This is a genomic window from Desulfurococcaceae archaeon MEX13E-LK6-19, from assembly GCA_029637525.1.
Taxonomy (GTDB): Archaea; Thermoproteota; Thermoprotei_A; order Sulfolobales; family Desulfurococcaceae; genus MEX13ELK6-19.
Genome location: CP072660.1, coordinates 173,014 through 634,386, shown reverse-complemented (window position 1 = coordinate 634,386; position 461,373 = coordinate 173,014). Strand labels below are relative to the sequence as shown.

The window sequence follows — 461,373 nt, the reverse complement described above, 5'->3', positions numbered from 1 at the left end:
ATATCAGCTATTGTTGTATTGGCATAGTAGACTAGTTGTCTACCATTAATACTAACGTTATCAACATGGATTCTACCATAATCATACAGGTCTTCTGAATAGAACCCAAAACCGTAAGTCACGTTATCCATGACTATATCGTTGAGAAACGTGTTCTCAACATTATACAAGTACAAACCAGTACTACTATTGTATATCACCAACTCATTTACAGCAAGATCCCTTGCATATGCTATAAATATCCCTCCGGATAACCCGTTACAATACACTCCATCAAAGAACACGTTTTCTACACGACGTACATCAACAAAACCGTTTCCAACACTTGTATTCACAACTACTACTCTATCTCCATTCCTCCAATACAGCTCATTGAGAGAAGAATTCTGTATAAACAACACATCGGACGATCCTTCGATACGATCTAGCTTGGAGTCATTAATGTAGACCAACTCATTGTTAGAGAATACCGTGTCTAACCCCACTTGGGAATCCTTGATGACAAAGAGTTTCTCCGCATAGAAGTACTCTACATCCTCGACACTAAATGATGGAGGATTATACATTATCCACTTAGGCTCAATATACGTGTTGTATATAGTGACATTACTTGCTTCTTGGACGGTAATATAAACACCGTCCATGTAGGTATCTTTAACAATTATGTTTTGCACAGAATAGAACTCTACAAGACTATTCTCTACATTAACTCCACTAATGTATAGAAGACCATCACAATATTCTGCACTAACAGATGTATTGGCAAGTATCATATTCTTATAGCTTATATTGCTTGAATAAATGCTGAAAACCCATAAACTAGTAACTGAATCTGAAGTTATGTTGGTATTCTCTACTGTTACGTTTGACGAGTAAATTATATTGATGGGCTTAATGTAACCAAATTCAGCGAGAATACTGATGTTATAGTACTGGATATTACCTTCTTTCACGACTATGTTCTTGGAACCATATATGTTTACTATGGGCGAGTTCTTCGATGAATTAACGTTAGTTATCGTGACATCACTGGAATTCCGTATAATAACCATAGCATACTGGCTAGCATCATATACTCCGCCAGTAGCATTCTCGATCACGAGAATTCTTCTTCCATCCAGAGTATTCGTTGAATCAATAATGCTAGTCCCATAGTAATCCAAGAGGTTTAGTATACTGTTATTGAATATATTATTCCTCATAATGACAGCGTCTCCTAAACTAAACACTCCTGTAATGAAGCCACTCACAGTATTGTTTTCAACAATAGAATCCTCTACAATCATACCAATACCGTTTCCAATACCTTTTAATGTATTATTATAGACCACTGAATGTGTAGCAAAAATCCCTATATACCTTATATCTGCGTCAATGATATTTGATGAAATATAAAGATTTTGCGAAGAACCACTGACATAAATCACATGATGATATACTCCATGAAATACGTTTTGCTCAACGCTAATGTTGTATCCATATCTTATCTCGAGTGCTGGATACCATGAAAATATTCTATAAAGCGTGTTATTGAATACGTTTCTTCTAAATATAGTGTCTGATGTATAGTATGCATATATGTGCCCATTATATATTATATTATCTGAGAAGACTATGTTTCTGCTTCTATAAACGTATAATACATAGGTTTCCCCGTATTCCGTTCCAGTAATATTGTTTCTAGTAATACTAATATTACCATTGATACGGACGAAATAGAAACCAGTACCTATTATACTATTGTTACTTATATTGATCGTTGCATTCCATCGCCCTCTATGACTACCCATTAAGATAATGAAATACCAATATCCATAATCTATTGTATTATTTATAAGCAGTATTTCTCCGCCCTCATAGGATATAGCATGTAGCAGTGGACCATACAATAAGTTTATATCACTATTCTCTATAACAATTCTTGCCTTGGATACATAAAATATTGGCGCATACGCTTTATTAATGATATGCGTACTGTTAATGAGTACACTTGATAAGTCATACACATAGATCAAGCCATCGTAGCTACTGGGTATCGTATCAAATATTAGACTAGAATTATCGGCTACAAGCATGCTACCAGCTGATAACTGCATATATTTAAGACCGTTAACCGTGACTGTTGAATTGTCTATATTGATTACAGTATTGGCTAGTATAAGATCTGTTGTAGGATTATTTATAGTCATGTCAATATCATTAATACTTATCGTCGAGTTAACAAGTATTGCCTCAGTAGAATTACCGAAGTCAGGCACTGAAGTATTCAATCCCACAGCATAGTATATCGGGTACTCATTTATGTATACAGACGATATTGTGTGTATAAAGTATCTATAGTCTCTACCATAGATCCATAGCCTACCTCGTCCTGTTATCGATATATTAGTGAGAATGCAGTCTAGTGAATTCTTCAATACTATTCCTTTCAAGCTATTCTCTAGAACAACATCAATTACACTTACATTACTACTATTTTCAATGCTTATGTATGAGTATTTAGAACTACTTATTATATCAGTTATGACCACATGCGAGGAATTAACCACAAAGATAGAGGAACTGCGCCAATTATAGTATAATTGATCTTCTTTAATAATAACTCCACTGGAAGACCCAATGTATATGTCGCAAGCAAGTACCGATCTATGTAATGAAACATTTCTTGAGTCAATTATGTAGGCGTATCCAAACCATTCCTTGAAGAGAGTATTTTCGATAACTACGTTTTCCGAGGAATACATACTAAATTCTTCTACAGTAGTATCATTAACCACGATATTGGCTACCTTATAGAACAATAGTTGTCCTTTAATAATTGATGATACGGTACTGTTTTCTACTCCGACAAGTATTACTGCAACATATGTCTCGTTAAGAATAACTCCTGTTTTATTTACATAGTATATTATCGAGAGGTTGTTAACAGTATTTGATTCATCAATATAATTCGTATAATAATCTTCATCACTATAGCCTCTGAAATAAAATGCCTCCTCGATATCGTCTCCAGTCAAACTATTATTCCTCATATAGGCGTGAGATACTCCAATAAGAGATATGCCATACCTTACATTAGTAAATGTATTATTGACCACATGTAACCCGCTTATGTTCTTTGCATATAGTACTTCGTAGATATTTGAGGCATAAGTATTTGTAATACTAACGTTTACAGAATCATAGAGTTCATATAGTCTGTCTGTATATCCAACATCATCTATAATGATATTATCTACAACAATATTGGAAGAATCCCATAGCTCCAGGAAGTAGTTCCAATTCATCTCCTCAATATATAGCTTCTTCATGACAATATTACTGGACATAATAACGTATATGTAGTCGCTATAATAGCTTGTCAGGCCTAATGTGCTGTTATAGAATACTACATCGTCACAATAGTCAAAACCAACGACATCCCCATAACGGCTTGCTATATAGCTACTCATTATACTAACAGTAGTCGTATTGTAAACATACAATGCCTCAAATTGAGTGTATACATCTAAGCGTTCTAGACTAACATTATTGCTATCATACACATTAATTCCTTCTTCCCCACGAATACTAATATTCTCCAACATTACATTCCTAGAACCATATATTTCGACACCATATCCTCTCCCAGAGATAATAGTATCTTTTATCCATGCATGAGACACGTTATCGAAAATTATACCGCTCCCATACTCTCCGGTAGTAATGCTACAGTTTCTTATGATAAAATACTTAGTAGTATTAATAATAATTATACCCGCATCATCTCCACCATATATTCTCCATCCCTCTATAACATAAGGATCATCAATAGTACCCGAGCCACTCACAACACCATTTTCTTCAGTAAAGTTCCCATCTCCAATAATAACGATAGGTTCATGATCAGCAATACCATAAGTTTCTATGAGATCATTACTAGCGGCCAATTCATTAAAACCTTCATCAACTATAGTGTTCTCATTTCCACCTATGGCATACACGCTTGTTAATGGCGCTGCTATAGAGAGTATGACTAGTGATAACATGGCTAGAGAAGAGAATATCTTGTTACGTATGTACAATAGTTTTCCACCTATCCCATACCGCTCGTTAGTTTTAAACACTACATAATAGTTATAAAAACCTTATCATTATTTGTAAAAACAATATATGCATTTATAAAAAATTATGAACTATTTCTATACAGTTTATTTAACCTTAAACTAGTTTCTTTAACAATAAAAAGTGAAGACCAAATGATCACTGTAATGTACTATTGTAAAAAAGATCTAGAGTACAATACTCATATACTTTAGGGCCCTCATTATTTTTGCTTTAGCCTTCATCTCTATTTCCTCGATAATACTAAGTGGGGCTTTCTGTAGTTCAACATACTTTTCTTTAGATGCTTCATTGAGTATCTTGTCAGCTTCACTTGTACGCGTTATGAGGACAGTATATCCGGGATAGGTTTCGCTTGTACCTGCTGATATGTCGGAGAAAACCCCTGTATAATCATTGCATACTAGGCATCCAAGCTGCATGTATGGTAGTACGTCACGTATATGCATTTCCTTTTCAACACCACCGTGTACAACAATTATTTTGTCACCGATGATACGTATTGTCTCAATCGTATCAGGGTCTATTCCATGTATGGTCTTTAAGTAGCTTAGGAATGCTTCTGTAGCAAATGTGCCGAGACAGAACAAGCTTACAACTAGTTTTATCTTGTTACTAAAATCTGTCTCCAGCATAGGGAACATCTTCATCTGCCACAGGAACTGGGCTTGGCATGGAAGACCGACGATAGCAACCTTCTTGATATCTTCCTCGAGGAGTTTCTCCTTAAGCTTCATTGTAAATGGGAGCACACCCCATCTATCGCCAGCAGCTTCCAGTAGTTCTTCACGTGTTTTCGCAATAACTATTTCACCTGTAAACCCCTTGATTTTCTTTGCAACAACAACTCCATCGACAACACCATGTTCGAGCATGTATAGTAGTAAAGCTGTTACTGCGCCCCCGCTACCAACTCTTTTAACCCTAATATTTGGGTCAGCTGCCCTAGCAAGGTATATGGCTATATACTCTCCAAGGGGTTTATCTGGTTGTATCATAGAAGTAGCCATAGGTTTCACCTGCTAAGGAGTTTTGGTTTAGGAGCATATTTGCGGACGAGTATTTGTGTGAAACGTGGACAACGGGCACAACATGTGCCACATCTAATACACTTCTCGACAATAAGGTCGGGTTTGCCGTCGACAAAATGTAGTGCATGTGTGGGACACGAAAGTACGCAAGCACCACAACCTATGCAGAGACCTGATAAAACAATCTCGTCCATTAAATCGAATCCACTCAGCTTCCTTGCACGAGGTATGCTGGCGAATAACTGTAGGAAATAACCACGCCCCATTTTGAGAGAGTTTATGAGAGATACGAGCAGGTTTGGTGCAGGAGGACAACCAGGTATGGCATAGTCTACATCAACAACAGCCGAGATAGCTTGAAACGTCCTGTGCTCGGGCTTGGGTTCTTGTCCTCCACGACAAAACAGTGTTATACCACCGACACTAGCACAAGACCCATAGGCTATGAGGATACATGCTTTATCACGTAGTTTCTTAAGCAACTCCACTTTAACAGGATCGTTTATACAAATCGAGCCAGTTACAACAATAATGTCATATATTTTATCTAGGTCTATATTGCCTAGATGACTACTATAAACATCAACAACATTGGTGAGCTGCGGTAGAGCCCTAGTTATAGATAACGGGCAGCCTTCACAACCACCTATATCGTATACAAGTAGCTTAGGTTTCTCCAAAACCAAATCACCTCTTTACCTCGACTACATGAGTTGAACAAGGTATACATGGGTCGTATAGCCGCGGCACAATATCAGCCAGCTCTACAGGCAAGCCCTTTGATGACTCCTCTATTAATGGTATGTTGAACATTGTTGGAACAATTATTTTATAGCTGGCAACACGTCCCTCGCTATCTAGTTCAACATAGTGAATAAGAGTTCCACGTGGAGCCTCGTACACGCCTACTCCTTTTCCACGTCTATACACTATACCAATGGTTCTCACTGGTTCTCCTGGATCAATCTGTTCTAGCAGCTCTATTATTCTCTCTAGGCAAATCTCTATTTCAACAAGTCTAGCCTGCTGTAAGCCCCACAAGCTATTATCGTTGAATCCACGGTAGGTCATGAGTCTTGCCCGGGGACCGGTCTCGACAACGCCACCCTTATAGAGAGCAATAAGGCTTGTCGTGTTACGTGCTTCTTCGGGAACACCGCCACTCTTGTACTCATGGTAATGCATTGTCGTGACTTCATCTGCTCTAACGTTGTACTTGTCGCCGTAGAACAAATGTGATGCAAGAGGTTTAACCGTGATCTTCTTATCCTTGAGGATACCTACTTTATCATTAATATTCCTATAGAGCTCATCAACAAAAACACGGTATTCCTCCAAAAGCTTAATAGTCTTATTCCTTGCTTCACCTAGAACACTCTGCGAAGGAGCTTTCTCGACACCACCCACAACAATATACGGTGGATGCGTAGGTGCACCACCAATTTTAGTGAGCACGTCATTGACCGTGTTAACCATCCTAATAGCTTTGATGACCATATCAACAATTTTCTCTTTAACAACAATATCCGGCACCAACAATACTAAATGAGATAAATGACTCTGAACCCTATTTAGAAGACCTATAGTTTCCCTCAATAACCTCCCGTTGGCTGGCGGTGTAACCCCGACCGCATCCTCTATGGCTTCAGAAGCAGCTATCCCATGAGCAGCATGACATATACCGCAAATCCTCATAACAGCTTCGACAACAAACAACGGGTTTTTTCCTCTAACAAGTCTCTCGAAACCCCTGACGGGGGCTGTTGTAACGAAGAATGCTTCTTGCACAACACCATCGCTATGATAAACTATGTACTCTGCCTCACCACCTATTCTCTGTAATTCTATTTTCTTAGACAACAACCCTGCTGCCAATACCTATACCCTCATGGTACTGAATTGTTTTGCAATAAATTAAACCTATACACAAGATAGGTCGTCCTAACAAATATTTGTTCATAGACCATACTCTGTCAACATGTCCTCAGAGAATTATTATAATATAGTGTGTCACAATAAGAATTACTTAGAAACTATGAGAACCTAAATGACGGATGTATTGGTGGCTACTGTGGCTAAAAGAAAAGCGCCATTCCTAAAACTACTGATACTAGCAGTACTCGTAGTAAAGGGGAGTATGCATGGCTACGCTATATATAAGGACATAGTTTTCCACACGAAAGAAAAATGGAAACCCTCCATAGGCACGATCTACAGGATTCTCAATGAAATGAATAGAGAAGGTCTACTAGAAAAGAAGATACTGAAGTCCAGTGGCAGAAAGATATCCCAGTACACTATAACAGAGAAAGGCATGAAAGTCTTTATCGAGACAAGCAGACCCACATTAATCAAGATGTCTACTATACTTACAACATTCATCGAAGCATACAAGAAGCTTCTTGAAGAACGGGGAGAGAAGCTCAATAAAGAAGCAGTAGACAGACTCACTAAACTAAATAACGCTATAGAAAACTATTTATCACTATATAGTAATACTTAAACGCATAACCTCTATCTGTAACCACACGTATTATCTTGAAATAGTATTTCTCATAGAGGGAAAACACATGGAAATCCTGCCCAGTAGCTACAACTACATCCTATTCCTGAGCTTTGATTTCGATGCAGAGACAGCCGAGGTACTACGTGGTGCCGACCCTGTAGAGCTTAGCAAAGGAAGGTATGGTGCACGCAAGGCAATATATAAGATACTTGATTTACTCGATGAATACGGGTTGAAGGTAACATTCTTTGTTCCGGGATGGGTTGCCGAGAAATACCCTGAGGCAATAGCTGAGATTATGAAGAGAGGACATGAAGTAGCTGGACACGGTTACCTACATGAGCGCCTCGACGAGCTCAAGCCTAAGGAGAATGAGGAAGCTGTGTTCGATAAAATGGAGAAAGCAATAGCCAGCGTAACTGGTGCAAAACCATCAGGGTTCCGTGCACCATACTGGAGATGGAGCGACTCAACACTAGATATACTCGCCTCAAGAGGGTATATCTATGACAGCAGCCTCATGGACGACGATGAACCCTATGTGATTGAAAGAAACGGGACATACATAGTGGAGCTTCCAGTTGACTGGAGACTAGATGATTGGCCTTACCTAGAGCAACGTAGGAGTCTCACGCCAAGCCAACTACTTGAAATGTGGCTTGAAGAAATAGAGTACGCGTATGAGAACAAAGGCTATCTAGCGTTAACCATGCATCCACAATGCATAGGGCGTGGCGCCAGAATAAATGTGCTAAGAAAAATCATAGAGAAAGCACTTGACACAGGGGCTTGGATACCTCGCGGGATAGACTTGGCAAACCATGTACTTAGAGCCCTTGGCTTAACAACACCATAGTTTATTTCTAATTTAGGTGTAATGGATCTTGGAGAAAATGCTTGAGGAACATGGTATCCATTTAATATGGTTTGATAGTCTTGGTGCAAAGAGCTCATCTATAGCTGTCGAGACAAGCAGAGGAGTAGTTGTTATAGACCCTGGAGCAGCAGCTATGCAGCCAGGCTACCCGCTGCCAGATGAAGAAAAAATTATGCTCAGGAGGAAGGCCAAACAAGCTATCTACGAGTGGCTTAAGAAGGCTGTGATAGTGATTGTAACACACTACCATTATGACCATCACTTTGTACCAGGAGACCCCGAGTTCCCCGAGGAAAACCCTCTGGCAGGCAAAACAATCTATGCAAAGAACCCGAACAAGTATATCAACGAGAGCCAGTGGGGTAGAGCAAGAATATTTCTTGAAGCACTCTTGGGCTTCTATAATATTAGTCTAGAAAACTACTTGATAGAACCATTGGAGACAAGTTTCCCCGACCCTGTTGACGAACTGGAGATCTCTTTGAGGAGGGACTTTGGAGACTATACGAAGAGGAGACGTGAACTACTCGAGAAGGGGCGTCGATGGTTCGAAAAACTATCCAAGGAACTATGGGCTAAGAAGAAGTGGGTTACCGAGATACAGTTAAGCGATGGGACAAGGATCCTATGGGGAGAAAACAGGGTTATTGAATGCGGTGATACACGGATAAAAATCCTGGGCCCATGGTTCCATGGACTAGAATACGATAGAACAGGTTGGATAACACCAGTCATCATAGAGAAGAATAACTGGAAACTATTCTATACAAGCGATGTAATGGGCCCAATCATCGAGGACTACGCATACTACATAATCAACGAGAAACCAGACGCAATAATACTCGACGGACCACCAACATACCTATTCCCATACATGTTCAACAAAATAAACCTCAACAGAGCAATAGAAAACACCATAGAAATCATAAAATCACACCCCCAACTCATAATATACGACCACCACCTCTTAAGAGAAAAGAGATGGCGCGAAAGAGTAAAACAAGTATTCCAAGCCGCAGAAAAAGAAGGAGTGAAACTACTAACAGCAGCAGAATACCTTGGTAAAAAACCATTAATAGATACCGTTGCTTCAAAATAACTGAAGAACAATTCTTCGTTAATACAAGCTAAAGGCATCTAAGGGAAAAACTTCCGCCATGGATTGTTTCTCAAGGAGTAAAACTAACAATATTACAGTGGCGCCGGGGGCGGGACTTGAACCCGCGCGGGCTGTGCGCCCACCGGCTCTCCAGGCCGGCCCCTTGGGCCTGGCTCGGGCACCCCGGCGCGTCTCTATTGTATTTTGTTTATTCGGGTTTTAAAGGAAAACTGTTTATTTTGTTAGTTTGTATTCTAGTGTTTTCCTGGAGTACTTTTTTACTCTTTCTTCTAGGACTTCTACTCCTATTCCTGGTTTTTCCGGTACTGCTATTGTCCCGTCTTTGTTTAGTGTCCATGGTGGTTCTACTAGTTCTTCCTCGTAGTACCTCGCTGATTCCGAGATGTCGTTGGGGTACTTGACGTTTGGTAGTGTTGCTGCTGCTACTTGGAATCCTCGTCCTATTCCTGTTTCTAGCATCCCGCCTATCCATATTGGTATACCGTGCTGCATTGTATAGTCGTGGATTAGTATTGTCTCCAGCAAACCGCCTACTCGTGCAGGCTTGACGTTGACTATCCGGAAGCTCTCTAGTTTAGCGCCAGCCATTACGTCATGTAGACTTCTTATACTCTCATCTAGACACAACGGGGTCTTAATCAGTGACTGTAGTATAGAGTGTTCATAGAGGTCCTCGTAGAACAGAGGCTGCTCAACCATTAATAGATCATACTTATCAAGCTCCATGAACACGTGTTTATCAGCCAGTGTATACCCTGCGTTGGCATCCACTTGTAGAGGTATATCACCAAATTCCTTCCTAATCATTTTAACAGGCTCAACATCCCATCCAGGCTTAATCTTTATTTTAACTCTCCTATAGCCACGCTCAAGGTATTTATCGACAGCTTTGATTAAGGCATTCATGTCCCCTATGATACCAATGCTTATACCTGACTCAACACGGTTCCTGACACCACCAATAATCTTGTATAGAGGCATATTGTTCTCTTTAGCATACAGGTCCCAGAGAGCAAACTCTATCCCGGCTTTAGCCATACGATAGCCACGTATCTTCTTAACAAGCTCTGGGAAATCCACTGGTTTCTCGAGAACAGGGTTCTTCATAAGCAACGGGACTATGAATTCCTTATACACATACAGTGTTGTATCAACAGTTTCATAACTATACCATGGCCCATCGTCTACCGGTGCTTCGCCCCACCCAACAATACCTTCGTTATCCTCGACAGCTATGATAACACAATGCCTATCAATAGTCTTGCCGAAACTAGTTTCAAAAGATTCACGTAGTCTTGTTACAACATGATAAAACGTGATCTTCTTCAGCTCCATGGTAGCTCTCCTTCGAGTATTTTTTCTAGACTCCTACGCCATAAAACATAGTAGCTTCTCCTAACATTATTCTCTACAAAACTAATAAACCACGTAACAATATATCCCATTTCATTCAAGTAGTAGTTAAAGATTCTTCTAAGCTTCATCCTCCAGTCGAGAACAAGCTCGCGGCTCTTCTTTCTTATTTCATCGAGACTGCCGGGTATCTCAACAAGTACTAGGTCGCTCGAACTAGACAGGCTGTACTCTTCTATCCTTGGTATATTGTCTTCGAATACAACGTTATTGACTAGATATGCACCATGCTCTAGTAAATCGTTGAGACTAGGGTGCTTTACCTCTCCAGCAAGTACTTTCTCGACGCGTCTAGAACTAATCCACCATTCTGCTTCAAACCTATCTGATGGCATACCACGGTTTATCTCGTCTTGCAGCTCACCGTAATAATCTTCATAGAATTTCCTAACAACAACACCGAATTTACATATGTTAAAGTAGGCGTTAGCACTCTGCATAGGGTCATAAGTCCATTTTATGAGCCTATAGCCTTTCTCAAGAGCTATTTTTCTCTGAATAAGCTTCATCTCATAGCCGAGGCCTTTAAACCTATACTCTGGGACAACACCGGCTAAGTGGCTGTACACATAGATCATGCCATCCTTGTATGCTGGTACACCGTATATCACACCTACTGCTTTACCCGTGTCTTTCTCGAAAGCACCCAGGACAACACCACCATTTCTATGAGCAGCAATAATCATGTGGTATGTTACTGCTTCGCTATAGTCAGGCATACCCCATATACGGAGCTGGACGTCCATGAGTTCGCGATAGTCTCTAGTAGAATAGGGTTCGCGGATCACTATTGTTTTCCCATTATAGTTAAGCTCCTTGTATAATGTAGGGCGAGGGGGCATGGGTTCCCACTAGTGAAACAAAGAAGAGTACTTCAGCTAAAAACTATTTCTTTTAGATAACAGAAACAACTACTATAATCTAAAAGACAAATAATATTGATAGGATTTAAAACAAGACTCGTTATCTCATGAGTTCTGCTTCCATCCAGATCTCTGGGGGCACTCTTATACGGATCAACTGCTTCATTGCACGCTCGTCAGCAGCTATGTATATTATCCTCTTATGTATCCTCATTTCCCATTTCTCCCACTTCTTCCTACCCTCGCCATGGGGTAGCTTCAGTGTTGGAACGACGAGTCTCTTCGTAGGCAATGGTATTGGTCCTTTTATCTTTACACCAGTTCTCTTGGCTATATCGACTATCTTTGACACGAACTCATTGAGTTTTTCTACATCGGTACTCCATATCTTTATTCTTACCATTGACATTCTTGTTCCCCTTCCTCCTTACCAGCATCCACCATAGTCTCTTGTGTATTGGGGTTGAAAAACCATTTTGTAAAATGAAGCATGTTTAAAAACATGATTGTTTTTACTTCTTAGCTCTTATCTCGATCTTCATTGGCTTGACGTCTACTACTACACCAATACCAACAGTCTTACCCATGTCTCTCATAGCGAATCTGCCTAGTGGTGGGAACTCGCTGTACTTCTCTACAACTAGTGGCTTAATTGGCTTGAACCTTACTATAGCGGCGTCACCCTGCTTGATGAAAGCTGGGTTCTTCTCAACTACCTTACCTGTTCTTGGGTCTAGTTTGGCCTGTATTTCTAGTATTCTACAAGCAACGCTTGCTGTGTGGATGTGTACTACTGGTGTGTAGCCAGGAGCTATGGCTGTTGGATGCCATATCACGAATACACGTGCTGTGAACTCTTCTGCTACTGTTGGTGGTGTGTCTACGTGGCCTGCTACGTCTCCTCTCCTAATGTCGTTCTTGCTTACACCACGTACGTTGAATCCGATGTTGTCACCGGGCTCGGCTTTCTCGATTCTCACGTGGTGGGTCTCGATGCTACGTACTTCGCCTACAACACCTGGTGGCATGAATACTACTCTGTCACCAACCTTTAGTACACCGGTCTCTACACGACCAACAGGTACCGTACCTACACCGCTGATGGCGTAGACGTCCTGTATTGGTATTCTAAGTGGTTTGTCGATTGGCTTCGGTGGAGGCTCTAGCATGTCTAGTGCTTCTACTAGTGTTGGGCCATTGTACCATGGCATGTTGGGGCTTCTCTCGATTAAGTTGTCACCTGTCCATGCTGATACTGGTATGAATGGTATCTTGCTGACATCATAACCTAGGCTCTTGAGGAACTTGCTCATAATCTCCTTGATCTGCTCGTATCTCTTCTGGCTCCATGGTGGGTCAGTGGCGTCCATCTTGTTTACGGCAACAATTAGCTGATTGATACCCATTGTCTTGGCTAGGATGGCGTGCTCACGGGTCTGGCCCTCAGCGCTCATACCGGCCTCGAACTCACCTTTACGAGCACTGACTACTAGTAGTGCTGCGTCAGCCTGGCTGGCGCCAGTAATCATGTTCTTTACGAAGTCTCTGTGACCAGGAGCGTCGATAATTGTGAAGAAGTACTTCCTGGTCTCGAACTTTAGGTAGCTTAGAGCAATTGTTACACCACGTTCTCTCTCTTCCTTAAGCTTGTCTAGTAGCCATGCGAACTTGAAGCTCTCTTTACCCTTCTTCTTGGCCTCCTCTTCTAGTGTCTTGATTGTCTTCTCGTCGATTAGACCTAGACGATACATGATGTGTCCTACAAGAGTACTCTTACCATGGTCTACGTGCCCTATTACTACCAAGTTTAGGTGTGGTTTTTGGCTGCTCATACCCATGCACCCAGCTTAATCACTCTCACACTTTAAAGTTCGCATATAGTTAAAGGTGGAAAGTGCTTATAAAAGTTATCTACGATATACCCTTGATCAATACATGGGTTTCATGTAGTGTATACAGGATATACAGAAATGATCTTGTTTGAAGAAACCAAATATGGTATTGTAGGTGTATGCTACCTGCTGCTTAGGGCTATCCTCTCGATCTCTTCCTTCCTCTGGATAGCATAGCTCTTCGGGTCGTTGTTCGCTGCAGCAATAATCTCTTCTGCAAGAGCTTCCTCAATAGGCTTCGGGTTATTGAAGGCAGCTGCTCTAGCGCCTTCTGTCAAGTGCTTGAGCGCTAGATCAACTCTTCTCTGTGGAGAAACATCTACTGCAACGTGATACACTATACCGCCGTACATGATCCTAGTTGTCTCTTCTCTAGGAGCAGCATTCTCAATCGCACGTATGAGTACTTGTATCGGGTTCTCACCAGTCTTCAAGTAAATAAGATCGAATGCTTTCTTCACAATATTGTACGCTAAATGCTTCTTACCCATGTTACGGCCTGGTCTCATAAGCTTGTTAATAAGCCTCTCGACAATAGGTACTTCTGCTTTACCAAACCTTCTATGCTCATGTCTGCCGCCAGTGTGTGGTAGGAATACTGGTTTCAACGATATGTATCTCTTCAAACTAGGGTCACGCACAATAAGACCATCGTAACTCCATTTATTGAACAATTTTATCTCCTTAACCCTAATCACAACACTCTCCTGAGCCACTATAGACACCTTTCCTACCACTCGTGTACTAGCAATACCAACAAATTAACACTCCTAAAAACCTTACTTCCGTAATTATTGGCCATTAGCTATAATCTATATAAGATGGTTTAGAAACATGGTATAGCATAGAATTTAAGGCTAGGGGACGAAGATTATTGACTACTAAAAACCAAGGCGAAGAAAAGGATCTCGTGAAAGTCGTTGAAATAGATGCATTTATATCAATTGTTGGCGAGAACCCGATACACTACATACCAGTTATCGTGTGTAGACTAGAAGACGGGCGTGACTTCAATCTATTCTCCGTACCTCAGGACATTGTTGTCGCTATAAGGAAAATAAAAGGCTACAAAGTCGAAGATGATCGTGAGACTATATACGATATACTCTTGTCTAGCCCCGAATCCATTGAAGCAGTTAGGAAACACTTAAAGAGAGTAGTAATAGACTCGATAAACCCATTAACATACACTTACTCGGCTATAGCAGAATTTGGTGCAGACGGCGCGTTGATCAAGAGGAAAATGGTTCCAAGCCATGCGATACTACTAGCACTATTATCGGATAAACCCATTTATGTGAAAAGAGAGCTTGTCGACGAACAAGAAAGATATAGTAATGAGCTATTTCCAGACCTACCGGATAATATCGAAGACGAAGAAGATTCTGAATGAATAAACTTTTTATGGAGAGGAAACCTGCTTATTTAAAACAGTCTTTATCTAACGGGTTTCTGTTTCTTACCAAGCCATAAAGCTCTCAATGACACGCCGTTAACCATTATCACCTTGTATCTTACACCAGGAATATCGCCCATCGACCTTCCTCTTGGTCCTCCGATACCCTCAATGATGACCTCGTCGTGCTCGTCAATGTAGTTTATACCACCGTCCCATGGCACGAATGCTGTTACTACCTTACCGTTCTTTGCTAGCTGTACACGTACACACTTACGTACAGCTGAGTTTGGCTGACGGGCTTCTACAGCGACTTTCTCTAGTACAATCCCTCTTGCCATAGGTGCTCCTTCAAGTGGGTCTACTTTCCTCTTCAATCCAAGCATTCTGACCTTGAATTCTCTCTGGCTCCACCTGAACTTGAGTCTCTTTTTCCTCAGTTTCCTAGCTGCAAACAACCCGCTTGGAGCTTTCTTACCTGCCATAGCTACTCCATCCCCCTAAGCCTACCTGTATATAGCGTGTACTAGGGGTTCTTAACCTTATTGATTATTTTGTTCTAGGCTATAACCACGTTGTCTACGCCAAAATACCTTGATAAGAGTATTTTTGCTCTCGCAACATTCTTTCCGTTCTTCCCAATGGCTATACCCTTGTCAGTCGGCTCTACGCTAACATATACAGTTTTCTTCCCGGCTCTCTCGACAACACGTACATCACGTACACGCGCCGGAACAAGTGCTAGACGAGCCATGTCTTCTAGTTTATCGCTGTAACCAACAATCTCTATGTTCTTACCAAGGATTTTCCTTAGTCTCTGCACATTGATACCACGTGGACCAATAGCTTGACCTATTTCATCAGGGTTTACAACAAAAATTATTCTATTAAACTCATCGTCAATAATACAGTCCCTTACATGAACACCCGTTAGCTCATGGAGTAAAGCCATGTATCTTAGTTCTTCAGGAGTTAGTTTCACTTGTTTATTCGACAAAACATTACTTCACCTCTTTACCCTTCTCTTTAACTAGCTCAACTATACTCGATTGACCAGGATCAACTATAGCTAGAGCAGCTACACTAAATGGTTTACCACAGATAGCGCCCAACTCCATGTTTGTCCCAGGGAATTCTGCTATAGGGATATTTGATAGACGAGCATAATATGCTAGATCCTTCTTTATCTCTGGCGGTGCATTCATAGCAACTATTATTAGCTTTGCCTTACCCAGTTTAGCCAACTTTATTGTCCTTTTACTACCTAAAACAACAGTACCTGTTTTGAGAGCCATTTGGAGTTCTCTTGCATAATCAGATACACTTAAACTCATACACTACACCTCCTACTCTTCCTCCTCTTCCTCTTGTTCCTCACCAGACTTGCTTGGCTTCATGTACAGTTCAACCATACCAGTACCAACGGGTACTGGTTGCCCTATTATTACGTTTTCTGTCACACCCACCAACGGATCCACATCACCCGACATAGCCGCCTCGACGAGCTTCTGCACAGTCATTTCGAATGCTGCGCGCGCAAGCACACTGGGTTTCTCTCCAGCTACACCGTGTCTACCTACTTGTCTTACTCTACCACTCCACGTCATTATGTCGGCTATAAGCATTACGTGTCTTACATCTACATCGAGACCCTGATCCTCTAGTACATCCTTGATCTCTTTTATAATAGCTGTTCTAGCTGCCTCAATACCCAGTACTTCCTCGACCTCCTTGATGTTATTGGTGTAGACTCTCCTGTGGTCTACACCAGGTGTCCTCAGTACTTCTGCTAGAGCACTACCCTCAGCGATCAAGACATACTCCTCGACTTCCTTGCCATCGGGGGCAATAGTTCTCCTCTTCTGTATAATCACTTTATTAATACCCTTGATGCCCTTGATCCTGGCCTGCAGAATCTTTGTTCTAATACGCTCCAGCTTAGTATAGTCTGGCGGAGTCTTCCACTCAATAGTAATGACGTTGTTTTCTTCATCAACACTTATGTCACCAAGCTTTAGTTTCTCAAGAGTCTTCTTTACATCCTCTAGAGTTACACCCTTGTCTTCCATCATGCTCCTGTCGAGAACTATTGACACGCCAGCAATGGGGTCTACGTCAACCTCCTTGGCAACATTCTCTATGGTTGTGGTCTCAATTCTCCTCTGTACTTCACGCGCCTTTTCTTCACTATACCTATGTTCTTCATCAAGATAGATCTCCATTATTGCTGTGGATGGTTTCTTCCTTGCGTCAACTATCTCTATCAGACGTGGTAAACCTAGAGTGACGTTGAATTCTCTTACACCAGCATAGTGGAATGTACGTAGGGTCATCTGAGTTGAGGGTTCTCCTATACTTTGTGCAGCAACAGTACCAACAGGCTCGCCTGGATCAACAAGTGATGCCTTGTACCTACTAATGATCTCCTTGACTATTCTCTCAAGCTCATCCCATGTGAGCCCGTATTTTCTCCACGTTTCAGTAATGACTTTGACTGCTTCTTCGTACACTGATACGCTTACTTGATCACGTAAATGTTCTTCAAGATACTTCTTTAGATCTTCTTCTTTCTCTATGTACTTCCGCTCACTCATATCCTCCACCCGATAACCCTTTCGATTACTCTCTCAACTTTAACTGCTTTACCATGGTCACTCCACATTGGATCAACACCGTCGTCGCCATACTTAAACTGTACTATTTCTCCAGACGGTAGCCTAACAGTACCGTCATATTCTACTCTAAGGTCCTGTAATGCGTTCATAAGCCTTCTCTGCATGTAACCACTCTGGCTTGTACGTACAGCAGTGTCTACTAGACCCTCTCTACCGGCAGCAGCGTGGAAGAATATCTCTACGGGGCTAAGTCCTTCAGCGAAACCGTGTTTCACGAAACCACGTGCTTCTGGGCCAAGGTCACCTGGCTTGAAGTGTGGTAGCGTTCTATTCATGTAGCCTCTAACGATTCTCTTACCTCTAACTGTCTGCTGTCCGAGTAGTGCAGCCATCTGTGTTAAGTTGACTGGGTTTCCACGTGCACCAGTTCTAGCCATCACGATAACCGGGTTCTTTAGGTCAAAGTACGGGGTAATAGCTTCTGCTACATCGTCTAGAAGCTTCTTGGACAACAAGTCAATTATCTCTTCTTCAAGTGTCTCCTCAAGAGTCCTACCTGGCCTAGGCTCTAGTTCTCCACGTCTATACTTCTCGATAAGCTCGAACACCTTCTTCCTCTTCTCCTCGATAATCTCCTTGACTTTCTTCATAGCCTCTGGATGCAGTACAACGTGGTCATAGGCAAGCGTCAATCCATGTTTCTCAACATATCTTATAAACATCTTGTAGACATTGTCCATGAATTCTCTAGCAACATCTTCTCCATACTCTTTGACAAGCCAGTGCAGGAGGCTCTCTGGTTCTTCACGCCCTATACTAGCCTTGTCGAGTACTCCCTCCAGCATGATACCTTTCTTTATGATCACTATGCTATCATGTGGACAGTCTTCATCAATACACTTGAGGGCCGCGGCTTTGCCTATAGTAGCATTCCTCTTATAGTTAAGGTCTTTGGGCAGGAACAAGCTTATGAGCTGTTTACCTGTCCAGTAGGGGCCTGGCTTGAGGATTGCTGGCTCGGGGAACTCACCCTTGTAGCCAGCTACTCCGAGGAGGTCTATCACGTCTTCTTTCGTTAACAAAGTGCTCTTGGCTGTGAGGAGGAATGCTCCACTGATATAGTCTTGGAGACCGCCTATGATTGGTCCACCATATCTTGGGCTGAGGATGTGTTTCTCAACGAGCATTAGTATTCTCGCTTCTGCACGTGCCTCCTCACTCTGTGGTACATGGAGGTTCATCTCGTCTCCATCGAAGTCAGCATTGTATGGTGGGCAGACTAGTAGGTTAAGCCTGAAGGTCTTGTATGGTAGTACACGAACTATATGAGCCATAACTGATATACGGTGTAGCGATGGCTGTCTGTTGAAGAGAACCACATCACCGTCCTTGAGGTGTCTCTCGACAATAAATCCTGGCGCAAGTGATTCAGCTATAGCTTTCCTGTCAACGAATCTGAGGTCTATTCTCCTGCCATCAGGTCTTATGATATAGTTTGCTCCAGGCCACTTCTCAGGTCCATTGAGGACAAGTCTTCTAAGCTCATCAATATTCCATGGAGTGACTCTCTCGGGTACAGTAAGTACTTTAGCTACATCAATAGGTACACCGACTTCATCAATACTCAAGTTGGGGTCGGGTGATATTACTGTACGTGCTGAAAAGTCTACTCTCTTACCACTCAAGTGCCCTCTGAATCTACCCTCTTTACCCTTGAGTCTTTGTGCAATACCCTTAAGGATCTTACCGCTTCTATGGCGGGCAGGGCTTATACCTGGTACCTCGTTGTCGAAGTATGTTGCTACATGGTATTGTAGTAGGTCCCATTCCTCCTCGATTATGGCGTTCGGGGCACCGCTTTCAAGGTGTTCTCTGAGCCTATTGTTTATACGAACTATATCGACGAGCTTGTGCGTGAGATCGTCTTCGCTCCTAATACCTGTCTCCAAGAGAATTGATGGCCTAACTGCCTTCGGTGGTACTGGTAGTACTGTTAACACCATCCATTCTGGTCTGGCTTCCAGCGGGTCTCCTCCGAGAAGCCTCACGTCATCATTAGGTATTTTCTCAAGCCTGCTCCTTATGTCAATAGGTGTGAGCCTGACAACACCTTCTTCACGTTCTTCATAGAATATGTATGGTTTCTCAAGCCTGATCTTGTATTGTTTTACTCCACAATGAGGACATGTTGTTTGTTTAGCTGCTCTCCTACGGATGAACTCGATGAGCCTCTTCTTCAAATGACTTGCTCCAAGCTTGTCGAGACGTGCCATGAGGTCAAGGTATAACTGGACTTCTTTTTCATCGAGGAGAATTCGTCCACAACGGCGGCATGTGGCTTTAAGGTACATGTGTATATGTTTTACAAAAGAGACATGGATTACGGGTCTAGCGAGCTCGATATGGCCGAAATGCCCTGGACAATTATCTCTTGTATTACCACATACCGGACATACTTCACGTGGCTCGATAGCACCTAGTCTACGATCCATTATGCCTCCATCGATAGGGGCACCGTCGTTATCGTAGACTTCGGAAGTAATTATTTGTGTAACACTAATCTTCCTAATCTCCTCTGGGCTGAGAATACCGAATTTAATCGAGCTAATCCTCTTGACTGCCATAAGCACACACCTCTACTTCTTTCTAACGATATCTTCTAGTTTGAGACGAGGCATGATACAGAGACTCATGAGTTCTTGAAGCAGGAGCTTGAATGCATAACTCACCTCAACGGGGTAGAGCTTTCCTTTCTCTCCATGGAGTGGACATACTAGTCTTCCTTTGTTCCTATCATAGTATCCTATGTGGCCACATAGCTCACATACATAGATCACTGTTTTGTCGCTCTTATCGAGGAGCTGTTCTTTCAGCAGCAAGCTTGCTCCATGGCCTACTAGACAGTCACGCTCCATCTCACCCCATCTAAGACCGCCCATTCTCGCACGTCCTTCAACAGGCTGTCTCGTGAGTATCTGTACTGGACCTCTGGCACGGGCGTGGATTTTGTCTGCTACCATGTGGTGTAGTTTCTGGTAGTATACTATACCGATGAATATTGGTCTCTGTATGATTTCTCCGGTTCTACCATCATACATTACTTCTTCTCCGGTTGCAGGATAGCCTAGCTTCTTTAATCCTATCCTGATGCCTTCTATTGGTTCTTTGTAGAATGGTGTCGCGTCAATGAATCTTCCCTCGAGGGCAGCGAGTTTACCGGCCATACTCTCGATCAATTGTCCTACTGTCATACGGCTTGGGAATGCGTGTGGGTTAATTATCAAGTCGGGTACAATACCTTCCTCAGTGAACGGCATGTCTTCTTGTGGTACAAGTAAGCCTATAACACCCTTCTGTCCATGGCGAGAAGCAAACTTGTCTCCAAGCTCTGGTATACGCAAGTCACGTACACGTACCTTGACAAGCTTGTTTCCTTCGGAATCAGTTGTTATCAAAACTGTGTCTACAACACCTTTCTCACCATACCTTGTGACAACGCTTGTGTCCTGCCTAACTAGGCTAGTACCAACGCCATATTCCTGGACGCTGAGGAATCTCGGTGGACTGGTCTTGCCGATGAGTACATCGCCGCCTTTGACTTGTGTTTCTGGGACAACAATACCGTCTTCTTCTAGCTTCTCGTAAGCCTTGGGTCCACGGTACCCTCTAACATGGCTTTGTGGTATCTCTATAACGTCTTCTTGACCACCAGGATACTTGTACTCCACTGTACTGTATAGTCTGAAGAACGTGCTTCTACCGAGTCCACGGTCTACAGAACTCTTGTTCATAATCAATGCGTCCTCTATGTTGTATCCAGTGAAGCTCATTACTGCTACAACCATGTTCTGGCCGGCGGGTCTGGCATTGAATCCTGTTATATCCATTACTCTTGTCTGTACCAGTGGTTTCTGTGGATAGTGTAGGAAGTGGCCACGTGTATCCATTCTCCTCTGATAGTTAGCCGCATAGAGGCCTAGAGCCTGCTTAGCCATTGCTGCCTCATAGGTGTTACGTGGACTCTGGTTGTGCTCTGGATAGGGTATTATCGATGCTGTTATGCCAAGTATAGCTGGTGTCCAGATCTCCATGTGGGTGTGCTCGGGTGTTATTTCATGCGGGTCTATCGCTATGAAAGCGTTCTCCTCTTCATCAGCGTCAAGATATTCAACTATACCATTCTCAACGAGATCCGAGAAACTCCATTTACCGCTCTCGAGCTTCTTTATGTGCTCTGGTTTTAGCTTGAGCTCACCGTTTTCGATAACAAACAGTGGCCTCCTGATCCTGCCTGCGTCAGTGTTTACAAATACCTCGTTCGTGTGTTTTGTAACGATATGGGCTACGTTTACTTCGCTACTTATTTCTCCTTTTCTACGCCTCTTCCTGATCTCCTCGGCTAGAGCCCTGCCATCTGGATGGTATCCTATTAATCTACCATTTATGTATACTTTACTCCATGTCATGAACTTCTCTGGTCCTTCCTGTTTAGCCATTTCAATAACCTTGTCTATAGGCACCACGCCTAGTTCCTCGTAGAGCAAGTCCTCGATCTCGGTTTCAGGGACTCCGACACTAACATTCGCCATAAGGGCTAGGTTTTTGACTAGACCAATATTCTGTCCTTCAGGCGACTCGAATGGACAAATCCTACCCCATTGTGTTGGGTGAAGCTCTCTTGCCTCAAAGTGAGGCTGGCTCCTGGATAATGGTGAGATCACTCTTCTCAAGTGACTCAAGGAGCTCATGAGGTTTGTTCTGTCAAGAAGCTGGCTAACACCAGTTTTTCCGCCAGGCCAGTTACCGGTAGCCATTGCATGGAGTATTCTGTCTGTAAGCATGCCTGGCTTGAGTATATGCTTTATGTCTGCTCTACGGTGTCTGCTAAGGTTCTTCTCGATAGCATTCTTTAGCTCACGAACAAAGTAGTTGGTCAAGTGATACCTGAGAAGCTGTGCTAGTAGCTCACCAGCTAGTTTGAGCCTCTTGTTTCTATAATGGTCTTTGTCGTCTGGTTTCCTCCATCCCTTGACGAGTTCTATGAGTTTACAAGCCATCTGCCCTATGAAGTACGCTTTCTTCTTCCTGATCTGCTCCTTGGATTCACCAGGTCTACCGGTTATATGCGGTAACAAGTGATCGTCTAATAGCTGTTTTGCTCTCTCAATTCTTGCTTGACGCGGTTGTCCAATAGCTATTCTAGCACCAATATAGTCTAGAGCATCCTCAGTAGTCTTGATATCAACTACTTTCATGAGGCTTGGAAGCATCTCTTTCTGTATCTCAGGGTCGAGGCTAACCGCGTATACTATGTCCTCGTCTTTCTCTAGGCCAAGAGCTCTCATGAGTATTACTACTGGTATCCTGATGCCTTGGAGGTTTACATAGAGTACTCCATCCTTCCTTCTCTCTATGACAAGCTGGCTTCTCCTACCCTTTGCTACACTAATTACTTTAGCTATGTGTGTAGCGGCAGAGCCTTCGCTAGCTTTGTCAACTAGCACGTTATTGCTTGCAAGATCCTCTTGTGCAACGAGTACTCTCTCACTACCATTGATTATGAAGTATCCGCCGGGGTCCTTGGGGTCTTCACCAGCCTCAATAAGCCTCTTGATATAGTCTTCTTCAGATTCACGTGGTTTACGAGAAAGTGGGTCAAGAGATGAGCGTAACATTATAGGGAGATCCATTAAGAGGATCTCATAAGGACCATATGTTTCTCCTTCAACTTCTACTTTGAACCTCAAGTAAACAGGTGCGGCGTAAGTCAAGTTCCTCAAACGGCAATCCATAGGGGTTACTCTAGGGAATTCCTTCACGGAGCCGTCGACTTCTCTAATCATTGGTTTGCCGAAGCGAATACCCTCGATGATAATCTTTGCGCCAATACTTGGTATAGGGATCTCCTTGTACTCCTCGATAATATCGTATATTACTCTCTCAACGAAATCATTATAGCTGTCTAAGTGCTGGCGTACTAGTCCCTTCTCCTTAAAGTATGCTTCCATAACAACCCATCGATCATCTGGTGTAGGAAAAACTTCCTGTCTAGACGTGGACAATACAAAACACCCCCTAGCCAACAACTACATACCTATAAGCAATTACTTCTCCAGCTGTGAAGCTCTTTCTACGAATACGTACGATATCACCTGGCTTAGCCCCTATTGCCTTAGCGACGGGATCGCTTGTCAAGAGCCATGGTAGCTGTATGGGTTTCACACCAAGTTTCTTAAGAACCTCAGCAGCTTCCTCGGGGCTAAGAATCTCGTGTTCAGGAACCCATTCATGTTCGAGTATATTAACTGTCTTTTTCTTAGACTTAGGCATAGTAGGTCAACCCTAGCCTATCTCTTATCAGATAGATATACTTTACTATCAATCACCGAACCCAAAGACGGTGGGCTGGAACACAGGTCAAGAAGGCTATTTACAAACCGGTTCTTAAGCATTACCATAATTAATACTATAACAGTTACGAAAACAGCTAGAGACAGCACCACTATTCCACACTATTCCTACATCTACACCACTGTTTAGAGTAAAATTATAAAGGAGAAACACTCTTACACTAGGATAGCCTGTGGGCCCGTAGCTCAGCCTGGTAGAGCGGCGGGCTTTTAACAACCCAGTGTAGCGGGTGGAGGAAACCCGTAGGTCCCGGGTTCAAATCCCGGCGGGCCCGCTACACATTCTCATAACATACCTATCCTAAGCATTTCTCTTGACAGAATAGACGCTAGTTGGTCAGCTATTCTAAGCGGCTCTGGCTCGGGAGAGTAGAACTGTAGTTTCTCGAGAACAGTCTTCGCTTCATAAGGACTTATGCCTACTGGTGTGTACTCAAGGGCTCTCCACGGTGTTTCCATGACGTATCTTCTTGTCAAGGCATACTCTATAACTTCAAGCCTGATCTTATAATCACTGAAGTTCTTCGTCAAAGCTTTTCTTATTCTCTCTATGCTTAGAGGATATCTGAACACGACTATGCAGGGAGTTTTTGTTTCACTATATATTCTCCTAGGGTCGATTATGTTGAAACCCCCATAGGTTACTCCATCAAGTAGTACTATGTTTTCATTTCTTTTAAGCAACCTAACTATCTCAATAGCCTTATCCGTAGCGTCAAGTCCATCAACTTCTATGTAATTCCATGAAAAAGCTTCTATGGCGTTAGTAGGGATGCTGTATAGGACTCCGAAGAGAATAGTGTATCCACGTCTAGCTTTGTATTCTAGAGGAAAATACCCGTCATCAATAGCGATTACTTCCATATTTACTCTCCAAGAACTTTATCCAGCGTCTTCTCTATAATGTCCAGCGAGTCCCTTATTCTAATCATTTTTGTTTTGCCGTAGCGCCCCCTGTTGACCACTATAGCGTTGACAAGTCCAAGCATATCGAGTTCATTTATTATCTCACTGACTCTCCTCTGAGTCAATGGGTCAAGCCCCATGCTTTTCGCTAGAATCCTGTACTTGTCATAGGTTTCCCCTGTTGTTGCATGTTCTTTCTCTCTAACAATCAACGCTATAGCTTTCAACACCAGCTTGGCGTGTAGAGGCAGTGTTGTTATTACTTGTTGTATTCTACCATACTCTATTTCGAGCGAAGCTTGTTTAACATGTTTTATCAATACTTTCTCAGAGCCTTCACGCTCAGCAATCTCGCCTGCAACACGAAGGAGATCAAGCGCTCTCCTAGCATCACCATGTTCTCTAGCAGCTAGTGCTGCACAATACTTTATCACATCAAGTGATATTGCGCCTGGACTAAATGCTTCTCTAGCTCTCTCCCACAGAATATCCTCTAGTTGTTCAGCATTGTATGGTGGGAAGACTATTTCTTCTTCTCCAAGACTACTCCTGACCCTTGGGTCAAGATTCTCAATGAAGTTGATGTCGTTTGTTATTCCTATAATCGATACCTTGGCTGTGCGTAGTTCCTCGTTTATTCTAGCCAATTTATAGAGCAAGTCGTCTCCATGATTCTTAACATAATAGTCTATCTCATCAAGTACGACAACATGTATACCTCCCCAGTTTTCAAGAGCCTCAATATATCTCCTATAGACTTCTGCTTTAGCAAGACCTGTATGAGGTATTCTCAAACCAAGACTTCTAGCTATCTCAGCAAGGATCCTGTATGGCGTATCTGTTTTCCGTGTATTAACATAAGCATACTTGAACTTAGAGCCAAGCTCGATAGTCTTCTCCTCAAGCCTCTTCAGTACAAAGAGAGTTACAGCAGTCTTACCAGTGCCAGTCAGCCCATATATCAATATGTTGTTGGGTCTTACTCCCTCAAGAGCAGGTATTAGTATACTGCCTACGCGCCTAATCTGCTCTTCACGATGAGGTAGTTTGTCTGGTATATAGTCTGGGTGAAGCTTCTCCTTGTCAACGAATATTCTATGCCGTCTCTTCAGCCTCGCCTCGATAAGCTCATCGAGAATATCCTTGGCACCCAACCATAAAACACCCGGAAAAACCTCTGTTTCGACTGGAGATAAGGTAGAAGTCCAAAGGATATATAAAATCTATACCAAATGATCCTAAACCAAAAATCCTTAAACCCCCCTATAATAAAGAGTGATAAATGGCACAGGTGGGCCGGTAGCTCAGCCTGGAAGAGCGCTCGGTTGGCATCCGAGAGGTCCCGGGTTCAAATCCCGGCCGGTCCACCATTCTACACATCTTCTACACATACTACTCATACCATTTCACTTTATCCAATATAGTTCATGAAAGTTTGGGTTAGATATTGTTTATAATTTAATTAAACATCAGTAATTTCTTTAGTTAAATATTCTGTTGCACTATAGATATTGTTATATACTACTCTAAGGCTTAGACACTAATTGTGATATCCATGGAGAAGGCTTTATTCTACTTCAAGTATGGTCCGTTGCCACAGTATGGTGATGGCGAGGTAGAACTTGGCGATAAAGAGCTGGTCGTCAGACTTCCAATGCTACTGGCTGAGAAGCTGAAGAAAGGTATTTCAGTAGGGCTTATAGCTAAGACTGCTGTTCTCGTTGGATTATTCGGGCTAGGTAGATGGATCCAAGGTAAGAGCGATAAAATAACTATACCATATTCCACGATACTTGATGCTAAGATAGTTAATCTAAGGTATGGTATCTTTGGGCGAAAAGACTTCATTGAAGTAACTATTGGCGATAAAAAGGGAACAATGAAACTATACTTCGCCCCATTCAAAGGCCTTATAAAAAGAGATTTCAGTAGGACAAAAGAATTCTACGATGAACTCCTGAAACTAATTGGGAAGAAATCCTAAAGACACTATAACAGCTAATAGCTGTAAAACAGCAACTTGATAAACTCGCTAGCGAGACATGTTATAGTCATAATGCTGAACAGTGTTCGACAGAGCAAGTATTTAAGTTAAGCCATGGGATAGTGAGATGAAGAATGTAGAGAGATGGCTAAAGGCTTTCGCCATAGCTTTTCTCCTTGAAGGACTTGGCACATCAATATACTTCACGTACAGTAGACCTTACATCATAGAGAATCTTGGAGAAGCGTATGGGTTAGCTGCCCTTCTCGCTTCGGCTGAATTAATTCCATCAATATTCTCTGTAGTAGCTGGAATGATCGGGGACAGAATTGGTAGACGCAACCTCATACTTGTTGGCATACTTAGATTCCCGGCATTAACACTATTGGCGTATATAAATCCTGTTTATGCACCAGTAGCAGTAGCTTTAATGTATCTTGGAACAGCATTATCGGCGCCAAGTAGCTTGGGAACAGTACTAGAGGCAGGCGGTAGATCAGGAAAAATATACGCATGGATAACGTTTTTTGCAGGTATTGGATGGGCTTTAGGAGGCTTAGTCCCCGGGATTTTCAAGCAATACATTGGCGGAATAGGGCTTTTCCTGCTGGCAGGTATCTTCCTAGCCATATCTCCTATAATTCAGTTTGCATACTATCCTAAAGGACTAAAAGGTAGATCTATTAGCCTACAAGAGGTTTTCGAAGGAATAAAGAGGTCTACAGCTGTGGTTCTAGCTATTCTTTTCTCCACAGCTGGACTGACTATGTTTTACTCACTTCTACTCGTCAAGATCTATAGGGAGGTAGGAAACCTCTTCATCTACGGACTTGTGACAATGAGTTTAGCTGCCTTAACAGGCTCGCTCATGAGACCTCTTTCAGGCAAGCTTGTAGACAAATATGACCCAGATATTGTGCTTGCTTTATCGCTTATAGCTTATATGATCCTCAATGTATTCCTTTACATATCAAGTGGGTTAATACTACTGGTACTATGGCTTGTCCCGATTTTCCCATTCAAAGATACGGCACAAACAATGTCTATTAGCCGTAGATTACCGCCAGAATTACAGGCAACAGCAGCTGGGATAATAGCTACAGTGAATAGCATCGCTGGGCTACTAATAGCTGCCGTGTCACCCGAGATAGCAGCTCATGGTTTACTTGGAGGCTTCATAATCCAATTATTCCTGTTGATATTATCCATAGCAATTCTCTACAAGGCCTATAAGAGCGCATGGAAGAATAGAAAGGTCAGATATAATATACGTGGTGTGCTAAGTATTTTCAATATTCGTTGAATATTTTTTCTATGAGAAATATCGTGGGTTAGGGGAACATGATTAATGTTATAGAGTATTATTCTCAGAAAAACGTCGCCGAAGAAATTACCTTGTTTCTAAAGGATAGATGGGTTGGCATAGAGGGTCCTGGAAAGAAGTGGATCAGATGGATCCATAATAAACCCCTCATCATCACGTCGCCAGACGAAATAGTTGATTTACTGAAGAAGAATCGCTGGCTCAACCCAAGAAGTATCTATGGGACAATAGAGCTGTTTAAGAGGCTTACTTCAAGAAGAGATGTTGAAGAAGACTATGAGAACAACGTATATGCTGCAACAATGTTTATCGACATAGATATTGTTGACGAAAGTATTGTTGAGAAGACTTGGCGTTACGCCATCGAGGCAGCCAAAACAATAAGGTCTTTTCTTGAGCAAGAGGGTGTTAGGGAAAGCATTTATTTCCTATGGAGTGGCGCCGGAATCCATGTTAGAATCCATGAGAAAGCCATTAGTGACAACATCTACAATATGGCTCATCCAATTGACGTGGTCTTTGCTCTAGCAGAGTATATCATGGAGTCTCTCAAGAGGGAGCTACTCGAGATCGTGAGGGATAGTGGAGGCTTAATAAAAATAGAAAATCTCGTTGCACCCAAGAGAGTGTTTACAGCACCACTTAGCCTACATCGTAGACTAGATGCTGTAGCCATACCTTTACGTCCAGAAGACTTAGATGAATTCAATCCTTCTTGGAGCAATCCAAAGGAGCCGAAATATAGTAGCAAAGCCTGGGCACGATTTAAACAAGGAGAAGCAGATGACTTGGCTGTAAAGGCTTTGAAGAAGATAGGGAAAGTAAAGACCCGGAGTCTCATAGAAGCACGTGCAACAAAGATAACACTGCCAAGTATACATGAAACCCTATCTAATCTTGCTACACTATCTTCTACAGGGAGATCTATTGGAAGGTTCCCTGTAATGGCTTTACTGCAAGCCGCAAGATACTATCTCTTGAAGAAAGATATAGATAAAGCCAAGAGCTTTGGTCTCAATAGAGCAATATTCTATGCCTGGGCAAAATATTATGGTCCTTCACGAAGACCTGTAATGAAGACTACTAGAACGTACATTACAAGCGGGGCTGGAGAGAAGAAGATTGTTGAAGAACTCGGCGAGAGAGTACAGATAGGTCCTTCAGGCTACTACATGATGGGTGGTATTGAACAAAAACCAGAAGACTACGATAGAAATGTCGCCAGGAGATTCGAAGAAGCCGGTATACCTTATGAAAAAGCTTGGAAAGCGGCTCTCGAGTACGTGTCGAAATTCCCACGTACAATACTAACAGACCCACAGAAGTTCTACAAGTACGTCTATGAGCCCGTGAGAGATAATTTTGTAGAAAAAGTCCTTAGCGAAAAGAAGGGCAAACCCAGTAAAGCTAGGAGCCTTGATGACTGGCTTAAGAAAAACTAAACACCATACCACATCATCGCTAGCTACCTAAAGAGTTAACTTACAGCTAAAAGAGATACTTTGATACAAACAATCATGCGGTTAAACTAATTGTTTAATATCACTACTGGTTTACCGGCTAGATCCTTATCGTCTTGAGACCAGATATCCTATTACACTCAGTGCTACAAGAGTTGATCCGTCATCACCTATACCAACAATAGCCCATAAAGGCAGTAATCCCATTAGACCCATTGTTATAACGCCTAGCTTAATTGCTAAGGCTAGTGCTATCGATGTATAAATTGACAACATATACTTTCTTGCATAACGAAATAATAGAGGCAATCCATTTATACCCTTAGGCAATACTACATCAGCAATACTCGATACAACATTCAAACTACCAACAGCTATGCCTACATCAGCTTCTGCTAGCGCCTCTAAATCGTTAATCCCGTCACCAACCATGGCTACATATCCATACTTACGACGTAGATCTTTGACAAGCTTTTTCTTATCACTAGGGCTTAACTCAGCATAATACTTGTCTATTCCCAGAAACCTGGCGACTTTTTCAACTCTATCACTTGTATCGCCGCTTGCAATGACTATTTCAAGCCCCATTTTCTTGAGAATAGAGACTATTTCTCTCGCATCCCCGGAAAGTTCTTCGCCAAGACATAAAACCCCAGCCAAGCATCCATCGATAGAGACAAATACTTCTCTTTCACCAACACCGCAACCAACATCATTAACCGTGATACCCAGTTCTTTAAAGAACTCCTTAGAACCAATGTATACTGTCTTACCGTCAACAACTGCCTTAACACCTTTACCAGGATACTCTTCAGCACTAAAAGGAATCATATCGCTATGCTCAGCAATAGCTTGCGCAACCGGGTGATTACTCGCCTTAGCAGCACCACCAGCAAGCTGCAGTATCTCTTTTTCACTAAAACCATTGATGGCTACGGCTCTCGTAACTCTCAGTTTACCCAGTGTAACGGTACCTGTTTTATCGAACACAACAATCCTGGCCCTATACGTATTTTCTAGTGATAAACCTCCTCTAGCAACAATTGTTCTTCTAGCGAGAACAGCGATAGTTAGTGCAGTAGACGTGCCAGAGGATATAATGAACGCGCTAGGACAGCCAGCTAATAATATTGCTAAAGCCCTATATGGTGTCAATAATAATGTGGCTAGACCGAACAATACTAGGACAAGAATGGTGTATGGTTGAGAAAACCTCTCGATAAAGCGCTGTAGTGATGCCTTCCTGGCTAGAGACCTTTCTGCTTCCATAACAAGTAGTTGTAGTATAGATTCATCAGGTCTTCTAAGGATGCGTACCCTAACAAGTCCGCCTTTATTTACATACCCGCTCTCGACATGATCTCCTTTTCTGAGGTATCTTGGCTCGGATTCGCCAGTTATATACGATGTATCAAATACTGCTTCACCATCCACGATAACCCCATCAGCTGGAACAGTGTCACCGGGTTTAACCAGTACTATATCACCAACATCTACGTCATCAAGATCCTTCTCAATAATACCATTACCAACTTGTACGCTAACTTTACTAGGCAAGAGCTCTCTTAAACCTGTTAACTTTCTACTGGCATATCTTTCAGCATAATGCTCTATTAACTCCGATATAGAGTATAGCGCGAAGACAAGAAATCCTTCTAGAATAGCATCTATATACCACGTAACAACTCCAGCTACACCCATCAATAGATCCACTGATATCTTCTTCTTAACAACAAGATTCTTTACAAACCTAGCAAGTATCGCCATTGATATAACTAAAAGCGCCAAGTCTATAGCATAGTAATGTATTCCAATAATAGACAAAACCAAGCCCAGCACACTTACAACGCCTATTAACACCCAAAACCTCGGTATACTGTTCTCCACTACACGTCAACCCAGTTAACGATACAAAAATAGCTAATATAATAAGTCTTATTATTAAATACCAATAGCAGATATTATAGAGAAAATATTAAGAACTGCCATAACAAGTTAATATATCAGAAATCTTAAGGGGATAATGCCCATGCCACCTATCATAAGCATTTCAATACCAGATAATCTCCTCGACAAAATAGATGAATGCATTAAAAGATACGGGTACACCGGCAGATCAGAGTTTGTTAGAGAAGCATTAAGGGAATATATTTCACAAAAATACCCTGAAGAACTATATAAAGAGAGAATCTATGGCATACTCATTGCATTAACAAACCATGAACTAAAACCCTCAGTAGACCAGAAGGTAATTGATACAATACACTCATTCCAACCAATAATAAGATCCTTCTATCACCAACTACTTGAGAAAGGATGGTGCCTCAACATAGTTATAGTCGAAACCAATTGGAGAGAAATACAAACTATGATAAAAATACTTAGAAAAATAAGAGGCGTCGACAAGATATGGTTTATACCCATTACAACAGAGCCCAAAACAAAGGAATAGAAAACACTACCCTTAAACAGAATTATCAAGAAGAATCACTCAAGTCTACTCCTATGGTAACTATATGGTAACTATAAGGTTGCTAAGAAGTTGGTGCGGGGGGTGGGATTTGAACCCACGCAGGCCTACGCCATCGGGTCCTCAGCCCGACCCCTTTGACCAGGCTCGGGCACCCCCGCACCTAGTGTAATTTAGCTATTAAGGAAGGTTTTTATTATTGACTCTCATTCTCGTTGATGTTTTTCTTAAACACGTTCTTCAATACTTCTTCAATGGCTTTCTTAGCCCCATTATATAGTTCCTCTGAGATAACACCTTCGTTATAGTATTTTTCGAGTTCATCCATATCTATAATCTCAGGATCACTACCATGTTTCGCAACAACGTCAACTAGTAAGTCATGGTATTTTATTTGTGCTGGAAGTATTTCTGGAGGCGTGTTTATATTAACATACATACCTATTGGTGTGCCATCGCTTCTCCTATAGTTGTGTATTACATACCATTTACCCGTCTCTACGATCATTTCATCGTAGTCGCCAGGCTTTTTCTCTACACCAAGCCCATCATATACTCCTGTTCCACGAAACACTCTCTTTAACCTCAGTTTGTATCCATTGGCGGTCTTGATTATTGCTTCGATTCTACCAGGGGTTAAATCATAAACCTTGCCATCGGGCTTGATATGGATTATACTTATTTTCGGAGAACTAGTGTTCTTTGACATAACGTATTCATTTATACTCTCTTCGACAACACTTCTTTCAACACCATTCTTTAACAAGACCTCAGCGAAATCAACTATTTCAGATAATGTATCACCAAAGGTTTTATAGCTATGATGACCCTTTATTGTTGCTACAACTTTATCTCTATACTCGTCGAGGATCTTTTTTGCTTCACTAGTCAGCCCCACAAGAGCAACAAGCTCTCCTTCATAGACTATACAAGGCTCACTGCATTCTCTCGCTTTTTCGAGGACTTCTTTGAGTTTCTGCTCGAGAACCTTGATCTCATTAACTATATCATCTGGCGAAGCATAAGCAGAACTACTACGTAAATGCACTCCCAAACCCTTACCCATTACTCCCGCTGTCGCCGCTGCAAGTAGTTCTTTCCTCTTAACTTCATCTCTGACATGCTCGCTTATTGTCAGTCTCGTTGAGCCATGTATTAACGCAATATATTCTCCTATGACACGAATACTTGTTGATACACGTGGAAACTCTCCTGGCTTAACCGGTGCCTTGACTACAGATACCGTTACGAGACCTCCTGGTTCCCCTCTACAATTATCAAGATACGCTCTATATCCATAAGGCAGTTCCAGCGTGCAAGTATTTCCTTCACGATTAATTATCTTCGCTACAACAACTGAGTGTAAGTTAAGTTTAGGCTTCCAAACAAGAACATACCTAAGAGTGCTGGTAAGCGTATCAAGTACTTCACTAGCCTTATCTGGAAAACCTATTACTAGCAACTCATCTCTATCAGCATCCTTAACCGTGACATCGGCTGGCGATGTATTTAACGGGATACCCATTCTTTCTTGTATAACTCTACTTGCCTGTACAATCACGTGTCCTGCGTCTGCAAGTATTTTTGTTAATGCTGTAGCAGCTATACCACGTACTCTCACTCTAGCCAAGGGAGGTCTTCCCATACTAGATCATTAGTCCTTGACTGTTTCAAGCAATGTTATAACATTCCATATTCGGACACGGGTATGAATAGGCATGTTGGGATCCTGGCTTATGGAGTCAAGAATACTGATAGCATTAGCTGCTCTTACTCCTGGAGAGAGTTTCTCATCCCTAAGCTGGTTTAATGCTTCTGTAGCAGCTCTCCTTATGTTACGTGGTACACTGGTGTCATTAATGATCCTCATGAGCATGAGCATTGCCTGCTTGATCTTAGCCTCATTATCATATAGTGTGGGGGCTGCCACATCAATCACCTCTAGGGCTAGTTATTAGGGCGTTACAGTCCTACAATATAATGCATAAACCACGATACTTAACCTTATATATTTAATCTATAAGGAACTTATGAATGAATAGGAATAAGCCATGGTGGACTCTATGCCAACCAGTATGAGCAATAAAGAAGCATTGAAGAAAATGAGCGAACTTCTCAGAAGCGGTGCTGTCATGTTGCCGGAGAAATGCCCTGTGAAAAACTGTAGCATGCCACTTTTCAGGCTAAGGACAGGAGAAGTAGTATGCCCTGTCCATGGCAGGGTCTACCTTGTTAGAAGCGATGAGGAAGCTAGAGAAGTACTAGCAAGAGTATCCGCGTCAAAAGTTCTTGAAGCTCTTGAGAATAAGGTGCTCGAAATACTCAGTAAAGCAGTTGAATCACCAGAAGAACGGGGATATAGAGAGATCATTGGATGGCTTGAGGTCTTGGAGAGGATAAGGAGGATAAAGAAGGAGTTAGGCACGAAGACCTAGTCTCAGCTTTTGGTTTATTACACTCAAGACTTCTCCCTTTACTTGTTCAATAGGATGATTACCGTCAACGTATTCTAGCCATCCACGATTAACCATGTCTATATAGATTTCTCTGACTTTCCTCAGTAAATCGATTTTCTCATACTCCGGGAATCTAGAACTACTCTTCCCCTTCTTAATACGGGTCAATCCTGTCTCGGGCTCTACATCAATGTATATTGATAGATCTGGTTTTATCGCATACCTATTTACTTCAATAACCCATTCTATGGGGACACCTGAAGCGCCTTGATAGGCTATGCTTGAGAAATAGTATCTATCCATTATGACATCTGTTCCACTAAGAAGCGCTGGTATAACAACTTTCCTTAAATGCACGAGTCTATCGGCAGCGTAAGCTAGTGCATCTAATTCAGGTGTTCTATATTCTTTATAGCTCTTTAATGCATCAACGAATTTGGTATCATTGGGTTCGTAAGTGTAGATCGCACTCCTACCATTTTTCTCAAATACTTCTACAAGCCATTTAGAAATAGTTGTCTTACCAGCTCCGTCAAGCCCCTCTATTACTATGAAGTATGCCCTCCTCATAGACTCTAATTACCTCCTTTCCATCATCTACTTCAATATATGGTTTTTTATGTTTACCTAAGTAATCAATAAACTCTCTGTAGTCCTCTACAACAAACAGAGGTATATTAGCAATAATACAGCCTATAATGAGAATAGGCTCAGCTTCACCAGCAATGATACATGATGGCGCTCTACCATACTCTTTTAACGCGTAAATTACATATGAACCAACAGTAGAACCCCGTGTCCCGGCAATAACTAATGGTTTATCGGTAATACAAACACCATCACTTGTGACAACACCTTTTTCAGGATCTACTTCTCCGAAAAACGATATCTTTCTGTTGATAACAACAGGCTCGCCCTTACATGATCCTCTAACAATAACTTTTACCTTGAATTCCTTCACTTAACCATTACCTCCTTTACCATGTCTTCTATACTTGCCAGTGAGACTTCTAATCCATGTAGTTTCTTCAAGTAAAACAATGCTTTTCCGCTATTAGTTATCACGAGATCAGGTTTTTCTCTCAATCTAGACACTATGGGGCATGTACCATAAGCTACTTCGATTCCTTTTTTACGTAGTATTGTAACAATGTCGTCAACAACACCCTTATACATGTATGGTATTGTTACAAGGAATTTCACGTTACTCTTAATTTTAGTGTATTGATTTACTAGGTTAGCTAGCTTATTCAACTCGTTTAGCGTGAGATGAGGGCATCCAACGTAAGCAAGAATATAACCCTTATCATCATATTGGGTTGAAATCTTGTCCATGTAGTTTCTAAGTTCTTTTTCGTCAACAATAATTTTCTCATTAATGTCGACACTATAGCTTTCTCTGGGAGTAATGCCGTCCAGAACAATTAATCCATGGCTTCCTGTGGCAGCTGCTGAGGCAAGTAATTCTTTTATGCCGAGGAAACTAGCTTCACTAAAGCCTTTTACAAACGGTATATCAGATATGTTGTCCCCTATGTAGAGACCTAGAAGACTACCCCAATAATCATCGAGTTTACTGAATGCCGTATATTCTACAAGCGTTCTTGCAACACGGTTTTCCATCAAGTGTAACCCTGCATAACTGGTCCTCCCAACTATTGCCGCCAATAGTGTTAACGGTCCTCCTTCACGGTTAGTCCTGGCACCATAAACAGAGTTCGCCATGGCAACAGCATTACTTTCCCCCCAAGCCAGGTGTTCGCTTACACTTGGCTTACTGATAAGGTATGGAATACATGTATATGATGGGCTTATACCCATTTTTTCAAGAGCACTGTTTATCTTTTTCTGCCCCATAACAAGTTTTTCATCGAAAATCCTTGTCGAGCCATACAAGTCTATACATGTTGGATTACTTGTAGTGTATACGCTTACTCTGCCACCGAGTTTAGCTAGTTTCTCAATGAAGCGTGCCCCTGGCTCGCCTATATTGCTATAAGATACGCCTGATACGTGGACGTGTCTTACCTTAACCAGTTTCTCTGCGCCAAGGCTTTCTCCAACTTTAACAATAACCTTCATTGCGAGAGCTACTGCTTCCCCGTATTCTCCTGAAAGCATTTTTTCTTCGAGTTTTGTTAGAAACAAGAGTAGATCACTCCCGCTCAGGGTATCTCTATTTTCTTGAATTCCTCTTTGGGTTTTTCTAGCGGAATAGTTGCATCAAATCCTAGTTTATCGACAACACCATCATCACCGCTAGGGTCTAGTGTACTGCCTCTAGCACTCTTAATTATAATGAGATCTCTTGAAGCCTGGAAACGAGTCGCCAAAGCCCATTCGACTTCAAGCGGGTTATCAACATCGATATCGTCATCAACTACGATAACACTCTTTAAGCTTGGATGACCAGTGAAAGCCGCCAGTACAACATTCTTTGCTTCACCACGATTCTTCTTCCTTATAGCGATAACCGCATGGAGCCATCCTCCACTACCAGGAGTTAGCCTAACAGCTTTTACATCTGTAACACGCCTAACGCTATCCCATATCAATGCTTCACGAGGATAACCCATGAGTAGTATATGTTCTTCGAAACCAGGCACTATGGCATGCACCAATGGTTCAAATTCTTTGTTAACATAGATACTACTCAACTTGAACACGGGTTGTTTCCGCCTTTTATCGGCAAGCCTCAGTATATCAACGAAAGGTCCTTCCCATTCCTCTTCGTCCCGAGAGATTACTCCCTCGACAACAATACTTGCTGTCGCTGGAACGGGGATTTTGAACTGTGGAGTTTCCACGAATGCAAGCTTGTTGTCTAGAAGTCTATTGGCGACGTATAGCTCGTAGACACCATAGGGAGGACTTGTTGATGAGGCGAGTTCTATTACTGGATGTACACCAAGTATTATTGCCACAGGCGTGTCTTTCCTCATTTCACTGTAGGTATTATAAATCCTGTATAGATGCCTAGGTACTATTCTAAGAACAGCCTTATTTTCATCAATAAGCATTGTACGATGATAAGAAGCATTACAAACACTATCAATACATGTACAATAGATCGAGCTAGTTAGATAGTATCCTCCATCTTCTCTATAAAATTTTATGAATGGTAGATCCTTGAGAGTATAGCTTGTTTCTTCAAAATATTTCCTGAAGTTATCTACAACGCCTTTAGTAGGGTTATTGAGTGCCTCAAGAATCTTCTTGTAGGACTCAACATCATTTCTTACATTAAGCATTAAATGAATATGCTTTCTACTACTAACAACATTGGCATAAATTCTTGAGAAAGAGTTCTTAATCGACGCTATAAAGGGATCTTTTTGTTTTGCGACAATACGCGTTACATCAAATAAACTGCTGATAACACCTTTGTCATCAATACTGAAACCGTTTTCTCTTAACTTATCGAAAAAACCCCATACACTAGTCTCACTCATACTCTAACCACCTTTGTCACACTATGGTAAACAAGATTGTTTACTTTTACTCTATTAACTGCTCTGTATAATCTTTTGTTATCCTCATACGGGAGAATTTTATGATAAGCGGCTTGTCATCGAACATAGTCTTGACCGATATAGTCTTAGAAGTATAGTCTATGTTGTCGATTAGGCCAGGGTATTCAGCTATATCTCTTTTAGATAAGGATACGTATATCCCCTTCTCAAACCCCAGTGTATAAAATCTTATTCGCTGAACTCCCATCATCTCCTTGATCTTGTCTACAGGGACGACTCTGCTCCCAGGTTGTATGACTAGGTTAAGTGAGTCCGGTAATAGAGATGCATAGTATATTTTTGTACCCGCTATGGATTCAATACTACTTGCATCAACTTCTTCTCCTTCAAATAATGGGTTACCTATAATGATCAGATCGCTTAGCATGTACTTCTTTATAGGCGCTTCTTCAAGGAATTTCCTATATTGTTCACTACGAAGCCATCTTCTCTCGTCACGATTTCTAGACTTGATTACTGGTGGTGATTTGAATACGTGAACTTTTATTCCAAGACCTTCTAGTTTCCTGAATACTTTCCCGTATTGTTCACCCATAACAACTACTTCATCAGGCCATACAGCTTCTATAAGCCTGATCTTGTAGTCAATAGCATTACTATCCTGGATCCATCCATCAGTATCAATAACAACCATGTCGGCTCCATTACTTACAGCATTGCCTATTAGTTTAACTACTTCCCATATTATCTTCTCGACATGGTACTGCGGTCTTATATCGCCTATAAACCTCATAATTGTCGGTGATAATTCTCTCATCCAAATAGCTGGGCTTGACACCATCGACAACGTGATGAATCCTGGAGGACCGATATCTGCTTGGCCTACATCAGAATCTATGATTGCCACTTTCTTAAGCCCGTTATTCAAAGCAATATTTGCTAACAACATCGCTATAGATGATTTACCCGAGTCTATTGGCCCCATAATGATTATTTTCTTGTTTCTACCAACAATTTTCTTGGCAAGCTCCATCCATTCGGCAATAGGTTCCTCATTAGGACTGGGCTCTTGTATTGTTGCACCAGGCCCTAAATTGGCTTCGATAACAAGGTCTTCTAGTGCTAGGACAGCATAGCTTCTCATCTTGTGTATTACGACTTTGTCTCCTGGACCAATTACTCTACCTAAAATACAAGCCTTGCCCTCAACAACACTTACTAGCGCTGGCCCGAATACGCGAAGTACACCGTTTTTAGGAAGGCTTATCCTCATCACTATCCTCCACCAAAACACCTTGTTTCAACGCTATTGCTGTTGCAGCATACAGGTCTTTCCTATAGGGAATACTATCGGGTATAACACTAATGATCCTTTCTATAAAGGGATTACGCCATCTAGTCTTTGGAGTACTATTACCCTCGTCGACAACCATGATCTTTGTTCTAGTTTCTTTGACTACTAGTCCAAGACTTTTACATAGCTTGTCGAGAAACGCTATGCCGCCGACTCCACCACCGATCTTGATAATCTTCTTTTTTGCCGGAAAAACCTTTAGAACCCAGCGTATGTAGTCAAGGGCTTCCTCTATAGAATAACTTATATTGAAATCAACAATACTGCCATCAGCTAGTACAACAACTACAAATCTATCCCCAGGGTCAACACCTACAGTTAATTCATTGTATTCGTTTTTGAATTTCAGAGAAAGTATTGCTTTCTCCAAAACACTATCACTACCCTTATCATCAAGGAAAACAAGCACACCTTTCTCCATGAGCTCCATGGCAATCCTGGGGTCATCAGTATAAACAACATCACCTGGTTTAATGTCTTTAATATCGTCTGGTATGGAGAATGGTATTCTTCTCTTCTTCAACCTATCAAGTACTTGCCGGAATCTCTTAGGTTCGTATACCAGCACTACTAGTCTACGTTTCTCCATACCATTAGTCCCATAAAACATTTCTCTAATACACTCTAAAATCTCTATAAGGACACTATACCTCCCTACATAACGTTGCTAAAGGAAGTGCTGACTCTATGCTCACAGGATCAAGTATTCTAGACGAGATACTAGAGAAGCATAGAATGATACTTGTCTATGGAGAAGCTGGTACAGGAAAAACAACATTGTTGCTCACGATTGCTAGAAATCTCTCAATCAATGGATGGAAGATCCTCTTTATAAGCACCGAAGGCAGCATGTATATGGCTAGAGTGGCTCCACGAGAGAAGGATTATAGCAACGTGTTTTTCGCTGAAGTATATAGTCTCGATGAGTTATTGAAACTTATTCTGACAATACCATTAATGAAACGCGTTGACGGCATAATAATTGACAGTATAAACGCTCCCTTCAGGCTTGAAGCATATAAAGAGAAGTCAATAGAGAAACTAGGAATTATACTAGGTTTACTCAAGTATATCACTCTAAAGAATAGCACTGTCGTATATTCTTCAGCCCAAGTAAGGGCAGTAGAGTCTATTGATGGCGAAGAAGTTACTGCTTCAGGTATGCCTATTCTAGAGTTTTGGTTTGACTTAATAATACAATTACTCAGAAGTGACGGCGAGAGAGTTCTTAAGATAGTAAAGCCTTTAGATAAGAAGGATATCCAATTGAAATTCATTATAGAGGAAAGCGGTGTGGAGTGGATTGACTATAGCTGAAGAACTCCTAGTATTCTTATTGAAGTACTATGGTCCACCAATGATCGCAAATGCCATGCCAGTACTTTTGAAGAAAGGTAGACCCATAGACTCTGGGAAACTATTCATTGATGGAAAAAGAATTCTCGGAGACGGCAAGACTTGGGAAGGTCTATTAATTGGTAGTATAGGAGGTTTCTTAGCCTCCCTGGCGGTATCACTGTTTTTCAGAGAAGAACCATTACTACCAATATTCTTCGCGGCATCAATAGCTGGCTTACTTGGCGACATCTGTGAATCATTCTTCAAGAGAAGACTAGGAATACAGCGAGGTGAACCCTTACCAGTATTCGATCAACTAGACTTCGCTATAGGAGCAACCATACTTTACATGATAACAGGGCTGATTACCATAGCTCATTTATTCTTTGTAGTATTCTCATTTACCATAATACTACTACTCCACATAACAACAAATGTTATTGCATACAATCTAGGGTTAAAAGACAAACCTTGGTAAAACAGTTAAGTATTTCTCTATCACCCTACTTTCAATACTGCCTCAGTATAGTATCCTAAGAATATTATTGCTGAGACAAGCGACAATATCACTAAAACTACTGCTACGGTAATATGTTTCTCACGTCCTTTACTTAGAATTCTCTTAAAACCACGTGGCTGAAATACTTCTTCAAACCGCGGAATAAGGAATGCAACTATTAAAGTCAATAGAGACAACGATGTTGTAAGTAGCGATAATCCCAGGATATAGAACCCGTAGTATGAAGGCATTTCCCTATAGATCTTTATGGCATTATACCAGTTGCTGAGAAAGAATATTGATGCTGCAAACACTATTCCTATAACATATCTTGCAGTACTCTCTATAAAGTACTCATACTCAAAGAAATGAGCAAGCAGCGTTCTCTTAATTCTAGTCAATTCTATTCACCTGTCTTTAAAGGGTTGGAGGAAATAATTTTTATTCTTATCCCCCTTTTCTTCTAAAGTTAGAGCTAATGAAGCAAGGGAGTACTTATGCTAAGGTCTATTAAAGACAAAACAGGTCTTGTAACAATTATTGGCCTAATAATAATTCTTGCTTCAATAGTATCTTATATCTACACAACATATGTCTCGGTAGACAAGAGTTTCTACGATGACAAGATATCTTGGTATCATATCCATATATTGAAGTATATTGCAAATGGAGGAAGTATTGTTGATGACCCGTATCTATGGTTTCCTGTAGGTAAAGATCTTACACGTTCACCTATTCTGTTAGACATCATCAATGCCTATGCAGGCAATCTTAATCCAGGTATATTAACGCTTGTGATGGGCATACTTTTGGGTATTGAAGCACTTGTACTAGCGTACATAATGTTTCGAGATAAACTAACTTCATCGCTTGCCTTGGCACTAACACTGCTTGTCCCAGCTACTGCTTATTGGTTTAAATACACAAACTATGGATCCTACATAGCAATGCCTATTGGTGTACTAACAATAGTACTACTGGCGTTACTACCCAAGTACACTACCGATGTCAAAAACTTCTGGAAAATCTTTACAGCAAGCATCATAATATACACTGTCTCATGGTTCATATGGTCGGCTGCATGGATTATACCATTAGTTCTATCACTTTACATGATCACGTTAATGTACTCAGGTGCTATAGATAAGAGAACACTCTTAGCAGCATCAATAGTATTCCTTACAACACTGATATTAGCTGCCGTAAATAAGTACTTCACTGTATACCATCTATTCGCATTAATACTCTTGGGCACAACAACAATATTCTCATACCTAGAGTACACTTTCGTTTCAGCAATAACAATAGCGTTTAAACGAAACATATGGAGATTTATCTCAACGATATTCTCGTTAGCAGCCGCTATAATACTAACTTATATCATTATCACATTCTTCAATCCTCCAGGCCTACCAGAACCCTATTCAAAAGAATACAATCCTGTAGTAGACATATTCCCAGTAGTTATCTTGGCGCCATTCGCTCTAGTAATGTACTTGAGGTCACGTCTATTAGCTGATTTGAAGAGGAATTCCGTTGAAGTAGTAAGTATCATATTGTTCTTGACGTGTATAATAGCGGCATACATCGAGCCTCCATTATCTGTACTTGCCACACTAGCTATTTCACCATTCATAATGTTTGCCTTGAGCAAAGTTGCAGACTTTATTTACAAAGAATATAAAGGCAAACTAAGAGTCTTTGCCCTAGCAATACTAACATGGATCATAATTGGTATTCTTGCCGGTGGTGTCGCAGGCTCCTATAATGTTGCATCAACACCTCCACAAATATACTATAGTGGAATAACACCAGCAGGGCATGGCTACAAGGTTATCAATGAAAGCGGTCTAGCTACTCTCCTAAACCTTGTTAAAGAAAACTCTGTAGTAATAGTGCATTGGGATAAAGCAGCCTGGGTAACTGGGTTAAAACCTGTTCACACACTTGCCGACGATCATGGGCCTGATGCGAATAAGAGAATCATATCACTCATAATGATTAGCGATGAAGAAACTGCACGTGCACTCATAGAGAAATATATTGACACGAGTAAATACAAGGTCTACATACTAGTAACAGAACTTGTCTCAGTAGACAAAACACCACTGGGTCTTGTAAGAAAAGCTGTACACATAGGTAGGGCTTATGTAGCGGGAGAAGGAGCCTATGGAATGCCTGAAATAATATATATACCGTTCGGCGATATTGCCAGACTCTTTGAGTACGTTACATTGTCAGGAAAGAAGTCCGCTGAATACATAAGCTTACAGGCACCAATAAGATCATCTCTACAACTATCATTAGCCTGGAGCCCCAAAGCAGAAAAGACGCTACTCGTGAGACTAGTAACCGATGCTATATTCCAGCTTGGATATAATCCCGTAAACAATCTCGTATCAAGTAATCCATTAACAAGAACTGACTTCCCTGAACTAAAGTACTTTAAACTAGTAAAGGCAACAATGACCTATCTAGATACAGTACACACCGACATGGGTGATTACGAGATAAGAGTATTAGTGGCGTTATATGAGTTTGTACCACCAGAAGAAACAAGCTAAGGATCAAAGAGTGGTTGTTCATCTATTTTTAGTAAACCAGCCTCTGCTTTCATTTTCAATCTGTACTCTATGTATTTATCCTCAGGAGAGAACCTTGGCGGATGTGGAACAACAACTTTTGCTCCACACGCGGGACACTTGTCTTTATTCAACGTATATCTTCCGCAAACAGGGCATTTCCTCATAAGCCAGTTCATCGTTTCTCACGCTCAAACTTAGCTTCAACACCAAGGTCTTTAGCCATAGTGGTTGCCTGCTCAACTATTGCCGAGAGAGCTTTCTCAGCGATCTTATAGTCAGGGGCCTCTACTTCAACAACGTACCTTGGCGCACCTAGGGTGTATACTTTAACAGATACTTTTTCAAACTTCTTAGCAACCTCAGGTATCGTGAGCAATATTTTCTTTATATCCTCTACTCCATAAGGTTTAAGGCTTCTCAGTATAAACGTGCCACGTATCCTAACCTTCTTTATCTTTATATGCCTGTTTATCTCCTGCATCAACGGCTCAATCCAGTCTTCAGGTACACCAGCCTCTCTAAGAGCCTCTGGTCCTCGGAGAACAGCTTCTTCAAGCCCATATAATGGATCGCCATAGTAGTCTTCAAGTTTCCATATAACTTTCTCATAGGCCTCATCAATAGGTTTCCCTATTTTCTGAGCAACTATTTCAACAATTTTAGCTGCTTTTACATACCGTTTCCACCACATCATTTTCTTCCTACGATCACTATCACTAACCTTCTTTAGCGAGACATCAACTGTTTTCCTGTGTCTATTAACTCTAATAACTTTAACAACAATCTTCTGGCCTTCCCTGATCACATCTCTGATATTCCTAACCCATCTCGTTGATACTTCACTCCAAGGTAAATATGCTTGAAGACCACCATATTCGTCTAGTGTAACGTATGCACCATAGTCGAATATCTCCTTGACAGTAGCTACGACATACTCGCCAACATGAGGCAACTCTTTCCTAGGCTTAAGCACACTCATACTATACACCCAAGTATTCTTGCTCTAGTCGAGAATAAGAGTAAGAGCAGGAATAATATAAATTGAGTTCGCCTGATTAATCAATGAAATAAAATAAGTTTATCCAAGCTCGGCCACGACTTCAGCATTCTTTCTTATAATCTCTGCTTTACCTCCTGTTGGCCTGACCAGCTGTGTACCACAAACCTTGCATCTAACCGGGAATGTTGCATGACTGAAAACAATGTTTTCAGCTCCACAAACTTTGCACACTACTTTAAGGAAACGGCTACGTGGTTGAGGTATAAGGATCTTCCGTTTCTTAACCATTACTTAGCCACCTCAACCAACTCGACTTTCTTTAGCCTAATTCCTCTCCTGTGTAGTATGTAGCCACATTTCCTGCACTTAAGCTTCAATACAACCTTTTTTGTTACTTTAGCAAATCTTTTCTGTTCAGGCTTCCTCTTAGAACCATAACCTTCTTGTTTTCTTCTATATCTTCTTTCTCCCTCAGCAAGAGCTCTTCTTTTGCCATGCTTGTATATTGTTACACTATGTTCAGTATGTGTTTTACAACGAGGACAATAAGTTACTATTACTTTAGGAAACTTCATTGAGCCTCCCCATACCGCTGTTATACTCTCTTCCTCGCTACCTTCCATGTCTAGTGTATTAGAGATATTAAAGCTTACCATAATCACGAGGTAATTCCAGCGAAAACAGACTCTACAGGTACAGCTATACCCGAGAGCACATACAGAACCGCTTTATTTAGATCAAGAGCGACTATGTCACCAGGTCTATACCTTGCTTTCCTAAACGACACCTCTTCTTTTACACGCATCAACACTTTACCATCGGGAGTAGTGAGTAAAAGCCCCACAATGTATTTCGCTAGAAACGCGATAACATTATTAATATTTTCAAGGACAATTTCGTCAAAAGAACCCTTCTCTATATCGAGACCTGCGACTGCCTTCAAGAGCCTTACTCTGATCAAGAGCTCAGCGTCAACAAGTATTTTCTTTAAGTATTTTGAAAAATATTCCCGTGAAAGCCCACCAGCTCTCCTGACATCAATTATTGTCTGGTATAATTCTTTATGGAAATCCTCAATGTCTTCTCTTGTAATTTTAAGTATCTTGCTCGACAGTAGTTCATCACGTGCCAGGCTAAGATACTTCATTTGCATGGCTTCACCACTTCTACACCACTATAGTCAACAACATCAACCAGGTCCCTGACAGCTAGATAGAAAACCAGCGTAGCATCCAGTTTAGTTTTCTCGCCTTTAGTCAATTTTACCTTTCTGCCAAGAATTCTCACTTCAGGGAGATCGACTCGAGGGACAACAATAGCTTCTCCTCTGAACACAGTATATTTATCAAAGACCGGCTCGAGCCCCTTGTCAGGATCGAGTTCACAGACGGCTAATCCAGCTTTTCCGTTTATTGAACCTATGAATCTAGATAACCTAGAGATATCCATAGTGACTACAGGATCTACTTCCACTTTCCATAACATAGCTATTTTCTCGACCTCATTATAGTCTGCTTCAATAACATCGCCAAGATCCCTATACTCCAGAGCACTCAAAACAGAGTCTCTTAGTCTTGCTCTAAACCCGTACTCGTTTCTCTTGTAAAACAATACCTTGTCTTTTCGTCTTCCTCTTCCAGTAGGTTGTAGTATTTTCTCAAGAGATATATTCTTCAATGTCAAGTAATCAACTATAACTCTTCTCTCGTCCCTCCCAAGGTCTTTAAAGAAGTCGTCTTCAAACTTTACATGAAAACCTCTATGACCAGAAAATGCTACTTCATACTGTTTTGCACCAAAATCTCTCTCCATTACATCAATTATTTTTATCACATCATTCCAAGCCATCTCCAAACACTTTTCGTCAAATAGAGGAATTTTTACCAGTTCTTCAGAACCACAATTAGGGCATTTATTACCTTCTTCTCCAACAAGAGAACCACATTTAGGACAAATTCTGATTACATCACTACAACCCGGGTAATGATCCGAGTCTATATCAAAAATGAGATCTGAGCCAAGCCAACCTTTTGACTCCATGTCTTCGGAAGAGGGATTATCGTATATTGCTGATGAGTAGTACAAGTGTAGTGGGGGTTTCGATAAAATGTATTTATACAACATAGACATTGACGGAAAAGACAAATGCCTTACATAAGATTTACTACCAATAGGCTGTACGGCAATTTCCCTTTTAGGAAGTAGTCTAGGCTCCTTGAGTGGTTCTAGAGAATAGTATTTGTAAAGAAGATCTTGAAGAAATTTTCTATTACTCAGTCCTAGGCGCGACATAGAATATCAACCGGCCTTCCTGAGGAAGTATGAACTCTATTTTGCATGGTATCGCTGTACCAAACTCAAATATGACTTCATCAGCTGCTTGTGCTGCTGAAACTATATCTGACAAGTAGTCCGTTGAATATATCGCTTTAGCTTCCTCTTCAGCAGAATACTCTATGAGACTACCCATTTCCTCAGATAACTCGATCTCTGCATCACCTAGGTCTCCTGAACTTCTCGCCTTAAGTACTGGTGTATCGGGTCTTGCCAGGAACTCTATAGCATCACCAATAGGCTCAAGGTCCTTAACTGTATCTCTTAGAATAGTGCTCATCATCTTTGTTCTAACAGTGAACTTAATCTTTAGTTCAGGTAGTTTCTCAGCCGTTGTCTCAATTGATGGTATGATAAAGGTTCTTGTACCCTTACCAATAAATGATACAGCAAGTCTTCCTGCCTCAAGTGTTTTCAGCTCTAGTTTGTCAGCTTTAGTCGCTCTCCTAAGGATCTTTGATAAATCCTCTAGATTTACTCCTATAACTTCTTCTTTCTCTACTTCGAATTCATCAAAACTAGAGCTTGGCATAATAAAGTCGACCAGTACGACACGAGAAGCATCAATTGCCTTTAATCTAAACCCTTCATTATTGATGACGAAAGCTGCCTCCTCTATTATCTTGCTTACAGCGTTTATAGCGTATCTCCATACTCTTGCATCAAAGAATAGTATCCTCATACCGACACCTCACGCTAGAAAATAATTTCCCAACCCCACGATATTAAGAGTTATGCAGTGTTGATATATAAACTCCACTTAGGAAACATTTATGTGTACTTTTTTATTTTCACCAGCACTTGGTTTCCTTCCACTACTTTCCAGACAATTAATTATTGAGCGCGTTATGAGTAAAGCTCTTTCAATCAATGTTTTAGATGAAATATAGTTTGGCGTTGAATGATACGCCTCGGTCAAAATGTTATTAAGTTTATAGAAAACCTTCTTTAAAAACTCATCATTAAATACGGTATCCTGCATTATATCATACACCCAGATCCGATCTCTTAAAATAAATAATGGATTAAGTTAGTCGTATTCTCTCCACACATACCCGCACTTAGTACATCTAAAGAATCTCGTAGGAGGCTCGTCTGCCGCTCTAGTCTGCAAAAACCAATAGTATGCTTCTCTATTACCACATTTGGGACAGACAACATCCCTTGTTACAGGTAGCCCTTTAACTTCTTCTTCCTTGCTGATAACGATAGTTTTCTCTTTCTCTGTGTGCTCGATAACATCTCTCTTCTTATACATTGTTAACTCAGTTTTGCTCGTTGGCTCTAATTTATATCCGCACCGAGGACACACGAATACTACCTTTCCTTCCTCTCTCTTAGGCACCATTATTGACCTGCATTTTGGGCAAAACTTCATTGTGATCACCTTTTACTTAGGGTCTAGGTCTTTAGGAATTGTTATAGAGATTAATAGGATTTACTAATGCATACATGAGTGACTGAAATAGGTTTTGATTTACCAAACACATCTATGATGTAACATAGAGAACTCAATACACGCTTGATATTGAAAAGAATATCGGGGTCTAGCACACTGTATCTTATACACTTGATCCCAAGGGAGCCTATAACGCCTTGTTCACACGAATCAATACAATAGAAATACCTGATTTCCTCTAGTGTTTTTAGTTTCTTCAGCCCTTCACGTAGATCATATCCTCTATGAATTGAGATCTCCTCAATAGACTTGCCGCGACAAACAATAAATGCATAGCCTCTACTGCATTCTTTTAAGAATAGTATTCTTGCTTCCTTCTTCAAAGTGTTTCCTCAAGTTTTTTCTTGAATTCCTCCAACGTGGTTTTTATTGCATCAATAATTTCCTTCAATGCCTTGTCTACAGAATAGTTTTCATCAACAGCTATTGAGATCTCCATTCTGTCCTGTAGGGGATGAGGTATTCTGTATGAGGCAAATACTACATGTGGATGCATCATAGCTTGCTTAGCTAAGAGGTTGCCAAGAGTGTGTCCTTCTCCTCTAACAATCACCACTATTTCTCTTTCAGAGACTTTCTTAACCTCTATCTCCATAAAACTACACCACATTAGTCATTATGACAGACTCCTTTTCTACTCCACAGATACGCACTATTATAAGTTTAGGGGTTCTCCTCGAGATCTCCTGGGATTTCACTGCTAATACTCTCCATGAATTCTTTTAGGGCTTGTCTCCACTCCTTGGTAAGTCTGGGTTTTTCTTCTTCATCACTTCGTAGCAAACCTTTTTTCAATCCTTCCTCAATAACGTAGTTTGGATCGAGATCAAGTATTATTGATGCTGCTGCAACAAAATACTTTGTCGTTGTGCCTCGAACACTATACTTAATCTCCTCATAGACTTCAGCAATTTTCTCAATAACGTTTTTCAGAAATTCTATATCAGCATTCGTCTCGATGACACCATTGGAATACTTCGCCTTGTATCCTTTCCTGGACAGTATCTCGACTAAGAGAATCGGTGGGAATGTCTTTCGAGTTAAGGAGACCAGGTAGTCCACAGGTATTCGTTTATGTTCTTTACCACTTAGGCTGGACAATTCTTTGTGTAGTGATACAATTTGCTTGACTTTTACCCAAGCTCTCTTTATATCTGTTTTATACCCGTATAGAGTCACTTCTATACCGTGTTCTTTCACTTCAATGGCTGCTTCTAATGTCGTGATATTGTCTTTTATTAATTCAGCTAGTTTAAGACATTCATCGCCTCTGCAAGGTATAAAGAATACTCTCTTGATTATAGGCATGAGGATTCTCCACCAAAAACACTAGGTAGTGTAGAAGCTACTTAACCATGTATTTTATTGAGACTTTTCTTTTCTCAACATTACCGCATCTAGGGCAATAGAGTATTTCCTCGCTTTTCTTCTTCAACATTCCACCACACTTACTACACATAGCAGCTATGACGCCAAACTGTGGTCCCTTAAGTGATAGTTGGTAGGGTATTCTATCATTCAATACCTTTGCTCTAATTATATCCCCTAATCTGATCACATCATACATTGTTTCAACATATTTATCGCTGGCTTGGGAGATATGTAGAACACCCGTAAAAGATGTTGATGGAGAGGTTTTTCCTTCAATTTGTATTATGTTAATAAACGCGAGGTCGTCAGACATACTCGCTATAACTCCTATGACTATATCACCTGGTTTGGGTGTGTAAGGACGGTTTTTGACTTGTCTAACTACAATCATTCTCTGGTTTCTATCAATAACAATTCTGCCAACAAGAGCTGACCTAACCCACCCGTCAATATAATCGTATGTCCCAGAGCCAGGGAGATACTCTTCAATAACACATATCTTGTCTCCAGGTGTAACGAGGTTTCCTTGTCTACTCTTCTGCGTCTCCATGGTATCCACCTTTCCTGATAGCTACTAGTAATACATCGATCCGGTACACTCTACGTCTATGATGAGGCAACATCATCTTTATAGGATATCTTGCTCTACTAATATAAGATATCCTGCTATTAAATGCTTCAGCAATATTTTTTAAAAGACTTCTGAAGCCAGGGCTGTCCTTATGGATACTATATACGCTTCTAGAGATACTTAATGCCTTTCTAAGAAACAACGTATCAGCACCTCTTCTACAAGGTTTTACTCCAAACGGAGGGTTCATTATTGTTGTATCAACGTTCTTCAACTCTATGTAGCCAGCATCTCCAGTAATCAAGAGGGTTCTATGGTACAAATTGTTTTCTCTAAGCCAGTTTCTTGCTTCTAGAAGAACCTTGTAATCTATATCTACTCCAATTACCCTTTTAGCACCAAGTAGGAGCGCACCTATGCCTAGCCTCAGACTCCCACATCCTAGATCAAGAACGGTTTTTCCAACTATATCATTACGCATTAACGCTTCCCATAATAGAGATGCTGCTATACTTGGTGGTGTCGTGTATTGTTCCAGCTCCTCTCTAGGCTCTCTAATCTCGGGTGTATTCTCTAGAGATAATTCGAGTTCTTTTTTGTCAACCAACATTCTCTACCATGGGAACACGTAGTCTAGTGACTCCTTTAGAACCATTAATGCTTCTCCAGGAGTCAAAACTGGTTTATAAAAATCACTTAGATCATCTATTGCTAACCTTGGACAATTCGTTACAACAAAGAAGTCTACATTGAAAGCATTATCGATAGCTGCCAACACTTCACGTGTAATGTAGTGCGATACTATTCTTACGACACGTGCTCCTTTCTCTTTGAAAAGCTTAGATAAGTACTCCATGAGAGACAGCCTGCATTGCCCGGGTCTAGTACCAGTAGTTAATCCAACAATACTATAGCCATCCGTAATAATTTTCGATACAATATACAACCTTTTCGCAATAATTTTCCTACACTCATCCCCCAGGTCTTTTATTTCACGCTTCAATGGATCGGCGAGAATGACCTTTTTATCACGTTTATACAAACACGCTCCTAGTGCATGGAATAACCCAGAGGAGATAATGATTATCAAGTCGTAATGTTCATGGGAGTCTAATGCAGTATAATCGCATCCTATGACCTGATAATCCTCCATCACTTTATGTCTTGGAGTCCCCTTGATTACATTGAATCCTTTTCCCTCAAGGAATTCGTGGATTTGCCTAGCCTGCTTAACATACTGTATACTGGCAGCTAGTAGTACTCTCTTAGCCCGATTCTTTTCTAGAAACGATGCTATGTACTCCATAAATTCTTTGTCAACGGGTCTGCTGTAGTATGCTGGAACATAGTACACGGGTAGCTTCGGCTCTACTTGCATGTGGGGATACTTATTATGCCCAATATGTATAATGGCTTGTGCACCAATAGCTTCTGCTTCATCCACAGCGATATCACATGAACCATAAGAAGGTGTTCCCGAGACATATATTTCGATACTATAGTTTCTCAGTTTATCTTCAAGCTCTTGGATGATATGTGGTAGAATCGTCTTTAGACCATTTGGTGCTTGTAAGAGAATACGTGTACAATTGTTTTTCTTTATGAAAGAAACTATTTCCTCGTAATTAATCTCGTATGGCGGGGGTTCTTTGTCAGGCAATAGGCTTGAGCCCTGGCTTTAATGGTTTGAATACTATTCTTGCTGGTAGAGGTAGTTTTGAAGCTGCTCTTCTGAGAGCCTCCTTGGCGTGTTGTACGTGCTCCTTCTTTATACGAACTTCCATGACTATTGTTCCAGGATATACTCTTGCTGCAACACCAACTGGTTTACCGAAAGCCTGTCTCATACCATCTTGTAGACGGTCTGCACCAGCGAAAGCCATCATCTTGTTCTCTCTTAGCACGTGGTGTGGGTATACACGTATCTTTAGGAAGTAGTTGTTATCACCAACCTCAGTGCTAAGATACTTGTTAGCCATTACACGTGCTGCTTCCAGTGCGTTATGTCTTATCTGTCCCGCCTCTTTCATAACGAGGTATGCAACGTAATCATAGTCTCCGTGTATGTTACCCATCTCGAACTTGACGATCTTTGGCTGTGGAACACCGGGTATATACTCCTTCCTAGTGTAGGGTGGGCCTGAAAAGTGTGTATAGCATCTCGCTGGTCTCAAAGGCATTCTTATCCGCCCTCTCCATAACCCTACTCTTGTGGATAACCTAGTGTTCTTTATAAAGGTATTTCCTCTTATCTACTCTTCTCCAGAACCATTATGTGAGGATAGAGATTTCCGTGGAACACTGTTCTCTCATGCACTATCTTGTACCCGATTTCCTCCGCAATTCTATGTACATAACTGAATTCTGTAGTTATCATCGTTAGTCTCCCCCCGTCATTAAGTGCTTTCCATGCTGACTCAAGGAATTTCCTGTATAGACGCCTTATACTCCATGGATCCCCGTAACGTATTCCATAAGGCGGATTGAGGATCATATGATCAATATTTGAGAGCAATTCATGTATACGGCGAGCATCCCATACCTTAAACGTTGTTTTCCCCGCGACACCGGCTGCTACAGCATTATATCTAGCGCCCTTAATGTGAACGGGATTTATGTCAGTACCAATAATTACAGCGTCTTCATGTAGAAGAGCTGCTTCTATAGGTATTGTTCCGCCACCACACATAGGGTCTACTATAACTTGTTTGTCGCGTGTCCCCGAAATGTATAGCATTGCTGCAGCCAGTGTTGGCTTCAATGCTGCCGGGTGGTCATATACTCTATACCCGCGTCTATGCATACTCCAGGGGCCCGTGAGCACTATTCCTGCTAGTAATCGTTCCTCTCTGAGGAAAACATGGACTATTATATTGGGGTTCCTCAGGTTAACTGGTGGTCTTCGTCCATAGAATTTTGTTGTAATAGAAATCACTACATCGCCTACAATACGTGCTATATCCATTGACGTGTACTCGTGCCTACCCATTCTCTCTACTTGTACTGCAAAGCTTGTCTCTGGCGTCACGTATTCAACAATGTTACCTAGATTCTTTTCGAGAATGGCTTTTAATTCTGGTAAATAGGAGTAGTCGGGTCTAATATTGTCTATGACTGTTAGGAGGATCATTGCCCTATTTATTGTTCTAAGCCTGTAGATTCCTTCAATACCTTGTTTAGGTTCTTCAAGGAATACATAGCCAGACAACATGTTGTATACAGGTTTTCCACCCAGTTCCGCACGGGCTTCTTCTGCAACGATATCTTCAATCCCTGGATTCACCGTAAAGGCTATCTTCAATACTCTCTAAACCCCGCAGCGTCTTCCTTAACAGGTACACAAGAAGTCTTGCTTCATACTCACTAAGCCTACTCCTATAGAGTATACTCCTTATTATATGGTGTATACGCTCAGCCTTGGTCTCATGTAGTCTAAGTTTCTTCACAAGCTCGTCGAATAAAGTTATGATCTCATTTATCTTGTTTGGCGGAGCTGGTGGAGGAACATTGCATTGAATATTGGATAGCTTCACCCATAACTCGTAGAGTATTATCGCTACTGCATGACTCAAGTTTAGTACTGGATACACTGGGTTAGCAGGTATGGTTACTAGTACCTGTGCTTTCTTGATTTCTTCTCGCGTAAGACCAGTACTCTCGCGGCCGAAGAGAAGGACTATTTTCTCTTTACCAGTAACCATTTTTTCAACAAATTCTCTTACGGGCACCGCCTGCCTCACGTAATCTCCTTCACTATAGCCTTTAGCTGACGTCGCTACAATGATGTCCCCTCCCTCTAATGCTTCATCAAGTGTATTAACAATCACTGATTTCTCGAGAAGACCAACAGCTTTGGCGGAATATCTCCTAGCTTCTTCAAGACTAGCTTTTGGATTAACTATATAGAGTTCCTCGACACCGAAGTTCATACATGTTCTTGCAACAAAACCTATATTCATAGCCCCTTCTGGTTCGACAAGCACTACCCTAACTTGTTTCACTAAGAATCGCCTCCACAGCTATTATGTCTTCAAAGAAATAATGTTCATAAACTTCTCTATTTACTTTGAAACCATGTTTTCTTAGAAGCGAGAATACTTCCTCTTTTCCAGTTAGTGAGGAGAATACTATGTAGAGAACACCATTATCTTTAAGTTTCTCTGATGACTGCTCAATAATTCTTGATAGGATTTCTATGCCTCTATGACCTGCATCTACGTCTCTGAACATAGTCCTGTTTTCCCTAGGCAGGTATGGTGGATTAGCTGTTATTACTTCTACGCTTTTGTTACCGATACATGACAATAAATCGCATTTCAACACAATTGCTTTGCTGGAAATATTCTTCTCCACAACGTTGTGATACGCGTTATGGACAGCATTGTCATCTATATCGATCAGTATTGCCTTAGAAACAATGTTTTTTAACACCAGGTAGATCCCTATTACACCACTCCCCGTACATACATCAACTAAGGTCTTTCCCTTAATCAGATCTGCGTTAATTATTTTCAGGAGAAGCCATGTGTCTTCAGCTGGTTCGTATACTCCGTTGAACACGGTAATCCATGTTGTGTCATCTATGAATACTTTCTTTCCATTACCAGTCTTGCTATCTCTAGCAAAACCCTTGGCTCCAGCTCATAGACTCTGGCTTCATCACTAATACCAAGCCTCCGTGCTTCATCTCTTTTAACACCAAGTTTTCTCTCAAGGACACGTATAGCTTTTTTCCTTCGCTCGCTAAAAAGGAGTCTTGTAATCTCCTCTAGTATCTCAGTATGTTTATCGTAATTCTTCTTTCTCTCAAGTACTACTAACCGTGAATACACTTTTGGTTGGGGATAGAAACAAGATGGTGGATATGTCCGGACTGTTTCCACATTAAACAATATTTTTGTGATGATCGTTAGTCTCCCATAGCTGTTGGTACCTGGCTTAGCAGTTAGTCTTTCAGCTACTTCTTTCTGTAAAACAAGAACCGCCTTCTTCACAGCATTGGTTCTTGCAATCTTTATTATTAAGTCAGATGATATATGGTAGGGAGTATTTGATACAATACATTCAGTACACCAGTCGATTTCAAGAGCATCGCCATTTACTACTATGCAGCTATTTTTGTTTTCGACAGTATTTCTTGTAGCAACGGCAAGTAATGGATCTATTTCTATTGCCAGAACTCTACTGTATGAAGACAAGTAATACGTTATAGTTCCAAGACCACTCCCTACTTCTATAACATTTCTACACGCTAATTCACGAACCTTACCCACAATATCAAGTACAAGAAAAGGACTTACTACAAAAGACTGGCTGTATTTTTCCTTGGGTTTTATACCATATTCTTTCAGCTTGTTCCTTGTCCATATTAGAAGCATTCTAGTTGATGACAAAGGAGGTTTGGACAAAGGATGGTACCTTCACATTTATTTCAATCGACAATTTTACGGTAACCTATTAGAAGTGCCGTACTTTCTCTAGGTAACCAATATATATCGTCCCAGGACCTATTTTATGTCTCGGCGGTTTTATGAATAAATAGTACTTGTCTTCGCCACGAAGCTCCACTAGTATACGGTCGACTATTGTTTTCACGGGATCACTTAGTTTAACTCTCTCTTGTATGTCCTGAAATGATTCAAAAGGCTTTTTCCTTCGTTCATCAAGTATTAATTTCATGGTCTTTTTACCTATTCCAGGCAGGAGCTCAAGTGTGTGCAGTTTAAGTGTTATGGGCCCTGCTTTATTAAAGAAGTCCACGAATACTTTCTCGTTCTCTTCAACAATCTTTCTGACAATACCCTCCAGATTATCCTTAGCCGTAGATGTAAGATCGTCATACGATATCCTACCAATAATCCTCTTGATCTTTGACTCCCTGTCAAGCTCTACTTTCTCGCCGGGTCTCAGGTCAACACCAGGATAGGGTTCTACTTCAAGTAGTGTAAAGAACCTTGTTCCTATGGCTTGTGCAACAGGTTTATTCCTATACTCAACATATTTATCCAATGGATTGCCAAACGGCATGAAGTCGAGAATATAAACACTAGTCTCCTTAAGTTCTTCTCTCCCTCTTCTCCTAGAAGGCCCGGGCGGGCCAAAGGGTTGTCTTGGCCTACGCGGCTGGTACACGGTAATTGATCACCTTTTACATGTTAGAGAGTGTTTTATGCATTGGTCTTGTCAATATAATAATGTAGACCCAGATTATTTAAGTTAGTTAGTTTAGATTTCCAAGAAGTATTTATATCTCATAAAGAGATTCTTATGAGCAATACTTCTTTACAACTTCCAGGATCTTGTTTAGTTCTTCAGTATCGATAGTTCTTTCCTCCAGTACAAGTAGGGTTCTGGCTTCATCAAGTGTTTCAGGACATATGTTGACGAACATTACTATGGTTTCTGGTTTCAACTCAAAAGCACTTAGCTCCCTCTCGAGAGCTTCAGCCTTGTCTGCATCCATTTTCGAGTACTGGCGTAGATACTCCATGGTCTTGTGTAGTAAGAGAGGTATAGTGCCTTCCTTTTCTTCTATACGCTTGATTATTTTCTCTAGAAGTTTTTTAGCAACAGGATTTGATACATGTTTTTCCTCAATCACTTCAATATCTAATTCACTGGACAAGGGTTAACACCATGATTGAAGTATTGTTTCCTGTTAATAAATTGTTTTACTGGCTTGTTTTAACGGGCCTAAGGTGCTCAGGCCGTACGATCAGTGTTTTCTTCTTGTCACCTAAGTATACCTCAACGATATAGCATTTCCCTCTCTTGCCTACTATGACTCCTGTTTTTCCATGGAATCTCCTGTGAGGCATACCTTTGTGCACCGAGGGGTTTATCACTATGTGTACTTTATCGCCAACCTTGTATTCGTACAAGAGGAGGCTTAGTGGAGGTATTGCGCCGCGCTCTCTGACTTTTTTCGTCATTAATTTCCTTGTTCTATGCCTATAGCCTCTGGGTGCCTTGACCATTTATTGCCACCATCTCCTCCGTATATACTCTGGCTTGTTTTAGAACAGCGAACCCTTAATTTAAAGGTTTTTGTATACGTGGAAGATATACTTCTACACCGATCACGTCAAGCTCTATACAGTATGCTTGTACTCCTAGTACCGACGTAAAACTTGGATCTGTTCTACCTTGATCCCCTGATATTAACTCCTTTATGTAGAGACCCCCATCACTTTTTATCAGTGCCTCAAAAACTCTATCCGAGATCTTATTGACAACGACTTCGTATACCTTCCTAATTCTTTCTCTCTCTTTTTTCCTTCTAAGTATTCTTAATGGTGTTAGCTGCCTGATTGTCCTGTTTCTGAAGAACTCCTCGAGTTCACGTAGTTTATCATCACTCACTGGCTGATCCGTCACAACCAGTGCTTTGTATATTTTTTCCTTCTTCGACAAGTCTGTTTTCAGCAGTCTTATCGTCTCTCTTGTTGCTTCCCCGTATACTTCTGCATCAATAACTACTGATTTGAGTAACTCGTTTAACAAATTCGTATCAACGAGCCTGAACCTAGGGTTCACGATTTCTACTACCATTGGTCTTCCTGTTCCTAGCATTCTTGCATCAACGTCTTCACGACCTGATGCATGCAGTATTGCTTTATCCGAATCGTAGAGGGGGTTTAGTGTATGGTCTAGGAACTCTTCTATGGAGTACGGGTACTTCTTTGCTCCTTCAACACTCCATATAGTGTGTGATATGTTTCTTGCTTTCTTCCAGTATCTGCCGGTGAGAAGAATGGGGTTGACGATGGGGTGTATGGTGTTTTTCTCATAGTCTATTATCGCTACTATATCTGGTCTCGTGAAGTCTGGTTCTATACCTGTTTTCTCCTTGACTATTTTTCCTACTTCTCTTTTTATCTCGTTTTTTATTGATTCACTATAATCAATCCCTATTTCTCTAACGAGCTCTAGTTCCTTTAGCATCATTTCCCTATCTATTGTTACTCCGATGAGGAAGCTTGTAGCATTGTATTCCTTGAGTATCTCTATCACATTATCCGCTAGTTCCTCGAAGTATTTACGGGATATTTTTCCATTACATAAACTACATTTCTTAGGCTCTACGTCTTCACCATAAACTACGTTGTATAGTCTTGTCAGCGGGTCTCCAGCATTTTCAGCAAGTTTTTTGACAAAATCCCTTAGTTTATCGTCTCCTTCCTCCGTCGGAATAAGCATTGATACCAGCGTTTTCAACGCGTATCCACGTTCATCGTTTCCTAATCCCTTGCCTAGTCTAGCAAATAATCTTCCTAGACAATGATTACAAAGTGGGTGTTTCAACAGGATCCTTATCGTTTTCTCTATTATGTTAGCTGCATTGTTCTTCGCTTTCTCCACATAATCCTCTTGCATATATTATCTCACCTTTCCTCCTGATCAATGCGCCGCAAGCAGTGTCTATAATGTAGTGGGTTATAGCGATTGCCTTTACGGTATTCTCGTTTACACCCTTAAGTATTATTGTTTGACGTGATTCCTCAGGTAATAATTGTTTCCCGCATGTATCAATGACTATACAATTAGCTGTTTTGAACACTGGGTATAGTTCGCATGGATGAACTGGTTGCCCCTCACCCCATGGCCTCAGTATTATTGTTCTCATACATTCGCTTGTGATTAACTTCTTTAATGTCTCCATGTTTTTCTCCACGTACTTGACTCCGGGTAATCGTTTTTCTTTACAGTACACCGCCTTCACAAATCCTCTAAGACTGTTTTCTTGTGGATACAAGTGTCTTAATTGTTTTCCTTCGAGGAGAACTATTTTGTCATGCGTTAATGTTACAAGTATTGTGTCTACTCTTATCCCATGTGATACCACTAGTGAGTATAAGAGAATAGAAGATGTTTTCTCGATATCATGACATGGATTGTTTATTTCAACTAGTATTATCCGTTTTTTGTACTTCATTCTCTAGAACTCCTAGATCCCTATCCTGAGTTTCTCCAAGAGATCCTTTCTTCTCCTCAACTGCTTGGCTAATTTCTTGACTAGCTGGTACTGCTTCATGAGCTCCTTGACGTCGTTTATGTCCACGCCTGCTCCAAGTGCTATTCTCCTCATCCTCCTTCTATCTATGATCTCGGGGTTGTCTAGCTCCTCGTATGTCATCGAGTTTATGATTGCGAGCCATTTATTGATTTTCTCCTCGGCTTCACGTGCACTCAAGTCTATGTCGAATGGTGCTTTGAGACTTAGTCCGGGTATCATTGATAATATTTTCTTCAATGGACCCATTCTTCTCAGACTTATTATTTGCTTGTATACTAGCCTCATGTTTATTTTACCGCTGAGAAGTTCCTTGACTTCTTTCTCAGTGAACTCGATCTTTGTCTTCTTGACGCGCTCTAGAAGTCCTTCTAGGTCTCCTATGCCTAGTATTCTTGCAACGAATCTCGTTGGGTTAAAGACTTCTAGTTCATCTATTTTCTCGCCTGTACCAATGAATTTTATCGTGGCTCCAGTGACTGCTACTGCTGATAATGCTCCTCCTCCTTTTGCTGTTCCATCGAGTTTCGTTACTATTATCGAGCCTATTGGTGTTGATTCATGGAATTTCTTTGCTATATTGTATGCCTGCTGGCCTATGGCGGCGTCGATGACTAATACTACTTCATCAGGTTTTATCTCCTTGGCTATATCCTTCATTTCTTTGAGCAGGTCTTCCTCCCTATGGTGTCTACCAGCTGTGTCAACGATTATTATATCGAAGTCTTTTTCCTTGTATAGTTCTACTCCTCGCTTAGCTATTTCAACAGCATTCTTGTTCTCAGGCTCTCCGTAGACTGGTACCCCTATTTTCTCGCCCAGTTGTCTTAATTGGTCGTAGGCTGCCGGTCTATACGTATCCGCACATACGAGTGCTACACGGTATCCATCGAGCTTATAGTAGTATGCTAGTTTTGCCGCTGTTGTCGTTTTACCGCTTCCCTGGAGGCCCACTAGTAGGATAACCCATGGTTTCTTCGGCGGCTTTATCTCCGGCTTCTTGTCCCCACCGAATAGTTTTGAGAGCTCCTCGTAGACTATTGTCACAAGCCAGTCTTTCCTACTGATACCCGGTGGAGGCTCCTCTTTGAGCGCTCTTTCTTTTATCTCCTTAGTTAACTGGAAGACTAGCTTGACGTTTACATCCGCTTTAATTAGTTCTTTCTGTAGCTCTTTTATGAACTCGTTTACACTCTCCTTGTACTCCTTGTTGCTTCTAAGGAATTTTGATAGCGCTTTCCTAACTCCTTCGAGCACCATTGCTCTTCGACACCTAGCGTGTAGTAGACGTGTTTAGAAGTATTTGCTTACTCCTTTTTCTCTATATTGATTATTTTGTTATATGTCTTGATAATAGATAGCCCTGATGACAAGGGGGAACATAAAGAATGAGTAAAATAAAGATGTTGTTATTTTATTTCTAAACCGTTCTCCTTGAGTATTTTGAAGAACTCTTTGTTGTCTTTCTTCATTATCGCGTTTAAGAGGTCGTCCACTAGCGCGGGGTTTCCTAGTTTTATCGCTAATGGTTTCAAGAACATTGATGATAATATGAATATCACTGTTGATTTATCTCCATAGTATTCTTCGAGTACTTCGTATAGGGCCGCCGGGTCCTCTAGTAGTAGTTCTATTGCTGTTTTTCCTGTTTTTCTTCTCGCTATTATGTCGAGTAAGTGTAGGTATCCTGGCGTCTTTTCTGATATGTATTGTTTTATATGTGATAGTATTTCCCATTTATTCACCTTCATTACTTCTTCACTCTCCTTTCAATGCTTTAATACATTCGCTCAAGCATTCACTCAGCTGTTTTGGCGTGAGTATTGTTGGTTCTTTTCCTGCCCGCCATACGTAGAGGTATGGTTCTAGTTTTTCTTCCTTGGTCTTCTTGTAGTATAGTCTCATTATGATCTCTGATAGCTCGGCGTTTTTGTAGTATTTCTTTTTATCAACTAGTGTCATGTATCTTATTGTTAGTATTCCCTTGGATTTATGGTATAGCAGCTGGTTTCTAAGGAACATGTAGTACTTTGAGTTGTTGCCATGCATTGAATTAACTACTTCCACGCCATGAAATATCATTGCGTCCGGCTTGTATTCGTCTACTAGTTCTAGTTCCTTACCCAGTATTTCCTCGAGGCTTAGTGATGCCGGGTTTATTGCTTTTACTATAATATTATTCATTATGTCATCTGAATTGATTCCATATTTATTTAGTAATTGTTTAGCGAATTTCTCTATCTCCTTGACTGAGTACCTGTAGGTTACTATTAGTGTTTTGAGCTTATTTATTGTAAGCATTGTTATTATTGGCATGTACGTGTATATTATGCTTCGTGCATCGGGAGGGTATACTACTAACATACTGTTTCCTGGATACACGGGCTCTATTGCTTCTGCCAATTGTTTGCATGGGTGTTTTAGTTCTACATCTAGTTTAGCTGATGGTGGTTCTTCTTGTATTGGCGGGTAGAAGAGTCGTATTCCTTTTCCCTCCACGAGTATGAATGGTATTTCTGCTACCGAGATTCTTGCGTCTCTTAGTTTCCGTAGTTCTATTACTCTGTTTAGTAGTTTGTTTTCTATGTTGTGCTTGAGTATTAGTACGACGTCTGCAACGAATTCTACGTCGCCTACTTTTATCGTGGTTTCTCCTAATGGTATTTCGGCGATTATTACTACTAGTCCCTGGATTAGTGATGCTATGTTGTATACGTAGTTTTGGATTAGTCCTCGTGCGTTTATTGTTTTCTCGACTGCGTGTCCTATTGGTGTGAAGCTGTCTAGTACTACTATTTTTGCTTGGAACTCTATTATTTCCGTTGATATGGCGTTTATTAGGTCGTCTATTATGTCTCTTGATGATAGTAGTGGTAGTCTCAAGTATTTGAAGAGCTTGTTTTTCTCTAGTTTCTCGAAGTCCATTCCGAAGGTTTTCATTCTTTTTATGAACTTGTTTTTGTCTTCATTGAATGACACGTAGATACAAGGACATCCTCTTATTGCATTGTGGTAGCATATTGTTGCAGCCAGTGTTGTTTTTCCGGCGCCTGGGTTTCCGGCTATAAGTATTGTTGTTCCTGGTGTGAGTGCTTTAGAATATATGTTGTCTAGTTCTTTTATACCGAATACAAAACATTGATTAGGGTTACGTTGCACATAAGACACCTGTTTTGCGAGGATAATGTATAGTTTTTATCGTGTATTCAAACTTCCCTTATACACTGTGCAGAGGTTGGTTATATTTATTCCTGTGACTTATATCTGGTATATTCCTATTAACTATTTAATTGTACTGTGGACTTATCTTATGGTAAGTTTTCTATTACATGTTTTTGTAGTGGTTTTTATAGTATTATGTTGCTATTTGTTTTGCCCTTGGTTTTCCATGAATATTTCTCTTAAGCATTCATAGAGTATTCTTCCTTTACTGGATAAGTATATTTGTACTTTTGGCGGTAATCCTTGTACTTTCTTTTTCGTTATGAGCCCTAGTGACTCCAGTGTCTTGACTATAGTGTACACTTGTGGCCTGTTTTTACCTATCATTCTTGATAAATCACTTATGCTAACTCCCTCGTTCTCCGCAATAGCTTTGAGTACACTACCGAGAAGCCTGATATGCTCCTCTAGTGTAACAGGCATAACCACAAGCCCTCAATAGCGTAGAGGGGTTCCAGGTAACTAGATTATGTTCCACTAGATAAAATATATATGTGTATGAATGAAAAAACAATAATACAATAATTCATGGTTTCACGAGAACCACAGCATTCCTCCCAGGATCATAGTACACCAACAGCTTCTCACCAGCCTTAAGCCCCATCTTATCAACAATCTTCTTCGGAACAGTAACACGATACAACGAACCAGACTTCAACACAGTAACACTACCAACAAACTCCAAACCCTCACCCACAACAAACCACCCCCACAACAAAAAACAATACAAAAAAGCACCATAAAAACCTACTCAAACACAAAAAGCATTAAACAATAATAAGAAGTAATAAAAAGGTTTAAATAATACTAAAAAATAATATATAATACGTGGTATTTATGATAAATATAACAACGTCTTCCGGAGAATTAAGCAGCACTTATAAAACGATAGACATCACAAATACTGCTAGAAGACTTTTCGAAATACCACTAAGAGAGTTACTGAAAAGAGTTATCAAATGGAATCCCCTTGAAGTTCATGCATGGGCTTTTGGATTTAGTTTAGGAGATGCCTCAATAGATAGAGCTTATCTCCAAACAAAAAGAATAGATGTTGAAACCAGTCGATTGGGTACACTGATTTGTTTCCTCACCATATTCTTATTGCTAGCTACACCACCGATAAAGATAAGATTCTATGTAAGAAAAGATAGTCGAGCAAAATATAAAATGAGGGCTTACGCCAAGGTATCCAGAGAACTACTTGAGCTACTAGCTTCACGTGAATTCGACAAATTTAATGTATTTGAAGAAGATTATATGTTTAGATCCTTTTTAGCAGGTATTATAGATAGCGATGGATCAATACAGCCTTACGTAAAGAAGCGTGGAAAGAAAAACCAGAGACTATACTTTGAGCCCGAGGTTTGTATAATCAATAGCAATACGAAATTACTTAAAGAAATTCAAAAACAATTATTTTCGAGATACTCCATAAGAGGAAACGTAGTCTATGCATATACCCCAGGTGTTTACAGACTAAGAATAAATTCACTTGAAAGTGTATACAATTTCTTGAAACTTACTGATAATCACCTATTAAACATTGAAAGACTGCCAAAAGCAAAGGTAATTCAACTATACTATAAGAACAAAATAACGATGGAGGAACTAATAAAGATCAATAAAAGACTTAAAGATCAAAATTACAAGATACATAAGATACTACAATCATTCATTCTTACAATGAACAAGAATAAGTTAGTGCTCGTAGTAGACGAGAATGGTAAAATAGACATAAATCAGGCAACTGTATAAATGCAAGAGAAAAGGTATAAAGGAATGATACGCCCCGGCCGGGATTTGAACCCGGGTCACGGGCTCGACAGGCCCGCATACTAGGCCGGGCTATACTACCGGGGCGTTTCCTCCGGGGTTTTGTGTGTTTTTTGTTTTGGGGTTATATGTTTTGTGGTTGTTAGCCTATTTTGCCTAGTTTCTGTACTTTCTTGGGTCTTAGGTTTTTGCTTCTGCATCTTCGGCATTTGGTTGCTCCTGGTGGGTTTAGTGCTCCGCATTTGCGGCATACTAGTTTGTTGAGTGCACGGTTGTATACTATTTTTAGTTTCACGGGGTCTGTTATGGGCATGTCTTGTTTCTGCCCTCCTTTCCCCTGTTTTCTGTCGTACTGCTGATTCTCCATCAACCATACAGTGTAGACGAGTAATAAATCTTACTAGCTCGTCGTGTTGTAGTAGGGAAACCAATATAAATAGAAGTGGTGAATTAGAAGCCCCGGGACAAGGGCCCGGTCTACCCGGGAGCCCCCTTACTGGGGTGATGAAGACCCTAGGCCACGTGAAAGCAGCGGGATGACTAGCTGTCTAGGTGGCCCGGGTAGCTCAGCCTGGATAGAGCGCCGGGCTGTGGACCCGGAGGTCCCGGGTTCAAATCCCGGCCCGGGCCCTTTACTCTCCTTCTCGTCTACGCGGCTATAGACTATGTTCTAGTATGTCTTTGATTATCTGCTCGTCTACCTTGAATGGCGTTCCCTCGAGGAGGTACTTGAGCCCTCCTAGAACCATGCCGGTCACTGTTTTGATGTCGTCTCTACCGAACCCGTAGTCGCTAAGCTTCCTAGTGAACCCTATTTTCTCCTGGAACTCCTCGATAATCTTCATTGCTTTCCCGGCGTCACCGGGGTCGGGCTTTATACTCGAGTCAAGTAACTTGAGTATCTCTGCCGACTCAGAAGGCCTTGCTTTATGTGTATAGTAGACCGCCCTAGGACCAAGTATCCCGAGGCCACAGCCATGGGGGAGCTTCGGGTTCAACCCACTTAATGCATGCTCTATAGCGTGTATGATATGCGTACCACTCATATCAATAGCTATCCCCGCTAACAACGAGCCATATAGAAGCCTAGACCTACCATCAAGATCCCTTGGATCCCTTAGTACACGCTCGATGAAACCAGCAATATTCTCGGTAGCTGAAACACTATGAAGCAAAGTATAGGGCGTCGAAGACCTTGAAGTAGCCGCCTCATAGGCATGATAAAAAGCGTCAAGCGTGGTATAAACAGTCTGGTCCCTAGGCAACGTAACAGTATAACCCGGGTCATCAACACTAGCCTTCGGGTAGAGGATTGCTATACCCCGTTTCTCCCGGTTCTCATCAACAGTTAAAACAGCATACCGGTCAACCTCACTCCCAGTACCATGAGTCAGATTCACTGCAAACAACGGAAGCGAGCCACGGGGTCTACGCCTCCAATACAAGTAGTCAACAGCACGCCCACCACTAGCGGCAATAACACATGCAACCTTAGCAGTATCAATAACACTACCACCACCAATAGCAACAACTGCATCAAAACCATTCCTCCAAAGAAACTCGCCAAGATCATCAGCCTGGCTGGCCCAAGGATTAGGAGTCACGCGATCATAAACATCATAACCAACATTATTCTCCTCAAGAACCCTAACCACATCACCGAGAGCACCACTAACCCTAGCAGAAGACCTACCAGTAACAATAGCAACCCTACTAAACCCCTTCAAGAACCTCCCGAGACCACCAACAACACCACGTCCGAAAAAGACACGAACACCCTTATAATCAACAACGAAACCATCAACAAACATACAACCACCCCAACACGAGACAACAATAACAATCTACGAAATCAAAGATAATAAACATTAGACACAACACTACAGAAGGACAATGAGGAAAACATGCAGAACACACTCAGAGTAATAGAAACCAGCAACACGAGCATAGTACAAGAGATCATAGAGTCCACGATGGGGCCGCTGCACGCATACTATGCAGTAGAATGCATAAAGACAAGGATATGCCGTAGCATCATAGTGCTCCACGACAATAAACCAGTAGCGACAGGAGTATACTACACAGTACCCATAGACACAAAAACACTGACGATAATCTACTATATCGCTGTGGAAAAAGAGCATCAGAAACAAAACATAGGCAAAATAACAGTACTATCAATAGAAGAACTAACAGCCCAAAATACAATAGCATACATGGCATCAACAACGATAGAAAACAAAGCATCAATAAAAATGTTCAAAGACCTAGGGTACACTGTACTAATACTAGACGATCTATATAGAAGATACAACGACATGACAATAAACTTGCTGACAAAAATAACCTGCAGCCATGAAGACGACGTCTACTTGATAAAAACAATAAAGCCGTACACCATAAGACAAATACTAGACAGCATAAAACCAGGTACCGCCCATAGGATCTGGCGCCAGATATGCTACAAACCATGGGTAAAACTATGGAGAACAAAACGATAAAACAAAATAGTAAATACAAAAAACAATTAGAGCACAGACTATAAAATAAAGTAGCAATAAATGATACACTAGATCAAAATTATTGATAAAGTATTTATTATTCGTCCAAAATAATAGATAATACTGGTAGAATGAGGTGATCAATGCTGAGGCTCAAATCCTACCTAACGATACTCACCATAATACTAGCAGTACTGGCAACACCACTAAACGCGGATTCCGGGACACAAAACGGGTATGCAACATGGTTCCTGACAATAGGTGGGACAGGGGCCGAGACACCGGGCAACGGGATCACGCTAGACTATAGAAACAACGTATACATAACAGGGACAACTCTAAGCTGGAGCAATACAACAAAAAAGGCATTCGTAGCAAAAGTAGATCCCCTTGGTAGACTCATATTCTCAATAATATTTGGCGGAAACAGCGACGACGAAGCCTACGATATAGCCGTGAAAGGAACAGACTACATGTATGTCGCCGGGTCAACATATAGTTTTGGTGCAGGAGGAAGAGACGCATACATAACAAAGATCGATAGGTTTGGAAACATAATATGGTATGTTACTCTAGGAGGAAGCCAAGCAGATTCATTAAAGTCGCTTAAACAGGGAAGCGACAACTACCTTTACGCTACAGGATATACGAGAAGTTTTGGCGCAGGATCATCAGATGTACTTGTCGTGAAATTAAGTGAAAATGGATCGCTCATATGGGCATTAACTATAGGCGGACCATACTCTGATGAAGCCAATGGTTTGTATTTAGACAATGAAAATAACATTTATATCGTTGGGAAAACTGCAAGCTACGGGTATGGTATATATGATGCATTTGTAGCTAAGATTTCGAGCAAAGGCTCTCTTTTGTGGTTTAAAGTAATAGGCACAAGTGAAAGCGATGAAGCTACCGCGATAACTTTGGATGAAAACGAGACAATATATGTAGCAGGATGGACTCTCAACACAACAACTGACACAATAGATGCATTTGTCGCCAAAATACTGCCTGACGAAAACAGGACAATAGAATGGATCAAGATGTTTGGTGGAGACGGAGACGACATACCCTATGGAATAAAGTATTATAATGGTAAGATCTATGTGACAGGCTTTACAACAAGCTACTCCGCAACAGACACCGATCAAGGAGACATATTCGTGGCAAGAATAGATGCCAAAACAGGTAACATTGACTGGTTCATAGTAATAGGGGGAAGCGAATACGATTCCTCATCAGCAGTAACGGTAGTCAACGACAACATATACATTACAGGCTCAACAACAAGCTTTAGCAGTGGAAGCGAAGACTTATTCCTCGCTAAACTAGAAGACGCTTATCTAAGCACACTCTCCTCCACAGAAAATATGATATGGGTTGACAACGGGTATCCTAACAACGTTACTCTATCAAAGAAGACCGTACCAGAATATGATCTATCGCCAACAGGCCACAGTAAAGACGAGATACCAATAATAATAACAATAACAACAAGTCTAGTTGTACAACAGCAAACTAACGTAGTACTAAATGCCGTGATACCAATAGCATACATAGCCACACCTACAGGAGAATACCCCACAGAAGTGATAACAGTAACAAAAACAAAGACTGTAACATTATACTCTATACAAACAGTAACATCAACCACTACAACAACAAAAGAAATAACAACAACAGTAACCACAACAGTAACGTCAACCACTACAGAAAAGATAGTAGCCGAAGTAACAACAATAAATCTAGTAAACGTAACAACAATAACCATGATGAATACTATAGCAACAGAAACAGTAACAGTACCCTACACAGCAACAAAAACCTTTACAACAACAAGTCTAGTAACCACAACAGCAACCATTACCGAGACGCAACCTACACTAGATCTCATAACACTATCGGGAGTCGCGACAGTAATATTGATCGTTGGATTAATAGTAGGTTTCATAATGGGTAGAGGAGGAGTACTCAGCGGAAAACCTCTTTTCACGTTCTGAAACACTCAAAACAAGTTTTTATAATTAAAATTAATAGGCTAGACACCATATAAAAGGAAGGTCGTAACTATTATATTGAGAGACCCGCTTGTCTAAGCCTACTTATAATAAGTTTCTCCTCGTCTTCGGGGAAGTACATGATAGTTCTCAATATGATCCTCTTATCAATATCGTTCTTCAACTCACTAATATACTTCGATAACTTATCTAGGTCTACTCCCTGTCTAGCCTTTAATACTATGTATTCCTCAGGCTTGATCATCTTGATCTCTATACCGCTAATTTTCTTCTTCCCAGCACCAGATATGATCTCCTCAGGTACATAGATATCGAATATGTTTTCATAGAATTCTAGAGGTATCTCCTTATCATCAACTCTGGCTATAATCTTAGGTGTACCAGCATCTGTAGTCGCGTAGAGCCAGCCTTCAGACTCCGCTATACTACCATACTTTTCCTCCTCAACAATAACGCTAGGACTTATAACAAACAAGTCAACATCGCCCTCAAGAATTTTCTTCTTTAACGCAAACTGTACAACAGTATCACCTATAATTACGAAGTCAATACCATACTCCATAAGCTTTCCAAGAACATATGCAAGCTCATCAATACTATACCCCATAATACATCACCTATAACTCACAAAACACTTACATGTCTATTCAACAAAATAACCTTAAATACTTTAATCACGAAAACAAGTCCCAACAACACGAAGACACTGAAACATTTAAACCCAGTAAAACACAAGAAAAAGAAAGAAGAGGAGCCGGGGTGGCCGAGCGGTCAAAGGCGGCGGGCTGCAGTGGCCCCATAAACAACCGCCCGTCACAGAAACCCGCTTAATCGCGGGTTCGAATCCCGCCCCCGGCTCCACTCTTCTAGTTCACTAAGCAAACTCAACAATACAATAGAACCAATAGTCTTTAGTCTTTTTGAAGAAGGCTAACCAATAAGTCAGATAAAGGAATTTTCTTCATAGCCAAGAGCTCCCGCTGGGGAGTACTCATCATCTAATTATTTTGAAGAACAAAACTCCTACATATCTGTTCTCAATTCAATCAAGTTAAAAAGATCCTAAAGATATTATAGGAACAAAATACAAATAGGGAATAAGGTTAATAGTCTAAATAATGTCTTAAGCTTTAAGAGAAGGATGCTGAAGCAGAAATGAGGTGTTGTCTTAAGTGAAGTACCCGCTAGACAAGGTCTGTGTTAAAAGCGGCATACTTTGTCCACGCTGCCAAAGACTTGTCGATACAGGAGAAGTACAACAATACGAGATACCAATAATGAAGACACTGATAGAGCTAGAGGAAGGCAAGTATAAAGAGTTAAGACAAGGCAGTTATATAAAAGCATACAAGAGCGATAACATAATTATAGTACTTGTCCAAGGTATCGGCGATCCCAAAGCATTAGAGAAAGCATCCAAAGACCTTTCACAGAAACTAGGTTTTAGAGTAAAGATTATTGAAAAAACAGGTGATATAAGAAGACTTATAGAACAAGTCATTCATCCTGCAATACTGCTAGGCGTCAACACCTTATGGCTTCCCGATGGAAGCGAACAAGTTGTTATTAGGATCCCGAGAAGGGATCATAGACTGATATCTAATTACATAAAAGACTATGAGAAAATTCTCGGCGAAATTATAGGTAAGCCCGTTAGAATAAGATACGAGTAATTTTCACTTTAATTCAAGATTTTCTTTAAACAATTCTCTTAAGACAATAGATGCAAAAAACCCTTTTTCTAGACGGAAAACCAAATAGAAATCAGTACCGTGTCTTTCAAATCTGACATCACGTGGTCTAAACAAGATGCTCCGCCGCCAACCCCTTATTCTTCTTGCAGAAAATACATTATAGTCAATTCCTTCATCAAGTAATACTTCGGTAACAATATCAAAGGGGTCAAGACAATCCATTCCAGGGACACATACTTCATTCACTTTATTCGCAACGTTTCTCTTTAGAAGAAATATTTTTGATAACATTCTGTTAAAGAGATATGATTGATATGATTCAATAAACAAGTTGAATAATCTTGAGTCAAGACTCATCCAGGAATGATAAACACTTGACATAGATCTTTTGAATACTTGGAACTCATACCTCATTGAGTAGGGAAAAACCTTGTATTTACGTGATTTTAGTGATTCTATTGATTCACTAAGATAGGCTCCCTCCACAAATTCATGGAGTGCATCAACATATTCTCCTAATAGAAGCATTTTACCTACATAATGCGTGTTTGGTCTCGTGACACCAAATCTTTGATAACCATAATATGAGGGAAGACCGTGAATACATATTTTATCAATAATACTCCTAGCTTTATGGTGATTTTTATTGTAATCACTTATGAGAACTCTAAACATGTTTCCTAAAAGATGTTCTTTCCTAGGTTTCCTTCTAACAAATCCATGCACAATTGCAACAAGATTATCTTGTTCAATTAATACACTGCCTATCTTTAAGTCTCTTCTAACCAAGTATTTTTTCAGGAAGAAATATTGTACTGAATACGATCGCTTGTCTTTAAGTCCGAGGTATATAATATTGCTCCTAGGCACACCCAGTGTTTTCGAAACAACATCAGCCACAGTAAAGGTATCGATGTTCTTTTTCTCAATCTTAAGAACAATATAGTCTCCATTATCAATATTGAATCCTAGACTCCTCCAATCAATAATTTCGATCACATGAAATGTTTCGGGAGAAAAACTGTATTTCGCATCAATTTTTTCCCGGGTTAAGCAAAACGATATTCCTGCCACGATATCGAGATCATTACAGTAACAAGGCTTCATAGTAGTTTAAGCCTCCCTGTAACCTTATCGATAATATTCGATGGCGCCGGCCCTATTCCTACGGCCGTGAGAGTTCCAGGCGGGAGCTCCGTAAGCCCGGCATCACGGATAATAGCAACAGGTAGATCAAGCCTACGTGCCTCTTCAGCTATATCTAGTAGTTCTTTCTCAGAACTTACTTTCACCACGACTTTCTTCTGCCCTTCCGCAAACCATTCATCAAACCATTTCCTCCATTTTCTATATGCTTCGAAAGCAGCTGAAACAGCTGCGTGAGCTACTTGTACCGCTAGTTTTCCTTTACTCATACTTATGTCAGTTCGAACAACAATAACCTGCTTATAGTTAAATACATCAACCATTCTACTACCTCCCATTAAGCTCAACTTATATACATGCTTATTCTATCCGATAGTTTTATAGGCTTGTATAGAGTTTTAACCAATGCAGTAGTCCTAACGGTGTTTGAGCCATGGCCAGCAAGTACGAGGAGTCCGGAGGAGCACAGATCCTGGAAGCCGCATCACCACCAATATGCTCTAGTTGCCATAGGCCGCTCCAGCCGCATGAGCATGGTGTATCGTTTTCTTGCCCTAACTGCGGAACTGTACTAATATGGCGTTGTAAGAAATGTAGAAAATTCTCTGTACAATATAAATGTCCTAATTGTGGTTTCGTTGGTCCATAACCTCTAGTTAGGTGGTATATATGGCTAGAGTACTTGTTGTAATGAAGATTCTTCCTGAAGACATAAACATCGATCTAGAGCAGCTCAAAGAGAAGATAAAAGAGAAACTACCAGAAGGCTATGAACTAGCTAGACATGAGATCGAGCCTATAGCATTTGGTCTAAAAGCACTTAGAGTATACATCATAATGCCCGAGATAACCGAGGGAGGCACTGAGCCTCTAGAAAAACTCGTATCAAGTGTTGATGGAGTTAGCCAGGTAGAGGTTGAAATAGTCCATAGGCTATCAGAGTAAACTAGTTGTTTTTTGTAATGGAAAAATAGTCTTTTCAAAAAACTATTCTAAACTACATAAGTGTCTAAGGTATTTTAGGGGGGTAAACACCACTTAATTAGAGGAAGTATGATAATAGGTGTAAAACGTGACACCATCAATAACTGCTAGCAGTTCTTCGAAGAAACTCGTATTGAGGGTACTAGAAGCATATCATAGAGATACAGGCAAAGGCATAGCTCGACTAGACCCAGATGCAATGAAGAAACTAGAGATAGAAAACGGCGACATAATAGAAGTTGAAGGAAAAAGAAAAACCGTTGTGAAAGCTATCCAGGGAATGCCTGAAGACAGAGGACTCGGTATAATCAGGCTTGACAACGTAACTAGACAGAATGCTGGCGTGAAAATAGGCGATAAAGTAACTGTATCAAAAATCTACGCTAGACCCGCGCAAGTAGTAAAAATAGCTCCAACGAAATTCTATGCAACAGTCGACCAAGGATTCGCCAAGTACGTTAAATCAAAACTACTCGAGAGACCCGTCATTGAGGGCGATATGATTCTTATCCACATGTTGGGTCAATCGCTCCCCTTCACAGTAGTCTACACAAAACCTAAAGGACCAGTGATAATAAAGTCAACAACAAACCTTATTCTACTCGAGAAGCCTGATGAACAATACAAAGTACCACGTGTAACATACGAAGACATAGGCGGTATGAAGCACATTATACAGAGAGTAAGAGAACTAGTAGAACTACCTCTAAGACACCCTGAGCTCTTCAAGAGGCTAGGAATAGAGCCCCCCAAGGGAATACTACTCTATGGTCCACCTGGTGTTGGCAAAACCCTGCTTGCAAAGGCTGTAGCAAACGAGGCTGAAGCATACTTTATAGCAATCAATGGCCCAGAGATCATGAGTAAATTCTATGGAGAAAGCGAGCAAAGACTAAGAGAGATCTTTGAGCAAGCAAAAAAGAATGCACCCGCAATAATATTCATCGACGAAATAGACGCGATAGCCCCGAAGAGAGATGAGGTTGTAGGCGAAGTAGAAAGGAGAGTTGTAGCACAGCTTCTAGCGCTCATGGACGGTCTTGAGAGTAGAGGAGACGTTATAGTAATAGCTGCAACTAATAGACCAAATGCCCTCGATCCAGCATTAAGGAGACCCGGTAGATTCGATAGAGAAATAGAGATACCGTTACCCGATAAACAAGGCAGACTAGAGATCCTACAAATACATACAAGAGGAATGCCCCTAGCACCTGATGTTGATTTAGAGAAATTAGCTGAAATAACCCACGGCTACACCGGCGCAGACCTAGCCGCTTTGGCTAAAGAAGCTGCACTCCACGCACTCAGGAGGTACCTCCCAGAAATCGATCTAGAAAGCGAGACAATACCAGCTGAAGTACTTGAGAAAATGGAAGTTAGAATGGAGGACTTCTTAGCAGCATACAAAGAAGTCGTACCAAGCGGTTTGAGAGAGATTTATGTTGAGGTTCCTGAGGTTAGGTGGAGTGATGTTGGTGGTCTTGAGGATGTTAAGCAGCAGTTACGTGAAGCAGTAGAATGGCCCATGAAGTACCCTGAAGCATTCAAGAGACTGGGAATCAAGCCTCCTAAGGGTATCTTGTTGTTCGGGCCACCAGGTACAGGCAAGACCTTGCTAGCAAAAGCTGTGGCAACCGAAAGCGGAGCAAACTTCATCGCAGTCAGAGGACCAGAAATCCTCAGCAAATGGGTAGGAGAAAGCGAAAAAGCAATAAGAGAGATCTTTAGGAAAGCACGCCAATACGCCCCCGTAGTCATTTTCTTCGATGAAATAGACGCTATAGCACCCGCCCGTGGCTATGCTAGCGACACCAGGGTGACCGAGAGGATCGTTAGCCAACTATTAACGGAAATGGACGGTATCTATAGACTAGAGAACGTTGTTGTTATTGCTGCAACCAATAGACCAGACATTCTAGACCCAGCACTACTAAGACCAGGAAGATTCGACAAACTCATCTACGTACCACCACCAGACTATAGAGCACGGCTCGAAATCCTTAGAATACATACAAGAAACATGCCATTAGCACCCGATGTCGATCTAGAGGAGATTGCCAGCAGAACAGAAGGATACAGTGGAGCAGACCTAGAAGCACTTGTTAGAGAAGCAGCATTACAAGCACTAAGAGAAGACGTAAACACAACAATGGTTCATATGAGGCACTTTGAGACAGCAATGATGTACATAAGACCATCAATAACACCACAAATGGAGAGAATGTATAGAGAATGGGCTGAAACCGCAAGACAGAAATTACCGAAAGCACATATTAAACCACAGTTATACACGTAAGTCTTGCTATATGGTTTTTACACGTAATCTCTAGTACACAATGTCTCCTCTCCTTTAATGCATTAACGTGATAAAAATGGGGGAACGGGCATTGAGTAAACTAGGTACACAATGGAGACCACGACCATTACACAAGGTTGTCATAGACGAAATAGCAAAACATGGCGGTAGAATTATTGATAGAGAATTGTATCGTATACTTAAAGAGGAATACGGCTATGATATATCGTTAAGTGAGCTCTATAAAATTATAATGACTCTTGAGCTAAGAGGATTTATTATCGTAAATAAAGTTGGGAGAGACTTAAACATAACGTTTTCTGAAGACTTTATAAAAGGCAAGATCTAAACCGCTAACAATAAACTCTTCTCCACCCCATACAATTCATAGGTGACCCTGGTTGGGTGTTAACTTAAAAGACCTTATTCCCGACGAAGTAAAAGTAGTTGTTGAAGATCTGAGAATGCTTAGAGGAAATGCCATAGCTATTGATGGATATAATGCACTATACCAGTTTTTAGCTGCAATAAGACAGCCAGATGGTACTCCTTTAATGGATAGCCGTGGTAGGATAACCAGCCATTTAAGTGGCTTGTTCTATAGGACAATAAACCTCATGGAAAACGGTATTAAACCCGTATACGTGTTCGATGGAAAACCACCAGAGATCAAACAAATGGAGATCGAGAGAAGAAAACGAGTAAAAGAAGAAGCCGTTAAAAAGTATGAAGAGGCCCTCAAGAAGGGAGACCTCGAGGCTGCTAAGAGATATGCTCAGATGTCATCTAAACTAACAGAAGACATGGTTAACGATGCAAAAAGACTGCTTGACTACATGGGTATTCCATGGGTTCAAGCACCAGCTGAAGGAGAAGCACAAGCAGCCTACATGACTAGTAAAGGCGATACATGGGCTGTTGGAAGCCAGGACTACGACTCCTTATTATTCGGAAGCCCCCGGCTTGTAAGAAACCTAACCATAACTGGGAGAAGGAAGTTACCACGTAAAGACGTTTATATAGAGATAAAACCAGAGATAATTGAGCTCGATAAATTATTGAAGAAACTTGGAATAACACGAGAACAGCTAGTAGACATCGCTATTCTCATAGGTACAGACTACAATCCCGAAGGAGTAAAAGGTATAGGTCCAAAGAAAGCATACACTCTCATCAAGAGCTATGGCAGTCTCGAAAAAGCACTCAAAGTTATACCCGGAGCATACTTCCCCGTAGACCCACTAAAGATCCGGGAATACTTCCTTAACCCACCCAAAACAGATGACTATAAACTAGAATGGCGCGAACCAGATGAGAAGAATATTATAGAGTTTCTTGTACATGAACACGATTTCTCCATAGATAGAGTAAAGAATGCTATAGAGAGGCTGAAGAAGGCTTACAGAGAGCACATTAAGAGTAAACAAATGGGGCTAGAAGCGTGGTTCGGCTAGAAATACCGTTCATTCCATCCATACTTTCCTACCAAGGGGACGAATAGACAATAAATATCTTCTTTTACGCTTATTTCCCCGGAAGGTTTTTTATCAACAATATAGAGCCTCTGGATACTCGTATCACCAACAGGTATAACCATTCTACCGCCAGGCTTAAGCTGTTGAAGCAAGGGCTCAGGTATATCCGGGGCCGCTGCCGTCACTATAATTCTATCATAAGGCGCCTCCTTGGGGTAACCTAGGGTTCCATCCCCAACGATTATAGTTACATACTTAATGTAGCTTGTCCGAGCAAGATTTCTTCTAGCAAACTCAGCCAATTCCTTTATCCTCTCCACAGAATATACATGACCCCTTCTACTAGGATCGCTTTTAGCGACAATTTCCGCTAAAACAGCTGCTTGATAACCAGAACCTGTACCTATTTCAAGTACTTTATCACCTGGCTGTGGATCAAGAAGTTCAGTCATTAAAGCTACCATATGTGGTGCACTAATAGTTTGGCCATGCCCTATAGGTAAAGGTTGATCTACATAAGCCCATTGTCTCATACTAGGAGGTACAAATTCCTCACGCGGAACAGCAAGCATCGCCTTCTTTACTTTTTCACTCCTAATAACACCTTCTTCAACAAGTTTTTCAACAAGCTTTTTCCGCTCCTTTTCAAAAGATAACATTTTACAGCTCCTCCAAATACTACATAAATGGTAAACCAAGTAATTACTATAGCGATTCATTGGTGGAAAACAATGTTATCCAAGGAATTCTTGGAAAAAACTAGCCATGAGATCGAAGTAGTCAATGCAGAAGGGCATGAGAACATCACAGCTCGCCACAAGACAACATTTGAGATTACAAGAGATCCCTATTTAACTCCTCGTGGTGATTGCATAATAGGTGTTAAAGCAGACAAGGCGCTCTCTGATTTCAATCCTGATTTCAAAAAACTTGTAAGAAATAGATTCTCGGTAGTAATAATCTTTCTTAAAGTTAATGAGAACCTGGAGATCATTGTAGGACATGGGAATGAGAGTCTTATGTACGCTGATGACAGGAGGATTATCGTTAGAAAGAGCATGTATATAGATCCGGCTACTGCTGTGGTTAAAGCAAGTAAGGCAGCCATTGATCTTGATAGACGTTTAATAAATGATCTACGTAAAGGAGCTAAATTGACCGCCTTATTTCTTGTCATTTCTTTTAACAGCATCGATTCGATAAATGAATTTATGAGGAGCATAATCAATAACAGGAGTGATAGACTCTACGCTCCATCCTCTTGATTCAAGAAGCGTCATGACGCCTTCCATGTCTTCTTCCTTCCCAAGAACATATATGTGAAGAACTGTTCCCTCACGAGACAGATAATTATAGACGTCAATAAACTTCAGGCTTTCATGTGGTAAATTAGCTATTATCCTATCGGCAGAACCCGGTTTAATGTAGTTGATTAGTTTCCTTGCATCAGCAAGAGATACAATAATCTCTCCTTTAAGCATTTTCCTATTAAGCATAATGTTCTTGAGCATACAATACACAGCTACGGGATTAATGTCATTGGCGTAAATCTTCACTTTATGGAGACTAGCTATATGTATAGAGAAACCACCTATCCCCGCAAACAAATCAAAAACAACTTCTCCATCCGATACAGATTCGGCGAGTCTTCTATGCTCTGTCGAGAGCCTAGGGTTGTAATAGACGTCTTTTATTTTCACAAAGAATTTTAGCCCATATTCTTTTGCAAAAACTTCTTCGACATCAGTACCCCATAGAAGCTTGAGTCTACTAACTCTAAAAACCGATTCAGTATATTCCTTAACATATATCGCCTTCACTTTAGGATGAAGAGAAGTTAACAATTTAACTAACTCATTAATATCACCATATTCATTGACAGCCTTCTCACGAATTATTATAATATCGTCTACAAGGTCATAAGAAGGTATTCTTGAGAACTGAAGATACTCTTTTTGAGGAGGATTACACTCAACAACACTTGCCTCAACACCATTTCTACTTAATATCGAGACAGTTTCCTCTTCATCACTAATAGGAATAAAGACGTAATCTCCTTCACGGTATATACTATAGTTCTTGTTAATGAGGTTATGAGACTTCAGTATTCTTCTAGCCTTCTCAGCCAGCTTCTTCTCTATTTTAACACACATCACGCCCACTATATCACCTTGAACAAAGATGAACACTCTTTTTCTTAACGCTAACTATTTTTCCCTATCAAGGGTATTAATTGTATAAGGTGGAAAGGAAATTGTTCTTCAAGAATATTGCAGTAGTGTACAAGCCTGTTGGACACTGTGTATCACTAGCACAGAAGTACTATAAAACACTCAAGAAATTCTTTAAATCAACTGTGGAATCAATATGGGTTGACGATGTGAAGCCAGGATCACTAGACAAGTATGATTTAATAATATCAATTGGCGGCGACGGCACGTTATTAAGAATATCATGGTGTTTAGGTGATAGACCTGCATTTGTTCTACCAGTACCATGTGGTAGAAGAACAATATTCTACGAAGATCTCGATAAAATTCCTCCCGAAGAAATAGTGAAGAAACTTATCACAGGAAACTTCTTTGTAGATAAAGTTGAGAAAATAAATGTTACATTTAGTAACAAAAATTACTATGCGTTAAATGAGGTGACCATTCTAACCAACGATTTCGGTAGAGTATTGACAACAGAAGTAAAGATATTGACCCCATACAACGAGACATCATTTTATATCGAGGGCGATGGTATAATATTGTCTACCTCAACAGGATCATCCGCGTATGCCCTGTCCGCAGGCGGCTCTATTATTGAGCCACGTATCTATGGTATACTTGTGACTCCTGTAAACCCAGTCAATTTAAACATCAAACCCATATTCCTTCACATGTTTGCAAAAATATTCATAAAACCACATGGATACACAAAAATATACATTGACGGAATAAATATTGACACCTTACCCCCAAACACCATAATTAAAGTACAGCAACCGAACATTTACATAAGGCTAATCAGAGTAGGAATACGACGCGATATGGTGAAGAGAGTACTTGAATCAAGAATTACATTATTCAAATAAGGTAATCCTAGTTCTTGATACATCAGCGTTCTTAGCCAAATATCCCCTCCAAGTATACGGGTCCCATATAATTCTATATACAACACCTTCTGTCCTAGATGAGGCACGAGATAAAGAAACAAGAGAATCTGTTGAGCTAGCCATGATATTAAATAGGATAATCGTGAAGAAACCGTCTGATAGATACATAAGATACGTCCAAGAAGTCGCTACAAAAATAGGTGAACACCATAGTTTGTCAAGTACAGATATTGATGTTATAGCATTGGCGTACGAGCTTTTAACAAACAACAATAGAGTCATTGTAATAACTGATGACTACTCTATACAGAATACATTGCTCCACATGGGTATACCATTTAAACCTCTACGAACCAGAGGAATACATGCTCTTAGAAAGTACATTGTCTTTTGTCCTGCATGCTACTATACGTCTTCAAATCTTAAAGAAGACAAATGTCCTATTTGTGGTTCGCCTTTAAAGAAGAAAAGCGTTAAGAAGTCTTCTGAAAAACCGTGATAAAATATCCGTTCATATCATGTGTAAACGGATCAAATCTATACCCTACAATATCATCAATATACACCTTACTACAATAAGGAAGTTCCAATTCAATATTCTCAAAACCCATGTTCCTTATATACATGGCGATACCTTCATTTTCACTGAAAGTTATAGTGCATGTGGAATACACTAATAATCCTCCTTTTCTAAGTACGTGCTTAGCCATATTGATGAATTGTTTTTGATAACTAATACTATTCATGATATCTCTTTGCGTTTTATTGATAGTTATTTTTGGCCTAAAACCGAGACCTGTACAAGGAGGGTCAATAAGTATTTTGTCAGGCTTTAAATAAGGCATATCTTCATGCAGGTACCTTGAATCCCCTAATACTACATGTATGTTGCGAGGCAATCTAAGTCTATGTATTGTGTCAACAAGTTTGTTTATTTTAGGCCTGCTCCTATCAACAGCAATTATCCTGGCTAGTCCTTTACTTAATTGTATGAGATGACTTGTTTTTCCACCAGGTGCCGCACAACAATCAAGAACAGTCTCGCCAGGCTTTGGATTAACTATCTTAGAGACAAGCATTGCGGGGAGACTTTGTGGATAAAACATCCCCCTCTTATATTCATCCATATCTGCTATTGGAGGTAATTTATACTCGCTAACAAGAGTTTCGACCACGACTCCTTTCTTCATATACCTTAACTTCTCCGATGATACTTTAGCAATACCATACGCAACAACATCGCCACCAGGCGATATGATGTTCACTTCATCCCCTTCAGTAAAATCATCAAAATCAATAACACCAGGGGCATACACGTTTGCACCAAGCATTATGCTTTCAGCTGCACGCCAGTCAACTACTACTTTTTTCTCGACAAGAGGTATTTTGTACGGGCCCTTAACGACTATGTAGATGGCTTCATCAACATATGGATCCTGTTCAAAAATGTAATCGGGATATTTTTCCCGGAGAATATCCAGTAATTCACCCCGAGTAGTAACAAACGTATTTACACGAAGATAATGTCGTTTGCAAGGCTTTTTCATTAAGTATAGTAGTTTCTCAGTCAAACTACCATAAACTCTTGTTAACTCTGAGTATATTGCAGGATCCATAGATATACTCAATATGCAACCCTTGAGAAAAGTACCCTACTTGAACTAAATAAGTATAAAGCAGTTCAGCACTAGCGAACTCGTTCATCAATCACTATAGGGTCCGGCTTCATCATAGAAGTAGAAGCGGGCCCGCGGGGATTTGAACCCCGGACAACCGGCTCGCCCTGCAGCCCGTGGCTTGCTTAGGAGGCCGGCGCCCTATCCTGGCTAGGCGACGGGCCCGCTCTATCTATTCCTTGGTCTGAACAACCTATTATAAGCTTTATTTCTTTAAAGAAGACGGACTATGTTTTTCTTCATCGATTATTTAACGCCTCTTATAACCCTTATTTTTATCCCAGGATAACTTATTGTCTCTGCTTTGACGCCAATTTCCCTGAGTATTCCATATATTTTGCTAACTGTTCTGGGATCCCTTCCTCCGAAAATACTTATCCTCCCATTCTCATTAAGTAGACTAACTAATTTGTTAAAGAAATCAAAACTATATAGTCTAGGGTTTTTCTTGGGATTCGGTCCACCATCATGTATTATATGGTCAAATTTGATTCCTGTTTTTAACATTATATCGACAATTGAGACAGCATCACCTAGTATTAGATGAACATTATGTTTCCAGAGAATTTTCGTGAATAATTCAAATGGGTTCCTATAAAGAGCTATTGATAAAATTATTGGAGACGCATCGATACTATAATATACAACATTATTGACCGTAGATAAAATACAATACATTGTCCGTCCAAGACCTGTACCTATTTCGAGTACTCGTGCACCAGGGGATACCCTCTCTGCCCAAGAAATCAAACATCCCACTTGGATTACACGGAACAAATCAATGTTTTCTTTTTCGTATCCTAGGCCGCCAGTAATTTCATCAATAATTCTCCATAATTCATTCTCTTTAAGGAACCTCGTATAATCTATGAAAACCTTGAAAGCAACTGCCCTTGTAAACCTATCAATAGAGTTGAAGTTTTTCCTAAAAATATTGGCTAATACGCATAAAGGTGTTTGAACCGAACTGTACAACCTAACCTCTTGTTCTAACAATAAGTCTTCTCCCTAGAACAACCCAATACTCTACTTCAACGCCAGGCTTTAGTTTCTCAGCAAGGTCTGGGTCTTCTGGTTTTTCTACTTCAAATGTCTCAAAAGTCTCCATATCCATTAGCTGAACAGAGTTACCCATGTCAGCTATTACTTGTCCTACTCTCTTCTCTATAATTGGCACTTCTACTCTCTGATCAACAGGGGCTACAAGAGTCTTCTTGTTTCCAGTAAAGATGCTTATTGCAACTACATGTGCTTTTGCACTACCGTGCTTGCCTGTTTTAGCTTTACTCATTTCAACAATTTTACATGGCTCTCCATCAATTATAATGAAATGACCAGGCTTTAGTTCACCAAGTGTAGCATACGTCTTACTCATCACATCGCCACCTCTATATCCAAGAATAAGTACCTCCTATAAAACACTTTTCGTTTACTCACCATAAAAATTCTTAGCCATATCTTTTAACATATTTTACAGTAGCTCTTAAAACACATTTGATCGAATCAAGGATTTCATGTAGAGAGACTGATACAGGCAATCCTATCCTCATAGCTAGATCGGTATGCGGAGGGATATGTATGAATCCCCCTATGAATTTTTTCGTGCGGGCAAAATAGGCAATTAAGTAACCAAGCATATTACAGAGATATGTTCCAATACCAACACCAGGCCTTACACCTATTCCTTTGTGCTCACATTCTTCACAAATCTCTTTAAATGGAAGATTTGTAGATAAAACCATAGGAGCATTCTCCACTATACTTTCAAACTTATAAGTCATCCCATCAATGTCAGGTCGAGTGAAGTATAATAAATTCACGAAGGAGAGCTCGATCACTGGTTTATCTATTATCGGAGATAACCCTAATCCTAGAACAATACTAGCGTTCTCGCTCATTAATATCCTAGGCACTTCCTTCTTAACCTTCTCAACGGAAACAGGCAATACTATGCCTTTTATAGAGAATTCCTCAATAGATTGTCCATCGAGGAGTTTTGCTATTTCTTCAGAAGGATTTAGGTAGTATTTATCAAAGAAGCTGTAGCCCATCAATATTATCTTCTTTTCCGGCATGACCATTACCTTCGCTTACATATATATTAGCAAGGATTTCGGTTAACATATCGTTGTATCGTTTATCAATATCTGCTATTGCACTAAAAATGTTCCTCCATATTTCAAACTCTTGTTTATTAATAACATTGTACTCACTCCAAAATACACGAAGAACCCCATTGAGAGCTGGTACAAGTAGTTCTACATAATATATCTTGTCATCAATTTTCTTTGAGCTAATAAAATCTTTAACAATACCTACAGCATGACCAAGACCTATATTATTTATATTCTCCTTAATTTCATCAATAAGATCCTTTAATTTCATAATAAATTGTGAACGATAACAAATAGAGTAATTGACCTCATGTTTCATCACGTTATTTATGAAATAATTTAACAACATTGCATTATTGCGATACACATTACTTACAGAGAGAAGTATTAACGATATTTCCTTCGGAAATGCTTTAGCAACAGTTCTATAAAACAAGGCTGTGAGCTCTTCAACACACTTAATACAAGATAAGCCTACTACAGCTGAGCCTATTTCCTTAGAGACTTTACTCATTAATTACGCCTCTTAAAAAATACGAATACAAACAAGGACTATATAGGTAAAGACCCTATTAAATCTAGTTTTAGTCTTAGAGAAAGCAGTAGAGCTACACCGTAAAAATAATTACAAAATGGTGGGCCCGGGGGGATTTGAACCCCCGACCTACGGGTCTCTCCCGGCACACTCTCCAGACCTAAGTCATCCCATAAGGTCTTCAGACCCGTAGTATGGTCTGGAGCCTCGGCCAACCCCCTGAGGGGTGTCCGCCGCTCTGCCTGGCTGAGCTACGGGCCCACCAGATGTCATTGCCTACTTGGCTCTATCTATTTTCTAAAGCGTTGGGGTGTTATAAGGTTTCTTTAGTTTAGGCTTACACAGAAAAACCATACGACTTTACATGATTACAATAATTTATCTAACCCTAATTAATGATATTATTTCAGCTATTTTTTCATGATGATGTTCTTCATTTTCACGAATGGCATCAAGTATTGATGCTATCATTTCTAATGTGGTTTTATAACGTGGATATTTATTACTCATTTCTTTAATGTAAGAAATAATCTCAGAGAGCATCTTTATCATATTTTTCTCTATGTTTAAGTGATTAACTATTGCTTGATAGAGTAGCTCTATTTCTTGGCTTCCTCTTTCTATCTCTTTGTAAAGTAACTTGTCACGCTCTCTCACGAAGAGATTGAGTGCTTCGAGTAATCCTCTAAAGATCTCTCTATGAATAAGCGTCTCCAACGTAATAGTTATTAATGATTCTAACACAAATTTGTTGCTTGTCCTCATTAATGTATCTTTGTAGTCACTATATGCTTTCTTTTCTAAATGAAGAGCTTTTTCAACAAATTCTCTAATATTGAGAATATCTTTTTCAAATTCAATTTCCATAAATAGCTACACCCTCATATAGTATAACTTCGCTATGTACTACTTGTTGAAAAATAATCCTTATAAAGCTCTATCTCTTCTATTATCGTTACTGGACTAGCAGAGCTGCAAACACAAAGTGGGCCCGTCGTCTAGCCTGGTTAGGACGCCGCCCTGACGCGGCGGAGGTCCGGGGTTCAAATCCCCGCGGGCCCATTATGGCCCTTCTTGAAAATCCTAAAGTTCCTCAACACTTATAGGTACACGTATTTTGTATTTTACTGTACCTCTGATGAATTCTAGAACAATATATCCTTTGTCAATAGAGTCTTCGATTATTTCCTTAAGCTCTCTTACTTTCTCAACCTTTTTACCATTAACTTTTACTATTATGTCACCCTCCTTCATACCAACATTGTATGCAGGGCTTCCCGGTACTACTCTAACCACCAATAAGCCTTTATCAATAGGGAGACCATATACAGAGGCTAACTCTGGTGTTACTTTTGTTACATAAACTCCTATCCAAGCTCTTATAGGTCTGCCATATTTCTTGATAAAATACAAGAATCTTTTCACGGTATTTATAGGTATAGCGAAGCCTATCCCTTGCGCGAAAGGAACTATTGCTGTTGTTATACCTATTGCTTCACCAGAGGCATTTATGAGGGGGCCTCCGCTATTACCAGGATTTATTGCTGCATCAGTTTGTATTAGGTCCTCTAAAACAATATCTTCGCCAGTGATGCTTTTACCAACAATAGTTCTACCAACAGCACTAACAACACCCATAGTAACTGTGGGACCAGGTAGTCCAAGAGGACTACCTATAGCAAATACTATTTCACCGATCTTAATTTTATCGGAATCACCCAATTTTAGAGGCTTAGGGGTATCGCTTTCGGTTTCAAGTAAAGCTAAATCTCTATAGGGATCTACTGCAATTATTCTAGCTCCGCATTTATTACCATTAGAGAATAGTACCGCAACTCTGTCAGCACCATATACTACATGACTATTAGTTACAACAAGTCTTTTATCAATAATAAAACCTGAACCAATACCCCTAATCTCACGGCCAACAAATAGACTTGTTATCGATGGAATAATCGTGGATACCATTACTACACTCTCTGACGCCTTCTTCACGATGTCAGAAAACATTTTACTTAAGTCAACAAGTTTCACCATCAACACCCAGGGATGCTATTGCTAATTAAAAATACTCTTAAAGAACCTAAAATATTATAGACTTCGTTAACATAAGTACGATCAAAGTCTAATACACCATAGCTAAATTAACCTAATAGTACCTAAAATAGAAACAAATAAAAAGACAACATGTATTGATTAATCACTGGTGCCGGGGTAGCTCAGCCAGGTAGAGCGCCGGGCTGTTAACCGCAGTCGGAGGTAGCCTGGTTCCCACCACCGGGAGGCAGAAACCCGGTGGCCCGGGGTTCGAATCCCCGCCCCGGCGCTACTTCTTATCTCTTTAACACACCTTCATGTTTCACGAAATCCATAGATCTGTCATACTATCAAGCATAACATATCTTAGTACATAATAGATGAGATGACATAACAGGGTCAATATATAGATCTTATGGCATAGTTTTTAGAGTAAAAGCATACAACTTCTACTACTCTTAAATAGGTCTTAGGAATTAATGAAATACTAGGCCTCGATGAAGAGGGAACCCGGGTGGAATGGCTTAGCTATAGCATATGCTGACAAGGCCCGCATCGTGAGAGGCCTTCTTATTCTCCGCGTTAATATTTCTTCCATAATTCCCTCATACGTCTCCGTTTTTCCATAAACATTTCTCTCTCCAAGAACCTGTATACAGTAGCGTGTCTTCTTCCTTGGATAAGCATCTCAATGGACTCTTTTGCTATATTAGCTGACTCGAAATCACCTATAATCGCGACATAAGTTTTGTAAACAGAGATATAAGTGCCAGTCACCTCTTCAATAGTTCTCCTCGCTCTCCCATCCTCTCCTATGATCCTACCTTTGATTCTTTGTATATGGTTCGGATGATCTCCTATATACTGCTTCAAGTCAATTACTATAAGCACCTGGTCTTCATCAAGAAGCCTAAACGCTCGTTCAGGACTAAACCCATAAGCTATAGCTCGTACTATATCACGTGCTTTCATTAACTGAAGCGCTGTCGTTGAAGGGGATGCTGGCTCTATTATGACAGTGCCTGACTTCGAGTCGACAGTTATAATGGTGTTTGTTCTCCGCATGATCTCTTCCTTAACTTTACCGCCTTGCCCGATCAGTACGCCTATTCTATCTAAGGGCACCTTCTCGTAAAGCCTTGTCACACCCATTATAAGTCTTCCTTTCTCTTCTCTGCTAGACATTCTCTCATCCTCGATGCAATTATCTCGGGACCCGGTATATCCAGACCCGCTTCCTCATAAAAGAACCTGTAAATATTCCTTATATCCCTATCCAAGAACTCTGGAGCATTCGGGTGCTCTAGTGAAACTGCTTGGCTCACATCAATTATGACTATACTCAAATCATCTCTAACCATTATATTGAACTCCGAGAGATCTGCATGTACTAATCCTGCTTTACACACGATCTTCTCCATATTATCAATAACCTGGTCAAAAATATGCTTAAGCTCTTCTTTAGAAAGTTCTTGCCATACCTCCTTCAGAAGAGGATATCTTACTCCATTCTTTCCCATAAACTCCATGACAAGAACATTATTCAGCACAGCAATAGGCTTGGGCACACTGACGCCTGCATCATACATTTTCTTAAGATTACGATATTCCTTACGGGTCCAAAGATAGATTAGTTTTCTTGTATCACCAGGTATAGATGAAAACCTAGGATCACCGATAATGTACTTCATTATACCTCTTCTGAACTCCGCGGTGGCTGTAAGATATATTTTGACGGCTAATTCTTCGTTTCGAGGAGAATAAGCTAGGTATACGCGTGCCTCCTTACCTGTACTTATAACGCCATTCATTCGTTTTATAACACGACGTCGCATAAGCTCATAAATAGTCATAACAGTACGTGTATCAAAAACTTCTTCAACAGTCTCATAAAGATCTTTATCCTTAATTCTCTTCTCACGGGGTTCACGGAATTTTTTATCTAAAAAATCATCATAACTCATATCAGTTCACTCAACGCATCAAGGAATTCTTTTGGCAACACACCTTTCTCAATGAGTTTCGCTACCTCGCCTCTATCATACCTATAAACAATATCTCCTTTCTTAGGATTGAAATCCCACGGTGCAACAAGAACGATATCTCCTTCACGCATCCATACTCTCCTCCTCATCCTACCCGGAATTCTAACCATTCTCTCTTCTCCATCAAGACACTTTACGATTAGGTGATCACCACCAACGAGTCTTATGACTCCACATAATACTTCTCCTTCACCTGGCAACGGGGGTTCTTTACGGGATTCCTCCATACCTCGTTTCTTCTTTTTCTTAGCCAAATCCATCAACCACCCTTTAGATCAGTACTTCTAACAATATAAAGCCTGTTCCCTATTCTAAATCCACGCATTTTATCACCCTGTTTAAGGTTATAAAGACTTGCTGATCTAGGGTATTCTATGAATTCTCCCGTAACGTTATCGACAAGATATATTGAAGAACTATCGTAGCCTACAACCGTGTACTCATTCTCCATGACCAGATCCTTAGGCTTACTAACTATACCACGCCAATAATCTTCCATGGAGACCTTTACTTCACTCCCATCTAGTTTTTCTATAATGATGCGTGTCCCACTAAATCTCTTAACTATACCTGGCTCACCATTATATAGGACAATGTCTCCCTCAGATATATCTGGCAACCTGACCGAGATCGTTGTGATGCCTTGCTTTATCCCTCGTGATGGATCGTATTTTCTAAGTTTAAACGTTTCTATAACCTTTGCCCCTTTATCACGACTAATAATAGCGGCAATACGTTTCGCTACAACGGGATCCAATATCTTAATATCAATACCGTTCTTGTTCTCATTAATTTCAATAACTTCATCAGCAATACCATCCTCAGCAACAATGTCATAAACATAATCAATCTCGTTTTCAGTTAAGAAACCACGTTCACTACGCACTTGAACTAATGCATTGAAGGCTTTCCCCGCTTTACGCAAACAACGTGGGCATACTATTTTCTCTATTTTAAACCTAACAATACTCGTTGTTGTAGCATAAGCTCCCCCTTTAAATAGAATAGACAAATCAACAAGTGCTTCATAATACTCACGTGTCGCCCTATGAATCCCCCGCACATCGTTAACTTCCAAATATTCTATACCATCATTTACGAATTTCCTGTATACAGCGTTAAGTGATTGTGCTACTATTTCTTCTAAACTAGAATAGCTTTGCCATTTCCCGGAATGTCTCCACATGCCACATTTGCTACAAATAACTATGTTTAGCACTGGCGTCTTCTTGAACACACCCCTATATTTGATGAAACAATCGGGACAAAGACCGTTAATAAGTGGTTTATCAGGTTCTTCTAGCTTTCCGCATTTAACACAATATCTCATAGCATCGGCACCTTACTCAAAAACTTTTATTATTTGTGCATGAGGGACTCCATTAATTTCAATAACAGCATCGGGATGAACTAAACCCTCATTAATAGCTGCTTCTACAATGTTTTTCCCTACAAGATTCGCTATAGTAGATCTGCGTATAAGCTCTATAGCCTTCTCGATACTCACTAGTTCTCCGCCATAGAAAACCGGGTCTACAAAGAACTTTACCCCTCTATTATCAAGTACCTTCCCCAATAAATTCATATCACATACCGCTACTACGTGATCAGTTCCCCACCAATGCTCTTTAACATACACCATTACATCCTTTTCAACCATTACTAATCCATCACCTATACATGATCACACTATGTCTTTGGGTCTTACTATAGTATATCTTGCAATAACCTCTCTTAAATACAAATGCTACATTATCATCACGATATTGTGATGCTTAAGATATATATTGTAGAGTAGAAAAGAATTGTGTAGGTTTATGGTGATACGTAATGACTACTAGTAAGCTCGAGGCTCTTGAGCATCAAGAGAAAAAGAAAGAAGTGCTAACAACAGAATATCTTGACCTCTATTACATAACGAGTTTTGATACGGGAAGCGAGGTAGACACAATAAAAATAACAGAAAAAATACTTGACTTTCTAGCAGATTACGCACCAGTAGCAGCATTTATACTAGTACCCCTTCCCATGATGAAGACTTTTGAAGAAAAAGGATGGAAAAGAATGGGTGGAATAGGTGTATGGGTAAAACCATATACCAAAGTTATCGGAGAATTACCAAGCGATGTCTCTAGCCTTATTAAACAAAGAGTACTTTCTGATATACTAGTTTTCGCAGGCGAATATCTAAGCAAAATCGATTACGCAAGGATCTATCTTGGAGATATTACGATAAAATTCAGTGAACAAAAAGAATCCTCTATAAAGAAGCTTGGAAACATTAAGGGCTATGTAGAGCTCTTTGTACACCATAATGGCGTATTCGTTATCACAATAATAATCCCAATATACGATATACCCCTTTCCTCAAGAGATGTCATTAGAATAAGATACTTATTAGAAGTAGACAAGGTACTTGTAGAGATACCTTCCATAATTTACAATGCTTGGCTTAAACTGAAAATTGGCAGGGAAAGCGAGCTTAGTGAACGAAAAAAGATAACCATACGTACAACTATCCGCGAAGTAATGGAAATGTATAGCATATTCATAAAGAAACTTATAATCGAGTACAAAACAGGGAAACTGATTAAAGATCTTTCAGAGCTAGAAAGTAATCTAAGAAACCCCTGGGATATAAGTTATACAGTCCTTTTCACCGAAATACTCAAGGGAGAGAAAAAGATTATTGACACATTATCTAGTTATTCCACCCAAATATACACAATGATGTATGGAACACGGAGAATAGTTTCAAAGAAGACACTTACACAAACATTAAAGAGATCATTCTATTTTGTTCCACTAGACAATATAGGTAAGACAGGTAAGCGGGAATACAGACAAAACATAACACGCGTTACAGTACTCGTTACCGAAGCCAACGCCCATATCATAGCTATTTCAAGAAAATACTTGGGGCCAACAGAAATAGGATATAGGCTAAGATTGAAGCATTTAACTGTATTCGAGCTTTTAAACCATATTAGACAGTCATTAAGAGTGATCGAACACCTAACATTAAGGAAGCCACGTAATCTTGATGAACTAGTTGACCTTAAAGAAAAGTTTAGCTACATACTTGACCTAGCCGAAAATAGTTACTTCATTATAGATAAGGATATGAAGGAGCTCTATGAGTATGCTGCAAAAATAATGGAAATAAATAGACTTATACTACGAGTAGAACGAAGACTTGACGCATTAAACTATATGATAATGACTCGTTACCAAGACAAAATAAATAAAATGCAAATGGCATTGACAATGTTGTTCGGTATCTTTGGTGTTCCATTCTTCATCTTTTCATATGTACAATGGTATTTTGACTACGTTGCAACAGGTAAATCGCCTAATTTCTGGCCAGTAACTATAGCCACATTTGCTCCAACACTGTTCATCCTTATGATCACGATATTCTTCTACTACAAGTGGAAATCAGAGATCTTTAGGTATAAGCCACGTAGAACATACTTGTTAAAAAGAGCTTTCAGAAAGAAGTTTAGACGTTAGAAAGCTTTCAGTGTAGTCTCGGCACCGCAAGCAAGGCATTTTAGTTTAAACACTTTTCCTTCCCTTATAAGCTCTGTGTAATGGCTTCCACAAGTAGGGCATATAACGTATAGTTTGACGAATCTCTCGATCAACTTATTTATAATCATCGCCGAGAACTTGCCTTGAAGTACTAGAGCCCCAGCTTCATCAATTGTTCCAGGAACAGCAAGTTCTTTAACAAAATATTTGGTTAGCAGCTTTGGTTCTCTATTAAGGTATTCTGTTATATACTTAAAGTTCCTTATGATAGTTTTATTACCAACATTGATTACCTCAGCTTTTGGTACCTCAAAATGACCTGGCTTAACTTCTTTTTTCGGTAAACGAGATAACGCCCTGTCAAGTAATTCCTCGTAGCTGTATTCTTTAATGCTTTTAACCATGCATAACACCCATATACTCTGTACGCAGCATTACGCCTATGATAAAATTAAGTAGGGGCTATACTACATATTTTGTGTTACGGTACAAGAGATATGAGAGTCTACATAGAGACTTATGGCTGTGCATTAAATAAAGGAGATTCATACATAATGCGTAGCGTATTGGTAGAGAGAGGTCATAGTATAGTCGATAACGTTACAGAAGCCGATGTAATTATAGTTAATACATGTACAGTTAGATATGATACCGAGCAAAAAATGATCAATAGAATAACTTCGCTTAGAGAATACTGCTTAAAAACAGGCAAGAAACTTATTGTAGCAGGATGTATGGCCAAGGCCCAACCATATCTCGTCGCAAAAATAGCTCCCGAAGCAAGTCTTGTATCTCCACAAAACGCATCAAGAATATGGATAGCCGTAGAATCCCCGCAAAGAACAATTCTTCTCGATGGAGAAAGAGATAGGAACTGCGTGGGGTTATGGCTAGAAAACAGTATCGCGGTAATCCCTATACAAGAAGGATGCTTGGGTAATTGTAGTTTTTGTATAGTAAAAAACGCTAGGAGAAGAGTTGTCAGCCACCCAATACATATTATCGTAAAGACAGTCAAGAACCTAATTGAGAAAGGTGCTCTAGAGATAGAGCTCACAGGCCAGGACACTAGCGTCTACGGAATAGACCTTTATGGCAAACAAATGCTGCCAGAACTAGTAAGAAGAATTACAGAAATCAAAGGAGACTTTATGATAAGAATAGGAATGACAAACCCTGATACTCTAAGAAATATTGTTGATGATATTGTTGAGGTGCTCAGACATCCCAAAGTCTATAAGTTCATGCATATACCTGTCCAAAGCGGTAGCAATAACGTATTGAAAGTTATGAGGAGAAGATATACTGTAGAAGAATTTGTAGAGATAGTTAATTTCCTTAGGAGGAAAATACCCGGAATAACAATTGCAACAGATATCATTGTAGGACATCCTGGCGAGACTGAAGATGACTTTCTCCAAACGATAGAATTACTAAGGAAAATTGAGCCCGAAAGAGTACATTTAGCACAGTATAGTGTGAGACCAAATACTTTAGCTGCAAAACTACCCCAAATAGATACGAAAACAAAGAAAAGACGTTCACTCCAAGTGCTTAAACTCATAGAGGAAATCGGTCTAAAGAAGAATAGTGAGTACATAGGCAGTACTGCTAGGGTACTTCTTGTAGAAAATACTCTTCCGCATCCTACAGCACGATTATATAACTACACACCAGTTGTTATAACTAATATCACAAGATTTAAGAAAGGAGAATGGATTAAAGCAAAGATAACCAATGCAACATTCTTTGACTTGAGGGGTGTAAAGATTTAATAAAAATTATTCCATACTTTACCTGAACAGCTCTATTGAAGGTTCGTAATCTCTTAATCTATAGCTAAGTATTTCAACAAGTTTCACAAGATCAGATACTCTTACAGGTATCGTTATTGGTGTTACAAATATATCCAGAGTTACTCTATCACCCTCGACTTTCACAATTTCAATCTGGCTTTCATGAAGCCTGAAAGTAGGTAGATCACTTGATCCAAATATTCCGACAATATTTTCGATAAGTTCCTTTAGCGTTAATCCACCCTTTCTTGCCAGAGTTAGCCTTATGTGTATACTAGGATGTTTTTCCTTAACTATGGCATTAACTAGTATGGAGTTCGCGACAAAATATTTATTCCCATAGATGTCCTCAATAATTGAGGACATCGGATCCATTGAAACTATTTTTCCATAAACAGGTTGTCCGTGCCCTGGGAGGTGTATTTCCAGACTTCTTCCCTTAATATGTCTGAGTAGCTGCAGGGATACATATGCAGTGAATTCTCTTATTTCATAGAAGAATAGGATAAGTATCATCGCAGCAAATATCACCATTACTAAGTAGCCGACCATTGGTGCTTGGAATACTTGTAATATCGCTATTATTACTACAATTATCATTATTGTATCGATAATTCTAGTAAGCATTGCTTTTGTTCCAATAGAAAATATTCCTCTCTCAAAAAGTATCGTGACTATTCTTGTAAGGAGTATTCTTGCAACAACTATTAGTAGAAGAACTATTATGAACCAAGAGTATTCTGTTAACAACTTCTCTATGGTAATAGCTTCTATACCGTTCATTGCCCTTTATCCCTTAAAGTACTTGACTACATCACTCGTCTTAGACAATACAAGTATCTGGTACCCGGGCTTTAATACAAATTCTTCTCCTGGAAAATATATACTTGAACCATCAAACACAAGTACAACATGGACATCCTCAGGCAACCCTAGCTCGGATATTTTCTGTCCAACAGCTATATCAGTTTCTGCAAGAGCTATCAAGTATATCCTATGTTCACCAACAACACCTAGAAGCCAAGGTTCCCTAATAGAGTTCAAATAGTTAGAAATCATCGTAGAAACTAATGAAGGCTGACATATAGGTATACCTAAACCTAGACTTTGAAGGAACTCTGCTAACCTAGTACTCGTTACCTTAGCCATTCTTATGGGTACGTTATATATCTTTGCTATTGCCAAGACAAACAAATTAATCTCATCTTTACCCGTTAATGCTATAACTGCATCAATCTCATCCATTCTAATCTCGCTTGTATATAATGACACGTCTGTTGCATCTCTATTGATTACCGTTATATCGTATTTTTGTGTCAAAGACTTACTTCTTTCAGGGTTATTTTCAACAACAAAAACCTCGTTAGACCTCAAGTCAAGACGTTCAAGTAGTTCTTCAGCGACCATCCCACCGCCTACAATCAGTATACGCAATACAAATACCCCCATTACTAACGTTTCTTCTGTTCATCACTTTTACTCTACTAAATGTTTTAGTCTAGATAAAAACCTAGCTTTCTGCTATCCCACTAATTCATATGTTTTATCGTACTGCTCTAATTATTTTTCTACCATAAATGAGAGCAAATATGAGAACTAGATGTGTATATTCTATTCTTCCCAATATCATCAATATCATTATAATTATTTTTACACCAAGCGGAGCAACAGGTGAGACTATACCAACACTTAAACCTACACAACCTGCTGCAGACGTTGCTTCAAATAATGAATCAATAAAAGAGTATCCATAGAAACTAAGTAGAACTGCACCAATAAATACCGCTGCTGTATGAAGTATTATGAACAATGAAGCTTGGATCACATCTTCATCATGGAGAGGAGCACCATCAATCGTTAATCTACGCCCTATGGGTATGGATACTATGGATCGCACAAACATGTCTTTAAATTTCTTCAGAATGATGAGCAGTCTAATTGCTTTTATTCCTCCAGCCGTAGAAAACATCATGCCACCTAAAAACATTGAGGCAACAATTATAGCCTTAGATGTATCAGTTAACTCGCTCAACGGTTTACCTATACTGAATCCTGTAGTAGTCATACCCGATACGAGATTAAAAGGCGCCTCTACAACCGCTCTACCAACATCCATTCCTTCAGTAAAAACGTAAGACACTGTTAATGCGATAACAAGAACTATCATTGATACATAATAGGTCTTGAACTCTTCGCTTTGAAGAAGTGAACGTAGATCTCCTTTAAACACTCTGGCTATCAAGTAAAAGTTCATACCTCCAATAAACATGAACACCATAACAGGCAAATACGTTAATGGTGCACGCTCAAATATTACTTGGTACCCTTTATCATACGTTGACATACCTCCGGTAGCTATAGTAGTGAGTACATGGTTAAACGCCTCATAAAAGTTCATTCCAGTATAAATATATGAAATCAGTGCGACAAGCGTTAGTATGACATATATCTTGATAAGACTTACAGCCGTTTTGTAGAAAGATGCTTCTATTTTAACTGGTCTCTCTAAACCATATGCAGCACGACTTATCCTATAGAAGTAGGGGAGAAGAACCATCGCGAAAACAACGAAACCAAGTTCACCACTCCACTGCATTATACTCCTCCACGTTACTATAGACGGTTTCATATGATCAAGTCCTTCAAGAACAGTGAAACCAGTCCCAGTAAAACCGCTTATACTTTCGAACCAAGCATCAACTAACGGTATATTTATTGTAGCCATAAGAACTATTGCTCCTTCAAACGAGATAAGAGGCCATGCAAGCGCCACAACCATTAATCCATCAATTAGAGATAGAGATTCCGCCTCGATTTTCACGGAAAACAATCCCATCAACACGAATATAAGCGAACCTATAAGAAAGGGGTATGATACTTCTCTCCCCGTCATTAAATCTATAATCGGGACACTTAGCATCAAAATACCTAGGACACCATTTAGTCCCATCAACGACTTTAAAATACCTCGCCAATTCAATTATGGTCATCCTCCTGACCTGTTACCTAGTTCAGTATTCTCTCCAGATTTGCCACTAAGCTCTAGTACTAACACCATATTAGACAATAGGTATATAAATAGAGTTTATGTAAGGACTCGGGTCGCCAGTAGGGTCTTCTTATGACTTAATGTACACTAATATACCTAGCCATACAACCCGGCATAGACATAAGAACTTTATGAAGCTCCTGTATTTTTCTGGAATCTCCGTTTACAAATATTATTTCAATACATTTCTCGTCTAAATGTACATGATTAAAACTGTGTATTATGTCATGATAGTCTTCAAGTATATTGAATAGTTTCTCATGGTCAATTGAGCCAGTGACTATAATTATTCCACAACAAGTATGAGGGTACATGTAGTGCATGTGATCATGTATATACTCTTTAACAGCCTCTCTTACAATAACAGATCTGTTTGTTCCAAGTATTTTTGCCAACTGATCAAGTTGATCAGCTAGATTACAAGGCAATGATATCCCGAATCTTTTTTTACTCGCCATTAATCATCAGCCCCTTATCTTTTTCATAACAAGAACTCCAAGATATACCGAGAATAACATAAGCCCGGTGATACCAGCTGGTGCAAACCCAGTAACCACTGTTACGTATAGTCCTGTTAAAGCAGCAAACATGCTTACAGCCAAGCTTACTAAGAATGCATTAAAAGAACTTTCTGAACTAGTTGTGGCTATGGCCGCAGGGAGAAGTATAAACACATGTTCCAACACAAACCCTATTATTTTAAGCATAGTGATAGTTGCTATTCCAAGTACTGTAAAGAGAATCCAGTCATAGAATTTAACCTTTATTCCAGCAAGTCTTACACAGTCCTTATCAATACCTATTACAACGTGTTCTCTATAGGTTAATACAACAACTATAAACACAATGACTGATACTGTTAATGCTATGTAAACATCCTTCCAGCTTACAAGCAATGGATCACCAACTATGAATGCCCATATGCTAGTTTGGAGAGGATAACTTGTTAGAACATAGTAGAGTACAATAACACTCAGCGAAGCTGTTAAAGCAACAAAAACAGCTGTAGCAGTATCAGCATCTACACCACGATAGATAGCGTAGCCAACACAGTAAATCAATAGTGTTCCAATAATTATAGACCAGAAATACTCATCCAGGAGCCCAAGGATTCTAGCAAGCGGTATCGCAATTACCACAGCTAGGAGAGCAGAGTGGGGCACAGCACCTGCAAGAAAATAGAGGCGGCGCACTGCAACAACAGGTGCAAGTACGCCAAATGTTATTGACGCTGAAACCATAACTATAACCCATCTCGGATCAATGAATATTGACAAGATAATAGCTAGGGCTATTAACACCACTATGGAGTTCACAATAACTAATGTTCCTATTCTCTCAACCATTCAAACCACCTTTTCTTGGTTTTGTAATAAAGCAGACTAATGACCACTGAGACCACTACTATTGTTAAAGCCAAAACTATCCTAGGCTCGAATACCATAGTGTTTTCCCGTACTATGATTTCTTCACATTGTTGCTCAGTATTTAGAGAAGACAGTACTCTTATTTTCACGTATTGATTTGAAATATTCTCTAGTTTCTCAAGAAAACTTGACTGGGAAAACGGTACAGGCACATAAAGCACAGGAATATTATACTTATCAGCAAGATCAATTAAATAACGAGAAGACTGGTCAACCGGAGGACTTGACACTACTACTAAATCCACTTCTCTATTACTAATCATCGACAATACGTTCTCGTAGTCACGAGCTGTAACAGGAGCTTCATGCTCTCTAATAAGCAAGTACTTTATATCAATACCTAGCCAGGAAACACCATACTGTACAAACGGTTTGTCACCAACAGCACTCAATGTCTTATTACCATATGTTTTCACGAACTCCATTAGTTCCATTACTCTACCAGTAATTCTAGCCGCATTAACAAGATAGTGTGTTCTACACGCAGGACGTAATTGAGCGAGTTTCTCTGCAACATAATTTATGAAGACAATATAGTTCCTTGGATCATAAATAGGCATGTGATAGTTATAGTTGCCTGTCATGGGGTTTGTTAGCAATGTTATGTTATCTATGAAGGGTATCTCTATTATAGTTGCATTAATGTCGGAACGCTTCTTTATCTCAAGTTCGAATGGTGCATGAGCTGTTGAAATTATTAAGTCTGCCTTCTTTAATAGTTCTACATCACTAAGTTTAAGCTGGTACTCATGGGGGTCTACTCCAGGTGGAACAATATATGCTATCTCATCTCCTTCACATAGAAGGGGCTTGATATCATATACGAGATTACTGAAAGTAACAACAATAAGTAAACCATCATCATTATTACTGCCAGCAGTGATCAAATTAGCTGACATTACTATTGACAGCATTAGCAGCAGTATCGTTGCACAGCCGTACTTATGCATTTTCTACGCCCACAAAGAATTTATGCACAGTTTCCTATAAATTTTATTTAGAGTGTGCACAGTGAGGATGGTATTAAAATGACTGTCTCGCTAAGAGTATCAGACCTTACTGTAGCATACGGTGATACTATTGTAATAAAGGATATGAGTTTCGAATTGAGGGGTCCTGGATTAATTCAGGTTCTAGGACCTAATGGGGCTGGTAAAACAACATTATTGAGGACAATACTTGGTTTAATTAAGCCTATATCCGGGAACATTTACGTTAATGAAATTAACGTCACAGGCTTACCCGAAAAAGCCGGCCTATACATGGGCTATGTTCCACAACTAGTGGCTTCAGAGAAACAGGTATTTCCAATAACTGCTTGGGAGGTCATTGAGAATTCGTTGCTAATTCATAAGAAGAGATGGCCACGTATTTTCGTATCATTTGATAACATGAAGTTAATAAAACACACTTTAGAACAAGTAGGTCTTCCGAAAGAAGCTTGGTTCAAGAGTTTCTGGAAGCTTTCAGGAGGACAAAGACAAAGAGTGTTAATAGCGCGTGCATTAATTCATGATCCTGAAATTTTGGTAATGGATGAACCATTGGCTTCCGTTGATCCTGTAGGCAAAGCCGAGCTTGCAGAACTAATTGGTAGTCTTTCGCAGAACAAACTTGTAATAGTATCAAGCCATGACCCAATGCTCTTACTTAAGTATACAAAAACAGTTATCCTAATGAACAGAGAGATCTATATTATCGGTAAACCAGATGAAGTTCTTACACTAGAAAATACTAGAAGAATTTATGGAGCAGCTGCCATACCAGTAAAAGAGCATATTCATATCAGTGATACACACATATAATACAGCTAGCTTATCGATTTCATAGACTTCTTATTGCCTTCCCATTTCTCTACAAGTGTTTTTAAGGTGAGAGTGTTCTGGGTTAGTAGGTGTTAGTGCACAGATATAATTGAGATAACAGTGATTTGGTGAAACTGTTGCCTGACGGCATCTCATTCAAGGTATTGATTGCAGGACACAGAGGGAATACTAGGTACTGGTTCAAGAAATATATTAAATCGGGTGCTGATCTTATTGAGGTAGATGTTGATAAAAACGGTAAAGACATTATTTTAACTCATAGAGACCAATACAAGAAACCCATCCTTATCAGGGAAAAATTAGCCCACATGCTTGAGACAATACACTTGAGAAAACCATTAACTTTAATTGAAGCACTAGATCTAGCCCGTGAGCATGGGTTAGGAGTTATTCTTGATATAAAGAAGCCCGGAATAGTTAATGAGATTAAAGAGATAATTACAACCGTTTCGTTCCCTCTAGAAAAAGTTATTCTAACGTCAAAATGGCATGACGACCTTAAATATATTGCAGAACACTGGAAAGAAGTTAAAGTACTTTTGAGTCTAGAGGAACACCCTGTGAATGTAACTCAGTTACTTAAACAAGCCAGAGCCCATGGTATATCAATTAGGATCGATTTTTTAACCGACAAACTAATTAGAGAACTCCGCAAAGAAGGGTTTCTTATTGCAGTATGGCCCGTTAACATGCTTGAACAGGCAATAGACCTATCTAGAAAAGGCGTTGATATAGTTATCACCGATAATATCAATGTTATAAAAGCATTGAAGGGTATTAAGAGGGAGGCGGGCCCGCGGGGATTTGAACCCCGGACAACCGGCTTAGAAGGCCGGCGCCCTATCCTGGCTAGGCGACGGGCCCGCCTCTCTCCTCTATTAGGGTTTACTATAAGCGGTTTTAAATCTAGTTCTCCAGGGGTATTTTAACTACTTGTCTAGGATACTTTTCTCTAACAATACTACCCGCTAGATCATATATTTTTGTGGCTTTTTCAAGTATTACTATGTCACTCGAGGAAACCCAGTAGCCTTCAGAGGCTTTTTCAAGTATTTTCTTATCAGCTTGTCTCTCCACTAGAACAACCCAATCGAGCTTATTTTCTTTAATAATTCTTCGAAGACGTGAAGCTATTTCACCGCTTTTCTTAACATTGTAGTCGAGAACAATAATTAGCTCATATTCTTTACCGCTAACTGCCTCGATAATTTCCGTGAAAAGCGAGTCGAGTAAGTCCTGGTTTATTGATAGGGCAACACGACTATGTAGCCCAGAGAGATCTCTCACTATACCGTCATCACATAAATAGACTTCTTCACCACAGTATACGGTGTATAGGGTCGCCAAAATATTGAATCCATCGGCAACAATTCTTGATTTCATAGGAGGGATACTCTGTTTACGTATAATTTTCCTCGCCAAAGCACTACTGTGTACGCAACGGTAAAGAAGAAGTCTTTCTTTCCTTGATAACATATATCTGGTACAGACGACATCAAGAGCGGCTTTTATAGGGTATCCTCTGTCAAGTAAAAACCTGTAGTCATGTATTGCATCAATTACTTCTCTACGCAATTAATCATCTCCTTGAGTAAATCAAGAATTTCCGATACAACCTTACTACTATCACCAACATATCTTATCGTTACATGATCTCTTTTACCACCGCCTTTGAATCCGTGTTTCTCCTTAAGTACTTCAACGATTTTCCTCAAATCAATAGCTTTCTCACGCGACAACTCAGGATTCAATCCTATCTCGATAATCTTACCATTATCATATATCACTATGTAGTTCTTCTCAACCAGACTAGTAATAATGTCTCTGTAAACTTCTTCATCATCAACCTCTTTCCTAAGAATTACAACATTAATTCCACATATACTCATAGTGACCTCTTTCAGTTTTTCTAGAATACTCTCCTTGAATACCAAACGGTATTTTCTGAGAAGCTCTCTTTGCTTATTGTAGGTATCTATAAACTTCTTGATGCTAACAATGACTTCCTTGGGGCTAGTATTTAAGATCGATGCTACTTCCTCTATTGTTTTTTCAAGACTATAAGCGTATTCAGAAACCCTAGTACCTGCAACGTATTCGAGTCTTATCACACCATCTTGTATCTTCTCGACGTTAATGATCTTTAATCCACCTACTTCACCAGTGTTTCTTAGATGAGTGCCAAAACATGCCTCGGCATCCCAACCCGGTATCTCAACAATTCTCAGCTTATCGGCAACAATAGCTCCTCCTTGGTAAATTCTTAGTCCATACTTCTTCTCAGCCTCAAATTTCTTTAAGGTATGGAACTTTATGCCTATACGTTTATCTATGATAGCATTCGCTATTTCCTCGATTTTCCTTATTTCTTCTGCTGTAAGAGGTTTGTGATGAGTTATATCCAGTCTACCTTTCTCAATAGTTTTCTCGGCACCAGCCTGCCACACATGGTCTCCAAGAACAGCTCTTGCTGCAGCAAGAACTATATGTGTAGCCGTATGATGCCTCATTAATTTATATCTTCTATCCCAGTCAATAATGATCTTTACCTCATCTCCAGGCTTTATAGCACTCGTATCAGCAAGCTCGTGTACTATCACATCACCTACTTTGTATCCTGCCTTTATCTCAATAGACTTACCATTGATTAGCATATATCCAAGGTCATTATCTTGTCCTCCAGCCTTAGGATAGAACACCGTGTTGTCTACTACAACATAGTTCTTGTAAACACCAAGTACTTTAGCCGTAGTCTCACGCCTATACGGGTCCTCATGGAAAATCCTTTTTGTTTCAGGGTATTTACTTGCCCACTCAACAACATCCTTGGGTAACTCTACTTCTTTTTCTTTAACAAGTTTCCCTGGAGAAGCATGACGTTTAGCTATTAGTGAATAGAAGTCAGGGGGAATTCTTACTTCTACGCCTCTCTCACGTGCAATAGATGATATTATTTCTGGGGGAATGCCGTGAGAATCATATACCTCGATAAGATCTTCTGTAGAGATGTGTTTTTTCTTAAGTAGTTTCTTTACTATTCTTAAACCTCGTTTTAATGTATCAACAAACTTACTTGTCTCGTACTCAATAACATCGAGGATATAATCCCTATTCCTGTATAGTTTATCGTAAACATATCGATTACGCCAATATTTTATCTCTTCTTCCATTAAATCAAGTATTATTTTCTTAAACTCATCCTCTCTGAAACCTAGATTATACAATGTTCTCAGTGATCTCCTGAGTACTAGTCTTGCTAGATATCCCTCACCAGAATTAGATGGGACAATACCGTCTCCAAGCATTAATCCTAATGTCCTTAAGTGGTCAAGAAGCGTGTAAAGGAATATTGATGAACGAATATTTTCGATATACTCACTATAACCATTCTTCTTGACGATTTCTTCGAGTTCCTCAAGAGAATTAATGTCTATATCGCTTGTCAAATAAGCTATATTCTTGAGTACATTATATTCAGGTTCTTCCACGCCTAATATGTCAGCAAACTTCTTGACGAGATCTCCATAGATGGCATGGAATGCTGTAGGTGTTTGTTGTGTAAACCATGTTATACGCTCAACACCATAGCCTGTATCTACTATCGTGAGTTTATTTGGCAAATATTTTCCATCAATAACCTTGTATTTCATAAAGACTAGTGTAGCAAGCTCTAATCCGTCGACAAGAACTTCGAAACAGGGCCCAGCGTTTCCTCCGCCTTCCCACCAAGACTCTTTGAACGCTATTCTCTCAGCAGGTATTCCAAGTTCTTTTGTAAAGAAGTTGAAAGCATACTCTAGTGTCTCGTTGACCCAATAGATATGTTTCTCTGGCTTATTAAAAGCATGATGTGCTGCCATTTCGAATGATGTTAGGTGTCTACCAAAAGTCAAACCAACGTTATCAATATCTTCAAGCCTTATACTTGGCTGAACTATAACTAATGGATTATACGGGGGATCAGCAATTCCTTCAGTAACTGCAGGCTGAAATACTATTATGCTAGCAATTGTTAAGTATAGGTCATTTCTCCATCGCGCAAGTACTGGATATGGATCTACGTATCCATGCCCGTTGCGCTCAAAAAAATCTATGAACTTCTTTCTAGCTTCATCTAGTGATAAACGTGGAACAGATTTGTACTCGTTAATCAGAAAGTCGTATTTGCTACAAGGCCTATCAGGACACGTTTCTCTAGGTACGAGACTCCAAAACTTTTCTCCACATTTACGACAAGTATATCTACGATAACCATGGAATTTAAGAAAATCACTAAAATATTCTGGTTCTTCTCTTGTTGTCAAGGAATGGTCCCTCAGTGTTAGCCGAAGAGGGCACCGAGACCAGACGCTAGGTCTTCTTCGCTAAGCTCTTCCTTTTCTTCCTCTTCTTTCTCCTCTTCCTTCTTCTCTTCTTTCTTTTCTTCAGCTGGTGCAGCAGCTGGAGCACCAGTCATAGGTGCTGCTAATGGTAGTGTAGCTGTCTCTAGAACTTTATCTATGTCTATCTCCTTTAGTGCTGCGACTAGAGCTTTTACTCTTACCTCATCTACTTGAATACCAGCTGCTTCAAGTATTTTCTTTATATTTTCTTCATTTATTTCCTTTTTAGCTTCACGTAGTAGTAGAGAGGCATATATGTACTCGATGACTCATCACCTCGTCTCTATGTCAACTTTCTCTTCGTGGATTCAAACTAGGGGTATAGGGTGTTTTAAATTTTTATGTATAATTGCAAGAGTAGGAAAAACAATTATCCAAATAGTGCACCAAGACCTGCTGATAAGTCCTCCTCAGTAACTTCCTCTTTTTCTTCCTCTTCTTTCTCCTCTTCCTTCTTCTCTTCTTTCTTCTCCTCCTTGGGGGCTTCCTTCTTTACCTCAAGTCCAAGCTCCGGAGCTTTTTCTGCAACAACACTAGCTAATGCCAATGCTTTACTGACAGCCCTAGCTAGTACATACTCTATGGTCTCTGGTGTTACGAAGCCTGCTTCAGCAGCTAGTACTATCGCTCTCACATATGCTTTCTTGAGGCTTAACTCTAATACCTCAGGTACAGGCCATGCTATTTCAACACCTATCTTCAGGGCGTTGTGATAAGCATTAATGATGTTATTCTTATACTCATCTAAGTTAAGCAATAGTTTGTCTCCCGGTATGACAAGACCGTCTTCAAAAGCCGCTTTTATCTTTATTTTAACTTCTTTAGGAGCAATTCCCAGCCTCTGCAAGAGACTAGCTAGGTCCTCAGATATCTTATCCCCAGGTTTTGCTACAACAACGTCTTTAGCTATCCAAATACTGTTCCCTTGGACTCTTATTGGGATTTTTAGTTTGCTAAAGGTACTAAGTATAGGACCCGGAGATAAACCAGTGTTTCCTGCAGGTACAACAATTTCTTTGTCAGCTATGTCTCCTGGCTTGTAGTATGTATAGGTCTTATGTTTCTCAAGCAGTAAGGCCAATTCAAACGGATTCATGTTGGTAAACAACAGTATGTTTTGTCCTTGAAGCAAATTGAATAATTCTTCGTTCTCAATGCCAATTCTCTTAAGAGCAATTTTCACCAAAGTATTCTTTGATACTCTAAAGTATACTTTCTTCCTAAGCTTCTTCTTGATTTGCTGTAGCTGTGCTGTTGGAAGACCTTCAAGATGTGCTAGTGCAAACACTTTGTATTGCTTAAACAGATTTACGAGAGTCTCAACTTCTTTTATCTTCCATTCAGGAATTTTTTCTGCACGTGGAACTCTAGTTACTTGGACAGCAGATACCATTACCACTCTACCCCGCTTTAACTTCTATAGGTGGACCCATGGTTGTCTTCACTATTACCTTGGCTATATTGTATGTAGGTGTTCTCAGCTTTGCTTCTATTGCTGAAAGCACTGATAAAGCATTCTCTGCGATGTCATCTGGGTTCATATCCTCCGCACCAATTCTACACATGATCTGTGGTTGATCCTTTGTTCTTATGAATACTGCCCTCTTATACCTTTCAATGATTGTTTTTATGTCGGCTGCTGGAGGTACTGGTACAGGTATCTTACCACGAGGACCAAGAGCTGGACCAAGTATTCTACCTGCTTGTGCCATTAAATCTGTTCTAACAAGAACCCAGTCACATTCCTGTGCTATCTTCTTGGCTTCTTTCTTGCCGAGAGACTGAAGCTCGCTCTTTGTTATTACCCTGTATGCTCCAGCCTCTTTCGCCTTCTCAACCATTTCACCGTCAGCTACAACACATACCTTTACTTCCTTGCTTATACCCTTTGGCAAGAATATTGTTTCTCTTATACGCCCCTCCGGGCTCCTTGGATCAACATCTCTAAGTACAATTATCATCTCAATACTCTGCTTGAAATTACGTTTAGGACTAGTTTCAATAGCTTTCTTTATTGCCTCAACAAGTTGTTCCTTACTAACAACGGGCATACATTTTTCACCTCATCACTCTTCCTCTTTCTCCCATTCTTCTTCATACTTTGCAAGAACACTATCATAAACACCTTCATCTATAAGTTTTGAGACCTCCTTAGGATCTTTACCATCAACAGTTATACCTATACTCCTAGCTGTACCAAGTATTGTTTTCACAGCTGCCTTCAGAGTTTTTGCTGTAAGCTGTTCTTTCTTCATTATGGCGATACGTATAATCTTCTCGATAGGTAAATCACCTATTTTCTGGTGGGCAGGGTCTCCTGGCGGCTGTTTTGCACCAACTTCTTTAAGTAGTAACGCCGTTGTAGTAGGCACACCTACTTTTACTTCAAATTTCTTTGTCTCGGTATCAACAATTATTTCCACGGGCACAGTAAGTCCTTCAAAAGGTTTTGTAGCTTCGTTTATTGCCTTAACCACTTCTACTACGTTAACACCCAGTGGAGATAGTGTCGGGCCTATGGGTGGCCCTGGAGTTGCCTTGCCACCCTCCACAAGTATCTTAACCGATTTTTTCGCCATATTACTCACCTGATTTCACTGGTTTCACGAAGTCAGCTGGGACTGTAATTGGTAACGGGAACTCCGCCTCTAAAATATTTAACACTACCTCATTCTTGTTCCTATCAACACTTACAACACGTGCTTTCATACCGCGGAAGGGACCAGCTATAACCTCAACTATATCTCCTTCTTTAACCATCTCTATGACGGGCTTGGGTTTAACCAGTTTCTCTATCTCTTCAGCTTTTATGATCCCCGGCGCTTTTCCTTTAACATACTTTATTTCTTTAACAAGAGGGTAAACTACATGGATACCCGGTGCCTCAACGATAACATAGCCTTTAATCTCAGGTGGGACAATTATAGATCTGACGTCAATTTCTCCACGCATACGGTGGGCACGGTTCTCCATAATTAACGCGACATCAATTTCCCTACCAGCAGTAGTTCTCACCGCATAGTATACTGATGGTTTCTTTTTTACTATATTGCTCATGTAGTTAATCACCTTTCTAGCTGGTCTGGTATGTTGGGAATAGGAAGAGGACAAACGCAACCCTAATTATGAAGGCTATTCCACCGACGAGAGTAAGTCCTAGGAACACCATTTTTGCTGTAGTCCAGTACTCTTCACGTGATGGTTTCTTAGCGAGCATTATTATTTTTCGCCAAACCTCGAAGAGCTCTTCGATATTCATTTCATACACTCTCAACAGTTCATTGCGGCAATATCTTGTCTACAAACTCCCTAATATTAAAAGGCTTTATATCTTTATATCCCTGGCCTACACCTATGAATATAACTGGTTTCTTTATCTCATACACTATACTTAATGGAACACCTCCTTGTTCATATGCATCAACTTTTGTTACAATAACTCCATCAACACCAACTGCTTCATCGAACATTTTAGCTTGCTCAATAGCGTCATTACCTGTTAAAGCATCTACAACAAGTATTTTCCGATGTGGTTTTGCCACTCTGACAATTTTACGGAGCTCCTCAACAAGATCTATATCTGTATGCATCCTCCCAGCTGTATCAATAAGTACAACATCATATCCTCTTTTCTCAGCATACTGTAATGCATCAAAAACTATAGCTGCAGGATCGGCACCATATTTGCCCATGAAAACAGGTATACCAAGTCTATCTCCATGAATTTTCAGTTGCTCCTGGGCGCCAGCTCTAAATGTGTCAGCAGCAACCATTAATGGCTTGAATCCCTTCTCTCTATACAGTAAAGCCAATTTGGCTATCGTTGTTGTTTTACCTACCCCATTAACGCCAAGGAATACTATTTTGTAAGGCTTATACTTCCTTGCCTCGCTAATTATATCTAGTTCCCCAGCATTCTTGAAGAACTCAACAATGGTTTCTCGTAAGAACTCGATAAGATCATTTCTTGTTTTTATAGAGCCTTCTTCAACATACTTCATAAGTTTTTCGGCAAGTTCTTCCGCAACACCATAAGCAACATCATTCTCTATTAACGAGATCTTGAGTTCTTCTATGGCCTCCTCTAACTCTTTTTTTGATGACAGAACCTTTACAGCTTTATTAATAAACGATGAAATAGCTTTCTTCAGTTTGTTGAACAATATAATCACCAGCGTACTACTTTAACCAGCGTACTACTTTAAACTGTATACCGGGAAGAATCAAGAGGCTACTATTCTAGAAAAATGTTTCCTTCAAGATTTCTGTTGCTCAGACACCGCTTGGGCTTGATAGAATGCTGCAGCAATTATTTGTTGCAAGTAGTTATACTCATTTAATGCTCTTGAAAGCTCTTGCTGTCTCATTCTAATGAGATTCTGTAAAGCACCTATTCTTTTAGAAATAATTTTCTCGGCTGTAGCACTATCTGTTTTAACATAATAGTTTCTCCCGATGTTTACAAGTAAGTTTTTGCTCCAAGAACCACTTATTTTTGCGGGAACAAAGACTGTAGCAAGCCTATCAACAGCTATTAGTGCTTCTCTTTCATCAGTTACTTCACTTAAGCCTTTTATTGATGCAAGAGCTAGTTGTAGCTCACTTAGTTCCTGAGCCAGCGTATTAACTTGATTCTGAAGTATCTCTATGTATCCTCTTAACTCATTAATTCTAGCAAGTAGAGCATTTACATCGATTTCCCTTTTTTCTTCACTAGTTTTTTTGCTCATTGTTTAACAAACCTCGTTAGTTTAAGTATTTGTAAGATTGCCGGATCTGTGACTTCATCTGGTGTTATCTCTTTCACACTAGTTATCCTTATGTGTCTCCTCCTTAATTTATGGTTGCTTCCCAACTCAGAGTATACTTTTTCTAGCGCATCACTTTCCTTTACCGCTGTTACTTCTTTAACGAATTTTTGCCACGTAGGATTCCTATCATGACTTATCAACATATATCCTTCAATTCTATAGATCTTTACACTAAGGCTCATAGCTAATCACCTACCCCGAGACCTCTTTGAATCCTCATTATCTCGGGTCCTGTTGTCAACTCACCTACTAAAGCACCGTACTTATTTGCTATTAAACCTGTCTTTATAAAAGGTATTCCTGAGTTAACTGTTGCTCTCTCAAGACTAAATCCTAGAAGCGACTCTAGTTCAGACAATTCTTCATCACTCACATCAGGGTGTATCACACCGCCCTTGTTTGTTATAACAGCTAACGAGCCCGGTATACTCAGCCCCATAATAGTCTTTCTAACAACTTCAACGCCAGCTATATCCTCTATTCTTTTCGCTTCATGTTCTTCCACACTTGGAGATAATAGGCATACCTTATCATTCATTAGAATAATGTTTCCTAATGCTGTATGCCTTGATTCAAGTACATGAGTATTTATCCCATACTTCTTTAATGTACTAGACAAATACTCCAATTCTTCATCGAGAATGTTTCTAGGAACAATAACGGCATTATTGTTTCCAGCAACCATTATACCATTTATTATGGTACCAGCAATTTTTGTCTCAAGAAGCTCTACATTAAGTGTCTCCATAATCATTTTCTTTTCATTCTCAGTTAAACCAGGTGGAACAATAGCTATTGTATCGTTTACAAACACGTACACACCAATATTAGGGTTCCCAAGTATGCTGAGCCTGTTTAATGCCATTTTTCCTACCGCCAAAAACAACTTCTACATATGGGTTAAAATAGGAATATCATCAGGAGGGACAACGGCTACTTAGCAAGCCTCACAATAGCTGTTTTCTCTTCATCAATATACTCTACTTCTACTTTTACTCTCCTAGGGGGTTTCTCTATACCTCTACTCCAAATGTACATATTGACTTCATTATCAATTACGACTCGTTCAGCATTCTTTATATGCCTTTTAATAAATTCACGTAACAACCTGACAGCACGTTTAGCCCTATTCTTCCTACGTCCCCAGTACACCCGATATAAGGGAACGGTATAGATTCTTGTCTCTCCCCTCTTCTCCTCAGACAACTATACGCACCCCCATGCCTAGGCCTTTAACTTTGTTCTTCTCCAGTGTCTGAGCCTAAACCCTCTTCTAACTTTTAACCTAGTCTTTACAGTAACCCATATGGGTATAGGTTTGTTACTATTATAGGCGGCTGCGAGCCTGAGTTTCTTTCCTAAAGGCTTATTGCGTGCCATCAGCATCACCTTTTCTTTATTTCATTACTTTTCTTTTATCCTAATACGCGTCTCTCTATGTGTTTGCTCATATATGCTAGCAAGAAGCTCCTTTAAAACATCATCTGTTATAGGTATATTTATCCTACGGCTTTGGGCTAGGGCTATTAATTGATCCTCTATTGCCTCGGCTAGCTCAGGTTTTACAAGTCTTAAATTGGCAAGACGTTCACGTGCTTTTGGTGTAAGAATAGATCTCAATAACATTTCTTTCTGTAATCTTAACTGACGTCTTCTTTCTTCTTCTTGTAGTCTCCTCTGCAACTCCATGAGCTTTCTTTGTTTTATCGCCTCCAGCTCCTCATCGTAAGACAAAAATACTCACCTCTTCTTAACCTGGCTTGGAGGCAGATACTTTACTAGTTCAGGGTTTTGTTTGACAAGTTCTTTCATGATCTGGAAAGCTAGATTATCTAGCAAGGCTCTACCAGCTGGTGTAAGTGTCCTTCCCTTGCCGGGTATCTTCTTTACAAGATTAGCTCTCTCAAGCTGTTGAAGGATCTTCCTTACTATGCTACCGCTTCCTTTAACAAAATGTTCTGGTGCAACACCATAGTTCTTTCTGCCACCATATATAGTCCTGAATCTCTCTATACCAATTGGTTCACCGCTCTTGTAAAGCTTCCTTAGAATAGATGCGGCTCTATAATACCACCAGTCTGGATCCTGTGGAGGCTTTTCTTTATGGGCACCAGTCTTAACCATGTAAGCCCATACTGGAGGCTTGACTGCTGGTACATGCTCTTTTAGGTACTCTGCAAGCCTCTTTATCAGCATATCTGCAGGTACTTCGAGAGCTGTAACCATTCCAGCACCCTCCTTTCACTAATCCACTAAGCTAGGGTTAATCTTCTATCCTTCTTTTATACTTTATATTATCCTCTCCTCTACCAACATGCTTTACAAGTATAAATGTTCTACCCCGCACTTCCACTAAACGTGCACCAGCCCTATTAGCTACTTCACGTGCCAACGAACGCCTATCAAGACCTGTTACTACAAGAGCTGACTTGAGTATTCTTACCTTGACTACCTTATTACGCTCAAGTCTTTTCTTAATCTCTTCAATAACTTCTTTAGTTATACCCTTCTTACCTATGTTTACATCACACTTGCTTGACGCTTTTTTCATCTTAATTAATTCCTTTATCGACGGGCTTTTATCATGTACCTTCTCTTCCATCCACATAGCAGGCAAGTCACCACAACTCTACTTCCCTTACCCTCGCTCTGTATACGTACTCTAGCTGTTAAACCGGGTACTAAAGGTATATGACAATTCCTACAGTATCCTCTCCTAATATTCTTAGGGGGTCTCGTTCTTGTCCTCAAGGATATAGCCACTATGATATCTACATATCTTCTAGCTAACTCCAAATCACCTTTTCTAACCATATCAACAGCCATGCTATAGAGTAGCTTCATACGCTGTATAGCAAGATCCTTAAGCAACTGCTTTCGTTTACTCAAAAATAATTACCCCAATCCCTTTCTAAAATAATCAACACCCTTAATAGTGTACTTATAGTAAACTAACATAAAACATTTTGCGAAGAAACCTCTCCCTGGGTGTGTAAAAGGGATGCTGTATATGGTGCTAATAGAGTCTTCGCTTGAACTAGTACCAAAAGAAATCTGGGGTCATCCCGCTGTACTAAAAAATGCACGTAGGAGAGGAAAGAAGCCAGGAGAGATACTATTAGACACAAGCATTCATTACCATGCAATGAAGACTTTAAAGAATAGAGAGAAAAGAGGGCGGCCCGACATAGTACATATCTCTCTTCTTAATGCACTTAGTTCGCCATTGAACTTAGAGGGGAAACTAAGAATATACGTCCATACATTAAATGACTATGTTATATTCATTAGAAGAGACGTAAGAATACCACGTAACTACAATAGATTTGTCGGCTTAATGGAGCAATTGCTTACAGTAGGGAAAGTCCCTCCGGATCAATCGCAACCGTTAATGTATGTAAAAGATATGAGTATACAAGATCTCTTAGATACTCTTGGAAGAAAACTAATACTACTAAGTGAAACAGGTACACTCATGGCTCCAGAAAAAATTGCAAAGAAAATTAGTGATGGAAACTATATTGTCGGCATAGGAGGGTTTCCCCACGGTGATTTTCGTAGAGAAATCTATGATATAGCTGACGAAGTCTATGCTATATACCCCAAACCTCTTGACACATGGGTTGTTGTCTCAAGGATCATAGAAGCGTATGAGAGAGTGATAGGGATATATCCTGTGTAAAGCATGAAGCCATAAGTAATTTAATAAGGTGGTAGAGCAGGGCCCGCGCGGTTATGCCGCCGCCGGGATTTGAACCCGGGTCACGGGCTCGAGAGGCCCGCATACTTGGCCGGGCTATACTACGGCGGCTCCCGCCTTTTATGAATGATACCTAGATAGGTTTTTAATAGTTTTCCATTAAGAGATCAAGCCTCGGAGGATCTCAATCATCACCTTGATTTTATTCTTAACAACACTTATTTTCTCATATATTTCACGTCTCCAAAACCAGGCTAAACTAACAACAATAACTTGTCCAAAATCTATTGTAACAGTATAATATCCATTCTTTCCTTCAACTATTACGAATGGATAAATTGTTATGTTTTCTATACCCGATACCATAGATATTATGTAGTAATGAAGTACGAGTATTACCAGAAGAATAGAAGTAGAAACTATTCTAACATACTTACCAGTCGTTAAGCCAGTGACAATCAGCAGTACTATTATTAGTACAGCAATAATGTTTTGAAGGAAATATATTGTTCCAATAACCTCATTATACATTACTCTCACCTTATCATGATCTCCGGGTAAATGTAGTCTAACTACACTATCCTAGTACCAGATAAATACCGGGTTTAAGTAATAGAGTTTCCTGGTGGATATTGTTTGAAAGCTGCTGTACTATACAAACCTGCGCCAATTGAGTCAGATCCTCTTGTTTATACTGATGTCGAAAAGCCTGAGCCTAAAGAAGACGAGGTTCTTTTAAGAGTAAAATGCTGTGGCGTTTGTCGTACAGATCTCCACATTATCGAGAACGAACTTAAACCAGTTAAGTTACCCTTGATACCAGGTCATCAGGTTATAGGTGTTGTGGAAGAGGTTGGTGAGAACGTTACCACAGTGAAAAAAGGCGATAGAGTAGGTGTACCATGGCTTTACTGGGCTTGTGGTAAGTGTAAGTATTGTAGACAAGGACTCGAGAATCTCTGCGATAAAGCATTATTTACAGGATATAGTGTAGATGGGGGCTATGCTGAATACATGGTTGCCAAGGAGGGGTTTGTTCACCCAATACCTCCTGAATATGATGATTATCATGCTGCCCCGCTTTTATGTGGAGGAGCAATAGGATATCGTGCATTAAAACTAACAGGACTATTAGAGAAAGGAGGTAAACTAGGACTATACGGGTTTGGCTCATCAGCCCACATGATCATACAAATAGCGCTAAATAAAGGTCTCGAAGTCTATGTCTTCACGAGATCCAAAGAAAGACAAGAACACGCACTTGAACTAGGGGCTAAATGGGCTGGAACACCTGTTGATAGATCGCCTGAGAAACTTGATGCCGCAATAATCTTTGCCCCCGCAGGTTGGGTGGTAAAAGAAGCATTAAAGAATCTTGATAAGGGTGGACGACTTGTTTTAGGAGGAATATACATGACTCCCATAGAGAGGCTAGAATATGAGCTTCTATGGCTTGAAAGAGAAATAAAGAGTGTAGCTAATGTTACGAGAAGTGATGTAAGAGAGTTCCTTCAAGAGGCTGCAAAAGCAAAAGTTAAAACAACAATAAACTTATACCCGCTTAAGGACGCAAATAAGGCTTTGCAAGACCTTAAACACGGTGAAATAAAAGGATCAGCTGTACTCAAAATACAATAACGCTTTCTTTCATTCTTTGAGCCGCATCTTCTATATTAAGTATCTTAAAAGACTATGTGTGTACAACACTGAATACTTATAAAACTTTAAGAGAATAAGCAAAAAGGTGCAATATTATGAAATTCAAGCTAACACCATTAAGAACTCCAATAGAATCCAGGGAATCAGAGAAGTATGATGTCGTAATTGTTGGCGGTGGACCAGCTGGTTTAACAGCCGCTCTTTACTCTGCACGTTACGGACTAAAAACTGTTGTTATAACGAAACTTATTGGCGGTTTAGTTACAGAAGCTACAGTTATAGACGACTACATAGGTTTACCCGAGATCTCTGGGCAAGATCTAGTCAACAAATTTGTTGCCCACGTGAGAAAATATAATGTACCAATAATCATCGACGAAGTTGCGAATGTTAGTAAACAGAACGATCTATGGTGCGTTGAAACACGTATGGGAAGAAAATACTGTGGATACGCAGTAATACTAGCTATTGGAAGCGAGAAACGTAAACTTGGTGTTCCGGGTGAAAAGGAACTTGTTGGAAGAGGAGTTTCATATTGTGCTACATGCGATGGACCCTTATTCAAAGGAAAAACTGTTGCTGTAGTTGGCGGCGGAAACTCAGCATTAATTTCAGCCCTATATCTAGCTGAGCTAGCCTCAAAAGTATATTTAATTCATAGAAGAAGCGAGTTCAGAGCTTTCCCTGTGTATGTAGAGAAAGCAAAATCAAATCCTAGAATAGAATTCCTTCTAAACAGCATTGTTACAGAGATCATTGGTGAGAATAAGGTGGAAGCAATAAAGATCAAGAATACTATCTCGGGCGAAGAAAAAATACTCAAAGTCGACGGCATATTCATTGAAATAGGACTTCAACCACCCACTGACTTCTTTAGAAAAATCGGAATCGAAGTTGATGAAAATGGTTTCGCAAAAGTAAAACCGGATATGAGCACAAATCTTCCAGGAATATACGTAGCAGGCGATGCAGCAGGAGGAGAATGTAAGTACAGATTTGAGCAAATTATAACAGCCGCAGCCGATGGAGCAAAAGCAGCTGATGCTGCATTCAAATACATCACAAAAATAAAACAAAAACAATAATTTCCACAATAGGTCTTCTGTTGAAAATATTTTGCAAAGTAGCTCGGACGCAATATATTGACTGTTTTTATACTTCAACACTTAGTCAATAGCTCTTTAACTTCTCTTGTCCCTTTCTCTAAAGCTTCAGCCTGCTCGACATCAAGTTTCTTAAGAAGTTCTAAAAGCTCGCCGACATGTACTTTCTCTTCTTCTGCTATATCCTCTAATACCTTCTTTACACCCGCGTCATCTACAGCACTAGCTAGTTGCAAATACAAGTTTATAGCATCAAGTTCTCCTATAATAGCAAGTCTCAATGCTTGAGCTATACTATCTTTGTCAAGCTTTTTCCCGGAAGCGATATCTAGTGGATTCTTAGATAACATACAGATAATCACCATAATACTATCTTTCCAATACCCTTTTTATCCTCACATAAATACTTCTTTCCTTAAAACTATGGCAAGACCCATCAGACAATTTTACAGTGGGCAAAACAATAATCATGAAAGAACTAAACTTATGTGAATACATACTTCAAACTAACTTCGCACAACAGGATCTTTAAGGGTAATATTATGGTGCGGCGGCCGGGATTTGAACCCGGGATCTCCGGCTTGGGGGGCCGGCGTCCTAGTCCAGGCTAGACGACCGCCGCATCCTATTCGTTTATACTCTAGAGGGTATGTGAGGTTTTATTTTTAATCGTCATTATCGTTTTGGGACTGGGTTTATAACCCACAGTCTTGTAGTTCATTAATGATAGTGATGAAAAGAGGGTCTCTTGAACCGGAAGTGGTTATGATGAGAGCCGGAAATACTGACACCTATTCATTTAGGCTACTATCAAATACCAATACACGTCTTGCTAAAATTAAGTTTCTATCCAAGTAATCAAGTGTGAGGTTAAATCAATATGGGGCAGTATTCTAGAGCCTATGGATTCGAGGAAGCATTAAAAATACGTAGACCAGCTACAAACGATATGGCAATAAGGATGGGTGTAATAAGTCCTGACAGAATTATTCTCCACAACTACCCTATAGGAAACCCTATATCCGCTTTTAATGCAGGTGCAGTGTATTTACAGGAGATTGATGCTCTCAAACTATATGTAAGGATCATACTTGGCTACTACATGTATGTAAGCTATATAGCCGAATTAACTGTTCCTCTAGACGATGTATTTGACGGCTATATCAACACAAACCGCTACACTGGAGATATAGTCATATATCCATCAACAAAATATGATGTATGGGGTACCGAAGACCCCAGAGTATATGAGCTTGATGGACAATTATTCATGACATATACAGGTAGATCGATAAATTACTTTAATCCAAGAGTATATAAAAATAGAACATTACCTGTAACAGCTGTTTACAACAAAGAATTAAAGACATGGGTAAAGAAATACGTCTTTGTTCTATCAGAAGAAAAATTCCCAGAAACAATAAGTAACAAAGACGCCTTCCTACACAAAACAGGCAACGGGGAATTCTATCTTTTCCATAGACCACACTTCTCCGACGACGAATTCTTTCTCTTTATCAGTAAGATCGATAAGGATGAACTTACACACGATGGTGCTGGAATAAAAGAAGTCAAAATAGAGAGTGCCATAGAAGTTCTGGAGCCTTCGCCTTTCGAGAGTAAATTAGGATGGGCTTCTCCCCCAATAAATATAGATAAAGACCGTGCTATAGTATTCGTCCATGCCGTTGACAGCGATCTTGTTGTCTATAGAGTATTCGCATTATTGCTCAGACTTTCCAAAGAAGAAGTAGTTATAGAAGCCGTTACACCAAGGTATATCATGGAGCCACGTCATCCTTACGAATTAGTTGGAGATAGACCACTAACAATCTTCCCATGCGGATCAGTGAAAATAGATGAAAACACAATTGTAATGACCTATGGAGCTGGAGACTTTATGGTAGGAATAGCGCTAATTTCACTCAACGAAGTCCTTAGTGAGCTCGATAACGGTAGAATATACTAGGAATACTAGCCGGTTTCTCGAGAACCACGTTGAAGAGCTCTATGAACATTTTTGCTACAACCTCATCACTATATTTCAATGCAAGTTTTTTAGCCTCCCTACTAACATATTCCCTTAATTCATCGTTCTCGATTAGTGCAACTATCTTCTCATATAAGTCTATAGTATTACCTAAAGGATATTTTACAACAGGTCCTATACCATCACCATTAACTTGTATGTATTCAAAATATCGTGTATCAGGAACAACAGTTGGTGTACCCGCATATAATATCTGATTTAGTGTTGAAGATAACACTACTGCACGTGTTTCTCCTTTTGGTAGCAGATGGATATCTGCACCCATTACAAGACTGTATATAGTCCTTATATCCGGTCTCATAACTGTTTGAATAATCCATTTCTCATTGAAAGGTATTTTTCCATCACTTCTTATGATCCAGTACACGAAATCGTATTTCTTCTTAAGTTTTCTAAGAACTCTAATGTAATCCAAGTATTCGACAATAGGTTGTCTACCATATGTTATGAATAAAATCTTTCCTTTAGCAAAATCCGGTCTTCGAGGTAATACGTCATTAATTATGGCGTATGGATAAGGTATAATCACAGTTTTTCTAACAATTTTTTCTCCAAAGAACTTTATTATTTCATCTATAAATCTCTTGTCGAAAACTACTATAGCATCCCATTCAATTTCCATTAATGGCTCTGTATCTCTTATATATCCTAGATGCGTAATCAGTATTAATGGGGCTCTTTTTCTAATTCTTTTTGCAATCTTTTTGAATTCTTCTACAGGAAATCTGTTATAAGCTTCGACAATAAATACATCAAAATCCTCCTTAAAGATCTCTACAGCATTTATCTTCCCTCCAAAAGGATAACTGTACTCATCGGTTTCTTCAAACACTCTATGAACCCAGGGCTCATCTTCAACATCGATGTGACGATGATGCCAATCCTTGTCTGCAGATGATAATGTTGGTGCAAATACTACGATCTTATGACCTAGCTCAATAAGCTTTCTACCAATAAGTTCAGCATGCAAACTTACACCACATGTCGCGTTCCACCTACCCATTATCGCGATTTTCATGACCATCACCTCCCCGTGCATCATTTATTCTACCAACTAGGGTCCAGTATAGTGGCGTATATACAAGCAACGAGTAGCTATAGAGATACGTATTCGGTGTATCTACAACCGCGCCACTATACTGACTCGGTTATACAGAATACCAGATCCTGCTTATCAATCTTACTTCGATCCAAAATATGAGAAGAACTATACTCCCAACCCGGCAATACGCTTTGCTCGATGTATCACTTCTCTACTAATTTTTCTACCAATAATACGTTCTATCTCAGCAATAATTTCATCTAATTTAGTTTCTCCCTTAACTAACATCAAACCAATATACCAAGCAATATCTCTATTCGTCATAACTGAGATAACTGCTTCACGTAAAGTCATTCTATCGATGAGAACCTTTAATAATATTTCAAGAACCCGATTAAGCCTATGGGGAACAGCCATTTTAATACCATCAATTTCTATGTGATAAGAATTAATTGAAAGATTACATTCTTTCTCCAGCATATTAATTAATTTTGTAGTAGCTTTTTTCAAAGGTTTATCTCGATCAACTATACCACCTATAATGAATATAGAGGAATTTAACACTACTTTTTCATTAAGAGCTTCCTCCGCATAAGGATCAAGAGCCACTACATGTTTGGTATCATTAATAATATTACAGACTTCTTGACGTGTTAGATACAGTACTCTATTTGGTTTAGCGTGTTTCTCTATCACACTAATTAGCTCTTGAGGAGTGTCAACAAAAACAAGGTGTCTATCCCACAACCATCTTCTAACAACATTAACCATTAGACCTAGCTGCAGTCCAAGTCTTTTTCTATCACTGAGAGTATGCTCATGGTATAAGCTATTCAACACTAAAAACAATGGTTTAGAAGGAAGAATTCTTTCTATATCCTCATATATCACGTCTTTGCCTGGGTAAATAATTTCCGATTCCACTTCTCCTTTTCTTCCAAGGAATACTATTTTCTCATTATTATAGTCTTTTTCAATAATAACTCTACCTTTTATTTTACCAATGCCCAAACCTTCTCTGTAAATAAGCATGTCTACTAGTAATGCTTGGAGAGGATTTACATAGAAAAAATTCTTTCTGAGTAAACGATTCTTAGATACATATATCTTCTTGTTTTTCACTAAATCTAGAACATAATACCATAATGGTTTATAGCTCACCAAGTTTCTGTATCTCCCTACTGGCTTCTTCAAGATCTTTATGTGTATCTATACTCTTCCAGAATATTTCTGTATACTTTACCGCTCCTAACTTACCTGCTTCAGCCATTTTTGGAAACGCCGTCCTCTCTATATCTCCTTTTTCAGGCAAATACTTGAAGACCTCAGGCGTCATCGCGTATACTCCTGCATTAATCCAGTAGTCAGAAAGTTTTGGTTTTTCATGAAAACCTACTATACGATCTCCTCTTATTTCTAAAACACCATAGGGACTAGGCAAGGGTATTGCCGCTAGTACAGCAGCATATCCAGCTTTTTTCACTGTCTCAACAAGTTTTAGCGGGTTAAGATTAGTTACTATATCTCCATTAAGTGCTATGAATACATCCTCTCTTGATAGTATATGTTCAGCGTTTTTCAACGCACCACCTGTACCAAGAGGTTCATCTTCAACAACATAAGTAACTTTTACACCGAGCCTAGACCCGCTTCCTATATACTCAATAATCTTTTCTTTTCTATAACCGACAAGCAACACAAATTCATCAAATCCATACTTTTTTAACCATAAAATCTGCCATTCAAGAATAGGCTTACCCGCCACAGGGACAAGCGGTTTAGGGACCTCTTCAGTATACGGTCTTAATCTTTTCCCGAATCCTCCAACCAGAATAGCTACCATCATTACCGTACACCTCTTGGTTGAACTCTTTTCCCAGCATAAATTATTTCTTTTACACAAAGTATATTAAAGTTAATAAACCACCAGAGCACCGAAATAGAATTGAAGAGCCGCCGTAGCTCAGCCCGGGAGAGCGCCCGAGGAAAGAGGGGGTTTCCCCTCTCCGGCGAAGCTGAAGACCGGGTGGTCGCGGGTTCAAGTCCCGCCGGCGGCACCATTTCTACATAATCATAAACTTAATAATCACCATTATAGAAGGCTAGAAGCAGTAATAGTAAATTACTTATCTCAACAATAACATAATAATATCATACTACCAAGGTGGAAGATAACAAGTCCTTTAAGGTGTGATTATGCTACGGCTTCTCATCGTGCCATTAACGAGACCACTTATACTTGATTTTATTGATTTCATAAAAGATGAGGTATCTACTATTTTATCGAAAAGTCTTGGAGAGAATGTAGAAGTACTCATATGGCCTTCTGTTGAAAACCCGCCAATGAAGTGTTTTGATTGGGATAGGCGGCAATACCTTGGTTCATGTATTATCGAGTGGCTACATAGTTTATTCCATGAGTATACTGAGGAATACATTGTAGTCGGGATAGGTTATTTAGATGGATATGAGCCAGGTCTTAACTTTATTTTTGGGGAAGCACTACCTAGTCTTAAGATCTGTATTGTATTTACAAAGAGGTTAAACCCCACCTTTTACAGTTTGAAATATGACTATAATCTATATCTCCAACGAATTGTTAAAGAAGTAATTCATGAACTAGGGCATGTACTAGGGTTGAATCACTGTACTAATAGACGCTGTGTAATGAGCTTTAGTAATACTATATATGATGTAGATGAAAAATCAGCATATTTCTGTGATAAATGTATAGCCAAGATCAAGAGTTATATATCCAGTACAAAATAGGCTCTCCACTCGTTTTCATCCTTAACTATTTTCATTAAATGATAAGTAACAGCTTTAACTTCGACTCGTGGTTCATGCTTCTCTTGATTATATTGTTCTCCTTTGCATAATCCCCTAAGTCTATAGTATATGTCACCATTCTTTTTCTCGATAACTATCTCCTTGACTATTATTTCGGAGAACACGAGATTTTCGGAGTAATATAACGTCAGAAGATCTTCTAGCCAGCGATACAGTAAATTCTCTAGATCAAAACCTTCAGTCTCAATGACTTTTTCGACCAATGGTTCGACTTTACTTGTATCAACCATTGTCTCGAATAGAGCGAGACCAGAGTTCTCAAATAACTCGATTATGTCTTTTCCATAGGCTCTAATATAAACATCTGCAGGATGTTCTAGGTAATCGAATTTACCTGGTAATCCTTTTTCAGCAATTCTCTCCTCAATCTCTCCCATATTTTTCACCAATAAAGAGATAATGATAGAGAACAATATATTCTTAGCTTAATCATAAACTATACTTTGAAGCAATACTAAAAAGAAGGGCAGACGCTACGGTGCAGTATTATTGAGATTAGATGAAAAAGATCTTACCATGGAGACCATTAAAGCATACGATACATTAGCAAAATGTTATAGGAGAAAACCATGGCGAATAATATCTCTTGTAGAAAACCATATACCCGATGATGACATCTATATTGCAGATATTGGTTGTGGGAAAGGTCAGTATATCAAATATTTTTTGTCAAAAAGAAAAAGAATAAGAATCATAGCAATAGATTTGTCGCAGGTTATGGTACAAGAAATGTATAGAGAAATTGATCAAAAGCATCGTGTGCTACCGATAGTTGCTGACGCAATACAACTCCCAATAATGGATAACAAAGTGTACGCTTCCTTATACATAGCTGTAATTCATCATATTTTATCAAGGAACTATAGATACCAAGCATTGAAAGAAGCTTATAGAGTACTCGTAAATAAGGGACTTATTCTTGTAACTGTATGGGCACTAAAACAATTAGCCTTCATTCCATTCATAATAAAGTACTACTTTAAGAAGATTCTTAAAATACTAAAAATAATCAAAAAAGCCGAAAAAATATACTCTAAGGGAAAAACATATAGAAGACATTACTATCTTTTCACACTAAATGAGTTAATTAACGAAATAAAATCAGTTGGATTCATTATCGAAAAGAAGGGCATATTTTATCCTTCGAAAAAACTCCTTAAACCAACCAAAAACTACTACGTACTTGCTAGAAAACCACAATAAAGTAGCAAAAATAGCATACGTAGAAAGATTAATCAAGATCTATTGTACCCCGATAACTATTCCTAATATGACTAATGATGTGCCAATAATTCCTTTCAAGTCTATTTTTTCTTTAGCGATTACGACGCTTAATATGCGTCCTAGAACTGGTGTAAGAGTTGTCGCAAGAACTGTCACAGAGACTCCAACAATATCCACTGCTTTAAGAAACAATGGTATACCTATACCATATCCTAATCCACCAGTCACCAGTGCAACGAGGACTATTCTACGCGACTTAACCCCCTTCTTTATTTCTCTACTAGAGAAAGGTAATAGCACAAGAGATAGTACAATAGCTCTAATAAACCCCAATGATATTGGATCTGCGTAAAATAAGGCATATTTATTCACAACACTCCCTATACCCCATGCAATAGCGGGTATTAGCGCCATTAATAGGTTCCTATAACTTACCTCTAAGTCATTGCCCTCAAGGTATACAAAATATATACCACACAACGCAAGAAAAGAACCAATAACCAAGCCCACGGTTATTTTTTCGCCTAAAAATACTACTGCAAGAGCTTGAGCTACGAAAACATACGTATAACCAATAGTTATAGCTCTTCCTGCTCCTACAGCTCTTATTGATTTAATGTACATTATGTCTCCTATACCCGGCCCTATTAATGCTGATCCAAGAATGAAAAGTAGCCCCATGGGCGTAAATACGACATTAAAACCATAAACAATTACTATAATGACTAGAAAAAGCATTGCCATAAAGGCTCTCATAGCATTTAGGGCTATTGATGAAATTCCGTAACCAAATTTCTTTATTATAGGAGGGTTTAAACTCCATAAAACAGATGCCAGTAACGCTAATACTACTCCATAGAATTGATTTATATACTCCATCACCTTCAACCCAGAAACATAAACTCAAGCCTGCAAGAATATAAGCATACCCTAGGCTTCATTAATTAACTAAGAATGGCATTGTTAATAATATCCGCACTACAATAATCTTACCCTTTAATATACTCTAATTTTTCAAACATATCGTTCTCATCAATACCATATATTACTATAGCTTCATCGTCTTTACCAGCAGCTATAAGTATCTCGTTACCATACTTAGCTAACCCGCATACAAAGATTGTTCCTGGTCTTCGCCCTATATAATCCGTTGGACCCGGCGTGATGATGGGATCTCTAGTCATTGAGAGGAGTTCGCCATCTTTTGAAAGTGTGGCAGCATACGTGTAATATACTCCATGATGGTCAACGCTATGGTATACAAGTAAGAATTCATTACTACTAATCTTCAGTACGGCATTACCCCCAGTTTTATGCTCATCTCTCTGTGGCAACAACTCAGGTATAGGATTAAGCTCTTCAAAACTTACTACTGCACCATCACAGGGTCCAATGAATATCCCTCCCGTATGTAAGGTTCGGAAGAAGGGTCTTACAACTATATATTTCTCATTTAATGGGAACGTGTCTCTATAGTCTCTTAATAGAAACTCGTTTCCTTCTCTATCTCTAAACCTTATAGGCTCCAGTGATACTACACGATTAAGTGATTGGTTTAGTATAGCTTTGAATGTTATCACAGCACCTTTGCCTGAATCAAATCCTCTAACATGATATAACTCTTCAGTATTAGAAACGCTAACCCTTGGATCTTCAACGTTTTCATAAGGTAACAATGGGTATAATAGTGTTCTAGCACTAAGCTTAAGCAATCCCTCAGCTTCACTAATAGGGACATCTGCGTAGACTATAAAAGTATGATCAAAATCTCCACCAACTGATCCAACTCTAGCATATATACGTAAGTCATTCCCTCTAATCATAATGGCTGGATTAGTAGCTACACGAAGAGGAATCTCAATACCTAAAGAGGTAAAGACCCTTAATGAGCTCGGAAGAATGTAGGCTATTAATCTCAGTCCAGTAGGGCTATGACATTTTTTCCTCCTTATAGTCACGCCTTGCCTATGCTTTAGGAACTTCTTAGCAAGTTTTTTACATGCATCATCATTTATTATTGATAAGATAAAATCTATGTAACCACTATAAGTAGCTATATCATCAAGATATCTGAACATAAGTCCAGACTCCATAAACAACGCCCGAGCTTACACCTAGCTTTAAATAGAAGTTGAAGTTGTAGAAATAAAAAATTAAGCAACATTATTCTACCTACTAATCTAATAAGACCTTATAGCGTCAATGATACTAATAAAAATTAATACATAATAAACCCATGAAGCTAGGCATTAATTTGAATCAATGTCTTAATTTCAAAGACTAAACAGTAGGATATTTGGGTAAGGAATTTTATTGGCGCCGGGGGCGGGATTCGAACCCGCGCGGGCGAACGCCCACCGGCTCTCAAGGCCGGCCCCTTAGACCGCTCGGGCACCCCGGCTCTACCATTATCAATATAGTTTTGGATTTAATAATTTTATTTCATGTATGCTGTTAGGATAGTGTACCCTTGTTTCCTCACTATTTCAATTCTTGAATACTTCTTTCTAGCTATTTCTGCGTAATAGTCGCCTCCTTTTGCCAGAACCAGTTGCATGAAACCATTTTCTTTTAGGTGGTTCTTGCCTTCAACAATAATTTTTTCGACCACGTTTTTCCCTGCAGACAATGGTGGGTTAGAGTATATAGCATCGAACATCATTCCTTTAACAGGTTCATATAGATCTCCATGAAGAATTACAACATTGTTTTCGACATTATTGATCTTAGCATTCTGTTTCGCTGTTTTTACTGCCAGAGGATTTATGTCGACCATGTATACTTTTAGTTTTGGATTAATTTTAGCTAAAACAATACCTATGACCCCGTATCCACAACCCATGTCAAGCACAACGCCTTCTTGGGGGATCTTGATGTATTCCAGTAGAAGCTTTGTTCCTTTATCTATTTCTTTCCCTGAAAACAAGCTTGAATAAGTTATGAATTCGAGTGTAAGTCCACGTATGTGTAATGACAACAGGTACTTCTTACCAGGGCTTCCGGGTTTTCTAGAAAAGTAATGGTGACTAATCACCGCTTGTCTTCTTCCCCCGTTTCTTCCAAGTAGCTGGGTATACACCTGGCTTCATGTATACTCTTTTTGTTTTCACTACAATACCTCTATTCATGTTAGCTATTTCTTCAGCGTTATACAATGCTTTGCCTAAAGCAACTAATTCTCCTTTGAGCGTATATATTGCCACGACTGAATCCTTTTTCACATTCTTTGTTAGCCTAACTATACCGGGTACAGCTAAATCTGCGCCATGCGCTATAGCGTCAACAGCTGTGTCTCTAATCACGATTTTCGGGAGATGTGCTGTAGCTACTTCCACAGGTAGTATTATCTTTCTAAGCAACCGCTCATCATTATTGTTCTTCCATAGATAAAGAGCTTCTGAAACCTCCTGCATCTTTACTAGACTAGAGTCTTCTTTGAATGGTCCTGTTCTTGTCCTCCTCAGTTCCCTCATATGAGCGCCTACGCCAAGGAGTATCCCTATATCGTGGGCTAGTTTACGCATATACGTTCCAGCTTCACACCCTACTCTCATCAATGCATACTTACCATTGTATTCAATTAATTCAATATAGTAGATTGTCCTCGTTCTAATGGTTCTTTTAACACTAGATCTAAGTGGAGGTCTCTGATAGATCTTGCCTATGAATTCCTTCAATACATTTCGCAATTTTTCCTCTGAAACGCTTGAGTGCAGTTGAACAACCATAACATACTCCTTCGTTGTATGAACAACGTTACCAATAACTTTCGTAGCATTCTCAAGAGCTACTGGTAGAACCCCGGTAACCTTAGGGTTTCCCCGCCCGCCTCCAATCATTGGAAGGCGGGCTCGAGGGTCCCTCCGTGCCCCGCTTTTCTGAGCCCGAACATCTTCTTTATCCAGGCAACAACTTCATGGCTTGTAGGTCCGGGTGGTTTATCTAGGTTTATGACACCATTAGTTATAAGCTCCTCAATTGGCCTCTTGTAAGGTAGAACTCCATAATTGGGGTCGGTTTCTTCTTCACGCAATACTATCCATTCAGGTTTTTCTCCAACATATCTGATTAATTTTTCAAGAAACAAGATGCCCTCTCGTGAACTCAAGATCCATTATCCCTCATAACATCATCTTGTTGTTACTGGGTAAAATAATTTCTAGCTAAATTAGTTAATAAAGTGATTCAATTTCTATAAAAGGCCTTGATCCAGTAATTTGGGATTCTAGACTATAGATAACTTGGGTTTCACTTTTTCTTTCATAAATTCCTCTAATCCCGCTGCTTTAATTGCTTCTAGCACTTCTTCATCGCTTGCACCTTTCTTTATGTTGACCACTTTATCCAAGGGCTCGATGTGCTTTATATTAACTCTCCTCCTTTTTACACCAGTTAATTCCTTAGGACCTGTTATGAGAACGAAATTGTCGTCAATTATATCAACTATTACACACTTCCTTCCAGCTTCACGTCCAGCTAGTTTAACACATATTCTACCTACTTCTATGGCAGGCATACTAGACACCCCTTTCATCTACTGTCAGCGTTAGGTAAACAGTACTCTAATGCTTTAAAATTTTCTCTATACACTCCATTATAACTCTAAAGGTTTCGTTGGGACCTAAATTCTCCGTGTTTACAACAATATCAAATATCCTGTAGTCAGTTGGATCTATTCCATAGTATTCTATGAACCTCTTGTACTGCATGTACTCTCTTACAATAGTCTCCTTTAATGCTTCTATAACACTCTTGTTATCTCTTAGCGCAATTCTCTTAACACGTACTTTTAATGGCGCTGTCACAAGAATTTTTATGTCTGCAACATCTTTTACAATCCAAGCTGTCAGATGCCCATCAAGCACAACATTACCCTTAATAGCTTCTTCATAACTCTTTCTATCAATCTCTATATCAATACTAGGATCCCTAGCCGCTAGTATACTCAATTCTTCGAGTGACATACCCCTTTCTTTAGCTATAGCGCGAAATATTGAGCCCGCAGAATGGTATCTTAATCCAAGTTTTTCGGCAATCATTTTTGCTTGTGTAGTTTTCCCACTACCAGGCGGGCCACTAACAACAATTACAACCAAAGACGAACACCTAACTTAGTTTAAATAGAAAACTATACCAACATTAAAGAATTCTGGCACAAAACTTAGGCTGTTTACGTGGTTCTAATCGCTTCTTTCAACAATCTTGCTAGACACCTATGACACAAATATCCACCATATGGTCTCTCAGGCCTCTTCATTGTTTTTGCCATATTTCTTAACTCAACAGGTCTGGCGCGTGGTACACCATTTAATGGTTTACCGCAAATAGCACACTTGGCAATACCTGGTTTTCTGTACTCGTAGTGAATTACTGTTCTCCCACCTGGTGTTCGCCTATACACTTTCCTGTACGAATGTGTCCTCAATCCAGGCCTAGGCATATCTTCACAACCTCCCTTATCTTACTTGAATCTCATAGGTTGCGTGAGGCTTTATCTAAGCTATTTTATCGACATAGCAAAGACTACTATAAATTTTATTCACATACATCTCAATGCATGATAGACAAGTATTTCTGGTTTATTAATTACCTGAATTTTATTATACGTGCAAACAAATACGATGGAGTCATGAAGGCTAGGAATCCTATTACTATTACGTGAGTGTAGTATTCATCATTTATTTTTTGAGAAAACAAGGGTATTGCAAAGGGTATTTTCTTGAAGCCTGCTATTCCAGGATACAAGTAGTATATTAGTGAAGTACATAACATGTACATTGATGTAAAAAGCACAACACCTATTATGAAAAGAGTTGTCAGTCTTCTTCTAACTCTCTTCAGCTCGCTTCTAATTTTTCTTATACGTCTGAGACTCCTCTTGTCCTTAACCTCACCTACTTCTCTTACAGCCAGTTCTCTATACGCTCTTATGGCCTCGGCGAAAAACTCCTTCTTAGAGATCAAATAAGTAACATATGTTGTTACCAGAGAAAAGATTATCCCTATACTGATTACTATTACTAAATCCATTTCAATAGTCTACCCTTTCTACTTCTCTCCAATGAGCCTCTTTAGTGCAGGATATGCTTCAAGGCTTCTCTCGTATGCTATCATCATGTAGTACTGCTGGACTATACCTACAGCCAACAGTATACCAGTACCTGTTCCATAGGCACCAAGAAGATCAGCCGTCACAGCAATTGCTGCAACAATTATCGAGCTAAGTATTGTAAGAGGTGTTATATATTTAGCAAGTATTCTCTCGAGTATCTTCGGATTCCTACGTATACCCGGGATTTCCAGCCCTGAGCTTATTAGCTGCTCTGCTTGGGAGGCTGCGTTTAATCCTGAAACCTCAACCCACATGAGACCTAAGATCACTGCTAAACCAATAACACTAACTGCATAGACTACTGCTTTTATAGGGTCATATAGTGTTGTTAAGAGACTTCCTGGTGGTGATAAGTAGTAAGCAATACCTCCTATGAGTCTACCGTTCTCATCATACTTGGCTAGTATATCTGCTACCCAGCTCGGACCCATGTATGTTCTTGTCAAAGTAGCGAATACAAGTATGTCTGAGTACAGGATACCAACTAGTAGAACCGGTATGTTTGTTACATAGAGGAATTTCAGAGGCACACGTGTCTTTATGCTTCTTAGTCTCGCTGAAGTAACTGGTATCTCTACTTTCATGCCCTGTAGATATATCAGTATGAATATTATCACTAATGTAACAACTAAGCCTATTAAGTCTCCGCGGCCACTAGGTCTCATTATTATGCTTCCTAGGTTGCCTGTTGACAAAGCAACAACAAGGTATGGTATGAAACCAACTGGTTCATCACCTATTGTAATGGGGCTTAATAGCTTCCAAAGTAAACGCTGCGATACGCCTGCAAGAATGAATAGACTGACACCGCTTCCTAGACCCCATCCTTTTTGTATCATCTCGTCCAAGAGTATCACGAAATATGTTGCTAGAAACAGCTGGATAGCCACTAGAGCTCTCTGGTATACAGATGCGACACAGCCAGTAAACGGGTTGCCGGTGAAACTCCAGTATCTACAGGCAGCTGCATACATCACTGACTCGAATAGGGCTAGGAGTAGCGCGAAGGTCTTTTGTGCTGCTGTAAACTTCTTACGGTCCTCGGGGTTAGACAAGTCAATATCTATGAGTTTAGCTCCTGCAAGAATCTGCATTATAAGACCGGCTGTTACAATGGGTCCTATACCAAGTTCCATTAATGTACCTCTATTCGAGGCAAATATTATTTCTACCATGAGCAAATTAGGGCCTTGTCCAGCTGTAGCTATTCCGTATAATGGCGTGTTAGCCATTACAATATATGCTACTAGAGCAAGAGCTGTCCAGAAGAGACGCTCATAGAGTCCTGGTTTTTGAGCTGGTTTCTCGACAGTGGGTATATAGTTGGCAATTTTCGCCATAGCATCCAAGAGACCCATTGGCTAGCTCCCCACAGCCACTGATGCCTAATAGAGTCCTACAGAGTAAGGATTATATATTTTGCTAAGAAGCTGAATGCTATATTAATTTTCGATAAAAACGGAAACCCTACCCAAGTTGGTATTAGTCTAGATAAAACAAGATTACCTTATCACTCGCTTTCAGATAAAACTACTACTTCACCACCAGCTTCTTCTATTTTCTTACGAGCACTTTCAGTTATAGCTGGTGTTATTACTTTCAACGGTCTTGTTACACGTCCTCTACCAAGCACCTTGTTGAAGCCTAGTTTCGTTACATCAATCACTATTTTACCGTTCTCTTTTTCTGCAATACCTTTAGACTCGAGTTCATAAGCTATCTCGTCGAGAACACCTACATTGATACCGTTTATTTCAGCCACTATTGCTGGAGGCTGAGTAAATCCATGTTTACCAAACCAGTTTGGCGCATATTTCACTGTCCAGCTCCACTTATGTTTGTGGAAACCAACTAAACCGAAGCCTCCTCTGCTACCAGATTTCCTGTGCTGGCCTATTCTACCCCATCCCATTGTACGTGTTCTGCCACGAAGTTTCCTTGATTTCTTCCTCCTCCTGACGACCATAACTCATCACCTTAGAGCATTTTCTTTATCAATTCATTTATTGCTTGTCCTCTATACCCTAACTCGCCACCATCATTAAAAGGCTTCTTTATACTACCTTTAAATCCTCCCCTAGGAGGATGTAGTCTAAAGACAGGTTTCACAAACTTTAGCTTATGATACTTTACTTCGCCTTTGAGAAGAGCGTCGGCTAGTCCCTCTATCCCACCTTTGATTGCTAGTTTTTTCTCTACAAACTCATCTGTCAATGGTTTATCGCCTATGATTCTACCTCGTTTACGTAGAAGCTCGATTAATGTCTCTCTATCAATCTCTCCCCATGTTGCCCAGTCTTTTATTTTTTGTAGCATTCCCTGTATACCGGGTAAGTCTGATGGATATAACACAGCATGATATTTCTTGTGAAGCCTCAATAATTTCAATGTATACTCTATATCAGGAGGTACGTCAACTCTTCCCCTAATCCTTATTATGGCATATAAAGGCATTTCCGGCACACCTTCACCCATAGTATTTACTTCCTCCAATCATAGGGTGTAACGAACTTATAGGTGTTCCTCAGAGCATCAAGTACAGCCATCGCGAAGTTGTAGGTTGTTCTAGTCTCTCCATAGGTCTCAGTCCAAACATCCTTGATACCGGCCATTCTAAGAACTTTCTTAGCAACATCACCAGCAACTAGACCCGTGCCAAGAGGAGCTGGCTTAAGAATAACTCTAACACTACCGGCTTTCCCTTGAATAGTAAATGGGACACTGTGTGGTCTACCGCAACCACACTCCCAGCTTCCACAACCTCTCCTCACTGGCGTTATATTCAGTTTAGCATTTCTAATCGCTTTCTGTAAAGCAACCAAGTATTGCCTCGCTTTCCCAGAACCTACACCAACAAATCCATCTCCATTACCAACAACTACGACAACCCTGAACTTAGAAACCCTACCAGCGTCAGTCACTTTCTGGACAATAGATACATCTAGTCTCTCATACTTCAAATCGGGAAGAAGGTAATCAACAATTTCGGGCTCGAGAAGCGGGAGATTTCTATCAAATATCTCCTTGAGACTCGTTATCTTTCCTTCCTTCACCATACGTCCAACACGTGTCCTAGGAACCCATTCCTCGATAGCAGCTCTATCTACAGCACTCATACTCATTCTCCTTCACCCCCTTTCTCCAGAACATCTTTATAGTCGTTTATAATCTTGTTTTTAACTTCCTCGAAATGCTCAGGAATATTCTCTGGATCAAAACCTCTCTGTAAATAGAGAGAAAATCTTTTCTCAAACAGTTCGGGGGATTCTTCCTTGAGTTTCTTAGCCCAAAGAGCTATGTGGACACCACGAATTCTATCCTCTGAAGGTACAACTTCGTCTGAAACCGGTACCTTTAACCCAACATCATTAGCTGCTTTTATTGCAGCAAATACTTTCGCGCCTTTCGTCGGGGCATGCAAACCTATATCGGGAACTGCATAAGTTACACCAGCTTTTTTCGCTCGCAAAGCCGCAAGCAATCCTGTCAAGTATGCTGCAGGAGTATTACCTAAACCAGCCTTCCACCCATACTTCTTCACAAGCTCCCTGCTATGTGCAGCCGCTATCGTTATATCGCCTTGAGGCGCTGCTTTAATTACCTGTACTATTACATGCTTTAACGTCTTCCTTACAACGAATCTCAAGTGGCCTGAAAGTATCATTCTGTATCTCTTATAGTAATTGGTTTTTCCTTCACGCCGCCTTCTTCTAGGTACCTTGTATGTTGGCCCCCTAGCCATTTACTTCACCTTACCTCTTTTAGGATCTCGTGTTCTTTGAGATAGTGTTTAAGGCTTGCCAGACTCTTGAAAACGCCTCCTTTAGCTAACCTGTAGAGTCTCCTATAAGTTCTCCTATCAATCATGTTATGGTCTCTTAGGTAACGCAGGAATCGTCTTATCTTCCTAATCCTGTTCATCCAATCCTCTTTCCTATCATGACGGGCAGTAGCGTCTCCCTTCCTGCGTCCATGGCCTCTTCTACGTCCCTTCTTCCTTTGTTCATGACGTACTTTCCATCTTGCCCTTGAGTTGCCATGAATAGGTTTTACCTTTATCACACCATCGTGTATAAGCCTTTTGATGTCTTCCCGTGTAATAGCCTCGGCAACATCATCAATTCTCTCGGGGTCAATCCATATTCTCGATACACCCACACCCAGGATTTCTGCGGCTAATCTTTTCTGGGTTGTCAAGTCGGGCATGTTACTCACCTCCTTATGGGATTAGCCAGTTTGAATCCACGCTCTCTTGCTGCTGTTTCTATTTCAATTCTCTTCTTCAAACCAACAGTGGAGGCAATATATATTATATGCTTATTCGGATCAAGATCATTGAGTTGGCTAACACTATTAACTACAACAGGCTCTAATCCAGTTGGATGAAGCCCCCTTACTTCAGCTGGTCCCCGATAACCTATCTCAACCATCGGCGGGTATCCTTTCAGCTTAAGCCTCATTTTATTATCATTACCTTTAGGTTTCCTCCACTTTGGATCATTTGCAAATTTTGGTTTCTTCCACCATAAATGCCTATAGAAATCAGGTTTCTTTGACTTAAGTTTCCTTCTCAACTCAAGTAAACGAGATAATCTGCCTGATTCACTCATTCTTCTTCACCCCAATCATAAATATATATTCCATCAGCGAATATCCTACGGTCTTTATCTTTGACTTTTGTAGCAAGCTCTATATTGGCAGCAGTTTGTCCAACATGCTCTATATCAATACCTTCAACAATAACATCTTCTCCTTCAACACGTACCTTCACATCATCACCAATAATCTTTGCTATTCTGTCGGCTTTTTCACCCAGGAAGTTCTTAATCCTAACAATTTTGTTCGCTTCGTCAACCTCTACAGATATTGGGAAGTGTGAGAATATTATCTTGAGCTTGTATCTGAAACCTTTGGTAACTCCTTTAATCATGTTCCTTATATGTGCTGCTATTGTTCCAACAAGCGCTTTTTCTCTTCGCGACGCAAAATAGGCCTCTACAATAACTTCATTATTTTCTTTACGTAACAAAATACCTCGTGCATGCGAAAAATCTCTTTCGAGAACACCCTTGGGTCCACTAACCTTAACCTTCATACCATTAATATCGACTGTCACGCCCTCTGGTATCTCTACAGTCTCAACAACATGTACTGCCTTAGCCATTGTATTCACCTCTTTAGTACACGTATGCCAATAGTATCCCGCCAGTTCTCTTTGCAAGAGCTTCTCTATGCGACATGACGCCATAGGGTGTTGATATTATTAGAATCCCTATATCTCTTGAAGGCAAATATCTTCTAAGCCAGTGGGGCATTTTCTCTAGATCGACATATTTTACTGGCAATCTAGGTTTAATGACACCGGTTTTATTGATCCTGCCAAGTAGCTGGACCTTAATTTTGCCCCAACGACCATCATCTATGTATTCAAATTCTCCAATGTAACCTTCTCTTTGCATAACCCTAAGTACGTTTATTATCAGCTTGGATGCAGGCCAAATCAGGGCTTCCGGTTTCGCCCTCATTTCAGCATTCCATATGGTCGCCAACGCATTAGCGAGCGTGTCCAGCATGACCATCTTTGTCTCACCCTACTCTCTGTCCTAGGGCATGGGAATAGGAAAACCTAGTTATATTTCTTAAAGCCTAGAGCCGGGGCTAACTCACGAAAACACTGTCTACACAAATAGAGACCATATTTCTGGATTACCGCGTCTCGGGAACCACATCTAATACATTTTCTCGATCCTTTCCCGAACTTGTGTTTTTTAGGTGGTCTATACTTGCCCATAAGCATACGCCTCCTAATCTATTTCTACACCGAATTCTTTATTCAAATAAACCATTGCTTCTTCCTTTGTAACCCTATGCCTACGTGGAATACTACGTTTTCTACATCTTCTTCTACGGAGAACTCTGAATCCAGGTCTCTCGAACGTGATAGCTATATCCATACCGAATATACCTACTTCAGGATCATACTTCATTCCAGGTATCATTATATGCTCTTTTATACCAAAAGATACGTTGCCAAACTCATCAAAACTTGATGCCTTAAGCCTGTATCCTACAGCTTCAAATGCTTTTCTAAGGAATTCTATTGCTTTCTCTTTTCTAAGCGTTACAATTGCAGCTATATTCTCTCCTTTTCTAATACCGAAATCTTTTATTGTCCTTTTTGCTCTACGTGGCACAGGTTTCTGTCCAGTAAGTTCCTCAAGAACCATTATTGCTTTGGGTAATCTTTCTGTTGCTGCTCCAACACTAATATTGACTGTAACCTTGGCTATCCTAGGTTTAAGCATTGGTTGCTTATTCCATTTTTCTATGATCTCATCAACGTTACTCACGTAGTCATGTAGCGGCATTACCATGCACCCTCAGGGAGTTTAATTAAGGGTTCTTCAACACCTATAGGGAATACGTAATCGAGGCTTGTCTGGAACTTATTACCATTCTTGTCTTCAAGCGTAACTATACTTCTAAATCTCCTTATACCCTTCTTTATGGAGACTATTCTGCCTACACGACCAACGTTACGTCCTCCTGCAATTATTGCTATCACACCTTCTTTCAATGGTACATAATCGAGAATCTCCTGGTTTGGTATAGCTAGTTTTACTGTACCAAGAGTATCATACACGTCTTCAACAGGATTTGTAGGGTCAGCAACACGTATAAGATGGTTCCTTCCATCATGTAGGTTTAACTGTATATGTCCTCCTTTCACTGTGGTCTTGTTCTCAATACGACAGAGCTTGAACGTAGCTTCTTCTTTCTCTATAGGCAATAACCTCATGACCTTAACTGGTACTGGAACCATTCTATATGTCTCTCCTGTATCTACAACCTCGAGTACATCCATAAGACCGACTGGGTACTTGTAGTTCTTCCTGACTCTCCCATCAACTTTAAAGTGTCCTTCAGCAATAAGCCTTCTTGCTTCTCTAGCTGTCTTGGCATACTTCAGTATGTCTCTTACGATAATAAGTAAGGGTATCGAGCGGCTTATTGGGTGAGGGCCTGGGGATGGTTTTACTGCCCATTTGTATTCTTTTCTAAGTATAGGCCAGAATCTTGGTGCCGCTAGTGCTTTTAAATGCCTTTTTCCACCCATTCTAGCCATTGCTATCACCTATTACTTACTCTCTTTTTCTTCAGCTTCCTCCCTACTACTCTGTGCTTTTTCACCTTCACTTAATTCCTCTTTTATAGTCTTTTTCCTCCTTTCTATAATGTCTCTTCTCCTTGGATCACTTAAGTCAAGCTTTACAATCATTACCTTGGATGGATGAATAGGGTAGTAAACAGGTGTACCGTCAGCCTTCTTAATCTGTGCCCCTTCAACGTAGATCCTTATACGCTTGAGGTCTACTTCTACAACCTTGCCTTCATGACCGGCAAAATCTCCTCTCATAATTCTTACTACATCTCCTTTTCTTACAGGCAGTCGTTTTACACCATATTTTTCCCTAAGCTCAGGCGATAGAGGAGCGTTAAAGAATTTATGCCTTATGTGGAGTGGTGCATTAAAGAATGCTTTTCTCTGTTTACTCGGTTTTGATGAAGTAGTTAATACCATTCTATTCCACCTCCTAAATTCAAACAATTATTGTCGCAATACTCGCAATCTGAGGCCATCTCTCAGCAGCTTCTTTAGCTATCGGTCCACGTATCTCACTACCTTTTGGAGTTCCTTCTGGAGTAACTATGACAACTGCGTTGTCTTCAAAGGAAACCCATGTACCATCTGGTCTTCTATAAGGTCTTTTTTGCCTCACAATAACGGCTTTGAAGATCTGTTTTCTCATCTCAGGTGTACCTTTCTTAACAGTAACTACAACAAGATCTCCTACGCCAGCTGGCGGTATTCTCCTTAGTCTACCCTTATACCCCGGTACACCAATAATCATAACTTCTTTTGCTCCACTATTATCAGCAACAGTAACATAAGAACCTACTTGAAGCCCTGTATTGATTCTTCTCCTAGCTATAGCTGGTTTTCCACGTCCTTTCTTGGGCATCACCTACCACCTTCACTACTTTTCCTTTCAACAACACCAAGGACTACAAAAGCAACTGTTTTAGCTAAAGGCCTGGTCTCACCAATAATGACGACATCTCCTTCTTTAGCATTTATACAAGGGGGATTATGTGCATGTATTTTCTTGTGACGTTTCTCATATCTCTTATACTTCTTCACATAATGCAGGTAATCATGCCTAACGACAACAGTTCTCTGCATCTTGGCGCTAACAACAACACCTGTCAGTATAGTCCCACGTACTTTAATATGACCATGCCATGGACACTTAGGGTCATTACACTCTTTTTCCGGTGGCTTAATTCCCGGTATACCAATATTCCTTGTAGCCATGACTCATTCCTCTCATCTACTATTTTTTCACTATATTCTTCAACCTATCCTCCGGTCTACCTAAAATCTGATACCCCCTTATAACTACTTTCTCACCTGTTGGAAGCTGTATCTCGTAAACACCATGTTCCTTTAAAACTCTTTTCCTCTTCCCTTCAATAGTCTGTATGAGAAGAGTCTTTTGAGTCTCGTCAACTATAATGCCTCTAACGCAAACTAAAGAAGGATCTGTATGTTCGAGTACATGTATATTTAATCCTATTAATTCATGATAAAATATGTTCTTTCTCGTATGTTTCAAAAATACTACCCATAACGGGAATTATACTAAAGTAGTTAATAAACCGCAGCCAGCGTCTTTGGGTTATTTTTCACGTTTCTTCTGTTTCTCTTTTTCTTTAGCTAGTTCTTCTTCTCTCATTATTGTCAGTATTCTAGCTATATCTCTTCTAATGTTTCTTATTCTTGCCGTATTAGTTAGTGTCCCCACTCGTGACTGCATTCTAAGTTTTAGTAGTTCTAGTCTAAGTTCATTTAGTTTCTTAATACGTTCTTCTGGAGGCATCTTCCTTATATCATCAGGCTTCACTTTGCCCAACCTCCTCCTTCTTTTCTACAGGAGTTTCAACTGGTTGAGGACGAAGTTCTTCAAGTTCTTCCGGTTTAAGCTCACGTATTGCAACATAATCTGACGGGCGTAGACCTGGTTTTACGATAATAACTTCTACTCCATAAACACCTCTCTTCAGTAGAGCTTTGGCAACAGCTCTATCAACAATGTACTCGACATGATCACCAGCTTTATAAATTCTTCCTGCCTTAAGTTTCTCATAACGAGCTCTTTCGGATCTAAGTTTACCGCTTATAACTATTTCTGCTCCCACAGCACCAGCCGCCATTATCCTTCTCAACATGGCTAAAGCAATTCTACGATAAGGTATCTCTTTCTCTAGCGCCCTAACTATTCTGAAAGCTACAATACGAGCATTTAGATCAGGGTCAGGTACGGGGGATACAGTAATGTTCGGGTTCTCTAAGTTAAATCTGCGCTGTATAATCTGCGATAACTTTCTGATAACGCTTCCTCCTCTACCAATTATTCTCCCAGGATACTCGGCATATATTATGACACGATACCCCGTTGGGGTCTTGTATAAATCGAGACCTGCATAGCCAGCTGTATAGAAGTAGTTTGCTAAAAACTCGTCAAGCATTGCTTTCTTTAGATTATATTCCAAGAAGTATCTCTTTATTCTCGGGCCAGTCATTTTAATCAAACCTCCTCAACAACTACTTCAACACTACTTCTTCTATCAAACTTGGGGGTTGCACGCCCAAAAGCACGAGGCATCCAGCGTTTTAATGTAATACCCTTATGAGCAGCAATATGTCGTATTACGAGCTTCTCTGTATCGAGTCCCTTGTTCTCAGCATTGTTTTTAACGTTCTCTAACAGTTTTAGTACAAATCTTGCTGCTTTAACGGGATATCTCCCGCTAGGCCACTTCCATTTGTCGGCCATACCACGCTTATGCGCGATCTTACCTTTATAACGCTTAAACGGGACTGGCTCTTTTAACTCAATAACTCTTTTTAAGAACTCTATTGCTTTGTCAAGCTTCCATCCCTTTATTGCATTAACTAATTCTCTCATATCCTTTACCGAGACATCGACATCACGTATTACTGCCTTAGCTATTTTTGACTCATCTCTAACTTTGTATGAGTAATGCCATTCTGGCATATTTTATCACCCATTACTTCAGTGATACGAACATACTGCTCCTTGTAGCCTTAAGTCCTGGCTCACCATGTTGTACTCTCTTACAGGTTGGACTAAACTCACCAAGATAATGACCTATCATTTCAGGAGTTATCTTTACAGGAATAAACTCTTTACCATTATAAACAGCAATCGTGAGACCAACCATCTCGGGAAGTATAATCATGTCTCTAACATGCGTCTTCACAACAACTTTCTTGCCTTGCGCCATTAACGCTCTAGCCTTTCTTATCTTGGCTAGAAGTTTTACCTGTGCCTCGGTCAAACCTCTTTTCAGACTCCTTCTCTGACGTGCAGGGAATAGGTTTATAAGTTCATCCATTGGCATATCAAGTAATTCTTCCAATGTCTTACCTCTGTACCTGAATTTCTTCCATTCCGGCGGGATTTCTATTGTTGCTGATGCCAAGCCCCACTACCCCATAACATTATTGTTTCTCAGCCACACATTTTCCAGTCTTTTACTCTCCTTTACAACGCCTCCTTTTAAGTTTAGCTTTCTCTTAAGAATAAAGGGTATTACATAAGGGGAATCAACTATAATGACGTCCACACCTAGACCAGATATTTTATGGGCCAGATCGATATTGTGATCAGGATGAGTTATCACAATAACCTTATGACCCTTATTGACCATATCTACAACAGTCTCGAGAGGGTTACCTGGAAGGGTTTGTTTAAGGTCGCTAATCAGTATGATTATTGATTTATTCCTACATAGAGAAAGAGTTTTCTTTAACGCTCCAGCTATATCAGTGTAACCACGAAAACTAGTCTCCAAAATATTTTCTAGAATATTCATAAGTACACTTTTCTTCTTTCTATCGATCCTAATAACTGATGGTGTTTCAGAAAATACAACAACATATCTAACTCTATGAATAACTGCAGCTAGTGTCATGAGCGCCCAGAGACTATATGGCAGCATCGATCCACTTGTATCGAGAACTGCAATTATGTCCTTTCCTTTTATTTTCTTCGAGAAAAGCATTTTGTAGTTAAACCTAATGAACTGGTAAATAGTGTTCCTAATAGCTACATGTTCTCCACGTAATGTAACAATTTTCCGTCCTTCATACTTGGTGCCCTTCCTAAATACAACATTTCTTAAGAGCCTATAACCTAGTTCTAAAGCCTTTTTTAATTCTTCACGTGAACTTACTAAGTTTTGATCTCTAGCAATAAAGATAGTATACTCTAAAAGAGCTTGTTTATCCTGAAAACTAAGTTTATTTAAAGCTCCATAAAAATCATTTTCTAACAGACTCTCATATATGGGCTTATACTTCGGATCTAAGTTATTAAAATCAATTTTTCTTAGATAATGACCTGCATAATCTAGATATGATTCATCACCAGTAATATAATATTTAATCAATTGTCCTAATGCTTTACCCAAAAATATTCTATTCTTCAGCCTTTTGTTAACCGATGAATTCAATGAAGATAATGTTATAAGATCGAATTTATCAAATAACTCCTCCTTATCACCAATACTCTTCTGAAGCTTGGAAACTATTTTCATACGTTCCTTGAGAGGTAATCCCGATATCTTATCGATTATTTTTTCGGGCTCAAGACTTTTTGCATCACCAATATTAGAAGAGACCGACATTGTCTCAAACAATAATGTATCGTCACTATAACCAGTATGCTTCATTAATTTGTATACAATTTTGCGTTGCTTTCCTTTAAGATGATGACCCTCAGAAAGTATACGTGAAATCCTTGTAAGAATCTTTTTGCCCAACCCTTTATTTCTTGAATGAGCTGCATGCATACTTAGTTTAAGAAGCTGATTAAGTGATGCCTTATCAAGAATATCTTCAGTAAGTAGTTTAGCCCAATGATATGAAGGTATCTCGGGAATATACTTTATTACATCATCAATACTAATTTTCTCCAAGCCATACTTACTTCTTTTAACCAGCTTAACGAATTCATTATATCTTACAGCCCTTAATCTACCACTTTTATCACGTCGTATCACACCTATTTTCCTTAAGAAAATATATTCCAAGAGATCTTTTTTAGAAGCTGTTGGAGGAAATAGATCTGTGGTAGACAAGTTTTTCCCAAATTTGATTCTTGAAACGATCCTACTACTCTCTATAATATCATTAATACTGGTTATTTGTTTCCTACCTATAAAGTACTCTTTTATCTCTTTTTCTAGATCCTCAGTCCACTTTACCGTTGTGAAAACTGATTTTGCCAGATAAATAATATCGTCTACTTCAACACCGCCTTTTAGTGCAGCAAATGTCTCCAGCATATCTGCATAAAGGTTTACTTGTGATGGAGGAACACGTATTTTGTGTCTATTGAGGAATTCTACTAATCGAATAGTTATGTCGTACGTAGAAGCGGCGGCATCTCCTTTAATCGTTTTATCGTTACTTGAACACACTGTACAAGAGGTCTTGAACAAGCTTCTCATCCTCCAAATTCTTTATCAATACTACTTCACCGGATTCAATAACATCTCTATTGTCAACAACTTTTTTACCACGAGATACGGCAAGTCTTACAGCGAGCGATGCCCAAGACACTGTATCTGCTGGACCCGGCTTATATGATGCCTCCTTTCTAAGTTTATTAACCACATCAATCATCCTTCCTAAGAGACTCGATGGGATCATGTTATAATCTTTGTCTAGTCTCAATTTAAGAATCTGGGCTTCAGTCTCGGGATCAGGATAACTAAACTTTATTCTAATTACACGACGCAAGAAGGCATCACTTAATTCATTCTGTGCAATGTCTTCAGGGTTGCTAGTCAGAATAACTTGGAACCCTATATCTCTTTGCACATATACCTTCTTAAGCTCGGGAACAATAATTCTTCGTTTATCAATTATGTCTAGAAGCATATTCTGAAATTCTTCACTGCTACGTCTTATCTCGTCAATAAGTATTCCTGTATTAAGTATTAGCGCTGCCAACAGAGGTCTTGGTATGAAACTTTCTTCATTAAATCCTTTAGACATCGCCATTACAGGATGGAAATCCCCTATTACACGATATTCATCATAATTCTCACTACAAGGGAGAATAAAAGCCGTCTTACCCGACCACAGAGTAAGTATTGCTTCGCCTATCTCTGTTTTCCCTGTGCCCGGTGGTCCTTCGAAGAGAACAGGCCTATTGTTCATAAATGCTGCAATTGTTAGATACACTACACGAGGTTCTACAAGAAGCTTATACTGTGTACGTAGTAGTTCAAGTATTTTGACAGGGTTTCTTACTGGTTTACGTTCTTCTATCACCTGACCATAGATTTCCCAGACTTTCTTTACAATAGGATCGATAGCTATACTGTTTTCTCTAGCAACGTTCTTTGACAACACTTTTTCCCCTGCCATGTTCGCTATACATAATATATATACTACCTTATATTCAGTAATCATTATGACGGTCTAGGGTAGATAGAAGATAGAGGGCTTACAGCACGTGAAGAAAGAAGTGCGCATACACTGGGTCAAAGGATACGGTGAAGGAGAAGTATATTATACTCTCGTGTTTAGAGAAAAAGCCATCACCATATGCAAATTAACAGAAAAGATCGTATCACGAAAAAAGAGGTTTAAGGGCAAAATAGATAACGCAATAATTCAAGCATTGATCCAAAGACAGGACTATGGATTCTGTGAAGACATACCATACGATGAAATAACTAGAATCAATAGATCTAGTTTTAACGATAAAATATGTTTAATGATCGAATTAAAGAGCGGAGAGACTCTGTTTTTCTATATTGACTACAAGAAGAAGGAGCTTTTAAAACAAGGTTTGAGATTGTACAAAAAATACATGAATTTATGTTAAAAAATACCCAACGGGCTAATGGCGTTACTCGGCCTTTGCTCTGAAGTAGTGGCCGTTTGGACACCTGTAGAGGCCGATCTTAACGCCTTTCCTGCCCTTGGGTGCTAGTATCCATGTTTTGATTGGTTTGTCTACCTCAGCTCCACACTTTGGACACTTGGGCATGTGTGTTCACCCCTTACGCATACGAGTTCTTTTTCATGATTATTCTATATGCTGATATATTTTTAAGCCTTTACGTCAATGTATATTGATACTACTTGCTTGTTGATAAAAAACGTTTAATTGTACATTAAACATTGTTTACTAAATAGGCGATGCAACCATGCGTATTACTGCAAATAATTAAAACAGGCAATTAAATATTCTTAATAAGATCTCTTCCTAGGGTTCTATTAAATCTAAAAACAAACATTACATGGGCTGTTTAAATATGGGTTTAAATAGAGTCAAGAAAATTAGCCTTTTCTTCTACCTGTTCTTCTTGCCGCAATATGACCGACTTTCTGTCCTGGTGGTGCTGTTCTAGCAACAGTTGACGGGAATGATACGCTCTGGTGACTTCCACCACCATGTGGGTGGCTTACAGCATTCATTGCCACACCTCTCACTCTAGGCCATTTACGCGCTTTTACTTTCCATTTGTGGTATGCTGCACCAGCCTTCAATAATGGTTTTTCTTCTCTTCCACCACCTGCTATAACGCCTATTGTTGCACGCGCATTATTTGGTATCTCTTTTATTTTACCGCTAGGTAATTGTATTAGTGTTTTTGAGCCGCTTCTTCCAACAATGACGGCATATGCTCCTGATGACCTAGCAAGTTTTCCTCCATCACCTGGCCTTATCTCGATATTAGAGATCTGTGTACCCTCGGGTATCACGCCAACAGGTAGTATATTACCGTTGCTTATCTCTGCTTCAGGACCGATAGCTATTACTTGGTTCACATACATTCCTTCAACAGCTGGCATCAAGAATTCTTCTCCATTTTCAAGAACTACCTTTGCTAGAGGAACCCATCTACCAGGGTCATGAAGTAAATCTACTACACGCCCACGTAGCGTAGTGCCAGGAGGTATAGATGGGTATCTCGCTGGACCTACCCTCAAGTGCCCACGGTTTCTGAATGTCGGCGACCCTCTACCCATTCTTTGTACAAGAATACGTTTACCCATTGTCTTCCTACACCTCTACACCTAGATCTAGATTAGACCGAGATGTGTTGCTATTTCAGATGCCCTATACTCAGGTGCGAGCTTGACATAGGCTTTTTTCTCGCCACGCGGTGTTATTAATGTTCTTACTTTTTCTACTTTTACATTAAATATCGTTTCAACAGCTCTCTTTATATCCTGCTTGGTGGCTTTCCTGTCAACTATGAATACTAGCGTGTTCTCTTTCTCTATAAGCGTGAGTGCTTTCTCTGTATGGAGAGGCCTTATTAAAACCTTGTAGATGTCTGTCAAAGTGTTATCACCTCATATTTTCTTGCAATTTCCTCAAGTGCTTTTTCAGAGAACACAGTCAGTCTTCCAGGGACGCCGCCGGGAGCTAGATGGAGTATACTTAGCAATTTAGGTGTAACCACGTCGACTCCTGGCAGATTCTCCACTGCTTTCCTTATAGGCTTGTCTTTATCTGATATCACAAATAGTATACTCTTTGGCTCAACATATCTTCTTCCTCTCATTTTTCCCTTACCTGCCCTTATTCTAATCCTCTCATGAGCTCTCTCAACGTCTTCCCATAAACCTAGTTTTTGTAGTAGTGCTTTTGCGTCTTTTGTTCTAACAACATTATCTTCAACACTGTTTTCTATTACCACCGGTAGTTTATCTACAGAAAACACGTGACCTCTAGCTTTAACGAATTCTATATTAGCTGTAGCAGCTAGTGCTGACGCTATAGCTAGCGCCATTTCTTTCTTATTAATCTCCTCATGGATTCTTCTATCAGGTCTAGGTGGAAACGCTCTATGTCCTCCACGAGCAAATGATATAAATGCAGCCCTACCATTAGGGAGCCTTGGAACACGAGCTATACCGTGACCCACACCCCAGCTTCTTGCCGTAGTTCTTTTACCAGCAAGCGGGTCTCTACCCTTGGGTTGTAGTCTTGCTGTAAATGCCGATAAGAATGCCCTTCTGATCAAATCCTTGCGTATTGGTATGCCAAACACTGGTGGGAGCTCTATTTCTTTTACTACATCACCATAACCATTATACACGTTTGCTTTTACTTTACTTATAGACACGGGTATAACAATAGACCAGACCATTTAAACCACCATTAGACTCCTTGTTTACTTGTGAGACTTAGGTAGACTATTTTCGGAGTAGATTCAGGTGTCCATGCTGGAGCTCTTATTGGATGTCTTAATACGATCAGTCTCTTTCTCGGCCCTATGACTGAGCCTTGTAGAGCAATATAGTGTGTTTTCACAATACCGTAACCTATGAATCCTCCGGCGGGTGTGACTTCTATGCCGTTTTCACCCATCATTATAATTCGTTTATTGTATTCAGTCCTCCTATGGAACCCCATTTGACCTGGCTGTGGAGTTGTGCTTACAGTACCGAAGCCAGGGCTTCTGCTACCAATTTTCCTGCTTCCTTTCCTGTGTTTATGCCATCTAGGTAATTCTTTAACTCCAAATCTCTTTATGACGCCTTGGAACCCTTTACCTTTTGTTACACCTATCACATCAACAAATTGCCCTGGCTTGAATACATCAAATACAGTAATGTAGGTCCCCAGGATCTTTTTCGCATACTCGATTCTTTCACTAATATCTTTTCCACCACCAATCTTTACCTCTATTAGTTCTGGCTTCTTTTTACCAACACCAGATATTATTGGAACTGTTGACAGGATCACACGTACATCGTCTACTTTCTCCGAGAAAAGTTTCTCTAATTGTTGCTCCCAGTTCTTCTCGAGGAATTTGTACTTGTACTCAGAAGCTTCATCAGGCTTGACTAGACTCGGCAATCTCTTTCTTAAGCCTTTTAGATATCCTCTAACTATATCCTTGGGCTCCTTCTTGATAAATGGACTGGTAGCAAACTTGTTGGCGATATTTTCTAAAGCCTCTATAGGGCTCCTCCAAACCTCTCCTATGGTTCTATAACCGTAGGTTGTATCGTAGCGATATCCTCTAACAGCTAATACTATCATAGGCGGTGTTTCTAGTACTGTCAAAGGCATGAATATTTCTTTACCAGAGGTATAGCTATCCGGCCTATCATCGATAACTATCGCGTGCGTCATACCGGCTTTGTAGGCAGCAAAACCAAGCAGTAACGGCTGTTCTGACACCACCTCAGGCCATGAGCGTACTCTAGGGACTATATCAGCTGCTCTTTTCCTGGGCCTAACCCCTAAGCTACCATGCCTTGGCGCACTATGTTTTCGATGGCCCATAACTTGTCACCTTCAATGCTATTCCAGTCTAACAGAGATAGGGTCTATTAAATTCTACTCATCTTCTATTCCTTCAGGACAATGTTTAGTAATGCTAGAGACGCATATATTGCTTCTTCTGTTCTAACAGTCTTCGTTCCCTGGCATGGTATCGTATTAACTACTAGATCAACTAGTTCGTCGAGATCAAAACCCATACTACTAAATATTTCATAGAGTCCCGCATAAGGTCCTCCAAATAATACATAAACTCCCTTGTAGCTAGTAAGTTTCTTCGATAATACACGGAGGGTCTTTATATCCACTATCCTGCCTTTTCTACTGGTAGCAATCAAGTAGTATCCTTTTGCTCTATAATCTTTAATGGAGTTTATTATATTACTGTCTCTTATACTTGGGCCAAGATAGATTGTTTCTTCAAACTTCTTATCATATATAGCCTTTAACGGATTAATTGAAACAATATTTATTACTACTAATTCATTTACGCTAGGACATTCTTGTTCGCAAAAAGTTTTTACATGATTCTTTAAACCAGCATCTACAAGCATATATTTTCTCTTAGACTCAACAACAACTCCAATCCTATACTCTCCATTGCTTGGATGCTTACCCACGTCAAATACATGAAGCCTCAATGGCGGTGCAATACCTATGTATTTGAGGTCGTTATCAAGCGGTACTAGTTTCTTCCTTAAATACGGGGGTGTTGTAAGGTATCTATGAATTTTCTTAATTAATCGCGAATACCTTGTATGGCTTTCTTCAGATATAGTACCATCGTTATAAATTATTATTTCATCTACACGAAAAATAGCAGCAGCCCTAAGTACTAGAGAGGTTTTCAAAGTCTTTTCTCTAAGGCTAGGTTCTGTCTCAAGGATAGAAGAAGGGATCCCTAGTACGAGAGGTTTACTCCTCTTCATCAAAAAACATTTGGTATTCTTATTCACTTCCTATACTTCCCCGACTTCTTCTCTTTTCCCTCCTCACCAGGCTTCTTCTCTTTGGTCATAAATAGACTCGTTCTCTGGCGACCACCCATCAATGACCCCCTTTATTAGAGCTCTCCTGCTAACTAATATATTTCATCTATTATATTTGATTAGGTAATGAAGTGGTGTTGTAGTAATTATAATCCTGTCCTTTTGTCTTAAAGTTCTCAAAAAAGGTACTTGAAAGCTATTCATTAAAGCTCAGCTACGACCGCACTCTCCATCAAGAGAGTCGGTCAAGCCCACCATTCATCACAGCTCCTCAACAAGGATTTAATATTGTTTCCAAGTTTTAGCTCTTTTCTTCAATAATGATGGTGGTTCTATTCTTACAAAGACGGGATGTGGATCAAGAGAATTTAGTATTAGTGCCTCACCTATAGAGAGTCTCTTGAGACTTTCTATTACTGATCTCTTGAGACCTAATATGCGGGAAACTTTGTATAGGTATTCATCACTATGACTGCCAAACACTATTAGTACATGAATGTTTTCAATGATCTCACCAGGTATATCCTCAATGTTTTGAGTAGCGAGAACTATTCCTACACGTCTGCTTCGCCCTTCTTTAATAAGAGTATAGAGAGCCTTGACGCTGCCTATACGCCAAGCTTCATCAATAACTATTAATTTATCCCTAAGCTTACCTGAAGACACTAAATATGCTGCTAAATGAAGTATTAGACCACCATAGATATTTTGATACGCCGTTCCATAACCATTGAGATCGAAAAGTGCACCTTTACTAATATACTCTATAGCTTTATCGTAGTTAGGAGTTGTAGTTATTAAGTCAATAACGCTTGACAAAATAGATAAGTCGGGGTCTAGAAGCAGCTTCTTAGGGTCGTTAATATATTTCTCAATGTATCCACCCAGTATTACTTTCACTATATTAGATGCTTTCCGCGGATCAATCTTCATTACTTTAGTTAGTATATCGGATACTATTAGAGCCCAGTCTATTGATGAAACTATTGCTGGTTTTACAAGTATGTTCAAGGGTATTTCGAGAGGAGTTACTTTCGGTACCAATTTATCATCAATAAGTTCAGATAAATCTCCCTTGAAATCTATGACTAATGGAGTGTTACCATACAATGATATATAGTTCTCTATGATAAGTGCTAGTGTTGAAGTTTTCCCTCTTCCTGTAGGACCTACTATTAATATGTGTTTATGAAACATTTCTTTGTCGATAAACACAGGCCAGCCTGTATCAATATCTATTCCCACGTATATACCTGTATAATTTTCTACAGCTGGCTTCTTGACCCTTGGTAGCGGTGCTTGAAACGCAAGTCTTTTGTCCTCAATTAAAATCGACTTGACAGGTGAGCTGTCTATTATCCCCATCTCATATTTTATAATGTCTTTAATCTCTTTCTCAGAGGCATCTCTGATCTTGAAGCCTAAGGAAGAAGAAAATAAAGATTTAATAATGTCTGCCAATTGTTCCATTGATGTAATCACATCATTAATACTATTTGGATCCGCCTCTCCTCTTATCTTGAACACTGTTACAACCCTTACTATGTCATTTGCAGAAAGAATCCTACTGTAAATTCTCGTAAGTATATCCAGTCGTCGCTCAAGTTTTTTCATCACATGAGGCTCCTTTATGGTCTCCATAGCAGCTTTGATGTTAAGCATTTCGTTCTCTATATTTCTTCTAATCTTCCTAAGGTCTCTTGCAAGTCTTATCGTCTTGACCTCGCTTCCCGGAGGTAGTTTTGAGAAAACTGCTGTGAATCTTTCAAGTATTGTGTAAAGTTCTTGAGGATCCATATCTCTGAGACCAAACTCTGCTTCTTCTACAATCAAGTATTTTATTAAATGGATCTTCTTCCCAAAATGAACCATTAGGTAACTATTTTTTATATGAACCTCGATTTCATCGCCAATAATTTTTCTGAGGATATCACCGATCTTCACTAATAATCATCCTCACAAGAATCTTTAATATAAATATTAATGAAAGAAATACGACATTGATCAAGGTTGCCGATACAGGGTCTATTAGTAAATAAGATAAAGGAACAATAACAACTATCATAAACACTATAATTTTTTCTAGAGGGGTTCTCATTTTTATGCACCCACGAGTATTATTCTAGCAATGCTTGGGGCAGCCCCTCCAAGCAATCTAGCTAAAGCTATCGAAGCAGAGAAGAGGATCGCTATGTATGTTAAAGGAGCTATAAACAAGTTAAATACCATATAAACGACGGGTTTAACAAGATCTGTTGGCTCAAATTGATAAAGTCCCGCAGAATCCCTCACATAATACACTTCTTCAACATTGGGCTTGAGGTCAAGACTACTGTATTTCACGTAAACCCTGAAACTATGGACACCACTATCAATAAAGTATTTTAATGCCCTAAAGTTTATTCCATACCAATTATAAACAACAACTACATCAGGATCCCTTAATACACCATCAATAAACACATAAGCATTATCATCGTAGTTTACAACTATGTATACTACACCTTTATCTTCAACATAAACCGTAAAATATATGATCTTGTCTAATACAATATCTTTTAATTCACAATTCTCTAGATAAATATATCGTAAATCATTAATATGTATTATAGGAAGCACTATAGATAAATTATACTTACCATCCCCCGCATCAACATAATCCTTCAATGGATCAATAGTCAACCAGTATTGGAGACCGCCATATTCAACTAATACAATATACTCTTTAGTTGATGGAAACCCCTTATCAGGGCTTGATGCATCAATAACACCATCTCGATTACCAAGATATTTTGCCAATAACACGTCTTTATCAGAGGTATAAATGTTAATGACGGGATAAGATACTGATGAATTCAACAAGTCTACAATGTTTATATAACCATAAGCAACACCATACTCAACTAGAATCGACTCATTAAAACCAGGTGGTTGACTTACTGTTTCGACATAAGCAGGCATTAACGGTAGTCCTATAGAGAAAACCATTATGACCGCTATCATCATAGAGCCACTAACTCTAGTTAATCTAAAGGGAATAGAGTGCAACAGTATTCCTAAAGCAAGTATCTTAGACCCATAGGTTACTATTATTGATGAAGCTATCGATAATGAAAGCAACAGAAATAGTATATTGGTTAAGTTATTGATGAGCGATGATATTATAGAGTTTGCTATGAACTGTAGACCACTCAAACTAAGACTGACGCCAATAAACTTAAGAATAACAAGAAGAGTAACAACAATACTCGTCTTGAATCCTAGCCAAAGAAAGAAGCTATTCCAGTCACTACCAAATAAAGACCCTAGATAATTTATGATGCTCAAGAGCAATGTGTATGAAAAGATCAGTATTGCAGAAAATACTCCATCAACCATTAATGTGGGAGCCCACTTCTTTACGCCATAAAACGGTAATGGAATCATATAGAGAAGTACTCCCAAATAGTAAGATAATATGCTTAAATAGAATGCTATTATGAGAAACTCGTACTCCATAAAAATATCACCCCACAAACAATTTTTCAGTAGTATCAGTCCGAGCAATTCACTTATGGTGATGGTGGCGGCGGAAATGGTTGTTGTACTTGTGCTGTAATATATGCTATTAGGGCGAATACGGTACTACCCATGGCTAGCCAAAATGCCGCCCATACAGCATCCTCTATGAATCTATGTCCTGTTCTTTTAACTCTAAGGAAAGGTATTGGCGAACCTTTCAATGCCCATCCTACAGACCATGTCAGAAAGAACATTATCCACGCTATTATCATTACATTGAGTACTAGATCCTGAATAAACGATATAATATCACTCATTCCATCTCCCCGGAGAATATCAGCCGCTTATATAATGGAGGGGGTAGAGTGAAACTGTATAAGGTATTACAGTAATTGAATCGTCTCGCTGTAATACCAGGTATTTTCCTAGAAATGTCTGTACCGCCTTTACAGAGGGGTCAAGATATCCCTCACTAGTAGCAATTACTTGACCATTAAGAACCATTAGCCATCTGTTCTTATACGATATGTATAAGTCTATATCACTAGTATTCTCCAAAATTTTTATTTCTAAATAAGATATTGGCTTAGGATCTATCTTTATTCTGATAGTATCATCCATTGGTGTTATGGTATATTGTATGCTCGTATTATCTATATAGACTATTCTCACCAATAATGGTACACTGACATTTTCAAACACGAGCAAGGGCTCAATAAAGTTTATTTCATTCTCTATTAAAGTATTTTGAACAAATTGTATGTTTGAAGAGTTTACTGTCATAAATGAATCAGAGTATATCATGGTAAGATTATTCCAGAGATCTATTATGATTATGGTATCTCCATAGAACTCTATAGAGGTACCAGATACATTGACAACACCTGGTACAGTATATTTTAATATTGTTTCAGTAGAATTACTTAGATATATACCGATGAAGTCATTAATTCTATAGACTAACCCATTAGTTACATTAATATTTTCAATAATCAGATCATTTATATCAATAACACTATCCGGTAAAGCACGAGATGCATTAACTAATACTAGCTTTCCATAGTAACCTACTTCGAGAAAACTACAGCTAGTATTAATGACTTTTGATCCATCAATATAGACCGTCACATTTATCGGCTTATCTAACTCTAGGATTATCTCTATAGAAACATTCCTATAACCATCGTTATCTACATAAAACTTGTACTCATTTGCCAGAGAGTCTCCATAGAGAGACACTATTCCTGAAGACAATACCTTTACACAATAAGTATCGTTGTAATTACCATTAATACTCGTTACAAGTGTAACGTTGACATTTTCACTAGTAGGATTTGTTATGTATACCGTGTAGCTAATATACGTTTCAACAGAAACAGTATCAGATATATTGGTAGGTAATTCTAGATCTAAGCTAATAATTTTGTCGAAAACATCATTAGCAGGAGTAGACGTATAAAATGAGTCATAGAAACTAAATGAGTACCTCGTTGAGCCAACATATACTAAGACATTATAACTAACATAAACCGTCGCCCTATAGTAAGTGCCTGTATCAACTCCTTGAATAACGATCTTATCCACACTATGAGTAAAGTTCAAGAAAAGCTTGTTATAACAGTTAATTCTATTTAAATTAAAGTTGCCCAAGACCCTATGTTCTGTTATGTAGAAGTAATAGTTACTTTCTATGCTATTAAAATACCATGGTTCAGACAATGGGATATAGTATGTATTATTAGAGAGTATAGTTATGTTGTTGACGTATTTTATTCTCCCATAGGTATTTAGAACATAAGGCAATGCCGAGTCATTATACGTGGATTTTTTAAAGTCACCCCAATTAATTACTTGTTTAATACTAGCAAACTCAAGTTCTTTTACAAAATCATTTACTAGTACCGGATCATATGTTTTATTTAATACGTAATAGCTATTTTTATACACAATAACTCTTTTGTAAGGATTAATCATTGGGGATACGAAGAAATACTCATATCTACCATTAATTGTTCTGAGAACTGATATATCACCTACTAACATGTTTAAAGAAATTGATGGAGGAATTATTGTATTCTTGAGAATGTACTCTTCAGTAGTTGCATTAAGATGTTTTTTAACAAGAATATCGATAATTGCTGGTGTTTTGTAATGTCTTATCAATACTATTTCATCATATGAAGTGTTAATAGGTCCAATCAGTAAATAATTCTCCTTCCAGACAACAGTATTTAGCTTGTTTACTATAGTGCTATTACTCTTTGCATCTATATATAGAGCGTAGTATTCACCAACGTATTCTATTGATGTAATTAAGTATAATGAGCCATTTATAACAATATATTTCGCTATATTGTTTAATACATCTTCGTGCCCAGCAATTTTTTCGCTGAACCGGATAGTATCAGTTACTGATTCCATGGCAATAATTGTCAGTAATGATATCATAAGCATTGACGCTATGATTGTATAGACCATAGGATACTGCGAAATACCTTTAGCCAATACAGTACTCACCTCTATCTGTATTTATGATCACAATTATCGTAGGATCTTTTAACATGATTATTATGGAACTATGTTCGTTACAAACAATGCCTTGTTCGCTGATTGTCGCATTAATGAATTCTATGAAAACCCTTTGATCTTCATACAATGTCGTATTCTCTACGACTAATATTATGCTTCCATTTTTCATCAATGATATCTTGCTTATGGTTATTTCATCGACAAAACCTATGATAATAACACTAATATTGTCACTATATTTCTCAACAATAATTGTATCATATACACCATTGTAAACGTTATGTAGTGCTTTGTTATAGTATTCTCTTATACTGACAAATGCAGCTGTAGAAGCCAGTGTCACCATAGATAATGTTATAATTAAGGATACATAGCTCGATAAAGCCCTCATTTCTTTTACTCCCTACTTTTTCGCATCTTTAAAAATAAGACCCCCCTGACCGATACTTTCTTTCCTAGATCGTAGAAAAGCATTAGTTATAATTTATTAGACTCCATTGTAATTCATGACAATGGGGTAATAGGTAGTCGACATAAGGAAAAGCAGGTAGAAAGTAATGATCTGGCCTACAACAGCAAAGATATATTGGGATGCAGAATACAATGTACCATTAATAAAACCTCCACCCGGAAAGGACGCTAATGTTTTTGAATTGAAACTCACTGAACCAGGCGATGCTAGACCTGCTAATGAGAAGGATCTCAAGAATTTAATTGATGCAATTAAATATGAATTCAATGATCTCAGCATCTACAAGAAGTTCTTTGAGAACCAGTTTTTACTATTTAACAAGGTCCCGCATTGGGATCAAATGTGGGAGGTAGTTTCTTCAGGTAACGTACTTGGTCAACTATACTATGACCCATTTATTGAACGTTGGAGATTTAGGCTCAACTCTACTGGCGCTTACCTTGCAGCAATAAATAATTTAGTTGACTACATTGTAGTCGATTACAAATGGGTTAAAGAGAAAAGTATCATTAAAACAAACTTCTCATCAAGTGCACGTCAAGTAGTCATTGTATCTAAGGATATGAGACCTCTTGGTATAGCTGAGAACATTCCTGGCGAAGGCCTCTTTGTTATTAAGTCATTTAAGAACTTCATAAAACCTATTGAAACCTCCTGGAAAACAAACACTATGCAAGACGTGCTAAAGAAGAATGAATATGGTATATATTACTTTGAGTCAAGAGCGAAAGCATTTATTTATAGCATGTATAGCAAGGTCGGGAAGGAGGTTATAGTATCTTATTCTGGAGGGAAAGATAGTCTTGTTTCACTTCATTTAACTTTATCAACAATAGGTAAGGTAAAAATACTATTCAATAATACTGGACTAGAGCTTCCTGAGACGCTAGAAAACGTAGAATACGTCTCGGATAAATATGATATAGAGACCGTGGTAGCAGATGCTGGTGAGGCTTTTTGGCGTAATGTTGAGATATTTGGTCCGCCAGGCAAAGATTATCGCTGGTGCTGCAAGATCGCAAAGCTAGTTCCACTTGCACGTATTGCAAGGAATAAATGGCCCCAAGGAGCATTAAATATAGTTGGCCAAAGAGCTTTCGAGTCCATTGACAGAGCTAAGAGCCCTCGTGTTTGGAGGAACAAATGGATACCTAATTTATTGAGTATATCGCCCATACAAGAATGGAGTCAACTACATGTATGGCTTTACATATATAAATACAAGTTACCATACAATAAAGCATATGACTTGGGATTTGAGCGTTTAGGTTGTTATTTATGTCCATCAAGTACGTTAGCTGAGTTTAAAACATTAGAAGAAACCCATCAAGAACTATGGAGTAAATGGTACAACGTTCTTGAAACTTGGAGAAAACGTTTAGATCAGCCAATAGAATGGATAAAATACGGTCTCTGGAGATGGCTTACACCATCACGGGCAAAGTATAGACTTATACATAGAATTGAAAACTACGAAATTAACTGGTTTAGTGAGTACACAAAAAGGCTCCTACATGGAAAATTGAATTTAGCTCCAATAAGGTCAGAAAAGAAGGCACTACAAGGAGTTATAGAATTTAATAAAGAACTCATCCCCCTAGATGCGCTTACACAATTTGAAAGTAATGTTAGGATGCTCAAGTATAATATTACACAGAAAAAACATGATAACGCTATTCAATACAGTATTTCAACACAAAATGCCGATATTTTTGTTGAAAAGAATACAATAAGGTATGAGTTAAAGAACGAAAAAGGTATAGAAGATGTCTTCAACATAGTGAAAATTATCTATAGAATACATGGATGTGCCAAATGTGGAAGTTGTATAGTATGGTGTCCTAATAAAGCCATAAAGTTAACCGCATTTGGACCAGTACCCGAGATACCTTGTTCTTCGTGTAGGATTTGTATTGATGTATGTCCTGTCGCTGATGTACTTGTGGAAAAAGTGGTAATACCATTAATTCTAGAAAAGTACGACGCTTGGCGGCGCCCTACAAAAGCTTATAGAGAAGATGTCTTAGAATCGTTTAGATCAATGGGATTAATTCCATAAAATGATAGCTATTAGTCTAAATATTTCTTTATCCTCAAGAACTTCTTCTCTGCTTCATAGATCAACTTAAAAAGATCCTCATTGAATGCTTTATGTTTATATAGTATTCTTGAGGCCTCTACTACACCTACACCATATCCAGCAAGAGCAATAATAGCGTCAGCACCATAATTCATTACAAGCATAGCTTTTTTCTGCAATTCTTTATAGAGGTTTTTCTCCTCACCTTTAAGCCTCTTTTTAGACAAAACCTTCCTCACTACATCAATTTCTTCTTTACCATCACCCTTGACAACTGCTAAAGCTCTTGAAGAGCATTTAGGACAAGCAATATTGTCTTCTCCTACAATACTATTTAGCTTAAGTCTAAAAGCATTTCCACATAGTAGACATATTACCGTAACTTCTTTATTTAGAAGCCTAAGCTTATATGCATCAAGATCTATTGTTTTGTATATTCTATAAACTCCTGGTATTCTAGATAGGGCTTCCTTAAGAAGAATACTGGGCTTTTTAGTTTCAACAACATGTATTTTTACTGTACCCCTCTTGATACCGTCAACAATCTTTCTAACTACACTAATATCATAATCCCTAAGCATGGTTTCCTTTAAAGCCTCGACACCTATTATACTATCCTTATAGCCTTTCAATAACGTCTTCGTTACCTTAACTTTACTAGGATCAATCGCGCCAAAACGTTGTGCAACAAAAAAGATTCTCCACAGATACGCATTACTATTCATAACAATTTCTGTTAAAGCATCTTCCCCATACTTATCAAACACGTCAATCAATTGGTTAACAATATTTATAACATCATTTCTTGACGGTCTGTGTACAGTCTGGAATATCACATAATAGGGTGAAGAGTAAGCTGTTATGTCGGTTAAGTAGTATCGCCTGAAGAGAGCAGTCAGTATTTCCTTTAGTAAATTATTGGCTTTACTGCCAAGAAAAGTGTAGAATGCGATTATTTTCTCATTACTACAGACTTCAACAACTATATTTCTATCCGATGGAATTATACCTAATTCCTCCATAGCATTTTTTATTACATTAACTATTTTCTCTTTGATCGTCTTATCTATTACAATGGATTTTTTGTATTCATTAATCTTATGTCTAAATATTGGTATTCTAAAGAAGTCTGCGCTGTTATTAGCATTTACATTCATGCTAAGTAGTCTTAGAAGCGCACCTGCTTCACGCGTAACCATGTAATCTACAGGTATGCTTTCACCTTCCCATTTAGGGATAATAATCTCTTCTCGTGTGCTCTCAAGTGGCTCTACATAGAGTTTTCCTTCAGTATTGTTATAATCTATTACCTTCCATATACCTCCGCCTAAAACTATTATTGTATTATATTCACAGTTTAGTGTAACGAATTCTTCATTGAGAACTCCTATCTTCTTTCCACTACTAACATCAATAACATCAATATTTCTCACATCAGGAATCATTGTTGTTTTATAGTAGTAGATCTTGGCTCTATAACTTGGATATACTTTGTTGTTTTGTATTTTCAGTATTCTTGTGTAGACGAGATACTCAATGACTTTTTCGAAATCATCATAATCTATTCCACGAAATACTCTATTACTATAAAACTCATGATAAAGCTTTTCAAGCGAAATGCCTGGCTCTATAAATATCTTTGCACATATCTGATGCGCAAGTACATCGAGAGGTCTTTGTGGTATTTCTTCGTTTTCAATGAGGTTTTCAATAGAACGTCTAGCTATCACTATAGATTCTATCATATCGTAGAAGTTATCTATGGTAATTATGGAGCCCCGTGGTTTGAGAGAATATCTATGGAGACTACGTCCTATACGCTGTACCAGTCTAGATACTTGACGCGGAGACATGTACTGGATCACGTATTTTACTACTCCTATATCAAGACCTAGCTCAAGACTTGACGTAGCCACCAGGGCATTAATCTCGCCTCTCTTGAAGGCTTTCTCAACACTGAGCCTATGAGAACGCGATAAACTACCGTGATGAACACCTATCTTTACTTTATCTCCAAACAATACTGAAAGAGCCCAAGCAATCCGCTCTACGAGATCTCTAGTATTGGCAAACACTAGCGTATGCCCATTCTCCCTGATCTTTTCAACAATATACTTAACACGTTCAAAGAAATCAGGTTCTATATCAATCTCTCTAACCATTTCAGTATAATGCTGTTCCGATTTCGGCGTCCTTATCTCTATATTCATTCCTCGAACAGTACTTGATTCTACTATTTTAGTTAGACTTGGCCCGTCGAAGAAACTAACTGCTTCATCTTTTCTAGAGAGAGTTGCCGTAAGCCCTATCTTAATTATTCTCTTCCCTATGGTTTTCTCAATTAAGTCAAGCGCTGAAAATAATTCTATTCCTCGTTTACTTGTAATCATTTCCCTAAGCTCATCTATAACAACATATTTAAGATTAGCAAGCTTCTCCCTCAAAGTCTTATCAACTATAATATACTGAAGTGTCTCAGGGGTTGTAACCAGTATGTGAGGAGGATTTTCCTTTATTTTTCTTCTTAAAGAACGAGGCGTATCTCCATGACGAATATTCACACTGAGGCCAAAACAAGACGCTATTTTTTCTATTCTCTCAGCAATATCTCTATTTAACGCTCTTAACGGAGTTACGTAAATCACAGAAATAGGGCGTTGTCTTCTCTTGTATACTTTGTAAAGTATTGGAAAGAGAGCTGCCTCTGTTTTTCCAGCACCTGTTGGAGCTACTACTATAACGGAAAATCCTTCACTTACATACTTAAATACATTGTACTGAAGTATACTTATTTGTTTATAGCCAAGTTTATTCAGACAAGTAATCACACCATCATCTTTAAATACATTCCTTAAATCTATGCAAGGTACTATATCGTTTTTCCAGTGACCCATAGTATAACCAATCCTCTGGTTAATGAAAAGAGTCTAATATATTCTAAATTAACAAATAAAGAGAACAAGAAGTAAGTTTTAATACTTGGGGAATACCCGAAAATGAATAACAATCAACAAAAACCATCCGAGATCTCCTGGCTAGCCTTATTAGTTCTTACACTTATTGTTGTTCTGATAAATGTTTATAGTCCTTCCATAATTCAATCGTCTACAATATTCACACTAGATTACATCAGCGTACTCATGAGGATCTTCACGGTATTTTTTATAATTCCGTTTATTATAGCATTGATACTAATGCTCATTAGCAGATCTTTTCTGCTAGGGACAATATACTTTCTATTACAGTTAATAGTATTCACAGGAACGCTCTCTCATCAACTCAAGCCAGTACCCTTTATTGAGATTTTCTACATAATTATACTCGTACTAATGGCACCAGCAATTTCCATTATGTATAAGATGAAGAAATATCGTGTAAAAGAAGATACATTGATTTCTTTATTAAAAGATCGTCAAAAATTCCTAGACCTTAATTTGGATTCAATATCACAGCTTGCACTTCATCTGTGTATATCTGGGATAATATTGTTTATACTCACTTTTCTCAATATAAGTGTTCCAAGCAGTGAAAGTATTTATGTTACTGGAATACTATTAATTCTTCCAATAACATCTATACTTACCATGCTGTCTAAAAGGATTAACACAACATTACAGTCATCTATAGTGCTAGCTACTTCATGGTATGGAGTACCAGCTATACCACTATTACTAGCAAGTCTAGGTACCGGCCACGGACTTGCCTTTAGTAATTTGTATAAAAAGAAGATTATTCTAGGCAATAAACAAGCTATACTAGTATATGATAAGCCTAGACGCATCTATACCAAGATCAATCAAGATCCCATAATAGAAAAAGTGAAACACACAAGAAGAAAGACATGGTTTTGGCAAGAAACGAGGGGAGAACTGAGTATAGACCTCGAATCTATTCCTAATATGCATATATCAATTTTCGGCGCTAGCGGTATGGGTAAATCTATTCTAGCTAAGTCAATTATTTTCCAAGCATACAAAAACTATGGCTATTCTTTCTTAGTATTAGATCATCACAATGAATACCTTGACCTCATGGATGTTCTAGGGAAAGATCTCAATATACTAGATTCTTATAAGGCATCCATTAACCCCTTTGAACTCGACCCGAATACTTCTCCTAAACAAAGAGCTATAGAACTAGCTGATACAATAAAATCTATATTTAACTTAGGATACATACAACGCAATGCACTCGAAGAAATTTTCATCAAAACATACGAACTCAAGGGGATACTTACCGACGATCCTTCAACTTGGTCAAAGCAGCCGCCAAATTTTGGTGATGTATTAGATGTTATAGATAATTTCATAAGCGAAGGCATATATGAGGATCAATATAAAAGGATTAGGCCATATATAAAGATGCTTACGCAAGATGTTTTTGCTGAAACAAAAATATCATTTCATGAAATTCTCACAAAACCCACAATAATACTTTTAGCATCATTACCTAGCGACCAAGTACGTGCAATGTATGTTGATACATTCTTACATAGATTAATTAGAGCAATGTACACAACAACAATATCTAACAAAATACTACTGGTTATTGATGAAGCCCACCTCCTCTTCAAGCGAAATCGTAGTCGTGCACTCGTTAACAGACTCTTTATGGAAAGCAGAAAATACGGCCTAGGAATACTTGCAATAACTCAGCAACCTCTTGATACAAGTGAAGCAGTAATAGTGAATTCTTCAATAAAAATAGTCTTTGGACTAACCGAAATCAGGAATTTAGATTACATTTCAAAAACATTATCAGGATACACTGACTATTCAAAGGTATATGCCGTCAAATTAGCTATATCCTCACTAGGAAAACTAAATGCCGTAACCATTATTGACAACACATTATACATCATAGATACAAGTCATAGCCTAAGTATTTTACAAAAGTTTCCTTCATAGAGGTCTTTAATGAAAAATTAAAAAGGGCATCAAAACATATCTTTCCAGCAGACATATGCTTTCTATCAAGGTGATCATGCGCTTGATCGAGGAGAATACTGAGGAAACCTACGAGGAAGTTCCTTCAACCACCGAAGAAACTGCCGAAGAGATTTCAGAGACCGGCTATGAAGAATATGAGGAGCTTGAGGAAGCCAAGGATTTTTCAATTCTCGACCTTTCAGAATTTATTAAAAAGACCGAGCTATGGATCCAATTTATCAACGGAAAACTACCATTAACAGAATTATTAAAAGAAGAAAAGAAGACAGCTGCAAAGAAGGCCAAGAAAACAAAAAAGGCTGAAAAAGCTAAGAAAGAGCGGAAGAAGACTTCTTCTAAAAAACAGAAAACAAGTAAAAGCTCTAAAAGAAAAAGCAAATCCGGAGAATCCTAAAATAGTTCTTTTTGAATTTCAACGTCCTCGTAACCAATAGATTCAAGCATCTCTTTTATAAATGATACATCAACTCTCCGGTCAAATACTATTATTACCCGCTTATCATTATCTTCCACATACAATTTTACTTTATCAACAACAACTTTCCCCATAACTAGATCCTTAGGTTCTTTAGGAGGCGTTATAAAATCTTTAAATTTCTTCTTCATATAACTATAGAATTCATCAAAGTTCTTTAGGTATCTAAGAGACTCCATTAAGTCCCGTGTTTCACCTCGTACACTAATTATTTTCTCTAATAGTCTTATAGCATCATCTAACGGTACATCAACATACTTGTATTTTCCTATATCAATTTTCACAACTACACTCTTCCCCATTGGCAACCCTCTACACAATTGTTAATACCTTTATTCCTATACACAACTATGGTTAAATTAAATAATTACTACCAAATAATATTTCCTCTAGACTAGAATTAGGAGTATGGGTGAAGATTATTGTTTAGAGCCGTCTACCCGTCTGCGTCAAAATTCAAATACATAGCGCAAACGCTGGCAAAAATTGTTGATGAAATACCGTTTTATGCCGAGCCCGATGTATTAGAGGCTAGAGTTCTTAGTCCTGATAAGACTACCATGACTATACTAAAAATGCCTTCAATAGCATTTGAAGAATATGTCTGCGACCAAGAAGAATTCTTTGTAATAAACGCCGATGAGTTTAACAGGATTGCCCGTAGAGGTTCGAGAAACGATGTTGTTATTTTAGAGCTTGATAGGGAGAATAAAGTACTTAAGTTTATGTTTAAGGATAAGAAAACTGGTGTTGAAAGAACATTCTACTTGTCTCTAAGAGAACGTGTTGAAGAGAAAGTTCCTGAAATAAATATTTCTCTAAGTGTGAGTATTCGCATGTTATCTGATGATTATAAGAACATTATACGAGATCTTAAAGTGGTAGGTGAAGAAGCAATCTTCATATATTCTTCAGGTAAATTAGAAGTGAAAAGTGCAGCTCAACAAAAAGAATACCATGGCGTATTTGAGCAAGACAACCCATTAATATCGATAACTGCATCAGTTGATAGAGCAACGGCAAGATATAGTGTTGGATTACTAGAAGCAACACTCAAAGCAGCTTCTGCATCTAAAAACGTCTTATTGGAATTCGATTCAGACAAACCTCTCAAAGTAGAGTTTGAACTACCGGGCGGTGGAGTACTAACTTACTGGATAGCACCAAGAACATAATTAACATAAATTAATGTTAATTTTGTATTTTGCCTTTACTTATTCTTTAGCTTCAAGCTTACTCAACAAATCTAATAATACCTTTTCTGCACGTTTCTTTTGCTGGACTACAGGCTTCTTTGCTTCCACAAGCTTCTTTTCACGTAGCTCTATTTCCCAAACTGGTTTTGGACACGTACTTCTTTTAGGACAAATAACACAACAATGCGGACATACAAGAATATCACTATAGAGCACACATTGTTTAACAGCATGGTATCTACTACAAATGCTACATCTCTCCCAATAGATTGTCACTTTACTTAACCCCTCACAACGAATACTATTTCCTAGCTCTATAGGTTATTATTGAGGAGAGCGTATAAACTCTTGTGTACATTGAAATATAGATGTGGCCGCACCGATGAGATACAGTATCCGCGGCGGGGGACAATAACACCTAACCCCCGATGGGGTAGCCTGTATCGAGGGATGAAGGCCTAATTAAAATAATAGAAATATTTAGAATACAGTAAAACCATGTTGTGAAAGCATTTCCTTGAAGCGCAAAGCATCGTTAAACATATACACATTATTGAACAATACATAGTTGCGACTTAATCCTAATTTCATAATTATGTTTGCCAATCTATTTAGATCATCGTCCGTATACTTGTATCTATAATTTACTTCACCTTTACCTATGCCATGAAGCCTTGTATACAATAGGTTTCTTGTAACAGGCTCGTGCTTAAAGAGGTCAACTATATGTACAACATTATATTCATTCAATATTTTCTCTAAATCATGTATGGCATTAGCGGTAAGCCATTGTCCTCTTGGCTCCCAACCAATTACTATTTCACGTGGAGTTAGAGAAATTATCTCTTTAAAGAACTGGTATACCCAACGAACAGATTCCTCATTATACGGCATAGATCCTGGTGTTTGCAGAACAATAAATTTGGCACCAATAATTTTTGCGAGATCAACAATTTTATTCCAAGCATCTATGTTTTCTTTAGTAGGTTTTAGCCATCCATAATTTTTTATTTCACCACTAGGTTTGTCTTTCATTTTCTTCCATGTAGGACTTGAAGAAGGGTGTGTAATAACTTGCCAAGCCTTAATAGAGACAATGAATTCCTCTGGTAGTTCTTCTTTGAATTTTCTCGCCCACTCGCTAGATGGTAGGTTATAGAATGTGTTTTGTAACTCTACAATCTTGAAGTGTTGATAATATTTTTTACGAGAGACAGGAAAACCACAACATCCTACCCATATTTTTTGCTGCAACATTTAACCCTCAGAGCATCTACTCCTTTCTCCATAATAGTCTCAACAAGAGCATTAAACTCTTTTCTACTATAACATTTAGTGCTGGAACAATATTTTGTACAATCCATTTTTTGCAGAAAATCGAGTGTTTCCATAAAATCCCTATCATCAGATAACCATGAGCTACATAGAGGTCCTAGCGCATCCGATATAAAGGCTATTCTTTCATCACTGTCTTCGTATACAAGTGTTATTAATCCTTTAGTATGACCTGGGGTGTGAAAAAGTTTTATGAGGGGTCTTTCAACAACATTGTATTCCTTAATACTCATAGACAACGATATAGTTATTGGATAAGATGGGAAATCTACGTTGTAAACGCAAGAATTAGTATATAAAGGATCTCCCTGTCTGATCATAGTACTATCAGGTTCATGAGCAATTGTCTTAACATTATTGTTAATCCAATATAATGTGCTCGCACCGCCTGCCGACTCTATATGGGCATGTGATATTACAACATATTCTATTTTTCTTGGCGAGAAACCTAGTTCCATTATATTCCTAATTACAGCAATAACCCCCCATGGCGAACCCGAGTCATAGAGTAAGAGTTTTTCATTATTCATAGTGATTAAATATACATTATTATCGGCTAGACTACTAAGTTCTCCTCCACCAACCACGTAAATACCGCGGGATATTCTATAATGCATTAAATCGCCCTAACTGGTATACTGGAATACTATCCTCTATGGAAAGGTTTTATTCTAGCAACTCTAATCGGTTCTATTCTCTTAATTAATTCCTCGAGATCTTTTTCATCGGCAACTGAAGCCTTTGATGTATCAACAACAATGACGCATTCAGCTATTTCACCACGACGTAGTGTTGTGCAACGTGTCATAACTTGATCTATACCGTGTTTTGCAAGCTCGTTGGCTACCTCAGCTAATGCTCCAGGCCTATCTTCAATTTCTATTTCAATTTCATAAAGTTTTGCTTCTCGAGATATAGGAGTTACAAGGATCTCTTTTTTATCAACATCAGCTATTAGTAGAAGCGACATTCCTTCTCTAATATCAAGAGCATCCCTTATTACAAGGGGTATTGTTATTCTTCCTTTATTATCTACTCTAACTACTTCTCTAATCTTCATATGTACCCACCGCTATAATTATTTGCCTATCTAACCTTCTATTCACTAATATAAATACATGTAGTGATCCTATTAACGTTTACTCAGTAACTATTTTAAAAGAAGGGCTCCTCTAAATAACTTAACGTCTTTATTTTTCTACCAACTCTCTTCTTCCACTCATTCCCTATGGCGATAACTGTTACTATATCTGCTATTTCTGCCCGTGCCTTTTCAACAATATTTATTAATCCACGTAACGTTTTTCCCGTAATAACGACATCAGTCATTATTAGCACATTATCTCTTCGACTTAACATATCTTTGTCTACATAAAGAATCTCGACTTCTCTCATAGAACGAATTATTGTTTCTTCATAATATTCAACTCCAGGGTATTTCCTGTTTTTGGCCAGTACAATTTTGCTATTAAGCTCTAATGCAATAGTTGTAGCTAAAGGCAGAACACCAGGTCTTCCAACAAGTATTTTATCAATCTTTTTACCGGTAAGTTCAAGCAATAATATGAACGATAATAATCTAAGCAAGTACGGATCGTTTAATAGTCTTGACAAATCTATAATAGTTGTTTTTTCTTTCTCTAAAAATCTCCTTATTAACTCATTTATGCTTATGGATTGCGAGAGATTTGCAAGAATATTTATAGCTTGTTCAAAGCTTGGAATAATAGAGCCCTTAACATACCTACACAAAACAGATTCAGGAATACCCGTTAACTGGGAAAGAACCCCGTATGATACTCTGGTCTTCATCAATCTTAGAAATTCAATTGATAAGAGACGTGCATAAAATGACATGTATTTGTTTATAGAAAACCAAGAACTTAACTTCTCTTTAAGTCTTTCAACATTCTGAGGAGATGGTTTGGTCAGTAATGCGGGAAAATAATCATCTAAAGCAATCATCCCCGAATGCCCTCATCATTCTTTATACAACTACTATCAGACACAAATTAATAAACCTTATAATATCTTTTAAGGCTTCTATTACTTAGGAAATAGGGGATGAAGCGGGTCTTAAATGCTGATTTGTAATGAAGAAAAACCCACGCGACGACCCTTATCTAGGTGATTAATTATTAACACGACACCTAAAGCAAAAACACTCATAAGTTATTTATCAACTTTAATAGAGCAGATTACTAAAAAAAGATGCCCAGAAGATCTTTTGTTCGATATTGTTTCGGAAAGCCTTGTCCAAGCCTGGTTTAATGGTAAGAACTTTATCGAATATTGTTTAAACCTATCAGATAATGTTGATGCATGCATTGTTGTACATATAGTATGGTATGGAAGCATCAATGAGTTTAACATCGTTGGCACATTATATTCAATCAAAGTACCGAGCAAAATTGATGTAACAGACAAAATATTAATACTATTTAATGAATCATTCCATATTATAAAAGAAAAAGACAGAGTCTCTTTTTATATGAAAAATCTTAATGAAAGAATATTACATGTTCTTGCTCATTGGGCAACCTCTTTTTCATGTACAAACATATTTTATATTCTTCATGAAGATGTAGATATTATGTACGAAGAAGAGTATATTGATCAGTAACAGAGTGATTATTTATGTCTTCAAACGACCAAATTATCCTCAGAGCACGAAGATGGCTTGATAATACTGAATTCAGAGAAATACTAAAGATAGCTGACTATATGGGATATCAAAAAGGTGCTGGTGCTTTATTTAAAATAAATGTAAAGAAGATTTTATCTAACAACTATACTTTTGAAGATATCATCAATATTATTAATGAGTATGACTTAGAGATCAAAGAAGGTAATTTAGATTACTTAAGAGAGATTATTGAAGAAAAAACAAAAATAACCATTGATGTAGAGAGTACTTCTAATGATATAATAATGAAAATACCCTGGAATGTATGGAACATATTGAAGGAACAACTACGTGGTATAGGTATACGTTTTTATAATAAAGACCAAGAGGCTATCTACTACACATTTAAGCCATATAAATTAAGTACAGTTATTGAGCTAGTTAAAGGCAAAGGCATAAATATTGAAGACAAGACGGGTATAACGAAAGAAAAGACTCTTGCACAAAAACTAGAATTTAGAGGAGAGTTAAGACCCTACCAACAAGAGGCATTGGAAAAGTGGAGTGAAAACAATTACCGTGGTGTTATAGCTTTACCCACTGGTTCTGGTAAAACAATTATTGCAATCGCTGGTTTAGCCAAAGTACAGAGGAGAACACTAATTGTTACCTATACTAAAGAACAAATGTTTCAATGGCGAGAAATGATTATTAAGTTTACCAATATCGCACCAGAGCTTGTAGGGCTATATTACACTGAAGAAAAAAAGCTTGCACCAATAACAATAACTACATATCAGTCAGCTTTCAGGAACATTGAGTTCATGGGTCGTTACTTTGATTTACTCATAGTAGATGAATGTCATCATCTTCCTGCTGAGAAGTTTAAACATATTGCAATGTACTCAATTGCACCCTTCCGTATGGGTTTGTCTGCAACAGTCGTTAGGGAAGATGGAAAACACACAGAATTATTCCCACTAATGGGCGGGATAATATATCATAAATCAGCAGCTGAGCTTGCACAACAAGGTTATCTTGCCAGATATCGGGTTTATACAATAAAGGTTGGTCTAAGTAGTAAGGAAAGGAAGGAATACAAGGAACTCTATAAAATATATAAAACATTGGCTGGAGGAAGAAGTTTCCAAGAAATTCTAGAGGCAGCAAAGCTAGGTGATACAAAGGCACAACAAGCATTAAGAATTCATAGCAGATTGAGAATGCTAGTGGCAAACTCTGAGAACAAGATACTGAAGGCGGTTGAAATAGCCGAGAAAGAACTTAAGAAAGGCAATAAGATAATTATTTTCACACAATATGTTAATCAAGCAAAAGAAATAAGCAAAAGACTAGGAGCTTATCTACTTACCGGAGAAATCGATACCAAAGAGCGTCAACGTGTTTTGAAAGAATTTAAAGAAAAACCCTCTGGCGTTCTTGTTGTAACAACTGTAGGTGACGAAGGACTTGACATACCAGATGCCAATGTTGGTATAATTGTTTCAGGGACTGGCTCAAGGAGGCAGTTCATACAGAGACTGGGGAGATTGCTAAGACCTAGAGAAGGAAAAAACGAGGCTAAACTCTATGAAATAGTAATTAGTGGCACCGCCGACGAGTTCCTCGCTAGGAAAAGAAAAACAATACTAGAGGGTATAGACGAATTCTTATAGATAAAAATAATTCTACTCACATTTGATCCACAATATTCCCTGGAGAACAATACTTTTAACTAAATCCTGATTATTAATATACTTTAAACGTACTCTTTTGAACCTATTATTAACACTAACAAATTCTTTTAATTCTCCATTAATTGTCTTAATATATGCTAGTGTATCGAATCCCTTATACGGTGTTGATAAGTACTTAGATAAGGCGTTACTATAATCGTTATCAAAAGGTTCCAGAGGATTTAAGAGCCCATAAACAATTGGATGACTAGTATTGATAGGTATTATCTTTGTTATGTTTTCTTCCTTTTTAAATTTTTCAATACAAAGAATTTTTTCTTGCGATTCTATATCATCACATTTGTTTAGGATATCATTATCGGAATTAATGCATATACATTCATGTTTCTCAATTTCTTTCATAATATCTTCAACAAATTCATAATAATCAATAGAGAAGTGTACAGTACACGTTTTAGCCCAGAAAGGTTTTCGTACGATATAGATTACTTCTTTAGGTAGTCTCTGATACAAATTTTCGTGAGGATACAAAATCATTGATAAAGGTGCCAAACTTACTGAAAGAACTAGTCCATCACCATATTCTACATCAGCAATACATGCTTCCATGGTTAAATATGCTGTTTCACCCACCAATAAATTCAATATGTTTTTAAGTATACTATCATCACCTATATCGATAAACTTCTCTTTAGGTATTATTACAGCCCCTTCCCTTATCATCGGCATTTTTCCACCATGTATTAAGTTATTTGAAAAAGTTAATTATGACTTATTTTAGTCTTTACTCCAGAGAGTAGATATCTTTCCGCTCTTAGGTGAACGCCTTGTCAGATACAGAAAAGGTAAGGAAAATCGCAATATATGAAGGTACGGCAAAAATAGGCGAAGTACTAAAGAACCTTGCCAATATAAGACTTACTCCAGAAGATTTCAGTAGCCCCATAGCATTACAAATGGCTTTATCAAGAATATACAACGCTATTATAAAAAGTTTTGAAGAGGGTCCTGAAAAGAGGTATGTCGCTGAAGTAAGGTTTAAAGATAGCTTGGGCAATATTGTTTCATTTGCCGTAGATCTAGGCTCTAGTCTCCCTCCATTTTCTTCTAATGAAGTTAAAGCAAGAATAATCGTTGAATTATATGAAGAATAATATAGCAAATAGTTTTATTTGGGTGCAGGTATGAACCATGGGTAAACAAGGAAAAAGATGGATAAAGAAAAGAGAATTCATGGTATACTATTTTATCTATAAGACAATCGGCTGTAATAAGTCCGTTAATATAGGTGAACTACTCGATTTAATAACTTCGACATTTGGATTTAATAGAAAAACTTCACTAAATATAATCAAACATTTAATTAGAATAGGTTTGCTTAAAAAACAAGAACCCATGGTTGTATCTCCACGTTGTATTAACGAAGTTCTTGATTCTTATTTAGAAGATTATATTAGCAGTAGAAAGAAGAGACTTCAAAAGAAGTAATTAGCGTACCGGTAACTTTACGTTGTTTGTACGTTATTAGAAAAATACTTATTGTTTATTATCGACCGGTTTTTGATTTATTTACTCTTTAAGTCCTAGTAGTATCTCTATTGTTGATACTCTTGTTTGGCGGCCGTTGGGGTTGGTTACTGTCTGGCTGCCTATTTTGATTTCTTTGATTTCTACTTTGCCTGGTAGGAACCTGTTCCTTACGATTTCTACTGTGTCAACTGCTTTGCTTATTGCTCTGCCTCTAGCTTTGACAACGATCTCTTTTACGCCCTGGTTTATTAGAGTTAATACTGCTAGGACGTAATTCATTACGTTCTTCTTACCTACTAGGACGGTGTTACTTGGCTGGGGTGTGACTTCTGCCATTTCCGCTCTCCTCCAGATTTCCCAGATATCGTCAAATCACAAGAAATAATGGTGCTTGTATATAAACCTTACCTTTATCCTGGTGTTATTAGACCCTCTCTTTTTAATCCCAAGAATAATCGCATAGGGTTATTAATGAGGTATAATAGTATTGCCAGTGGAATCAATATATGAAAGATTATGTCCTTCATGTGGTAAATGGGGCGAAGCCAGCTTTATTACTAAATTTGGTATGTGCAGCAGATGTATATCAAGACTAAACAAAAACCATAATCTTAACGCAATACAATATATTGAAGAGATAGAATCTGATGTGAAAGAATTCGAGGAATTTTTCCGCAGAGCAACAGGTGGTTATACTCTTTGGGGAAGCCAGAGAATTTGGGTCAAACGGCTTCTCAAGAAAGAAAATACAAGCATTATAGCACCAACAGGCATAGGTAAAACAACTTTACTCACAGTATATGCACTGTATTCAGCTATTATGTACAAAGAAAAAATACTCATATTATCGCCAACAACATCTCTCGCTAAACAAACATACATGAGACTTAAGGCTATGTGTGATAATATTAACGCCAATTTAAGGATAGTATTCTACGACTCAAGGCTATCCAGAAACAAGAAAAATGAAATTATTACGATGATTAAGAATGGAGAATACGATATACTTGTCGTAACAAACGCGTTTCTTTCAAGACACAGCTCGTTATTCAAAGGAAAGCACTTCGACATAATTATTGCGGATGACGTAGACTCTATATTAAATCGTTCAAGAAATATTCTTCGTATATTGAACATGCTTGGTTATACAGATGAATCAATTGAATTGGCTAAGAAAATTGTAAATCTTCGATCAAAAATATTGCTAGCGAAAATAAACGGGCTTGAAGAAGCATACCAAAAATACTTAAGAGACTATCTTGAGCTTGAAACCAAGCTCTATAAAGTACTTAAAACTACTAAGAAAGGCCAATTAGTAATAGCAAGTGCTACGGGTAGAGCTCGTGGTCCCTTCATACCTGTTATGAGAGAATTATTGGCATTAGATATAACAGGTATAACGCTCTATGCAAGAGATGTAACTGACTGTTATAAACTGGTGAAAAGTGCAAAAGAAGTATATGATTTCATAGTGGAAATAGTATCACGAATAGGAAGCGGCGGAATAATATTACTAAGCCCCTATCACCCCTTGAAAAAGACTATTAATATAGAGGAGCTTATCAAATATCTGAGCGAGAAAGGATACAAGATCTCCAAAGCATCGCCATCTTCTATACAGAAACTAATTAACGGAGAAATAGATCTAATTATTGGTTCTAGTTCATATTATGGCGTCGGTGTGAGAGGTATTGATTCTCCTGAAAAGATAAAATATGTCATATTTATTGGAACACCAGTCTTTGTAACCGATCTGAAGAATCTTCTGTACAACCCGAAGACCTTGTATAGGTTACTACTTCACTTGAAAGAAAAAGGGTACGACGTACTCCAGGATATCACCATACTGTCCAAAATACTTAGATATACATCATCTAATGAATTAAGACTACTTAAAGATCTTTTGAGAGAACGAATACCCATAGAGGACATAAATAACGATAAAATTAGGGAGAAATACGAGAAAATCAAAGAAATAGCCGAAAGAGCCTATGATACATACAAGAAGCTACTGGACCAAGAAATTAAGCAGAGAATAGGAACCATTGTCATCTACAAGATTAACAAGAAGTATATCGCCTTAATGCCTGATGCAATGACCTATATACAGGCTAGTGGAAGAACCTCGAGATTATACCATGGTGTAATGACACATGGATTATCGATTATTATTGAAGACCAATCTCTCGAAGAATTAATTGATGCAATGAATACAAAAATAAAATATATTAATCGTAGTTCTGGACTTAAATCCTTCGATACTATTGATATAGATTATGAAAAGAATATAATCGAGAAAAGCAGAGTAAAATCTAATAGATCAGCAAATATAGCATTTAAAACAGTATTACTTGTTGTTGAATCTCCTACTAAAGCAAGGACTATAGCAAACTTCTTTGGTAAACCTGCACGCAGAAAATTAGGTTCAGTCACAGTTTACGAGACCCCAATTGTTAAGGACAATAATATAACATACTTAAACATCGTTGCAACAAAAGGACATCTATACGACTTATCAACAAATACCGGAAATACTTTTGGAATGAACATCGATTATGTAAATGGCCAAAATATAACATTATTCTACAAAACTATAAAGAGATGTCGTGTATGTGGACATCAATTCACCGATGGCGACGTCTGTCCCCGATGTGGCAGTAGTTATTATAGTGACTCGATAGAGGTAATTAACGTACTACGTAAATTAGCTTCTGAAGTAGACGAAATACTGATCGGCACAGACCCTGATACCGAAGGAGAGAAGATAGCTTATGACATATTCTTAACCGTAAAACCATTTAACGACAACGTGTATAGAGTAGAATTCCACGAAATAACATTAAGAGAACTGGAAAAAGCACTAAAGAATAAGAGAGCAATCGACTACAATCTAGTCAATGCACAAATATTCAGACGCGTATTAGATCGCTTGATAGGCTTCAGTTTAAGCCAGGAGTTATGGAGAGTATATGAGAAACACTGGCTCGGCGCAGGAAGAGTACAAACCCCTGTCCTTGGCTGGGTTATAGACTACTATAATGAATACCTTAGAAATAAATGCTATGCACTCAAAATCATAGCTGGCACCAAAGAACCTTATTTACAGATACAATATTGTTCCGAGTCTAAAGAAGAAATAGAGGACATTATAAACTCGATTAAGAAGAATAACACTATCTCCATTGAGATAGTAGAGACTTTCACCGAAGAAGTAAAGCCATCACCACCATATACAACAGATGAATTACTTTATGATGCATCAAGAATAGGTATACCCGCCACATTGGCTATGAAGCTTGCACAAGAACTATTTGAAAGCGGCTTGATAACATACCATAGAACAGACTCTACCTACGTATCAACCTATGGTATAGAGCTTGCGAAAAAATACTTGTCTACAAAGTATTCAACAAACCTATTCGCTGGACGTCATTGGGGTAACCAAGGAACGCATGAAGCAATTAGACCAACAAATCCATGGGATTCATCTGATATAGAAAAGTACTACAGTGAAGGATTACTTCCCTTACCCATATACTTGACGCCTTTACACATAAAATTATACGACCTTATATTCCGGAGATTTATAGCAAGTCAAATGAAGCCCTATAAGCAACAAGTAGCTGTAATCAATGTAAGACTTAGTAACGACAAAATTGTAACTCAAAAACTTCCAGTAAAGATCATTGAGAGAGGATTTAACGAAATAATACAACCAAAGGTGTATACCTGGCTTTTAGAAAACAAGAGAAGTAATATAACTGTACCCGTTCAAAGACTTACAATGTATAGAACCTCAAAAAGCCCATTGCCAACACAAGGTACTATCATAAAGTTAATGAAAGAACGTGGAATAGGTCGACCTAGCACTTATACGGCCACATTGAAGAATTTACGGAGGCATGGATACATAATCTTCTCAAAGAAAAGAAACTATATAATACCTACAAAGATCGGTATAAACGTATATGAATACTTGTCTAGAAGACACAACGACCTAGTATCCGAAGAAACAACAAGATATATGGAGGAGACTATAGATAAGATCAGGCTTGGGCAACTAAGTTTAGAATCTGCAATTGATAATGTAGTTAGTAAACTAGTATTCCACAACCTTATTCATGTTCCAGGAGAACGCGAGAAAGCTACTGTTTAGTTTCTCTAACGCCTAGTACTTTCTCTTAATTCTTATTGCAATATATGATCTCCTTCTACCACGGAATTTCTCGCTTCCAATATCTATGTTAACTATTTCTATACTGTCACCTAGTCTTTCAGCAAGATGCCTATACACATCAACTGCTTTACTAATAAAGTCACCTCGTCCTTTTATAATGATCTCGTCCACACCCTGGTTGAAACTTACTACAGCGTCAAAGACGTATTCTGATATAGGTTTTTTACTTACATCAATAACCTTAGTGTTAGCACCAAACGACATTGCATTAGCACCTACCTTATATACATTAACTTGATTCTAATAGAGTAAGGTAATAGCATCCTATATTTAAGTATTCTTCAGAAAAAGATCATTACAACCTGAGAAGCTAACAAGAATACTATGATCATTGACGAAGATGCAACTATTATAGCTCTTAAGCATGCATCTAGAAGTACTTTGTTCTTCGTTGTTACATGGACGTACAGAATCTTATTTGCAATTGCAGCAAGATTTGTTATAACAAGCGATGCTACAAGAGTATATACATCGACAAAGCCTATTCCTGATAGGGCAAATATGGTTAGTATGGTAGCACCAGCATTAACGAATCCTCCAACAACCGCTATTAAGTATATTATTTGTGAGCCAAAAATGTAGTATAAGACATAGCTTACAGCGAATATTGATGCATAGACAACAACTATACGTATTGCTGTATTGATACTAAGCGGGTTCTGTATATCTACACGCATATTCTTTAATGGCTCTCCTTTCTCAAAGAGCCAGGCCAGTACACCTAATAGTATAGGAGGTGTAAATGCCACAAAAGATAACCCTACTACAATTAACGTCTTGACGGCATCAAGAGATGATATAGACAACATTGATATGATTATCATATTACGAACAAGCATTGCCGCTATAATTATGAATATATTCCTCTTGGCTATACTCTTAAGTAAATCCTGCGAAACATTTTCTTGTGCAGCAAGTATTGAAGCTATGTTCGCAACTGATGCTTCACTATTAACTAAACCTCCCAGAAACGATATGTACTTGAGAGCTTCCCCACCTTTTATTTTTACACCAATATAGCTAATGAATGATAGTGCGAGAATTATTATGAAGAGTAAATAGAGTTTACTAAGATCAAAACCCATTATCACTATGGGTTTCAGTAAAAACACAGGCCCTAATATAAATACGAATAACCCTAGCTCAAGCCCTGATAAAAGCTCTTTGTACGATATACCTTTCACGAATTTTTCTATTGAAGGCTTTGTAGCTAGAATAAACGTTACAAGTATTGATGCCGAAACCGCTTCGAGAATCTTCCCTAAACCTACTAGAAAACCTAACCCTAGATCTAGCCCCATCACAATATACGTTGTTATACCTGTTCTTCCAAGAATACTCATTCTTTGATACATATATAGAATTATTAGAACAACTATTATTGAAGCGAATACTGCTAATACAAACATTTGTATAATTGTCAACCCTTGTTCCTCGAGAATTAAAGCCAAATGCGCCGTAATTGCTCCATACAAACTAAGAAGACCAAATGAGCGTACTCCAGGGAGGCTTTTAGGTTTCTCGGTTGTAGAAATAAGTCTTGTTCTCTCTCTTTCTATTCCTATTAAAGCTCCCACGAGAAACCCTATAATTATCTTGACGACAAACTCTATCTCACTAACACCCAATATGTCAGTGTCAATCAATACTTTTTCACCCTAAACCTCAGACGGAGTTCTTCCAGTCATCCCGCGGGGTCATACACGGATAGGGCGGTCATCACCAGTTTATTAACTATTCGATACGTCGATATATAGTTCTCTCAGCAATAAGTTATTAAGTCAAATTCTTTAGCATACTCTCATACTTACTTATATCGTTCTGTATACTTTCAATAAGTTTATCAATACTATTAATGCATGTTATAAACAAAACTTCACTAATTAACCCTGGGTCTAATATTGGGCTGGTTATCTTCTTGCTAAGTTTTTTCAATAAAAGCTTTTTCTTTTTGGAGTTTATATACATCCAATATTTTTCATTATCATAACCAAACACCTTTATCTCAATACCATCACTTTTGCTAGTACTTTCAGCTGGTATTGTCATCAGCTTCTCAATATACTGTTCATAGGGCAGAATAAGATATAATTGGTAACAAAGCTCATCATAATCTTCATCTTTTAGTACTTCAAGGACTTTATCAAGTAGCTCACGTAATTTCCCTATATTAGTACCAGATAATGTTATTCTTAAACTACGTCCAATAAGTTCTATGTTTTTGATATCTTTCTTTTTTAGTTTCGCAATAATTTTTGAGGCAATCACGTTTTCTTTCAACACAATATCAAGAATAACCCTATACCGTATAGAGGGGTCCGACGGGGATAACTTCTTCATCATATCCTCGATCACCCTTCTTCTTCATCCCCCCATAATTTTCTCTACCTAAACTTCTTAAATAGTTAAGATAAGAGATCAGAAACACGGACCTTCTTCATATTTAAATCTGTCCGTGGCATATCATCATCTATGAGTAATAATAGTACAAGAAGGTTAATATCCTATCCTAACTATGTTAAGAAAAGAGTAGAGTGGATAATTTATGCGTAGGTGTACATAGTGTATCAACAACCATCTAGAAAATATACTATAATATTGAGCGAGTCTGCTATAGTACTTATGTCGGTAATATCTGCGTTTTTTCCTGGATACTTTATCATAGCAATAATATTGTATACAATATTGATTTTTGGACTGACATCATATACTATGACGAAAAAAACTAGAGCAAAACCTGAAGAGCTCAAGACTCCACTATTTAGAGAGAATAACGCGATGAAAATAGCTATGGCCGACAAGGAGCTTTCTAAAGAATTAATGCAACAAATGAGATCTACATTAATGTTGTTCATAACGTTTCCATTGATACTAGTGCTATTCCCATTATATACAAGTTATATAGGTCCTTATGTAGAATCAGCATTACAGAGCAGTCTAAACAATGAATTAGCAGCGAAATTCCTAAACTTCTTCATAATGTATAACTTCGTATTTGCAATAATATCATTAGTTAGATTAGGGTTATCAAAAATATACAAGCCTATCAACATACTCTTACCACAGCGTTTTGTAGTGTATCCAAGCGGAATCTTAGCAAATAATAGAATGTTCATAAGATTTACCGACGATCATTGCTACAAATATGATCCAATAAGGAAATTCATTGAGATACGATCAGAAAAGAATCCTGGGTTCAAAATAAAACTATATAGTGAAAATATAACAAGACTTAAAGAGAAACTTGTAGAAAAGAACATTCTAAGAGAGTGTAAAGAATGACCACAAAGAAATATACATGCCTCGTATGTGGAAGAAAATTCCCCGAAGGACAAGGAATAGTAATTAAATACGATGAAGATCTGGAATTAACATTTCATAGTAGTCGTTGCGCCGCAAAATTCCTAAAGCTGCTTCTCGAGAGAGTTCCTCGAGATGAACTAAAAGGCTATCTAAAGAGGATAAGAGAAGAATTAATTGAAAAGATCAAATTGATTGAGAAAGCTCGATCGAAGAAGATCTAATACTAGATACTAGTCTTTAAATCTGTTCGCGGTAATGTCATCATCCCCTTAAAGGTCGCTGGGGGGCAAGTTTCTTCATCAGAAATACATCTTTTGCCAACCAGGATAATAAGTTTTACAAAGTATTCTTGGAGAAGTATTATAGTATATTGAACTAAAATAAAATTCTATATTAGTTCATAGTCTCTCTTGAATTCTATTTTTAATTATATTAACGATGTCTTTGGTCAACCCCATTTTCCTAGTCATATTCAAAGCTTTTTCATAAGCCTCGTCATCGTTTTCAGCCGAGATATTGAGGATTATGTTTGTTCCCACGACTTGTATTCTATACCTCATTTGTCCTAGGAACACATATTTTTCTTTAATTAGGAGATCCTTCTTGGAAAGTTCCATGTAGAATACCCTTCTTAATATTAGATAATGTGGGTTATTAATATTGATGTCATTATAATCATAATTCTTAATAATAAATATTTAACAATAACAATGGAACTAAGACCAAAAATAATTAATGAGAAGACTGTACAGATAATTTCTGGTTGATGATTATGGATGCCCCTATTATAAAAACGACACCTCCAGGTCCTAAAGCTAGACGTATTATACGTGAAGATGAGAAGTACTTAATGCAGTCTTTTGTTAGATGGTATCCACTAGTTATAAAACGTGGTACTGGAGTATTCGTAGAAGATGTCGATGGTAACGTTTACATTGATATGAACTCCGGGCTGGCGGTACTAAATGTAGGGCATAACCATCCTAGAGTACTAAAGGCAATAAGGAGTATGCTAGGTAAAATTCTTCATTATTCGCTTACCGATTTCTATTACAAAGAAGCAGTAGACTTGGCAAAAGAGTTGACTAGAATAGCGCCCATGTCCGGGAGGAAGAAAGTATTCTTTGGGAACAGTGGTGCTGAAGCAATAGAGGGGGCAATAAAGATTTCAAGAGGATTCTTTAAAGGCCAGCGTCCTTACATAATAGCTTTCTATGGAGCTTTCCATGGCAGGACCATGGGTGCAAATACTTTAACGGCAAGTAAACCCGTACAGCACAGATGGTTTGCACCAATGCTACCAGCAGTGCTCCACGCTCCTTATCCTTATCCTTATAGATGCCCCTTCAAAACAGATGATCCTATTGAGTGTGGAGAGCAAGCACTCGCATTCATTGAGGACTATATTCTAGGTAAATATGTTTATGGAGATGAAGTTGCAGCTATATTTGTAGAGCCTATACAAGGTGAGGGAGGATACATAGTCCCTCCAGACAACTTCTTACCGGGACTAAGAAAACTATGCGATGAATATGGTATACTGCTAGTGGCTGACGAAGTACAAAGCGGTATGGGTAGAACAGGAAAATGGTGGGCTATACAACACTGGAATGTAGAACCAGATATAATAACAACAGCAAAAGCCCTAGCTTCAGGCTTACCCTTATCAGCTATTATAGGAAGAGAACAAATAATGAGCCTACCTAAAGGAAGCCATGCTACAACCTTTGGCGGCAACCCCGTTGCTTGTCGTGTTGCCCGGGAAGTAATAAGGATTATAGAAGAAGAAAAACTTCTCGACAACGCTAAACGTGTAGGCGACTATATTATCAAGAGGTTCAATGAGCTCAAGGATGAACTGGAGATAATAGGTGACGTTAGAGGAAAGGGGCTAATGATAGGTGTGGAGCTAGTAAAGAACAAAGATACAAAAGAACCTGCGTCCAAGGAGTTAGCTAAAGTACTCGATGAAGCATTTAAACGTGGCGTCTTGGTAATAGGCGCAGGGTTGTCAGCACTCAGAATAGCTCCACCACTGAATATAAGTATTGAAGTTGCTGAGAAGGCGTTGAGTATACTCGAAGATATACTTAGAAAAGTTGATAAAGAAATTAAAGCTCGGTAAAACCCCGCTTTCATCAAAAATCAGTGATCGAGGGCGTCTTCATCGCCCAAAATTTTTTACCCAGTAATCCCTTAATATTCTGTAAGTCTCATCAAGAGCTACTGGAAGAGACTTTGTTCCACCAATAACGGGCATAAAATTAGTATCGCCAATCCATCGAGGAACAACATGCACGTGCACGTGATCCTCTATTCCTGCTCCCGCAACTCTACCTATGTTAATACCTACATTAAATCCATCTGGACGAAGAGTTTCACTTAATGCGAGAATACTCTTCTTAAGAAGATCATCGAATATTTCATGTATTTCACTTTCTCTTAAATCAATAACCGACCGAACATGTCTATAAGGAACTATCATCAAATGACCGCTATTGTATGGGAAGGCATTTAATACAACATAGGCATATTTTCCACGATAAACAATATATGCTTCTTCATCACTCTTCTTAGGCAATATACAGAATAAACACTCTTCTTTCTTGGACTTACCAAAACTCTTTATATACTCGCTTCTCCAAGGAGACCATAAGACCTTGAATACACTGTCCAAGTATTTCTCACCCGAGTCCTACAACTATGTTAACAATTTTCATACAATAAACCCTCATGAATAATTCTTTGGATTGAAATATGAATAAAAGCCTTTTCGATATTAATATCATAAATCACCTTTTTATAAGATCTTGTGTACACATAAATGAATCAAGAGCTATTGTCCCCTTTATTAATAGAACAAATGGGTTTTTATCATTAAACATTATTTTATATATACTTTTATCCCACATGATTTTGAATAACAGAATCCCATTGCACAATATTTCATATTCCATGAGCTTAAGTTTAAGACCACTTAGCTGATCATATTTAAGTTTTCTATGCCTTTTTTCTCTAATATTACATCTTGCAATAACTATTAATGATTCCTCATCAATGTAATATATTGCTGTGTTTAATGTATTTATGTTAATACTACAGAGTGGTTTAAGAGAATTAATTAAAGTCCTTACATTTCTACTTTGCCTCTTTAGTATTCTCATAAAGCAAGACGCCTCTACTTATTATCTCCTTACTTGTACATACATAATTGGTTTAGTGCTTTATAAAAAGCAGATAAATAGTAGGGGGTCTGCAGTGGACGGTTATGTAATATTATATGCTTCAACAATAGTCATGACAGTATTTCTAGTATACTTTAGTTATCTAGATCTGAAATACAGAGAGATCCCTGATAGAGACATTTACATATTTATTTCTGCTTCCTTAATCTTATTTTCATTATTATTTGCTTATTCAATTATAGTAACTAAGAGGAATATTTACCTAGAGCTCACGTATCTTTCTTTATCACTTCTCATAGGTCCCTTGATTTCATACATTTTATACAAAATAGATCTCTTTGGTTTAGCCGATGTTTTTGCGATATCTGGTTTGTCGATCACTTTTTACAACGATCTTATATACAATATGTCTTTGTATAGTATTTCCACGATACACGTCCCGCCTATAATACCTTTACTTTTGTATGCAAACTTAGTAATGGCGGCATATATACCATTCAATATTATTAGGAACTTATTAGTATACAAAGATGTTCTTCCTCCCAAGAATATAGGCATATTGAAATGGAGTATAATACTATCCACAGGAAGACCCATGAAGATAAAGGATTTTCTTATGTCAAAACATATATTTCCGCTTCAGATATTTAAGATCAGTAATAATACTGTCATAGTGGAATATAGGACTTCATTTAATATTGAAGAGGATTATAAGGAGGATCAAAAACATATAAAGGAGCTTATAGAGAAAGGTTACCTACATGCCAACGACTATATATGGGTCACTTATGGTGTACCTTTCATTGTACTCTTACTAGCAGGATATATAGTACTCTTATTGATTGGCGACTCATTAATTCAATTAATAGTTCATTGCATTATACACTAGATACAGTGGGACTAATAGTAGATGATGAGAATAAGCGAATTACATAAGTTAAGCAGACATAGTGCATAAACTTTGTAGTAAAAGTGTTATGGCTTTATTCTTCAGGGTCACGTATTCCTTCATCAGATATAATGAATACTGCTTCTCCCTCAGGTAAATGTGGTGCATCAACTACTCTAGCTATTCTCTTGTTCCCTTTACTTTTTCTAAGCTGGACTCTTACGCCAGGAACATGATATAGCACATGTCCTCCAACCGCTTGCGTTGGGTCGCCGTAGAATACGTCTGGACGGGCCATAACTTGGTTTGTAACTACCACAGCTATATTATATGCTTCTGCGAGCCTCATTAACTGATGTAGATGCCTATTGAGTTTTTGTTGTCTTATGGCAAGATTCTCTCTGCCAGGATATTCTGCTCTAAATAATCCTGTTACAGAGTCTACAACCACTAGTTTTACATTTTCTTTAGGTACTAGGGCGAACAGTTCCTCCACAACAGATATTTGGTGATCAGTATTGTAAATACGTTGATACAATATATTCTCCATTACTTGATCGGGGTCAAGGCCTAATGCACGTGCCATAGATTCTATACGTTCCCACCTAAATGTTCCCTCTGTATCAAGGTATACGGCTTTCCCTTCAAGCCCTCCTCTGTCAGGAGGTAATTGCACATTGACAGCTAATTGATGACATATCTGGGTCTTACCAGTACCGAATTCTCCATAGAATTCTGTTATTGTTTTGGTCTCTATACCTCCACCCAATAGGTCGTCTAGATTCTTGCTTCCAGTAGTAATTTTCCTTACACTAAGTCTTTCCATCTTGATTTCCTTTGCCGTCTTAAACCTTATACCAAGAGCTTCTCGCGCTGCTTTCACTATCTTTTGTGCCGTTGTTAATGGTATTCCAGCTACTTGACTTATTTCTTCTGCTTTAGAAATTGCTATTGCTTCTATGGTTACATATCCTGCTGCTATGAGCTTGTTCTCTATTGTAGGGGTTACACCGGGGAGGCTTGATATCTTACTTTTTTCAGACGCCATACTTATCCCAACCATTATAGTAGGTTTAAAAAAGGGTTTTATAAAGTATAAGTCTCAACTTCTTGTTTATTAACCACCGTGAGAAACTCTATATGAGGCTGAGAGAGTTGTTCAACATTGCAATACAGATTCATAGCATTACTGCTGAAAGGCTTTCCGAAGGCATACCTCCTAACATACAATTCCAAATAAATCTCTCAATCCCATCATCTACACCATTTAATAGAGGAAAAACTCTTGTTACTCCTTTTAGTTTCACAATATCATCAAGACCCCCCGTTGTACAAATAAGTATAAAGGGCTACGCCATAGTATCTTCATCCGACACAAAAGCTCTAGAAAAGATGTTAACTGAATTAAAGAATAAACGTGTACCACAATTCCTTTTACAAACAGTATTTGCAAATATGATCGCAGAATCGATTATACTAAGTAGATCGCTAGGAGTGCCTCCACCCGTTCCGCCATTACCTCCGCCACAAATGTATGGAAAGAAAAACACTAATACATCCTATACCCCAGTACAATAAAATACAAGATTGCGATACGGGTGCATTAGGTCTTGAAACTCTTATTGATTCATGCAAAGACTTTTTGGTACAAAGTGACTGAGAAAGCTATTGATGGCGCGGAAGATGTAGACGACAGAAACTCTGAAAAGAAGTTCTCAAACGTTCTTGTCGTATTCTCTACTATAGAAAAAGATGACGATGAAATAGTCGTGGAACAGGCAGTAAAAGATATAGTGAGTGTTCTTCCAAAGATAAAACCTTCAACAATAGTAGTTTATCCTTATGCACATCTATCAAGTAATCTAGCTCCCCCACCAAAAGCGCTAGAGTTACTGACCCACTTCGAAAAGAAACTAAAGGAATCCACTGATATCGAGGTTTTCCGAGCACCTTTCGGCTGGTATAAGGCATTTGCTATAGAATGTTTCGGCCACCCCTTAAGCGAGTTATCCAAAAGCATAGAAAAGACCAAAGCTGGAGAAATTGTTAGAAAAGAAATACCTAAAGAGTACATTATCTTAACGCCTGAGGGAAAGATCTATAAACCGGAAGAGTTTGATTACACAGGATACGACGACCTAAAAATATTGGTTGATAAAGAAGTTTTCGGTAAAGAGCTTCCCGGTGGAGAAAACAAAGTCAATGATTACTGTAAAAAATTTGGCTTCGAATGGGAACCCTATAGCGACTATGGTCATATGAGATATGGCCCTCATGCAGCAGCAATAATGGAGGCAGTAATACAGTACTCATGGAGTGTTGCACAAAGTTTAGGTATACCAGTCTTCAAGGTGATTGGCACTAATACTTTTGATCTATCAAAGAAGCCTGTCTACGAGCACGCTAAACTATTTGGTGATAGACTCTACGAACTCGAAGTGGAAGGAAAGAGATATGTTTTAAGATACGCTGCATGCCATCAACAATTTGCTATGCTGAAAGACTGGATAATAAGCTACAAGAATTTACCTATGGGGATGTTCGAAGTAGCAGATAGTTATAGGCTAGAGAAAAGAGGAGAACTAAATATATGCTTTAGAATGAGAAAATTCTACATGCCTGATCTCCATATACTGACCAGAGATCTCGAAGAAGCCATTGAAATTTCTAAGAAGGTTCAAGAAAAAATTCTTGAAGAAGCAAGGAAGGCTGGACGAGAATATGTTGCATTATATAACATTACCAGAGATTTCTTCGATAAATACTTCGATTACATAGTCGAGTTTGTAAAGAGAGAAGGTAAACCCGTCCTAGTAGCCCTCATACCTGGAGGCATATACTATTGGGTACTAAACGTAGAATACCATATAATAGATAATTTGAAGAGGCCTCGTGAAATAGCAACTTTCCAAATAGATATAGGTAATGGAAAACGATTCAATATCACATACGTTGACGAAAAAGATCAAAAGCATCATCCAATAATAATACATACAGCACTCATAGGCTCTATAGAGAGATACATATACATGATCTTTGATACTGCTGCACAATTAGAGTTATCAGGAAAGACCCCATACATACCAACATGGATGTCACCTATTCAAGTAAGGATTATACCTGTATCAAAGGAGTACATCGACTACGCTATGAATATAGCTAAAGAACTCTTGGCAAGAGGATATAGAGTCGACGTAGACGATAGAGATGAAAGCTTAGGCAAAAAGATTCGTGAAGCTGGAAAAGAATGGATACCATACATTATCGTAATAGGGAAAAGAGAAGTAGATTCAAACACTATTAATGTTAGGTTTAGAAGAACAAATGACCAGAAAGTTATGTCTCTCGATGAGCTCATAAGGATTCTCGACGAGGAAACAAAAGGTTACCCCAAGATCTCGCAAACGCTGCCAATTAGGGTTAGCAGTAGACCAATATTTAGCTACCATCACTAGTGAAGTCAGCGCTTTGGCCCCTAATCATTAGAGCATGCTTTTACTCTTCATTAAAGTCTAGGTCATCATCCCATTTTAGTAAACTAGATAAATCCTCTTAAAATAACTTTTTCTAACATGCATAGGTGAAAACAGTGACCGAAAAACGATACAAGTACCTAGGACGCCATATTATGGTAAAGGGCAGATATGTTGATTTAATTCTTTCTGGTAAAAAGACTGCAACAATAAGATTGGGTCTAGTACGTCCACGATACAAGGAAATGATTGTACATGGCGGAGGAAGACCTGTAGCTAAAATATCAATTACAAAAGTGGTTTACAAAAAAGTAAAAGAGTTAACCGAAGAAGATGCCGTAAAAGACGGTTTTAATAATCTTGGCGAACTTCTAGAGGAACTGAAAAAAGTTTATCCGAATATTTCAAGTGACGACTGGGTGACAATAATAGAATTTAAAGTAACACAGAGACTCGACCAGCTACCCGTACAAGAACCGTACATGGGGCTTAAACCATCAGATCTAGCACGTCTTGGACTAAGATATCTGAATAATGAACTAAACGATAAAGATAAGAAGATCCTATTAGAGCTTACACGAACCAACAGCATAAGAATGACTGCAATCAACTTATTTGGTTCAATTGAAAAAAGATATCTCGTAAGAAAAACATTAAAGAAAGTACTTGACTTGCTATTAAGAAAGGGAATCATACGGGGTAAAAAATGACTTATTGGATTCTGAAATGTAAGGAATGCGGTAATACATGGAAACTCTATGTGAGCTATAATCTTAAAAAAGAGTTCCCTACATTTTACCATTATTGTCCTTACTGTAAAAAGAATACCTTTCATGAGATAATAGAATTTATTGAAGAATAGTCTCAACAAAGCCCTCAAGGTATAACTCCTATTTTGTACTCCTATTGAAACCAATATTGCTATTAAGACAAGTTATATATTTGTGATAATATTCTGATTATAGTGGATGATGAGAAAGGGGTATTGACTAAGGAATGAAATAACCTGTCTCAGCTGATCATCAGCAATGTTCAACTCTGGAATACCGGTCACCATAACTCATCCGTTCTGGATATCCATCAACACGACAACCCGAGTCCATCGCTATATCTTTTGAATACCTATAGTTCGCTATGTTTTACTGAAGGATGTCATGCTAAGGTAAGTACCAGTGAGAGCTAACGCTACAACAAACTATATTGGCTACATACACAAGATATACATAGACAATCTGCTAAAAGACTTTAAAGAGCAGTTCAGAGAAGAGCATCCAGTATTTCTAAAGATAAGTGCTTACTACATAAAAACTGGGTAAGCAATGTAACGATATATTCTAGACTAACAAGACTCAGAACAGTATACAAGGCAGCTAACAACTATATAGAAAAACCGTTGACAGAACTAACTAAGGAGGAATGGGAAGTATTATTAACACAGAACATTATACGTCTGTAAAATAAACGATTACTCCTTCTAAGGCCATTAATTACGTAAAAATGAAATGGATGTACACAGAATTTATATAAATAATTGAAAACACAAGTAAAATATATAGTATTTTGATAGAATATTGAAAAAGTTTTTATGTTTTCAGATGCAAAAGTTTATGTTCTTTAAAGATTTATTCTTAAATATAATACTGAGCCTACAAGCCACATCGAATTATCTCAACTTAACATTTTAAGGAATTCTAAACAGATGTAGTTTATGTAGAATATTTCCTAGTTCTTGATGCTCTGTTAATTATTTCATAAACTTTCCTAGGCTCCTTTACTGCATATAACGTTATTGGCCGCACTCCTATAGCTTGGATTGTGAGAGTTCCTGTTCCATACTTTCTATCCCAGAATCCTACATTCACATTTACTTGCTGTATTGCATCTAGATTTAATACATCGTAGTCTATTCCTACGAGCCCCTTCCTAATTATGATTCGTTTATTTGTCAAGACATAGTAGATGTTTTTCCAAACCAAAGAGGAATATATTGGGGTCCAAAAGAATATAAATCCCAATATTCCATACCAAAAGATCAAAAACAACAAAACTGGCGGTTCAAATAAAAATTTTGTTGATGCCATTCCAATTATGATCAGAGGGAATACAAGCCAGGGGATACCAATAAAAACAAGTCCTATACTTCTACGCACAAAAGGAGCTCTTAAAGGTTTATCACACCAAAGAATTTTCTCGTCAGGTTCAAGCATTTCTTTAATATCCTGAGGAATTTCCATAAAGACACCTAGAGGCGCCTATGAGTAGTACCCTAATTAATTTCAGTTGTTACAGACATGGTATATAAAAATTAGAAGCCGTCTACCTTTGAACAGCAAAAGTCTTTGCTACTATTCGGATCGTTACATTACTAACTTTGACTCCTCTTGATCTAGAAGAGAAGATCATTTCATCCTAGATCCTGAAGTAATTATTTTTGTAGTAAAACTTATGCCCATGTTTGCCAAGAATCACATAGATATTCATCTAAGAGAACAACATCACTTATTGTATTTACTCCGTTTTAACATGTTATCCACCCATTTCAGGCGTCATAAACATTACTACATCCCCATCTGATAAACGATGATCAAGACTTGCAACAGACAGACCATTCACGACGATATTAAATATAAGTCTCTTCTTTAGAACACCTTCGCCTATTCTTTTACTAACTTTTTCTTTAATTACATTCAACAAGTCTTTTAATGTAGCGTTATCTGGTAATTCCAGCTCTACATTTCTTTTATCTGGAGGAACGAGATCTGCTGCTCTGTGCAAGAATACTACTTTTACCTTCATTACATATCACCAACTTCAACTAATTACTGCAAAACCTATTATCTATACTTTTTATTACTGCTAACCATTTATAACAGCTTTCTACTCTATCCAATCTTTGGTGGCTATTTTCTGTGGTATATAGGTGTCAGCTAAGAACTTAAGGCCCTTGCTAGCCATGGCTTCAATCTCAAGTTTAGCTTTCTTTTCGAGGAATATTTTTATCTCGCGTTCCCATTCAGGTGTCTGGAACCATCTATAATTAAGGAGTTCCTTAGCTCTTTTTATGTCGGCATCTTTTGCCTTGATTATATAGTTCTTGGCTTCTTTTTCTGTGAGCCATGGCTTCTTTTTACGTTGTTTATCACCAAAAATGTCAGTCATGCTTACACCAATAAATTTTGCATCTGGGGTTGCCAATCTTTCACTTTCATATGATAGAGTTATCGAGCCAATCTTAAAGACGCTATATATATACCATCCATAGGGATCCGCGTCAGTCAGTATGTATATTGGTAACTTCAATTCTTCACTAAGGCGCCTTACAAACCTTCTTGTCGCTCTGTCTGGCTGTCCCGCGCTCGTAATCAATATTGCCTTATACTTCTTCCAGAATCCATAACGATGTAGCTGCTGGAATACAGCATCTTTCTCGACTACTAGAACGAATTCTGCATCAACATCTATGAATTCTATTAAGTCTGGAGTAGGCTCAATAGCATAAGCTCCATGCCCCATTTTACTTAGATCAATGATGTCATCTCCGCTCTTGATCCTCATATTGCCAACTACTTTCCCTTTTTCTTTACTAAGTATAAGCAACTCTTCTCTAAGAAGCCCTAGGTAGACTTCTATGTCTCTTATCACAGAATCTGATTCACGCTGCTCGTCCCAAGTATTTTCTTCCGACCAACGTCCTTTGAAGTCCTTAAATCTTATTGTATGTTTACCTCTATAGTATAAGTCACGTATTGTCGGATACTCGTTATTTACCAAAGCCTCATAGATAATGGATGCCATCAATATTGTTTGCATGAATTTCTTCGCTTCGTTTACGTCTAGAAAGCTTCTTCTAAGCATCTCTGGGCCAAGGAGAAGAAGTTTGCGGCGTTCATCATATATAGTATTGCTTAATGTTCTCTTGGGTATGATAAGCGATGGACTTTTTTCTTTTATAATCTTCTGTATAAGCTCCTTAAACTTCTCTTGAAATATCTTTATACCACGTCTTCTTACTTCAAGATCTACTTTAGAGACTGTTGACAAGGCTACACACCTACTTCAACTGATTTAAGGTATTCCATGATCTCTTGTTTATCAATACTTGTCTTCTTGGATACTATATTGACTAGTTTCTCGGTAACTATAGCACCAACATTATCGCCCATAATATCCTTAGCTATAATACTTAATCCACGAGCTATTTCCGGAATATACCTTACTAGAACTGAGAGTTTCCTCTTAACTTCTTCTTCTTTAAGTTTCTTCGATAGGTATAGTCTAAGTCTTCTCGCTGCCTCTCTTAAGGCAAGTCTTAACTCTCTTTCGACTTCAGGTACGTCAGCAACACTCTCCTTACCAACTCCCTTAAATGGCACCTTTGTGCTACATATATGTGTCAAAACTATTATCGGTGCAGGAAAACTCACGTTGTACAAGCTCCAGTCAGTTTCTGAGACAACTTTCCAGGAGACATCAGATTTTTCATCGTACAACAAGGGTATTTTGTTTGCATACCTTAAGAGGATAGGTTCATTACTCGCAGGAATATTTCCGCCATAAGCAATACCCACTTCAACAATAAATGGATGTCCCTGATATGCCGATGGTTTACGTGTAACTGCCTCTACAAACTCTGGGTTGAATATTCTTTGTAAACCAGCCTTGATGATTTCCTCACCTAGGGGGGATAAAGCATCGGCTTTTGGCGGTCTAAAGTCAGGATAGCTCTTTAGTGCTTCTGCTAGTTTAACCATGTCGTTGTCTGTGAGTTCTTTAGGCGGGGTATTCGGGTCAATACCTGCCCTACTTAAGACATTCCTGGCAGTAATATCTCCTACTCCCTGGAAGCTCTCAACAAGCATGTCCTTTATAGTAGGTGAAGAAGTTGTTTCCTTCAATGCCTTTAAATACTCTAAGTCAACACCATATGGGTGAGGCTTTACCTCTTTAGGAGGCGGCGGTAGAGTCTCAATAGTTCTCTTGTAGTAGTACACCTCCCCATCAGGTGTTACGAAAACTATGTTAGCATAAGGTGTTATAACAGCTGTTCTTCTCATGTATTCTATTACTTTCTGCCTAGCACGAGACCAATCTCCTTCAATAGTGATCGATACTATTGTACCATGCCAGTCTCGAGACTTCCTCCATGACCCTCTCTCAAGGACTATGGGCTTGTTTTTCTGCAAGTCTATCCTTATCTTGAAATAGTATATTCTTTTGAGGCCAGGCTGCGAAGTTATTACTTCTACCGCTCTGCCAGTAGTCATTTGGCTATATATGATTGCAGCTTTAACACCTAGACCGAACATACCCCTAGTTTGTCTAAGAACATACTTTGAGCTGTATAGTACCCTACCAAAGGCTTCAGGTACATGTTGTGGCGGTATACCTATACCATTATCTTCAACAGTTATTGTATAATGGCTAGGGTTTTCAACACTACGTCTAATAATGACTTTTATATTTGGCAGGATACCATGGGTTTCTGTTGCATCAAACGCGTTTTCTACAAGCTCTCTAACAGTCTGGTAAAGAGCTCTTACGGGATTGGAAAACCCAGCGATCTCTCTGTATCTGGCAAAGAATTCTGCCGGGCTTAATGCTTTGAACTGTTCTCTCTGTACACTCTCTGCAGCCATCGCTAGTAATCACCCTTTATCCTATTCATAGTCTAATCCCCTTTTAGTTCCTTATAAAAATGGGGATTCAACACATGAGTCAACTGATTATACACTATAGATTAACACAAGAATAGTTACACCCCAGACCCCCCGCCTCATAGACTATTTTATTCTTTTCATAAATCAACTCCTTTTCAACCTTAGAATTGAATAATGGGGATAAGATAATGAAGGCTGCATCACCACTCGTAGCTACAGCAATGCTCCTTGTAGCAACAATAGCTGGCGGGCTCATACTCTACAACTACATACTAAACACGGTATCAGCACCTAAAGACTACGTGACGTTAACACCCATTTCAGCAAGAATAGTAGTATCAGGAACTACAGGGTTACTTAACATAAAGGTAGCATCTATGGGCACAAAACCTGTTAACATAACAGCTGCTTTAATCTATCCTCTAGGAATAACCGTTCCGATAAACACCGAGATCAAACCAGGAGAAACAATTAGCATAACAAAAACATTCTCCACATCAGGCTTGACATTCAATTCCAATACTAAATACTTCGTAGTAATATACTATGGAAACGGACAATCAACAGAACCCATAGAAGCAGAAGTAGTGATCTCATAAGCGTAAAAGTAATTAATAATATAGCAAAAATATGAGGTATGAACTTTGATAAGGCATGTTTTTAGTTTAAAAAACAATATCTTTTTTAATCTAAGAAAAATAAAGTCTTTTCATACACAATTATATAATACTTTACAAAAATGTAAGATTAATATACACAGATTCCTTAGAAGTAGATTAGAATCCGAAATAATAGATCTTAAAGGGCTAACACGCATAGTAAATAACTTACTTGTAGAATATGGGTTAAAGTACAATATTTTATCATTTGATATACTTGAAGAATATAACGTAAACAATATACTGAGAGTATACATAGCTAAGAAAGATGATACACTGTACTATATAGTAGATGAACCAATAATAAATGTTGATGAAGTAAGCGACATAATAGCTGTTTTTATCAAGTATGGTAATGAGTGTAAGGAACTAAGGTGTTTTATTGAATTACTTGAGGACAAAATACCTGAAAAGATAGAAGTGTTTACATCTAATCCCACTACAATACTTTATCATTACAACAAATTAAGAAGCGGCTATGGCCCTCTATATCCATTGATACTTGACCACAATATTGAGGAAATAGCAGGTAGTCAAGAGGATAAGATAGTATATGTAATACATCGAAAATACACGTGGTATGGATGGATTAAAACTAACATAGGTTTGTCCCCTACATCAGTAGATACAATAGCGTTATCACTTGCACGAAAGGCAGGCAAACACTTGAGCATATCCCAGCCCGTTACTGAAGGACTGACTCCAGAGGGGTTAAGGATAGCCCTAACGTTCTCTAGGGAAGTATCAAGACATGGCACTAGTTTTGTCATAAGAAAGAAGCCATGGAAGCCCTGGACTATAACCAAGGTCATCAACAATGGTATGTTATCCCCCCAACTAGCAGCTTATCTGTGGCTTGTACTAGAACTGAGAGGTTCCATACTTATTGTCGGAGGGATAGGTACAGGCAAAACAACCTTACTCCAAGCACTATTAACATTGATACCTCCTTTCAGAAGAGTTGTCACTATCGAGGATACGCCAGAAATAACAAGCACTACAGGACTATGGGATCCCTTGGTTGTTAGATATAGTTCTCTAGGAGAAACAACTATTGATGAATATAAACTATTAAAGTTCGCATTACGACGGAGAGCAGACTACATAGTTGTTGGAGAAGTGAGAGGAAGAGAAGCCAGACTCCTAATACAGGCATCCCGGTTAGGGCATGGAACTATAGCTACATTCCATGCAGATGACGCTACTTCCGCTATTGAAAGACTTGTAGCGCCACCAATATCTATCCCCCGAAACCTGTTATCAAGCATATGGACAATCGTATCAATGGATCCACATGGATCAACCGGTATCCGAAGAATAAAAGAAGTACACGAACTAAGTTTTGATGCAAAAAAACTATATCCTATCATGAAGTACAACATAAATGAAAATACTTTTACACCATCAAATATATCAGGGATAGCGAGGAATAGCATCAGATTAAAACACGTTCTTGATAAGGATACTCTAGAAGAAGAATTAGAGAACAGAACACTATTTCTGTCAAAACTAGTAGAAAAAGGCGTTTTCGATATAGATGATTTATCGAAAGAAATCCAGAGATTCTACTCGATAGAGGAGAATGTTGTTGAAGTACTCAATACATCATCTAAAAATAATTAAGAACCCTGTTTTCTCTACACTCTTATTATGCTCCTTTGCAACAATAGTATACTTACTCCTAGTTGTATTTATCGTCAAAGAACCATTACTCATCCCTTTATCACCTTTAATATTCTTCTCATCATTCTACACCATCAGGTTCCTTAGGAAACAATTGTTCGCATACAAGTTGAATAGAGACTTTTTAGACTTCATAACAATACTAATGAGCTTAGAATCAAACGGATTGGGATTAAGCGACTTATTCTTAATGGCATGTAGAAACGAAATAAAACTACCTAGTATCTATAAAGAGCTCGCAGAAGCATATACAAGCATTGAGGCTATTACAGGAAGTTCCTATAAAGCACTCAGTATACTTGCTAAGAGTCTACCTTCATCAAAAATCAAGAACTTTCTAGAAGGCTATGTTGGCATACTTGAAACCACCGGAAATACCTTAGAATATATAGAGTCATACATTGACGCAGAACTTTCTAAACTCGAGGATGCTATGAATAATTTACTAAATGTAGTAGAGAATTTCTATGAAGCATATCTCGTAATACTTCTTTCAATAATTATGCTATCTAGTTTTCCATCCATTTCAAGTTTAACGAACGTAATATACTTAATATTAATGTTACTCGGTTTTGGCGGGTATTTCGCGGCTGGCTTTATATCGGAGAAACTATACTATGAAGAGCCCATGTTATTCACATTTTTGTCATTATTGTTAATAGCGCTAATGTATGTTTTTCTTAGAAATAACATGTTTATCCAAACAATAATTCTTGTCACTGCATTCACTTTATCAAGCCATATCTTTTGGAAGAAATATTGCTTACAAAAACATATCGCCGAAGAACATGTATACGAGCTTTCCGAAGATATCTATATGGAATCAAACCAAGGATTTAGCCTGGATATAGCATTAATGAATTTATCCTACAGAACAACAGAGTATAGCTGGATTGCTAGGGAATTAGCTAAACTTATTAAATTAGGTATAAAGGGTTGCCGTATAGATGAGTTGCTTAGACTTACGCCATTGTCAAAGAAGATTCTAAGTCTCCTGTTGTCTCCTCTAGAAATAACTTCGAGTAAGAGTAAACATGTTGGTTATGTACTCAAATTCTTTAGAAGAATTAGATCAATTAGAGATAACTTAAGCAATCGTATAAAAACACTGTACGCCTACGTTCTCTTATTACCTCCAACAATATACGCGATAGCCTACGCGTTGAAGACTATGAATATATCAGAGTATCTTCCAGTAGATCCAAACATTATTCCAGGTTATGTATTATTATCATCAGTATCTGCTTGGCTTGTAGCAAATAGAATAGCCAAAGGCTATGGATTAATTGATGTAAAAATTCTTCTTGTTTTACTTGAAAACCTTGTTCTTTACTTATGGCTTATCCTTTGACAACACCAATAGGTCTTAGTTTAACTACAAGCTTAGCTATACCTACATGATGGGCTACATGTACTACTCTATCAACATCCTTGTAGGCTCCCGGAGCTTCTTCTGCTATAACACGTCTTGTTGCTGCTTTGAGTATTATTCCACGGCTGGCCAGTTCCTCCTGGATCTTGGCTGGATTATATGATCTTATTGCTTGATGTCTACTCATCCATCTTCCTGCACCGTGAGGTGCACTATACCATGTTCTGGCACCTGATGGCACGCCTACGAGTACATAGCTTGCAGTCCCCATTGAACCTGGTATTAGTACCACTTGCCCGATTGATTTATGATCCTTAGGTATTTCAGGATGCCCTGGTGGAAACGCCCTGGTGGCACCTTTTCTGTGAACAACTAGTTTAGCTCTCTTACCATCTACATCATGTTCCTCGATTTTAGCAATATTGTGTGCTACATCATATATTATTTCTAAACCAAGTTGGTCAGGGTCTTTATGGAATACTTGCTTGAAGCTTTCACGAGTCCAGTGTGTTATCAATTGCCTATTAGTCCATGCAAAATTGGCTGCTGCCGCCATAGCCTTGAAGTAGTCTTGTGCTTCCTTACTATTGAAGGGTAGACTTGCAAGTTCTCTGTCTGGAGGACGTATACCATATTTTCTCATGGCACGCTCCATTATCAAGAGATAGTCGCTGGCCACTTGGTGTCCAAGCCCTCTGCTTCCAGTATGAATCATTACTGTTACTTGTCCTTCATGCGTAATCCCGAGTACTTTAGCTGTGTCGGGATCATAGATCTTTTCAACAACTTGTATTTCAAGGAAGTGGTTTCCTGCACCAAGTGTTCCAAGCTGGTTATGGCCACGTTGCTTGGCTCTATTACTTACCTTACTTGAATCTGCTACTTTCCAGCTTCCACGCTCCTCAATATGTTCGGGATCTTCAGGCCATCCAAAACCTCTTGAGACCGCCCACTCTACTCCTTCATCAAGTACTTTGTTTAGTTCACTAAAACTAAGAGATACCTTGCCTGTACTACCAACTCCACTGGGGATATTGCGGAATAAAGCCATAACTAAGTCTTTAAGTTTTGGCTTGACATCTTCATAGTCCAAATTTGTTCTTAAAAGTCTTACACCACAGTTAATATCGTATCCAACACCACCAGGACTTATAACACCTTCTTCTATATCAAACCCTGCAACACCACCTATAGGAAATCCATATCCTTGATGGACATCGGGCATGGCAAAACTTGCTCTACGTATACCTGGTAAACAAGCCACATTAGCGAGTTGTACAAGCGATAAATCCTCCATAGCTTTCTTAAGCAGATACTCGTCAGCAAACAATATACCGTCTACAAGCATACATGGTTTAGCTCCTTTGGGTACTCTCCACTCATACTTCCCTATTCTCTCAATCTTTATGCCATGACTCAAGCAACAAACACCTCTTTCAACAAACTTGCCTTTAGAAGTACATGGCTAGATACTCTTATTAGACCTACTCCGCCGAACCTATTATACCTTACCCAAGAAACTTCATAGCTGGTATGTTTTTATTGAAGTACAAACCTACATAAATTAATGGAGAGGAGAAGTATCATGCCCTTGATAGGAATAATAGGTACAGGGCTCATGGGATCTAGTATAGCACATTGTCTTAAATCTAAAGGATACGAACTAATTCTTTACAACAGGACACATAGTAAAGCATTAAAGTTAGCCAAAGAACTTGATGCAGTAGTTGCTAATACCCCTCGTGAAGTTGCTGATAAAGCAATCTATTCCATAGTATTTGTATCAGATGATGAGGCATTATACGATGTCATTTTTGGTAAGAATGGAGTAATAGAAACTACCAACAAAAAACATGTCGTCATTAATGCAAGTACTGTAACACCCCTAGCAAGTAGGAGAGTATCAAATGTTCTAAAGGAGAAGGGTCTAGGCTACGTGGAAGCACCTGTATTCGGTAGTGTCCATGAAGCACGTGAATGCAGACTTATATCAATGATAGCTGGAGAAAAAGATCTTGTCGATAGTATCGTAGGATTTGTTAACGAGTATTCTTCAAAAACATTTTATGCCGGTGAAATACCGAAAGCCATTGTATTGAAACTAGCCATAAACAATATAGCCTTATCGCTACCTCCAATACTTGCAGAAAGTTTTTCGCTAATAGAAGCATGGGATATCAATCTCGACGTGCTATTAAATATCATTTCAAACCTATGGTTTGGTGATGCTGTAAAAAGATATTTACCAAGAATATTCGAAGAGAAAACCCCTAGGTTCAAAGTCTGGATGGCAGGTAAGGATTACCTTTACGTGGTAAGGGCTCTTGAGGAGAAACACTTACCATCTTTTGTCTCATCAACACTATCATCAATGTATATGGAAGCTGCCAGTAACGGTTATGCTGATAAGGATTATCCTCAAGTAGCAAGATATTTTATTGAACTAGCCAAAAAGAAGAAAAAGAACCTAAACTAATCAAGTAAATTCTCTACAAGCTATGTAATTAAGTATATGTTCAATATCTACTGTTTCTTGAACACCTTTTTCGAGATCTTTTATTGTAACCCTATTCTCCTTAACCTCTTTAGGACCAATGATAATGGCATACTTCTGTTTTTCTCTACTAGCTAAACTAAGTGCTTTCGAGATCTTTTTGCCAACGATCACCTTTGAGTAAATCCCGTATTCATGTAGTTTGCGTGTAACAGAGTACGCTAAATGGAGAGCCCTGGGTTCTTCATCAATAACTATGATAATTACACCTTTTGATGTATAACTGAGTTTTTTCTTACTCTCTATTGCAAGCATTATCCTATCAATACCTAATGCCGCTCCTGTAGCATACTCGAAAGGTCCTCCATAAACCGTTGTTAAACCATCATATCTCCCACCTCCACCAATACTTATTTCGAGCCCACTTGTCTTCACTTCATAAATAACACTGTTATAGTATGCTAGCCCCCTAACTAGTTTAGGATCGTAATCGGCTTTTGCCCCAAATTCTTTCAGAAACTCAAGTAAAGTTATTGTTTTCTCTACTTCACCATATAGTTCATTAACAGTTTTTTCATCAACATAAGTTTTCAAACTATCTACAATGTTCTCTAACTTATTGTTGATCAGAATATTAATTGCATCAACTACTTTTTCGCCAAATTTATTACAGTACTCAATAGCTTTTTCTATCATGCCCTTATCTATCAAATGAAGTATATGGTCTTGCTCTTGAGCTGGTATGCCTAGAACATTCATTATTTTCCTGTATATTCCCACATTACCCACTACATAATAGTGATCTAATCCTATGTCGGTGAGGAATTCCTCGATAACATTAATAACCTTTATATCTGCATCAATGCTTTGCTCACCAATCACTTCTAGTCCAGCTTGCCAGAACTCTCTATATCTCCCTCTTTGGGGTTCCTCGTACCTAAAGCATTGCCCCACGTAATAGAACATTAAGGGCCTGGGCATTCCACGAAGTTTTCCTAAAAACGCTCTAACAACAGGTGCTGTAAGCTCCGGACGTAACGCTATTCTCCTACCAGCCTTATCTTCAAATACATACATAGACTTGATTATTTCTTCACCAGATTTTTTCTCAAACAACTCGAAATACTCGATAATCGGCGTTATAATAGGATTAAAGCCATTGAGACGCGCTATATTCTTAAATCTTTCTACAAGAAACTCGAATAAATTAGCCTCATCACCTACTATATCACGCGTCCCTCTAGGAGTATTTATCATCCATATATCACCCTCTTACAAGCTCTATTGAGGATACAGTATAGTATGTGATATCTCCTTGGAGAGAGACTATCGCCAATGCTAGTTCTAAGTTGTTTCTTCTAGCCTGCTCTACATAACTAATAATATCATTGATACTGGTCAAACTCTTCTCCTCGAGTATAAGCAATAATTTAAGGCTGCCGTCTTTGTGTTTTACTAAAAATCTTTTTTCATCAAGAACTCTTACTCGTCTACCTCTACTTCTTAAGTCATTATACACTATTAGTTTTGGCCAAAACATTTTCTCGAAGCAACTGCTATATTTCCTCATTAACTCCTCTAACGAGGATAGTTCACTTGTTCCTAAATCGATTACAATCTCTCCTTTAAGTAGCAGGTATGCTGTTTCTTCTAGAGATAGAATGAGTTTATCTCCCTCTCTTCGTCCAAACCATCTTTTATCAAGAACCTCAATATCATCCTTATTGTAAACAATGCCCTGACATGTTTTTTCATCAAATATTATTTTTCTCATCTTCTAATACGCACCTTTGATCCATACTCTTACTCTAATGCTTTATGTTTGTTAAATAAACATACTCTTAAATATACTCTATAAATCCAGTTATTGTATAGGGTTCGTTTGAGTAAAGGTGATTATATATGGGGTTTAAATATCCCATAAAGATAAGAGCTGTTTGGTGGGAAGACAACAACGTTTGCTGGATCGATACGTCAAAGCTTCCCTTTAACGAAGTAATTAGATGTACTAACGATCCAAAGAGAGTTGCCAAAGCCATTATTGATATGGAGATACGTGGAGCCCCCGCAATAGGTGTTGCTGCAGCACTAGCCGTAGCTGCTTATGCTGTAAGCCTCAAAGGCTTAAGTAGGGAAGAGTTTGTGGCAAAAGTGGACAATGCTATAGAGATCTTGTGGAAAACGAGGCCCACAGCTTACAATTTATTCTGGGCATTAAAGAGAATGAGAAACATACTATACAGGAGCATCAAGGGATATGAAGATATAGTCGAGGCTATTGTTAAAGAAGCCATTAATATAATGAATGAGGATATTGAAGCCAACATAAGATTAGGTGATTACGGTGCTGAACTCATAGAGGATGGCGACACTATCTTAACACACTGTAATGCTGGCGCGCTTGCAACAGCTGCTTTTGGAACAGTAGGCGGTATCATTAGGGCTGCCTGGTACCAGGGTAAGAAGATAAGAGTAATAACTACGGAAACAAGACCTGTACTCCAAGGCGCAAGACTTAATGTATGGGAGTATACTAAGGAGGGTATACCAATAACTCTCATAACAGATAATATGGCGGCATTTGTTATCAAGAAAGGGCTTGTAGACAAAGTTATTGTGGGAGCGGATAGAATTACTGGAGACGGCTATGTAGCTAACAAAATAGGCACATACGCTATAGCTCTTGCAGCGAAAAGACACAATATCCCATTCTATGTGGCAGCACCGACAAGCACCATAGATCTAGAATCAACTGGTGACAAAATAGTTATTGAGGAAAGAAGCCCCGATGAAGTAAGGAAAGTTCTAGGTCACTTAATAACGCTACCCGATGTACCAGTATACAATTTCGCATTCGACATAACTGATCCCGATTTAGTAACAGCAATAATTACCGAGAAAGGAATAGTCTATCCTCCATACAAGGAAAATCTCCGCAAAATAATAGGGAGTGAAGAGAAGTAAGTGGGCCCGCGGGGATTTGAACCCCGGGTCACGGGGAGTTCCGCCCGGTCCAGCGGCGGATCCAGGTCCCGAGTCGGGCACCGCCCCCAAATGGGGCTCCGGCGTACCCCGCATCCTAGTCCAGGCTAGACGACGGGCCCACCAGAGACTAGTAGTTTGGAAGTCTGGTTAATTAACTATTTTATGCAGCGCAACATATTTTCCCGAATACTTAACTTATAGTAATAACGACAATCATAGATATAACCAGATCACAAAGATTAATGGTAAAGACAATGGATATAAATGAAGTGGTAAACTATATCTCACAACACTGGAGCATGGAGATTAAACGAAACCCGCGTATAGAATCAATTGTTACACTTAGAAAAATAATCAAGATATACATAGATATACATGGGACGCTAATCGAGTATCCTGCAAGGTTCTACATAGGAGTAAAAAGGGATCACATAATAATTCCTGGCGTATATTGTAGCTGTAAGGATTATGTTATTCACGTAATGTCAGAGAAGAAAAGTAAAGCGTGTATACATTTATTTGCTGAAGAAGCTGCTAAAGAGAAGAATCTATATAGAACTATAGTTATTGACATTAACACCTTATATAAAATAATTAATGAGATCATGCTATTCGATAGATCGCCAACACTTAGGAGAATACTATATAAAAAACCCTATAGGAAATAATCAGTGTAAACAATATTCCTTGGTGTAAAATCATGGGGAGACGGAGGAAAAAGTACAAGAGAGTAATAAGAAGAGTACGAAGAATACCCACTGTATTCCAGTGCCCACACTGTGGTTCAAGAAGTCTAACTATAGACTTTAAGAAATCCGAAGAATCCGGTAAAAAACTTGCCGTAATAAGATGTGGTAATTGTCGATTGAAAACATTGCTTGAAGTACCAGAAATATATGAAACTGTTGATGTATATGCGAAATTCTTAGATGCATTTACTCAAGGAACTATCGAGATCGAGTTCGAGGAGGGAGTAGAGGAAACCGAGGGAGAGGAACTACTTGGTGAAGAAGAGTGAAAGTACATGAGTACATAACTGAGAAGTTGGAGAAAAAGAAGCTGCATTTCACGCTAATAGACCCAGATAAAGAAGTTTCTGATATAGAGAAAATAGCAAAACAAATGCACGAAGCTGGGACAGATGCCTTCCTCATAGGAGGAAGTCTTGGCGTAACGCCGGAAGATGCCTCGAGGGTGGCTAGAGTACTCAAAGAAACAGGGTTGCCCGTAATAATATTTCCTGGAAACTTGAATTGTCTAACACCTGAAGCTCATGCCGTCCTCTTTATGATTTTAATGAATACCACTGATCCATATTATTTAATGGGCGCACAAGTGGCAGGCGCACCATTAATCAAGAAGTATAATCTAGAGCCCTTACCAACAGGCTACATAGTAGTTTATCATGATACTGCTGTAGCACATGTAGGGAGAATAATTCCTATTCCTCCAAACAAACCAGAGATCATAGCAGCTTATGCTATGGCCGGTGAAATGCTTGGTCTAAAATACTTGTATATAGAGGGAGGCAGTGGCGCACCAAAACCAGTGCCATACAGTTTCCCTACGTATGCTAAAAAGTACAGTAACTTAATAGTATTGGTTGGTGGAGGTATTAGAGATCCTGAGACCGCTAAACAAATGGCTGCTAGTGGGGCAGACATTATTGTTACAGGAACCATAGTTGAAAAAGATCCTGATATGGCAAAAAAGATAATAACAGCAATCAAGAGTGTTCCAAGTACTTCTCCTTAAAAGCCTCCTCAACATCAACTCCAACAAGATTAGCTAAACTAAGGAGCCAAGCAAACACATCTGCTATCTCTTCTCTTAACGATTTATAATCACTATTCAGCAAGGCTTCAGCAAGTTCACCAACTTCTTCTACAAACCAGGTGAACGTAGAGAATAATCCACGACTACTATCTCTTTCAAAATACTTTTCACGTATGAGAAGCTGAGCTTCTTTTATTTCCATACACACCACCATAAATAGACTACCCGGGATACAGGTAAAGAAAATATTGACTCAATAATCTGGTGACACAAGTATTTATAGAGGATTCCGACATGATATTACCTAGGCTAGAAAAACCGTGGTGTGAGAGAACATGCCCAGATCACGTAAGAAGCGTGAATCACCTGGACCATTTACTGGCGCAGGTCTAGTCAGGTTCTATGAGGAAGCTGATGTTGGTATAAAAATGAAGCCATATATAATAATAGGTCTTGCCTTTGCTATGACCGTTATAGTAATTGTTGCACAAAAACTCTTGCCTCCCACATAGCATAGTTTATTCTACATGTATTTCTTGATCCATTCCCAGGCCTCATCAACATAGCGTTCAATGGCTTTTATATCTTCTTCAGTTATTCCTTTGAATCTTCCTTGTAGTTTGAAGTATTCTATCATTGGTTTTCTCTTACTCTTATCGATATAGGGCTTACTGGGTCCTGATAACGTTATTTTACCGTTTTCATACTCATAGAGTATCCATAAGCCTGTTTCTACAGCGAGTTTTGCTATTTTCACTGTTAGACTTGGGTCAAACCTCCATCCAGTAGGGCATGGTGCATGTAATTGGATGAACTTAAAGCCTTTGATCTTACTTGCTTTCTTTAGTTTAGCATAGAAGTCGTGGGGGTATCCTATACTAGCTGTAGCTACATATGGCACTCCATGAGCGATCATAATCCTTGCGACGTCTTTCTTAGGTTCTTTCTTTCCAAGGGGTGTCGTGGTGGTCCAGGCACCTGGAGGTGTTGCACTGCTACGCTGGATACCCGTATTCATATATGCTTCGTTATCATACATTATATAGATCATGTTATGGTTTCTCTCAGCCGCACCACTAAGACTAGCCATTCCTATGTCAGCTGTTCCACCGTCGCCAGCCCAAGCAACAACATGTACATCATTTATTCCTCTACGAGCCAACGCTTCTGCGACTCCTGAGGCAACAGCTGCTGCACTCGCAAAAGCAACATGTATTATAGAGCCGTTGAAACCACTTCCAGGCCACGCCCCTACAACAACTGATGTACAGCAAGCTGGCACTACTAGGATAACTTTTTTGCCCAACGCTGCCCCGACTACTTTCAAGGCCATTGTTATAGGGCATCCATGGCATGCAGCATGACCTGGTAACACAGTCTCTCTCATATCACGTGGTAAAGGTGGTACTACACGAGACACACCCATCACCTCCTATGATACCAGTGGAATACAGGTGGTTCCTCTCCTTTTTCCAAGGAGTCTATTGTTGACTTGATTAAGTTGAAGAAGTCCTTGTACGTAATGTTTACTCCACCTATGCCTGCGACAATGTTTCGTATGTAAGGCAGTGTCCTCGTATGTTTCAACATATTACCCACAAGATCGAGATATAGTGTTCCCATACTACCATAGCTTATAGCTCTATCGAACACTATTACTCCTCGACTATTATTTAGTACACTATAAACATCTTCATCAGGGAATGGCCTCATGAATCTTATTCTTAGTAGTCCTACTGGATACCCTTGCTCCCTGAGATAGTCGATAGCCTCCATTGCATCGCCACTCCAAGCACCCATTGTTACTACATGATATTTTGCGTCTTCGCATCTATAGCACGATATCAGGCCACCATACTTTCTACCAAAAACTTTTCCATAATCTTCATCAACTTCCTTTATCACTTTCTTAGCATTCTCCATAGCATCCTGGATATCCATAAACATCTCCTCAGTATCCTCAGGCCACGCAAGATTACCGTGAGCAAGAGGTTCACTACCATCAATTACAAATCCCTGCCTTCTTGGTCCAAGCCACTCATCAACAAGCTTCTGGTCAGGCACATCGACAGGCATCGCCGTATGACCTAGGATGAAGCCTTCAAGACCTATCATTACCGGCAAATATACTCTAGGATCTTCACTGATCTTGAATGCTTGGAGAGTTAGATCAAATATCTCCTGGTTATCCATACCCATAGCCATAATCCACGCAGCATCACGTTGATCAACAAAATCACTATGGTCGGGCCAGATGTTCCATGGGGGAGCTATCGCTCTCGTAACTATAGCCATCACGACAGGTATCCTTGCCCTGCCAACCCAATGCACCCACTCATGCATATACAAAAGACCATGACTACTAGTTGCAGTAAACACTCTGGCTCCAGCCATTGCAGCACCAAACGATGCTGCTAAGGCAGAGTGTTCTGATTCAACACGTATCATCGTTGCATCTAACTCACCTTTATCAATGTATTCTGCGAGTTTCTCTATGATGCTGGTTTGAGGAGTTATGGGATATGCTGCAACAACTTCTACTCTAGCCATCTTAGCTGCGAGAGCAACAGTATAGTTTCCTGTAAGTACTTGAATACCCATTCTTCATCACACCTCCTCGTTAACCATTTCTATAGCCTTAGATGGACATACCTGAGCGCAAACACCACATCCTTTACAATAATCGTAGTCTATAGTCGGTCCCTTCTCTGGATCAACTTTTATCGTGTTATCTGGACAATAGATCTCGCACAAGAAGCACCGAGTACATTTATTTACATCAACAACAGGCTTCATCCATCGCCATGAACCTGTTTTTCCTGCAACACCTATTTTCGGCTTAGCAATAGGTACACGATGTTTTATAGGCTCGAGAATCACCATAATCTCCACCTTTTGGAACCTATTTCACCTACATAAACAGTTTCATTATATGCTTCACGAACAGCTTTAGCATTCAACTCGCCTATTTTACCGCCAAAATATTCTTCAACAGCTGCAGCCATGTTGTCAATACTTATTATACCCAATGCTTTAGCAAGAGAGCCAAGCATACTGGTATTGACAACAGGCCACCCTGCAACTACGAGATTATTTCTTGTGGCAATACGCGTGGCATCAACAATATATGCCTTGGCACTACCATGGAGTTTAAAGTTTTCCTCCTTAATAAGCGATTTATCATGAGTGTTAACAATTATTATACCTTTATCGTTAACACCTATAGTCTTTGTATATCCTGTTTTAACAAGACCTGGATGTAGAACCACAAGCACATCTGCATCATTAAACATACCGTGTCTACGTATTGGTTTATCACTTATTCTCGCGAAGGCTTTTACTGGAGCTCCTCTACGTTCTGCGCCAAAGAATGGGAATCCTTGTCCGTGAAGCCCCTCTTTTACTGCTGCTGCCACGAGTATGTTTGCCGCCGTGACACCTCCTTGTCCTCCCCTACCATAAAACAAGATCTCGATTAACAAGACCCGACACTCCCTGCTAAAAGAGTTATTCCAACTATTCTACAGAGAGTAACCTAGTTCTAGTTACATTAATGGTACTAGGATTAATTTAAGTGTTTAGATTAGGGCAAACAGATCATGTTAAGTACTATAGTATGGGATAAATGTGGTATTAATTAAAACAAAAACACACTAAATCATCTAAAGTATTCCATAGAAGATGTAGTCCGAAGGCGCTGGCATGCTTGACGCATCAATAGCTTCTTTACGCTTTAGTTCAATATATGATTCCAAGAGTTCTCTTGGAAACACCGGCTTAAGGTATTCATTGTCTGATTCCAGTTCATCGAGAGCTTCTAGTAAACTCCTTGGAAGAGATTTTATCCCTAGTGTCTTCCTCTCCTTTTCTGTTAAGTGATACACGTTCTTTTCAAAAGGATCGCCGGGTTCAATCTTCTTCTTAATACCATCGAGTCCGGCGAGAATTATAGCTGACAATGCTAGATAGGGGTTTGCGGAGGGGTCAGGGGGTCTGTATTCTATACGGAAGGTCTTTTCGTCTCTAACCACGGGTATTCTTATTGCAGCACTTCTGTTACCATAACCCCATACTAAGTAAACGGGTGCCTCATATCCTGGTACTAGTCTCTTGTAGCTATTCACTGTAGGTGATACGAGAGCACTAAGACTTCTACCATGTTCTATTAACCCCCCGATAAAGTATCTCGCCACCTGGCTCAAAACACCATCCTCATCATAGAATAAGTTCTTATCTCCATTCCAGAGGCTCACATGTACATGCATTCCACTACCATTGTCGCCAGGTATGGGTTTGGGGAGGAATACAGCAGTGTACCCGTTTTTCTCAGCTGTAATTCTTGCAACATACTTGAATGTCTGGACAAAATCACCTCCATTGTCTACTCCTAGTTTACCGCTTGTTACTTCTACTTGACCAAAACTAGCTACTTCATGGTGCATCTTAGAACATTTGAAACCAAGTTTTTCAACATTAGCAATTATTTCTCTTCGTGTACTCGCGATACTATCATAAGGCTCCGTTAAATGATAGCCCTTCTTTGGAGGAATACTGTACCCACTGGCCCCGATGGACTCTGTGGAATTTATTTCAAGATATTGTTTCGTATAGTCTAGCCCATATTTTAATGAATTGAAGAGAAAGAACTCCATCTCAATACCAATACTAGGCTCGAGACCCTGCGACCTCATGTACTCCATTGTTTTCTCTGCGACAAGCCTCGGGTCCTTTACGTATCGTTTACCATCACTCCAGTAGACTCCAGATATACACCTATACACATCTGTATACCATGGAAGCTTTCTCAACGTACCATCTACGGGTTTCAACATTAGATCACTATTTTCAATAGGCTCGAAACCAAATACACTAGATGCATCAAAGAAACCCTTGATTCTACTTGGGTTACTAACTAGGTCCTTGCTTACAACTAGTGTGGTAGCCCTGAGTACGCCCATGAGGTCTGTGAAATGCATTTCAATGAAAACTTTTCCGGAATCCATTTCTCCTTATCCCCCGTTACTCGGATATAGGGTAAAGATCCCTGTAAAAGTATATATTTCTATTGATAGAAGATCCGGAAAATATACGAAAAGCAACTGGTGCATACTATGTCGGATCCCAACGTTATCCGAATAGATAGCATCGATAAAGAGATTCTCAAAATACTCCGTAGTAACGCGAGAATCAAATTAAGAGAGCTCGCTAGACTAACACATATACCTACATCAACGATATATGATAGAATAAAAAGACTCGAGAAAATGGGTTTAATAAAAAAGTATACAACAAAGATAGATTATAGACTCCTGGGATACCAAATAAAAGCTCTGATACTGGCATCAGTTGAAGGCGCACACATTATTGACGTAGAGAAAGAGATCTCGAAAAACCCGCATGTAATAGCATTATATGATATTACTGGAGAATACGATGTAGCAATAATAGCTTTATTCAAGACAATTGAAGAACTTGATCACTTCGTAAAAAACCTATTGAGAAACCCCTATGTTAAACACACAACAACAAGTATAGTCTTTAGAACAGTTAAAGAAGAGTACACATTACCTATTTGAACATCCAATGGAAAGATACGAAAATATGCTATCATAAATCATTGGAAACCGGCCGGTTTCCAGGACCTCTGTTTCCACTGGAGCCCACTAAAATAGCATAATCGGAGTACGCTGTCGAAGTTTGAAAACCTGATCATGATAGTACATAGGACGACATCCCTGACCCCTATACTTCTATTCGAGAAAGGTCTTCTTAGTTGTGGTCTAGTTTTATTATTGAGAAAGTTTGTATAAACTAATCTAGGTATTTATCCTAATGGAATTTACATTATTACATAGACTTAAACAAATCTTTTGTCAGGAATCTCTCTTGTATATTGAGTGGAAACAGAGGGGTCTATCCGGTAATTGATGAATCGTTTTTGAGAAAAATTGGTTAAAATGGCTAGGGTTTCATGCAATGGACCCCTCTGTTTCCACTGGAGCAGCCTGATAGTTAGCTCTCCCCGGGTTTCTTGTAGGTGCTGCTTGTGTTTCTATGTACTGTTCCAGGGGAAACCTGTTTAAGCAATAAGTTTTCCTTCATAAACACGTGTATTGTTTTTGATTACATGGATAGTATTGTTGTGTATGGGTTTTGCATTCTTTTCTTCGTCTAGCAGGTATATTGTTGATGAATAATAGGTTATGTAATTGTTTTTCTCTTCGATAAACAATTGATAATATCTAGTTTTAGCGGGTTCTTGTGTCACGTAATAGTTTGTTATAATGACCATTATGTCTTCTTGAAATGGTAGGAATATTGATATTGTGTTGAATGCCGATTTAGTGTGGTTTGCTAATACCCTATATGCTTTGAGTAGACTGTTTGTGTCAAGGCTCTCCAGGGTATATGCTATATAAAGTCCTGCAAGGTATGTGTCTGATAAATTCTCGGTATTAGAATGCTTTATGTTGAGTATTTGGAGTAACCTTTCTTTATATAGGGTTCCGTTGTGTGCTAGAAAGAACTCTGTTTGAGAAGTTGAATATTTTATAGGTTGTGTGTTAACCATATTGATGGAGCCTTCACTTGCTGCACGTGTATGCACTAATAACACTACTTCATCGTTTTCTAAGCTTTTTATTGTGTTAAGGAGGTTCGTGAAACCCTTTACGTCATTATATATTGGTGCTAGTGACTTATAGTATATGGAGGTGTTTTTTGTTAAAAGAACATAACCCCATCCATCGCTATGCGCTTTCCTTTTGCCGTTGGATGCAATATTGAGCAGAGGATCATTTTTACTGGCTTGCTTAATGAGGTCTAATAATGTTGTTAATCTATCTAGAACAGTACCTTTGTAAAAGAGTATTCTACACATTTCTAACCAATACCCCTAGGTACCAAGTCAGATACTATGATACTACTGCCTCTCCTGTATGAAGTTTTGAAAAAACCGGGTATTCTTGTGTCTAGGAGTAATTATGTAAATCGTTTAAGAGAGGTATGTTCTAGGAGCCTCTCTTACTTTTTCCTTCGACGACAACCATTGTGCTCGTTGTTCTGATTTCAGGTAGTCTTCTTATTTTGTTTGTTATTATTTCTCTTATTTTCTCCAGGCTCTCTGCTTCTATGACTGCTACTATGTCGTAGATGCCATACACTATGTATACATCAATGATCTCAGGGATCTTAAATAATTCATCCATCACCCTGGTTTCTGCGCCTATGTCTGTCTGGATTAATACGATAGCTTTTGCTGCCATGTTTTAGTCCCTCAATAATACCTGGTTTTTGAGGAAAAATAATGTTTTCCCTCTAACTCAAATCGTTAATTAAGGGTTTTAGATATTCTCTTTGGATGAAGAGCTGTGGGGTTTGTATGCCGAAGATCTATGTAGTATATTATGGAGAGGATGATCCTAAGAAGAATACGGCATTAAAAATGATTAGAATGGGGTATGCAGTGAGAACTAGAAGGTATTGCTCCAAGGCGATAGTTCTTAATCCGTTCGCGCCAAAGATTATTGGGCCCTGGGACAGACCTTATGTAGAGAAGTATGGTATTGTGGTTATTGATGCGTCTTGGAAAAAACTTACGAGAAAATACTTCCCGAGAAAGGGGTTACATAGAAAACTTCCTTTACTCATAGCTGGGAACCCTGTAAACTATGGTAAACCATTTATGCTTAGCAGTATTGAAGCAGTTGCTGCAGCACTCTATATAACAGGATATAAAGAACAAGCAATGGAGTTAGCAAAGCTGTATAAGTGGATGAAGACATTCTTTGACTTAAACATAGAACTTCTAGAACAATACTCTAAAATGGAATCAGAAGAACAAGTCATTAAGTTTATGGAGGAATTAATAAAAGAAAACTAGTCTAGAGCAGCGGGCCCGGCTATAACCCGCATTCTGTACTACAGCCGCATTCGACTAAGCGGCCCACCTCCCGGGTCGCGCGGCCACCTCATCCCGGGACACAGGGCCTTGCTCCCCACGGGACCGGCCGTTTCAACGCATCCGCTACCATACTCGGCGGGTTACCGGCTCCCCGTTGCCGGGGAGCCCTCGCCGCCTCATAGACATCCGGTAGCGGCCGTGTCGTTTCTGTGCCGGAGCCACGGGTGCTACCCGTGCCCCTTTTCGGGGCCGTGGCGGCCGCGGGGAGTGCGGAGTTTCCTCGGGGTCTGCGACCCCGTAGCGGCTAGCCGGGCCCGCTGCCATGAAGAACTCTTATGTAATCCTCCTAATATATTTTGGAATTTAACCATTGGAAACCGGCCGGTTTCCAATAATTATGGAGTTAACTGGAGATATTGTAGGAGACCATGTTGTTCATGATAATAGTTATCATTCTAATTTATCTTAGCTATAGTTGATAGTCATGAATTGTAGAAACAGCGGCTGGACACCCTCAAGAACTAGTAGGTCCTTGCGGACTCTAGTAGTCCTCAAGGGCTTCATAAGCCATTGTTAATGACTTATTTCCAGCCGCCAGGTTATACTTGTCTTCTAACCCTAATATATACGATGTATCAAAGATACTGTTACTTGTAACGCAATTTGTTTTTATCATTAAACTTGTTACTAGTCTAGCTAGATATTGTCTTGACTATCAACTACAGTTATTATGGTGTAAATATTATAATATTCTTGATGATGATGGCTAGATATGCGGATTTGATGAAGAAGGTTTCTGGTGCTGATACTCTTTTGACCTTCTTAGATGATGTTGTTATTCTATTATTGAATAAAAAATGGATAGTAAAACTATTTAATATCAGAGACTATATGGGTTACGTCATTCTTTTGTTTCCTTGTATGTTAGTATGCTTACAACTATCATTATTACTAGTGATATTGCTGCTGATAGTAGGTATATCTCTTCCCAATATGGTAATTTTATGATGTTTGTGATCCCTAGTAATGATATTGTAGCTCCTGATACTAGTGCTGCTATAGCTCCTTCTTTTGTTGCTTTGCTCCAGAATAGCCCTAGTATTACTGGGACAAATACTGCTGATGTGTATATGTCGTAGGAGTATATTAATAGCAAGATTATGTCCTTGACTAGTATTGCTACCACGAGTGCAAGTATACCCACTATTATTGTTGTTATTATCGATAATTTGATCAACTTCTTGTTGTCTGCATTCGGGTTTATGAATTGTACATAGATATCTCTAATTATGTGTGAAGTTGATGCTGATAGGAGAGAGTCTGCAGTCGACATTATAGCCGCTAGTATTGCTGCTAAGAATATTCCTGCGCCCCATCCAGGGAATATTTGCAGTATTAGTCTAGGTATGGCTGTTTTTGGGGAATTAAGTACTTCATTAGGGTCGCTGGCAAGCGCTAAAGCAGTCATGCCAGCTAATACAGGGAGGAACGAGAGTACTACCAGTAGTATCCCGGCGACTATAGCAGCTTTTCTCGCTATTGAGGGCGTTTTTGCAGCAAATAGTCTCTGGTAAAAGTCTTGCCCTATCAATGTATACATTACTGTTGCTGAAAGTGTTAGAGCAATAACTGTTAATCCCGGCGAAAATAGATCGTAATAAGTACTAGGTGTTACACCGATATCTTTAGCTATAATTGATAACCTATTGCTTAATCCTGCGAATCCGCCTACTGTAATAAGCCCTGCTATTGTCGCTACAAGCACTCCTATGCTGCCGATAACTATTTGACCTAGGTCGGTTATTGTCACAGCCCATAATCCGGAAGCCGCTGTATATACTATAAACACTAGTGTCGCTATTATTGCTCCATAATACCCTGGTAAACCAAGTGCTTCAAAAACGGCAGTCATAGCCCATACTTGTGCGCCAATAATACCTGTTAGTGCCGCTAGGGAAAGAAGTGAAGATGATAGTCTTAGGAACTTGCTGTTGTATCTTAAGTCTATTAAGTCTGGTACTGTATATTGAGCCAATGCTCTCGTTTTCTCTGCTAGGAATAAACCTAGTACTATTAATCCTACACCACAGGCAAGTCCATACCATATACCGCCGATACCGTAGGAAACACCCCAGGCTCCACCACCGAGTACAAAGCCACCGCCGTAGTGTGTTGCTGCTAATGTTGCAGACAAGAATACTATGCCTAAACGTCTGCCTGCAACTAGATAGTCGTCAATGTTTTTAATGTATCTACGTGAATAAAATCCTATACCAAGCATTAACAGCAAGTATATTGCTAAAATAACTATTATATCGATCATATCTTGGACCACCTCTTGTAACTGCTGCATTTACAGAATGATTTCTGATTCAATAGAATGGCGGATGTTATTGTAGCTATTGGATCCCTGTTTGGTCTTAATAGCCGTGTTCCTAGAACTTGTTGTTTCTTTAGATAGATTGATTGATAGAACAGAGTGTTATCAACAAGTGCGGGTTTTCTAGAGTATATGAACACACCGCACCTTTATCCACCTCTGCGCTTAGACAAGAATAGCAGGTCAGTATATATGTTTAACGGTGTAAAAACAGTGGTATAAGAATAACAAGAATACTTGTTAATCAAAATTCCCATCGATAAGTATCTTAGCAATAATAGAAATGGTGGACCGGCCGGGATTTGAACCCGGGACCTCCGCCTTTCTCGGGACCTCGGGAGTCTACGGCCCGTGCAAGGGCGGCGCTCTTCCAGGCTGAGCTACCGGCCCACCTATGCTGTCTCCAGAATATTGTTGAAGGGGATATAAGGTTTTTTAGTTTTTATCGAAATAGTGATGATGTCTCTCGTTAGAAGAGTCTACAAACTATGCCTAGACGTAATCTGTTTGTAACCAAGCTAAGGATACGATGTATACTAATTGTATTGATGAAGTTACCTTATTCTAACGCGGTTATACTTCTTGTTTTGCCATTTATATCTTCTCATCCTTTTACTTCTTCCGTATCCGCAGGCGGCACAGTATCCTTTAGCTACATTGTAGGAGTGTCTTCCACAGCGGGGGCATCTTATATGGGTCTTTCCTTTACTCATTTTGCCGAAGCTTGTTGTACCTTTAACCATGGTGTTCACCCATATATTTTGTTGATTAACTAGGTTCTATACCGGGATTAATATAGCTAGAGAGTAGGTGTGGGGCTTATTAAGACTACGGTATCTCCTCTAATTACTATTGTTCCAAGTTTTCTCGTACTACCATCTTCTCTTATTTCCTCGGCGTCATCGAGGACTATGTTTAGATGCTGATCATAACTTTTTAGTTTTCCTCGTACCTCACGGTTCCCTTTTAGCCTGATTAAGACTATTGCACCTAGATTTTCATGTAGTATCTTATGGGCAGTCTCCACCAACTCTGATCCACCATTGTCTGTCTACTAATGTGTTCTCCTAGGCATTAATAAACGTGTATATACTGCTATTTAAGTTCTAGTGGTGTTAATTGTTTAATTAGGCAAGGGGGTGAAGACATACAGGTGCCTAGACGATGGTACTTGTCTAAGAAGGAGAGCAAGAAACTTCGTGAAACCATAACGGGTATGTATCCTAATGTCCCCCTAGAGTTTGAGGTTGTTGAGAAAGTTATTGAAAAAGACCTTCCTGAAATAATAATAGTTGACAAGGTCCCTGCTTTCTTTATCTATGAAGGTAAGTACTATCCATTGCTTACACTACTACTCAGTAAAGGAGTAGAGTGGGTGCAGCGTATCGTAGTAGTTGATATGGGTGCTGTTAAGCCTTTGCTACGCGGCGCAGATGTTATGGCACCAGGTATAGTGGGCGTCAAAGGAGCGTTTGAACCAGGTGATCCCGTGGTTGTCCTGGAGGAAAAATATGGTAAACCGTTTGTTGTAGGTAAGGCGCTTGTTTCATCCAAGGATCTTGTTGAGAAGAAAGTCACGCGAGGAAAAGCCGTAGAAAACCTACACAGGGTTGGAGACAAGATCTGGGAGTTTGTGAGAAGACTCTAGCATAACTTTTTATTATAGTTTATAAGCTCTTAGCCTAGTTAGAAGACTAAGAGGTAAAACATGGTAAGTGGTGTGCTGTAATGGGGCTTAAGGATGGAGACTTTGTATTAGTAGAATACACGGCAAGAGTCAAAGAGACCGGAAATGTGTTTGATACAACAAATGAAGAAATAGCTAAAAAAGAAGGTATTTATGATAGCAACAAGGTTTACGGGCCAATACTTGTAGTCATAGGAAGGGGCTGGGTTATAAAGGGTCTTGAAGAAGCCCTCAAGGAAATGAATGTTGGTGAAGAGAAAGAAGTAGAGATCCCTCCAGAGAAAGCATTTGGGCAGAGAGATCCTAGTAAGGTAAAAGTGTTTAGTATGAGGGAGTTCAAGAGAAGAGGCATTGATGTAAAAGTAGGTGATGTACTAGATTTTGGTGGAACAACAGGAATTGTGAAAAGTATTACCGGAGGAAGAGTTGTAATAGATTTCAATCATCCATTAGCAGGGAAAACATTAGTGTACAAGGTCAAAATTTTAAAGAAGCTTGAAGACATTACTGAGAAAGCAAAAGCTTTGGTTGCAAGACACTTGAGTATAAAGATTGATGAGGCTCAAGTAGAGTATAAACCTGAGGAAAAGACTTTAGTAATAAACATACCGACAAGGATCATGACCAGAAAGAATATACAATATGCCAAGATAGCTCTTGTCGGCGATATATACGATTTGCTAAAGGACTATGTTAGGAAAGTAGTGATACAAGAGGTATTCGAGAGAAAAACGGAAGAGAAAAAAGAAGAGACTCGTGAAGAAGGAAAAGAAGAAAAAGAAACAGTGTAAAGTAAACAGAGTGAAATATTTTTATTACAGATAATCTTAACCTATGATCAATCTATTACGCCAGTTGCTCTTGCAAGTCTCTCAGCAGCTTCCCAGGTTAATCCATTATCTCCAAGTATTGTGTATCTTTTTCTAATACGGTGAGCTATTGTGAGTGCTTTAATTATTATCTCGTCAGGTATACCTAATTCTTTTGCAGTTGTTGGTGCACCTACTTTCTCTAAAACTTTCTTGACTTTCCTCCACCGTGGGTCACCATAGAGATAAAGCATCATGATGGTTCCTACACCAACTTGTTCACCATGTAGTGCTGGTTTAGGGGCTATCAAGTCTAATGCGTGGCTAAATAAATGCTCTGAACCACTAGCAGGTCTACTTGATCCTGCTATACACATGGCTACGCTACTGCTTATCAAAGCTTCAACAAGTATTCTAACACCCTCAGTACTACCCGATGCTATAAGTTCATGATACCTCAACACGTGTTTTGCTGATAATAATGCAAGCTGTGCGGCATATTCACCGTAATACTCTCCTTTAAGTCTATGAGCAAGCTGCCAGTCTTTTACAGCAGTTAGTTTACCTACTAGATCACCTACTCCTGCTCTAAGAAGCCTAGGAGGGGCTTTTGCTATAATCTCTATATCAGCTATTATTGCTAATGGTGTTGATGCTTTAATGCTCATTGGCTGGTTGAAACCCTTTAAGCTAGCAAAGGGGGAAGCTATACCATCATGTGATGCAGCTGTTGGTATGCTTATGAAAGGCTTATTGTTCTGTGTAGCAGTATACTTTGCAACATCTATTGCTTTGCCGCCGCCAAACCCTATAAATAACTCTATATTCTCTCTGGATGCTTCACTAGCTATGTTTTCCGCTATATCTTTCGACGCTTTTTCTGCTATCCAATATAAAACATTGTATTTATGCTCCTCGAGTATATTGATGAGTTTTTTGCCAAGCAAGGAAAATATCTTGGGACCCGTTATAACTGCTATTGTAGTATTTTTCTTGAATCCAAGCTCATTTAAATACTTAGGTGTTTTGTCTAGAATGCCTGTGCCAACAACCACCTTCTTTGGTAAATCAATTTCATGAGGGTTACGTATAGACATTACGTACACCATATACTATGGAGAGTGGGAACATGATCATACTGTTCTTGTGTTCTAATAAACGGTTACCCTATAATATTCTGTAATGCCCTTTTGATCAACTATATTCTTAAAAACCTAATTTATGCTAAATTAAGCTGTAGTAGTGGCCGATAGACGGCGGTGAAGTTGTTGTGAATGAAAAGAAGCCTTTGGCTACTAAAACAACGACTGTTGGGATAAAACTTAAAGACTATGTAGTTCTTGCTGCCGACAAGCGGGCAACAGCAGGAGTATACATAGCTCATAAAAAAGTTGAGAAAATACATATGATAACCGACTATATGGCTATGACAATATCAGGTCTTGTCGCAGATGCTCAACGCCTTGTAGATGAAGCCAGGGTCACAGCCAAATATTATGAATTATCAAGCAACATGAAACCATCGGTTAAGATCATAGCTGTATATTTAGCTAACATATTATCTAGCTATTTGCGTTTATCACCATTCATAGTACAACTAGTTGTAGGAGGATTTGATACCGAGCCGAGATTGTATTACATAGATTTGTTTGGCTCGCTTAGTGAAGAAGACTATATCGCAACAGGCTCAGGCTCACCCACAGCTATAGGTGTACTGGAAAGAAATTATAGTAAAGACATGAGTTTAGAGGATGCAATAAATCTAGCCAAAGAAGCCATCAAAGCCGCTATAGGACGTGATATCTTTAGCGGTGAAGGTATAGACGTTGTAGTGATTGGTAAGGAGGGAAGTAGAAAAGAAACAGTTATGCTAAGCTAGCTTCCACATGTAAATCTTTATTAAGAAAAAGATATAAGTAAGTTAGATGTACTCCTTAACAGAACATAGCTTATATCACTGTAGTTGGTTGCATAAAGGGGTAATATGCTGGTATGTGATATTTTAACACCGCTGTGATGCGTTGTTTTACAGATTTTGCCAAGGTGTAAGAATTGAAAGGCGTTATAATGGATAAAACTAGAGAGTACGTCTTAAAAACAATAATGAAGGAGATACCTGTTGATGTACAGCTTACAAGAATAGAATTTGAAGGACCAGAGATCGCTATTTATGTCAAGAATAGGAGAGCTATAGCTGATAAACTAGATCTAGTAAAGGCTATTGCGAAAAAGGTTAAGAAACGTGTTGTAGTTAGGATAGATCCTTCGGCTCGATTGAACAAAGAAGAAGCTAGGAAACTCATTCTCGAGTTAGTGCCTAAAGATGCTGGTGTTGATCCACGAAGCATAGTTTTTGATGACACTCTTGGCGAAGTATGGATCAAGGCAGAGAAACCTGGGTTAGTTATAGGTAAAGGAGCACAGTTAAGACATAAAATCCTAGCTGAAACCGGATGGAGACCAATAGTTATTAGAGCCTCACCTCTTGAATCAAAAACACTACACACCATTATAGGCTATATGCTTTCTGAAAGTGACTATAGATTAAACTTCTTGAGATATGTGGGCGAGAGAATTCATAGAGACGTGTTATTTAAGACAAATTATGTGAGAATAACGGCTCTAGGCGGATTCCAGGAAGTTGGCAGATCCGGGATATTGCTTGAGACAAGAGAAAGTAGGATAATACTCGACTTAGGAGTAAATGTGGGCGGACCAGATTATGAACGCAAGTATCCATACATAGATATCGACAACTTGAGAATAGAGGAATTAGACGCAGTTGTTGTCACGCATGCTCATCTTGACCATTGTGGACTTGTTCCTCTACTTTTCAAGTATGGGTATAGAGGACCCGTCTATGTCACAAAGCCTACCAGAGAACTAATGGCGCTTATGCTGAGGGACTATATAGAAGTAAGTCAGCGTGAAGGAAAGCATGTGCCATTCAGTGAAAAAGACTTGTTGACAATGATACTTCATACCATACCTCTGGAGTACAATGAGGTAACTGATATTGCTCCTGACGTTAAAATAACGTTCTATAATGCAGGGCATATTCTTGGTTCAGCAATGGTTCATGTACATGTGGGCGCAGGTTTACACAACATAGTCTATACAGGGGACTTCAAGTATGCTACAACACGTTTGCTCGAGAAAGCTAATGATAAGTTTCCGCGTGTCGAGACGCTAATCATGGAGTCTACTTATGGAGCAACAAAGCAGCAGAGCAGAGCCGAAGCCGAAGAAATGCTTATATCAATAATAAAGAAAACCATTGAGAAAAATGGCAGTGTTCTAATTCCTGTCTTTGCTGTTGGTAGAGGACAAGAGATAATGCTTGTAATAAACGACGCTATTGAGTCAAAGAAGATCCCACCGATAAACGTGTATATTGAAGGACTTGTAAGCGAGGTAACAGCTGTTCATACAGAGTATCCAGAGTATCTTAACCGTGAACTAAAAGAACGTATTTATAAAGGAGAGAATCCGTTCACAGCAGAGTACTTTAAGATAATTGAAGGTAAGACCGTTCGTCCCGATATAGTTGAGGATAGACCATCGCTTATTATAGCTACATCAGGTATGCTTACCGGAGGACCGGCAGTCGAATACTTAAAGCTTATGGCAAGTGACCCAAGGAACAGCCTCATATTTGTTGGTTATCAGGCTGAAGGCACGCTGGGTAGGAAGATCAAGGATGGATTGCGTGAGCTCACTATAGTAACTCCCGATAATAAGGTTGAAGTAATTAAGATCAATATGAACATCTATAGCATAGATGGATTTAGCGGACATAGCGATCAAGACGAATTATTGCGTTTCCTCCGTAATATACAGCCCAAACCAAGAACAATAATACTGAACCATGGTGAGCCCGAAGCGATATCAAGGCTAGTTAGTTTAGCGAAGAGGCTTATCAGGAACGAAAGAATAGGGTATCCCGCTGGAGCTAGAATATTTGCTCCATATCCATTAGACTCACTTAATCTTGTTGCCAGATAAAATCCGTATGGTGATGATGGGCTGTGGTGAACAACAATCTAATAGTTCTCATGACTGATTTCGGGCAAAAGGATCCATACGTAGGTGTTATGAAGGGGGTAATACTATCAATAAATCCTAATGCTAAAATAGTTGATTTAACACATGAAATTCCATCTTTTGATATAAAACGAGCTGCCTTAACTCTATACTTGGCATACAAGTACTTCCCAAGGGGCTCCATTTTTGTTTGTGTAGTTGATCCTGGCGTTGGTACTAAACGTAGATCGATATTAATAGAGACAACAAACTATTATTTCATAGGACCAGACAATGGTTGTTTATACCCTGCAGCAAATGATGATGGGATAAAGGCTGTTTATGATGTGTCAGAATCTAAATATAGGCTAAGGATTGTGTCAAAAACTTTCCATGGGAGAGATATCTTTGCCCCTATTGCTGCTTGGCTATCTAAAGGAGTTAGTCCAAGACAGTTAGGTGTAGAGCTCCGGAAAGAAGATGTTGTGAAGATAGTATTTCCTAGTCCAAGTATTCTCGATGATAGATGTATTGAAGCATCCGTTCTGTATGTTGATGGGTTTGGTAATGTTATGACAAATATTAGCGAGAAATATGTTGAAAACTTGCGCTATGGCGAAACGCTTCTAATAAATACTGGTAATAAGGAGATCTCATGCACCTATGAGAGATCGTTTGGATATGTTGGAGAAGGAGAGATTGTATGTTATATAAATAGCTGGGGATACCTGGAAATAGGGGTTAACAAGGGGTCTGCTGCAGAATTACTGGGTGTTAGCGGGAAAAACGAAGTTATAAAGGTGTGTAAAAGTGGTAAATAGAGTATTGTTCCCCGGTAGATTCCAACCATTCCATCTAGGTCATGTATATGCGATAAAAAAGCTTCTCGAAGACTTTGATGAGATAGTTATTGGGATAGGCTCTGCTCAGGAAGGTTTTACTTGTAGAAACCCTTTCACTGCTGGAGAGAGAATGGAGATGATAAAGTATTCTCTAGAAGAAGAAGGTATCGATACTAGAAGAGTATGGATCATACCTATTCCAGATATTCATAAACCTCTTGCTTGGACTACTTACGTCCTTGGAATGGTTCCTAAAGTAGATGCTGTAGCTTCCGGAAATCCACATGTTATATTCTTGTACAAATGGGCGGGTGTAAAAGTAATTGAAATAAAACTACATAAGCCAAGAATATACAATGGTACCGTAATTAGAGACCTTATTGCACATGGACTGCCTTGGGAGGATCGTGTACCTTCTTTTGTTGTAAAATACATAAAGGAGAATGGATGTGATCAAAGAATAGCTCTTCTTTGTAGTAGATAAAAATCAAATGAGGCGAGAATTGTATGGCGAACGAGTATATTGAAATAGATGGCAGTATGGGTGAAGGAGGAGGACAGATTTTAAGATATTCCCTAGCTTTATCATCATTACTCCTCAAGCCTGTTCATATATACAATATAAGAGCTAAAAGATCAAACCCAGGTCTTAGACCCCAACACTTAACAGCTGTTCGTGCATTAGCTCAAATAAGCAATGCTGAAGTTAAAGGCGACCGCGTTGGTAGTATGGAGTTATGGTTTAAACCAAGTGCTAGGAAGGGCGGCGTATACAAATTCAATATAGGTACAGCTGGCAGTGTCACATTAGTTATACAAGCAATTTTGCCAGCACTAATTTTCAGTGATAAAGACTCTTTTGTAGAGATAACCGGCGGTACAGACGTTCCATGGTCTCCTACTATAGACTACATGAGATATGTTTTTGCAGAAAACATGAGGAGATTATTTGGTATGAATATCAGTATAGATGTTAAGAAGAGGGGACATTACCCTAGAGGAGGAGGGCATGTTATTTTAAAAATAGAGAGAATGCGTTCTCATATAAATAGCATAGATATTGTAGAGAGAAAAGCGATTAAAGCAATTAAAGGTAGAAGTCATTGTGTACGTCTTCCAAGTCATGTAGCTGTTAGGCAGGCTAAGAGTGCTGAAAAGTATATTTATCAAAAACTAGGCATTAAGCCCATCATAGATGTTGAATACTATGAAAGAAAAAGTGATCCACATCTAGGTCCTGGCAGCGGTATTGTATTATATGCTGATTGTATTGATACAGTAATTGGTGCAGATTCTATAGGAGCCAGAGGTAAGCCTGCTGAAAAAGTAGGGGAAGAAGCTGCCTCAAAGCTTGTTGAAGAATTGTCTACGAAAATGGCTTTTGATAGACATATGGGTGACATGCTTATACCATATGTTAGCTTAGCTTGTGGAGAATCTAGAATCGGTGTAGCAAAACTGACTATGCACACCGTTACAGCACTCGAGGTAACTAAGAAGTTCTTGCCCGAATTAAAATATTACATTGAAGGCAGAATTGATGAACCAGCTATTATTAAGGTCAGTGGAGTGTGCTTCAAAGTTTAGGGATCATTAATTATTTTATCTAGAAGTGTATCCAAGCCTTTTCCCTGATAAGCCGAGATTTCTAGTATATACTTGGGATCTATTTGCACACTCTTAGAGATTATTTCACGTACTTGATCAATTCTGTCTCTAGGAGTGATGTCTATTTTATTTATACATACTATAGTCGGTGCATTAATGCTTCTCCTTACGTCATTGAGAACTCTTATTTGTTCTTCAATGCTATAGTAGGCATTAGGAGAAGCATCTATTAGAAACACTATCTTGTCTGCAAGATATTTAAGTGCGAGAATGGCTTTGAGCTCAATTTCATTACGCTCTTCCAATGGGCGATCTAGGAGCCCTGGTGTGTCAATAAAAGCTATTCTCTTAGCGGAGCTAATAACTCTATGTCCTACAATAATGTTTTTCGTTGTAAATGGGTAAGGTGCTATCTCTGGTTTTGCTGTCGATAATTTTGATACAAGAGTCGATTTGCCGACTTGCGGCATTCCAGCAATAATAATCTTCAAATCATCTTCCTCGATATTGGGCATACGTGATAACTCTCTGATAACCTCTTTGATTAATACTAATGATTTCTTGTGACGCTTTAACACGGACAAGAGTCTACCTAAGCAAGCTCTATACTTTATTCTTGCTTCCAATAGATTATCTGTAAGTTTTATTGGTACCAAGTACTCAGTGTATATTCTTTTTAAGATTCTTTTTTTGTTTTTGAAGAAACTAATGTATTGTTCAGGATAATACCCTGTCTTTATCTTGAATAATTCTTTATAGAATGCTTGTAGTCCTGCAGTTTTCTTTAAAGCATCGATAATCCGATCGATTTCTGACACTAGTATGTTGTATACTGTTTCAAGGCGTTTTATATAGATGTTTTTTGTATATGCTATTCCCCGCCTAAGCCTCTTAGCTGGAGGCGGGATTTCTTGTTCTTTTAATCTTCTTTGTATTTTTGAAAGTATTTCTTCGTAAGTATGGATACCTGATTTCTTTAGTTCATCAGTCGATACTTTTTTCTCCAATATACTCCCTTTATGATGCTATCTAAACAGCGTCTTTAATGTATTACTGTTCTTATTCTTGCCAAACTTGTCTTACTAATTATTCTCTTGAGAAGCTTTTCTAATCTCTTGTAAGTTGTTAGGCTAATGTTGAAATACTCAACCACTTCCTTTGGAGAGACGGGCTCTCCTTTCATCTTTTTGTAAACCATGTAGGCAAGGGCTAGTTTTGTTCTTTCTGTTCTAGATACAGCTACAGGGTCTATTTCCTCTATGAACCTAATTATTTTCTTCAGGATACTTGATATACCCATTTTATCTACTGTTTCTAAGGCCTTAAGAGTACTTTTTGAATATATCGTGTTAACAAACTTCCCTGTTTCTACCACTTTGTCAAAATCTATTTGAAGCCAAGGTCTGTTTTTAATTAACGATAATGCTTTCCTATACATCTTCAAATTCCTTCTATAGTCGCGTAATAGATTCTTGTGTCTGTTTATTACTGTGGTATCTATGGTAATCTTGGTGTCTTCTTGGTTTGTTGATCTTGTGTCGCTATAGTCGTATATGCGGTCTACAACCTCGCCCGTGGTGCTGCATATTACTTCTCCCCTAAAGTAATCCCAGACGAGGGGTCCTCCGCAGTTTGATGAGTAATTCTCTCCCATAACTTGGCACCATGTTTAAGGGAGTATTTGTCTGAATATTGGCTAGTGGTTGTATAGAACGAGAGAGTGTAGGGGTTTGGCGAAAGTATTTCTTGACTAATTTTGTAGAAGTATTTATATTAACCTTTGTTTGTCCTAAGAACTTATAGTAGTTTGTTTAGGACTAAACTTAATGGGTGTAGGAAAGTGGCTGATGGTGGTACTACTGTTGGTATAAAAGCTGTTGATGGAGTTGTTTTGGCTAGTGAGAGGAGACTATCCTATAATGGTTACATACTAAGTAAGAATGCGCGGAAAGTACATCCAATAACTGATCATATTGGCGTGGCTTTTGTGGGGCTTTACGGTGATACTCAAATGCTTGTACGTATAATAAAGACTGAAGCGAAGTACTATGAACTTGAAGTTGGAAGAGAAATAGGTGTTAAATCATTAGCTAAAATATTATCTAATGTACTCTACTCTTACAAGTTGTTCCCATACTATGCTGAATCTATTGTGGGAGGTATTGATGAGAGAGGTCCACAGATATATGTGTTAGACCCTGTGGGCTCACTTATAGAGGATGATTATGCAGCAACGGGATCTGGGGGGCCTATAGCTATAGGAGTTATTGAGTCAAGTTATAGTAAAAGTATAAGTGTTCTCGAAGCAAAAGAACTAGCCAAGAAAGCTATTGAAGCGTCAATTAAGAGAGATGCTGCTTCAGGAGACGGAATAGATCTGTTGATCATTACTAAAGAAGGTTATAAATTTGAAGAAATTGTGTTAAAGAGGTAACATTTTTTGAGCATAGACATAAGGCGTGCTATGGCTCTACAAAGAAAACTTGCCGAAAAAGTCCTTAAGGAGCTTCCAAATTTTAAGCAATTAGATTACAATAGTATAAAGTATGTTGCAGGAGTAGATGCCGCTTATAGTGGTGGCAAAGCTATTGGCGTGGCAGTTCTCATAGATTTTGATACAAAGAATCTTATTACATATAGTGTAGTCAAGAAGATACCTCCAATACAATATATTCCGGGGTTGCTTGCGTTTAGAGAAGCTCCAGCATATATAGCAGCCGTTAGGAAGCTACCGAAATCTCCTGATATAGTATTTGTGGACGGACATGGATTGTCTCATCCAAGAGCTATGGGTATAGCAACGCATTTGGGACTAGTTTTAGATAGACCAACAATTGGTGTTGCGAAGAAGAGGCTATATGGTGAAATAATTGAAGAAAGTGGGGTGAAATACATATTAGCACATGGACATAAAGTCGGGGCAATAATATCCCATAGAGGAAAGGAACTATATGTAAGTATTGGTTATAAAATAACATTGGATGATGCAATAAAGTTTACACTTGATTTGTTAGATGAAAAATATAAATTACCACTGCCTACTGCTTTAGCTGACATGTTGTCAAAGAAGATCGCCCGTAAGAGGTAAAAAACTCTAGGTTAAACCTTAGAACTTCTAGAGATAACAATAATACCCCTACTCAGGAAGTATTTGTGAATAGAAGTCTAGGTATAAGGGCCCGTAGTTCAGCCAGGATAGAACGCCCGGCTGCGGTTGTATCGGCGGAAACCGGGTGGTCCCGGGTTCAAATCCCGGCGGGCCCGCCATGTTTTCAATTAGTTTTACATTTATTTTCCACTGATACTCAATTAATAGATCTGGTACTATATATTACACTAATTTGCGGTACTAGGGTAACTAGGCAATGCTGAAACATGTAAGAGCTTGGGCAAGTTTATTGAGAATAGGAAACTGTTTAATAATAGGCTTTGCAGCTTTTGTAGGATACTTTATTGGAGGCGGGATGGATTATTGGAAAGGATTAATAGTTTTCTTTGCAGCAGCAAGTATAGGTGCTTGGGGCAATATAGTAAATGATTACTTCGATATTGATGTTGATAGAATAAGTAAACCCTGGAGACCACTCCCTAAAGGTATAATAGGAGTTAAGACCGCCTTGGTAACAGGCATTGGGCTGGCTATTATTGGGTTAGTACTCAGTTTCATGGCTAGTATATATAGTTTCATTGTTGCTCTTGCAGCTGTAATGCTGCTTTATCTGTACTCGTGGCGTGTTAAGAAACTGGGTATTCCCGGTAATATCACCATAGCGTTGCTTTCAATGCTCAATATACTTTTTGGAGGTTTAGCCGGGGTAGAACCAAGTAGATCATTGTTACCTGGACTCTACGCTTTTCTAATTATTCTTGGAAGAGAATTCATGAAGGGTATCGAAGATATTGAAGGCGATAAGAACGCAGGTATAAGAACTATCGCGTTAGTATATGGTGTAAGAAAAGCTGTTTATGTAAGCACTTTTGTGCTTACTTTACTAATTGTTGTCAGCCCAATACCTGCAATAAGTTTTGGCTATAGTATGGCATACCTAGCTATTGCATTACTAGGGGTAGATTTACCAGTACTGTATGCGATAAAATATTTATGGAGTAACCCCGTTGAAAATGCATGGCGGGCTACAAGGATCTTAAAGATACCCTTAGCTATGGGTCTTATAGCGTTTCTTGTTGGGTGATAAAATGACTCAATGGGATGAGGTAATAAGAGAAGTCAAGAGAAAAAGTATTCATGTAATACCCGGATTTCTTGCAATTCCTATAATAATATGGATTGGGCAATACATAGCATTAATCATAGCAATATTCTTCTTTATTATTTACTCGTTGAACGAGATTATGTTAAGGAAGAACATTAATATAAAAATTCCGATTGCATATCAAACCTATAGATTCATGGCACGAAGAGATGAACTTGAAAAAAGGTACTTTACGGGAACTGTATATTTCTGGGGCTTCACGATATTAATAATAGCCCTCTTACCTCCCATAGAAGCTGCAGCTGCAATAATGATCTCGAGTCTAGGTGATGCAGCAGCCGCAATAATAGGGAAAATGTGTGGGCAACCACGTTTACCTTACAATAGGAACAAAAGTCTTTGTGGGACACTTGCAATGTTCTTGGTAAGCTATTTATCATGCATAATAGCTGGGGTACCATCCCTACAATCCATTCTGGCCAGTTCTTCTTCGGCAGTAGTAGAAAGTTTGACGACAAGATCCGTTTTAGATGAGATAACAGTACCTTTAACAGCCTTGATAGTTTTCTTGTTGGTGTAAGTATGATGATAATATAAGAGGTAATATGGTAGCCGGGCGGGGATTCGAACCCCGGTCACGGGGTTTCTTCCTCTATCGAGGCCAAAGCCCCGCATCCTTGGCCGCTAGACGACCCGGCTACCTATTCCTTGTATATCGTAATATTATTTGGGTTTTAATTTTTTATGAAGAAAAACTGCATGTGTTCTTCAGCTAGGTTTAAAAAGATTAGGGCAGGAATAAAGTGGTTATTATTTTTTATGGAAATGTTTATAAGTAGTGAAGAAAAACTCTATAGTGCTGGGAAATTTAAGTATTACGTGGGGTGCTTATTAATGGTGTTTCTAAACGAGTCCATAAAGAAGGAGTCTAGAGAGGAGACTAAAAGCAGTGAAGAGTGTCCCCCTGACAAAATTGTTTACGATCCTGAGAGAGGAGAGTATATTTGTACGCTTACTGGCGAAGTTATTGAATCCCGTGTAATCGATGAAAGACCTGAATGGAGAGCCTTTACACCTGAAGAAAGAGAGAAAAGAGCAAGAACAGGCGGTCCCCTTACATCGACGGTTCATGATAGAGGTCTTGCAACAATAATTGATTGGCGTGATCGTGATGCTACTGGTAAACGTCTTGAGTTTAGACGTCGTTTGGAAATGCAGAGATTGAGAAGATGGCAAACAAGATCGAGGATACAAAGTAGTATCGAGAGAAATCTTGCACAAGCAATGAATGAGCTTGATAGACTTGCTGACCAGCTTAATTTGCCTAGAAAAGTCAGAGAGGAGGCAGCTCGAATTTATAGAGAAGCTGTGGAAAAAGGTCTTGTTAGGGGAAGAAGTATTGAAAGTGTTGTTGCTGCTGCAGTATATGTTGCCTGTAGAGAACTCAAGGTTCCACGAACTCTTGATGAGATAGCAAAGTATACAAAAAGCAATAGAAAAGATATAGCAAGATGTTATAGATTACTGCTTAAAGAACTTGATATAAGAGTTCCTACAAGCGATCCGATAGACTTCGTCCCAAGAATAGCGCATGCCTTAGGGCTTAGCGGTACTGTAATGAAGAAAGCTGCTGAAATACTACATAAAGCAAGAGAGAAGGGTATTACAGCAGGAAAGGATCCAGCAGGATTGGCAGCTGCAGCAGTTTACATAGCAGCTCTCTTATGTGATGAGAGGAGAACACAAAAAGAGATAGCCCAAATTGCTGGCGTAACAGAGGTCACTGTTAGAAATAGGTATAAGGAGCTCGCAAGAGAACTCGGTATAAACTTGCCTCCACAATAGCTCAACTTTGAAGTTCATGATAGATATCATTTTTCTTCCAAAATCAAACTCTTTTTCTCTTAATTCTTTTTATAAAAAGTTTTAGATTGCGAATATTGGTGTCAATGGTGGTGTGGTTAATCGCGGTCAGTGAATTAGTCAATTATTATTATGTTTTCTGGAGGGAATCCTAGTTCCTCGATTAATATCTGCTTGACTCTGTGTCGATGGTCTCCCTGTAATTCTATTCTGCCATTCTTTACGGTGCCGCCTGTAGCTAATTTTGATTTAAGTTTGGAAGCTAGCTCTTTAAGTTCGGCATTATTTGTACTTAATCCCTCGATTACAGTTACCTCTTTGCCGAATTTTCTTCTGTCAAGTCTTATCTTTACAAATTGTTGTTCTCTTTCTAATTGTTCACATAGCTCTGGAGGTAACCCACCACATAGTGAGGATAAGTCTTCCGATACCATTGCCTACGCTCCAACCGGAGTTATTTATTCTTGTTCTCGCTTATAGTTAGTGGAAGCAACCCTTATAAAACTTTAAACAATATTAGGTTACGCAGTCAGGTGAGAGTGATGCCTTACTATAAGTGCGGTAAATGTGGTGCTGTATTTACTGATGAGCAGCTAAAACTATTACCTGGTATTAGATGTCCTTATTGTGGTTATGAAGTTATATATAAAGTTGCAAGAAACTTTAGGATAGTAAAAGCTATTTAACTAAAATTTAATTGAATCATTCCTGTTGCTTCAACGATAATTTTTGCGGCAAGAATACTTGTAATATCACTTACATCGTATAGAGGATTTACTTCAACTATGTCTATTCCAAGTATTCTTGAAGAATTTTCTATGATATACTTAAGTACACTGAGTAAGTCGCTAGGTGTTAATCCTAATGGCTCGGGATTCGATACTCCGGGGGCATAAGCTGGATCAATAGAGTCCATGTCTATAGATATGTAGACATGTTTTACCGTTGATAAATAGTCCTGGATAATGTCTAAGCTAGTTTTATCGTTGATTTCTTTAGGTTTTATGAAAGGTATATTTTGTTTATTAGCATAATTTAGCTCTTCACTTGAAAATGCTCTTGCTCCTATGATTAATGGTTTAATATCTAATAGTTCTGTTATGAGCCTATTTGTTGATGCATGTCCAAGTTTATAGCCGAGATAATTTTCCCTAAGATCGAGGTGTGCATCAAATACTATGTAACCAACTTCCTTATGGACGTTTTTTATACCCTTAATCACGCCGTAAGTTAATGTGTGTTCTCCTCCAAGCACGAAAAGAACATGATCGTTATATTTTTCACTAATAATCTCTACAGCCTCTTCTATTATTTTTATGGACTTCTCGTTATCTCCAGGTACTACGGCGAGATCCCCGAGATCGTTATAAAGAATGTTATCTACATCGATGTTAGCATATATCGAGTAAAACTCTATGTTACAAGAAGCCTCTCTTATGTATGATGGTGCAAATCTTGTTCCCGGTCTATATGATGCTGAATTATCTAAAGGAATACCTAGTACAAGATACTTAGATTGGGGATTATGTTCGCACCCAAAGGGCTTAGTTTTTATGATAGGGCAGTACCACATGGGGTATCGTACCTTGCCGTATTTTATTAGTTTAGTCTAATAGTATTAATTTAGAATGATTTAAGTAACATTAATAAGGTTATCAATCACTATTATGATGCCAGATATCTCAGGCACCTGGTGGAAATCCTTGGCCGAGAACTTTGACAAGTTCGATGAATTAACGAAGATCGCGAGAAGCCGAGGGATCTTCTGGCCATCCAATGAAATCTATGGTGGTGTTGCTGGTTTTTACGACTTTGGTCCAGTTGGGCTATTAATTAAGAATAAAATTGTTTCATTATGGAGAAAAGTGTTTATTAATGAACAACAGGGGCTTGTTGTAGAAATAGAAACACCAGTAATTACTCCAAGAATAGTATTAAAAGCGAGCGGTCATGAAGACAACTTTACTGATCCAATAACAGTATGTACGAAATGCGGGAAAGTGTATAGAGCAGACCATTTACTTGAAGAAGTTGCTGGAGTAAAAGCTGAAGGCCTTTCAGTGGATGAGTTATGGGAATTAATTAAGAAACATAATGTTAAATGCCCTGAAGATGGTGGTGAATTATCAAAGCCTAGACCCGCATTACTATTATTTAAAACAGAAATAGGTCCCTACAAAGGTAGTCCAGCGTATATACGTCCAGAAACAGCTCAGGGGATATTTGTATCATTTAAGCATGTGTTCCAGAGTATTAGAGAAAAATTACCCATAGGAATAGCTCAGATAGGTCGTGTTGGTAGAAACGAAATCTCTCCAAGACAGGGATTAATTAGGCTTAGAGAATTCACTATAATGGAGTTTGAGTTCTTCTTTGATCCTGATAAGGCTTGGGAAGAAGCTAAAGAATACTTAACCGACGATATTTTATCGGAGGAATTAAGAATAGTAACGGCTGAAATGAAGACGAAAAATATAGATGAACCAATTATTGCTCCATTAAGGGAGCATCTTGAAGAAAAACGTATTATTAACCCATGGTTAGGGTACTGGATGGTAATAGGTAATAGGTTTCTGAAAAGACTGGGTATACCTCCTGATAAGATTAGATTTGAAGAAAAACTACCCCACGAACGTGCTCATTATGCCGACCAAACGTTCGACCAGCAAGTCTATACAGAGAAATATGGTTGGGTTGAAGTAGCAGGATTTGCTTATAGAACAGACTATGATCTAAAACAGCACATAAAGTTCTCCGGTAAAGATCTCACTGTCTTTAAGAGATACGATAAACCTATAGAGAAAACTGTCGTAAAGATCATACCTCTAGTTAATAAAATAAAGGAAGTAGCTGGTGACAACGTAGGAAAAGTACTGAAAGAACTTAATTCTTTGCCCCCAGAGAAGGTAGCAGAGACTCTAAGGAAGCAAGGAAAACTTATCATAGAAGGAGTGACGCTTACACAAGACCATATACTTGTTAAGGAGGAGAAAGTTAAAGTATATGGTGAAAAAATAGTTCCTCACGTAGTTGAGCCATCCTATGGTCTTGAACGAGTATTCTATGTAGTATTAGAAAATAGTATCTCGAAAGCAAGTGATGGTAGGGTTATTCTTAAGCTAGTACCTGAAATAGCACCATATGAAGTAGCAGTATTTCCGTTAGTTACAGGTTCTAAAAGCGAACATAAGAAGATAAGAGAGATAGCTTACAAATTGTATGTCTACTTGCTTCATGCAGGATTTAATGCCTACTATGATGAAGATGGGAGTATAGGAAAAAGATATGCACGAGCAGATGAAATAGGTATACCTTACGCCATCACAGTAGATTACCAAACTCTTGAAGACAAAACAGTTACCATAAGATTCAGGGATACACGTGAACAAAAACGTATACATCTCAAGGATCTATATAACGAACTCTTGAAACTTACAGGGAAAATTATTGATTGGAATAGTATAATTGAAAAGGATCTATAAATAAATTCAATATTTTGATTAACAAAGATACAATATATTAGCTACTAAAACATTTTTATCGTGAAAGCGTATTTTTAAGGGGTTTAGATAAATAGTATGTGGGAACCAATAGAGCAGAGGTATCGTGTATGAGTGAATCGCAAGAACTAAAGAAACAAAATGAGCAAGCCTCTACAGGAGAGAAAAAGAAAGCTAAAATTGATGTCACCAAACTAGTTTCGATAATTCCTCCTGCATCAGAATTAAGAAGAAAGGAGGAACGTGTAAAAGAAAAGAGAATAAGAGTTAGATGGGATGAGTCTTTACCACAAGGAATTGCTCGTATATCCAAGGAATTGGCTAGTATGCTTGGAATAAAGGATGGTGACACTATAGAAATTGTTGTTGCTGGGAGACATAAATTCCTATTTAAAGCAACTATTGTAGAGGAAGGTAGTATTAATGAAGTATACTGTAATCCTGAGGAATTACGTGAAAAAGGAGTTGCTGACAAAAGCATTGCGACAGTGAGAAAGAAGGCTGGGTGAGTTGATGGAGGATAGCCCTATTGATATATTAAATAGGTTGAAAAAAGCTATTGACGATTATGAGAAGATCATTGATTTAACAAAGATTATACTAAATGAAGTAAGAGCATATGGTGACTCCAATAAAATACCATTGCTGTCAAGAAGACTATCAAGTATACTCAAAGAGTTAGAACTGGTAGGTTCTATGGCGTCAAGCAAAGGATTATGGCCAGGTAATGATACTACAGTAGAATATCTTAATGTATTTAGTAGATATATTGCTCTAGTTAGCATACCTTATGAAAAAGATCTAATTAATGAGATCAAGGAAAAATTTATCGAAACCAATAATACTAAACGTATAAATGAACTAAATGAGTTGTTGAAAATCATAGATAAAGTAGAAGAAATATATGCTAAACTAGTTGCCTAGATCTGTTGTCAGTTCAGTGATTATTTGTTTATAATTAATGACCAAAACATTTCTCGATCGATACAACATCACCATAAACTACTCTATTGCCTATGCCTGTTATTCTTATATTTGCCAGACAAGTTGTTTCTTCGGTTAATCTACTTAATACCTTATTGTACGATCTCTTGTTCACTACTATAACAGGTCCATGTAGTACCGGGTAACCGTATATCCCGGTATTGGTCTTTATAATGTAGGCTTTTATAGTTGATCCTATTAATTCTCTTTTTCGCTTGCTATTATGCTTGGCTATGAGGTGTTTCAGTTCGTTTATTAAATTGCTATACTTACTTATGACTGGTTTATAGTTTTCAAATGATGTAAAAGGTAATGGTATAAATTTATATAGAGTTATTTTTTCAACGCCTTCGCTATAAAGTTTTGGTATACATTCTATTGTTTCATAGTATACTTTGTCATCCATGTATGGAAGTCCGTATATAATGTAGACATAGGGTCTTAGCCCTGCTTCTTTAAGCAATCTTATTGCGTTGAATACATGCTTCTTAGTTATAGGTTTACCTATTATGTAGTTATTGTATTCGTCTGAACATGTTTCAAGTCCTATGTGTATTGTTGTTCCTTTAAGATATTGGCCAAGAATTTTTGCTACATTACTATTTACGAGACAAGCTTTCACATTCTCTATAAAGACTATTACTTCTCTTGATTCTATCTCGGGTATTTCATTTAGTTTTTCCAGTAAATACTTTATGGCATTGATGTTTGGGGGAGGGTTGCATGGATCGGTGAGTATCTCGTTTTCCACTAGATACTCTCTACCATAATCAAGGAAATCAGGTGCACTTAATACTATTCTTCTTGCTCCATGATTTATTAGCTCTTTTATTTCGGTAACTATTTGTTCAACAGATCTGCTACGGGGAGGTCCAAAAAGAAATGGTACAGAACAAAAACCACAGCCAGGATAAATTCCTCTAGGACAAGCAAGTCTTTCTACAAGAGAAGGGGAACGACATTGCATGCATTTGATGCAAGTTCTTGATTTATCAACTTTAATTAATGGTCTACAGAAATTACTACATCCACGAAGTACTTCTACATAAAATCTTCTATACCATGGATTTTCATAGCTTTTATCTACATGAGTATATGGTTTTATGCTGTTCAGGATATGCTTTGGGGTATAGTCCGGAAATCCTGTAAAAACTATTTTGTTATTAACCCTAAAAGCTAAGCCCTTGACTAGGCAGAGTTCATCAAAATTTCTTTCAAGCAGATTTTTTAGATATTTTGTAAAGAGTGCATTAAGTTGATATTCTCCTTCACCAACAATAACTAAGTCCGGGATCGTTTTTTGTGATAGGATATGATAGAAATCCAAACTTATAGGTCCACCTATTATGGTTATATGATCTTTTAGTAGTGGTAAAAGTTTGTTTACAGCAACATTGTCAGTTATCATAGCCGATATTAAGACTATGTCATAGTTATCGATTATCCGTGGATTATTCATAACGAACTCATATGTTTTGAGATCTGTTTGTACGCCAAGTTGATTTAGATATCCTGTTACAAGTCTTGGGCCGGCACCTACGACATCAAATGTAGTATACTTTTCTCCTGATGCTCTTGCTAGTGCATCAATTACTAGAACTCTCATTATTGTACAACCTTTTGTCCATCGAGTTTTCCGTTTAAATATTCGACTAAAATCCTTATAACCTCCTACCCTAATTGACTTCTTAGTTGGTGGAAGGGAAATGGGTGAGTATTGGCAAGAAAGTAGAGAGTCAATAGCGGAGATGCATTTACATGAAGCGTTAGGTAATCTGGCGAGAATGGGGCTTGACACCATTATTGAATTTAAAAAATTTGTATCGAATATAAATATTGATGTGGCTAGGTTAGGTAGTCTATATCAGCAATTAAGAGGAAAGAAGCAGCGTGTGGAGGACACCAAAGTTCTAGTAATGGAGTATCTTGTGAGGCTTGGTGCTGCAATAAACAATAGGGATGTCTATGCTGATGTAGCTTTATCTCTTGATCGTTCAATACAGCTTGCTGATGGAGCAGCTTATAGACTTTACATGTTTGTAGAGAATGGTTTCAACACCGATGTCGATATACATAATGATATAAAGGCGTTTGTTGAGAAACTTGTAGAGGAATATCGGCTATTATATGACGGTATAATGAAATTACGTGTTGATCCTAAACAAAGTTTGAAAATCATGGAAAAAATCATAAAAATCGAGGATGAACTTGATGGTATGTATAGAGAAATAGAACTAAAGCTATTCAAGAAACTGTCAAACAATATAGCGGCTCTAATGCTTCTTAAAGAAGCAATAGACTTCATTGAAGATATCTCAGATGTAGTAAAAGAAGCTGGTGAGGCAGTCAGATATATAGCACTACATAGAACAGTAATCACCTAAAATAAAACCAAATATGTTCTGGATGGAAAAGCTATGCAATGCCGAGGCTACTTACTATACAACAGAGTAATAATTCCTGATGTAGGCTGTGCCAATGAAATTTATTGGAACGGGTTCTATGGAACTTTTCTTGGTGTTGCAAAACCCCGAAAGAAAGGCATACAGTCTCCACTAGAACTGTCTATTATCGAAGCTCTTTACCTTCTAAAGAATAAGAAACTACAAGTACTTCAAGGAATACGTGTAATTAATGAAGATGAATTATACAGTTATGGGGTAGAAAGGATACAGAGATTCAAAGAATTATACCTTGTGTATGAAGATCTTAGGAAAAAAGGATTTGTTGTCCGTAGAGGGTTAAAATTTGGATGTGATTATCTAGTCTATAAATACGGTCCAGGAATTGATCATGCACCTTATGGCGTTCAGGTTTTCAGGTACGGAGAAACCTTTGACCCTATAGAGCTTGTTAGAATGGGTAGATTACTTCATTCTGTAAGAAAGAAACTAATTCTGGCAATAGTTTTAAATGATGGTAAAATAAAGTATCTCCTTCTTGAGTGGTGGAGACCATAAGACACCAAAGCAACAAGAAATATTAATCCCTTAATTTAACCAGAAAATAATGTGCTTGAACAAATAGAGCTGGTAGTGGTAGAACCTATTGATGAGAAACATACCATTCTTATCCTGCAATTCTGAGGTGAATACTCTTGGTCAACGATAAACACGACTATAGTGGCCCAAACAAGGAAAGACCTGGCAAGGGATTTAATAGAAGACATAAGGGTGGCAGAGATTTTAGAAGACATAAACATCCCAGGGCAAGGCTAGAGCATCGCCGTGAAGAAAAACCTATGCCTATCGCGGGCAAATGCAGTCCATTGTGTCCATTATTCTATTGTACACAAAGAGCACTTGTTGTAATGAACAAGCAGGTGAGAGGACATGTACAGAAAGTTGCCTTCTGCAGACTAACAGGATCCGAATGTATTGGCGCTGAATGCCAGTACGCAGCTTGTCGTATAAACTCGTTGTTACCAGATGGTAGATGTGCTAAGGCTATAGAAACTAAACGAAGACCAGCAACTGACGAAGAACTATTTAAGGAAATGGAGTCTATCGAAGATTATGAAGTTGATGAATTTATTAAAGGGTAGCCATTAACTTTCGCTAAGCCAACGTTTATACAATTTGTTTTCTATACCTAGGACATCGAGAACTTTACCTACAATAAAGTCTTCTAGATCTTTTAGATTTTCTGGTTTGTTATAGAATCCAGGGGATGCAGGTAGGACTATTGCCCCGGCTAATGTTACTTTGAGCATGTTGAATAGATCTATTAATGATAAAGGGGTTTCCCTAACAACTAGTACAAGACGGTTTCTTAATCTGAGGGCATTGAGAGCTACTCTTGTGAGTAAACTATCTTGTATGCCTGAAGATATTTTTGCTAATGTGTTAAGCGTGCATGGAATAACCACTACATCTGTATGTAGCATTCTGCTCGAGCTTGCAAGAGGAGAAGACCATTCATTATTTTTATAAATAGTTATACAATCCCCATAGTTAGTCTTTAAATAATTCTCTAAATTTAATCCTAGTTCAGTATATGCTGTTTTGGCAGCGTTTTCGGTGTATATAACAAATACTTCATCAATCTTTGCATCATCTTTTAATTCGCATAATCTTGATATCATTCTAATACCGTAGCCTATTCCACTAGCACCGGTTATTCCTACTACTATCTTCCTAGGCATTTTCTGAACCCTTCATAATTTTTATGATATTAATTAAATACTTTGTAGAGAAACAATACTCAGTCCTGCGCGGGCTCATCATCTTTTCTATCCTGTGGTTGTTCAGCCCTTTCGAGCCTCAGCATTCACTGATAGATTTGGTTTTGGTACTCTAATATGTTGTTATCTCCCTTGCTGTTACTTAATAAGGGGTAGAATCTGTTTCTTATAATGGGGCCTGCTTTATGAGTAAGATAAAAGTAGAAAGGGTTACCACTGGAGTAGAAGGATTTGATGAACTGATTAGTGGAGGCATCCCTAAAAATTTTGTAGTAGCTGTTGTTGGAGAACCTGGTGCAGGTAAGACAGTATTCTGTATACACTTCATAGCCAAAGGACTGGAGCTCGGTGAACCAGGTATATATGTCACCACCGAGGAATCACGTGAAAGCGTTATTAGACAGGCATTAATGTTTGGATTTGATTTTAAACAGCATATTGATGAAGGCAGACTTGTAATTATAGATGCATTGACCGGGGATAGAACCGATCCTTGGAGTCTTTACAAACTTGATGTAGAAGAGCTTGTATCTAAAATTATTGAAGCCAAAAAATATCTGGGGTATGGTCATACAAGAGTTGTTGTTGATTCTATGAGTGCATTTTGGCTCGATAAACCTGCTATGGCGAGAAAATATAGTTATTATGTTAAGAGAGTCTTGACTAAGTGGGATATGACAGTACTTCTTGTAAGTCAGTATGCTGTAACTACTAGTCTTGGTTTCGGTTTTGGTATAGAACATGTGGCTGATGGTATCATACGGTTTAGAAAAAGAATAATCATGGGTAAACTGAGAAGATTCATTATAATTGAGAAAATGAGGCAAACGCCACATGATACACGTGTACATGAACTCGATATAATTGATGGAAAGGGAATGGTTATCAAGGGACCCTATAAGACAACGCGTGAAGAAATATCTATGCCTTCTAGTGTAATTAAGAAGATAATTGAGGCTGAAGCAAAAAAGAGTATGGAGCTTCTCGGATCTGATTTTTCTGAACTAGATGAGGAATGATTGTTGTTTATATGATTCGAGACGTATTCCAGGTATTTTTTCTTCATCTATTCCAAATAGTGTTTTCAAGAAGATACATGCAAGATTTCTTGCCTCGGTAAGTACAGTCTTCTGTTTTGTCTTTAGAATAGACGTTATCTCTTCCCATGTGCGTCCCTGTAATGCTTTTGCTATAAGTATTTGTTCTTGAATCTTAGTTAGCTTTGGCCTTTTGTCACGTGGTATCATCCAATATATTTTGGCGAGTTTATACATTAGATCTGCTGCGGCTTCGAAGGTCATCGGACCTGTACAATATGTCCATAGTCTATCTACTTGTATTGGTGTAAATGCATTTATTGGGAATTCTTTCAATATAGGAGGTCCATAGTCTAAGAATAATCTGGCAACCTCTATTTCGAGGTCTCTATAGTTTACTGGAAGACTATCCAGTATTTTCATCTTAAATTCCTTATTAGCAACTCTAATGATCTCTTTGATATTCTTTGAAACAGGATGAACAACTAATATCGTATATTCGCCGCTAACAGGATTCCTGTCTGGCGATATATGTACTGGATAGAACCCTGATTTTAACCAGAATTTCAATAATTGTTCATTCACGCCAAAACCCGCTCCAACCCAGTCAAGGTTGTTCTCCCTGGCTTCCTCGATTACCTTCATCAGTGCCCAGGTTCCAATACCTTTCCCTTGTACTTCAGGGTGTGTGGCTATTCTAACAATACGCCATCCTTTTGTTGACGCGAAATCTATGATCCTTAGGTGCTTAAGGAACCTATCGGGTATGATATTACCTGGTATTTTCCCTCCACGTAAAAGCTCTATGGCGGTGTCGTCATCTATCGGGCCTTCATTAGCTATTTGAAGTGCACAAACAATTTTTCCTGAAGGTAGTTTTACTGCTCTAACAATATGATGAGGGGCGTCAGCGATCATTCCAAGATCGTCAGGTTCATTCCTATAATGGGCGAGGACATATATGCCAAATAATTGTCTTAACTCATTTTCTCCTTTTTTGCTAAACAAGTATTCTGGATCGTATTTAACATAGATGAATTCTTGATTCTTTATGTATTCTATATCTTTTTCATCGAGTTCGGCAGGCTCAGCATCTAGGAGTAATGTATCAAATTGCCATCTCTCTATAGGATCGTCTATACTGTATCTTATGGGCTCATTCATTTCATACTCATAAATAATTGCTTCAGGTGTCTCTTTGATTCTTTTTAGGAATCTTACTGAGAACCCTCTTCCAGCACCTTCATAGCCATGTATTGTTGTTGAGAATACTAGCCTGTTGTGTTTCTCCCATATCTTATAAAGCATTGTTACATATATACCAGCAGCTTCATCAACTACTACTATGTCTCCCCTTAGCTTAGGAATATTTATAGGCTCCCAATACTCTATACTGAACTTCTCTCCTCGTAATTCAATTGTATTTCCTGACTTCTTGTACTCATCAAATCCATATCCAAGTTCTTTCAGCGCTTTTTTGGCGAGCATCATTAATGATTGGACATTGGATGGGCTAGGTGCTGTTACTAGAACTCTCACTTTTGGTTTCACTCTAGAAAGCAGGTGTATTAGACCTACAACTCCTATGCCAACGGCACAGCTTTTTCCACGTCCACGGTCAGCGGTTATCAAAATGGCTTTTTTCTTGCCTTTCTTTGGTTTTTCATATAGGTGCTCGAATAATTTTATAACGTTTACTTGATCTTGTGTTAATGCGAGGCTATAGATTTCCTTCGGGAAAATAGTTTTTTCGGGATATACGATTTTTCTTTCTTTTCTCTCTCCTTCATTTCCTATGATCTCAAAATTCTTGATAACTTTTTTATTGTCGGCATCGTAAATAGCTATCCCATTGTGTTCAAGTAATTTCCGTTTGAACCATGTTATGAATATATGTCTTGGCTGAGGATACTGTGGTACGATGAGGTTTCTCTTAAAAATAGTCATAAAGGTATCCCATTCATCCCATTTAGGCGCAAGGAGTATTACTATACCTCCGCCACGGACTATGCCTATGAGCCTACCAAGATCGTTGGGTTTAAGGTCTTTTGTTAAATCCATAATTAACAAGTCGAATGTTGAACCAAGATATTTCTCGCTTACTTCATATACTGCGAACTTTATTTTGGTTATTTTTGTTTTCTCTTTTATTGTCTCCTCGAAAACTTCTTTCATGTAGTTGGCGTCATCAAATTCATCGTGATAAACATAAAGGCCTGTGATCTCTTCTATTTTTGCTATTTTACGTATCTGTCTCTCATAGTATGCTATCGCTCGGGCGGCAAGTTTTCCTAGCTCCTCGGGATCACTTCCAGATAATACTATCAAGTGTCTTTGCCTATTGTTGTATAAAAAAGGGAGGTTTTTACCTAGTCTTCTAAGGATTCTAGAAAAAGAGTGATGGTCTTTCTTCTCCTGGTCTTCCAAGTCTTCTTTCCCCTAGGAATGCTCTTTTGATTTCTTTTGCTAGTGCTTCATACCTCTTGATGTCTTCTTTAGTTAGACTTGGAGGTACTACTTCTAACGCTTTAAGGAAGTGCTTCATCTCCACGGGGCGCACTTTAAATTCTTCTCTAAGAGCTATCATAGCTGCTTCACGACATACTGCTGCTATATCGGCGCCGGTATAGCCTTCGGTCCTTTTAGCAAGTTCTTCTAGATCTACATCTTTTGCTAATGGCATCTTTCTGGTGTGTACTTTAAAGATCTCTAGTCTTGCTTTCTCGTCTGGTGGCGGCACATAGATTAGTCTGTCGAATCTTCCTGGTCTTAGTAGTGCTGGGTCTAGGATGTCTGGCCTATTGGTTGCAGCAATAACAACAACGTTCCTTAGGGGCTCAATACCATCCATTTCTGTTAGTAATTGGTTTACAATTCTATCAGTTACACCACTTGTATCATGTCTTAATCCACGGGCAGGCGCTATGGAGTCTATTTCGTCGAAGAATATCACTGTTGGTGCTACTTGTCTTGCCCTCCTGAATATTCTTCTTATTGCTTTTTCGCTTTCTCCTACCCATTTGCTGAGGATTTCTGGTCCTCTGACTGCGATGAAGTTTGCTCCGCTTTCGGTTGCCACAGCTTTTGCTAGCAAGGTCTTGCCTGTACCTGGTGGCCCGAACAACAAGATACCCTTAGGAGGCTGTATACCCATTTTCTCGAAGACCTGTGGGTACTTGAGGGGCCATTCTACTGCTTCACGTAACTGCTGCTTAACATCCTCAAGACCACCAACATCACTCCACCTAACCTCAGGAACCTCAACATAAATCTCTCTGATGAGAGTGGGCTGGACATGCTTCATTGCCTCAATGAAGTCTTTCATCTGAACTTTTAGGTCTTTTAGTTTCTCGGCGGGTATAGGCTGGCTTAAATCAATTTTTCCTTCACTAACGAACCTCCTTAATGCCGCCATAGCTGCTTCTTTGACTAAAGCTGCAAGGTCAGCGCCAGTATATCCATGAGTCATCTCTGCAATACGGTCTAAGTCGACGTCATCGGCTAAAGGCATGTTCCTAGTATGTACTGCAAGGATTTCTCTTCTAGCTCTTTTATCTGGTGGTGGTATCTCTATTTCTCTATCAAATCTTCCGGGTCTTCTAAGTGCTGGGTCAACTGCTTCAGGTCTATTGGTTGCACCTATAACTATTACTTTACCTCTCTCCTTTAGTCCATCCATTAGTGTGAGTAATTGTGCTACGACTCTCTTCTCTACTTCGCCTGTAACTTCTTCTCTCCTGGGTGCTATGGAGTCTATTTCGTCGATGAATATTATTGCTGGAGCGTTTTCTTCAGCTTCTCTAAAGATCTCTCTTAGTCTTTGCTCGCTTTCTCCATAGAATTTACTCATGATCTCTGGGCCATTGATTGCTATAAAGTATGCACCGATCTCGTTTGCAAGGGCTTTGGCTAACAATGTTTTTCCGGTACCTGGTGGACCATGGAGTAAAATGCCTTTAGGTGGCTCGATTCCCAGGTGTTTAAATAACTCGGGGTGTTTTAGTGGTAGTTCTACTATTTCTCTGATCTTTTGTTTCGCCTCTTCTAGATCGCCTATATCCTCCCATGTAACCTTCGGTATCCTTCTTTGTCTCTCTATTACTTCCTCTCTGACAGGCTCATGTCTTACTTCGACTATGGTTGATTCTGTAACATAAACTCTTTGTGCAGGTTGTGTTGATACGACTACGAATTTTAATGCCATCCCGAAAATAGGTACTATAACTACTTCTCCACGAGAAACAGGTTTTCTAAGAAGGAATTGTTTAACGTACTCAGGGAAGTCGGGACCAAATCTAATTGGTTCAGTGGGAGCTAAAACAACTCTTGATGCAGGTTCTACAGATGCTTTTCTTACAGTAACGACATCTCCTACACCTACACCAATAACACTTCTCAAGAACCCATCAATTCTAATGATATCTTTATCTTCATCCTCAGGGTAAGCAGGCCATACCTGGGCCACAATACTACCCTGAGGACCCTCTACTTCAACGAAATCACCTGTGGACACACCAAGTCTTGCCATAACTTTTCTACTTATTCTAACAATTTTCCTTCCAACATCACGTTGTTTAGCTTCAGCTACTGTAAGCCTTATCTCTCGTTCTCTAGCCATGTATCTAGCACCCCAAATGTAGGCTATTCTATTGTGTAGTCTATACTGAATATTAAATGTATTATTTTCACAACTGTTTTTTCCTTGATAACAACTATGGATCGAGTTGATTGTTTTAAAATACAGAGCTTATTTCGGGAATACATAAAATGCGCAACCATTATTATAGTATCTGTAGAATAGAATATAGAAGATATTTTATGTAAAGAGGTGTCTAGCAGTGGTTGAAAGAGTAAAAACAGGGATACCTGGATTCGACGAGATACTCTATGGAGGAATACCTAAGAGGAATGTAGTGTTATTATCTGGCGGTCCTGGTACCGGGAAATCTATATTTGGCCAGCAATACCTTTGGAACGGTCTTCAAATGGGTGAACCTGGTGTATATGTTGCTTTAGAGGAACACCCTGTTCAAGTAAGAATTAACATGAGACAGTTTGGTTGGGATGTTAGAAAGTATGAGCAAGAAGGAACATTTGCTATCGTCGACGCGTTTACGGCTGGTATTGGTGAAGCAGCTAAAAGAGAAAGGTATGTGGTTAGAGACCCTACTGATGTAGGTCTACTTATTGATGTGTTAAGGGAAGCAATACGCGATACTGGGGCGCAGAGAGTTGTTGTTGACTCGGTTTCAACTCTCTATTTAACAAAACCAAGTGTTGCTAGATCAGTAGTGTTAATGCTTAAGAAAGTATTAAGTGGTATGGGAACAACAAGCATTCTTATATCACAGGTTAGCGTCACAGAAAGAGGTTTCGGTGGACCCGGAGTAGAACATGCAGCTGATGGTATTGTAAGGCTCGATCTAGATGAGTACGGCGGCGAACTTATTAGAAGTCTCATTGTATGGAAAATGAGAGGAACAAAACACAGCATGAGGAGACACCCCTTCGAAATAACGGACAAGGGTATTATAGTACATCATGATAAAGTAATAAAGGTAAAGGGAGCAGGTGTAAGTATAACCCAGCTATAAGAAAAACAGATGTTGACTAAATAATTCCGTCAGCAAACATATTAAAAACAAACTTGTCATAAAGATAATTATTTTTCAAAGAAATAAATTATTGTTAGCTACCTTATCTGACAAAACAGATTTTTTAAACCCTTTAGTATAGTTTATCTAGAAACTAGGGATCAAGTGTATTTATGTAGTGGTCTATTATGAAGGGAGACCTAAAGGAAATACATGGATTCTACCGGTACTCGTGTCCTAACTGTTATGGGGTAAATGATGACGTCCGGTTATCATTCAAGGCTCCTTGTAAAAAAGACTTAAGTGATGATATATTCCTCAACATAATCAAGAAAATTGATACAAAAGATTATTATAATCTAGTAAAAACTTATGCAGAAAATGTTACTGTACTTAAGAATTTAAAGAAGATTATTGCTGTAGAAGAAAGAGTGAAGAAACTGGAGGAATTCTTTAGCAAAGCTACGATGGGCTCTAAATTCTGGAGCGCACAAAGAACATGGGCACGTCGTGTCATCAAAGGTAAATCATTCTCCATAATAGCGCCTACAGGTATGGGGAAAACGACCTTTGGTCTAATAACGGCGCTATATCTGACAAGCAATAAAAAAAGTAAATCATATCTTGTTTTCCCGACAACACCATTGCTTAGACAAGCATACGAGAAGATCATGTCTTATGCAGAAAAAACAGGCGTAGACCTGAAAATAGTTGTCTTTCACGGAAAACTTTCTAAAAAAGAAAGAGAAGAAGTGCTAAAGCGTATTGAAGAAGGAGACTTCGACATTCTTATGACAACATCAATGTTTATACATAAGTACAATGAGATACTCAAAAAACATAATTACTCATTTATAATGGTTGACGATGTTGACGCGATACTGCGCAGTGGTAAAAGCATACGATTACTCCTAGAAATCGTAGGTTTCACCCCTGAAGAAATAGATGCTGGGCTTCAAATTATTAAGTTGAGAGCACAATTGGCTAGAATACGTGATGAAGAAGAGAGAATGAAACTAGAGAAGGAACTTGCTAGACTTGAGAAAATTGTAGAAAAAGCACGTAGGAGAGTAAAAACTGTTGTTGTTGTCTCGAGTGCTACTGGGAGACCACGAGGGATTTATCCAAGGTTATTCAGAGTATTATTGGGATTTGAAGCAGGTAGTCGAGCTGAAGCAATAAGAAACATAGTTGATTCCTATTTAATACCTGAAAAAGATGTTACGGAGCATCTAGTAGAAATTTTAAGAAAACTTGGAAGCGGCGGTCTCGTTTACGTACCTGTTGATAAAGGAATAGAGTATGCAGAGGAGATCGCGAAAATACTTAGAGAGAATGGAGTTAATGCAGAAACGTTCCATTCTAAAAAGAATATAAAAGTTCTTGAACGCTTTATTGAAGGAGAGATCGATATACTTGTTGGTGTTGCAACATACTATGGTGTAATGGTTAGAGGTCTCGATCTACCAGAAAGAGTAAGGTATGCTGTCTTCGTGGGTGTTCCACGTCACAAATTTAGTACCAAGTTAGAGAAGCCAAAGCCAGGTGATATCTTAAGAGTATTAACCATTCTCAGAGATGCTGTCGAAGGCGATGAGAAGAGAGAATTAGAATTAATGATAGGGAGGATAAGTAGTAGACTTCGTAGATTAACGCAAGCAGCCATAGCAAAGCTTGGTGAAGAATTAAACAAGGCTATTGCAGGGGAGGAGCATGAAGAAAACCCATTACTGAAAATGCTTCTCGAAGGATGGCAAAAAGCTAGAGAGCTATTGGCTAGAAAAGATGTTCAAGAGCGGCTGAAGAAAAGTGGCGACATAGCATTAATTGAAGAAGATGGAGCAACATATTTGCTAATACCTGATGTCGCTACCTATATACAGGCTAGTGGAAGAACCTCGAGATTATACCCGGGTGGTATAACTAAAGGACTTTCTGTAGTACTTGTGGATGATATAAGGCTATTGAATGGTCTCGTGAAACGTATGAGATGGTTGTTTGAGGAAATAGAGTTCAAGCCTTTCAATGAACTTGATCTAGATGAATTGTTGAAAGAAATAGATAGTGATAGAGAACGTGTTAGAAAGATTTTGAGTGGAGAAATAGCGGTAAAAGAAACTATAGAGATATCGAAATCAGCCTTGCTTGTAGTTGAATCACCTAATAAGGCAAGGACTATAGCAAACTTCTTTGGTAAACCAAGTATTAGAATTATTGGAGACAACATCAGAGCTTATGATGTGACAACAGGTGACTACGTTTTAACAATTGTAGCTAGTGTAGGTCATGTTTACGATCTTGTAGTTGATGAGGGTATTGACGGTGTTGTTATTGTAGACAATAGATTCGTTCCTGTTTACACTGATATAAAGAAGTGTAATAAATGTGGGCATCAGTTTACCGAGGAAACCATGAGATGTCCTCGATGTGGGTCAAGAGATGTTTCAAGAAAGCTTGATGTTGTGCGTGTGCTGCAGGAACTAGCTAGTGAAGTAGATCTTGTGTTCATAGGAACAGACCCTGATACTGAAGGAGAAAAAATAGGATGGGATCTCAAGGTACTTCTTGAGCCTTATACACGTGAAATCAAGAGGATAGAGTTTCATGAAGTAACAAGAAAAGCTATACTGAATGCTATAAGAAATCCACGTGACTTCGATTTAAGACTGGTTGAAGCACAGATTATTAGGCGTATAGAAGATAGATGGCTAGGCTTCTCATTATCTAGGAAACTGTGGTACGATTTATGGCCTTACTATTGTATGGACTATCTTGTAAAAAGGAAAGGTATTAACATTGATTGTTGTCGTGAAATAAACAGGAATCTTAGTGCAGGACGTGTTCAAACACCCGTTCTCGGCTATGTTATTGAGAGATATGATATGGCTACTCATCCCGAAAAGTATGGTTTGTTAAAGTATCTTGTTGTTATAGAGAATGGTATTATTACTGTTGAACTAGACCAAGAGGCAATCAATAGGATTGGTGTTAAGAAACCAAAAGAACTTATTGGTAAGGAAGTTAAAGTCACTGAAATCGAACGTAAGACAGAAGAAGTGAACCCACCACCACCTTATACCACAGATACATTATTAGCTGATGCCTCAGCGAAACTAGGTCTTAGTTCTACTAGGGCGATGCAAATTGCACAAGAACTATTCGAAATGGGTTTCATAACATACCATAGAACAGATAGTACTAGAGTTTCCGATGCAGGTATTGCAGTAGCAAGGCAATGGCTTCAAGAAAAATATGGAGACAAATACAGAGAAGTATTTAAGCCCAGAACATGGGGTGTAGGAGGAGCTCACGAGGCAATTAGGCCTACTCGCCCTATAGATGCTGACAGGCTAAGAGAACTTGTTAGAGAAGGTATAATCCAACCTGTTAGGCCTCTTACCAAGCAGCACTATGCTGTTTACGATATGATCTTTAGGAGGTTTATTGCTAGCCAGATGATCCCGGCAGTCGTTCAAAAGCAAATCCTTGAGGTAAGTATCAATGGGTATAGAACAACAGTTGAAACAGTGATAGATATACTGAAGCGTGGTTTCCTAGAGGTAAACCCGATCATAACTATGGCTATACCTATTAAGCCGGGTATATACAAGATAACAGATGCTACCGAAAGAAAGCCTCCATTAGCTAGATTCCATGATGTAATAAAGTGGATGAAAGAACAGGGCATAGGAAGACCTAGTACTTACGCCAAGATTATCCAAACACTGCTCGACAGGAAATATGTAAAAGTAACTGGTAGGGCTAAAGCTCTAATACCGACGCCTAGAGCATTCTATGTCTACAACTTCTTGAATAAGTACTTTGGCGACGTTGTTAGCGTGGAGACAACTAGGCGTCTTGAAGAGAAAATGAAACTTGTTGAAGAAGGTAAACTTGATTATCAGAGTGTACTTAGGCAAATATATGATGAGGTTATACATAAAGTAATCAACGTAAGAAGTGATGCTGAGAGAAGAGAGGTATGCGGTTACCTGACATAGAAATAATATACGCGGATAAAGAGGATAGTGTAAAGAGTCCTCGGAAAAGTTATGTTGCCGTATATCATGGGCTAACACGGATATATTCACGTAAACTAAATATTGAAAGAATAAAAGTTATTGCTAAAATAGCACGTGCTAAACGTGCTAGAGCATTAATATTACCGGCATATTTTAACACAGGACCTATCATCGAATTTTCTGATTTGTCTCAGAGAAAATACATGCTTAGGTTATTTGAACAAGTAAGTGATACAACAATAGATTCTCTTAGGGGCATAGCGTTATCTGAAAGAATAGATATTCTCGTGTCTTCCTTTCTTGAAAAAGCTGGTGCACACCACTATATTTCAAGTCTAATGATACTAAAGGATGGTAGTATAGGTGGTAGATACAGGAAAATATTGTTGTCTGAAAAAGAAGACCTCTATGGTGTTAAAAGCGGTAAGAAAATAGTTGTGTTCAATACCTCGAAAATAAATTATGGTGTTGTTATTAATGATGAAATAATGGTGCCCGAATTATGTCGTGGACTTAAAGCATTGGGGGCAAATATCATTGTTGTCCCTGTTAACCCTTTAGGCTTCAAGTACAAGATGGCTTATATTGTTGGAAGAGTACGTGCTTTAGAAAACGATATCGCGGTTCTTTTTGTGGGAGGAGTTATTGAGCATCATGATAAAATAGTTTCAGCGGCACCAACCGTCCTTATAAGTAATGCTGGAGATCCGTTGTTTGAATATAACGAAAATAAACCAGCACTAATATTCTTCGACATAGATACTCTTGCCAAAGAATCTGCTGGAATACTTGATGTATTAACTATTTATCATATAAACAAAATAGTGTTTAGCGAATTAAAGAAACTCCAGCGAGAACTAAAGGAAAAGCTTTATAGTCAGCTACATACTCAAAAAGAGGAAGAATCTTAGACGGTTAAATATGTGGTTAGGTGTAGTGCCATGAGTTCTGAAGAGATAAAGAAGGTGCTACCTATAAGAGTCGGCTCATTAAAAGATCTCGTAAGATTAGCAATAACATATACTTCTTCTGGTCAATCAATATTTCTACTAAAATTTAAGGAATCAGGCAAAATAATCATAGGAATGCTGGGGTTGTTTAGAGACTACTATAAACTTTATGGACTACCTGTACTATATTACCATATTTGTAATGGTGAGGAAGAAGAGAAAATAAGAGATGCCAATTATATAGTTGTGTCAACTAATGATGAACGTATAGAATATAGTAAAACGCCTCGACCAGGGATCTCTCTGCCGCTAGTAACTCTGGCAGAGAAACCTCCAATAATACCCGACCTTGAAGTATCATAGAAAGTCCAGAAGTTTTGATTATGATACATTGGGTGTGATTATTACAGTATTTTATATACTGTAATAAAGAATCCTTTATATACTATAACTGCTCTAGGAGGAGGTCTTGGCGCTCTAATCCTGTCTAAGATTATGTAGTCTGGTTTAATACCTGATTTAACATCATTAATAGTGATTATATTGTATTCGCCATAATGTAATGCTTCAAACCAATACCGTATCCTTATATCTGGAACGAACACATTAGAACCCTTGGTGATAACATTATCCAGCTGTTTTAGCTCTTCATACGCTCCTGGGGGTATACTAGGCCCTATTCTTGGTATAGTTGTTGTTAATCCTACTAAGAGTGTTGTATAAAATAGAAGTAAGGCCACATACCTGTGTTTCACTCTCAATATGTGCGTCCATGATAACACATAGGGTAGGAGAAAACCTGACATTAACATTAACCTCATCAGCCAATTTGACGGTATTATAGGAATGTTCATGAATGCCAGACACATTGTTAATGAAAGGAACATATAGTTTCTTTGTTTTATAAAAACAATTAACGCCATGATAGTATTGAAGTAAATAAACATCAAATAAGCTATCGGATCAAGACCTGCGTAAAATGGAGCCGGTTTTTTGAGTCTAGGAGTATTTAATTGAAATTCACTGCTTGCTCTGCTTATACTTGACAACAGACTCTTCATGAAATATATCACTTTAATGGAGTCTCCTCCAACAATAGGTGGGTAGAGAAGTATTACTATAAACAATGTTATTACCGTCATCAAAGAAATGAGTAAAAGACGCTCTTTCACTAATATAGTAACATCTTTTCTTGTTATAATGAAGCAGGAAATATAGATTAACGTAATCAATACTATAGTTCCAAATACTAAGATATGTGTTAAGCAAGATAGGGTTATTGAGATTAACAAAATAATAGTTCTAATTTTAGTATTAAAGTTTCTTGTCACTAGAGAATAAATATACATTGCCAAGAAAAGCAAGCCAATACTGTTTTTAACAAAATCTGTCTCGATCCTAAGAGTTTGAGGCCATAGCGAGAAAAATAATGATAGCAGAACTATGTATAACAGGTTAATCTTCTTATAGACCTCTAGTAGTGTAGCAAATATAATGACTGATGTTAAGCCTGTAAACAAAGACACACATATTTTCAGTCCCAGACCTGGATCGCTATAGAGTAGATCTGTTAGTCGCTGGAAAGGATACAATATGTAAAATGCAAGAGGGGGATCAGGATACTTTATTGTGCCGCTATGAAGGATGCTGTAATACTGTATTATATAATATGGACCATCAATACCATAAACTAGCTCATATCTTAAATAAATAGCTAGTGTAAACAAGGTAGATAACATAAAAACAAAACCAGCGATCACTAGCTTGACTTGCTTATTGAGCGTCATAGTGTAAAGCATATATTTCACCTATTGGCTAATGGCTGAGGTAACTATGTCCGAATATTGTTCTTCTATGTAAGCAGGTAGTGGGTTGTCTATAATTACTTGATAGTCCTATATTTGTTTAACAATTTTTATTTTGCTGGACAGCTTGTATCTTATATCTGGATGATTAATGTCTTATGATTATGAATTAACTGTATTACTGTATTGAAGCAATGTGTAAAAAGAAGTGAAAAGTAGTATACATTATTAGGTCTAGAAATTTCCTTGGAGAAGGTAATTATGTTAAATAATAAACGAATGTATGCTTTGGCTGGGGCTTTACTGGTTACGTTTCTTTGGTCAACATCCTATGTGTTCATCAAGATTGGTCTTAGAGAATTGAATCCCATAGCTTTTGCAGCCTATAGATACACTATTGCTTCCATAATATTGATGATAATTGTACTAACTAGTTATAAAGGCGGTAAAAGTCTTGAAATCAAGCAGTTACCAGTATTTTTAGTACTAGGGTTTACGGGATATTTTGTAGCCCAGGGATTGCAATTTTTGGGTTTATATTATCTCCCAGCAATCACTGTAACGTTTATTCTTAATATGACGCCTATCTTTGTTTTGGTATTAAGTGCTCTTTTTCTTAAGGAGAAACCTACGTTTCTTCAATTTGTAGGGATAATGATTGTCATTTGTGGGGTGATATTATTTTTCTCGAGTTCATTGCTTGCACTTAATGAAGTTCTCGGTGTATTTTTGACTGTGCTTTCAGGTTTAGGTTGGGCATCATATATGATTATCTCTAGGTACTATCTAAGAGGCAATAAAATAGAAGTCCTTGTATTAACTTCCTATTCAATGTCTTTTGGTTCGTTATTACTTCTCGGGACAGCTATTCTGGGTAATAGTATTATGTTCCCTTCTGTAGGTAGTTGGTTTATAATATTATGGCTCAGCATCATAAATACTGTACTAGCCTTTGTTTTATGGAACCATGCACTAAAAGTACTAAGAGCTTATGAGCAATCCATATTACAGAACACCATGTTGATACAAATAACATTATTAGCCTACGTATTCCTTGGAGAAACACTTACCCTCCAAAAGACTCTAGGAATAATAGTGGTCTTCATTGGAGTATTAATAGTACAGCTATCACCTAGATAAATGGATCTTAAGAATTATGTTTCTGTCTCATTTATGTTATCTACGTCAATGAAATACTGTAAGATCTCTCAAAGAGTTATTTGGTGGGGCCGCGGGGATTTGAACCCCGGGCCACGGGGGCCCAAGCCCCGCATCCTACCAAGCTAGACGACGGCCCCAATTGCATAGGAGAGGAAGATGCCGCCGCCGGGATTTGAACCCGGGACCTCCGGATTTCCCGCGACCTCGGCGCCGAACCCGTGGCCGTATGAGTCCGGCGCTCTAACCCGCTGAGCTACGGCGGCAGCCTCCTCTTTATTGTGGATAAGGTATTGGGTTATTATTTTTTCTACTAGATCACATGGTGCGATAAGCATGTGCTTCTTCTTACCCTTACCAACATAATCAGCCCTGTAAAGGAAGTATCTTATGGATTTGTCTTTCAGGCGGACGCGTTTAATGTAATAGAACATGCCGCCTCCATTATGCAACCCTATCACCGTACTATGTTTTTAAAAAGGTTGTATATGGTTTGAAGATGCTGGGTTGCAACGGTATTACCCTACTTGGCTTCTCAAGGGGGTCTCTGCTAGTAAGAGTGAGGTCTAGAACTGTTGGGTCATGGAGTCCTCTGGCTATATGTGGTTTTAGTCGTGGATAACAAAATACTTGACTATTTAGAAACTCATGTATATGGGCTAAGCTTCATCGTATAAATTCCCTGTTTATGTTTATAGTATTTGTCTCGTGTAATGTTGAAGATTATATAGAATTTTATGGTATAAAGTTTAGTGTAGGTGTAAGAAAGTGGTAAAGATTTCTAAGAAGAAGCGCCGTAAGGCATTAAGGACTAGGGAGGGAATTGCAGCTGGTGTTTCGAGGTACATTGTTGTGTTGTTAACTGGAGTATTGGTTGGTATAATTCTTATCCTAGCAACTATTGCTTTCCTGCCAGGACTTGTTGCAATGGGTCTCGTGGGCGTTATCTGTGGTCTCGGTATTTCTATGCTATATGCTTTAATTGTTCATAAGATTGTAAGTATGGAGAAAGACTACAAAATATACTTCTCATCAGGAGTATTCATTGGTGGAAGCACAGTATTCATCATACTAGCTTTAACAAAATACTTTTATGTACCGTGACAATCGGAAAGACAAGTTAGCTTAAAATAAGTATTGTTATATCTCTTTAAGTTTTTTCGTCAAAGACGATATATTAATATTATTACCATTAATTTTGATAAAAGACTCGATAGCCACTCTTATGAGCTCGCTTCGTGATAAGTTCATCCGGCGTGCAAGCTTATCCACTTGCTCAAGAAAATCCTCATCAGCTTTAAAACTAATGACACGCAAGACCATTTCTCTTCAACCTCAAGAGAAAAACTCGGTATTACGTATAATATCATACTCACTACACTAAAACTAGGGAGAGACTACGCCGAAACTATTCAATACACTTTCTTCAAAAACCAAAACTATTTCAACTAACAAACCTAAGAATAACACGATGTTGAAGGAAGTCACGGGACTGACTCTCTAAAGAATGATGACCGGGCTAAATGCTGAAACCCAGTAAGCATTAAATTAGTCTAATTAAACCTAAATAAAGCCTAGTTAAATAACCGGATAACAGTATGCATAAAAAGAGGGCCCGTAGCCTAGCCTGGATAAGGCGCCGGCCTTCGGAGCCGGAGATCCCGGGTTCAAATCCCGGCGGGCCCGCTATGTTTTCTTCTTTGACTTTGATAGGTCGACTAGTTTTGCTAGGTTTTCTCTTAGTTTTGATAATGATGTATGTGTTATTAGTACTAAGTCGGGGTCGTCGTATAGTCCTCCTAGGCGGACTTCTTCTAGTTCTTCTGCAGGTATAGTTGATGGAGCAAGGTTAGGGATCTTTATTCCTAGCTCGTTTGAAACAATTTCTACGGCTTTCCAGCTATCGCTATCCCATCTGAGGTATGCTGCGAATTGTGTATAGTATTCTCTAAAAGTTTCTATGTACGTCTTTAGTCTTGAGGCGAGTACTTTTGTATACATTTTCTTAATCTCGTTTGTCTCATACTTGGGGTTCCAATCATAGGCGCAGTAAGGCCAATATTCATCTAGTTCACGAGGAACAACACCAGCATTAGTGACAATGATCTCGTGTACGTATTCTTTGAGTATGAAATCCTTAATGGCTTTCCTTATGAAGTAATGTATATAGCTCTGGCTATAGGGTTTACCATAGCTACATGGAATAATTAATCCTACAATATACTTTTTCTTGGGCCTATAGTTGGTGAGGATCTTCTTGAAACCTTCTTCGAAATACTTATTAACTAAATACTTTAGTCCAACACCTCTCAAGTACTCTCTACAGGTATCAGGTTTTACCCAATCAAGTTCTTTACCATCCCATATTACTTCTAGTTTTTCTTCTTTTCCTTTTTTATTTCCCATTGTTCTCCACCCCAGTCAACTAGATCAACATTGTTTTCGAGGAATTGAGCTAAACGTGGAGATACAGGTGTTTCATTAGGGTGACTTGGGAGATATTTCTTATACTTTATTGCTATGATGCCATCAAACATTTTCCTGAAAACATTAACGCTTTCAACAACCTTTTCTTCAGGGATGTATTCTATGCCGAAGAGAACATAGCACCAGAACTCTATAGGAAGACCAAGTTCTTTGACTTTGTTTCGTAGATTAACTATTCTCTCAAGCTCTGTATTGGGCATTCCTTTTTTCAAGAGTTTTTCTCTGATTTCTTCGTCATATACCTCGAAGCCTAATCTTACAATGAGTTTTTTGGGTTTATAGAAGCTCAATATATTCTTCAAAGAGTCTAGGGTGACAAACTCGCTTCTGGTTTCTATCTCGAAAACTCTGTTCATGGCTAGATCTCTCAGTTTTTCAATGGTATCAAAGGGTAACTCGTGAAAGCTTCCGCCATTAAAAACAGCTACTCTCTCATAATGGTCTTTCCTAATGAGCTCCAGCGCTTTATTTATGATACGTCTATTCGTCTCAATAACTTCTCTTATGTTAGTAGATTGTTCCAACGAGAATGGACAGAAGCTGCATTTACCCCATGAACAAGGAAATCCCTTTAATATGACTATGAGCCGTTTCCCAAGCTTATCTGACACCGTAAACACGCCTAGCAACGCTACTCCCTCCTCAACGCTATTGGTGTTTTTAATATAATCTTGGGAAACACGATCTTACCTTTCAGAATGTATACGCCGAGGTATACGAAGGGTGTATCGAAGAGAGCTATAGATACCTTGACTAAATACTGTCCCAAGATAATGAAGGGTATTGTAGACCAGGGCACTGCTATGCCTCCGGTGATTGTTGGGAGTACATTGAAAGCGAGTGTAATGAATATCAGTGTGTCGATAAACTGGCTTACAATTGTGCTTGCATTATTTCTTAGCCAAAGATATCTTCCATGCGTCTTCTCCTTCCACCAGTGGAAAGCCCATACATCATGGTTTTGGCTAACCAAATATGCAATCAAACTGGCTACGACAATATTTGGTGCTACACCAAATATTCTGTTAAATATAGTGTTGTATTCTTCTTGGAACGGCGCTATAGGGAGAAGTACTGCAATGAGTGAGTATGCTATTATGAAAAATTGAGTTATAAATCCTATGAATACTGTCGTAGATGCTGCCTTCTTGCCATAAACCTCACTTATTACATCAGTTACTGTAAATGTTACAGCATAAGCTAATACACCGGCAGGAACAAATAGATCTATATTATTAATGCTCCCTAAGAGAGCTATTTTTGCTGCCAAATAATTCGATGAAGTCAGGCTTGCAATAAATATGCCTAGCAGGACGGCATATTTCTTATCAAAGTACTCCATAGTCATCGCCTTAGCTATTCTATATTAAAGAGGGTCTTAAACATGGCTTATTCCAATATGTTGGAATATTGTATGGTAGATTCTTAATGGTTACTAAGAAGCTGCAAATAATTTTTATTGGTATATTTCAACATATTGGTACAGGTGATTACATGTATATAACGCTTGACAAGGAAAGGAGTGTAGATAAAAACTTTGTTAGAGCATTTTGTTCTCTAGTCTGTGGTGATAGAAGTGACTTAAGTTTCAAAGTATATACATTACTCGTAGATGAAGGTACACCATTAACTCTTTCTGAAATAAAGGAAAAGCTTGGACTGCCTAGGACCACTCTTTGGCGTATTCTAAGAGATCTCGAGATTGTTGGAATGGTTAAAAGAGTAAAACTTGAGAATAAAGACTATTGGGTTCCTTCGGGACTATATTATGGTTTACTAAAAGTTAATCCTTATTTAAGCAAAGGTGTCTCTGAGGAAGAACTAATTAATATGTTGGCAAAGCTTCTAGCTGATTACGCTGGGAGACCATGGCTCTCTAGTTTGAGAACTTATTGGACAATTAATGCAGATGGTTTCCTAGATTATTATGAGGAAAGAGTTATCTTGAGGTTAACTAGCGATCCCGTCAGCATAACTTATACTACTTTCTTCTATGCCGAGGATGATTACAAGATTGATCTTCAAGTTAATGGACAAAAACTTGATCCCGAGATAAGTGTTCTCGAGATCTCGAAGAACCCTCCTTTGAATATGGCTGTGGTGAAAATCCCTATAGATATAGAGTTGAGTTTATCGGCAAAAACCCCAGTACCAGGGATCATTAGGGTTAGCGTGAGGGATAGAAAAAGAGCTATAGCAACAAGGATTAGTGAAAGACTAGTACTTTGCTTCAACTATACACCATTAGTAATGGGGGCATTCTATATTTCAGCAGAATACACTGCTAAGGGTAGGATAAAATTCATTTCAGCGAAGAGAATGGAATCAAACATTAATATACTAAGGAATGAAAAATACGTGGCTGACTCCATAGAAATAAGTAAAGAACGGTTCCATAAAATAACCCATGTAATAGAGGCTTATGTTCCTAAGTATCTTCAGGCCAACTGGCTTATATTAAAAACAAAGACAATATGCCCTGAAATGCCAAGAGACTTGTTACAATACTAAAGAAGTAGGCTTAATTTACTTATGATACTATGTAACTTAATTAAGTTAGGGAAACAATACATGATATGACTAATTGAATCCATGTATGGGACGAAACTTGGACAGAAAAGAAGTATATATTGTCGCCAGCGGTGGTGGACATACTGGCTATGCGAAAGCTATTGCAGAAAGAATTATTGAACTATGGGGAGAAGAAGTACAAATAGTGTTTATCATACCTCGCAATGATAAGTGGAGTTATTGGAGACTTAAGAAAATAAAGTCTAGCAATACAAGAGTAGTCCAAGTTCTAAAACCTAGAGGGCCTCATGATCCTCTATATAAGAGTCTAGGAAGAATAGTATATGCTTTTATAGATGCATATGTAAAAAAGACTTACAAAAATGTTGTTGTAACAACAGGATCGAATCATAGTCTTGTTGTTGCACTAGCGGCATGTTTAAAGAAGACAAGGGTACTAAATATGGAGGTTGTCGACAGAATTATTACAGCATCAACCACACCTAGAATCTTATACAAGATAGGATTTCCAACAATATTGCATTGGCAGGAACAAAAGAGGTCTTATCCAAAAGGAGTAGTTGTGGGGCCCATATACGAAAAACCAGTCTACAAACCGTTTCGAGGAGGATATATTCTCGTAACAACAGGAACTATGGGACATGAACTTCTCTTTAAGAAACTCCTAGAGACAGACCTTGAGAACGTAGTAATACAGACAGGACGAGTAAACCCTAGTTACTTCACTAGGATTAAGAAGAAGTGGCGTGTATTCCGCTTTGATCCAGATATAGATCGTTGGATTGCGGGAGCAGATGTTGTAGTAACTCATCAGGGACTTACAGCAGTTAATGCTGCTTTAGCCTACGGTAAGCCGGTCATTATTGCATATAATCCCGGGCTACCAAGGACGTCAACGATACTTGATTCAATATTTCTGGCAAAGAAAATCAATGGAGTAACTATAGACCCTAGGAAGATTTCATCTAAGGAACTTGAAGAACTTATTCTTAAAGCCAGGAAATTACGTCCCCCTAAATACGTTGATGGTGCTTATGTGTTTGTGAAAAGAATACTAAGTGAGTTTATAGAATAAATATAATTATAATATAGAATAAAACAGTATAATGTTATCTTAGTGGTTTAACTACTATCACATATTCTTCTCCAAGAATATCCCACGTCTTCTTAAGTCCTTCGATCTTTTCTACTTCCTCTCTAGGGACAATCAATATCTTTTCTGCACGTACCTCAGTAGCTATATATTGCTTCTTCTCCTCTAGCATTTCCTTATGCTCATCAGGACATGCAATAAAGGCTTCTATCTTCGCGTCAAGTGGCAAATTCAATTCTTTTCTCATTGCCTGAATTCTTCTGATAACATCTCTTGCAAGACCTTCCGCTATCTCTTCTCTTGTAAGCTTGGTATCTATTGCCACACTACCCCATCGAGTTTCTTGCACACTATAACCTGGCACGAAGACAGGTATTATCTTGACATGTTTCTGCTCAAGCCTAATCTTTTCGCCATCTATGACAGTTTCGTGGTATCCTTTTGATATGATATCTTTAGCTATATCATTGCTCTTTTCTTCAAGGTATTTTATGATCTTTTTAGTGAGACTTCTAAATTCAGGACCTAATACGGAGTATACTGGCTCAATTCTGTATGTTAGTAATTTCTCTAGTAACGAAGGCTCCTTTACTTCTATCTCCTTGGCGTTGACGACTTTAGCTATTAATTCTCTATGTTTGTTAACTGTTTCTATTACATCTTTGTCGCTTGTAAACACGATTACTTTCTTAACTGGATGTCTGAGCTTCACTTGTACTTTCATTCTCGCAGCTGCTGCGGCTTCGAATATTTCTCTAATTATATCCATTTGTTTCTCTAGTTTCTCATCAATCAGTTCTTCAACTGGTTCAGGCCATTTCATTAAGTGTATTGATGGAGGAGCATCTTCTTCAGCTTTCCTAATGAATTCCTGATATATCTTCTCCGTAAAGAATGGTGCAAATGGTGCAACTAGTATTAGCCAGTTCTTTAAGACAGTATAGAGTGTTGCATACGCAGCAAGCTTGTCTCTGGTGTTTTCTTCAACCCAGACACGTGGTCTTATGAGTCTTATATACCAGTGACTTACGTCTTCTATAATGAAGTTCCTTGTAAGTCTTACAGCATCGTGTATACGGTATTCATCCATTGCTTTTGTTACTTTCTTTATAAGAGTATTTAATTTTGATAGAATCCATTTATCCTCAACCCTAAGATCGTTAATATACTTGTTTAGCGGCTCTTTAATTGGATCGTAGTTGTCTAAATTCATATATGTTGATGCAAACACGTATACGTTCCATGTAACAGACAGGTCCTTACGTGTCTCTTCAAGACCTTTCCACGAGAATCTCATGTCTTCCCATACGGTGTTCTGTAGAACCCAATACCTAAAGACATCACGTCCTACACGCTCAATAACCTCATTTAACCCTACATAGTTACCTAGACTCTTATGCATTTCACGTCCATGCTCGTCCAGAGCAAACCCGTGAACCAATACAAGCTTATAGGGTACTCTATCGAATCCGATTACGCCTGCACGAAGAAGGCTGAAGAACCATCCTCTAGTCTGGTCATGACCTTCTGTTATGAAATCTGATACAACTTCTTCTACGGGTAGAGTATCTGGATGTCCTCGACTAGCATAGAATGCTATTCCACTGTCAAACCATACATCAGCTACATCAGGAACTCTTTTCATCTCTTTTCCACAGTACGGGCATTTAAATGATATCTCGTCAATCCATGGTCTATGCAACTCTTTAGGTCTCTTGCCTGCGTATTGCTCTAATTCTTTGATGCTGCCAATAACAACCATGTGTCCGTTGGAGCATGTCCATATTGGTAATGGTGTACCCCAATATCTTTGCCTACTAAGTACCCAGTCTTGGAGATTATCAAGCATTGACATAAGTCTATCTAGAGCCCATTTCGGCATCCATTTAGCGTTCTTGGCTTCTTCAATGAGTTTTTCTTTGAGTTTCGTTACTTTTATTATCCATTGAGTTGTTGCACGTAGTGTAACGGGTGTTTTACATCTCCAACATACCGGGTATCTGTGTGAAACAGTAGTATGATAGAATAAGGCGTTTTCCCGCTTAAGGTCTTCAATAATAACTTTATTGGCGTCCCTTACATAGAGACCAGTATATTTCCCTGCTTCTTCGGTAAACTTTCCTTCATCATCTATTGGAGCGGCTATGTCCTCTACCCCTATTCTTTGTGCTACAATAAAGTCCTCAAAACCATGTCCAGGAGCGGAGTGAACGAGTCCTGTTCCTTCATGAAGCGTGACGAACTCTGGCGCGCTTACTACTTTATGGTATTTAGAAAGTCTTCTCTGTAGCGGAATATACTTCTCTAATGGATGAGTATACTCGAGGCCTTCGATTTCTTTTCCTTTGAACTCTGCTATAACTTCATACTCTTTTATCCCAGCTTCAGACATAACTTTTTCAAGGCGTTCCTTGGCCAGTATTAGTATCTTGTCATCAACTCTTACTTTAACATAAATAGCGTCAGGATGTATCATCACGAAAGTGTTGGCGGGAAGGGTCCATGGTGTCGTCGTCCATATGAGAAGGTAAGTGTTTTCTTCATTTTTCACAGGAAACATTACGTAAATAGATGGATCCACTAAAGTCTTATACTCGATCTCATACTCAGCTAAAGTAGTTGAACAACGAGGACACCAATATACGATCTTTTTCTCTCTACATAGAAGACCTTTTTCATAAGCTTTCTTTATAAGCCACCAACCAGCTTCTATGTACTCATCCTTCATTGTAAGATATGGGTTGTCCCAATCCATGAAAACTCCTAGTTCCTTAAACCATTTAGTTAATGAGGCTATGTTCTCGTTAACAAGACTTTTACACATGCTTATAAACTTGCCAACCCCTATCTTCTCCTCTATTTCTCTCTTGATGCGTATTCCTATTTTCTTCTCAACGGCAACTTCTATAGGAAGACCGTGACAATCATAACCTGGTTGGTCGAGAACATTATATCCTCTCATACGTTTATACCGTAAAACAGCATCTTTCAATGATTTGTTCCAAGCAGTGCCTACGTGTGGTATATCGCTAGAAGGATAAGGTGGTCCATCTAGAAACAAGAACTTTGTTTTATTGGCCATACTGTTTTTCTTCACTAGATCATATATTCGATAATCATCCCAGAACTTCTTTATTTCATCTTCAACTTTATGTGGCTCGTAATGTCCACTGATAACGCCAACTTTACCCAAGGCTAAACCCCCATTACTAGTACAGCATTATACTGACTACTTATATCAAGTAACGGTTTTACACGATATAAATTCCTTACCGCTAATAGATTTAATTGATTAGGTAATTTGAATATACCTGGTATTATACTCTGTTATAAGCTATTGACTAGTATTATAGGCGTAGATGTTTCTTCCTTTGACGAAAACTTTATAAATAGCTGATTGAATGTGAGGCGTACTAGGGTTTTTAAGCTTTTATGAAGCCTACTCTGTTACTGGGTGAAAACGTGGCTGGATACATAAGTAGAATGAGACTAATAACAGTCAAAATGCCCGAGATATATGTCGAAGGCCTTGATGAACTAGTCAAAATAGGAAGGTATAGTAGCAGAAGCGAAGTCATCAGGGTTGCTATTAGAGACCTACTTAAGAAAGAACTATGGATGGTTGAAGTAGCAAACGAAGCCTAGTTTTACCGGACAGAAAAGATTTCGCATACAAGAATAAACATAGTTACGTCTTAATAGAAAACTATTCTCTTTAATATAATATCTATGTGTTTACAGAAGTTCATAATCTACGAAGTTTCCTTATCAAAAGCCTGTATAGAGGTTCATCAGGACTTAGTTCTCTAAAACTCATAGGTGGATTAAAATCAGGTATTATTCTTCGAAGCTCATCTAGTGCTATGGGTCTTTTGTAAAGTTTTGGTTCTAATACCTCTATAGCCATGGCTGGTTTATTCCCCATAATGTAGTTTTTGTCTTCAGGATATATGCCTGTATCCGTAGATGAACGAACATATTCCCATACTTTATTTGGAGGGCCATAAATTATTTTGCCGACGGTAAACTCTCCTATTAGTGATCGTACATTACCAGATGCATACACAACCATTAATGAGCCTGGCTCTGGTTTTATGCCGAACCATCTCCTGAGTTCATATTTCTTTATTCCAGCAAAGATTCTATACGCATACTTTGGTTTGATGCTCATTAGGTACATTTTCTTTCTTGTCTCTTCGTTTGCTTGCATTACTATCACCTTGTTCAGCAGACTTCATATAAATAAACTTTAAATAGATTATTAAATCTTCAAATTAGATTGATGAAGAGGGTTGGTATTACTGAGCACGACTATGATGAATGACACCAGGACTGATTTTAGGTGAATATTTTGTCGAAAGATAATATAATAACAGAGGGATCAATAGTTTACATAATAATTGATTCGAAAAGAAGATTTCTTGTGGAAGTAAAGAAGGGGGGTATCTTAGGTACAGATAAGGGCTTCATTAAGCATGATGAAATTATAGGTAAGGAGTTTGGGAGCACCATAAAGACTAGTCTCGGCTATCAAGCATATCTTATGAGGCCTCTTCCTCAAGATTATCTGAATGGGTTTAAACGTGTAACCCAAGTTATTTATCCTAAAGATGCCTCACTAATGGTTTACTTATCAGGTATAGGTCCTGGTTCACATGTTGTCGAAGCAGGTGTTGGTACGGGGTTTCTCACATCGTATCTAGCTAGGATAGTTGGTGAGAACGGAAGAGTATATGGTTATGAGATAAGGAAAGACTTCCTAGAGGTAGCTAGAGAAAATCTATCTAAAGCAAAACTTATTGACCGTGTTATACTCAAAAACAAGGACATTCGTGAGGGAATAGATGAAAAAAATGTTGATGCAGTATTTCTCGACATACCAGACCCGTGGAATGCTTTAGAGTATGTACATAATGCTCTGAAACCATCATGTCCAGTATTGATATATGTACCAACGATAAACCAGGTAGATAAAGTTCTTGATGCAATTAAGAAACATGATGGATTTATTGACGTGAATGTTTATGAGTCATTGTTAAGGACATATATGACAACACCGGGCGCCTTAAGACCTCATACGTTAATGATTGGGCATACAGGATACATAGTATTTGCTAGAAAAAGACTTCTTTAAATAATGAGAGAATTGATCTCTATTTATGTTCACCTATTACATAAAGATAAATAGTATGTGTTATGTAATTATTGTCTTTTACATCCACTACCTCTTTGGGTTTCCATCCAGGGATTCTGAATTCATGTGAAACTACTCTGGTTCCTGTTCGTAGTTCTTTCTCTAGTTTGGGTCTGAGTCTTTCGTTAACACTTGTGAGCAAGAATAGTGTTACAATAGTTGCCTCACTTACATCAACTTCAAACATGTCTCCATGAATAATTACTACGCGATCCTCTACACCAGCTTTTTTAGCGTTTTCAATAGCTTCTTTTACTTTATCTTCCCTGATTTCGACACCAACAGCTTTCTTTACATTAAATTCCTTAACTGCCATGATGAGAATTCTTCCGTCACCGCAACCTAGATCATATACTATATCATTAGGCCCTGCCTTAGCTAACTTTAACATAGAACGGACAACAGGCTCGGGTGTAGGGACAAAAGGAACTGTTATTGAACAATTCATGCTGTTATTATTGCCCTCCTCCTTCTTCGAACTCTTTAATCTTACTTAATACTTCTTCTTTAGCTTTTTCGTAATCGGGTTGTAGAGCTTTATTTAGAGGCATTTTTGATAGTAATAATTTTATTGTACCATCTTCTAGCTCGATTAAGAGTTGTGGAAGCCAGGTCATTCCGAGATCATCGGTATCGCCGTACTCTGTTAATAATACGTAGTCTTCGTACCTAATTTCCTTCTCTAGATTCAGTGTTTGTGCAACATCTTCAACTAATTTAACCCAGAGTTCATGTAGTGGGTGATGTGTTGCAGTGACTAGAATTAATTTTTTAGGTTTGGCCATATTGTTCATCCTCGCTATTTTTCTACGCTATAAAGGAGGAGACTAGGGGGATATAAGTTATTTGTATTGGCATAGTCTCTCAAGATAATAGATGATGTAAATGCAATGACTTGTAATATAGCTCACGTTACCTAAATTAATAGCTTTTTCAATAACCAATCCAAACATCTTAAGTGTTTCATAACTGAAATCACTATGCAAGCCCAGGACAAAGCATTTGTGTTGCCTTGATTCACATAATATTCTAGAAGATAAACTGGCTTGTTCACTTAAGATAACAATTTTGTTTGAGGGAAGAATCATGTTAATAATATTTCTTAACCCATCAGTATTTGTAAGTAACTTTATATACGAGTATGGTTTATAATAAATAAGTTCCCAATAATCAGTATTCTTTGAAATAATAAATAAAGCATTATATAGTTTATATAATGTGTTTAATACCCTTATGATGCGTTCCACTATATCATATCTATGAAAACCGGGTTTGTCCTCAATAAACATAAAGTAATGCATCATAACACCAGGAATTATATAATTAAGTTAAGATTGTGTTTAATATGTTGTAGAGACTGTTTTCAGATTAAATTGCTTGTGATACTAAAGTTGAATATATAAATGAAATACTTAAATTATTTTATTGTCTCAAGCAGCACTGTTCTATCATTATATGTATGTTCTCTTGGGCTTTCTTTCTTCTTCTGGACGTACTTTCACTATACCAAGATGGACTGCACATGATACACAGTAGCATTTGGTTACTGGATACCTCATTATGATGGCTCCTTTCTTCTCAAGCTCTCTTGCTAGCTGGGGGTCTACTGGTGAATACATTCTTGTAACACATATTGCTTTGTCACGGGGTACGAGACGCCCACAATTATCGCATTGTACCATCTCGACTTTTCCTTTTGCACCTTTATGTCGTCCACGACTTTCCCTCTTCTTGGGCATAAATGGCACCCCAAGCCTTTTTCTTCTTTTGATAACAGTAGTAGAGTCTTAAAAAGCTAGTGTGCAGTGAAAAATGCTTCAAGCTTGTTTAAACCTATTATATCATCCCATTCTACGCCAAATGCGTGAAGCAATTGTTCAAGAGCCGATTTTATTTGATCAATGTATTTATCTGGGTCTATTTCATAGAGTTTAGCTAATTGGATAGCCTTGACACCATCTCTTGACTTAACTTTTATGAACACTATTATGTCTCCTGGGGCAACGTTTACTCCATAGTTTCTTAGTTGTAAAGCGGCCTTTACATGCTGTGGTCTATTCTTTGTGTACTCGTCTAGCGATTTAGACAATGTTACTTTAAATGCTAATTTATCGAGTGTTAGCTCTTTATTCTTAAGTTGTAGGTAGAGTGTTTTTACTTTGTTTTGTAGCCACTCTTTTATCTTAACGAAGTCGTGAGGATCTTTAGCTGATTTGAACATTTCTATAAGTTCATTGAATAAGTCTTTCAGGAACGTAGGTGTGTTCCTCTTCTTCGCTATAAGGCCTTTGATTTCTATGCCTCCATCAGGGTATAGTCCGATATAGTTCTTCTTGAGTCCTGTGAACAAGACGTATGTAAATACTTTGTCGAGCTCTATTTCGAGTCCCAGTGTTTCTTCAACCCATTTCTGGATGACATCTACTTGCTCATCAGATGGTGCCCATAGGAATATCGAGTCAGTGTCTCCATAGAGAACTTTTATTCCTATGTCAGCTGATTTCTGGAGTATACTATAGAGGGCTCTTCTGCCGAGAGCTGTCACGCTCTCAGCTACAGCTGGTGCGTAGAGAGGAAATGATGCAGCTCCAAATACTCCATAACTAGCGTTTATGAATACTTTCATAGCTTTCTGTACAACATCGTACCAGCTTCTCTCAGTAGGACTTAAGCTTTTGTCTTTCGACTTCTTCTTGTATATGCCTACACGGAAGTCTCTCAATAACCCTATTATCTGTGATATTAAACCGGGTTTATCGAAGCAAATACTATGAACTTTTGCCCCTGTTTCATCGGTTGCGTAGACAACGTTTTTACATTCTTCGACATTTACTGTCTCGTAGCTAAGATTGTATTTCTTGATTATACTTGGGTATAGTGATGCTATGTCCATTACAACTACGTTGAAGAATATGCCTACAGGGGGTTCAAGGACAAGTGCTCCAGCATATTTTCTTCCCTGTATTGTTGCCTCAGTTTTACTCATTCCACCTTTTACTTTCTTAATATCCTCTGGCTCTGGGATCAAGTATCCTCTTCTACGATGTTCCCAGTAGAAGAGATTCTGTATCCATTTTGATATTGTTTTTCTACAAATATCCTCTATACTTGTCTTAGCTATACGTGCTAGGAGTACCATAAGCTTCCATACCAGCTCGTCGTTGAATAACGTGAGCTGGAGTGTGAGTTCGGAGTCCCTGTAGTTGTAAGCTATAAGCTTACCGTACTCTAGCTCACCTATGTTTCCTTCAACAGGAAGTTTTGACACACCAAGCAATACTGAGGCTATGGCTTCTAGTGTGAACTCTTGGTATTTGCCTCCGAAAGCATAGGTTTGTATAGCCCTATTATTGAAGAACTTATACAAGTCGATGTGTATGCTTGTTGTTATCCTCACCATGTCTTCAGAGATCTTTAATGGTATATACTCTCTTGGAATACCTATCTTTAATGCTCTATGGTATATGTAGTTCAGGTCGAAGTTATCACCGTTAAAAGTTAGTACTATAGGATACCTTGTTATTATGCGGAAGAACTCTAGGATCAAGCTATACTCGTCTTCGAATACTTCCACGACCGCATCTATGGGGTATTCTGGTGGTATCTCGCCCCAGTTGTGTTCACGAGCAAGTACAAGTACTTTCTTCAACCCATCATTGGCAACTAGAGCTATGCTCGTTATCGGGTATTCTGCCCGCTCGGCATGAGGAATCCTTCCCTTGAATGGTGTGTAAACCTCTATGTCTATAGCTACTCGTCTAGCATTGGGTGGTTTCTCCTCAAATATGGGGAGCCATTGTAGCGCTAGTTCTTGCGTCTCCTTGGGTTCATTACTGAAGAGTTTTCTTGCTAATTCTCTAGTCTCTTTAGATATTGGTGGCGTCACAAGCTTGAATGTTAAATCGTTTTCTAGAACATACTTCATCCCGGGTATTAATTGTCGATCAAAGACATAGTTGTCGTGATACTTTATTTTTGCCTCCCAAGCCTTTGCGACCTTGTTACGTAGTTTAGCTACAGCTAATGGGTCTTTAGTAACGATTTTTGTCATGGTTCTATATTTCCCGAAAAGAGGATCGAATTTCCTCACGACTTCTATTCCATCAAATCCTGGGTGGTTTGTTATCTGTTTTATTTCACGGATTTTATCGGGAGGGATGTCTGTAAGGAAATATGGTTTGTGACCAGTTGGATCAACGAGTAATATGAGGGAATTTCCATCATTTGATACAAACTCGAGTACGGCTTTACCTAATGTACCATCATAATATACTCCAAGTAAATATGCGGGCTCTCTTAGTCTATTGGTGAACTGTTCTGTAGGATAGAGACTGTATACGTTACCTATTTTATCTATCTTCAATACCTGTGTCACCATCAATAAACGTATGAGGAGAGACCGGGAGTGTGTTCCCAGAAAACTATGGTATCTTCATGAGCAGTTGAAAAATCTTTTATCTCTTCATCTAATTTTTCTTCTCCTCTTTAAGAAGCAGTATTGCTTCGGCTAGATCACCTTTTGCCTTGATTAATGCTTCTCTTGCTTCATCAGGTGATACTCCTGCTTGTTCTGCAACAAATAATACGTCTTCTTCGCTTATCTCGATCTCTTCTTTTTCTTCTCCGAGGGCACGTTTTTCTTCTTCAACTTCTTCTGCTACGATCTGGTAGATTTTTTGTTTACCAGCATCAAAGAGCATTACTTGGGGCTCAATAATCGTTATCTCTTTATCTCTTGTTACAATAATTACTTTTTCAACATTGTCTATTTCAACAACGTTTATACCCATGCGTTTAAGCATTTTCTTTAAATCACGTGGCGAAAGACCTGGGATCACTGTAGTACACTCTCCCTTGTGATAAGCTTTGTTATCTCCTGTATATTTATGTTGAGACTAGTTTTATGTTTTAAACAAGTTAATAAGGGTGTGATCTTATTTATGAGATGAGAGCTTAATGTGGAGTCGTTATTCGGGAGGAGTAGTAGGGTATGGCTAGTGTTGAAATAAAAGTGCTTGGTAGCGGGGGCGAGGTCGGTAGGGCAGCGATTTATGTGAGAGATACTGTAAAGAAGAAAGGAATTCTTCTTGACTATGGTGTTAATTTTGACGAGGAGGGTCGCCCACAGTTTCCCGAGCATATAAGACCTGTTGATGTAGCGGCTGTTGTTGTTTCTCATGCCCACCTTGACCATATTGGTGCTGTCCCCATGCTCTACATATCGGCACGCCCATTATCCATAATGACTAAGCCTACACAGGTCATTGGCGAGATCCTCATAAAGGACTTCATGAAGCTTTCAGGATACTATATTGATTATGAGGAAGGAGAAGTCCAGGCAATGATGGATAACTCCTTGTTACTCGACTATGGTGAGGATGTTGATGTTAATGACTATAATATTCTTGTGACGAGTGCAGGTCACATACTGGGTAGTATGATAACGTACTTGACTACTCCAAGTGGTCACAAGATCATGTATACTGGGGATATAAACACTATACAGACATGGACTCTCTCCAAAGCAGAACTTTGGCCTTACAAAGTTGATACGTTGATTATCGAGTCTACTTATGGTGGAGTAAAACATCCTCCAAGGTATCTCGTGGAGAAGAAGCTTGTTGAAGCAGTAGAAGAAGTTATTAATGATGGTGGTACTGTTTTAATACCCGCTTTTAGTGTTGGTAGAAGCCAAGAAGTCATTTCTCTTCTTGCAGCCGAGCTACCGCATGTCCCTGTATATCTTGATGGCATGTCAAGAGAAATAACAGAGATTTATTTGAGGAACAAGAAGTTTTTACGTGATCCCGATATGTTTCGTAGAGCTGTAGAGAATACAAGGTTTATACGTGGATGGGAGGATAGAAGGAAAGCGTGGAAGAGGCCATGCGTAATAGTTTCATCGGCAGGAATGCTGAAAGGAGGACCTGCTCTCTACTACTTGAAGAAACTAGGGTCTAATGAAAAGAATGCTGTATTTCTCGTAAGCTACCAGTCTCTTGATAGTCCCGGGCACATGATTCTTGAGAAAGGAGAAATAGAAGAACTTGGTATAAAGATCAAGGCTAGACTGCAATGGTTCGATCTCTCCAGTCATGCTGGTAGAGATGGGTTGCTGAATATTGTAGTACACTACCGCCATACATTAAAGAATATTGTTATAATTCATGGAGAAGATAGTTCTAGAAACTATCTTGCTAACAAGATTAGAGAAGAACTTGGAGATGATATTAACATCTACACTCCTAGCAATGGTGAGACAATAACAGTGGAGGCCTAGAAAGTTAGAAATAAACTATCTTTTCCTCACCGACTTTCTCCTTGATCTTTTGAAGGAATTCATCAAGCTGGTCTAGTGGGATCTTTATTGTGTATAGGTATCTTTTAGTTCTGGCTTTTACTTTTGCTATACCCTCTTTCTCAAGCTTTTTAACTCTAATTTCTTCAGCTCTTTCTACAATCTCCATAAACTTATCTCTATCAGTAATCTCCTTGGGCATACAAGATCACCAGATACAATGTATCTATTGCTAGCCCTAATAACACTAGACGAGGCTTATAAATATTCTTATGACATGTAAATAGCGATTATGTGATTGCAAGGTCTTTAAAAACTTCTGTAGGCCACTGGATTATAAACGAATGGAAAGGATTATTGCCTAAGCCTAGTTTAGGTTGATACCCTTACATTGTAGAGCATAAAGCTGATATAGACTCGTCAAGATGCGAATCTCTGTATACCTAAATAGAATCCGTTACAACGTTCTTGAGGAATTACGAGATAGCTGGGGCTCCTACTACTGAAAGTCTCCTTTGGGCACTAAGTAGGGTAATACCGAGACGTCGCCTAATGCTTTATGTATTATCTAATGTATTATTAGAGCTGGCAATATGAATATGTATATGCCAGGTCCTTAGGCATCGTCTATATATGATATAGAGAAAATATAATGTTGTATAGTTCTCTTTTACTGACTATTGTTTGTATATTTTTGATATTATTTGATTACTAATGTTGTATATTATGATATTTTGATTTTCTGCTTATATTTTATTTCTTCCTTTAAAAGCTCGTACCAGTAGATGATAAAGTATGTTGATAAAAGCATTATTGAGGTGGTGAGAGTAGGTTCCTTGTTTGCAAAGAAAACAATTACTGCTAAGAATGCTACCATTGCTATTGCAAGTGCCTTTATGCCTATGGAAACAATTGTTCCATAATATCTACGAAGCGGTACATCTATCAGTATGGATATTACAGTATAACACAAAAGTAATGAGACTCCAACTACCAGGCTGATCAATAACACATTTCGAGGTGTATTAATATAAGCCATGAAGAATAATAGTAGGATTAGAGAACCAAACGCCTTTAACACCATATGTTTCAACATGTTCACCAATGGTTTTCTAAGTCTTGCTTCATTATTTGTCTTAACTACTATTTAAAATATACAGTAACTTACACAGTAACCGTTATCAAATGCTATTACAAAGAGAATAATGGAAACCTACCATCATAATAATATCTTATACTAAACTACTATTCTTAATGTACCTAGTTGGATCGCTATTAACATGTTTACTTGAGGACATTATAGTGTCGATCACTCCATTAAACTATTGATGTATAAGACAACTTTCTTCTCTTGAGCATATTGCTTGATTTGGAAGTGTATTTCTACCTCTATAGTTTCAAGGGATCAACTGGTATATCATAAACTAGTGGTGCAGAGTGAGCCAGGATTTCCGCTGGGTACTCTTCATGTATGTTACGAAGGTAAAGAATGTGAGCTACAGAGAGCTAGGGCTTAGTGGACCATATGGGAATATGATTAAGAATCGTAGACGACGCATTACTGATGAGCTGCTCGATAAGCTGCTCCATATGATCACCGCAAAAGAACTAATAACCCTAGCGGTAACAATAAAGGGAAACGAGAACCAGGGGGCCCGTCGTCTAGCCTGGTTAGGACGCCGCCCTCACACGGCGGAGGTCCGGGGTTCAAATCCCCGCGGGCCCACCATGATTCTTCTCTTGGCATATGGATTGATTGTTTTACTATATGAGTTCTCGAGATACTTATATTAGTTTCTTATTATGTTAGTACTTCTCGATGATGAAAACCTCCGACACAGAAATTACGGATGTTGATGCCCTGCGATGCTGATTACTTCTTAGAGCACTCGATGAGGAGTTTCCTTGTTTTAACAACTCGATAAGCTAGTTTAGGAGGAATCCCCATGGCTTCGGCGAGATCTTTTGGTGTGAATTCTGCCGAGACATTATTAACCATTTTGGCTAGTTCTTCAACCAATTGTGCTGGGACAGTATATGATGAAATTCTTGTCCTCTTGACTGAGACGACTAGGTAAGTTGCACCAAATTTCAAGATATAGTAATTTCTTGTTTTACAGATATCCATGAATAGTTCGTCGAGGACTTTCTTGTACTCGGGGTCCATGACTACCTTGTCGTTTTTCCTTGTTGCTATACCAAATTTCTGAAGCCACCATAGTCCTCGTTTCAACACGATTGAGCGAAGACTAAGTATCTCCTTTATTTCTTCAAGTTTTGCTGAGCCACCTAGACTATATATTGTATATATGAGCGGTATGAGCCATGGCTTCCTTGAAGCAATCACCGCTATTACTTCTTTACGTGTAGGCTTCCTCTCCATTACTAAATGCACCAGGGATAACGTCTGTTCTCTTGCTTCTTAAACAGATAGGGAGGTAATATTGTTTTGGAGCGTAGATACATAATTGTAATCAACTAGATATTTCAGTAAGTTTTAACTATACTGTATCCTTATTGTTTCCTCTAGGTGAACACTATGGGATACAAAGTTAAGGACATGAGTTTAGCAAAACAGGGCGCCCTAAAGATCGAGTGGGCAGAAAAGCATATGCCCGTCCTCATGCTCTACAGGAGGAAGTATAGTAGTAGCAAACCCTTTGAGGGACTGAGGATAGGAGCAGTTCTCCACGTAACTAAGGAAACAGCTGTTCTCGTGAAAGCTCTCCGTGATGCTGGTGCAGAGGTTTATCTAGCTGGAAGCAATCCCTTGTCTACCCAAGATGATGTTGCTGCAGCTCTAGTAGAGTATGGTATAAACGTTTATGCGTGGCGTGGACAAAGTAGTGAAGACTACTACTGGTGTATTAAACAAGTCGTTGAAGCTAAGCCTGACATTGTTTTAGACGATGGAGCAGATCTTCATGCAATACTCCATAAAGACTATGTTGATATAGCTTCACGTATAATCGGCGGCACCGAGGAGACAACAACCGGTGTTATTAGGCTTAAAGCTCTTGAGAGAGATGGTCTTCTAAAGTATCCCGTCATTGCTGTTAATAACGCGTATACAAAGTACCTGTTTGACAACAGGTATGGTACTGGGCAGAGCACGTTTGATGGTATTTTGAGGGCTACAAACATCCTTGTAGCTGGCAAGGTCGTGGTTGTTGCTGGGTATGGATGGGTAGGAAAAGGTATTGCGATGCGTGCTAAAGGTCTTGGCGCCAGGAGGGTTATAGTGACGGAAGTTGATCCGATAAGGGCTCTTGAAGCAGTGTTCGATGGCTTCGAGGTTATGCCGATGAAGGAGGCGGCCAAAGTTGGCGACATATTTATTACTGCAACAGGCAACAAAGCGGTCATCCGGAAGGAACACATAGAAGTAATGAAGGATGGAGCCATCCTAGCCAATGCAGGACACTTCAATGTCGAGATATGGATCCCTGATCTCGAGGCGTTATCGGTATCCAAGAGGAGGATAAGAGAAAATGTTGACGAGTACACTCTACGTGATGGAAGGAAGATATACCTTCTAGCAGAAGGAAGACTAGTTAATCTTGTTGCGGCTGAGGGTCATCCCAGTGAAGTAATGGATATGAGTTTCGCTAACCAGTTCATGGCGGTTAAGTACCTGTATGATAATAGAGGGAAGCTTCCACCCAAAGTAATGAACCCACCACTAGAAATAGACCAGACTATAGCAAGGCATAAACTCGAGACAATGGGTATTAAAATAGATGAACTTACCGAAGAACAGAAACAATATCTACGCTCATGGCAGCTGGGTACATGAGGTAATAGAGTATAATAGCCCTTAAAATTAAATACCCCTACCAAAAACTTACATGAATAGGGCCTGGGGGCCCGTAGCTCAGCCAGGTAGAGCGCCGGGCTCATAACCCGGTGGTCGGGGGTTCAAATCCCCCCGGGCCCACTCCTTCTTTATCTTTAGTGTATGCTCTTGAATAGCTCTACATAGTTACACTATAATCTTTATTATTCTCGTAGCATGTGTATACTTCCACGGTGTAGAATATCTTATGACCATGTTAACGAAGTCCATAGTATCGGTAAAGAACATGTGGTTTAGGCTTGATGATAGAACTAAATTCATAATTACGCTCACTGGTTCACTTATAATACTATTAATCATAGCCTCAACATCCTGGCTAATATATGATGTTGGTTACTTCATTAAGTGGGATGAAGTATTTAGAAAGAAGGGTCTTCTATATATTTATGCGTATAGTAGTCCATGCCCTGAATATAAAGTTGCTTACCCTCCCATGGCTGTGTTGTTGTTTATTTTCTTTTATGAACTAGGGCTTATGTTTTCTGATGCCTCGCTTGTGCTTCTAAGACTTATAGTCAAGATTCCTCTTATAATATCGTTTATTATGATAGCTTACTATTTGTACAGGTACTATGGATGGAATACTAGTAAATGGTTTCTTGTAACAATAGCTGCTTATGGTACAGTGTTAAGTTATCAGTTTGACCTAGTAGTTGCCCTTGGGTTGATGGCTTCATTTATATTGCTTTACAAAAAGAAATCGTTATTCTTATCAGGTATGGTTTTCACGTTTGCTATACTCATTAAGCCTTTGCCCGCCGTTTTAGCACCATTATATATGTATGATTCGTATAAAATAAAGAAAATACGTGGAGTTGCTGAATTCTTACTAGGATGCATCGCCATAGGCATACCGATAGTTATGCCTTTCCTTTATTTTTCTCCAGAAAACTTCATAGCTCACGTTATTACGTTCCATAGCAATAGGATTCCACAGGAATTAAGTCTATATGCGTTACCTCTCTATTTAGCTCATTATGATTATCGTGTCTTACCGGATTTCCTCAAATGGATTTGGGTGCCGGTATTTGTTGTAGTATACTTGTATGTAATTAATACACTAATTAGAAACAAGGGGGTTGATGAAAAATGTGGTAGTCTAGCCTATGCAACGGTGCTATTGATTACACTTGCTCTTAATAAAGTAGGTAATAATCCCTATTTTGTATGGGTTCTGCCTTTCCTAGCTATTAATATAGGGAATATAGTAACTAAATTAAGAGCGAAAATAGTGTATTTAATGATCCCAATGGTGTCAATGGCTTTTTACGGATTTTTAACATTTGTTACAGCCGGAGTTGTGAGGGGATATATTTTCCTAGCAGAAGATCTCGCTTGGTATGATGCATATGAATTGCTTGTGAATTCATTTAAAGATGCACCATTTCTTGATATAAGGAGGCTTCTTGATTACCTATATGCCAATTACTACATAGTGTTCTATGTGCTGTATAAGTATATGTGGTTGTCAATGATAATACTATCATTACTTTATGTGTCAATGCTGCTTTACTTATCCTATGAGTTTATGAGAGAATATAAAGAGATGTGCTGTACAGGGAAATCACTATTTCGTGAACTAATTGATTTAGCTAGGTTATTGAAAAACAGTGTTTTAAAGGCAATTACTACATTACGTCTTGCTCTCAAGAACTTTTTCGAGAGATTTCCGTAGTCGTGATGCAGTAATAGTGTTTACGTAAAGAACTTTGGTGTCTTCTATAAGTCTTCTTGCAACATCAACTTTATGGCGTAAACCAGGTGTTAAAGCGTCTGGGTAATGGAGTTTCTTTAGTACTTGATACATGTTCTCGATTACATCGAGGTATTCTCTGGCTTCTTCGTATTTCTCGTCTTTAAGAAGATCTATGATGTATCTACGTATCTCACCTATGGTATCTCCTAATCCTTGTAGATAAGGTATGTATGGTATGCCTGCTAGTTCTTTATATGAAGGCATTCTTTTGGCGACAATTAGGTTGTATACAATGTATGCTTCAACAAACTCGCTCAAGCAATTATAGACTAATCCACTATAAAACAAGTCGGGATGATCTTTTAGCAGGTCTATTAATTCCCTGGCTTTATCTTGCGCTATGGACAATTTTTCTTTAGCTGATGAGAAGTCTTTAAGATGTATTAGTCTTGTAACCTCGGCGCTCGCTCTGATGATGTCACGACTCAACTTTATAGCATTCTCTCTAACATTATCCTTCACGTTAAGTATATTATCTATGACACTTATATCTTCGGACAAAATATTTTCGACAATTCTACTTAAACGCTCCATAACATCACCTAACACTCGAAACCAATAGCGCGTCACTTATAGTGTTATATTAAAAACCTATTAAATAATATTTGATCGCCAAGAAAAACAAATAAACCCGTTGAATTAAAAGACAAAAAAGGACAGCCCCCGGTAGCTCAGCGGCAGAGCGCCCGGCTGTAGTGGGAGGTGTGGGCTCCCCGCCCGCCTGACGCCCCCAGCCCCCAGGGGGCGTGAATGAAGGCGGGTCGGCCTAGGGCTCGCACAGAAACCGGGTGGCCCGGGGTTCGAATCCCCGCCGGGGGACCATACTTTTCTTTTAACCAAGAATGTTTTCGAGTAAGAATAGGTTTGACCATTGTATGTACATGCTGTGTTTAGTGAACCTGTGGTATAGCTATACCTCCTCCTCGTACATCAGCTACTAATTCATACACGTGATCTTTTCTATACCTCAAGGCATGAACTATACCCGTATGCGGTGACTTTGGCTTAATTATATTTAGCCATTTAGGATACTTCTTTAATCCAAGATCTTCTTCAGCTAGTGCCTTAATGGGAGCTCTTTCTATTAACATGAACCTCGGTGCATCAACAGCTCTTGATAGACTAAACTTGTAGTCAGCGATATTAGTAAACACCTCAGCATGTATTTGTGGTCGGAGATCACCACCTGCACAACCGATAACATACCATCCTTCATTATCATGGTGAGCCATTAATACGGATAATGTGTGCATTGGTCTTTTTCTTGGCAAAGGACTGTTAGGTAGCCCTGGCTTCTTAGAGAAACCGTATCCTCTATTCTGGAATGGTATGTCTTTCACTACGATACCTGAACCGAAGGGATAGAATATGCTTTGTATAAAACCAACTATATTGCCTTGCCTATCTCCCACGACAAAAAATGTTGTATCCTTATCTAGATAGTTCCCATTACTATTTTCTTGAGTGGAAACGTTTATTTCTTGGAGCTTCTTCTTTAGGGCGTATTCATCTATTAACTGTAAAGGATCATATTCGTAGAAGCAAGGATCAGCAACATGCATGTCTCTATCCTTATAGGCTATTAGTGCTAAGTTAAAGAAAGTAATAATCCTTTCTTCGTCGTTGAACTCTCTGTTATTGAGATTAGTGATCTCTATGAGTTTTAGAAGCTCTAGAGTAGTTACTCCTTGGCTATTAGGAGGTAATTCGTATACCTCGTAGTCTCTGTAAGTTGATTTAATTGGGTTAACTTTTTCTCCCCTATGTGATGCAAAGTCTTCGTAAACTAATGGGACTCCTTGTTTAGAAAGTTCTTCAACTAGCTCCTCAGCTATTTTTCCCTCATAGAATTCTCTTGCTCCTCTTCTCCCAATGACTTCCAGTATGTGGGCTAATTCAGTAAAGCGGGTATAACAGCCTTCTCTTAGTTTACCAAAGGTTTTAATCCAACTATTGTACTTACGTAGGGATTCATAATTTCTCCTGATAGCATTAGCTAGTGCTTCTTGTACGTAGAAACCGTATCTAGAGAGGTTTATAGCAGGCTTAAGTAGCTCATATAAGTCTCTTGTACAGTAATTTTCTGACAACCAGCCCCATAGATCAACTAATCCTGGCACGGTTACGGTTAATGGTCCACGTAGGGGTTTTTCCTCCAAGTACTTACTAGTTGGAAAGTTCTTGGGAGAGCGACCGGACCCGTTATATGCTATTATGTTGCCTGAACTGTCTCTTGCTAGAAGAAATCCATCACCACCAATACTGCTTGTATGTGGAAGTAAGACTGTTAGTACACTGCTTATGGTGATCGCGGCATCGAACGCGTTTCCGCCATTTTCTAGCACTTTAAGCCCAGCTATTGACGCTAAGTGGATTTGGGAGCTGGTGCCTGCTATTCCAAAACTGCTGTAAAGAGTCATTGTTTCTTCGCTCCAGCATATTCTTGGTATTTATGGAGTGTCTTTAGGGTTTAACTGTGTAATACAGTCTTTTCTTTTTCTTGCCCTTATTGGCCGCTTTAATGAACACTATTTCTCCAATCTCCTTAGTGTTCTTCACATGGGGTCCTCCATCGGCTTGTATGTCTATCCCAGGTATTTCTACTATTCTTAGAAATTCTAGACTCGGCGGCATACGTGAAGCAAGCTTGACTATTCCAGGTATTTTCAATGCTTCCTCTCTTTTCAACCAATATATTTTAACTTCGATCCCTTGTTTGACGACATCATTTGCTTTTGCTATGGCTTCTTTGAATATCTCTGGGTCATATTTTTCTAAACTATAATCATCGTAAGCGTAGTCAGGGTAAATTGAGCCTCCAGTTATAAGTGCACCATAGTCATTATACATTATTGCCGCTAGAATGTGTGCTGCTGTATGTAACCTCATTATCTTATATCTTCTATCCCAATCAATAACGCCTTTTACAAGATCTCCTATAGATAGATTGTGTTCGCTTTCCTCAATTACATGGATTACCTCTCCAGTATCTTTATTGAAATAAACATCCTTAACTTTGTAGGCCTCCTCGTTTTTGATTATATAGCCAGTGTCGTTGGCTAATCCCCCTGAGCGAGGATTAAAAGCTGTTTTGTCTAGAACTATTTTATTCCCTTCAATGGCTTTAATAGTTGCAGTAAACTCCTTAACGTAACTATCTTTTTGATAAAGTAGCTCTGTAGCCATGTTCTAATGCCTCACTCTTTTTCTCCACTAATTACAACAAAATAATTTTCGTTAACATGCAACGATTCTATAATGAATACCATAGTAATCGCTATCTATAGCTCTATGTAGAAGACTTTTTCATCACTTACTCGAGACTTTTATGGCATGAATATAGTGAGCGATACACTTGTGTATAACAAAGACGTAGATAAATATAGTTGGTAGAAAAATTAGGGGGATGAATAGTTCTTGGAGTATGTAAGGCTTGGTAAAACAGATGTTAAGATTTCACGTATAGGACTGGGTGCATGGCAGTTTAGTGAGGCCTGGGGTGTGACAGACTACAACATGGCGAAGTCTATAGTGTTTAAAGCTCTTGAAGTTGGAATCAACTTCTTTGATACAGCTATGGTTTACGGGCGTGGTATGAGTGAAGAGTTTCTCGGGAGAGCTCTTCGTGAAGCTGGTGTGAAAAGAGATGAGGTGGTTATCGCTACTAAAATACCGGGAGACTTCCTATCAGCTGATGACGTGTTTAGAGCTGTAGATAAATCACTTAAAAGACTTGGAGTTGATTGCATTGATTTAATGCAGATACACTGGCCTCCATGCTGGCATCATTTCCCTACATGTGAGTACATGAGGGCTCTTGAGAGACTGGTGATTCTAGGGAAAATAAGGTATATAGGATTAAGTGACTATCCCGTGGAACTCGTTGAAGCTGCTAGAAACTGCTTATCAACAATAGATATAGTGAGTCTACAGTTTCGTTATAACCTCGTTGAGAGACAGGCAGAAAAAGAGCTTATACCTTATGCTGAAAAGAACGGTATGACAATTCTGCCCTGGAGTCCTCTTGCCAAAGGTGCCTTAACGGGGAAATATACGCCTGAAAACCTACCAGAATTCCAGGACGTGAGGAGTGGAGACCCTGTATTCCATCCCGAGAACTTTAAGAAAATATGGCCATTAATACAAGAGCTAAAGAAACTTAGCGAAAAATATGGGAAGACACCGGCACAAATAGCTCTCAACTGGCTAATAATGTATAGTCCCTTAATAGTACCAATACCTGGAGCAAAGAAGCCGGAACAAGTAGTAGACAATGCTGGTGCAGTAGGATGGCGGCTAAGCTACGAGGATTGGCGAAGACTCGATGAAATAAGCAAAGAGATACGCATAACGTATGTAACATGGTATTAAAGTATTAGATAAAAGCGAAGTTGTTATCATTTTAAAGCATGTATAAACTATAACACTTTTATACTAATTATATAATTTTCTAATTTTCATTAATTAATGTTAATTATGTGGGACTATGGATATAATCTTGTACGTCTATATAGAAGAAACTAATGATTCACTTCTTTTAATAAGAAAGATAATAAGAAAGAGGCGCCGGGGGCGGGATTTGAACCCGCGCGGGGACACACCCCACCGGCTTAGCAGGCCGGCGCCCTACCAGGCTAGGCGACCCCGGCGTTTCTCCATAACTTTATGGAGGTGTGGCTGGTTTATATGCTTAATTCTGGTTTGTAGTTATTTAATTCTAGTTTAGCAACTATATTTAGAATAGCCCGTGGGGCCGCGGCCCCTCTCGAGCCCCTACCGCTTTCCCGCCAGAGCCCTTCCACGCCCTCCCTCGGCCCCGGTGACCCGTGAACGCTAGCGGCCAGGGTTAGGTTGCTCCCTTCCGGGCCTGGCCTGGTTCCCCCGGTTAAGGCGGTTTACCCTCCTCCTCCGAGGAGGGCTCCGCCACCGCTAGCCCCACGGGGCGGGGGTCATTGGTGGGCGTGGGGGTTAGCGGGCGCGCATAGGGGCTCGAGAGGTTGCTCTGGCCCCTAGCCCTAAGCGGGGTTTAGGGGCCCTACCCACGGCCCCACGGGCTATTTAGTTATTTTATTTGCTGGCTAATATAGGTTTATTTATAGAGAATCTGGGGGGATTACTCTAACGAGACTGATTTATACGTCTTTTTTGGAAAAAGCTATAAGTGATCACTTCAATATTATATTTATAGACTTCTATATTACAACAGATATACCCCATCTGATCTTTGGGGTGATTGTTAAATGAGAAAGGTGAGAGGGATCTCAAAGACTGCTCTTGGAATAATCGTAATATTCTTGATAATACTAGCGGGCGTGATATATTATTTTGGATTCTATCGAGGCCCTCAAGTAGCTGGGCCTAAAGAGGTTGAACTTACTGGAGATTTTGAAAAAGATGTTGTTGAAGTAGGTAAAGCTCTCTTAGCTAACGGTATTAATGAAGTGAAATTTAGTGTATGGAGTGGTGGAGACCCCAATAGTGTCATGAGAGTACTTGGAATTGTTGAGGCAGCTCATAGGATTAATAAAATATGGGAGGAACACAACCTAGGTATAAGGATAGTAATTACGGAAACAAGGTATGATAGAAACGCTCACGCTGTTTATGAGGAATACCTTAGTAAACAACCAATAGGACAAGCACCAGACTTCTTCGTGAACTCCTATGTATACATTGCAGAACTAGCTAGCGAGGGATATATACTAGACATAACAGACTATGCCAACAAATACCAGGATCTACTAAACGACTTCTACCCGGCAGTATTAGAAGTAATGAAATGGAAAGGCAGGCTATATGGTCTACCACAAGACACTGAGGCAAGACCGCTATACATGAGAAAGGATGTTGCACAATGTGCTGGACTAGACTTCAGCGATTTAGCTACTAAAGTTAAGAACGGTGAATTCACCTGGTCTGATGTATATCAATGGGCTAAGAAAGCTGTTGAATCAGGATGTGCAGAATGGGGAGTAATACATAGAAAAGGATCAGCTCATCCCGACCTAATACAGTTCATCTACGCCTTCGGCGGGAAACTCTATGACGAAGAAAAGGACAAGCTCGTGTTCGACAAGGAAGCAGTATACAAATGGCTTTACGTAGAATGGAAAATGGCTAGAGACGGCCTCATACCAGAGAACATGATGGAGTGGGACTGGGGACAACAAATACATCCAACTGTAGTCAATGGAAAAACGCTATTCTTCATAGGAGGAGTATGGCACTGGACTGAATGGCAGACAAGAGAGTACTACACCGACCCACAGACAGGTGAAACAAGAGGGCTTACAGCAGAAGAAGTAAAAGAGTTCTTCTACTACACGCTATTCCCCGCAGGTGAGAAAGGCAAAAGCCCAGTAACACTAAGCCAGCCATTTGCATGGATGATAAACTCTAGAGCAGGCGAAAAGAACCCAAGATACGATGAACTAAAAGAGCTTTATCACGAACTAGCCTTCCTAGTCATAGTAAAAGCTAGCGATCCTGATATAAATGCTATACACAGTATAATCAGCTCTCACCTGCCAGTGAGAAAAGCCGCAGTGAATCTCATCAAAGATGAGACATGGCTTCAAAAACTGAAGAACCTAGAGATAGACTTATCAGATGAAGTTAAAGAACAAATTAAGGACATTGTAGAAGCCACAGTAAACCCGATCAACACAGCATTCCTTGCTGATGCAGAGTATATGTTAGAGTACACAAAGATACCGCCCAAGCATCCACTATATCCAAAGCTCGTAGACATATTCAAGGACGCAGTAGACAAGGTACTTAGAGGAGAAATGACTCCTGAAGAAGCAGTAAACTATATTGTCTCAAAGATAAACGCAGACGTGGACCTACGTGACAGCACCGAAATCATCGGCGAAATACCAACGGGATGGAGCTTCCCGTAATCTAAAATATCAACTACGCAATAACGTGGTGTAAAACAATGCTACGTAATATACACAAAATAAAATCTTTTTTCAAAAAAATAACAAATAATAAATTTAGTTTATCTCATAAAAGCTTTGAAACATTGTTCTTCCTATTACCTGCAATCGTCATGATCACCATATTCTATATACTTCCAGTCATATTATCCATATACATAAGTTTTACTCCGCTCAAGAACTGGAATATAGATCGATATATTGGTGAAATAGTTGGTTTTAGAAATTATGAGAAATTGTTTTATATGTTTAATCATGACCCTAGTTTTAAAGCAATAATTGTTACTACAATAGTGTTTATAGCCGTTACATTAACCATTAATGTTCTTGGAGGACTCGTCTTATCTCTCGCAACATTCTTTATCTATGAGAAACCATCAGCGGTTATACGTACACTCTGGTTATTACCAAGAATGTCACCGATAGCTGTGTATAGTCTGGTCTGGTATTATTTCTTCCATGGAAGTGAAATCGGTACACTGAACTCGTTCTTAATGAGTATAGGGTTAATAGACAAGCCTGTTTCCTGGGGACAAGAAGTAATACCGTGGGGTCCCTGGAGTATTATAATCTTCGTCAATGGACTCGTAGGAGTAAGTTTTGGTATGATAGTGTTTACTTCTGCCATAAGTAATATACCCAAGGAACTTGTGATAGCAGCTAGAGTCGATGGCGCGTCGAATTGGGAGATCTCAAGAAAAATCCTCATACCCCTCATGAAATGGCATATATTATACGTCACTACGTGGCAGCTTCTAAGTCTATTAACTACTTATGCTCATTTGTTCCTGCTTGTAGAATGGGGTCTAGTTAGAGAAGAATACGGGACAACATTATCCCTTTACGTTTATCGTGCCGCCTTTACTGGCGTTAAAGACCAAGGGCTTGCTGCTGCAGCTGGTGTAATACTTGTGATTATAGGATCGATTCTTGGCTTGATAACACTTAGAGTACTTAGATTCGGCGAAATGGTCACGGAGCCGCGGGGTGATATCTAGTGTCAATGAAAGATGTTGAAATAAGAACGCATAAAACAGAAATAATAATCTTGTTGGCAATAATACTTGCATCTCTGCCATTAATCGCAGGATTCTCTTTGTTAGTGTTATCTAGCTTCAGTAAGAAAATGGTAACCAATTTCGATCCGAGCTCGTTCGAGTTTACTCTACGTAATTGGGAGCTTTTGTTTCAAGGAAAAGTTGCTATAACGGGAGGTCTAACAGAAGATATACTACGATACTTTATAAACACAGCCATAGTAGCCCTAGGTGTTTCTCTGCTAGTAACAATTGTTGGGACAATGTCTGGTTACGCGTTATCTCGTATGAAGTTCCGCTATCGTAAACACTTCCTCCTCTTGATCCTCTTATTACATGCATTTCCTGGTTCAGTCCTTATAGTAGGAGTCTACTTTATATATAGGCTAATGGTACCGTCATATACAGAATTTATTAGTACATTCTCGTTCTTTTACGTTATAATCGCTAGAGCAGCTCTCGAGATACCCATGTCCACATGGCTTATGAAAGGATTCTTCGATCTCATACCGTGGGAGGTTGAGTGGGCAGCTATTGTTGATGGAGCCTCGAGACCTAGGGTTTGGTTTCAAGTCATGTTGCCTCTGGTCAAACCAGGAATAGCAGCTATAATGTTGTTTGGATTCCTTGCAGGATGGCAAGACTTGATATATGTTAGGACATTTCTTGTAGAGAGGACTCTTGCAACATTTATTGAGGCAAACTTAGAGACAGAATATGCATACATGCCTTTAGTTGCAGCGGCTGCGACACTATACTTGCTCCCAACAATAATATTCTTCATAACTTCACAACAGCTCCTCCTTAAGGTAAGTTTAGCTGGGGTAAAGAGGTGAGAGCATGGTCTCCATAAAACTAGTAAATGTAACTAAGAAATTCGGTAAAGTAATCGCAGTAAATAATGTAAACCTAGAGATTAGAGACTCAGAGTTCATGGCTTTACTAGGTCCTTCAGGAAGCGGTAAAAGCACTATTCTCTACTTAATAGCAGGGATCTATAAGCCCACATCTGGCAGAATATTTTTCGGAGAAAAAGATGTAACACAACTGCCGCCTAAAGAAAGGAATGTAGGTCTGGTTTTCCAGAACTGGGCACTTTATCCCCATATGAAAGTATATGACAATATTGCTTTCCCGCTTCGTTTAAAGAAAGTGCCAGAAGAAGATATTAAAAAGAAGGTTGTTGAAGTTGCAGATATGCTCAGGATAAGTCATCTACTTGATAGATATCCTCATCAGTTATCAGGTGGACAGCAGCAAAGAGTAGCTATTGCCAGAGCCCTTGTAAAGGAGCCCCAAGTACTCCTTTTAGATGAGCCTTTAAGTAATCTTGATGCTTTATTGAGAATAAGTGTTAGAGCCGAGTTAAAGAGGCTACAGAAAAGGCTAGGAATAACAACTGTCTATGTAACTCATGATCAGGCTGAAGCTCTTGCTATGGCTGACAGAATAGCTGTCATTAATGAGGGTAGAATTCTGCAAGTTGGGACACCGGAGACTGTGTACAGCAAACCTAGCTGTAAATTTGTTGGAGGATTTCTGGGTAATCCTCCAATGAACTTTATAGAAGCAGAAGTCATTAGTGAAAACGGTAACCATTACATAGTTATTGGTAAGAGTAAGTTACTTGTACCAAGACATTACATTGACATTGTTGCAAAAATCAAACCAGATAAAGTAATAGTAGGATTCAGACCTGAAGATACACACATATTCCCAGCTAGTGCAAGTATTGACGAAAAATATAGAAACAGGTGTTTCTATGGCGAAGTCTATGCCGTTGAGCCCCTAGGTAGAGAAAACATTGTAACGGTATCTATAGACAACGTCATGGTCAAAGTCATTGTTCCGCGTGGAGAAACATTTAATGTCGGTGAAAAAGTTATGTTGTGTCCTATAGAGGAAAAAATCGTGTTATTCGACGTAAAGACTGAAAAAGCTCTAGAACTACAAGAACAAGAATCAAACGCATAAATATTACCAGATCTTCTTTACGCCCCTATATAACCACTAACATATGGCCCTGTTTTAGTGATTTCTTTAAAGAATTTTAACATTAGGGTAGAAAGAGTACGAGTAAAAGCAATAGTGTTATTGTGCTTACTATGTTAGTAGCTGTGGTATTCCCGAATAATTCTTGTATAATTCTTGCACCATCGGTTACAAATATTGGTGCTATATTTATTATGCCGAGACTCATGTTTACAATATATATCCAGCGAATAATGCTAACAAATGTAAGAGCTCCTTGGATCCCGAATATCGATAACAGGAATGTACTTGGCATAAATGTTAATAATACACCGAGTTTTGTTGTGTTTTCTGGTTTAACTATATTTAATGTTTTTATGGTTCCGTTGGGATAAAGTAGTTTCAAACTAAAATACGTTGTCTTATTTACATGTAGTACCTTGCTAAGTTCATCTAGTGTTGCAGGCTTACCATTTACTTCGAGTATTATAGTGTTTTCCTTGATTCCGTACCGGGCAGCAAGACTATTTTCTTCAACACCTATGATTACTAGGCCCGAGCTACTTATTATTAATGATAGTAGAAACATCATTATTAGAGCCAAAATAATATTTGATGCAGGTCCTGCGGATAATGTTAGAATTTTTGATTTCCGTGAACTCTTCACAAACATTTCTTCATTGATTTCAGTGAAAGCTACGGGTAAGAAGAATAGTATAGCAAACCCTAACCCTTTTACTTCAATATTATTTGACGCTGCAACAAGTGCATGGGCGAGCTCATGAACTAACGCTGCGATTAAGATAGCTAATGCAAAGTAGAGCAAGTCTATACCAGTTATATTAATCCCCGGGATTAATACACGAGGTTTAGCAGGTAAGACTATCAAACCTAGTTTTGACAATAATGCAGCGATCATAGTTGCATAAAACACATACACGCCATACACAGCTGCTATTACTGCTATGTAAGACAATTTTCTTATGGTGTTATTGCCCTGAAAACTATGAAAACTATAGGGCTTCTTATAAACTAGTACAACTCCATAATACAACTTCACTCCTTTTCTCTCAAAATAGTCTCTCCTAACTAAATACAATATGTTAAACGTAAGCCATGCAATGACTATGTATATCAATATATCAATAAAGCCATTGATCATGTCACTATGCTCCTCCAAGATAGTTGTGTTGTATTACTATAGTTTTCCCTAACGTAATTCGTATTATTGGGACAACATATTAAATATAATGTGTGATTTTGTTATTAAGAACCGAAGGAAAAAATATGAGGGTTATCGCTTATAGAGACAAATGTATACGAGATTAGTAGAACCACTTGGTGAAGAAATCTGTCATGGTTAGAGAGAAGATACAGAGAATTCCAGAGTATAGAGAAGTAGTATACGATAAGGAAAGATGGACTATTTTGAGAAAATTGAGAAACGAAGCTATAATGATTTTAGAAGCTCTTCAACGCCATGGTATTAAGGCTATAGTGCATGGTAGTATTGCTCGTGGGGATGTGTGGAAGGGTAGTGATATCGACGTATTCATACCATACTATGTACCGAGTTTTAAAATCGAGTATGCATTGGAGACCGGGGGTTTCAGGATAAATTATAAATATATTGTAATGGCGACACCCTCAAGCACGCCTAAAGCATATATAGTTCTTGACGATGAGGAGAAACGCGTCGTTAGTTTTCCTTTAGCAAAACTTCAGCCTAGAGAATATGAGTTCTATAAATTCGGTGGATTAGCTGACCTAAATATGCTTAAGAAAGGGATTAGAGTTCCTGGCGTTGATAAAAGACTCGTTCTTATAAAACCTACGGATATCGGACACATAGAGATACCTGTAATAGGTAGAGAAGAAGAAGCAGCGAGGATTATAGGAATAAGTATTGATACTGTTTTAGAACGAGTAAGAGTACTAAGTAGAAGAGATGAGATTGGAAGAACTGGTGTATTCCTCAAGTATATTCTGGCTCCAGAAGAAGTTTTTGAAGAAGCTATTCAGAAGCTTGCAGCCAAGAATCCTTGGCTTCGCAAAGTTTTACTTGAACGAGGTTACTAGTATGGGAAAAACATTCAAATATCATTATACTACTGGCTACTTCAATTTATTTCTCCCCAAAGGTTGTAGGTATTGTCTGGCAGGAATGAAAATAGTTGTATTTATTACAGGCATATGTCTCGATAGATGCTGGTATTGTCCAATATCGAAGGAAAAAATTGGTAGAGATGTAGTCTTTGTAGATGAAGAACATGTGAAAAGTATTGATGACATAGTTTTGGAAGCATATAAGATTAATGCGTTTGGTGCAGGTATAACCGGTGGAGATCCAATATTTAGTATTGAGAGAACTCGCCAAGTAATTAAAGAGCTGAAGAGAGAATTTGGTAACAGATTTCATATACATTTATACACAAGTGGGCGTCTAGTAGACGATAATATCCTTGGTTTACTCTATGAAACAGGATTAGACGAGATAAGATTTCATGTATACAGTTATGAATTGCTGCCTAAGGTTGAGAAAGCCGTTACCATAGGCTTTGATGTTGGTGTAGAAGTACCATTTATACCAACAGAAGACTATGTTTCGTTTCTAAAGGATTTAATCGTGCAATTAGAGCGAATAGGTGTGAAATTCATAAACATAAATGAGCTCGAAGTCTCTGAATCAAATATTGAAAACATTATCCTTCACGGTTTAAGACCTCGTGGATTAACTGTAGAGAATACATGGGAGAAACTAAAGGAATTTCTTTCTTGGTGTGAAACAAATGTAAAGAACTTAGCAGTACATTTCTGCACGTTATCATTTAAAGATAAAGTTCAATTTAGAAGAAGAATGCTCAGAAAAGCAGTAAATACTATAGGTGTACATGAAATAGCCACAAGAGAGGGTACGAACATCAGCATAATGGTTAAAAACGTCCACGAGTTAGACGAAAACATTCTTATCAGTTTCCTTGGTAAAAACTATGTTTTACCTACAGAGTGTTACCGCTTAAGAGGTAAAGGAATCAAAGCTTTAATTATAGAGTACTATCCTTTCTCAAATACTGTACTTAACGAACGATGTGTAGTATACTAGTCTTTACCGGGTTTTCTAACTATATCTCGTAATCCTGGTATAGGAAATCTAAGTAAAGCTATTATGCCACCAAGTCCCAGGACTTGTTCTTCTGCCTCAGAATGATAAGGTGCAATAACTATTTCTGCTCTTTTCTTATCGGCTTCTGTAAGAATTCTATCAATTCTTTCCATTAGATTTTCATCACCACTCCTTATAATTGACTCAGCAACAACTATTTTATCGACAGCATTGTTCTTAACAGCTATTTCTACTTCGTCTAAACCATAAGCAACAAGTTCTGGTGACTGAACAAGTCTTTTCATAAACTCTTCTATGATCTTTTGTGCCCTAATTACTTCTAGTTCCCGCATAACCTCCTTTATTTTATCTCTTCTGGAAAGCTCGTGTAGTCCCGATGACCCTCCAACTGATGTAGTATCGATATATATTTTTATGTTACCGCTAGTTTTTTCCTCAAGTCTCTTCTTTATATCATATTTGGTGAAACCAGGTCCAGCTACTATAACTGCGTTCACTTTATACCTATTAATATACTCTAGAATGGTATTCACTACCTCATCAATATACCGGTCTATCATTAAATCTTGATTAGGACTATCTTTTCCCGAAAGCCTTGAGGATTTTTCAAACAAAATGTTAAGACCTTGATTACCAAGTATACCTATAGCATATTCGTCATAATCTAAAGCAGCTAAAAGAATATTACCTCTCCTTAAACTAGCTTTCTCGAGCTTCTTTATCAGGAACATGGGCCATTGATTCTTTATTATTACTATAGGGTTGCCTGGCTCTAAATTTATTGTATGGTAGTGTCCTTTTACACCAAATTGTTCGGGACCCTCTATAACTATGCCGCGTATTCTGAGTCTATTTGTGAATGGCTGGAATTCGAGATAAGTTACTTTAATTGATAAAGTCATGGGTATTCTTCTGCTTCCACTATCTGTTTTAACGTCTCTGGTAGTTTTTGCAATAACTACGTCTCCTTTCCGAATAATGTTATAAAGTAACCATAAATCATCAGTATCTTCAGGAATCAACTTTATGTAGCCTTTCTTTAAATTCTTTTCAAGTATTCTTACCATGGTTCTATACCATCCTCCTGGTGGGTTTCTGTTCTGCTTGGTTTACTAATTGGGTAATTATCGGCGCCATATTTGCTCCGTAACTATTACACAATCGCATTACTTCTTATAAATCCATAGCCGTATTTTTGTTCTATTCGGAGAGGGAATACTGTATTGTGTTATAAAAGGACGCCTATATGCTGTATTCGTGTAAGAACTGTTGATATAAGTGATCTTAGAGAAGTCTATGATATTGAAATTAAAAGTTTTGGTAAAGACGCATATCCTTTTGAACTACTTCTTTATTACTATATTATTTCAAGGGAATACTTTATTGTCCTAGAATGTATCAATAGAATCGTAGGTTACGCAATAGGAGTTTTGGAACATATTAATGGCAAACGTGGACATGTTATATCTATAGCCATTCATCCACTATATAGAAGAATGGGGTTGGGAAGGATATTAATGAGCGAGCTAGAGAAGAGACTGTATTCAAGTGGTGCTAAATACATTTATTTAGAAGTGAAAGAAACAAATAATGTCGCAATAAATCTCTATAAGTCCTTAGGTTATGTTATAATGAAAAGAATCAGAAAATATTATGGTTGTGAAGACGGTTTTCTTATGGTTAAACAAATAGGCAAAGAACACTTATCATAGTCTTAACTAACATATTTATATAGGGAGTATGGTTTGAGCGAAGAATTAGATCTAGAGTTTTACCTACTTGATATATCCTATGAGATTGTTGGTAAAGAGCCTCATATAATTATTTGGGCAGCGACGAGGGATGGTAAGAGAGTACTTCTACGTGATAGAAGATTTAGACCATACTTCTATGCAATTCTAGAAGATAATATAAATACCAATGTAAAAGAACTTGTGGCGCGTATAAAGGCTTTATCTAAACCAGGTTCTCCAATAATTTCTATAGAGGAACTTACAAAGAACTTCTTTGGAAGACCTGTAAAAACATTGAAGATAACAACTGTCATACCTGAGTACGTAAGGGAGTATCGTGAAAAGGTATCCAAACTTAGTGGCGTGAAGGAGGTAGTTGAAGCAGATATAAGATTTAGTATGAGGTACCTTATCGACAAAAAACTCCATCCATGCCAATGGCATATTGCTAGAGTAAAGAGAGTAAATAAAAAACCGGCTTATCGTGTTGATGAGGAATACGAGATTATTGGTGATATAAAAGCTATTGAAGATACGTCGACACCTAAGGATCTTAGAATAATTGCTTTTGACATAGAGGTATATAGTCCAAGGGGGTCTCCTCGCCCGGAAACAGACCCGGTAATAATAATATCTGTTTACAACGATAAAGGTGAGTTAAAACAATTTACTGCTGAAGATAAAAATGATCGAAAAACATTGATGGAGTTCATAAAATACATCATTGATTATGATCCCGATATCATAGTTGGTTACAACAGTAATAAATTTGATTGGCCCTATCTTCGCGAGCGAGCTAAGTATCTTGGTATAAAACTTGATATAGGTAGACGTATTGGAGGAGAACCGACACCAAGTGTTTATGGACATATAAGTATTCCTGGTAGACTCAATGTAGATCTATATGATTTTGCTGAGGAAATACCTGAGGTGAAAGTAAAGACTCTAGAAAATGTTGCTGAGTACCTTGGTGTAATGAAGAAAAGCGAGAGAACAATAATCGAATGGACTGAAATGCCGAAATACTGGGATAACCCTGATTTACGTCCAATATTCCTTAAGTATGCGGCAGAAGATGTTATCTCCACTTATGGTATTGGCGAGAAATTCCTTCCTTTCGCAATGCAGCTATCCAGCATAACAGGATTACCTTTAGACCAAGTTGGTGCGGCAAGTGTGGGATTTAGGCTTGAATGGTACTTGATGAGAGCTGCTTATGAGTTCAACGAGCTTGTTCCTAATCGTGTTGAGAGACCCTATGAAACCTACCGTGGTGCAGTAGTTTTAACGCCAAAACGAGGTATTCATGAAAATGTTGCTGTACTTGACTTCTCTGCAATGTACCCCAGTATTATGATAAAGTATAACGTAGGTCCTGATACCTATGATCCTTACAATTGTAGTCCTGAAACACACTGGATAGCCCCTGAAGTAAATCATTGTTTTAGAAAAGAGCCTCCAGGATTCTTCAAGAAAGTATTAACAACACTCATCACCTTAAGGAAAAGAGTTCGTGAGGAAATGAAGAAGTATCCTCCAGATAGTTATGAGTACAGAATACTCAATGAGAGACAAAAGGCATTAAAGGTGCTGGCAAACGCGTCGTATGGATACATGGGATGGGTTGGAGCTAGATGGTATTGTAGGCAATGTGCAGAAGCTGTGACAGCTTGGGGTAGACAAACAATAATGAAAGCTATTGAATACGCGAAGAAACTTGGGCTAGATGTGATATATGGAGATACGGATTCTCTATTTGTAAAATACGATAAAGAGAAAATAGACAAGTTAATTAAAATGATCGAAGAGGAACTAGGGCTTGAAATAAAAATAGACAAAATATACCTGAGAGTATTCTTTACCGAAGCGAAGAAACGTTATGCCGGACTACTTGAAGATGGAAGAATAGATATTGTTGGTTTTGAAGCTGTTAGGGGTGATTGGACCGAGATAGCTAAGGAAGTCCAAGAAAAGATCACTGAAATATTATTAAAGGAAATGAGTATTGAAAAAGCGATAAATTATGTTAGAGAAATAGTTAACAAGATCAATAAAGGTGAGGTGCCTCTTGAGAAACTCGTTATATGGAAGACTTTGACGAAGAATATCAATGAATACAAAGCCGAAGAGCCTCACGTAGCAGCTGCAAGAAAGCTTTTGAGGAGAGGGATAAAAGTAAGTGTGGGCGATAAAATAGGTTATGTCGTTATGAAAGGTAGTGGCAATATATCGCGTAGAGTAGAACCATATCAATTTGCCGACCCGAAAAATATTGATACAACGTATTATATTGATAGACAGATAATACCCGCAGCAATGAGGATCTTGGCATATTTTGGTGTGACAGAAACACAATTAAAGAGGGTTGCGGGAGGACAGAAAAGCCTGTTTGACTTCTTTGCAAAGAAAAAATAGTGAGATAACATCTAACATTTTTACAGAAGATCATTAAATGTAAGTACTATAATTTCTTCAGGCTTATATGTAATGTTGCCAAGTTTTGCCCCTATCAGTATCTTTATACCACGTGCCTTGGCTGCGTCAAGAAGTCTTTGTGTGACTATGCCGTCAAATACTATTGCATAGATGTTGTTCGTCTTTGCTGAATGTAGTTTCTCGACTAAATCTCTTACAGGACACTTGTCTATAGCATTCCATTCTTTATCGTATAGTATTGCTTCAAGTGTACCCGCTAACTCCTTTATATCGCTTAATACTTTCGTGTTTATTGACACTATTTCTTCCATCTCTTTGGGTGCTAGTGGTTTTTTAGTGATGGGTTTTTCTGTAATCTGTGGTTTTTGTTGACGTTGCTGTACAGCTTTTTTCTTTTGTTCGATATACTCCTTAACAGGTATAGCCTTCTTTAATGATTCTTCGATTTCACTACCTGTCAATTCTTCTACTTCTTTGCCTTGAGGAGCCCTGGCAATGTAGTCGATCTTCATATTGCTTCTCAAAAGCTCCTTGAGTATAAGTTCTCCGGCTCTATCCCCGTCGAGAAATACTATTACTTTTTTCTTTGAGTGTGTTAGGTTGATTAATGACTCAGGTATTTTTGTTTTTGCACCACCAAGTGCTATTACATTAGTGTATCCGTATCTCAGCAGATTAATTACATCAGCACGTCCTTCAACAATTATTAATGTATCCGATTTATCTACATCAGGTCCTGCGGGTAGTTGTTCGGGACCATACTTTACTACTTCTGGGGGTTTTAGTGCCTTTTCAAGTTCCAGAACTATTTCTTTGAGATCAGGTCCCTTTTGTCTACTCCACTTGATTAATATCTCCTTGGCGCGTTCAACGATTTTCTTAATTTTCTCTAGACGAACATCTATTATATCAACCACTTCTATTTTAGCTGGATAAGGTCCCACTTTGTCTACAGACTCTATCATTGCAGCAATTAGTGCTGTTTCTACACGATCAAGATTTGAAGGTATAATTATTTCGCCGACACTCTTTGTTCCATGCGTTTTTAGGTCAACTATTATACGTCCTATTCTACCCTTATCTTGTAATTGTCTAAGATCTAATTGGTCTCCTAATAGACCCTCTGTTTGTCCAAAAATTGCTCCTATAACATCAGGTTTTTCAACTATACCGTCAACAACTATTCTTGCTTTGATCAAGTATTTCGGCAATCTTACCGACCTCCATTAATTCTTGTGACAAGCTAAATGATGAATGTAAACATCAGGTTCATCATTTTAGGGAACCCAGTGTTACCTGGGTTAGCTTTCTGCGTGGTTTTCGTTTCGTAAATGTTCTAGCACAATCCAACTTATATATTCACATGTAGTATTGGTGTTAAAACGAGAAGCAGTAAGTAATTGTGTTTAGTTATCACCGTGTTATCTTAGCGTGCATTAGAGTTTCTAGTAGTTCACGTGCTTCTCTATCTTCTAGGATCTTTTTCCTCACGGGTTCAAGCATTTTTATTAATGCTTCAGCAGTAGCGTTCTTAAGGTCTGCTGGATGAAGTTTTCCTTCTTTGTATAGTTTCTCTAGTTCTTCATAGCTATGGATAGTCAATGGGCCTCCATACTTTGCGGGTCTATCAACGTATAGTTCGAACCCTGGCTGTGAGAACAACAAGTATTTGTTGATTTCAATAACAGGATTTAGCTCTACTTCTCGTGGTGGGCAGTAGGCTTTTCTTATTTTCTCTCTTATAGCTTCTGGGGGATCGTGGATAAAGATTGCTGTTTCAGGCTTAGATTTACTCATTTTTACATCGGCAAGTACTTCATCAATATTTGCTTCACTGATAGTCACCTCCATTCTTTTGCCTGGTCCCTGTAAACTCGTTAACAAGGGGGTATGTATTGCTACTACTTTTTTCCTCCCTATTTTTTCGGCAATGTCTCTTGCAAGCATGTGGGCTTTTCTTTGATCTGTACCTCCTAAAGCTATATCTAAGTCTAAATAGAATATGTCCGTAACTTGCATTAATGGGTAGATCAGTTTGGAAAAATCTGTTTCAGCTTCACTAGCTTTCCTACCCATTATTGTAAGAGCACGTTTTACACGGGCTAGACTTACATGTTTAGCGGACTTTATGAGTAGTTCCCAGTAGGTTTTATCACTAATAAGATCTTCTGCATCAACAAATTTTATCTTGGAAACATTGATTCCTAGGGCTTCCAATACTTTTCTGACAAATCTTGCTGCCTTCCTTATAGTATCCATGTCTCCTCCTAGTTTATCATTTATATAGGCGTGCCATGTTGCTTCAAGTATGTATGTTTCAAGACCAGCTTCAACGAAGTCTCTTATTTTGTACATCCAAATAAGCCAACCTATATGAACAAGCCCGCTAGGCTCAAAACCAATATAGGCTTTAGGTTTCTCTACATCTTCTAGTACTCTCTTCAAATCATCTAATGTAACTATCTCTACGGCATTCCTTGTTATGAGCTCTAGTCTCGCATTAATGTTCTCCATATCATACCCACCTATAGTAATATCAACTTATTTTATAACAACAGAAATCCTCTATAAATGGATTTTCTCTGAAAATCGTCATGAACAATAATGTACTGAATTAATTGTTAAGATGTGAAAAACAATTTTTCACTGATTTATTTCATTTTTAATTCATTAATACGCCCCCAGACGCCTGTCCCCCGCTACTAACACTCGTGGTCATCGGGGCCTTATCCGGCTCTTCTCCCACGAGCTCTTACTAGCGGGAGCGGGGTTGTCGGCGTCTGGGGGCCTGTTTAATATTTAGTTTTAGGGGTAGTTGTATTCTTGTCCTGGTTTTAAGATAACTACTTTTGTTGGCGTCTTTTCTTCAACTCTTCTCTTGAATTCATCTGCGTCAGCTTTTATTACAGGAAATGTGTTATAGTGCATTGGTATTGCGATCTTGGGTTTGATTAGTTCTACAGCTTTTACTGCTTCAGGTATCCCCATAGTGAAGTGTCCTCCTATTGGTAGCAAGGCTATATCAGGCTTGTAGAGTTCTCCTATAAACGTCATTTCTGCAAATAATCCAGTGTCTCCTGCATGATATATTCTTATATCTGTTCCACCTACAACTACTCCAACAGGATTACCTAGTTGTGCACTATGAATAGCTGGCGTGAGTACAACGTATATGTCTGGAATATCTAATCGTCCACCGACATTTGCTCCTATGGCTACAATATTCTTCTTTTCAAGTTCTACGGCAAGATCGTATATGGCAATAACTTTAGCACCAGTCTTTTTTGCTATGGGCTCTGTATCACCTAAATGATCTCCATGGTCGTGTGTCACGATGATGTAATCTATTTTGTTAACTGTTTTTAAGTACTCTTCAACGCTTCTATATGGTGATAATGGATTTGTCACCCATGGGTCTATGAGTATGGTTTTTTCTTTCCCATCTAAGCCTTTTAATTTGACTTCGAAAGCAGCATGACCCAAGTATCTAATTGTAGTCATGTATTCTCACCTTGAAAGATACTAATTTCTATCCAAATATTAATAAATAGTCTCCAGAACCTAAAATAATTAGCATTAAGGGAAAATAACGGAGGCGTGCTTTGTTGGTTATCGAGGTTATTGATGAAGATATTATTAAAAAATATGTTAAAGCGGGTGATATCGCGAAGAGAGTTAGAACTGAGGCAGCCAAGAAATCAAAACCTGGAATGAAGCTTGTTGAACTTGCTAACTATATTGAACAGAGAATTCGTGAGCTAGGAGGCGAACCCGCTTTCCCTGTTAACTTGTCTGTAAACAATATTGCTGCACATTATACACCTGTCATTGACGATGAAGCCACCATTCCGGATAATGCTGTACTAAAAATAGATATAGGTGTTCATGTTGATGGATATATTGCTGACACGGCTATATCTGTCACGTTTAATCCTGCATATGAGTCATTACTTGAAGCTTCAGAAAAAGCTCTTGAACGAGCTCTCGAGATTGTTAAGCCGGGTGTTAAGGTATCTGAGATCGGTAAAATTATTGAGGAAACAATTGTATCAATGGGTTATAAGCCTATACGTAATCTAACGGGACATAGTATGGATAGGTACATCATTCACTCGGGTTTAACCATACCAAATTATTGGGACAAAAGCGCTGGCTGGAGGCTTACTAATGGTGCTTACGCTATTGAACCCTTTGCTACAACTGGTATAGGTCTAGTTAGAGAAGATAATGTTGTAACAATCTTTAGTTTAAGAACAGGTAAGCCAAGAACAAGGCTATCTTTTACTGAGAAGAAAATAGTTGATTATGTTTGGAACACTAGAAAGAGATTACCATTCTGTGAAAGATGGTTAAAAAGTATGGTTTCTTCGCTAGATGGGCTAAGAAACACTATTTCAGGGCTAATCCGTAAAGGTGTTGTCACTGTTTATCCGGTTCTTGTTGAGAAAACCAATGGTATTGTTGCACAGTTTGAGCATACTATATTGATTAGTGGAAAAGACGTAATTGTGACCACTTTATAGCAATTTTTATAGGAGGTAAGTAATTTACCTTAATCGTAAAGATGAGTGTCGAATGAAAGGGTTCGGTGGCAAATGTCTGGAGACTGGAGTGACTATATAGGCCAGATAATTTTCTTGATTTTCTTCCTCATGCTATTTACCGGGCTTAACCAAAGAATTCAAATGAAATTATGGGCTTTTGATATTAGGAATAAGTTATCTTATATAGGGAGTAGAGTTGAAGAAAGTAAGAGTAGACTTGAAGAAGTTTTTAGACGTCTTGGTGTAAAGGAACCTGCACCCTTACTTGCTAGGTACCTTGACTTCTTTACAATAGAGCCTGTTTCTATAGAGCCAACAGATATAATAAAACGTCTCGATCATTTACTTAGTGTTAGAGAAAACGTGTTCAAGGATTCCTTGAAGAATATTTTCCCTAAATTAAGTAGGTATGAAAGAAGTCTTATCGAGTCATCTATAGAAATAGCTAGTGTACTCAATTTCATCTATAAGGTTGTCCGTCATTATCTTCTTATTGGTGAAAAATACAACAACTGGATTTTGTTAATGCAACTACAATTTCAAATGCCTGAGATCCTGAGAATTGTGGACACATACTACAAGAGTTTCTCGGCATTCCTCCAAGGTACACCCATAGGTGATGCGGCTGGGCCACTTCTTGCAGTAAAACTTGCGGAAGAAGGACGTGTTTTGTCTAAAAGAATAGTAGAAGATGTTGTTGTTATTGAGGCATGGATACGTGATAGGAGGGTCTTTATAATAAAGGCTGAAGGACCTGGATCTAATGTTGGTAAGCCCGGTAAAGCTATTGCAAAGATTATTGAAGAACTAAACGGTAATGTAGACCTAGTGGTAACTGTTGATGCAGCTCTAAAACTTGAAGGAGAAACTGTTGGTGAAATAGCTGAAGGCGTTGGCGCAGCAATAGGAGATCCTGGCCCTGAGAAGATAGCTATAGAAAGAGCTACATCTAAATACAATATCCCGTTACGTGCACTCGTAATAAAAATGGGTCTTGAAGATGCTTTGTATCCTATGAAGAAAGAGATTTACGAGGCAGTGGAACGAGCCAAAGAATACATCTTAAAGATTATTGAAGAATCAACTTCACCCGGATCAACTGTGCTTGTTGCTGGAATAGGTAATACAATAGGTGTAGCGCAATGATATGGCAAGACTATAACTTCATCATAATATTGATATTAATGAGTCTAATAATAGTCTTATTACAAATGTGGATAGAATCAAGAAGAAGGCCTCCAACAAAAGAACTTATAACGAAAACGTTGTTGAAATGCGTAAAATGCGGCTACAGTATAGAAAGAGACTTCGAGCCAGGAGACTTTGTTACAATGGTGAAAAATAGATGCCCAAAATGCGGAGAGTATATGCGTGTAGAAGCAATATATGCGATCGAATTGCAGCAGTATAGGAGAAAAACTTAAAACACGAAACAACTGACTAGACTAAACTGGCGGCCCGACCCGGCCATAGTGGCCGGGCAACACCCGGTCTCATATCGAACCCGGAAGTTAAGCCGGCCACGTTGGGGTTGGCCGTGGGGTCCGCGAGGCCCCGCAGCCGCCCCAAGCTGGGATCGGGCCGCCTTCCTTCTCCTTGTTTCTGCTCAACTAGCTTAAGCATCTTCCTGCATAACTCTAGGCTGGGTTTCCTGAGGCCCTTCTTAAGCATGCTTTTATAGACCCTAGTGATCCCGAGGTCTCTTGGCGTTATCCTATACTCGTCCATAAGCTTCAAGAAAAGATTAGGGTTGTCCCTTAGCTCTTCAGGCGAAGGTAGGTGAGGCATGCGTTATACACCACTATTACACTACAAGTAACAAACCTAATAAACCCGTCCCACAGACCATATAACAACCCCATATAACAAACTAAAAACCAATACCATAAAAATTACACAAAAAGTAATAGAAGAAATAATTTTTACATAAAAAAGAGTTTGAAATGATTTTATACCCACTAACAGGTATAGACATCACCTTATTGCTCATCTTCGAATATTACTTTTGCACGTAGTTTGCGGACTTTGCATTCTATTTCAATAACCTTAGACTCTTCCACTGGTCCAATAAGCTGAAAGACAATACTCTTTATCTCATTTTCTAGCTTATCAGGTTCAACAGCAACCTTTATTCGGGATTCTCCATGCTGACATTCTACAAGGTAATATTCATATACCTCTTGTCTGCTCATATTGCCACCAAGCTTATTTTAATCTTAATGTAAAATATTTTTATGTGGAAACGGAAAACACAATATAGTGAACAAAATATTCGAGGACAATATTGTCGCCCTAAACAGGAAAAATCCGTTCAAACCTAGAACAAACCCACCATACAAAAACAATAATTAAAGACATACATTTAAAAGAGGTAGTAGAACCTGCTAGGTTCAGTAGCATTCTCTTTAATCATCCAATGAAAAACTATAATAATTACAGTGTAAGGTGTTAGGTAGAAGCCAGGCCAGTGTCTACCTAACATTTTATTATGTTTGTATACTGATAAAATGTATTAGATGGGGTATGTCAATCAATGATATAATCTCGTTTCTTACATCAAGAGAAGCTGCAAATATTGCCCAAGTATTTGCTGCACTAGCAACAATAATCATAGCTTTTGCAGCATACAAGCAGATTAGAGCAATCAGGTTCGGTTATGAAAGAAGAATAGCACTAGACCTTGCAGCAGCAATAGCTTGTGTTTTAGCCTATATGAAAAAAGAATATGGGTTAATTTATCCAGGACTAGAAAGCGTCACGGTTAGAAAATGCTCTGGCAAGGAGTCTCTGATAGGCGAAGAACACGTAACATACCTACTTATACTTGATCAAAAAATGTGGCTTCTAAGCAAAGCACTACGTGACAAAGAAGTTAAGAAAATTCTGCCTATCCATCCAATCGATAAAACCCTCTTCTGCCAAGACAAGGAGACCTGCTTAAAGATAGCCCAAAGATATTTTGGAATACTAGCCTCAACATTTAACTATCTTGTAAAAGAATATAGGCTCTCATTTAGCGAGATCGAGAAACGATGCAAAAACCTTGCCTATTTCGAGAAATTAAAAAAAGGTATTCATTACTAATTAGATGCTACTCTAAAAGAAGAGTATTATAGAAGCCAAAGGTCATAGAAGTCCTTTCTTATAATGACTTACTGTAACTACAGGACCTATTCTTAATACAATTACTATAGAATATTCTAGCGATGGCGATGACTCATCTATAGATCGTTGATATACATGCTGATTACCTGCTTCTTCGATCAGGCTAGGTAGGCCAGAGCCTGGAACACTCCATCACTCCATCGGAGATCAGTTGATATATCATCACAGAGGGTCTTAGATCAGTTGATATGTAATGCAATGTTCCTTCTCGAGTGGAATAGATGCTATTGTTAGGTAGAATTCGGGTGGAGCTCTACCTAACACCACTTAAGCAAAGATACAGGGTGCAGGGTTCAAGTGTTAGGTAGAAGTGGAGTGGAAGTCTACCTAACACCTTCACGGTAAAGAGTGTTAGGTAGAACCCCAGTAAGAATCTACCTAACACTAATGGAATAAGCTAGAAGAGTGAAGGGATCGGCTAATGTGGTGCTGGGATTTCTATGCCTTGTTCTGCGAGGATGAGTGGTGATGGGTAGTATTTGAGGTATTGTTCTAGTGGATCGTTGGCTATTGTTTCTCCTAGTTCTTTTGTTATTTCTCTGAGGATGTAGGCTAGGAGCATGAGTTCTCCGTAGAGTCGTTTTCCACGTAAGGCATCAATGAGCTTGGTGTATCTGTTCTTGAAGTACTTGGCCATGTTCTTTATTATCTCGTGCATGTTCTTCATGGGGATTATTCTTGCTGTCCTGAGCATCTCTAGTGCTCCTCTGGTATATCCTGCGGGGCATAGGATGTACTTTGCTGTATCCATTCCCGTGACATACCTTGTTTTCCTCTCCAGGAGCCTGAGTATCTTTGTCCTGGTCTGGCTGGGGCTCAGCGGCCTGCTTGTCTGCATAGATATGTATACAAGGTACCTGACTGGCCTCGTGGCTGGCAGCTCTATATAGATGTCCAGTATAGTCCTCCGTTCATCATAATCTATTCTCAGCGGACTACCCAGCCTCATCCTCTTATAGCCTTCAACTAGGCTCCAGTTCCTCTTCACACTCTTTATGAACCTCCTCGTTATCTCGGCTATCACAGCCTGCCTAGCAGCCAGCTTCAACGAATAATCATACGCATGCCTCATAGCCCACCACCCTCCTCGAGTACAGGCAACTTCACAGCGAGACCCAGGACACCCAGGAGCGTAAAGGCGAACAAAAACATACAAACTTCAAACAACATTGTTTTCACCAGTCTAGATCTTCATCATCTTCGTCAAGGAATTCTTCATCTTCATCACAGTAATCTAGCATGCCAAGCTCGTATGCAATATCTTCCCAGATCTCACTACACATAGCATTCAAGACGTCGTCTGTTGTCCAGCATCCATCACAATCACATCTCACACTGTCATCAAAGTTGTCTAGACAAAACTGATAAACATCAAATTCCCCATCTTCAACATCATGCTTCTTATCCTTTTCAGCCATTACTCTTCACCTTCTTCTCTTTTCTTGATCATTTCGAGTAGACTGGCTGTTGTTTGGATTATTGATAACTGTGATTCGAGGGTGAGTATCCCTCTTAGGAGCCTGTTGAGTTCTTTGATGAATTGTTTTAGGTTGTATCCACGGTACTTTAGTAGTCCACTGTCGATGGTCTTGCCTATGTATATTGACGTAGGCTTCCTCGTCTTGCTCTTGAGGTAGTAGTAATAGTACTTCTTCCCGACCTTGTTTAGAACCCATGTGTAAGTCAATGTATAACCGTCATAGCTGACGTTCCTAGCCTCTAGCTCGCTAAGCAGTCTATAGACCATAGTCTTAAGCCTATCAAGATCTCGTCTAACCACACGCAGCAACTCACCAAGGTTCTGTCCGTCATTCACTACAGCAGCCATAGCCTCAGCCATCGTCGAGAAGCCCCCTTCTCTCCTCGATAACTCTTTGGAACTTCTCTGTTGGAACAAAGATCACTTTCTTCTTGTTATCCCTTGGATGAACCCTGTTTAGGTAGCCTAGCTCTGCGAGCTTCCTGATAGCACGGTCAAGAGTCCGATCAGTGTACTCGCTGTAGAACCTCCTCGAGGCAGCATAGCTCTTTATACCATCATAAGTAAAGCCCCTGCGCTTATTAACAACTAGGTACTCATGGATAAGCAGCAAGGTTCTATAGAGACTAGGAGTCTGCAGCAAGTACTCGAGATCGCTAGCACTACTAACACTAGTGTTATCGGTGGCCTGGAGCTGTTGCTTGATGACTCTAGCGAACCTGGTCATTGTTTCACCTTAAGGAAGTCAGTCAATGGTCTTGGTGGCTGATACTCTTTTGGTTTGAAGCCATAGCATCTGCCAACATAGTATCTTACGAATCTATGGAACCTACTGCACCATCCCAGTATCTCAACACCATACTTGGCCCGATAGATCTCTGCTTCCTCGAGAAGATCCAGCATATCGTTTTCCTCAAACTTCTCAATGGGAACGAAGTACTCGCATTTACGACAATCAACAATTCCATGCCTCATCACTCGATCACCTCCTCTTGTAGTTGTTTGAGAAGTGTTTGTAGGGACACATCATGTTGTATGGACAATAGCTGCATTCCCAGTCCCAGCGTGGGTGCTTGGTGTTCTCGATGGTTTCTTTGACAAGTTGTTTTAGATCCACGTCGTTCATAGGGTTGTTGATCTCGTATTCTGCTACACGGTCTGGATTAACGTATACCAAGTAGCCTTTTGTCGCTGAAGCCATGAGCATATAGATTCTTAGCTGCATGATATGCGGCTGCTTAGGCTGCTCGCTATCGCCTCTAGAACTCTTGAACTCATAGACAACAACTTCACCGCCATCAGTAACCCTGAGGGCGTCTATGCGCCCCGTGATCTTAACTAGTGTAGGCTCTCCATTGTTCAGCCAAAGCCTTCTCTCAACCTCGACTTCGATTCTAACACCATTCCATTTCTCTCTGAGAAGATGCTCGAGACCAAGATGGATAAGCCTACCATAAACACCCCATGGACCATAAATATTCTGCTCGATAACAGGCAAGGGATGCTGTAGCCTAAACCAGTACTTCTGGCTACAATACACCAGATCGGATACGGTGAGGCAAACCTTGGCATCACATTCTCTCGTCAAGTGCTCTAGTAGGTCGCCGAGGTTCCACTGGTATATCAACGACTGGACACTATGGTCGCTGGCAGCCACTGCTGGCCTGAGTGCCTCGGCTAGCTTGAGTAGTTGTTCTTTGTTCATGGCTCTTCACTTCAGGAGCTTCATTCCCTTCAGCATTACCCGCATGGCGTTTAGTGATGTGATCCTCCTGGCGTTCCTGGCTGCTTCCCTCAGCTTCTCTGGGTCATTGTTCTCGAAGAACTCGAGTGCAACAGCCAGCGCCATCCTAATAACAGTGCTCTTATCGGTCCCGAGGCTCTTGACGATCGCTTCTATGATACGGGCACTAGATCGACTAACCTTAAACGAGACAACAACACTCTCCTCGAGATCATCAACATCAATAGCAATAACATCCCTCTTCTCAACCTGATACCTAACAAAATCCCTAAGACCCGCAGTAGCAGAAAGAAGAGACACCGACACTACGGATCACCCTTAGACAATGTTTATGTCTTCCACTGGCTCAGGCTCACTTCCATCAATCCTGATGCCATGCTTCCTAAGGTATTCGATCATAGCCTCCTCAACAAGCTCCTCGAAGTCTCTGCCAGTCAGCTCAACCAGCTTCTTGAACTCAGCAATAACATCAACTCTTACCCTAGGACCAATCTTCCTACGAGGAACACTCTTTGAAGAAAAAATAACTTGAGTTCCAGTAGAAGACGGGGCAGTTCCCATGTACATATTCACCTCTGTGTATATTGTACAATGTGCTAGGTATATAAGCTCTCTGTACAATGTACAACTAGCAGATCATACTGTAATACTTGTACTATGTATATTATACATGGTGCTTATGGTTGAGTGAACGAGGACTCAACGGGCCACTAAAAGTATTAGCATACCTACTGGATCACGATGGCTCAGCTCTTCTAACAATAAGCAGAGAAACAGGACTCAACTACAGAACCGTAAGAAGAGCCGTGGACCTACTACAAAAACTAGGCTTCGTTGTTGAAGAAATAGAACAAGGGCCACCAGTAAGAAAAATCATAAAACTAACAGAGAAGGGGCGCAAGGCGGCTGAACACGCTAAAGCATTACTAGAGCTGGCGGGGATGATATAATGCCGTTCATATTTGTTAAACCTGTTAAGTATATGCCAGTTTTTACTGGTTTCGATTTGGAGGAAAAGAATGTAGCTTTGCGTCTAGTGATTAATGTTGAGGAAGTTGTTCATAGATATCCCCATTATCTTAATCCTCGTTATCTTACTAATAGAGTACATAAGGCAGAGGCATATGTATTTGTTCATGAGGTGTATACGCCGAAGGGGGGACTTTTAAGGAGCATTAATAAGTTTTATGAATTACCACTAGCAAGTGAGGTCAAGTATGAAGGCAAGTTATCTTATAGGGGTGATCTAGTTTTGGATGTCAGTGATTTATGCAAGGATTTTGACATACCTGTAGGATATTACATTATTATTGAGCTGTTTGGTTTGAAATGTTATTATAAGAGTGAAAAGCAATCTCCTGAAACGACTGTAAAAACTTATTCTCTTTTGCCAGAGAGTGTTGAAGAATATTATGAGGAGAACACTCCAGAGAGGTTAGTTGATGTTACCCGTAGGCTTGTAAACATGTGTAAGGACACGCTATTGCATCATGGGTTAATTTCTCTTCTTTACGAGATAGGGCTCAATGACATTGCTTCGGATCTTAAAGTGGGTGTTTTAAGTTATGCTGAAAAGGATTATGAGAAAGCTATCAAATTCTTTAGGAAAGTCGCTGAAGGTTTTAGGGACTATCTTAGGGGCATAGAAAAAGTAGACAACATCAAAAACCGTGCCACACTTTTGTATGATTATGCCAATAGTTCCTTTCATCTTCTAAGCAATTTTGGCGAACATTATAAGACGTATGGTGGTCCTAAGGAGGCCGAGTTGGCCAAAGAAATTGCTCTCAGCTTAGCAAGATATATGGCATTCAAGATCAAGGCAGGTAAGGTTACCCCTAAGCAACAGGGCGGGAAACAATAAATGCGTGTTAGGTAGATTTGTGTAAGGGTTCTACCTAACACCTTATCTCTGGAAAGTCCTTATTGTTAGATGGCATGATTGGGTTCTCTAGAAACAGTTGGCGTTATCAATATAAAGTAATACGGTATTAAATTAGATATCATGTGGATAAGTGAATAGGTGAACGTATTGGGTTATTTTTACTGTAGATATCTTGTAGCATTTGCTATCGAAAAAATTGATGTCAAAATCTTAAGTGATAGTTTAAAGGGTGTTATGAGAAGACAAAATATTGTATCACATAATGGTATTAATGCCAAGCATTGTTTTGTTTAGATAAGGGGGTGAAATACTTGCTTGCTTGCCACTTATATACAATGCCTTTTTTAAGTATTGATGATATATATGATAAATTGAAAAGTATATCGGATAAACCTTACGTTTATATAAATCAATCAGTTATCATTAATGGTAAACAGGAATCTTTATATGCATCATTCTATAATATTAGAAAGATTTCGGAAGTTATATTTGGTTGTTTTGGATATCAATATATTGATAAGGAATATAATGTTGAGAATAAAAGGTATGAGACTAAAAAGAGGAATGCTTCGATAGAATTTGCGATATTTAATTATAACGATAAGACTTACCTATGTATTTTTTCTGGAGCACTCAAGATTAAGACCTTAATAGAGGAGCTTGAAAGAAAGCTATTTGGTAGTTATCAAGGTAGGATAAACATAGTGTACTTATCTCGTAATCAGTTACGCGACATAGTTGATAAAATTCCTCACCAAACTTATGGTACAGCGTTTGATGGATTACGAGATATTAACGGATGGACTAAGCTTCATGTATTTGGTAGCAATGTTGAATCTCCACAGGAATATGAAGAGTTTTCTTCGCGAGCACTCGAACCAGATAAGGATTACATGTATTCTGATTTTAGATATAAGAGTAGTAGGGGAAAAACATACAAGTTTAGAATCATACGGAAAAATCCAAAGAGTTCTAGTCTAGGCGATACACTTACTGTAATTTGCTATAACCTCTTTAATGAAGAACGTGATAAATTGTTCCTCATAAATTATATCAAAGAAAATATACTGGCATCTCTTCATAAATAGAGAGCTAAGAGAGTTTTTAGAGCTCTTAATACGCTTTTGTCTACGATGTCGGTTATTCTAATATACTTTCCTACAAGATAAATTCTGTACTTGTCTCCTAACGAGATGTACTTAACCTTCAGATCATCAATTATTTTTGTTACTTCTTCTAGCTTGTTTATTTTAACTTCAAGAACAGATGAGTACTCTGGTTGATTAAGGCATGTTACTAGGTGTGCTATTATGTTCTTATGTATAGCCTCACGAAGTGCAAGGAGACCTTCAAAGAATTCTCTGTAGTGAAGAGTTGTTTCTACAACTACTTCTATTTGGTTTACCAGTATCTTATCTTCGTTAATTCCTGATACACCGAAATATAGGAATCCTTCTAATTTTTTATCGTTGTATTCTATCTCAAACTTAATGTTATCATTACCATTGAACGCCTTTACCTTTTGTTGGATAAAATAGTTCAGTATATGTTCCTGTAATTCGTCCATAACATATTCTTCACCTAAATAAAAGATCCATACATTCTTTGCATGAATATCAGGATTACGAAAGTAGTTGCATGCATACCCCCACCAAAGTCTTAACCTGTATCGTATGCTTCCTGGAAGAAATATCTCTATTAACTTTGTAATTAAGCCGCCTAAAGCAAGTACAATAATGTTACTTAGAATCCATCTAAAAAACTCTAGGATCTCGCCAAGTATCATTGTTACTCACTCAAGATTAAACTTATACGCAACGAAAAATAATCTTATCGATCAAAACTATTAGATCGAATTAAATCCCTAGTTCTTTCTCTATTTGCGCTAGGCCGTATTCGATGAGTGTTTGCTTGATTTTCTCTATCTCGTAGTTTATCTTTTGTCTTATTTCGTCTGGTATTTTCAGCTCTCTTAGTTTGTCGTCTACTTTACGTTGGATGTACTCAACTAAGAGGACTACCTTGGGGTCTACGGGCATCCTGGTCACTTCCTCTAGGCTACGTGGTGGTTGTCTCCTCGAGGACCTGTTTAGCCAAATACTTCACTCTATACAGGGTCTCAGGGTGTTGGGTGAAACAAAAAGAATGGTGTTAGGTAGAACCTGAGTGGTAATCTACCTAACACTTCTTCTTTGTTGTCCTAGTAGGAATGCTATGGCGAATGCTATTCCGATGACTAGTGGTCCTGTGATTAGCACTATTTTCAGTGTTCCACTTTTTAGTAAGATCCAGTGCAACCAGATGATTATTGCGATAATGGGTATTGCTGCAAGGAGTGTGATGAGGGTGTTCCGTTTAACCATGTTTATACACCAATTACATTATACGTGTTTGTCTAAGGTGTTTTAGAAAAAGAGAGTTACAGTTTAGGTATTGGTAGTTTTATTTTACGCCATAGATATGTTACCGTGATTACTGCTGCTCCAAGTATTATCGTGAATAGCGTGGCTGTTGCTAGTGCTGCTACTGTTCCTTGTTTGGCGTATTCTAGGTCTTTGGTTGTGAGTTCTATGTTGTTTAGCAGCGTTTTTCCTTCGTCATACATTTTTGCCAGAATGTCTCTCGAGGTGTCGTATGTCTCAGAGTTTACGTAGTCTAGTAGTTTTCTCGTGTAGTAGTCTACGTTGTTGAGGGGGCCCCATAGTGCTGCGAGGAACACTAGTGCAGCCAGAACCAGGCCTATGCCTAGCCCGTAGAGGAAGCTCTTTTTATCCAAGATTAACCCACCAGTAACCAGTACAATATATTGTATCACATGTATAGAGGAAAAAGAGTTTGTGTCTTCATCCAAGTATTCTCCTTAGTTGTTCTCGATTGACGATACTCCATATCGTGAAAGGTACTTTTAGCAGTAGAAACACTTGAAGGTAGGTTATTGTCGTGGATCCCAGTCTTGTCTTTATTATGATTAGTGGTCTGTCGATGCCTAGTAGCATTAAGAGGATTACGAAGAGGTCTGCTAGTATCAGGGCTGCTATGAATGCTTTTGCTATTCCTTGTCTTTCTGCTATCTTCACGAAGGCATAGGTTATCGATAGCATGAATGCTGCTAATGCTGCAGCTGCGACCAGCTCCATAGCTATCAGCCCGATATCGGTGGTGGCGGTGGCTGTGCAGGGGTGACATAGGTGATGGTGTTGGTTGTCTCGTTGATTACTTGTGCTGGCTGGACCTGTATGTTCAATAGAAGGGCTGCCAGCACGGCTATTGCTATTAGTGCTAGTATCGCTATTACTCCAGCGTATCGGGTCAGCCATGACGGGCCTATCTTTTCTCTTTCAAGCATGTACCTGGCCTTCGCTGCCACTGATATATCGTATCTTGACTTGAGGATTAGTCCAAGTGACTTATGGCATGTCTCGTAGACTTCTCCTATCGTGCTTAGTATTGCTGCTGCTAGACCGCTGTCTCCCACTATGTTCTTTATCTTCTCGTAGGCTTCTTTGACTGAGTCAGCTACGTTGATCTCTATCTTGGTTAGTTTGCTTAGTAGTTTTGTTGGTGGTATGCTCGAGAATGCGTCTACTGGTATGATTCCACGCATTATGTTGTTCTCTGAGTGCGAGACCACTATGCTTGTGAAGAGTGTCTGTGGGCTGAAGGCTTTCACGAGTATGGCTAGTAGCCAGGCCAGCGAGAACACCAGGGCGCTGAAGACTACTAGGTCTATTGGTGTAGGCGGCATGCCGAAGCCAGCCATAGTGACGACTATTGTGTTGGCGAAGCTCAGTGCTATCAAGGCCAGCATTATATAGACTGCCACTAGCTGCCTGACAAACAAGCCGAAGGGGCTTGGGCCACCAGGTATCTTGGTATCGATCAATGATAAGGGCTCTGCATAAGCAAATGGGTCATCGTTGAGCTTCACTAGAAAGCTGCCAGCCTGAACAATAAACCCGCCATCCTTACCGCCAGCAACCTTGATCTCGTCATCATAGAAAACATGCTTATTACCAAGATGATCCTTCAGCAACAGCATACGTTTAGGGGCATAGGGTATGAAGAAAAAGAACACAGCATCAACCAGGTCATGTACATGAGCCTTATACTTAGCCCACAAGATGATAAAGAAAAGCAGAGCTATAATGGGTGCAGCTAGGGTTAATACAAGCCATTGCGGCTCATTAGCTAGATGCTGCTGGAAAAGATACTTCTTTATTAGCTCTATAATGTGTTCATCGATTGGAAGCTGGCCATCCATATTTATCTTCGCCTCCTTTTTGAGGCTATGAGTATTCCCAGTCCTGTGCCTGTAGCGAGGATGAGTATGTCGAGGACTAGGCCAGCTGATGCCCCTGCTATTGCGCCTGCCACGAATGGGTCTTGTACTATGGATTCAGGGAGTATGCTGCTTGTTCCCTCGATGTAGGCTATTCCATGTTCTCTAAGCAGTTCTCTCAATGCGCCTACCGTTGTGGCGAAGTAGAGTACTCCAGCATTGCCACGCAGCGCAAAGCTCACGACACCAATAACGTTGCCGTAGTAGTCCAGGACAGGTCCACCGCTATTGCCAGCATCAACGATTCCGCCCAGCTCGATCAAGCCATTGGCGGACCATGTTAGACGGCTCTCGAGAATCCTAGGGTTCTCGCTAAGAGCCTCGAGGCTACCCATTATCTGCAGTAGCTCGAATGGATAACCTATAACGTATATTGTACTCGAGGGCTCAGGTATCCTGACGGCCAGCGGGAAGATGTATTTGTCAAACTGGCCAGAGTTCTCAACGTATATCACCGCCAAATCACTCTGAGTATCAAGTGCTACAACAACTCCTCTAGCATGGACATTACCCCTTATGATGGTCACAACAGCGTTAGGCTGGTTGTTCACAACATGCGCTGCCGTAACGACATGACTGGGGTTCACCCAGAAACAAGTACCATACTGGTTCTGATAAACAACAATAGCAACACCCTTCAGCCAATCATTAGAGAACCTAAGCTCTTCTTTGTCTTCAGCGAAAACAGGAGAAGCTATGATTAAGACAAGTATTATTGTGAGAAAGAAAAAAGGCTTGGGTTTAAACATTTCTGATCACCTTTTCCTGAAGGCTATAACTAGTACTGCAAGAAACATTATGGCTAGTATGATCACTATGGTGGTTGTTATCCTGGTTCTATCAATGGCTATTATGTATTCTGAGCCGCTGCTAACTGGCTGGTTTTGACTAGGAGTTTGGGTTGCTGGTGCTGCCTGGGTTAGCTCTATGGTTCTTGATGTAGTGTAGTATGTGCCTGCTGATAGTGCCAGTACTTCTACTCTAATTGTATCAGTGTTGTTGAGCTCGCTAGCTGGCACTATGAATCTGCCAGTAGCATCCGTTACACCCCTGGCAACCTCAACGCCGTTGGCATAGACTACCACTGTGGCGTTTGCTAGAGCGTAGTAGTTTTCGTCACGGACAACAATAACATAATAGTTGTTATCACGCATTAAGCTGACATGCGGCTCAACCTGACGGTCAGCAAGAAGCTCAACAGTATATACGCCAGGCTCAAGCGCTATATCCACATAGCTAGCGTTCTCAGGTACTCTCTTAGCAATAGTAAGGTTCTCATTAGACACCTTTACTGTGAACCCTGGTGGTGCATAGAACCTGACCTTATTGGTCCATATAAGCTCAACCTTAGCATTGCTTAATGTTGTAGTACCAAAGACTGACAACAAGTCAATAGCATAGTCCTCTATCAACCCAGCAGCATTAGCCTTACCATCAATACGCCACTCATAAACCTGATCATTATACGTGATCCTAAGAACAGCACCTGGTGGCACAAACTTAATATGTAGTTTACCGTCAGTTTCTAGAGACTTGATTAGCCATAGCCATGTATGCTCGGCTGGTACTCGTTGTACATCGCCTGTTACTGTACCAACAGCGCCTGATACTATGTCGAAGTAATGTGTTCCATTGAACGCAATTGGGTCAAGAAGTAGCTTTAATGTACTCCCTTGTTTCACCCTTACATAGCTTATGTATCCATAGAATACTCTATCGTATACTGTTGAGAGAGTTGGTATTGAGCCGCCGACGATAGGATAATGATTTACGTCTGTTAGTAATGGCGTGCTTACGTCATATGTTCCACTAGCTTTTAGCTCGCCATCAACATATATCTTGTAGCCTGTCTCGTAGACCTCGTATGTTATGTTGTAGAATCTATGGGTCTCATAGTAGAATGGATAAACGTCGGCAACAGTTGTAAGCCATGTCGTGCCATTACCTATATCGCCATGAATTCTATTACCGTTCTGGAACTTGAAGTCAAAGCTATAGTCATAATTAGCAACGCCAGACCTTGCCCTCGTATTAAATACATGCCTGATATTAGTGTCAAAGACACTAGCCCTAGCCTCAACAACAAAACTACCGCTTATAGTTTCTGTATAGTCGTAGGCAATCCAATCCATATAACCATCAGGAAACAACCAGTCGTATAGATGTGGTGCTATTACGTCGCCGCTACTTAGTGTTGTTTGTTCTAGTGTCATATCTTCTGTTAGTATCCTGTTTGTCTTCGTGAACACTAGGCTGTTATCACTGGTTAGTTGCAGCTCATAGACCTGGCCTGGCTCCAAGCTCAGTGTTTGTACTGTCACCTGGACTTGGCTAGCAGGTATCTCGTGGACTAGTGGTAGTCCCTGGAGTGGTCTTGTTACTTGGTTATATATGTTGTATATCATTATGGTTGGTATTAGTACTATGGCTAGCATTATCAGTCCCAGTATGATCCAGGGTAGTATGTTTGTTCCTATACGCCTGGGCATCTAGATCCACCCCCTACGCCTAGCCTGACTAAAGACTATCAGGAGCATTATCCCGCCGATCCCCAGGAGCAGTATGAGGACAAAAACAACTGTGGCAGCACCAAGGCTGGCCAAGAAGTCGAAGCCTTGCGGGTTTTCGCTTGGCTGTTGTACGATAATTGTGTTAGAGTCACCACTTGACGGCGGTGGGAGTCTCTGATAGTCTATTACAATACTTGACTGTATCGTGTATCCGAGGCCACTGCGCCTGTCTGTGAACTGCTGTATATCCCAGGGATTCTCGATAGTGAATGCTGCTACTCTACGTCCATGTACATAGACTTCACCATTACCGTCCCAATCAACCTTTATTTGCACTGAGATATCGTATGAGCCGCCGCTTCCTGGGCCAAACTGTACTTCATCGCCGCTGTACCTGACCCTGTTGTTCACATAGACCCTGGTGCCAAGCGTGACATAGCCTGGTGGATTAGTGTCAAAGATCTCCACGGCAACCTTGACTGGTCCAGCCTCGATAGCAGCCAGTGCTAGATCATGTGTCCACGATACCTCGGCGTGGAGTGAAATAGTGTATCTATATCCTGGTGCTAAGTCATAGCCGCTGTCTTCCCATGCAAGCCTTGTTTCATCAGCAACAATAATGGCTGGTGATATGAGTACTAATAACAACAGTGTTATTGGTAGTATTGTCTTCATGCACTTCACTTCCACCACCGCATCATTACTTTCTTAATAGCAGAATTACTGCCAGCAACATCACTATGATGATTATGATCACGATGGTAGCCGTCATAGCAGTCTGATTGCCTGTAAAGTAGCTTGCTAGTCTACTCCAGTCTACACCAGAAGGTGTCTGGGTTTGGCTAGGTTGCTCGTTCTGTATAGTGAATGTTGGTGATGGTGTCTCTGAAGAGGATAGGACCGCTATGGCGATGTTCCATGACTGTGGCTGTGTACCAAGATAGCTTCCTGGGTAGTTCTTTACAACGAATTTCAGCTGTCCATGAGCTTCAATTGTTACAAACTGTGGTCTACCGTCTGCAAAGGCGAATTGGTTACATCTCATTAGTAGTGTGCTCCAGCTCCATTGCTCTGATGCCTCGGCGAAGTATGGGTTATTTGAATCGAAGATAAATAGATCGGCATCACCAGTGCTATGTGTCTCGTCAAAGTATACTCTTACCGTGCCTGTTGCACTTATGGTGACTGTGGCCTCGCCTGAGCCACTCCTAACTAATTGGTAGTCTGCTGGTGGTGTAGCTAATGATCTTAGTTCGATCTCGCTTATACCCTGGATGCTGGCCTCGCTTTCGGTGTAAATCATTACTTTGCCGCTTGGAACAGAGAACTTGCCTATACCAGTGTAGATCACTACATCACTTGCTGTCCTGACAACAATGATGTTGTCTGAATAAGGCTCTACCTTGATGAAAGTGGCGTTGAGTACTTGTCCTGTAGTCTCATTAACTGTAACCGTGCCAATGGCTACAGAGCCAAGGATGTTGCTTAAAAGTAATCCATACAGTATTTTCTCGTTGTTGTTAAGGTCTAGGGATGGAGCTTGTAAGTCGAATGCTATTGCTGGAACATAGTTATCGCTTGTGTTTAAGTCAGAGAGATAAAGGTATCCATCAACAGCTATTTTTGTTGTCGTGTTATCATAGGCCTGTAGTACATTGCTGACCTTATCATACGTATATGTTGTTAAGTTACTAAGAATAGTAGGATCGCTTAAGTCATAGGTTTTTACAACAACTATCTTTTCTTCCTCGAGGGTCTGGGCTAATGGGGTTATTGGTGCTATTATTATGGCAAAAACTACTAGGATTAAGGCAAGAGTTCTGGCGATCTTGGAACTTGTCATGATACTTTCCCCAAATTGTTGATCTCGTGTTTTATAGGAAATAACGAGCTGGGTAGAGCTAGCCATAGAAATGATGTTGTGCTCCAGCCAGCTCCCTATTACATATAATATTTATATTTGTAGCATAGGTGATCTTGTGTGAGCAAGGAGTTCGACAAGGGTCTCCTCGTTGGTAGGAGCTCTCTTACAACGCTCTTGTCTGCACTGAGGAAGAGCTTGGGTGAATGGGCTAGGATACTACCGTATCTTAGCAGCTTTTCTTGTAGGAAGGAGCTGGAGCTTGTTGCAAGCATCAACTATGTCTTGGGGAAGGAAATAGAGCTCACGCCACCGCTCAGGGCTTCTCTAGCTGTTGATTTTGTTGAGTCAAAGAAGGATCTACTCATATCCGATGCAGAACTACTCTTGGCGGGTGTAGGCCGTGGCGAAGAAAAAGAAGAAAAAGATTAGCAAGAAATCCAAGTCTAAGTCAAAGAACAAGAAGAGTAAAGACAACGGGCTCTTCAAGCCACCACGTCATAAATGGCTTGCCAATATAGTATCGTTCAAGAAGCCTGACGAAGCTAAAGAGGCTGCCCAGGAGCTCGTAGACGCTCTCAAGAAGGGCAGGCTTGGCAAGAAGAAGATTGGCAGAAAAACCGCTCTAACCATTGCAAGAGCTATACAATATGCAGCCAACCGTGCCGAAGCAGCTTCTAAGAACCCGATCATAAGCCCCAAGGAGAGAAGAGAGCTCAAAGAAGTAGCTGAAATATACGAAGATGCAGCCGAAGAAGCATGGGAGATCTATAGGGAGAAGTACAAGGAAGACTAGCCATGTACATCCACATAGTGCTAAAGAAAAAGAGAAGATCAAAGGATGTTAGGATGCTCCTCAAAGAAGTAGAAGCTATTGCAGAGAGAAACGGCTACGATGTAATCAAGGCTTATTGGTGATTCTGTTGAGTCTCGAGTATAGGGTTAAGTATAAGGAGCAAGTTTATGGTTATGAACTTGGCGGCTTATTGATTGATGTTGCTAGGGCCCTTGGTGGTATCCATAGTATGTTGCCAGAGTATGAGTATAAGATGAGGCTTGCTCATGCAAGGAGTATGATGCAGGCTTTGCTTGCTTCTATTCCCGAGGATGTTTATGGCAGCGATCTTAATCCTTTGGAGACTATTAAAGATGTGGAGAACATGGATCGTGGACAGCTTCTCGAGTTACTCTACAAGATTACTTCGCTGCTTGATAGGCGTGGCCTGCTTGTTAGGAAGAAGGTGCAGCGGCTGACTAGGGTTGAGGACTATGAGTCTTGAGGTATTCTCTGTTCTCTCGGATGAGGAGCGTGAAGAGCTTGAGAAGGCTTATGAGGATATAGTTGGTGTTGAGTGTAGGAAGAGGAACTACTTGCTGTTATCGTTTATTTTTGATGCTATTGAGTGTAATGAACTGCAGCCAATTATTATTACTGGCCGCAGGGGTGCTGGCAAGTCTACTTATGCACTCAAGGTTGTAGCACAATACTTCATGAGACAAGGGCTTAGCTGCGGTGAGGCCTACCTCGAGGCTCTTAATAGGATTGTACATACGCCGAAAGAGTTCTTTGATGCGTTGAAGAAGTATAATGATATAATTATATGGGATGATGCTGGCGTCTGGCTTAGCACTTATTTCTGGTATCATCCAGAGCTCAGGCCCTACCTGATCTGGTTCTTGAACTGGTTTGATACCTCGAGGACCGATGTCAAGGTACTAGTGTTCACGACTCCTACAAAGAAGAAGCTTCCACCCAGGGTTCGTGAGGACCCCGAGTCGCTGCATGTCAGGGTCAGGCGTGTAGGCACGAAAATAATCAATGGCTTGAAGGTGAAGGTTGCTGAAGCCCATATCGTCGTGCTCGATGAGAGTGATTACATGAATAAGCTGTACACCGAGGACGTAGGCTCCGATCAATACGTGGTCTATCTGCCTGACCCAGTGTACAGGGCTTACTCCATAATCAGAGACGGATACCATAGGCTAGCGAAGAAAATGCTGGGCAAAGTACTTGTTGAGAAAGGGCTTATTCCAGAAGAGCTCGTCGAGGGCTATACATATACTTCTACGGAAATAAAGAACCTAAGCTAGCTGCGGTAAAACAACAACTGAATCAACCACCTTAACATTCTTATTCTTTTTAATGAGGCCACCTAAAACCCTGGGATTAATCCTTACAACAACTATTGTCGCAGCATAAATAACAGTACCGTGCTTGCTGAGCTTCCTGAGAAGCCTGACACTGCTCTGCAAATCCCTAATAATAAGAGTGCTCTGCTGCTCCAGTAGAACCACCCCTATTGTTGATCTATTTGCTTTGGTTTTTAAATTGGGTGTTAGGTAGAAACCCGCCAGACTTCTACCTAACACCTTTTTCTCTGTTTTACGAGTATTACATGTGGTGTAGTTGCTGTGCCTAGGGGTATTGATTTGGTTATTCTTTATAGGATGCTTGTTTGTGTCAGGGATAGTGGTTCTATGAATGTTACGCAGCTTGTTAGGTGTGTTGGCGGTAGTGCTTCTACTATTACACGTTATGTAGACTTGGCGGTGTCTTGGGGTTTGCTAGAAGAGGAGACTGGTAGGGAGAGAAGGCTAAGGCTAACGAGGAAGGGCGAGGACTTCTTGTTCTTGTTTAGCCGTCTTCTTGCTCTCGTGCCAGAGCTTGAGAAGCGGTAGGTAGGGCTTGTATGCTTCTATGTATTTGTCGGCTATTTCCCTAAGGTGTTTAGTATAGTGTTTCACAGTGATCTTTCCCATCCTTCCTTGGAGTAGATCTATCTCGTGCTCCATGAGTTTCGTGCTTAGTATTGCTAGGTGTGCTTTCCTGAACAAGCTCCACCTGATGCCTAGCCTATCTCTTGCGTCCTGGATGGTGTTTACTGTTACCTTATACATATATGTATCCAAGATAGCTGCTAGCTCCATGGGCATCATCGTTATCCATGCTTTCTTGCTTCTTCTCTCGTAGCCTAACTCGACTATCACTGTGCTGTTATGGTGTATTTTCCTGAGGCTACTCCACCGAGTCCATAGCCATACAAGCTCTGTTCCCCTCAGGCCTGTGTAGAAGTCTATTAGCGCTAGTAGACTCCATAGTATGGAACGTGAGACAATGGCTTTCCTGAGCTGCTCGAGAGCCTTGTCTATAATGCTTTTATCAGCCTCGTAGTCGAGCAGCCTAATGGATCGTTTCCTCGGGGCAAGTTTCCTTAGTTGTTTAAGGTAGTAGTCCAGCGCCTCGGCTATACCACTGTAGCCCAAGAGCCTCAAGTATTCTCTTAGAGCAGCTATTCCCCTGAGCAAATGCGCTGCCTGGCTAGGGGTAAGCCTTGTTATATACATTGGGTCGTCGAGAACAACTAGATGCTTCACGAGATAGTTATATCTCTGCCTAGCATCGTCTCTAACGTATCTAGAGAACATATATTGTCTCAATCCTTGCCTAAATGTTTCTTCACTTAAAAGCTGTTTAACGGTCTGTGAGACCACGGTGTTAAACTGGCTCATGGAAGGCGTTAAACTAGGTGTTAAACCAGGGGGATTGAAAGTGTTAAACGAATTCATGATCTTGGGGTCCGCGAGGCCCCGCAGCCGCCCCAAGCTGGGATCGGGCCGCCTTCCTTCTTTATTGTTAGGAAATAACGCAATTTAACTGGAATTGCTCTCTTTTTCTTGACTAGTTGATACTAAATAAAGGAGTATGTTTGCCAAGGGCTTTGACTGGATTATTATTGCCCGATCATATTCACCCATGGTTTCTGGAATATTTTCATGAGGTTCATACATAACGACTATATCATCTATGATAACAAGTGTAATTTGGTTGTTTTCGTCTTTTGCACCAATTGTTATAGTACTTATGTTAATTTCTTCTTTCTTAATCTCGTTAAGCATGTCTTTAGATATGATCTTGGGTGCAGAACTAGTTCTTATTTCTATTATATTTCTGGAAGCTCTTCTAATGAGTTGTCTTATGAAATTCATTATGCTTACTTTTCCTCTGAGACAAATTATTTTCTCGTACTCCCTGCTTCCAGGTTTGAGTCTCGAAAGAGTTTCAAGTGCTTTCTTGGCATTCCTCTCAAATACCTGTAATTCGCTAAGTACTTTCTGTTTATGTAGTTCCAACAGATTTCTTAGCGCTATATCTGGGTCGAGTGCTTGGAACTTCATTGGCCTACCTGGTACAGATACTATAAATCCTTTTGATTCAAGACTTGATAAAACATCGTATACGCGTGTATAAGGGATCCCACTTAGATCGCTTATTTCACTTGCTGTAGCAATTCCTCTTATTAGTAATGCTATGTATGCCTTAGCTTCATACTTATTCAAACCAATACTTGTCAGTAAGGAAACTATTTCCTCGCTCATGATATCATCCTTACTTGTTTAGTAAACAAGTTTTTCAGGCTCCTTGACCTCTATGCCGTGGTCTGTTAGTTCATATTCAAAGGAATTACGCGGATACCTTGTCCTTATACATCTTGTTATAGATAGTGTCCTTTTACCTGATATAGGATCTCTTTTGAGTGTTATAACGACATCAGGCAGTTGTTTTATAAAATTCTCTATGTAAGGACTTCTAACGCCTTCACTGTAAACGAGAATGTATATGCCATTGTATTTCCTTGCTTCAGCGTGGAGGCGTTCAATAAAACTTAGTATTTGTGATTTCCGTGCCATGAAGAGAACTGTTGATATATGTGAGAATACTAGTCTACAGGATTTTTGTCCAGTAAACACCTCTTTCTCTGCTATTACTATTGTCTTTAAGATCTCGTTTGGATCGAACGGATTCTCTATTATGTATTGTGCATCGCTTTCTACACCTACGCGAGGTGAAAACCCGTCAATAAATACAAGGTCTCCTCTATCGACAAAGGGTTTGACATTCATTTTGTACTTAAGCATATTAGCTATGAGATCTCTGGGAAAGGCATCGACAGTTACGTAAATAGCTTTTTCACCATTTAGGAGGCCTTTATACATTATTTGTTGTGCAAAAGTGTTTTTATTGGTACCTATATCACCTGTTATCAATACTGAAGCGGGCCGGGGAATCCCCCCTTCAAGGATTTTATCGAGTACAGGTATCCCCGTGGGAGCTCTTTCCAAAATTTCACCTAGTTTAATATAGTTACTAAAGTAAACTATTTTTATTGCGTTCTGTCAACTAATTACTGTATAGAAGTATTCACTTGTTGGTGAAAAAATTGAGTGGAAGAGTGGAACAGCCAGTTAAGAATCCTGTTGAGAAGTATCTCAACATTATAGGAATGCCTTTAGCGTTAATAGTATTCCTTGCCATACTATTCATGCCAACTCCAGAAGGATTAACAGTACAAGGACAACGTGCTCTCGCAGTGTTCTGGCTAGCTTTCATACTATGGCTAACAACACCTATACCAGTATGGTTAACGTCAATGCTTGCCATAGTATTGCTTGCCCTGACTGGTGGATGGGATTACAAGCAAGCATTCTATAGATTCGGAGAAGAAGTAATATGGCTAATGGTTGCAGCATTCATTATAGCTAGTGCGCTAGAGAGGACAGGTATAGGTAAAAGAATAGCCTACAAAATGGCTTATACATTCGGTAGAAAAGCTTCGACAGCCCTTCTAGGACTAATAATACTAAATGTTGTCCTAGCATTTGTTGTACCTAGCACCACTGCTAGAGCAGCAATAGTCTTACCAATAGCTCTTCTCATAGCGGAGGCTTATGGTGCGAAACCTGGTGAGAGCAGGTTTGGTAAATTACTAATGCTTCAGCAACCTGTTGCAAACAACTTAGCTACAGCAATGATCCTTACTGCTACAGCACCTCAGATAATGGCTTGGGGCTTTCTCTACACTATGGCAGGAGTAGAAATACCATGGTTAACATGGCTTGTAGCACAAGCGCCAATAATAATAATAACAATGATCCTCATGTGGATTATTGGTATGAAGTTATGGAAGCCTGAAGTCAAGGAGCCACTGGGAGGCTTAGAGAAACTAAAAGAAGAAATGGCTAAACTCGGTCCATTGACACGTGACGAGAAATCAGCTCTAGCAATATTTGCGCTAGTGTTATTCCTATGGGCTACTGACCAGTGGCATACACAGATATTCTTCGGGCTAAAGATACCATTTAGTGTTGTTGCAGTAATCGGTGCAATACTACTCTTCATGCCAAAGATAGGACCTCTCAAGAGCTGGAAAGATGCCAAAGTACCATGGGATTTAATGATCTTTAGCGCTGGAGCTTATGCAGTAGGTATAGCTATATCTGATACAGGCGCGGCACAATGGATGGCACGTAAACTAATTAGTGCAGCAGGACTAAGTGAAGGCGTAAACCCGTATATCGCTTATGCCATACTACTAGGTATAATGCTCTACATTCACATAATCTTCTCTAGCAAAACAGTAAGGACAGTAATATTCATACCATTGTACATTATTCTTGCACAAAGCTTAGGAATACCACCAGTAATGATAGCTCTTCCAGCAGCATTCGTTATCTCATGGACTATAAGCCTGCCATTCAACTGTAAGCCCAACCTAATCTACTACGGTACAGGATACTTCAACGTAACTGATGAGCTGCTCTACGGACTTATAGTATGTACTATAGGATACGTGCTATACCTAACAGTTGGCTGGGCATGGTTCAACTTCTTAGGATCAATAGGATTCATACCTGGATGGACAGGGTGATCGCGATGAAGGCGCGCTTACTAACAACATTCATAATACTCATGCTAGTAGTCTTAGCCATTACAGCACCTACAGTAACCTATGCAAGTTCCTCTAAGACAAGAATCAAAGGCGTTACCTATGAATTTGATGTAGAGAAGATAACAAAAATCGTAGACAAATCCACGGGCAAAAAATATGGTGCCATACTATTCAACCTAAAAATAACATTCAAGATAGCAAACTATACTGACACAGAACTAGTAGTACCAATAGGTATATCATTCGTATCCTCGAAGAAATACAATAAAGCCGTTGATGCCGAGCTCGTGTCATGCTCAGTAATCTATAAGGGCGAAAACATAGTATCATCAGCGAAATTCGTGACAAGCCAGCTATCCAGAGTAGAGATAACACTCAGTAAGCCCATAAATGGTACAGACTGGGCTACAGTCGAGATAGTTGTTAAAGGAATGGTGAAATCTACATCAAAACTATACGTAACAAGCGAGTACAAATACTATAAGGACTACAAGCCGATAAACGGGAAAATACTCTATGTGCCAATTACGAACTACTACTACGGCATAACCTGGGAGACAGACAAGGTAGATGGTGAAAAGGTACCAGGAATTAGAGTGATAGTCAAGGCTCCTGAAGGATGGAAGATAATGTATGCTCGTTCATCACTTTCATCAAAACTAAGATACATGGACATACATAGTATAGAAGAAAAAGATGGCAGGCATGTTGTGGAATTCTGGTACCTAAGCAGTAAGACAGTAAAACCAACGAAGTTCAAGCCAGCATCAACATTCGAAATAGAGGTAGGCTTTACACCAGAGACCAAGACAGAGGATCCTGTAGTCAAGGGTATCATGATAGCATTATTGCTTCTAGCATTGTTCTTCGCATGGTTCTATAGAGACGTATGGAAATACACGACAAGGAAAGTTATGTAGCGTAAAATATTTTAAATCAATAACTTTTTTCCCACTGGACACCCCCGATAGGAGTGAGGCTTATGACGCCAATCCATACGTCTCTTTACTTTCTTGGGGGGTATCGTGAGCAAGGTCGGTCGTGTTTAGCCCTTGAAGTAGATAACAACATTTACGTATTTGATGCAGGTATAAAAAAGACATATAAAGAAGGCTACTATGGCGAACCACCATATATTGATTTAATTGACCCCTCTAAAATTAAGGCATTATTCATTAGCCATTTACATGAAGACCATATTGTAATGGCGCCGTATCTCGTGAAAAAAGGGTTCAATGGACCAATATACATGAACAAGCCTACATACGAGCTTGGGTCAAAACACTGGTATAAATGGGCTAAAATCTTTGAAGAAGATGGTCGTAAAATCTATACACCTGAAGATGTTGATGAAACGAAAAAACTCGTTAAAATAATTAAAGAAGGAGAGAGTATTGACGAGCATAATATTAGAGTAAAGTTTTACCCTTCAGGACATGCTTTGGGTTCAACACTTATTGACATCGAACTAAGTAATGGCTACAATATACTATATTTGGCAGATATAGCTTTCGGATCCAATACACTTGTTGACCCCATTATACCTGACAAGAAATACAATATAGTGATTATTAATTCTTCTTATGGAGATAAAATAATTGATAGAAAGAACAGTGAAAGTATTTTTATTGAACAAGTAATTGATGTTGTGAGAAAAGGAGGAATAGCATTAATACCAGTAACAGGCATTGGACGGGGTCAAGAAACATTATCAATATTTTTAAAGTATATTGATCGCGTAAAGGAGATAAAAGACTTAGTGATATATATCGAGGACACCATAGAAAAGGGATTTGACGTATTTAAGGAGTACCAAGAATACATGAATCCTTGGTTTAAAAAAATAGTAAAGAAGAAGATTTACAAGAAAAAACCTATTCAAAGTTTTAAACAGGAGGAGATTAATGATATACTTAAGAATAGGCCTTCGGTTGTTTTGGCCACGGATCTAATGTTAATGGGTTTTTCAAGAAAAGTATTCATGAAAATAAAAGATGACCCTAGATCAGCCGTTTTCTTGACAGGCTATCAGGCACCTGGAACCTTTGGTAGGAAACTTGAAGATGCTATATCAAGTCAAGCGTTTGTGTATGATGGAAAAGTCGTTGTTTTTAAGTGCAAGATATTTGTCATTCCTATAAAAATGCATTTTGATTTAGTGGATAACTTAAGGACATTACAAAAATGTGGAGGTAATGAAATAGAATATGTTATTTTACATCATGGTGAAGAACCTAACTCTCTGAATTTAGCATATTGTTTGTCTAAAGTATTTGAGCCTTCAAAAATAGTTTTGCCTTCAGTTCCTTCAAGACTCTATATTCATGTAAGGTGATATAGAATGGTTAAGGCTGAGTGGAAACCTAAAGAAACCTATAGAGCCATTATTCTTATCCAGGACGGTGTCGGCGACAGACCTATTCCGAAACTAGGTAATAAGACGCCATTACAAGTTGCGAAGAAGCCTAACATGGATAATATTGCTAAGAAAGGAATAACCGGTATAATGGATCCTATTGAACCAGGTGTTAGACCAGGAACTGATACAGGACATATTGCATTATTTGGATATGATCCATACAAATATTATCCTGGAAGAGGGCCTCTTGAGGCAGCCGGCATAGGCGTTAAACTAGAACCCGGTGACGTTGCCATTCGTTGCAATGTTGCTACTGTAAAGGAAGAGGATGGTAGACTAATAGTTGTCGACAGACGTGCAGGAAGAATACGGGGCGAGCATGTCAAAATACTTGTTGATGCACTTAATAGTTCTATCAAAGAAGTTGATGGAGTGAAAGTAGAGTTCTATCCCGCTACAGAGCATCGTGTAGTATTAGTTCTTAGAGGAAAGGATTTGTCGCCAAAAATAAGCGATTCTGATCCCGGGACGGCGCAAGAAGGAAATCCTGTAAAGAAGGTTGTTCCGCTCGACGATACTGAGGAGGCGCGTAGAACTGCTGAGGTAGTCAATAAGATAATAGAGATGGCTTATAGAACACTTAAAGATCATCCTCTTAATAAAGAACGTGTTAAAGAGGGCCTTTTGCCTGGCAACATAATAATAACGCGTGGGGCAGGAATGGTTCCACGGGATCTGGTTCCATTCCCGAAGCTATTTAATGCAACAGCATTTATTGTTGCAGAAGAGGCCACTGTTGTTGGAGCAGCACGTATCTTTGGTATAGAGGGAACTATACCAGAGGGCTCGACGGCCAATTTAGATACTGATCTCGATGCAATATATAGGGAAGTTATGAAGGCTTATGACAAAGGCTATGAGATTATATTTATTCATATCAAGGGGCCTGACATAGCTGGTCACGATAATAATCCTAAAGGTAAAATAAAAATTATTGAGAGAACAGACAAAATGTTAGGGAAGATACTCAAAGAGATAGATAGAGATAAAACAATAATAGCACTTGCAGCAGATCACTCAACGCCTTGTCTTGTAAGGGATCATAGCGGTGACCCTGTTCCTGTGGCGATTGCTGGTCCCGGTGTTAGAAGAGACAATGTAAAATCTTATGATGAGTTCTCATGTATGCATGGTGGGTTAGGTAGGATTAGAGGTACGAGCCTCATAAGAATAGTATTGGATCTAATGAATAAGCCGCTTAAGTGGGGTGCATGATCCAAATAAGTAATAATTAATCGTTCTTAAATAATTCTAGAACTCTCTTCACCTCATCTTCTATATCATATTTTTTAGCAAGTTCTAGGGCTTTTTTTAATGAGTTATATGCTATTTCTTCTACGTTATAACCCTGAGCCCTATATCTCATGCCTTGCAGGTATGTTGCAAGTAGATCTGATATCTTTGCAACTATTGCTTCAATAGTCTTTCCTTCAATATACTCTTTAAATAGCCTAGATAATACACTAATATGGCATTCTTCATCTACGATTTCAGCTTCTATTTTTTCTTTAATGGAGCCTATTTTATTGCTGAAAGCCTTAACTATATCGCCAATAAATGCTTCAGCAATATCATGTACTAACGTTAATGAAATAGCCTTTAGTGGATCAATATTCTTATTGTTCTCTTTTATGTTGGAGCTTATTAATAGAGATATTATAGCTGCTTCAAATGAGTGTTCAGCTACTGTTTCAGCAACTGATGGGGGCACTCCTCTTAGCAGCCATCCGGTACGGGGAAGATTCTTTAGTGATGCAATGAAATCTTTTGGCATAGTATGCATCCTCTCTCGACTGCTGGGTATCTTGTTTTAATTAAGAGGTTGGATTATTTATTTTGTAGATTCTATATATTGATAGTTTAGGTGGAGTAAAATGGGCAACAAACAGTTTACTAACGTTAATGAATGTATTAAAGTCAAGGAGGTTAATATAAACGGCAAGTTACTAATAGGTGTAGAGATAGACCTCCCTGGTGCACCCTTAATTCTCTTGAAGGGTAGCAAAGGATTTGTAATGTGTGGATATCTTGACATTACTACCGTTAACAAGTTAGGTATAGTTGCAGCACGAGTATCCGGGGTTAAATCTGTTGAAGAGCTTTTAGAAAAAGAGATAGCTATGGCATCAGAAAAAGCTATTGAAGTAGGGGTAAAGCCTGGTAAAAAAGTTCTTGACATAGTAGATCTTATTGCCTAGGATAATATGGTATTGTGCCAAAAGAGCTATTACATAGATAGTTGTAAACGAAGTGTTGTTTGTAGAGGCGGTTAAGTTGAAGACAAAAATACTCGTCACAATAGGTCCCTCGTCTGCAGACGAGGATACTATTAGATCTTTTATGAGAGAAGGTGTGGCGGGGTTCAGAATAAATTTCAGCCATGGAGAACCAAGTGTATGGGATGAGTATATAAAGATGATACGGAGCGTAGAGGAAGAATATGGTGTTAATGTAGCCTTAATAGGCGACCTTAGAGGGCCACAGATACGTGTTGGCGATTTTAGACAGTTCAAGATAAGGAAAGGAGAACAGATACGACTTGTATACGGTGAGAAAACAGAAGAAGAAAAAACTATTCCCGTGAATAATCGTCGCGTCTTCGAAATACTTGATACAGGAGACCTAGTCCTACTTGACGATGGGAAGTTAAGATTCCATGTATATGATGTAAAAGGTGAAGAAGCTATACTACTGGCTTTAAATGACGGGATAATCAGTCCTCGAAAAACATTGATTATCTCAGGTAAAGACCTAGGCTTACCTGTTTTAACACAATACGATGTGGAGTGTGTAGAGTATGCTATATCTAGGGACATGACCTATCTTGCTCTTAGTTATGTAAGAACAGCCAAGGACGTCAATACATTGAAGGAACTGCTTGAGAAACGCGGTAGAAGAGACATCGGTGTTATAGCCAAGATAGAGACGAGAGAAGCATTACGTAATCTATCCTCTATACTGAAAGAAGCTGATGCATGCATCGTTGCAAGAGGAGATCTTGGTATGCATTATAGTTTAGAAGAAATACCGATGCTACAGAAAAGAATAGCGCGTGAAGCCATAAGGTATGGGAAACCAGTTATCGTTGCAACACAGCTTCTTGAATCAATGGTGTCTAATCCTCAGCCAAGTAGGAGTGAGATAGTAGATATAATGAATGCTGTTAGAGACCATGTAGACGCCTTACTGCTTACAACCGAGACAGCAGCAGGGAACTATCCTGTAGAGGCTGTAAGATGGCTAAAAAGAGTTGTGAGGAAAGCCGAAAAACTTGTTGAAGAAGAGAACATCTATCCCTTGGTTAGGCAAGAAGAAGCAGGTAGTATAAGGGATAAGTTTGCAAAAGGACTAGTATTAATGGCTGAAAGCCTGCGATCAAAAATAGTAGTCTATACAAAAACAGGCTTTATGCCATCTAGACTATCTAGGCTAAGACCTAGAGTTAAAGTATTAGCTGGAACAAATAACTCGTCTCTAGCGAGAAAACTATCGATATACTATGGTGTTGAACCTTTTGTAGTAGGAAGACCTGGACAAGACTACGATTATGAACAGGGATTGAAGTTATTGTATGAGAAACTTGTAGGAGAAGGAAAACTCGATTATGGCGATATAGTATTACAGACTTATGGTAGGAGAGAAGAAGTACTCTACGTAGTCAAGATAGTTCATGTAATCTAATGAGGTTAAGAATTAAAAGCTCGGTAAAAACCTAAGAAGTATGGTGACAGGCCGCCGTAGCTCAGCCGGTAGAGCGCCGGCCTCGTAACGGCCTTCATATAGGAATGCCGAAGTCGTCGAGAAAGCCGGTGGTCGCGGGTTCAAATCCCGCCGGCGGCTCCATTCCTCAAGTTTTTCAAAACAAATCCAGCATTTGTATAATTGGCAAGTTCTTCAACAAGTAAGTACTATGAATGAGATAATGATGAAGTTTGAGAAAAAGAATAGATTTATCTGGATTAGTAGTTTACTGTTTTACTGCTTCAAGAGCTTTTAAGGCCATATCCTTTATAACATTGTATGGCTCTTTTGCTTTAACTATCGCTGATGCTACGAGGACTCCTAGTGTACCAAGTTTTATTGCTGCGTAGACGTCATCTCCTTTGCTTATGCCTGCGCCAGTTAGTATTATGACGTCTTTATTGACTTTTCTTATCATCTCGACACTACGCGTTATTACCTCTGGTTTAGCTTTTGATACAGGGATGCCTGTACCTATAAGTTCTGGGGGCTCGACAGCAACTATATCGGGCTCTAGGACAGCTACAGCAGCTCCCGTTTCAGGTACATCGGCACAGACAAGGGTTTTTAAGCCAAGAGATTTTGCCTTCTTTATGAGCTTGTTTATATCAGCTAGTATTAAGCGGTGTTCACTGTGATTTAACAATATTCCGTGAATACCGGCATCTTTCAGCCCCTCTAGAGGTAAGTATCCTGTATGGGCACCTGGGTCAATGGGATCAGCATGCTGTGCAAAGACGAGTATATCTGTACCCTTTACAACGTCAAGAATTGTTTTCAGTTCTGTTGCAGGTGGTATGAGTATTATTTGAATGCCTGTTTCCTCCCAAACCTTCTTTGCATCTTTCGCTATTTTAATTGCATGTTCTCCGAAAGAATATGGATAATATGCCTTATAGTTCACGGCTACTATGGGGGTCTTCATATGATCACCTTAGCGTATATACTTTAAGAAAATAAGGTATTTCTGTGGAAAAAATAGTGTTGTGAACATTTATCTTATTTAAAGCATTGAACTCTTTTCTTTGTGGATTCCTTTAGGTGCTTCTGAGATCTTCTGGAACCTGTCCTTGAGCTTCTCTAGGACACCTGGTAGTGTTGTGTACTCCATTTCTTCGGGCCCTAGTCTGTGAGGCATGAATGGACCGTGTCTCCTGATATACTCGGCAATCTGTTGTGCAAGTCTTCTGGTCTCGTCAAAGGCTACGTCGTCGAATAGGTCTGCTGGACCAATTAGTCTTCCGTTCTTTATCTGCCAGCCAAGGGCAATAACTCTAGGTGGTCCATCGAATCTAGTACACTTTGCATATCTCTGTGGTACTGGCATTAGTGGTCCATGGTGGCTTCCTCTCATCCAGCCGGCTACTAGGTGTGGGAACGCGAAGGCTTCTAGTACTTCGCCTACAGCTGGTAGACCGTGTTGTGCTCTGACAATAGCTACGGGGTCATCTTTGCCGACATACCTGCCTGCTATAAGGTTTAGTCTCTCAGTGCTTACCACGGCTGCTTGTAGTCCATCACTCTTTCTATATACAGCCTTTATCACGTAACGACCAGGGGTACCTATCAGTGCGAGGATATCATACATTTCTTCGGGAGCACTTAGCTTTACTACTCTACCCTCGAATACATCGAATATCTCGAAGATGAATCCATCATGCATCTTGGGGTCTATTACTAGTCCGGCTGTGTTAAACGGATCTGCGAATACACGGAAGATTGGAAGGTTGAATGCGCCAGGCTCGGTTTTGTCTGCATGGAATGTTATTACTGGCTCGCTTGGTCTTTCCTCAAACTCTATTTCAGCTACGCCGGGACCCATTCCTCTAACGTTTCCTGAGAAAGCCTCACTCAATAGGTCTTGGCCTGCAGCGTAGAGACCTAGTTCTCTAGCTACTTTAGCGGCTTCTTTGAATGCTTCCCAGGCCAGACCGTGTATGTCTGGGCTGTCAACACCTTTCTTATGAGTCATGATGAGCTGTATGTCGTCACCAACATGTGTTACATAGAAGTCTATAATGATGCCCTTTCTCTTGGCTTCGGCTAGAACTTTTGTTGCAGCAGCCATTGTATCGGGGTGTGCAATGTGGTGTCCGGCAAGACTACCAATATCAGCCTTGATTATGGAGAGGGTTATTCGTTCTCCCATTCAAAAACACCTACCTGGAATGTTCTTTAGGACAAAATATGGGTGAGGGGGTATATTAACTATTCTCGATCCTCAATTGCTTGTTAAAAATAGTGTTTAAGTGGGAATAGTGTGGTATTGAACCCTATTTAAACAACTGTTTAAATAAGCCTATTCTTCCTTGGCAAATTGAGGTTGTTCAATAAGATAGTATTCGCCGATACTCTTTTGATAGCGATCAAGATATGAACCTGGCTTATTAACCCTAGGCCTACCTGTTTGAGGATCACGTCTAAACGTTATATCAAGGTCTCTAAGAAGCTCGTTGAACCCTCTTCGTAAATCACAGGGTTTTCTCGCATATCCTCTAATACCGGGTTCTCCTCCAAACACCATTACTCTATCACTTACATAGTTTTGTAACATAAAGTCATGCTCTACTACAAAAGCAGCAACACGTTTCTCCTCAATGATTCTTCTTATTACGCGTGCTATAGCTAGTCTTTCCTCGACATCAAGATAGGCCGAAGGCTCGTCTAGTAGATAGAGTTGTGCGTCTCTTGAAAGCGTTACAGCTACAGCAAGTTTCTGGAGTTCACCACCGCTAAGCTCATCGACCCTTCGGTCGAGCATTTTATTTAGTCCAAGTTTTCTTATAAGCTCACTGTAAATCCATGATGTAGGATTCAATGCTTGTTGATTGGCTTCTCTGAGATTTTCTGCAACAGTTTCTCCCGGGAAAATTTTTGGCGACAGTTCTTGTGGTTTGTAGCTTACTTTCTCAACGGTTATGAGTACTTCGCCTTCATCCGGCTGTAGCTCGCCACTTAAGATCTTTATAAACGTGGTCTTGCCTATACCGTTGGGGCCTATTATACCGATTACTTCTCCTTTATAGATTTCTCCCTCCTCGACAACAAGACTGAATCCTTTACCATAGTCTTTCCTTAATTTACCCCATTTACTCAATGGGTATTCTTGTGTAGGCTTCGATTTTTCTGATACTGTTATATTAAATACAATTGCTTCACGTCTTATTCTCATATTCTCGGCAGGTAGGTATCCTTGGAGATAATGATTGATCCCTACTCTTACACCATAGGGTTTAGATACTATACCATAAACACCAGGCTCACCAAAAATTACGACAATATTGTCTGAGATGTAGTCAAGTATGGTTAGATCGTGCTCTATTACTGCAATATATACTTTATTGACGGGTAGGAACTCATGGATCGCTCTCGCTATACGAAGTCTCTCTTTTACATCAAGATAACTACATGGCTCGTCGAAAAAGTACGCGTTTGCATCTTTCACGATAACGGCTGAGATAAGGAATTTCTGTAATTCGCCGCCACTTAATTTCCTGACATCTCTATCAGCTATCTTGTTTAGACCCATGTACTCGATGACATCCTTATAAATGCCTCTCTCATCAGCTTTTTCTAGTAATTCCTTTACAGTTCCTTTAAGCATACGTTTAGCTAACTCAACGTATTGTATCTTGACAACTGCCTTGATCTTTTTTTCTACAAGCTTCTTGAAATAGGTTTGAAGTTCTGTCCCCCTAAAAGCACGAATGATTTCATCCCAATCAGGCGGGTTATCGTATTGGCCTAAATTGGGTTTCAGCATTCCTGATAGTATCTTTATGGATGTTGTCTTGCCACTTCCATTCCTGCCTATTATACCAAGTACTTTGCCTTCTCGTAGGATGGGAAGATTATACAATTTAAACATGTTCTTCCCATATCTATGTACCACATTTTTCTCTAGTTCATCAGGAATGTTTACTATTGATATTGCATTAAATGGACACTTTTTTACACAAATACCACAACCCAAGCAAACATCTTCGTTTATAACGGCTCTCTTGTTATCTGGAGAAAGCTCTATTGCTTTTTTTATTCTACTTGTTTTATTCACAGGACAGAATCTAATACACTCTAGGTTACACTTGCTTGGTTTACAGTAGTCCTTATCAATTACAGCAATTCTAGCCATAATTAATCCACCAGTATTAGTCGATAAAGTCTATACTTAAGTAGCGGTATACTAATTACCCTCTTTTAGAAGATTATTCACACAGTATTTAAGCTATGATGAGTGGTGACGGCACGGATCAAGTGATGAACGGAATAAAGGCGCTGAGCATTCTCTCAAATACATAACATTATATAGTATTGACTATAACTATTGAAGAACATATGTAATTCTTGTAGAACATTAGCGACGAGATTTGATGTAGTTTTGTTAATAAGAAGTGCTTATGTGTTCGGAAATATAAGCGTGTTTTGACCGGACATGGCACTCATTCGTTTCACTAATTTAATCGCTTTCTCCAGCTTCTTCTGATTCAAATGATTCAAGGAATACCTCATAGTATTCTTGAAGCAATTCGCGTTCTTCTGGTGTAAGTGCTCTTCTGGTACCTTCTGTTGCTTTTGCTGTAACAACACGCTTCTCTTCTTCAACCTCGTAGCCTATCCTATAACGTTTCTCCTCTTCTTTGCGCATTCCTATCTTGTATCCACACTTAGTGCACTTCAGGTAATTCTTATTGTTTTCTTTTATAGGAACCATTAGTCCACCACACTTGGGACAGAATTTTACCAACATTTATCACCGTATTGTTTTCTCGGAGAGATACATTTTAGTCCTAATGGTTTAGGTGTATATCTCCTATATATACTTAACACGCATTTTAGCTAAAGCAATGCATATAAAACCTATTTCAATGATTTTTGTTCATATGAACAGCTATCACCTCAAGATAAATTTTTATTCCCCAGTCATGAGGTTTATCCTAGAGGAAAAGAAAGACATCAGGTGAGTGGAAAATGGTTGTGTTCGAGGAGGAATGGTGGGAGGAAGAAGAGGAACCGGAAGAAGAAGAGTGGTGGGAAGAAGAGGAAGAGTGGTAGGACGATATAGTAACCCATTAGATTTTATTATAATTAGTTAGATTATTTGTTCAGTCACTTGGTTTCACAATAAGTTTCACGAAGAGTTTTTGTTTGATAAACCTGTTCAATAATATGTTCTGGCAATAAACTCGGATATCTTAGAAATAATCTTTTTCTCAAGATCGATCTTAGTTTTAAATGATTTCGTATCCACATTGTATATACTTGCAAGTATACTGTAATCAATGTTTGTTGGCCATGCTACTTTAGAGCATGTTTTCTCAAGAATTATATTGTTATGGCAACTTTGATGATCTTGACACATACAACTGAACAGCACATAGGAGCGTTTATTCCTGAATTCTTTGATCAATCTTATTATTTCTATTAGTTGCTTCTTAGCGTAAATAATGCTTAATAATAGTAGAGGTTTCTTCTTAATCCTTATCTTTTGGGCTTTTTTCAATACTATATCCCAATAATAAATTATGCCCGTGGCACATACCGTTATTGGAGGTATAATGTTTTCAGGAATTACAGCATATACAATATTATTTTTTTCTTCAATAGACTTATCGATAAGATCGATCAATTCATCGGTATCAACGTTTTCACAAGAGAATAATCTAGCGTATATAAACATATTATTCTGTAATTTAAACAATATTTCTCCACTTGATGGGTTCATCTCAAGGGTTTCTGGCAGCGAAATAGAGTATTGGTTGAACATGGAGTATCACGTCTTGATATTTAACCATTGAATGCCTTTGTCATTAGTTCAATATTAAATTATATTTAAGGTTAATTGAGAATCTGTTTAAAGAATAATTATTTTTATCTTTGTTGGCGCTCACGTATTTTTACCAAATGAGTGATATATCCTGCGATCTTGTTTCTGAGTTTTTTACTATCCACGTCTAATAACTTCTTTACTACCTGTTTGTTATGCTCGAAATCTCTTGTAAACAAATCTGGGTATTTCTCTAATAGTTCTCTTGCAGTTCTCTTAATGATACTGATCCTAACTTTTCCCATATTATTCACCCGTGTTTTAGTACACTTTGTTGTGGATAGTTGGCTCCAGATGCTAGAGTTTGGTGTATAGAGGTATTTAGTTGTTACTTTATAAATTTGATTTACTTGAATGTCTTGTATTTGTGTGAAAAATATTGATTAGCAGATAAGTTTATATAGAAGCACTTTCATGGATTCTCTTGGAATATAGGATTATGGTCTTCTAAGGGTGACGAAGATGGCTGTGGAGCCTATGGGTGTTCCTGTACTCATACTTAAAGAGGGTACACAGAGAACAGCAGGGCGTGATGCATTAAGAACAAACATTATGGCTGTAAGAGCTGTTGCAGAGACTTTAAGAACAACATATGGTCCCAAAGGCATGGACAAAATGCTTGTTGACGCTCTCGGTGATGTCACAATAACTAATGATGGTGCAACAATACTCGATAAAATGGATGTACAGCATCCAGCAGCTAAGATGCTTGTACAAATAGCTAAAGGTCAGGATGAAGAGGTAGGTGATGGTACCAAGACAGCTGTAATATTTGCAGGCGAGCTACTAAAGCATGCAGAGGAGCTTCTTGACAAAAACATTCACCCAACAATAATTGTAAGTGGTTACAGGAAAGCTCTTGAGGAAGCAATAAAGTTCATCTATGAAATTGCTGAGCCTATTGATATCAATAACGATGAAATCTTGAAGAAAGTTGGTAAAACCTCGCTTACAAGCAAGGCTGTACATGGTGTACGCGAGTACTTTGCCGAAATAGCTGTAAAGGCAGTGAAACAAATTGCTGAGAAACGTGGTGACAAGTACTACATTGACCTAGACAATATACAGATCATAAAGAAGCATGGTGGAAGCTTACTCGATACCCAACTAGTCTACGGTGTTGTCCTCGATAAGGAGGTCGTTCACCCTGGCATGCCTAGGAGAGTTGAGAAAGCCAAGATTGCACTACTAGACGCACCACTAGAAGTAGAGAAACCAGAGATCGATGCTGAGATAAGAATTACTGACCCATCACAGATGAGGGCATTCCTACAAGAGGAAGAGGAAATTCTAAAGAAGATGGTTGAGAAGATTGCTGGTGTTGGTGCTAATGTTGTGATTTGTCAGAAGGGTATTGATGAGGTTGCTCAGCACTTCCTTGCCAAGAAGGGCATACTAGCAGTAAGAAGAGTAAAGAGATCAGACATGGAGAAACTAGAAAGAGCAACAGGAGGAAAAATCGTAAGCAACATTGACGACCTCAAACCAGAGGATCTAGGTGAAGCAGAACTAGTAGAAGAGAGGAAAGTTGGAGAAGACAAAATGGTGTTCATTGAGGGCTGCAAGAACCCCAAGGCAGTAAGTATTGTTGTGAGAGGAGGTCTAGAAAGATTAGTTGATGAAGCAGAGAGAGCACTTAGAGACAGCCTTGCAGCGGTTGCAGACGCAATAAGAGATGGAAAGATTGTAGCTGGCGGCGGAGCTGTTGAAATGGAGTTAGCTAGACATCTAAGAAAGTTTGCCACCAAAATTGGAGGTAAAGAACAACTAGCAATCGAGGCATTCGCTAGATCACTAGAAGGACTAGTTATGGCACTTGTTGAGAACGCCGGTTATGACCCCGTTGAGATCATTATGAAACTTAGAGCGGCACACGACGATCCTAAGAACAAATGGGTTGGAATCAACATATTCACAGGCGACCTAGCAAACATGATGGAGCTAGGAGTCATTGAGCCAGTAAGTGTTAAAGCAAACGCCTTAAAGGCAGGAACCGAAGTAGCTACATTGATCCTAAGGATAGACGATATAATTGCTGCGTCAAGAGCTGAAAAGAAGGAAGAGGAGAAGAAAGAAGAGAAAGGAGAAGAAGAGTAAACACAACTAGATAAATTTCTAGTCCTTTAATATAGCATAATATAGTTTTTTAACATATTATCCTTCTCCGAATGGCTCAATTTTGACGAGTACAGGAGTCTTGTAATCAACTGTATATAATATTGCCTCACCAGGATTAAGGACAGGAAGTATTTTCTCATACTCATATGTGATTTTTGTTATTTTTCTTATAGTTTCGAGATCCTGTTCCGATCTTATTGAGTGTATTATTTTTGTTGCAGAGTTACTCATAAGGCCCTCAAATATACTTGATGGAGACTGTGATACTGATATTATACCTATCTTAAATTTCCTTACTTCTGCCACGAGTTTAGATAAGAAGCTTGATGTAGATTTTCTTGGAAAGATGTTATGAGCTTCCTCTATTATTAATAACAGTTTTTGCCTTCTACTTCTTATTTGGTAATCTAAGATTGTTTTTAGTAACAATAGTGTATATGTTTTTCTTAATATTACGTTGCTTATTAAGCTCACATCTACTATTATAGGTGACTTATTAAAGGCAAGGATATCTTCCATGCTTGTATGTTTACTGAATAAGTATCTTCCTCTAGTTAATACGGAAATTTTTCTTAGTAATGCCATCTTTACTTCTCTTATCCAATTACTGTTTTCGTTGATACTCTCAATGCTAGTCAATAGATAATCTATAGGATTTCTTGTCGTAAACGTAGTATCCTTAATCTTTTCAAGAACCTTATATAAGAGGTAGGATTGGGGTTCTGTTAGTTCGAATACTTCTTCGAAAACATCCATTAAATCAATAATAGATTTACTTGTATCTGATAATGGATTTATAGCAATGTCTATACCTGGTCGCATATACTTGTGCCTTCTAATTAACTCTTTATACTCGCCGTGCCAATCAATGATTATCGTCTTAACTTCATTGTTGAAATCATTTAGTGTATAATACAAGTTGTTGATAAGAGTTGCTACAGTTGTTGTCTTTCCGCTGCCTGTTGCACCAAGTACTAATACATGCTGCATTAGCGTGTCTATAGTTATACCAATATATCCTGTGTAGTCGGAGTTAATTGGTTTCCCCAATGGAATAATCTTTTTCGACAGTGGATTTATATTAACTATTATTTTTTGAACAGGATATTTTATTGTAGAACGAACAAAGTACTGGTTAATAAACAAAATGTTCATTTGTCTTCGAAAAAATAACTTCTTTATGGGAAGAATTATTTGTAATCCTTTACGGGGAGAAGCAGTTTCCTGGATCTCTAGGTGGTTAAACCTGCTTTTCACAAAACCTTTTATTATGTCCCGTTCTTTTTCGAGTTCTTCAACACTCTTGGAGATAATAACTATGTAACCCTCGTAATTGCCTTTCCTCGCGTAGGATAGAGTAGCGTAGATAACATTACTGTTCTCTTTCGATCTATTATGTATGAATTTCATTAACTCGCTAATCTCTTTGTTTATCTCTTCTTCTTTCGCATAAGCGTCTTTCATTATTTTAATGTATTTGTAGTGATAGGTACCGATATTATAGTTATTAAATTCATTAATGAAATCTTTACTATATTCCGGTTTTATCATACGCCCCCTATAGATTATACTTGCCGTTTATAAAACGTTATTTAGACAACTTCTTGATCCCGATATAATATTTCTCCACAACATTAATGTCTTTTAAAAGCTCATCATTCTTTGTCTTAACAATTAATAAAAGCCCTCCTATCGAGATAACAGCACGTGAAATAGTTTCTTCTCCTGTTTCTATTTTTGTTTTCGATACAACATAACCAACACCACAAAAATCATAGTCGTTAATACATTGTTCCTTGTCAATGCCTATGTTGATTTCTGTTTTGGTGTTCTTTTCTAGAGAGAAAATATTCTCAGGAAGCTCTATTACTACTTCAGTATCACTATCCTCACAATAATTCCTTGTAACACCAGGCATTCTCAGAGGTTCTTTGTTCTTTACAGTGCATTGTATAACCAATGTCAATACGTAATTACCTCCACCCAATGATCGTGAGTACATGTATTTCCATTGAAGATGGTAAATGTCTGCCTAATATTTATTCTTTCTCCCGTATCCGTAATTTCCAAATATCCCTTCTGTTCTTAAAGGGTTTAGAGGTGGTTGTATGAGTGTAGCTGATGCAACAAGAAGACTCATATCGGAATTGCTTCTAATGCTTGACAAAAAAGTAACTGTTGTCTTAACCAATGGCAAGAAATATGAGGGGATCTTAATAGGGTTTGATCATCCGTCAATTAATATAATGTTGGCCTCAGCAAGTGATACCACTGGCAAGAAATATCCCAAGATATTAATCAAAGGAGAGTCTATTTCTGAAATAATGATAACTGAAGAACCATTATTTGATCCAAATGAATTTGCCGAGTATCTCGTTAAAGAACTACATCTAAGGCAAGATGCTGTTAAAGTTGTTCCAGAAGCAGGAGCTGTGATAGTATATGGGAGGATAAAAGTCACAGAAAAGGGTGTTGAAGGAACAGGTGCGATGGCACAAACGATCTATGAGGTCTATCAAAGATATATTGATATGAGGAAAAGTAAGCTCCAGGGTTAATGACGTATTGACATACTACGAGATCAAAGATATTGACTTGGCTGCAAGAATAGGAAGATTGAAGACGAAGTCAGGAGTATTTGAAACACCATATCTCTTTCCAGTAATAGATCCTATACGTCAAGAAGTAGAGCTAGATACAGTTAACAAGATAGGCTTCAATGCTATAATCACAAATGCTTACCTGTACTATAGAAGAAGTAGAGGAAGGGCTAAAGATATACATGAGTATCTCCGCTGGAACAAGCCAATAATGACTGATTCAGGTGGATACCAGGTACTTGAATACGGTGATGTAGAAGTAACTAACAAGACCATTGTTAGTTTCCAAAAAGAGATAAATGTTGACATAGGCGTTATCTTGGATATTCCAACTGGGGCTAACATGGATTATAAACAGGCACTCGAAGCAGTAAATGAAACATATAAAAGAGCCTGGGAGGCATTACCGATAATTCAAGAGAGTTCTACGCTATGGGTATTTCCCATACAGGGAGCACCATACAGGGATCTTGTAGTTAAATCAAGTATTATGGCTTGGAAACTCCCCTATCATATTCATGCGCTCGGTAGCCCTACTGTTTTGTTGGAAAGATATGAATATTCTAGTTTAATTGAGCTAGTCGCGCTAGCACGCATGCATCTACCACCTCATAGACCTCTCCACGTGTTTGGTGTAGGGCATCCAATGATAATACCATTTCTTGTCGCTTTAGGAGCTGATTTATTTGATTCTGCATCGTACATACTCTATGCTAGAGACAACAGGTACATGATTGAAGGTGGAACAAAAAGACTTGAAGAACTAGAATATTTCCCTTGTTCATGTCCCGTATGTAGTCGATATACTCCCAAGGACTTGCTAGAAAGAAATCCCAGGGATAGAGTGAAATTGCTTGCTATGCATAATCTCTTCATGTTAAAAAGGGAGATTGATACAGTGAAGCAAGCTATTAAAGAAGGCAGGCTATGGGAGCTTATTGAAGAGAGATCTAAGTCGCATCCAAGTCTTCGTGATGCATTTAACGTCTTAAAGAAATACTCTGAAAAATTACTTGCAAAATATACACCATTATCCAAAGGCTCTGTTTCAGCAATGCTATTCTATGATTACGACACTATATATAATCCTAAAGTGGGTTTATTTATTGATAATATAAAGAAATGGTTTCCTAGAAGGTATAATGAAATAGTGCTTATTCCTGCGGTAGAGAAGCCCTATAGGGCGCAGGATTTTGTAAAGAAGATAAGTAATTTAGAAAACAAGGATAAGATGTTTTATAATTTATTTTTAGGATTAATACCATGGAACCTGACAGAGACTTATCCTGTATTCCAGCATGAAGAACCGAGATACGTTGATGATGAAAGGCTCTGTAAGTATGCTGCAAGTATAGCTGCAGAATACATTATAAAGAATAACTATAGTACTGTAGAAATAATTGTTGTAGACGATATATTATGGACCAAAAAGTTTGCTGAAGAACTACGTAATAAATTGTATGTTAAAGGTGTAAATGTTATAGAAATTGTGACTACATGTACATCGGGTGCTGTTTCTCACCAGTTTCAGCTTCGTAAACCTTCTTAACTAATTCTTTTTCTTTGCTTTCAAGTTCTTCTATGATTTTTGCTTCTTTATATAATTCAGATACGTCAATGGGTATTCCCGTGATTTCTGATATTATATTAACTGCTATGGCAGTAGCACGCGGGTCGGCTCTATAGGGTTCAGCGTAGGGGAATATTGCTACGCCAGGAATGCTTTCTATTTCAGCAAACATCATTGTAAGAGCTAGTGGCCCAACAACATGTCTTTCTTCTAATATTGGTGCATTGAGTGAACGCTTAGTACCGCCCAACGGGATCCATCGATATTTCTCATTGGGATCCTCTTTAACTGAAGGATCAAGGCCTCCTACGAGGATTACTTCTGAAACGTATATCTTCTTAAGCCAACTGATTACTGTTTCAGCATAGTCTGTTCTTTCTCGTGCATGAGGGAATCCATGGTTTACGAGTACAATGAGTTTCTTGTTATTGATGTTCGAGTAATATATTTCAAACGGGAATATTAGGCCAGAGCTCTTGGTGTAAAATGTTGTTTCTGGGACATAGCGTGTTCTTATAAACCCTATTCTCTTCATCTTAAGGGCATATGCGATATGTCTTGAAGTTAAGTATCCTACTAAACCAAATCCTGCAAAGCCTGTTATGAATACGGCATTCCTTAGTTCCTCGGGGTCTACATCTTTTTTCAATACAATACTTACACGGCGCACTATTCTTCCACACTCCTGATACTTTCTCTTACACGTATTACTTCTCCCCGGCTAAATAGTGTAGCTATCCAGCCGGGGAGAAGCGCTTTCCCTACAGCCAATAAGTTCCAGTCTTCGTCTACAACGAGAACTTCGTCATGAGGTTTTATGCTAGGATCCATGAATACTATATGTGGAGCAAATACGTTACCTCCCTCAGCTATGAATTGAGCGTATTTGTTTGATACCATTACACGTAGAAAAGGTTTTTCTAAGATATTGTTTAACCTTATTCCGCCATGGATTCTCAATAATAATCTATAATCACTTGCCCTAATTGTTGCAATGACTTTTCCTTCGAGTAGGATGGCCCTAATTCTATAAGTCCTAGGAGATCTTATGACTAGTATGTTTTCTGGAATGAATTTCTTACCAACACCCCTAAATTGAAAAGATGCTATTGCACGTAAGTCCTCTATTTCTTCGGGTGACGGTTTTGTTATTTTTCCCTGCAGCATTATTTCGGTCCTCGTTATTGGAATAGATTGTTATCTTTCTTGAGTTCAACACCGAATCTGCGTATATCGCTCTTCGATTTAATCTTCTTAATGGCGTTTATGAAGTCCTCCATCTTTACTTTTCTTCTATTACTCCTTAGGGCATTGTATCCTGCTTCAGTACATATGGCTTTTATTTCGGCGCCTGTAGCTCCTTCTGTTAGTTTCGCTAGCAAACTAATGTCTACGTCTTCATCTAGCTTCATCTTTCTCGTGTGTACCTTGAATATCTCTATACGTGCCTCATAATCAGGCAAAGGCACCTCAATTAATCTGTCAAACCTGCCTGGCCTCAATATAGCTGGGTCAAGTATGTCTATTCTGTTAGTTGCCGCTATCACCTTTACTTTATCGAGAGGACGGAACCCGTCTAATTCAGCTAGAAGTTGCATGAGTGTTCTTTGTACTTCTCTTTCTCCACTAGTGCCTATGTCGAGTCTTTTTGCAGCTATTGCATCGATTTCGTCTATAAATACTATTGATGGAGCTTTTCTTCGAGCGAGCTTGAATACTTCTCTAACTATTCTTGCGCCTTCTCCTATGAATTTCTGTACTAGTTCGCTGCCAACGATGCTAATGAATGTAGCATTTGCCTCGCGTGCTACAGCTTTTGCGAGAAGAGTTTTGCCGCAACCAGGAGGTCCATAGAGTAGCACTCCCTTTGGAGGCTCTATGCCTATTTCTTCGAAAAGCTCTGGATGCTTAAGAGGTAGTTCAATAGCCTCTCTAAGTTCTCTAATTTGTTCTTTAAGTCCGCCAATATCGTTAAATGATACATTGGGCCGCTCTATAACTTCCATAGATCTTACATAAGGGTCTTCTCTTTCAGGAAGTACTTCAACTATTGCTGAGCCACGTTGATTCAATGCGACATGAGTTCCTGGAAGCAGTTTTGATTTGTCAATATTTGCAAGCACTTGCACTATCAAATTTGGTCCTGTAGAGCTTTTTACTACAGCACGCCCGTCTGGTAATATCTCTAATACGATTGCTTCTATTAATGGTGGTGACAACAGTTTTTCTATTTCGTGCTTATAATACTTTACTTGAGTAATCAGCTTTTCTTTTTCTAGCTCTAAATACTTCACCCTTGATTCTAGAAACCTTATATAATCTTCCAACGACATCTTAGTTTCAATAGAGCCACTGGACTCCGAGCTACTCATACCTATGTACCACCTATCCTATGTAGTATGATTGAACTAAGGCTAAAAATAGTTCCTACTAATATCATATCGTGGAGTGTGGCTAAGTAATGCCCTGTTACTGTGAAATGTGTGGGAGAGAAATTCCAGACGAGCGTTTATGTAAGACTATTGTTGTTGAAGGCGCTCTGCTCAGGGTTTGCCCTTCTTGTTATAGTAGGCTGGCTAAACAAAAACATGCTGTTGAACAAAAACCAATACAAAGTAGCCGAGCTAGCTCATTAACGAGGAATAGAGAACGGGAAAAGAAATGGGTTAGAGCTAGAATACCTAAGAGACTTCTCGAGGAAGAATTTGATATAGTGCCAGACTATGGTAGGAGAATAAGAGAAGCCAGACAACGATTAGGCTGGTCTACAAAAGTATTGGCAGAAAAAGTTAGAGAAAAAGAGAATGTTATTAAAAGAATTGAGTCAGGTAAACTAAAACCATCAATTGATCTTGCTCGTAGACTAGAGAAAGTATTACATATAAAGCTACTTGAACCTGTTGTTGAGGAAAGCACCGATATTAGTTTTAAAGGAGATGAAGATTACTTCACTATAGGTGATCTAATAAAGATAAAAAGTAGTAAGAAATAGTTTCTTTCCGGAGCAAAGTCATGGCGAGAGCAATCGTAGCTATTCCGGCTAAGTACAAAGAGTATCTTGAGGAAGAACTTACCTTAGTTAAGACTTTATATGATATTCATGACTACTTTCTTGTCAAGAAACCTAATAGACAGTACTACATACCATATACAAGACTAGAGGAACTGAAAAACACGGATACTTATGATGTCCTTGTCATACTGGACAAGCTTAAGCCGAGATATACTATCAATCTCTATAGAGAGCTTAGGAAAGAAATTATTGACCGAGTACAACTTATTCTTAAAATTTTCGCTGAGCACGCTGGTAGTAAGGAAGCTAGACTACAGATCGAGTTAGCTAGATTGAAACATGAACTCCCCCTCATAAGGGAAGTTATAAGACACATGAAGCTCGGTGAACTACCTGGATTTCTTGGCGGTGGACGTTATGCTGTAGACAAATACTATAGAATGGCGAAATCACGGATAGCACGAATTATGCGTGAACTTGAGAAACAACGTTCTCTAAGAAGTCTACGAAGAGCACACAGGAGAAAACTCGGTCTTCCTCATGTGGCTCTAGTGGGGTATACTTGTGCTGGTAAGACTACGCTATTTAATTACTTCACTAATAACATGAAGCCTGTAGGACCTGAACCTTTTACTACACTCTCGCCCAAGGCAAGTGCTATTGAGATTAACGGAGAGAAGATTGTATTGGTTGATACAGTAGGGTTCATACGTGATATACCACCAGAAATAATTGAAGCATTTTACGCCACTCTTGAAGAGATTATAGACTCTGAACTAATAGTTTTAATACTAGATGCCTCTAGGGGTTTACAAAACATTATTATGGAGCTGAATGAGTCGAGGAAAATCCTCTCCAGTATAGGTGTTCATGGAAAACCCATCATAATAGCTATTAATAAAATAGATAAGATACACACAAACGATTTACACGAAATTATTGATTCTGTGAAGAAAAGTGTTGGTGAAGACACGCCTGTTGTTCCAATTTCTGCTTTAAAAGGCTATAATCTTGATAAACTTGCAGAGGAAATGCTTACAAGAGTTGTAAAAACAATAGTCAAATAAGTGTTAAAGTATGTTTTTGTAAGGTTGATTACGATGCCAAAGATATATGTTTTAAGAATAGGGCATAGACCTGGTAGGGACAAGAGAATAACGACACATGTAGGTCTTGTTGCACGGGCATTTGGTGCACACGGTTTCGTTCTAGGTGATGTTGTTGATGAGTCAGTGTATAATTCTCTTGTAAAAGTTACTGAATTATGGGGAGGAAAACTAGATATTGTAATGGGGGTTAATTCACGCAAATATACTCTCGAATGGAAAAAACGTGGGGGTGTGGTTGTCCATTTAACTATGTATGGTATACATATCGATGATGTCATCGATGAAATACGTTCTTTGAATAGAGATATACTTGTGGTTGTTGGTGCCGAGAAAGTTCCACGTTTTTTCTATGAAGAAGCCGACTATAATGTTGCAATAGGTCATCAACCTCACTCCGAAGTAGCTGCCCTAGCCATATTCCTTGATAGATACTATGAAGGAAGAGAATTACATTTAACATTCCCTAATGCTAGACTAGTAATAGAACCGTCTCCACGTGGTAAGAAGGTGAAGAGAATTGAGTAAACGGAATATAATAGACGTTGCTGCCAAGCTTATTGAAGCTATATACGGGCCTAAAGCAAGAAAGGTATTCATGTATCTTGTTGAAAAAGGAACTTTTGTTCCAGAAGAAAATATCGGTAAAGAGCTCGGCTTTAAATCTAATGAAGCAAGAAAATTGCTACAAGCACTTGCTGAAGAAGGATTTATCTCGTTTAGAAGAACAAGCTCTAGGGAAAGAGGACAGCATGGATGGTATGTTAACTATGATAATCTAGAAGGAGTTGTCATAGCAAGACTTAAACGTGTTTTAGAGAAACTCAAGATAAGACTAGAGTATGAGAATCGTAAAGACTTATTCTATTGCCCTCAAGAGGGAATAAGGTACACTATAGAGGAAGCCATGGCATACGATTTTATCTGTCCTAGATGTGGAGCCTTACTTGAGGAATATGATGGCTCGAAGGCTGCTGAGATCCTTAGGAAACGTATTAATGAGATAGAGGAAACTCTACGTTCGTTTGGTGCTCTCTAAAAATGAAGCCTAAATACAAGATAATTGACTTATTTTGTGGGGCTGGGGGTTTCTCTCTGGGATTTAAGTTAAGTGGTAGGTACAAGCATTTGCTTGCTATAGATAACTTGCCGGCTGCAGCCAAAACTTACAAGATGAATTTTCCTGAAACACTTGTTCTAGCGGAGGATATAAAGGACATTAGCGGTAGGCTAATTCAAGAACTCGTAGGAGAGGATATCGACGTTGTTATCGGGAGTCCGCCATGCGAACCCTTCACAGGATCTAATCCTAGAAGAGAGAAAAACCCTCTCGATAGATTATACAAAGACCCCATAGGGCAATTGACTTTACACTTCATAAGAATAGTCTCTGATATAAAACCACGCGTATTCGTCATGGAGAATGTGCCGGCTATTATGGATGATGGTCTTGAAAAAGCCCTGAGAAGAGAATTCAGACAAGCAGGATATAGTCACATATATTTCAATGTGCTTAAAGCAGAAGATTATGGAACACCTAGTCATAGGCTTAGAGTATTTATATCTAACATTAAGATATCGCCGCCTCGTTTAGGTAAGTATATAACTGTAAAGGAGGCTCTGAAAGGTCTTCCTCCTGAAGGAGGCCATTTACCTAATCATGAAATACCTCCTTTATCTGATAGAAAACTGAGAAGGATTTCTAGGCTTAAGTGGGGTCAAGCCCTTATCTATTATGAGGGTGCTAAGAGGAGATTGCCTAACTTGATAAGACTTGACCCCAATAAGATTGCTCCAACTGTTCTCGGTAGTTCTAGATTTATACATCCGTTTTATGATAGATTTCTAACAGTTAGAGAACAGGCAAGATTAATGGGATTTCCCGATAGTTTTGTATTCCTCGGGGGACGAGATGAACAGTATAACCAGGTGGGTGAGGCCGTTCCTGTACCTTTAGCTAAGGCTGTAGCCTTGGAAGTTGCGAGAAAACTGGATTCAGGTGATATATAACATGGGGAAGCTTTTTGTAATACTATATAATGTGTCGAGTGTTCATAAAGTTATTGAATTCGTGAAAACAGCTTATGCATTTGATGATAACGTTATCCCAGTAATAGTTAAACCTATCGGAGCAGCGGCTCAAATAGGTGTACCTGAAGTAAATAAACTATCTTATAAGCTCAATAAGCCGTTAATAGTACTGCCCGAGTTAAAGGATATTATTGATGTTCTTGGTATAAAAGATAATTATATGGTTACCAGTAGAGGTAATGAGATGCTTATTGATGAGATCTTTAATACTAATGGCGATGTAGCGATAACTATTAATGGTGGTGATACTGATTTCACGAAGCAAGAACTTGAGTATGGTAAAGCGACAACATTTAAAGAAATACCATTGGGTCTCCCATCAACAGCACTACTGGCTATTATTCTCTATAGGCTCAAGATTATAAAAGAGCAAAGATAGTTTGTAGCAATGTTTTTGAAAAAATAATATGGTATTGCCAGTATTTTTGATTGCCTTAGATGTATTCTTTTCTTTCTGTTATCAGTGTGTATGTTGGAGTGACTATTGATCTCAAGAAGTCTTTAATGAATAACTTTAATTGTGTTACTGCACCTGTTGATGTAGCAGCTTTCTCTGCTTCATACCAGTGTCTTGTGTAGAAGTCTTTGAGTAATGCTAGTGCTACTGGTGCAAAGTATACCACGGCTATTAGGTTAGGTATTGCCATCAAGCCGTTTGCCATGTCGGAGAATGTCCAGAATGTTTCGAAGAGTTCTCCAGCAATTGCAGCTGGTATCAATGGTATTATCCATATGACTCTCCAGATCCATACCATAGGCTTTTCTGGCAGTCTTAGTGTCTTAACCCAGAAGTATTTCCAGTTCACTTCTCCATAGAACTCCCATGTTAGAATTGTTGTGTAGGCAAACAGTCCTAGAGCTATACCTAGGATTACAGCTGACCAGACTCCATAGCCTCTATAGAAAGCCTCCATAGCTAGGGCTGCTCCACTATAGAATTTGCCTTCAGGGCTCATTGCGATATATGCTTCAGTAGTTATGTCAGCTATGACGGTGATTGTACATATTACTAGTGTGTCCATAAACACTTCGAAGACGCCATAGAATCCTTGTCTGCCTGGGTGGTCTGATTCAGCATAGGCATATGCGTTTGGAGCACTACCTAGACCTGCTTCGTTTGAGAAGAGTCCTCTTGCAAATCCGTATCTTATTGCCTGGTATACTGTCCAGCCTGTTATACCTCCACCGACAGCTAGTGGGGTGAATGCTCCTGTTAGTATCAGGCTTATTGTCTTTGGTAAGTTGTAGGCAAACATTGCCCATAGTCCGAGACCGAATATAATGTACCATGCTGCCATGAAGGGAACTAGGTAGTTTGCTACTTCAGCGATTCTCTTTAGACCGCCAATGACTACCAATGCTGTTGCGATGAACATTAGTATTCCTGCGATAAGTCTAGCTGTATACACATCGAATTCGTAAGCTCTAGCGATATACTCTGCACCCAAGGCAACGTTGTTGGCTTGGACCATGTTACCTATACCGAAGGCAGCAATCCAAGCAAAGAGTGCGAAGAGAATAGCGAGAGCAGGACCTATCTTGGGTACTCGCCTAATGTAGTATGCGGTACCCCCCTCTATAGTGCCATCAGGCTTAACTCTTCTAGACCAAACACCTAGAGTAACCTCGGCGGCTTTCAGGCCCATACCTAGAATACCACAGACCCACATCCAGAAGACGGCTCCAGGACCACCCAATCTAACAGCTGTAGAAGCACCAGCAATGTTTCCTACACCAATAGTTGCACCCATTACCATAGCCCAGATCTTGAAGGGATGAACTTCTCCAGCACCTTTCTTACCTTTCCAAGCCATATTCTTTACAGCAAGACCAAATTTCCTGATCTGGAAGAAGCCACCAAGAATACTGATCGTGAGGCCTGTTGATACCAGGATTATTATCATTGGTAGGCCCCATACAAGACCATCAATAATGTTGATCCATTCAATTATGGTATCCATAATACCGGGCACGACAAGCCCACCATTAGCATTTATAAAATGCAAGTACTACTAGTTTTGTCTCTTTCCTAGCAAAAAAATTTTTCTTCATTACCTCAAATGTTATGTTAAAGTTTATATACAACTCTAATAGAATTATACTTATTGGTGGTTGTTTTGTCAGTTAAATACACGATAGAACCTGGCCACCGTGACAAAGCAGCTATTATATGGCTTGTCTTGGTAATAATAATTGCACTAGGAGTCATTGGTATTGCTTATGCGCAACAGGACAATGAGTATGGTGGAGAGCTTATCAAAAAAGAAGTTATAGGAAACATTAAACTACATCTGGTAACAATGATTATAATAATTATACTTGTAATAGCCGCATGGGGCTTGGGACGTAGAAGAGAAGAAATAACTGTTGCACCAGGTGAAATGGTCTCTTAAGCTCAACAAATTATTTTTCATAAAACAACTTAGTGTAGATTTTTGTCTGCTGTGTCGTTTCTGAACTAAAATTGTTCTGCCAACTATCCTACCGTATTGTTATACAGGCTATAAACAAGATTTACCTATGTTGGCCCATGTCTTGGTGAATAAAATGAATGAAAATGAGGATGATATAATAGAGGAATTAAGGACGTATGCCGCCGCCGGGATTTGAACCCGGGTCACGGGCTCGAAAGGCCCGCATACTTGACCGGGCTATACTACGGCGGCTTCTCTTTTTCTTCAGTGGGAACCCAGCCTAATTAATTATAGCGGTGGTTTATATAATTTTAAGATGATGAGATTAACCATAGTTTTATATTATTTCACTCTAGTTTGTATCACATATGAGGAAAATGTGGCGTATATAATGGGGTGAAGTATTTTGAGGATTTGGGATGTTGCTAGAAGACCTAGGCTAGTACTCTATGATCTATCAATACCGCTTACTGTTGTCAGGGCTGAAGCCAGGAAGTATGGCGAGGAAATTATCCCTGTTGTTAAGTCCATTACTGAGGAGAAGGTGCTTGGCTTCCTAACGCCTATAGAATTAATTATGCCTACTTCGCATCATACCAGTATTCGTGTAAGAGATGCGTTACGTGAACACCCTATTCTAACTGCTGAAGACGATATAGGTGACGCTTTTAGATTATTCAGAGAACACAAGGTAATCGGTGCACCAGTAGTACATAGTAAAGAAGACAATAGATTGCTCGGCGTTGTCTCATACAACGACATGCTTTCATACTTAATAAAAACAGGTTATAGACCTCTTGCTGAGTCTGTTGCAGAAATAATGACTACAAAGGACCTAGAGAAGTACATGGTTTCCTGGAAGGACCGTGTAAATAGAGTATGGAGTAGAATAGTATTCCATGGACAGCCGGGCGTTGTCGTCGTTAGAAGTCTTGAAGAACCTATTCCTATGGGTCTAGTGACATACAAGGAGTTTATAAAAAGTGGGCGATGGTTATTCCATCGCGAAAGTGAGCAACACATAACGACTCCAGCTAAAGTCCAGCGTATAATGCTGAGAGGAGTCCTGGTTGCGACACAAGATATGCCTGTTGAAATGGTTGCTAAAGTCATGGCCGAGCATGATATACCACTAGTTCCTGTGATTAATGATGAAGGTAAGCTCATTGGTGTAGTCACATATGAGGACATAGTTAGGGCATACATTGAAGGAGCAAAGCCTGGTAGAGTACCAGTGCCGATTGCACGCGTTATACCAGTACCTGTTGCTAGAGAAGAAAGAATTGCTTACGTTACTAAAGAACGGCTATTAACTGAAGTGCTTTCAGCAAAACCATTAGTGAAACCAGTCTATGCTGGTATTAAAGCTGAGGATGTTTTAGTGGAAGAATTACCCGCGATCACAATAAACGATACTGTTGAGCATGCTAGGAAAGAAATGCTCAGAAAGAAAACAGACTACCTACTTGTAGTCGATGAGAAAGGCGATATAGTAGGTGTTGTCACTAAATGGAATATGTTACATGCGCTAGGACTCAAAGGACCGTTATGGAGACGTAGACCAAAAGACAGGTACTTCATAGACTATATAATGACTAGGAATATCCCAAGAGTCAAGCCTGACACACCAATCGAGGATGTTGCTCTACAACTCGTATCCAATGAGGCAGAAATAGCGTTTGTAGTAGATGATAAGGGAGAAATTATTGGGTTTATAACTAAGGACAACATTATAGAAGCAGCTAGGCGCCTCCTAACAGATATTCTTGCTGAAAACATAATATATCCAGGAAAAATGGCGTGTGTTAATCCATTCCATAGTCTCTACCATGTAGTGAATAAAATGAAGACATTGTTCCTTGATGCAGTAACAGTATATGATGGAAGCAATGTGCTTGGAGTCGTTTCGGCAAACAGACTAATATTTGTCGCATACGAGGATGCAGTGACAGGCACTAAGTCAAGAAGATTGATCTGGGTTCGTAAACTCGTGAAAGGAGCAGCACGCAAAGGTAGATATGTCAAGATCACTCCACTACTGGCAATGGATGCTATGGTGCCCTATAGAAAGTATATAACACCAGATACGTTGGTTGCTAAAGCAATAGATATGATGAAAGAAGCTGATCTCAATGGTATACCAGTATTAAGTGAAGACAGGAAACTAGTCAGCATAATATCCAAGAATGATATACTACGAGAACTCTCAAGAAGAGCAAAGAAGATAGCTGAAATAACCAAGAAGGTGGAAGAAAAAGAAGAAAAGAAAGTTGTAGAAGCAAAATAGCAAAACATACAAGCTAGATAAGGAAAATATTTAACCCCAAATCTTATTTCAACTAAAACCTGGAGTTGCGGCGGTCGTCTAGCCTGGACTAGGACGCCGGCCTGCCACGCCGGAGATCCCGGGTTCAAATCCCGGCCGCCGCACCAGTTCTCTTTACTTAAAAACCATGTCTCCTATATAGACATGGTTTTTTAACAACTTCAATATAGTTATAAAACAACCTAACTTGACAGGGGTTTAGAGAATTTGGTGTTAAACAACATTAATGCTATTGCTGTAATTGGCGCCGGGCGTATAGGCTCAGCTATTATTATTTCCTTGAAGAAATGCTTTCCTGACATCAAGGTTTATGCTACAGGGAGACGTGAGACCACTCTCGAGAACGCTAGACGATTAGGAGCTATCGCTTATAGGGATAACAACTACGTGGTCAAAGAATCTGATTTGATTATATTAGCTGTTAAACCCCACCATTTTCCTGCTGTTGCTCAGCAAGTTGATAAGGAGCATTGGGAAGGTAAAATAGTAATCTCTATTATGGCTGGTGTAAGACTCGCTACACTCAAGAAAGTGCTTAAAGGGGCTAAATTGTATAGGGCAATGCCTAACATAAATGTTATTGTTGGTAAGTCTTCGACGGCAATAGCTTCTCATGAGGAAGATTGTGGTCATCATAGGATTGTTGAAGAAGTTTTTAAGTGTATGGGTAGTGTTTACTGGGTTCCCGAGGAATTCCTTGATATATGGACTGCTTTGGCAGGAAGCGCACCAGCCTTCATCACGGAAATTATAGATGCTTTAGTACTTGGTGCAGTAGCGTGTGGTATGCCGAGAGAACTAGCATACAAGAGTATACTTGACGTACTTGAGGGGACAGCTTTGTTGCTTAAGAACACTAGTCATCATCCACTGGAAATTAGGGATGAGGTAGTAACACCAGCAGGTACAACAATAAGGGGTCTCATGACACTGGAATCAGAGGGCGTTAAAGCAGCATTAATGAAAACTATTGAGGAAACATACAAGAGATCTAGTGAGATAGGTAGGGAAATAGATGAGTATATAAGACAAATACTAAAATTAAATGATTAATGAAGGAAACCACTAGGAGCGCCGGGGTGCCCGAGCGGCCCAAGGGGGTGGGCTCGAGACCTATTTCCGGCTCGTCGAGGCTAGGGAGACCCACTGCCCCCACGGGGGGCGCGCGGGTTCGAATCCCGCCCCCGGCGCCACTCACTCCCCTATTTCTTCACTATGAACCAATTACGTGAATAGTAAATGTCTGATAGTGGTATGTAGAAATAGAAATAATTGTTTAGGTAGAAAAAGAGTGTTATTTCTTTTCTTCTTTTTCTATTTGTTTGAGAAGTTCATCAGCTTCTTTGGCTAGCTCGGCTGGTCTTAGTTTGGTTTTTCTTGCTTCTTCTAGTGCTTGTCTTACTTCTGCTGTAAGCTCTTCATAACTTGGTATGGAGCCTAGTACTTTCTCGGGCTTTCCTATCAGCTTTAATAGTTTTTCTATGTCGACCTCGCTTACCTGCGGTTCACGTACCCCCTTCCCTACGTATGCTGATATCCCTTCTATGAGTTTAGAGACTTCGAATGGTATGACTATCTTAGTTGCTTTTCCATCAGCCATCTTCTCGAGTGTATTAAGGCTCATGGCTGTTAATGCGTGGCTATGTAAGCTTGCTGCTCCAAGAGCAAGTATTCTCAGTCTTTGTGCTTCACCTTGTGCTTTTAGTATTGTGGCAAGTCTCTCTCCTTCGGCCCTCAATATAGCGGCTATACGCTCACCTTCAGCACGTAGTATCTGTGCAGTCTTTTCTCCCTCTGCTTTCAGTATTGCTGCTCTCTTCTCTCCGTCAGCACGTAGTATTGCTGCTCTACGTTCTCTTTCTGCACTTGTCTGTTCCTCCATAGCCCTCTTCACTGTGGGGCTAGGCTCTACTTCTCTTATCTCAACAGTTTCTACACGAACACCCCACTTGTCGGTTGCTTCGTCGAGTATTTGTCTTAGTTTAGCGTTTATTGCAGCACGGTTATACAGTATTTCATCGAGCTCCATGTCGCCTATAACACTACGTAGTGTTGTTTGTGCCAAAGAAATTATTGCCTGTCTGTAGTCAGTTACTTCAAAATAGGCTTTCTTAGGATCAACAACCCTAAAGTATACGATAGCGTCTACCGTTACAGGCGAGTTATCACGCGTTATCACGTCTTGACGCGGTACATCAACCACCTGGGTTCTCAAATCCATACGATCCACACGGCTTATAAATGGGGGTACCCAGTGCACACCTGGTCTCAGTATTCCAACGAATTTCCCTAGTCTTATGTAGATACCCACTTCCCATGGTCTTATAACAACTATTCCCTTGGCGAAAATTATCACTATTATTATTGCCATAAATAATGACAACAATAGGCTAGCAGGATCCATAATAATCCCTCCTGGGATGTACTTATTTATTGTTTTTTAGAAAAAGATTTTGTCTCCTTATCAATAGGCTTAACTATAAGATGGACTCCCTCGACATTAACAACAATAACTTTCTCTCCCTTAGGGATTACTCGATCTGATGTAGCAGACCATATGTCGCTGCCTATCTTCACCTTCCCTTCAAGACTATCGGGTTTAACGGTCTCAACAACAATACCTGTCTTGCCTATTAACCCCTCATAGCTTTCTGTAACTGGTGATGCCGGTGGTGATAATCTTCTATAGATTGTGTAAGTTATGTAGCCTATTGGAAACACTAGGAGCAGTAAAATCCAGGGCCCCCACCAGGTCTCCAGAATCCATGGAAACAACAATATTACAAACCCGTATATTATTGCAATAGTACCTGGAATAGCTATAAAGAAGCCAGGCGTAACAATCTCTACAGCTATGAGGATAATACCAATCAATATTAACAAATAAGCAATATAGCCGTAATCCATTAAAACACCTCTTATCACAGACACGACTGTTCTTAGTAATCTCATTCTCGGAAAAGATATTAAAACATAAAATAAGAGGATGAAGAATAACTATGATACAGTCGGGTGCGGGGGTGCCCGAGCCTGGTCAAAGGGGTCGGGCTCAGGACCCGATGGCGTAGGCCTGCGTGGGTTCAAATCCCACCCCCCGCACCATCCTTCTGATTTCGCCCTCAAATAGAACTCTGCTATCCTATCCAATGGACCAATGTATTTTGTTACGACTTTTCCGTTCTCCCTACCTTGAAGGTATACATAGAGTTTGTCTTTGATCCGCTTAACTACAAACCTTAACGGCAAAATTGCGGCACCATCTACAATGATGGTAGTTTTCTCAGTAGTTAAAGCCTCAGTCACGATCAACCACCAAGAACTACTTTGTCTCCCAAGCTAATAACCCAATGGAACCCGCTACCCCGAAACTACCAGTATTTACATATTGAAAAACAAATATACCCCTGATCATTATACATCCAGCCACGAGACACATAACAAAGGAGGGAAACAGTGTATGACTTGTACGGAAGCAGAAATTTTGAGGCTGCTAGAGCTTATAGATGACGAGGTCTTTGAAAACTCTAAAACACTAGAAGAAGCTAAACAGAAATGGCGTAAACTAAAAGCACATCTTAGAGAGCTAAGCCTTGATGATCTGAGAAGAGAACTTATGTTATGAGCTCTTCTATAGCCTTCACATACTCGGCTAGTTTTTTGCCTTTCTCCGTGAGTACTAGTTTTACTTTCCTGCCTTCGACTACCTCGTTTACAAGACCTTTCTCGACAAGCCATTTAGCTATATTAGTTACTGTTTGTGCCCCAAGTCCTAGTTTATCCCTTAACTCGACTCTTGATAAAGGCTTTTCATAAAGAGCAAGAAGAACTTCCTCAATTTTACTTGAAACACTACATAATTTACCCATTATCTAGCACCAGATACCAGTTTCTGACACCAGTTTTCTGGTAACCTACTGCTATCCTGTGCTGACGGCAGTAATAGAGATATCTCTACTGTATACTCGCTACTGACGTCTGACGGCGCCATCTGACGGCAGTAGAGTTGGGGCCCCTCTGGGTTCGGGAGTACTGCCAGCAGGTTCTGACGCCAGTATCCGTAGGATATTTATCCAGAAAGGCGCTGTTATCTCAACCAGATCATTAAAGGTTAGGTTTACGCCGCTCTTCCTATACTTCTTATTGACAGCGTTGATGAGGCTCTTTAATGTCTCATACATGCTCTTGGGCAACCTTATTGTTGTCTTTACTCTTGCATCCTTGTTGTTGCTTAGCAAGAAGCTCTGAAGGCTAGTTAGTATCGAGTCCTCATATCCCTTCATATATGATAAGAGTATTTCGTATAGGAGCCTCTTGTTCATAAGACCCTCTCTAGCGTTCCTAGGGCGGGTATTTGGCTTATCTATGACTACTGCCGTCTCCACCTGCTGTCTGCCGTCAGGTGTAGCCGTCTGCTGTCTGGTCTGGCTGGCAGTACCCATATTCTTCTTGATCGCTGCCTCGAATCTATACAACTTGATCCTGAGTTTCTGTAGCTCTTCGAGAAGACTGGGCGGAGTACTCTTTAGATCTAATATAATGTAATTACTCTTCCTAGTAACCTCAAGACCAAGGCTCTTTAAATGACCCTCGATCTCGCCATCAGGGTCTCTGAATATCATTGATGACTTCGTGGCATCAACCAGATGTTTCTCTAGAAGACTGAGGTCAAGGACACTCATATTTCTACACCAAAGATCTCCTTTATGATAGGATGACGATCAAAAACAGATTTTACAATCTTTGACGCGATATCGAGTTCCTTTTCTCCTCTACAAACAATGTAGACGTGTGTTTCATCTGGGAAATTACCGTATTTTTCTGCGTAAGCTCTACATCCCATGACTAGTTTGAGGCTCTCGAGAACATCATCCAAGATAATATCTGGAACAATGATGATCTTCATAGGCTCTTTATCCCGATGAGGTCTAACTAGCTGGGAATACGTCATTTCTGCCATACACCTCTGGCGTCAGTCTACTGACATCTTCTTTCCTATAATATTTAAAGATTACTGGCGTCAGACGTCAGACAAGTTTTTAAGCTCAGGCGTCAGAAAACAGACGTGAGGTGAGACCCGTGGAAGTCTCGGAGACCGAGAAAAAGATCACCGTTCGTCTCCCAATTTCCCTCTATAACAAACTAGAGGAGATCATGAAAGAAGAAGGCTACAAATCAGAAGCAGAAGCGATCCGAGGTCTCATCAGGGAAAAAGCAAGAGAACTCAAGAAAAGGTGATCTCCTATGGTAGGCTTCCTCAGGTTTAATGGAAAGAGCATTGATCCTGCTGAGGTTCTCGATAAGAGTCTTGATGCTGTGACGACTGTTGCTAATGACCTTAGTGCTAAGATTGATACGCTTAGGGATGATGTGGAAGCGAAGATTGCTGGCCTGCGCACCAGAGTTGATTATCTTCAGAAGATTGTTGAGAATAATCTTGGCAAGCCTTCTTGGATCGATTCCATCGCTGTGTTCATCTACAAGAATAATCCCAATGTACGTTATTATGTTGCGAAGATCAAGGAGCTTCAGCAAGCCACGAAGACACTCAAGAACAATGGACACAAAGACATGGCTGCTAGGCTCCAGGACGAGATCGACAGGCTACATGCTGCCCTAAGGAAAGAGATCTTACAGGCATTAGTCCTTGTCATAGAGGAAAAACTCCTCGAGGAGTGATCGATAATGCCTTGCCACGATTATCATCCTAAGAGATTCACTGTAGAAGTTGATGAGCGGGACTATGAGGGCTTCATGACGCTCTGCCAAGAACTACTCAGTAGCAAGCCAATAGCTGCAACAAAAACGAGACTACATGGACTATGCCTAGAAGCAATCATGTCAATAGCCAACAAAGCACTCGAGATCATCAACGAGTCAGGGCTAACCATAGACGACTTCTTCAAACAAAAAACAACCCTAAAGGTGATCGAGTGATGATTGTGGGACACGGTAATGCTCCAAGGAAGCTGCTTGAGTTTCTTAGGGAAAGACTAGCGTATAATGATAGAGTGCTGATATATCCTGAGTTCTTTGACTCCAAGAATGACTTGATCAAGGGTAACTATATGAGCTATGTTAGGAAGCTATGGCTCTTTAGAAGCAAGATAGTTATTGCACTATACCCTGACTACATTAACAAAATATTGAATGTGCCCAAAAACATACTATACGTATATCCAGTTCACAATCTTGATAGGGATCCAGAATTCTATGATACACTCAGAGAACATGTAGACGTTATACCTGGATACGTAAGTATGCCTTCGTTAAGAGACTATAGTATCAAGGACTTCTGTAGTGTCTTCAACTGTAGCGAGTCATGGTACCTTGGTGCAAACTCGAGAGAGATCTATGAAGCAATAGAGTATGGGTTCTGGGGAGTAGATATTACACCATTAACAATACCTGGCTGGGGTTACAGAAACAACCTACAATACCATGAAGTAACAGCAATATTCATTGAAAAACTAACACAAGGCAAGATACTGAAGACAAAACATCTTCTCAGAATAATAAACATGAAAAAACACAAGGTGATCGAGTGATGCGTGTTGTCACATTTAAGATTGAGGAAGAGTTGCTCGAGAAAATTGATCTCCTGGCAAAGATCAACAACCTTAGCCGTAGTGAGTTGATACGAAGAGCTGTCAAGGCTCTAGTTGATGGTGGTGTGAGACCATGATGATTACCCAGCGTGAGGTACTAGAGGTCCTTAGGGAGATCAGACCCTTTAGCGAGACATCATTTAGACGCTATGTTATCGAGTTGCTCGAGGCACTCGATGACAGGGACCTAGAGAAACTCATAGTAAAATACCCCTCATATCTCGTGGTCTCCAAACAATCATTCTTCATACTCCAGAAACGCCAGCAGGTGATCGAGTAATGGTTGAGTGTTATTCTGGTATCATAGTCTATTCTGATAGTTGGGATAGGAATCTTGTTGAAGTATGTGGTGAGCCAAGGGAGTCCTTGGACGTTGTTGAAGTACATAATCCAGAGATAATGCTTGATCTCATTGAGTGGTTCAGCAAGGAGTACATCAAGTTTGCAGCGCTAGTAAAGATACTTATCGAGAATGATCTACAGTATCTCGTGGGTACACATAGTGCTATGGATAGGACTCTTGCTAGGCTCAAGAAGTTCCATAGGATACTGAAGCAACTGAGTATACCGTTAAAGAACCATGGTATAGGATGCGGTATTGGTCTTGACAAGCTATTCATCTATATTACAAGAGATCTGGAGACAGCTCTTAATGCACTAGAGTTCTTCAAAGACGATATCCATAGGATTCGTGACAGAGCCCATGAGCTGATATATCCATACCTTAGAAGGGCTCTCGAGAGACTCCTTGAAGTAGAGATAATCTATATGCCTTACAGGGATACATGGCGTCAATGTGGCGACGAGAGATACATTGTATGCGAGTTCAGAGCCAATAGGCTTGACAACGAGCTTGAATACAGTTGTAAGTTCACGAAGAGAAACCCATGGGTAAGGTGTAAACCCTATGAGCTATGCCATTCCAAGTCATTTAGTAGATACTTGTCTATCAAAGAAGTAAAGCAGATACTCGAGAAACAGATCAAGAGAGCCAGGGAGCATGAGGAACAATCACGAATATACAGAGAGTATATAGCATGCCTCGAGAAAGAGCCTGTGAAGATTTGTAACACCTACTTCTATGATAACTGTATCTTCCGCGATCCATGGTTCTCGTTCATCACTGATCTAGAGGACTTCATAAAACAATGCATGAGGTGACGGTATTGAGCGAGGGGCTAGTTCTAGCCAAGAAGGCGGTTCTGGGATACATGTTCTACTATAGGACCGACAGGGTTAGCTATAGGTTGTTGCATGATATGCTGTTTATACCTAGCCCTATAGCTGGTTCTCTCGGGCTAGTTAGTATCTATTGGCATAGCTTTGAGAGAGACATTAGGGAGCTTAGTCTTCAGGGCTACCTCGAGCCATTACACAACAAGGAGTCTAGTAGGAGTAAAGGCGTGTTCAGGGTAACCGATAAGCTGCTCGAGGAGTATGGCATAGGGAGAGACTGGATTAGAGCACCATTCTACCCCGATAGAGAACACCATTTGAGGCAGGTACTGGGAGTACCATTCCTAGAGATCCTTAGGTGGAAGATCGATTACCAGAAGCCATTTACGAAGAAGCCTGTAGCCAAGGTGGTAGCATGAAGGTTGTTGATTGTCGTAAATGCAGATTCTTTAGGAGTATCGAGGAACTGCCAGAACCTGTATTGATTAATGCTTGGGCTTGGATAGAGGAGAACAGGCCAGGCTCCAGGCTACTAGGATACTGCACTAGATACGATAGACCAGTAACACACTACCGCGGTAGATGCTACGGTTTCAAACCAAGAGAAGAACAATGGAAACCAGCAAAGTACACAATAACAGAATGGCTGGAGAAAATAATCGGACAATAATAAACTTATTTCTATTATGATTGTGGTGGGAATACTTGCTTTATATAGCAATTCTTGCATTTGCGATAAACACTATATCTAAATATATCACTTAAAGTATCCATAAAACCCTCTAAAAGTTTAATTATATAATCTGCTAATTCTGAAGCCGAACTAGCTTCAAAGGGGGCTTCTATACTTACACGAAGATAGTCCTTATGTTTTCTTTTATAAAAAGTAATGTTCATTTTTATCTCTATGCTCTTTTTCCCTATAGTTCTAATAACGTTCTCTATTGCATGTCCAGGCTTTTTAGCAAGTATATCTGGAAGAAGATAATTCTCTGGAAGCTTATGTGATATCATTACATCAATATTAAATGTCATAGTTCCAGAGACTTTAGATTGCCAGAGAGCTTTACGTAACCTGTACTTCCAATTCTTTGTTTCTATTAAAAATATTGGCGGTACTAATGATGCGAAAACATCAACATTATATTGATTTCCGTTGGACAATGTAACAATATATGATCTTGTTGCTTTCCATCCTCCTAATGTGTTAAAGAAATATGAGAACTGTGTATTAAGGGTGCGCTCCAACTCTGTTACCTTTACGGCAACAGACGCTCTCCACGCTAAGTAACTAAAGAGTACCGCCATTAAACCTGCAATGGCAGCTATAACACTAAGGGCTTCATGCAAAGACTCGAACACATTATACACCAGTCAAATAACCGTCTTCCAGCTTCTAGGATCTAAAGACTAAGGTTAAATTCTAAATATTTTTCCAATTTACGTTTACAGTATGGTATTTAACATATTCGCTATAACTGTTTGTACCATGATTATAGTATATGCAAGCAGTAATGTTTTGTTCTTGGTCTTTAGGACTCCAAGGTAGACTACTGCTGCAGCTACTAGCTTGACTGTGAGGAACGCTATTGGGTTTTCTATGGTTGGTGTTACCAAGGGGTTTAGTTCCCTGGCTCCATGTGATATGGCTAGGTAGGTTGTTAGTAGGTCCAGTAGCTGCAGCACTAATATATACATTAATAGTATCATGTTAGGCTTCTTCATCTCCTAGGATCCTCTTTCTTACTTCTTTCCATCTCTCATGGGCTGTAGTCAATGCTACGGCTGCTCTGGATTTGGTCTTTGCTTTCTCCATTACTTCGTCGAAGATCTCGCTGTAGGCTACACGCATTTTGAGGTATTTCTCATAGACTGGGTCCCCTGGCTTGAAGTGCCAGAACTTTATCCTGTAGACATTGTTTGTATCCCAGTAGAAGCCTTCACGGTTTGCTTTTTCTTTTCGCTCGTAGATGTAGGCTACGGCTTTCCATATCCCTCGTTTCTCATCATAGTACTCCTTGTAGGTGTTCACCTTGTACTTGTAGAGATTACCGTTCTCGTATATTGCTCGAGGCAAGTGTTTATCCGTAGTCATCGTTAGTATTAGTGGTCCACACCAAGTCCTCATCGTCTCGAAGTGTCCCAAAATTGATACTGCCAGTGGATCCCATGGGAAGTTCTTGACAAGCCTCATCCATGGACCTGCGTCGTCCCATATGAGTAATGGGTATTTGATGCCTTCTCTCCTAGCCTTCTTGCTCTTTTCCTCGAGCTCGAAGGGCGTGAATATGATTAGCTCATTGAGTACATAATCCCAGTCTCCAACGAAGCTATAGGCTAGCCTGAGTGCAAGGGTTGATTTCCCAGCACCAGTTGGTCCTTGTATGACTACTATTATGCTCTGATCCTTTAGAAGAGACTCCTTGTAGAGCCGTCTGGCAAACGCTGACCGAATCTTTATGCTCGTGGGAATACTGTAGGGTATACTGTGTGTATATATTCTCTCTTCCCCCATCACTATATCTCCTCCTCGTGTACTCTCCTTAGCCTGCTAAGCTGTATGTTCTGTAGGATCTTCCATGCTCTTCCGCCAGCGATCGCTATCATCTCCTTGACTCCCTGTCTTTTCACGGCTCTCTTTGTCAGTAGGTAGTATTTGATGAAGTTAAGTAAGAACGGATCTGGTATAGCTTTAGCTACGGCTACTAGCGTGGCTATTGCTCGTTGCTCTCCCTTGCTTAGGTCTGTTAATGTGAATAGGGATCTGCCCTTGGGGCTCGCTAGGAGTTCCAGGGCTTTCTTCTGTGCTGCTACTATGTCTCCCTCTAAGCCTTCCCAGAAGTCATCAAGGTCATCGTCTTCCTCGGTGTCGATCGGCGGCTCGATATCGAATACAGGATCCAGGTCTTCTTTCCTCTTCTTCTTAGAACCCTTATCATCCAAGCCTGGAATGGATAGATCCTCGTCTCCCTTCTTCCTCTTCGCCACATGGGATCACCTCGCTGGACCAATAATGATCTTATAACCAAGCATTGGCAGAATGAAGAACTCTAGAAGGAACACCAGCACCATACCCATGAAGACGTAGGCTAAGGCTTCTCCACGAGTCACCCTGAGGGGTTTAAGCACACGGTCTATAGACTTGGATACTATGTAGGTGGCTAGGCTCCTAGGGTTAAGCATAACCATTGACAACTTGGCTTTCTTCATCTTCTCGGCAAGCTCCTTATCGTTTATTTCCTCTGGCTCATAGAACACGTTGTAGTCTCGATGGACAATGTAGGCTAGATAGGTTCTCTTACCTATCCTAATTGGGGAAGGCTTAAGGTTCACGGGCGGTCTATAGACACGCTCCTTGTCTCTAGTTACTATGCTTCCATCACTTTGCCTAACGGCATCAACGATTTCATATCCCTCATTTGATACAATGATGAGCTTGAGGCTATCGATCTTCTCAATGTGGACCTTGGGTAAACGGATCTTTATCTCGGGGAGTCTTAACTGCATTAACTACACCATCAATAGGATCTTATTGGCGCTTATATAGTCTGAATGAGCTAATGTAAGCTTATGTAGTCCCTCATAACCCTTCTTTAAACCATTCACATGAAGACCTTTGTTGAACACTATTCAGCTAGGGATCAGAGTGCAAGTCTACATGATCGTGGTTATCGTGTTCCCCATAGCACTGATGATAGTTTTCTCTATGGTGGAGAGGAATGAGGAAAAGCATTGTGCTAGCTAGCCTCATACTCCTTCTCATACTACAGTACCACATCGTTGTCGAAGCAGGTAGCACTATAGGACCAGGGATTAATACAAGCGAATCATGGACAGCACCTAATGATATTAATGTATGGACTGTTGAGGCGGTGTTCACGACTTCTAGCGACCAGTATGGCTACTACAACTTCTATATCGCGTTGAAGAATGACTATGATAGTAAAGACCATTGGGTATATGTCGAGCTTATCGATGACTCTACTGGCAGCACTATAGCTAGCAACAACATAACGGTTCCTGGCGGGACAGGGCTTACATCATACCTGGTCCTAGAAAACGTGTCTATCACAGCGAATACCGTGTACAGGCTACGTATTGTCCTCGATAAAATGATTGGTATAATGCTTTATACTGAGGACAAGGACCCGAGTATACACCTGTTCATCAATGGTGTTCAGCACGACGAGTATGAGCTAGCGTTCCTCGGGGTACCAGTTGATATTGTTGCTCCTTCTCCCGAGGCAATACTATTGTCTCACACCGAGACAATTAATGATGATGGTGTTATAGTCAGATTAGAGCTTGAGTTAAAGAACTGGAAGCCTAGTAGCGAAGTCGAGATCCATTTAGAGGAGAGCTGGTATAGTGATATGGCTATTGTTACCGTCGACGAGAACGGTTCTTGGAACGGTACAATAATATTTCGTGTAAAAATGATTGAGGAAGGGACAAAGATTTATGTAAGAGGATATGATCAAAATGGAGTCTATCATAGAATAGAAATCATTGTATATAACGAAACACTAGTCCCACCAACATGGCTGGATCTTGTTAGACAATATGTTCAAGCCATTATCAGCTATGCATCCCTTATATTCACAGTCGTAGTAGCGGTTATACCCTATGCTGGCTCCTTGTGGGTTCTAGCGTTGCTTTCAAGCATAATAGCATGCATAAAAGAATGGAGTATCAAGCCATTATTCGACTTCTTCTACAAAAACTATACCGCCCTGATATCTCTCGCCAATTTATTACTAAAGGTAGCCGAGAAACTGTATCAAGGTGCAAAGTTTCTCATAGACATTTTGACACGCATAGCTGAAACCATCATAATGTTAATTAAATAATCTCGTCGAGTATCATCTTCACAAACCTATAGCCTAGGTAACCGAAGCCAGTAGCTAGAAAGACTACTAGGATAAAGGTTACTGGGTCATCATACCACACTTTTAATCACCTCACGAGCTATATAGATCTCGATATTAGACTTCGATAACTGTTCCTCTAAGAAACGTACCCTAGGATCATTCTCATCACCTTCAATATGGACAATCAGTTTGTACTTATCAGAAGGATATTCGTCTTTAATAGCAAAGATCCATGCTGCAAGCTTTATATAGAGATAGAGCGGGATCCTATTCCTAAATGATCTTGATGTAACTATTTTGGTGGTCTTACGATCTACGAGAAAAGCTTTTAATGCTATAGGCTTGTTCTTTACCTTACCCATTTTCGATCACATATAGTGACTTGTTTAAAGCCTTATTTAAGCTGGAGGAGCTGATTAGAGCTTTCTTCACTATTCCACGCAATTAAACATAAATATCAAGTCTATTTGTGGGTGAGATGATGCGTGGAATTGGTAAGCTATTAGCCAAAATAAAGGGTCTTCCATTCCAGTCTCTAAAGAACTCTAAGGTAATAACAGCAATAGCTATAATAATTACTGTTGCAACACAAGGTCAAACAACTGTTGACACAACCCAAATGACAGAGTTAATAACAAGCCTATTGCCGTTACTCATACTGATGATTAGCATAGCTATACCTCTAATGTTCTTTAAGTATATCATGAAGTTTATCGAGAAACTCCTTAGCGGCTTCGGCTAACACCATTATTTCAGCAACTTTGGTGATGCGAAATGAACAAGATTTTTGCGGTACTAATCATAGCAATAATATTAGTCTGTCCAACGGCTCTAGCGGCTTCCTGGGGCAAGTACCAAGCTTATGAAGAAATAGGCATTCCCGCTAATGAGCTATCTAGCACAGGTATAACATGGCACCCCCTATCAAAGCCCTATGATACTAGTAATTTACTCATTGGTATACAGCCAGTAAACATAGTGTTCAACTCGACTGCTGTTGAGAAGAAGTTTGTTATAGAGCTGGCGGGTGCTGATACAGGTTATCACCTAGATCTAGCGTTCTATGATACAGGAGTAATAGATATTGTTGAAACCACGCCAAGCGGTGCTACTAAATTAGCTGATACCCTATCAAGCGGCATAAAATGGCAGAACCTAGACTTCATTATAGTATCAATTAATGGCTCTACAGTGAAAATAGAAGCTAGTAATGGTACAGTGCTGGCTATAGTTACATGGAATACCGTCCCAACAGCCATAGAGCAGATTGGAGCTAGCGGCGGAGACAAAGCTGTAGAAAGCGGTACAGTTTATGTTGCTATACTATATGATCCATACACTGAGCTAACAAGAACAACTACAGAAACAATATACGCATTCATGCCGCTACTAATAACAATGATTGCCCTAGGTCTCGTACTTGTATTCTTCAAAACGATCATGAAAACATTTCAAAAAATACTAGACAAACTTTAAAATCAATCTTTTTCTTAACCATCAATATTTCTTTAAGGTGAAAGAATTGAAGAAACTAATGCTATTACTAATAATGATTATAGCTGCTTCCTGTCTTGGAGCATCTATATCGTATTCTCTGGGCTATACATCTGGAGAGTTAAACAAAGACATGTTGAGACATTTTCTTGAAGAACAATATGTTGAAGAGATAGGTCTTCTTAGGGCTTCAACTATTGTTGAGCCAGATAATACAACGATCTATATAGCTAATGACAACGTTTTAGCTGCTAGGGCTTTGGCAGTTCTTGGTTCTCCTCTTGCATCCAAGGTCTTAACCAAGTTGAACAATGAGTATGGTGGAGGCTGGAATGGTAAAGTGGATATTCTTCTTGGTAGAGATATACCTGATACCTTCTATGGAGACTATAAGGAGTACTTGGGAGAGATAAATGGTTATACAATAATGTACGAGAAAATGAATACTAGTATAGTGTTAAAGGACTGGTATGAATATGCTGATCTCCTTGTATACCATGCATTAGATAGGCTACTCTGGGGTTCCAGGCCTGAGGCTGAACAGACTTTCTTAAATTTGACGAAAATGTGGGACGGATACGGCTTCTACGATATAGTCGTTAAAGACTATGAAAACAAAACTGGAGTAAGACTCTACCAAGTCTACAAGTGCGCCTTATTCGTCTATCTCTATAGAGCACTGAACTATGCTGGATCGAGTATAATCCATGACTATAAGAACATCTATGACAAATGTCTATGGATAATCAGCAAAGCACAGGACCCTGTCTATGGCGGTATCCATACAGACTATAGAGTAGAGAATGGTAAAATCATTATCCAAGGAGACATGAACGTTGAAACTACAAGCATAGTCGTACTGGCCCTTTATTCGGATTATCCTAGGTTTATAGGGGAAAATGCTAAACCCAGTTCAAATGTCTACATTATTTCTAATGTTTATGAGATAACATATACCATAGCTGGATATTCTATTATGTTAACATTCTTGGCTGGAGTAACAAGGATATTTAGGAAAGCCTTGTAGTAGCCTATATGAGGTATTTTAAGCTCGTTTTAGCTGTTCTATCTTTTCTCTTTCTCACTCACTAAATTAAACCGAGGTGATTACATGAATAGAGTTGTTCTTGTAGCAATACTATTAATCACAGTAGCGTCATTTTCGATCCAAGTAATGTCTGCTGAGATACCAGAGTATAGTGAGCTTCAAGGGAACCTAGTAGCTAATCCATCGTTTGAACAAGACTTAGAGGGTTGGCTAGTCTATGAATATACTCCTGTTATAGCTAAAGACATAGTATACCATGGGAGTAACTCTCTGTACTTTGATTGGATCCCTTCAAGTCATGTAACGATGGTTTATCAGTACATAGATGATGTCGATAACTTCATCATGATCTTCCATGTGTATCCATTATCAGATAATTACCAGTACAACGAGTACTGGAATGACTACGTGGCAATTGACAGTATTGGAGATGTTCTTGAGGGACGTATTAGTGTAGAGATCGATTACTACAACGATCAATTAGTGTTTGTTTCTAAAGTCAACGACTATAAGTACACATATCGACTAAATCTCCCAGTTAATAGGTGGGTGAAAATAACTATAATAAAAGTAGACGGTAAAGCAATGTTCTATATTGACGATCAGTATATTACGTCTCTTCCAGCACTTAATGACTGCTTTAACCGTGTTATGATATACCATAACGGATACCATAGCCCATGGTATTTTGACGCCGTCTATGTTGGTAGAATACCTAAGCTCTATGTAGTTGCTAACGGTGGTATGGGTCAGCACTATGAGGATACAAGTAATAATATATTAAAAGCTGAAGTGTACGTCATCGAAGATAGTGGCTCGGCAATCACATACATTAGATACAAGACCGATATAACAATTGCTGGTAACTATGTCTTCTACATACCGATAGAGTATCATATAAACTATGGTATTGAATGGGGTGGAGAAGTATACGCTCTGCTTAAAATAAAGGTATACAATAGTAATGGCATTGTAATAGATTATTATGAGAAATATCTGGTCTATGAATCTGGTGACATAAGTGATGTAGTGACGATTAATGGTTTAGAGAAATACAACAAGCTACTATACTTGGAGCCTGGTACTTACTACGTGGAAGTGAGAATAGTACTATATGCTGAAGGATGGGAAGGAGAAGCATATATCGATATGTATGGCTCGAATTACTATGCAGATCTATATGTGCTGGGATATGAGGTATAAATCTCAAAAACTTTTTTAAGCTTCATTTAGCCTTCTTCAGCCCCTATACCCCATCTCCTGTGATCTCTTATCCTTTCTTGGTGGGATAAAGTGGTGAACAAATACATATCTATAGTTATTCTATTGGCTTTACTGGTATCGTTCATTCCAATTACAGTAGGTGCGTCAGGTGTACCAATTGAGACTATAAAGGACAGAGTAGTAAAGGCATATAGCTACATAATAGCCTTAAAAAGAGATATGGGTACCTATGGCGTTATATCAGAGTATCCAAGTATACCAATAATTGTTAAGGCAAGTGATGACAGTATTTTCTGGATTCCAGGACTAAAATACTATGTCTCAAGCGATGACTACTACTATGTTGAGATACATGACCAAACAATAGAGGAAGGCTACTATGGAACATTCTATAGATGGTACATGGACTTGAAGTATTCTTGGTATAGCGGTGATGTTGGTACTGATGAAGTATGGGCTACATTAAAGATAACAGAATACCGTGGATATCCCTATAGCTACTTAAGAATTGAAGTAACCTATGTGGCTGGTTATGTAAGCAGTATAATGAGTAATTGCGAGATATACTTCGCGGGAAGCAAAGTAGGAAATGTTATTCAGGGCAACACATACACGATATCTCCATTATCTGACTCACCAATACCTTCCATGAGAACATCGGTAAGGCATGTTGATGTAATTGGTGCATTGATCCTAGCTAACTTGGGAGACTATAGTGAAAGTGAAGATATATGGAATCTAGCACAAGCAATAATGTTTAATGTATTTCAAACAGACAAACCGTTGTATGATATCTATAATTCGATGATGCAAGGCTTTGATTATACAGGTCTAATAGAGGCACCGAATGAGTGGCACTTCTATGATGGACAGTGGTTTAGCTATGGTCTAGGCTACAGCAAGATCTGGGAATTCTTTGAGTCCCAGGGATGGATATGGACAACATACCCATTATACCCATATAAAAGCAAGATTGTATCAGCAGCAGAAGCATCCCATACAAATGGCGGATATTTGTTCTTAAGTACTCAAGCACTACTAGACGATCCATTGCTGGATGCATGGCAAGGACTATACTATGCTTATACTGGTGACTGGGGCAATGCATTGAATAAATGGAATGAAGTAGCGAGTAAGTGGGATGGAAACGGAATAGTCTTTAGTAATCAAATAGGCTATAGCACTGTTAGACTTGCTGCAGCCCTAGCACTTGGCAGTGTTCTGGCGGGACACGGTTTAATCTCTTGGGATATACCCGACCAAATGGCGAGTGTGTTGGTACAGCTACAATGGAGTGGAAGTGGATATTATTCGCCTGACGGCAATACTGTATTCTATGTGGTAAAACCTGATCATGCAGGCGGATTCTTGGTAAGCTATGGACCCATAGGAAGCTATGGATTTGTACCATTTAGACCAAGCCTTGTAGAAGACATACTCAAAAAAGTTACTGACGTTATGCCCCCTGAATACGGCGGAATTCTACCCACAAATGCCGAAACAACCCTACTGTCCATGGCTGCACTTATGCAGTATGCGTATAACAAGTATGGTGTAAGGCCTGAGAGACTACTATTTAATATAGAGCCAGATTCGGTGTATGGGTCAGGAGAATACTCTGTCTCTTTCTTTGAAGGAAAATCCTACCATAAAGTATACAGCTACTTTATTGAACCATCAACAAGCGTAAGCCGTTCCGTTGCTGGTGCGATATGGAAAATTGATATGCATTACACTAGCAGAGACGTATCATTTACTATACATGGTCAATTCAGATACTATGTCTACGTAGATGGAGAAGCAGACGCACAAGTACGAGTATATGTTTACCTCACAGACGCACAAGGAAACATAATATATCAACGACAATTGTACAACAAGTACTACTATCCCACAACATCAAAAGAAGAATCGGGAACAATAGACTTCAGTTTCACCAAAACGCTTAGTCCAGGAGAATACTACCTCAAAATAGAAGTAGTGGCAACGACTTCTGCATATGATGGTATTGCAATCGTTGATGTATATAACAGTGATAACTACATCTTTGTTTTTAGTGTAAACGCCCAAGTATCTAGTTAAAATTAAACTTTTTCTTCCACAATATTCATGTTGTTAACCAGTACATGAATTCTATTGTAAGCCATGTCATTATGCAGAGACCTGCAAGCGTACCAAGGGTGATTCCCAATAGAGTATATGATTTCCCTCTAGTTTTCCTTGAAGCGTATACCGAGAGAACTATTGCGAGAACTAGAGGAAGCGGTGAGATTACTATGAACACCCTTAATACAACGTTTTGTATTGGCTCAACTAGGTCTATTAAGCCATGGAAAAACGGGACAGCATAAATTATGTAGAAGTTTATAATTGAGCCAATAACAACCACAATGAATGAAAGAATAGCAAAGCCTAGAAGATTATTAAACATGGTCAGCCTCAAGGCGATCATCCAGTTATTTACTTCCAACAAGAGCTTATATAAGTCTTCTTGAGCTGTTACCATCTACTTCTCTCCATTCCTAGTTTTAACCTGGTGGATCAAGATTGACTAAACGGAAAAAGAAGACCAAGAAGAAGGCTAAGAAGAAGTATAAGCATATCTACTTTGAGTCCAAGGAGCCTGGAAGAGACTCCGTTTTTGCTTCTGTGAAAGATATTGGTAAAGTAGGTGTCAACACTAAGAAAGAGTTTATCGAACTATGTATGTCCCAGCTAGCGGACCTAGCGGATCTTAAGACGAAGAATAAGCAGGACCAAGTTATACCCTTTACGTTACAGTTATGGAGTCAGAGATGCTTTGTCCTCAGGCAAGTCAATAAGAAAAAGAAGTTTGGGCTTGGTAGGCTAGTCGATTACATAGACCGTGTTGGCAGGGCTTACCTAGCCAAGAAGATAGGGCTAGTCCAGCTTGCCGAAGCCCTGGATAAAATAGCTAAGAAATATGGTGTATCAGTCAAAGAGGCAAGGGAGATAGCCAAGAAGGTTACTCAGCAAAAGAAGGTCCTAAAAACACTGCTAGACTACATAGACGGCAGGATCGAGGAGACAATCATCAGTATCGCTAAGAAGAAGGGTATAAGCAAGAAAGAAGCGGTCAAACGGGTAAACAAGGTAGGTAAACGGGTAGCCAGAAGGCTTAGATCAAGATTTGACGCTGAGACAAAGCGGATAGCTGAGTATCTATGGAGCATGATACCAGACAAGTACAAGCGTAAACCCTTAAGGATATGGTACTACGTCATGGTCCTGTGGCTAGCCTACTACATAAGAAAATACTGTAGCAAGAAGGGTATCGACTGGCGTGTAATCGACTGGGCAAGTGAGATCGATTGGAAGCAGGGATACAGCTACGCAAAAGAATACGTGCTATCAATACTCAGAACAACACTAGACAGGTACGAAGAGATAACGGAAAAAGACATAGACCAGATGATGAGGTATTATGAGGAACAAGCAAGAATACTAGCCCAATACCATTAGTTCATTCTTTTTATTATTAAAGAGTATTTTTATTGTTAGCTAATTGACCGTCTTCTATAGTAAATAGAAAAAAATAGTTCTTAATTTGGAGGAGTATATTAAGAATTAGTTGGAAAAGTAAGTAGCCGTGTTTCATGCGATTATACTCTCCTTGGGCGTATTGTCATGAGTCTTAGAGATAAGGTATTGATGTATCTGCCTAACTGGGCAGAAGCATTCTCCATAGTAAAGGATCAGGTATGGGGTTATGAAAAGCTTGGATTAAGCAAGTTTGGTCTTAGAAATCAGTTAGAGCCAGGAATATGTTTAAGGCTAAAAGATGTATTGGAGTCCCAAGGAAGCGAAGTATATCTTAATGTTAAAGGAGTTGCTGCACCAATATTTGATACAGATATAGACGTATTGGAGTTTAGAGATGGTAAAGCAATTGCTTATGAAGTTAAAGGGCTCAGGGTTAAACGTAGGGGTCGTGGAAAAGAAAAGGTATTAAGCGGTCCTGGAGCACTTGAAGGGGCGGAACAGGCATTAAATCATTTACTTAATGCAGGTTTTTCTGTAGATTACGCCTATCTTGTTCATCCCGCGCTAATGTTTCGTGGCTATATACTAAGGACAGCGATTATACTTGATAGACTTACACCTTTAGGCTACATAGTAATTACACCCATAGGTGAACTTGTTGAGCTAGTAAAACCAAGACCTAACCCACTCAAAGGTACTCAGAAGCTAGCTGATATACCCAGGAACGCTATTTTAGGTGTAGACCCACGGCACCTAGAAAAAATGCTCGAGAAAGAGATTGAAAGAGACACGGGTATACCTATTGACTTTAGTATAGGAGAAGTAGTTAAGATTCATGATATATTGAAAAATTTTGGAGAATACATCAAGAAGCGTGTAATTTAAAGACTTCTCTTTCAAGACTTCAGCTGGTATAGCTTAGAAATAATGTTCTGTTTTAGCCATTCCGCGTATTTCTGGTAGTATTGGTCTGCTAGCGTGGTTAGTTTTAGGTAGTGTTTTGAGAGTATTTCCTGTGGTATTCGTCCCTGGATGAAGTTTACTACTTCCTCGGGTATTCCTAGTCCCAGCATTTTGGTGGCAACCCATTTCCTAATGTATTTTGGCGGCAGGAGCTTGTTCTTGGATGCCCAGTTGCTTATCCATTTGTTGCTAGCTTGTATCCTTGGTGGTTTCTCGATTGTGTAGCAGTAGAAGGCTTGTTTGCTTCCACGCTTCCATGATAATGGGTACTTGTAGAATCCGTTTAACTTGATCCACTTTTCCTCATCATGCTCATTAATGAGTTTCACGACTTCGCTTAGCCTTAGACCACTATATACAAGTATCTTGTATATCCAGCAAAGCTCCTCGGAGCTGCTGCAAGCCCTCGTGAGAGCCGTGAACACGTCTTCATCGCTGGGTATATAGAGGTCTATCCCGCTCCTCTTTACCTTAATCTCCTTCCACAGGTCCTCTTTACCAGTAAACTTGAACCAAGCCTTGTAGGCTAGTCTACTCCACTTATTATCTGGGTCAAAGGGTTTCAGAAGATACCTGGCATACTGTTTACATGTCTCCTCGCTGGTCCCCTTCTCCATGCACCACCTTAGGAACCTGGCTAGCCTACCAGGAGTTATCCGTATATTAAATGATGGACCTGTAGTTAACTCTTGACCCCGTGAAGAACTGGGATCAAGGTCTGGCAAAGGAGTGTGGGGCTCAGGACCCGATGGCGTAGGCCTGCGTGGGTTCAAATCCCACCCCCCGCACCACTCTCTAACAAGCAATAGGTTCCTAATGGCCTTCTCCAACAGCAGGTATAGATGACGCTCTCTCGTTTTAGCCCTAATCTTTGTCACTTTCTCTAATACAAGGTATCTATAGATGTATCCATTTTTCTTTGTCTTTCCATGTTGAGGTACATGATTCGAAACCCATTGCAGGTATTATTAGAAACTTAGATCGAAGAAGTCTTAATTAATTTTAGACAATATTAAAGATCAGACTCTAGAAACAAAGTGAAACTGGGGGACAAACAGTAAATGACTGATGTGCTTCATGAAATTGTCGTTGATAGGTTTATCTTGGCAATTTATATTGGGTGTATTGGTGGAGCAACTATGTTCTTAAGATAATGTTTTATGGATTATTTGTATGAGTTTTTCTATGTTTTGTGCGTATGCGTCAATTAATACTCTTGTGGTGCTTGTTACAGGATCTATTGTTAGAACTATATTTTGGCCTAATAGTTTTAATCTACAACCACCAATGTAGATTCTACAATAATCTGTTTCACGACACGTCTTTTCTATTGCTTCTCTCAAGCTTAGTGGCGTTTCGATCACATAGTATCTTGGTGTTGTAAATGATTTCAAGATTGTTGATAGCTTCTTTTCCGTTACTGCTATTACCTCTAGTACTTTTAGCATAGTAAGTATGCCATCATAACCTAGTGATAGTATTGGATGAATGTATTCTCCAACACCATTAAAACCTAGCACTGGCCTTATTTCAACGGTTTTATTAAGCATTGCTCCATCAATTATATCAGTTTCAACAACTTTGATACCCTTGTTTATAAGAATATTCTTTATGAAGCCGAAGACGTCTTTAGAATACACTACACGTGAATCTTTAGCGAATCTTAGACTCATAATAGCCACGACTTCTTCGGGAAGAAGAGCTCGTCCTCTATCATCTATAATTAGTATCGTTGACGCATCGGTATTGAATACCACTCCTATATCTGCATTTGTTGCTCGAACAACATTTGATACCTTAATTATGTCTTCTTCTAAGGGGTACATTAATTTTCGGTAGACTGGGGGCTTCATGGTATTTAATGATATAAAGTCTATTCCCAAGTTTGAGAGCAATTGGGGTAAGACTTTGTCGCTGGGTCCATAACCTGTACTAATAACTACTCTTGGTTTCCTACTCATTATTGCATCGGAATCTATTACTGAGAGTAGTGCTGAGGAATATAGTTCATGTATGTACTCTGCATAAACAACCCATCCAGTATCCTTCGGATCAACTCGTTTCACCGTGTTTTCCTTCACAATATTTTCGAGCTCTTTACCCACAAGCTCGTGGCCTGGCGAAGTAAATATTCTTAATTGAACGCAGTCTTCTCTCAAGGGGTAAGCTGAGACATTTACTCCCCCACGTGCGCCAAACCTCTTTATAGCATAAGAGATCTCGCCTGCAACAGCCTCATGGAAATCCATTACTTCGACTCCAGTAGACATAAGACCCGAGATAAACGCTCTCTTAATCATTCTTGAAGCAGGACTATAGTCTCTTCCACTAACAACAAGAGACTTAGGGCCGTACCATGTACCCATTATTGCTCCTATGCGTGCAGCATCTTCTGGTGTAAGCTCTATATTAGGTCTTCCAACAATTCTTCCTTTAACTAAGGGTATAGACATAATTATTCCACCTATCCTGATGGTCTATAATAGGTTTCTTCTTGTAAAGTAGTTTGTGGCGGGATATTAGTCCAAGGACCTATTGTTGAAGAGAATATCTTGGAGCCATTACCTATAGTTACATCATTTGTTATAACTGAGTCATGTATTCTAGTATTCTCGCCTACAACAACTCTCTCCCATAATACGCTATATGAAATCCTTGACCCCCTCTTTATTGTGGTGTCATCCTCTATAGATACATAAGGTCCGATTATACAGTCTTCCTCAATAACTACATCCCTACCTATATATACAGGAGGAATTATTTTTCCGCGAATATCGCTCGTTCTAATAATCTCTATTTTCTCTTCTTCATGACACTCTATGTTTCCTACCCTAATGCCGTGGATGTTACATGAAAGAATATCCCATACAGTTTTCTTGTAATTATGTATTCGCCCAAGGTCCTCCCAGTATGTATTGGGATGCATAATCCATCCGTAAACCCTATATTTATTCTCTATAAGGTACGGGAATACATGTTTACCCCAGTCCATTAACGAGGGATTATTTCTAAGTATTTGTAGTACATCGTTGTTAACCATGTAGAAGCCTGTATTCACTAAATTAGCGTACTGTATGCCTTTAAAGATCCTGTTGTAAGCCATTGTTAATATGTAGATTTCCATGGAGACGGGTTTTTCGACGAATAATTTGATTAAACCATTTTGATCAATAACCACCATACCGTAGTGTAGTGGATTGTCAACTTCCTTCAAAGCTATTGACGCAATACCGTCTTTTTCTATGTGGAATTCGTAGAATGCCTTAAAATTGGCGTTGCATACTACATCACCCATTGATACTAGAAAATGATCTATATCTGTTAATTTATCTCCTATAAGCCTTATAGCATCAGCTGTATCTCTCGAGTCAACAAGAGCAACTTCTATATCTCCGGGATTAGTTTTCTTATAGTACTCGACTATTTGTTCACCCAAATACTTGGCTACAACTATAAACTTATTGAAACCATTTCTTCGGAGCCACTCTATTATGTAGTCGATTACAGGCTTCCCTGCTATGGGTATGAGTGGTTTTGGTTTAGAGTAGGTTAAAGGGCGTAGCCGTGTTCCTTTACCGCCTGCCAAAACTACTGCAAGTCTAGTCAATATTATGTCTCCTGTTAGACATTATATTGCCTGGGAGAACTAATTAACTTAATGTATGTTCGGTAATCTCGATCTATAAGAGACATTGTATGAAGTTACTCAGCTCAATAAAATCTTTAACATCATACCACATATGTATGAAATGTATATTTCCAATAACCTTCTTTACTTCATTAACATGGATATCACGGTCATCAATGTATATGATGTCTCTAGGAGAAAACCTTGTTTTGAAGTAGTGGGATATAATTCTTAGAGCTTTTTCTAGAACAAGTTCCTTAAAGGGCATGTCTTCTATAAACAAGTAATCAAAATACTTTAGGATACCAAGCGTTTCTAAGGCTTCTCTCGCAACACTATATCTATTCCAGCTTAACACACATACGACAAGACCTAATGTGTCTAGTTTCTCAAGGAACAATCTTACATTGTCGTATAGACATAGTTTTTCTCCAAAGGAATCCACAATACAATTGTTGTCGACCCTCCGAAAAGGAGGAGTCATAGAGGAGACATCTTCGTGGTCCCAGAGAGTGCCATCTAGGTCAATAAATACTGTCTTCATAGATTACGCCCAGAATAGGATATTGTTTAGGATTACTTAAGAAAACTGATGGAAAATGGAGCCGCCGGCGGGATTTGAACCCGCGACCACCGGCTTTCTCGGGGCGACCTCGGGGCTATAGGCCCGTACAAGGCCGGCGCTCTACCGGCTGAGCTACGGCGGCTCCTAAGACTGTTCTCCAGTAGATAATGCATTATGTATGTAGGGATTATAAAATTATGGGTTTTGGGTGTTATGTCCGAGAATGATTTGTAAAAAGTAATATGGTAGCCGGGCGGGGATTCGAACCCCGGTCACGGGGGTTCTCCCCGGTGGGGCCCGGGCCAGAGCCCCGCATCCTTGGCCGCTAGACGACCCGGCTACTTCGTGTTTTAGTGTATTTAGTGTAAGGGGTTTAAAACTTAGTTTTCTTTCTACTTCTTCAGTGCTTGCTCCAGTATTCCTTCATAGGTAGTCTTGTAGAGTTCTGTTGATTCCAGCTTCTTCCTGTCCCGGACATACTTCTTTGTAACAACATCCTCGGGGTAGCCGTGCTTTCTAGCCCACTCCTTCAAGGGTACACCATACTTCTTGTGGATTGCATCACGGTATATGTCGTCGAATATATTGAATGCACAGAACGGGATTAGTCTGCCATCTGGTACAGCATAATGTATATTACACCTCATTACACGCTGTATATCGTAGTTATAGAGATCCATGAAGTGCATCATTCCCAGGAATAGCATCTTGTAGTGTAGCTCTGCTAGTGCTTCATAGTTGCGTTTAATAATGATGTTCAGGAGGATCTTGAATAGATCGAACTCTTTAGGCGCTTTAGAGGAGTCGATAAACTTCCTTATGGAGTACAGTAGCTTCAATCCAACAACAATTCTACTAGATCCTGATACAAGGTCTTCCCATTTCTCCTTAAGGTACTCTAGTAGGCCCTCTACGTCGACAAACCGGGTTATCGGGATGAGACGGGGTATCGGCTTGGATTTATCGACGTAGACATAAGTCGCTGCTCCACAGACAGGATGGTTGTCCATCTCGAATTTGAATTCACCACTAAATCCTTCAATAAACCTCGAGAAGATGGCGCTTACGGGTACTGGGAACCAGTCTTCCTTGGTTATCTCGCCGTCGGTGCCTTCTTCAATTTTCTTTAATGCATCAGGTATAGTTATCCTATACTTTGCTCTCTCACGTTTCTTCATCATACCCGTTAATGATATTGGCTGGAAGTTTACTCCTCTTATAACATCTATGTGTTTTGCCGCAAATCTTATTATAAGACCTAACTCATGATCGTTTATACCACGTATAACTGTTGGGACCAGGACCGTGCTTGTCATACCAGATTTTCTAAATACTTCGAGGATATACGGGATCTCCCAGTGGTTCTTCCAGTTCGTTATAGGTGTAACACCATCGAAACTTAAGTAGACAGTATTTACTCCTGCTTTCCTTAGACTACGGGTGTACTCTATTGCTTCACTTGGATTCTCCCAGTATAGAGCCGAGAACTTAATACCATTTGTATTTAATTGTATGTGTCTAACACCTTCAGCCTTGAGGGCTCTAACGATGTCTACTAGATCATCTCTAAGTGTTGGCTCGCCCCCTGTTAATTGAACGGCTATTGTGACGCCCTGTTTCTTAACGGCTCTAATCATTTCTACTATTTGTTCGAGTGAAGGCTCATAGACAAAACCAGCGGCTTCAGCGTAAAAGAAACAATACCAGCAGCTCAGATCACATCTGTTTGTAAGTACTATGTTTACAAGAGCTGTATGGTTTTTATGGAGAGGACATAAACCGCAACTGAATGGACAAACATTTTTTAAGGGAGTATAAACATGTCTTGCTCCACGACCCTCAGGATCCCATTTAATGAACTTCTTGTATAAAGCGACATCGCCATAATATAATTCCTCTATTTCGCCGTGTTCGGGGCACACCCTCCTAATGTAGAGTTTGCCTTCACGCTCAATTATAATAGCCGGCAGAACCCTGTAGCAATAGGGGCACACGCTCTGCGTCATATTGACAAGCTCTTCACCCTCGCGAACGGCCGGGAGAGTAAAAGCAATTTCTCCCGCCTTTTTAGTGAGTTCTATACCAATATTCAGTGTCATGGGCAACACCATGTATAGTATGGAACGAATATCAGTCTGTTATGCATTATATTTTATGTATTCAACCTCATAAATACTACATTTAACTTTAAATACTTTCCCTACCTTACCCACCTACATAGATTTAACCGAATAAAATATAGGGTTATATGGATGTAGTGGGACTGAATCGGCAAAAATAGCTAATAATGTAAAGTAGCTAAAGACTTATAAGACCTGATACTTGCACAATAAGACAATAGAGACTCCGAGGTCGTAACACGGGTTCGCAAGGGCCCGTCGTCTAGCCCGGTTAGGACGCCGCCCTTACGCGGCGGAGGTCCGGGGTTCAAATCCCCGCGGGCCCACCACAACTCTTTTAAGCATGTCAAGGGGTGGGAGATTCTACTTACTATATAAATCTATCTGCCCTTTAGTATTACCTTGTAAACCAAGCAACCCCTAATACAATTCATAGACTAGTAAAATATTGGGTGACAAGTATGATAGTTTGGCATCTAGATGTTGCAGAGGGTTTTTTATGGACAAAGGGAAACGGAGGACGCTAATAATGCTGAAGAATGATTTCAGTGTACTAATAGCACAACTACTACCTGGATATTTGAGGCTCATAGATGCTATCATACGTGCAAAGTATGGTGTAAGGGCAATCGATTTACTATTCGATAACCCATCGAAACTCTACAATGCGCTGAAAGAATATTATGGTGATGAAGCAAGTGCTGAAATGGCGTTTTTCGAAGTATTCCTAAGACCCCTAGTGAGGTTATTAGGGTACAAGGTAACGGAGCACGAGCTTTTACAGAAAATAAAGAATGGTGAAGACAAGGAAGTTGTACTTAAGATCCTTAGTCTTTATTCATCCGAGAAAGCAAGCTAACATGACTCACTAACTATTAACATATTTTAGTATAGAGTCGAGATTCTGTGTAGTATGCTCTTGATATAATTTGTTGGTTTCCTGATATTGAAAATTCTTGAGGAATGAAGGTGTAATTACAGTTTCTTGGCGTCTTCGCGTAAAGCCTGGGCTAGGTATCTTTTTAGTTCTTCTTCAGTGAATACAACGGTTTTACCGTGTAATCCCCTTATGGTTACTTGTTTCTTTGCACATAATGGATCACGGCACGAGGTTTTTATTAGGTAGTCAGCGAGCGCCTCTTTTACTCTGAATGCGGATGTTTCTGCTGCAGTCATTGTCCATAATGTTAATACATTGTTTAACTTGTTGTATAGGAGTTGGTTGTATATTAATGATGATGCTATCTGTTCTCTTTCACCGTGTAGTGAGAGGAGCACATCTGAATCAACGTATATTACTAGCTGCGGACTAGATGTGTTAACTAATTCTATTTCGATACTGTATAACTCTTCGAGAGAATAACGGGCAGGATTTATAAAGCTAAATTCAACTAATTCTTCGAGTGCATTGTATAGCTTATTTAGTTCCTCTTCTTCGAGACCATAGTCGCTTAGGGTTAGCCAAAAGATTTCTTTGAATACCTGCATTGTAGAGGCATAACTTATTACAAGAGTCTTGATCTTATTCTTTAGGATGAAGTGTGAAAATAGCGCAAATGATAGTTCGTCATATTTTAGCATGGAGGGTTTCTCTAATAGAATTACTGAGTTCGAGCTGATTTTACCCATGACGTTATCTATTTCTTTGATGCCCATCTTATAATATTTGATCTTCATTTTCTTAAGGGTTGTACTTACTTCCTCTAGTGTGGGTGGCATGAATACTCTTATTCCCTTGCCGGGTATGATCCTGAATGGTATTTCAGCTATTGTTATTGGTGCGCCACGGAACTTTCTTAACTCCATAGTTCTCACAAGGAGACCATGTGCGATCCTATGCTTCATTATGATTACTATGTCTACTACGAAGTCTATGCCCCCGAACCCTATTTTCTCTTCACCGAACGGCAGATCAGCTATTAGCACCAGTAAGCCATTAATCAAGTGCGGCACGTCATAAAGTACTGATTGCAGGAATGATCTTGCCTTAGGTTCTTCGAATATCTGTATCATAGGGGTTATTCCATCAATTACTACTACATTTGCTTTATACTTGGCGACAAGATTCATTAGATCTCCTACAAAGCTATCTAAAGCTGAGCGGGATGTTATTAGTGGGAACCTGACATAGCGGAATAGACCTTTTTTCTCGAGTTCCTCGAAATTCATGTTAAAGTTCTTCATGTGTCTAATGAATTTTTCTTTATGTTCACCGAAAGATATGAAGAGGCATGGATGGCCATTTATGGCGTTTGAATAACATAACATTGAAGCGAAAGTTGTTTTACCTGCACCTGGATGGCCGGCAACGAGTATGCTTGTACCAGGGACTAACGCGTACGAGTAATACTTGTCAAGCCCCTCTACTCCGAACAAGAATCTTTTACTTAGTTTTTCTTTTTGTTCAAGTGTCTCCATATCCATCTACTCCAGGAAAACATACCTTGTATAACATAAAATTACCTGGGATTATATGTTTTTATAAAACCAAGATATATTTATAGATTTACAAGTATAAATAGCTCAATGTACATAAACTCATGATACATGGGTTCTATAGGAGCATTTTTCGAGCATATGGTTCCCATGAATACTCCATGAATATAATGTTTTATTGGAAGCTAGGTTTACAAAGCACGAAAACTTTAAGCTGATAAATAGGAATAGCTAGAAGATGAAGTCAAGATTCTTCTATGAGGTAGAATAGTATTGGTTAAGAATACTAGGAAAGCAAAAGCGATAAGTGAAATTGTATCATCTTTACTGTTGGTGATAATTGTTATTTCTACAAGCACACTTGTCGTATTATATGTTTATAGAAATATTGAAGCCTATAGGTCTAGAGTTCAAGAAGAAATAATTACGGCCGAGACGTTGCTCAAGCAGACAATAAATATACTTTATGTACTAGGGAATTCTACGACAAACAATGTATCAATAGTATTTGCTACAGGAGAATACCCTGTAAGAATATACGGTATCTTGATCAACTACACAGTTGCAGAAAACTATACTGTCATAAAGGGGGATTGTTGGGTTGAAGACGGATACTTAGTGTGTAATGCTAATAACATGGTTGAAATAATGGTGAGAAGCCCTATAGAATTGTCTCCTTATACACGTATCAATGTCATAATTGCTTATGGGGCAGGCGAGGCAGAAGCCTGGGGGGATGTTATCTAACCTAATATGCATTAACACCTTGCTACTGTTTCTACATTAAGTGTTCTAGTTAACTAGTTAACAGTAAGGAATAAGATAAAAAGACACTAAATTAAGTAAAACCAATGATAATGAATTTACTTTTAACTGTTAAGTTGTTGAAGTCCTAACAATATACCATGTATACAATTTAACCTTAATATCTACTTTAAATAATAATATATACCAAGGGGAATGTTATTTGAGGCGAGGAATGAAAAAGAAAAGGAAAGGTATATCGACTGTTGTTGGTGCAATATTGTTTCTAACGATTATATCTATGTCATTAATTATTGTCACCATAGGTATGACTATGCTTGAAGCTTACACTAAGGTTCAAGAAGAGAGAATTAATATGCTTATTAAGCAGGCTGAGATAAGTAGATCCGTTTATGTAACTTGGTTATTTCATAATGACACATATACTCTTGATATTAATCTCACGAACACGTATTCTGAACCAATAAGACTTCTTGGCGCGCTGGTTGTATATGATGATAAGAGTTATGATTTGATAACCGGTAATGTAGGTATATCTTTAGCTGGGAGAGTAATTAGGGTTGCTCTGTATTATCGTGGAACACTTGTTAGGGAATGGACTGGTGGTGCTGGTTTTTCTTTCCCATTTTGGCTTGGCACGGGATATACGCTTGTGATAACTATTGATACTAATAACAGGAAACCTTTAACAACAAGATTTGTCACACTAGTACGTGGTATTGTAACAACCGTAAGTAAACAACCCCAAGTAACAATAGTACAGCCAACACCTACAATACAGCCTACTATAGTTTGGACAGAACCCCTCAGATTTAGAATAAAAATAGATATTACGTCGCCGTTTACGAGGCTAAACTGGCCATTTGCGCTAAGAATAAACTTCTCGGCTCCACCAATAAACTTCGCCTATACTGTTGATCCACGAAGTATCGTAGTAGTTGATGCACTAACTAACGAACGCGTACCAGTAAACAAAACCTGGGTTTCGGGGAATGTCTACTGGCTTGTCTTTCCAGTAAACTTATCGGCAAACATACCACATACATACTACATATATTTCGATAAAGAGATCCCTCCAGACTTTAAGCCTCCTGAACCCTATCCCATTGGTGTGGCTTTACCTATCAATGGCAGTATCGAGGGCGTACACGTCAACTTGGACTACGGGGTCCCCCGGGGAACCGGTTGGAACGGGAATTCCTACGTTCTCTTAGTAATGCCTGCTAATACGTTGAAGGAACTAATGGTATCGGGTAGTATTGTGGAACCAGATACCAACACAACGTTATCCCATAAAATCCCATATTTTGATGGTACACTATATTATGTAAACATAACCAGTAAATACAGTATAGAAGTGTACTCAGCTGGAACCCCGGGTCTTGAGTCATTAAAGAACAATGAAGTAATAGCTTCTCTTTGGGGTGTTGAAACAATAGACATGATTATTTATAGAGACACCGGGACAAGCCATGAGATACCATATGATGAAATAACATGGAACGGTACAGTAGGTCTTTGGGATCTTGTTGGATGGAAATATAGGACAACAATACTCATATCAAATCAAGAATCATATACACTGACAAACTATACTGTAAGAATAATACTTAGTAACACGAATTTCCATGAATGGGACGGACTAAAAGACGATGGATCGGACATAAGGTTTTCATTAGATCCTAAAGGAAGACATTTACTGAACTACTGGATAGAATACTTTGACAAAAAAGCGAAATTCGCCATACTTTGGGTTAAAATACCCGAGATCCCCGCCAATACAACAATAAGTATCTACATGTTCTTCGGAAACCCAAATGCATCCATCGATCCTGCTCTATATGGCCCCGAAAAAGTGTTTCTCTACTATACTGATTTCAATGACCTAATAAACTGGATAGTGAACTATAGTCAAGGAAGCCATGAAGTAGTAAATGGGTTACTACACCTAGATACAATAGATGTAAACGAAACCAATAAGGCATCACTCATATTAAATAGACTATGGAGTCTTGATGACAGTGGTTTAGCTGTAGGAGGAGCGTTAAAAGTCTCGGCAACGAGGTATTGCCTAAAGATAACTATTAGTGTTGGTGATATTAAGACTTCGCTGCCCTACTACCCCTTCCTATTACACCTGAATTTAACAGGACTCATAGGAGGAGACTTCATAAAACCTGATTTATCCAACATACTATTCGTTGATGAAAACAACAATACTCTACCATTCTATATAGTTAAAGATGAACAGATAAACTATAGTGACGTATGGGTTTACGTCAGACTCGATAATGTAGAGCCAAATACTAACAGGACAATATACATGTTATTCGGCCCAGGAATTACTTCACCAAGCTATGATCCTGTTGTTGATGTTGGTCTTGTTCTTGGTTATAAGTGGCTTGATGTTAATGATGTTGACTACTTTTATCCGTATCATATTCTCCGTGAATGGTATGATAATGTGTGGGCGCCACAAATAACAGACCTGTACCCAGGATATTGGAGCGACGCTGGTAGAGATGCATTCGACGGATGGGGATACCCGAGTTATTACTTTGGCGATAGACAGCGTAGCGGTTGGGGAGGAATAGGTACATACTGGTACATCATGCAACCTGATATGAATAGCATTCATGGAAATAGGTATGCTGGTTCCGCTGACGAGAATTTATATCGGTGGGTTGAACCCCAAGTGTATAGTGCTTCTAGTGGTTCAGCTACATGGTATGCTATAACGTTCATGCCAACAGGACCCGTACTTGGATGGATTATTATACCAGACGAGTATGCTTGGGTTAACAGGTATCAGTTCAGCATAAAATTCTACGGCGATCTTGGTAGTGATGGTGGTACTGATGGTCCTTACTCGTTTAGTGCTACATTGCTTGATGGTAGGACTATAACTTTCTACATGACAAACGATGATAATTATGGTACGAGCGGCGATCCAAGAATATGGTACATAGGCATAGCTGGTGTGCAAGAAGAACAAGACAGGTGGTACATGGATAGAAGAGTTGACGATTCGTGGATGGGGTTCCACGGCATAACAAAACCGGTAACAATGTATTTAGTTGTCGGCGACATTAACCCCGATAAGCTGGCAGAATGGATTACAAACACCACAAGCTACATACCACCATGTAGGTTATCTGCTGGTTATACTGTTACGGTAGAATATGACTTGAAAGCCATGGCTGGTATCACGATTTTTCCAGAGGATTATATTGAAACACCTGGAATCACGGCATCGCTATCAAGTATTAGCATGTACTCTGGGCTAATAATACTCGATGATTCGTGGAGTAGTGATAGTCCCTGGACACCTGCTTCGCCAAGCGAGTTAACTATGTGGCAAAGAATTGAGATCAGTTACTATAATGGTGTCATCCATGGTTTCTGGATAAGCAATAGGACCAATGGGGTAATACTCGAAAGCACAACATTGAATTTAAGTCTAGGTAATAGAGTATACGTCGGTGTTACTTCATCTCACGGGGAAACAGCTCAGCTAGTCGGTGTTTTCGATTATATCTATGTCAGGAAAATAGTGTACCCGGAACCAACATATGACATCGGGGTCACGAGCGGCTATGCAAACATAACACTAATGAGCAAAGTAGTACTGTACAGGACAGGCGACATCTTATTCCAATACAACTCCACACTACCACCATTCCTAGGCTTTGGAGAAAAAATGCTTCCAATAACTATTAGTGTTGGTGATATTAAGACTTCGCTGCCCTACTACCCCTTCTTAATACATTTGAACTTAACAAAATTCATTAGAGACGGGCTTATAGACACAAACCTATCCAACATAATGTTCGTTAATGAGCACCTCGATCCTATACCTTTCTACATAGTTGGGAATGCAACACCGGATTACAGCGATGTATGGATTTATGTTAGACTCGATAACATTGAACCCAACACTAATAGAACTATATACATGTTGTTCGGAAAAGGAATAAGCAGGCCTAAATACGATCCTGTTGTTGATGTTGGTCTTGTTCTTGGTTATAAGTGGCTTGATGTTAATGATGTTGACTACTTTTATCCGTATCATATTCTCCGTGAATGGTATGATAATGTGTGGGCGCCACAAATAACAGACTTATACTCAGACCGCTGGGTTGATGCCGGTAGAGATGCATTCGACGGATGGGGGTATCCAAGATATAGTTTTGACGATACAACATCTCCAGCCGAGTACTGGTATATTATGCAGCCTGATATGGATAATGTTCATGGGAGTACTTCTTATGGCTCAAGTGACTCTATCTTGTATCGTTGGGTTGAGCCTCGAGTATATAGTGCTTCTAGCGGTTCAGCCACATGGTATGCTATAACGTTCATGCCAACAGGACCAATACTAGCATGGGAGTTGCTTCCAGATGAGTATGCTTGGAGGAATGCACAGGTTTTCTCTGCAAGGTGGTATGGTGATCTTGGTAGTGATGGTGGTACTGATGGACCATTTTCGTTTAGTGCTACATTGCTTGATGGTAGGACTATAACTTTCTACATGACAAACGATGACAATTATGGTACAAGAGGCGATCCAAGAATATGGTACATAGGTATAGCTGGTGTAGCGGATGAACAGGACAAATGGTATATGGACAGGAGATATGACGATTCATGGATGGGGTTCCATGGTATAACAAAACCTGTTCTAGTAATGCTTGGTGTAGGTGATATTAATCCTGATAGGTTATCGGAGTGGATAAGGAGTGTTGTAGGATACATACCGCCGTGCAGGTTGTCAGCGGGATACAGTGTTGCTGTGGGCGAGGTTACTAGTGTTCCTTTACGTAGTGAGATAGCGATTAATCCATGTATAGGTATTGGTAGTGGTGATAGTAGTAAATGGATCTGTATACTATGTCGTGCGGGCAACGAGACATTTAGTGGTGTGATAAACGCTTCAGATCCTGCGTTCATAGAGAGACTTGCTGCAAACGACTTCTTGTTCCTCTATTTACCAAGCTATAGTTTTGAGATAGTTTCTATAGAGAATAACCCTGAAGCGGGTAGGCCATCAGTATTGAAGGCAACTATATCGAATCCTAATGACTACGATCTCTACGACTATCAAGTCAAGATAAACCTGGCCGGCACATTCCTTGAAGACAAGTATCTAAGGGTCTACAATGACACCGAGTTCAAGCACGAGATCCCATTCGTCTACGAGTATAGTAACGGAGAGTGCGGTAGTGACCCACCGTCAAAAGCAATCTGGGTTAAAGTACCCTACATCCCTGCCAGAGGCTCCACAACAATATACCTCGTTCCCGCCGATTCACCGGCCCAATGGAGTCCAAGAGACGTTTTCGACTTCTACGACGACTTCACAAGCCTAGTCAACTGGACCACAATATCCGGGTCATGGACTATCAGCGACGGCGTCCTCAAGACAACATACAATGGACACAATGAGATACAGCACGACTCCTTCATAGTAGTCAACGGAGTCATAGAAGTCAGGTGGAGGAGAGAAGGAAACTACGGGCCAATAATACTTGTTAGAACACAGGACAACATGATAACATACTCAATTGATGCAGGCAATCTCTACGAGCTCGCCATAGGCTACGACGGCGATACAGACACTGATAGAAGAGACTACCAGACACTATCATCAATAGGAAGCCCTGAGGACATAGAAGCATACACATGGTACAGAACAATAATCAAGGTACGTGGATACAATATAGAAGCCATACTAGTCAAAGAAGGAGAAGGCACCATAGTAGAACTCACAGCGACAGACACCAGGCTCCCATACGGAAAAATAGGCTTGTACGGATACTACCCCAACGTATGCTTCGACTGGATACGAGTAAGAAAGTACGCAGACCAAGAACCCTATGTATTTTTAGAAGAAGGATGAGAATAAAGTAGAATAATATTTTCAAATTTTCTTTTCCCCAATAGTTTATGCTAAAGCATTTTCTCTCGTAGCATCAATTATTCAAAAATATGTTTAATCGATTTGGGTACTACTAGAATAATACCTATGTATACTATTACTACAAGTAATACTTGAGTAGGAAGACTACAGAGTGCTTATAAATACATAATATACAATATAGTAACAGGGATACATATACGGGGCAGGTGGGCCGGATATGAACAAGACCATAAAGAAAATAAAAGCCCTATCACCAGTAATCTCAGTACTCCTATTAGTAATCATAGCGGCAGTAGCATCAGTAATGCTATACGTGTGGTTTAGCGGATACTTTGCATCACAAGCTGGAAAAGCAACAACATTTAATGCAATATCGGTAACCATAAAGCAGGCAACAGTTATTGGTGGGAGTTCACCTGTAGTATCAGTTGCAATAGCTGTTCAAAACCTAGCTGATGAACCGGTTCAAGTAGACCCTAGTAATGGTATAACTGTAACAATAAATGGAGTGACAGTAGCTAGCGGTTTAACCGCAATTCCCAGTAGTACAGTAACAATTGAGCCAGGTAAAACTGTAACAATACTCCTTACAGGAACGCCACAAGACGCAAATGGAAACACTATTACGATAAACTCAGGTGACTCTGTAGAGATTAGTGTATTAGTACAAGCTACAGGTTCCTCAACCTCTGCCACATATAGCGACTCTGTATCAACAATAGTTACTGCAAGATAACACTAAGAATATTATTTAATGTCCATTAATATTTTTTCATAAAGATTCTTTTCTTCCATATATACTGATTAACTAAATACAACCATACATTTATACTACAATGAATGTAATATTCAAATAATATTAGTATAATTTATTAAATCGGTATAATAATAAACTCTTTGTATCTAATTCTTGATATAGAAGTAATTATGTGTATTGAATTTTAAAAGATTAGAAATCCATAATTATATACTTGGTGTAGTTATAATAATAATGTAGGAGATCTGTAATTTATGAACAATGGTGGGTATGTATATTGAATGAAGTACTAGCTGCTAAAAGTATTGGTGTTCGTGAGCTTGCCCGGTATAGTGTGTTGGCTAAGCCTCCTGTTGTTGTCCGTATTATTGAGGGTTTTGATGGTAGGCGCAGGTATGTTGTTGAGGAGCCTCGTTTAAGTGATCGTGGTAAAAGGGTTCTTGACGATATTACTCGGAGGATTGTCCGTGATGTTAGTTTGCTTGAGAAGATCTCTAGTGTTCTTGATTTCGAACTTGGTTTAGGGATTGCTTCTGAAATAGTGAATAGTCTTGTCAGGGAGAGTTACTCGGCACGGTTTGCTCTTAAGTGGAATCGTTTTTGGTCTTGTGTCCATCGGGGTTTTTGCGAGCGTTCCTTGTCTCAGGGTATCTCTGAGTTTTTCTCGAGTATAGGCAGGGTTTTCAGGCTCAAATTTGGCTTCACTGGGGCTAGTTCTCCTAGGCTATACGAGTTTCTTGATCGTGTGAACTGGGTTCTCGGGGAGGCTAAGGCCCGGGTTTGTGATTTCTTGAAGAAGTATTTTATCGAGAAGTTTAGTGGTCTTAGCGACGAGGATATTGAGGGTATTGCTTACTATATTGCACGTGATTTCGTTGGCTATGGTAAGATAGATCCTTTGATTAGGGATAAGTTTGTCGAGGACATATCCTGTAATGGTATCAAGGAGCCTGTCTACGTGTTCCATCGTGACTATGAGTGGCTTGAGACAAATGTCATTTTCAATAAACCACATGAGCTGGAGCGTGTTGTCTCCAAGCTTGCCCTGAGGTGTGGACAGGAGATAAGTATTGCTCGCCCGGTAATAGAGGGTGTGATCAAGCCTGAGGGCTATCGTGTTAACCTTGTGCTTGACGTGGTGTCTCGTAGAGGGCACTCGTTTACTATAAGAAAGTTCCGTGCCGAACCGTTTACAATAATAGAGTTAATCAAGAAGAAAACCATAAACCCACTTGTAGCAGCCTACTTGTGGATAGCGATAGAGTACAAGCAGGGAGTAGTAGTTTATGGGCCAACGGGATCAGGCAAAACAACACTACTAAACGCGTTGGCATTACTCCTGCCTCCTGAATACAAAATAGTAACTGCAGAGGATACCCCTGAGATCATGTTGCCGTTTCATGATAACTGGATGGCGATGGTGACTAGGCTTAGTAGTGACCCGAATGTGCAGAGTGTTACATTGCAAGCACAGGTAGAAGCTGCTCTTCGTCAGCGCCCCGACGTGATTATTCTCGGCGAGATAAGGTCCAGAGAAGCCTATAGTTTCTTCCAAGCAGTATCCACTGGTCATGGCGGGTTAACTACTGTTCACGCGGAGGATACCGAGACTCTCATTAATCGTCTCGCCGCTCCACCTATGAATGTCCCTAAGTCTGTTATTGCTGCCGTTAAAGCCTTCGTGTTTATAGCTAGACTTTCAACCCCCAAAGGGTTTGTGAGGAAAGTCATTAGGATCGATGAGGGTGTTGGTTATGATCCTGATAAAGATAAAGTGATCCTGAAGCCTATTATCAAGTGGGATCGCTATGAAGACGACTGGTATATGACTTCTAAGGAGAGCGCGATGCTGAAAGCTGTTTGTGAAATCACTGGGCTCAAGTACGAGGAGGTTTTCGAGGACCTTATACGGCGTGCCACGGTGATTAACTGGGCGGTGAAGAGGGATTTCGACCTCGTCATGTTCCATACGATTGTGCGTAGGTATAGTCGTAACCCCGATGAGGTTTTCAAGCAGGCCGTTAAGGAGGCAGGAGTTTATAAGATAAAGATTAGGGAGACAGGGTAGCTGGGAGGAAGGGTGCTATGTAATGAGTTATCTTCTCGTGGAAGCTAATCCTGTCGCCAGGTTTCTGCGTAGATATGAGGTGTTGGAGAGAGCTATTCTTGGTTCCGGGATTTCACGTAGTCCCGATCGCTATATAATATTCACGTCTTGGACTGTTCTTGGTCTTATAGCGTACTCGTTTCTGTTCACACTATTCCTGTTCTCGAGAATAGTTCCTCTATGGCTTTCCCTCCTAATTGCCATATACATAACGGGGTTTATTGTTACACCCTTGTCCCTGGCACTTGCCATAGGTATACCTCTTCTTGTGTACAAGAATAGGGGTAGTAAGATAGAAACGAAGTTTATGATACTAGCGCTCTATCTTACATCACTTCTAGCTGGTGGTATGACTATATCTGAGGCTTTCAGGGAACTAGCTACTACGCATAAGGAGGAACTTGTTTATTTTGATGTAGAGTTGAGGCTGATAAACTATAGGCTTAGGATCGGGGAGCCTGTGGATAAGGTACTGGATGATGTCGCTAGGATCACGCCTAGTCCTTCTCTACGCGAGCTATTCCAGTCTCTCGCAGCGGCTAGTCGTGTCGGTTCAGCCACACTTGATATCGTTAATACTGCTGTAGCGGGTTATCTCGAGAGATTCAATATCAGGCTTGATAAGGAGGTTAATTCTCTCAATATTACTCTCGACTCCTATGTTACTGTGGCAATGACCACGCCGATCATTATTGGCGCTATGGCTCTACTCTATGCTATGTCTGGGGAGTTTGGGCAGTACATGCAGATCGTTATGTTGACTACTTTTGTTCTCTTACCGTTATTCTCTATAGTGACGTTGATCATGGCGGACTCTATTGCTTCTAGAATGAGGTTGTGATAGCCATGATGAATAAGACGAGGCTACTACTTACCTTCGGTGCCAGTGTAGCGGCAGGAATAGTAGCTATGGCTGGATGGTATTTCCTAGTCGTCCTCCTAGCGAACAAAGTCTTTGTTCTACCGAGTATTGGAGGTGTGAACTTCACGGATATAATAATCTCTGTTAGACCCTATTCTCCAAGCGAGATCGGGAATAATGTCCTTTACTTGCTTGGCGTATTCCCTATACCGGGCGTACTCGGGTTATACATGTTCTTCACAGTGGGGCTCATAGGATTCCTTGTGCCATGGGCTATCGTGTCTGGGAGAGTATTCAAGGAGATGGATGAGCTTAGACGCCAAGTTTTCGAGGTGTTGCAGCTAGCAGCAGCTTATGCTCGTACGGGGGTTTCTCTACCTGATTCACTACTGAACATATCCGAGACAATAGGCCCGCCTCTAGGCCCTAGGATCAGAAGCTATGCCATGTTGATTAAGGTGCATACACTTGGGCCTATCGAGGCTTTCAACAAGGTTTTCGGTGACCTACCACGTGACTTGAGGACACTCCTGGGCATCCTCCACATCGCTGTTAGGGGTGGTAGACCGTCGGACGTCATTAGGGCTGCTGCATCACTGGCATCGAATATAAGGCGTTTCGATGAAACAAGAATGTCTAGGCTATCGGGTACGAACGCTGTTATATTCGTGGCTGTATTAGCCTATGCTGTTACATCAATTATAATGACTAAGCTAATGTCGATAATAACGAGTATAAGCCAGGAGACGGGGGGAGCGGCTGGCGCAGCCCAGCTCTTCGCTATCACGATGCCTATAGAACACATAATGGTGATTTACTATCTCTCATCACTAATACTCGCAATCCTCGGAGGCTTAATGATAGCTAGAGTGGTAAAGGGTACATCGATTGTTGCATTCAGATACCACCTGATATTCTTCATAATAATATTCCTCTGCTTCCTATTCCTGCCACCGATACTCGGCACAATAATATAGTATATAGCTTGGAGGTATGACGCCCTAGTAACACTGCATCAATACTATAAAATATACTCTTATCCATTAAGCCACTATACCCGGAGAATATTACGTGGGAAGATTTAAGAGACCTAGAAAACACACTATACTAACGAGCCCCGCGGCCCCGGCGGCGGCAAGGCTACGACACCGGGCTAAGCCCGGGCTTATGGATGAGTAGCTGGTCTCCTGCCGCGGGGATAAGACCAAGAAAAATATATACCCCTCCTACTCAATCCTAGTATTGCAGAATCACGCTCACGCAGGAAATCAGATGGAGACCCAAGCCCCCCAGGGGACCTATGCCCCCGGTGAATGGGGGCGCTTACCCCTGGGACGCTTGGGTCTGACAAGGGCTGGCGTCCACGCCCCTCCCTCCCTCTTCTAGGGAGGGAGAGTGCTGGCCCAGGGTAGAGTGCCCCGCAACCACCCCACCCCTTGCGGCCGTCACTCCGGTTGATCCTGCCGGACCCGACCGCTATCGGGGTGGGGCTAAGCCATGGGAGTCGTACGCCCCGCCGCTGCGGGGCGTGGCGGACGGCTGAGTAACACGTGGCTAACCTACCCTCGGGACGGGGATAACCCCGGGAAACTGGGGCTAATCCCCGATAGGCGAGGAGGCCTGGAAGGGTCCCTCGCCGAAAGGGCGTAGCGGGGGTTATCGCCGCTACGCCGCCCGAGGATGGGGCTGCGGCCCATCAGGTAGTTGGCGGGGTAACGGCCCGCCAAGCCGATAACGGGTAGGGGCCGTGAGAGCGGGAGCCCCCAGATGGGCACTGAGACAAGGGCCCAGGCCCTACGGGGTGCACCAGGCGCGAAACCTCCGCAATGCGGGAAACCGTGACGGGGTCACCCCGAGTGCCCCCTATACGGGGGCTTTTCCCCGCTGTAAGAAGGCGGGGGAATAAGCGGGGGGCAAGTCTGGTGTCAGCCGCCGCGGTAATACCAGCCCCGCGAGTGGTCGGGACGATTATTGGGCCTAAAGCGCCCGTAGCCGGCCTGGCGCGTCCCCTCCTAAAGCCCCGGGCTTAACCCGGGGATTGGAGGGGATACGGCCAGGCTAGGGGGCGGGAGAGGCCGAGGGTACTCCCGGGGTAGGGGCGAAATCCTATAATCCCGGGAGGACCACCAGTGGCGAAGGCGCTCGGCTGGAACGCGCCCGACGGTGAGGGGCGAAAGCCGGGGGAGCAAACCGGATTAGATACCCGGGTAGTCCCGGCTGTAAACGATGCGGGCTAGGTGTTGGGCGGGCTTAGAGCCCGCCCAGTGCCGCAGGGAAGCCGTTAAGCCCGCCGCCTGGGGAGTACGGCCGCAAGGCTGAAACTTAAAGGAATTGGCGGGGGAGCACCACAAGGGGTGGAGCCTGCGGTTTAATTGGAGTCAACGCCGGGAACCTTACCGGGGGCGACAGCAGGATGACGGCCAGGTTGAAGGCCTTGCCCGACGCGCTGAGAGGAGGTGCATGGCCGTCGCCAGCTCGTGCCGTGAGGTGTCCGGTTAAGTCCGGCAACGAGCGAGACCCCCGCCCCTAGTTGCTACCCGGGGCTCCGGCCCCGGGGCACACTAGGGGGACTGCCGCCGTTCAAGGCGGAGGAAGGAGGGGGCCACGGCAGGTCAGCATGCCCCGAATCCCCCGGGCTACACGCGGGCTACAATGGCGGGGACAGCGGGTGCCGACCCCGAAAGGGGGAGGCAATCCCTCAAACCCCGCCGCAGTTGGGATCGAGGGCTGCAACTCGCCCTCGTGAACGTGGAATCCCTAGTAACCGCGCGTCATCATCGCGCGGTGAATACGTCCCTGCTCCTTGCACACACCGCCCGTCGCTCCACCCGAGGGAGGGAGGGGTGAGGCCTGGTCCCCCGGGGCAACCCGGGGGGCTGGGTCGAACCCCTCCCTCCCGAGGGGGGAGAAGTCGTAACAAGGTAGCCGTAGGGGAACCTGCGGCTGGATCACCTCCCGCCAGTAAAGGCTGCAAGGCGGGGTGGTTGCGGGGTACGCCCTTGTGGGCCATGCACTCTCCCTCCGTGGCTGGGAGGAGGCGTGGACGCCAGCCCTTGTCATCAATGTATTGCGTCGATGCAACACGGGACCGTAGTGTCCCGTGTGAAGGGCGCTAGCAAGCCCCTATTCACGTCACGCTAACGGGGCTTGCGATGAGCGCCATGTACACCAGGGTATGCTCCACACCAGGGGCACTGGTCAAACCCAGGCCCCGCCCCAACCCGGGCCTGCGGCACCGACGCCGCCCGGTGGATGGCTCGGCTCGGGCGCCGAGGAAGGGCGTGGCAAGCTGCGATAAGCCCGGGGTAGGCGCAGGCAGCCGTTGAACCCGGGATCCCCGAATGGGGCTTCCCGCCACGGGCTAAGAGCCCGTGGCGCTCGGGAAACCCCTGGGGTTTCCCAGGGGGAGTACCGAGTGGGAACCCCCCGAACGGAAACATCTTAGTAGGGGGAGGAAAAGAAACCAACAGGGATCCCCTGAGTAGGGGCGACCGAAAGGGGGAGAGCCCAAACCAAATCCCCACGGGATAACCGTGGGGAGATGTGGGGTTGCTGGGTCCCCGGCTGGGGCCTCGAGCCCCAGGGAGCCGACCCACGGTAGCCGAAGTGGGCTGGAATGCCCCGCCGTAGAGGGTGACAGCCCCGTAGGCGAAACCGTGGGGGCTCCCGCCGGGGACCAGAGTACCACGGCTTGATTTTGCCGTGGGAAGCTGGGAGGCACCGGCTTCCAAGGCTAAATACGTCCCGAGACCGATAGCGAACTAAGTACCGTGAGGGAAAGCTGAAAAGCACCCCGAGAGGGGGGTGAAAAGAGCCTGAAACCGGGCGGCTACATACGGTGCGGCCCGTAAGGAGTGAAGCCTCCCGAAGGAAACCGGGGCGACCCGGGAGTACGAGGGAGGTGGACCGGGGTCGCACCGTCCGTCTTGAAACACGGGCCGGGGAGTTCACGGCCGTGGCGAGCCTAAGGGGGTTAACCCCGAAGGCTCAGGGAAACCGACAAGCCCGCAGCCGGGCTGCGGGCCCGGCGAGGGGCGGGGTCCGAACAGGGCCCGGAGTCACGGCCGTGAGACCAGAAACCGGGCGATCTAGGCGGGGGCAGGGTGAAGCCGGGCGAAAGCCCGGTGGAGGCCCGAAGGGGTTCTGACGTGCAATTCGTTCCCCTGACCCCCGTCTAGGGGCAAAAGACCAATCTAGCCCGGTGATAGCTGGTTCCCGCCGAAGTGGGTCTCAGCCCAGCCTCGCCGGAGGCGGGCCACGGGGTAGAGCTACGGAATGGGGGTGCAGGGGGCGAAAGCCCCCGGCCCCCTATCCAACTCCGAACCCGTGGCCGCCGTAGAAGGCGGGAGTGGGGCTCCCCGGGGTAAGCCCGGGGGCCGAGAGGGGAACAACCCAGACCGGGGTTAAGGCCCCAAAGTGCCGGCTAAGTGCCAAGCGAAAGGGCGTCCCGCGGCTCAGACAGCGGGGAGGTGGGCCTAACAGCAGCCATCCTCTAAGGAGTGCGTAACAGCTCACCCGCCGAGCCGCGGGGCCCCGAAGATTGGTCGGGGCTAAAGCCGGCCGCCGAGACCCCGGGGCACCCCCGCTGTGCGGGGGTGATCCGGTAGGCGGGCGTCGGGGCGGGGCAGAAGGCGGGCCGTGAGGTCCGCTGGACCCGCTCCGAGCGTGGATCCCGGCGGCAGTAACAGCGAAGCGGGGTGGAAATCCCCGCCGCCGGAAAGGGCCAGGGTTCCTCGGCAATGGTCGTCAGCCGAGGGTTAGCCGGTCCTAACCGGGGCCGTAACACGGACCCCGGGAAAGGGAAACGGGTTAATATTCCCGTGCCGCGGGGGTAGGTGCGGCAACGCAAGCCCGGTCTCCGACGCCTCCGGGTAGGCGGACCGGGGCTGCCGCCCCGGCTAACCAGCCGAAGGCCGGGGAGAGCCGTAATGGCGAGAACCGGCCGAAGGCGGGAATGGGGGACCGTTAGGTCCCTTCCGCCGATCCCGGGGGCCCTTGAAAAGGGGACCGGGAGCGATCCCCCGCGCCCGTACCGAGAACCGACACAGGTGCCCCTGGGTGAGAAGCCCCAGGCGTCTGGGGGCTAACCCGGGCCAGGGAACTCGGCAAATTGGCCCCGTAACTTCGGGAGAAGGGGTGCCTGCGGTCCTGGGGTAAACCCCTGGGACCGCAGGTCGCAGTGCCTAGGGGGGCCTGACTGTTTAATAAAAACATAGGTCCCCGCTAGCCCGAAAGGGTGTGTACGGGGGCCGAATCCTGGCCACTGGCGGTCCGTGAAACCGGGGTTCAACCCGGCGAAGCGCCGCTGAAGGCCGGGAGTAACTCTGACTCTCTTAAGGTAGCCAAATGCCTTGCCGGGTAAGTTCCGGCGCGCATGAATGGATCAACGAGGTCCCCACTGTCCTGGCCCGGGGCCCCGTGAATACACGGAGCCGGTGCACAGGCCGGCAACCCCCCGTAGGGCGATAAGACCCCGTGGAGCTTTACCGCAGCCTGGCGTTGGCTCTCGGGCGGCGGTGCGTAGCGTAGGTGGGAGGCAATGAAGCCTCACCTCCGGGTGGGGTGGAGCCGCCAATGAAACACCACCCACCGCCGCCCGGGGGCCTTACCCCCGGGGAGACCCGGGGGGACAGCGCCAGGTGGGCGGTTTGGCTGGGGCGGCACGCCCGCGAAAAGGTAACACGGGCGCCCAAAGGTCGGCTCAGGCGGGTCAGAGCTCCGCCGTAGAGTGCAAGGGCAAAAGCCGGCCTGACCGGACCCTCGAACGCAAGGGGTCCGGCCGGGAAACCGCGGCCTAGCGAACGCTCGTGCCCCCTCTGGTGGGGGCCGGGCATGACAGAAAAGTTACCCCGGGGATAACAGAGTCGTCGCGGGCGAGAGCTCCCATCGACCCCGCGGTTTGCTACATCGATGTCGGCTCTTCCCATCCTGGGGGTGCAGCAGCCCCCAAGGGTGGGGCTGCCCGCCCATTAAAGGGGAACGTGAGCTGGGTTTAGACCGTCGTGAGACAGGTCGGACTCTACCCACGGGGGGTGTGGGCCGCCTGAGGGGAAGGTGCCCTTAGTACGAGAGGAACGGGGCGCCGCGGCCTCTAGTGTACCGGTTGTCCGGCAGGGCAGCGCCGGGCAGCCACGCCGTAGGGGGTAACCGCTGAAAGCATCTAAGCGGGAACCCCTCCCCGAAAAGAGGCGGCCGTTCCCACCGGGGGTTTCCTCGGTGGGACGAGGGCTCCCGTAGAAGACGGGGTTGATGGGGCGGGGGTGTGAGCCCCGAGGGGGTTATCCCCCGAGGGGTTCAGCCCGCCGCTCCCAATCGCCCGAGGCCGCAGGCTTCTCACCCGGGGGCGGGCTACGCTGTGTAGCAGCGTGGCCCGCCAGGGGCGGGTGCCTGGGTTTGAGTGTAAACCCTGGTGTGGAGCACCCTGGTGTACATGGCGCGAGCAAGGGGATAGACAGTCTCTTCTCGTTCTAGTACATGTTGAATTGATGTTTTATTTTCCGGCTTGTTGTTATTGTTTTCTCGGGGATGAAGCAGAGTTGTCGCGTGTTCTTGGTGTGGTGTCTGATAGAATCTATGTTTCATTCAAGCCCGTTACGATAGTGTCTGGGCTGCTCTTGTGTTATGGGCGGGTTGTCTATGCTGGTGATGCGGGGGTCGTCGAGAAGACTGTTAGTGTTCTCGGTGGAGAGCTAGTCGACTATGGCTCGTATACAGTGATGCCCGGGTTTATAGACGCTCACCTGCACCTAGATAGCCTCAGCCTCCAGGACTTCATACTCGACTTGAGGAACACTAGGAGCGTCAGAGAGATCCTGGAGAAAATACGGGAGCAGGTATCCAGAAACCCCTCGACGCCATTCATCGTTGGGCGTGGCTGGGACCAGGACAAGCTCCTGGAGAAAAAACCGCCCACCAGGAGAGAACTAGACGAAATAGTGCCGGATAAACCAGTCATGCTGGTTAGGATATGTGGGCACATGGCTGTTGTCAACACGAAAACACTGGAGAAAACAGGTATTGTCCCGGGAGAAAACATTGACTACGAGAAAGGGTTTGTCTACGAGGAGAAAGTAGGGGAGATATGGAGGAGCCTCGGGCTGGAAGAGTATGCTCTAAGGAATATTGCTTCTAAACAAAAAGAGCTAGCAGGAAAAGGGATCACCAGGATCGGGTGGGTTTCCGCCAAGACAATACATCCTCTCACCATAACACAAACAATAAAGATAAGATACTACCTATCACCCAAGGACTTCACGGCATGGCTTGAAAAGAACTTGCCGCCCGGGACACTTAGTGTAGACGGGGTGAAGATACTGCTAGACGGTAGTCTCGGGGCAAGAACAGCATATCTATCAAAACCATATAGCGACGACCCCGGGAACACTGGGAAGATAAACTATGATGAAAACAAGCTAGAAGAAATAGTCAAACATGCTGTATCCAGGAAATACCATGTAGCAGTCCATGCTATCGGAGACAAAGCACTGGACACAATACTAGGAGTATACGATAAACTAGGAGTACACGGGGAGAGGATAGAGCACGCCAGCCTGATACGTGGAGACCAGATACCCTTGCTCAAGAAACTAGGTGTGAAACTAGTAGTACAACCCGGGTTCATACTAAGCGATACATGGATACTAGATAGGCTGGGTAAGGAGAGAATAAGATGGGCCTACAGGATAAAGAGTCTCCTAGACCACGGGATAACAATAGGGTTCAGTAGCGACGCGCCAGTAGAACCACCAGACCCCTGGAGAAACATCTACGCAGCAGTCACTCGGGGAGAAAACGAGGGACTAGACATAGCGTATTACACAAGGGACGAGAAAATAGATGTTGCTACAGCAATACACCTCCACACAAAAGGCTCGGCGGAAACACTATACATGAATAACGTAGGGGAACTCAAGCCAGGCTATACTGGCGACTACATAGTAGTAGACAAGAACCCATTAGAACTAGAGCCATATGAGCTGCTGAAAACAAGAGTTATCGAGACAAGGATAGAAGGAGAGAAAATATACCCCTAGACAATTGCTTCACTCCTTTCTCTCGCGCCGAATATAGAAGCTGAGTCAAAACCACAGAACGGACAGAACCTAGCTCCCTGAACCCATTCCCGGCCACACCTCGGGCAAAACCGGAGCTCCAAAACCCCGGGAGAAGAGACACCAGTACCCCCAGCTACAGCCCTGTCAGCACCTGGGCTAGGGTTTTCCTCGAGTTTCGCGTACTCCCTCCTAATATCCTCGAGTGTCAAATGGGTATAGACTTGTGTAGTCTTTATATCAGTGTGGCCTAGAAGCCTCTGGAGAGCAGGCAAGCTCATGCCACGGCGGAGTGCACGTGTAGCAAAAGTATGCCTCAACACATGGGGTCTCAGCTTAGAAACATCGATACCAGCGCGTTTAGCAAGCCTCTTTATCCTCTTGTACAGCCCACTATAAGTCAAAGGAATAACTCTATCACCAGGCTTCAATCCCTTTAATTTAATCCAGCTCCGGAGAACCTCCATAGTCTCCCGGGTGACGAGTACACGTCTCTCCCTCCCATACTTTGCTTCACGAACAATAATCTCATTGTTATCAAAATCAATATCGTCCACACGGAGCCCGAGGAGCTCGCGGCTACGCATACCAGTGTCAATAAGAAGCCTGATGATAACTACGTCGAGAGCGTCACGACAGGCTTTGAGCAGTCTCTCAACCTCTTCATCGCGGAGAGCATCAATTCTACGGACAGGCCTCCGAGTAACAGGCACACGGATATTCAAGCCAAGCCACTCGAAGAACCTGCGGAGAAACAGCGTGTAGTAGTGTAGTGTGGTAAGCCAAGCTCTCCTATCACTACTCCTGGGTCTCCTAAACCCTTTCTCCAACCGTGTAAGACGCCACTTATTGACGTCAGACAACGTGACTTCACGTAAAGGCTTGTCGCCGAGAAACTCGATGAAATCCATTAAAGCAGCTCTATAAGACTTAACAGTCTCCGGGCTAGCTCCTGCAGCCAGTAAAGCCATGAGAAACTCCTCAACAATACTCTTGTTGTCGAGATAAAGGATATCCCTGGGAGCCTTACCGACATCAAGTCCTCTAGGCATACCAGCTCATCCAATAACATAGTCCATAGCAAGACGATACCTTATATTACCTAGGACAAAATAGTAGGATAATAGAGTGATGAAGCTTAGCAGGACAGACCCTTCTCGTCTAGAAGAGGGTATGACGAGAAGCGGGGACTGACAATTAGACCCCTGTTTTAAAACCTCAGGCAAAGTAACACTCTAGTTCGACTACAAGTAGTTCTAGGAGGACATGGGATTGAAGGTTATCATAGAGACCAGTAATAGCCTACGCCAGCCAGTAGCACTAGTATCGAGACGGCTACTACTTGCCCTAGGCTATAAACCCGGGAAACAACTAGTATTGAAAAGCAGTAACGGCAAAAGCGTCCTGCTAATCCCGAGAATAGCCGAGACCATAAAGCCGAACACTATACTTGTAAGCCCTATTGTAGCGGGAATGCTTGGCATAAAAGACATAGACCTAGGCGAAGCCCATCTTGTATCTATAGAGAAACCACGTGAGATCCTAGTAGAAATCCTCGATATAAAACCAAGTGTAGACAAAGAAAAACTAGCGAAACTACTAGCCAGTATACTTGCAAACAAAGTTGTCCCAACAAACAAGCAATTAACACTAAAACAAGGAGACTACACAGTGAGACTACAAGTATTGCTAGGTAATGGAAAACAGGCACTGATACATATAACCGGGAACACAAGGATAACGATAAAGAGTAAATACAAGTCAAAAATCTCTGATGGAAAACAAGGTGGTAACGAGGAAGAAGGAACTGTTAGAGACGAGAAGAGCGATCCATTACATGAGCAAGTGAAGAATAGTATAGCAACGAATCTAGCAAAACTCGGTTTCACCGTAGATACAGATGTCCCTGTCAAACTACGTGATGGAAGACTCGTTAGAATAGATGTACGAGCACTAAAGAATGTTGGAGGAATAGTCTTCGAAATATGGATTGACTGTAGTAAAATAAGAGGAAGAATAGAAGCCCACGAGATAACAAGGCTAGTAGAAGTAATTGGTAGTGCCGCGAAAATACCTAATCTCGTCATGATAGTAACGGGCGAAGCATCAGAAAAAACTATAGCAATAGCTAGATCACGAGGTATACTGGTATACTCACTCGGCAACACAGCAAGTATTATGCCGGAAGAAATAAGTTCAAGGATAACTATTAGGCTTAGCAACATATTCAAAGAACTAGCTGGAACATTACATGGAAACCATGAGCAGAGCCTATTCAGGAGAATATCAATGATATTTAAACCCAGAACAAGCTATGTTTCAGTCTAAAACCTCATTTATGTGGAAGTGTGATGAAAAAAGAACATTGTAATTTTCTGGTTTAGTATATGATAACAGTTATACTTGCTATTATAGCAGCTATTAATGCTAATACTAGCCCATAGTTAAAGAGTGTTCTCAATCCTTGCTCAATTCTAAATCTGCCAAATAATGCTTTAAACAGTGATACTAGGAATAATACAGCAATATACTTTGCTACGAGCAATGCTATGCCTGGAAGTGATGTATGCGGATATGGATAAGGTCCTCCCAGGAATACGTAGACTACAAACAGTATAGAAGCAGCAAGCTCGACATCGTGGAGTAATCTAGCGAAACCAAGTGCTGGTCCGCTAAGCTCTGTCTCGGGTCCAGCAATAATTTCTTGCTCGGCATCGGGGATGTTGAAGGGTGGGATAAACGCTTTTGCTTGTATGGCAACAATTATCGCGATGAAAGCTAGTATTAGTGCTAGAGCAGCTAATGGTATACCCCAGAGTTTCCAAGCACTATGAGCTGTCAATAGTATTGAAAACACTGGCCACGGGGATTTGGCAAAGAATTCTGAAGCAAGGAAAACCGGTACAAAGAATGCTATGGAGTACGCTGGCTCGCCTATGATCATGATGGATAATAGTCTTGATACACCTATTTCGGAGAATGGGTTGGGAGCAGATAATCCAAGGAATATAAATGCTATAGGCACTATTATGCAGTATAAGTAGAGGTATATAAGGAAATCATAGGGTGCTGTAAACCTTAATGGTGATAAGGGTAGCATCAACATAGTGGCTACAACCGCGCCGACTCCTAGTGCTGCAAAACCTTTTCCAAGCCATAACACTGAGTATTTCTGTTTAATTTCCTCCTTGGCTGTAAACAGTTTCAGTAGATCAGCTAGAGGCTGTAAGATACCGAAGGGGCCGACATAGGTTGGTCCCATACGGTTCTGCATTCTAGCAACTATTTTCCTTAGAAACCACTCGCTAAACAAGCCAAGAGCTACTATAAAGAGGAATCCAGGGAATACGAGTATTGATACAAGAGTTATTATCGTGTGTCCCAATGCTTCACCAATCATCATAGCTCACCCCCATGTTAATGCCAGTGCTATTGAGAGTAATGCGAGGATTATCAGGAAGCCAAACCATCCAGCCATGTATGTAGCCCATGTAGTTAGTATACCGCTGTGCATGACATATCTTATGTACATGTAGACTCGCTTAGCAAACGCCCTAATGAAACCCCAGTATAAACCACTTGTTGGGGCATATGGTCTACTTAATATCTCGGGTTTCTCGCCACCGATATACATGTCGGAAGCTTCGGGGCTTACACGCTTATACCTAGGCTTTAGCATGAGGTGTATTAAGTACACAAAAAATGCTATGAAAACAGCTAACCCAAGCTCAACTATGAGTTCAGTGTATGGATCTAGAAAAATTGTTAGAGGCATGGATGTCCACCCCTCTTCTCTACGTCCTTGGTAGTAGGGATCTTAGGTACTGGAGGAATGTGTTAATGTAGTTTATCACGCCCTGGGGCATTAGAGACTGGTTTACGACATTGGTTAATACTGGTATAAAGTATGGTGCTGTAATGCCTAGTACTATACAGGCAAACCCCATGAACAACGTTATAATGGACACTGTGTCGAGTCCTTTAATTTTCTTTAATCCAGGCTTGGGTGGCATGAACACTATGGCGTAGATTGCCTTAATATAGCCTAGAATCGATATGGCTGATATCACTACAACCATTATCGCTGGGACAAGCATTCCTGCAGACAAGTAGGCTTGGTATAATAATAGCTTGCTGAAGAACCCTCCGAAACCAGGGAACCCCATTAGCTGGAAGAAACCTAGTATCAGTGATAGTGATGCTAGAGGATAGAATCTACCGACACCGCCCATTTTATCGAGGTCACGTGTACCAGCTGCATGGATGAGTACACCAGCAGCAAGGAATAGTAGTGCTTTACCAACACTGTGGTTTATAGTATGGTATACAAGCGCTACAAGCCCTAGTCTTACCGACTCTAGCGTGCCGGCGAGACCTATGGCTGCAGCCATAAACAGTAAGCCTATGTGGCTTATCGTACTGTATGCCAGCAGTCTCTTGATATCATTCTGTACCATCATAAGCAATGCCCCGACGAGACCAGAGAGAATACCAAGTATCAGTAGTGCTATGAATACAGCTTCTCTAAAGCCTGTTTCAGCTAATACACTCTTGGCGCCAAACATTGTGTACATGAATCTAGCTGTTGCATAAACACCGATATTCACTACGAGACCCGAGAGGGCAGCTGATACAGGTGTTGGTGCTTCTGGGTGTGCGTCTGGTAGCCAGAAGTGGTTGGGGAACAATGCTGCCTTAAATGTGAAAGTCCATAGAGCCAGTGCTAGCGCTGTAGCCGACGCCGATATTATGTTGCCATAAATACTGCCACTAATCATGCTATAACGGAACATCGCCTTGAAAGCAATATCAGCCATATTTAGTGAGCCATATGCCGCATAAATGAATACTAGCGAGAGGAAGTAGAGTGTTGTCGCCACAGCACCTATAATAGCGTACTTTATCGCTGCCTCGATGGCCTGCGGTTTTGACCTATAGTATGCTACTAGACCGTAAGCTGATATAGCTAGCACCTCGATCATTACGAATAGGTTGAACGCATCGCCTGTATAGAGACATCCCAGCAACCCGGCTTCCATGCCAAGCAATAGTGTGTAATACCATGTGAATTCATCCATGAACTTTGTATACCATATACTATAGATCACTATTAGCAACATTACTGAGGTTGTTAAAACACCAAGTATTGCAGAGAAAGCATCAACCTCATATACTATACCCACTACTGGAGGCCATCCACCAAATGGGTAAAGTGCTGGCTTCCCTGTGTTGTATACATACCTAAATATTTCGAGTGATGCTATTAACGCTATAATAGTAAATACCAATGTATAGATGTCATAGAATACTTTCTTCTTCACCTTAAGCGATATTAATGGGAGAGCAAATGCGGCAATTGCAAGTAATGGGACAACTACTCCAAGAGCCTGTAGGATCTCGACGGCCATCCAAGACCACCTCCTTAGTCAAATATTTTTTCTGCATACTTCTCGAATGTCTCAGAAACATGTTTCCTAGCTTCTTGTGGGTCGAGAGATTTTACGTTAATCCAGTGAACATAATAGATCTTTTTCTCAGGGTCAATATCCACCACGACTGTTCCAGGAGTATTTGTTATAGAGTTAGCTATTGTTGTAATAGCATAATCTGTTTTGACATTGTAGGGTATTCTTACTATACCGGGATTTACAGGTACTTTCGGGTGGAGAATCCTGTATATAACGTCGAGATGTGCCTTAACCTCGGCTACGAAGAAGTAGTATATAGCGTAAGCTAGTAGCCAGAAGAGTCTTGCAGGCTGGGCTAGTTTCCTTGGGTTCTCAACAACAATATTGGCAGTCAACAAGCCTACTACAATAGCTACTGCGAGACCAGTAACTATATCGTAGATGCTGACAGAGCCTGTGAACACTATGTAGACTATGAACACGAGAGCTATTGGGCCAATAGACCTAGCGAGTCTACCCATACCAGTCACCCTTTGAGCCTAGCTATTTTTCTCACATCAGTTGTGCCATAGAGTCGATAGGCCTGTAGTGTCAAAAACACGAGGAATAGGGTTACGGCGAGACCTATGACTATAGCTGTTAGTACTAGAGCCTGAGGTAATGGATCAACGGCTGTTGTAATAAAGTTTGCAACATCTTTTACCGACGGGTTAGGTGTGGTTAGCACTGGGGGCTTTACAGGAGTTTCTGGTGTGGGCCAGCGTTTATACCCTATTATGATGGCGAAAGTGTTGGCTGTATCGCTAAGTATTGTTAAGGCTATTATCTTCTTTATCAGGCTAGGCTTCGCTAGAACACCATAGAGTGCTATACCTAGATTAACGAACATAGACATTATTAGTACGGTGAATAAGTATGTTTCAATGGCCACCACTTTCTTCACCTCTGATAACTTCTAGTACTTCTTCCTCGGGTACTGCGAGCAGGAGGAAAATTATTGTGAAACCAGCTGCTACGGCAAGCATTTCAAAAAGGTTGAAGAAGAATAACGTGCCGCTTATAAGAACACCGTTGATGGAGGCAGGAAGTCCTGTGAGCTGTAGTCTAGTGTGGTCTTGGTAGACGTATTTGGGCTGGTTCTGGAACACGAACGCGGTACCACCAGCAGTATAAGCTATGATTATGGCGAGAAACGCTGTTATACCCACCCCAAGAAGACCAATACTTCTAAGCATTAACATGGTGTTCTTAGTGACACCCTTCATTTCCATGTAGAGACTAGAGAATACCACGAGCATTAAGAGGGGGGCAACTGCCGCTGAGGCACCGCCTTGGAATCCACCACCTGGAGTCAAATGACCATGTAGAGCTATTGATGCTGCTACAGCTATTATCATACCCAATGTTATCTTAGTGACGCTCTTCACTATAAGTGATAAACCTGCTTTATTCAAGTCTATTTCCTTCTTTTTAGCATAGATACCCCTCATAATTGCTATAGAGCCTATTATAGCAAGGTAGAAAACTACTGTCTCAAACAGAGTATCGAGTCCTCTGTAATCCCATACAATAGCGGTTACGGCTTCTGGGCTCATGACACTGAATTCTGGTCTCCATGGAGTATATGTTGTTCCAAGATATAATGACGCGATTCTCCTGAGATCAGGTGGCGGTAGTATAGTACCTAGTCCTCCAGAGCTAAGTACAAGTGACATAAGTAGTACGAATAAGACCATTGATAAAGCTATGGAAACCTTCCCCTTATCCATGTTCTCCACCCTCTTCCTCTTCTTCATACCTCTCGGTCTTCTTGATCAAAAACAGTACAACAGCTGGATAGAGACCTACAGCAACAGGTATGTACACTAAGACTATGTCGGGAGCCATGAGCAGGTAGTATATGAATGCATAAGCAGTACTCTGTATAGCGGAAAACAGTATGGCTCTCACAAGATCACGTTCTATAATAGCTAGATAAGTAGCTACAACAGATACAAGACCTAGACCAGCCAGTATAGCGAGTATTAATTGTTCAGGGGTCAAGCCTGTTCACCTCCTTTAGCAAGTTCATCCTCTTCAAGATGATCAGCTATCTTTGGCTCAACAGGTGTAACACGAGCCTTATGGGTAGCACGTGCAAGAGCATGCGAGCCCGCGGGAGCTAGTATGAGTATCAAAACGGCTGTGACAATAGCTCCTCCAGCCATGAACCATCTATAGTAGCCAAGGAAATCACTACCTATGGCAATTAATGCTGCACCTATTAATGGCACGAATGCACCGCCTATGGTACCGACGGTGGCTGCATGGAGTCTTAGATAGAAGTTCTTGAATCTATGCATGCCAATGGATCCAACTAGGTCGCAGAATATGCCTATTGCGACAAGGATTTCTCCTATTATCACAAGGATCCAATCAAGATCCATGTTGTTCACCCACCCATTTCACGTGCTTCAAGATACTTTGCTACATAGATGTCTAGAGCATAAACCCATAGGGAGAGGACAATAGCGGTGGCAATCAATATGGGTGACCTAAAGAATATTGATAATATTACGAGGAATGCGGCAAGATCGTATGTAAGAGCGTCAATAGCAAGCACTATATCAGATATAGTAGGCCCCTTCAACGCTCTTATTATGTATAGTGCGAAAGCAACCAGGTATACTGGTATAGAATACAGTATGAACAATACAACCTGGCTCTCGATAGACACAGTTCACCCCTCCTTTTTACCCTCACTAATAGATACAGTTGAAAGAGATAATTCTCTAGATAATATTTCTTTGGAAGTAGCTAATCTATATTCGCTTGTGGTTACATAAGCATTTGTGGGACACACTGTTACACACCTATAGCAGAAGATACATTTCTTATAGTCTACGACAGGGTAAATCTTTCTTACATTCTTAGGGTTAGCATTAATGCCTTCAGGTATTTTCTCCATGATAATAGCGTTTGAAGGACATTCTATAGCACATAAACTACAGCCTATGCACTTCGTTAAATCAGCGTAATGTCTACCACGAGCATCTCTTTCAACAGGCGTCTCGACTTTAGGATACTCTATAGTCGCCGGCTTCTTGAAAATGTTTTTCAGAACCTCTCCTAGCAATTTCACCTTACTCATAACGCTTCACCCCTTTGATGCAAGCTTCTTTAAGGGAACAAGTTTCCTTGAACCCTCTGCCAAGTCTATAACGACAACTCTCTCCATACAAGATATGCACGGATCGAAGCTAACTAGTATAACAGGTAAATCAGCTATACTATGTTCTAGGTAAACAAATCCTGTGTTGATGATATTATTGTATGATGGCGTCCTTATTTTTACCCTATAGGGATTAGGCTTTCCATCACTCTTAACATAATATGTTAGCTCGCCACGAGGTGCTTCAACTCTAGTAAATGTCTCGCCTGGCGGGAATCTCCGTGGCAACCGTCTTTCATCAGGAACAGCTTTACCATCATTGGGCAGGTTTTCAAGAATGTATTTACATATCTCCAGAGAAACAAGTGCTTCCTCCCAGCGTACCATCATTCTTGCCCAAGAATCTTTTTCTTTCCTAACAACAATTTCGAAAGGTACCTCGCCATAGGCATCGTATTTATCGGATTTCCTGACATCAATATGTATGTTTGAAGCTCTCGCAATAGGCCCTACAAGAGAATGTAATGTAACATCTTTTGGCTCAATGATACCGACATCAACAAGCCTCTTGGTTATCGTAACATCTTCTTCGAATACTTTCATGTAATACTTTATTTTAGGCTCAATTTTGTCTAGTATCTTCAGTATCTTCTCCTTTTTCGCGTCATCAATGTCTCTACGCACACCACCAACCATTATGTAGTCTGCTAGAACCCTACAGCCCGTCAAGATCTCTTTAGCCTTCATGATCAGTTCTCTATCTCTCATTATAAGCATAAACAGGGTCTCGTATCCAACAATTTCCGCCATAACAGCGTTTATCAACATGTGGCTGTGAATTCTCTCTAATTCCTGTGCAAGTGTTCTAAGATACCTGGCTCTATCACTAGGAGTCACACCCAGGATTTCTTCAACAGCTCTTACGAAGCAGTCGGCATGAACAGTGTTACAAATTCCGCAGACTCTACCGACAAGAAATATGTCTTTATAGAAACTCCTTTTTTCACAAAGTTTTTCGATACCACGGTGATTATAGCCAGTGTTTATCTCGACTTTAACTATCTCTTCTCCTTCAGCATAGACTTTAAGCAAGAGTGGTTCATGGAGAGCTGGATGTTGGGGTCCCACTGGTATCTCTAGGACTAGGGGTACCTCAATTATCTTATCAACTGCCATGTCTAGACACCGGAGTCTTTTCTTAGTGGGTAAATACCCTTCTCGGCTACTTCTATTGGGACAAAGAATCCTCTCTTCAAATACTTATTGCCTCTAAACACTATACCCAAGAGATCATGAGCTTCGCATTCACCGGGAAGAGCGCCGGGTACTAAGTCAAGAATACTATCTATGACTGGCTCTTCTCTAGGGATTTTAACACGCAACACTATAGTTTGCTCATCCGGAATAAGCGTGATATAGTAATCTATTTGAAACAATTTATCAGAAGGATAATCTGTGCCGACTATTGTGTTCAAGTAAAAACCTTCGTCACCAAGTTTTTCTTTAAGTAAACCAATAATTTTACGTAGATTTTCCGAGGAAATCTCTATAACTATTCTATCGGGTTTCATAGAATAGATGCTTATAGCATAGTCCTTCAAGAACTCTAATTGTTCAGGTAGAGAAGCTTCGGTGCTCAACTGCTTTGCACCTCTTTCTTCTCCTTCTTAACAAAATCAATACTCTTTAATAGCTTAACTATACCATCTAGAATAGCCTCTGGTCTAGGAGGACATCCAGGTATGTATATGTCTACTGGCACTACTTTATCAACACCTGAAACCATTGCATATGATCCTTGAAACACTCCTCCAGAACATGCACAAGTTCCTACGGCGATAACAAATTTGGGTTCCGGCATTTGCTCATAGAGTCTCTTAAGCCTCTCAGCAGCCTTCTTAGTAACACCACCTGTAACAACAAGAATGTCTCCATGTCTAATAGATGGGGCAAGCTTTATGCCAAATCGCTCTGGGTCATAAAGAGGAGTTATTGCTGCAAGAACTTCAATATCACATCCATTACACGCGCCAGTATTGAAGTGTACCAGCCATGGTGAGTAACGGATTATCTTTACTCTACTCATGTTTACAGCACCTTAATTAATGCCCAAGTAAACTTATCAATGGAATTAAAAAATAAGCATTAAGTTTGGTTAGCCTAACAGTAAAACTTAACTAATGGAACGATAGTGGGGTATAAACAGATTACTTATTGAGATTTACTATAAAGAATTGCTGCGATCTGCCCTAACGCTATACCACCATCATTACATGGTATCTTACGAGGAAGAACTATTTTCATACCCTCATTTGCCAAGACATCCTTAATTCCTTTTACTATTATCGTGTTAACTGTAGCGCCACCACCTAATACAATAGAGTTCTGAATACCTCTTCTACCCTTGATGTTTTTAATAACAACTTCACCCAATGTTTTCCCAAGATTATACTGGATGGTATATGCTATATCATGTGTGTTAAACGAGTTTCTTTTCTCGACAAGCTCGAGGTAAACACTAGTTGTATTAATAACATATTGTCCTTCAGTAATGCTTATTTTTGGAAGGAAATGATCCATGCCTAGATATTTGCCGTACATGCCATGAGACTCAAGGGTTATTGCGGGTTCTCCTTCATAACTTCTATACGGTGCTATATTTAGGAAAGCAGATATTCCATCAAGAAACCTACCTGTACTAGAAGTTTTTGTGTAAAGACCCCTGTTTATCACAGTATATAGCATACGGAGCTCTTTTAGGCCTCGGGGAACAAGTTTTTCAAGACTATAGAAGCTGATTATTTTCTCTATCTCATTCCAGTCGAGAACCCTTGACAGTACTGAGACAAAGAATCTAAGAGGGTAATATATTGATCTCTCACTATCTAAAGGCTGATAAGCTAGGTGTCCAACTCTTGTATAGGTGCCTTTATACGTGTTAACAAGTAGTATTTCTCCACCCCAAATAGCTCCATCATCGCCATAGCCGGTGCCATCAAGAGCTATCCCAATGAATTCTCCCTCAATACCTCTATCAATAGCAGTGGCTAGGACATGTGCATAATGGTGTTGTACTTCGATAATTTCTAGGTTATATTTCTTTGAGAACTCGAGCCCTAGTTTTCTAGAATTATATAATGGGTGTTTATCAACAACGATTATAGAGTCTTTCAAGTTAATCCTGTAGTTGTCTATGAAAAACTTAAGATATTTGAGTAGGTCGCGAAGTGTATCTTCATCATCTAAGTCGCCTATGTATTGTGTTAGAACAGCTTTATCGCTAAAGCCTATACCGGCGGTCATCTGAAGGTCAGCGCCGAAAGCTATGACATTTTTTTCTAGTCTTCTTGGCAACTTAATCCATAGAGGAGCATATCCTCTAGACCTACGTAAAAGTACTGGCTCGCCGTCGGTAAACCTCAGAACACTATCATCAACTCTATTCACAATTTCTCTATCGTGTATCAAGAAGTAGTCAGCTATACTCGATAATTTCTTAAAAGCACAATCTTCATCGATACACATGGGTTTTCCTTTCATGTTACCACTGGTCATTATGAGAAACTTGTCCTTGGTCTCCATTAAGAGGAGATAATGCAGTCCAGTATATGGGGTAAAGATGCCTTCATAAAACATTCCTGGAGAGACCAATTTTGACACTGGCGATTCTGGTTTCTTAGGCAATAAAACTATTGGTCTCTGCGGCGATGTGAGTATCCTCTTAGCCTTGTCATCTAGATAAACTAGTTTTTCAGCAATTATTGTATCAAGAACCATTACAGCAAATGGTTTCCTGGGCCTATTCTTTCTTTTTCTAAGTTTTTCAACAACATCATCACATGAAGCAAGTGCTGCCAAATGATATCCTCCTAAGCCCTTCACAGCAATAATGAACCCCTCTTCTATAAGCTTGGCTGCATCACGGATAGGATCCTTGGTATCTATTCTCTCGCCCTTATTATCCATAAGCCATAGTCTTGGCCCATCTCTAGGACAACTAATTCCCTGGGCATGATATCTCCTAATATCATGTACGTTAGTGTATTCAGCAAAACAATCATTACATAGCCTATACTTCCTCATGGAGGTGTTTTCACGATCATAAGGTACAGTGTACATCATTGAAAATCTTGGACCACACCAAGCACATGAATTAAATGGGTAACGGAACCTTCTATTGTTTTCATCAAGTATTTCTTTTAGACAATAATCGCAGATAGCGAAATCAGGGGGTATCATTGATTTCTTTAATGTATTCCTACCGCTCTTTAGGATCTTAAACTCCTTATAGCCAATAGGGTTCTCCTCAAAAACTTCTATTTCATCTATTATAGCTGGAGGTGGAGTCTTCGTATAGAGTCCTTTTATGAACTCTCCTATGCTAGTACCCGTGCCCTCGATAAAGACTTCTACTTCGGCACCACCAACATTACGTACATAGCCTGTTACACCGGTTTCTAGAGCTAGTCTGTGAATAAATGGTCTAAAGCCCACACCTTGTACAATACCTGTCACGATAAGCTTAAAGGCGGGCATGAGAAGACCCTTAGAATACTCATGTTTTCTCTTCTAGGGAGTTATGAGCTGCTTAGAAGAGCTTCTTCAAGTTCTCTCCATAACTCTATAACGTCTTTTACTTCTGACTCATCGATTTTAGAGATGGCTATACCGGCATGGACTATCACGTAGTCACCAGGTTTTACTTCTTCCCCGAAAGCAATTACTATATCAGATAGAACACCGCCCATTTTTACCTTAGCTATTCTTAACCCGTTTTCCTCCTTTACATCAACAACCTCGGCTGGAACGCCTAGGCACACCTGGTTTCACCGCTAGCATATTCTCGGGACATTGACTGATTTAGGTTCAATCAATACTGTACCTCCAACTTCAGTATATGCTACTACTTTGCCTTTAATAACATCATCTTCGGCCTTCTTAACCTCTCCAATGATGGTGGCGTATTTTTCTCCGTGCCTATGGAGTTCTGCAACAACTTCCTCGGCTACACTTTCATCTACTGCCAAGACAGCAACGCCTTCACATGCCATAGACAATGGGTCGACGCCTAGTGCATCAAGAAACTCCTTGACTTCATCTCTTATGGGAACAAGGGATCTATCAAACAGTATATAGAGATCTGTGTCTTTAACCCACTCACTTAATGTTGCAGCAATTCCCCCACGGGTAGGGTCTCTGGCAGCATGTATGTAATCAATATACTTTTCTACTACCGGGAGCACTGTCCTGGTTAATGGGCGTGAATCGCTCTTAATATCCTTGATCTCGTCTAGCAATCCCAATTGTGCAGCCATAATGGCTGTTCCATGTTCTGCGATAGTGGATGTTACAATGATCTTGTCTCCGGGAGAGATTTTATTATCTATTATAGGTTTTTTCGTGAATCCTATTCCAATACCTGTAATAACAATCTTATCTATACTACCATGGGGCATGACCTTAAAGTCTCCGCCAATGAGTGCTAGTCCTTCGGACAAAATTATGTTAACCATTGTTCCAATAATTTCCTCTAGATCCTGCAGAGGAAAACCTTCTTCAACGACAATAGTGTCCATAAAAGCCACAGGTTTCGCGCCCATGACAACGAGATCGTTGATAGTACCTGAGGCAGCTAGACCACCGATGTTACCTCCCGGAAAGAATATCGGGTTGACTGTGAAGCTATCAGTTGTCACAACAATGTATTTGTCCCCGGTTTTGATTACTGCTCCATCATCGAGAACATCGATCCCAAACCCGCCACTTGTTTTTCTTCTTTCAACAGGTACCCGGGATACGATAAGCTTCTCTATAATCTCCCAGCTCTCTTTAGCTCCTCCGCCATGTGATAGTTTTATGTACTCCATTTACACGAACACCGCGATGCATAATGCTATCTAGATAACTCTAGTTCTGAATTTAGGAAAATAAGATATTATGGCGTAGTGTTTGTGTTCTAATGAAAGGAGAATATTTAGTACAAAGAGGATAAGCGTGTTATATAAGGAGGGTCTCGTGGAGTGAAACTAGTATTCAAAATAAAGAGGCTTTATGAAAGAAATCCTTCTGCGAAAAATATAGTTGACAACATTGCTAAAATAGCAAATCAGCTGAAGCAAGAGGGCTTTGAGCATATAAAGATAATGAATTTCTGTGGAACACATGAATGGACTATATCCCACTACGGTATACGGTCGCTTATGCCAGATAATGTAGAACTTATTGCTGGTCCTGGATGCCCTGTCTGCATAACACCTGGAAGCTATGTCAGAGAATTAATACGTCTCTCCTTTGAAGGATACAGTATACTGACCTATGGAGATGCGTATAGGCTGCCTACAGGAAATATACGTGACAAGATAAGGAGCTTGGCTGACGCAAGATCTCTTGGCGGCGATGTAACTATAGTCTATAGCTTTCTTGATGCAGTAAAGATCGCAAAGAAAAATCCTGGAAAGAAACATGTATTCTTCGCTATAGGTTTTGAAACAACAATGCCTAGTACAGCTGAGCTCTTGTACAGAGATCTTGTTCCAGAGAATCTCCTTATACTAAGTGCGTACAGGTATACACCGCCAATAATGAGGTATCTCCTAGAAAAAGTCAAGGATGTTGAAATAAATGGTGTCATAGCGCCTGGTCATGTATCAGCAGTAATAGGGTCTAATGCCTGGAGGTTTTTGGCTGAAGAATACAATGTACCAGTTATAGTCTCGGGTTTTGAGCCAATAGACGTGCTGCTATCCATACTACTGATATTAAAGCAGATCAAAGAAAACAAGGCTAGACTTGTAAACGAGTATAAGAGGGTTGTAAGACCTGAAGGAAACTTGTATGCAAAAGAAATTATGAAGAAAGTCTATGAGGTTAGAGATGCTTACTGGAGAGGAATAGGTATTGTCCCGAAAAGCGGCGGCTATCTTTCTAAAAACTATGAGAAGTATGATGTAATGTTGCAACTTGGTGTAAAGGAAGAATATTTCAAGGATGTACTCCCGGGATGTAAGTGTGGAGAGGTATCCCTAGGGAAAGCAAAACCCACGGATTGTCCATTATTTATGAAGACTTGTACTCCGGAAAACCCCTATGGTCCTTGTATGGTGAGTATAGAGGGTACTTGTAGGATATGGGCAGAGAATGCTCCGTTGAGAATAAACTTATGAATGTAATGGGAAAATCTATAGTATATTTATGACATAGGATTCACTCTTTGGGTTCATTACAGGAATTTTCTTTAACCTATGAGTATAGGTTGTAGAAACCAAGGTCTCTAAGAGGTACTAAAGCCTTGCATGAATGGGCTCTTGCTGAAGCAATAATTGATTATGTCAGCAAGGTTCTCAGGGAGAGGAATGCGGTAAAGGTAAAAAGGCTTGTGCTTAGAATAGGAAAGCTCCAAACCATCGATAAGGAAATACTTGTCTTTGCATTAAATAACTTAGCTAAAGAATATGATATCAGTATTGATGAAATAATAATGCGTGATGAAGAAATAACTTTGAAATGTAGGAAGTGTCTTACACAATGGACGCTTTCTCCATCACAGCTCCCCGAAGATATAAGAGAAGCGATTCATTTCGTTCCCGAAGTGGTTCATTCTTTTACTAAGTGTCCTAAATGCGGCTCGCGTGATTTCGATATTGTATCAGGTCGTGGATTAAGTATAGAATCTATAGAGGTTGTCTAAGCCATGGCTAAATTAGAAGATATCGATCCTAGAGTCCTGGTCATTAAAAAGAGGCTCAAGGTAGTTAGCGAGATAATACCGGTAATGAGTTCCAAGGGAGGGGTAGGCAAGACTGTTATAGCGACAACAATAGCGTTGCTTCTAGCAAGAAAGGGAGTATGTGTCGGTCTCCTGGACCTTGATATAACAAATCCCTCTACACATATAGTGTTGGGTATCAATCCAGCAAGCATAGTACCTGAAGAAGAAAAAGGAGTTATACCGCCTAGAGTTCATGGAATAGAATACATGACCATAGCATTCTACTCAAAAGACAATCCATTACCATTACGTGGCACAGAAGTCGATGAGGCGATCAAAGAGATTCTTGCTATAACTCGTTGGGGTAGATTAGACTATCTTATAATCGATACGCCACCCGGGTTATCCGACCCTGTTCTTGATGTACTTAGCTACATGGATAAAATAAGCCCGGTCATTGTTACAACACCGAGCCCGTTATCACTAAAATCTGTTGAAAGACTTCTGTTTATGCTTACTGAAGCGGGAATTACTCCTAAGGGTTTAATTGAGAATATAGCTAATAAACCAAGTGAAAGAATTATCGAGATTACAAAGAAATACAATATACAATACCTAGGTAACATACCATATATCGAGAACTTAGATATAATCATAACTGACCCAGAAAGACTTGTTAAATCTGATTTCGCCAAGAAGGTGGACAGCATCGTTAGTAAACTCGTGGAGGCAAACAAATGACTGATAAGAAAAAATACCATGTATATAAAGTCGACGATCATGCTTTGTATGAAAAACTTAGAGAGATATTATGCAAGAAATCTACAGTAATAGCGTGTGTTGGTACAGAGTTAAGAAGCGATGATAAGGCTGGAATAATCCTGTACAATATGCTTATACATAGTTTAGAAAATTTAGATAATGTTGTATTATGTGAGTATGGGATTGAGAACTGTCTTGTTGAAATAGAGGAAAAGAAGCCGGAGACCCTAGTGATAATTGACGGTATTGTCGCTAATGCACCACCCGGGGCCATCGTAATCGCCCCTCTTGAAACTATAGATGAATCCTTTTTAGCGACAACACATAACATACCATTGTCTTTATCTATAAAGTTCCTTAGGAGCATGGGATTAGCTAAAGAAGTAATAATTATTGGTGTAAGAGTTCAGTCGCTGGAACTAGGTGAGGAAATAAGTCCTGTTGTTGAAAAATCTACTAGGAAGCTTGCCTCTAAGATATCTATGGTGATTAGAGAATGTATGAAACAAAATGTATGAAAAATATTGGTGGTACTGAAATAATTGTTGTTAAAGGAGATATTACGAAGATGGATGTAGATGCTATAGTAAATCCTGCCAATAGTTATATGGTGATGGGTGGAGGAGTGGCTTACGCCATAAAGAAAGCGGGGGGCCAGATAATTGAGGATGAAGCCCGAAAGCATGCACCAGTACCAGTAGGCAAAGCAGTTGCTACAACAGCAGGAAGACTGTCTGCCAAATATGTTATCCACGCACCGACTATGGAGAGACCTGCTATGAGGATCGGTACAGAACAGGTAAGGCTTGCCGTCAAGGCTGCATTGGAGAAAGCAAAAGAATTAAACATAGAATCAATCGCATTCCCTGGCATGGGTACGGGTGTAGGAGGAGTTCCGTACAAGGATGCTGCAAAAACTATGGTTAATACAGTAAAGGAATTTTTGAGAAACGTCAAACATAGTATAAGAAAAGTATATCTAGTCGGCTATACCGAAGAGCTTGCCAATGCTTTTTGTGAAGCACTTGAAGAAGAACAGTAATATGGTTCCTCGACAACCCTGTTTTTCCATGAAAGCTTCTTCTTGTAGGCAGCCGCTATAATCCCTAGGGCAAGAATTATCCCGCCGATTGGTATTGTTAATGTATAGAGTGGATTGTACTTGTTTATCTTTGCGCTTATGTAGTGTGGGTATAACATTATGGTGTATGCTAGTATGCCCAGCATAGTTAGTATTATGGATCCATTGAGTAATCCAAGGCCAAGAGATAGTAATGGCATTGTATAGCCAAGAATGATGAGTATTGCTCCGATAATAGATTTTCGTCTCTTTAAACCGTATCTCCTGAGAACTCTTGCCAATACATTAATGTTTTCACGTATACTATCATGCCATTTTGTTGCAATAAGATCCCATCCCCGGTAAACCTTTATGTTGACACCATTCTTCTTAGCTATCTCGGCGAAATCACGGTCTTCAACAATACTCTTCTTAACAATCTTATGGGTCCCTAGTTTCTCATAGAGCTCTCTGTTTATACTCCAGCAACAACCGTAGTACCATGCCAACCTATGTTTCTTGTCGCAAACTCTGTTAAAGCCTAGGAAGGCGTGTGATATAGTGGTTAATACTGTTTCTATGATTTTACATACACGTGTTCTACAATGGAATCTTGGGGCTAGAGAAGCTATTGTGTTAGGCGGAGTGTTAGCGGCAAGGTATTCAACTATACTCCCATCAACAGGTATTGTATCTCCATCTATGAACACCAGTGTTTCACCAGAGCTAAACAGATAACCTGTATATAACAAGTACGGTTTAGGAGCCCAGTCTTTAGGGATCTCGTTGACTCTAATATACTTCAATAACCCCATGGAACATCTTATTAATTGCTTAATAGCATTAGGTGTTTCATCAGTACTTCCATCATCAACTACCATTACCTCGATACCAGGTCTCGACTTAATATAGGAGAGAAGCTTGTCCAGCAGTTCTCTGAGAGTAACCCATTCATTCCTTGCAGGAATTATTACTGATATCCTTCCTGGGTACCGTAAAGTCTTTAGTTCACTAATATTCTTCAAACTGGAGGTATACCAAGAGGATGCTTTGATCCATACAATAATATCGATTAGTGTCAGTATACCAACGATAACCATTATTGTATGGTAAAGTATAGAAATCAACATTGGCTATGTAACCCATTACTCTTCTTCTTCAATAGCAAGAGCCCCAAGTTTTTCAGCTGCAAGTTCATCGACTTCGTTATCCTTAGCTTCTCTAAAATGCTTCTTCTCAAGTTCTTTTATCTTCTCGTAGGCATCCTTAATCTTGACCACAGGAACATAAATTATATCGCCATCACTGGTCTCCATGAAGACAGCATAAACTTTCCTCTTATAATCAACAACCACGTGGAGACAAGGATAATCACTACAGCTATACTCTTCACTCAAAATACTCACCAAAACACGATGTCCTTCCCAGCATATACAATATAGTATTAGAGAACACCTAAAAACCCACCTAGATAATTAGGGACAATCTAGAAGAGGGCCCGTAGCCTAGCCTGGATAAGGCGCCGGCCTCCGGAGCCGGAGATCCCGGGTTCAAATCCCGGCGGGCCCGTTGTATAAAGTTATTGTTGTTTTGAAATATAGGCTAAGTAAGGCAAGTTTGTTTACTGTTGTTCTTCTTAGTCTAGGGGTTGTATGAGGTATTCTTTGCAATACTTGTAGAAACTCCATCTACCGCCTCCTAGCCTTATGGTCTTCTTAACTTTATCTATATCAATAGGGTACATTGATAATATTGCATTAACGCCTTTATCAAGTAATGGTTTTGGGTAAATGTTGGCTGTAGGCCCAATAAGTATCTTTTTAGCTTGGCTTCCAAGATCCAAAATGTAGTCTATAGTGTCATTAACAAGTGTTGCCCCTGTAATTATTAGTGTTCTAGCTTTTGGGATAATTCTTGGCGCCATGGTATCAGGATAACAGTTATATCGTGTACACGGGTTTCTTTCAAGTACGGTAATGTCTGTAAATCCTCTATTCTGTAATTCGTTTACCAAAGGAGCCATATTCCCGATAACGACAATAGGTTCCTCGACTAGATGTGTTATTGAAGAGAAAATAGGGTCTTCATAGACAACAAAATCTTCCCTAAATCCTATTCTCCATAAAAGATAATTAGATAATGCATTAATTAATGCGACACCAAGGGTTTTCTCAATAGGGTTCAAAGAAGATACCAGGTCTACAATATTATCTTCTCCGGGCTCATTACCTATTCTAACTCCTAGGCCAATAATATCCTCAATAGGAGTAATAGCTACACCAAGAGACCTACCGTAAACACCATTGATTTCTACATAACTATACTTAAGACCAACAACATAATCGCTAACCTTTATTTCTTTATCAAATTTATTAATTAAATCAATAACACGTTGCGCAATAAGATCGATTAACATTGTAAAGCACCTAATTATAAGTGTTTTCTCAATCTATAATTATTTATGGCTTAGTTCTTGTTATCTCTTAGAGATCAAAATAACTATAAATATGTTGTTAATTTAATGTGAGTCATGCTGATTCAGTATTCAAAGATATTAGTTAATTGTTCCAAAATACTATTTGGTGCATAGTTGTGAGAGCTGTTTTATTTATACATGGTGATAGTGATGGAATTTGTTCAGGTGCTTTAGCATATCATGTCTATAGTAGAAAGTACGAACATGTGGATATAGTGTTTACACACCCTGCAGGTCTTTATGAGGATCTTATGGAATTTGCCAGTCCAGGAGACCATGTGTTCATAGCTGATATAGCTTTAAGTGAACCCCATCTTGACGGGATCCTGAGGGTATTCAATGAATTTAATAGACGTGGAGAAATAGTATACATAGATCACCATCCAGAACCTCTTGGCTTAAATGTAAAAGAGCTGCCAGGAATAATTATCCATGATACATGTTGTTCGGCTTCAGAACTTGTTTACAAATATTTTGAGAACCAACTAGATAGCGATTATACAAGAATAGCATTGTATGGTGCTATAGGCGATTATCTAGACGATACACCATGGGTTAAGAAAACACTGCTTAACTGGGATAAGCGGAGCGTCTATTTTGAGGCAGGAGTGTTGTCTCAAGGTCTTGAAGCTTCTAGAAAAATGTATGACTTCAAAAGACATGTAGTCAAACACCTAGCAGACAACAGGCTCCCAAGTAGTTTAAGTGAGCTCCTTGTCAGAGCCCTTATAGAGAGTATTAATGAAGAAGAAATGAGAACATGGGTTAAGAAAAACGTTAATATACTTAATAATATAGGTTACGTAATTAATCCACCGGGAAGTCTTGGCAGAGCAGCTAATTTCGCAAGAGCATATTCTGGAAAAAAGATTGGCTTGGCTGCATCAGTACATAAGAATGTCTATGTAATGAGTCTTAGAAGTGATGGCTCGATTGATTTAAATAAACTGCTTAGAAGATTGGCGGTAAAATTTAATGGAACTGGTGGAGGGCACCCGGTGGCAGCTGGTGCACGTATACCAATAAATAAATTCAATGATTTCCTTAGAGAACTAGATAGAGAAGCTGGTGAAGAACATGCTTGATACATCGTTACCATTAGCAATCATTATTATAGGGATTTTACTGATCATAGTAGGACTATTTGTTCTTACTAGGACAGGTGGCGGGAAAAATGTTGAAAAGGAATATGGAGCCGTTATAGTAATTGGACCTATTCCAATAATTATTGGCTCAAGTAAAAAAGCAGCGTTGATAGCAGGGGTCATAGCTATTCTCATGCTTATATTGTTTCTAGTATTGCTAATATAGGATCTATACTAGTGATTCCATTTTAGATTGAAGTATAGATCTCGCCTCATCAGCACTGATCTTTACGGGTTTTGCTTTAACTAGTTCATCAACTAATTTGTTTGGATCATTTCTATAGTCTTCTAGAGAACCGGAGAGTTTAATGTAAATCTTGTAAGCCTCGCCAGGTTTCGGTAGGATGACTGCTTCAGCAATATAAGCTCCGCCTCGTGCTTCAATGGATGCTACACCAATATTCTCACCAGAACTATTCTTTATCTCGAAAACAACACCGCCCTCCATAGTCTCTCCTACTGGTGCTGCCTCAGCAATAACCTCCTTAAGATCTATTTCGGGAGGTTTTTCCTCAACAGCAGGTTTCTCCTCAACTTTAGCCTCTTCAGGCTTTGCTTCAGTAACCTCTTCTTTTTCTACTTTCTCAACTTTTTCTCCACGCATCATCGCTTCGGCTTCCTCTTGAGATGGTGCGACAGCATATTGTTCTTGTATTTCCTTAAGTTTCTCATCTATGGTTTCCTTTACTATCTTTGCGACTTGTTCGTCAGGGACACGTTTAAAGTATTCTATTCTTAATGTATCATAATACCATTTAATTCTCCCATCTTCTACATCGTATTGTACTCTAATTCTAACAACATCACCTTTATCTGCCTTCAGTTTTTCAACTAGAACAATATAGATTAACCTATTTATTTCACCGCTTGCACGAGCTATTTCTCTCGCAAACTCTTTATTCTGTTTTACAAGATCTCTTAGTTGAGCAAATAGCGTTCTTCTTAACTTGTCTGCATAAGCACCTGCGATCACAAGTCCTGTGCTTAGTTCTTTAGGCATAAACTATACCCCTCACGATACACTCATGTATTAGATTTCTATACACTAGATTTATTATTTTGATAAAACTATAAAACTATTATAGTATATAGTGTTAGAGCTGATAATACTTAATAGCTATATGGTGGGGTTGTTGGGGGAGAAGGTAGTTTTCGAGGGAGTAGTTGTAGGTTTTGAGAAGGATGATGCGAATAAGTATTTGGTTTCTCTCCAAGGGAGTGTTGGCAGTGAATATAAGAGTTTCTACTTGGCTGTAGATGAAAAAACGTTTAATGAGCTCATGAAACTCGGAGTCGGAAGAATGATTCGTGGCGAAGGGGAAATCTTGGCGGATAACCCTACTATAGTGAAGCTTCTCTCACTTAATGAAACCTAGGGGGGACGATGATTCTTGACAAAAATTCTCCGTCGCCCACCTCGTATAAAAGTTCTTGAGGCGCTTGGAGCTATTGCTGATGGCAGGATAAAAGTTAGGAATGATGAAGCAGAAGTAGTTTCTTCTAATGGTGAAAGAGTATATAGAGTGATAGTATCTCGTGACGGGCGTGTATACTCAAATGATAACGGTACCTATTATCGTGGATACGTGGGCTACCCTATTATTGCTTTTCTTATGTTAAAAGGAATACTGCCTTACGATGAGAAAATATCAAAAGCTCTCGCGGGAATACCGTGGAAGGAACTTAATGAGACATACAAGAAATATGCTATTGTTGAAGAAATAGTGTTAAGACAAGCAGAAGAAAAAGGCGTTTCAAGGCAATCAGTACTAGATTTTGTAAACATAGTCCTAAAGAAGTTATCGAGCCTTAGACTAGTATATGATGAATCTCTAGCCAAACAATCGAGATTACCTCTCTAGATAAGTACTTAAACCCTCTTCTCATGTATAAACTCCTTTAGACAAGTAAGGTAATGTTTATAAAGAATTGAGTATGTTAAGGGTGGTTGGTGGTGCCTATTGTTGAAGCACCGGAGACTATACGTGAGTACATTTCTTGGTTAAACAGAATAGCTGAGAAATGGCGTAAGATTTGGGATGAGAAAAAAGTCTACGAAACTTCTCCTACAAATAAACCAAAATTCTACGTAACAGCTGCATTCCCTTATCCAAATGGTATGATGCATCTGGGACATGCAAGAACGTATACTCTAACAGACATCTATGCTAGGTTCAAGAGATTAGAAGGATACAATGTTCTCTTCCCAATGGGATTCCATTACACAGGAACCCCCATATTAGCTATGGCTGACAAGATAAGGGAAGGCGATGAATCAACCATAAGGTTCTTCAAGAAAGTCTATGGACTCAGCGATGATATAATTGATAAAATGAAGGATCCAATGTTTATGGTCCGCTTCTTCCATAATGAAATAAAAGAAGCAATGAAGATAATGGGCTATAGTATTGATTGGAGAAGAGAATTTACTAGCATAGACCCTGACTTTAGTAAATTCATACATTGGCAGTTCAAGAAACTCTATGAGAAAGGCTATATAGTTCAAGGAACTCATCCTGTGGGCTGGGACCCGGTTGTTGGAACACCAGTAAGCAGTCATGATACCAAAGGTGATGTGGAACCCGAGATCGGTGAGTTTACATTACTATTCTTTACACTTGAAGACGGTACAGTAATGCCTGCAGCAACACTACGTCCCGAAACAGTATTCGGTGCAGTAAACATCTGGGTAAACCCTAAGGCGAAATACGTTAAAGCGTTAGTAAACGGTATGAAATGGATTATAAGTAAAGAAGCAGCTTTAAAGCTCTCTCATCAGCTCAAGAAAGTTGATGTAATTGAGGAGTTTGAGGGAGAGAAGCTTATTGGATTAAGAGCGAGGAACCCTGCTACCGGCTGGAGAGTACCTGTTCTTCCAGCAAGATTTGTTGATCCAGATGTTGGTACAGGTATAGTAATGAGTGTTCCAGCACATGCTCCTTATGATTATGTTGCTCTCAAAGAGATTCTCAATGATAAAGAACTTCTTGAGAAACTAGGTGTAGATCCTGAAGAGCTTAAACCCGTTCCTGTGATAGAAGTCCCTGGATTATCCAGAACACTTGCAGTTGATGTAGTAGAGAAAAAAGGTATAAAGACTCAGGATGAACGCGATCTATTAGAAGAAGCTACAAAAGAGGTATACAGTATCGAGTTTAAAAACGGTATAGTTCTACGTGAAATAGTTGAGAGAATCGCTTGTGATATTAGTGATGAAAGTGCTCGGCGATACATAAAAGGGGCGGTTCTTTCATTAATTGCAGGCAAACCAGTACCTGAGGCACGTGAAGCAACAGCTTTATGGCTAGCTAATTCTGGTCTAGCTGATAAGATGTATGAAATAATTAATGGACCTGTCTATAGTAGATGGGGCAATAAAGTAATAGTAAAAGTTCTTGAAAACCAGTGGTTTATCGACTATGGTAAAGAAGAATGGAAAAAACTTGCTAGAGAAATAATTGAGACAATGAAGATCATACCAAGCGAGGTAAAGAAAGACTTCAGAGAGACAATAGAATGGGTTAGGAGAAGAGCTTGTGCTAGAACAAGAGGACTTGGTACAAAACTTCCATGGGATGAAACATGGGTTATAGAGAGTTTAAGCGATTCAACAATATACATGGCATTCTACACAGTAAACTACATCCTTAGGAGAAACAACGTAAAACCCGAACAACTCAACGAGAAGGTATGGGATTACATTCTATTAGGTAAAGGTGATCCAGCTAAGATATCTAAGGAAACAGGAATACCACGAAAAGTACTAGAAGAAGCAAGAAGGGAATTCGACTACTGGTATCCCTTAGACTCCAGACATAGCGCGAAAGACCTCATTAAAAACCATCTAACATTCTTCATATTTAATCACGTAGCGATATTTCCTAAAGAGAAATGGCCCAGACAAATAGTTGTCTATGGTTATGTATTATACCATGGCCAAAAAATGAGTAAAAGTCTCTATAATGTTATACCGGTAAGAAGACTAGCTAGTGAATTAAGTCCTGACGGACTAAGACTCGCTATAGCGTTAATCAGTGAAGTAGACCAAGATCTAGACTTTCGTGAAGAGCATGTCTATGCAGTTATAGAGCAAATGAAGCGTATACATAGTCTCATAAACGAGTATAAGGATATAATTAGAGAGTATAGAAATAAAAAACTAAGTAAACCTTCTAGAATAGAAGACTTATGGATACTCAGTATTATTTACAAAAGACTTGATGATGCTAAAAAGTACTTAGATGAATCAAGAATTAGAGCTGCTGGAAACATTATATACTATGTTATTGAAGAGGATGTTAAGAAATATATAGAATTACTGAAGTCTCTTGGAAGATATCTTGACGAGGACTCTAAAGTAATCCTCGCTAAAATATTTGATGCCTGGATTAGAGCTTTATCACCGTATACTCCATACTTTGCGGAAGAATTATGGGAGACAATAGGCGGAGAAGGCTTAGTAGTGGAGGCATCGTGGCCAGAGATTCCTGAAGAATATGTTGACCCGGCATCTATTATCGGATTAGACTATGTCAACAGGCTGATTTCGGATGTTAAGGAAATAGTTAAGGTTAAGAAAATGAAGCCTGAAAAGATAATCATACATGTTGCTTCTCCATCCGATTACTCATTATTAAGAAAAGCAATAGAATACATTGAAGAATCAAGAATAATGAGAGAGTATGTGAGAGAGATAGTAGCGTCTAGTGATGATAAAAAGAGGGCAAGCCAAATTGCGAGACAAGTATTTGAGCTTGCTTCAAACCTATCTCCAGACATAAGGAGTATTATTAAGAATATCGAGTTTGATGAAAAGACTATAATAGAACAACTGAAACCTTGGATAGAAAGAGAAGTTGGGGCTCCTATAGAAGTCTATTATAGTAATGATGTTAATGCGCCCTATGTTGGTAGGAGAAAAACAGCAATACCGCTAAAACCAGCTATATACATTGTGTTTAGAGAAGAATAATTTCAATAAACAATGACGTTATTTTTGTCTATCGCAACATATTTTCTCTCAACTAAAAGCCCTAATATGTTCCTGGCTTCACTTCTCTTCATACCCAAATTATAAGCTATAATGTCAATAGCGTCTCTAACAGTTAATGAACCATAATCAACTATAGCACTTCTCAGTAAATTCAATGCTTCTCCAAGTATTCCCGAAGGACCTTTTGATAACCCTATAAATTCAGGGCTTATAACTATGCGGAAAGAACCACTACTTGTCCTGAGAAGATATTCGTGACCATAAATCTTATGTAATGTAACTTTCATCCATGGTTCAACAAGTTTTCTTTTCAATGGTGGAGTTGTTAATACTATACAGTTGCCTCTACATTTAGGCAGGTTTGGCGGCTCGTAGAATATAATGTGGTTTTCTGTGTCGTCACATAGTATTCTGGTAGTCTCATCTTTATAGTCAAGAATTATGATATTATCTAGAACAGCGTTCTTCACAATGTTTTTACTCGTTATCTCAAAAAGATTTTCTTTTAATGGTTTTCCTTGAATAACAAATACTTTGTGATCACGTGATGCGAGAAGTGCAAAATAGACTGTTAAAAGCTGCTTAGCATTAGCATCGTGCCCTACTATCACCCAGCATCCCTTTAGCATGCTCCAAGGAAACTTCAACTCTCAGTGCCCTACGATATAGGTTTTCTTAAAAATTGTGCTCATCTAGGCCTGCGTTAGCTCATCCCATATGGTCGCTGGGGTCTAGGCTTTAATCATCGCCTTTCTAGTAACCTAATACTAATATATCGGGGGTCTTATCCTTTTACCCTAGAGAATTGATCCATGGGTGATATTTGTCGTGGAGGAACTCTATCTTGGCTGGATAGAACAGATGGAGCGTGGCTTAAAGAAGTGGGGTGAAGTAGGAGTTAGGGAGAAGCCTAGAATTGTAGTAATAACTGGAATGGGCGGGAGTGGTTGTGTTGGTGATTATGTATATACTTTGGCTCGCATGAAAGACAATAGTGTACCCGTAATAGTTTCAAAAGACTATAAGCTACCAGCTTTTGTCTCTGAAAAAGACCTTGTCTTCGTGATAAGTTATAGTGGGAACACACTTGAGACGATAAGTGCTTACAAACAAGCACTCGCTAGGAACACGAATATCGTCATTATTACTAGTGATGGATATTTAGCCAAAGAGGCTGAGTCTCGTGGTATACCCTTGGTAAAAGTCATTGAGGGAATAGCTCCACGTACAGCTCTACCAGAAATGCTATATGGTGTTCTAGGAGTGCTTGACGTAAGTGGTGTTAGTATTGTCGGTAAGGAAGAAGCGACTAATGCTCTTGAGTTCATTAAAGAGAACATGAAGTATGCTATGGAAGAAGCATATAAAATTGCTGTAGAGATCAATGAGAAGAAGAAAGATCTAGTAATAGCAACACATACACCACTCGAGGTACTTGCTATAAGAGGTAAGAATGAATTTAATGAGAACGCAAAAATACCCGTGAAAACTGATGTATCTCCCGAATGGGCACATAATGACATTGTTGGGTGGGAAGAGCCTTATAGAAGAGACTGGTTTGCATTACTAGTAGTGGATCCTGAAGACAAGGCTGGTATGAAACTAATTGAATTCATGAAGACCATATATAGTGAAGCAGGTATTGAAACATATACAGTAGAGTTAAAGGGACGTACACTGCTAGAGAAATTACTCTATGGCAGTCTATTACTTGGACTTGCTAGTGTTAAACTTGCTAGACTACGTGGACTAGATCCCTTGGAGACGAGGAATATAAAGAGGTATAAGAGTATAGTAAAAGAAATCATTGGATCCTAGATAGCAGGTACCCTATGAGCGCTAAGAGCATTGCTTTTATCATATTGTTTTTAGCCTTGTGGGCAACTTCTTTATTTGGATTAATATAGACTTTAAATGCGTTTGCTGTAAACCATAATCCAGCAATGCCGAGCATTATTGTATAGATGATACTCGCATAACCCATGACACCTAGAACAACAGCTATAATTGTTCCAATAATGCTAAAGATCAATGCTGCTTTTGCAGCATTTTTCTCGCCATACTTTATGGCTATAGTTGAATACCCTAATTTCTTGTCACCTGCTATATCAGTTATAGATTTCGTGAACTCTCTTGCAGAATTTATCAGGAATATGACAACAATAAAACAAATATTGAACAGCAGATATTCCCTAGGTAAGCCTGCAAGCACATAACCATATATAAACGGTGCAGTTGTTCCAATGCTTACCATAAAGTGACTCCACCAATATCTTCTCATGAAACTATAAGAATACGCTATTATCGATAATACTAGTACTGTGAAAAACGCTATCTGCGAAATCAGTAAGTTGATGAGTATTGCTATTGTTAGTAAGACTAGGCTCAATGTCAAGACTGTTACTGGTGATACTAACCCTTGAGGCAATGGTTTCCACGGCTTATTTATCTTATCCGCCTCTAGGTCAACATAATCATTTATGAGCATTGATGCAGAACTTACTAGGAATCCTGTCAAAAACCCTATAAGACAAGTATGCGTGTTGAACATGTAATTGTTGTTAACTAAAAATGCAAATACTACTGCGAGCCCTGTCATGAAGCTATTTAGTGGTCTTGTCATCATAATTATGGCTTTTATCTTACTTCCCAAACCCATTAAGTACACCTCTTTCACGGATAAGAATATTAGTTGGGTCTCGAAGATAAAGTTATCATAGTGATGAAACGACGGTCTCCAGAACAGGTATGTGATGAAGAGTATTCTCCTTACTGATTTTCATTATGTTTATGCTTAGCTAAAGTACTTAAAATATGAGATAATGCGTTGCTAAAGATTGTTGTCCTATCGGGTGTATTTGCCTTATAGTATTCTGAATACTTTCTGGCATCAAGCGATGGATAATCGTCCTTGTAGTCTTTTATAGCATTTTCTATAGTCGGATCCTCTATGATCAGAGCAATTGGATTTACAGGTGTTCTCCATTTTTCAGTGCTATGCTTTGTTTTTATCAGTGCCTTTAAGATTTCTTCATCGCTTTTATCCTTGTTTTCGATAATTGTCTTATAGTAAGGTGTTATATAGTGGGCTAGCATGAGTCCTTTCAACTCATTATTTTTAATTATGTGGAATTCTTCTATTTCACTATTATCAGTTAAAACAGCGTGTTGACCCTCGATAATATTGTATCCTTTCTCCTTAAGATATTTTATAAAGTTGTCTAGATCCTTTACATTCATTACTAGTAGTTTAGCCATGATAATCACCGTAGGCATAGGATGTATTGTAACTACTATTTTATTTAATGACGAAACTATGTTTATAAGTTATGGAGATTGTAGGTGAGGTGCTAAAATAGTGAGTTTAAGTATGATCCCCAAGGTCATGTATAGTGAGACTATAACTGGCACGTCACAAGAAAATGTTGTTGCTCATGAGCTTAAACATATATTAGAAGATATTGGTGTCGATGACGTAAAACTCCAGCCAGTCAATGTGTTGTCGTGGAGAGAGGAAGAATGTTTTATAGAAACTCCTCTAGGAACAATGAAATGTCATGCATTACCATATAGTTTATCTGTAGACTTAGAAGCACCAATAGTTTTTGCTGGATATATTGGGGACAAAATATATGTCAATAATGATGTTTCTGGTAAAATAGTAATAATACCTTTCCCCGAAGACCCTGATGACGCTAAATATGTTGTTAACAAACTTTTTGCCAATAATGTTGTAGCAGTTGTCTTCTATGATGAAAATCCTGGTAGGTACAGAAGGATTGTGATAACAGGTGTTAACGGATTTCCGTTCGAAAAAGGATTACCTCCGCTTATTCCTGTAGTTAGTATTAGGAAAGAAGACAAGTTATTTATTATGAAAAAACGCGTAACAACCATAAGACTTTACGTTAGAACAAGTGTTGTACATGATGCCGTAGGGTATAATGTTGAAGGTATAATTAATGGGAGTACAGATGAAGAAGTTCTTGTAACTGCTCATCACGATCACTGGTTTACTGGTTTTTCAGATAATCTTATTGGTGTCAATGCTATACTATGGGTTGCAAAAAGATTTGCGAGAGAACATATGAAGAAGACGTTACGGATCATATCATTTACTGCCGAGGAATCAGGTGCACCTAATTATGCAGGCTGGTACTGGTCTTGGGGGAGTAGATGCTATATTAAAAACAGGTTCAGAAATATAGACAAAATATATGCTGTGATCAATATTGATGCAGTATTTATGAATAAGTTTAGAATATCAGCGAATCCTTGCTTATACAAATCATTATTTGAAATAGGTGAAGAACACGGAGTTACAAGTGATAGAATTGAGCTTGATTCACCGTACTTCGATAGCTTCATGTTTACACTAAATGGGATACCTGCATTAACAATACATACTCTCCAAGAGCTTCGTTTGAACTATCATACGAATCTTGATGATGGCAAGGAGGTATCTGAGGAAACAATTGTGAACCTTAATAAATTTGTTGAAAATATTGTTTACACACTATGTACTCGAAACGTTTACCGTTTAGATGGATTTTACTATGAAGTAGCCAAGTATCTAGAGAATAAAGAAGATCTACCTCTTGAAGCAAGAATACTCTTAAATAAATTCAAACAGCTAATGTTGTATCCCAATAAAATCGATACGGCAGAAATAATTAGATTGCTAACAAGAAGTTTCGTAAAAGCATATGCTATCCATAGTATAAATGGAGACTTTTCCTCAATATTCATTCCTGCTTTGGCTTACATCAAATTAATCGAGTCTCTATATGAAGACTCTATTATTAAAGATGATGTCTTTGTTGTAGGGGAAGAAAAGCTGTTACTACCTGGTGTAGAAATAAGGCATAACGAAAAAACTATGATGTGTAGTGAGATTAAGAAAATTTATCGGAGAATGTTTGTTAATGAAATAAGAAAGGCTATTCATGTCCTTGATGAAATAGTGTTGAATACAATAAAGCATTAAAATGAGTTAATATATTGATTGTTTTATAAGTCACGTATGTTAGTAGATGTGTTTCTACAGAAACCAATAGGTGGGTAATGATATGTCAGCGAAGGATAAGAAACAGGGGAAATATCTTTTCGATATAGATAAGTATGCGGAATTTCCTCGATGGTATCAAGAAATTCTACGCGAAGCAGAGATAATGGATACTCGTTATCCAGTAAAAGGAATGTATGTGTGGAAGCCATACGGATACAAGGCTCTAAGGAACATACAGAAAATATTAATTGAACTCCTTGAGAAAACAGGGCATGAGGAAGCTTATTTCCCAACTATGATACCTGAATCAGTGTTCTCCAAGGAAAAAGATTTCCTCGAGGGTTTTGGTGGAGAAACTTATGTTGTTGAAGGTACCAAGACAAAGAAGTTTACTGAAAGACTTTACGTGAGACCTACTAGTGAAACAGTAATGTATTACATGTGGAGTCTTTGGATAAAAGGGTGGAGAGATTTACCTGTAAAGATGTACCAGATAGTAAATGTATTCCGCTATGAAACCAAAGCTACACACCCCATTCTTAGAGTGAGAGAAATAGTATCGTTTATCGAAGCACACACCGCTCATGCAACAATGGAAGAGGCCGAGAAACAAATAAAAGAAGCCATAGAGATCTACAAGAAGTTCTACGACGAACTACTAATACCGTACTTCATAGTATTAACACCACCTTGGGACACGTTTTCTGGAGCTGAATACAATTACGACTTCATAGCACCCATGCCTGATGGTAAAGCTCTTGAATTAGGTTCAGTAATCAATCTTGGGCAAAAATTCGCGAAGGCATTCGAGATAAAATTCAAGGATAAAGATGGTACTGAGAAATACGTTTACCAAACATGCTATGGTGTATCCGAACGTAGTTTAGGTATAGTAATTGCTATCCATGGTGATAACAAGGGCTTATTCTTCCCGCCTAAAATAGCACCAATTCAAGTAGTTATCGTACCTATTGCGACACGCGAAGAAAAACATATAGTTGATTATGCTTATGAGGTCAAGAACATTCTTGAAAAACATGGTATCAGAGCATACGTTGATGACGACCCAGAACATACTCCTGGATGGAAATACTATTACTGGGACATGAGAGGTGTTCCGACGAGAATTGAAGTTGGTAGAAGAGAGGTAGAAAACAAAACTGTTACTATCGCAAGAAGGGATAGAAGAGAAAAGAGAACAGTAAAACTCGATGAGTTTATAGAGGCTCTTAAAGATGTATGGAGAGACATAGAGAACGTACTTTATCAGCGTGCTTTAGAACATGTGAAGAAAATGACGATGTACGTTGATGGTACCGAGCTCGAGAAATACTCTGGTAGAAAAGGATTAATAATAACTCCATGGGACGAGACCGAGGAGTGTGCAGAAGAAATAGAATCTATAACAGGTAGAGGAGTCTTAGGTACAATTGTCGAATCGCCTATAGAACTTCCTAAGAAAGGAAAAAGCGTATGTGGAGGAAAAGAAACATCAAAGTTTGCACTTGTAGGGGTAACATACTAGTTGAAAACAGCTAGTAGCGGTTATGGAAACAAAGAGAAGGTAAAGTTTAAGAAGGATACAGAGATACTTCTTTTCCCTAGTGATTAACCATGTCAGACTACATAAAGCAATTAAAAACCTTAATCATAGCAAAACTACCTGGATACAAAATACTAGATAGAAGCCCTAGTGTTTTCCAAATAATTAAGGATAACAATGTTGTAGCAACAGTAAAAGACCAAGGAGAATTCGTGATAGTAACAATAGCTAATAAAGACTATAAATACGACAAATGGTATACAAAACCAGAACATCTTGCCAATGTATTAGTAAACTACTTTGTTAAGAAATAAACATAGTATTTTTCGCAAAGATACAAGATAAAAATATTTACACCCACCTCCTCTATTCACATCGAGTATTTTGTAGTCGTAATTATGTTTCAGTCAAGCACGATTTATATCTTCTAGTATAGAGAACCTAATTTAGGTGTAGAGAGTATATTTGAGAAACCATAGGAATGATCTGGTGTAATTTGTTTTGGCTACGAATAAAAGAAGCAATGATATAACCATAACGGTTATTGTCAATGATGAAACTAAGCATAAAATGTTAAAAAGAGTACATGGTCTTTCATTGTATATTGAAGCCTATGGATTAATACTCGTTTTCGACACAGGTCCTTCAAGTGATATACTGCAGTATAATTCTGAAAAGTTGAATATAGATCTAAGCCTTATTGATGCCGCTATAATATCGCACACACATTCAGACCATATAGGGGGATTACCATACATAGGATGGCTGGCCCCATCCTCTTCTGTATATCTGCCCTATGATCCAGGTTCTTCGGTAATTGGGTATATCAAAAAGCAAGGATTAAGGCCATGTGAAGTACTCGACTGGCTATCTATAACAAGCAGGATTTATGTGACAAAACCATTCTATGGTCCACCATGGGAACAATCACTAGTAATACGGAGTAATAAGGGGTTACTAGTTATAACAGGATGCAGCCATCCCGGAATAAATAATATTGTTGAGGAAGTGATGAATTATTTTAACGATGAAGTTCATGGTGTCATAGGTGGTTTACACTTAGCAAATGCTCCAGATAATGTTATAGTTCAAACAATAGACAAACTTATGGAAAAAGTGAATATGCTTGTTCCTCTTCATTGTAGTGGGAGGCGTGCAATAGATTATGTTGTTAAAAAATATAATGATAAAGTAGTTATTGCTGGCGCAGGTGATTTAATAGAGATTTAGAGGAAGCACTGTCTTTATTATAATACAAATTTCCGAAAAGGTGGCCAATGTGGAAAATGGCACGTCCGAATATAAAGTTGAGTTAATTAGGGCAATGAAATTTCTTGTAGAAACACTACTTACTAACCCTCGTGGAGGAAATGGTAGTATACGTATAGACGAGTATATTTGGATAACTCCAAGCGGTATTCCCAAAAATAAGCTTAAACCTCATGATCTCGTATTATATGATATGAAAACAAAGGAGTTTAAGGGATTTTACAAGCCATCTATAGAGTATAGAATACATATAATGACATATGAAAACATTGGTGAAGCCAAGGCAGTTCTCCATGCACATTTACCATTAGCTACGGGTATTGCGTCTGTGAATGGGGTCAACTGGGTTTATGAAACATTTTCGGAAATAGAGTATAGTACTGGTAAGGTTGAACTAGTGGATCCAGCTCCGCCGGGCTCTCTCGAATTAGCCAGAAATGTTGTTAATGCCTTCATTAACGGTGCTAGAACAGTTATAGTACCACGCCATGGAGTGTTTGCATGGGGGAGAAGTGTTGAAGAAGCTCTTGACGCAATTGTTGGGTTAGAAAATGCTGCAAAATATTATATTGCGAGGATTCTTTTAGTGAAAATGCTTTAGGTTGTGCTACTCTTTTTCCTGTATTTTGGATGGTATTTACGTATATGTTCTATACTAACTTTCTTCAGTTCTTCTTCTGGTAGAATTGCAAGCAATTCCCATCCCTTGTCAAGCGTTTCCTCTATTGTTCTACGCTCATACTCGCCTTGACCTATAAATTCTCTCTCGAACCTATCAGCGAACTCGAGATACTTCTTATCTCTTGGTGATAACGCCTCCTTACCAACGATTACAGATAGTTCTCTTAGTCTAACTCCTTCTGCATAGGCACTGTAAAGTTCCATGAATACTCCGTAGTGGTCTTCACGAGTCTTACCCGGACCAACACCGTCTTTCATTAGACGTGAGAGACTCATTAATATGTCGAAAGGCGGGTAGATTCCTCTATGCCATAGCGCTCTTGACAAGACTAATTGCCCCTCGGTTATATATCCAGTCAAATCTGGTATAGGATGAGTTATGTCGTCGTCTGGCATTGTTAGTATGGGCATTTGTGTTATACTTCCTTTCTTGCCTTCAACACGTCCTGCTCTCTCATATATTGATGCTAGGTCTGTGTACATGTATCCAGGGTATCCTCTTCTACTTGGTACTTCCTCTCTTGCTGCACTCAATTCTCTTAATGCTTCACAGTAGTTTGTCATGTCTGTTAGAATGACTAGTACATGCATATCGTGTTTCCAAGCTAGGTGTTCTGCTACAGTCAATGCTATTCTTGGTGTTGCTATTCTCTCGATTACGGGTGAATCTGCTGTGTTTATGAAAGCCACTGTATGTTCTAGAGCGCCGTATTTCCTGAAGTTTTCTATGAAAAACATTGCGTCGTCGTAAGCAATCCCTATAGCGGCGAATACTATGGCGAATTTCTCTTCAGTCTTTTTAACACGTGCCTGTCTAACGATTTGTGCAGCAATTCTGTTGTGAGGCAGACCTGAGCCAGAGAATATGGGTAGTTTTTGTCCTCTGACAATACTGTTCAAGCCATCGATAGCTGAAATACCTGTTTCAATGAATTCTGATGGAGGCAGTCTTGCAGCCGGATTCAATGGTGAACCATTTATATCAAGGTAGTCTTCTGGGACGATCGGTGGTCCTCCATCAATAGGTCTACCTAAACCATCAAACATTCTTCCAAGCATGTCTATACTTACAGGTGCTTTGAATGTCTCTCCTTTATATTTCACGCTAGAGTTCTTTAGATCAACTTCACTTACGCCGCCAAATACCTGTATTACTGTTGCTTCCCTGCTGACATCGATTACTTGGCCAAGCCTTGTTTCTCCTGTACCAAGTGTTACCTCAACTACTTCTCCATACTTTACACCGGGAAGAGGTTCAGCAATTAGTAGGCTTCCTTGAGCCCTATATAATTTACGTGATTCTCTTATAGCCAGGCTATATGATGTGTTCACTAAACCCCACCTCCTTTAGTAAATTTGAGAAATCATTCTTTATTGCATCGAAGAGTTTCTTGAACTCGGGTTCAAAATCCTTGTTGGGTATTTCCTTCATTCTAGCTATTTTTACTCTACAAGGAAGCTCACGTATTTTATCAACAGTTACACCTTGTCTAACAGCCTTCAAGCCCATATTGTAGAATAATAGGATTGCTCTCATCATTAATGCCGCTTTCTTTGGCGGGCAATAAGTATCAACCGGGTGGAATGCGTTTTGTTGCAGAAAGTCTTCTCTAATCATTCTAGCTACCTCTAGTACAAGCTTGTCTTCTTCAGGAAGAGCTTCTGTACCCACGAGCCTGACAAGTTCTTCTAGTTCAGCTTCTTTCTGGAGGATTGTCATTGCCTCATCTCGTAGTTTCCTCCACTCAGGATCTATGTTTTTATGCCAGTATTCAGCAACATTCTCGACGTAAAGACTATAACTCGTCAGCCAGTTAACTGCTGGATAATGTCTTCTATACGCGAGGTTCACATCGAGAGCATATAGTGCTCTAACAATACGGAGAGTGGCTTGTGTAACTGGCTCAGAGAAATCAGCGCCAGGTGGGGACACTGCACCCATTATGGTGAGGCTTCCTTCTCTCTCGGGCCTACCAAGAGTTATTACGTGACCACTTCTCTCATAGAAACTAGCCAGTCTTGAACCCAGGTAAGCTGGATAACCTTCTTCTCCTGGGAGCTCTTCTAGTCTACCGGAAATTTCTCTCATAGCTTCAGCCCATCTACTTGTCGAATCAGCTACAAGCAGTACATTGTACCCCATGTCTCTGAAGTACTCACCTAATGTTACCCCGAGGAAGATACTAGCTTCTCTAGCTGCTACAGGCATGTTGCTCGTATTTGCGATAAACACGCTTCGATCAACAAGGGGCTTTCCTGTTCTTGGGTCTTTTAGTTTCCTGAAACTATGTAGAGCATCAGCCATCTCGTTTCCTCTCTCGCCACAACCAACATAGATTGCTACATCGACTTCGCTCCACTTGGTGAGCTGCTGTAATGTAATGGTTTTACCAGTACCGAATCCTCCGGGAATAGCGGCTTTTCCTCCACGTGCTAGGGGGAAGAAGAAGTCTATTACTCTCTGTCCAGTAAACAACGGCATGTATGGTTCTAGCTTCTTTCTATATGGTCTTGGTTTTCTAACAGGCCATTTTTGAAGCATCGTAACTTCTGTACCATTAATTTTCGCGATAGGTTCTACGATAGTGTACTCTCCTTCGGGCACTATTTCCTCAACAATACCGCTAACGCCTGGCGGAACCATTATTTTATGTTGGAAAATACTTGTCTCCTCGACAACACCTATGATATCTCCGGGCTCAACCTTATCTCCTTTCTTAACTAATGGCTTGAAATGCCATTTTTTCTCGCGGGGTAGAGAAGAGGCTTTCACTCCTTTCCTTACAAATATTCCTACAAGCTCAGACAAAATCGGCAGAGGTCTTTGAATTCCATCGAAAATTGATCCTATGAGTCCAGGACCTAATTCAGCGGCAAGAGGATGGCCCGTACCGTAAACAGGGTCGCCTACACGTAGGCCTGTAGTGTCTTCGTAGACCTGTATTATAGCTTTCTCTCCTTCAACACCTATTATTTCGCCGATAAGTCTTTCTTCACCAACCTCGACAACTTCGTATACCCTGCTACCTTTCATACCATCAGCTATGACGAGGGGTCCTGAAACTCTCCTAATGACACCTTTATTGATGTCTTGACTCAACCAAAACACCCATAGCCCGTGTATCTGTATTGAGGAATATATGTTTAAACTAAAAAGATATCTTTAAACCAATTGTCTTGCTGACGAATTCCTCATAGTACTTCTTGTAATCTATCTCACCAATCTTTTTAGGCGACTGCAATACTATTACAAGGGCTTTCTCGAACACTTTATCTACAAGAGCTTTAATGTTGCTACACTTGTTATAAATGTCTTCATCAACTATTATTACACCATATTCCTCAATATGCTCATCAAGTTCTTGGGGGTAAGTGCATTTATCGGTGTCAATAACATACGATGAAGCATTTGCTGCACTACCTATTAAAGCAAGAATCTTGTCTCCTAATACAAGGATCTTTTTCCGTTGAAGAGGTGCAGTCATTTAATCCACCATCTATTAATGATGTTTTTAACAAGATCTTTTTCTACATACCCGAGGAGAGCCAATATTGATAGCCTCATAAATATGGACTCTGCTCTAACCAGCAATAGCGCCCTTATATATGGGTGTGGAGTTCCTGGCATTATTGTATTACTACTGCTTACAAGCATGTTGATAGCATGTGTATAGTCTAGTGCAGTAAATCCTCTGGCAAGCATTGAAACATCACTATAGATACTTTTTAGTATATCATCATGTTTTACTACAGACTCTATGATACTTTCATAGCTTACTTTCTCTCTACCAATTAGGTCTATTACTTCCCTGCTAATGAGTATAGGATTGACCGAGATTTGTTCAACGTATTCTCTTCCTAAAGCACTAATACTTCGTACCAGGGCGTAATCGTATATCAAGCCATATATTCGCTTTAAGACATTATCTTTAAGCTTAAAGTAAATTTTTTGGAGAACTTCAAACCCTTTTAATATCAATACTTCTGGCCGGGCTTGTTCAATAATATGTGCTTCTAGTTTTTGTGTTAAACCAAGTTCTCTAACTATTTCTAGAATATCTTTCTCGTCCTCAACTTTCTTACCGCCAACATATATTGTTCCAGCAGGGAAGACAGGTACTGCCTTATTTCCTTCACGTAGACTTGAATACATTATGCTGAGATTCATTAAGTCGTAAGGTTTTTCAATATCATATAGTACTTGTTTATGATGTGTTGGCGTGTTATCGTATACGAATAATAGTGTATCTCTGGTATATTCTTCAAGGACTTTGTCTATGTTTTCTAGAGAAATGCCTATGACTGTTAGTTTTCCTAAATATGAACCAATAGGTTTGTATGCAATGCTTTTAATTGCAGATATTAGGTCATGAGATTCAATGAAGTGTTCAAACTCGTCACGTTTAAGTATTTTACCCATTAAAGAATACATCAAAGTATATCTGTGGGGTTCATCAATTTCGCTTTTACAGGTGATGAGCATCATTGTTGTTTTACCTCATTTCTTCCAAAGAATCTCCGATATTTTATTAATGAAGCCCTCCTTTACTCTAGATAGTCTTGTTTCATAAGTATTGTCTATCCTTATGCCTTCAGGGGACTCTATTATTATCCCACCTATTATTTTATCGTCCTTAACTATCTTGTACTTCACTTTATCTTTAAGAATGGAATTTGCTACTTTCTCTATGATGTTTTCGTCGCGAGGATTGACTATGATAGTTATCTCGGTGGTTTCCTCGGGAAGATACTGGATCGATTCTGAGAGAAGTACCTCTAGGCTTTTCTCGGTATTGAAACTTCTCTGTTTAAGAACGTCTTTTGCTTTTTTGAAAACCTCTTCAAGAACTTCATTTTTGGCTTTCGATATAGTGAGATTATATTTTATTTTTGCTTCAGAGAGTATTGCTGATGCTTGTTTCCTTGCTTCGTTTATTATATGGTTCTTTTCTTCTTCTAGTTTTCTTCTCCATTCCTCTTCGGCTTTGCTTACTATTTCTTTTGCCTTCTTTTCGGCATCCTCAATTATTTTCCTAGCTTTCTCCCTGGCTTCCGCCAATATTTTTTCCCGTAACTCCTCTAAAGAACCATGACTCATATATGGATCACCTCTTATCCGATCAATGATATAGCCATAAAGGAGAGTGCAAGCGCGAGAATACCTATTAGACCAGCGTAGACAGTTAAAATCATTGTGTTCAAAGTTATTTTTCCTTTTGTACGCGGAAGCTCAGCTATACCTGCAGCACAGACATCGCCTAGTTTTTTAGCAGAATAAGCTTGTGCAACACCCGCCATAAAACCTATTGATAGTAATGCTAAGCCACGCATAATGTCTATATCGGGATGATTATTTACGTAAATGATAAAATTTAGCATTATGACTAGGCCAAAGAATATTTGTGCCATAGGTAATGCTGCAAGTAGAAGTATTTTCTTAAATTGTTGTGGATCTTCTGTCATGGCTGCTGTTCCAGCACTTCCGGCCAGTCCTATACCTATAGATGCTCCATACAATCCTCCTATTAGAGCCATAACGCCGCCAGCATACCCTAGCCCCTGCGCTATTGGGTCAGTCATCTATAGGACACCCATATTTATCCGATCAATGATAAGGCCATGAATGAGAATACCATTCCTAAGATACCAATCAATTCTACGTAAACGGCCAGTATGACAGCATTAAATGTTATCTTTCCTCGTGTCCTAGGTAGCTCGATAATACCTGCTGCACAAATATCTCCTTGTTTCTTAGCGGAAGCAGCCTCAGCTACTCCTACCATGAACCCTATTGTTAAAACAGCTAGTCCTTTTGCTATATCTAATTCTGCGTGCCCACTAACATAGAATATTATGTTTATCAATACTATAAGTCCATAAAATGTCTGGGTCATGGGCAAAGCTGCTAGTAGAAGAACGTTTCTTAGCTGCTTAGGGTCTTCGGCTAGCGCTGTTGCACCAGCCGAACCAGCTGCACCGATTCCCAAGGAAGATCCTAGGACTCCTCCCGCTAAAGCTAATGCACCACCTGCTAAAGCAAGCCCTTGTGCTATAGGATCAACCATGTTAGACACCTTTCTTCAATCTATCCGTTGTGAAAACGCCGAAATCATAGTTAGTCGTAGTCTGATAGAAAAATGTATCTCCTATCATTCTATTATTGAATACGGTTAGGTTTGTTTAATTATTATCTTCCTGAATGAAAACTCGTATGTGTTATCGCCAATGATCCTGTTGAAAATTATGTATGCTATTGGATTTTCTTCGTTAACACGGTATAGGGCGACCACAAGAGTTCTTTCACAATCGGGTTCGCTGGGCTCTATTGAGCAGAGATTAGTGTCTTCCTGGATTTCGTATTCTACGTCTTCAGGTAGGTTCTCGCTTAGTAGCATATCTAATGTGGATAGAACATATTCATCAACATCTTCTATTAATCCTCTTGTTGCCCAACTAGCTGGGCCATCAATTACTATTCTTAAACTCAATTGCTTTTTTAGATCTTCTAACTCTATAGGTAAACTCATTATTTATCATCCCTATTCATTAAAATTACTCCTATATCTTTTCTTACATTACGTTTTTATCCTAATATTTTGTGATTAATGCTTAATTTTATTTTTGTAAATAAAGTTGTAGTAATAGAGTATTAGCGCAACTGTTTTAGAATCCTCTATTTCCTTGTTTTTTATCATTTCGATTACCTTGTCTAGTGGTAGTTCAACAATTTTTATGACTTCATAAGCTTCGGGCTGAGGCTCCCTTCTCTCTAGTTCTGTTGCTATGAATGCATGTATTTTTTCGGTACTATATCCGGGCGCTAAGTATAAGTGGAAAACCTTCTCTAGCCTCCTTGGTATATAGCCTGTTTCTTCAAGAAGCTCTCTTTTAGCTGCTTCCTCAATATCTTCACCAGGCTCTACAACACCCGCAGGCACCTCATAGATCCATTTTCTAATTGGTGCCCTATACTGGTAGACAAGTACAATTTTGTCATCATCAAGTACAGGAAGAACCATTACTGTTTCAGGAAAGTCTACATATTCTCGGTATACGGTTTTACCATTGGGTAGCAAGTGATCTTCTGTAACAACCTTAAATCTTCTTCCCTCAAATACTATTCTTTGTGTTGTCATTATGAATCACCAATGTTAAACATGTTGTGTGTAGATACTTAATCAAAAATATTTTTCTTACTCTATTACAAGTTTTCTTCTAATAACTACTTTCAATGGCTCAAACGGGTAACCTGTTCCTTCATAAAACTTCGTTAGAAATTCTACGAAGCAAAGTCTTAGTGAGTGAATGAATGCACCTATAGCACTCAATGCAGTGTTTATGAAGTGACCAAATATAGCGATAAGAAGTGCTACTACTATTCCTAATGCTACTCCCACAGGGTTTCCATGCATCATTGAAACTAATCCGTTGTATGCCATAGAAGCCATTGTGTTGAAGCTTGTAGCAAGATATATTGTTGCGAGCCCTACGCCAGCTATTCTCGAGTAGCTAAGTACGTCGCCTAGAAGACCAGTTATGTTGAAGATCCACATTAGTAGTCCTAGTCCCCCCATACTTTTTATCATGCCTACTATTATCATTAAGACGCCTACTAGTGCACCATAGAGGAATAACGAGGCGTTATAATCGTTTATAAATGGGAGGCTCACGTGTAGCATTTTATACATTATGTATGGTATACCGAATATTTCTGATACGAATAAGCCCGTTTCTGATAAGATTTCGCCTACACTCTTGTTTTTAATGAATTTGATTAGGGCTATGATGTGTGCTATGTTTACATGGATGAGCCCAATTATTATTGAAGCTACAAGGAACATCAGTGGATCAGTGAATATGGCTGATATACCGCCAAACAATGATGTGAGAGCAGGTCTGAATCCTAAACGGTCTGAGACATCGCCAAGGAATGTGCCACTTATTAATCCTACTGCAAAACCTACGATGTTTGATACTATGAATGATTTCTTAAATTTTATGTAGTCAATGCTCTCGCTATAACCTGCCAGTTTATCAAGAAGTAGAAATGTTATAAGTATTAAAGCTATAGCATAACCCATATCGCCAATCATCAGTCCATAGAAGAGCGCAAATGAATACGATATTATTGGTGTAGGATCCCACTCATTATATCTAGGTACTCCAAGGAACTTGACAATAGGCTCGTAGTAATTTATTACTGGAGGATTGTCGAGTAATGATGGGGGTTCATCAACTGCAGAAGGCTCCTTTAAATCAATATAGCATTTAATTCCATGGCTTCCTAGCGCACTATAGAGTTTATCTACATATTTCTTGGGAACCCATCCCTCTATTAATGTCAGGTATTTTCTCGGGACAGTATTTGTTATTGCTTCGATCTTCTTGTATGTGTTTTCGAGAATTATTTTGTATTTAGCTAGGTCTTCAATAATCTGTTTTATGTAGTTATCTAGTTGTTTTTCTGTTTCACTTACTTTTTCAGATAATGATTTTGCTTCATTCACGAGTGCAGTAACTAATTCACCAATTAATCTATACTTCTCCATGTATTCAGTAGGTATTTGGATAAGTGTTATTCCTTGTAAACGAATATTCTTCAAAACCTCTTCTTCAATAAACTTGGGGTAAATAATAATTGCTAACACGTGTTCTTGGTGAGTAACTTTGTATTCTACTACTACTCTAGTTTCCTCAAGAAAAGCATTCACGCTACTAATGGGGCCATAAATTAGTTTTGCTGAGACATACTTTCCATCAAATGATATATAGTCGAGCGATAGATTACGAGGCAGAAGACTAAGCATTGTATGAAGGTTTTGAAGGGTATTGATTTTTTCTCTAAGTCTCCTGATACTATCTTCGAGAAACCTTATTTTTTCATACATGTCATCAACGTCATTAAGTATTTTTTCAATATCTGTTTCGATTATGTCATTTACTGTTATCTTTACATCGATTACCATGCCTCTGATATAAGAAAACATGTACTCAATTTTGTCTAGTCCACGCCTTATCCTATCCAAGAGTTTAATGTAGTCTACTACCTTCTGTTCTTTTTCAGCAATATGCAGTAATCCCGTTTTTTGAAGTACTTTTATAGTTTTATCTCTATCATTCTTGCTAACGACAATTAAGGCTTTGTACATACGTGCGGGTTTATTAAGAATTATTGGTGGCGCCATTACTCTACACCAGTTACAATAGAGACGACAAGTTTGACTGCTTTATCGAAATTCTTTTTTGCTTCTTCTTTAATTTTCTCGGCATCCTCGATTGCTTTCCTTTCAAATTCTTTTGCTTCCTTCTTTGCTTCCTCAATGATCTTTTTGGCATCACTTTGCAATTCCTCTAAAGGTATAGGTTTTGAAAGTATTTCTTCAGCTTTCTTTCTTGCCTCCTCTAATATTCTCTTTGCTTTCTCTTCGGCTTCTTTAATGATCTTATCAGCCTCCTGTTCTATCTTCAATAAATCACTTGACATTACTGTTCACCGCATGCGAATTACTCGTGTAAAATCAATTCATTAGGGTGTTTCCTTAAAATTCTTTCCTTGAATATTTCTAACTAAGGTAGGTGTCTTGACGAATTAATTGTTTGTGGGGTAGGGAGGATAATGCCGAAGTTGCGTTTTGGTCCTGCTGGCAAGCCTGTAGACTATAAAAAGACTGATATTACTGGCGTACCAGAGTTTCTTCATAGTATTGGGCTCAATGCGTTTGAGTACCAGGCAGTCAGAGGAGTTAAGATAAGTGAGGAAAAAGCGAGACGATTAGGTGAAGAGGCCAAGAAGTATGATGTTCTCTTGAGTATGCATGGGCCATACTACATAAACTTTGGTTCACCTGAGAAGAAAATATTTGAAGCAAGTATCAAGAGGCTCGAAGATAGTATACAGGCCTGTAAATGGATGGAGGCATATATTGTGGTATTTCATCCAGGATACTATAAGGGAACAACTCCTGAGGAGGCGGTGAAAAGAACTATTGAAGCCCTAAAAATAGTTGATGAATTCAGGAAAAGTATTGGTGCAAAAAATGTTTGGTTAGGACCTGAAACAACAGGGAAAGTTACGCAGATTGGTACACTTGAAGAAAATATAGAGATCTGTAGGAATATTGATAACTGTAAACCTGTTGTTGATTGGGCACACATGTATGCTAGAAGCCAAGGAAAATACATTACGACGATAGATCATGTAATCGAAGTAATTACTATGATAGAGAAAGAACTAGGTAAAAATGCTGTTTCACCTCTACACATGCATTTCTCGAAAATAGATTATGGAAAAGGTGGAGAGAAAGAACATCACACGTTAGCAGAGGAAGGCTATGGGCCTGATTTTAGAATAATATGTAAAGGATTAGTAGAAGTAGGTGTTGATGGCGTAATAATTAGTGAAAGCCCGATCCTCGAGAAAGATGCTATAGTTATGAAGAATATATGTAAAGAAATCTGTGGTGCTGAGTGTATTGCTGACTAGACTCAGGAAAATCTTCTCCAAATACATCGAATATATAGCAAAAATCTTATCAAAAACAGGGCTTACTCCAAACCATATAACAATATTATCGTTACCAGTATCATTGCTGGCACTATATGCGGCATTAAACAATGACATCATAGCCTTTGCTATATTAATTCTGGTAACAGGATTCCTTGATGTACTAGATGGGGCATTAGCGCGTATAACAGGAAAAGTAACGAAATTCGGGGCATTCCTGGACTCATCAATCGATCGTATTGTTGACGGGTTATTTATCTTATCTCTATATTATGTACTAAAAGTCAGTGTCATAGAAGTGTTTATACTGATACTTGTATCATTTATGATAAGTTACACCAGAGCTAGAGCAGAAGCCTTGGGCATAAAAATGGAAGGAATAGGTCTTATCGAAAGAGCTGAGAGGATACTATTTATATTCAGCATAGCTATCTTATCAATATACAATAAGTTTACAGCTATTGTAGTGTTCTATGTACTATTAATATTATCGGTTATAACTGTGATTCAACGAATTTATTATGTATATAAAGTTCTTGGACAAGTCAGATAGCTATCTTGTTATTGCCGTACAAATATGAAAGCGTTTGTATCCACCCGCTTAATCTACCAAAAGAACTAATACTCCATCCTGTAAGGCATGAACCATTATATGGACATGAAAAACATGTATATCTAAGGCAATATTTTTTCAAAGGTAAATTTAGTTTTCTATCCAAAAAACTTTGTATAAACGACTTATAATGTCTATCGCTTGGTGTAAAGAAACTATATCTTGTTGTGAACAAAAGAAATGCATCAACTGTTTTTGGCCCTACATATTTTATTTTGAGTAAGTTAGCCCTTGCTTTCCAAGCATCTTTTTCTGTAGATATTCTACTGATGAGGGTTACTAACTTGTCAACAATAGATCTTGTTTTAAGAATTTCGGCTAGCTGTTTTAGTTGATAACTACCACCTACATTTGCAGGGTCAATATTGAAAGGATTAATAGGCTCAATGGAGCCTATTTTTCTGATCCACTTAACAGTATTTGTATGAAAACTAGTGTTCCTCGATAGAAACACTGATAGAAATACCCATGGTTTATCCTCCCCCGAGATAGCTATCCTAATGCTACTGAATTTTTCAACAAGATTTTCAATAAAACCAAGGTATTTTCGATCAACCTCATTTAGTAAAAGCCAAGGCTTAAACCATAGTCCAAGCCATTCCTGCACAATACTATTATTAACACCTGTGAAGTACACAGTATTGTCTTTAATACTTATTGTGGAGCATTTGTACATCCCTATGGTCTTCTTTAGTATACAGATAGAGTCTTTCTTACGAATCTCAAAGAGTGGATATATGAATGATGGATAAAATGATAAATATACGTCATAAGGTTCATTAATAATGAGTTTATATGGCAAGATTGTGTTGACTCCAATATATTTGATTAAAAGTTAGAAGCCCATTATATCTGAGGCTAATTTTAATCCCTCTTCAACAGCACGTTCTTTCTTGAGCCACTTCTCAACCGCATTAATATCTCTGCCGCCTTTCTTTCCTATGCACTCATCTATTTTGATTATGGCTGGTAGAGGACTCATTAGACCAATAACTATTGCTTCGCCTACATTCAGGCTTGGCAGAATCTTTAGTAACTCGTCGCTAAGATACTCGCTAGCAGATTGCACGTATCTTAAATCACTTGGTTCAACAAGACGTAGTATTATCTTGTTATTTGTCTGGCTAAGCGCGTTCTCATCAATAACCTTAGGCCTCTGGCTAACAAGAACTAAACCTATTCCAAACTTTCTTCCTTCACGCGCTATTCTTGCTATCCAATATTTAGATAATGTACTATCGTTTCTAGGTATGAGAATATGTGCTTCTTCTAGCACTAGAACAACAGGATCAGGATATCCTTCACTAGAGTTAATAACGTTCTTTTTTCTTTCATAATAGATTCTCCTCAAGTAATGACTCACAACAACATCAGCAGTTTCTTCATCTATCTCTCCTAAGTCCATGATGTTCAAGTAGCCTGGTCTTATTATTTCAGTTAGGTCACTTGAAACATCGTACTTAAATACATGCCCGTATCTATCAAGAAGATCATCAACCTTTATTTCAACACTATGAGCTACATCACTCCATTCTTTGCCAAGACTTCTTGCGGCTCTAGAAATATTCTCTTTTAGTAACTCGAAGAATTTATTATATGGTTGTGGGTTTTCTTTATCAAAAATAGCTTTTCGTGTTGCTTGGAGTGCTTCTCTGAAAAGCCTTTCTTGTCTCCATGCATTTGCCGGAATTCTTAATAGTTGTTGCAGTTCCTGTGGATGCATGTATATGGGGTTCAGAACTGGTTGAATGATATTTGTTTTGTTGCTTAAATTAGAGTATACATACTCGCTGTGCATGTCAAATATTAGTACTGTTCCATTAAGTTCATCAACTATTCTAGACGTTATTAATGCTACAGTGTTTGATTTTCCAGCTCCGGTAACAGCCAGTATTGCCAAGTGTCGTTGAACAATCATGTTAACATTTATACTGTATGGTACTTGTGGATGGCTTGCAAGTACACCTATTCTAATCCATCCTCTATCGTTTTTCGAGAACACGCTCTTTAGAAGATGATTACTTGCTCTATAAACTTTAGATAAAGGCGGTGGGGGATACTTGGGTGTTACTACTTTCGGTTTCTTACTAAGTAATGTATCTACAAAACTAAGGAGACGTACAACACCTTTTAGATAAGTTCTTCTTGTTGATTCTTCAAATACACGTAAACGTTCAATAATGTTTGGGTTATCGAGTTCATCAGGGACAAGAGGGTTTCCACAGATAATATTCTCTATCATTCCCAAGACGTATCTTTCATTACTAGGAACATCTTCACCATAATCTACTATAACGTACTCGCCTAGTCGTGGTCTAATATTCTTCCTATTATTGACTATAAAGAGTATTGTTGAAGGGCTAGACTCGCCTATTACAGCACCAATCTCATCTCCGTAGAGGCTCTGTTGAGTACTCATTCAAGCACCTCTCTGCCAGTAACCTCTATGTCTAAACCTAGTAACCGAAGTATTTTTTCTACATCACTATATGTTATATGAGAGTCTATGTGGGCTATTCTGAGAGGATGGGGATACCCGTTGTTCGATATCGCTAGAAGCATTGAATATATTTCATCAAGTAGATCTGCTTCATTATGTTGTAATTCCATGTAATCGCCAATAATTTCTACTTTAAGAACAGGCCCGTTTTCCTCGAGTCTCATGTATGAGTATAGTGAACCTGCAACCAAGAACATTTCAAGAGGTTTTGCAAATTCTTCTTCGAGAATACTTATGGGAAGATCCTTATACTCTGCAAGTCTCTTCAATACCTCAATAGATCTACCAGGTGTCTTTGTTAATTTTTCGAAAATAAATATGTCTGGGTAATTTGACTCAAATATTTCTCTTGAATGACTGGTTTTCGCAATAAATATTAATTTACAAGAGCCGTTGATTACGCGTTCTAGTAATCTTCCATATACATAAAGTTTCTCCAAGTATTCTATAACAACAGAAGCCACATCATATAGTTCTCTATCTAAAGCACTAGGCTGCATTAAGCTGCTACATATTGGTGTTTCATTAAGGTCGCTTATGGAGGAAAGTGTTTTGTCTATACATGCTGCTAACTCCTTAAAATAGTCGTTGTCATTGTTTTTAATACTATTAATCACGTCATCTATGATCATGTAGCGTCCTTTAGCACGAGGGCTAGGCCTTGGTCTAACAAGTATAGACGATATAGAGCCATCCATCAATACTAAGGCATTATTCTTACATGAATGAACAGCTATTTTCCCTTCAAGTATTTCTCTGTACAAGTTAACTCTCTCGTTAACATCAACGGGAGGAATGATTTTACCTACAAAAGCAGTCTTCATGGGTTCAAGTACTTTATAGACGTTACCTTCAAATACATATCCTACGCTTATCGCTGTAGCCAAACCTATAGTAAACCCTTTGAAATCAACTCCTCTTGAGCCACCGTCAACACCATACACTATAGCTGGAGGTTTAGGTGTTTTATTTATAAGAGGAGTCCACGAGTTTTTAGCCTTCTCCAAGTACTTCATATATCCTGGTTCCTTGATGCTATTGGCTAGGGCTCTTAATTTCGGTATAATTACTTCATAAAACGAAATGTCCATGATATGCTCCTCCTTTCCAGTTATTGTTGTTTTTCAGCGACATATATAGCTGATAGATCATAGTGTCCTCCCAATGGTAAGGGTGTACGGAATGTTGTATATCCAAGTCTTAGCGCATGCGTTCTAATGAGTCCTACGCGGTCACTAGCTTTTATAATGAAGTCCTTGTACTCACTAGGTATATCAAGTACATTTATTGTACTTTTATCCATTCTAAGAATTATTTTCGTGTTTGTCAACTGAAGTATTATATCGTGTACGTCTTTGGGTGAATGTGTGGAGAATATTATACCTAGTCTCCTGGCTCTTCCGAGGCGAGCTATTCTGTCAATCATTGCTGATACATGTTCTATATATTCTGTTGATGCGGCTCCTCTACTTGGGAAGAATCTATGTGCTTCATCCATAAGTATGAGGACGGGCTGCGAGATTTCTCGTGAACGTGATTTAATCAACTTCCATAAGAAGATCTTGTTAAGAATTCTGAAAGCTGCTATCGAGATTGCTTGTGTTGGGTCTCCAGGACTATTTTCCTGTAGATATTCTAGGTCAACAACAATGGGATATCCTTTTAGATCAGTCAAATGTTTTTCTAGAATAACCTCAATACTTGGTTCGGGGAGATAGCAATCTTTCTCCTGAGTTTCCTTACAAGGTATCTTTATATCAAAAAATCCTGTATCAATCATTGAGCCTATTTGTCTTATTATGTTATCTAAAGTTGCTTTATGGATAGCAAAACTATTAATGAGCTCAAGGATCTTATTTCTACGTGGTTCGATCACCGGTGTTGTAGCTTGTTTTCTTTCTCTCTTCAAAATTTTTGCTTGCTGGATTGCCTCATATAATTCATTTAATGTATTGAATATTACACCTTCTTTTCTTAATCTAATCAATATCCTATACAATGCATCTTTGGCTTGTTGTGTAAAGAACGGGTTTAACTCAATGAATTCTCGTGGCTCCATGTATTTAAATCTGAACCCATATGGTATTATGAATAACTCTATTGAGTCTTTCTCGTTGTTACCGTAGTCAATGGTGGCTTCTATACAAGCATATCTAAGACTTCCTTTTGACGATTGATCTATTACCTCTATATTGTAATCTGTTATCCTCCAGCCTACTCGTTCTATAACGGACTTATAGGTTTCTTTGAAGTATTCGTCAGCTATGATTCGGATTGCCTTGACCCAAGTCGTTTCCTCAGTAATTAGCCTGTCTATTACATGTTGTGTTATCGGTAATATTATTACCAATCCTTTTGGTCTTCTAATTTTTTTCATGGTGTTTTCAAGAAGTTTCTTTTCGAGGTCCCAGTTAATTCCGGCAGTTTTCTCCCACAGAGGTTTTAGAGGCAAATGAACATAGTCTTTATTGGGATCCATTACTATTATGGAAGGTTTTTCGTGTAATAAACTACACTCGAAATTATAACAGCTTGTAAAAGCTGAAACAAGGTTTTTAAGTAATGTAGTTTTGCCAGAGCCTGTTGTTCCAAGGACAAGGACGTGTTGGTAAAAAGCTTTTAGCGGTAAATAAAGTGGGGTTAAACCATTGAATGCCGGTTGGTCTCCTATGGTTACATATCCTAGGAAAACTCCTTGAGTAGGTAGCCCTAAGATCTTCTGTATGGTATCAACGCGTGTAGGCTTAATTATTGGTGACTGTGGTTCGATAACATATCCTGCAACACTTACAACGCCATTCTCAGGATTGTAGGCTAAGAGAGGTTTTGCTTTGACGCGTGTTCGTGTTAAAAGACCGGTTGCTTCTGGTCTTGGAAGACTTGTAGTGAATTCTGGTAAGTTGAGTTGTGCAAGAAGATCCTCTCTAGTGACCTCTATTATTCGGAGACTTATGATCTCGCCTGATTTTATATCTACTACAGCTAAGTATCCACCACTACGGGCGATATCCTCGAAGTTAGTGAAGTAAACTTCGGGATCCACATCAAATATTACTATACCTCCTTCTTCGTTAATACTTGATGGCGCGCTTCTTGATACTCTGCCGATTATTACACCATGTTCTCTTGCTATATTCTCGGCTGCCTCGATCTTCTTCTTTAAATCTTCATAGATTTTTACCGTATTCTCAACCACCAATATTATATGCCTCTATAGTTCTTATTGTATCGTAAGTTAGTGGAACACCTCTTCTCTCCAGATCCCTAGCTATTATATTTGCTAAACTCCTGCTTAATGTTTTAGACCTCTTGTCAGCATACAGTATCGAGACAGGTAATGTAGTACCTGATAAGATGCTATCCTTGAAAACAGGAGCTAGGATAGACAGGGAGTCTTCACCTAGAAGCTTATACGAATTCTTGGTTACTTCAACTCTAAATAAGGTGTACATAATCTTTTCACTACCATACTTGTTCAAAGGTATGAGAACATAATATACTATTTTATCTGGGACGTTCTCTAGATAATGATCTAAGTATGTTGCTTCGGCAGGTACGATTATAGGACCTATATACATTACTCTATATGGTTGTGTAATATTTTTCCTAGCAAGCATGAGTCTTAATATGGAATCTATAAATGCTTGATCGTTCCCAAGATCTCCAACCCATAGTTTCTGCTGTTTTACTAGTTCAATAAAATTATTTGTGGATAAAAGTAAACGTGAAGACTCTATTCTCTTAACAATGCCTATAACGGGGACTCCTTGTTTTTCAAGAGCCTTAATAGCGGTGAGACGATATTTTAGAAGTTCTTTCCAACTAGCAACGTAATCATCTAATCTACCTCGGCTTGGCAAATTTTTGGTGACAAGATTATAGTGTTGCCTAAACAGGTTTGGGACGGGATAGACTGGTCCATCGATGAAAACAAGTATTCCTTCTTGCCTTAAAACACTTCTTATTAAATTGGTGTTTTGTGCTATATGAAGAAGAGCGGTATTTTCAAGAGTAAACCTTAGTTCATCTAGTATAAGCGCCTTATTGTAATCACGGTCATAGGGGACACCTGCAGGACTTGTAAGAAAAACATCGGGGATAACCTTATTCAATGGAAAATCAGGGGAAATTGCGATAAAAGGAATATCCATGGGTGGAAGAAGATATTTAGCTGGAAGAGGAGGGTGATCAAGAATTTCTCCTAGAATTCTCGAATAAATAGATACGGTGGCTAGTCCTAGAAACATATATGGCGTATCTACAGCCCGGCTACTGCCATCAACACCCAATATTACCCATTCTCCGTTCTTCCTGTATAAGGTACCCTCATCGACTTCATGAATGATCTTGTTGCCCTCGAAAACAGGGCTACTGGGCTCGGTTTCACGAACATAGTTTATGGGATTTTCTAGACGAGAGGAGATATCTCTGTACACATTATCTATTTTGCTTGAAAGGACTTCTTCAACTAATGATAAATACTTATCTATTGTACTAGCTAGATCCATGCTCTTATACCCTAAGTTTATTCTTTACCCGTAAGTGTATATTTGGATTTTTAAAGAGTGTTTTTACCTGAAAAGTTCTAAAGACATTCTTGAATACTACCGCTAACGCATAGAAAACGGTATATATTTTTTAACAATCACAGAAAATTTATAGTCACTAGTTTAAAATATTTCATAAGGTGTAAAATGTGGGTAAAGCTATTGTTTTTGCAGTGAAATTAATTGGTATACTGCTCTTAATAGCAGGTATAGCTGTTGCCGGATATACTGCTTTTGAATATTACGATAAAGTAGTACCTGCTACTAACGCTATTTCTAAAGCAAAATTAGTATTGGTCCCCGTTAGTGTGAATAAAGTTACAAATGATTACATTGAGATTATACTTGATTATAAGATTGAAATAGAGGATCCTAAGCCACTTGAGGGTACGGTAATTACGTTGTTAGTAGGTGATCAAGAACTATTTACGTTTACAATAAAGGGTGATAAAACAACTTATGGCGGTACTATACCTTTGAAAATAAAATATAGTGAATTAGTTGATGGCAGGAATTTTACTATGAAAATAGAGAAGGAGTTTACGGAGCTTCTTTCATTAAGAGTAAATTATCCTGTTCAGAAAGAAATTAACGGGAAAAAAGTTACTATAAACACGTCAACCATAGCAAGGGATATAATAACTAGCTTATTTACGCCAAGACTATCTGTGGAGAAAATTAATAGCACGCATACTAGAGTATTCATGCTATTCTATAAACCTAAAGAAGCAGTAGAGTACAATACTAGATTAAAAGTTGAGGTGTATAGAGGTACAAAAATAGTTTTTAGTACAGTTAAAACAGTTGATTTAAATAATAAAAATTACGAAGTTGTATCATTCATAGTAAAAGGTGTTTATAGTGATGCAACAATAATTAATGAACCAGTTTCAAGCGGTGTTGTACTGAAAGTAAATATATATCATGCAGATGATGGCGTGTTGTTGAACCAATTCTTTATCCTTCTTAGTCCAAGTGGGTGATTGGTTATGGTAGCGCCAGTATTTTTCACGAGTATCAGTAGGGAACAAGCGAAAACAAAGATAGCAAAAGCTATAGCTATAGGGTGCGTCAAAGGCGTTATACAATACCTACTTGTGTTTGCATCGATCTCTACGGCTTTAGATTATGTCTCTAAGTCATTATTGTCAAGTACTGGCGGTTCTTCAAGTATAAGTGGTCTACCTATTAGTATTGAATTCGATATAATCTTATTGATAATGTTTATTGGCTTATCTGTGGTATCTAGTCTAATAAAGGAATTCATACTGTACGGACCAGTAATAGGATCAATAATAACAATAATCCTGCTTTATGTAGTGTTTGTAAAGTTTGGATGGGGTGTTATAGATCTTACAATAGGATCCTATGGAAGTATACATTTAGACTTATCACCCATCTTTGAAAGAATATTTAATGCTCTAGTACTTGCAGTAATGGGTAGCGGCTTTCTTGGTCTATCAAAGAATTTGAAAAATAAATGACAATAAGGATAACCTGGTAAAAGAAAAATATTGGGTGTACAATGGGAGTTAGTGGTGTAAAGCAAAGGGATTGCATATGAAAAGGCCAGAGAGAATACCGAGGGTATTCATAGCTGGAGATTGGGATGCTGATGGAATAATAGCGTCTGCTTTAATATTGTATAGTCAGGAAAAACTAGGGTTATATCCATTAAAATCTCGGGCACTAGTTGATCTCAAGCCTTTTGATCCGGAGAAATTCAAATTCTTTATCAGTGAGCTAAGAACATCGTATGATGCAATAGTACTGCTTGACATACCGTATTTTCCTAAAATGGAGAATGTTTTCAGACTTATGAAAGAACATATAGGTATAAAGAAGATTATATTTTTTGATCACCATATATCGACATTAAACAATGTGAATAGATTAAAAGAACTTGTTGATGAACTTTATGTTGGAAGAGAACCTACTGCTAAGTTAGTTTACGATGTATTGCGTAAAAATAATGTCCCTGTGACTGATAGATTGAGAATATTTGTTGAAACGGTATCGTTTATGGATAAGGGTATTAGGGTGCCTAAAGAGTATATGAAGATGCTTGAGATGGTATCTCTATTCTCAAAGGCATTAACTATAAGGAGAGATGAGGAAATATGGATTACTATTGTAAAATGGCTTGCAAATCCACTGCCTTTACCACAGCCTCTTGATCCTAGAATACTTGAAAAAGTACGTGAAGCAGTGAAGAAAAGGGATGAAGAACTTAAGAGTATTGCAACAGACCTAGCCTTGTCTGCACAGAAAGTTGGCTACTTAAAATTTGTTGATGCACGACGTAAATGGAAGAAACGTGGCTCGACAGCACTTGCATCAAAAATAGCGCACATCCTTAAATCGCCTGTGGCTGTCCTCTTTACTACGACAAAGAACTATGACTTGCTTATAATCAAGGCTTCTGGTGGGAAAGCCTATAGGGTTGCCAAGTATCTCTTAGGAGAAGGTATAGCCCTCGATATAGCCGGGCACCCTAATCTCGCTATTGTCAGAGTTCCTAAAGACATTGATATCAATAAATTGTTGCATGCACTCCAGAGAGCAAGTCTTTACATGTAATATCGAAGTACTAATTATGTAGTTAGTCCAAGAAGATTCAATACAATTTTTGCTGCTTCACGCCCTGTTGAAGCATAATATACTTTAGCTAATTTTCGTGAGTCAATGTATTCTCCAAAAGCCTCTTCTACTTTATCAGTATCCATATTGTACCCTCTTAGTATAACAACAGGTTTGCTAAACCCATAAGCTAGCATGATCTCTATTATAGAGCCAATACGTCCACCAAGACAAACCAGCACATCACTTGTTGATGTAAGTATTACACTCCTTGTTTTGTAGCCAAGCTCAGTATGTATAGGAATAAATTCTTTTACTCTTGGAGGAGTACTTCGTGGAAATTCTGGTAGAATAAATATTACTTCTATACCCTTGTTTTTGGCGTAATCAGCGATAATCTTCATTAAGCCCCAGTATCCACCCAATACAAGACGAATATTATTTTTGAATTCCAAAAGTTCATCAATAAACTCTCTGGCATTGCTCTCTAGAATGCTTGGTACGGGTTCTTCGCTTGAAGCAGCTATACCTATGTAATACACTATATCCATCAAAATCACCATTCACTAATTATTCCTAGGGTAAGAAGACTATTGTTGTGGTTGTTCTTAGTTTCTTTCTAATGATAGGTAATTCTTTACCGTAAATAATTAATGGTATGCGATAATCTTCTTTCTCAAGAATTTTAGCTATGGCGTAAGCAGCAATTGGTTCCCTGACGACATATATATGTTCACCAAGAGAAAGATTAGCTTCTATTATTATGGGTAGTTTTAGTTCGCTCCACTTCTCTTTTGGAATAATATTACTTAATAGCGTAAGCTCCTCTTTTTTAAATAGATGCACAGAACCATCTCTTAGCACTATGTGGGGAATATCTTCCTTCAATAATTCTTCTAAAGAAATTCTCTTGTATGGTAAATGTTTATTCACTATCCTTAGCTCTTCACGTAAAAGTTTATCGATGTAGTCATTAGACTCCACTTCTTCTCCTCTCCAAAAGTGCCTTCACGCGCTTTAACCTAGCCTTCTCTTCTCTTTCCCTTTCTTCAAACTTCATTTGAAGATACTTTATCGTATTTCTTAGCTGTGGAATCAATATGTATTCAAGTGCATTAACTTTCCTCTTGGTTCTAATAATTTCTCTTCCGAGCGAGTATAGTGCTCTCTCTATTTCTCCAAGCTCTATTATTTGTTGGATCAACTGTATTGATTTTTCTCTGAATACATTGATGTCCTGAACAACAGGTGTTTCAACGTATTCTCCTTTAATAAATTGTGTTGACAATGCTTTTATGCCCATGATGTTCTCATGACCTATGATTACTTCAGAAGGCTTTTTTGTGGTATTTACTGTATGCTCAAGGAGTTTTTCGCCAAAGAACCCGTAGAGGGCTATTGCTTCTCTGTACACGCTAAGAAAAGTTACTGACACGTTTCTTCTTAATTCTATAGCTTCTCTAATCCTGGTTAAGAACTCGTTTACAAGGATAGTTAGTCTTTCTCTAAGGATCTTATGGACTTTCTTTGATAGCTCAAGCCTCCTCCTAAGCCTTATTAACTCTATTTTTGTTGGTCTTACTCTTAGTAGCGACGACAAATTTACGCCCCATTTAACCTAGGTTAAAGAAGGAGATTAAAAGAGTAACGTCATAAGGGTTAGTCAAAATGTATCCTGAAGAAGTCGCAGCTAGAATACTTGCCTATGTTGAAAAAAGAAGAAAAAGCTTGAGAGACGTAGCAACTAGTTTCTTTACAAGAAACAAGGAGCTTGAATTCATGAAACCAGTTGTTCGTGTAATAACCCTCGGTGTTTTAAGGAATTATATCTTCCTTGACTATCTCTTGGATTCGATTGGGATTAATGTTAAGAGGTATTCTTGTTTAAAGAAATGGTTGTTGCGTGTGATTACGTATTCTTTAACTCTGGGTAGGGATAAGGCGAAAATAAGTAGGCTAAAGAAAATTGTTGACAAAATGGGAATTCCAACAGAGATATTTAGTCTCAAAGATATTGATTATGAGAACATTAGGAGCAACCTTGTACGGACAGGAAGACTACATATAGCATATTCTTTTCCTATGTGGTTGCTAAAGTATCTACAAAGAGCTAGGATCCCTAATCTTGAATCATTTCTAAAATCGTTGTTACGGGACCCCACGACATGGCTTCGTGTATCAACACATAGAATTAAGTCTGATAATTTAATTGTTCTCCTGCGGGATGAAGGTTTCCATGTAAAGAAGGATAAAGATCTATATGATTGCCTTGAGGTTGTGAAGGGTAGTAGAGGTGCATTGGCTAAAACAAAATTGTATAAGCTAGGATACTATGTAATTCAGGATAAAGCAAGTATACTTACAGGTCATATAGTTGATGTGCATAATAAGAATGTGCTTGACGTGTCTGCAGGAGCAGGACTTAAGACAACACATTTAGCACAACTTGGTGCAGCAAGGGTATATGCACAAGACATCTCTTTGTCAATGCTTATTGATGCTGTTAAGCTGGCAAAGAGGCTTGGTTTGAAAGAAAGAATATTGTTTATAGCTACAGATTCCTCCATGTATATGCCACTTAGGGCTATGGATAAGATCAATGTAGTTATTATAGATCCTCCTTGTAGCGGTATTGGGCGTATGTCTCTACAGCCGGAACTCAAATTACATTTAACAAAGAATATGCTTAAAGAATTAGTGAGAACACAGTATAGGCTAATTAATAATATTGTCAAAAGAGCTAGGAGAGGGACCAAGATATTATACTCGACTTGTACAGTGACAGTTGAAGAAAACGAGGATATTGTAAAGTCTTTCGAGAGGGAAGGTTATGTTGAGTTACTTAACCAAAAACCCTTTATTGGTAGCAGAAGCTTTATAGACACAAGAATACAGAGGCTTTACCCTCATATTCATAAAACACAAGGATTTACTATATCGCTCATGGAGGTGGTGTAAACTCATAATCATTAAATTTATTTTCTAGCGGGTGAGTTCCATGAGCTCTCTTGGCATAGTCTACGGAGAAATCTTTGCTACAGGACATAAACCATGGCGTCCCCATCCTGAGCATCCTGTACGATTGAGGAAAGCCTTAAGAGCTATTGCACGTTATGGGCTAAAAAATGTTGTTGAATGGTTTAAACCTGTCAAGGCCGATATTAAGGATCTCGAGGTTGTACATGCAAAAGGTTATATAGACTATGTTGTTGATCTTGTCTCTAAAGCTCCTGCGGAAATAGATCCTGATACTTATGTTGTTAAAGATTCTCTTGAGACAGCATTATATGCATTTGGCTCAGCTATACACTACTCTCTCGACTCTATTGAGAAGAAAAATAATTACCTTCTCTTGGTAAGACCGCCGGGACACCATACAGGTATTGGAGGTAAAGCTTGTGGAGCGCCAACACAAGGATTTTGTTTATTCAATAATGTAGCTGGTGCTGCAAAAACTATTTTGAACAATGGCTATGAAGGTGTTGTCATTCTTGATATTGATGTACATCACGGTAATGGTACTCAGGAAATATTCTATAAACAGGATAAGGTTTTGTTCATAAGTATCCATCAAGATCCCAAATCACTGTATCCCTTTAATTCGGGATACATAGACGAGATAGGCGAAGGTAGAGGAAAAGGCTACAATATAAATATACCATTACCTCCTATGGCTGGGGATGATTGCTACAACAAGGCTTTAGAGTTTGCGATCAATTTAATAAAAGATTACGATCCACAAATTATACTTGTATCAGCAGGATTTGATGGATACAAAGGCGATGGAATGGCTGAATTGATGATATCCTCTAATACATATTATAATATTGGTATAAAACTAAGAGAACTAGGAAAACCTGTTGTTAGCATACTTGAGGGAGGTTATGGCCCCGGTCTAGAGTATGGGTTGCCAGCATTCGTAGCAGGCCTTCTTGGCATGAAAAACCCCGTTCATGATAGGGAAACTAAGAGCTTGCCTTTGACGTGTAATGATGTTGAAAGAGTGTTATCTGAGTTAATTAAAGTAGTTAGAAACTTATGGGGAACAGCGTAAACGTAGAAGATCTCTGCGGAGGTGGAACTAGTAGATGCCTGGTATGCTAGAGATAACTATTTTGTTTGCGACAATATTTACAGGATATTCTGTGAAATTCCTGGGCAAACGCTTTAATAGATCAAAACTTATTGAAGAGCCGATGAATTACTTGACAAAACTTATCTACTATATTCTCTTGCCAGTGCTTTTCGTGACGATATTTGCTGAAAGAGGATTATCTCTTGCAGACTTCTCAATATCTATTGTATCATTACTATATGTTTTTATTTCGCTAATTATACTATGGGTTATGGTGCGTGAACCAGATCCTAGGTTTAAAAAAGCATTTGTTTTAACATCGATATTCCAGAATACAATATATCTTGGTTTTCCCGTGGTAATGGTACTTTATGGTAATATAAAGTATGCTGCAATGTATGCATTGATTACAATGGTTTTGCATTTAACGGTAGGAGGTATACTAGGAGGTAGCAGGAATATACTAAAGACAATTCTGTCAATACCTGTCCTCTATGGCTTCATATTTGGTAACATTATCCACTACTTTTCCTATGAACTATACTTTTCTCTAGCGGTTGTTAAGCCATTCATATCAGTAATTGTGACGTATGGTTCAGCATTTGTAATGGGATATGCTTTACCGCTTGATATTACTGGTTTAACCAGGTATACTAAGCCAATAGCTTCTATAACACTCTATAGGATAACTTTATCTCCACTAATACACATCGTGCTAATGTCATGGCTTAATTTGCCTATAGAAGCGTTTTATCAGATATTGGTAGAAGCATTTATGCCCCCGGCATTAACTAATATAATCATTGCCCGCATATACCAGTGGAACCAAGAGTTGGTCTCAACGGCAACACTTGTATCTACTTTTATTTCTGTAGCAGTTGTCTTCACTCTCTATTGGACGGGTATACTGGTGCTTCCAACATGATTGAGACAGAAGTAAAGATCAGGCCTTTTTCCAGTAAAGAGTATATCAAAAAAATTCTTGAGAAAATAAATGCTGTATACTTGTATACAGTCGAGGAACACGATACGTATTATCAGCATCCAGTCAGAGACTTTTCGAGAACAGATGAAGCTCTTAGATTACGTGAAATACGTAAGGGAAATACTGTTGAATGTGTAATTACATACAAGGGTCCTAGAGAAGAAGGGCTTTTCAAAAAGCGTGAAGAAGTAGAAGTACGCGTAAGTTCATGCGTAGACATGGATTATTTGCTTAAGAAACTTGGCTTTAAAGATGTGGCAGTCATTAAGAAGAAAAGAGAATACTATAAACTAGGGAGATGCCTTATATCATTGGATTATGTAGAAAAATTAGGGTTCTTTGTTGAAATAGAGTGTAGTGAAGAAGAAATCAAGAACGTTATTGATATGTTAAAAATAAACTATGAAGTTGTTGAAGAAACTTATCTTGAAATGATTCTTAGAAATAAAAACAAGTAATCAGCCCTGGCCACTTTCGTCATCCATTCTCTGTCGTCAAAGGGTGTGTCTTCATCACCTGGTAATATCCTGAAGACTCTTTAATATCTATAGTCCTAATATAGTATTCTCTGGGATATATGCTTGGGTTTACGGGGTTGAATGTATTGCTTGAAGAATTCTTGTCATCTGATGTAATCACTAAGATTTTGTATGAGGAGAAATATAGGGATTTTAAAGAGAGATATAATGAACTAATTGACCCATCGATAATATATGTTACAGACCTGGTATCGTGTAGTCATAAATATCATTTAAGACATGTATTACCTGAACTTACTTTTGCTTTTGAGCCACCACACGTGCTGGGTGATCTTGTACATCGCGGGCTTGAAGAAATTCTCTCAGCAAAGGGATTCAAAGTAGAATACCCTGTTGAAACTATAGTGAGTATAGGTGAGAAACAATATCATGTTAAAGGACGTATTGATGCATATGATCCAGATAAAGGTATTGTTGTTGAAATAAAGACTGCCAGATCAAGCCAAGGCACCCCTCATTATCATCATATTGAACAAATAAGATTCTATTTACTCTTTACAGGCGCTAAGAAAGGTGTGTTGATATATATAACACCTGATAGGATTGTAGAATACTCTATAGATCCTTGGGAAGATACTGGCATTCTCGAGACACGCGTCAAAGAGACAATAGATGATAAAGTGCATCCACGCTGGGATTGGGAATGTCGTTACTGTCTATTCAATAGGCTTTGTCCTTATAGGAAAGAACAATAATGTGCTCCACTATGTAGTAAACGAGAATTTATATATAACAAGCTCTACAGTGTCACCGTCTTTCAGGTTTTTGGTCTTCCTCATATTTATTGATGTTATGAATTCAATTATATTTCCTCCATGAATACTCGCGTAAGGTTTTATAAAATAACCATTAACACCCTCCACAGCACCCATGAAAGCTAAAACGGGTTTATACTTAGGTGATGGTGGTGGTATAGTGAATGCACAAAGTTTAGAGAGAATGGGTGATAAATCTTTTCCCACATCTATATTTAATGTTCCGGGGAAAGGTTTTATTCCAAGAACATCCTCTATGACGCTACTATAGATTTCTACATATTTCCTCCCTTCCCCTATACCAGAAACGACCTTACCCTTGAACTTTAGCTCTTCTATTTTGATGTTTCTCATCATACTCAACACCTGTAGTCACAATTACAGTTACCTCAATAGTACATGATTCGCAGGAATTAAAGAATAGTTGGTAGAGAAAAAGAAAAATGATGAGCGGGTTTTAATGTCCATGTTTACTTAGGTTAGTGAAACAATTTTACTAAGAACAGGTATAACATCGCTTAAACCAAGTTTCTCAAGCGTCTCTTTTGTTGGTATACCCCTTTCATCCCATCCACGCATCTCATAGTACATTCTTAGGAAGTTATCGTACTTGTTGATATCTAGTTTCCATCCCTTATATGGTCCCTTAGTTAATGGCTCTTTGAACCACCTCATTGGAGGATAATCGTATGTCTTATCCCATCCATTGTATTCACGTATCCAGAATGATCTTATTAGCGTGTAGACTCTATCAGCTACAGTGTATATGTCTTGGAGCGTGTATGTGACTCCCGTTGCATAACTCAGTAGTTTGGGGTAGTATTCTAGGTCAAGACCTACTTCGATCCATGGTAGTCTACAGGTTGTTAATGTCTCAAATAATCCTCCTCTAATTCTCTGCCATTCAATGAGTTTCTCTACTTTCTCACGGTTGTAAGCGGCTCTATCCATTTTCACTTCTAGTCCTATGAGCCAGGCATCCTTGTGATGGGCGCCTATGGGTGAGGTGCCATAGGCTAGGGCCATACCTGGTGCAGCATGGCAATCGTAAGCTGAGACTTCAAGGCCTTTTACATGCATTGCCCATTCTTCGGATCCATTGCGTAAATACATGCTCATTCTCATTGTGCCTTCTGCTGCTAGAGCACCGAGACCCTGTCTATATGCGGTATCTATGATGAGTTGTTTGGCTGCCTTGAAGTCGCCCCATTCGATACCGTCTTTGATAAGTTTCTTCTCGGTGGCTTCCATTAGAAATGCTATAGAACTGCCCATTGATATTGTGTCTATACCCAGCATATCACATAGTCTATTGAGAACAGCTACTTTCTCTAGAGAGCCTATGAGGATGTTGCTTCCGAGCATTGCCACGTTCTCGTAGTCTAGTTCGCTTTTCTCCTTTTCTTCATCAAGTATTACGTTTCCACACTGCATGTTACAGTACGGGCATCCTCTTTGTTCAACTTTGATTTTCTCCATGTAGGAACCACTTATCTTATCATAGTCATCGAATATTCCTTCTCTAAAGTTCATTGTTGGTAGAACAGAGTTTGTTTGAGCCCATTCAATAGTGGCCATTGTACCTTGTCTTCTCCAGAAGTCGTAGTTTTCTTTTGATAGAATATCTTCATACGCTTTTCTTGATAATTCTGTAAAAGCCTTTTTGTCAGCTAATGGTACTTCTTTTGATCCCTTGATTACTATAGCTTTCAAATTCTTACTGCCCATGACAGCGCCTATTCCAGGACGTCCACCGCTTCTCCCTTTCATCGATATTATTGTGGCGTATCTTACCATGTTTTCTCCAGCAGGACCTATTAGTAGTACACCCGAGTCTTTTCCATGTCTTTTGATTAACTCGTCTTCTGCTTTGAATGTATCAAGCCCCCATAGGTCTGAGGCATCATTAATTTCTACTTTATCATTCTCAATGTATACGTAAACAGGTTTCTTTGCTTTGCCTTCAACGACTATAGCATCGTAGCCAGCTTTTCTTAATGCTACGGAAGCCCATGTACCAACGTTTCCATCACCATAACCATTTGTCAACGGGCTCTTTGCTGCTACAACGAGTTTTCCTGATGAGGGGGCTGGTAACCCACTAAGGGGTCCAGCGGCTATAACAAGTTTATTGTAAGGAGATAATGGATCAACTCCTGGTGGTAGCTCGTCCCAAAGAATTTTTATTGCGAGACCTCGTCCACCTATGAATTTTGTTAGAACATCTGGCTCTATTTTTTGTTTAATAATCTTATTTCTAGTAAGGTCTATTCTTAATAGAACTCCTAGCCAGCCATTCAAAACAATACACCATGTCTATTATTCTTATCGTTATTTGATAAAAATGTTATCATAATTCCTGTAGAACCTTGCTATTCAGAACATAGTTTACAACCAGTTTCTGTTTTCACAAGAAGATCCTTTCCTTGGGGATTTCTCCGTAAATAGTTTATAAGCCCTTGAACATACGGGTTCTCGCTAGCTCTGGTTTTCAATATATTGCTAAGAAATGTGTCAAGAGAGTGTTTTTCTATTATTTGAGTCACCATGTATAAATCTATTATATTCCATTTGCTTAAGAAGTAACGTCGTATACCTAATTTCTCTGCAAGCTCTTTTACATTTTCAGGATTTAGAAGTTCTGCTTGGTATACATCGGCTTCAATGATCAGGAAATAAGGGGAAGTGAATTCTATGTACTTGTCTACTAGCACACTTACTTCAAGCATTTCACCAATAGGGTGTTCATCGGCATATATTATTATCATTGGTTTTATATGATCGTTTTTTATGCAGGGATTAATTATCCCGGCGACGATTCCGTGATCAATAGGTTTCTGTAGCTTTTTGAAACGTATCTCAAACATAATACACTCCATTATTATTCCCTTCACTTAGCTATATGCAATGCATATTTAATGTTCTTTACCACCTTTATACATAGGTAAACAAATAATCTGGTAATG

General features: G+C 39.5%; 502 protein-coding genes, 36 tRNA genes, 3 rRNA genes, 2 other RNA genes and 2 pseudogenes (1 of these 545 only partly in view). 209 read left to right on the top strand and 336 right to left on the bottom strand.

From position 1 onward, the window contains the following. The 4 genes from J4526_03660 to J4526_03645 form a co-directional block, all read right to left on the bottom strand. Window positions 1–4,064, bottom strand: the 5' portion of a protein-coding gene (locus tag J4526_03660; GenBank protein ID WFO75953.1) for a right-handed parallel beta-helix repeat-containing protein. Its footprint begins 2,593 nt before the window's first position; 4,064 of the gene's 6,657 nt are visible here — the first part of the coding sequence; its start codon is at window positions 4,062–4,064; its stop codon lies off the left edge, out of view. Window positions 4,065–4,271: 207 nt separating this feature from the next. After that, window positions 4,272–5,114: a Coenzyme F420 hydrogenase/dehydrogenase, beta subunit C-terminal domain gene (locus tag J4526_03655; GenBank protein ID WFO75952.1), complete on the bottom strand. Its 843-nt coding sequence runs from the start codon at window positions 5,112–5,114 to the stop codon at window positions 4,272–4,274. Between the two features lie 5 nt (window positions 5,115–5,119). Then, window positions 5,120–5,815: a 4Fe-4S dicluster domain-containing protein gene (locus tag J4526_03650; GenBank protein ID WFO75951.1), complete on the bottom strand. Its 696-nt coding sequence runs from the start codon at window positions 5,813–5,815 to the stop codon at window positions 5,120–5,122. A 7-nt stretch (window positions 5,816–5,822) separates the two neighbouring features. Continuing rightward, the gene (locus J4526_03645) at window positions 5,823–7,010 is read right to left on the bottom strand and encodes a Ni/Fe hydrogenase subunit alpha (GenBank protein WFO75950.1); all 1,188 of its coding nucleotides are present in this window, start codon (window positions 7,008–7,010) and stop codon (window positions 5,823–5,825) included. Between the two features lie 196 nt (window positions 7,011–7,206). On the opposite strand from J4526_03645, the gene J4526_03640 reads away from it, so the two are divergent. From J4526_03640 to J4526_03630, 3 genes are all read left to right on the top strand, one after another. Beyond that, window positions 7,207–7,638 (top strand): PadR family transcriptional regulator, encoded by a 432-nt coding sequence (locus J4526_03640; GenBank protein WFO75949.1) that lies wholly within the window; start codon window positions 7,207–7,209, stop codon window positions 7,636–7,638. Between the two features lie 67 nt (window positions 7,639–7,705). Next, window positions 7,706–8,497: a polysaccharide deacetylase gene (locus J4526_03635; protein WFO75948.1), complete on the top strand. Its 792-nt coding sequence runs from the start codon at window positions 7,706–7,708 to the stop codon at window positions 8,495–8,497. Window positions 8,498–8,534: 37 nt separating this feature from the next. Next, window positions 8,535–9,617, top strand: a complete 1,083-nt coding sequence (locus tag J4526_03630; protein WFO76309.1) for an MBL fold metallo-hydrolase — start codon at window positions 8,535–8,537, stop codon at window positions 9,615–9,617. 98 nt (window positions 9,618–9,715) lie between these two features. Here J4526_03630 and J4526_03625 read toward each other — a convergent pair. From J4526_03625 to J4526_03600, 6 genes are all read right to left on the bottom strand, one after another. Then, window positions 9,716–9,805: transfer RNA gene (locus tag J4526_03625), tRNA-Ser, on the bottom strand. Window positions 9,806–9,851: 46 nt separating this feature from the next. Next, window positions 9,852–10,973: an o-succinylbenzoate synthase gene (gene menC / locus J4526_03620; protein WFO75947.1), complete on the bottom strand. Its 1,122-nt coding sequence runs from the start codon at window positions 10,971–10,973 to the stop codon at window positions 9,852–9,854. After that, the gene (locus tag J4526_03615) at window positions 10,964–11,893 is read right to left on the bottom strand and encodes a hypothetical protein (protein WFO75946.1); all 930 of its coding nucleotides are present in this window, start codon (window positions 11,891–11,893) and stop codon (window positions 10,964–10,966) included. Before J4526_03615 ends, menC begins: the two co-directional genes overlap by 10 nt. 121 nt (window positions 11,894–12,014) lie before the next feature. Then, window positions 12,015–12,323: a 30S ribosomal protein S10 gene (rpsJ, locus tag J4526_03610; protein WFO75945.1), complete on the bottom strand. Its 309-nt coding sequence runs from the start codon at window positions 12,321–12,323 to the stop codon at window positions 12,015–12,017. A gap of 103 nt (window positions 12,324–12,426) precedes the next feature. Beyond that, window positions 12,427–13,746, bottom strand: coding sequence for a translation elongation factor EF-1 subunit alpha (gene tuf, locus J4526_03605; protein ID WFO75944.1), 1,320 nt, complete (start codon window positions 13,744–13,746; stop codon window positions 12,427–12,429). A 182-nt stretch (window positions 13,747–13,928) separates the two neighbouring features. Next, a complete protein-coding gene (locus J4526_03600) occupies window positions 13,929–14,522 on the bottom strand; it encodes a 30S ribosomal protein S7 (GenBank protein WFO75943.1) in 594 nt (197 codons plus the stop codon). A gap of 158 nt (window positions 14,523–14,680) precedes the next feature. Between J4526_03600 and J4526_03595 the strand changes: the two genes are divergently transcribed. Further along, the gene (locus J4526_03595) at window positions 14,681–15,199 is read left to right on the top strand and encodes a bifunctional nuclease family protein (protein WFO75942.1); all 519 of its coding nucleotides are present in this window, start codon (window positions 14,681–14,683) and stop codon (window positions 15,197–15,199) included. 44 nt (window positions 15,200–15,243) lie between these two features. On the opposite strand, the gene J4526_03590 is transcribed toward J4526_03595, so the two are convergent. The 7 genes from J4526_03590 to J4526_03560 all read right to left on the bottom strand — a co-directional run bounded on the left by J4526_03590 (window position 15,244) and on the right by J4526_03560 (window position 24,147). Continuing rightward, window positions 15,244–15,687, bottom strand: a complete 444-nt coding sequence (locus J4526_03590; GenBank protein WFO75941.1) for a 30S ribosomal protein S12 — start codon at window positions 15,685–15,687, stop codon at window positions 15,244–15,246. Window positions 15,688–15,761: 74 nt separating this feature from the next. Next, a complete protein-coding gene (locus tag J4526_03585) occupies window positions 15,762–16,199 on the bottom strand; it encodes a NusA-like transcription termination signal-binding factor (GenBank protein ID WFO75940.1) in 438 nt (145 codons plus the stop codon). A gap of 4 nt (window positions 16,200–16,203) precedes the next feature. Continuing rightward, the gene (locus J4526_03580) at window positions 16,204–16,536 is read right to left on the bottom strand and encodes a 50S ribosomal protein L30e (protein ID WFO75939.1); all 333 of its coding nucleotides are present in this window, start codon (window positions 16,534–16,536) and stop codon (window positions 16,204–16,206) included. A gap of 12 nt (window positions 16,537–16,548) precedes the next feature. Next, window positions 16,549–17,796, bottom strand: coding sequence for a DNA-directed RNA polymerase subunit A'' (gene rpoA2, locus J4526_03575; GenBank protein ID WFO75938.1), 1,248 nt, complete (start codon window positions 17,794–17,796; stop codon window positions 16,549–16,551). Continuing rightward, window positions 17,793–20,441, bottom strand: coding sequence for a DNA-directed RNA polymerase subunit A' (locus J4526_03570; protein WFO75937.1), 2,649 nt, complete (start codon window positions 20,439–20,441; stop codon window positions 17,793–17,795). Before J4526_03570 ends, rpoA2 begins: the two co-directional genes overlap by 4 nt. A gap of 12 nt (window positions 20,442–20,453) precedes the next feature. Further along, window positions 20,454–23,879 carry a DNA-directed RNA polymerase subunit B gene (locus J4526_03565; protein ID WFO75936.1) on the bottom strand — a complete coding sequence of 1,142 codons (3,426 nt, stop codon included), beginning with the start codon at window positions 23,877–23,879 and terminating at the stop codon, window positions 20,454–20,456. A gap of 13 nt (window positions 23,880–23,892) precedes the next feature. After that, the gene (locus tag J4526_03560; protein WFO75935.1) at window positions 23,893–24,147 is read right to left on the bottom strand and encodes a DNA-directed RNA polymerase subunit H; all 255 of its coding nucleotides are present in this window, start codon (window positions 24,145–24,147) and stop codon (window positions 23,893–23,895) included. A gap of 255 nt (window positions 24,148–24,402) precedes the next feature. On the opposite strand from J4526_03560, the gene J4526_03555 reads away from it, so the two are divergent. Continuing rightward, window positions 24,403–24,502 (top strand) — tRNA-Lys (locus J4526_03555). Window positions 24,503–24,512: 10 nt separating this feature from the next. Here J4526_03555 and J4526_03550 read toward each other — a convergent pair. Together J4526_03550 and J4526_03545 are read right to left on the bottom strand one after the other, a co-directional pair. Continuing rightward, complete coding sequence (locus J4526_03550) at window positions 24,513–25,091, bottom strand: DUF99 family protein (GenBank protein ID WFO75934.1); 579 nt, start codon at window positions 25,089–25,091, stop codon at window positions 24,513–24,515. Between the two features lie 2 nt (window positions 25,092–25,093). Beyond that, window positions 25,094–26,287, bottom strand: a complete 1,194-nt coding sequence (locus J4526_03545) for an orc1/cdc6 family replication initiation protein (protein WFO75933.1) — start codon at window positions 26,285–26,287, stop codon at window positions 25,094–25,096. A gap of 139 nt (window positions 26,288–26,426) precedes the next feature. On the opposite strand from J4526_03545, the gene J4526_03540 reads away from it, so the two are divergent. The 4 genes from J4526_03540 to J4526_03525 all read left to right on the top strand — a co-directional run bounded on the left by J4526_03540 (window position 26,427) and on the right by J4526_03525 (window position 29,883). Beyond that, window positions 26,427–26,503: transfer RNA gene (locus J4526_03540), tRNA-Ala, on the top strand. 185 nt (window positions 26,504–26,688) lie between these two features. Beyond that, entirely contained in the window at window positions 26,689–27,117 is a 429-nt protein-coding gene (locus tag J4526_03535) for a hypothetical protein (protein ID WFO75932.1), read from the top strand. Between the two features lie 127 nt (window positions 27,118–27,244). Next, window positions 27,245–28,420: an MFS transporter gene (locus J4526_03530; protein ID WFO75931.1), complete on the top strand. Its 1,176-nt coding sequence runs from the start codon at window positions 27,245–27,247 to the stop codon at window positions 28,418–28,420. A gap of 38 nt (window positions 28,421–28,458) precedes the next feature. After that, window positions 28,459–29,883 carry a hypothetical protein gene (locus tag J4526_03525; GenBank protein ID WFO75930.1) on the top strand — a complete coding sequence of 475 codons (1,425 nt, stop codon included), beginning with the start codon at window positions 28,459–28,461 and terminating at the stop codon, window positions 29,881–29,883. Between the two features lie 126 nt (window positions 29,884–30,009). Here J4526_03525 and cadA read toward each other — a convergent pair whose 3' ends face one another. Continuing rightward, window positions 30,010–31,602, bottom strand: a complete 1,593-nt coding sequence (gene cadA / locus J4526_03520) for a cadmium-translocating P-type ATPase (GenBank protein ID WFO76308.1) — start codon at window positions 31,600–31,602, stop codon at window positions 30,010–30,012. A 322-nt stretch (window positions 31,603–31,924) separates the two neighbouring features. Here cadA and J4526_03515 point away from each other — a divergent pair, with 322 nt between their 5' ends. Next, on the top strand, window positions 31,925–32,353 hold the full coding sequence (locus tag J4526_03515; protein WFO75929.1) for a CopG family ribbon-helix-helix protein: 429 nt from the start codon (window positions 31,925–31,927) through the stop codon (window positions 32,351–32,353). Window positions 32,354–32,444: 91 nt separating this feature from the next. Here the strand turns inward: J4526_03515 and J4526_03510 are convergent. From J4526_03510 to J4526_03500, 3 genes are all read right to left on the bottom strand, one after another. Further along, window positions 32,445–32,532 (bottom strand) — tRNA-Leu (locus J4526_03510). Between the two features lie 35 nt (window positions 32,533–32,567). Continuing rightward, window positions 32,568–34,016: a DUF402 domain-containing protein gene (locus J4526_03505; protein WFO75928.1), complete on the bottom strand. Its 1,449-nt coding sequence runs from the start codon at window positions 34,014–34,016 to the stop codon at window positions 32,568–32,570. 9 nt (window positions 34,017–34,025) lie between these two features. Then, window positions 34,026–34,301 carry a UPF0147 family protein gene (locus J4526_03500; protein WFO75927.1) on the bottom strand — a complete coding sequence of 92 codons (276 nt, stop codon included), beginning with the start codon at window positions 34,299–34,301 and terminating at the stop codon, window positions 34,026–34,028. A gap of 145 nt (window positions 34,302–34,446) precedes the next feature. Here J4526_03500 and J4526_03495 point away from each other — a divergent pair, with 145 nt between their 5' ends. Next, window positions 34,447–34,806 (top strand): hypothetical protein, encoded by a 360-nt coding sequence (locus tag J4526_03495; GenBank protein WFO76307.1) that lies wholly within the window; start codon window positions 34,447–34,449, stop codon window positions 34,804–34,806. Here J4526_03495 and tmk read toward each other — a convergent pair. The 6 genes from tmk to J4526_03465 are packed head-to-tail and all read right to left on the bottom strand — an operon-like array spanning window position 34,789 to window position 40,243. Further along, window positions 34,789–35,397: a dTMP kinase gene (tmk, locus tag J4526_03490; protein WFO75926.1), complete on the bottom strand. Its 609-nt coding sequence runs from the start codon at window positions 35,395–35,397 to the stop codon at window positions 34,789–34,791. The two genes, J4526_03495 and tmk, sit on opposite strands and share 18 nt — an antisense overlap. Continuing rightward, window positions 35,360–35,788: a DUF126 domain-containing protein gene (locus J4526_03485; GenBank protein ID WFO75925.1), complete on the bottom strand. Its 429-nt coding sequence runs from the start codon at window positions 35,786–35,788 to the stop codon at window positions 35,360–35,362. Before J4526_03485 ends, tmk begins: the two co-directional genes overlap by 38 nt. Next, window positions 35,785–36,975 carry an aconitase X catalytic domain-containing protein gene (locus J4526_03480; protein ID WFO75924.1) on the bottom strand — a complete coding sequence of 397 codons (1,191 nt, stop codon included), beginning with the start codon at window positions 36,973–36,975 and terminating at the stop codon, window positions 35,785–35,787. Before J4526_03480 ends, J4526_03485 begins: the two co-directional genes overlap by 4 nt. 17 nt (window positions 36,976–36,992) lie before the next feature. Further along, window positions 36,993–38,279: a UbiD family decarboxylase gene (locus J4526_03475; protein ID WFO75923.1), complete on the bottom strand. Its 1,287-nt coding sequence runs from the start codon at window positions 38,277–38,279 to the stop codon at window positions 36,993–36,995. A gap of 46 nt (window positions 38,280–38,325) precedes the next feature. Then, a complete protein-coding gene (locus J4526_03470; GenBank protein ID WFO75922.1) occupies window positions 38,326–39,576 on the bottom strand; it encodes a GTPase in 1,251 nt (416 codons plus the stop codon). Then, the gene (locus tag J4526_03465) at window positions 39,554–40,243 is read right to left on the bottom strand and encodes a hypothetical protein (protein ID WFO75921.1); all 690 of its coding nucleotides are present in this window, start codon (window positions 40,241–40,243) and stop codon (window positions 39,554–39,556) included. The genes J4526_03470 and J4526_03465 overlap by 23 nt, the downstream gene beginning before the upstream one ends. A gap of 98 nt (window positions 40,244–40,341) precedes the next feature. Between J4526_03465 and J4526_03460 the strand changes: the two genes are divergently transcribed. After that, on the top strand, window positions 40,342–40,971 hold the full coding sequence (locus J4526_03460) for an AAA family ATPase (GenBank protein ID WFO75920.1): 630 nt from the start codon (window positions 40,342–40,344) through the stop codon (window positions 40,969–40,971). A 40-nt stretch (window positions 40,972–41,011) separates the two neighbouring features. Next, the gene (locus J4526_03455) at window positions 41,012–41,470 is read left to right on the top strand and encodes a CDP-2,3-bis-(O-geranylgeranyl)-sn-glycerol synthase (protein WFO76306.1); all 459 of its coding nucleotides are present in this window, start codon (window positions 41,012–41,014) and stop codon (window positions 41,468–41,470) included. Between the two features lie 20 nt (window positions 41,471–41,490). On the opposite strand, the gene J4526_03450 is transcribed toward J4526_03455, so the two are convergent. Beyond that, complete coding sequence (locus J4526_03450) at window positions 41,491–41,892, bottom strand: hypothetical protein (protein ID WFO75919.1); 402 nt, start codon at window positions 41,890–41,892, stop codon at window positions 41,491–41,493. A 96-nt stretch (window positions 41,893–41,988) separates the two neighbouring features. Here J4526_03450 and J4526_03445 point away from each other — a divergent pair, with 96 nt between their 5' ends. Next, window positions 41,989–44,055 carry a hypothetical protein gene (locus J4526_03445; protein ID WFO75918.1) on the top strand — a complete coding sequence of 689 codons (2,067 nt, stop codon included), beginning with the start codon at window positions 41,989–41,991 and terminating at the stop codon, window positions 44,053–44,055. On the opposite strand, the gene J4526_03440 is transcribed toward J4526_03445, so the two are convergent. The 29 genes from J4526_03440 to J4526_03300 all read right to left on the bottom strand — a co-directional run bounded on the left by J4526_03440 (window position 44,052) and on the right by J4526_03300 (window position 63,743). Beyond that, on the bottom strand, window positions 44,052–44,252 hold the full coding sequence (locus J4526_03440; protein ID WFO75917.1) for an RNA-protein complex protein Nop10: 201 nt from the start codon (window positions 44,250–44,252) through the stop codon (window positions 44,052–44,054). The two genes, J4526_03445 and J4526_03440, sit on opposite strands and share 4 nt — an antisense overlap. Continuing rightward, window positions 44,249–45,049 (bottom strand): translation initiation factor IF-2 subunit alpha, encoded by an 801-nt coding sequence (locus tag J4526_03435; protein WFO76305.1) that lies wholly within the window; start codon window positions 45,047–45,049, stop codon window positions 44,249–44,251. Before J4526_03435 ends, J4526_03440 begins: the two co-directional genes overlap by 4 nt. 105 nt (window positions 45,050–45,154) lie before the next feature. Then, window positions 45,155–45,364: a 30S ribosomal protein S27e gene (locus tag J4526_03430; GenBank protein WFO75916.1), complete on the bottom strand. Its 210-nt coding sequence runs from the start codon at window positions 45,362–45,364 to the stop codon at window positions 45,155–45,157. Next, window positions 45,364–45,651, bottom strand: coding sequence for a 50S ribosomal protein L44e (locus J4526_03425; protein ID WFO75915.1), 288 nt, complete (start codon window positions 45,649–45,651; stop codon window positions 45,364–45,366). The genes J4526_03430 and J4526_03425 overlap by 1 nt, the downstream gene beginning before the upstream one ends. 83 nt (window positions 45,652–45,734) lie before the next feature. After that, window positions 45,735–46,229: a hypothetical protein gene (locus tag J4526_03420; protein ID WFO75914.1), complete on the bottom strand. Its 495-nt coding sequence runs from the start codon at window positions 46,227–46,229 to the stop codon at window positions 45,735–45,737. Beyond that, window positions 46,220–47,368 (bottom strand): DNA primase, encoded by a 1,149-nt coding sequence (locus tag J4526_03415; protein WFO75913.1) that lies wholly within the window; start codon window positions 47,366–47,368, stop codon window positions 46,220–46,222. The genes J4526_03420 and J4526_03415 overlap by 10 nt, the downstream gene beginning before the upstream one ends. Then, entirely contained in the window at window positions 47,346–48,092 is a 747-nt protein-coding gene (pcn, locus tag J4526_03410) for a proliferating cell nuclear antigen (pcna) (GenBank protein ID WFO75912.1), read from the bottom strand. The genes J4526_03415 and pcn overlap by 23 nt, the downstream gene beginning before the upstream one ends. A gap of 348 nt (window positions 48,093–48,440) precedes the next feature. Continuing rightward, on the bottom strand, window positions 48,441–48,788 hold the full coding sequence (locus J4526_03405) for a transcription factor S (protein ID WFO75911.1): 348 nt from the start codon (window positions 48,786–48,788) through the stop codon (window positions 48,441–48,443). Between the two features lie 50 nt (window positions 48,789–48,838). Further along, window positions 48,839–49,192: a hypothetical protein gene (locus J4526_03400; protein ID WFO75910.1), complete on the bottom strand. Its 354-nt coding sequence runs from the start codon at window positions 49,190–49,192 to the stop codon at window positions 48,839–48,841. Then, window positions 49,189–49,464: an RNA polymerase gene (locus tag J4526_03395; GenBank protein WFO75909.1), complete on the bottom strand. Its 276-nt coding sequence runs from the start codon at window positions 49,462–49,464 to the stop codon at window positions 49,189–49,191. Before J4526_03395 ends, J4526_03400 begins: the two co-directional genes overlap by 4 nt. A 68-nt stretch (window positions 49,465–49,532) precedes the next feature. Continuing rightward, window positions 49,533–50,177: a DUF2067 family protein gene (locus tag J4526_03390; protein ID WFO75908.1), complete on the bottom strand. Its 645-nt coding sequence runs from the start codon at window positions 50,175–50,177 to the stop codon at window positions 49,533–49,535. 37 nt (window positions 50,178–50,214) lie between these two features. Continuing rightward, the gene (locus J4526_03385) at window positions 50,215–50,790 is read right to left on the bottom strand and encodes an exosome complex RNA-binding protein Csl4 (protein WFO75907.1); all 576 of its coding nucleotides are present in this window, start codon (window positions 50,788–50,790) and stop codon (window positions 50,215–50,217) included. Further along, on the bottom strand, window positions 50,771–51,418 hold the full coding sequence (locus J4526_03380; GenBank protein WFO75906.1) for a 50S ribosomal protein L11 methyltransferase: 648 nt from the start codon (window positions 51,416–51,418) through the stop codon (window positions 50,771–50,773). The genes J4526_03385 and J4526_03380 overlap by 20 nt, the downstream gene beginning before the upstream one ends. Before the next feature lie 6 nt (window positions 51,419–51,424). Then, on the bottom strand, window positions 51,425–52,471 hold the full coding sequence (gene dph2, locus J4526_03375) for a diphthamide biosynthesis enzyme Dph2 (GenBank protein ID WFO75905.1): 1,047 nt from the start codon (window positions 52,469–52,471) through the stop codon (window positions 51,425–51,427). Beyond that, the gene (locus tag J4526_03370; GenBank protein ID WFO75904.1) at window positions 52,464–52,991 is read right to left on the bottom strand and encodes a 50S ribosomal protein L16; all 528 of its coding nucleotides are present in this window, start codon (window positions 52,989–52,991) and stop codon (window positions 52,464–52,466) included. Before J4526_03370 ends, dph2 begins: the two co-directional genes overlap by 8 nt. 68 nt (window positions 52,992–53,059) lie before the next feature. After that, the gene (locus tag J4526_03365) at window positions 53,060–54,112 is read right to left on the bottom strand and encodes a methyltransferase (protein WFO75903.1); all 1,053 of its coding nucleotides are present in this window, start codon (window positions 54,110–54,112) and stop codon (window positions 53,060–53,062) included. Further along, window positions 54,078–54,770 (bottom strand): RNA methyltransferase, encoded by a 693-nt coding sequence (locus tag J4526_03360; protein ID WFO76304.1) that lies wholly within the window; start codon window positions 54,768–54,770, stop codon window positions 54,078–54,080. Before J4526_03360 ends, J4526_03365 begins: the two co-directional genes overlap by 35 nt. A gap of 28 nt (window positions 54,771–54,798) precedes the next feature. Then, a complete protein-coding gene (locus J4526_03355) occupies window positions 54,799–55,371 on the bottom strand; it encodes a methyltransferase (protein ID WFO75902.1) in 573 nt (190 codons plus the stop codon). Between the two features lie 20 nt (window positions 55,372–55,391). Further along, entirely contained in the window at window positions 55,392–56,219 is an 828-nt protein-coding gene (rsmA, locus tag J4526_03350) for a ribosomal RNA small subunit methyltransferase A (GenBank protein WFO75901.1), read from the bottom strand. A 49-nt stretch (window positions 56,220–56,268) separates the two neighbouring features. Further along, on the bottom strand, window positions 56,269–56,838 hold the full coding sequence (locus tag J4526_03345) for a DUF655 domain-containing protein (GenBank protein WFO76303.1): 570 nt from the start codon (window positions 56,836–56,838) through the stop codon (window positions 56,269–56,271). Between the two features lie 238 nt (window positions 56,839–57,076). Continuing rightward, on the bottom strand, window positions 57,077–57,436 hold the full coding sequence (locus J4526_03340; GenBank protein ID WFO75900.1) for a DNA-directed RNA polymerase subunit F: 360 nt from the start codon (window positions 57,434–57,436) through the stop codon (window positions 57,077–57,079). A gap of 46 nt (window positions 57,437–57,482) precedes the next feature. After that, window positions 57,483–57,788, bottom strand: coding sequence for a 50S ribosomal protein L21e (locus tag J4526_03335; GenBank protein ID WFO75899.1), 306 nt, complete (start codon window positions 57,786–57,788; stop codon window positions 57,483–57,485). 55 nt (window positions 57,789–57,843) lie between these two features. Continuing rightward, complete coding sequence (locus tag J4526_03330; protein ID WFO75898.1) at window positions 57,844–59,187, bottom strand: tRNA pseudouridine(54/55) synthase Pus10; 1,344 nt, start codon at window positions 59,185–59,187, stop codon at window positions 57,844–57,846. After that, on the bottom strand, window positions 59,144–59,746 hold the full coding sequence (locus J4526_03325) for a hypothetical protein (protein ID WFO75897.1): 603 nt from the start codon (window positions 59,744–59,746) through the stop codon (window positions 59,144–59,146). The genes J4526_03330 and J4526_03325 overlap by 44 nt, the downstream gene beginning before the upstream one ends. Before the next feature lie 12 nt (window positions 59,747–59,758). After that, window positions 59,759–61,084, bottom strand: a complete 1,326-nt coding sequence (gene ffh, locus J4526_03320) for a signal recognition particle protein (protein ID WFO75896.1) — start codon at window positions 61,082–61,084, stop codon at window positions 59,759–59,761. A 149-nt stretch (window positions 61,085–61,233) separates the two neighbouring features. Then, complete coding sequence (locus tag J4526_03315) at window positions 61,234–61,575, bottom strand: DUF3227 domain-containing protein (protein ID WFO75895.1); 342 nt, start codon at window positions 61,573–61,575, stop codon at window positions 61,234–61,236. Between the two features lie 7 nt (window positions 61,576–61,582). After that, window positions 61,583–62,983 (bottom strand): AAA family ATPase, encoded by a 1,401-nt coding sequence (locus J4526_03310; protein WFO75894.1) that lies wholly within the window; start codon window positions 62,981–62,983, stop codon window positions 61,583–61,585. A gap of 204 nt (window positions 62,984–63,187) precedes the next feature. Continuing rightward, entirely contained in the window at window positions 63,188–63,469 is a 282-nt protein-coding gene (locus J4526_03305; GenBank protein WFO75893.1) for a helix-turn-helix domain-containing protein, read from the bottom strand. 103 nt (window positions 63,470–63,572) lie between these two features. Beyond that, window positions 63,573–63,743: an AbrB/MazE/SpoVT family DNA-binding domain-containing protein gene (locus J4526_03300; GenBank protein WFO75892.1), complete on the bottom strand. Its 171-nt coding sequence runs from the start codon at window positions 63,741–63,743 to the stop codon at window positions 63,573–63,575. Window positions 63,744–63,883: 140 nt separating this feature from the next. On the opposite strand from J4526_03300, the gene J4526_03295 reads away from it, so the two are divergent. Continuing rightward, a complete protein-coding gene (locus J4526_03295; protein WFO75891.1) occupies window positions 63,884–64,804 on the top strand; it encodes an LAGLIDADG family homing endonuclease in 921 nt (306 codons plus the stop codon). Between the two features lie 30 nt (window positions 64,805–64,834). Here the strand turns inward: J4526_03295 and J4526_03290 are convergent. Together J4526_03290 and J4526_03285 are read right to left on the bottom strand one after the other, a co-directional pair. Further along, a tRNA-Asp gene (locus J4526_03290) sits at window positions 64,835–64,909 on the bottom strand. A gap of 55 nt (window positions 64,910–64,964) precedes the next feature. Next, window positions 64,965–65,135 (bottom strand): 50S ribosomal protein L40e, encoded by a 171-nt coding sequence (locus J4526_03285; GenBank protein ID WFO76302.1) that lies wholly within the window; start codon window positions 65,133–65,135, stop codon window positions 64,965–64,967. A 242-nt stretch (window positions 65,136–65,377) separates the two neighbouring features. Here J4526_03285 and J4526_03280 point away from each other — a divergent pair. Then, a tRNA-His gene (locus tag J4526_03280) sits at window positions 65,378–65,452 on the top strand. A 26-nt stretch (window positions 65,453–65,478) separates the two neighbouring features. Here J4526_03280 and J4526_03275 read toward each other — a convergent pair. Further along, window positions 65,479–66,633, bottom strand: a complete 1,155-nt coding sequence (locus tag J4526_03275; GenBank protein ID WFO75890.1) for an iron-containing alcohol dehydrogenase — start codon at window positions 66,631–66,633, stop codon at window positions 65,479–65,481. Window positions 66,634–66,726: 93 nt separating this feature from the next. Here J4526_03275 and J4526_03270 point away from each other — a divergent pair, with 93 nt between their 5' ends. Both J4526_03270 and J4526_03265 read left to right on the top strand, forming a co-directional pair. Continuing rightward, entirely contained in the window at window positions 66,727–67,323 is a 597-nt protein-coding gene (locus J4526_03270; GenBank protein WFO75889.1) for a GNAT family N-acetyltransferase, read from the top strand. A 143-nt stretch (window positions 67,324–67,466) separates the two neighbouring features. Beyond that, window positions 67,467–69,323: an SBBP repeat-containing protein gene (locus J4526_03265; protein WFO75888.1), complete on the top strand. Its 1,857-nt coding sequence runs from the start codon at window positions 67,467–67,469 to the stop codon at window positions 69,321–69,323. A gap of 70 nt (window positions 69,324–69,393) precedes the next feature. On the opposite strand, the gene J4526_03260 is transcribed toward J4526_03265, so the two are convergent. After that, window positions 69,394–69,948 carry a nucleotidyltransferase gene (locus J4526_03260; GenBank protein WFO75887.1) on the bottom strand — a complete coding sequence of 185 codons (555 nt, stop codon included), beginning with the start codon at window positions 69,946–69,948 and terminating at the stop codon, window positions 69,394–69,396. A 146-nt stretch (window positions 69,949–70,094) separates the two neighbouring features. Between J4526_03260 and J4526_03255 the strand changes: the two genes are divergently transcribed. Both J4526_03255 and J4526_03250 read left to right on the top strand, forming a co-directional pair. Beyond that, a tRNA-Cys gene (locus J4526_03255) sits at window positions 70,095–70,202 on the top strand. 311 nt (window positions 70,203–70,513) lie between these two features. Continuing rightward, the gene (locus J4526_03250; GenBank protein WFO75886.1) at window positions 70,514–71,014 is read left to right on the top strand and encodes a transcription elongation factor; all 501 of its coding nucleotides are present in this window, start codon (window positions 70,514–70,516) and stop codon (window positions 71,012–71,014) included. Between the two features lie 3 nt (window positions 71,015–71,017). On the opposite strand, the gene truD is transcribed toward J4526_03250, so the two are convergent. Together truD and pth2 are read right to left on the bottom strand one after the other, a co-directional pair. Beyond that, a complete protein-coding gene (gene truD / locus J4526_03245) occupies window positions 71,018–72,142 on the bottom strand; it encodes a tRNA pseudouridine(13) synthase TruD (protein ID WFO75885.1) in 1,125 nt (374 codons plus the stop codon). Continuing rightward, window positions 72,139–72,504, bottom strand: a complete 366-nt coding sequence (gene pth2 / locus J4526_03240; protein WFO75884.1) for a peptidyl-tRNA hydrolase Pth2 — start codon at window positions 72,502–72,504, stop codon at window positions 72,139–72,141. The genes truD and pth2 overlap by 4 nt, the downstream gene beginning before the upstream one ends. 110 nt (window positions 72,505–72,614) lie before the next feature. Here pth2 and J4526_03235 point away from each other — a divergent pair, with 110 nt between their 5' ends. The 5 genes from J4526_03235 (at window position 72,615) to fen (ending at window position 76,915) form a co-directional block, all read left to right on the top strand. Next, window positions 72,615–72,830 carry a DUF1610 domain-containing protein gene (locus J4526_03235; GenBank protein WFO75883.1) on the top strand — a complete coding sequence of 72 codons (216 nt, stop codon included), beginning with the start codon at window positions 72,615–72,617 and terminating at the stop codon, window positions 72,828–72,830. Between the two features lie 20 nt (window positions 72,831–72,850). Continuing rightward, window positions 72,851–73,126: an elongation factor 1-beta gene (locus J4526_03230; GenBank protein WFO75882.1), complete on the top strand. Its 276-nt coding sequence runs from the start codon at window positions 72,851–72,853 to the stop codon at window positions 73,124–73,126. 127 nt (window positions 73,127–73,253) lie between these two features. Next, window positions 73,254–75,461, top strand: a complete 2,208-nt coding sequence (locus J4526_03225; protein ID WFO75881.1) for a CDC48 family AAA ATPase — start codon at window positions 73,254–73,256, stop codon at window positions 75,459–75,461. 91 nt (window positions 75,462–75,552) lie between these two features. Continuing rightward, entirely contained in the window at window positions 75,553–75,810 is a 258-nt protein-coding gene (locus J4526_03220) for an ArsR family transcriptional regulator (protein ID WFO75880.1), read from the top strand. 52 nt (window positions 75,811–75,862) lie between these two features. After that, window positions 75,863–76,915 carry a flap endonuclease-1 gene (gene fen, locus J4526_03215; GenBank protein WFO75879.1) on the top strand — a complete coding sequence of 351 codons (1,053 nt, stop codon included), beginning with the start codon at window positions 75,863–75,865 and terminating at the stop codon, window positions 76,913–76,915. On the opposite strand, the gene J4526_03210 is transcribed toward fen, so the two are convergent. Further along, window positions 76,912–77,595, bottom strand: coding sequence for a protein-L-isoaspartate O-methyltransferase (locus J4526_03210; protein ID WFO75878.1), 684 nt, complete (start codon window positions 77,593–77,595; stop codon window positions 76,912–76,914). The genes fen and J4526_03210 overlap by 4 nt on opposite strands. 72 nt (window positions 77,596–77,667) lie before the next feature. On the opposite strand from J4526_03210, the gene J4526_03205 reads away from it, so the two are divergent. Continuing rightward, window positions 77,668–78,201, top strand: a complete 534-nt coding sequence (locus J4526_03205) for a DUF371 domain-containing protein (GenBank protein WFO75877.1) — start codon at window positions 77,668–77,670, stop codon at window positions 78,199–78,201. On the opposite strand, the gene J4526_03200 is transcribed toward J4526_03205, so the two are convergent. Continuing rightward, on the bottom strand, window positions 78,100–79,098 hold the full coding sequence (locus tag J4526_03200) for a 50S ribosomal protein L11 methyltransferase (GenBank protein WFO75876.1): 999 nt from the start codon (window positions 79,096–79,098) through the stop codon (window positions 78,100–78,102). The genes J4526_03205 and J4526_03200 overlap by 102 nt on opposite strands. A gap of 71 nt (window positions 79,099–79,169) precedes the next feature. On the opposite strand from J4526_03200, the gene J4526_03195 reads away from it, so the two are divergent. Together J4526_03195 and J4526_03190 are read left to right on the top strand one after the other, a co-directional pair. Beyond that, window positions 79,170–80,015 carry an NAD(+)/NADH kinase gene (locus J4526_03195; protein WFO75875.1) on the top strand — a complete coding sequence of 282 codons (846 nt, stop codon included), beginning with the start codon at window positions 79,170–79,172 and terminating at the stop codon, window positions 80,013–80,015. Further along, window positions 79,987–80,535: a nucleotide-binding protein gene (locus J4526_03190; GenBank protein ID WFO75874.1), complete on the top strand. Its 549-nt coding sequence runs from the start codon at window positions 79,987–79,989 to the stop codon at window positions 80,533–80,535. Before J4526_03195 ends, J4526_03190 begins: the two co-directional genes overlap by 29 nt. Here the strand turns inward: J4526_03190 and J4526_03185 are convergent. From J4526_03185 to J4526_03150, 8 genes are all read right to left on the bottom strand, one after another. Further along, complete coding sequence (locus tag J4526_03185) at window positions 80,510–81,664, bottom strand: RsmB/NOP family class I SAM-dependent RNA methyltransferase (GenBank protein WFO75873.1); 1,155 nt, start codon at window positions 81,662–81,664, stop codon at window positions 80,510–80,512. The two genes, J4526_03190 and J4526_03185, sit on opposite strands and share 26 nt — an antisense overlap. 115 nt (window positions 81,665–81,779) lie before the next feature. Beyond that, a tRNA-Arg gene (locus J4526_03180) sits at window positions 81,780–81,877 on the bottom strand. An 81-nt stretch (window positions 81,878–81,958) separates the two neighbouring features. Beyond that, complete coding sequence (locus J4526_03175; GenBank protein ID WFO75872.1) at window positions 81,959–82,687, bottom strand: hypothetical protein; 729 nt, start codon at window positions 82,685–82,687, stop codon at window positions 81,959–81,961. A 1-nt stretch (window position 82,688) separates the two neighbouring features. Continuing rightward, entirely contained in the window at window positions 82,689–83,087 is a 399-nt protein-coding gene (locus J4526_03170) for a translation initiation factor IF-5A (protein ID WFO75871.1), read from the bottom strand. Between the two features lie 73 nt (window positions 83,088–83,160). Beyond that, window positions 83,161–83,787, bottom strand: a complete 627-nt coding sequence (locus tag J4526_03165) for a hypothetical protein (GenBank protein WFO75870.1) — start codon at window positions 83,785–83,787, stop codon at window positions 83,161–83,163. Further along, window positions 83,744–84,340 (bottom strand): hypothetical protein, encoded by a 597-nt coding sequence (locus J4526_03160; protein ID WFO75869.1) that lies wholly within the window; start codon window positions 84,338–84,340, stop codon window positions 83,744–83,746. Before J4526_03160 ends, J4526_03165 begins: the two co-directional genes overlap by 44 nt. Window positions 84,341–84,459: 119 nt before the next feature. Beyond that, window positions 84,460–84,622 (bottom strand) — tRNA-Trp (locus J4526_03155). Between the two features lie 117 nt (window positions 84,623–84,739). Then, a complete protein-coding gene (locus J4526_03150) occupies window positions 84,740–85,228 on the bottom strand; it encodes a hypothetical protein (protein ID WFO75868.1) in 489 nt (162 codons plus the stop codon). Window positions 85,229–85,348: 120 nt separating this feature from the next. On the opposite strand from J4526_03150, the gene J4526_03145 reads away from it, so the two are divergent. Then, a tRNA-Val gene (locus J4526_03145) sits at window positions 85,349–85,423 on the top strand. A 21-nt stretch (window positions 85,424–85,444) separates the two neighbouring features. On the opposite strand, the gene J4526_03140 is transcribed toward J4526_03145, so the two are convergent. Beyond that, complete coding sequence (locus tag J4526_03140) at window positions 85,445–86,395, bottom strand: trypsin-like peptidase domain-containing protein (protein WFO76301.1); 951 nt, start codon at window positions 86,393–86,395, stop codon at window positions 85,445–85,447. Between the two features lie 174 nt (window positions 86,396–86,569). Here J4526_03140 and J4526_03135 point away from each other — a divergent pair. After that, window positions 86,570–86,687: transfer RNA gene (locus J4526_03135), tRNA-Asn, on the top strand. 293 nt (window positions 86,688–86,980) lie between these two features. Here the strand turns inward: J4526_03135 and J4526_03130 are convergent. From J4526_03130 to J4526_03110, 5 genes are read right to left on the bottom strand one after another with little or no spacing between them, the layout of a single operon-like run. Continuing rightward, on the bottom strand, window positions 86,981–87,583 hold the full coding sequence (locus tag J4526_03130; GenBank protein ID WFO75867.1) for an RNA-processing protein: 603 nt from the start codon (window positions 87,581–87,583) through the stop codon (window positions 86,981–86,983). After that, window positions 87,550–88,362 carry a serine protein kinase RIO gene (locus tag J4526_03125; GenBank protein WFO75866.1) on the bottom strand — a complete coding sequence of 271 codons (813 nt, stop codon included), beginning with the start codon at window positions 88,360–88,362 and terminating at the stop codon, window positions 87,550–87,552. Before J4526_03125 ends, J4526_03130 begins: the two co-directional genes overlap by 34 nt. Next, the gene (locus J4526_03120; protein WFO75865.1) at window positions 88,359–88,706 is read right to left on the bottom strand and encodes a translation initiation factor IF-1A; all 348 of its coding nucleotides are present in this window, start codon (window positions 88,704–88,706) and stop codon (window positions 88,359–88,361) included. Before J4526_03120 ends, J4526_03125 begins: the two co-directional genes overlap by 4 nt. Then, a complete protein-coding gene (locus J4526_03115; GenBank protein WFO75864.1) occupies window positions 88,703–89,773 on the bottom strand; it encodes a 60S ribosomal export protein NMD3 in 1,071 nt (356 codons plus the stop codon). Before J4526_03115 ends, J4526_03120 begins: the two co-directional genes overlap by 4 nt. A gap of 12 nt (window positions 89,774–89,785) precedes the next feature. After that, window positions 89,786–90,103 carry a DUF424 family protein gene (locus J4526_03110; protein WFO75863.1) on the bottom strand — a complete coding sequence of 106 codons (318 nt, stop codon included), beginning with the start codon at window positions 90,101–90,103 and terminating at the stop codon, window positions 89,786–89,788. Between the two features lie 170 nt (window positions 90,104–90,273). Between J4526_03110 and J4526_03105 the strand changes: the two genes are divergently transcribed. Next, on the top strand, window positions 90,274–91,956 hold the full coding sequence (locus J4526_03105; protein ID WFO75862.1) for a hypothetical protein: 1,683 nt from the start codon (window positions 90,274–90,276) through the stop codon (window positions 91,954–91,956). Here the strand turns inward: J4526_03105 and J4526_03100 are convergent. Beyond that, the gene (locus tag J4526_03100; protein ID WFO75861.1) at window positions 91,953–92,381 is read right to left on the bottom strand and encodes a translation initiation factor IF-2 subunit beta; all 429 of its coding nucleotides are present in this window, start codon (window positions 92,379–92,381) and stop codon (window positions 91,953–91,955) included. The genes J4526_03105 and J4526_03100 overlap by 4 nt on opposite strands. A 93-nt stretch (window positions 92,382–92,474) precedes the next feature. Between J4526_03100 and J4526_03095 the strand changes: the two genes are divergently transcribed. Beyond that, window positions 92,475–93,752: a tRNA (N(6)-L-threonylcarbamoyladenosine(37)-C(2))-methylthiotransferase gene (locus J4526_03095; GenBank protein WFO75860.1), complete on the top strand. Its 1,278-nt coding sequence runs from the start codon at window positions 92,475–92,477 to the stop codon at window positions 93,750–93,752. 18 nt (window positions 93,753–93,770) lie between these two features. Here J4526_03095 and J4526_03090 read toward each other — a convergent pair whose 3' ends face one another. From J4526_03090 to J4526_03065, 6 genes are all read right to left on the bottom strand, one after another. Further along, window positions 93,771–94,556, bottom strand: coding sequence for a hypothetical protein (locus J4526_03090; GenBank protein WFO75859.1), 786 nt, complete (start codon window positions 94,554–94,556; stop codon window positions 93,771–93,773). Between the two features lie 6 nt (window positions 94,557–94,562). Then, a complete protein-coding gene (locus J4526_03085) occupies window positions 94,563–95,207 on the bottom strand; it encodes an NAD-binding protein (protein WFO75858.1) in 645 nt (214 codons plus the stop codon). A 109-nt stretch (window positions 95,208–95,316) separates the two neighbouring features. Then, window positions 95,317–96,753, bottom strand: coding sequence for a TrkH family potassium uptake protein (locus tag J4526_03080; GenBank protein WFO75857.1), 1,437 nt, complete (start codon window positions 96,751–96,753; stop codon window positions 95,317–95,319). Window positions 96,754–96,899: 146 nt separating this feature from the next. Then, window positions 96,900–97,280 carry a CopG family ribbon-helix-helix protein gene (locus J4526_03075; protein ID WFO75856.1) on the bottom strand — a complete coding sequence of 127 codons (381 nt, stop codon included), beginning with the start codon at window positions 97,278–97,280 and terminating at the stop codon, window positions 96,900–96,902. Window positions 97,281–97,286: 6 nt separating this feature from the next. Then, window positions 97,287–98,168 (bottom strand): metal ABC transporter permease, encoded by an 882-nt coding sequence (locus tag J4526_03070; GenBank protein WFO75855.1) that lies wholly within the window; start codon window positions 98,166–98,168, stop codon window positions 97,287–97,289. Continuing rightward, window positions 98,153–99,199 carry a metal ABC transporter substrate-binding protein gene (locus J4526_03065; GenBank protein WFO75854.1) on the bottom strand — a complete coding sequence of 349 codons (1,047 nt, stop codon included), beginning with the start codon at window positions 99,197–99,199 and terminating at the stop codon, window positions 98,153–98,155. The genes J4526_03070 and J4526_03065 overlap by 16 nt, the downstream gene beginning before the upstream one ends. A gap of 78 nt (window positions 99,200–99,277) precedes the next feature. Here J4526_03065 and J4526_03060 point away from each other — a divergent pair, with 78 nt between their 5' ends. Further along, window positions 99,278–100,054 (top strand): metal ABC transporter ATP-binding protein, encoded by a 777-nt coding sequence (locus J4526_03060; protein WFO75853.1) that lies wholly within the window; start codon window positions 99,278–99,280, stop codon window positions 100,052–100,054. Window positions 100,055–100,864: 810 nt separating this feature from the next. On the opposite strand, the gene J4526_03055 is transcribed toward J4526_03060, so the two are convergent. The 19 genes from J4526_03055 to J4526_02965 all read right to left on the bottom strand — a co-directional run bounded on the left by J4526_03055 (window position 100,865) and on the right by J4526_02965 (window position 112,112). Then, window positions 100,865–100,939 (bottom strand) — tRNA-Arg (locus J4526_03055). Window positions 100,940–100,981: 42 nt separating this feature from the next. Next, window positions 100,982–101,650 carry a DUF434 domain-containing protein gene (locus tag J4526_03050; GenBank protein ID WFO75852.1) on the bottom strand — a complete coding sequence of 223 codons (669 nt, stop codon included), beginning with the start codon at window positions 101,648–101,650 and terminating at the stop codon, window positions 100,982–100,984. Beyond that, window positions 101,635–104,379 (bottom strand): alanine--tRNA ligase, encoded by a 2,745-nt coding sequence (locus J4526_03045; GenBank protein WFO75851.1) that lies wholly within the window; start codon window positions 104,377–104,379, stop codon window positions 101,635–101,637. Before J4526_03045 ends, J4526_03050 begins: the two co-directional genes overlap by 16 nt. 17 nt (window positions 104,380–104,396) lie before the next feature. Further along, window positions 104,397–104,723, bottom strand: a complete 327-nt coding sequence (gene rpl12p, locus J4526_03040) for a 50S ribosomal protein P1 (protein ID WFO76300.1) — start codon at window positions 104,721–104,723, stop codon at window positions 104,397–104,399. A gap of 104 nt (window positions 104,724–104,827) precedes the next feature. Beyond that, window positions 104,828–105,850 (bottom strand): 50S ribosomal protein L10, encoded by a 1,023-nt coding sequence (locus J4526_03035; protein ID WFO75850.1) that lies wholly within the window; start codon window positions 105,848–105,850, stop codon window positions 104,828–104,830. Between the two features lie 7 nt (window positions 105,851–105,857). Further along, window positions 105,858–106,508: a 50S ribosomal protein L1 gene (locus tag J4526_03030; protein ID WFO75849.1), complete on the bottom strand. Its 651-nt coding sequence runs from the start codon at window positions 106,506–106,508 to the stop codon at window positions 105,858–105,860. Window positions 106,509–106,523: 15 nt separating this feature from the next. Next, window positions 106,524–107,036, bottom strand: a complete 513-nt coding sequence (locus tag J4526_03025; protein WFO75848.1) for a 50S ribosomal protein L11 — start codon at window positions 107,034–107,036, stop codon at window positions 106,524–106,526. A 1-nt stretch (window position 107,037) separates the two neighbouring features. Continuing rightward, complete coding sequence (locus J4526_03020; GenBank protein ID WFO75847.1) at window positions 107,038–107,514, bottom strand: transcription elongation factor Spt5; 477 nt, start codon at window positions 107,512–107,514, stop codon at window positions 107,038–107,040. A gap of 16 nt (window positions 107,515–107,530) precedes the next feature. After that, window positions 107,531–107,716 (bottom strand): protein translocase SEC61 complex subunit gamma, encoded by a 186-nt coding sequence (locus J4526_03015; protein WFO75846.1) that lies wholly within the window; start codon window positions 107,714–107,716, stop codon window positions 107,531–107,533. Between the two features lie 19 nt (window positions 107,717–107,735). Next, a complete protein-coding gene (gene ftsY, locus J4526_03010; GenBank protein WFO75845.1) occupies window positions 107,736–108,620 on the bottom strand; it encodes a signal recognition particle-docking protein FtsY in 885 nt (294 codons plus the stop codon). Between the two features lie 93 nt (window positions 108,621–108,713). After that, entirely contained in the window at window positions 108,714–109,187 is a 474-nt protein-coding gene (pfdA, locus tag J4526_03005) for a prefoldin subunit alpha (protein ID WFO75844.1), read from the bottom strand. Further along, window positions 109,184–109,450 carry a 50S ribosomal protein L18a gene (locus J4526_03000; GenBank protein WFO75843.1) on the bottom strand — a complete coding sequence of 89 codons (267 nt, stop codon included), beginning with the start codon at window positions 109,448–109,450 and terminating at the stop codon, window positions 109,184–109,186. Before J4526_03000 ends, pfdA begins: the two co-directional genes overlap by 4 nt. A 2-nt stretch (window positions 109,451–109,452) precedes the next feature. Further along, window positions 109,453–110,133: a translation initiation factor IF-6 gene (locus J4526_02995; protein ID WFO75842.1), complete on the bottom strand. Its 681-nt coding sequence runs from the start codon at window positions 110,131–110,133 to the stop codon at window positions 109,453–109,455. 68 nt (window positions 110,134–110,201) lie between these two features. Next, window positions 110,202–110,474: a 50S ribosomal protein L31e gene (locus tag J4526_02990; GenBank protein WFO75841.1), complete on the bottom strand. Its 273-nt coding sequence runs from the start codon at window positions 110,472–110,474 to the stop codon at window positions 110,202–110,204. Between the two features lie 18 nt (window positions 110,475–110,492). Continuing rightward, window positions 110,493–110,648, bottom strand: coding sequence for a 50S ribosomal protein L39e (locus J4526_02985; protein ID WFO75840.1), 156 nt, complete (start codon window positions 110,646–110,648; stop codon window positions 110,493–110,495). A gap of 24 nt (window positions 110,649–110,672) precedes the next feature. Continuing rightward, window positions 110,673–111,002, bottom strand: a complete 330-nt coding sequence (locus J4526_02980) for a DNA-binding protein (protein ID WFO75839.1) — start codon at window positions 111,000–111,002, stop codon at window positions 110,673–110,675. A 6-nt stretch (window positions 111,003–111,008) separates the two neighbouring features. Further along, window positions 111,009–111,494 carry a 30S ribosomal protein S19e gene (locus tag J4526_02975; GenBank protein WFO75838.1) on the bottom strand — a complete coding sequence of 162 codons (486 nt, stop codon included), beginning with the start codon at window positions 111,492–111,494 and terminating at the stop codon, window positions 111,009–111,011. Window positions 111,495–111,531: 37 nt separating this feature from the next. Continuing rightward, window positions 111,532–111,876 carry a YhbY family RNA-binding protein gene (locus tag J4526_02970; GenBank protein WFO75837.1) on the bottom strand — a complete coding sequence of 115 codons (345 nt, stop codon included), beginning with the start codon at window positions 111,874–111,876 and terminating at the stop codon, window positions 111,532–111,534. Further along, complete coding sequence (locus J4526_02965; protein WFO76299.1) at window positions 111,834–112,112, bottom strand: ribonuclease P; 279 nt, start codon at window positions 112,110–112,112, stop codon at window positions 111,834–111,836. Before J4526_02965 ends, J4526_02970 begins: the two co-directional genes overlap by 43 nt. 157 nt (window positions 112,113–112,269) lie before the next feature. Here J4526_02965 and J4526_02960 point away from each other — a divergent pair, with 157 nt between their 5' ends. Next, a complete protein-coding gene (locus J4526_02960) occupies window positions 112,270–112,950 on the top strand; it encodes a 16S rRNA methyltransferase (protein WFO75836.1) in 681 nt (226 codons plus the stop codon). Window positions 112,951–113,004: 54 nt separating this feature from the next. Here the strand turns inward: J4526_02960 and J4526_02955 are convergent. Beyond that, window positions 113,005–113,079 (bottom strand) — tRNA-Glu (locus J4526_02955). A 48-nt stretch (window positions 113,080–113,127) separates the two neighbouring features. Continuing rightward, window positions 113,128–113,499, bottom strand: a complete 372-nt coding sequence (locus J4526_02950) for a hypothetical protein (GenBank protein ID WFO75835.1) — start codon at window positions 113,497–113,499, stop codon at window positions 113,128–113,130. Window positions 113,500–113,604: 105 nt separating this feature from the next. Between J4526_02950 and J4526_02945 the strand changes: the two genes are divergently transcribed. Both J4526_02945 and trxB read left to right on the top strand, forming a co-directional pair. Next, window positions 113,605–114,606 (top strand): zinc-dependent alcohol dehydrogenase family protein, encoded by a 1,002-nt coding sequence (locus tag J4526_02945; GenBank protein WFO75834.1) that lies wholly within the window; start codon window positions 113,605–113,607, stop codon window positions 114,604–114,606. 116 nt (window positions 114,607–114,722) lie between these two features. Beyond that, window positions 114,723–115,712: a thioredoxin-disulfide reductase gene (trxB, locus tag J4526_02940; GenBank protein ID WFO75833.1), complete on the top strand. Its 990-nt coding sequence runs from the start codon at window positions 114,723–114,725 to the stop codon at window positions 115,710–115,712. A gap of 74 nt (window positions 115,713–115,786) precedes the next feature. Here trxB and J4526_02935 read toward each other — a convergent pair whose 3' ends face one another. Together J4526_02935 and J4526_02930 are read right to left on the bottom strand one after the other, a co-directional pair. Further along, window positions 115,787–116,080, bottom strand: a complete 294-nt coding sequence (locus tag J4526_02935) for a rubrerythrin (GenBank protein WFO75832.1) — start codon at window positions 116,078–116,080, stop codon at window positions 115,787–115,789. Window positions 116,081–116,273: 193 nt separating this feature from the next. After that, window positions 116,274–116,352 (bottom strand) — tRNA-Gly (locus J4526_02930). A 258-nt stretch (window positions 116,353–116,610) separates the two neighbouring features. Here J4526_02930 and J4526_02925 point away from each other — a divergent pair. Then, window positions 116,611–117,699: a glycosidase gene (locus J4526_02925; protein ID WFO75831.1), complete on the top strand. Its 1,089-nt coding sequence runs from the start codon at window positions 116,611–116,613 to the stop codon at window positions 117,697–117,699. On the opposite strand, the gene J4526_02920 is transcribed toward J4526_02925, so the two are convergent. From J4526_02920 to J4526_02910, 3 genes are all read right to left on the bottom strand, one after another. Beyond that, entirely contained in the window at window positions 117,668–118,822 is a 1,155-nt protein-coding gene (locus J4526_02920; protein WFO75830.1) for a glycosyltransferase family 4 protein, read from the bottom strand. The two genes, J4526_02925 and J4526_02920, sit on opposite strands and share 32 nt — an antisense overlap. Window positions 118,823–118,987: 165 nt before the next feature. Beyond that, window positions 118,988–119,986 carry a hypothetical protein gene (locus J4526_02915; protein WFO75829.1) on the bottom strand — a complete coding sequence of 333 codons (999 nt, stop codon included), beginning with the start codon at window positions 119,984–119,986 and terminating at the stop codon, window positions 118,988–118,990. After that, window positions 119,973–120,668: a nucleotidyltransferase family protein gene (locus J4526_02910; protein ID WFO75828.1), complete on the bottom strand. Its 696-nt coding sequence runs from the start codon at window positions 120,666–120,668 to the stop codon at window positions 119,973–119,975. Before J4526_02910 ends, J4526_02915 begins: the two co-directional genes overlap by 14 nt. A 106-nt stretch (window positions 120,669–120,774) precedes the next feature. Here J4526_02910 and J4526_02905 point away from each other — a divergent pair. After that, window positions 120,775–120,882, top strand: a tRNA-Phe gene (locus tag J4526_02905). A gap of 136 nt (window positions 120,883–121,018) precedes the next feature. Then, window positions 121,019–121,591 carry an archaemetzincin family Zn-dependent metalloprotease gene (locus tag J4526_02900; protein ID WFO75827.1) on the top strand — a complete coding sequence of 191 codons (573 nt, stop codon included), beginning with the start codon at window positions 121,019–121,021 and terminating at the stop codon, window positions 121,589–121,591. On the opposite strand, the gene J4526_02895 is transcribed toward J4526_02900, so the two are convergent. Then, complete coding sequence (locus J4526_02895) at window positions 121,570–122,049, bottom strand: archease (protein WFO75826.1); 480 nt, start codon at window positions 122,047–122,049, stop codon at window positions 121,570–121,572. The two genes, J4526_02900 and J4526_02895, sit on opposite strands and share 22 nt — an antisense overlap. Window positions 122,050–122,161: 112 nt before the next feature. Here J4526_02895 and J4526_02890 point away from each other — a divergent pair, with 112 nt between their 5' ends. Beyond that, complete coding sequence (locus J4526_02890; GenBank protein WFO75825.1) at window positions 122,162–122,875, top strand: class I SAM-dependent methyltransferase; 714 nt, start codon at window positions 122,162–122,164, stop codon at window positions 122,873–122,875. Between the two features lie 39 nt (window positions 122,876–122,914). Here J4526_02890 and J4526_02885 read toward each other — a convergent pair whose 3' ends face one another. The 31 genes and pseudogenes from J4526_02885 to J4526_02735 all read right to left on the bottom strand — a co-directional run bounded on the left by J4526_02885 (window position 122,915) and on the right by J4526_02735 (window position 142,533). Beyond that, window positions 122,915–123,775, bottom strand: coding sequence for a DMT family transporter (locus tag J4526_02885; protein ID WFO75824.1), 861 nt, complete (start codon window positions 123,773–123,775; stop codon window positions 122,915–122,917). 110 nt (window positions 123,776–123,885) lie between these two features. After that, window positions 123,886–124,989 (bottom strand): hypothetical protein, encoded by a 1,104-nt coding sequence (locus tag J4526_02880; protein ID WFO75823.1) that lies wholly within the window; start codon window positions 124,987–124,989, stop codon window positions 123,886–123,888. 221 nt (window positions 124,990–125,210) lie between these two features. Beyond that, window positions 125,211–125,297: transfer RNA gene (locus tag J4526_02875), tRNA-Ser, on the bottom strand. Window positions 125,298–125,333: 36 nt separating this feature from the next. Further along, the gene (locus tag J4526_02870) at window positions 125,334–125,927 is read right to left on the bottom strand and encodes a class I SAM-dependent methyltransferase (protein WFO76298.1); all 594 of its coding nucleotides are present in this window, start codon (window positions 125,925–125,927) and stop codon (window positions 125,334–125,336) included. Then, window positions 125,923–127,004, bottom strand: a pseudogene (locus tag J4526_02865) (RNA-guided pseudouridylation complex pseudouridine synthase subunit Cbf5). Before J4526_02865 ends, J4526_02870 begins: the two are co-directional and overlap by 5 nt. Before the next feature lie 117 nt (window positions 127,005–127,121). Further along, window positions 127,122–127,412, bottom strand: coding sequence for a 50S ribosomal protein L14e (locus J4526_02860; GenBank protein WFO75822.1), 291 nt, complete (start codon window positions 127,410–127,412; stop codon window positions 127,122–127,124). 46 nt (window positions 127,413–127,458) lie between these two features. Next, a complete protein-coding gene (locus tag J4526_02855; protein ID WFO75821.1) occupies window positions 127,459–127,992 on the bottom strand; it encodes an AAA family ATPase in 534 nt (177 codons plus the stop codon). A 74-nt stretch (window positions 127,993–128,066) separates the two neighbouring features. After that, window positions 128,067–128,336: a 50S ribosomal protein L34e gene (locus J4526_02850; GenBank protein WFO75820.1), complete on the bottom strand. Its 270-nt coding sequence runs from the start codon at window positions 128,334–128,336 to the stop codon at window positions 128,067–128,069. Window positions 128,337–128,482: 146 nt separating this feature from the next. Then, window positions 128,483–128,926 carry a hypothetical protein gene (locus J4526_02845; protein ID WFO75819.1) on the bottom strand — a complete coding sequence of 148 codons (444 nt, stop codon included), beginning with the start codon at window positions 128,924–128,926 and terminating at the stop codon, window positions 128,483–128,485. An 18-nt stretch (window positions 128,927–128,944) separates the two neighbouring features. After that, window positions 128,945–130,366: a preprotein translocase subunit SecY gene (secY, locus tag J4526_02840; protein WFO75818.1), complete on the bottom strand. Its 1,422-nt coding sequence runs from the start codon at window positions 130,364–130,366 to the stop codon at window positions 128,945–128,947. Between the two features lie 152 nt (window positions 130,367–130,518). Beyond that, the gene (locus tag J4526_02835; GenBank protein ID WFO75817.1) at window positions 130,519–130,974 is read right to left on the bottom strand and encodes an uL15 family ribosomal protein; all 456 of its coding nucleotides are present in this window, start codon (window positions 130,972–130,974) and stop codon (window positions 130,519–130,521) included. Window positions 130,975–130,985: 11 nt separating this feature from the next. Further along, window positions 130,986–131,462, bottom strand: coding sequence for a 50S ribosomal protein L30 (locus J4526_02830; protein ID WFO75816.1), 477 nt, complete (start codon window positions 131,460–131,462; stop codon window positions 130,986–130,988). Between the two features lie 26 nt (window positions 131,463–131,488). Then, window positions 131,489–132,130 (bottom strand): 30S ribosomal protein S5, encoded by a 642-nt coding sequence (locus J4526_02825; protein ID WFO75815.1) that lies wholly within the window; start codon window positions 132,128–132,130, stop codon window positions 131,489–131,491. Further along, a complete protein-coding gene (locus J4526_02820) occupies window positions 132,127–132,750 on the bottom strand; it encodes a 50S ribosomal protein L18 (GenBank protein WFO75814.1) in 624 nt (207 codons plus the stop codon). The genes J4526_02825 and J4526_02820 overlap by 4 nt, the downstream gene beginning before the upstream one ends. 5 nt (window positions 132,751–132,755) lie before the next feature. Further along, window positions 132,756–133,214, bottom strand: a complete 459-nt coding sequence (locus J4526_02815) for a 50S ribosomal protein L19e (GenBank protein WFO75813.1) — start codon at window positions 133,212–133,214, stop codon at window positions 132,756–132,758. 5 nt (window positions 133,215–133,219) lie between these two features. Then, a complete protein-coding gene (locus tag J4526_02810; protein WFO75812.1) occupies window positions 133,220–133,618 on the bottom strand; it encodes a 50S ribosomal protein L32e in 399 nt (132 codons plus the stop codon). Further along, window positions 133,615–134,172 (bottom strand): 50S ribosomal protein L6, encoded by a 558-nt coding sequence (locus J4526_02805; protein ID WFO75811.1) that lies wholly within the window; start codon window positions 134,170–134,172, stop codon window positions 133,615–133,617. Before J4526_02805 ends, J4526_02810 begins: the two co-directional genes overlap by 4 nt. Window positions 134,173–134,185: 13 nt before the next feature. Then, a complete protein-coding gene (locus tag J4526_02800; protein WFO75810.1) occupies window positions 134,186–134,587 on the bottom strand; it encodes a 30S ribosomal protein S8 in 402 nt (133 codons plus the stop codon). Window positions 134,588–134,634: 47 nt separating this feature from the next. Then, window positions 134,635–134,799, bottom strand: coding sequence for a 30S ribosomal protein S14 (locus J4526_02795; protein WFO75809.1), 165 nt, complete (start codon window positions 134,797–134,799; stop codon window positions 134,635–134,637). Between the two features lie 13 nt (window positions 134,800–134,812). Then, a complete protein-coding gene (locus J4526_02790; protein ID WFO75808.1) occupies window positions 134,813–135,382 on the bottom strand; it encodes a 50S ribosomal protein L5 in 570 nt (189 codons plus the stop codon). Then, entirely contained in the window at window positions 135,376–136,134 is a 759-nt protein-coding gene (locus J4526_02785; GenBank protein WFO75807.1) for a 30S ribosomal protein S4e, read from the bottom strand. The genes J4526_02790 and J4526_02785 overlap by 7 nt, the downstream gene beginning before the upstream one ends. A 12-nt stretch (window positions 136,135–136,146) precedes the next feature. Then, on the bottom strand, window positions 136,147–136,590 hold the full coding sequence (locus tag J4526_02780; GenBank protein ID WFO75806.1) for a 50S ribosomal protein L24: 444 nt from the start codon (window positions 136,588–136,590) through the stop codon (window positions 136,147–136,149). Window positions 136,591–136,609: 19 nt separating this feature from the next. After that, a complete protein-coding gene (locus tag J4526_02775) occupies window positions 136,610–137,032 on the bottom strand; it encodes a 50S ribosomal protein L14 (GenBank protein ID WFO75805.1) in 423 nt (140 codons plus the stop codon). Beyond that, on the bottom strand, window positions 137,032–137,385 hold the full coding sequence (locus J4526_02770; GenBank protein WFO75804.1) for a 30S ribosomal protein S17: 354 nt from the start codon (window positions 137,383–137,385) through the stop codon (window positions 137,032–137,034). The genes J4526_02775 and J4526_02770 overlap by 1 nt, the downstream gene beginning before the upstream one ends. A gap of 19 nt (window positions 137,386–137,404) precedes the next feature. Then, window positions 137,405–137,686: a ribonuclease P protein subunit gene (locus J4526_02765; protein ID WFO75803.1), complete on the bottom strand. Its 282-nt coding sequence runs from the start codon at window positions 137,684–137,686 to the stop codon at window positions 137,405–137,407. A 63-nt stretch (window positions 137,687–137,749) separates the two neighbouring features. Further along, the gene (gene rpmC / locus J4526_02760) at window positions 137,750–137,974 is read right to left on the bottom strand and encodes a 50S ribosomal protein L29 (GenBank protein WFO75802.1); all 225 of its coding nucleotides are present in this window, start codon (window positions 137,972–137,974) and stop codon (window positions 137,750–137,752) included. Continuing rightward, window positions 137,964–138,653: a 30S ribosomal protein S3 gene (locus tag J4526_02755; GenBank protein ID WFO75801.1), complete on the bottom strand. Its 690-nt coding sequence runs from the start codon at window positions 138,651–138,653 to the stop codon at window positions 137,964–137,966. The genes rpmC and J4526_02755 overlap by 11 nt, the downstream gene beginning before the upstream one ends. A gap of 5 nt (window positions 138,654–138,658) precedes the next feature. Continuing rightward, the gene (locus tag J4526_02750; protein ID WFO75800.1) at window positions 138,659–139,129 is read right to left on the bottom strand and encodes a 50S ribosomal protein L22; all 471 of its coding nucleotides are present in this window, start codon (window positions 139,127–139,129) and stop codon (window positions 138,659–138,661) included. A gap of 13 nt (window positions 139,130–139,142) precedes the next feature. Further along, window positions 139,143–139,562 (bottom strand): 30S ribosomal protein S19, encoded by a 420-nt coding sequence (locus J4526_02745; GenBank protein WFO76297.1) that lies wholly within the window; start codon window positions 139,560–139,562, stop codon window positions 139,143–139,145. A gap of 21 nt (window positions 139,563–139,583) precedes the next feature. Then, window positions 139,584–141,599 (bottom strand): VWA domain-containing protein, encoded by a 2,016-nt coding sequence (locus J4526_02740; GenBank protein WFO75799.1) that lies wholly within the window; start codon window positions 141,597–141,599, stop codon window positions 139,584–139,586. Then, window positions 141,565–142,533: a MoxR family ATPase gene (locus tag J4526_02735; protein WFO75798.1), complete on the bottom strand. Its 969-nt coding sequence runs from the start codon at window positions 142,531–142,533 to the stop codon at window positions 141,565–141,567. Before J4526_02735 ends, J4526_02740 begins: the two co-directional genes overlap by 35 nt. Before the next feature lie 88 nt (window positions 142,534–142,621). Between J4526_02735 and J4526_02730 the strand changes: the two genes are divergently transcribed. Beyond that, window positions 142,622–142,996: a hypothetical protein gene (locus tag J4526_02730; GenBank protein WFO75797.1), complete on the top strand. Its 375-nt coding sequence runs from the start codon at window positions 142,622–142,624 to the stop codon at window positions 142,994–142,996. Window positions 142,997–143,020: 24 nt separating this feature from the next. Here the strand turns inward: J4526_02730 and J4526_02725 are convergent, their stop codons facing one another. The 12 genes from J4526_02725 to J4526_02670 form a co-directional block, all read right to left on the bottom strand. Beyond that, the gene (locus J4526_02725) at window positions 143,021–143,161 is read right to left on the bottom strand and encodes a chromatin protein Cren7 (protein WFO75796.1); all 141 of its coding nucleotides are present in this window, start codon (window positions 143,159–143,161) and stop codon (window positions 143,021–143,023) included. A 293-nt stretch (window positions 143,162–143,454) separates the two neighbouring features. Next, window positions 143,455–144,174: a 50S ribosomal protein L2 gene (locus J4526_02720; GenBank protein WFO75795.1), complete on the bottom strand. Its 720-nt coding sequence runs from the start codon at window positions 144,172–144,174 to the stop codon at window positions 143,455–143,457. Window positions 144,175–144,201: 27 nt separating this feature from the next. Continuing rightward, window positions 144,202–144,465 (bottom strand): 50S ribosomal protein L23, encoded by a 264-nt coding sequence (locus tag J4526_02715; GenBank protein WFO75794.1) that lies wholly within the window; start codon window positions 144,463–144,465, stop codon window positions 144,202–144,204. Continuing rightward, the gene (locus J4526_02710; GenBank protein ID WFO75793.1) at window positions 144,462–145,277 is read right to left on the bottom strand and encodes a 50S ribosomal protein L4; all 816 of its coding nucleotides are present in this window, start codon (window positions 145,275–145,277) and stop codon (window positions 144,462–144,464) included. The genes J4526_02715 and J4526_02710 overlap by 4 nt, the downstream gene beginning before the upstream one ends. An 11-nt stretch (window positions 145,278–145,288) precedes the next feature. Next, entirely contained in the window at window positions 145,289–146,422 is a 1,134-nt protein-coding gene (locus J4526_02705; GenBank protein WFO75792.1) for a 50S ribosomal protein L3, read from the bottom strand. Between the two features lie 65 nt (window positions 146,423–146,487). Continuing rightward, complete coding sequence (locus J4526_02700) at window positions 146,488–147,348, bottom strand: hypothetical protein (GenBank protein WFO75791.1); 861 nt, start codon at window positions 147,346–147,348, stop codon at window positions 146,488–146,490. Between the two features lie 342 nt (window positions 147,349–147,690). Continuing rightward, window positions 147,691–149,352, bottom strand: a complete 1,662-nt coding sequence (locus J4526_02695) for an ATP-binding protein (GenBank protein WFO75790.1) — start codon at window positions 149,350–149,352, stop codon at window positions 147,691–147,693. Further along, window positions 149,339–149,506: a hypothetical protein gene (locus J4526_02690; protein WFO75789.1), complete on the bottom strand. Its 168-nt coding sequence runs from the start codon at window positions 149,504–149,506 to the stop codon at window positions 149,339–149,341. Before J4526_02690 ends, J4526_02695 begins: the two co-directional genes overlap by 14 nt. A 2-nt stretch (window positions 149,507–149,508) precedes the next feature. Beyond that, the gene (locus tag J4526_02685) at window positions 149,509–150,906 is read right to left on the bottom strand and encodes a hypothetical protein (protein WFO75788.1); all 1,398 of its coding nucleotides are present in this window, start codon (window positions 150,904–150,906) and stop codon (window positions 149,509–149,511) included. Between the two features lie 53 nt (window positions 150,907–150,959). Next, entirely contained in the window at window positions 150,960–151,226 is a 267-nt protein-coding gene (locus J4526_02680; protein ID WFO75787.1) for a hypothetical protein, read from the bottom strand. Between the two features lie 19 nt (window positions 151,227–151,245). Continuing rightward, window positions 151,246–153,414 carry a hypothetical protein gene (locus J4526_02675; protein ID WFO75786.1) on the bottom strand — a complete coding sequence of 723 codons (2,169 nt, stop codon included), beginning with the start codon at window positions 153,412–153,414 and terminating at the stop codon, window positions 151,246–151,248. After that, complete coding sequence (locus J4526_02670) at window positions 153,407–153,829, bottom strand: hypothetical protein (protein WFO75785.1); 423 nt, start codon at window positions 153,827–153,829, stop codon at window positions 153,407–153,409. The genes J4526_02675 and J4526_02670 overlap by 8 nt, the downstream gene beginning before the upstream one ends. A gap of 166 nt (window positions 153,830–153,995) precedes the next feature. On the opposite strand from J4526_02670, the gene J4526_02665 reads away from it, so the two are divergent. Beyond that, complete coding sequence (locus J4526_02665; GenBank protein ID WFO75784.1) at window positions 153,996–155,969, top strand: phosphoadenosine phosphosulfate reductase family protein; 1,974 nt, start codon at window positions 153,996–153,998, stop codon at window positions 155,967–155,969. 11 nt (window positions 155,970–155,980) lie between these two features. Here J4526_02665 and J4526_02660 read toward each other — a convergent pair whose 3' ends face one another. Next, window positions 155,981–158,884, bottom strand: a complete 2,904-nt coding sequence (locus J4526_02660) for a DEAD/DEAH box helicase (protein ID WFO75783.1) — start codon at window positions 158,882–158,884, stop codon at window positions 155,981–155,983. A 102-nt stretch (window positions 158,885–158,986) separates the two neighbouring features. Between J4526_02660 and J4526_02655 the strand changes: the two genes are divergently transcribed. Both J4526_02655 and J4526_02650 read left to right on the top strand, forming a co-directional pair. After that, on the top strand, window positions 158,987–160,897 hold the full coding sequence (locus tag J4526_02655) for an ATP-binding protein (protein WFO75782.1): 1,911 nt from the start codon (window positions 158,987–158,989) through the stop codon (window positions 160,895–160,897). An 82-nt stretch (window positions 160,898–160,979) separates the two neighbouring features. Continuing rightward, window positions 160,980–161,333, top strand: a complete 354-nt coding sequence (locus J4526_02650) for a hypothetical protein (GenBank protein ID WFO75781.1) — start codon at window positions 160,980–160,982, stop codon at window positions 161,331–161,333. On the opposite strand, the gene J4526_02645 is transcribed toward J4526_02650, so the two are convergent. Beyond that, window positions 161,330–161,716: a hypothetical protein gene (locus tag J4526_02645; protein WFO75780.1), complete on the bottom strand. Its 387-nt coding sequence runs from the start codon at window positions 161,714–161,716 to the stop codon at window positions 161,330–161,332. The two genes, J4526_02650 and J4526_02645, sit on opposite strands and share 4 nt — an antisense overlap. A 120-nt stretch (window positions 161,717–161,836) precedes the next feature. Here J4526_02645 and J4526_02640 point away from each other — a divergent pair, with 120 nt between their 5' ends. Next, on the top strand, window positions 161,837–162,589 hold the full coding sequence (locus J4526_02640; protein WFO75779.1) for a DNA polymerase sliding clamp: 753 nt from the start codon (window positions 161,837–161,839) through the stop codon (window positions 162,587–162,589). Between the two features lie 39 nt (window positions 162,590–162,628). On the opposite strand, the gene J4526_02635 is transcribed toward J4526_02640, so the two are convergent. From J4526_02635 to J4526_02615, 5 genes are all read right to left on the bottom strand, one after another. After that, the gene (locus tag J4526_02635; GenBank protein ID WFO75778.1) at window positions 162,629–162,886 is read right to left on the bottom strand and encodes a hypothetical protein; all 258 of its coding nucleotides are present in this window, start codon (window positions 162,884–162,886) and stop codon (window positions 162,629–162,631) included. Between the two features lie 204 nt (window positions 162,887–163,090). Beyond that, the gene (locus J4526_02630) at window positions 163,091–163,867 is read right to left on the bottom strand and encodes a DUF72 domain-containing protein (protein WFO75777.1); all 777 of its coding nucleotides are present in this window, start codon (window positions 163,865–163,867) and stop codon (window positions 163,091–163,093) included. Beyond that, a complete protein-coding gene (locus J4526_02625) occupies window positions 163,843–164,562 on the bottom strand; it encodes an MBL fold metallo-hydrolase (protein WFO75776.1) in 720 nt (239 codons plus the stop codon). Before J4526_02625 ends, J4526_02630 begins: the two co-directional genes overlap by 25 nt. A 29-nt stretch (window positions 164,563–164,591) precedes the next feature. Beyond that, the gene (locus J4526_02620; protein ID WFO75775.1) at window positions 164,592–165,005 is read right to left on the bottom strand and encodes an ACT domain-containing protein; all 414 of its coding nucleotides are present in this window, start codon (window positions 165,003–165,005) and stop codon (window positions 164,592–164,594) included. A 95-nt stretch (window positions 165,006–165,100) separates the two neighbouring features. Beyond that, entirely contained in the window at window positions 165,101–165,910 is an 810-nt protein-coding gene (locus J4526_02615) for a phosphoribosyltransferase (protein WFO75774.1), read from the bottom strand. A 262-nt stretch (window positions 165,911–166,172) separates the two neighbouring features. Here J4526_02615 and J4526_02610 point away from each other — a divergent pair, with 262 nt between their 5' ends. Both J4526_02610 and J4526_02605 read left to right on the top strand, forming a co-directional pair. Beyond that, window positions 166,173–166,568: a hypothetical protein gene (locus J4526_02610; protein ID WFO75773.1), complete on the top strand. Its 396-nt coding sequence runs from the start codon at window positions 166,173–166,175 to the stop codon at window positions 166,566–166,568. A 14-nt stretch (window positions 166,569–166,582) separates the two neighbouring features. Continuing rightward, window positions 166,583–168,247: a DEAD/DEAH box helicase gene (locus J4526_02605; GenBank protein ID WFO75772.1), complete on the top strand. Its 1,665-nt coding sequence runs from the start codon at window positions 166,583–166,585 to the stop codon at window positions 168,245–168,247. 12 nt (window positions 168,248–168,259) lie between these two features. On the opposite strand, the gene J4526_02600 is transcribed toward J4526_02605, so the two are convergent. Further along, window positions 168,260–168,997: a hypothetical protein gene (locus tag J4526_02600; protein WFO75771.1), complete on the bottom strand. Its 738-nt coding sequence runs from the start codon at window positions 168,995–168,997 to the stop codon at window positions 168,260–168,262. A gap of 98 nt (window positions 168,998–169,095) precedes the next feature. On the opposite strand from J4526_02600, the gene J4526_02595 reads away from it, so the two are divergent. Next, complete coding sequence (locus J4526_02595; GenBank protein ID WFO75770.1) at window positions 169,096–169,422, top strand: hypothetical protein; 327 nt, start codon at window positions 169,096–169,098, stop codon at window positions 169,420–169,422. A gap of 37 nt (window positions 169,423–169,459) precedes the next feature. After that, on the top strand, window positions 169,460–169,756 hold the full coding sequence (locus J4526_02590) for a hypothetical protein (GenBank protein ID WFO75769.1): 297 nt from the start codon (window positions 169,460–169,462) through the stop codon (window positions 169,754–169,756). 81 nt (window positions 169,757–169,837) lie between these two features. Here the strand turns inward: J4526_02590 and albA are convergent, their stop codons facing one another. After that, complete coding sequence (albA, locus tag J4526_02585) at window positions 169,838–170,134, bottom strand: DNA-binding protein Alba (protein ID WFO75768.1); 297 nt, start codon at window positions 170,132–170,134, stop codon at window positions 169,838–169,840. A gap of 151 nt (window positions 170,135–170,285) precedes the next feature. Here albA and rgy (J4526_02580) point away from each other — a divergent pair, with 151 nt between their 5' ends. Then, the gene (rgy, locus tag J4526_02580; protein ID WFO75767.1) at window positions 170,286–173,954 is read left to right on the top strand and encodes a reverse gyrase; all 3,669 of its coding nucleotides are present in this window, start codon (window positions 170,286–170,288) and stop codon (window positions 173,952–173,954) included. Window positions 173,955–173,966: 12 nt separating this feature from the next. On the opposite strand, the gene J4526_02575 is transcribed toward rgy (J4526_02580), so the two are convergent. The 3 genes from J4526_02575 to J4526_02565 all read right to left on the bottom strand — a co-directional run bounded on the left by J4526_02575 (window position 173,967) and on the right by J4526_02565 (window position 176,378). After that, window positions 173,967–174,239 carry a DNA-binding protein gene (locus J4526_02575; protein ID WFO75766.1) on the bottom strand — a complete coding sequence of 91 codons (273 nt, stop codon included), beginning with the start codon at window positions 174,237–174,239 and terminating at the stop codon, window positions 173,967–173,969. Window positions 174,240–174,316: 77 nt separating this feature from the next. Further along, window positions 174,317–175,681: an MgtC/SapB family protein gene (locus J4526_02570; GenBank protein WFO75765.1), complete on the bottom strand. Its 1,365-nt coding sequence runs from the start codon at window positions 175,679–175,681 to the stop codon at window positions 174,317–174,319. A 130-nt stretch (window positions 175,682–175,811) separates the two neighbouring features. After that, window positions 175,812–176,378, bottom strand: a complete 567-nt coding sequence (locus tag J4526_02565; protein WFO75764.1) for a hypothetical protein — start codon at window positions 176,376–176,378, stop codon at window positions 175,812–175,814. 219 nt (window positions 176,379–176,597) lie between these two features. Here J4526_02565 and J4526_02560 point away from each other — a divergent pair, with 219 nt between their 5' ends. Together J4526_02560 and J4526_02555 are read left to right on the top strand one after the other, a co-directional pair. After that, window positions 176,598–177,317: a DUF2208 domain-containing protein gene (locus tag J4526_02560; GenBank protein WFO75763.1), complete on the top strand. Its 720-nt coding sequence runs from the start codon at window positions 176,598–176,600 to the stop codon at window positions 177,315–177,317. Then, on the top strand, window positions 177,314–177,559 hold the full coding sequence (locus J4526_02555; GenBank protein WFO75762.1) for a hypothetical protein: 246 nt from the start codon (window positions 177,314–177,316) through the stop codon (window positions 177,557–177,559). Before J4526_02560 ends, J4526_02555 begins: the two co-directional genes overlap by 4 nt. Before the next feature lie 177 nt (window positions 177,560–177,736). Here the strand turns inward: J4526_02555 and J4526_02550 are convergent, their stop codons facing one another. Further along, window positions 177,737–177,955 carry a hypothetical protein gene (locus tag J4526_02550; protein ID WFO75761.1) on the bottom strand — a complete coding sequence of 73 codons (219 nt, stop codon included), beginning with the start codon at window positions 177,953–177,955 and terminating at the stop codon, window positions 177,737–177,739. Between the two features lie 149 nt (window positions 177,956–178,104). Here J4526_02550 and J4526_02545 point away from each other — a divergent pair, with 149 nt between their 5' ends. Then, window positions 178,105–179,463 carry an acetyl ornithine aminotransferase family protein gene (locus tag J4526_02545; GenBank protein WFO76296.1) on the top strand — a complete coding sequence of 453 codons (1,359 nt, stop codon included), beginning with the start codon at window positions 178,105–178,107 and terminating at the stop codon, window positions 179,461–179,463. A gap of 39 nt (window positions 179,464–179,502) precedes the next feature. Here the strand turns inward: J4526_02545 and J4526_02540 are convergent, their stop codons facing one another. Beyond that, window positions 179,503–180,015: an HIT domain-containing protein gene (locus J4526_02540; GenBank protein ID WFO75760.1), complete on the bottom strand. Its 513-nt coding sequence runs from the start codon at window positions 180,013–180,015 to the stop codon at window positions 179,503–179,505. Between the two features lie 115 nt (window positions 180,016–180,130). Beyond that, complete coding sequence (locus tag J4526_02535; GenBank protein ID WFO75759.1) at window positions 180,131–180,502, bottom strand: hypothetical protein; 372 nt, start codon at window positions 180,500–180,502, stop codon at window positions 180,131–180,133. A 94-nt stretch (window positions 180,503–180,596) separates the two neighbouring features. Here J4526_02535 and J4526_02530 point away from each other — a divergent pair, with 94 nt between their 5' ends. Continuing rightward, complete coding sequence (locus J4526_02530) at window positions 180,597–181,412, top strand: prepilin peptidase (protein WFO75758.1); 816 nt, start codon at window positions 180,597–180,599, stop codon at window positions 181,410–181,412. 94 nt (window positions 181,413–181,506) lie between these two features. Here the strand turns inward: J4526_02530 and radA are convergent, their stop codons facing one another. Next, window positions 181,507–182,460 (bottom strand): DNA repair and recombination protein RadA, encoded by a 954-nt coding sequence (gene radA, locus J4526_02525; GenBank protein ID WFO75757.1) that lies wholly within the window; start codon window positions 182,458–182,460, stop codon window positions 181,507–181,509. 107 nt (window positions 182,461–182,567) lie between these two features. Between radA and J4526_02520 the strand changes: the two genes are divergently transcribed. The 4 genes from J4526_02520 (at window position 182,568) to J4526_02505 (ending at window position 186,201) form a co-directional block, all read left to right on the top strand. Beyond that, a complete protein-coding gene (locus J4526_02520) occupies window positions 182,568–182,990 on the top strand; it encodes a hypothetical protein (protein ID WFO76295.1) in 423 nt (140 codons plus the stop codon). A gap of 32 nt (window positions 182,991–183,022) precedes the next feature. Beyond that, entirely contained in the window at window positions 183,023–184,867 is a 1,845-nt protein-coding gene (locus J4526_02515) for a threonine--tRNA ligase (protein ID WFO75756.1), read from the top strand. A 173-nt stretch (window positions 184,868–185,040) separates the two neighbouring features. After that, on the top strand, window positions 185,041–185,595 hold the full coding sequence (locus J4526_02510) for an ASCH domain-containing protein (protein WFO76294.1): 555 nt from the start codon (window positions 185,041–185,043) through the stop codon (window positions 185,593–185,595). A gap of 462 nt (window positions 185,596–186,057) precedes the next feature. Then, the gene (locus J4526_02505) at window positions 186,058–186,201 is read left to right on the top strand and encodes a hypothetical protein (protein ID WFO75755.1); all 144 of its coding nucleotides are present in this window, start codon (window positions 186,058–186,060) and stop codon (window positions 186,199–186,201) included. A 390-nt stretch (window positions 186,202–186,591) separates the two neighbouring features. On the opposite strand, the gene J4526_02500 is transcribed toward J4526_02505, so the two are convergent. The 4 genes from J4526_02500 to J4526_02485 form a co-directional block, all read right to left on the bottom strand. Then, window positions 186,592–187,119: a PH domain-containing protein gene (locus tag J4526_02500; GenBank protein WFO75754.1), complete on the bottom strand. Its 528-nt coding sequence runs from the start codon at window positions 187,117–187,119 to the stop codon at window positions 186,592–186,594. A 292-nt stretch (window positions 187,120–187,411) separates the two neighbouring features. Then, window positions 187,412–187,681 (bottom strand): MoaD/ThiS family protein, encoded by a 270-nt coding sequence (locus J4526_02495; protein ID WFO75753.1) that lies wholly within the window; start codon window positions 187,679–187,681, stop codon window positions 187,412–187,414. 81 nt (window positions 187,682–187,762) lie between these two features. Continuing rightward, on the bottom strand, window positions 187,763–188,926 hold the full coding sequence (locus J4526_02490) for a DNA topoisomerase IV subunit A (protein WFO75752.1): 1,164 nt from the start codon (window positions 188,924–188,926) through the stop codon (window positions 187,763–187,765). A gap of 2 nt (window positions 188,927–188,928) precedes the next feature. Next, a complete protein-coding gene (locus J4526_02485) occupies window positions 188,929–190,521 on the bottom strand; it encodes a DNA topoisomerase VI subunit B (GenBank protein WFO75751.1) in 1,593 nt (530 codons plus the stop codon). 209 nt (window positions 190,522–190,730) lie between these two features. On the opposite strand from J4526_02485, the gene J4526_02480 reads away from it, so the two are divergent. The 3 genes from J4526_02480 to J4526_02470 all read left to right on the top strand — a co-directional run bounded on the left by J4526_02480 (window position 190,731) and on the right by J4526_02470 (window position 194,235). Beyond that, window positions 190,731–191,141 carry a hypothetical protein gene (locus J4526_02480; protein ID WFO75750.1) on the top strand — a complete coding sequence of 137 codons (411 nt, stop codon included), beginning with the start codon at window positions 190,731–190,733 and terminating at the stop codon, window positions 191,139–191,141. A gap of 147 nt (window positions 191,142–191,288) precedes the next feature. Then, window positions 191,289–192,824 (top strand): type II/IV secretion system ATPase subunit, encoded by a 1,536-nt coding sequence (locus J4526_02475; GenBank protein WFO76293.1) that lies wholly within the window; start codon window positions 191,289–191,291, stop codon window positions 192,822–192,824. Beyond that, a complete protein-coding gene (locus J4526_02470) occupies window positions 192,790–194,235 on the top strand; it encodes a type II secretion system F family protein (protein ID WFO75749.1) in 1,446 nt (481 codons plus the stop codon). The genes J4526_02475 and J4526_02470 overlap by 35 nt, the downstream gene beginning before the upstream one ends. On the opposite strand, the gene J4526_02465 is transcribed toward J4526_02470, so the two are convergent. Further along, window positions 194,225–195,604: an RtcB family protein gene (locus J4526_02465; GenBank protein WFO76292.1), complete on the bottom strand. Its 1,380-nt coding sequence runs from the start codon at window positions 195,602–195,604 to the stop codon at window positions 194,225–194,227. The genes J4526_02470 and J4526_02465 overlap by 11 nt on opposite strands. A 237-nt stretch (window positions 195,605–195,841) precedes the next feature. On the opposite strand from J4526_02465, the gene J4526_02460 reads away from it, so the two are divergent. After that, complete coding sequence (locus tag J4526_02460; protein WFO75748.1) at window positions 195,842–196,732, top strand: NAD(P)-dependent oxidoreductase; 891 nt, start codon at window positions 195,842–195,844, stop codon at window positions 196,730–196,732. Here J4526_02460 and J4526_02455 read toward each other — a convergent pair whose 3' ends face one another. Together J4526_02455 and J4526_02450 are read right to left on the bottom strand one after the other, a co-directional pair. After that, entirely contained in the window at window positions 196,733–198,007 is a 1,275-nt protein-coding gene (locus J4526_02455) for a histidine--tRNA ligase (GenBank protein WFO75747.1), read from the bottom strand. It lies immediately after the preceding gene. Window positions 198,008–198,014: 7 nt separating this feature from the next. After that, window positions 198,015–198,524 (bottom strand): endonuclease, encoded by a 510-nt coding sequence (locus tag J4526_02450; GenBank protein WFO75746.1) that lies wholly within the window; start codon window positions 198,522–198,524, stop codon window positions 198,015–198,017. Between the two features lie 128 nt (window positions 198,525–198,652). On the opposite strand from J4526_02450, the gene mtnA reads away from it, so the two are divergent. After that, entirely contained in the window at window positions 198,653–199,714 is a 1,062-nt protein-coding gene (gene mtnA, locus J4526_02445) for an S-methyl-5-thioribose-1-phosphate isomerase (GenBank protein WFO75745.1), read from the top strand. Between the two features lies 1 nt (window position 199,715). On the opposite strand, the gene J4526_02440 is transcribed toward mtnA, so the two are convergent. Continuing rightward, window positions 199,716–199,854 (bottom strand) — tRNA-Pro (locus tag J4526_02440). A 135-nt stretch (window positions 199,855–199,989) separates the two neighbouring features. Between J4526_02440 and J4526_02435 the strand changes: the two genes are divergently transcribed. From J4526_02435 to J4526_02425, 3 genes are read left to right on the top strand one after another with little or no spacing between them, the layout of a single operon-like run. Beyond that, window positions 199,990–200,403: a hypothetical protein gene (locus J4526_02435; GenBank protein ID WFO75744.1), complete on the top strand. Its 414-nt coding sequence runs from the start codon at window positions 199,990–199,992 to the stop codon at window positions 200,401–200,403. A gap of 32 nt (window positions 200,404–200,435) precedes the next feature. Further along, a complete protein-coding gene (locus J4526_02430; protein ID WFO75743.1) occupies window positions 200,436–200,753 on the top strand; it encodes a hypothetical protein in 318 nt (105 codons plus the stop codon). Further along, window positions 200,750–201,490: a geranylgeranylglyceryl/heptaprenylglyceryl phosphate synthase gene (locus tag J4526_02425; GenBank protein ID WFO75742.1), complete on the top strand. Its 741-nt coding sequence runs from the start codon at window positions 200,750–200,752 to the stop codon at window positions 201,488–201,490. The genes J4526_02430 and J4526_02425 overlap by 4 nt, the downstream gene beginning before the upstream one ends. Here J4526_02425 and J4526_02420 read toward each other — a convergent pair. Continuing rightward, on the bottom strand, window positions 201,462–201,713 hold the full coding sequence (locus tag J4526_02420; GenBank protein WFO75741.1) for a nucleotide pyrophosphohydrolase: 252 nt from the start codon (window positions 201,711–201,713) through the stop codon (window positions 201,462–201,464). The genes J4526_02425 and J4526_02420 overlap by 29 nt on opposite strands. A 133-nt stretch (window positions 201,714–201,846) precedes the next feature. Here J4526_02420 and J4526_02415 point away from each other — a divergent pair, with 133 nt between their 5' ends. Beyond that, a complete protein-coding gene (locus tag J4526_02415; GenBank protein WFO75740.1) occupies window positions 201,847–202,023 on the top strand; it encodes a preprotein translocase subunit Sec61beta in 177 nt (58 codons plus the stop codon). An 11-nt stretch (window positions 202,024–202,034) separates the two neighbouring features. Here the strand turns inward: J4526_02415 and J4526_02410 are convergent, their stop codons facing one another. The 5 genes from J4526_02410 to glnA all read right to left on the bottom strand — a co-directional run bounded on the left by J4526_02410 (window position 202,035) and on the right by glnA (window position 206,514). Next, the gene (locus J4526_02410) at window positions 202,035–202,937 is read right to left on the bottom strand and encodes a pyruvate synthase subunit beta (protein ID WFO75739.1); all 903 of its coding nucleotides are present in this window, start codon (window positions 202,935–202,937) and stop codon (window positions 202,035–202,037) included. Then, window positions 202,937–204,112 carry a pyruvate ferredoxin oxidoreductase gene (locus tag J4526_02405; protein ID WFO75738.1) on the bottom strand — a complete coding sequence of 392 codons (1,176 nt, stop codon included), beginning with the start codon at window positions 204,110–204,112 and terminating at the stop codon, window positions 202,937–202,939. Before J4526_02405 ends, J4526_02410 begins: the two co-directional genes overlap by 1 nt. A 6-nt stretch (window positions 204,113–204,118) precedes the next feature. Next, a complete protein-coding gene (locus J4526_02400; GenBank protein WFO75737.1) occupies window positions 204,119–204,394 on the bottom strand; it encodes a 4Fe-4S binding protein in 276 nt (91 codons plus the stop codon). Then, entirely contained in the window at window positions 204,388–204,993 is a 606-nt protein-coding gene (locus tag J4526_02395) for a 2-oxoacid:acceptor oxidoreductase family protein (protein WFO75736.1), read from the bottom strand. Before J4526_02395 ends, J4526_02400 begins: the two co-directional genes overlap by 7 nt. 180 nt (window positions 204,994–205,173) lie before the next feature. Beyond that, window positions 205,174–206,514, bottom strand: a complete 1,341-nt coding sequence (gene glnA / locus J4526_02390; GenBank protein ID WFO75735.1) for a type I glutamate--ammonia ligase — start codon at window positions 206,512–206,514, stop codon at window positions 205,174–205,176. A gap of 108 nt (window positions 206,515–206,622) precedes the next feature. Between glnA and J4526_02385 the strand changes: the two genes are divergently transcribed. Further along, window positions 206,623–207,087 (top strand): Lrp/AsnC family transcriptional regulator, encoded by a 465-nt coding sequence (locus J4526_02385; GenBank protein ID WFO75734.1) that lies wholly within the window; start codon window positions 206,623–206,625, stop codon window positions 207,085–207,087. Window positions 207,088–207,590: 503 nt separating this feature from the next. Here the strand turns inward: J4526_02385 and J4526_02380 are convergent. Together J4526_02380 and J4526_02375 are read right to left on the bottom strand one after the other, a co-directional pair. Next, window positions 207,591–208,391: a class II glutamine amidotransferase gene (locus J4526_02380; GenBank protein ID WFO75733.1), complete on the bottom strand. Its 801-nt coding sequence runs from the start codon at window positions 208,389–208,391 to the stop codon at window positions 207,591–207,593. 130 nt (window positions 208,392–208,521) lie between these two features. Further along, on the bottom strand, window positions 208,522–208,776 hold the full coding sequence (locus J4526_02375) for an Lrp/AsnC ligand binding domain-containing protein (GenBank protein ID WFO75732.1): 255 nt from the start codon (window positions 208,774–208,776) through the stop codon (window positions 208,522–208,524). Between the two features lie 116 nt (window positions 208,777–208,892). On the opposite strand from J4526_02375, the gene J4526_02370 reads away from it, so the two are divergent. Beyond that, window positions 208,893–209,393 (top strand): DUF367 family protein, encoded by a 501-nt coding sequence (locus tag J4526_02370; GenBank protein WFO75731.1) that lies wholly within the window; start codon window positions 208,893–208,895, stop codon window positions 209,391–209,393. Window positions 209,394–209,404: 11 nt separating this feature from the next. Here J4526_02370 and rnpB read toward each other — a convergent pair. The 5 genes from rnpB to J4526_02345 form a co-directional block, all read right to left on the bottom strand. Then, window positions 209,405–209,730, bottom strand: an RNA gene (gene rnpB, locus J4526_02365) — RNase P RNA component. A gap of 585 nt (window positions 209,731–210,315) precedes the next feature. After that, the gene (locus J4526_02360) at window positions 210,316–211,737 is read right to left on the bottom strand and encodes a sodium:solute symporter family protein (protein ID WFO75730.1); all 1,422 of its coding nucleotides are present in this window, start codon (window positions 211,735–211,737) and stop codon (window positions 210,316–210,318) included. Window positions 211,738–212,078: 341 nt separating this feature from the next. Then, a tRNA-Ala gene (locus tag J4526_02355) sits at window positions 212,079–212,184 on the bottom strand. A gap of 164 nt (window positions 212,185–212,348) precedes the next feature. Further along, window positions 212,349–212,537 (bottom strand): 50S ribosomal protein L37e, encoded by a 189-nt coding sequence (locus J4526_02350; protein WFO75729.1) that lies wholly within the window; start codon window positions 212,535–212,537, stop codon window positions 212,349–212,351. Between the two features lie 56 nt (window positions 212,538–212,593). Then, a complete protein-coding gene (locus tag J4526_02345; GenBank protein ID WFO75728.1) occupies window positions 212,594–212,824 on the bottom strand; it encodes an RNA-binding protein in 231 nt (76 codons plus the stop codon). Between the two features lie 123 nt (window positions 212,825–212,947). Between J4526_02345 and J4526_02340 the strand changes: the two genes are divergently transcribed. Together J4526_02340 and J4526_02335 are read left to right on the top strand one after the other, a co-directional pair. After that, window positions 212,948–213,442, top strand: a complete 495-nt coding sequence (locus J4526_02340; GenBank protein ID WFO75727.1) for a DUF1947 domain-containing protein — start codon at window positions 212,948–212,950, stop codon at window positions 213,440–213,442. 80 nt (window positions 213,443–213,522) lie between these two features. After that, the gene (locus J4526_02335; GenBank protein ID WFO75726.1) at window positions 213,523–214,272 is read left to right on the top strand and encodes an FKBP-type peptidyl-prolyl cis-trans isomerase; all 750 of its coding nucleotides are present in this window, start codon (window positions 213,523–213,525) and stop codon (window positions 214,270–214,272) included. 47 nt (window positions 214,273–214,319) lie between these two features. On the opposite strand, the gene J4526_02330 is transcribed toward J4526_02335, so the two are convergent. Then, a complete protein-coding gene (locus tag J4526_02330; protein WFO75725.1) occupies window positions 214,320–215,387 on the bottom strand; it encodes an NAD(P)-dependent glycerol-1-phosphate dehydrogenase in 1,068 nt (355 codons plus the stop codon). Between the two features lie 173 nt (window positions 215,388–215,560). On the opposite strand from J4526_02330, the gene psmB (J4526_02325) reads away from it, so the two are divergent. From psmB (J4526_02325) to J4526_02305, 5 genes are all read left to right on the top strand, one after another. After that, on the top strand, window positions 215,561–216,169 hold the full coding sequence (gene psmB, locus J4526_02325) for an archaeal proteasome endopeptidase complex subunit beta (GenBank protein ID WFO75724.1): 609 nt from the start codon (window positions 215,561–215,563) through the stop codon (window positions 216,167–216,169). Window positions 216,170–216,357: 188 nt separating this feature from the next. Continuing rightward, window positions 216,358–218,295 (top strand): beta-CASP ribonuclease aCPSF1, encoded by a 1,938-nt coding sequence (locus J4526_02320; protein WFO76291.1) that lies wholly within the window; start codon window positions 216,358–216,360, stop codon window positions 218,293–218,295. 50 nt (window positions 218,296–218,345) lie between these two features. Then, complete coding sequence (locus J4526_02315) at window positions 218,346–219,134, top strand: SAM-dependent chlorinase/fluorinase (GenBank protein ID WFO76290.1); 789 nt, start codon at window positions 218,346–218,348, stop codon at window positions 219,132–219,134. Continuing rightward, window positions 219,124–219,639 carry a nicotinamide-nucleotide adenylyltransferase gene (locus J4526_02310; GenBank protein WFO75723.1) on the top strand — a complete coding sequence of 172 codons (516 nt, stop codon included), beginning with the start codon at window positions 219,124–219,126 and terminating at the stop codon, window positions 219,637–219,639. The genes J4526_02315 and J4526_02310 overlap by 11 nt, the downstream gene beginning before the upstream one ends. Before the next feature lie 23 nt (window positions 219,640–219,662). Continuing rightward, window positions 219,663–220,742, top strand: coding sequence for an RNA 3'-terminal phosphate cyclase (locus J4526_02305; GenBank protein ID WFO75722.1), 1,080 nt, complete (start codon window positions 219,663–219,665; stop codon window positions 220,740–220,742). Here J4526_02305 and J4526_02300 read toward each other — a convergent pair. Continuing rightward, the gene (locus tag J4526_02300; protein ID WFO75721.1) at window positions 220,739–221,770 is read right to left on the bottom strand and encodes a 50S ribosome-binding GTPase; all 1,032 of its coding nucleotides are present in this window, start codon (window positions 221,768–221,770) and stop codon (window positions 220,739–220,741) included. The two genes, J4526_02305 and J4526_02300, sit on opposite strands and share 4 nt — an antisense overlap. 35 nt (window positions 221,771–221,805) lie before the next feature. Continuing rightward, entirely contained in the window at window positions 221,806–222,417 is a 612-nt protein-coding gene (locus tag J4526_02295; protein ID WFO75720.1) for a TFIIB-type zinc ribbon-containing protein, read from the bottom strand. Window positions 222,418–222,603: 186 nt separating this feature from the next. Between J4526_02295 and psmB (J4526_02290) the strand changes: the two genes are divergently transcribed. From psmB (J4526_02290) to J4526_02270, 5 genes are all read left to right on the top strand, one after another. Further along, the gene (gene psmB, locus J4526_02290; protein ID WFO75719.1) at window positions 222,604–223,197 is read left to right on the top strand and encodes an archaeal proteasome endopeptidase complex subunit beta; all 594 of its coding nucleotides are present in this window, start codon (window positions 222,604–222,606) and stop codon (window positions 223,195–223,197) included. 6 nt (window positions 223,198–223,203) lie between these two features. After that, window positions 223,204–223,851 carry an endonuclease V gene (locus J4526_02285; GenBank protein ID WFO75718.1) on the top strand — a complete coding sequence of 216 codons (648 nt, stop codon included), beginning with the start codon at window positions 223,204–223,206 and terminating at the stop codon, window positions 223,849–223,851. Between the two features lie 87 nt (window positions 223,852–223,938). Further along, window positions 223,939–224,030 (top strand) — tRNA-Arg (locus tag J4526_02280). Between the two features lie 98 nt (window positions 224,031–224,128). Further along, window positions 224,129–224,956, top strand: a complete 828-nt coding sequence (locus J4526_02275; GenBank protein WFO75717.1) for a geranylgeranylglycerol-phosphate geranylgeranyltransferase — start codon at window positions 224,129–224,131, stop codon at window positions 224,954–224,956. Between the two features lie 4 nt (window positions 224,957–224,960). Further along, a complete protein-coding gene (locus tag J4526_02270) occupies window positions 224,961–225,557 on the top strand; it encodes a hypothetical protein (GenBank protein WFO75716.1) in 597 nt (198 codons plus the stop codon). A gap of 26 nt (window positions 225,558–225,583) precedes the next feature. Here the strand turns inward: J4526_02270 and J4526_02265 are convergent. Continuing rightward, window positions 225,584–225,676, bottom strand: a tRNA-Gln gene (locus J4526_02265). 195 nt (window positions 225,677–225,871) lie between these two features. Here J4526_02265 and J4526_02260 point away from each other — a divergent pair. Continuing rightward, window positions 225,872–226,822 (top strand): transcription initiation factor IIB, encoded by a 951-nt coding sequence (locus J4526_02260; protein WFO75715.1) that lies wholly within the window; start codon window positions 225,872–225,874, stop codon window positions 226,820–226,822. Window positions 226,823–226,956: 134 nt separating this feature from the next. Here J4526_02260 and yciH read toward each other — a convergent pair whose 3' ends face one another. Beyond that, window positions 226,957–227,274, bottom strand: a complete 318-nt coding sequence (gene yciH / locus J4526_02255; GenBank protein ID WFO75714.1) for a stress response translation initiation inhibitor YciH — start codon at window positions 227,272–227,274, stop codon at window positions 226,957–226,959. Between the two features lie 108 nt (window positions 227,275–227,382). On the opposite strand from yciH, the gene J4526_02250 reads away from it, so the two are divergent. After that, window positions 227,383–227,526, top strand: a complete 144-nt coding sequence (locus J4526_02250; GenBank protein WFO75713.1) for a DNA-directed RNA polymerase subunit P — start codon at window positions 227,383–227,385, stop codon at window positions 227,524–227,526. On the opposite strand, the gene speB is transcribed toward J4526_02250, so the two are convergent. Then, window positions 227,523–228,413, bottom strand: coding sequence for an agmatinase (gene speB, locus J4526_02245; protein WFO75712.1), 891 nt, complete (start codon window positions 228,411–228,413; stop codon window positions 227,523–227,525). The two genes, J4526_02250 and speB, sit on opposite strands and share 4 nt — an antisense overlap. Window positions 228,414–228,510: 97 nt before the next feature. Between speB and glyS the strand changes: the two genes are divergently transcribed. The 3 genes from glyS (at window position 228,511) to J4526_02230 (ending at window position 231,264) form a co-directional block, all read left to right on the top strand. Next, the gene (glyS, locus tag J4526_02240; GenBank protein ID WFO76289.1) at window positions 228,511–230,322 is read left to right on the top strand and encodes a glycine--tRNA ligase; all 1,812 of its coding nucleotides are present in this window, start codon (window positions 228,511–228,513) and stop codon (window positions 230,320–230,322) included. 128 nt (window positions 230,323–230,450) lie between these two features. Then, window positions 230,451–230,849: a hypothetical protein gene (locus J4526_02235; protein WFO75711.1), complete on the top strand. Its 399-nt coding sequence runs from the start codon at window positions 230,451–230,453 to the stop codon at window positions 230,847–230,849. Window positions 230,850–230,853: 4 nt separating this feature from the next. Beyond that, window positions 230,854–231,264 (top strand): hypothetical protein, encoded by a 411-nt coding sequence (locus J4526_02230; GenBank protein WFO75710.1) that lies wholly within the window; start codon window positions 230,854–230,856, stop codon window positions 231,262–231,264. 34 nt (window positions 231,265–231,298) lie between these two features. Here J4526_02230 and J4526_02225 read toward each other — a convergent pair whose 3' ends face one another. Next, window positions 231,299–232,930 carry a radical SAM protein gene (locus tag J4526_02225; protein WFO75709.1) on the bottom strand — a complete coding sequence of 544 codons (1,632 nt, stop codon included), beginning with the start codon at window positions 232,928–232,930 and terminating at the stop codon, window positions 231,299–231,301. A gap of 100 nt (window positions 232,931–233,030) precedes the next feature. Between J4526_02225 and J4526_02220 the strand changes: the two genes are divergently transcribed. The 3 genes from J4526_02220 (at window position 233,031) to J4526_02210 (ending at window position 234,868) form a co-directional block, all read left to right on the top strand. Beyond that, window positions 233,031–233,708 carry a DUF47 family protein gene (locus J4526_02220; GenBank protein ID WFO75708.1) on the top strand — a complete coding sequence of 226 codons (678 nt, stop codon included), beginning with the start codon at window positions 233,031–233,033 and terminating at the stop codon, window positions 233,706–233,708. Between the two features lie 33 nt (window positions 233,709–233,741). Further along, entirely contained in the window at window positions 233,742–234,284 is a 543-nt protein-coding gene (gene endA / locus J4526_02215; GenBank protein ID WFO75707.1) for a tRNA-intron lyase, read from the top strand. 281 nt (window positions 234,285–234,565) lie between these two features. Then, a complete protein-coding gene (locus tag J4526_02210; GenBank protein WFO76288.1) occupies window positions 234,566–234,868 on the top strand; it encodes a hypothetical protein in 303 nt (100 codons plus the stop codon). A gap of 3 nt (window positions 234,869–234,871) precedes the next feature. Here J4526_02210 and J4526_02205 read toward each other — a convergent pair whose 3' ends face one another. Beyond that, complete coding sequence (locus tag J4526_02205; protein WFO75706.1) at window positions 234,872–235,468, bottom strand: UbiX family flavin prenyltransferase; 597 nt, start codon at window positions 235,466–235,468, stop codon at window positions 234,872–234,874. Window positions 235,469–235,692: 224 nt separating this feature from the next. Between J4526_02205 and J4526_02200 the strand changes: the two genes are divergently transcribed. Next, window positions 235,693–236,526, top strand: coding sequence for a KaiC domain-containing protein (locus J4526_02200; protein ID WFO75705.1), 834 nt, complete (start codon window positions 235,693–235,695; stop codon window positions 236,524–236,526). Here J4526_02200 and J4526_02195 read toward each other — a convergent pair. Further along, window positions 236,512–238,971 carry a tRNA(Met) cytidine acetyltransferase gene (locus J4526_02195; protein ID WFO75704.1) on the bottom strand — a complete coding sequence of 820 codons (2,460 nt, stop codon included), beginning with the start codon at window positions 238,969–238,971 and terminating at the stop codon, window positions 236,512–236,514. The genes J4526_02200 and J4526_02195 overlap by 15 nt on opposite strands. Further along, window positions 238,931–241,162 (bottom strand): CDC48 family AAA ATPase, encoded by a 2,232-nt coding sequence (locus J4526_02190; protein ID WFO75703.1) that lies wholly within the window; start codon window positions 241,160–241,162, stop codon window positions 238,931–238,933. Before J4526_02190 ends, J4526_02195 begins: the two co-directional genes overlap by 41 nt. Before the next feature lie 220 nt (window positions 241,163–241,382). Here J4526_02190 and J4526_02185 point away from each other — a divergent pair, with 220 nt between their 5' ends. From J4526_02185 to J4526_02170, 4 genes are all read left to right on the top strand, one after another. Beyond that, complete coding sequence (locus J4526_02185) at window positions 241,383–242,138, top strand: KaiC domain-containing protein (GenBank protein WFO75702.1); 756 nt, start codon at window positions 241,383–241,385, stop codon at window positions 242,136–242,138. A 188-nt stretch (window positions 242,139–242,326) separates the two neighbouring features. Next, complete coding sequence (gene rgy, locus J4526_02180; GenBank protein WFO75701.1) at window positions 242,327–246,139, top strand: reverse gyrase; 3,813 nt, start codon at window positions 242,327–242,329, stop codon at window positions 246,137–246,139. Further along, window positions 246,121–247,071 carry a carbon-nitrogen hydrolase family protein gene (locus tag J4526_02175; protein ID WFO75700.1) on the top strand — a complete coding sequence of 317 codons (951 nt, stop codon included), beginning with the start codon at window positions 246,121–246,123 and terminating at the stop codon, window positions 247,069–247,071. The genes rgy (J4526_02180) and J4526_02175 overlap by 19 nt, the downstream gene beginning before the upstream one ends. Window positions 247,072–247,101: 30 nt before the next feature. Further along, on the top strand, window positions 247,102–247,473 hold the full coding sequence (locus J4526_02170) for a hypothetical protein (protein ID WFO75699.1): 372 nt from the start codon (window positions 247,102–247,104) through the stop codon (window positions 247,471–247,473). Between the two features lie 41 nt (window positions 247,474–247,514). Here J4526_02170 and J4526_02165 read toward each other — a convergent pair whose 3' ends face one another. Beyond that, window positions 247,515–248,909 (bottom strand): hypothetical protein, encoded by a 1,395-nt coding sequence (locus tag J4526_02165; GenBank protein WFO75698.1) that lies wholly within the window; start codon window positions 248,907–248,909, stop codon window positions 247,515–247,517. A 252-nt stretch (window positions 248,910–249,161) separates the two neighbouring features. Here J4526_02165 and J4526_02160 point away from each other — a divergent pair, with 252 nt between their 5' ends. Continuing rightward, on the top strand, window positions 249,162–250,055 hold the full coding sequence (locus tag J4526_02160; GenBank protein ID WFO75697.1) for a DMT family transporter: 894 nt from the start codon (window positions 249,162–249,164) through the stop codon (window positions 250,053–250,055). A gap of 81 nt (window positions 250,056–250,136) precedes the next feature. On the opposite strand, the gene J4526_02155 is transcribed toward J4526_02160, so the two are convergent. Together J4526_02155 and J4526_02150 are read right to left on the bottom strand one after the other, a co-directional pair. Then, window positions 250,137–250,213, bottom strand: a tRNA-Pro gene (locus J4526_02155). A 20-nt stretch (window positions 250,214–250,233) separates the two neighbouring features. Next, a tRNA-Met gene (locus J4526_02150) sits at window positions 250,234–250,339 on the bottom strand. A 502-nt stretch (window positions 250,340–250,841) separates the two neighbouring features. Between J4526_02150 and J4526_02145 the strand changes: the two genes are divergently transcribed. Continuing rightward, window positions 250,842–251,177, top strand: coding sequence for a hypothetical protein (locus tag J4526_02145; GenBank protein ID WFO75696.1), 336 nt, complete (start codon window positions 250,842–250,844; stop codon window positions 251,175–251,177). A 36-nt stretch (window positions 251,178–251,213) separates the two neighbouring features. Here J4526_02145 and J4526_02140 read toward each other — a convergent pair whose 3' ends face one another. Beyond that, a complete protein-coding gene (locus J4526_02140; protein ID WFO76287.1) occupies window positions 251,214–251,390 on the bottom strand; it encodes a ribbon-helix-helix protein, CopG family in 177 nt (58 codons plus the stop codon). 294 nt (window positions 251,391–251,684) lie between these two features. Between J4526_02140 and J4526_02135 the strand changes: the two genes are divergently transcribed. Next, a tRNA-Arg gene (locus J4526_02135) sits at window positions 251,685–251,759 on the top strand. Here J4526_02135 and J4526_02130 read toward each other — a convergent pair. From J4526_02130 to J4526_02120, 3 genes are read right to left on the bottom strand one after another with little or no spacing between them, the layout of a single operon-like run. Then, window positions 251,760–252,479 (bottom strand): DUF5591 domain-containing protein, encoded by a 720-nt coding sequence (locus J4526_02130; GenBank protein WFO75695.1) that lies wholly within the window; start codon window positions 252,477–252,479, stop codon window positions 251,760–251,762. It abuts the tRNA gene before it with no gap. Further along, on the bottom strand, window positions 252,446–253,171 hold the full coding sequence (locus J4526_02125; GenBank protein ID WFO75694.1) for a hypothetical protein: 726 nt from the start codon (window positions 253,169–253,171) through the stop codon (window positions 252,446–252,448). Before J4526_02125 ends, J4526_02130 begins: the two co-directional genes overlap by 34 nt. 20 nt (window positions 253,172–253,191) lie before the next feature. Then, window positions 253,192–253,902: a queuosine precursor transporter gene (locus J4526_02120; protein WFO75693.1), complete on the bottom strand. Its 711-nt coding sequence runs from the start codon at window positions 253,900–253,902 to the stop codon at window positions 253,192–253,194. Window positions 253,903–254,054: 152 nt separating this feature from the next. Here J4526_02120 and J4526_02115 point away from each other — a divergent pair, with 152 nt between their 5' ends. Further along, window positions 254,055–255,071, top strand: a complete 1,017-nt coding sequence (locus J4526_02115) for a helix-turn-helix domain-containing protein (GenBank protein ID WFO75692.1) — start codon at window positions 254,055–254,057, stop codon at window positions 255,069–255,071. Between the two features lie 97 nt (window positions 255,072–255,168). Then, window positions 255,169–256,167: a polysaccharide biosynthesis protein gene (locus J4526_02110; GenBank protein ID WFO75691.1), complete on the top strand. Its 999-nt coding sequence runs from the start codon at window positions 255,169–255,171 to the stop codon at window positions 256,165–256,167. Between the two features lie 34 nt (window positions 256,168–256,201). Here the strand turns inward: J4526_02110 and J4526_02105 are convergent, their stop codons facing one another. Further along, window positions 256,202–259,378 (bottom strand): isoleucine--tRNA ligase, encoded by a 3,177-nt coding sequence (locus J4526_02105; protein WFO75690.1) that lies wholly within the window; start codon window positions 259,376–259,378, stop codon window positions 256,202–256,204. A gap of 290 nt (window positions 259,379–259,668) precedes the next feature. Here J4526_02105 and J4526_02100 point away from each other — a divergent pair, with 290 nt between their 5' ends. Then, window positions 259,669–259,830 carry a type II toxin-antitoxin system ParD family antitoxin gene (locus J4526_02100; GenBank protein WFO76286.1) on the top strand — a complete coding sequence of 54 codons (162 nt, stop codon included), beginning with the start codon at window positions 259,669–259,671 and terminating at the stop codon, window positions 259,828–259,830. 100 nt (window positions 259,831–259,930) lie between these two features. Here the strand turns inward: J4526_02100 and J4526_02095 are convergent, their stop codons facing one another. Further along, a complete protein-coding gene (locus J4526_02095) occupies window positions 259,931–260,365 on the bottom strand; it encodes a DNA-binding protein (GenBank protein WFO76285.1) in 435 nt (144 codons plus the stop codon). Window positions 260,366–260,536: 171 nt separating this feature from the next. Between J4526_02095 and J4526_02090 the strand changes: the two genes are divergently transcribed. Beyond that, window positions 260,537–261,319, top strand: coding sequence for a tRNA (adenine-N1)-methyltransferase (locus tag J4526_02090; GenBank protein WFO75689.1), 783 nt, complete (start codon window positions 260,537–260,539; stop codon window positions 261,317–261,319). Between the two features lie 19 nt (window positions 261,320–261,338). Here the strand turns inward: J4526_02090 and J4526_02085 are convergent, their stop codons facing one another. The 5 genes from J4526_02085 to J4526_02065 form a co-directional block, all read right to left on the bottom strand. Beyond that, window positions 261,339–261,827, bottom strand: a complete 489-nt coding sequence (locus tag J4526_02085) for a methyltransferase domain-containing protein (protein ID WFO75688.1) — start codon at window positions 261,825–261,827, stop codon at window positions 261,339–261,341. Window positions 261,828–261,834: 7 nt separating this feature from the next. Beyond that, window positions 261,835–262,164 carry a hypothetical protein gene (locus J4526_02080; GenBank protein ID WFO75687.1) on the bottom strand — a complete coding sequence of 110 codons (330 nt, stop codon included), beginning with the start codon at window positions 262,162–262,164 and terminating at the stop codon, window positions 261,835–261,837. A gap of 666 nt (window positions 262,165–262,830) precedes the next feature. After that, window positions 262,831–263,118 carry a 30S ribosomal protein S26e gene (locus J4526_02075; GenBank protein ID WFO75686.1) on the bottom strand — a complete coding sequence of 96 codons (288 nt, stop codon included), beginning with the start codon at window positions 263,116–263,118 and terminating at the stop codon, window positions 262,831–262,833. Between the two features lie 56 nt (window positions 263,119–263,174). Next, window positions 263,175–265,742: a DNA-directed DNA polymerase I gene (locus J4526_02070; GenBank protein WFO75685.1), complete on the bottom strand. Its 2,568-nt coding sequence runs from the start codon at window positions 265,740–265,742 to the stop codon at window positions 263,175–263,177. A 103-nt stretch (window positions 265,743–265,845) separates the two neighbouring features. Continuing rightward, on the bottom strand, window positions 265,846–266,217 hold the full coding sequence (locus tag J4526_02065; GenBank protein ID WFO75684.1) for a NagC family transcriptional regulator: 372 nt from the start codon (window positions 266,215–266,217) through the stop codon (window positions 265,846–265,848). A gap of 152 nt (window positions 266,218–266,369) precedes the next feature. Between J4526_02065 and J4526_02060 the strand changes: the two genes are divergently transcribed. Next, complete coding sequence (locus J4526_02060; GenBank protein ID WFO75683.1) at window positions 266,370–267,659, top strand: MBL fold metallo-hydrolase; 1,290 nt, start codon at window positions 266,370–266,372, stop codon at window positions 267,657–267,659. Between the two features lie 4 nt (window positions 267,660–267,663). Here the strand turns inward: J4526_02060 and J4526_02055 are convergent, their stop codons facing one another. Beyond that, window positions 267,664–267,879, bottom strand: a complete 216-nt coding sequence (locus J4526_02055; GenBank protein WFO75682.1) for a 5'-nucleotidase — start codon at window positions 267,877–267,879, stop codon at window positions 267,664–267,666. A 522-nt stretch (window positions 267,880–268,401) separates the two neighbouring features. Next, window positions 268,402–268,773: a hypothetical protein gene (locus J4526_02050; GenBank protein ID WFO75681.1), complete on the bottom strand. Its 372-nt coding sequence runs from the start codon at window positions 268,771–268,773 to the stop codon at window positions 268,402–268,404. 555 nt (window positions 268,774–269,328) lie between these two features. Between J4526_02050 and J4526_02045 the strand changes: the two genes are divergently transcribed. After that, a tRNA-Val gene (locus J4526_02045) sits at window positions 269,329–269,406 on the top strand. 144 nt (window positions 269,407–269,550) lie between these two features. Here the strand turns inward: J4526_02045 and J4526_02040 are convergent. Further along, window positions 269,551–270,060 (bottom strand): hypothetical protein, encoded by a 510-nt coding sequence (locus tag J4526_02040; GenBank protein ID WFO75680.1) that lies wholly within the window; start codon window positions 270,058–270,060, stop codon window positions 269,551–269,553. Between the two features lie 156 nt (window positions 270,061–270,216). Here J4526_02040 and J4526_02035 point away from each other — a divergent pair, with 156 nt between their 5' ends. From J4526_02035 to J4526_02025, 3 genes are all read left to right on the top strand, one after another. Continuing rightward, on the top strand, window positions 270,217–271,473 hold the full coding sequence (locus J4526_02035; GenBank protein WFO75679.1) for an adenosylhomocysteinase: 1,257 nt from the start codon (window positions 270,217–270,219) through the stop codon (window positions 271,471–271,473). 67 nt (window positions 271,474–271,540) lie between these two features. Then, window positions 271,541–271,614: transfer RNA gene (locus J4526_02030), tRNA-Ile, on the top strand. Between the two features lie 106 nt (window positions 271,615–271,720). Continuing rightward, window positions 271,721–273,208, top strand: coding sequence for a DUF2029 domain-containing protein (locus J4526_02025; GenBank protein ID WFO75678.1), 1,488 nt, complete (start codon window positions 271,721–271,723; stop codon window positions 273,206–273,208). Here J4526_02025 and J4526_02020 read toward each other — a convergent pair. Then, window positions 273,167–273,823 (bottom strand): haloacid dehalogenase, encoded by a 657-nt coding sequence (locus tag J4526_02020; GenBank protein WFO75677.1) that lies wholly within the window; start codon window positions 273,821–273,823, stop codon window positions 273,167–273,169. The two genes, J4526_02025 and J4526_02020, sit on opposite strands and share 42 nt — an antisense overlap. Before the next feature lie 126 nt (window positions 273,824–273,949). Here J4526_02020 and J4526_02015 point away from each other — a divergent pair. After that, window positions 273,950–274,111, top strand: a tRNA-Tyr gene (locus J4526_02015). Between the two features lie 68 nt (window positions 274,112–274,179). Here the strand turns inward: J4526_02015 and J4526_02010 are convergent. Continuing rightward, window positions 274,180–275,709 (bottom strand): gamma-glutamyltransferase family protein, encoded by a 1,530-nt coding sequence (locus tag J4526_02010; protein ID WFO75676.1) that lies wholly within the window; start codon window positions 275,707–275,709, stop codon window positions 274,180–274,182. 43 nt (window positions 275,710–275,752) lie between these two features. Further along, a complete protein-coding gene (locus tag J4526_02005; GenBank protein WFO75675.1) occupies window positions 275,753–276,475 on the bottom strand; it encodes an alanyl-tRNA editing protein in 723 nt (240 codons plus the stop codon). 231 nt (window positions 276,476–276,706) lie between these two features. Between J4526_02005 and J4526_02000 the strand changes: the two genes are divergently transcribed. After that, entirely contained in the window at window positions 276,707–277,660 is a 954-nt protein-coding gene (locus J4526_02000; protein WFO75674.1) for an aldo/keto reductase, read from the top strand. Window positions 277,661–277,853: 193 nt separating this feature from the next. Here J4526_02000 and J4526_01995 read toward each other — a convergent pair. Further along, window positions 277,854–277,938, bottom strand: a tRNA-Ser gene (locus tag J4526_01995). Window positions 277,939–278,041: 103 nt separating this feature from the next. After that, window positions 278,042–278,335: signal recognition particle sRNA (ffs, locus tag J4526_01990), an RNA gene on the bottom strand. A 194-nt stretch (window positions 278,336–278,529) separates the two neighbouring features. Between ffs and J4526_01985 the strand changes: the two genes are divergently transcribed. Genes J4526_01985 through J4526_01970 form a run of 4 tightly spaced genes read left to right on the top strand, consistent with a single transcriptional unit; the run spans window position 278,530 to window position 283,241 of the window. After that, complete coding sequence (locus tag J4526_01985; GenBank protein WFO75673.1) at window positions 278,530–280,191, top strand: extracellular solute-binding protein; 1,662 nt, start codon at window positions 278,530–278,532, stop codon at window positions 280,189–280,191. 38 nt (window positions 280,192–280,229) lie between these two features. Continuing rightward, window positions 280,230–281,228, top strand: a complete 999-nt coding sequence (locus J4526_01980; protein WFO75672.1) for a sugar ABC transporter permease — start codon at window positions 280,230–280,232, stop codon at window positions 281,226–281,228. A 5-nt stretch (window positions 281,229–281,233) separates the two neighbouring features. After that, window positions 281,234–282,103: a carbohydrate ABC transporter permease gene (locus J4526_01975; protein WFO76284.1), complete on the top strand. Its 870-nt coding sequence runs from the start codon at window positions 281,234–281,236 to the stop codon at window positions 282,101–282,103. 4 nt (window positions 282,104–282,107) lie between these two features. Continuing rightward, window positions 282,108–283,241: an ABC transporter ATP-binding protein gene (locus tag J4526_01970; protein ID WFO75671.1), complete on the top strand. Its 1,134-nt coding sequence runs from the start codon at window positions 282,108–282,110 to the stop codon at window positions 283,239–283,241. 82 nt (window positions 283,242–283,323) lie between these two features. On the opposite strand, the gene J4526_01965 is transcribed toward J4526_01970, so the two are convergent. Then, entirely contained in the window at window positions 283,324–284,400 is a 1,077-nt protein-coding gene (locus J4526_01965) for a site-2 protease family protein (GenBank protein ID WFO75670.1), read from the bottom strand. A 194-nt stretch (window positions 284,401–284,594) separates the two neighbouring features. Between J4526_01965 and J4526_01960 the strand changes: the two genes are divergently transcribed. Both J4526_01960 and J4526_01955 read left to right on the top strand, forming a co-directional pair. Further along, window positions 284,595–285,317, top strand: a complete 723-nt coding sequence (locus tag J4526_01960; protein WFO76283.1) for a nucleotidyltransferase domain-containing protein — start codon at window positions 284,595–284,597, stop codon at window positions 285,315–285,317. Between the two features lies 1 nt (window position 285,318). Further along, window positions 285,319–286,341, top strand: a complete 1,023-nt coding sequence (locus J4526_01955) for a radical SAM protein (GenBank protein WFO75669.1) — start codon at window positions 285,319–285,321, stop codon at window positions 286,339–286,341. Here the strand turns inward: J4526_01955 and J4526_01950 are convergent. Beyond that, the gene (locus J4526_01950; GenBank protein WFO75668.1) at window positions 286,338–287,429 is read right to left on the bottom strand and encodes an mRNA surveillance protein pelota; all 1,092 of its coding nucleotides are present in this window, start codon (window positions 287,427–287,429) and stop codon (window positions 286,338–286,340) included. The two genes, J4526_01955 and J4526_01950, sit on opposite strands and share 4 nt — an antisense overlap. A gap of 156 nt (window positions 287,430–287,585) precedes the next feature. Here J4526_01950 and rimI point away from each other — a divergent pair, with 156 nt between their 5' ends. Then, window positions 287,586–288,074, top strand: a complete 489-nt coding sequence (rimI, locus tag J4526_01945) for a ribosomal protein S18-alanine N-acetyltransferase (GenBank protein WFO75667.1) — start codon at window positions 287,586–287,588, stop codon at window positions 288,072–288,074. Window positions 288,075–288,107: 33 nt separating this feature from the next. Continuing rightward, entirely contained in the window at window positions 288,108–290,510 is a 2,403-nt protein-coding gene (locus J4526_01940; GenBank protein ID WFO75666.1) for a DNA polymerase II, read from the top strand. A gap of 20 nt (window positions 290,511–290,530) precedes the next feature. Here J4526_01940 and J4526_01935 read toward each other — a convergent pair whose 3' ends face one another. The 3 genes from J4526_01935 to J4526_01925 all read right to left on the bottom strand — a co-directional run bounded on the left by J4526_01935 (window position 290,531) and on the right by J4526_01925 (window position 294,032). Next, a complete protein-coding gene (locus J4526_01935) occupies window positions 290,531–291,742 on the bottom strand; it encodes a DNA primase (protein ID WFO75665.1) in 1,212 nt (403 codons plus the stop codon). Between the two features lie 202 nt (window positions 291,743–291,944). Further along, window positions 291,945–293,045, bottom strand: coding sequence for a tyrosine--tRNA ligase (locus J4526_01930; GenBank protein WFO75664.1), 1,101 nt, complete (start codon window positions 293,043–293,045; stop codon window positions 291,945–291,947). 291 nt (window positions 293,046–293,336) lie between these two features. Beyond that, complete coding sequence (locus J4526_01925; protein WFO75663.1) at window positions 293,337–294,032, bottom strand: metal-dependent hydrolase; 696 nt, start codon at window positions 294,030–294,032, stop codon at window positions 293,337–293,339. Window positions 294,033–294,151: 119 nt separating this feature from the next. Between J4526_01925 and map the strand changes: the two genes are divergently transcribed. From map to rrf, 4 genes are all read left to right on the top strand, one after another. Next, complete coding sequence (gene map, locus J4526_01920) at window positions 294,152–295,054, top strand: type II methionyl aminopeptidase (GenBank protein ID WFO76282.1); 903 nt, start codon at window positions 294,152–294,154, stop codon at window positions 295,052–295,054. A gap of 72 nt (window positions 295,055–295,126) precedes the next feature. Continuing rightward, complete coding sequence (locus J4526_01915; GenBank protein WFO75662.1) at window positions 295,127–296,221, top strand: DUF1512 domain-containing protein; 1,095 nt, start codon at window positions 295,127–295,129, stop codon at window positions 296,219–296,221. Then, window positions 296,218–296,499 carry a hypothetical protein gene (locus J4526_01910; GenBank protein ID WFO75661.1) on the top strand — a complete coding sequence of 94 codons (282 nt, stop codon included), beginning with the start codon at window positions 296,218–296,220 and terminating at the stop codon, window positions 296,497–296,499. Before J4526_01915 ends, J4526_01910 begins: the two co-directional genes overlap by 4 nt. 35 nt (window positions 296,500–296,534) lie before the next feature. After that, window positions 296,535–296,654 (top strand): 5S ribosomal RNA (gene rrf / locus J4526_01905). 400 nt (window positions 296,655–297,054) lie between these two features. Here the strand turns inward: rrf and J4526_01900 are convergent. Further along, window positions 297,055–297,267, bottom strand: coding sequence for a hypothetical protein (locus J4526_01900; protein ID WFO75660.1), 213 nt, complete (start codon window positions 297,265–297,267; stop codon window positions 297,055–297,057). Window positions 297,268–297,598: 331 nt separating this feature from the next. On the opposite strand from J4526_01900, the gene J4526_01895 reads away from it, so the two are divergent. Next, window positions 297,599–298,159 carry a hypothetical protein gene (locus J4526_01895; GenBank protein ID WFO75659.1) on the top strand — a complete coding sequence of 187 codons (561 nt, stop codon included), beginning with the start codon at window positions 297,599–297,601 and terminating at the stop codon, window positions 298,157–298,159. A 499-nt stretch (window positions 298,160–298,658) separates the two neighbouring features. Here J4526_01895 and J4526_01890 read toward each other — a convergent pair whose 3' ends face one another. The 8 genes from J4526_01890 to J4526_01855 form a co-directional block, all read right to left on the bottom strand. Beyond that, entirely contained in the window at window positions 298,659–299,312 is a 654-nt protein-coding gene (locus J4526_01890; GenBank protein WFO75658.1) for a hypothetical protein, read from the bottom strand. Between the two features lie 103 nt (window positions 299,313–299,415). Beyond that, window positions 299,416–299,658 (bottom strand): hypothetical protein, encoded by a 243-nt coding sequence (locus tag J4526_01885; GenBank protein ID WFO75657.1) that lies wholly within the window; start codon window positions 299,656–299,658, stop codon window positions 299,416–299,418. Then, window positions 299,658–300,080, bottom strand: coding sequence for a hypothetical protein (locus J4526_01880; GenBank protein WFO75656.1), 423 nt, complete (start codon window positions 300,078–300,080; stop codon window positions 299,658–299,660). The genes J4526_01885 and J4526_01880 overlap by 1 nt, the downstream gene beginning before the upstream one ends. Continuing rightward, window positions 300,073–300,447: a hypothetical protein gene (locus J4526_01875; protein ID WFO75655.1), complete on the bottom strand. Its 375-nt coding sequence runs from the start codon at window positions 300,445–300,447 to the stop codon at window positions 300,073–300,075. The genes J4526_01880 and J4526_01875 overlap by 8 nt, the downstream gene beginning before the upstream one ends. Further along, window positions 300,444–300,695, bottom strand: coding sequence for a hypothetical protein (locus tag J4526_01870; GenBank protein ID WFO75654.1), 252 nt, complete (start codon window positions 300,693–300,695; stop codon window positions 300,444–300,446). The genes J4526_01875 and J4526_01870 overlap by 4 nt, the downstream gene beginning before the upstream one ends. 7 nt (window positions 300,696–300,702) lie before the next feature. Next, the gene (gene cas4, locus J4526_01865; protein WFO75653.1) at window positions 300,703–301,425 is read right to left on the bottom strand and encodes a CRISPR-associated protein Cas4; all 723 of its coding nucleotides are present in this window, start codon (window positions 301,423–301,425) and stop codon (window positions 300,703–300,705) included. A gap of 6 nt (window positions 301,426–301,431) precedes the next feature. Further along, window positions 301,432–301,770: a hypothetical protein gene (locus J4526_01860; protein ID WFO75652.1), complete on the bottom strand. Its 339-nt coding sequence runs from the start codon at window positions 301,768–301,770 to the stop codon at window positions 301,432–301,434. Between the two features lie 12 nt (window positions 301,771–301,782). Then, window positions 301,783–302,025: a hypothetical protein gene (locus J4526_01855; GenBank protein ID WFO75651.1), complete on the bottom strand. Its 243-nt coding sequence runs from the start codon at window positions 302,023–302,025 to the stop codon at window positions 301,783–301,785. Window positions 302,026–302,147: 122 nt separating this feature from the next. On the opposite strand from J4526_01855, the gene J4526_01850 reads away from it, so the two are divergent. The 4 genes from J4526_01850 to J4526_01835 all read left to right on the top strand — a co-directional run bounded on the left by J4526_01850 (window position 302,148) and on the right by J4526_01835 (window position 304,437). Continuing rightward, entirely contained in the window at window positions 302,148–302,414 is a 267-nt protein-coding gene (locus tag J4526_01850; protein ID WFO75650.1) for a hypothetical protein, read from the top strand. Further along, entirely contained in the window at window positions 302,414–303,328 is a 915-nt protein-coding gene (locus J4526_01845) for a hypothetical protein (GenBank protein WFO75649.1), read from the top strand. Before J4526_01850 ends, J4526_01845 begins: the two co-directional genes overlap by 1 nt. Window positions 303,329–303,496: 168 nt before the next feature. Continuing rightward, window positions 303,497–303,643 (top strand): hypothetical protein, encoded by a 147-nt coding sequence (locus tag J4526_01840; GenBank protein WFO75648.1) that lies wholly within the window; start codon window positions 303,497–303,499, stop codon window positions 303,641–303,643. 17 nt (window positions 303,644–303,660) lie between these two features. Further along, the gene (locus J4526_01835; protein ID WFO75647.1) at window positions 303,661–304,437 is read left to right on the top strand and encodes a hypothetical protein; all 777 of its coding nucleotides are present in this window, start codon (window positions 303,661–303,663) and stop codon (window positions 304,435–304,437) included. On the opposite strand, the gene J4526_01830 is transcribed toward J4526_01835, so the two are convergent. The 10 genes from J4526_01830 to J4526_01785 form a co-directional block, all read right to left on the bottom strand. Further along, window positions 304,428–305,135 carry a hypothetical protein gene (locus J4526_01830; GenBank protein WFO75646.1) on the bottom strand — a complete coding sequence of 236 codons (708 nt, stop codon included), beginning with the start codon at window positions 305,133–305,135 and terminating at the stop codon, window positions 304,428–304,430. The two genes, J4526_01835 and J4526_01830, sit on opposite strands and share 10 nt — an antisense overlap. Before the next feature lie 70 nt (window positions 305,136–305,205). Then, the gene (locus tag J4526_01825; protein ID WFO75645.1) at window positions 305,206–305,388 is read right to left on the bottom strand and encodes a hypothetical protein; all 183 of its coding nucleotides are present in this window, start codon (window positions 305,386–305,388) and stop codon (window positions 305,206–305,208) included. A gap of 135 nt (window positions 305,389–305,523) precedes the next feature. Continuing rightward, a complete protein-coding gene (locus J4526_01820; GenBank protein WFO75644.1) occupies window positions 305,524–305,712 on the bottom strand; it encodes a hypothetical protein in 189 nt (62 codons plus the stop codon). 56 nt (window positions 305,713–305,768) lie between these two features. Further along, window positions 305,769–306,125: a hypothetical protein gene (locus J4526_01815; GenBank protein WFO75643.1), complete on the bottom strand. Its 357-nt coding sequence runs from the start codon at window positions 306,123–306,125 to the stop codon at window positions 305,769–305,771. Between the two features lie 67 nt (window positions 306,126–306,192). Continuing rightward, window positions 306,193–306,486: a hypothetical protein gene (locus J4526_01810; protein WFO75642.1), complete on the bottom strand. Its 294-nt coding sequence runs from the start codon at window positions 306,484–306,486 to the stop codon at window positions 306,193–306,195. Window positions 306,487–306,491: 5 nt separating this feature from the next. Then, window positions 306,492–307,610, bottom strand: coding sequence for a hypothetical protein (locus J4526_01805; GenBank protein ID WFO75641.1), 1,119 nt, complete (start codon window positions 307,608–307,610; stop codon window positions 306,492–306,494). Window positions 307,611–307,612: 2 nt separating this feature from the next. Next, the gene (locus J4526_01800) at window positions 307,613–308,437 is read right to left on the bottom strand and encodes a trypsin-like peptidase domain-containing protein (GenBank protein ID WFO75640.1); all 825 of its coding nucleotides are present in this window, start codon (window positions 308,435–308,437) and stop codon (window positions 307,613–307,615) included. Between the two features lie 6 nt (window positions 308,438–308,443). After that, window positions 308,444–310,177: a hypothetical protein gene (locus J4526_01795; protein WFO75639.1), complete on the bottom strand. Its 1,734-nt coding sequence runs from the start codon at window positions 310,175–310,177 to the stop codon at window positions 308,444–308,446. Next, window positions 310,178–310,882, bottom strand: a complete 705-nt coding sequence (locus tag J4526_01790) for a hypothetical protein (GenBank protein ID WFO75638.1) — start codon at window positions 310,880–310,882, stop codon at window positions 310,178–310,180. A 16-nt stretch (window positions 310,883–310,898) separates the two neighbouring features. Further along, a complete protein-coding gene (locus tag J4526_01785) occupies window positions 310,899–312,041 on the bottom strand; it encodes a hypothetical protein (GenBank protein WFO75637.1) in 1,143 nt (380 codons plus the stop codon). Window positions 312,042–312,179: 138 nt separating this feature from the next. On the opposite strand from J4526_01785, the gene J4526_01780 reads away from it, so the two are divergent. The 4 genes from J4526_01780 (at window position 312,180) to J4526_01765 (ending at window position 314,150) form a co-directional block, all read left to right on the top strand. Then, window positions 312,180–312,491: a hypothetical protein gene (locus tag J4526_01780; GenBank protein ID WFO75636.1), complete on the top strand. Its 312-nt coding sequence runs from the start codon at window positions 312,180–312,182 to the stop codon at window positions 312,489–312,491. Next, window positions 312,463–312,855: a hypothetical protein gene (locus J4526_01775; GenBank protein WFO75635.1), complete on the top strand. Its 393-nt coding sequence runs from the start codon at window positions 312,463–312,465 to the stop codon at window positions 312,853–312,855. The genes J4526_01780 and J4526_01775 overlap by 29 nt, the downstream gene beginning before the upstream one ends. A gap of 127 nt (window positions 312,856–312,982) precedes the next feature. Next, window positions 312,983–313,339, top strand: a complete 357-nt coding sequence (locus tag J4526_01770; GenBank protein ID WFO75634.1) for a hypothetical protein — start codon at window positions 312,983–312,985, stop codon at window positions 313,337–313,339. Beyond that, window positions 313,329–314,150, top strand: a complete 822-nt coding sequence (locus J4526_01765) for a hypothetical protein (protein WFO75633.1) — start codon at window positions 313,329–313,331, stop codon at window positions 314,148–314,150. Before J4526_01770 ends, J4526_01765 begins: the two co-directional genes overlap by 11 nt. Here J4526_01765 and J4526_01760 read toward each other — a convergent pair. Further along, window positions 314,142–314,312, bottom strand: a complete 171-nt coding sequence (locus tag J4526_01760; protein ID WFO75632.1) for a hypothetical protein — start codon at window positions 314,310–314,312, stop codon at window positions 314,142–314,144. The two genes, J4526_01765 and J4526_01760, sit on opposite strands and share 9 nt — an antisense overlap. Before the next feature lie 159 nt (window positions 314,313–314,471). Here J4526_01760 and J4526_01755 point away from each other — a divergent pair, with 159 nt between their 5' ends. Continuing rightward, window positions 314,472–314,738 carry a hypothetical protein gene (locus J4526_01755; GenBank protein WFO75631.1) on the top strand — a complete coding sequence of 89 codons (267 nt, stop codon included), beginning with the start codon at window positions 314,472–314,474 and terminating at the stop codon, window positions 314,736–314,738. On the opposite strand, the gene J4526_01750 is transcribed toward J4526_01755, so the two are convergent. Genes J4526_01750 through J4526_01740 form a run of 3 tightly spaced genes read right to left on the bottom strand, consistent with a single transcriptional unit; the run spans window position 314,661 to window position 317,180 of the window. Further along, complete coding sequence (locus tag J4526_01750) at window positions 314,661–315,662, bottom strand: hypothetical protein (protein ID WFO75630.1); 1,002 nt, start codon at window positions 315,660–315,662, stop codon at window positions 314,661–314,663. The two genes, J4526_01755 and J4526_01750, sit on opposite strands and share 78 nt — an antisense overlap. 48 nt (window positions 315,663–315,710) lie before the next feature. Beyond that, window positions 315,711–316,436, bottom strand: a complete 726-nt coding sequence (locus tag J4526_01745; protein WFO75629.1) for a TrmB family transcriptional regulator — start codon at window positions 316,434–316,436, stop codon at window positions 315,711–315,713. 18 nt (window positions 316,437–316,454) lie between these two features. After that, entirely contained in the window at window positions 316,455–317,180 is a 726-nt protein-coding gene (locus J4526_01740; protein ID WFO75628.1) for a hypothetical protein, read from the bottom strand. A gap of 98 nt (window positions 317,181–317,278) precedes the next feature. On the opposite strand from J4526_01740, the gene J4526_01735 reads away from it, so the two are divergent. The 4 genes from J4526_01735 (at window position 317,279) to J4526_01720 (ending at window position 322,421) form a co-directional block, all read left to right on the top strand. Then, entirely contained in the window at window positions 317,279–318,766 is a 1,488-nt protein-coding gene (locus J4526_01735; GenBank protein WFO75627.1) for a DASS family sodium-coupled anion symporter, read from the top strand. Window positions 318,767–318,771: 5 nt separating this feature from the next. Continuing rightward, on the top strand, window positions 318,772–319,707 hold the full coding sequence (locus J4526_01730) for a hypothetical protein (protein ID WFO75626.1): 936 nt from the start codon (window positions 318,772–318,774) through the stop codon (window positions 319,705–319,707). A 62-nt stretch (window positions 319,708–319,769) separates the two neighbouring features. Then, the gene (locus tag J4526_01725) at window positions 319,770–321,122 is read left to right on the top strand and encodes an MBL fold metallo-hydrolase (GenBank protein ID WFO75625.1); all 1,353 of its coding nucleotides are present in this window, start codon (window positions 319,770–319,772) and stop codon (window positions 321,120–321,122) included. A gap of 6 nt (window positions 321,123–321,128) precedes the next feature. After that, a complete protein-coding gene (locus J4526_01720; GenBank protein ID WFO75624.1) occupies window positions 321,129–322,421 on the top strand; it encodes a 2,3-bisphosphoglycerate-independent phosphoglycerate mutase in 1,293 nt (430 codons plus the stop codon). Window positions 322,422–322,437: 16 nt separating this feature from the next. On the opposite strand, the gene J4526_01715 is transcribed toward J4526_01720, so the two are convergent. Then, window positions 322,438–322,980 (bottom strand): HD family hydrolase, encoded by a 543-nt coding sequence (locus J4526_01715; GenBank protein ID WFO75623.1) that lies wholly within the window; start codon window positions 322,978–322,980, stop codon window positions 322,438–322,440. Window positions 322,981–323,080: 100 nt separating this feature from the next. Here J4526_01715 and J4526_01710 point away from each other — a divergent pair, with 100 nt between their 5' ends. The 3 genes from J4526_01710 to J4526_01700 all read left to right on the top strand — a co-directional run bounded on the left by J4526_01710 (window position 323,081) and on the right by J4526_01700 (window position 325,049). Beyond that, window positions 323,081–323,404 (top strand): DUF1805 domain-containing protein, encoded by a 324-nt coding sequence (locus tag J4526_01710; protein ID WFO75622.1) that lies wholly within the window; start codon window positions 323,081–323,083, stop codon window positions 323,402–323,404. Window positions 323,405–323,480: 76 nt separating this feature from the next. Beyond that, entirely contained in the window at window positions 323,481–324,887 is a 1,407-nt protein-coding gene (pyk, locus tag J4526_01705) for a pyruvate kinase (GenBank protein ID WFO75621.1), read from the top strand. Between the two features lie 50 nt (window positions 324,888–324,937). Further along, a tRNA-Thr gene (locus J4526_01700) sits at window positions 324,938–325,049 on the top strand. 124 nt (window positions 325,050–325,173) lie between these two features. Here J4526_01700 and J4526_01695 read toward each other — a convergent pair. From J4526_01695 to J4526_01670, 6 genes are all read right to left on the bottom strand, one after another. Continuing rightward, the gene (locus J4526_01695; GenBank protein ID WFO75620.1) at window positions 325,174–325,872 is read right to left on the bottom strand and encodes a triose-phosphate isomerase; all 699 of its coding nucleotides are present in this window, start codon (window positions 325,870–325,872) and stop codon (window positions 325,174–325,176) included. Between the two features lie 78 nt (window positions 325,873–325,950). Next, window positions 325,951–327,096: a fructose 1,6-bisphosphatase gene (locus J4526_01690; GenBank protein WFO75619.1), complete on the bottom strand. Its 1,146-nt coding sequence runs from the start codon at window positions 327,094–327,096 to the stop codon at window positions 325,951–325,953. 150 nt (window positions 327,097–327,246) lie between these two features. Then, window positions 327,247–329,079 carry a ribosome biogenesis/translation initiation ATPase RLI gene (locus J4526_01685; protein ID WFO75618.1) on the bottom strand — a complete coding sequence of 611 codons (1,833 nt, stop codon included), beginning with the start codon at window positions 329,077–329,079 and terminating at the stop codon, window positions 327,247–327,249. Between the two features lie 324 nt (window positions 329,080–329,403). After that, window positions 329,404–329,691 (bottom strand): DNA-directed RNA polymerase subunit M, encoded by a 288-nt coding sequence (locus J4526_01680; GenBank protein WFO75617.1) that lies wholly within the window; start codon window positions 329,689–329,691, stop codon window positions 329,404–329,406. A gap of 414 nt (window positions 329,692–330,105) precedes the next feature. Then, entirely contained in the window at window positions 330,106–330,711 is a 606-nt protein-coding gene (locus tag J4526_01675) for a hypothetical protein (protein WFO75616.1), read from the bottom strand. A gap of 104 nt (window positions 330,712–330,815) precedes the next feature. After that, window positions 330,816–331,016, bottom strand: a complete 201-nt coding sequence (locus J4526_01670; protein WFO75615.1) for a 30S ribosomal protein S17e — start codon at window positions 331,014–331,016, stop codon at window positions 330,816–330,818. A gap of 217 nt (window positions 331,017–331,233) precedes the next feature. On the opposite strand from J4526_01670, the gene J4526_01665 reads away from it, so the two are divergent. Continuing rightward, entirely contained in the window at window positions 331,234–332,868 is a 1,635-nt protein-coding gene (locus J4526_01665; protein ID WFO75614.1) for a TCP-1/cpn60 chaperonin family protein, read from the top strand. Between the two features lie 57 nt (window positions 332,869–332,925). On the opposite strand, the gene J4526_01660 is transcribed toward J4526_01665, so the two are convergent. After that, window positions 332,926–334,440, bottom strand: a complete 1,515-nt coding sequence (locus J4526_01660) for a DUF87 domain-containing protein (GenBank protein WFO75613.1) — start codon at window positions 334,438–334,440, stop codon at window positions 332,926–332,928. Between the two features lie 37 nt (window positions 334,441–334,477). Beyond that, entirely contained in the window at window positions 334,478–334,855 is a 378-nt protein-coding gene (locus tag J4526_01655; protein ID WFO75612.1) for a DNA-directed RNA polymerase subunit G, read from the bottom strand. A gap of 142 nt (window positions 334,856–334,997) precedes the next feature. Between J4526_01655 and J4526_01650 the strand changes: the two genes are divergently transcribed. Further along, on the top strand, window positions 334,998–335,447 hold the full coding sequence (locus J4526_01650; protein WFO75611.1) for an Lsm family RNA-binding protein: 450 nt from the start codon (window positions 334,998–335,000) through the stop codon (window positions 335,445–335,447). 7 nt (window positions 335,448–335,454) lie between these two features. Beyond that, window positions 335,455–337,038, top strand: a complete 1,584-nt coding sequence (gene tgtA, locus J4526_01645) for a tRNA guanosine(15) transglycosylase TgtA (protein WFO75610.1) — start codon at window positions 335,455–335,457, stop codon at window positions 337,036–337,038. Here the strand turns inward: tgtA and J4526_01640 are convergent. Genes J4526_01640 through J4526_01630 form a run of 3 tightly spaced genes read right to left on the bottom strand, consistent with a single transcriptional unit; the run spans window position 336,983 to window position 339,431 of the window. Next, a complete protein-coding gene (locus tag J4526_01640) occupies window positions 336,983–337,732 on the bottom strand; it encodes a proteasome assembly chaperone family protein (GenBank protein ID WFO76281.1) in 750 nt (249 codons plus the stop codon). The two genes, tgtA and J4526_01640, sit on opposite strands and share 56 nt — an antisense overlap. Then, a complete protein-coding gene (locus J4526_01635; protein WFO75609.1) occupies window positions 337,729–338,226 on the bottom strand; it encodes a pseudouridine synthase in 498 nt (165 codons plus the stop codon). Before J4526_01635 ends, J4526_01640 begins: the two co-directional genes overlap by 4 nt. Window positions 338,227–338,240: 14 nt before the next feature. Further along, on the bottom strand, window positions 338,241–339,431 hold the full coding sequence (locus tag J4526_01630; GenBank protein WFO75608.1) for a proteasome-activating nucleotidase: 1,191 nt from the start codon (window positions 339,429–339,431) through the stop codon (window positions 338,241–338,243). A gap of 89 nt (window positions 339,432–339,520) precedes the next feature. Between J4526_01630 and J4526_01625 the strand changes: the two genes are divergently transcribed. From J4526_01625 to J4526_01600, 6 genes are read left to right on the top strand one after another with little or no spacing between them, the layout of a single operon-like run. Further along, on the top strand, window positions 339,521–340,051 hold the full coding sequence (locus tag J4526_01625; GenBank protein WFO75607.1) for a TIGR00270 family protein: 531 nt from the start codon (window positions 339,521–339,523) through the stop codon (window positions 340,049–340,051). A 20-nt stretch (window positions 340,052–340,071) separates the two neighbouring features. Then, window positions 340,072–341,139, top strand: coding sequence for a GTPase HflX (gene hflX / locus J4526_01620; protein ID WFO75606.1), 1,068 nt, complete (start codon window positions 340,072–340,074; stop codon window positions 341,137–341,139). Window positions 341,140–341,172: 33 nt separating this feature from the next. Beyond that, window positions 341,173–341,706, top strand: coding sequence for a tRNA (cytidine(56)-2'-O)-methyltransferase (locus J4526_01615; protein ID WFO75605.1), 534 nt, complete (start codon window positions 341,173–341,175; stop codon window positions 341,704–341,706). After that, window positions 341,699–342,217, top strand: coding sequence for a transcription factor (locus tag J4526_01610; protein WFO75604.1), 519 nt, complete (start codon window positions 341,699–341,701; stop codon window positions 342,215–342,217). The genes J4526_01615 and J4526_01610 overlap by 8 nt, the downstream gene beginning before the upstream one ends. Before the next feature lie 2 nt (window positions 342,218–342,219). Beyond that, complete coding sequence (locus J4526_01605; GenBank protein WFO75603.1) at window positions 342,220–343,188, top strand: DNA cytosine methyltransferase; 969 nt, start codon at window positions 342,220–342,222, stop codon at window positions 343,186–343,188. 1 nt (window position 343,189) lies between these two features. After that, entirely contained in the window at window positions 343,190–343,648 is a 459-nt protein-coding gene (locus J4526_01600) for a recombinase RecB (GenBank protein WFO75602.1), read from the top strand. Window positions 343,649–343,703: 55 nt separating this feature from the next. On the opposite strand, the gene J4526_01595 is transcribed toward J4526_01600, so the two are convergent. Further along, window positions 343,704–345,230 carry a sodium:alanine symporter family protein gene (locus J4526_01595; GenBank protein ID WFO76280.1) on the bottom strand — a complete coding sequence of 509 codons (1,527 nt, stop codon included), beginning with the start codon at window positions 345,228–345,230 and terminating at the stop codon, window positions 343,704–343,706. A 156-nt stretch (window positions 345,231–345,386) separates the two neighbouring features. Between J4526_01595 and J4526_01590 the strand changes: the two genes are divergently transcribed. Next, complete coding sequence (locus tag J4526_01590; protein WFO75601.1) at window positions 345,387–345,662, top strand: hypothetical protein; 276 nt, start codon at window positions 345,387–345,389, stop codon at window positions 345,660–345,662. Between the two features lie 198 nt (window positions 345,663–345,860). Here J4526_01590 and J4526_01585 read toward each other — a convergent pair. Continuing rightward, window positions 345,861–345,935: transfer RNA gene (locus J4526_01585), tRNA-Glu, on the bottom strand. 154 nt (window positions 345,936–346,089) lie between these two features. Between J4526_01585 and J4526_01580 the strand changes: the two genes are divergently transcribed. The 4 genes from J4526_01580 (at window position 346,090) to J4526_01565 (ending at window position 349,202) form a co-directional block, all read left to right on the top strand. Further along, window positions 346,090–347,970 (top strand): CBS domain-containing protein, encoded by a 1,881-nt coding sequence (locus J4526_01580; protein ID WFO75600.1) that lies wholly within the window; start codon window positions 346,090–346,092, stop codon window positions 347,968–347,970. A gap of 67 nt (window positions 347,971–348,037) precedes the next feature. Beyond that, window positions 348,038–348,116: transfer RNA gene (locus J4526_01575), tRNA-Gly, on the top strand. A 124-nt stretch (window positions 348,117–348,240) separates the two neighbouring features. Beyond that, on the top strand, window positions 348,241–349,062 hold the full coding sequence (locus J4526_01570) for a pyrroline-5-carboxylate reductase (protein WFO76279.1): 822 nt from the start codon (window positions 348,241–348,243) through the stop codon (window positions 349,060–349,062). Window positions 349,063–349,082: 20 nt separating this feature from the next. After that, a tRNA-Ser gene (locus tag J4526_01565) sits at window positions 349,083–349,202 on the top strand. Window positions 349,203–349,303: 101 nt separating this feature from the next. Here the strand turns inward: J4526_01565 and J4526_01560 are convergent. Both J4526_01560 and J4526_01555 read right to left on the bottom strand, forming a co-directional pair. Continuing rightward, on the bottom strand, window positions 349,304–350,413 hold the full coding sequence (locus tag J4526_01560) for an SPFH/Band 7/PHB domain protein (protein ID WFO75599.1): 1,110 nt from the start codon (window positions 350,411–350,413) through the stop codon (window positions 349,304–349,306). 26 nt (window positions 350,414–350,439) lie between these two features. After that, window positions 350,440–350,916 (bottom strand): NfeD family protein, encoded by a 477-nt coding sequence (locus tag J4526_01555; protein ID WFO75598.1) that lies wholly within the window; start codon window positions 350,914–350,916, stop codon window positions 350,440–350,442. A gap of 107 nt (window positions 350,917–351,023) precedes the next feature. Between J4526_01555 and J4526_01550 the strand changes: the two genes are divergently transcribed. Continuing rightward, a tRNA-Leu gene (locus J4526_01550) sits at window positions 351,024–351,111 on the top strand. Window positions 351,112–351,120: 9 nt separating this feature from the next. On the opposite strand, the pseudogene J4526_01545 reads toward J4526_01550, so the two are convergent. Next, window positions 351,121–351,318: pseudogene (locus J4526_01545) on the bottom strand (putative integrase). Between the two features lie 148 nt (window positions 351,319–351,466). Here J4526_01545 and J4526_01540 point away from each other — a divergent pair. Then, complete coding sequence (locus J4526_01540; GenBank protein ID WFO75597.1) at window positions 351,467–351,631, top strand: hypothetical protein; 165 nt, start codon at window positions 351,467–351,469, stop codon at window positions 351,629–351,631. Here J4526_01540 and J4526_01535 read toward each other — a convergent pair. The 3 genes from J4526_01535 to J4526_01525 all read right to left on the bottom strand — a co-directional run bounded on the left by J4526_01535 (window position 351,621) and on the right by J4526_01525 (window position 352,957). Beyond that, window positions 351,621–351,875: a hypothetical protein gene (locus J4526_01535; GenBank protein WFO75596.1), complete on the bottom strand. Its 255-nt coding sequence runs from the start codon at window positions 351,873–351,875 to the stop codon at window positions 351,621–351,623. The two genes, J4526_01540 and J4526_01535, sit on opposite strands and share 11 nt — an antisense overlap. A gap of 99 nt (window positions 351,876–351,974) precedes the next feature. After that, entirely contained in the window at window positions 351,975–352,688 is a 714-nt protein-coding gene (locus tag J4526_01530; GenBank protein ID WFO75595.1) for a hypothetical protein, read from the bottom strand. Next, window positions 352,685–352,957: a hypothetical protein gene (locus tag J4526_01525; protein WFO75594.1), complete on the bottom strand. Its 273-nt coding sequence runs from the start codon at window positions 352,955–352,957 to the stop codon at window positions 352,685–352,687. The genes J4526_01530 and J4526_01525 overlap by 4 nt, the downstream gene beginning before the upstream one ends. Window positions 352,958–353,085: 128 nt before the next feature. On the opposite strand from J4526_01525, the gene J4526_01520 reads away from it, so the two are divergent. Genes J4526_01520 through J4526_01480 form a run of 9 tightly spaced genes read left to right on the top strand, consistent with a single transcriptional unit; the run spans window position 353,086 to window position 356,460 of the window. Next, window positions 353,086–353,244 carry a hypothetical protein gene (locus tag J4526_01520; GenBank protein ID WFO75593.1) on the top strand — a complete coding sequence of 53 codons (159 nt, stop codon included), beginning with the start codon at window positions 353,086–353,088 and terminating at the stop codon, window positions 353,242–353,244. A 6-nt stretch (window positions 353,245–353,250) separates the two neighbouring features. Beyond that, window positions 353,251–353,685: a hypothetical protein gene (locus J4526_01515; protein ID WFO75592.1), complete on the top strand. Its 435-nt coding sequence runs from the start codon at window positions 353,251–353,253 to the stop codon at window positions 353,683–353,685. A gap of 6 nt (window positions 353,686–353,691) precedes the next feature. Continuing rightward, window positions 353,692–353,943 carry a hypothetical protein gene (locus J4526_01510; protein ID WFO75591.1) on the top strand — a complete coding sequence of 84 codons (252 nt, stop codon included), beginning with the start codon at window positions 353,692–353,694 and terminating at the stop codon, window positions 353,941–353,943. Then, window positions 353,943–354,554, top strand: coding sequence for a hypothetical protein (locus J4526_01505; GenBank protein WFO75590.1), 612 nt, complete (start codon window positions 353,943–353,945; stop codon window positions 354,552–354,554). The genes J4526_01510 and J4526_01505 overlap by 1 nt, the downstream gene beginning before the upstream one ends. Next, window positions 354,554–354,691 carry a ribbon-helix-helix protein, CopG family gene (locus J4526_01500; protein WFO76278.1) on the top strand — a complete coding sequence of 46 codons (138 nt, stop codon included), beginning with the start codon at window positions 354,554–354,556 and terminating at the stop codon, window positions 354,689–354,691. Before J4526_01505 ends, J4526_01500 begins: the two co-directional genes overlap by 1 nt. Continuing rightward, window positions 354,688–354,894, top strand: a complete 207-nt coding sequence (locus tag J4526_01495; protein WFO75589.1) for a hypothetical protein — start codon at window positions 354,688–354,690, stop codon at window positions 354,892–354,894. The genes J4526_01500 and J4526_01495 overlap by 4 nt, the downstream gene beginning before the upstream one ends. After that, window positions 354,894–355,775 carry a hypothetical protein gene (locus J4526_01490; GenBank protein WFO75588.1) on the top strand — a complete coding sequence of 294 codons (882 nt, stop codon included), beginning with the start codon at window positions 354,894–354,896 and terminating at the stop codon, window positions 355,773–355,775. Before J4526_01495 ends, J4526_01490 begins: the two co-directional genes overlap by 1 nt. A 5-nt stretch (window positions 355,776–355,780) precedes the next feature. After that, window positions 355,781–356,209 (top strand): hypothetical protein, encoded by a 429-nt coding sequence (locus J4526_01485; GenBank protein ID WFO75587.1) that lies wholly within the window; start codon window positions 355,781–355,783, stop codon window positions 356,207–356,209. Next, complete coding sequence (locus tag J4526_01480) at window positions 356,206–356,460, top strand: hypothetical protein (protein WFO75586.1); 255 nt, start codon at window positions 356,206–356,208, stop codon at window positions 356,458–356,460. The genes J4526_01485 and J4526_01480 overlap by 4 nt, the downstream gene beginning before the upstream one ends. Before the next feature lie 14 nt (window positions 356,461–356,474). Here the strand turns inward: J4526_01480 and J4526_01475 are convergent, their stop codons facing one another. From J4526_01475 to J4526_01455, 5 genes are all read right to left on the bottom strand, one after another. Further along, entirely contained in the window at window positions 356,475–357,152 is a 678-nt protein-coding gene (locus tag J4526_01475; GenBank protein ID WFO75585.1) for a hypothetical protein, read from the bottom strand. An 84-nt stretch (window positions 357,153–357,236) separates the two neighbouring features. After that, the gene (locus J4526_01470; protein ID WFO75584.1) at window positions 357,237–357,515 is read right to left on the bottom strand and encodes a hypothetical protein; all 279 of its coding nucleotides are present in this window, start codon (window positions 357,513–357,515) and stop codon (window positions 357,237–357,239) included. Beyond that, on the bottom strand, window positions 357,502–358,308 hold the full coding sequence (locus tag J4526_01465; GenBank protein WFO75583.1) for a hypothetical protein: 807 nt from the start codon (window positions 358,306–358,308) through the stop codon (window positions 357,502–357,504). The genes J4526_01470 and J4526_01465 overlap by 14 nt, the downstream gene beginning before the upstream one ends. Continuing rightward, window positions 358,308–358,778, bottom strand: a complete 471-nt coding sequence (locus J4526_01460) for a hypothetical protein (protein ID WFO75582.1) — start codon at window positions 358,776–358,778, stop codon at window positions 358,308–358,310. Before J4526_01460 ends, J4526_01465 begins: the two co-directional genes overlap by 1 nt. A 6-nt stretch (window positions 358,779–358,784) precedes the next feature. Next, window positions 358,785–359,297 (bottom strand): hypothetical protein, encoded by a 513-nt coding sequence (locus tag J4526_01455; protein WFO75581.1) that lies wholly within the window; start codon window positions 359,295–359,297, stop codon window positions 358,785–358,787. A 212-nt stretch (window positions 359,298–359,509) separates the two neighbouring features. On the opposite strand from J4526_01455, the gene J4526_01450 reads away from it, so the two are divergent. Beyond that, window positions 359,510–360,640 carry a hypothetical protein gene (locus J4526_01450; GenBank protein WFO75580.1) on the top strand — a complete coding sequence of 377 codons (1,131 nt, stop codon included), beginning with the start codon at window positions 359,510–359,512 and terminating at the stop codon, window positions 360,638–360,640. Window positions 360,641–360,729: 89 nt separating this feature from the next. Here the strand turns inward: J4526_01450 and J4526_01445 are convergent, their stop codons facing one another. Further along, entirely contained in the window at window positions 360,730–361,023 is a 294-nt protein-coding gene (locus tag J4526_01445; protein ID WFO75579.1) for a hypothetical protein, read from the bottom strand. Between the two features lie 116 nt (window positions 361,024–361,139). Between J4526_01445 and J4526_01440 the strand changes: the two genes are divergently transcribed. The 5 genes from J4526_01440 to J4526_01420 all read left to right on the top strand — a co-directional run bounded on the left by J4526_01440 (window position 361,140) and on the right by J4526_01420 (window position 366,509). Further along, the gene (locus J4526_01440) at window positions 361,140–361,403 is read left to right on the top strand and encodes a hypothetical protein (GenBank protein ID WFO75578.1); all 264 of its coding nucleotides are present in this window, start codon (window positions 361,140–361,142) and stop codon (window positions 361,401–361,403) included. A gap of 32 nt (window positions 361,404–361,435) precedes the next feature. Continuing rightward, complete coding sequence (locus J4526_01435) at window positions 361,436–362,137, top strand: hypothetical protein (protein WFO75577.1); 702 nt, start codon at window positions 361,436–361,438, stop codon at window positions 362,135–362,137. A 46-nt stretch (window positions 362,138–362,183) separates the two neighbouring features. Continuing rightward, window positions 362,184–363,182, top strand: a complete 999-nt coding sequence (locus tag J4526_01430; protein WFO75576.1) for a hypothetical protein — start codon at window positions 362,184–362,186, stop codon at window positions 363,180–363,182. An 84-nt stretch (window positions 363,183–363,266) separates the two neighbouring features. Beyond that, entirely contained in the window at window positions 363,267–364,406 is a 1,140-nt protein-coding gene (locus J4526_01425) for a hypothetical protein (protein ID WFO75575.1), read from the top strand. Window positions 364,407–364,496: 90 nt separating this feature from the next. After that, complete coding sequence (locus J4526_01420; GenBank protein WFO75574.1) at window positions 364,497–366,509, top strand: hypothetical protein; 2,013 nt, start codon at window positions 364,497–364,499, stop codon at window positions 366,507–366,509. Window positions 366,510–366,534: 25 nt separating this feature from the next. Here J4526_01420 and J4526_01415 read toward each other — a convergent pair whose 3' ends face one another. Further along, complete coding sequence (locus tag J4526_01415) at window positions 366,535–366,933, bottom strand: hypothetical protein (GenBank protein WFO75573.1); 399 nt, start codon at window positions 366,931–366,933, stop codon at window positions 366,535–366,537. A gap of 41 nt (window positions 366,934–366,974) precedes the next feature. On the opposite strand from J4526_01415, the gene J4526_01410 reads away from it, so the two are divergent. Beyond that, complete coding sequence (locus tag J4526_01410; protein ID WFO75572.1) at window positions 366,975–367,910, top strand: hypothetical protein; 936 nt, start codon at window positions 366,975–366,977, stop codon at window positions 367,908–367,910. Between the two features lie 165 nt (window positions 367,911–368,075). Continuing rightward, complete coding sequence (locus J4526_01405; GenBank protein WFO75571.1) at window positions 368,076–368,816, top strand: hypothetical protein; 741 nt, start codon at window positions 368,076–368,078, stop codon at window positions 368,814–368,816. 11 nt (window positions 368,817–368,827) lie between these two features. Here J4526_01405 and J4526_01400 read toward each other — a convergent pair whose 3' ends face one another. The 7 genes from J4526_01400 to J4526_01370 all read right to left on the bottom strand — a co-directional run bounded on the left by J4526_01400 (window position 368,828) and on the right by J4526_01370 (window position 375,186). Further along, complete coding sequence (locus tag J4526_01400; protein WFO75570.1) at window positions 368,828–369,667, bottom strand: hypothetical protein; 840 nt, start codon at window positions 369,665–369,667, stop codon at window positions 368,828–368,830. A 372-nt stretch (window positions 369,668–370,039) separates the two neighbouring features. Beyond that, on the bottom strand, window positions 370,040–371,347 hold the full coding sequence (locus J4526_01395; GenBank protein ID WFO75569.1) for a phosphoglucomutase: 1,308 nt from the start codon (window positions 371,345–371,347) through the stop codon (window positions 370,040–370,042). An 11-nt stretch (window positions 371,348–371,358) separates the two neighbouring features. Then, window positions 371,359–372,501 (bottom strand): NDP-sugar synthase, encoded by a 1,143-nt coding sequence (locus tag J4526_01390; protein WFO75568.1) that lies wholly within the window; start codon window positions 372,499–372,501, stop codon window positions 371,359–371,361. Window positions 372,502–372,574: 73 nt separating this feature from the next. After that, window positions 372,575–373,066 carry a magnesium-dependent phosphatase-1 gene (locus J4526_01385; GenBank protein ID WFO75567.1) on the bottom strand — a complete coding sequence of 164 codons (492 nt, stop codon included), beginning with the start codon at window positions 373,064–373,066 and terminating at the stop codon, window positions 372,575–372,577. A gap of 56 nt (window positions 373,067–373,122) precedes the next feature. Then, window positions 373,123–373,229, bottom strand: a tRNA-Thr gene (locus J4526_01380). 101 nt (window positions 373,230–373,330) lie between these two features. Beyond that, window positions 373,331–373,427: transfer RNA gene (locus tag J4526_01375), tRNA-Gln, on the bottom strand. 52 nt (window positions 373,428–373,479) lie between these two features. Beyond that, window positions 373,480–375,186: a radical SAM protein gene (locus J4526_01370; protein ID WFO75566.1), complete on the bottom strand. Its 1,707-nt coding sequence runs from the start codon at window positions 375,184–375,186 to the stop codon at window positions 373,480–373,482. A 272-nt stretch (window positions 375,187–375,458) separates the two neighbouring features. Here J4526_01370 and J4526_01365 point away from each other — a divergent pair. Next, window positions 375,459–375,536, top strand: a tRNA-Val gene (locus tag J4526_01365). Window positions 375,537–375,706: 170 nt separating this feature from the next. Continuing rightward, entirely contained in the window at window positions 375,707–376,066 is a 360-nt protein-coding gene (locus J4526_01360; protein WFO75565.1) for a DUF3227 domain-containing protein, read from the top strand. A 116-nt stretch (window positions 376,067–376,182) separates the two neighbouring features. Here the strand turns inward: J4526_01360 and J4526_01355 are convergent, their stop codons facing one another. Further along, window positions 376,183–377,625, bottom strand: coding sequence for a hypothetical protein (locus tag J4526_01355; GenBank protein ID WFO75564.1), 1,443 nt, complete (start codon window positions 377,623–377,625; stop codon window positions 376,183–376,185). 291 nt (window positions 377,626–377,916) lie between these two features. Here J4526_01355 and J4526_01350 point away from each other — a divergent pair, with 291 nt between their 5' ends. The 9 genes from J4526_01350 to J4526_01310 all read left to right on the top strand — a co-directional run bounded on the left by J4526_01350 (window position 377,917) and on the right by J4526_01310 (window position 396,087). Beyond that, a complete protein-coding gene (locus J4526_01350; protein WFO75563.1) occupies window positions 377,917–378,390 on the top strand; it encodes a hypothetical protein in 474 nt (157 codons plus the stop codon). 220 nt (window positions 378,391–378,610) lie between these two features. After that, window positions 378,611–384,307 carry a DUF2341 domain-containing protein gene (locus tag J4526_01345; GenBank protein ID WFO75562.1) on the top strand — a complete coding sequence of 1,899 codons (5,697 nt, stop codon included), beginning with the start codon at window positions 378,611–378,613 and terminating at the stop codon, window positions 384,305–384,307. A 238-nt stretch (window positions 384,308–384,545) separates the two neighbouring features. Continuing rightward, window positions 384,546–385,064, top strand: coding sequence for a hypothetical protein (locus J4526_01340; GenBank protein WFO75561.1), 519 nt, complete (start codon window positions 384,546–384,548; stop codon window positions 385,062–385,064). 469 nt (window positions 385,065–385,533) lie between these two features. Continuing rightward, window positions 385,534–387,153, top strand: coding sequence for a type II/IV secretion system ATPase subunit (locus J4526_01335; protein ID WFO76277.1), 1,620 nt, complete (start codon window positions 385,534–385,536; stop codon window positions 387,151–387,153). A gap of 22 nt (window positions 387,154–387,175) precedes the next feature. Next, window positions 387,176–388,033, top strand: a complete 858-nt coding sequence (locus tag J4526_01330; protein WFO75560.1) for a type II secretion system F family protein — start codon at window positions 387,176–387,178, stop codon at window positions 388,031–388,033. 5 nt (window positions 388,034–388,038) lie between these two features. Next, window positions 388,039–389,031 (top strand): hypothetical protein, encoded by a 993-nt coding sequence (locus J4526_01325; protein WFO75559.1) that lies wholly within the window; start codon window positions 388,039–388,041, stop codon window positions 389,029–389,031. 470 nt (window positions 389,032–389,501) lie between these two features. Continuing rightward, a 16S ribosomal RNA gene (locus J4526_01320) occupies window positions 389,502–391,011 on the top strand. Window positions 391,012–391,277: 266 nt separating this feature from the next. Continuing rightward, window positions 391,278–394,386: ribosomal RNA gene (locus J4526_01315) — 23S ribosomal RNA — on the top strand. Together the 16S and 23S rRNA genes form the textbook arrangement of a ribosomal RNA operon. Before the next feature lie 51 nt (window positions 394,387–394,437). After that, window positions 394,438–396,087, top strand: a complete 1,650-nt coding sequence (locus J4526_01310; protein ID WFO75558.1) for an amidohydrolase — start codon at window positions 394,438–394,440, stop codon at window positions 396,085–396,087. Here J4526_01310 and J4526_01305 read toward each other — a convergent pair. Further along, the gene (locus J4526_01305) at window positions 396,084–397,157 is read right to left on the bottom strand and encodes a tyrosine-type recombinase/integrase (GenBank protein WFO75557.1); all 1,074 of its coding nucleotides are present in this window, start codon (window positions 397,155–397,157) and stop codon (window positions 396,084–396,086) included. The two genes, J4526_01310 and J4526_01305, sit on opposite strands and share 4 nt — an antisense overlap. A gap of 220 nt (window positions 397,158–397,377) precedes the next feature. Between J4526_01305 and J4526_01300 the strand changes: the two genes are divergently transcribed. Then, window positions 397,378–398,433 carry a hypothetical protein gene (locus tag J4526_01300; GenBank protein WFO75556.1) on the top strand — a complete coding sequence of 352 codons (1,056 nt, stop codon included), beginning with the start codon at window positions 397,378–397,380 and terminating at the stop codon, window positions 398,431–398,433. A gap of 52 nt (window positions 398,434–398,485) precedes the next feature. Here J4526_01300 and J4526_01295 read toward each other — a convergent pair whose 3' ends face one another. The 16 genes from J4526_01295 to hypE form a co-directional block, all read right to left on the bottom strand. Next, window positions 398,486–399,490 (bottom strand): NADH-quinone oxidoreductase subunit H, encoded by a 1,005-nt coding sequence (locus J4526_01295; protein WFO76276.1) that lies wholly within the window; start codon window positions 399,488–399,490, stop codon window positions 398,486–398,488. A gap of 21 nt (window positions 399,491–399,511) precedes the next feature. Beyond that, complete coding sequence (locus J4526_01290; protein ID WFO75555.1) at window positions 399,512–399,880, bottom strand: hypothetical protein; 369 nt, start codon at window positions 399,878–399,880, stop codon at window positions 399,512–399,514. 19 nt (window positions 399,881–399,899) lie between these two features. Further along, entirely contained in the window at window positions 399,900–401,513 is a 1,614-nt protein-coding gene (locus J4526_01285; protein ID WFO75554.1) for a cation:proton antiporter, read from the bottom strand. 14 nt (window positions 401,514–401,527) lie between these two features. Continuing rightward, a complete protein-coding gene (locus J4526_01280) occupies window positions 401,528–402,034 on the bottom strand; it encodes a Na+/H+ antiporter subunit E (GenBank protein WFO75553.1) in 507 nt (168 codons plus the stop codon). A 5-nt stretch (window positions 402,035–402,039) separates the two neighbouring features. Beyond that, window positions 402,040–402,408: an NADH-quinone oxidoreductase subunit K gene (locus J4526_01275; protein WFO76275.1), complete on the bottom strand. Its 369-nt coding sequence runs from the start codon at window positions 402,406–402,408 to the stop codon at window positions 402,040–402,042. A 25-nt stretch (window positions 402,409–402,433) separates the two neighbouring features. Further along, on the bottom strand, window positions 402,434–403,282 hold the full coding sequence (locus J4526_01270) for a sodium:proton antiporter (GenBank protein WFO75552.1): 849 nt from the start codon (window positions 403,280–403,282) through the stop codon (window positions 402,434–402,436). Further along, a complete protein-coding gene (locus J4526_01265) occupies window positions 403,275–403,556 on the bottom strand; it encodes a DUF4040 domain-containing protein (GenBank protein WFO75551.1) in 282 nt (93 codons plus the stop codon). Before J4526_01265 ends, J4526_01270 begins: the two co-directional genes overlap by 8 nt. Beyond that, the gene (locus tag J4526_01260; GenBank protein WFO75550.1) at window positions 403,553–403,939 is read right to left on the bottom strand and encodes a monovalent cation/H(+) antiporter subunit G; all 387 of its coding nucleotides are present in this window, start codon (window positions 403,937–403,939) and stop codon (window positions 403,553–403,555) included. Before J4526_01260 ends, J4526_01265 begins: the two co-directional genes overlap by 4 nt. A 5-nt stretch (window positions 403,940–403,944) precedes the next feature. Beyond that, window positions 403,945–404,223 (bottom strand): pH regulation protein F, encoded by a 279-nt coding sequence (locus tag J4526_01255; GenBank protein ID WFO76274.1) that lies wholly within the window; start codon window positions 404,221–404,223, stop codon window positions 403,945–403,947. Window positions 404,224–404,232: 9 nt separating this feature from the next. Next, window positions 404,233–404,643 carry a 4Fe-4S binding protein gene (locus J4526_01250; GenBank protein ID WFO75549.1) on the bottom strand — a complete coding sequence of 137 codons (411 nt, stop codon included), beginning with the start codon at window positions 404,641–404,643 and terminating at the stop codon, window positions 404,233–404,235. Between the two features lie 6 nt (window positions 404,644–404,649). Continuing rightward, window positions 404,650–405,840 (bottom strand): nickel-dependent hydrogenase large subunit, encoded by a 1,191-nt coding sequence (locus tag J4526_01245; protein WFO75548.1) that lies wholly within the window; start codon window positions 405,838–405,840, stop codon window positions 404,650–404,652. A gap of 2 nt (window positions 405,841–405,842) precedes the next feature. Then, window positions 405,843–406,235 carry an NADH-quinone oxidoreductase subunit C gene (locus tag J4526_01240; protein WFO76273.1) on the bottom strand — a complete coding sequence of 131 codons (393 nt, stop codon included), beginning with the start codon at window positions 406,233–406,235 and terminating at the stop codon, window positions 405,843–405,845. Between the two features lie 65 nt (window positions 406,236–406,300). Then, entirely contained in the window at window positions 406,301–406,750 is a 450-nt protein-coding gene (locus J4526_01235) for an NADH-quinone oxidoreductase subunit B family protein (protein WFO75547.1), read from the bottom strand. A 125-nt stretch (window positions 406,751–406,875) separates the two neighbouring features. Then, window positions 406,876–409,200 (bottom strand): carbamoyltransferase HypF, encoded by a 2,325-nt coding sequence (gene hypF / locus J4526_01230; GenBank protein WFO75546.1) that lies wholly within the window; start codon window positions 409,198–409,200, stop codon window positions 406,876–406,878. A 41-nt stretch (window positions 409,201–409,241) separates the two neighbouring features. Continuing rightward, entirely contained in the window at window positions 409,242–409,484 is a 243-nt protein-coding gene (locus tag J4526_01225) for a HypC/HybG/HupF family hydrogenase formation chaperone (GenBank protein ID WFO75545.1), read from the bottom strand. Between the two features lie 12 nt (window positions 409,485–409,496). After that, window positions 409,497–410,531, bottom strand: a complete 1,035-nt coding sequence (gene hypE, locus J4526_01220) for a hydrogenase expression/formation protein HypE (GenBank protein ID WFO75544.1) — start codon at window positions 410,529–410,531, stop codon at window positions 409,497–409,499. A gap of 153 nt (window positions 410,532–410,684) precedes the next feature. Here hypE and hypD point away from each other — a divergent pair, with 153 nt between their 5' ends. The 5 genes from hypD (at window position 410,685) to J4526_01195 (ending at window position 414,176) form a co-directional block, all read left to right on the top strand. Further along, window positions 410,685–411,827, top strand: a complete 1,143-nt coding sequence (gene hypD, locus J4526_01215) for a hydrogenase formation protein HypD (protein WFO75543.1) — start codon at window positions 410,685–410,687, stop codon at window positions 411,825–411,827. A 125-nt stretch (window positions 411,828–411,952) separates the two neighbouring features. Continuing rightward, complete coding sequence (hypA, locus tag J4526_01210; GenBank protein WFO75542.1) at window positions 411,953–412,351, top strand: hydrogenase nickel incorporation protein HypA; 399 nt, start codon at window positions 411,953–411,955, stop codon at window positions 412,349–412,351. Between the two features lie 3 nt (window positions 412,352–412,354). Further along, a complete protein-coding gene (locus tag J4526_01205; protein WFO75541.1) occupies window positions 412,355–413,113 on the top strand; it encodes a P-loop NTPase in 759 nt (252 codons plus the stop codon). Continuing rightward, a complete protein-coding gene (locus J4526_01200; protein ID WFO75540.1) occupies window positions 413,110–413,652 on the top strand; it encodes a hydrogenase maturation protease in 543 nt (180 codons plus the stop codon). Before J4526_01205 ends, J4526_01200 begins: the two co-directional genes overlap by 4 nt. Beyond that, window positions 413,649–414,176 carry a macro domain-containing protein gene (locus J4526_01195; GenBank protein ID WFO76272.1) on the top strand — a complete coding sequence of 176 codons (528 nt, stop codon included), beginning with the start codon at window positions 413,649–413,651 and terminating at the stop codon, window positions 414,174–414,176. Before J4526_01200 ends, J4526_01195 begins: the two co-directional genes overlap by 4 nt. On the opposite strand, the gene J4526_01190 is transcribed toward J4526_01195, so the two are convergent. Both J4526_01190 and J4526_01185 read right to left on the bottom strand, forming a co-directional pair. Further along, a complete protein-coding gene (locus tag J4526_01190; protein ID WFO75539.1) occupies window positions 414,122–415,324 on the bottom strand; it encodes a glycosyltransferase in 1,203 nt (400 codons plus the stop codon). The genes J4526_01195 and J4526_01190 overlap by 55 nt on opposite strands. A 15-nt stretch (window positions 415,325–415,339) precedes the next feature. After that, the gene (locus J4526_01185; protein WFO76271.1) at window positions 415,340–415,594 is read right to left on the bottom strand and encodes a hypothetical protein; all 255 of its coding nucleotides are present in this window, start codon (window positions 415,592–415,594) and stop codon (window positions 415,340–415,342) included. 94 nt (window positions 415,595–415,688) lie between these two features. On the opposite strand from J4526_01185, the gene J4526_01180 reads away from it, so the two are divergent. After that, window positions 415,689–415,763: transfer RNA gene (locus J4526_01180), tRNA-Arg, on the top strand. Window positions 415,764–415,830: 67 nt separating this feature from the next. On the opposite strand, the gene J4526_01175 is transcribed toward J4526_01180, so the two are convergent. After that, window positions 415,831–416,610, bottom strand: a complete 780-nt coding sequence (locus J4526_01175) for a hypothetical protein (protein WFO75538.1) — start codon at window positions 416,608–416,610, stop codon at window positions 415,831–415,833. 170 nt (window positions 416,611–416,780) lie between these two features. On the opposite strand from J4526_01175, the gene J4526_01170 reads away from it, so the two are divergent. Both J4526_01170 and J4526_01165 read left to right on the top strand, forming a co-directional pair. Continuing rightward, window positions 416,781–417,755, top strand: coding sequence for a DHH family phosphoesterase (locus J4526_01170; protein WFO76270.1), 975 nt, complete (start codon window positions 416,781–416,783; stop codon window positions 417,753–417,755). Next, a complete protein-coding gene (locus tag J4526_01165; GenBank protein WFO75537.1) occupies window positions 417,748–417,981 on the top strand; it encodes a DUF131 domain-containing protein in 234 nt (77 codons plus the stop codon). The genes J4526_01170 and J4526_01165 overlap by 8 nt, the downstream gene beginning before the upstream one ends. A gap of 3 nt (window positions 417,982–417,984) precedes the next feature. Here J4526_01165 and J4526_01160 read toward each other — a convergent pair whose 3' ends face one another. Beyond that, window positions 417,985–418,815, bottom strand: coding sequence for a DUF2258 domain-containing protein (locus J4526_01160; GenBank protein ID WFO75536.1), 831 nt, complete (start codon window positions 418,813–418,815; stop codon window positions 417,985–417,987). Between the two features lie 133 nt (window positions 418,816–418,948). On the opposite strand from J4526_01160, the gene J4526_01155 reads away from it, so the two are divergent. The 3 genes from J4526_01155 to leuS all read left to right on the top strand — a co-directional run bounded on the left by J4526_01155 (window position 418,949) and on the right by leuS (window position 422,787). Beyond that, window positions 418,949–419,191, top strand: a complete 243-nt coding sequence (locus J4526_01155) for a hypothetical protein (protein WFO75535.1) — start codon at window positions 418,949–418,951, stop codon at window positions 419,189–419,191. Window positions 419,192–419,206: 15 nt separating this feature from the next. After that, entirely contained in the window at window positions 419,207–419,677 is a 471-nt protein-coding gene (locus J4526_01150; GenBank protein WFO75534.1) for a hypothetical protein, read from the top strand. Window positions 419,678–419,769: 92 nt separating this feature from the next. After that, window positions 419,770–422,787: a leucine--tRNA ligase gene (gene leuS / locus J4526_01145; protein ID WFO75533.1), complete on the top strand. Its 3,018-nt coding sequence runs from the start codon at window positions 419,770–419,772 to the stop codon at window positions 422,785–422,787. Window positions 422,788–422,789: 2 nt separating this feature from the next. On the opposite strand, the gene J4526_01140 is transcribed toward leuS, so the two are convergent. Beyond that, window positions 422,790–423,455, bottom strand: coding sequence for a hypothetical protein (locus tag J4526_01140; protein ID WFO75532.1), 666 nt, complete (start codon window positions 423,453–423,455; stop codon window positions 422,790–422,792). Window positions 423,456–423,636: 181 nt separating this feature from the next. Between J4526_01140 and J4526_01135 the strand changes: the two genes are divergently transcribed. Then, entirely contained in the window at window positions 423,637–424,626 is a 990-nt protein-coding gene (locus tag J4526_01135; GenBank protein ID WFO75531.1) for a bifunctional phosphoglucose/phosphomannose isomerase, read from the top strand. Here J4526_01135 and J4526_01130 read toward each other — a convergent pair. Both J4526_01130 and J4526_01125 read right to left on the bottom strand, forming a co-directional pair. Beyond that, window positions 424,613–425,467, bottom strand: a complete 855-nt coding sequence (locus J4526_01130; protein ID WFO75530.1) for a geranylgeranylglycerol-phosphate geranylgeranyltransferase — start codon at window positions 425,465–425,467, stop codon at window positions 424,613–424,615. The two genes, J4526_01135 and J4526_01130, sit on opposite strands and share 14 nt — an antisense overlap. A 110-nt stretch (window positions 425,468–425,577) precedes the next feature. Then, window positions 425,578–426,066 (bottom strand): hypothetical protein, encoded by a 489-nt coding sequence (locus J4526_01125; protein WFO75529.1) that lies wholly within the window; start codon window positions 426,064–426,066, stop codon window positions 425,578–425,580. Window positions 426,067–426,166: 100 nt separating this feature from the next. Between J4526_01125 and J4526_01120 the strand changes: the two genes are divergently transcribed. The 5 genes from J4526_01120 (at window position 426,167) to J4526_01100 (ending at window position 431,229) form a co-directional block, all read left to right on the top strand. Further along, window positions 426,167–427,795, top strand: a complete 1,629-nt coding sequence (locus J4526_01120) for a M28 family peptidase (protein ID WFO75528.1) — start codon at window positions 426,167–426,169, stop codon at window positions 427,793–427,795. Window positions 427,796–427,877: 82 nt separating this feature from the next. Continuing rightward, window positions 427,878–429,341 carry a proline--tRNA ligase gene (locus J4526_01115; protein WFO75527.1) on the top strand — a complete coding sequence of 488 codons (1,464 nt, stop codon included), beginning with the start codon at window positions 427,878–427,880 and terminating at the stop codon, window positions 429,339–429,341. A gap of 89 nt (window positions 429,342–429,430) precedes the next feature. Then, window positions 429,431–429,673, top strand: a complete 243-nt coding sequence (locus J4526_01110) for a hypothetical protein (protein WFO75526.1) — start codon at window positions 429,431–429,433, stop codon at window positions 429,671–429,673. A gap of 187 nt (window positions 429,674–429,860) precedes the next feature. Beyond that, the gene (locus J4526_01105; protein WFO75525.1) at window positions 429,861–430,589 is read left to right on the top strand and encodes an MBL fold metallo-hydrolase; all 729 of its coding nucleotides are present in this window, start codon (window positions 429,861–429,863) and stop codon (window positions 430,587–430,589) included. 94 nt (window positions 430,590–430,683) lie between these two features. Next, the gene (locus J4526_01100; GenBank protein WFO76269.1) at window positions 430,684–431,229 is read left to right on the top strand and encodes a class II aldolase/adducin family protein; all 546 of its coding nucleotides are present in this window, start codon (window positions 430,684–430,686) and stop codon (window positions 431,227–431,229) included. Here the strand turns inward: J4526_01100 and J4526_01095 are convergent. The 11 genes from J4526_01095 to J4526_01045 all read right to left on the bottom strand — a co-directional run bounded on the left by J4526_01095 (window position 431,226) and on the right by J4526_01045 (window position 440,793). Then, on the bottom strand, window positions 431,226–432,641 hold the full coding sequence (locus tag J4526_01095; GenBank protein WFO75524.1) for a V-type ATP synthase subunit B: 1,416 nt from the start codon (window positions 432,639–432,641) through the stop codon (window positions 431,226–431,228). The two genes, J4526_01100 and J4526_01095, sit on opposite strands and share 4 nt — an antisense overlap. Then, window positions 432,625–434,397: a V-type ATP synthase subunit A gene (locus J4526_01090; protein WFO76268.1), complete on the bottom strand. Its 1,773-nt coding sequence runs from the start codon at window positions 434,395–434,397 to the stop codon at window positions 432,625–432,627. The genes J4526_01095 and J4526_01090 overlap by 17 nt, the downstream gene beginning before the upstream one ends. 61 nt (window positions 434,398–434,458) lie before the next feature. After that, window positions 434,459–434,794 (bottom strand): hypothetical protein, encoded by a 336-nt coding sequence (locus tag J4526_01085; protein WFO75523.1) that lies wholly within the window; start codon window positions 434,792–434,794, stop codon window positions 434,459–434,461. Next, window positions 434,791–435,729, bottom strand: a complete 939-nt coding sequence (locus tag J4526_01080) for a hypothetical protein (GenBank protein WFO75522.1) — start codon at window positions 435,727–435,729, stop codon at window positions 434,791–434,793. The genes J4526_01085 and J4526_01080 overlap by 4 nt, the downstream gene beginning before the upstream one ends. 78 nt (window positions 435,730–435,807) lie before the next feature. Then, window positions 435,808–436,407, bottom strand: a complete 600-nt coding sequence (locus tag J4526_01075) for a hypothetical protein (protein WFO75521.1) — start codon at window positions 436,405–436,407, stop codon at window positions 435,808–435,810. Between the two features lie 14 nt (window positions 436,408–436,421). Next, a complete protein-coding gene (locus J4526_01070; GenBank protein ID WFO75520.1) occupies window positions 436,422–436,889 on the bottom strand; it encodes an ATPase in 468 nt (155 codons plus the stop codon). A 17-nt stretch (window positions 436,890–436,906) separates the two neighbouring features. Continuing rightward, a complete protein-coding gene (locus J4526_01065) occupies window positions 436,907–437,374 on the bottom strand; it encodes an ATPase (protein ID WFO75519.1) in 468 nt (155 codons plus the stop codon). A gap of 105 nt (window positions 437,375–437,479) precedes the next feature. After that, window positions 437,480–437,836, bottom strand: coding sequence for a hypothetical protein (locus tag J4526_01060; protein ID WFO75518.1), 357 nt, complete (start codon window positions 437,834–437,836; stop codon window positions 437,480–437,482). A gap of 75 nt (window positions 437,837–437,911) precedes the next feature. Beyond that, on the bottom strand, window positions 437,912–438,445 hold the full coding sequence (locus J4526_01055) for an NUDIX hydrolase (GenBank protein ID WFO75517.1): 534 nt from the start codon (window positions 438,443–438,445) through the stop codon (window positions 437,912–437,914). 57 nt (window positions 438,446–438,502) lie between these two features. After that, the gene (locus J4526_01050; protein ID WFO75516.1) at window positions 438,503–440,494 is read right to left on the bottom strand and encodes an ATPase; all 1,992 of its coding nucleotides are present in this window, start codon (window positions 440,492–440,494) and stop codon (window positions 438,503–438,505) included. After that, entirely contained in the window at window positions 440,494–440,793 is a 300-nt protein-coding gene (locus tag J4526_01045; GenBank protein ID WFO75515.1) for a hypothetical protein, read from the bottom strand. The genes J4526_01050 and J4526_01045 overlap by 1 nt, the downstream gene beginning before the upstream one ends. A 132-nt stretch (window positions 440,794–440,925) precedes the next feature. Here J4526_01045 and J4526_01040 point away from each other — a divergent pair, with 132 nt between their 5' ends. Continuing rightward, the gene (locus J4526_01040; protein ID WFO75514.1) at window positions 440,926–441,792 is read left to right on the top strand and encodes a TIM barrel protein; all 867 of its coding nucleotides are present in this window, start codon (window positions 440,926–440,928) and stop codon (window positions 441,790–441,792) included. Next, complete coding sequence (locus J4526_01035) at window positions 441,782–442,366, top strand: CDP-alcohol phosphatidyltransferase family protein (GenBank protein ID WFO75513.1); 585 nt, start codon at window positions 441,782–441,784, stop codon at window positions 442,364–442,366. The genes J4526_01040 and J4526_01035 overlap by 11 nt, the downstream gene beginning before the upstream one ends. Here the strand turns inward: J4526_01035 and J4526_01030 are convergent. From J4526_01030 to J4526_01010, 5 genes are read right to left on the bottom strand one after another with little or no spacing between them, the layout of a single operon-like run. Further along, the gene (locus J4526_01030) at window positions 442,359–443,228 is read right to left on the bottom strand and encodes a hypothetical protein (GenBank protein ID WFO75512.1); all 870 of its coding nucleotides are present in this window, start codon (window positions 443,226–443,228) and stop codon (window positions 442,359–442,361) included. The genes J4526_01035 and J4526_01030 overlap by 8 nt on opposite strands. Window positions 443,229–443,261: 33 nt before the next feature. After that, window positions 443,262–444,845 carry an ATP-binding protein gene (locus tag J4526_01025; protein ID WFO75511.1) on the bottom strand — a complete coding sequence of 528 codons (1,584 nt, stop codon included), beginning with the start codon at window positions 444,843–444,845 and terminating at the stop codon, window positions 443,262–443,264. Beyond that, window positions 444,842–446,017 (bottom strand): DNA double-strand break repair nuclease NurA, encoded by a 1,176-nt coding sequence (locus J4526_01020; GenBank protein ID WFO75510.1) that lies wholly within the window; start codon window positions 446,015–446,017, stop codon window positions 444,842–444,844. Before J4526_01020 ends, J4526_01025 begins: the two co-directional genes overlap by 4 nt. A gap of 20 nt (window positions 446,018–446,037) precedes the next feature. Continuing rightward, window positions 446,038–448,101, bottom strand: coding sequence for an ATP-binding protein (locus tag J4526_01015; protein ID WFO76267.1), 2,064 nt, complete (start codon window positions 448,099–448,101; stop codon window positions 446,038–446,040). A gap of 13 nt (window positions 448,102–448,114) precedes the next feature. Beyond that, the gene (locus tag J4526_01010) at window positions 448,115–449,434 is read right to left on the bottom strand and encodes a DNA double-strand break repair nuclease NurA (GenBank protein WFO75509.1); all 1,320 of its coding nucleotides are present in this window, start codon (window positions 449,432–449,434) and stop codon (window positions 448,115–448,117) included. A 188-nt stretch (window positions 449,435–449,622) separates the two neighbouring features. On the opposite strand from J4526_01010, the gene J4526_01005 reads away from it, so the two are divergent. From J4526_01005 to J4526_00995, 3 genes are all read left to right on the top strand, one after another. Next, the gene (locus J4526_01005; GenBank protein ID WFO75508.1) at window positions 449,623–450,456 is read left to right on the top strand and encodes a hypothetical protein; all 834 of its coding nucleotides are present in this window, start codon (window positions 449,623–449,625) and stop codon (window positions 450,454–450,456) included. A gap of 6 nt (window positions 450,457–450,462) precedes the next feature. Next, on the top strand, window positions 450,463–450,957 hold the full coding sequence (locus J4526_01000; protein WFO75507.1) for a hypothetical protein: 495 nt from the start codon (window positions 450,463–450,465) through the stop codon (window positions 450,955–450,957). Window positions 450,958–451,033: 76 nt separating this feature from the next. Continuing rightward, the gene (locus J4526_00995) at window positions 451,034–452,053 is read left to right on the top strand and encodes a phosphoesterase (protein WFO75506.1); all 1,020 of its coding nucleotides are present in this window, start codon (window positions 451,034–451,036) and stop codon (window positions 452,051–452,053) included. 14 nt (window positions 452,054–452,067) lie between these two features. On the opposite strand, the gene J4526_00990 is transcribed toward J4526_00995, so the two are convergent. Genes J4526_00990 through J4526_00980 form a run of 3 tightly spaced genes read right to left on the bottom strand, consistent with a single transcriptional unit; the run spans window position 452,068 to window position 453,653 of the window. After that, complete coding sequence (locus tag J4526_00990) at window positions 452,068–452,604, bottom strand: DNA transporter (GenBank protein ID WFO75505.1); 537 nt, start codon at window positions 452,602–452,604, stop codon at window positions 452,068–452,070. A 25-nt stretch (window positions 452,605–452,629) separates the two neighbouring features. Next, the gene (locus tag J4526_00985) at window positions 452,630–453,037 is read right to left on the bottom strand and encodes a DUF61 family protein (GenBank protein ID WFO75504.1); all 408 of its coding nucleotides are present in this window, start codon (window positions 453,035–453,037) and stop codon (window positions 452,630–452,632) included. After that, window positions 453,027–453,653, bottom strand: coding sequence for a V-type ATP synthase subunit D (locus tag J4526_00980; protein WFO75503.1), 627 nt, complete (start codon window positions 453,651–453,653; stop codon window positions 453,027–453,029). Before J4526_00980 ends, J4526_00985 begins: the two co-directional genes overlap by 11 nt. Before the next feature lie 68 nt (window positions 453,654–453,721). On the opposite strand from J4526_00980, the gene J4526_00975 reads away from it, so the two are divergent. From J4526_00975 to cas4 (J4526_00955), 5 genes are all read left to right on the top strand, one after another. After that, window positions 453,722–455,011 carry an RsmB/NOP family class I SAM-dependent RNA methyltransferase gene (locus J4526_00975; GenBank protein ID WFO75502.1) on the top strand — a complete coding sequence of 430 codons (1,290 nt, stop codon included), beginning with the start codon at window positions 453,722–453,724 and terminating at the stop codon, window positions 455,009–455,011. Window positions 455,012–455,051: 40 nt separating this feature from the next. Then, window positions 455,052–456,107, top strand: coding sequence for a histone deacetylase family protein (locus J4526_00970; protein ID WFO75501.1), 1,056 nt, complete (start codon window positions 455,052–455,054; stop codon window positions 456,105–456,107). 34 nt (window positions 456,108–456,141) lie between these two features. Continuing rightward, window positions 456,142–457,053, top strand: a complete 912-nt coding sequence (locus tag J4526_00965) for an AEC family transporter (protein ID WFO75500.1) — start codon at window positions 456,142–456,144, stop codon at window positions 457,051–457,053. Beyond that, on the top strand, window positions 457,050–457,571 hold the full coding sequence (cyaB, locus tag J4526_00960; protein ID WFO75499.1) for a class IV adenylate cyclase: 522 nt from the start codon (window positions 457,050–457,052) through the stop codon (window positions 457,569–457,571). The genes J4526_00965 and cyaB overlap by 4 nt, the downstream gene beginning before the upstream one ends. Before the next feature lie 146 nt (window positions 457,572–457,717). Next, window positions 457,718–458,347 (top strand): CRISPR-associated protein Cas4, encoded by a 630-nt coding sequence (cas4, locus tag J4526_00955; protein WFO75498.1) that lies wholly within the window; start codon window positions 457,718–457,720, stop codon window positions 458,345–458,347. Between the two features lie 9 nt (window positions 458,348–458,356). On the opposite strand, the gene J4526_00950 is transcribed toward cas4 (J4526_00955), so the two are convergent. The 3 genes from J4526_00950 to J4526_00940 form a co-directional block, all read right to left on the bottom strand. Next, a complete protein-coding gene (locus tag J4526_00950; GenBank protein WFO76266.1) occupies window positions 458,357–458,761 on the bottom strand; it encodes a CTP-dependent riboflavin kinase in 405 nt (134 codons plus the stop codon). Between the two features lie 120 nt (window positions 458,762–458,881). Beyond that, a complete protein-coding gene (locus J4526_00945) occupies window positions 458,882–460,708 on the bottom strand; it encodes an aldehyde ferredoxin oxidoreductase family protein (protein ID WFO75497.1) in 1,827 nt (608 codons plus the stop codon). Window positions 460,709–460,779: 71 nt separating this feature from the next. Further along, window positions 460,780–461,274, bottom strand: a complete 495-nt coding sequence (locus J4526_00940; GenBank protein WFO75496.1) for a hypothetical protein — start codon at window positions 461,272–461,274, stop codon at window positions 460,780–460,782. Between the last annotated feature and the right edge of the window lie 99 nt (window positions 461,275–461,373).

Excerpts from the sequence above, each read along its gene's own strand:
- J4526_02845 (WFO75819.1), bottom strand. The coding sequence starts at position 128,926 with ATGGATTTAGTAATAGTAATCAGTATAGGGATAATCTTTTCTCTGGTA.
- J4526_03370 (WFO75904.1), bottom strand. The coding sequence starts at position 52,991 with ATGCCTTTGAGACCAGCGAGATGCTATACACACTTTTCAGGCCCACCC.
- J4526_01980 (WFO75672.1), top strand. The coding sequence starts at position 280,230 with ATGCTACGTAATATACACAAAATAAAATCTTTTTTCAAAAAAATAACA.
- J4526_02305 (WFO75722.1), top strand. The coding sequence starts at position 219,663 with ATGGCGAACGAGTATATTGAAATAGATGGCAGTATGGGTGAAGGAGGA.
- J4526_03070 (WFO75855.1), bottom strand. The coding sequence starts at position 98,168 with ATGGTTGAGAGAATAGGAACATTAGTTATTGTGAACTCCATAGTGGTG.
- J4526_03090 (WFO75859.1), bottom strand. The coding sequence starts at position 94,556 with ATGAACGGTATAGAAGCTATTACCATAGAGAAGTTGTTAACAGAATAC.
- J4526_02420 (WFO75741.1), bottom strand. The coding sequence starts at position 201,713 with ATGGAAATAAAAGAAGCTCAGCTTCTCATACGTGAAAAGTATTTTGAA.
- J4526_01665 (WFO75614.1), top strand. The coding sequence starts at position 331,234 with ATGGCTGTGGAGCCTATGGGTGTTCCTGTACTCATACTTAAAGAGGGT.
- J4526_02645 (WFO75780.1), bottom strand. The coding sequence starts at position 161,716 with ATGGGGAAGAGTGTAGTTGTGAAAATTGATATAGGAAAATACAAGTAT.
- J4526_02005 (WFO75675.1), bottom strand. The coding sequence starts at position 276,475 with ATGGCTACAGAGCTACTTTATCAAAAAGATAGTTACGTTAAGGAGTTT.
- J4526_02035 (WFO75679.1), top strand. The coding sequence starts at position 270,217 with ATGGGATACAAAGTTAAGGACATGAGTTTAGCAAAACAGGGCGCCCTA.
- J4526_02205 (WFO75706.1), bottom strand. The coding sequence starts at position 235,468 with ATGCCTAGGAAGATAGTAGTAGGAATAACCGGTGCTAGTGGAATAGGC.
- J4526_03475 (WFO75923.1), bottom strand. The coding sequence starts at position 38,279 with ATGAGTGAGACTAGTGTATGGGGTTTTTTCGATAAGTTAAGAGAAAAC.
- J4526_02260 (WFO75715.1), top strand. The coding sequence starts at position 225,872 with ATGGTGTTTCTAAACGAGTCCATAAAGAAGGAGTCTAGAGAGGAGACT.
- J4526_03060 (WFO75853.1), top strand. The coding sequence starts at position 99,278 with ATGACTGTCTCGCTAAGAGTATCAGACCTTACTGTAGCATACGGTGAT.
- J4526_02025 (WFO75678.1), top strand. The coding sequence starts at position 271,721 with ATGACCATGTTAACGAAGTCCATAGTATCGGTAAAGAACATGTGGTTT.
- J4526_02665 (WFO75784.1), top strand. The coding sequence starts at position 153,996 with ATGATCTGGCCTACAACAGCAAAGATATATTGGGATGCAGAATACAAT.
- J4526_03015 (WFO75846.1), bottom strand. The coding sequence starts at position 107,716 with ATGAATATCGAAGAGCTCTTCGAGGTTTGGCGAAAAATAATAATGCTC.
- J4526_02850 (WFO75820.1), bottom strand. The coding sequence starts at position 128,336 with ATGCCTAGGCCTGGATTGAGGACACATTCGTACAGGAAAGTGTATAGG.
- J4526_02935 (WFO75832.1), bottom strand. The coding sequence starts at position 116,080 with ATGTTATCTAAGAATCCACTAGATATCGCTTCCGGGAAAAAGCTTGAC.
- J4526_02830 (WFO75816.1), bottom strand. The coding sequence starts at position 131,462 with ATGCCTTTATATGCCATAATAAGGATTAGGGGAAGAGTTGACGTACCT.
- J4526_01470 (WFO75584.1), bottom strand. The coding sequence starts at position 357,515 with ATGAAGAAGCCTAACATGATACTATTAATGTATATATTAGTGCTGCAG.
- J4526_03465 (WFO75921.1), bottom strand. The coding sequence starts at position 40,243 with ATGGAGAAACGTAGACTAGTAGTGCTGGTATACGAACCTAAGAGATTC.
- J4526_02370 (WFO75731.1), top strand. The coding sequence starts at position 208,893 with ATGCCGAAGATCTATGTAGTATATTATGGAGAGGATGATCCTAAGAAG.
- J4526_02075 (WFO75686.1), bottom strand. The coding sequence starts at position 263,118 with ATGCCCAAGAAGAGGGAAAGTCGTGGACGACATAAAGGTGCAAAAGGA.
- J4526_02435 (WFO75744.1), top strand. The coding sequence starts at position 199,990 with ATGGATATAAATGAAGTGGTAAACTATATCTCACAACACTGGAGCATG.
- J4526_01695 (WFO75620.1), bottom strand. The coding sequence starts at position 325,872 with ATGAAGACCCCCATAGTAGCCGTGAACTATAAGGCATATTATCCATAT.
- J4526_02375 (WFO75732.1), bottom strand. The coding sequence starts at position 208,776 with ATGGCAGCAAAAGCTATCGTATTAATCCAGACAGACATAGGCGCAGAA.
- J4526_03515 (WFO75929.1), top strand. The coding sequence starts at position 31,925 with ATGCCCATGCCACCTATCATAAGCATTTCAATACCAGATAATCTCCTC.
- J4526_03160 (WFO75869.1), bottom strand. The coding sequence starts at position 84,340 with ATGAGTAAAGTCTCTAAGGAAATAGGCTCAGCTGTAGTAGGCTTATCT.
- J4526_01275 (WFO76275.1), bottom strand. The coding sequence starts at position 402,408 with ATGTCTATGTTCGTTAATCTAGGTATAGCACTCTATGGTGTTCTAGCG.
- J4526_03590 (WFO75941.1), bottom strand. The coding sequence starts at position 15,687 with ATGGCAGGTAAGAAAGCTCCAAGCGGGTTGTTTGCAGCTAGGAAACTG.
- J4526_01045 (WFO75515.1), bottom strand. The coding sequence starts at position 440,793 with ATGTCAAGTGATTTATTGAAGATAGAACAGGAGGCTGATAAGATCATT.
- hypF (WFO75546.1), bottom strand. The coding sequence starts at position 409,200 with ATGCCCGCCTTTAAGCTTATCGTGACAGGTATTGTACAAGGTGTGGGC.
- J4526_01100 (WFO76269.1), top strand. The coding sequence starts at position 430,684 with ATGAAATTTCTTGTAGAAACACTACTTACTAACCCTCGTGGAGGAAAT.
- J4526_02705 (WFO75792.1), bottom strand. The coding sequence starts at position 146,422 with ATGGGCCATCGAAAACATAGTGCGCCAAGGCATGGTAGCTTAGGGGTT.
- J4526_01690 (WFO75619.1), bottom strand. The coding sequence starts at position 327,096 with ATGGGAGAACGAATAACCCTCTCCATAATCAAGGCTGATATTGGTAGT.
- J4526_03495 (WFO76307.1), top strand. The coding sequence starts at position 34,447 with ATGAGCAATAAAGAAGCATTGAAGAAAATGAGCGAACTTCTCAGAAGC.
- J4526_01925 (WFO75663.1), bottom strand. The coding sequence starts at position 294,032 with ATGACTACAATTAGATACTTGGGTCATGCTGCTTTCGAAGTCAAATTA.
- J4526_03025 (WFO75848.1), bottom strand. The coding sequence starts at position 107,036 with ATGGCGAAAAAATCGGTTAAGATACTTGTGGAGGGTGGCAAGGCAACT.
- J4526_02720 (WFO75795.1), bottom strand. The coding sequence starts at position 144,174 with ATGGGTAAACGTATTCTTGTACAAAGAATGGGTAGAGGGTCGCCGACA.
- J4526_01725 (WFO75625.1), top strand. The coding sequence starts at position 319,770 with ATGACGCCAATCCATACGTCTCTTTACTTTCTTGGGGGGTATCGTGAG.
- J4526_02350 (WFO75729.1), bottom strand. The coding sequence starts at position 212,537 with ATGGTTAAAGGTACAACAAGCTTCGGCAAAATGAGTAAAGGAAAGACC.
- J4526_01685 (WFO75618.1), bottom strand. The coding sequence starts at position 329,079 with ATGGCTAGAATTGCTGTAATTGATAAGGACTACTGTAAACCAAGCAAG.
- J4526_01435 (WFO75577.1), top strand. The coding sequence starts at position 361,436 with ATGAACAAGATTTTTGCGGTACTAATCATAGCAATAATATTAGTCTGT.
- J4526_02700 (WFO75791.1), bottom strand. The coding sequence starts at position 147,348 with ATGAAGAGGAGTAAACCTCTCGTACTAGGGATCCCTTCTTCTATCCTT.
- J4526_01630 (WFO75608.1), bottom strand. The coding sequence starts at position 339,431 with ATGAGTAGCTCGGAGTCCAGTGGCTCTATTGAAACTAAGATGTCGTTG.
- J4526_02660 (WFO75783.1), bottom strand. The coding sequence starts at position 158,884 with ATGGGTCACTGGAAAAACGATATAGTACCTTGCATAGATTTAAGGAAT.
- J4526_01040 (WFO75514.1), top strand. The coding sequence starts at position 440,926 with ATGCCGAAGTTGCGTTTTGGTCCTGCTGGCAAGCCTGTAGACTATAAA.
- J4526_02460 (WFO75748.1), top strand. The coding sequence starts at position 195,842 with ATGCCCTTGATAGGAATAATAGGTACAGGGCTCATGGGATCTAGTATA.
- J4526_02510 (WFO76294.1), top strand. The coding sequence starts at position 185,041 with ATGGTAAAGGGCAGATATGTTGATTTAATTCTTTCTGGTAAAAAGACT.
- J4526_01055 (WFO75517.1), bottom strand. The coding sequence starts at position 438,445 with ATGACAACACAAAGAATAGTATTTGAGGGAAGAAGATTTAAGGTTGTT.
- J4526_02600 (WFO75771.1), bottom strand. The coding sequence starts at position 168,997 with ATGCCGATGATAAGGGAAGGGGCTGTAATAATACCTAAAGAGAAGTTT.
- mtnA (WFO75745.1), top strand. The coding sequence starts at position 198,653 with ATGGGGTTTAAATATCCCATAAAGATAAGAGCTGTTTGGTGGGAAGAC.
- J4526_01785 (WFO75637.1), bottom strand. The coding sequence starts at position 312,041 with ATGACAAGTTCCAAGATCGCCAGAACTCTTGCCTTAATCCTAGTAGTT.
- J4526_02970 (WFO75837.1), bottom strand. The coding sequence starts at position 111,876 with ATGTGGATGGAAGAGAAGGTACATGATAAAAGCCCGTCGATAAAGGAA.
- J4526_03560 (WFO75935.1), bottom strand. The coding sequence starts at position 24,147 with ATGCCTAAGTCTAAGAAAAAGACAGTTAATATACTCGAACATGAATGG.
- J4526_02725 (WFO75796.1), bottom strand. The coding sequence starts at position 143,161 with ATGCCCAAGTGTCCAAAGTGTGGAGCTGAGGTAGACAAACCAATCAAA.
- tmk (WFO75926.1), bottom strand. The coding sequence starts at position 35,397 with ATGAGGAGGGCATACTTCATAGTAATAGAGGGGCTTGACGGAGCTGGT.
- J4526_03635 (WFO75948.1), top strand. The coding sequence starts at position 7,706 with ATGGAAATCCTGCCCAGTAGCTACAACTACATCCTATTCCTGAGCTTT.
- J4526_02430 (WFO75743.1), top strand. The coding sequence starts at position 200,436 with ATGGGGAGACGGAGGAAAAAGTACAAGAGAGTAATAAGAAGAGTACGA.
- J4526_02995 (WFO75842.1), bottom strand. The coding sequence starts at position 110,133 with ATGGCATTAAACAGGCTCAGCATACTTGGGAACCCTAATATTGGTGTG.
- J4526_01930 (WFO75664.1), bottom strand. The coding sequence starts at position 293,045 with ATGGAGAACATTAATGCGAGACTAGAGCTCATAACAAGGAATGCCGTA.
- J4526_02885 (WFO75824.1), bottom strand. The coding sequence starts at position 123,775 with ATGGAGTATATAAATCAATTCTATGGAGTAGTATTAGCGTTACTGGCA.
- J4526_03550 (WFO75934.1), bottom strand. The coding sequence starts at position 25,091 with ATGGAAGTAATCGCTATTGATGACGGGTATTTTCCTCTAGAATACAAA.
- J4526_03275 (WFO75890.1), bottom strand. The coding sequence starts at position 66,633 with ATGTTTGTTGATGGTTTCGTTGTTGATTATAAGGGTGTTCGTGTCTTT.
- yciH (WFO75714.1), bottom strand. The coding sequence starts at position 227,274 with ATGGTATCGGAAGACTTATCCTCACTATGTGGTGGGTTACCTCCAGAG.
- J4526_02605 (WFO75772.1), top strand. The coding sequence starts at position 166,583 with ATGTCTTCAAACGACCAAATTATCCTCAGAGCACGAAGATGGCTTGAT.
- J4526_01025 (WFO75511.1), bottom strand. The coding sequence starts at position 444,845 with ATGAGTACTCAACAGAGCCTCTACGGAGATGAGATTGGTGCTGTAATA.
- J4526_03630 (WFO76309.1), top strand. The coding sequence starts at position 8,535 with ATGCTTGAGGAACATGGTATCCATTTAATATGGTTTGATAGTCTTGGT.
- J4526_01505 (WFO75590.1), top strand. The coding sequence starts at position 353,943 with ATGATTGTGGGACACGGTAATGCTCCAAGGAAGCTGCTTGAGTTTCTT.
- J4526_02230 (WFO75710.1), top strand. The coding sequence starts at position 230,854 with ATGGAGGATAGCCCTATTGATATATTAAATAGGTTGAAAAAAGCTATT.
- J4526_02835 (WFO75817.1), bottom strand. The coding sequence starts at position 130,974 with ATGGTCGTCAGGAGGAGGAAGAAATCAAGGAAACTTCGTGGCAGAACA.
- J4526_03460 (WFO75920.1), top strand. The coding sequence starts at position 40,342 with ATGCTCACAGGATCAAGTATTCTAGACGAGATACTAGAGAAGCATAGA.
- albA (WFO75768.1), bottom strand. The coding sequence starts at position 170,134 with ATGGCAGAAGTCACACCCCAGCCAAGTAACACCGTCCTAGTAGGTAAG.
- J4526_03655 (WFO75952.1), bottom strand. The coding sequence starts at position 5,114 with ATGGCTACTTCTATGATACAACCAGATAAACCCCTTGGAGAGTATATA.
- J4526_02780 (WFO75806.1), bottom strand. The coding sequence starts at position 136,590 with ATGGTATTAACTACTTCATCAAAACCGAGTAAACAGAGAAAAGCATTC.
- tuf (WFO75944.1), bottom strand. The coding sequence starts at position 13,746 with ATGAGCAGCCAAAAACCACACCTAAACTTGGTAGTAATAGGGCACGTA.
- J4526_03325 (WFO75897.1), bottom strand. The coding sequence starts at position 59,746 with ATGAAGTACAAAAAACGGATAATACTAGTTGAAATAAACAATCCATGT.
- J4526_01525 (WFO75594.1), bottom strand. The coding sequence starts at position 352,957 with ATGACGTATTCCCAGCTAGTTAGACCTCATCGGGATAAAGAGCCTATG.
- J4526_01900 (WFO75660.1), bottom strand. The coding sequence starts at position 297,267 with ATGAGCAGACAAGAGGTATATGAATATTACCTTGTAGAATGTCAGCAT.
- pcn (WFO75912.1), bottom strand. The coding sequence starts at position 48,092 with ATGAGGATACTATTCTTTGATGCAAGAGTATGGAGATACGCTATAAAC.
- J4526_01535 (WFO75596.1), bottom strand. The coding sequence starts at position 351,875 with ATGGGTAAATTATGTAGTGTTTCAAGTAAAATTGAGGAAGTTCTTCTT.
- speB (WFO75712.1), bottom strand. The coding sequence starts at position 228,413 with ATGTGGTACTGCCCTATCATAAAAACTAAGCCCTTTGGGTGCGAACAT.
- J4526_02710 (WFO75793.1), bottom strand. The coding sequence starts at position 145,277 with ATGGTCTGGTCTATTGTTATACCCGTGTCTATAAGTAAAGTAAAAGCA.
- truD (WFO75885.1), bottom strand. The coding sequence starts at position 72,142 with ATGAAGCCTTGTTACTGTAATGATCTCGATATCGTGGCAGGAATATCG.
- J4526_01880 (WFO75656.1), bottom strand. The coding sequence starts at position 300,080 with ATGGCTGAGGCTATGGCTGCTGTAGTGAATGACGGACAGAACCTTGGT.
- J4526_03105 (WFO75862.1), top strand. The coding sequence starts at position 90,274 with ATGACTACTAGTAAGCTCGAGGCTCTTGAGCATCAAGAGAAAAAGAAA.
- J4526_01720 (WFO75624.1), top strand. The coding sequence starts at position 321,129 with ATGGTTAAGGCTGAGTGGAAACCTAAAGAAACCTATAGAGCCATTATT.
- menC (WFO75947.1), bottom strand. The coding sequence starts at position 10,973 with ATGGAGCTGAAGAAGATCACGTTTTATCATGTTGTAACAAGACTACGT.
- J4526_02120 (WFO75693.1), bottom strand. The coding sequence starts at position 253,902 with ATGGAGTACTTTGATAAGAAATATGCCGTCCTGCTAGGCATATTTATT.
- cas4 (WFO75653.1), bottom strand. The coding sequence starts at position 301,425 with ATGAACAAAGAACAACTACTCAAGCTAGCCGAGGCACTCAGGCCAGCA.
- J4526_01675 (WFO75616.1), bottom strand. The coding sequence starts at position 330,711 with ATGTTCAACCAATACTCTATTTCGCTGCCAGAAACCCTTGAGATGAAC.
- J4526_01890 (WFO75658.1), bottom strand. The coding sequence starts at position 299,312 with ATGAGGCATGCGTATGATTATTCGTTGAAGCTGGCTGCTAGGCAGGCT.
- J4526_01715 (WFO75623.1), bottom strand. The coding sequence starts at position 322,980 with ATGCCAAAAGATTTCATTGCATCACTAAAGAATCTTCCCCGTACCGGA.
- J4526_03390 (WFO75908.1), bottom strand. The coding sequence starts at position 50,177 with ATGCCTATAATCAAGAGAGTATTCTTTATACCTTGCAGAGGCGATGAA.
- hflX (WFO75606.1), top strand. The coding sequence starts at position 340,072 with ATGGCGAGAGCAATCGTAGCTATTCCGGCTAAGTACAAAGAGTATCTT.
- J4526_01385 (WFO75567.1), bottom strand. The coding sequence starts at position 373,066 with ATGAAGACAGTATTTATTGACCTAGATGGCACTCTCTGGGACCACGAA.
- J4526_02010 (WFO75676.1), bottom strand. The coding sequence starts at position 275,709 with ATGACTCTTTACAGCAGTTTTGGAATAGCAGGCACCAGCTCCCAAATC.
- J4526_03535 (WFO75932.1), top strand. The coding sequence starts at position 26,689 with ATGGAGAAGGCTTTATTCTACTTCAAGTATGGTCCGTTGCCACAGTAT.
- J4526_02360 (WFO75730.1), bottom strand. The coding sequence starts at position 211,737 with ATGATCGATATAATAGTTATTTTAGCAATATACTTGCTGTTAATGCTT.
- J4526_03345 (WFO76303.1), bottom strand. The coding sequence starts at position 56,838 with ATGCCGTTTGGCAATCCATTGGATAAATATGTTGAGTATAGGAATAAA.
- pth2 (WFO75884.1), bottom strand. The coding sequence starts at position 72,504 with ATGGTTGATGTATTTAACTATAAGCAGGTTATTGTTGTTCGAACTGAC.
- J4526_02895 (WFO75826.1), bottom strand. The coding sequence starts at position 122,049 with ATGGGAGAGATTGAGGAGAGAATTGCTGAAAAAGGATTACCAGGTAAA.
- J4526_01830 (WFO75646.1), bottom strand. The coding sequence starts at position 305,135 with ATGATACTTGGCGAGATCCTAGAGTTTTTTAGATGGATTCTAAGTAAC.
- J4526_01245 (WFO75548.1), bottom strand. The coding sequence starts at position 405,840 with ATGGCAGTTGATAAGATAATTGAGGTACCCCTAGTCCTAGAGATACCA.
- J4526_01670 (WFO75615.1), bottom strand. The coding sequence starts at position 331,016 with ATGGGAAAAGTTAGGATCAGTATCATTAAGAGAACTGCAAGAGAACTA.
- J4526_02880 (WFO75823.1), bottom strand. The coding sequence starts at position 124,989 with ATGGAGTCTGGACTTATGTTCAGATATCTTGATGATATAGCTACTTAT.
- J4526_02755 (WFO75801.1), bottom strand. The coding sequence starts at position 138,653 with ATGACTGGCCCGAGAATAAAGAGATACTTCTTGGAATATAATCTAAAG.
- J4526_01360 (WFO75565.1), top strand. The coding sequence starts at position 375,707 with ATGGACAAAGGGAAACGGAGGACGCTAATAATGCTGAAGAATGATTTC.
- J4526_02685 (WFO75788.1), bottom strand. The coding sequence starts at position 150,906 with ATGGAGTACGAGTTTCTCATAATAGCATTCTATTTAAGCATATTATCT.
- J4526_01195 (WFO76272.1), top strand. The coding sequence starts at position 413,649 with ATGAAAAATATTGGTGGTACTGAAATAATTGTTGTTAAAGGAGATATT.
- J4526_01515 (WFO75592.1), top strand. The coding sequence starts at position 353,251 with ATGGTAGGCTTCCTCAGGTTTAATGGAAAGAGCATTGATCCTGCTGAG.
- J4526_03505 (WFO75928.1), bottom strand. The coding sequence starts at position 34,016 with ATGGGAAGACCTCCCTTGGCTAGAGTGAGAGTACGTGGTATAGCTGCT.
- J4526_03035 (WFO75850.1), bottom strand. The coding sequence starts at position 105,850 with ATGGTATCTGCTGTCCAAGTAACTAGAGTTCCACGTGCAGAAAAAATT.
- J4526_02175 (WFO75700.1), top strand. The coding sequence starts at position 246,121 with ATGCGGTTACCTGACATAGAAATAATATACGCGGATAAAGAGGATAGT.
- J4526_01065 (WFO75519.1), bottom strand. The coding sequence starts at position 437,374 with ATGGTTGATCCTATAGCACAAGGGCTTGCTTTAGCAGGTGGTGCATTA.
- J4526_01490 (WFO75588.1), top strand. The coding sequence starts at position 354,894 with ATGGTTGAGTGTTATTCTGGTATCATAGTCTATTCTGATAGTTGGGAT.
- J4526_02115 (WFO75692.1), top strand. The coding sequence starts at position 254,055 with ATGTATATAACGCTTGACAAGGAAAGGAGTGTAGATAAAAACTTTGTT.
- J4526_02820 (WFO75814.1), bottom strand. The coding sequence starts at position 132,750 with ATGGCTAGGGGGCCAACATACAAGGTACCTAGAAGAAGGCGGCGTGAA.
- J4526_01855 (WFO75651.1), bottom strand. The coding sequence starts at position 302,025 with ATGGGAACTGCCCCGTCTTCTACTGGAACTCAAGTTATTTTTTCTTCA.
- J4526_01450 (WFO75580.1), top strand. The coding sequence starts at position 359,510 with ATGAGGAAAAGCATTGTGCTAGCTAGCCTCATACTCCTTCTCATACTA.
- J4526_01845 (WFO75649.1), top strand. The coding sequence starts at position 302,414 with ATGCCGTTCATATTTGTTAAACCTGTTAAGTATATGCCAGTTTTTACT.
- J4526_03330 (WFO75898.1), bottom strand. The coding sequence starts at position 59,187 with ATGCAAGAGGATTATGTGGAGAAAGCGAAGAACAATGCAGCTAACATA.
- J4526_01280 (WFO75553.1), bottom strand. The coding sequence starts at position 402,034 with ATGGGTAGACTCGCTAGGTCTATTGGCCCAATAGCTCTCGTGTTCATA.
- J4526_01955 (WFO75669.1), top strand. The coding sequence starts at position 285,319 with ATGGGAAAAACATTCAAATATCATTATACTACTGGCTACTTCAATTTA.
- J4526_01745 (WFO75629.1), bottom strand. The coding sequence starts at position 316,436 with ATGAGCGAGGAAATAGTTTCCTTACTGACAAGTATTGGTTTGAATAAG.
- J4526_02410 (WFO75739.1), bottom strand. The coding sequence starts at position 202,937 with ATGGGTGTGTCTCGTGTAGTACCACCTTTACCACGTGATATGAGAGAG.
- J4526_02785 (WFO75807.1), bottom strand. The coding sequence starts at position 136,134 with ATGGCTAGAATGGGTGGAAAAAGGCATTTAAAAGCACTAGCGGCACCA.
- J4526_02550 (WFO75761.1), bottom strand. The coding sequence starts at position 177,955 with ATGGAACTTTCCAAGAAGGATCTCCTAATTAAAGAAAAATATGTGTTC.
- J4526_01965 (WFO75670.1), bottom strand. The coding sequence starts at position 284,400 with ATGATCAATGGCTTTATTGATATATTGATATACATAGTCATTGCATGG.
- J4526_02545 (WFO76296.1), top strand. The coding sequence starts at position 178,105 with ATGATTATGGATGCCCCTATTATAAAAACGACACCTCCAGGTCCTAAA.
- J4526_02810 (WFO75812.1), bottom strand. The coding sequence starts at position 133,618 with ATGAGTGAATCAGGCAGATTATCTCGTTTACTTGAGTTGAGAAGGAAA.
- J4526_01175 (WFO75538.1), bottom strand. The coding sequence starts at position 416,610 with ATGTTAATCGATCTTATTGCGCAACGTGTTATTGATTTAATTAATAAA.
- J4526_02170 (WFO75699.1), top strand. The coding sequence starts at position 247,102 with ATGAGTTCTGAAGAGATAAAGAAGGTGCTACCTATAAGAGTCGGCTCA.
- J4526_03405 (WFO75911.1), bottom strand. The coding sequence starts at position 48,788 with ATGAAGTTTTGCCCAAAATGCAGGTCAATAATGGTGCCTAAGAGAGAG.
- J4526_01605 (WFO75603.1), top strand. The coding sequence starts at position 342,220 with ATGAAGCCTAAATACAAGATAATTGACTTATTTTGTGGGGCTGGGGGT.
- J4526_03335 (WFO75899.1), bottom strand. The coding sequence starts at position 57,788 with ATGGTCAAGGCACCCAGAGGCTATAGGCATAGAACAAGGAAATTAATG.
- J4526_02670 (WFO75785.1), bottom strand. The coding sequence starts at position 153,829 with ATGAGGGCTTTATCGAGCTATGTATCCTTAATTATAACATTATCTATG.
- J4526_02200 (WFO75705.1), top strand. The coding sequence starts at position 235,693 with ATGAGTAAGATAAAAGTAGAAAGGGTTACCACTGGAGTAGAAGGATTT.
- J4526_01795 (WFO75639.1), bottom strand. The coding sequence starts at position 310,177 with ATGCCCAGGCGTATAGGAACAAACATACTACCCTGGATCATACTGGGA.
- J4526_01020 (WFO75510.1), bottom strand. The coding sequence starts at position 446,017 with ATGGACATTTCGTTTTATGAAGTAATTATACCGAAATTAAGAGCCCTA.
- J4526_01425 (WFO75575.1), top strand. The coding sequence starts at position 363,267 with ATGAATAGAGTTGTTCTTGTAGCAATACTATTAATCACAGTAGCGTCA.
- J4526_01910 (WFO75661.1), top strand. The coding sequence starts at position 296,218 with ATGATATGGCAAGACTATAACTTCATCATAATATTGATATTAATGAGT.
- J4526_01445 (WFO75579.1), bottom strand. The coding sequence starts at position 361,023 with ATGGGTAAGGTAAAGAACAAGCCTATAGCATTAAAAGCTTTTCTCGTA.
- J4526_03170 (WFO75871.1), bottom strand. The coding sequence starts at position 83,087 with ATGAGTAAGACGTATGCTACACTTGGTGAACTAAAGCCTGGTCATTTC.
- J4526_01235 (WFO75547.1), bottom strand. The coding sequence starts at position 406,750 with ATGAGTAGAGTAAAGATAATCCGTTACTCACCATGGCTGGTACACTTC.
- J4526_01540 (WFO75597.1), top strand. The coding sequence starts at position 351,467 with ATGACTTGTACGGAAGCAGAAATTTTGAGGCTGCTAGAGCTTATAGAT.
- J4526_01810 (WFO75642.1), bottom strand. The coding sequence starts at position 306,486 with ATGGAGCTGGTCGCAGCTGCAGCATTAGCAGCATTCATGCTATCGATA.
- J4526_02220 (WFO75708.1), top strand. The coding sequence starts at position 233,031 with ATGGGTGAGTATTGGCAAGAAAGTAGAGAGTCAATAGCGGAGATGCAT.
- J4526_02680 (WFO75787.1), bottom strand. The coding sequence starts at position 151,226 with ATGAGTGATATTATATCGTTTATTCAGGATCTAGTACTCAATGTAATG.
- J4526_03165 (WFO75870.1), bottom strand. The coding sequence starts at position 83,787 with ATGCCGGAAAAGAAGATAATATTGATGGGCTACAGCTTCTTTGATAAA.
- J4526_01415 (WFO75573.1), bottom strand. The coding sequence starts at position 366,933 with ATGGTAACAGCTCAAGAAGACTTATATAAGCTCTTGTTGGAAGTAAAT.
- J4526_02190 (WFO75703.1), bottom strand. The coding sequence starts at position 241,162 with ATGGCTAGAGAACGAGAGATAAGGCTTACAGTAGCTGAAGCTAAACAA.
- J4526_02565 (WFO75764.1), bottom strand. The coding sequence starts at position 176,378 with ATGATGAAGAAGTTATCCCCGTCGGACCCCTCTATACGGTATAGGGTT.
- J4526_03385 (WFO75907.1), bottom strand. The coding sequence starts at position 50,790 with ATGGAGACGCAGAAGAGTAGACAAGGAAACCTCGTTACACCTGGAGAC.
- J4526_03000 (WFO75843.1), bottom strand. The coding sequence starts at position 109,450 with ATGAGCCTTAGTGTAAAGATCTATAGAATTGAAGGATATATGTTGATA.
- J4526_01825 (WFO75645.1), bottom strand. The coding sequence starts at position 305,388 with ATGCCCGTAGACCCCAAGGTAGTCCTCTTAGTTGAGTACATCCAACGT.
- J4526_01075 (WFO75521.1), bottom strand. The coding sequence starts at position 436,407 with ATGAGTCATGGTTCTTTAGAGGAGTTACGGGAAAAAATATTGGCGGAA.
- J4526_01405 (WFO75571.1), top strand. The coding sequence starts at position 368,076 with ATGAGTCTTAGAGATAAGGTATTGATGTATCTGCCTAACTGGGCAGAA.
- J4526_02735 (WFO75798.1), bottom strand. The coding sequence starts at position 142,533 with ATGGCAGGGGAAAAAGTGTTGTCAAAGAACGTTGCTAGAGAAAACAGT.
- J4526_02415 (WFO75740.1), top strand. The coding sequence starts at position 201,847 with ATGCCCAGATCACGTAAGAAGCGTGAATCACCTGGACCATTTACTGGC.
- J4526_02925 (WFO75831.1), top strand. The coding sequence starts at position 116,611 with ATGGGGCAGTATTCTAGAGCCTATGGATTCGAGGAAGCATTAAAAATA.
- J4526_01730 (WFO75626.1), top strand. The coding sequence starts at position 318,772 with ATGAAGGCGCGCTTACTAACAACATTCATAATACTCATGCTAGTAGTC.
- J4526_01560 (WFO75599.1), bottom strand. The coding sequence starts at position 350,413 with ATGGATCCTGCTAGCCTATTGTTGTCATTATTTATGGCAATAATAATA.
- J4526_01820 (WFO75644.1), bottom strand. The coding sequence starts at position 305,712 with ATGGTTAAACGGAACACCCTCATCACACTCCTTGCAGCAATACCCATT.
- J4526_03525 (WFO75930.1), top strand. The coding sequence starts at position 28,459 with ATGATTAATGTTATAGAGTATTATTCTCAGAAAAACGTCGCCGAAGAA.
- glnA (WFO75735.1), bottom strand. The coding sequence starts at position 206,514 with ATGGATTCCGGAAAAGTTTTCATTGAAATGCATTTCACAGACCTCATG.
- J4526_01615 (WFO75605.1), top strand. The coding sequence starts at position 341,173 with ATGCCAAAGATATATGTTTTAAGAATAGGGCATAGACCTGGTAGGGAC.
- J4526_02165 (WFO75698.1), bottom strand. The coding sequence starts at position 248,909 with ATGCTTTACACTATGACGCTCAATAAGCAAGTCAAGCTAGTGATCGCT.
- J4526_01250 (WFO75549.1), bottom strand. The coding sequence starts at position 404,643 with ATGAGTAAGGTGAAATTGCTAGGAGAGGTTCTGAAAAACATTTTCAAG.
- J4526_02920 (WFO75830.1), bottom strand. The coding sequence starts at position 118,822 with ATGATGCACGGGGAGGTGATGGTCATGAAAATCGCGATAATGGGTAGG.
- J4526_01950 (WFO75668.1), bottom strand. The coding sequence starts at position 287,429 with ATGGTAAGAATACTTGAAAAGAATTTAAAGAAAGGCTACATAAAGTTG.
- J4526_01635 (WFO75609.1), bottom strand. The coding sequence starts at position 338,226 with ATGCTGCAGGGAAAAATAACAAAACCGTCACCCGAAGAAATAGAGGAC.
- J4526_01110 (WFO75526.1), top strand. The coding sequence starts at position 429,431 with ATGTCAGACTACATAAAGCAATTAAAAACCTTAATCATAGCAAAACTA.
- J4526_03130 (WFO75867.1), bottom strand. The coding sequence starts at position 87,583 with ATGTCTAGCAGAGAAGAGAAAGGAAGACTTATAATGGGTGTGACAAGG.
- endA (WFO75707.1), top strand. The coding sequence starts at position 233,742 with ATGCAATGCCGAGGCTACTTACTATACAACAGAGTAATAATTCCTGAT.
- J4526_02555 (WFO75762.1), top strand. The coding sequence starts at position 177,314 with ATGACCACAAAGAAATATACATGCCTCGTATGTGGAAGAAAATTCCCC.
- J4526_03260 (WFO75887.1), bottom strand. The coding sequence starts at position 69,948 with ATGGGGTATAGTATTGATGAGCTTGCATATGTTCTTGGAAAGCTTATG.
- J4526_02625 (WFO75776.1), bottom strand. The coding sequence starts at position 164,562 with ATGCATTATAGAATATCCCGCGGTATTTACGTGGTTGGTGGAGGAGAA.
- J4526_02225 (WFO75709.1), bottom strand. The coding sequence starts at position 232,930 with ATGAGAGTTCTAGTAATTGATGCACTAGCAAGAGCATCAGGAGAAAAG.
- J4526_02485 (WFO75751.1), bottom strand. The coding sequence starts at position 190,521 with ATGGCTGCAGAGAGTGTACAGAGAGAACAGTTCAAAGCATTAAGCCCG.
- J4526_01805 (WFO75641.1), bottom strand. The coding sequence starts at position 307,610 with ATGGATGGCCAGCTTCCAATCGATGAACACATTATAGAGCTAATAAAG.
- secY (WFO75818.1), bottom strand. The coding sequence starts at position 130,366 with ATGGGTCTCTTGGATGCTATGGCGAAAATTGCCAACTATATACCCACT.
- J4526_02320 (WFO76291.1), top strand. The coding sequence starts at position 216,358 with ATGGATAAAACTAGAGAGTACGTCTTAAAAACAATAATGAAGGAGATA.
- J4526_02615 (WFO75774.1), bottom strand. The coding sequence starts at position 165,910 with ATGATTGCTTTAGATGATTATTTTCCCGCATTACTGACCAAACCATCT.
- J4526_02080 (WFO75687.1), bottom strand. The coding sequence starts at position 262,164 with ATGGCCAAACCTAAAAAATTAATTCTAGTCACTGCAACACATCACCCA.
- J4526_02590 (WFO75769.1), top strand. The coding sequence starts at position 169,460 with ATGGGTAAACAAGGAAAAAGATGGATAAAGAAAAGAGAATTCATGGTA.
- J4526_01600 (WFO75602.1), top strand. The coding sequence starts at position 343,190 with ATGGGGAAGCTTTTTGTAATACTATATAATGTGTCGAGTGTTCATAAA.
- J4526_02620 (WFO75775.1), bottom strand. The coding sequence starts at position 165,005 with ATGAAGATTAGAGAAGTAGTTAGAGTAGATAATAAAGGAAGAATAACA.
- J4526_02965 (WFO76299.1), bottom strand. The coding sequence starts at position 112,112 with ATGAAGCTACTCTATAGCATGGCTGTTGATATGGTTAGAAAAGGTGAT.
- J4526_03395 (WFO75909.1), bottom strand. The coding sequence starts at position 49,464 with ATGGAGATAGAGGTTAAGAAAGTCTCTGAAAGAGAAATAGTGGTGATT.
- J4526_01325 (WFO75559.1), top strand. The coding sequence starts at position 388,039 with ATGATGAATAAGACGAGGCTACTACTTACCTTCGGTGCCAGTGTAGCG.
- J4526_02770 (WFO75804.1), bottom strand. The coding sequence starts at position 137,385 with ATGGCTACAAGGAATATTGGTATACCGGGAATTAAGCCACCGGAAAAA.
- J4526_03305 (WFO75893.1), bottom strand. The coding sequence starts at position 63,469 with ATGCCTGTTACACTAGAGGAGCATATCAGGCTTCTCGGTAGTGTACTC.
- J4526_02630 (WFO75777.1), bottom strand. The coding sequence starts at position 163,867 with ATGTTGCAGCAAAAAATATGGGTAGGATGTTGTGGTTTTCCTGTCTCT.
- J4526_02495 (WFO75753.1), bottom strand. The coding sequence starts at position 187,681 with ATGAAGGTAAAAGTAGTATTCTTGCACAGAGCAGCAGATCTCGTTCCT.
- rgy (WFO75701.1), top strand. The coding sequence starts at position 242,327 with ATGAAGGGAGACCTAAAGGAAATACATGGATTCTACCGGTACTCGTGT.
- J4526_02450 (WFO75746.1), bottom strand. The coding sequence starts at position 198,524 with ATGAGAAAAATAATATTTGATGAAAAAACATGTCAGGGCATTGTTTAC.
- J4526_01800 (WFO75640.1), bottom strand. The coding sequence starts at position 308,437 with ATGTTTAAACCCAAGCCTTTTTTCTTTCTCACAATAATACTTGTCTTA.
- J4526_01370 (WFO75566.1), bottom strand. The coding sequence starts at position 375,186 with ATGACACTGAATATTGGTATAGAACTCACTAAAAAGGCGGGAGAAATT.
- J4526_02100 (WFO76286.1), top strand. The coding sequence starts at position 259,669 with ATGAGACTAATAACAGTCAAAATGCCCGAGATATATGTCGAAGGCCTT.
- J4526_02315 (WFO76290.1), top strand. The coding sequence starts at position 218,346 with ATGACTGATTTCGGGCAAAAGGATCCATACGTAGGTGTTATGAAGGGG.
- rpsJ (WFO75945.1), bottom strand. The coding sequence starts at position 12,323 with ATGTCAATGGTAAGAATAAAGATATGGAGTACCGATGTAGAAAAACTC.
- J4526_01355 (WFO75564.1), bottom strand. The coding sequence starts at position 377,625 with ATGGAGACACTTGAACAAAAAGAAAAACTAAGTAAAAGATTCTTGTTC.
- J4526_02815 (WFO75813.1), bottom strand. The coding sequence starts at position 133,214 with ATGCCCGACTTGACAACCCAGAAAAGATTAGCCGCAGAAATCCTGGGT.
- radA (WFO75757.1), bottom strand. The coding sequence starts at position 182,460 with ATGGCGTCTGAAAAAAGTAAGATATCAAGCCTCCCCGGTGTAACCCCT.
- J4526_03030 (WFO75849.1), bottom strand. The coding sequence starts at position 106,508 with ATGCCCGTTGTTAGTAAGGAACAACTTGTTGAGGCAATAAAGAAAGCT.
- J4526_03125 (WFO75866.1), bottom strand. The coding sequence starts at position 88,362 with ATGAGTTATGATGATTTTTTAGATAAAAAATTCCGTGAACCCCGTGAG.
- J4526_03100 (WFO75861.1), bottom strand. The coding sequence starts at position 92,381 with ATGGTTAAAAGCATTAAAGAATACAGCTACGAGGAATTACTTGACAGG.
- J4526_01495 (WFO75589.1), top strand. The coding sequence starts at position 354,688 with ATGATGATTACCCAGCGTGAGGTACTAGAGGTCCTTAGGGAGATCAGA.
- J4526_02910 (WFO75828.1), bottom strand. The coding sequence starts at position 120,668 with ATGATGGTAGCTATTCTGGTTGGAGGATTCGGGAAAAGATTAAGACCG.
- J4526_01895 (WFO75659.1), top strand. The coding sequence starts at position 297,599 with ATGTCAATCAATGATATAATCTCGTTTCTTACATCAAGAGAAGCTGCA.
- J4526_00950 (WFO76266.1), bottom strand. The coding sequence starts at position 458,761 with ATGAGAAACATCAAAATAGAAGAGCTAAAGTTCAAGGGTAAGGTCGTT.
- J4526_03420 (WFO75914.1), bottom strand. The coding sequence starts at position 46,229 with ATGCAAATGAAGTATCTTAGCCTGGCACGTGATGAACTACTGTCGAGC.
- J4526_01165 (WFO75537.1), top strand. The coding sequence starts at position 417,748 with ATGCTTGATACATCGTTACCATTAGCAATCATTATTATAGGGATTTTA.
- J4526_01710 (WFO75622.1), top strand. The coding sequence starts at position 323,081 with ATGGGCAACAAACAGTTTACTAACGTTAATGAATGTATTAAAGTCAAG.
- J4526_03455 (WFO76306.1), top strand. The coding sequence starts at position 41,012 with ATGATCGCAAATGCCATGCCAGTACTTTTGAAGAAAGGTAGACCCATA.
- J4526_01285 (WFO75554.1), bottom strand. The coding sequence starts at position 401,513 with ATGGCCGTCGAGATCCTACAGGCTCTTGGAGTAGTTGTCCCATTACTT.
- J4526_01885 (WFO75657.1), bottom strand. The coding sequence starts at position 299,658 with ATGGCTGAAAAGGATAAGAAGCATGATGTTGAAGATGGGGAATTTGAT.
- J4526_02950 (WFO75835.1), bottom strand. The coding sequence starts at position 113,499 with ATGTATAATGAGGTTATTGGAACAATATATTTCCTTCAAAACATTATT.
- J4526_02385 (WFO75734.1), top strand. The coding sequence starts at position 206,623 with ATGTCGGATCCCAACGTTATCCGAATAGATAGCATCGATAAAGAGATT.
- cyaB (WFO75499.1), top strand. The coding sequence starts at position 457,050 with ATGATTGAGACAGAAGTAAAGATCAGGCCTTTTTCCAGTAAAGAGTAT.
- J4526_02130 (WFO75695.1), bottom strand. The coding sequence starts at position 252,479 with ATGGGAAATAAAAAAGGAAAAGAAGAAAAACTAGAAGTAATATGGGAT.
- J4526_01125 (WFO75529.1), bottom strand. The coding sequence starts at position 426,066 with ATGGCTAAACTACTAGTAATGAATGTAAAGGATCTAGACAACTTTATA.
- J4526_00965 (WFO75500.1), top strand. The coding sequence starts at position 456,142 with ATGCCTGGTATGCTAGAGATAACTATTTTGTTTGCGACAATATTTACA.
- J4526_03430 (WFO75916.1), bottom strand. The coding sequence starts at position 45,364 with ATGGTTAAGAAACGGAAGATCCTTATACCTCAACCACGTAGCCGTTTC.
- J4526_02335 (WFO75726.1), top strand. The coding sequence starts at position 213,523 with ATGGGGCTTAAGGATGGAGACTTTGTATTAGTAGAATACACGGCAAGA.
- J4526_02975 (WFO75838.1), bottom strand. The coding sequence starts at position 111,494 with ATGGTTACAGCTCTCGAAGTACCTGCAGATATGCTGATAAAGAGGCTT.
- J4526_02985 (WFO75840.1), bottom strand. The coding sequence starts at position 110,648 with ATGGCACGCAATAAGCCTTTAGGAAAGAAACTCAGGCTCGCAGCCGCC.
- J4526_03115 (WFO75864.1), bottom strand. The coding sequence starts at position 89,773 with ATGAGATATTGTGTTAAATGCGGAAAGCTAGAAGAACCTGATAAACCA.
- glyS (WFO76289.1), top strand. The coding sequence starts at position 228,511 with ATGCCAGATATCTCAGGCACCTGGTGGAAATCCTTGGCCGAGAACTTT.
- J4526_02235 (WFO75711.1), top strand. The coding sequence starts at position 230,451 with ATGAGTGAATCGCAAGAACTAAAGAAACAAAATGAGCAAGCCTCTACA.
- J4526_01240 (WFO76273.1), bottom strand. The coding sequence starts at position 406,235 with ATGAAACCCGATAGAATAGTTATAGAGATTTCCTCGGAAAATCTACGT.
- J4526_02060 (WFO75683.1), top strand. The coding sequence starts at position 266,370 with ATGGCTAGTGTTGAAATAAAAGTGCTTGGTAGCGGGGGCGAGGTCGGT.
- J4526_03020 (WFO75847.1), bottom strand. The coding sequence starts at position 107,514 with ATGAGCAATATAGTAAAAAAGAAACCATCAGTATACTATGCGGTGAGA.
- J4526_01085 (WFO75523.1), bottom strand. The coding sequence starts at position 434,794 with ATGACTGCACCTCTTCAACGGAAAAAGATCCTTGTATTAGGAGACAAG.
- J4526_02405 (WFO75738.1), bottom strand. The coding sequence starts at position 204,112 with ATGGGTATTCAAGTACTTACAGGAAACTATACTGTTGCTCTCGCAGCT.
- J4526_02690 (WFO75789.1), bottom strand. The coding sequence starts at position 149,506 with ATGAGAACCCCTCTAGAAAAAATTATAGTGTTTATGATAGTTGTTATT.
- J4526_02250 (WFO75713.1), top strand. The coding sequence starts at position 227,383 with ATGCCTTACTATAAGTGCGGTAAATGTGGTGCTGTATTTACTGATGAG.
- J4526_01205 (WFO75541.1), top strand. The coding sequence starts at position 412,355 with ATGGCTAAATTAGAAGATATCGATCCTAGAGTCCTGGTCATTAAAAAG.
- J4526_01455 (WFO75581.1), bottom strand. The coding sequence starts at position 359,297 with ATGCAGTTAAGACTCCCCGAGATAAAGATCCGTTTACCCAAGGTCCAC.
- ffh (WFO75896.1), bottom strand. The coding sequence starts at position 61,084 with ATGGTGCTCGAAGGAGTTAGGAAAGCGCTATCAAAATTCCTTAGAAGC.
- J4526_01340 (WFO75561.1), top strand. The coding sequence starts at position 384,546 with ATGAACAAGACCATAAAGAAAATAAAAGCCCTATCACCAGTAATCTCA.
- J4526_01650 (WFO75611.1), top strand. The coding sequence starts at position 334,998 with ATGAGTGTAGCTGATGCAACAAGAAGACTCATATCGGAATTGCTTCTA.
- J4526_03440 (WFO75917.1), bottom strand. The coding sequence starts at position 44,252 with ATGAACTGGCTTATGAGGAAATGCCCTGTTTGCGGAAGATATACGTTG.
- J4526_01070 (WFO75520.1), bottom strand. The coding sequence starts at position 436,889 with ATGACTGACCCAATAGCGCAGGGGCTAGGGTATGCTGGCGGCGTTATG.
- J4526_02380 (WFO75733.1), bottom strand. The coding sequence starts at position 208,391 with ATGTGTAGAATACTCTTTTACAAAGGTACTGTTCTAGATAGATTAACA.
- J4526_01625 (WFO75607.1), top strand. The coding sequence starts at position 339,521 with ATGCCCTGTTACTGTGAAATGTGTGGGAGAGAAATTCCAGACGAGCGT.
- J4526_01480 (WFO75586.1), top strand. The coding sequence starts at position 356,206 with ATGAAGGTTGTTGATTGTCGTAAATGCAGATTCTTTAGGAGTATCGAG.
- J4526_01050 (WFO75516.1), bottom strand. The coding sequence starts at position 440,494 with ATGGCGCCACCAATAATTCTTAATAAACCCGCACGTATGTACAAAGCC.
- J4526_03095 (WFO75860.1), top strand. The coding sequence starts at position 92,475 with ATGAGAGTCTACATAGAGACTTATGGCTGTGCATTAAATAAAGGAGAT.
- J4526_03265 (WFO75888.1), top strand. The coding sequence starts at position 67,467 with ATGCTGAGGCTCAAATCCTACCTAACGATACTCACCATAATACTAGCA.
- J4526_02575 (WFO75766.1), bottom strand. The coding sequence starts at position 174,239 with ATGTCGTTTGGTGCTAACACTAAGGTTATTGATGTAAGTAAAAAACCT.
- J4526_00995 (WFO75506.1), top strand. The coding sequence starts at position 451,034 with ATGAAAAGGCCAGAGAGAATACCGAGGGTATTCATAGCTGGAGATTGG.
- J4526_01765 (WFO75633.1), top strand. The coding sequence starts at position 313,329 with ATGAGTCTTGAGGTATTCTCTGTTCTCTCGGATGAGGAGCGTGAAGAG.
- J4526_02775 (WFO75805.1), bottom strand. The coding sequence starts at position 137,032 with ATGCCCAAGAAAGGACGTGGAAAACCAGCTATAGCTAGGAGAAGAATC.
- J4526_02210 (WFO76288.1), top strand. The coding sequence starts at position 234,566 with ATGCCTATCGCGGGCAAATGCAGTCCATTGTGTCCATTATTCTATTGT.
- J4526_03205 (WFO75877.1), top strand. The coding sequence starts at position 77,668 with ATGTTATCCAAGGAATTCTTGGAAAAAACTAGCCATGAGATCGAAGTA.
- J4526_03270 (WFO75889.1), top strand. The coding sequence starts at position 66,727 with ATGCAGAACACACTCAGAGTAATAGAAACCAGCAACACGAGCATAGTA.
- J4526_01440 (WFO75578.1), top strand. The coding sequence starts at position 361,140 with ATGATGCGTGGAATTGGTAAGCTATTAGCCAAAATAAAGGGTCTTCCA.
- J4526_01530 (WFO75595.1), bottom strand. The coding sequence starts at position 352,688 with ATGAGTGTCCTTGACCTCAGTCTTCTAGAGAAACATCTGGTTGATGCC.
- J4526_03415 (WFO75913.1), bottom strand. The coding sequence starts at position 47,368 with ATGTCGCGCCTAGGACTGAGTAATAGAAAATTTCTTCAAGATCTTCTT.
- J4526_02960 (WFO75836.1), top strand. The coding sequence starts at position 112,270 with ATGCTGTATATGGTGCTAATAGAGTCTTCGCTTGAACTAGTACCAAAA.
- J4526_03285 (WFO76302.1), bottom strand. The coding sequence starts at position 65,135 with ATGCCCATAACAGACCCCGTGAAACTAAAAATAGTATACAACCGTGCA.
- J4526_01985 (WFO75673.1), top strand. The coding sequence starts at position 278,530 with ATGAGAAAGGTGAGAGGGATCTCAAAGACTGCTCTTGGAATAATCGTA.
- J4526_03530 (WFO75931.1), top strand. The coding sequence starts at position 27,245 with ATGAAGAATGTAGAGAGATGGCTAAAGGCTTTCGCCATAGCTTTTCTC.
- J4526_01130 (WFO75530.1), bottom strand. The coding sequence starts at position 425,467 with ATGGGTTTGGGAAGTAAGATAAAAGCCATAATTATGATGACAAGACCA.
- hypE (WFO75544.1), bottom strand. The coding sequence starts at position 410,531 with ATGGAGTACATAAAACTATCACATGGCGGAGGAGCTAAAGAGAGCTGG.
- J4526_01270 (WFO75552.1), bottom strand. The coding sequence starts at position 403,282 with ATGGATAAGGGGAAGGTTTCCATAGCTTTATCAATGGTCTTATTCGTA.
- J4526_01960 (WFO76283.1), top strand. The coding sequence starts at position 284,595 with ATGGTTAGAGAGAAGATACAGAGAATTCCAGAGTATAGAGAAGTAGTA.
- J4526_01115 (WFO75527.1), top strand. The coding sequence starts at position 427,878 with ATGTCAGCGAAGGATAAGAAACAGGGGAAATATCTTTTCGATATAGAT.
- J4526_01870 (WFO75654.1), bottom strand. The coding sequence starts at position 300,695 with ATGAGGCATGGAATTGTTGATTGTCGTAAATGCGAGTACTTCGTTCCC.
- J4526_02790 (WFO75808.1), bottom strand. The coding sequence starts at position 135,382 with ATGGTAATGCCGCTACATGACTACGTGAGTAACGTTGATGAGATCATA.
- J4526_00975 (WFO75502.1), top strand. The coding sequence starts at position 453,722 with ATGTATCCTGAAGAAGTCGCAGCTAGAATACTTGCCTATGTTGAAAAA.
- J4526_02750 (WFO75800.1), bottom strand. The coding sequence starts at position 139,129 with ATGCCAGAATGGCATTACTCATACAAAGTTAGAGATGAGTCAAAAATA.
- J4526_02050 (WFO75681.1), bottom strand. The coding sequence starts at position 268,773 with ATGTTGAAACATATGGTGTTAAAGGCGTTTGGTTCTCTAATCCTACTA.
- J4526_01395 (WFO75569.1), bottom strand. The coding sequence starts at position 371,347 with ATGTCTATACCCTTAGTTAAAGGAAGAATTGTTGGAAGACCTAATATA.
- J4526_03295 (WFO75891.1), top strand. The coding sequence starts at position 63,884 with ATGATAAATATAACAACGTCTTCCGGAGAATTAAGCAGCACTTATAAA.
- J4526_02295 (WFO75720.1), bottom strand. The coding sequence starts at position 222,417 with ATGGGAGAGAATTACTCATCAAACTGCGGAGGACCCCTCGTCTGGGAT.
- J4526_02330 (WFO75725.1), bottom strand. The coding sequence starts at position 215,387 with ATGTCTATACGTAACCCTCATGAAATTGATTTACCAAAGAAGGTGGTT.
- J4526_02655 (WFO75782.1), top strand. The coding sequence starts at position 158,987 with ATGAATAACAATCAACAAAAACCATCCGAGATCTCCTGGCTAGCCTTA.
- J4526_03075 (WFO75856.1), bottom strand. The coding sequence starts at position 97,280 with ATGGCGAGTAAAAAAAGATTCGGGATATCATTGCCTTGTAATCTAGCT.
- trxB (WFO75833.1), top strand. The coding sequence starts at position 114,723 with ATGAAATTCAAGCTAACACCATTAAGAACTCCAATAGAATCCAGGGAA.
- J4526_02400 (WFO75737.1), bottom strand. The coding sequence starts at position 204,394 with ATGGTGATTCTCGAGCCTATAAAACATCGTGTACCTATTGCTAAGCCG.
- J4526_01290 (WFO75555.1), bottom strand. The coding sequence starts at position 399,880 with ATGCCTCTAACAATTTTTCTAGATCCATACACTGAACTCATAGTTGAG.
- J4526_00940 (WFO75496.1), bottom strand. The coding sequence starts at position 461,274 with ATGTTTGAGATACGTTTCAAAAAGCTACAGAAACCTATTGATCACGGA.
- J4526_02795 (WFO75809.1), bottom strand. The coding sequence starts at position 134,799 with ATGGGCAAGTATAGACCACCTAAAAAACACAAGTTCGGGAAAGGATCG.
- J4526_02270 (WFO75716.1), top strand. The coding sequence starts at position 224,961 with ATGACTCAATGGGATGAGGTAATAAGAGAAGTCAAGAGAAAAAGTATT.
- J4526_01975 (WFO76284.1), top strand. The coding sequence starts at position 281,234 with ATGAAAGATGTTGAAATAAGAACGCATAAAACAGAAATAATAATCTTG.
- J4526_03425 (WFO75915.1), bottom strand. The coding sequence starts at position 45,651 with ATGAAGTTTCCTAAAGTAATAGTAACTTATTGTCCTCGTTGTAAAACA.
- J4526_03210 (WFO75878.1), bottom strand. The coding sequence starts at position 77,595 with ATGTTATCTTTTGAAAAGGAGCGGAAAAAGCTTGTTGAAAAACTTGTT.
- J4526_01200 (WFO75540.1), top strand. The coding sequence starts at position 413,110 with ATGACTGATAAGAAAAAATACCATGTATATAAAGTCGACGATCATGCT.
- J4526_03615 (WFO75946.1), bottom strand. The coding sequence starts at position 11,893 with ATGCCCCCTCGCCCTACATTATACAAGGAGCTTAACTATAATGGGAAA.
- J4526_03360 (WFO76304.1), bottom strand. The coding sequence starts at position 54,770 with ATGAATATAGGTTTTGTTGCAAGAACATGTATGAACTTCGGTGTCGAG.
- J4526_01595 (WFO76280.1), bottom strand. The coding sequence starts at position 345,230 with ATGGATACCATAATTGAATGGATCAACATTATTGATGGTCTTGTATGG.
- J4526_01190 (WFO75539.1), bottom strand. The coding sequence starts at position 415,324 with ATGTTGATTTCTATACTTTACCATACAATAATGGTTATCGTTGGTATA.
- J4526_02900 (WFO75827.1), top strand. The coding sequence starts at position 121,019 with ATGCTACGGCTTCTCATCGTGCCATTAACGAGACCACTTATACTTGAT.
- J4526_02275 (WFO75717.1), top strand. The coding sequence starts at position 224,129 with ATGCTGAAACATGTAAGAGCTTGGGCAAGTTTATTGAGAATAGGAAAC.
- J4526_02055 (WFO75682.1), bottom strand. The coding sequence starts at position 267,879 with ATGCCCAAGGAGATTACTGATAGAGATAAGTTTATGGAGATTGTAGAA.
- J4526_03235 (WFO75883.1), top strand. The coding sequence starts at position 72,615 with ATGGCCAGCAAGTACGAGGAGTCCGGAGGAGCACAGATCCTGGAAGCC.
- J4526_01080 (WFO75522.1), bottom strand. The coding sequence starts at position 435,729 with ATGGGTAAAATACTTAAACGTGACGAGTTTGAACACTTCATTGAATCT.
- J4526_01000 (WFO75507.1), top strand. The coding sequence starts at position 450,463 with ATGGTAGCGCCAGTATTTTTCACGAGTATCAGTAGGGAACAAGCGAAA.
- J4526_01915 (WFO75662.1), top strand. The coding sequence starts at position 295,127 with ATGTCTGGAGACTGGAGTGACTATATAGGCCAGATAATTTTCTTGATT.
- J4526_02085 (WFO75688.1), bottom strand. The coding sequence starts at position 261,827 with ATGAATTGTTCAATAACAGTTCCTTTTGTCCCTACACCCGAGCCTGTT.
- J4526_01875 (WFO75655.1), bottom strand. The coding sequence starts at position 300,447 with ATGACCAGGTTCGCTAGAGTCATCAAGCAACAGCTCCAGGCCACCGAT.
- J4526_02020 (WFO75677.1), bottom strand. The coding sequence starts at position 273,823 with ATGGAGCGTTTAAGTAGAATTGTCGAAAATATTTTGTCCGAAGATATA.
- J4526_01660 (WFO75613.1), bottom strand. The coding sequence starts at position 334,440 with ATGATAAAACCGGAATATAGTAAAGATTTCATTAATGAATTTAATAAC.
- J4526_03580 (WFO75939.1), bottom strand. The coding sequence starts at position 16,536 with ATGAGTTTAAGTGTATCTGATTATGCAAGAGAACTCCAAATGGCTCTC.
- J4526_02040 (WFO75680.1), bottom strand. The coding sequence starts at position 270,060 with ATGGAGAGGAAGCCTACACGTAAAGAAGTAATAGCGGTGATTGCTTCA.
- J4526_02825 (WFO75815.1), bottom strand. The coding sequence starts at position 132,130 with ATGAGTATGAGTGCTGTAGATAGAGCTGCTATCGAGGAATGGGTTCCT.
- J4526_02465 (WFO76292.1), bottom strand. The coding sequence starts at position 195,604 with ATGCTTGTAGACGGTATATTGTTTGCTGACGAGTATCTGCTTAAGAAA.
- J4526_02095 (WFO76285.1), bottom strand. The coding sequence starts at position 260,365 with ATGTACCTAATGAGCATCAAACCAAAGTATGCGTATAGAATCTTTGCT.
- J4526_02535 (WFO75759.1), bottom strand. The coding sequence starts at position 180,502 with ATGAGAATACTAAAGAGGCAAAGTAGAAATGTAAGGACTTTAATTAAT.
- J4526_00970 (WFO75501.1), top strand. The coding sequence starts at position 455,052 with ATGAGCTCTCTTGGCATAGTCTACGGAGAAATCTTTGCTACAGGACAT.
- J4526_01970 (WFO75671.1), top strand. The coding sequence starts at position 282,108 with ATGGTCTCCATAAAACTAGTAAATGTAACTAAGAAATTCGGTAAAGTA.
- J4526_01160 (WFO75536.1), bottom strand. The coding sequence starts at position 418,815 with ATGCCTAAAGAACTAAGCACAGGACTTGTGATCGCAGGTGCTTATGCA.
- J4526_03110 (WFO75863.1), bottom strand. The coding sequence starts at position 90,103 with ATGGTTGAAAAGGATGTAATGGTGTATGTTAAAGAGCATTGGTGGGGA.
- J4526_02800 (WFO75810.1), bottom strand. The coding sequence starts at position 134,587 with ATGGTCATGCTGGACACGCTCGCTAATGCGTTGGCGACCATATGGAAT.
- J4526_02480 (WFO75750.1), top strand. The coding sequence starts at position 190,731 with ATGAAGGCTGCATCACCACTCGTAGCTACAGCAATGCTCCTTGTAGCA.
- J4526_01260 (WFO75550.1), bottom strand. The coding sequence starts at position 403,939 with ATGGATCTTGATTGGATCCTTGTGATAATAGGAGAAATCCTTGTCGCA.
- rpoA2 (WFO75938.1), bottom strand. The coding sequence starts at position 17,796 with ATGAGTGAGCGGAAGTACATAGAGAAAGAAGAAGATCTAAAGAAGTAT.
- J4526_01500 (WFO76278.1), top strand. The coding sequence starts at position 354,554 with ATGCGTGTTGTCACATTTAAGATTGAGGAAGAGTTGCTCGAGAAAATT.
- J4526_03445 (WFO75918.1), top strand. The coding sequence starts at position 41,989 with ATGCTAAGGTCTATTAAAGACAAAACAGGTCTTGTAACAATTATTGGC.
- J4526_03315 (WFO75895.1), bottom strand. The coding sequence starts at position 61,575 with ATGAAGGTGAATAAATGGGAAATACTATCACATATAAAACAATACATA.
- J4526_02455 (WFO75747.1), bottom strand. The coding sequence starts at position 198,007 with ATGATAAATACTCCTAGAGGGACGCGTGATATAGTAGGTGATGAGGCT.
- J4526_03230 (WFO75882.1), top strand. The coding sequence starts at position 72,851 with ATGGCTAGAGTACTTGTTGTAATGAAGATTCTTCCTGAAGACATAAAC.
- J4526_01010 (WFO75509.1), bottom strand. The coding sequence starts at position 449,434 with ATGGATCTAGCTAGTACAATAGATAAGTATTTATCATTAGTTGAAGAA.
- J4526_02805 (WFO75811.1), bottom strand. The coding sequence starts at position 134,172 with ATGGCTAAGGCAGTACATGTTGTTGAGACTGTAGAGATACCAGAGGGC.
- J4526_03065 (WFO75854.1), bottom strand. The coding sequence starts at position 99,199 with ATGCATAAGTACGGCTGTGCAACGATACTGCTGCTAATGCTGTCAATA.
- J4526_02500 (WFO75754.1), bottom strand. The coding sequence starts at position 187,119 with ATGGAAATTCCTCAGGATATTAAAGAAATGCTTGAACCTGACGAGAAA.
- J4526_03570 (WFO75937.1), bottom strand. The coding sequence starts at position 20,441 with ATGGCAGTCAAGAGGATTAGCTCGATTAAATTCGGTATTCTCAGCCCA.
- J4526_00990 (WFO75505.1), bottom strand. The coding sequence starts at position 452,604 with ATGGATATAGTGTATTACATAGGTATAGCTGCTTCAAGCGAAGAACCC.
- J4526_01305 (WFO75557.1), bottom strand. The coding sequence starts at position 397,157 with ATGCCTAGAGGACTTGATGTCGGTAAGGCTCCCAGGGATATCCTTTAT.
- pfdA (WFO75844.1), bottom strand. The coding sequence starts at position 109,187 with ATGAGCAAAAAAACTAGTGAAGAAAAAAGGGAAATCGATGTAAATGCT.
- J4526_01330 (WFO75560.1), top strand. The coding sequence starts at position 387,176 with ATGAGTTATCTTCTCGTGGAAGCTAATCCTGTCGCCAGGTTTCTGCGT.
- J4526_01555 (WFO75598.1), bottom strand. The coding sequence starts at position 350,916 with ATGGATTACGGCTATATTGCTTATTTGTTAATATTGATTGGTATTATC.
- J4526_02860 (WFO75822.1), bottom strand. The coding sequence starts at position 127,412 with ATGCCTGCCATAGAAGTAGGTAGAATATGTGTTAAACTAGCTGGACGT.
- J4526_03150 (WFO75868.1), bottom strand. The coding sequence starts at position 85,228 with ATGGAAATTGAATTTGAAAAAGATATTCTCAATATTAGAGAATTTGTT.
- J4526_01060 (WFO75518.1), bottom strand. The coding sequence starts at position 437,836 with ATGAGTTTACCTATAGAGTTAGAAGATCTAAAAAAGCAATTGAGTTTA.
- cadA (WFO76308.1), bottom strand. The coding sequence starts at position 31,602 with ATGGGTGTAGCTGGAGTTGTTACGTGGTATATAGATGCTATTCTAGAA.
- J4526_01510 (WFO75591.1), top strand. The coding sequence starts at position 353,692 with ATGCCTTGCCACGATTATCATCCTAAGAGATTCACTGTAGAAGTTGAT.